The 461,373-nt window shown below is 41.3% G+C and carries 416 protein-coding genes, 4 tRNA genes, 3 pseudogenes and 1 riboswitch (1 of these 424 cut by a window edge); of the genes and pseudogenes, 233 read left to right on the forward strand and 190 right to left on the reverse strand.

Features of this window, described 5'->3' with window-relative positions; translation table 11 throughout:
- Positions 1 to 2,066, reverse strand: partial view of a type I DNA topoisomerase gene (gene topA, locus GR160_RS07090; RefSeq protein ID WP_160749170.1) — the 5' portion only. Its footprint begins 454 nt before the window's first position; 2,066 of the gene's 2,520 nt are visible here — the first part of the coding sequence; the start codon lies at positions 2,064 to 2,066; its stop codon lies off the left edge, out of view.
- Between the two features lie 183 nt (positions 2,067 to 2,249).
- On the opposite strand from topA, the gene GR160_RS07095 reads away from it, so the two are divergent.
- The 9 genes from GR160_RS07095 (at position 2,250) to groL (ending at position 10,460) form a co-directional block, all read left to right on the forward strand.
- Positions 2,250 to 2,945 (forward strand): hypothetical protein, encoded by a 696-nt coding sequence (locus GR160_RS07095; protein ID WP_160749171.1) that lies wholly within the window; start codon positions 2,250 to 2,252, stop codon positions 2,943 to 2,945.
- A gap of 80 nt (positions 2,946 to 3,025) precedes the next feature.
- A complete protein-coding gene (miaB, locus tag GR160_RS07100; RefSeq protein WP_160749172.1) occupies positions 3,026 to 4,474 on the forward strand; it encodes a tRNA (N6-isopentenyl adenosine(37)-C2)-methylthiotransferase MiaB in 1,449 nt (482 codons plus the stop codon).
- Between the two features lie 105 nt (positions 4,475 to 4,579).
- Positions 4,580 to 5,869: a sigma-54-dependent Fis family transcriptional regulator gene (locus tag GR160_RS07105; RefSeq protein WP_160749173.1), complete on the forward strand. Its 1,290-nt coding sequence runs from the start codon at positions 4,580 to 4,582 to the stop codon at positions 5,867 to 5,869.
- A gap of 4 nt (positions 5,870 to 5,873) precedes the next feature.
- Positions 5,874 to 6,383 carry an LptE family protein gene (locus GR160_RS07110; RefSeq protein WP_160749174.1) on the forward strand — a complete coding sequence of 170 codons (510 nt, stop codon included), beginning with the start codon at positions 5,874 to 5,876 and terminating at the stop codon, positions 6,381 to 6,383.
- Between the two features lie 81 nt (positions 6,384 to 6,464).
- Complete coding sequence (locus GR160_RS07115) at positions 6,465 to 6,974, forward strand: LptE family protein (protein WP_160749175.1); 510 nt, start codon at positions 6,465 to 6,467, stop codon at positions 6,972 to 6,974.
- 158 nt (positions 6,975 to 7,132) lie between these two features.
- Entirely contained in the window at positions 7,133 to 8,005 is an 873-nt protein-coding gene (locus GR160_RS07120; protein WP_370519209.1) for a tetratricopeptide repeat protein, read from the forward strand.
- Complete coding sequence (gene secG, locus GR160_RS07125; RefSeq protein WP_160749176.1) at positions 8,002 to 8,367, forward strand: preprotein translocase subunit SecG; 366 nt, start codon at positions 8,002 to 8,004, stop codon at positions 8,365 to 8,367. Before GR160_RS07120 ends, secG begins: the two co-directional genes overlap by 4 nt.
- Positions 8,368 to 8,519: 152 nt before the next feature.
- Positions 8,520 to 8,795, forward strand: a complete 276-nt coding sequence (gene groES, locus GR160_RS07130; RefSeq protein ID WP_160749177.1) for a co-chaperone GroES — start codon at positions 8,520 to 8,522, stop codon at positions 8,793 to 8,795.
- 33 nt (positions 8,796 to 8,828) lie between these two features.
- On the forward strand, positions 8,829 to 10,460 hold the full coding sequence (groL, locus tag GR160_RS07135) for a chaperonin GroEL (protein WP_160749178.1): 1,632 nt from the start codon (positions 8,829 to 8,831) through the stop codon (positions 10,458 to 10,460).
- 121 nt (positions 10,461 to 10,581) lie between these two features.
- On the opposite strand, the gene GR160_RS07140 is transcribed toward groL, so the two are convergent.
- The 5 genes from GR160_RS07140 to xrtF form a co-directional block, all read right to left on the reverse strand.
- Complete coding sequence (locus GR160_RS07140) at positions 10,582 to 10,923, reverse strand: heavy-metal-associated domain-containing protein (RefSeq protein WP_160749179.1); 342 nt, start codon at positions 10,921 to 10,923, stop codon at positions 10,582 to 10,584.
- A 98-nt stretch (positions 10,924 to 11,021) separates the two neighbouring features.
- Positions 11,022 to 13,292: a TonB-dependent receptor gene (locus GR160_RS07145; protein ID WP_160749180.1), complete on the reverse strand. Its 2,271-nt coding sequence runs from the start codon at positions 13,290 to 13,292 to the stop codon at positions 11,022 to 11,024.
- A 68-nt stretch (positions 13,293 to 13,360) separates the two neighbouring features.
- On the reverse strand, positions 13,361 to 13,774 hold the full coding sequence (locus tag GR160_RS07150; protein ID WP_160749181.1) for a hypothetical protein: 414 nt from the start codon (positions 13,772 to 13,774) through the stop codon (positions 13,361 to 13,363).
- Between the two features lie 112 nt (positions 13,775 to 13,886).
- Entirely contained in the window at positions 13,887 to 14,327 is a 441-nt protein-coding gene (locus tag GR160_RS07155) for an exosortase F system-associated protein (protein WP_160749182.1), read from the reverse strand.
- Complete coding sequence (gene xrtF / locus GR160_RS07160) at positions 14,311 to 14,856, reverse strand: exosortase family protein XrtF (protein WP_160749183.1); 546 nt, start codon at positions 14,854 to 14,856, stop codon at positions 14,311 to 14,313. Before xrtF ends, GR160_RS07155 begins: the two co-directional genes overlap by 17 nt.
- A gap of 78 nt (positions 14,857 to 14,934) precedes the next feature.
- On the opposite strand from xrtF, the gene GR160_RS07165 reads away from it, so the two are divergent.
- The 14 genes from GR160_RS07165 (at position 14,935) to GR160_RS07230 (ending at position 28,341) form a co-directional block, all read left to right on the forward strand.
- On the forward strand, positions 14,935 to 15,390 hold the full coding sequence (locus GR160_RS07165; protein ID WP_160749184.1) for a GAF domain-containing protein: 456 nt from the start codon (positions 14,935 to 14,937) through the stop codon (positions 15,388 to 15,390).
- Positions 15,391 to 15,558: 168 nt separating this feature from the next.
- Positions 15,559 to 15,828 (forward strand): 30S ribosomal protein S15, encoded by a 270-nt coding sequence (gene rpsO, locus GR160_RS07170; protein ID WP_160749185.1) that lies wholly within the window; start codon positions 15,559 to 15,561, stop codon positions 15,826 to 15,828.
- Between the two features lie 147 nt (positions 15,829 to 15,975).
- A complete protein-coding gene (locus GR160_RS07175; protein WP_160749186.1) occupies positions 15,976 to 18,282 on the forward strand; it encodes a polyribonucleotide nucleotidyltransferase in 2,307 nt (768 codons plus the stop codon).
- 131 nt (positions 18,283 to 18,413) lie between these two features.
- The gene (locus tag GR160_RS07180) at positions 18,414 to 19,043 is read left to right on the forward strand and encodes a hypothetical protein (protein ID WP_160749187.1); all 630 of its coding nucleotides are present in this window, start codon (positions 18,414 to 18,416) and stop codon (positions 19,041 to 19,043) included.
- An 87-nt stretch (positions 19,044 to 19,130) separates the two neighbouring features.
- On the forward strand, positions 19,131 to 19,745 hold the full coding sequence (locus GR160_RS07185; RefSeq protein ID WP_237421182.1) for a DUF2306 domain-containing protein: 615 nt from the start codon (positions 19,131 to 19,133) through the stop codon (positions 19,743 to 19,745).
- Entirely contained in the window at positions 19,742 to 20,713 is a 972-nt protein-coding gene (locus GR160_RS07190) for a YARHG domain-containing protein (RefSeq protein ID WP_160749188.1), read from the forward strand. The genes GR160_RS07185 and GR160_RS07190 overlap by 4 nt, the downstream gene beginning before the upstream one ends.
- A gap of 472 nt (positions 20,714 to 21,185) precedes the next feature.
- Entirely contained in the window at positions 21,186 to 22,640 is a 1,455-nt protein-coding gene (locus GR160_RS07195; RefSeq protein ID WP_160749189.1) for a TlpA disulfide reductase family protein, read from the forward strand.
- 35 nt (positions 22,641 to 22,675) lie between these two features.
- Positions 22,676 to 23,263, forward strand: coding sequence for a TetR/AcrR family transcriptional regulator (locus GR160_RS07200; RefSeq protein WP_160749190.1), 588 nt, complete (start codon positions 22,676 to 22,678; stop codon positions 23,261 to 23,263).
- A 73-nt stretch (positions 23,264 to 23,336) separates the two neighbouring features.
- Positions 23,337 to 23,792: a hypothetical protein gene (locus GR160_RS07205; RefSeq protein WP_160749191.1), complete on the forward strand. Its 456-nt coding sequence runs from the start codon at positions 23,337 to 23,339 to the stop codon at positions 23,790 to 23,792.
- A gap of 2 nt (positions 23,793 to 23,794) precedes the next feature.
- Positions 23,795 to 24,100: a DUF3817 domain-containing protein gene (locus GR160_RS07210; RefSeq protein WP_160749192.1), complete on the forward strand. Its 306-nt coding sequence runs from the start codon at positions 23,795 to 23,797 to the stop codon at positions 24,098 to 24,100.
- A 92-nt stretch (positions 24,101 to 24,192) separates the two neighbouring features.
- Positions 24,193 to 25,050 carry a hypothetical protein gene (locus tag GR160_RS07215; RefSeq protein ID WP_160749193.1) on the forward strand — a complete coding sequence of 286 codons (858 nt, stop codon included), beginning with the start codon at positions 24,193 to 24,195 and terminating at the stop codon, positions 25,048 to 25,050.
- A gap of 31 nt (positions 25,051 to 25,081) precedes the next feature.
- Positions 25,082 to 25,633 (forward strand): RNA polymerase sigma factor, encoded by a 552-nt coding sequence (locus tag GR160_RS07220; protein WP_160749194.1) that lies wholly within the window; start codon positions 25,082 to 25,084, stop codon positions 25,631 to 25,633.
- Complete coding sequence (locus GR160_RS07225; RefSeq protein WP_160749195.1) at positions 25,623 to 27,329, forward strand: hypothetical protein; 1,707 nt, start codon at positions 25,623 to 25,625, stop codon at positions 27,327 to 27,329. Before GR160_RS07220 ends, GR160_RS07225 begins: the two co-directional genes overlap by 11 nt.
- A gap of 148 nt (positions 27,330 to 27,477) precedes the next feature.
- Positions 27,478 to 28,341 (forward strand): RNA polymerase sigma factor RpoD/SigA, encoded by an 864-nt coding sequence (locus GR160_RS07230; RefSeq protein WP_020212501.1) that lies wholly within the window; start codon positions 27,478 to 27,480, stop codon positions 28,339 to 28,341.
- 362 nt (positions 28,342 to 28,703) lie between these two features.
- Here the strand turns inward: GR160_RS07230 and GR160_RS07235 are convergent, their stop codons facing one another.
- The 3 genes from GR160_RS07235 to GR160_RS07245 are packed head-to-tail and all read right to left on the reverse strand — an operon-like array spanning position 28,704 to position 34,174.
- A complete protein-coding gene (locus GR160_RS07235) occupies positions 28,704 to 30,002 on the reverse strand; it encodes a TolC family protein (RefSeq protein WP_160749196.1) in 1,299 nt (432 codons plus the stop codon).
- 14 nt (positions 30,003 to 30,016) lie between these two features.
- A complete protein-coding gene (locus GR160_RS07240; RefSeq protein WP_160749197.1) occupies positions 30,017 to 33,097 on the reverse strand; it encodes an efflux RND transporter permease subunit in 3,081 nt (1,026 codons plus the stop codon).
- 3 nt (positions 33,098 to 33,100) lie between these two features.
- The gene (locus GR160_RS07245) at positions 33,101 to 34,174 is read right to left on the reverse strand and encodes an efflux RND transporter periplasmic adaptor subunit (protein WP_160749198.1); all 1,074 of its coding nucleotides are present in this window, start codon (positions 34,172 to 34,174) and stop codon (positions 33,101 to 33,103) included.
- A 182-nt stretch (positions 34,175 to 34,356) separates the two neighbouring features.
- Between GR160_RS07245 and rpe the strand changes: the two genes are divergently transcribed.
- From rpe to GR160_RS07260, 3 genes are all read left to right on the forward strand, one after another.
- Positions 34,357 to 35,019: a ribulose-phosphate 3-epimerase gene (rpe, locus tag GR160_RS07250; protein ID WP_160749199.1), complete on the forward strand. Its 663-nt coding sequence runs from the start codon at positions 34,357 to 34,359 to the stop codon at positions 35,017 to 35,019.
- Positions 35,020 to 35,509: 490 nt separating this feature from the next.
- Complete coding sequence (locus tag GR160_RS07255) at positions 35,510 to 36,100, forward strand: outer membrane beta-barrel protein (RefSeq protein ID WP_160749200.1); 591 nt, start codon at positions 35,510 to 35,512, stop codon at positions 36,098 to 36,100.
- A 216-nt stretch (positions 36,101 to 36,316) separates the two neighbouring features.
- Positions 36,317 to 38,560 (forward strand): TonB-dependent receptor, encoded by a 2,244-nt coding sequence (locus GR160_RS07260; protein ID WP_160749201.1) that lies wholly within the window; start codon positions 36,317 to 36,319, stop codon positions 38,558 to 38,560.
- 85 nt (positions 38,561 to 38,645) lie between these two features.
- Here the strand turns inward: GR160_RS07260 and GR160_RS07265 are convergent, their stop codons facing one another.
- Positions 38,646 to 41,045, reverse strand: a complete 2,400-nt coding sequence (locus GR160_RS07265; protein WP_160749202.1) for an outer membrane beta-barrel family protein — start codon at positions 41,043 to 41,045, stop codon at positions 38,646 to 38,648.
- A 252-nt stretch (positions 41,046 to 41,297) separates the two neighbouring features.
- Here GR160_RS07265 and GR160_RS07270 point away from each other — a divergent pair, with 252 nt between their 5' ends.
- The gene (locus GR160_RS07270; RefSeq protein ID WP_160749203.1) at positions 41,298 to 42,650 is read left to right on the forward strand and encodes a sensor histidine kinase KdpD; all 1,353 of its coding nucleotides are present in this window, start codon (positions 41,298 to 41,300) and stop codon (positions 42,648 to 42,650) included.
- Positions 42,647 to 43,342, forward strand: a complete 696-nt coding sequence (locus GR160_RS07275; protein WP_160749204.1) for a response regulator transcription factor — start codon at positions 42,647 to 42,649, stop codon at positions 43,340 to 43,342. Before GR160_RS07270 ends, GR160_RS07275 begins: the two co-directional genes overlap by 4 nt.
- 92 nt (positions 43,343 to 43,434) lie before the next feature.
- Here the strand turns inward: GR160_RS07275 and GR160_RS07280 are convergent, their stop codons facing one another.
- The 3 genes from GR160_RS07280 to GR160_RS07290 form a co-directional block, all read right to left on the reverse strand.
- Positions 43,435 to 43,821 (reverse strand): acyl-CoA thioesterase, encoded by a 387-nt coding sequence (locus tag GR160_RS07280; RefSeq protein ID WP_160749205.1) that lies wholly within the window; start codon positions 43,819 to 43,821, stop codon positions 43,435 to 43,437.
- 3 nt (positions 43,822 to 43,824) lie between these two features.
- Positions 43,825 to 44,832, reverse strand: coding sequence for a beta-ketoacyl-ACP synthase III (locus tag GR160_RS07285; protein ID WP_160749206.1), 1,008 nt, complete (start codon positions 44,830 to 44,832; stop codon positions 43,825 to 43,827).
- A 103-nt stretch (positions 44,833 to 44,935) separates the two neighbouring features.
- Positions 44,936 to 45,901 carry a GlxA family transcriptional regulator gene (locus GR160_RS07290; RefSeq protein ID WP_160749207.1) on the reverse strand — a complete coding sequence of 322 codons (966 nt, stop codon included), beginning with the start codon at positions 45,899 to 45,901 and terminating at the stop codon, positions 44,936 to 44,938.
- Between the two features lie 163 nt (positions 45,902 to 46,064).
- Between GR160_RS07290 and GR160_RS07295 the strand changes: the two genes are divergently transcribed.
- The 26 genes and pseudogenes from GR160_RS07295 to gap all read left to right on the forward strand — a co-directional run bounded on the left by GR160_RS07295 (position 46,065) and on the right by gap (position 71,480).
- Positions 46,065 to 46,484: a DoxX family protein gene (locus GR160_RS07295; protein ID WP_160749208.1), complete on the forward strand. Its 420-nt coding sequence runs from the start codon at positions 46,065 to 46,067 to the stop codon at positions 46,482 to 46,484.
- 15 nt (positions 46,485 to 46,499) lie between these two features.
- Positions 46,500 to 47,027 carry an SRPBCC family protein gene (locus tag GR160_RS07300; protein ID WP_160749209.1) on the forward strand — a complete coding sequence of 176 codons (528 nt, stop codon included), beginning with the start codon at positions 46,500 to 46,502 and terminating at the stop codon, positions 47,025 to 47,027.
- A gap of 8 nt (positions 47,028 to 47,035) precedes the next feature.
- The gene (locus GR160_RS07305; RefSeq protein WP_160749210.1) at positions 47,036 to 47,494 is read left to right on the forward strand and encodes an SRPBCC domain-containing protein; all 459 of its coding nucleotides are present in this window, start codon (positions 47,036 to 47,038) and stop codon (positions 47,492 to 47,494) included.
- Positions 47,495 to 47,601: 107 nt separating this feature from the next.
- Positions 47,602 to 48,033 carry a VOC family protein gene (locus tag GR160_RS07310; protein WP_160749211.1) on the forward strand — a complete coding sequence of 144 codons (432 nt, stop codon included), beginning with the start codon at positions 47,602 to 47,604 and terminating at the stop codon, positions 48,031 to 48,033.
- A gap of 80 nt (positions 48,034 to 48,113) precedes the next feature.
- Positions 48,114 to 48,614, forward strand: a complete 501-nt coding sequence (locus GR160_RS07315) for a DinB family protein (RefSeq protein ID WP_160749212.1) — start codon at positions 48,114 to 48,116, stop codon at positions 48,612 to 48,614.
- Between the two features lie 1,002 nt (positions 48,615 to 49,616).
- The gene (locus GR160_RS07320) at positions 49,617 to 50,444 is read left to right on the forward strand and encodes a prephenate dehydratase (protein ID WP_160749213.1); all 828 of its coding nucleotides are present in this window, start codon (positions 49,617 to 49,619) and stop codon (positions 50,442 to 50,444) included.
- The gene (locus GR160_RS07325; RefSeq protein WP_160749214.1) at positions 50,441 to 51,586 is read left to right on the forward strand and encodes a pyridoxal phosphate-dependent aminotransferase; all 1,146 of its coding nucleotides are present in this window, start codon (positions 50,441 to 50,443) and stop codon (positions 51,584 to 51,586) included. The genes GR160_RS07320 and GR160_RS07325 overlap by 4 nt, the downstream gene beginning before the upstream one ends.
- A gap of 81 nt (positions 51,587 to 51,667) precedes the next feature.
- Positions 51,668 to 52,546: a prephenate dehydrogenase gene (locus GR160_RS07330; protein ID WP_160749215.1), complete on the forward strand. Its 879-nt coding sequence runs from the start codon at positions 51,668 to 51,670 to the stop codon at positions 52,544 to 52,546.
- 94 nt (positions 52,547 to 52,640) lie between these two features.
- Positions 52,641 to 53,723 (forward strand): bifunctional 3-deoxy-7-phosphoheptulonate synthase/chorismate mutase type II, encoded by a 1,083-nt coding sequence (locus tag GR160_RS07335; RefSeq protein WP_160749216.1) that lies wholly within the window; start codon positions 52,641 to 52,643, stop codon positions 53,721 to 53,723.
- A 43-nt stretch (positions 53,724 to 53,766) separates the two neighbouring features.
- Positions 53,767 to 54,405 carry a hypothetical protein gene (locus GR160_RS07340; RefSeq protein WP_237421183.1) on the forward strand — a complete coding sequence of 213 codons (639 nt, stop codon included), beginning with the start codon at positions 53,767 to 53,769 and terminating at the stop codon, positions 54,403 to 54,405.
- Positions 54,396 to 55,196 carry a hypothetical protein gene (locus GR160_RS07345; protein ID WP_160749218.1) on the forward strand — a complete coding sequence of 267 codons (801 nt, stop codon included), beginning with the start codon at positions 54,396 to 54,398 and terminating at the stop codon, positions 55,194 to 55,196. The genes GR160_RS07340 and GR160_RS07345 overlap by 10 nt, the downstream gene beginning before the upstream one ends.
- A 58-nt stretch (positions 55,197 to 55,254) precedes the next feature.
- Complete coding sequence (gene rsgA / locus GR160_RS07350; RefSeq protein ID WP_160749219.1) at positions 55,255 to 56,223, forward strand: ribosome small subunit-dependent GTPase A; 969 nt, start codon at positions 55,255 to 55,257, stop codon at positions 56,221 to 56,223.
- Between the two features lie 72 nt (positions 56,224 to 56,295).
- Positions 56,296 to 56,748 (forward strand): D-aminoacyl-tRNA deacylase, encoded by a 453-nt coding sequence (gene dtd / locus GR160_RS07355; protein ID WP_160749220.1) that lies wholly within the window; start codon positions 56,296 to 56,298, stop codon positions 56,746 to 56,748.
- 52 nt (positions 56,749 to 56,800) lie between these two features.
- Positions 56,801 to 58,696 carry a DUF3857 domain-containing protein gene (locus GR160_RS07360; RefSeq protein ID WP_160749221.1) on the forward strand — a complete coding sequence of 632 codons (1,896 nt, stop codon included), beginning with the start codon at positions 56,801 to 56,803 and terminating at the stop codon, positions 58,694 to 58,696.
- Positions 58,697 to 58,700: 4 nt separating this feature from the next.
- The gene (locus GR160_RS07365) at positions 58,701 to 60,650 is read left to right on the forward strand and encodes a DUF3857 domain-containing protein (RefSeq protein WP_160749222.1); all 1,950 of its coding nucleotides are present in this window, start codon (positions 58,701 to 58,703) and stop codon (positions 60,648 to 60,650) included.
- Between the two features lie 27 nt (positions 60,651 to 60,677).
- Positions 60,678 to 62,642, forward strand: a complete 1,965-nt coding sequence (locus GR160_RS07370) for a DUF3857 domain-containing protein (RefSeq protein ID WP_160749223.1) — start codon at positions 60,678 to 60,680, stop codon at positions 62,640 to 62,642.
- An 18-nt stretch (positions 62,643 to 62,660) separates the two neighbouring features.
- A pseudogene (locus tag GR160_RS07375) lies at positions 62,661 to 62,867 on the forward strand (RHS repeat-associated core domain-containing protein); the annotation flags it as partial.
- Between the two features lie 21 nt (positions 62,868 to 62,888).
- Positions 62,889 to 63,527: a hypothetical protein gene (locus tag GR160_RS07380; protein ID WP_160749225.1), complete on the forward strand. Its 639-nt coding sequence runs from the start codon at positions 62,889 to 62,891 to the stop codon at positions 63,525 to 63,527.
- A gap of 709 nt (positions 63,528 to 64,236) precedes the next feature.
- Positions 64,237 to 64,692, forward strand: coding sequence for a hypothetical protein (locus GR160_RS07390; protein WP_160749227.1), 456 nt, complete (start codon positions 64,237 to 64,239; stop codon positions 64,690 to 64,692).
- A gap of 226 nt (positions 64,693 to 64,918) precedes the next feature.
- Positions 64,919 to 66,118 carry a retropepsin-like aspartic protease gene (locus GR160_RS07395; RefSeq protein ID WP_160749228.1) on the forward strand — a complete coding sequence of 400 codons (1,200 nt, stop codon included), beginning with the start codon at positions 64,919 to 64,921 and terminating at the stop codon, positions 66,116 to 66,118.
- A gap of 139 nt (positions 66,119 to 66,257) precedes the next feature.
- A riboswitch (TPP riboswitch) is annotated at positions 66,258 to 66,350 on the forward strand.
- Positions 66,351 to 66,412: 62 nt separating this feature from the next.
- Positions 66,413 to 67,219, forward strand: coding sequence for a hydroxyethylthiazole kinase (thiM, locus tag GR160_RS07400; RefSeq protein ID WP_160749229.1), 807 nt, complete (start codon positions 66,413 to 66,415; stop codon positions 67,217 to 67,219).
- Positions 67,212 to 67,847, forward strand: a complete 636-nt coding sequence (gene thiE, locus GR160_RS07405; protein WP_160749230.1) for a thiamine phosphate synthase — start codon at positions 67,212 to 67,214, stop codon at positions 67,845 to 67,847. Before thiM ends, thiE begins: the two co-directional genes overlap by 8 nt.
- Entirely contained in the window at positions 67,844 to 68,677 is an 834-nt protein-coding gene (gene thiD / locus GR160_RS07410) for a bifunctional hydroxymethylpyrimidine kinase/phosphomethylpyrimidine kinase (protein WP_160749231.1), read from the forward strand. Before thiE ends, thiD begins: the two co-directional genes overlap by 4 nt.
- A complete protein-coding gene (gene tenA / locus GR160_RS07415) occupies positions 68,664 to 69,314 on the forward strand; it encodes a thiaminase II (RefSeq protein ID WP_160749232.1) in 651 nt (216 codons plus the stop codon). Before thiD ends, tenA begins: the two co-directional genes overlap by 14 nt.
- Before the next feature lie 118 nt (positions 69,315 to 69,432).
- Positions 69,433 to 70,332 carry a toxin-antitoxin system YwqK family antitoxin gene (locus GR160_RS07420; protein WP_160749233.1) on the forward strand — a complete coding sequence of 300 codons (900 nt, stop codon included), beginning with the start codon at positions 69,433 to 69,435 and terminating at the stop codon, positions 70,330 to 70,332.
- Positions 70,333 to 70,478: 146 nt separating this feature from the next.
- Positions 70,479 to 71,480, forward strand: a complete 1,002-nt coding sequence (gene gap, locus GR160_RS07425; protein ID WP_160749234.1) for a type I glyceraldehyde-3-phosphate dehydrogenase — start codon at positions 70,479 to 70,481, stop codon at positions 71,478 to 71,480.
- Between the two features lie 36 nt (positions 71,481 to 71,516).
- Here the strand turns inward: gap and GR160_RS07430 are convergent, their stop codons facing one another.
- Together GR160_RS07430 and GR160_RS07435 are read right to left on the reverse strand one after the other, a co-directional pair.
- Positions 71,517 to 72,341 (reverse strand): rhomboid family intramembrane serine protease, encoded by an 825-nt coding sequence (locus tag GR160_RS07430; protein WP_160749235.1) that lies wholly within the window; start codon positions 72,339 to 72,341, stop codon positions 71,517 to 71,519.
- 72 nt (positions 72,342 to 72,413) lie between these two features.
- Positions 72,414 to 73,325: a hypothetical protein gene (locus tag GR160_RS07435; RefSeq protein ID WP_160749236.1), complete on the reverse strand. Its 912-nt coding sequence runs from the start codon at positions 73,323 to 73,325 to the stop codon at positions 72,414 to 72,416.
- 43 nt (positions 73,326 to 73,368) lie between these two features.
- Between GR160_RS07435 and GR160_RS07440 the strand changes: the two genes are divergently transcribed.
- Positions 73,369 to 74,646 (forward strand): replication-associated recombination protein A, encoded by a 1,278-nt coding sequence (locus GR160_RS07440; RefSeq protein ID WP_160749237.1) that lies wholly within the window; start codon positions 73,369 to 73,371, stop codon positions 74,644 to 74,646.
- Positions 74,647 to 74,767: 121 nt separating this feature from the next.
- On the opposite strand, the gene GR160_RS07445 is transcribed toward GR160_RS07440, so the two are convergent.
- The 6 genes from GR160_RS07445 to GR160_RS07470 form a co-directional block, all read right to left on the reverse strand.
- On the reverse strand, positions 74,768 to 75,520 hold the full coding sequence (locus tag GR160_RS07445; RefSeq protein ID WP_160749238.1) for a hypothetical protein: 753 nt from the start codon (positions 75,518 to 75,520) through the stop codon (positions 74,768 to 74,770).
- Positions 75,521 to 75,522: 2 nt separating this feature from the next.
- On the reverse strand, positions 75,523 to 76,212 hold the full coding sequence (locus tag GR160_RS07450; RefSeq protein ID WP_160749239.1) for a YjjG family noncanonical pyrimidine nucleotidase: 690 nt from the start codon (positions 76,210 to 76,212) through the stop codon (positions 75,523 to 75,525).
- Positions 76,212 to 76,706, reverse strand: a complete 495-nt coding sequence (locus tag GR160_RS07455; protein WP_160749240.1) for a hypothetical protein — start codon at positions 76,704 to 76,706, stop codon at positions 76,212 to 76,214. Before GR160_RS07455 ends, GR160_RS07450 begins: the two co-directional genes overlap by 1 nt.
- On the reverse strand, positions 76,699 to 78,006 hold the full coding sequence (locus GR160_RS07460) for an ABC transporter permease (RefSeq protein ID WP_160749241.1): 1,308 nt from the start codon (positions 78,004 to 78,006) through the stop codon (positions 76,699 to 76,701). The genes GR160_RS07455 and GR160_RS07460 overlap by 8 nt, the downstream gene beginning before the upstream one ends.
- Before the next feature lies 1 nt (position 78,007).
- Complete coding sequence (locus GR160_RS07465) at positions 78,008 to 78,634, reverse strand: ABC transporter ATP-binding protein (RefSeq protein ID WP_160749242.1); 627 nt, start codon at positions 78,632 to 78,634, stop codon at positions 78,008 to 78,010.
- Positions 78,635 to 78,924: 290 nt separating this feature from the next.
- Positions 78,925 to 79,323: a hypothetical protein gene (locus GR160_RS07470; RefSeq protein ID WP_160749243.1), complete on the reverse strand. Its 399-nt coding sequence runs from the start codon at positions 79,321 to 79,323 to the stop codon at positions 78,925 to 78,927.
- Positions 79,324 to 79,514: 191 nt separating this feature from the next.
- Between GR160_RS07470 and GR160_RS07475 the strand changes: the two genes are divergently transcribed.
- The 4 genes from GR160_RS07475 (at position 79,515) to GR160_RS07490 (ending at position 83,694) form a co-directional block, all read left to right on the forward strand.
- Positions 79,515 to 80,465: a helix-turn-helix domain-containing GNAT family N-acetyltransferase gene (locus tag GR160_RS07475; RefSeq protein ID WP_160749244.1), complete on the forward strand. Its 951-nt coding sequence runs from the start codon at positions 79,515 to 79,517 to the stop codon at positions 80,463 to 80,465.
- Positions 80,466 to 80,777: 312 nt separating this feature from the next.
- Complete coding sequence (locus tag GR160_RS07480; protein WP_160749245.1) at positions 80,778 to 81,422, forward strand: NAD(P)-dependent oxidoreductase; 645 nt, start codon at positions 80,778 to 80,780, stop codon at positions 81,420 to 81,422.
- 201 nt (positions 81,423 to 81,623) lie between these two features.
- Positions 81,624 to 82,631 carry an aldo/keto reductase gene (locus GR160_RS07485; RefSeq protein WP_160749246.1) on the forward strand — a complete coding sequence of 336 codons (1,008 nt, stop codon included), beginning with the start codon at positions 81,624 to 81,626 and terminating at the stop codon, positions 82,629 to 82,631.
- A gap of 148 nt (positions 82,632 to 82,779) precedes the next feature.
- Positions 82,780 to 83,694 carry an AraC family transcriptional regulator gene (locus tag GR160_RS07490; RefSeq protein WP_160749247.1) on the forward strand — a complete coding sequence of 305 codons (915 nt, stop codon included), beginning with the start codon at positions 82,780 to 82,782 and terminating at the stop codon, positions 83,692 to 83,694.
- Between the two features lie 54 nt (positions 83,695 to 83,748).
- On the opposite strand, the gene queA is transcribed toward GR160_RS07490, so the two are convergent.
- The 7 genes from queA to GR160_RS07525 form a co-directional block, all read right to left on the reverse strand.
- Complete coding sequence (gene queA / locus GR160_RS07495) at positions 83,749 to 84,798, reverse strand: tRNA preQ1(34) S-adenosylmethionine ribosyltransferase-isomerase QueA (protein WP_160749248.1); 1,050 nt, start codon at positions 84,796 to 84,798, stop codon at positions 83,749 to 83,751.
- A gap of 148 nt (positions 84,799 to 84,946) precedes the next feature.
- Complete coding sequence (locus GR160_RS07500; RefSeq protein WP_160749249.1) at positions 84,947 to 85,522, reverse strand: hypothetical protein; 576 nt, start codon at positions 85,520 to 85,522, stop codon at positions 84,947 to 84,949.
- Between the two features lie 201 nt (positions 85,523 to 85,723).
- The gene (locus tag GR160_RS07505) at positions 85,724 to 86,983 is read right to left on the reverse strand and encodes a 3-phosphoshikimate 1-carboxyvinyltransferase (protein WP_160749250.1); all 1,260 of its coding nucleotides are present in this window, start codon (positions 86,981 to 86,983) and stop codon (positions 85,724 to 85,726) included.
- A 12-nt stretch (positions 86,984 to 86,995) separates the two neighbouring features.
- Positions 86,996 to 87,322, reverse strand: a complete 327-nt coding sequence (locus tag GR160_RS07510; protein ID WP_160749251.1) for a nucleotide pyrophosphohydrolase — start codon at positions 87,320 to 87,322, stop codon at positions 86,996 to 86,998.
- Between the two features lie 50 nt (positions 87,323 to 87,372).
- Positions 87,373 to 87,789, reverse strand: a complete 417-nt coding sequence (locus GR160_RS07515; protein WP_160749252.1) for a hypothetical protein — start codon at positions 87,787 to 87,789, stop codon at positions 87,373 to 87,375.
- Between the two features lie 117 nt (positions 87,790 to 87,906).
- Positions 87,907 to 88,707, reverse strand: coding sequence for a TIGR00266 family protein (locus GR160_RS07520; RefSeq protein WP_160749253.1), 801 nt, complete (start codon positions 88,705 to 88,707; stop codon positions 87,907 to 87,909).
- A gap of 73 nt (positions 88,708 to 88,780) precedes the next feature.
- Positions 88,781 to 89,155, reverse strand: coding sequence for a YchJ family protein (locus GR160_RS07525; RefSeq protein WP_160749254.1), 375 nt, complete (start codon positions 89,153 to 89,155; stop codon positions 88,781 to 88,783).
- Between the two features lie 123 nt (positions 89,156 to 89,278).
- Here GR160_RS07525 and mgrA point away from each other — a divergent pair, with 123 nt between their 5' ends.
- Positions 89,279 to 90,271, forward strand: coding sequence for an L-glyceraldehyde 3-phosphate reductase (gene mgrA, locus GR160_RS07530; protein ID WP_160749255.1), 993 nt, complete (start codon positions 89,279 to 89,281; stop codon positions 90,269 to 90,271).
- Between the two features lie 821 nt (positions 90,272 to 91,092).
- Here the strand turns inward: mgrA and GR160_RS07535 are convergent.
- From GR160_RS07535 to GR160_RS07570, 8 genes are all read right to left on the reverse strand, one after another.
- The gene (locus tag GR160_RS07535; RefSeq protein WP_160749256.1) at positions 91,093 to 91,773 is read right to left on the reverse strand and encodes a response regulator transcription factor; all 681 of its coding nucleotides are present in this window, start codon (positions 91,771 to 91,773) and stop codon (positions 91,093 to 91,095) included.
- Positions 91,770 to 92,534, reverse strand: a complete 765-nt coding sequence (locus GR160_RS07540) for a sensor histidine kinase (RefSeq protein WP_160749257.1) — start codon at positions 92,532 to 92,534, stop codon at positions 91,770 to 91,772. Before GR160_RS07540 ends, GR160_RS07535 begins: the two co-directional genes overlap by 4 nt.
- A gap of 99 nt (positions 92,535 to 92,633) precedes the next feature.
- A complete protein-coding gene (locus tag GR160_RS07545) occupies positions 92,634 to 93,296 on the reverse strand; it encodes a hypothetical protein (RefSeq protein ID WP_237421184.1) in 663 nt (220 codons plus the stop codon).
- A gap of 116 nt (positions 93,297 to 93,412) precedes the next feature.
- On the reverse strand, positions 93,413 to 93,763 hold the full coding sequence (locus GR160_RS07550) for a hypothetical protein (RefSeq protein WP_237421185.1): 351 nt from the start codon (positions 93,761 to 93,763) through the stop codon (positions 93,413 to 93,415).
- A gap of 491 nt (positions 93,764 to 94,254) precedes the next feature.
- Entirely contained in the window at positions 94,255 to 94,926 is a 672-nt protein-coding gene (locus GR160_RS07555) for a hypothetical protein (protein ID WP_237421186.1), read from the reverse strand.
- Positions 94,926 to 95,531, reverse strand: a complete 606-nt coding sequence (locus tag GR160_RS07560; protein WP_160749258.1) for a hypothetical protein — start codon at positions 95,529 to 95,531, stop codon at positions 94,926 to 94,928. Before GR160_RS07560 ends, GR160_RS07555 begins: the two co-directional genes overlap by 1 nt.
- Positions 95,532 to 95,891: 360 nt before the next feature.
- Positions 95,892 to 98,699 (reverse strand): outer membrane beta-barrel protein, encoded by a 2,808-nt coding sequence (locus tag GR160_RS07565; RefSeq protein WP_160749259.1) that lies wholly within the window; start codon positions 98,697 to 98,699, stop codon positions 95,892 to 95,894.
- A 102-nt stretch (positions 98,700 to 98,801) separates the two neighbouring features.
- Positions 98,802 to 101,633 (reverse strand): outer membrane beta-barrel protein, encoded by a 2,832-nt coding sequence (locus tag GR160_RS07570; RefSeq protein ID WP_160749260.1) that lies wholly within the window; start codon positions 101,631 to 101,633, stop codon positions 98,802 to 98,804.
- Positions 101,634 to 101,847: 214 nt separating this feature from the next.
- Here GR160_RS07570 and GR160_RS19300 point away from each other — a divergent pair, with 214 nt between their 5' ends.
- On the forward strand, positions 101,848 to 102,072 hold the full coding sequence (locus tag GR160_RS19300) for a hypothetical protein (protein ID WP_202390741.1): 225 nt from the start codon (positions 101,848 to 101,850) through the stop codon (positions 102,070 to 102,072).
- Positions 102,073 to 102,231: 159 nt separating this feature from the next.
- Positions 102,232 to 105,648, forward strand: a complete 3,417-nt coding sequence (locus GR160_RS07575) for a hypothetical protein (protein WP_160749601.1) — start codon at positions 102,232 to 102,234, stop codon at positions 105,646 to 105,648.
- Positions 105,649 to 105,698: 50 nt separating this feature from the next.
- On the opposite strand, the gene GR160_RS07580 is transcribed toward GR160_RS07575, so the two are convergent.
- The gene (locus GR160_RS07580) at positions 105,699 to 107,099 is read right to left on the reverse strand and encodes a di-heme oxidoredictase family protein (protein WP_160749261.1); all 1,401 of its coding nucleotides are present in this window, start codon (positions 107,097 to 107,099) and stop codon (positions 105,699 to 105,701) included.
- A gap of 73 nt (positions 107,100 to 107,172) precedes the next feature.
- Entirely contained in the window at positions 107,173 to 108,360 is a 1,188-nt protein-coding gene (locus GR160_RS07585) for an imelysin family protein (RefSeq protein WP_160749262.1), read from the reverse strand.
- 170 nt (positions 108,361 to 108,530) lie between these two features.
- On the opposite strand from GR160_RS07585, the gene GR160_RS07590 reads away from it, so the two are divergent.
- From GR160_RS07590 to GR160_RS07600, 3 genes are read left to right on the forward strand one after another with little or no spacing between them, the layout of a single operon-like run.
- Positions 108,531 to 109,643: an imelysin family protein gene (locus GR160_RS07590; RefSeq protein ID WP_160749263.1), complete on the forward strand. Its 1,113-nt coding sequence runs from the start codon at positions 108,531 to 108,533 to the stop codon at positions 109,641 to 109,643.
- A gap of 2 nt (positions 109,644 to 109,645) precedes the next feature.
- Positions 109,646 to 111,013 carry an HTTM domain-containing protein gene (locus GR160_RS07595; RefSeq protein WP_160749264.1) on the forward strand — a complete coding sequence of 456 codons (1,368 nt, stop codon included), beginning with the start codon at positions 109,646 to 109,648 and terminating at the stop codon, positions 111,011 to 111,013.
- Complete coding sequence (locus GR160_RS07600; RefSeq protein ID WP_160749265.1) at positions 110,952 to 113,411, forward strand: TonB-dependent receptor; 2,460 nt, start codon at positions 110,952 to 110,954, stop codon at positions 113,409 to 113,411. The genes GR160_RS07595 and GR160_RS07600 overlap by 62 nt, the downstream gene beginning before the upstream one ends.
- Positions 113,412 to 113,614: 203 nt before the next feature.
- Here the strand turns inward: GR160_RS07600 and GR160_RS07605 are convergent, their stop codons facing one another.
- The gene (locus tag GR160_RS07605) at positions 113,615 to 114,334 is read right to left on the reverse strand and encodes a hypothetical protein (protein ID WP_160749266.1); all 720 of its coding nucleotides are present in this window, start codon (positions 114,332 to 114,334) and stop codon (positions 113,615 to 113,617) included.
- Between the two features lie 84 nt (positions 114,335 to 114,418).
- A complete protein-coding gene (locus GR160_RS07610) occupies positions 114,419 to 115,531 on the reverse strand; it encodes a metallophosphoesterase (protein ID WP_160749267.1) in 1,113 nt (370 codons plus the stop codon).
- Positions 115,532 to 115,870: 339 nt separating this feature from the next.
- Here GR160_RS07610 and GR160_RS07615 point away from each other — a divergent pair, with 339 nt between their 5' ends.
- Positions 115,871 to 116,269 carry a hypothetical protein gene (locus GR160_RS07615; RefSeq protein ID WP_160749268.1) on the forward strand — a complete coding sequence of 133 codons (399 nt, stop codon included), beginning with the start codon at positions 115,871 to 115,873 and terminating at the stop codon, positions 116,267 to 116,269.
- 5 nt (positions 116,270 to 116,274) lie between these two features.
- On the opposite strand, the pseudogene GR160_RS07620 reads toward GR160_RS07615, so the two are convergent.
- From GR160_RS07620 to GR160_RS07635, 3 genes and pseudogenes are all read right to left on the reverse strand, one after another.
- Positions 116,275 to 117,339, reverse strand: a pseudogene (locus GR160_RS07620) (SMEK domain-containing protein).
- A 16-nt stretch (positions 117,340 to 117,355) separates the two neighbouring features.
- Positions 117,356 to 118,129, reverse strand: coding sequence for a hypothetical protein (locus GR160_RS07630; RefSeq protein ID WP_160749271.1), 774 nt, complete (start codon positions 118,127 to 118,129; stop codon positions 117,356 to 117,358).
- Between the two features lie 533 nt (positions 118,130 to 118,662).
- Positions 118,663 to 119,229 (reverse strand): hypothetical protein, encoded by a 567-nt coding sequence (locus GR160_RS07635; RefSeq protein ID WP_160749272.1) that lies wholly within the window; start codon positions 119,227 to 119,229, stop codon positions 118,663 to 118,665.
- A 113-nt stretch (positions 119,230 to 119,342) separates the two neighbouring features.
- Here GR160_RS07635 and GR160_RS07640 point away from each other — a divergent pair, with 113 nt between their 5' ends.
- Entirely contained in the window at positions 119,343 to 120,134 is a 792-nt protein-coding gene (locus GR160_RS07640; protein WP_160749273.1) for a hypothetical protein, read from the forward strand.
- A 30-nt stretch (positions 120,135 to 120,164) separates the two neighbouring features.
- Here the strand turns inward: GR160_RS07640 and GR160_RS07645 are convergent, their stop codons facing one another.
- The 24 genes from GR160_RS07645 to GR160_RS07760 form a co-directional block, all read right to left on the reverse strand.
- Positions 120,165 to 120,734, reverse strand: a complete 570-nt coding sequence (locus tag GR160_RS07645) for a hypothetical protein (protein WP_160749274.1) — start codon at positions 120,732 to 120,734, stop codon at positions 120,165 to 120,167.
- Positions 120,735 to 120,853: 119 nt separating this feature from the next.
- Positions 120,854 to 122,023: a HEPN-associated N-terminal domain-containing protein gene (locus GR160_RS07650; protein ID WP_160749275.1), complete on the reverse strand. Its 1,170-nt coding sequence runs from the start codon at positions 122,021 to 122,023 to the stop codon at positions 120,854 to 120,856.
- Between the two features lie 26 nt (positions 122,024 to 122,049).
- On the reverse strand, positions 122,050 to 123,810 hold the full coding sequence (locus GR160_RS07655; protein WP_160749276.1) for an SIR2 family protein: 1,761 nt from the start codon (positions 123,808 to 123,810) through the stop codon (positions 122,050 to 122,052).
- A gap of 227 nt (positions 123,811 to 124,037) precedes the next feature.
- Complete coding sequence (locus GR160_RS07660; RefSeq protein ID WP_160749277.1) at positions 124,038 to 124,835, reverse strand: PRTRC system ThiF family protein; 798 nt, start codon at positions 124,833 to 124,835, stop codon at positions 124,038 to 124,040.
- Positions 124,832 to 125,545, reverse strand: a complete 714-nt coding sequence (locus GR160_RS07665; RefSeq protein ID WP_160749278.1) for a PRTRC system protein B — start codon at positions 125,543 to 125,545, stop codon at positions 124,832 to 124,834. The genes GR160_RS07660 and GR160_RS07665 overlap by 4 nt, the downstream gene beginning before the upstream one ends.
- On the reverse strand, positions 125,542 to 126,633 hold the full coding sequence (locus GR160_RS07670) for a hypothetical protein (RefSeq protein WP_160749279.1): 1,092 nt from the start codon (positions 126,631 to 126,633) through the stop codon (positions 125,542 to 125,544). The genes GR160_RS07665 and GR160_RS07670 overlap by 4 nt, the downstream gene beginning before the upstream one ends.
- A gap of 44 nt (positions 126,634 to 126,677) precedes the next feature.
- The gene (locus GR160_RS07675) at positions 126,678 to 126,896 is read right to left on the reverse strand and encodes a PRTRC system protein C (protein WP_160749280.1); all 219 of its coding nucleotides are present in this window, start codon (positions 126,894 to 126,896) and stop codon (positions 126,678 to 126,680) included.
- 2 nt (positions 126,897 to 126,898) lie between these two features.
- On the reverse strand, positions 126,899 to 127,429 hold the full coding sequence (locus tag GR160_RS07680) for a PRTRC system protein E (protein ID WP_160749281.1): 531 nt from the start codon (positions 127,427 to 127,429) through the stop codon (positions 126,899 to 126,901).
- Positions 127,430 to 127,442: 13 nt separating this feature from the next.
- Positions 127,443 to 127,682: a hypothetical protein gene (locus GR160_RS07685; protein ID WP_160749282.1), complete on the reverse strand. Its 240-nt coding sequence runs from the start codon at positions 127,680 to 127,682 to the stop codon at positions 127,443 to 127,445.
- Positions 127,683 to 127,693: 11 nt separating this feature from the next.
- Positions 127,694 to 128,071: a hypothetical protein gene (locus GR160_RS07690; protein WP_160749283.1), complete on the reverse strand. Its 378-nt coding sequence runs from the start codon at positions 128,069 to 128,071 to the stop codon at positions 127,694 to 127,696.
- Positions 128,072 to 128,121: 50 nt separating this feature from the next.
- Complete coding sequence (locus GR160_RS07695) at positions 128,122 to 129,165, reverse strand: DUF932 domain-containing protein (protein ID WP_160749284.1); 1,044 nt, start codon at positions 129,163 to 129,165, stop codon at positions 128,122 to 128,124.
- A 42-nt stretch (positions 129,166 to 129,207) separates the two neighbouring features.
- Positions 129,208 to 129,612 carry a single-stranded DNA-binding protein gene (locus GR160_RS07700; RefSeq protein ID WP_160749285.1) on the reverse strand — a complete coding sequence of 135 codons (405 nt, stop codon included), beginning with the start codon at positions 129,610 to 129,612 and terminating at the stop codon, positions 129,208 to 129,210.
- A gap of 574 nt (positions 129,613 to 130,186) precedes the next feature.
- Positions 130,187 to 130,969: a hypothetical protein gene (locus tag GR160_RS07705; protein WP_160749286.1), complete on the reverse strand. Its 783-nt coding sequence runs from the start codon at positions 130,967 to 130,969 to the stop codon at positions 130,187 to 130,189.
- Between the two features lie 534 nt (positions 130,970 to 131,503).
- The gene (locus tag GR160_RS07710; RefSeq protein ID WP_160749287.1) at positions 131,504 to 134,122 is read right to left on the reverse strand and encodes a T9SS sorting signal type C domain-containing protein; all 2,619 of its coding nucleotides are present in this window, start codon (positions 134,120 to 134,122) and stop codon (positions 131,504 to 131,506) included.
- A 518-nt stretch (positions 134,123 to 134,640) separates the two neighbouring features.
- Positions 134,641 to 135,672 (reverse strand): HEAT repeat domain-containing protein, encoded by a 1,032-nt coding sequence (locus GR160_RS07715; protein WP_160749288.1) that lies wholly within the window; start codon positions 135,670 to 135,672, stop codon positions 134,641 to 134,643.
- A 76-nt stretch (positions 135,673 to 135,748) separates the two neighbouring features.
- Positions 135,749 to 135,985 carry a hypothetical protein gene (locus GR160_RS07720; protein WP_160749289.1) on the reverse strand — a complete coding sequence of 79 codons (237 nt, stop codon included), beginning with the start codon at positions 135,983 to 135,985 and terminating at the stop codon, positions 135,749 to 135,751.
- Positions 135,972 to 136,418, reverse strand: coding sequence for a DUF1810 domain-containing protein (locus tag GR160_RS07725; protein WP_160749290.1), 447 nt, complete (start codon positions 136,416 to 136,418; stop codon positions 135,972 to 135,974). The genes GR160_RS07720 and GR160_RS07725 overlap by 14 nt, the downstream gene beginning before the upstream one ends.
- Positions 136,419 to 136,672: 254 nt before the next feature.
- Positions 136,673 to 137,254 (reverse strand): hypothetical protein, encoded by a 582-nt coding sequence (locus GR160_RS07730; RefSeq protein WP_160749291.1) that lies wholly within the window; start codon positions 137,252 to 137,254, stop codon positions 136,673 to 136,675.
- A 62-nt stretch (positions 137,255 to 137,316) separates the two neighbouring features.
- Entirely contained in the window at positions 137,317 to 138,009 is a 693-nt protein-coding gene (locus GR160_RS07735; protein WP_160749292.1) for a hypothetical protein, read from the reverse strand.
- Positions 138,010 to 138,019: 10 nt separating this feature from the next.
- Positions 138,020 to 138,565 (reverse strand): AHH domain-containing protein, encoded by a 546-nt coding sequence (locus GR160_RS07740; RefSeq protein WP_160749293.1) that lies wholly within the window; start codon positions 138,563 to 138,565, stop codon positions 138,020 to 138,022.
- A gap of 117 nt (positions 138,566 to 138,682) precedes the next feature.
- Positions 138,683 to 139,033: a hypothetical protein gene (locus GR160_RS07745; protein WP_160749294.1), complete on the reverse strand. Its 351-nt coding sequence runs from the start codon at positions 139,031 to 139,033 to the stop codon at positions 138,683 to 138,685.
- Positions 139,034 to 139,035: 2 nt separating this feature from the next.
- Positions 139,036 to 142,680: a DUF6443 domain-containing protein gene (locus GR160_RS07750; RefSeq protein WP_160749295.1), complete on the reverse strand. Its 3,645-nt coding sequence runs from the start codon at positions 142,678 to 142,680 to the stop codon at positions 139,036 to 139,038.
- Positions 142,681 to 142,692: 12 nt separating this feature from the next.
- Positions 142,693 to 146,022: a hypothetical protein gene (locus GR160_RS07755; protein WP_160749296.1), complete on the reverse strand. Its 3,330-nt coding sequence runs from the start codon at positions 146,020 to 146,022 to the stop codon at positions 142,693 to 142,695.
- Positions 146,023 to 146,076: 54 nt separating this feature from the next.
- The gene (locus tag GR160_RS07760) at positions 146,077 to 147,693 is read right to left on the reverse strand and encodes a T9SS type A sorting domain-containing protein (RefSeq protein ID WP_160749297.1); all 1,617 of its coding nucleotides are present in this window, start codon (positions 147,691 to 147,693) and stop codon (positions 146,077 to 146,079) included.
- 400 nt (positions 147,694 to 148,093) lie between these two features.
- Here GR160_RS07760 and GR160_RS07765 point away from each other — a divergent pair, with 400 nt between their 5' ends.
- Both GR160_RS07765 and GR160_RS07770 read left to right on the forward strand, forming a co-directional pair.
- Positions 148,094 to 148,519: a hypothetical protein gene (locus tag GR160_RS07765; RefSeq protein ID WP_160749298.1), complete on the forward strand. Its 426-nt coding sequence runs from the start codon at positions 148,094 to 148,096 to the stop codon at positions 148,517 to 148,519.
- Positions 148,520 to 148,645: 126 nt separating this feature from the next.
- The gene (locus GR160_RS07770) at positions 148,646 to 149,350 is read left to right on the forward strand and encodes a type II CAAX prenyl endopeptidase Rce1 family protein (protein WP_160749299.1); all 705 of its coding nucleotides are present in this window, start codon (positions 148,646 to 148,648) and stop codon (positions 149,348 to 149,350) included.
- Between the two features lie 51 nt (positions 149,351 to 149,401).
- Here the strand turns inward: GR160_RS07770 and mobC are convergent, their stop codons facing one another.
- Positions 149,402 to 151,390: a conjugal transfer protein MobC gene (mobC, locus tag GR160_RS07775; RefSeq protein ID WP_160749300.1), complete on the reverse strand. Its 1,989-nt coding sequence runs from the start codon at positions 151,388 to 151,390 to the stop codon at positions 149,402 to 149,404.
- A 113-nt stretch (positions 151,391 to 151,503) separates the two neighbouring features.
- On the opposite strand from mobC, the gene GR160_RS07780 reads away from it, so the two are divergent.
- Positions 151,504 to 151,920, forward strand: a complete 417-nt coding sequence (locus GR160_RS07780; RefSeq protein WP_160749301.1) for a response regulator — start codon at positions 151,504 to 151,506, stop codon at positions 151,918 to 151,920.
- Between the two features lie 22 nt (positions 151,921 to 151,942).
- Here the strand turns inward: GR160_RS07780 and GR160_RS07785 are convergent, their stop codons facing one another.
- Entirely contained in the window at positions 151,943 to 153,223 is a 1,281-nt protein-coding gene (locus tag GR160_RS07785) for a relaxase/mobilization nuclease domain-containing protein (RefSeq protein ID WP_160749302.1), read from the reverse strand.
- A complete protein-coding gene (locus GR160_RS07790; RefSeq protein WP_160749303.1) occupies positions 153,211 to 153,600 on the reverse strand; it encodes a plasmid mobilization relaxosome protein MobC in 390 nt (129 codons plus the stop codon). Before GR160_RS07790 ends, GR160_RS07785 begins: the two co-directional genes overlap by 13 nt.
- A gap of 428 nt (positions 153,601 to 154,028) precedes the next feature.
- Between GR160_RS07790 and GR160_RS07795 the strand changes: the two genes are divergently transcribed.
- The 6 genes from GR160_RS07795 (at position 154,029) to GR160_RS07820 (ending at position 158,528) form a co-directional block, all read left to right on the forward strand.
- Positions 154,029 to 154,595, forward strand: a complete 567-nt coding sequence (locus GR160_RS07795) for a Crp/Fnr family transcriptional regulator (protein ID WP_160749304.1) — start codon at positions 154,029 to 154,031, stop codon at positions 154,593 to 154,595.
- Positions 154,596 to 154,646: 51 nt separating this feature from the next.
- Positions 154,647 to 155,099: a hypothetical protein gene (locus tag GR160_RS07800; RefSeq protein ID WP_160749305.1), complete on the forward strand. Its 453-nt coding sequence runs from the start codon at positions 154,647 to 154,649 to the stop codon at positions 155,097 to 155,099.
- An 811-nt stretch (positions 155,100 to 155,910) separates the two neighbouring features.
- Positions 155,911 to 156,201 carry a hypothetical protein gene (locus GR160_RS07805; RefSeq protein ID WP_160749306.1) on the forward strand — a complete coding sequence of 97 codons (291 nt, stop codon included), beginning with the start codon at positions 155,911 to 155,913 and terminating at the stop codon, positions 156,199 to 156,201.
- A 235-nt stretch (positions 156,202 to 156,436) separates the two neighbouring features.
- Positions 156,437 to 157,270: a LytTR family transcriptional regulator DNA-binding domain-containing protein gene (locus tag GR160_RS07810; RefSeq protein WP_160749307.1), complete on the forward strand. Its 834-nt coding sequence runs from the start codon at positions 156,437 to 156,439 to the stop codon at positions 157,268 to 157,270.
- A gap of 495 nt (positions 157,271 to 157,765) precedes the next feature.
- A complete protein-coding gene (locus GR160_RS07815) occupies positions 157,766 to 158,224 on the forward strand; it encodes a MauE/DoxX family redox-associated membrane protein (RefSeq protein ID WP_160749308.1) in 459 nt (152 codons plus the stop codon).
- 16 nt (positions 158,225 to 158,240) lie between these two features.
- Positions 158,241 to 158,528 carry a hypothetical protein gene (locus GR160_RS07820; protein ID WP_160749309.1) on the forward strand — a complete coding sequence of 96 codons (288 nt, stop codon included), beginning with the start codon at positions 158,241 to 158,243 and terminating at the stop codon, positions 158,526 to 158,528.
- A gap of 135 nt (positions 158,529 to 158,663) precedes the next feature.
- On the opposite strand, the gene GR160_RS07825 is transcribed toward GR160_RS07820, so the two are convergent.
- The 5 genes from GR160_RS07825 to GR160_RS07845 all read right to left on the reverse strand — a co-directional run bounded on the left by GR160_RS07825 (position 158,664) and on the right by GR160_RS07845 (position 166,818).
- On the reverse strand, positions 158,664 to 160,013 hold the full coding sequence (locus tag GR160_RS07825; RefSeq protein ID WP_160749310.1) for a redoxin family protein: 1,350 nt from the start codon (positions 160,011 to 160,013) through the stop codon (positions 158,664 to 158,666).
- 5 nt (positions 160,014 to 160,018) lie between these two features.
- Positions 160,019 to 161,395 carry a RagB/SusD family nutrient uptake outer membrane protein gene (locus GR160_RS07830; protein WP_160749311.1) on the reverse strand — a complete coding sequence of 459 codons (1,377 nt, stop codon included), beginning with the start codon at positions 161,393 to 161,395 and terminating at the stop codon, positions 160,019 to 160,021.
- Between the two features lie 12 nt (positions 161,396 to 161,407).
- Complete coding sequence (locus GR160_RS07835; protein ID WP_160749312.1) at positions 161,408 to 164,902, reverse strand: SusC/RagA family TonB-linked outer membrane protein; 3,495 nt, start codon at positions 164,900 to 164,902, stop codon at positions 161,408 to 161,410.
- 191 nt (positions 164,903 to 165,093) lie between these two features.
- Positions 165,094 to 166,257, reverse strand: a complete 1,164-nt coding sequence (locus GR160_RS07840; protein WP_160749313.1) for a FecR family protein — start codon at positions 166,255 to 166,257, stop codon at positions 165,094 to 165,096.
- A gap of 183 nt (positions 166,258 to 166,440) precedes the next feature.
- Entirely contained in the window at positions 166,441 to 166,818 is a 378-nt protein-coding gene (locus GR160_RS07845) for a hypothetical protein (RefSeq protein ID WP_160749314.1), read from the reverse strand.
- 697 nt (positions 166,819 to 167,515) lie between these two features.
- On the opposite strand from GR160_RS07845, the gene GR160_RS07850 reads away from it, so the two are divergent.
- Positions 167,516 to 168,622 carry a peptidoglycan recognition family protein gene (locus tag GR160_RS07850; RefSeq protein ID WP_160749315.1) on the forward strand — a complete coding sequence of 369 codons (1,107 nt, stop codon included), beginning with the start codon at positions 167,516 to 167,518 and terminating at the stop codon, positions 168,620 to 168,622.
- Positions 168,623 to 168,683: 61 nt separating this feature from the next.
- Here the strand turns inward: GR160_RS07850 and GR160_RS07855 are convergent, their stop codons facing one another.
- Together GR160_RS07855 and GR160_RS07860 are read right to left on the reverse strand one after the other, a co-directional pair.
- Entirely contained in the window at positions 168,684 to 169,289 is a 606-nt protein-coding gene (locus GR160_RS07855) for an RNA polymerase sigma factor (RefSeq protein WP_160749316.1), read from the reverse strand.
- Between the two features lie 78 nt (positions 169,290 to 169,367).
- Positions 169,368 to 169,751 carry a hypothetical protein gene (locus tag GR160_RS07860; RefSeq protein ID WP_160749317.1) on the reverse strand — a complete coding sequence of 128 codons (384 nt, stop codon included), beginning with the start codon at positions 169,749 to 169,751 and terminating at the stop codon, positions 169,368 to 169,370.
- Positions 169,752 to 170,161: 410 nt separating this feature from the next.
- Here GR160_RS07860 and GR160_RS07865 point away from each other — a divergent pair, with 410 nt between their 5' ends.
- The 3 genes from GR160_RS07865 (at position 170,162) to GR160_RS07875 (ending at position 172,786) form a co-directional block, all read left to right on the forward strand.
- Positions 170,162 to 170,731, forward strand: a complete 570-nt coding sequence (locus tag GR160_RS07865; protein ID WP_160749318.1) for a LytTR family DNA-binding domain-containing protein — start codon at positions 170,162 to 170,164, stop codon at positions 170,729 to 170,731.
- 278 nt (positions 170,732 to 171,009) lie between these two features.
- A complete protein-coding gene (locus GR160_RS07870) occupies positions 171,010 to 172,248 on the forward strand; it encodes a hypothetical protein (protein ID WP_160749319.1) in 1,239 nt (412 codons plus the stop codon).
- A gap of 13 nt (positions 172,249 to 172,261) precedes the next feature.
- Entirely contained in the window at positions 172,262 to 172,786 is a 525-nt protein-coding gene (locus tag GR160_RS07875; RefSeq protein WP_160749320.1) for a hypothetical protein, read from the forward strand.
- Between the two features lie 95 nt (positions 172,787 to 172,881).
- Here GR160_RS07875 and GR160_RS07880 read toward each other — a convergent pair whose 3' ends face one another.
- The 3 genes from GR160_RS07880 to GR160_RS07890 are packed head-to-tail and all read right to left on the reverse strand — an operon-like array spanning position 172,882 to position 174,994.
- Entirely contained in the window at positions 172,882 to 173,643 is a 762-nt protein-coding gene (locus GR160_RS07880; RefSeq protein WP_160749321.1) for a hypothetical protein, read from the reverse strand.
- A 47-nt stretch (positions 173,644 to 173,690) separates the two neighbouring features.
- Positions 173,691 to 174,089 (reverse strand): hypothetical protein, encoded by a 399-nt coding sequence (locus GR160_RS07885; protein ID WP_160749322.1) that lies wholly within the window; start codon positions 174,087 to 174,089, stop codon positions 173,691 to 173,693.
- A 2-nt stretch (positions 174,090 to 174,091) separates the two neighbouring features.
- Positions 174,092 to 174,994 carry a hypothetical protein gene (locus GR160_RS07890; RefSeq protein WP_160749323.1) on the reverse strand — a complete coding sequence of 301 codons (903 nt, stop codon included), beginning with the start codon at positions 174,992 to 174,994 and terminating at the stop codon, positions 174,092 to 174,094.
- 340 nt (positions 174,995 to 175,334) lie between these two features.
- Here GR160_RS07890 and GR160_RS07895 point away from each other — a divergent pair, with 340 nt between their 5' ends.
- The 22 genes and pseudogenes from GR160_RS07895 to GR160_RS19380 form a co-directional block, all read left to right on the forward strand.
- Positions 175,335 to 175,811 (forward strand): hypothetical protein, encoded by a 477-nt coding sequence (locus tag GR160_RS07895; protein WP_160749324.1) that lies wholly within the window; start codon positions 175,335 to 175,337, stop codon positions 175,809 to 175,811.
- 132 nt (positions 175,812 to 175,943) lie between these two features.
- Positions 175,944 to 176,270, forward strand: coding sequence for a DUF4134 domain-containing protein (locus tag GR160_RS07900; protein WP_202390751.1), 327 nt, complete (start codon positions 175,944 to 175,946; stop codon positions 176,268 to 176,270).
- Between the two features lie 9 nt (positions 176,271 to 176,279).
- On the forward strand, positions 176,280 to 176,708 hold the full coding sequence (locus GR160_RS07905) for a hypothetical protein (RefSeq protein ID WP_160749326.1): 429 nt from the start codon (positions 176,280 to 176,282) through the stop codon (positions 176,706 to 176,708).
- A 19-nt stretch (positions 176,709 to 176,727) separates the two neighbouring features.
- A complete protein-coding gene (locus GR160_RS07910) occupies positions 176,728 to 177,045 on the forward strand; it encodes a DUF4133 domain-containing protein (RefSeq protein WP_160749327.1) in 318 nt (105 codons plus the stop codon).
- Positions 177,046 to 177,076: 31 nt separating this feature from the next.
- Positions 177,077 to 179,551, forward strand: a complete 2,475-nt coding sequence (locus tag GR160_RS07915; RefSeq protein ID WP_160749328.1) for a TraG family conjugative transposon ATPase — start codon at positions 177,077 to 177,079, stop codon at positions 179,549 to 179,551.
- A gap of 11 nt (positions 179,552 to 179,562) precedes the next feature.
- On the forward strand, positions 179,563 to 179,952 hold the full coding sequence (locus tag GR160_RS07920; RefSeq protein ID WP_160749329.1) for a hypothetical protein: 390 nt from the start codon (positions 179,563 to 179,565) through the stop codon (positions 179,950 to 179,952).
- 11 nt (positions 179,953 to 179,963) lie between these two features.
- Complete coding sequence (locus tag GR160_RS07925; protein WP_160749330.1) at positions 179,964 to 180,638, forward strand: conjugal transfer protein TraI; 675 nt, start codon at positions 179,964 to 179,966, stop codon at positions 180,636 to 180,638.
- A gap of 13 nt (positions 180,639 to 180,651) precedes the next feature.
- Positions 180,652 to 181,089, forward strand: a complete 438-nt coding sequence (locus GR160_RS07930; RefSeq protein ID WP_160749331.1) for a hypothetical protein — start codon at positions 180,652 to 180,654, stop codon at positions 181,087 to 181,089.
- Entirely contained in the window at positions 181,086 to 181,739 is a 654-nt protein-coding gene (locus GR160_RS07935; RefSeq protein WP_202390742.1) for a hypothetical protein, read from the forward strand. Before GR160_RS07930 ends, GR160_RS07935 begins: the two co-directional genes overlap by 4 nt.
- Complete coding sequence (locus GR160_RS07940; protein WP_160749332.1) at positions 181,736 to 182,374, forward strand: TerB family tellurite resistance protein; 639 nt, start codon at positions 181,736 to 181,738, stop codon at positions 182,372 to 182,374. The genes GR160_RS07935 and GR160_RS07940 overlap by 4 nt, the downstream gene beginning before the upstream one ends.
- 11 nt (positions 182,375 to 182,385) lie before the next feature.
- Positions 182,386 to 183,606 (forward strand): conjugative transposon protein TraJ, encoded by a 1,221-nt coding sequence (traJ, locus tag GR160_RS07945; protein WP_160749333.1) that lies wholly within the window; start codon positions 182,386 to 182,388, stop codon positions 183,604 to 183,606.
- Positions 183,607 to 183,631: 25 nt separating this feature from the next.
- Positions 183,632 to 184,240 carry a conjugative transposon protein TraK gene (traK, locus tag GR160_RS07950; RefSeq protein ID WP_237421188.1) on the forward strand — a complete coding sequence of 203 codons (609 nt, stop codon included), beginning with the start codon at positions 183,632 to 183,634 and terminating at the stop codon, positions 184,238 to 184,240.
- Between the two features lie 11 nt (positions 184,241 to 184,251).
- Entirely contained in the window at positions 184,252 to 184,731 is a 480-nt protein-coding gene (locus GR160_RS07955) for a hypothetical protein (protein WP_160749335.1), read from the forward strand.
- Between the two features lie 3 nt (positions 184,732 to 184,734).
- Positions 184,735 to 186,021, forward strand: coding sequence for a conjugative transposon protein TraM (gene traM, locus GR160_RS07960; protein ID WP_160749336.1), 1,287 nt, complete (start codon positions 184,735 to 184,737; stop codon positions 186,019 to 186,021).
- 11 nt (positions 186,022 to 186,032) lie between these two features.
- Positions 186,033 to 186,170: a hypothetical protein gene (locus GR160_RS07965; protein WP_160749337.1), complete on the forward strand. Its 138-nt coding sequence runs from the start codon at positions 186,033 to 186,035 to the stop codon at positions 186,168 to 186,170.
- A gap of 6 nt (positions 186,171 to 186,176) precedes the next feature.
- Entirely contained in the window at positions 186,177 to 186,854 is a 678-nt protein-coding gene (traN, locus tag GR160_RS07970; RefSeq protein ID WP_370519211.1) for a conjugative transposon protein TraN, read from the forward strand.
- 13 nt (positions 186,855 to 186,867) lie between these two features.
- A complete protein-coding gene (locus GR160_RS07975) occupies positions 186,868 to 188,004 on the forward strand; it encodes a hypothetical protein (RefSeq protein WP_237421189.1) in 1,137 nt (378 codons plus the stop codon).
- Between the two features lie 18 nt (positions 188,005 to 188,022).
- Positions 188,023 to 188,412 carry a hypothetical protein gene (locus GR160_RS07980; RefSeq protein ID WP_160749338.1) on the forward strand — a complete coding sequence of 130 codons (390 nt, stop codon included), beginning with the start codon at positions 188,023 to 188,025 and terminating at the stop codon, positions 188,410 to 188,412.
- A 123-nt stretch (positions 188,413 to 188,535) separates the two neighbouring features.
- Positions 188,536 to 189,075, forward strand: coding sequence for a hypothetical protein (locus GR160_RS07985; protein ID WP_160749339.1), 540 nt, complete (start codon positions 188,536 to 188,538; stop codon positions 189,073 to 189,075).
- Positions 189,076 to 189,102: 27 nt separating this feature from the next.
- Positions 189,103 to 189,402: a hypothetical protein gene (locus GR160_RS07990; RefSeq protein ID WP_160749340.1), complete on the forward strand. Its 300-nt coding sequence runs from the start codon at positions 189,103 to 189,105 to the stop codon at positions 189,400 to 189,402.
- 56 nt (positions 189,403 to 189,458) lie between these two features.
- Positions 189,459 to 189,626 (forward strand): hypothetical protein, encoded by a 168-nt coding sequence (locus tag GR160_RS19305; RefSeq protein WP_202390755.1) that lies wholly within the window; start codon positions 189,459 to 189,461, stop codon positions 189,624 to 189,626.
- 48 nt (positions 189,627 to 189,674) lie between these two features.
- Positions 189,675 to 190,457 (forward strand): annotated as a pseudogene (locus GR160_RS19380) (recombinase family protein); the annotation flags it as partial.
- A gap of 730 nt (positions 190,458 to 191,187) precedes the next feature.
- On the opposite strand, the gene GR160_RS08000 reads toward GR160_RS19380, so the two are convergent.
- The 3 genes from GR160_RS08000 to GR160_RS08010 form a co-directional block, all read right to left on the reverse strand.
- Positions 191,188 to 191,269: transfer RNA gene (locus tag GR160_RS08000), tRNA-Leu, on the reverse strand.
- Positions 191,270 to 191,364: 95 nt separating this feature from the next.
- Positions 191,365 to 191,715: a DUF2200 domain-containing protein gene (locus GR160_RS08005; RefSeq protein WP_160749341.1), complete on the reverse strand. Its 351-nt coding sequence runs from the start codon at positions 191,713 to 191,715 to the stop codon at positions 191,365 to 191,367.
- Between the two features lie 7 nt (positions 191,716 to 191,722).
- Complete coding sequence (locus tag GR160_RS08010) at positions 191,723 to 192,088, reverse strand: helix-turn-helix domain-containing protein (RefSeq protein WP_160749342.1); 366 nt, start codon at positions 192,086 to 192,088, stop codon at positions 191,723 to 191,725.
- A gap of 84 nt (positions 192,089 to 192,172) precedes the next feature.
- On the opposite strand from GR160_RS08010, the gene GR160_RS08015 reads away from it, so the two are divergent.
- Positions 192,173 to 193,051: an NAD(P)H-binding protein gene (locus tag GR160_RS08015; protein ID WP_160749343.1), complete on the forward strand. Its 879-nt coding sequence runs from the start codon at positions 192,173 to 192,175 to the stop codon at positions 193,049 to 193,051.
- A 73-nt stretch (positions 193,052 to 193,124) separates the two neighbouring features.
- On the opposite strand, the gene GR160_RS08020 is transcribed toward GR160_RS08015, so the two are convergent.
- On the reverse strand, positions 193,125 to 194,801 hold the full coding sequence (locus GR160_RS08020; RefSeq protein WP_237421190.1) for a T9SS-dependent choice-of-anchor J family protein: 1,677 nt from the start codon (positions 194,799 to 194,801) through the stop codon (positions 193,125 to 193,127).
- 206 nt (positions 194,802 to 195,007) lie between these two features.
- Here GR160_RS08020 and GR160_RS08025 point away from each other — a divergent pair, with 206 nt between their 5' ends.
- Positions 195,008 to 195,358 (forward strand): nuclear transport factor 2 family protein, encoded by a 351-nt coding sequence (locus tag GR160_RS08025; RefSeq protein WP_160749345.1) that lies wholly within the window; start codon positions 195,008 to 195,010, stop codon positions 195,356 to 195,358.
- A gap of 78 nt (positions 195,359 to 195,436) precedes the next feature.
- Here GR160_RS08025 and GR160_RS19525 read toward each other — a convergent pair whose 3' ends face one another.
- From GR160_RS19525 to mraZ, 17 genes are all read right to left on the reverse strand, one after another.
- Positions 195,437 to 197,143 carry a collagen-like protein gene (locus GR160_RS19525; RefSeq protein WP_202390743.1) on the reverse strand — a complete coding sequence of 569 codons (1,707 nt, stop codon included), beginning with the start codon at positions 197,141 to 197,143 and terminating at the stop codon, positions 195,437 to 195,439.
- Positions 197,140 to 197,625, reverse strand: a complete 486-nt coding sequence (locus GR160_RS08035) for a T9SS type A sorting domain-containing protein (protein ID WP_160749346.1) — start codon at positions 197,623 to 197,625, stop codon at positions 197,140 to 197,142. Before GR160_RS08035 ends, GR160_RS19525 begins: the two co-directional genes overlap by 4 nt.
- A 1,054-nt stretch (positions 197,626 to 198,679) precedes the next feature.
- Positions 198,680 to 198,753: transfer RNA gene (locus tag GR160_RS08040), tRNA-Arg, on the reverse strand.
- 83 nt (positions 198,754 to 198,836) lie between these two features.
- Positions 198,837 to 199,286, reverse strand: a complete 450-nt coding sequence (locus tag GR160_RS08045) for a GatB/YqeY domain-containing protein (RefSeq protein ID WP_160749347.1) — start codon at positions 199,284 to 199,286, stop codon at positions 198,837 to 198,839.
- Positions 199,287 to 199,372: 86 nt separating this feature from the next.
- Positions 199,373 to 201,520, reverse strand: a complete 2,148-nt coding sequence (gene ftsZ / locus GR160_RS08050) for a cell division protein FtsZ (protein ID WP_237421191.1) — start codon at positions 201,518 to 201,520, stop codon at positions 199,373 to 199,375.
- 13 nt (positions 201,521 to 201,533) lie between these two features.
- Entirely contained in the window at positions 201,534 to 202,949 is a 1,416-nt protein-coding gene (gene ftsA / locus GR160_RS08055; RefSeq protein ID WP_160749348.1) for a cell division protein FtsA, read from the reverse strand.
- Positions 202,950 to 202,953: 4 nt separating this feature from the next.
- A complete protein-coding gene (locus GR160_RS08060) occupies positions 202,954 to 203,676 on the reverse strand; it encodes a cell division protein FtsQ/DivIB (protein ID WP_160749349.1) in 723 nt (240 codons plus the stop codon).
- Positions 203,663 to 205,012, reverse strand: coding sequence for a UDP-N-acetylmuramate--L-alanine ligase (gene murC, locus GR160_RS08065; protein ID WP_160749350.1), 1,350 nt, complete (start codon positions 205,010 to 205,012; stop codon positions 203,663 to 203,665). Before murC ends, GR160_RS08060 begins: the two co-directional genes overlap by 14 nt.
- A gap of 231 nt (positions 205,013 to 205,243) precedes the next feature.
- Positions 205,244 to 206,341, reverse strand: coding sequence for an undecaprenyldiphospho-muramoylpentapeptide beta-N-acetylglucosaminyltransferase (gene murG, locus GR160_RS08070; RefSeq protein WP_160749606.1), 1,098 nt, complete (start codon positions 206,339 to 206,341; stop codon positions 205,244 to 205,246).
- 127 nt (positions 206,342 to 206,468) lie between these two features.
- Positions 206,469 to 207,788, reverse strand: coding sequence for an FtsW/RodA/SpoVE family cell cycle protein (locus GR160_RS08075; protein WP_160749351.1), 1,320 nt, complete (start codon positions 207,786 to 207,788; stop codon positions 206,469 to 206,471).
- Positions 207,789 to 207,866: 78 nt separating this feature from the next.
- Entirely contained in the window at positions 207,867 to 209,198 is a 1,332-nt protein-coding gene (gene murD / locus GR160_RS08080; protein WP_160749352.1) for a UDP-N-acetylmuramoyl-L-alanine--D-glutamate ligase, read from the reverse strand.
- Position 209,199: 1 nt separating this feature from the next.
- On the reverse strand, positions 209,200 to 210,426 hold the full coding sequence (mraY, locus tag GR160_RS08085) for a phospho-N-acetylmuramoyl-pentapeptide-transferase (RefSeq protein ID WP_160749353.1): 1,227 nt from the start codon (positions 210,424 to 210,426) through the stop codon (positions 209,200 to 209,202).
- A gap of 6 nt (positions 210,427 to 210,432) precedes the next feature.
- Positions 210,433 to 211,893 (reverse strand): UDP-N-acetylmuramoyl-L-alanyl-D-glutamate--2,6-diaminopimelate ligase, encoded by a 1,461-nt coding sequence (locus GR160_RS08090; protein WP_202390752.1) that lies wholly within the window; start codon positions 211,891 to 211,893, stop codon positions 210,433 to 210,435.
- Positions 211,893 to 213,908 carry a penicillin-binding protein gene (locus GR160_RS08095; protein WP_160749355.1) on the reverse strand — a complete coding sequence of 672 codons (2,016 nt, stop codon included), beginning with the start codon at positions 213,906 to 213,908 and terminating at the stop codon, positions 211,893 to 211,895. Before GR160_RS08095 ends, GR160_RS08090 begins: the two co-directional genes overlap by 1 nt.
- The gene (locus GR160_RS08100; RefSeq protein WP_160749356.1) at positions 213,899 to 214,246 is read right to left on the reverse strand and encodes an FtsL-like putative cell division protein; all 348 of its coding nucleotides are present in this window, start codon (positions 214,244 to 214,246) and stop codon (positions 213,899 to 213,901) included. Before GR160_RS08100 ends, GR160_RS08095 begins: the two co-directional genes overlap by 10 nt.
- A 4-nt stretch (positions 214,247 to 214,250) precedes the next feature.
- On the reverse strand, positions 214,251 to 215,159 hold the full coding sequence (rsmH, locus tag GR160_RS08105; RefSeq protein ID WP_202390744.1) for a 16S rRNA (cytosine(1402)-N(4))-methyltransferase RsmH: 909 nt from the start codon (positions 215,157 to 215,159) through the stop codon (positions 214,251 to 214,253).
- Positions 215,134 to 215,607: a division/cell wall cluster transcriptional repressor MraZ gene (mraZ, locus tag GR160_RS08110; protein WP_160749358.1), complete on the reverse strand. Its 474-nt coding sequence runs from the start codon at positions 215,605 to 215,607 to the stop codon at positions 215,134 to 215,136. The genes rsmH and mraZ overlap by 26 nt, the downstream gene beginning before the upstream one ends.
- A 411-nt stretch (positions 215,608 to 216,018) precedes the next feature.
- Here mraZ and GR160_RS08115 point away from each other — a divergent pair, with 411 nt between their 5' ends.
- Positions 216,019 to 216,780 carry an alpha/beta fold hydrolase gene (locus GR160_RS08115; protein ID WP_160749359.1) on the forward strand — a complete coding sequence of 254 codons (762 nt, stop codon included), beginning with the start codon at positions 216,019 to 216,021 and terminating at the stop codon, positions 216,778 to 216,780.
- Between the two features lie 202 nt (positions 216,781 to 216,982).
- On the forward strand, positions 216,983 to 217,603 hold the full coding sequence (yihA, locus tag GR160_RS08120) for a ribosome biogenesis GTP-binding protein YihA/YsxC (RefSeq protein WP_160749360.1): 621 nt from the start codon (positions 216,983 to 216,985) through the stop codon (positions 217,601 to 217,603).
- Between the two features lie 10 nt (positions 217,604 to 217,613).
- Here yihA and GR160_RS08125 read toward each other — a convergent pair whose 3' ends face one another.
- Both GR160_RS08125 and GR160_RS08130 read right to left on the reverse strand, forming a co-directional pair.
- Positions 217,614 to 218,321, reverse strand: a complete 708-nt coding sequence (locus GR160_RS08125; RefSeq protein ID WP_160749361.1) for a LytTR family DNA-binding domain-containing protein — start codon at positions 218,319 to 218,321, stop codon at positions 217,614 to 217,616.
- Complete coding sequence (locus tag GR160_RS08130; RefSeq protein ID WP_160749362.1) at positions 218,318 to 219,406, reverse strand: sensor histidine kinase; 1,089 nt, start codon at positions 219,404 to 219,406, stop codon at positions 218,318 to 218,320. Before GR160_RS08130 ends, GR160_RS08125 begins: the two co-directional genes overlap by 4 nt.
- 183 nt (positions 219,407 to 219,589) lie before the next feature.
- Between GR160_RS08130 and GR160_RS08135 the strand changes: the two genes are divergently transcribed.
- The 4 genes from GR160_RS08135 to GR160_RS08150 all read left to right on the forward strand — a co-directional run bounded on the left by GR160_RS08135 (position 219,590) and on the right by GR160_RS08150 (position 223,024).
- Positions 219,590 to 220,015 (forward strand): hypothetical protein, encoded by a 426-nt coding sequence (locus GR160_RS08135; RefSeq protein ID WP_160749363.1) that lies wholly within the window; start codon positions 219,590 to 219,592, stop codon positions 220,013 to 220,015.
- Between the two features lie 12 nt (positions 220,016 to 220,027).
- Positions 220,028 to 221,011 (forward strand): hypothetical protein, encoded by a 984-nt coding sequence (locus GR160_RS08140; protein WP_160749364.1) that lies wholly within the window; start codon positions 220,028 to 220,030, stop codon positions 221,009 to 221,011.
- Between the two features lie 112 nt (positions 221,012 to 221,123).
- Positions 221,124 to 221,807, forward strand: coding sequence for a glycerophosphodiester phosphodiesterase family protein (locus GR160_RS08145; RefSeq protein ID WP_160749365.1), 684 nt, complete (start codon positions 221,124 to 221,126; stop codon positions 221,805 to 221,807).
- Positions 221,804 to 223,024 carry an NAD(P)/FAD-dependent oxidoreductase gene (locus GR160_RS08150; protein ID WP_160749366.1) on the forward strand — a complete coding sequence of 407 codons (1,221 nt, stop codon included), beginning with the start codon at positions 221,804 to 221,806 and terminating at the stop codon, positions 223,022 to 223,024. Before GR160_RS08145 ends, GR160_RS08150 begins: the two co-directional genes overlap by 4 nt.
- Positions 223,025 to 223,143: 119 nt before the next feature.
- On the opposite strand, the gene GR160_RS08155 is transcribed toward GR160_RS08150, so the two are convergent.
- Together GR160_RS08155 and nadE are read right to left on the reverse strand one after the other, a co-directional pair.
- Positions 223,144 to 223,773, reverse strand: a complete 630-nt coding sequence (locus tag GR160_RS08155) for a response regulator transcription factor (RefSeq protein WP_160749367.1) — start codon at positions 223,771 to 223,773, stop codon at positions 223,144 to 223,146.
- 74 nt (positions 223,774 to 223,847) lie between these two features.
- Positions 223,848 to 224,654: an NAD(+) synthase gene (gene nadE / locus GR160_RS08160; protein ID WP_160749368.1), complete on the reverse strand. Its 807-nt coding sequence runs from the start codon at positions 224,652 to 224,654 to the stop codon at positions 223,848 to 223,850.
- An 87-nt stretch (positions 224,655 to 224,741) separates the two neighbouring features.
- Here nadE and gldB point away from each other — a divergent pair, with 87 nt between their 5' ends.
- The 3 genes from gldB to GR160_RS08175 all read left to right on the forward strand — a co-directional run bounded on the left by gldB (position 224,742) and on the right by GR160_RS08175 (position 226,660).
- A complete protein-coding gene (gldB, locus tag GR160_RS08165; protein WP_160749369.1) occupies positions 224,742 to 225,707 on the forward strand; it encodes a gliding motility lipoprotein GldB in 966 nt (321 codons plus the stop codon).
- The gene (gldC, locus tag GR160_RS08170; protein WP_160749370.1) at positions 225,707 to 226,048 is read left to right on the forward strand and encodes a gliding motility protein GldC; all 342 of its coding nucleotides are present in this window, start codon (positions 225,707 to 225,709) and stop codon (positions 226,046 to 226,048) included. Before gldB ends, gldC begins: the two co-directional genes overlap by 1 nt.
- A 141-nt stretch (positions 226,049 to 226,189) precedes the next feature.
- Entirely contained in the window at positions 226,190 to 226,660 is a 471-nt protein-coding gene (locus GR160_RS08175) for a GNAT family N-acetyltransferase (RefSeq protein ID WP_202390745.1), read from the forward strand.
- 76 nt (positions 226,661 to 226,736) lie between these two features.
- Here the strand turns inward: GR160_RS08175 and GR160_RS08180 are convergent, their stop codons facing one another.
- The 7 genes from GR160_RS08180 to GR160_RS08210 all read right to left on the reverse strand — a co-directional run bounded on the left by GR160_RS08180 (position 226,737) and on the right by GR160_RS08210 (position 237,011).
- Entirely contained in the window at positions 226,737 to 227,882 is a 1,146-nt protein-coding gene (locus tag GR160_RS08180; protein WP_160749371.1) for a T9SS type A sorting domain-containing protein, read from the reverse strand.
- A gap of 87 nt (positions 227,883 to 227,969) precedes the next feature.
- A complete protein-coding gene (locus tag GR160_RS08185; RefSeq protein ID WP_160749372.1) occupies positions 227,970 to 229,412 on the reverse strand; it encodes an alpha-amylase family glycosyl hydrolase in 1,443 nt (480 codons plus the stop codon).
- A 25-nt stretch (positions 229,413 to 229,437) separates the two neighbouring features.
- Positions 229,438 to 231,273, reverse strand: coding sequence for a glycoside hydrolase family 13 protein (locus GR160_RS08190; RefSeq protein ID WP_160749373.1), 1,836 nt, complete (start codon positions 231,271 to 231,273; stop codon positions 229,438 to 229,440).
- 112 nt (positions 231,274 to 231,385) lie between these two features.
- On the reverse strand, positions 231,386 to 233,695 hold the full coding sequence (locus tag GR160_RS08195; RefSeq protein ID WP_160749374.1) for a glycoside hydrolase family 65 protein: 2,310 nt from the start codon (positions 233,693 to 233,695) through the stop codon (positions 231,386 to 231,388).
- A gap of 1 nt (position 233,696) precedes the next feature.
- Positions 233,697 to 234,353, reverse strand: a complete 657-nt coding sequence (pgmB, locus tag GR160_RS08200) for a beta-phosphoglucomutase (protein ID WP_160749375.1) — start codon at positions 234,351 to 234,353, stop codon at positions 233,697 to 233,699.
- An 18-nt stretch (positions 234,354 to 234,371) separates the two neighbouring features.
- Complete coding sequence (locus GR160_RS08205; RefSeq protein WP_160749376.1) at positions 234,372 to 235,748, reverse strand: MFS transporter; 1,377 nt, start codon at positions 235,746 to 235,748, stop codon at positions 234,372 to 234,374.
- 240 nt (positions 235,749 to 235,988) lie between these two features.
- Entirely contained in the window at positions 235,989 to 237,011 is a 1,023-nt protein-coding gene (locus tag GR160_RS08210) for a LacI family DNA-binding transcriptional regulator (protein WP_160749377.1), read from the reverse strand.
- 214 nt (positions 237,012 to 237,225) lie between these two features.
- Between GR160_RS08210 and GR160_RS08215 the strand changes: the two genes are divergently transcribed.
- From GR160_RS08215 to GR160_RS08235, 5 genes are all read left to right on the forward strand, one after another.
- On the forward strand, positions 237,226 to 240,189 hold the full coding sequence (locus GR160_RS08215) for a SusC/RagA family TonB-linked outer membrane protein (RefSeq protein WP_160749378.1): 2,964 nt from the start codon (positions 237,226 to 237,228) through the stop codon (positions 240,187 to 240,189).
- Positions 240,190 to 240,200: 11 nt separating this feature from the next.
- Complete coding sequence (locus GR160_RS08220) at positions 240,201 to 241,802, forward strand: RagB/SusD family nutrient uptake outer membrane protein (RefSeq protein ID WP_160749379.1); 1,602 nt, start codon at positions 240,201 to 240,203, stop codon at positions 241,800 to 241,802.
- Between the two features lie 21 nt (positions 241,803 to 241,823).
- A complete protein-coding gene (locus GR160_RS08225) occupies positions 241,824 to 242,930 on the forward strand; it encodes a SusE domain-containing protein (RefSeq protein ID WP_160749380.1) in 1,107 nt (368 codons plus the stop codon).
- A 60-nt stretch (positions 242,931 to 242,990) separates the two neighbouring features.
- Complete coding sequence (locus tag GR160_RS08230; RefSeq protein WP_160749381.1) at positions 242,991 to 245,810, forward strand: alpha-amylase family glycosyl hydrolase; 2,820 nt, start codon at positions 242,991 to 242,993, stop codon at positions 245,808 to 245,810.
- A gap of 145 nt (positions 245,811 to 245,955) precedes the next feature.
- Entirely contained in the window at positions 245,956 to 246,435 is a 480-nt protein-coding gene (locus tag GR160_RS08235) for a hypothetical protein (protein WP_160749382.1), read from the forward strand.
- Between the two features lie 13 nt (positions 246,436 to 246,448).
- Here GR160_RS08235 and GR160_RS08240 read toward each other — a convergent pair whose 3' ends face one another.
- Both GR160_RS08240 and GR160_RS08245 read right to left on the reverse strand, forming a co-directional pair.
- Positions 246,449 to 247,468, reverse strand: coding sequence for a glycosyltransferase family protein (locus GR160_RS08240; protein WP_160749383.1), 1,020 nt, complete (start codon positions 247,466 to 247,468; stop codon positions 246,449 to 246,451).
- Positions 247,465 to 248,880, reverse strand: coding sequence for a GH1 family beta-glucosidase (locus GR160_RS08245; RefSeq protein WP_160749384.1), 1,416 nt, complete (start codon positions 248,878 to 248,880; stop codon positions 247,465 to 247,467). Before GR160_RS08245 ends, GR160_RS08240 begins: the two co-directional genes overlap by 4 nt.
- A 347-nt stretch (positions 248,881 to 249,227) precedes the next feature.
- Between GR160_RS08245 and GR160_RS08250 the strand changes: the two genes are divergently transcribed.
- The 3 genes from GR160_RS08250 to GR160_RS08260 are packed head-to-tail and all read left to right on the forward strand — an operon-like array spanning position 249,228 to position 251,481.
- Positions 249,228 to 250,148, forward strand: coding sequence for a geranylgeranylglycerol-phosphate geranylgeranyltransferase (locus GR160_RS08250; RefSeq protein ID WP_160749385.1), 921 nt, complete (start codon positions 249,228 to 249,230; stop codon positions 250,146 to 250,148).
- A 26-nt stretch (positions 250,149 to 250,174) separates the two neighbouring features.
- Entirely contained in the window at positions 250,175 to 251,116 is a 942-nt protein-coding gene (locus GR160_RS08255) for a pseudouridine synthase (protein WP_160749386.1), read from the forward strand.
- A complete protein-coding gene (locus GR160_RS08260) occupies positions 251,116 to 251,481 on the forward strand; it encodes a nuclear transport factor 2 family protein (protein ID WP_160749387.1) in 366 nt (121 codons plus the stop codon). The genes GR160_RS08255 and GR160_RS08260 overlap by 1 nt, the downstream gene beginning before the upstream one ends.
- Positions 251,482 to 251,506: 25 nt before the next feature.
- Here the strand turns inward: GR160_RS08260 and GR160_RS08265 are convergent, their stop codons facing one another.
- From GR160_RS08265 to GR160_RS08285, 5 genes are all read right to left on the reverse strand, one after another.
- Positions 251,507 to 253,087: a S41 family peptidase gene (locus GR160_RS08265; protein WP_160749388.1), complete on the reverse strand. Its 1,581-nt coding sequence runs from the start codon at positions 253,085 to 253,087 to the stop codon at positions 251,507 to 251,509.
- Positions 253,088 to 253,519: a dCMP deaminase family protein gene (locus GR160_RS08270; protein WP_160749608.1), complete on the reverse strand. Its 432-nt coding sequence runs from the start codon at positions 253,517 to 253,519 to the stop codon at positions 253,088 to 253,090.
- 60 nt (positions 253,520 to 253,579) lie between these two features.
- Entirely contained in the window at positions 253,580 to 254,167 is a 588-nt protein-coding gene (locus GR160_RS08275) for a HupE/UreJ family protein (protein WP_160749389.1), read from the reverse strand.
- Positions 254,168 to 254,343: 176 nt separating this feature from the next.
- Positions 254,344 to 255,600 carry an aspartate kinase gene (locus GR160_RS08280; protein WP_160749390.1) on the reverse strand — a complete coding sequence of 419 codons (1,257 nt, stop codon included), beginning with the start codon at positions 255,598 to 255,600 and terminating at the stop codon, positions 254,344 to 254,346.
- Positions 255,601 to 255,627: 27 nt separating this feature from the next.
- Positions 255,628 to 256,104 (reverse strand): GNAT family N-acetyltransferase, encoded by a 477-nt coding sequence (locus tag GR160_RS08285; protein WP_160749391.1) that lies wholly within the window; start codon positions 256,102 to 256,104, stop codon positions 255,628 to 255,630.
- Between the two features lie 111 nt (positions 256,105 to 256,215).
- On the opposite strand from GR160_RS08285, the gene fbp reads away from it, so the two are divergent.
- Complete coding sequence (fbp, locus tag GR160_RS08290; RefSeq protein WP_160749392.1) at positions 256,216 to 257,262, forward strand: class 1 fructose-bisphosphatase; 1,047 nt, start codon at positions 256,216 to 256,218, stop codon at positions 257,260 to 257,262.
- 59 nt (positions 257,263 to 257,321) lie between these two features.
- Here fbp and GR160_RS08295 read toward each other — a convergent pair whose 3' ends face one another.
- The 4 genes from GR160_RS08295 to GR160_RS08310 all read right to left on the reverse strand — a co-directional run bounded on the left by GR160_RS08295 (position 257,322) and on the right by GR160_RS08310 (position 262,756).
- Positions 257,322 to 258,359 carry a hypothetical protein gene (locus GR160_RS08295; RefSeq protein ID WP_160749393.1) on the reverse strand — a complete coding sequence of 346 codons (1,038 nt, stop codon included), beginning with the start codon at positions 258,357 to 258,359 and terminating at the stop codon, positions 257,322 to 257,324.
- Positions 258,360 to 258,435: 76 nt separating this feature from the next.
- Entirely contained in the window at positions 258,436 to 258,987 is a 552-nt protein-coding gene (locus GR160_RS08300) for a DUF4468 domain-containing protein (RefSeq protein ID WP_160749394.1), read from the reverse strand.
- A gap of 155 nt (positions 258,988 to 259,142) precedes the next feature.
- Positions 259,143 to 259,574: a TerB family tellurite resistance protein gene (locus tag GR160_RS08305; protein ID WP_160749395.1), complete on the reverse strand. Its 432-nt coding sequence runs from the start codon at positions 259,572 to 259,574 to the stop codon at positions 259,143 to 259,145.
- A gap of 713 nt (positions 259,575 to 260,287) precedes the next feature.
- Positions 260,288 to 262,756: an AsmA-like C-terminal region-containing protein gene (locus GR160_RS08310; protein ID WP_160749396.1), complete on the reverse strand. Its 2,469-nt coding sequence runs from the start codon at positions 262,754 to 262,756 to the stop codon at positions 260,288 to 260,290.
- 542 nt (positions 262,757 to 263,298) lie between these two features.
- Here GR160_RS08310 and GR160_RS08315 point away from each other — a divergent pair.
- A complete protein-coding gene (locus GR160_RS08315) occupies positions 263,299 to 263,625 on the forward strand; it encodes a hypothetical protein (protein WP_160749397.1) in 327 nt (108 codons plus the stop codon).
- 52 nt (positions 263,626 to 263,677) lie between these two features.
- Here GR160_RS08315 and GR160_RS08320 read toward each other — a convergent pair whose 3' ends face one another.
- Positions 263,678 to 264,508, reverse strand: a complete 831-nt coding sequence (locus tag GR160_RS08320) for a carboxypeptidase-like regulatory domain-containing protein (protein ID WP_160749398.1) — start codon at positions 264,506 to 264,508, stop codon at positions 263,678 to 263,680.
- An 80-nt stretch (positions 264,509 to 264,588) separates the two neighbouring features.
- On the opposite strand from GR160_RS08320, the gene GR160_RS08325 reads away from it, so the two are divergent.
- Positions 264,589 to 265,146 (forward strand): 2'-5' RNA ligase family protein, encoded by a 558-nt coding sequence (locus GR160_RS08325; protein WP_160749399.1) that lies wholly within the window; start codon positions 264,589 to 264,591, stop codon positions 265,144 to 265,146.
- A 234-nt stretch (positions 265,147 to 265,380) separates the two neighbouring features.
- Here GR160_RS08325 and GR160_RS08330 read toward each other — a convergent pair whose 3' ends face one another.
- The 6 genes from GR160_RS08330 to GR160_RS08355 form a co-directional block, all read right to left on the reverse strand.
- Entirely contained in the window at positions 265,381 to 266,142 is a 762-nt protein-coding gene (locus GR160_RS08330; protein ID WP_160749400.1) for an SDR family NAD(P)-dependent oxidoreductase, read from the reverse strand.
- Between the two features lie 124 nt (positions 266,143 to 266,266).
- Positions 266,267 to 267,085: a hypothetical protein gene (locus GR160_RS08335; protein ID WP_160749401.1), complete on the reverse strand. Its 819-nt coding sequence runs from the start codon at positions 267,083 to 267,085 to the stop codon at positions 266,267 to 266,269.
- A gap of 198 nt (positions 267,086 to 267,283) precedes the next feature.
- Positions 267,284 to 268,024, reverse strand: coding sequence for a hypothetical protein (locus tag GR160_RS08340; RefSeq protein ID WP_160749402.1), 741 nt, complete (start codon positions 268,022 to 268,024; stop codon positions 267,284 to 267,286).
- Positions 268,025 to 268,026: 2 nt separating this feature from the next.
- Positions 268,027 to 268,725, reverse strand: a complete 699-nt coding sequence (locus GR160_RS08345; protein ID WP_160749403.1) for a hypothetical protein — start codon at positions 268,723 to 268,725, stop codon at positions 268,027 to 268,029.
- The gene (locus GR160_RS08350; RefSeq protein ID WP_160749404.1) at positions 268,718 to 269,458 is read right to left on the reverse strand and encodes a hypothetical protein; all 741 of its coding nucleotides are present in this window, start codon (positions 269,456 to 269,458) and stop codon (positions 268,718 to 268,720) included. Before GR160_RS08350 ends, GR160_RS08345 begins: the two co-directional genes overlap by 8 nt.
- Before the next feature lie 11 nt (positions 269,459 to 269,469).
- Entirely contained in the window at positions 269,470 to 270,192 is a 723-nt protein-coding gene (locus GR160_RS08355) for a hypothetical protein (protein ID WP_160749405.1), read from the reverse strand.
- A 111-nt stretch (positions 270,193 to 270,303) separates the two neighbouring features.
- Here GR160_RS08355 and pepE point away from each other — a divergent pair, with 111 nt between their 5' ends.
- The 6 genes from pepE to GR160_RS08385 all read left to right on the forward strand — a co-directional run bounded on the left by pepE (position 270,304) and on the right by GR160_RS08385 (position 275,991).
- Entirely contained in the window at positions 270,304 to 271,011 is a 708-nt protein-coding gene (gene pepE, locus GR160_RS08360; RefSeq protein ID WP_160749406.1) for a dipeptidase PepE, read from the forward strand.
- A 27-nt stretch (positions 271,012 to 271,038) separates the two neighbouring features.
- A complete protein-coding gene (locus tag GR160_RS08365) occupies positions 271,039 to 271,677 on the forward strand; it encodes a hypothetical protein (protein ID WP_160749407.1) in 639 nt (212 codons plus the stop codon).
- Positions 271,678 to 271,704: 27 nt separating this feature from the next.
- Positions 271,705 to 272,280: a Crp/Fnr family transcriptional regulator gene (locus tag GR160_RS08370; RefSeq protein ID WP_160749408.1), complete on the forward strand. Its 576-nt coding sequence runs from the start codon at positions 271,705 to 271,707 to the stop codon at positions 272,278 to 272,280.
- Positions 272,281 to 272,356: 76 nt separating this feature from the next.
- On the forward strand, positions 272,357 to 273,244 hold the full coding sequence (locus GR160_RS08375) for an SDR family oxidoreductase (protein ID WP_160749409.1): 888 nt from the start codon (positions 272,357 to 272,359) through the stop codon (positions 273,242 to 273,244).
- Positions 273,245 to 273,450: 206 nt separating this feature from the next.
- Complete coding sequence (locus GR160_RS08380) at positions 273,451 to 274,638, forward strand: ankyrin repeat domain-containing protein (protein WP_160749410.1); 1,188 nt, start codon at positions 273,451 to 273,453, stop codon at positions 274,636 to 274,638.
- Between the two features lie 12 nt (positions 274,639 to 274,650).
- On the forward strand, positions 274,651 to 275,991 hold the full coding sequence (locus GR160_RS08385; protein WP_160749411.1) for an ankyrin repeat domain-containing protein: 1,341 nt from the start codon (positions 274,651 to 274,653) through the stop codon (positions 275,989 to 275,991).
- Positions 275,992 to 276,137: 146 nt separating this feature from the next.
- On the opposite strand, the gene GR160_RS08390 is transcribed toward GR160_RS08385, so the two are convergent.
- The 4 genes from GR160_RS08390 to GR160_RS08405 all read right to left on the reverse strand — a co-directional run bounded on the left by GR160_RS08390 (position 276,138) and on the right by GR160_RS08405 (position 279,092).
- On the reverse strand, positions 276,138 to 277,139 hold the full coding sequence (locus GR160_RS08390) for a VOC family protein (RefSeq protein ID WP_160749412.1): 1,002 nt from the start codon (positions 277,137 to 277,139) through the stop codon (positions 276,138 to 276,140).
- A gap of 48 nt (positions 277,140 to 277,187) precedes the next feature.
- Positions 277,188 to 278,045, reverse strand: a complete 858-nt coding sequence (locus GR160_RS08395; RefSeq protein ID WP_160749413.1) for an SDR family NAD(P)-dependent oxidoreductase — start codon at positions 278,043 to 278,045, stop codon at positions 277,188 to 277,190.
- Between the two features lie 162 nt (positions 278,046 to 278,207).
- Positions 278,208 to 278,816 carry a Crp/Fnr family transcriptional regulator gene (locus GR160_RS08400; RefSeq protein ID WP_237421192.1) on the reverse strand — a complete coding sequence of 203 codons (609 nt, stop codon included), beginning with the start codon at positions 278,814 to 278,816 and terminating at the stop codon, positions 278,208 to 278,210.
- A gap of 205 nt (positions 278,817 to 279,021) precedes the next feature.
- A tRNA-Gln gene (locus tag GR160_RS08405) sits at positions 279,022 to 279,092 on the reverse strand.
- A 145-nt stretch (positions 279,093 to 279,237) separates the two neighbouring features.
- Here GR160_RS08405 and GR160_RS08410 point away from each other — a divergent pair.
- The 4 genes from GR160_RS08410 (at position 279,238) to GR160_RS08425 (ending at position 290,657) form a co-directional block, all read left to right on the forward strand.
- Positions 279,238 to 282,516 (forward strand): DUF2723 domain-containing protein, encoded by a 3,279-nt coding sequence (locus GR160_RS08410; protein ID WP_160749414.1) that lies wholly within the window; start codon positions 279,238 to 279,240, stop codon positions 282,514 to 282,516.
- 57 nt (positions 282,517 to 282,573) lie between these two features.
- Positions 282,574 to 283,779, forward strand: coding sequence for a S41 family peptidase (locus tag GR160_RS08415; RefSeq protein WP_160749415.1), 1,206 nt, complete (start codon positions 282,574 to 282,576; stop codon positions 283,777 to 283,779).
- Positions 283,780 to 283,899: 120 nt separating this feature from the next.
- The gene (locus tag GR160_RS08420; protein ID WP_160749416.1) at positions 283,900 to 287,181 is read left to right on the forward strand and encodes a protein O-mannosyl-transferase family; all 3,282 of its coding nucleotides are present in this window, start codon (positions 283,900 to 283,902) and stop codon (positions 287,179 to 287,181) included.
- Between the two features lie 647 nt (positions 287,182 to 287,828).
- A complete protein-coding gene (locus tag GR160_RS08425) occupies positions 287,829 to 290,657 on the forward strand; it encodes an AsmA family protein (RefSeq protein WP_160749417.1) in 2,829 nt (942 codons plus the stop codon).
- Positions 290,658 to 290,715: 58 nt separating this feature from the next.
- Here the strand turns inward: GR160_RS08425 and GR160_RS08430 are convergent, their stop codons facing one another.
- Positions 290,716 to 291,615, reverse strand: coding sequence for a NifU family protein (locus tag GR160_RS08430; protein ID WP_160749418.1), 900 nt, complete (start codon positions 291,613 to 291,615; stop codon positions 290,716 to 290,718).
- A gap of 462 nt (positions 291,616 to 292,077) precedes the next feature.
- Here GR160_RS08430 and GR160_RS08435 point away from each other — a divergent pair, with 462 nt between their 5' ends.
- A complete protein-coding gene (locus GR160_RS08435) occupies positions 292,078 to 293,079 on the forward strand; it encodes a type IX secretion system membrane protein PorP/SprF (RefSeq protein ID WP_160749419.1) in 1,002 nt (333 codons plus the stop codon).
- 68 nt (positions 293,080 to 293,147) lie between these two features.
- Positions 293,148 to 293,660, forward strand: coding sequence for a gamma carbonic anhydrase family protein (locus GR160_RS08440; protein ID WP_160749420.1), 513 nt, complete (start codon positions 293,148 to 293,150; stop codon positions 293,658 to 293,660).
- A 124-nt stretch (positions 293,661 to 293,784) separates the two neighbouring features.
- Here GR160_RS08440 and murI read toward each other — a convergent pair whose 3' ends face one another.
- Both murI and GR160_RS08450 read right to left on the reverse strand, forming a co-directional pair.
- Positions 293,785 to 294,567 (reverse strand): glutamate racemase, encoded by a 783-nt coding sequence (gene murI / locus GR160_RS08445; RefSeq protein WP_160749421.1) that lies wholly within the window; start codon positions 294,565 to 294,567, stop codon positions 293,785 to 293,787.
- A gap of 94 nt (positions 294,568 to 294,661) precedes the next feature.
- Entirely contained in the window at positions 294,662 to 295,390 is a 729-nt protein-coding gene (locus GR160_RS08450) for a metallophosphoesterase family protein (RefSeq protein ID WP_160749422.1), read from the reverse strand.
- A gap of 198 nt (positions 295,391 to 295,588) precedes the next feature.
- On the opposite strand from GR160_RS08450, the gene GR160_RS08455 reads away from it, so the two are divergent.
- From GR160_RS08455 to GR160_RS08465, 3 genes are all read left to right on the forward strand, one after another.
- On the forward strand, positions 295,589 to 295,939 hold the full coding sequence (locus GR160_RS08455) for a helix-turn-helix domain-containing protein (RefSeq protein WP_160749423.1): 351 nt from the start codon (positions 295,589 to 295,591) through the stop codon (positions 295,937 to 295,939).
- Positions 295,940 to 296,005: 66 nt separating this feature from the next.
- Positions 296,006 to 297,226, forward strand: coding sequence for a metallophosphoesterase (locus GR160_RS08460; RefSeq protein ID WP_160749424.1), 1,221 nt, complete (start codon positions 296,006 to 296,008; stop codon positions 297,224 to 297,226).
- A gap of 88 nt (positions 297,227 to 297,314) precedes the next feature.
- On the forward strand, positions 297,315 to 297,611 hold the full coding sequence (locus GR160_RS08465; protein ID WP_160749425.1) for a co-chaperone YbbN: 297 nt from the start codon (positions 297,315 to 297,317) through the stop codon (positions 297,609 to 297,611).
- Here GR160_RS08465 and GR160_RS08470 read toward each other — a convergent pair.
- Together GR160_RS08470 and GR160_RS08475 are read right to left on the reverse strand one after the other, a co-directional pair.
- Positions 297,608 to 298,246, reverse strand: a complete 639-nt coding sequence (locus GR160_RS08470) for a polysaccharide deacetylase family protein (protein ID WP_160749426.1) — start codon at positions 298,244 to 298,246, stop codon at positions 297,608 to 297,610. The genes GR160_RS08465 and GR160_RS08470 overlap by 4 nt on opposite strands.
- Positions 298,247 to 298,294: 48 nt before the next feature.
- Positions 298,295 to 298,756, reverse strand: a complete 462-nt coding sequence (locus GR160_RS08475) for an Lrp/AsnC family transcriptional regulator (RefSeq protein WP_160749427.1) — start codon at positions 298,754 to 298,756, stop codon at positions 298,295 to 298,297.
- A 154-nt stretch (positions 298,757 to 298,910) separates the two neighbouring features.
- On the opposite strand from GR160_RS08475, the gene GR160_RS08480 reads away from it, so the two are divergent.
- A complete protein-coding gene (locus GR160_RS08480) occupies positions 298,911 to 299,798 on the forward strand; it encodes a DMT family transporter (protein ID WP_160749428.1) in 888 nt (295 codons plus the stop codon).
- Between the two features lie 185 nt (positions 299,799 to 299,983).
- On the opposite strand, the gene GR160_RS08485 is transcribed toward GR160_RS08480, so the two are convergent.
- The 4 genes from GR160_RS08485 to GR160_RS08500 all read right to left on the reverse strand — a co-directional run bounded on the left by GR160_RS08485 (position 299,984) and on the right by GR160_RS08500 (position 304,988).
- Entirely contained in the window at positions 299,984 to 301,765 is a 1,782-nt protein-coding gene (locus GR160_RS08485; RefSeq protein ID WP_160749429.1) for a tetratricopeptide repeat protein, read from the reverse strand.
- A 195-nt stretch (positions 301,766 to 301,960) separates the two neighbouring features.
- Positions 301,961 to 303,232: a serine--tRNA ligase gene (gene serS, locus GR160_RS08490; protein ID WP_160749430.1), complete on the reverse strand. Its 1,272-nt coding sequence runs from the start codon at positions 303,230 to 303,232 to the stop codon at positions 301,961 to 301,963.
- Between the two features lie 220 nt (positions 303,233 to 303,452).
- A complete protein-coding gene (locus tag GR160_RS08495; protein WP_160749431.1) occupies positions 303,453 to 303,899 on the reverse strand; it encodes a hypothetical protein in 447 nt (148 codons plus the stop codon).
- A gap of 357 nt (positions 303,900 to 304,256) precedes the next feature.
- Positions 304,257 to 304,988, reverse strand: a complete 732-nt coding sequence (locus GR160_RS08500) for a helix-turn-helix domain-containing protein (RefSeq protein WP_160749432.1) — start codon at positions 304,986 to 304,988, stop codon at positions 304,257 to 304,259.
- A 125-nt stretch (positions 304,989 to 305,113) separates the two neighbouring features.
- Here GR160_RS08500 and GR160_RS08505 point away from each other — a divergent pair, with 125 nt between their 5' ends.
- From GR160_RS08505 to GR160_RS08585, 17 genes are all read left to right on the forward strand, one after another.
- Positions 305,114 to 305,485: a hypothetical protein gene (locus tag GR160_RS08505; RefSeq protein WP_160749433.1), complete on the forward strand. Its 372-nt coding sequence runs from the start codon at positions 305,114 to 305,116 to the stop codon at positions 305,483 to 305,485.
- Between the two features lie 320 nt (positions 305,486 to 305,805).
- Positions 305,806 to 306,051, forward strand: a complete 246-nt coding sequence (locus tag GR160_RS08510; protein WP_160749434.1) for a hypothetical protein — start codon at positions 305,806 to 305,808, stop codon at positions 306,049 to 306,051.
- 521 nt (positions 306,052 to 306,572) lie between these two features.
- A complete protein-coding gene (locus GR160_RS08515) occupies positions 306,573 to 306,821 on the forward strand; it encodes a hypothetical protein (RefSeq protein ID WP_160749435.1) in 249 nt (82 codons plus the stop codon).
- Entirely contained in the window at positions 306,821 to 307,630 is an 810-nt protein-coding gene (locus GR160_RS08520) for a hypothetical protein (RefSeq protein WP_160749436.1), read from the forward strand. Before GR160_RS08515 ends, GR160_RS08520 begins: the two co-directional genes overlap by 1 nt.
- A gap of 31 nt (positions 307,631 to 307,661) precedes the next feature.
- The gene (locus GR160_RS08525; RefSeq protein WP_237421193.1) at positions 307,662 to 308,108 is read left to right on the forward strand and encodes a hypothetical protein; all 447 of its coding nucleotides are present in this window, start codon (positions 307,662 to 307,664) and stop codon (positions 308,106 to 308,108) included.
- 226 nt (positions 308,109 to 308,334) lie between these two features.
- Positions 308,335 to 308,856 carry a hypothetical protein gene (locus GR160_RS08530; protein WP_160749437.1) on the forward strand — a complete coding sequence of 174 codons (522 nt, stop codon included), beginning with the start codon at positions 308,335 to 308,337 and terminating at the stop codon, positions 308,854 to 308,856.
- A gap of 12 nt (positions 308,857 to 308,868) precedes the next feature.
- Positions 308,869 to 309,276, forward strand: coding sequence for a helix-turn-helix transcriptional regulator (locus GR160_RS08535; protein WP_160749438.1), 408 nt, complete (start codon positions 308,869 to 308,871; stop codon positions 309,274 to 309,276).
- Positions 309,266 to 309,706, forward strand: a complete 441-nt coding sequence (locus GR160_RS08540; protein WP_160749439.1) for a hypothetical protein — start codon at positions 309,266 to 309,268, stop codon at positions 309,704 to 309,706. The genes GR160_RS08535 and GR160_RS08540 overlap by 11 nt, the downstream gene beginning before the upstream one ends.
- Before the next feature lie 55 nt (positions 309,707 to 309,761).
- Positions 309,762 to 310,283 carry a hypothetical protein gene (locus tag GR160_RS08545; protein ID WP_160749440.1) on the forward strand — a complete coding sequence of 174 codons (522 nt, stop codon included), beginning with the start codon at positions 309,762 to 309,764 and terminating at the stop codon, positions 310,281 to 310,283.
- A complete protein-coding gene (locus GR160_RS08550) occupies positions 310,267 to 311,592 on the forward strand; it encodes a phage terminase large subunit (protein WP_160749441.1) in 1,326 nt (441 codons plus the stop codon). The genes GR160_RS08545 and GR160_RS08550 overlap by 17 nt, the downstream gene beginning before the upstream one ends.
- Positions 311,593 to 311,789: 197 nt before the next feature.
- A complete protein-coding gene (locus tag GR160_RS08555; RefSeq protein WP_160749442.1) occupies positions 311,790 to 312,332 on the forward strand; it encodes a hypothetical protein in 543 nt (180 codons plus the stop codon).
- A 524-nt stretch (positions 312,333 to 312,856) separates the two neighbouring features.
- The gene (locus GR160_RS08560; RefSeq protein ID WP_160749443.1) at positions 312,857 to 313,306 is read left to right on the forward strand and encodes a hypothetical protein; all 450 of its coding nucleotides are present in this window, start codon (positions 312,857 to 312,859) and stop codon (positions 313,304 to 313,306) included.
- Complete coding sequence (locus tag GR160_RS08565; protein ID WP_160749444.1) at positions 313,299 to 313,760, forward strand: hypothetical protein; 462 nt, start codon at positions 313,299 to 313,301, stop codon at positions 313,758 to 313,760. The genes GR160_RS08560 and GR160_RS08565 overlap by 8 nt, the downstream gene beginning before the upstream one ends.
- A complete protein-coding gene (locus GR160_RS08570) occupies positions 313,757 to 314,902 on the forward strand; it encodes a hypothetical protein (protein WP_160749445.1) in 1,146 nt (381 codons plus the stop codon). Before GR160_RS08565 ends, GR160_RS08570 begins: the two co-directional genes overlap by 4 nt.
- Before the next feature lie 246 nt (positions 314,903 to 315,148).
- Entirely contained in the window at positions 315,149 to 317,434 is a 2,286-nt protein-coding gene (locus GR160_RS08575) for a hypothetical protein (protein ID WP_160749446.1), read from the forward strand.
- 11 nt (positions 317,435 to 317,445) lie between these two features.
- A complete protein-coding gene (locus GR160_RS08580; RefSeq protein WP_160749447.1) occupies positions 317,446 to 317,736 on the forward strand; it encodes a hypothetical protein in 291 nt (96 codons plus the stop codon).
- 4 nt (positions 317,737 to 317,740) lie between these two features.
- Positions 317,741 to 320,812, forward strand: a complete 3,072-nt coding sequence (locus tag GR160_RS08585; RefSeq protein WP_160749448.1) for a hypothetical protein — start codon at positions 317,741 to 317,743, stop codon at positions 320,810 to 320,812.
- A gap of 119 nt (positions 320,813 to 320,931) precedes the next feature.
- Here GR160_RS08585 and GR160_RS08590 read toward each other — a convergent pair whose 3' ends face one another.
- Complete coding sequence (locus GR160_RS08590) at positions 320,932 to 321,735, reverse strand: hypothetical protein (RefSeq protein ID WP_160749449.1); 804 nt, start codon at positions 321,733 to 321,735, stop codon at positions 320,932 to 320,934.
- Positions 321,736 to 321,835: 100 nt separating this feature from the next.
- On the opposite strand from GR160_RS08590, the gene GR160_RS08595 reads away from it, so the two are divergent.
- Together GR160_RS08595 and GR160_RS08600 are read left to right on the forward strand one after the other, a co-directional pair.
- The gene (locus tag GR160_RS08595; protein WP_160749450.1) at positions 321,836 to 322,075 is read left to right on the forward strand and encodes a hypothetical protein; all 240 of its coding nucleotides are present in this window, start codon (positions 321,836 to 321,838) and stop codon (positions 322,073 to 322,075) included.
- A gap of 3 nt (positions 322,076 to 322,078) precedes the next feature.
- Positions 322,079 to 322,324: a hypothetical protein gene (locus GR160_RS08600; protein ID WP_160749451.1), complete on the forward strand. Its 246-nt coding sequence runs from the start codon at positions 322,079 to 322,081 to the stop codon at positions 322,322 to 322,324.
- A gap of 29 nt (positions 322,325 to 322,353) precedes the next feature.
- On the opposite strand, the gene GR160_RS08605 is transcribed toward GR160_RS08600, so the two are convergent.
- Positions 322,354 to 322,776: a hypothetical protein gene (locus tag GR160_RS08605; RefSeq protein WP_160749452.1), complete on the reverse strand. Its 423-nt coding sequence runs from the start codon at positions 322,774 to 322,776 to the stop codon at positions 322,354 to 322,356.
- 276 nt (positions 322,777 to 323,052) lie between these two features.
- Here GR160_RS08605 and GR160_RS08610 point away from each other — a divergent pair, with 276 nt between their 5' ends.
- From GR160_RS08610 to GR160_RS08675, 14 genes are all read left to right on the forward strand, one after another.
- Positions 323,053 to 323,898, forward strand: coding sequence for a hypothetical protein (locus GR160_RS08610; protein ID WP_160749453.1), 846 nt, complete (start codon positions 323,053 to 323,055; stop codon positions 323,896 to 323,898).
- A gap of 49 nt (positions 323,899 to 323,947) precedes the next feature.
- Complete coding sequence (locus GR160_RS08615; RefSeq protein ID WP_160749454.1) at positions 323,948 to 324,349, forward strand: hypothetical protein; 402 nt, start codon at positions 323,948 to 323,950, stop codon at positions 324,347 to 324,349.
- Positions 324,350 to 324,353: 4 nt separating this feature from the next.
- On the forward strand, positions 324,354 to 324,560 hold the full coding sequence (locus tag GR160_RS08620) for a hypothetical protein (RefSeq protein ID WP_160749455.1): 207 nt from the start codon (positions 324,354 to 324,356) through the stop codon (positions 324,558 to 324,560).
- A gap of 328 nt (positions 324,561 to 324,888) precedes the next feature.
- On the forward strand, positions 324,889 to 325,911 hold the full coding sequence (locus tag GR160_RS08625) for a head maturation protease, ClpP-related (RefSeq protein ID WP_160749456.1): 1,023 nt from the start codon (positions 324,889 to 324,891) through the stop codon (positions 325,909 to 325,911).
- Positions 325,911 to 326,972 (forward strand): hypothetical protein, encoded by a 1,062-nt coding sequence (locus GR160_RS08630; RefSeq protein ID WP_160749457.1) that lies wholly within the window; start codon positions 325,911 to 325,913, stop codon positions 326,970 to 326,972. Before GR160_RS08625 ends, GR160_RS08630 begins: the two co-directional genes overlap by 1 nt.
- Positions 326,973 to 327,225: 253 nt before the next feature.
- On the forward strand, positions 327,226 to 327,831 hold the full coding sequence (locus GR160_RS08635) for a hypothetical protein (protein ID WP_202390746.1): 606 nt from the start codon (positions 327,226 to 327,228) through the stop codon (positions 327,829 to 327,831).
- Positions 327,831 to 328,301, forward strand: a complete 471-nt coding sequence (locus GR160_RS08640; RefSeq protein WP_160749458.1) for a hypothetical protein — start codon at positions 327,831 to 327,833, stop codon at positions 328,299 to 328,301. Before GR160_RS08635 ends, GR160_RS08640 begins: the two co-directional genes overlap by 1 nt.
- Positions 328,298 to 329,455, forward strand: coding sequence for a hypothetical protein (locus tag GR160_RS08645; RefSeq protein WP_160749459.1), 1,158 nt, complete (start codon positions 328,298 to 328,300; stop codon positions 329,453 to 329,455). The genes GR160_RS08640 and GR160_RS08645 overlap by 4 nt, the downstream gene beginning before the upstream one ends.
- Positions 329,427 to 329,927, forward strand: a complete 501-nt coding sequence (locus GR160_RS08650) for a hypothetical protein (RefSeq protein WP_160749460.1) — start codon at positions 329,427 to 329,429, stop codon at positions 329,925 to 329,927. Before GR160_RS08645 ends, GR160_RS08650 begins: the two co-directional genes overlap by 29 nt.
- 2 nt (positions 329,928 to 329,929) lie before the next feature.
- Positions 329,930 to 332,200, forward strand: coding sequence for a hypothetical protein (locus GR160_RS08655; RefSeq protein ID WP_160749461.1), 2,271 nt, complete (start codon positions 329,930 to 329,932; stop codon positions 332,198 to 332,200).
- Positions 332,197 to 333,594 carry a BspA family leucine-rich repeat surface protein gene (locus GR160_RS08660; protein ID WP_160749462.1) on the forward strand — a complete coding sequence of 466 codons (1,398 nt, stop codon included), beginning with the start codon at positions 332,197 to 332,199 and terminating at the stop codon, positions 333,592 to 333,594. The genes GR160_RS08655 and GR160_RS08660 overlap by 4 nt, the downstream gene beginning before the upstream one ends.
- Positions 333,595 to 333,622: 28 nt before the next feature.
- Positions 333,623 to 334,087, forward strand: coding sequence for a phage holin family protein (locus tag GR160_RS08665; RefSeq protein ID WP_160749463.1), 465 nt, complete (start codon positions 333,623 to 333,625; stop codon positions 334,085 to 334,087).
- Complete coding sequence (locus tag GR160_RS08670) at positions 334,059 to 334,589, forward strand: M15 family metallopeptidase (protein WP_160749464.1); 531 nt, start codon at positions 334,059 to 334,061, stop codon at positions 334,587 to 334,589. Before GR160_RS08665 ends, GR160_RS08670 begins: the two co-directional genes overlap by 29 nt.
- The gene (locus GR160_RS08675; protein WP_160749465.1) at positions 334,586 to 335,221 is read left to right on the forward strand and encodes a DUF6549 family protein; all 636 of its coding nucleotides are present in this window, start codon (positions 334,586 to 334,588) and stop codon (positions 335,219 to 335,221) included. The genes GR160_RS08670 and GR160_RS08675 overlap by 4 nt, the downstream gene beginning before the upstream one ends.
- Position 335,222: 1 nt before the next feature.
- Here GR160_RS08675 and recO read toward each other — a convergent pair whose 3' ends face one another.
- The 8 genes from recO to GR160_RS08715 all read right to left on the reverse strand — a co-directional run bounded on the left by recO (position 335,223) and on the right by GR160_RS08715 (position 345,703).
- Positions 335,223 to 335,936 (reverse strand): DNA repair protein RecO, encoded by a 714-nt coding sequence (gene recO, locus GR160_RS08680; RefSeq protein ID WP_160749466.1) that lies wholly within the window; start codon positions 335,934 to 335,936, stop codon positions 335,223 to 335,225.
- Between the two features lie 80 nt (positions 335,937 to 336,016).
- Entirely contained in the window at positions 336,017 to 338,308 is a 2,292-nt protein-coding gene (locus GR160_RS08685) for a T9SS type A sorting domain-containing protein (RefSeq protein WP_160749467.1), read from the reverse strand.
- An 81-nt stretch (positions 338,309 to 338,389) separates the two neighbouring features.
- Positions 338,390 to 339,076: a DUF4276 family protein gene (locus tag GR160_RS08690; RefSeq protein ID WP_160749468.1), complete on the reverse strand. Its 687-nt coding sequence runs from the start codon at positions 339,074 to 339,076 to the stop codon at positions 338,390 to 338,392.
- Positions 339,073 to 340,167: an AAA family ATPase gene (locus GR160_RS08695; RefSeq protein ID WP_160749469.1), complete on the reverse strand. Its 1,095-nt coding sequence runs from the start codon at positions 340,165 to 340,167 to the stop codon at positions 339,073 to 339,075. The genes GR160_RS08690 and GR160_RS08695 overlap by 4 nt, the downstream gene beginning before the upstream one ends.
- Positions 340,168 to 340,268: 101 nt before the next feature.
- A complete protein-coding gene (locus GR160_RS08700) occupies positions 340,269 to 341,030 on the reverse strand; it encodes a succinate dehydrogenase/fumarate reductase iron-sulfur subunit (RefSeq protein ID WP_160749470.1) in 762 nt (253 codons plus the stop codon).
- A 15-nt stretch (positions 341,031 to 341,045) separates the two neighbouring features.
- Positions 341,046 to 343,055, reverse strand: coding sequence for a fumarate reductase/succinate dehydrogenase flavoprotein subunit (locus tag GR160_RS08705; RefSeq protein ID WP_160749471.1), 2,010 nt, complete (start codon positions 343,053 to 343,055; stop codon positions 341,046 to 341,048).
- A 15-nt stretch (positions 343,056 to 343,070) separates the two neighbouring features.
- Positions 343,071 to 343,967 (reverse strand): succinate dehydrogenase cytochrome b subunit, encoded by an 897-nt coding sequence (locus GR160_RS08710; protein ID WP_160749472.1) that lies wholly within the window; start codon positions 343,965 to 343,967, stop codon positions 343,071 to 343,073.
- A gap of 374 nt (positions 343,968 to 344,341) precedes the next feature.
- Entirely contained in the window at positions 344,342 to 345,703 is a 1,362-nt protein-coding gene (locus GR160_RS08715; RefSeq protein ID WP_160749473.1) for a hydroxymethylglutaryl-CoA synthase family protein, read from the reverse strand.
- 289 nt (positions 345,704 to 345,992) lie between these two features.
- Here GR160_RS08715 and GR160_RS08720 point away from each other — a divergent pair, with 289 nt between their 5' ends.
- Positions 345,993 to 346,844, forward strand: coding sequence for a ChaN family lipoprotein (locus GR160_RS08720; protein ID WP_160749474.1), 852 nt, complete (start codon positions 345,993 to 345,995; stop codon positions 346,842 to 346,844).
- Positions 346,845 to 346,913: 69 nt separating this feature from the next.
- Here GR160_RS08720 and GR160_RS08725 read toward each other — a convergent pair whose 3' ends face one another.
- Together GR160_RS08725 and GR160_RS08730 are read right to left on the reverse strand one after the other, a co-directional pair.
- Positions 346,914 to 347,384 (reverse strand): DinB family protein, encoded by a 471-nt coding sequence (locus tag GR160_RS08725; RefSeq protein ID WP_160749475.1) that lies wholly within the window; start codon positions 347,382 to 347,384, stop codon positions 346,914 to 346,916.
- An 821-nt stretch (positions 347,385 to 348,205) separates the two neighbouring features.
- Positions 348,206 to 349,747, reverse strand: coding sequence for a glycine--tRNA ligase (locus tag GR160_RS08730; RefSeq protein WP_160749476.1), 1,542 nt, complete (start codon positions 349,745 to 349,747; stop codon positions 348,206 to 348,208).
- Positions 349,748 to 350,070: 323 nt separating this feature from the next.
- Here GR160_RS08730 and GR160_RS08735 point away from each other — a divergent pair, with 323 nt between their 5' ends.
- Positions 350,071 to 350,754 (forward strand): ComF family protein, encoded by a 684-nt coding sequence (locus GR160_RS08735; protein ID WP_160749477.1) that lies wholly within the window; start codon positions 350,071 to 350,073, stop codon positions 350,752 to 350,754.
- 79 nt (positions 350,755 to 350,833) lie between these two features.
- Complete coding sequence (locus tag GR160_RS08740) at positions 350,834 to 352,447, forward strand: Ig-like domain-containing protein (protein ID WP_160749478.1); 1,614 nt, start codon at positions 350,834 to 350,836, stop codon at positions 352,445 to 352,447.
- 289 nt (positions 352,448 to 352,736) lie between these two features.
- On the opposite strand, the gene GR160_RS08745 is transcribed toward GR160_RS08740, so the two are convergent.
- The 6 genes from GR160_RS08745 to GR160_RS08770 form a co-directional block, all read right to left on the reverse strand.
- Positions 352,737 to 353,501 carry an amidohydrolase gene (locus GR160_RS08745; protein WP_160749479.1) on the reverse strand — a complete coding sequence of 255 codons (765 nt, stop codon included), beginning with the start codon at positions 353,499 to 353,501 and terminating at the stop codon, positions 352,737 to 352,739.
- Between the two features lie 103 nt (positions 353,502 to 353,604).
- Positions 353,605 to 356,376: a PD-(D/E)XK nuclease family protein gene (locus GR160_RS08750; protein ID WP_160749480.1), complete on the reverse strand. Its 2,772-nt coding sequence runs from the start codon at positions 356,374 to 356,376 to the stop codon at positions 353,605 to 353,607.
- 68 nt (positions 356,377 to 356,444) lie between these two features.
- The gene (locus GR160_RS08755) at positions 356,445 to 357,836 is read right to left on the reverse strand and encodes an OmpA family protein (protein WP_160749481.1); all 1,392 of its coding nucleotides are present in this window, start codon (positions 357,834 to 357,836) and stop codon (positions 356,445 to 356,447) included.
- Positions 357,837 to 357,946: 110 nt separating this feature from the next.
- A complete protein-coding gene (gene kbl / locus GR160_RS08760; protein WP_160749482.1) occupies positions 357,947 to 359,140 on the reverse strand; it encodes a glycine C-acetyltransferase in 1,194 nt (397 codons plus the stop codon).
- Between the two features lie 151 nt (positions 359,141 to 359,291).
- Positions 359,292 to 359,663: a four helix bundle protein gene (locus tag GR160_RS08765; RefSeq protein ID WP_160749483.1), complete on the reverse strand. Its 372-nt coding sequence runs from the start codon at positions 359,661 to 359,663 to the stop codon at positions 359,292 to 359,294.
- A gap of 81 nt (positions 359,664 to 359,744) precedes the next feature.
- Positions 359,745 to 362,882, reverse strand: coding sequence for an exodeoxyribonuclease V subunit beta (locus GR160_RS08770; RefSeq protein WP_160749484.1), 3,138 nt, complete (start codon positions 362,880 to 362,882; stop codon positions 359,745 to 359,747).
- A 105-nt stretch (positions 362,883 to 362,987) separates the two neighbouring features.
- On the opposite strand from GR160_RS08770, the gene GR160_RS08775 reads away from it, so the two are divergent.
- Positions 362,988 to 363,929, forward strand: a complete 942-nt coding sequence (locus GR160_RS08775; protein WP_160749485.1) for a hypothetical protein — start codon at positions 362,988 to 362,990, stop codon at positions 363,927 to 363,929.
- A gap of 173 nt (positions 363,930 to 364,102) precedes the next feature.
- Complete coding sequence (locus tag GR160_RS08780) at positions 364,103 to 364,711, forward strand: superoxide dismutase (RefSeq protein WP_160749486.1); 609 nt, start codon at positions 364,103 to 364,105, stop codon at positions 364,709 to 364,711.
- A gap of 403 nt (positions 364,712 to 365,114) precedes the next feature.
- Here GR160_RS08780 and proC read toward each other — a convergent pair whose 3' ends face one another.
- Positions 365,115 to 365,891 carry a pyrroline-5-carboxylate reductase gene (gene proC / locus GR160_RS08785; protein WP_160749487.1) on the reverse strand — a complete coding sequence of 259 codons (777 nt, stop codon included), beginning with the start codon at positions 365,889 to 365,891 and terminating at the stop codon, positions 365,115 to 365,117.
- A gap of 90 nt (positions 365,892 to 365,981) precedes the next feature.
- The gene (locus GR160_RS08790; RefSeq protein WP_160749488.1) at positions 365,982 to 366,617 is read right to left on the reverse strand and encodes a DsbA family protein; all 636 of its coding nucleotides are present in this window, start codon (positions 366,615 to 366,617) and stop codon (positions 365,982 to 365,984) included.
- A 138-nt stretch (positions 366,618 to 366,755) separates the two neighbouring features.
- Here GR160_RS08790 and GR160_RS08795 point away from each other — a divergent pair, with 138 nt between their 5' ends.
- Positions 366,756 to 367,217: a hypothetical protein gene (locus tag GR160_RS08795; protein ID WP_160749489.1), complete on the forward strand. Its 462-nt coding sequence runs from the start codon at positions 366,756 to 366,758 to the stop codon at positions 367,215 to 367,217.
- A gap of 20 nt (positions 367,218 to 367,237) precedes the next feature.
- On the opposite strand, the gene GR160_RS08800 is transcribed toward GR160_RS08795, so the two are convergent.
- The 3 genes from GR160_RS08800 to GR160_RS08810 all read right to left on the reverse strand — a co-directional run bounded on the left by GR160_RS08800 (position 367,238) and on the right by GR160_RS08810 (position 370,088).
- Positions 367,238 to 368,815 carry a PAS domain S-box protein gene (locus GR160_RS08800; protein WP_160749490.1) on the reverse strand — a complete coding sequence of 526 codons (1,578 nt, stop codon included), beginning with the start codon at positions 368,813 to 368,815 and terminating at the stop codon, positions 367,238 to 367,240.
- Between the two features lie 25 nt (positions 368,816 to 368,840).
- On the reverse strand, positions 368,841 to 369,260 hold the full coding sequence (locus GR160_RS08805; RefSeq protein ID WP_160749491.1) for a response regulator: 420 nt from the start codon (positions 369,258 to 369,260) through the stop codon (positions 368,841 to 368,843).
- A 117-nt stretch (positions 369,261 to 369,377) separates the two neighbouring features.
- Positions 369,378 to 370,088 carry a hypothetical protein gene (locus tag GR160_RS08810; protein ID WP_160749492.1) on the reverse strand — a complete coding sequence of 237 codons (711 nt, stop codon included), beginning with the start codon at positions 370,086 to 370,088 and terminating at the stop codon, positions 369,378 to 369,380.
- Positions 370,089 to 370,240: 152 nt separating this feature from the next.
- Between GR160_RS08810 and ileS the strand changes: the two genes are divergently transcribed.
- The 3 genes from ileS (at position 370,241) to GR160_RS08825 (ending at position 375,108) form a co-directional block, all read left to right on the forward strand.
- Entirely contained in the window at positions 370,241 to 373,672 is a 3,432-nt protein-coding gene (ileS, locus tag GR160_RS08815; protein WP_160749493.1) for an isoleucine--tRNA ligase, read from the forward strand.
- Between the two features lie 10 nt (positions 373,673 to 373,682).
- Positions 373,683 to 374,066: a TraR/DksA C4-type zinc finger protein gene (locus GR160_RS08820; RefSeq protein WP_160749494.1), complete on the forward strand. Its 384-nt coding sequence runs from the start codon at positions 373,683 to 373,685 to the stop codon at positions 374,064 to 374,066.
- Between the two features lie 421 nt (positions 374,067 to 374,487).
- The gene (locus tag GR160_RS08825; RefSeq protein ID WP_160749495.1) at positions 374,488 to 375,108 is read left to right on the forward strand and encodes a hypothetical protein; all 621 of its coding nucleotides are present in this window, start codon (positions 374,488 to 374,490) and stop codon (positions 375,106 to 375,108) included.
- Between the two features lie 26 nt (positions 375,109 to 375,134).
- On the opposite strand, the gene GR160_RS08830 is transcribed toward GR160_RS08825, so the two are convergent.
- From GR160_RS08830 to uvrC, 4 genes are all read right to left on the reverse strand, one after another.
- Positions 375,135 to 377,351, reverse strand: coding sequence for a patatin-like phospholipase family protein (locus GR160_RS08830; protein ID WP_160749496.1), 2,217 nt, complete (start codon positions 377,349 to 377,351; stop codon positions 375,135 to 375,137).
- A gap of 9 nt (positions 377,352 to 377,360) precedes the next feature.
- A complete protein-coding gene (locus GR160_RS08835) occupies positions 377,361 to 378,464 on the reverse strand; it encodes an HNH endonuclease (protein ID WP_160749497.1) in 1,104 nt (367 codons plus the stop codon).
- The gene (dcm, locus tag GR160_RS08840) at positions 378,464 to 379,951 is read right to left on the reverse strand and encodes a DNA (cytosine-5-)-methyltransferase (RefSeq protein WP_202390747.1); all 1,488 of its coding nucleotides are present in this window, start codon (positions 379,949 to 379,951) and stop codon (positions 378,464 to 378,466) included. The genes GR160_RS08835 and dcm overlap by 1 nt, the downstream gene beginning before the upstream one ends.
- Positions 379,952 to 380,016: 65 nt before the next feature.
- The gene (gene uvrC / locus GR160_RS08845; RefSeq protein WP_160749498.1) at positions 380,017 to 381,816 is read right to left on the reverse strand and encodes an excinuclease ABC subunit UvrC; all 1,800 of its coding nucleotides are present in this window, start codon (positions 381,814 to 381,816) and stop codon (positions 380,017 to 380,019) included.
- A gap of 422 nt (positions 381,817 to 382,238) precedes the next feature.
- Between uvrC and GR160_RS08850 the strand changes: the two genes are divergently transcribed.
- The 9 genes from GR160_RS08850 (at position 382,239) to GR160_RS08890 (ending at position 393,484) form a co-directional block, all read left to right on the forward strand.
- Positions 382,239 to 383,201, forward strand: a complete 963-nt coding sequence (locus GR160_RS08850; RefSeq protein ID WP_160749499.1) for a succinylglutamate desuccinylase/aspartoacylase family protein — start codon at positions 382,239 to 382,241, stop codon at positions 383,199 to 383,201.
- Between the two features lie 32 nt (positions 383,202 to 383,233).
- Positions 383,234 to 383,770 carry a hypothetical protein gene (locus GR160_RS08855; RefSeq protein ID WP_160749500.1) on the forward strand — a complete coding sequence of 179 codons (537 nt, stop codon included), beginning with the start codon at positions 383,234 to 383,236 and terminating at the stop codon, positions 383,768 to 383,770.
- Between the two features lie 357 nt (positions 383,771 to 384,127).
- On the forward strand, positions 384,128 to 385,285 hold the full coding sequence (locus GR160_RS08860; RefSeq protein WP_160749501.1) for a homogentisate 1,2-dioxygenase: 1,158 nt from the start codon (positions 384,128 to 384,130) through the stop codon (positions 385,283 to 385,285).
- 248 nt (positions 385,286 to 385,533) lie between these two features.
- Positions 385,534 to 386,694, forward strand: a complete 1,161-nt coding sequence (gene hppD / locus GR160_RS08865; RefSeq protein ID WP_160749502.1) for a 4-hydroxyphenylpyruvate dioxygenase — start codon at positions 385,534 to 385,536, stop codon at positions 386,692 to 386,694.
- Between the two features lie 306 nt (positions 386,695 to 387,000).
- A complete protein-coding gene (locus GR160_RS08870) occupies positions 387,001 to 387,768 on the forward strand; it encodes a DUF3108 domain-containing protein (RefSeq protein ID WP_160749503.1) in 768 nt (255 codons plus the stop codon).
- A 2-nt stretch (positions 387,769 to 387,770) separates the two neighbouring features.
- Positions 387,771 to 388,706, forward strand: coding sequence for a tryptophan 2,3-dioxygenase family protein (locus GR160_RS08875; protein ID WP_160749504.1), 936 nt, complete (start codon positions 387,771 to 387,773; stop codon positions 388,704 to 388,706).
- 20 nt (positions 388,707 to 388,726) lie between these two features.
- Positions 388,727 to 389,971, forward strand: coding sequence for a peptidoglycan DD-metalloendopeptidase family protein (locus GR160_RS08880; RefSeq protein WP_160749505.1), 1,245 nt, complete (start codon positions 388,727 to 388,729; stop codon positions 389,969 to 389,971).
- A gap of 5 nt (positions 389,972 to 389,976) precedes the next feature.
- The gene (gene pgi / locus GR160_RS08885; protein ID WP_160749506.1) at positions 389,977 to 391,620 is read left to right on the forward strand and encodes a glucose-6-phosphate isomerase; all 1,644 of its coding nucleotides are present in this window, start codon (positions 389,977 to 389,979) and stop codon (positions 391,618 to 391,620) included.
- Between the two features lie 187 nt (positions 391,621 to 391,807).
- The gene (locus tag GR160_RS08890; protein WP_160749507.1) at positions 391,808 to 393,484 is read left to right on the forward strand and encodes an ABC transporter ATP-binding protein; all 1,677 of its coding nucleotides are present in this window, start codon (positions 391,808 to 391,810) and stop codon (positions 393,482 to 393,484) included.
- A gap of 135 nt (positions 393,485 to 393,619) precedes the next feature.
- Here the strand turns inward: GR160_RS08890 and GR160_RS08895 are convergent, their stop codons facing one another.
- The 5 genes from GR160_RS08895 to GR160_RS08915 form a co-directional block, all read right to left on the reverse strand.
- Positions 393,620 to 394,558 (reverse strand): HipA domain-containing protein, encoded by a 939-nt coding sequence (locus GR160_RS08895; RefSeq protein WP_160749508.1) that lies wholly within the window; start codon positions 394,556 to 394,558, stop codon positions 393,620 to 393,622.
- Between the two features lie 2 nt (positions 394,559 to 394,560).
- Positions 394,561 to 394,881 carry a HipA N-terminal domain-containing protein gene (locus GR160_RS08900; protein WP_160749509.1) on the reverse strand — a complete coding sequence of 107 codons (321 nt, stop codon included), beginning with the start codon at positions 394,879 to 394,881 and terminating at the stop codon, positions 394,561 to 394,563.
- Positions 394,878 to 395,084: a helix-turn-helix transcriptional regulator gene (locus GR160_RS08905; RefSeq protein ID WP_160749510.1), complete on the reverse strand. Its 207-nt coding sequence runs from the start codon at positions 395,082 to 395,084 to the stop codon at positions 394,878 to 394,880. Before GR160_RS08905 ends, GR160_RS08900 begins: the two co-directional genes overlap by 4 nt.
- Before the next feature lie 276 nt (positions 395,085 to 395,360).
- Positions 395,361 to 396,908 (reverse strand): aldehyde dehydrogenase family protein, encoded by a 1,548-nt coding sequence (locus tag GR160_RS08910; protein ID WP_160749511.1) that lies wholly within the window; start codon positions 396,906 to 396,908, stop codon positions 395,361 to 395,363.
- Between the two features lie 246 nt (positions 396,909 to 397,154).
- The gene (locus tag GR160_RS08915) at positions 397,155 to 397,943 is read right to left on the reverse strand and encodes a DUF3298 and DUF4163 domain-containing protein (RefSeq protein ID WP_160749512.1); all 789 of its coding nucleotides are present in this window, start codon (positions 397,941 to 397,943) and stop codon (positions 397,155 to 397,157) included.
- Positions 397,944 to 398,047: 104 nt separating this feature from the next.
- Between GR160_RS08915 and GR160_RS08920 the strand changes: the two genes are divergently transcribed.
- Both GR160_RS08920 and thiL read left to right on the forward strand, forming a co-directional pair.
- Entirely contained in the window at positions 398,048 to 399,196 is a 1,149-nt protein-coding gene (locus tag GR160_RS08920) for a cystathionine gamma-synthase (protein WP_160749513.1), read from the forward strand.
- Positions 399,197 to 399,339: 143 nt separating this feature from the next.
- On the forward strand, positions 399,340 to 400,392 hold the full coding sequence (gene thiL / locus GR160_RS08925; RefSeq protein ID WP_160749514.1) for a thiamine-phosphate kinase: 1,053 nt from the start codon (positions 399,340 to 399,342) through the stop codon (positions 400,390 to 400,392).
- A gap of 86 nt (positions 400,393 to 400,478) precedes the next feature.
- On the opposite strand, the gene GR160_RS08930 is transcribed toward thiL, so the two are convergent.
- On the reverse strand, positions 400,479 to 403,160 hold the full coding sequence (locus GR160_RS08930; RefSeq protein ID WP_160749515.1) for a reprolysin-like metallopeptidase: 2,682 nt from the start codon (positions 403,158 to 403,160) through the stop codon (positions 400,479 to 400,481).
- Between the two features lie 195 nt (positions 403,161 to 403,355).
- On the opposite strand from GR160_RS08930, the gene GR160_RS08935 reads away from it, so the two are divergent.
- The 12 genes from GR160_RS08935 (at position 403,356) to GR160_RS08990 (ending at position 415,676) form a co-directional block, all read left to right on the forward strand.
- Positions 403,356 to 404,282, forward strand: a complete 927-nt coding sequence (locus GR160_RS08935; protein WP_160749516.1) for a bifunctional riboflavin kinase/FAD synthetase — start codon at positions 403,356 to 403,358, stop codon at positions 404,280 to 404,282.
- Positions 404,283 to 404,290: 8 nt separating this feature from the next.
- Positions 404,291 to 405,616, forward strand: coding sequence for an HTTM domain-containing protein (locus GR160_RS08940; protein WP_160749517.1), 1,326 nt, complete (start codon positions 404,291 to 404,293; stop codon positions 405,614 to 405,616).
- Between the two features lie 205 nt (positions 405,617 to 405,821).
- Positions 405,822 to 406,295, forward strand: coding sequence for a hypothetical protein (locus tag GR160_RS08945; protein WP_160749518.1), 474 nt, complete (start codon positions 405,822 to 405,824; stop codon positions 406,293 to 406,295).
- A 196-nt stretch (positions 406,296 to 406,491) separates the two neighbouring features.
- A tRNA-Ile gene (locus GR160_RS08950) sits at positions 406,492 to 406,565 on the forward strand.
- Between the two features lie 158 nt (positions 406,566 to 406,723).
- Entirely contained in the window at positions 406,724 to 407,728 is a 1,005-nt protein-coding gene (recA, locus tag GR160_RS08955; protein WP_160749519.1) for a recombinase RecA, read from the forward strand.
- Between the two features lie 104 nt (positions 407,729 to 407,832).
- Entirely contained in the window at positions 407,833 to 408,270 is a 438-nt protein-coding gene (locus GR160_RS08960) for a hypothetical protein (RefSeq protein WP_160749520.1), read from the forward strand.
- Positions 408,271 to 408,288: 18 nt separating this feature from the next.
- Positions 408,289 to 408,831 carry an RNA polymerase sigma factor gene (locus GR160_RS08965; RefSeq protein ID WP_160749521.1) on the forward strand — a complete coding sequence of 181 codons (543 nt, stop codon included), beginning with the start codon at positions 408,289 to 408,291 and terminating at the stop codon, positions 408,829 to 408,831.
- Entirely contained in the window at positions 408,828 to 410,714 is a 1,887-nt protein-coding gene (locus GR160_RS08970; protein WP_160749522.1) for a PorT family protein, read from the forward strand. The genes GR160_RS08965 and GR160_RS08970 overlap by 4 nt, the downstream gene beginning before the upstream one ends.
- A gap of 351 nt (positions 410,715 to 411,065) precedes the next feature.
- Positions 411,066 to 412,412: a rhodanese-related sulfurtransferase gene (locus GR160_RS08975; protein ID WP_160749523.1), complete on the forward strand. Its 1,347-nt coding sequence runs from the start codon at positions 411,066 to 411,068 to the stop codon at positions 412,410 to 412,412.
- A 15-nt stretch (positions 412,413 to 412,427) separates the two neighbouring features.
- Positions 412,428 to 413,264, forward strand: a complete 837-nt coding sequence (locus GR160_RS08980) for a DUF5694 domain-containing protein (RefSeq protein ID WP_160749524.1) — start codon at positions 412,428 to 412,430, stop codon at positions 413,262 to 413,264.
- Between the two features lie 267 nt (positions 413,265 to 413,531).
- Positions 413,532 to 415,001: an amino acid permease gene (locus GR160_RS08985; protein ID WP_160749525.1), complete on the forward strand. Its 1,470-nt coding sequence runs from the start codon at positions 413,532 to 413,534 to the stop codon at positions 414,999 to 415,001.
- 111 nt (positions 415,002 to 415,112) lie between these two features.
- Positions 415,113 to 415,676, forward strand: coding sequence for a 5-formyltetrahydrofolate cyclo-ligase (locus tag GR160_RS08990; RefSeq protein WP_160749526.1), 564 nt, complete (start codon positions 415,113 to 415,115; stop codon positions 415,674 to 415,676).
- An 80-nt stretch (positions 415,677 to 415,756) separates the two neighbouring features.
- Here the strand turns inward: GR160_RS08990 and pyk are convergent, their stop codons facing one another.
- The 5 genes from pyk to GR160_RS09015 form a co-directional block, all read right to left on the reverse strand.
- Positions 415,757 to 417,187: a pyruvate kinase gene (pyk, locus tag GR160_RS08995; RefSeq protein WP_160749527.1), complete on the reverse strand. Its 1,431-nt coding sequence runs from the start codon at positions 417,185 to 417,187 to the stop codon at positions 415,757 to 415,759.
- A gap of 4 nt (positions 417,188 to 417,191) precedes the next feature.
- Positions 417,192 to 417,671, reverse strand: coding sequence for an IPExxxVDY family protein (locus GR160_RS09000; protein ID WP_160749528.1), 480 nt, complete (start codon positions 417,669 to 417,671; stop codon positions 417,192 to 417,194).
- Positions 417,672 to 417,788: 117 nt separating this feature from the next.
- Entirely contained in the window at positions 417,789 to 418,535 is a 747-nt protein-coding gene (rnc, locus tag GR160_RS09005) for a ribonuclease III (protein ID WP_160749529.1), read from the reverse strand.
- A gap of 18 nt (positions 418,536 to 418,553) precedes the next feature.
- Complete coding sequence (gene fabF / locus GR160_RS09010) at positions 418,554 to 419,807, reverse strand: beta-ketoacyl-ACP synthase II (RefSeq protein WP_160749530.1); 1,254 nt, start codon at positions 419,805 to 419,807, stop codon at positions 418,554 to 418,556.
- 203 nt (positions 419,808 to 420,010) lie between these two features.
- Positions 420,011 to 420,247 carry an acyl carrier protein gene (locus GR160_RS09015; protein WP_019037482.1) on the reverse strand — a complete coding sequence of 79 codons (237 nt, stop codon included), beginning with the start codon at positions 420,245 to 420,247 and terminating at the stop codon, positions 420,011 to 420,013.
- A 176-nt stretch (positions 420,248 to 420,423) separates the two neighbouring features.
- Between GR160_RS09015 and GR160_RS09020 the strand changes: the two genes are divergently transcribed.
- Both GR160_RS09020 and rnhA read left to right on the forward strand, forming a co-directional pair.
- On the forward strand, positions 420,424 to 420,993 hold the full coding sequence (locus tag GR160_RS09020; RefSeq protein ID WP_160749531.1) for a phosphoribosylglycinamide formyltransferase: 570 nt from the start codon (positions 420,424 to 420,426) through the stop codon (positions 420,991 to 420,993).
- 135 nt (positions 420,994 to 421,128) lie between these two features.
- Positions 421,129 to 421,605: a ribonuclease HI gene (gene rnhA, locus GR160_RS09025; RefSeq protein WP_160749532.1), complete on the forward strand. Its 477-nt coding sequence runs from the start codon at positions 421,129 to 421,131 to the stop codon at positions 421,603 to 421,605.
- A gap of 21 nt (positions 421,606 to 421,626) precedes the next feature.
- Here rnhA and GR160_RS19495 read toward each other — a convergent pair whose 3' ends face one another.
- Together GR160_RS19495 and GR160_RS09030 are read right to left on the reverse strand one after the other, a co-directional pair.
- On the reverse strand, positions 421,627 to 421,761 hold the full coding sequence (locus GR160_RS19495) for a hypothetical protein (RefSeq protein ID WP_255478511.1): 135 nt from the start codon (positions 421,759 to 421,761) through the stop codon (positions 421,627 to 421,629).
- Positions 421,762 to 421,906: 145 nt separating this feature from the next.
- Complete coding sequence (locus GR160_RS09030) at positions 421,907 to 422,338, reverse strand: UPF0158 family protein (RefSeq protein ID WP_160749533.1); 432 nt, start codon at positions 422,336 to 422,338, stop codon at positions 421,907 to 421,909.
- A 178-nt stretch (positions 422,339 to 422,516) separates the two neighbouring features.
- Between GR160_RS09030 and GR160_RS09035 the strand changes: the two genes are divergently transcribed.
- The 18 genes from GR160_RS09035 to GR160_RS09120 all read left to right on the forward strand — a co-directional run bounded on the left by GR160_RS09035 (position 422,517) and on the right by GR160_RS09120 (position 443,671).
- Positions 422,517 to 423,449, forward strand: a complete 933-nt coding sequence (locus tag GR160_RS09035; RefSeq protein ID WP_160749534.1) for a PfkB family carbohydrate kinase — start codon at positions 422,517 to 422,519, stop codon at positions 423,447 to 423,449.
- A gap of 65 nt (positions 423,450 to 423,514) precedes the next feature.
- Positions 423,515 to 425,413 carry an amidophosphoribosyltransferase gene (locus tag GR160_RS09040; protein WP_160749535.1) on the forward strand — a complete coding sequence of 633 codons (1,899 nt, stop codon included), beginning with the start codon at positions 423,515 to 423,517 and terminating at the stop codon, positions 425,411 to 425,413.
- A 361-nt stretch (positions 425,414 to 425,774) separates the two neighbouring features.
- Entirely contained in the window at positions 425,775 to 426,260 is a 486-nt protein-coding gene (locus GR160_RS09045; RefSeq protein ID WP_160749536.1) for a GbsR/MarR family transcriptional regulator, read from the forward strand.
- Positions 426,261 to 426,294: 34 nt separating this feature from the next.
- Positions 426,295 to 427,458: an efflux RND transporter periplasmic adaptor subunit gene (locus GR160_RS09050; RefSeq protein WP_160749537.1), complete on the forward strand. Its 1,164-nt coding sequence runs from the start codon at positions 426,295 to 426,297 to the stop codon at positions 427,456 to 427,458.
- Positions 427,459 to 427,467: 9 nt separating this feature from the next.
- The gene (locus GR160_RS09055; RefSeq protein ID WP_160749538.1) at positions 427,468 to 430,617 is read left to right on the forward strand and encodes an efflux RND transporter permease subunit; all 3,150 of its coding nucleotides are present in this window, start codon (positions 427,468 to 427,470) and stop codon (positions 430,615 to 430,617) included.
- Between the two features lie 11 nt (positions 430,618 to 430,628).
- Positions 430,629 to 432,047 carry an efflux transporter outer membrane subunit gene (locus GR160_RS09060; protein ID WP_160749539.1) on the forward strand — a complete coding sequence of 473 codons (1,419 nt, stop codon included), beginning with the start codon at positions 430,629 to 430,631 and terminating at the stop codon, positions 432,045 to 432,047.
- Positions 432,048 to 432,226: 179 nt separating this feature from the next.
- A complete protein-coding gene (locus GR160_RS09065) occupies positions 432,227 to 432,682 on the forward strand; it encodes a hypothetical protein (protein ID WP_160749540.1) in 456 nt (151 codons plus the stop codon).
- Between the two features lie 115 nt (positions 432,683 to 432,797).
- Entirely contained in the window at positions 432,798 to 433,526 is a 729-nt protein-coding gene (locus tag GR160_RS09070; protein ID WP_160749541.1) for a hypothetical protein, read from the forward strand.
- An 88-nt stretch (positions 433,527 to 433,614) separates the two neighbouring features.
- Positions 433,615 to 434,667 (forward strand): PA0069 family radical SAM protein, encoded by a 1,053-nt coding sequence (locus tag GR160_RS09075; protein WP_160749542.1) that lies wholly within the window; start codon positions 433,615 to 433,617, stop codon positions 434,665 to 434,667.
- Between the two features lie 107 nt (positions 434,668 to 434,774).
- A complete protein-coding gene (locus GR160_RS09080) occupies positions 434,775 to 435,554 on the forward strand; it encodes a Bax inhibitor-1/YccA family protein (RefSeq protein WP_160749543.1) in 780 nt (259 codons plus the stop codon).
- Positions 435,555 to 435,734: 180 nt separating this feature from the next.
- Positions 435,735 to 436,346 (forward strand): lipoprotein signal peptidase, encoded by a 612-nt coding sequence (locus tag GR160_RS09085; protein WP_160749544.1) that lies wholly within the window; start codon positions 435,735 to 435,737, stop codon positions 436,344 to 436,346.
- A gap of 113 nt (positions 436,347 to 436,459) precedes the next feature.
- On the forward strand, positions 436,460 to 437,494 hold the full coding sequence (locus GR160_RS09090; RefSeq protein WP_160749545.1) for a radical SAM protein: 1,035 nt from the start codon (positions 436,460 to 436,462) through the stop codon (positions 437,492 to 437,494).
- A 175-nt stretch (positions 437,495 to 437,669) separates the two neighbouring features.
- A complete protein-coding gene (locus tag GR160_RS09095) occupies positions 437,670 to 439,019 on the forward strand; it encodes a regulatory iron-sulfur-containing complex subunit RicT (RefSeq protein ID WP_160749546.1) in 1,350 nt (449 codons plus the stop codon).
- Entirely contained in the window at positions 439,006 to 439,491 is a 486-nt protein-coding gene (locus GR160_RS09100; protein WP_160749547.1) for a gliding motility lipoprotein GldH, read from the forward strand. Before GR160_RS09095 ends, GR160_RS09100 begins: the two co-directional genes overlap by 14 nt.
- Positions 439,492 to 439,504: 13 nt before the next feature.
- Positions 439,505 to 441,814 carry a penicillin-binding protein 1A gene (locus tag GR160_RS09105; protein ID WP_160749548.1) on the forward strand — a complete coding sequence of 770 codons (2,310 nt, stop codon included), beginning with the start codon at positions 439,505 to 439,507 and terminating at the stop codon, positions 441,812 to 441,814.
- A 68-nt stretch (positions 441,815 to 441,882) separates the two neighbouring features.
- Entirely contained in the window at positions 441,883 to 442,584 is a 702-nt protein-coding gene (locus GR160_RS09110) for a CoA transferase subunit A (RefSeq protein WP_160749549.1), read from the forward strand.
- A gap of 31 nt (positions 442,585 to 442,615) precedes the next feature.
- Entirely contained in the window at positions 442,616 to 442,894 is a 279-nt protein-coding gene (locus tag GR160_RS09115) for a four helix bundle protein (protein ID WP_370519210.1), read from the forward strand.
- Positions 442,895 to 443,011: 117 nt separating this feature from the next.
- Entirely contained in the window at positions 443,012 to 443,671 is a 660-nt protein-coding gene (locus GR160_RS09120; protein WP_160749550.1) for a 3-oxoacid CoA-transferase subunit B, read from the forward strand.
- Positions 443,672 to 443,777: 106 nt separating this feature from the next.
- On the opposite strand, the gene GR160_RS09125 is transcribed toward GR160_RS09120, so the two are convergent.
- The 3 genes from GR160_RS09125 to GR160_RS09135 all read right to left on the reverse strand — a co-directional run bounded on the left by GR160_RS09125 (position 443,778) and on the right by GR160_RS09135 (position 447,029).
- A complete protein-coding gene (locus GR160_RS09125; protein WP_160749551.1) occupies positions 443,778 to 444,077 on the reverse strand; it encodes a hypothetical protein in 300 nt (99 codons plus the stop codon).
- A 44-nt stretch (positions 444,078 to 444,121) separates the two neighbouring features.
- A complete protein-coding gene (locus GR160_RS09130) occupies positions 444,122 to 444,874 on the reverse strand; it encodes an SDR family NAD(P)-dependent oxidoreductase (protein WP_160749552.1) in 753 nt (250 codons plus the stop codon).
- Between the two features lie 145 nt (positions 444,875 to 445,019).
- Positions 445,020 to 447,029, reverse strand: a complete 2,010-nt coding sequence (locus GR160_RS09135; protein WP_160749553.1) for a M43 family zinc metalloprotease — start codon at positions 447,027 to 447,029, stop codon at positions 445,020 to 445,022.
- A 473-nt stretch (positions 447,030 to 447,502) separates the two neighbouring features.
- Between GR160_RS09135 and GR160_RS09140 the strand changes: the two genes are divergently transcribed.
- From GR160_RS09140 to GR160_RS09175, 8 genes are all read left to right on the forward strand, one after another.
- Positions 447,503 to 448,507, forward strand: coding sequence for a MoxR family ATPase (locus tag GR160_RS09140; protein WP_160749554.1), 1,005 nt, complete (start codon positions 447,503 to 447,505; stop codon positions 448,505 to 448,507).
- Between the two features lie 114 nt (positions 448,508 to 448,621).
- The gene (locus tag GR160_RS09145) at positions 448,622 to 449,488 is read left to right on the forward strand and encodes a DUF58 domain-containing protein (protein WP_160749555.1); all 867 of its coding nucleotides are present in this window, start codon (positions 448,622 to 448,624) and stop codon (positions 449,486 to 449,488) included.
- A 73-nt stretch (positions 449,489 to 449,561) separates the two neighbouring features.
- Positions 449,562 to 451,190 (forward strand): DUF4381 domain-containing protein, encoded by a 1,629-nt coding sequence (locus GR160_RS09150; RefSeq protein WP_160749556.1) that lies wholly within the window; start codon positions 449,562 to 449,564, stop codon positions 451,188 to 451,190.
- 2 nt (positions 451,191 to 451,192) lie between these two features.
- Entirely contained in the window at positions 451,193 to 452,200 is a 1,008-nt protein-coding gene (locus GR160_RS09155) for a VWA domain-containing protein (protein WP_160749557.1), read from the forward strand.
- 2 nt (positions 452,201 to 452,202) lie between these two features.
- Positions 452,203 to 453,243: a VWA domain-containing protein gene (locus GR160_RS09160; RefSeq protein ID WP_160749558.1), complete on the forward strand. Its 1,041-nt coding sequence runs from the start codon at positions 452,203 to 452,205 to the stop codon at positions 453,241 to 453,243.
- Entirely contained in the window at positions 453,243 to 454,058 is an 816-nt protein-coding gene (locus GR160_RS09165) for a tetratricopeptide repeat protein (protein WP_160749559.1), read from the forward strand. Before GR160_RS09160 ends, GR160_RS09165 begins: the two co-directional genes overlap by 1 nt.
- A 135-nt stretch (positions 454,059 to 454,193) precedes the next feature.
- Complete coding sequence (locus GR160_RS09170) at positions 454,194 to 456,017, forward strand: BatD family protein (protein WP_160749560.1); 1,824 nt, start codon at positions 454,194 to 454,196, stop codon at positions 456,015 to 456,017.
- A 141-nt stretch (positions 456,018 to 456,158) separates the two neighbouring features.
- A complete protein-coding gene (locus tag GR160_RS09175; protein ID WP_160749561.1) occupies positions 456,159 to 456,899 on the forward strand; it encodes a tetratricopeptide repeat protein in 741 nt (246 codons plus the stop codon).
- 18 nt (positions 456,900 to 456,917) lie between these two features.
- Here GR160_RS09175 and GR160_RS09180 read toward each other — a convergent pair whose 3' ends face one another.
- The 4 genes from GR160_RS09180 to pgk form a co-directional block, all read right to left on the reverse strand.
- On the reverse strand, positions 456,918 to 457,361 hold the full coding sequence (locus tag GR160_RS09180) for a GNAT family N-acetyltransferase (RefSeq protein ID WP_160749562.1): 444 nt from the start codon (positions 457,359 to 457,361) through the stop codon (positions 456,918 to 456,920).
- Complete coding sequence (locus tag GR160_RS09185) at positions 457,358 to 458,332, reverse strand: DUF4837 family protein (RefSeq protein WP_237421194.1); 975 nt, start codon at positions 458,330 to 458,332, stop codon at positions 457,358 to 457,360. The genes GR160_RS09180 and GR160_RS09185 overlap by 4 nt, the downstream gene beginning before the upstream one ends.
- 23 nt (positions 458,333 to 458,355) lie before the next feature.
- Positions 458,356 to 460,083, reverse strand: a complete 1,728-nt coding sequence (locus tag GR160_RS09190; protein WP_160749564.1) for a lytic transglycosylase domain-containing protein — start codon at positions 460,081 to 460,083, stop codon at positions 458,356 to 458,358.
- 85 nt (positions 460,084 to 460,168) lie between these two features.
- Positions 460,169 to 461,359, reverse strand: a complete 1,191-nt coding sequence (gene pgk, locus GR160_RS09195) for a phosphoglycerate kinase (protein ID WP_160749565.1) — start codon at positions 461,357 to 461,359, stop codon at positions 460,169 to 460,171.
- Between the last annotated feature and the right edge of the window lie 14 nt (positions 461,360 to 461,373).

The following is a 461,373-nucleotide window of genomic DNA, read 5'->3' on the forward strand; positions in this document are numbered from 1 at the left end:
CTTTGCAGTGTAACATCCAGCGGATCTTCGCCTTTAGGCAATGATATAAATGTTTTGCCAAAACGCACATACGGACCAAAACGGCCATTATTAACTTCAATTTCCTCACCATCCTGAGAACCCAGTATTTTTGGCAATGCAAAAAGCCCAAGCACCTCATCAAGTGTTATAGTACTCATATTTTGCTCAGGCAAAAGGCTGGCAAAAGTTTTTTCTTCATCTTCGGCATCTCCAATTTGTGCCATAGGGCCAAATTTACCTAAACGAACACTTACAGGTTTACCCGATTTAGGGTCAGTCCCCAAAATACGCTCACCCGATTCGCGATCGGCATTTTTCTCAACATCCTTAACGGTTGGATGAAAATGACTGTAAAAATCGTTCATCATTTGCGTCCAGTCTTCGCTACCCGAAGCTATGGCATCAAAATCTTCCTCTACCTTGGCAGTAAAGTTATAATCTAAAATAGTATCAAAGTGGTTAACCAAAAAGTCGTTCACAATGGTACCTATATCGGTTGGCACCAGCTTGCCTTTGTCTGAACCCACATTCTCTGTAAGCTGCTGCGCACTGATGTTGCCGTTTTTTAATGTGATTTGCGAATAGTTGCGCGGCTGCCCCTCAAAATTACCTTTCTCTACATAATTCCTACTGATAATGGTACTGATGGTAGGCGCATAAGTAGATGGACGACCAATGCCCAGCTCTTCAAGTTTTTTAACCAGCGCAGCCTCGGTATAGCGGGCAGGCGGGCGCGAAAAACGCTCAGTGGCCGTAATGTAATTATTGATAAGCTTTTCGTTTATCCTTAATGCAGGCAGCATTCCCTCCTGCTCTACATCTTCATCGTCGTGACCTTCAAGATACACTTTAAGGAAACCTTCAAAAGTAAGCACCTCTCCCGATGCTGTAAATTGCTCTTTATGATTATTGGCATCTATCTTAACATTGGTACGTTCCAATTGCGCATCGCTCATTTGCGAAGCCAGTGTGCGCTTCCATATCAGGTCATACAAACGTGCCTGGTCGCGATCTATATTAACACTGTGGCGTGTCATATCGGTAGGACGGATGGCCTCGTGCGCCTCCTGTGCTCCTTTGCTTTTAGTATTATAATTGCGCGGCTTGCTAAACTCTTTGCCATAAGAACGGATAATTTCGTCTTCGGCTGCTGCCATAGCATCCTGAGATAAGTTTACACTATCGGTCCTCATATACGTAATAAGCCCCGCCTCATACAGCCTTTGCGCAAGCATCATGGTAACACCAACCGGAAAATACAACTTACGCGCAGCTTCCTGTTGCAGTGTAGATGTGGTAAACGGTGCTGCCGGCGATTTTTTTGCCGGTTTGGTCTCAAGGTCGGCAACTTTATAAGATGAACCTATGTTTTTATTTAAAAACTCCTGCGCCTGTTCCTTTGTTGCAAAATTTTTAGGCAGTTTTGCTTTAAATGTCTTTCCTGCTTCATTGGTAAACTCGGCGGTAATACTGTAAGATGCTTCGGCTTTAAAGTTCTGAATTTCCCTTTCGCGCTCTACTATTAACCTTACAGATACTGATTGTACCCTTCCTGCCGATAGTCCGCTTTTTACTTTTTTCCAAAGTACAGGTGAAAGTTCATACCCCACAAGCCTGTCTAAAACCCTGCGCGCCTGTTGGGCATTTACAAGATCATAATTTATAGTCCTCGGATTGTCTATAGCCTTTAGTATGGCAGACTTTGTAATTTCATGAAAAACAATACGCTTGGTTTTTGTTTTATCCAGTTTCAGTTCTTCTGCCAGGTGCCATGCTATCGCCTCACCCTCGCGGTCTTCATCGGAAGCCAACCAAACGGTCTCGGCCGATTTAGAAAGATCCCTGAGCTTTTTAACCAAAGCTTTTTTATCGGGAGACACTTCATATTTTGGTTTAAAGCCATTGGTTACATCTACCCCCATTTCTTTAGAAGGAAGGTCGGCAATATGCCCGTAGCTGCTCTCTACCTGATAGTCTTTCCCTAAAAACTTTTCAATGGTTTTTGCCTTTGCAGGCGACTCAACAATCACTAAATTCTTTGCCATACAACATTTCTTTGAGGGCAAAAGTATGCGATTTTTTTAAATAACATATTTCATTTGCAACAAAACACACGCTTTTTAGAAATAATTACATTTTAGGCAACATCGTTTTTAAGCTTAAAAGCAATATTTTTTATACTTTTAGGCAATGGCTTTTTTATAATTTACTCCTTAATATATATAAGCATGAAAACAGTACACATAAAATTACTATTACCCTACAACTGGTGGCACCTGCGCAGCCTAAAAATAACCGACGGCAACAACCAGCTTTTAACCAAAGTAAAGCACGGCGGAGAATATAGCGTTGTGTTAGATGAATGTACTGAAAAACTTTTTATTAAGATAGACCATGTAAGATCTCAAGTAGACATTCCTGCAGATCAGGATACTTTACACCTAATCCTGTTTCTTGATTTCAGGGATGACTGGTTTCACAAATATATCGATGTACTTAAACGAAACTGTATAAAAGGGCGCTTTACAACCGCAGACGATTTTAATTCGTTCGATAGTTCATTTTATAAAAAAACAAACAACTGGCTTTCTGTTAACAAAATCAACAAGCCGCTGCTCAATTTTGGGCTAGCAATATCAGCAGCCCTTATAGTTACCTCTGTAATGCAACAGAATAACCCTTATCAGGACCTGTTGTTTTTTATTGGCACATGCAGTACAATATCCCTGTTATTCACTATCAGTCAAAAAAACAACATGCCTGTGTTTGACTACAAGAGCAGGATAATAGCTACTGCCCTATTGTTTGTTTTAGCTTATTTTTTCATCGCTCCTTCGGCAATAATCTCAATATTATTTTTCACTGTTATTGCGGCTTTTATAATCAAATCGTTATCTACGCTTAACAACCTTAAGGTTAATTAAAAGTAATATGCCATCTTGTCATAGTTTAAAATTTTAATAGTATCTTTGCCAACTTACAAAAAGAATGTTCAGTTGCGCTTATGGAAAAGATAATTGAAGAAAGCAAACAAGGCCAAAGTCTTGTTTTAGAGCAAAAAGAGGGCAATACTAAAAAACTGTTTATAGAGAGCTATGGCTGCCAGATGAATTTTTCTGACAGCGAAATTGTTGCGTCTATACTTGCCAACGAAGGTTTTAATACTACCCAGAATATAGAAGAAGCCGACCTTGTACTGGTAAACACCTGCTCTATTAGAGATAAGGCAGAGCAAACCGTGCGCAAAAGGCTTGAAAAATACAACTCCGTTAAAAAAATAAACCCGGGAATGAAGGTGGGCGTTTTGGGCTGTATGGCCGAACGTTTAAAAAGCCAGTTCCTGGAAGAGGAGAAAATAGTAGACATGGTTATAGGCCCTGATGCCTATAAAGACCTACCCAACCTGCTGAAAGAAGTAGAAGAAGGCCGCGATGCCATTAACGTTATTCTTTCTAAAGAAGAAACCTATGGAGATATTTCTCCTGTGCGACTTAACAGCAATGGTGTAACAGCGTTTGTTTCTATTACCCGTGGGTGCGACAACATGTGTACGTTTTGCGTGGTTCCGTTTACCCGTGGCCGCGAACGCAGCCGCGAGCCGCAAAGTATTATGGAAGAAATTGCCGACCTGTACAGCAAAGGCTTTAAAGAAGTTACTCTTTTGGGTCAGAATGTTGACAGCTACCTATGGTATGGCGGCGGACTTAAAAAAGACTTTGTAAAAGCATCTGAAATGCAAAAAGCTACTGCCGTAGATTTTGCACAACTGCTGGACATGGTGGCCACCACCTATCCTAAAATGCGTTTCCGCTTCAGCACCTCAAACCCGCAGGACATGCACCTGGAGGTTATAGAGGTTATGGCAAAACACCATAATATATGCAAATACATTCACCTGCCGGTGCAAAGCGGCAGTACGCGCATACTAAAAGAAATGAACCGCCAGCACACCCGAGAGGAATATATGCAACTGGTTGACGATATTTACCGTATTATCCCAGAAATATCGTTATCTCAGGATATGATAGCGGGCTTCCCTACCGAAACCGAAGAAGACCATCAGGACACCCTTACGCTTATGGAGCATTGCAAATATGACTTTGGGTTTATGTTTGCCTACTCTGAGCGTCCCGGCACACTGGCAGCACGCAAGCTGGAAGACGATATTCCGGACGAGGTTAAAAACCGCCGCCTTACAGAGATCATCAACCTGCAGCAAACCATGGCATGGGAACGCACCCAGCGTTTTGTAGGCCAGGTGGTAGAGGTGCTTATAGAAAAACCATCTAAACGCAGCGATGCCCACTGGAGCGGACGTAACTCGCAAAACACGGTAGTAGTTTTCCCTAAAGGCGATTATAAACCGGGCGACTTTGTAAACGTACTGATCACAGAATGTACATCGGCTACACTTATAGGCGAAGCCGTGGGGTATAGCCAAATAATGAGTTAGTTTTTTTAGTTTCAGGTTTCAAGTTTCAGGTTGTTGGAACCTCATCGAAACGTGCCCTCTATTTACGTCACTCAACTTTAAACCTGAAACTTTAAACAAAAGAAGATGGAAACCGTACAAGCCATAAAGCAACGATTTGAAATAATAGGGAACGACCCCAAGCTAAACCGTGCTATAGAAAAAGCCATACAGGTGGCTCCTACCGATATATCGGTACTGGTAACAGGCGAAAGCGGTGTGGGTAAAGAGAGTATCCCAAAAATTATACATGCCCTGTCTCACCGCAAGCACGGCAAATATATTGCCGTAAACTGTGGCGCCATACCGGAAGGTACTATAGACAGCGAACTCTTTGGTCACGAAAAAGGAGCCTTTACAGGGGCTACGTCTACCCGTGAGGGTTATTTTGAAGTGGCAGACGGCGGTACTATTTTTCTTGACGAGGTAGGCGAACTGCCGCTTACAACACAAGTGCGTTTGCTTCGCGTTTTAGAGAACGGCGAGTTTATAAAAGTGGGATCCAGCCAGGTGCAAAAAACCAATGTTCGCATTGTGGCTGCAACCAACGTTAATATGTTTGATGCCATAGAAAAAGGTAAATTTCGCGAAGACCTGTATTACAGGCTAAGTACCGTAGAAATTACACTGCCGGCACTTCGCGAACGTAAAGAGGACATACATTTACTGTTTCGCAAATTCTCATCAGATTTTGCACATAAATATAAAATGCCGCCCATAAAACTGGACGACGATGCGGTTAACCTGCTTCAAAAATACCGCTGGGGCGGAAATATCAGGCAGCTGCGCAATGTGGCAGAGCAAATTTCCGTTTTAGAGACCAAGAGAGATATATCGCTAAATACACTTAATGGCTACTTACCACAGGAGGGCAGCAATCTTCCGGCAGTGGTTCGTGAAAAGAAACCCGAAAGCGACTTTAGTACCGAAAGAGAGATACTATATAAGGTATTGTTTGACATGAAGAACGACCTTAACGATCTTAAAAAACTTACTATGGAGCTGATGCAAAACGGTAACACTTCTAAAGTACAGGAAACCAACCAGGGACTTATTCAGCGCATATACGGGCAGCAGGATGTTAGCCATCGCGATTTTGAAGATCTGCCAAGAACAGAGGTTTATGCCCCACAAAAGCAAAACCGTGCAGAGCCTGTGGTAGAGCAACATCATGACGATGATGATTATGACGACGACGGTCACTACCTCTATGCCGATACTGTAGAAGAAGAGGAAACACTGAGGCTGGACGAAAAAGAAATAGAACTGATAAAAAAAGCGCTTGAGCGCAACAAAGGCAAACGCAAAGCCGCTGCCGACGAGCTTGGCATTAGCGAGCGCACATTATATAGAAAAATTAAACAATTTGACCTGTAAGCCCATGAAGCGCACAGCAACCTTTATTTTTGCATTTATAACATTACTCTCGTTTAGCGGCTGCGGCATCTACTCATTTACAGGAGCAAATGTAAACCCTAACATAAAAACGTTTCAGGTCAATTATTTCCAGAATAATGCCGAAGTAGTTGAGCCGGGTATTGAACGTACGTTTACTTTACGCCTGCAGGACCTGATACAGAACCAAACCAACCTGAGCCTTACCAACACCAATGGCGACCTGCTTTATGAAGGAGAGATAACCCAGTTTAGGGTAACACCCATGCAGGCCACTGCCAACCAGCTTGCAGCACAAAACAGGCTTACCATTACGGTTAACGTTAGGTTTACCAATAAAAAGAACGAGGACGACGATTTTGAAAAACCGTTCAGTTTTTATTATGATTACAGCGGCAATGAGTTGCTTACAGGCAGTACACTCAATGCGGCCCTCGAAGAGATATTTGAAAGGATAACACAGGATATATTTAATGCCTCATTGGCTAAATGGTAAATTGTTAATTAGTTGTTAGTTGATGGTTGTTAGACAGAACCCGACAAATAATAACTAAAAACTATCAACCAAAAACTAAAAATGCGCATAGTCTATACAATAACTACTTTTATAATGCTTACGCTACTGTATGGCTGCGGCAGTAGATATTCGGCATCAGGGAGTAATATTGGCGAAGATGTAAAAACGTTTCAGGTCAATTATTTTAAAAATGAAGCCGAAATTGTCGAACCGGGCATAGAGCGTATTTTTACACAACGTTTGCAGGATCTGATTCAAAACCAAACAAGGCTTGACCTTACTGATACAGGAGGCGATTTGGTTTATGAAGGCGAAATAACCGAATATAAAGTAACACCTATGCAACCCACTGCCGGGCAGCTTGCAGCGCAAAACAGGCTAACGGTTACAGTAAACGTAAGGTTTAAAAACAATAAGAACGAAAACGACAATTTTGAGCAAACGTTTAGTTTTTATTACGATTATAATGCTAATTTTATGCTGAGAGGCACTGTTCTTACCAGCGCCCTCGAAGAGATTTTTGAAAAGATAACACAGGATATATTTAATGCCTCGCTGGCTAAATGGTAAATTGTTATTAGTTGATGGTTGTTAGACAGTATCCGACAACTAAAAACTAAAAACCATAAACTAACAACAAAAAGCTGAACACAAAAGACTATACATACCTGCTTAACAGGCCTTACTCTTTAAACGACAGGCAAACCACAGAGCTGGAAGGCTTACTGGTGGAGTTTCCGTACCTGCAAAGTGCTCGTGCCATTTATTTAAAGGGATTGTATAACCGTGACAGTTTTAGGTACAACAGCGAACTTAAAAAAACAGCCGCCTATACAACCGACAGGGCTGTGTTGTTTGATTTTATAACTACCGAAGACTTTAGAAGTATTGACCGCCATGTTCTTGAAGAGCAAAACAAAGCCTTAGCGCAAATTGAGGTAACCGAAAGTGTAGAGATAAAAAACAATATTGCAAGCCTGCCAACCGTAGACAAGCTGGAACAATCTATAAAACTGCTCATAAAGGAAGCTGAAGAAGAAACTCCTGTTACTGCTGAAACGGAAAAATTTGCCGTAACTCAAACAGAGGAGGCTATTGATGTTCCTATTACAGAGCCATCTTTTACAGCTCTTGCTAAAGAACAGTCAGTTGTTGAAATTACAGATCAACCGGAGCTTGCTGTTAAACCCATTGGAAGCCCTCTTGAGTTTAAAGAGAATGAAACGCATTCGTTTGCCGAGTGGTTGCAACTCTCTAAACTTAAACCCATAGAGCGCGAAAATACACAGCCTGAACCCGCAATTAATGAAGAGCTCGACAAAAAATATGAACTTATAGATAAGTTTATAGAGGCCAACCCAAAAATAATTCCGGTTAAAAAAGATGCTCCACCAGTAGCAAATCTTGCCAAAACACAGAGCGACAGCCCGGGAATAATGACCGAAACCCTGGCGCGTGTATATCTGGAACAAAAAAAATATACAAAAGCTATACAGGCTTATGAAATTTTAATTTTGAAATATCCGGAAAAAAGTGTTTTCTTTGCAGACCGTATTTTAGAGGTAAAGAATTTACAACAAAACATAAATAAAGAACAATGATCAATTTCACGATTTTTCTGGTACTTATAACAATCGTTAGCTTTTTGCTGGTAGTTGTAGTAATGGTACAAAACCCTAAAGGAGGCGGCTTATCATCTTCATTAGGCGGACCTCAAATAATGGGTGGTGTACAAAAAACAACCGATTTCCTTGACAAAAGTACTTGGACGCTTGCTACCATATTAGTAGCACTTATTTTACTTTCAAGTCTTAGCTTTTCTTCAGGCTACAGCGACGCTCCTTTAATGGACGAAACTGAACTGCCTGCGGCACCTGCTGCTAAAAGTGGCGAAGCTGCAAAACCTGCTGCTCCGGCTACTGCCCCAGCAACAGAAACACCTGCTCCGGCTCCTGCAAAATAATGCATACTATTTAAAATATTATCTTAAAAATGCCAGCCTGTCAACGCTGGCATTTTTTATATATGTAAATTTGGCAGATTTGCAAAATGGCACAATTTCTGACAAACTGTAAACGTCAATTTTAATTAACAAAAAACAAAATAAATAACAATATGGCTTTAAACATTAAACCGCTTTCAGACCGTGTTCTTATAGAGCCGGTTGCTGCAGAAACCAAAACCGCTTCGGGAATTTTTATTCCGGACACTGCTAAAGAAAAACCGCAAAAAGGCATTGTGGTAGCCGTAGGCAATGGCACTAAAGACCATGAAATGACCGTAAAAGTGGGCGATACTGTATTGTATGGCAAATATGCAGGTACCGAACTTAAATTTGAAGGTAAGGATTACCTTATCATGAAAGAAGAAGAGATCTTTGCAGTAATCTAAAATCTGTTTAATAGTTAAAAATATTCCATTATCATGGCTAAAGAAATAAAATTTGATATTGAAGCACGCGACGGCTTAAAGCGTGGTGTAGATGCACTGGCAAATGCCGTAAAAGTAACCCTTGGCCCTAAAGGCCGTAATGTTATCATCAGCAAATCGTTTGGTGGCCCTACAGTAACTAAAGACGGTGTGTCTGTAGCGAAAGAGATCGAACTACAGGATACTCTTGAGAATATGGGTGCACAAATGGTAAAAGAGGTTGCCTCTAAAACCAACGACCTTGCAGGAGACGGCACTACTACAGCTACAGTTCTTGCGCAGGCTATCGTTAAAGAAGGCCTTAAAAACGTAGCAGCAGGTGCAAACCCTATGGACCTTAAACGCGGTATAGACAAAGCCGTTACTGCTATTGTGGCAGACCTTGCCGGACAAAGCAAAGAGGTAGGCAGCACATCTGATAAAATTAAACAGGTTGCCTCTATATCTGCCAACAACGACGAAAGCATAGGCGAGCTTATTGCTGAGGCTTTTGGCAAAGTAGGTAAAGAAGGCGTTATTACTGTTGAAGAAGCTAAAGGAACGGACACTTATGTGGATGTTGTAGAAGGTATGCAGTTTGACCGCGGTTACCTATCTGCTTACTTTGTAACTAACTCTGAGAAAATGGAGGCTGAACTTGACAGGCCATACATTTTATTATATGACAAAAAAGTGTCTTCTATGAAAGACCTGTTGCCTGTCCTTGAGCCGATAGCACAAACAGGAAAGCCACTTTTAATTATTGCTGAAGATGTTGATGGCGAAGCTCTTGCTACACTTGTTGTAAACAAACTTCGTGGTGCACTTAAAATTGCTGCTGTTAAAGCCCCTGGTTTTGGCGACAGAAGAAAGGCACTTCTTGAAGATATCGCTATCCTTACAGGTGGTACAGTAATTGCTGAAGAGCAAGGTTACACTCTTGAAAATGCTACACTTGACATGCTTGGTACTTGTGAAAAAGTTGTTATCGATAAAGACAATACTACACTTGTAAACGGCGCAGGAAGCCAGGATAACATCAAAGCCCGTGTTAACCAGATAAAAGCACAGATGGAAAGCACAACATCTGACTATGACAGGGAAAAACTACAGGAACGTCTTGCCAAACTTGCAGGCGGTGTTGCCGTGCTTTATGTGGGAGCAGCAAGCGAAGTAGAAATGAAAGAGAAAAAAGACCGCGTTGATGATGCACTACATGCTACCCGCGCAGCGGTAGAAGAAGGTATTGTTGCCGGTGGTGGTGTAGCTTTACTTAGAGCTAAAGCTGCCCTTGCTAACATTAAAGCCGAAAATGCAGATGAGGCTACAGGTGTACAAATTGTTGCCCGCGCTATTGAGGCTCCGCTAAGAACTATTGTTGAAAATGCCGGTCTTGAAGGATCTGTAGTAGTAGCTAAGGTTGCCGAAGGTAAAGGTGATTTTGGTTACAACGCTAAAACAGATGAGTATGTAGACATGCTTAGCGCAGGTATTATAGACCCTAAAAAAGTTACCCGTGTGGCGCTTGAAAATGCTGCATCAGTATCGGGCATGATCCTTACTACAGAGTGCGCTCTTATCGACATTAAAGAAGATAACGCTGGCGGCGGAATGCCAATGGGCGGCGGAATGCCAGGCATGATGTAATTCCTGGTTATACAAAACTATATTATAAAGGAGCGTTATAAAACGCTCCTTTTTTTGTCCATAAAAATACCCTGAGTGGTGTTCTCAGGGCATTTTGTAACTAATACTGCTACAATATTGTTTATTGCCTTTCGTACTGGCAGCAGTGGTGCAGGTTTTTATAAGCTTCATCAGTCGCTTTAACCTTATCTGTATCATGTCCCGATTTTGCTACAGCGGCATGCACATCGCTCACATTGGCTTTGGTTTCATCCATTATAAGATGCAGTGTTTTATCATCTTCCTGCCATGCTGCGCTCTTTACTCCCTTTACAGTATAAGCTGCTTTTTCAATACGCTTTTTACACTGTCCGCAATTGCCGTTAACCTCTATATTGTGGTTAGCATTCTTACTCTTTTTTTCCTGTGCCTGCAGGGTTAATCCTGCAAACATTACGAATAGTACTAAAACAAGTTTTTTCATTTTTTAATTTATTTAGTTTGTCCTCTTAAACACCTGAGTGTATCTGCCCCCTCTCCTTTGGAGAATCCCGATAGCTATCGGGAGGGGTGAGGCCTTTTTTATTTCACTTTAAATCGAATCCCAAAATAATACATTTGCCCAAATATAGGCGCATATACAATAGAACTGTCAAAATACGCGCCAAAAGGGTCGCTTGCCCCTAAAATAGCTTTTTTTTGCTGATAATTACCAATATTCTCGGCACCCACATAAGCTTCAAAAACGCTGCTGAAAGTACGTGTTACCTGCGCATTGACCAATGAGAATGACGGGGAGTACCTTCCCATTTGATATTCTACAGGATTGGCAGCCGTGTTTGGCAGCCGCTGTTTACCCATTAGGTTATAGGTAACATCAAACTTCCATTGCCTTCCTCCGTCTACAATGTGTGTTTCATAGGCTGCATTGGCAAAAAAGCGGTTCTTAGCCTGTAACGGTCTTTCCTGCGCGCCCGTGCCTATATAATCGGTCTTAATATCATAGTATTTGTATGCCGTACGAATATTAAAATGGCGCGTAATCTCATAATTCAGTTCCAGTTGCAGGCTGTTAGCATATGATCTTCCTTCAAGGTTATAAAACAATACCTGTTGTGGCGATGCATAGACATCTGTCACCACCTGATTTTGAAAATCGGTACGATAAAAATCGGCCACAAACTCGGTATTCTTTCCAAAAAGGGTAAAATTTTGCACAAAGCTAAGCCCGTAGTTCCAGGCAATTTCAGGATCAAGGCCATATACCCTACCTCCTGCCCTGTTAGCAACAGCCTCTATCATTCGCGAAGTGGCAAAGTAAGCCTGGTTCTCGGCAAAAATATTGGCGGCACGCTTGCCCCTTCCTGCCGATGCGCGAATGGTGGCTTTTTCCCACGGGTTGTAGCGCAGGTGCATGCGCGGCGTTACAAAAGTACCCAGACGGTTGTGCACATCTACACGCCCTCCCAGCACAAGGCTAAAATCGTTAGCATTGTCGTAAGTATATTCAAAAAATGCCCCGGCAGAGTTGTCTATCCTATCGAAATCCTGACCGTAGAAACCAAGGGTGCGCGGTGACATTACATACTCATTATAATCATCATAGGTAAAGTTTATACCCGCGGCAAATTTATTAAGTGTGTTATTAATAATAGAGTTGAATATAAGGTTAGAATACAGGCTTTTTTGCGCCATATCGTAACGGTTCAATCCAAAGTAAGACTCCTGCCTGTGCCAGTTGAACGATGTTTGCAAACCTATACTTTGGTAAGGCATATCCGGAAAAACATAACCCAATTTTGCTGATACATCGGCCTTATCGGTATTAATTTCAGAACCCCAGTGGTTGGTAGTAAACTTATCCCTATCGGGATCAAAATCAACCTGCCCGCTTTGCTTTTCGTCGCGCATGTACCTTAGGTTTATAAAGCTTACCCAGCCTTTTTCGGCATCCGTAAACTGCCATCGGTTAAGCACGTTTATTTGTTGCCCTAAAGGATTGTCTAAAAAACCGTCGTTGTTCATATCATTCTTAGACAATCTTGTATTGCCATGAACAAATAACGATGAACTCCATTTATCAGACACTTTTTTATTAAAATGAGTATTCAACTCAAAACGGCTTCCGGTATCGCCATAAGCATTCAAAAAGAAGGGAATATCGTTTACAGGCTTTATTAGCTCATAATTTATTTGTCCAGAGATACTTTCGAAGCCATTAACAACAGGGCCGGCACCTTTAGTTATTTGTATACTTTCTACCCACGTACCCGGCACAAATGAAAGACCATATGCCTGAGACGCCCCACGAACCGATGGTATATTCTCTTCTGCAATTAAAAGATACGGGCTTGTAAGTCCCAGCATCTTTATTTGTTTAGTACCCGTTAAGGCATCAGTAAAGTTGACATCTATAGAAGGATTGGTTTCAAAACTTTCGGCAATGTTACAGCAGGCGGCCTTGAGCAGTTCTTTACTACCCATAGTCGTCACATTTGCTGCCTTTAGCTGCGAACGTTCAAGGCTTTTGCGGGTTTTATCTACCACTACCTCTTTAAGCTCGCTTCCTTTTTCGGGTTTCATAGTATGCGAAATATATTGTGATGCATGTACATGAAGGGTATCTGTAGTATAGCCTATATAACTAATTACAAGATACATGTTTTCCTGGCTGTAGGGTATTGTAAAGCTTCCGTCCTGTTCTGTAGATGTACTTATAGCAGTATCTTTCCAAAAAACAGAAGCTCCGGGCAGGGGCTGGTTTTGGTCGTCCAGCACTTTGCCGCTAAGGGCTTGCTGTGCCTGCATAAATGATGCACACAGCAGCAAAACCATTAAAAATAGTTTATGCATAATTTTAGATCTTAAATATTATAATTCCGTTGTCCTTTAGTTAAAAAGGAGGCTATAATAATTTAAGATCAGGCGTAAAAAATGTATTGGCAGTATAGTTTAAAGAGCGGAGGCGCATTAGCATCGCAATAAAAAGAAGGAGTTTGCTTTACTAAAACAGGTTCTTCGCTATAAAATAATGATGAGGGTTTCCAGTCGGCTACAGAGAAAAAGCTACCGAGTTCCATACTGATGGATTTAACCACACCCGGATCGGTCTTTTTTTCGAGCTTGACAAGACTATCTTTGCAGCACTTTTTTTCAGCTTCAACCTTTTTAGCACAGCAGCCAGAAGATTCTTTACTTAAATCTTTAGCAACTTTATAAGTAAGACTAACACCTGAAACATTACCATGACAATAATGCACATTAAAAGCCAGCCCAATATTGGCGAACAATATCAGGAAACTCAAAAGTGTGCTTATGTGCTTTGCAATTTTCATGTTACGCAAAATTAGGCATTTATAATTAACCACAAACAGTAGTTAGCCACCAATTACACTAATTTGCACAAATGTGAGCAACTATGATGCCAAAAAACCACATTTTAAAGCATTACTTAGTCAAATACTTCTGATAATAAAAAGCCGGTAAAAATAAAATAAGGAATAAAGGCTGTATTAAAAACCTCCTGATGTAAAATATTATAAGCAAGCCAGGCTCCTCAATACTTAAGGCCACATACAATGCTGCAATAAGCACAGCAAAAAACACCAGCAGCAGCAATGCCGACAGTTTAAGTATTGCTTTATCTTTAAACACCACCCATAAAACAGCTAATGTTATCAGGCTATTTAGCATATATCTGAAAGCCAGATTAAGATACAACAATGGGGCATCATAATCCGGGAGCTGATACTTTTTGGAAGATTCGAAGAAAATAAGGAGCGGATCGTAAAAAAGCGCCGTTTGAAATATGCGTATGCACACCAATAACACTAACAATACTACCAACGTTAGTGCACCTGCTGTGCTTAGCTTAAACTTTTGCTGCATTACCTCTAAATTTAATTACCCATGCCACCCAAAGTGCAAACACGACCCCATAAATAAACAACGGAAAAATTATATCGTGCAAAAGCTCCCTGTACTGCGGATAATGATACACACCAATGCATATAAGAGCGATCCTGATTATATTAAGCACATGAATAATCAATATTCCGGCAAGAATATAAAGTAACGTTTTTTTAAATGTACCCGAAAAAGCCACAACAAACGCTGCAAAAAGTATCACAACACTAACCGCATTGCATCCCTCTACAACACGGGCCACTGCTTTGCCATGCACAAAAAATCTCAGTGAGGCTTCGCCGCTGTGTGGCCTTAAGCCCGATTCTGCCCCAAAAAAATTAGCAAGGTCGCAACTTTGCTCCGCAACAATGCGCGTAACACCGTCGGGTTCGAAAGCTGCGGCATCAAAACGACTCAAGTATAACCAGTATAACCCCGACAAAACGAGATAGCTAAGGGCAAACTTTGCCAGAAAAACAAAAAAGGGTTTGTTTTTATCAAGAACACCCATCGGTACTATTTTTAACAAAAATATAGAAATAGCCACAGCTATAATAAATACTTTTGCAGTAAATTATAATTTAACATTATGACATTTGAAGAACTAAAGCCAAAAGTAATTGATATACTGCACCATGACAATGTTTTAAGAGATGAAAAACTATTGCAGCTTTGCCATTTACTGGAAGAAAATATAGATTATTATGACTGGGTAGGCTTCTACTTTCGCAATGGCGATAAAGAAGAACTTATTTTAGGCCCTTATGTAGGTGAAGAAACAGACCACACCGTTATTCCTTTTGGACGCGGCATTTGCGGCCAGGTGGCGGTATCGGGCAAAAACTTTGTTGTGCCCGATGTACATGCACAGGATAATTACATTGCCTGCAGTCTTACGGTAAAATCAGAAATAGTAATACCGTTATTCGTTAACGGCGAAAACATAGGCCAAATAGATATAGACAGCAACATTGCTGACGCCTTTACCGACCTTGACGAGCGCTTTTTGGAGTTTGTGAATGAAGAGGTAGCGAAGCTGTTTTAATTTGTTTCAGGTTTAAAGTTTAAAGTTTCAGGTTCTTACTCGGGTGCAACAGCAACAACCTGAAACTTTAAGCCTTAAACTATTGTGCATTTTGAAAAAAGGTTTACCTTTGCACCCAAAATCAGGAAACCCCTGATATTACATAATAATCATTTAAATAATATTAGCATGTACTTAACTAAAGAAGTTAAAGCAGAGATTTTCGCGAAACATGGCCAGACTGCAACCAACACAGGTTCAGCAGAAGGACAAATCGCGCTTTTCACATTCAGGATCAACCACCTTACAGGACACCTTAAAAAAAATCGTCACGATTACAACACTGAGCGTTCTCTTGTTAAGTTGGTAGGTAAAAGAAGGAGCCTTCTTGACTACCTGAAAAAGAAAGATATCAACAGATATCGTGAGATTATCAAAGAACTAAACATCAGAAAATAATCAAGATGAAAAGAGGTGCCTGCGCGCCTCTTTTTGTTTTATAACTTAATTGCCTTAAAACTTTTGGTTTTTCATTGGGTACTAAACAACTACACACAACAACAACACAACAATTACCCATTGTTTAATCAAAAAAAAATGGATTTCATGATTCCAAACGTAATTAAAGAAACCATCGATCTTGGAGACGGCAGGACCATCTCGATCGAAACAGGCAAGCTTGCCAAGCAGGCAGACGGAGCTGTAGTAGTACAAATGGGCAACGCAATGCTGCTTGCCACTGTAGTATCTGCCCGTACTGCCGCGCCAGGCATAGACTTTTTGCCTCTTACGGTAGACTACCGTGAGAAATTTGCGGCTGCAGGCCGTTTCCCGGGCGGCTTTTTTAAGCGCGAAGCCAGGCCAAGCGATGCAGAAGTATTAACTATGCGTCTTGTAGACCGTGTATTGCGCCCACTTTTCCCGGACGATTACCATGCCGAAACGCAGGTAATGATACAGTTAATGAGCCACGACGAAGAAGTTATGCCGGATGCTCTTGCAGGTCTTGCTGCATCAGCAGCACTTGCAGTGTCTGACGCACCTTTTTACACACTTATATCTGAAGTGCGTGTAGGCCGCGTAGACGGTAAACTTATCATCAACCCAAGCAAAGCAGAGCTTGAGCGCAGCGACATCGACATGATGATCGGGGCAAGTGCCGACTCTATTGCCATGGTTGAGGGCGAAATGAAAGAAATATCTGAAGCCGAAATGGTAGAAGCTATTAAGTTTGCCCACGAAGCCATTAAAGTACAAATTGCTGCACAGGAAAAACTAAGGGCAGCAGTAGGCAAAACCTTTAGGGAATATGAGCCTGAACGTAATGATGATGCTATACTTGCAAAAGTTCGCGAGCTGTCTTATGACAAATATTTTGCAATAGCCAGCGAAGGTTCTGCAAAACATGAGCGTTCTGAGAAATTTGCCGCAGTTAAAGAAGAAGTTAAGGCTTTATTTAGCGAAGAGGAGCTGCTTGAAAACGGCGATCTTATCAGCAAATATCTTTACAAAACAAACAAAGAGGCTGTTCGTAATGTTATTCTTGACAACGGCACACGCCTTGACGGACGTAAAACTACAGAAATCCGCCCAATTTGGTGCGAGGTAGATTATTTACCGTCTACACATGGTTCATCGGTATTTACAAGGGGAGAAACTCAGGCACTTGCTACAGTAACCCTTGGAACATCGCGCGAGGCTAATGTAATAGACCTTCCATCTGAACAGGGCGAAGAGCGTTTTTACCTGCACTACAACTTCCCTCCTTTTTCTACCGGAGAAGCTAAACCGCTTCGTGGTACATCAAGGCGTGAAGTAGGTCACGGTAACCTTGCACAGCGCGCCCTTAAAAACATGATACCTCAGGACAACCCATATACTGTACGTGTAGTATCTGAAGTATTAGAATCTAACGGTTCATCATCTATGGCTACCGTATGTGCAGGCACACTTGCACTTATGGATGCAGGTATACAAATGATAAAACCGGTATCGGGTATTGCAATGGGCCTTATATCTGATGATAAAACAGGCCGTTATGCAGTATTGAGCGACATTCTTGGCGACGAAGACCACCTTGGCGACATGGACTTTAAAGTTACAGGTACTGCCGATGGTATTACAGCATGCCAGATGGACATTAAAATTGAAGGCCTTAACTATGAGATCATGGAGAAAGCCCTTGATCAGGCCCGTGACGGACGTTTACACATCCTTAGCAAATTAACAGAAGTAATTGCTGAGCCCCGTGAGACTGTTAAACGTCATGCTCCTAAAATCATTAAAGTTACCATTCCGGGAGCTTTCATTGGTGCACTTATTGGCCCAGGCGGAAAAGTTATTCAGGAACTTCAAAAAGCATCGGGTACTACTATTGTTATTAACGAGGTAGATGAGCAAGGTGAAGTTGAAATTCTTGGTACAAGCCCTGAAGGTATTGACATGGTACTTAAAAAGATCGACTCTATTGTGTTTAAACCACAAGTTGGAGAGACTTATGAGGTAAAGGTTATTAAACTGCTTGACTTTGGTGCAGTTGTAGAATATACAGCAGCTCCGGGCAACGAAGTACTGCTACACGTAAGCGAGCTTGCATGGGAGCGTACAGAAAACGTAACCGACGTTGTAAATATGGGTGACGTGTTCAATGTTAAATACATTGGTATAGACCCTAAAACACGCAAAGAGAAAGTATCGCGCAAAGCGTTGCTTGACAAACCGGAAGGTTATAAAGAACGTGCACCACGTGAAGACCGCGGCCCAAGAGACGGCGGCAGGGACAACCGTGGTGGCGGTAGAGATAACCGTGGTTCAGGAAGGGACGACCGTAATTCACGCGATCGTGGCCCGAGAGAAGAGCGCAGAAATGATGCTCCCCGTTCATCTGAGAATAATGATTCGACAGAATCATAAACTATAAAGGTGTTAATTCAAATAAAACCCCTGCTGCTTAAAAAAGTAGCAGGGGTTTTTGATTTAGTAATCTTATTTTTTTGTAGAATCATAACGCGAAACTCCTACTTTTACTATAAACTAAATAACTAATGAACAAACTCTTAGTCCCTCTGCTCATTATAACCATTTGTTTTTGCGCAACAGGACAGGAAATAAAGTCCACTGGTTACAGAAAAGCACCAGCCTTATCAATAAAAGGAGATTTCGACGGCGATGGAATAACAGATATCCTAAGACAGTTTGTAAGTGATAGTCTTGGAAACGAACTCCGGCACATTGTTGATGGAGAAACGTGGGAGGACACAGTAATACTTTATAGCAAATATAAATATTACAACGCCTTTATTTTCAATAAAAAACCTGCCCACATACCTGCTTATGTAGCTGTAGGATTATATTGCCTTATAAATTTAGGCAATATTAATGATATCAAAGGCGATGAGATAGCCTTTGTACCGGATCTCAGTGATTTTAGCCGTCATAACTATTGCTTTATTTTTACTTTATGTGATGGAATATGGACTGAGTGTTTTGAATTTAGCATTCACGAAGGTGCTTTTGATTATACAGGAAACACCCAGCCAATATTTAAAAACATACCTGAAGCTTTAGAATTTAAAGACGGTCAATGGAAATATTATGATTATTTGGAAATGCCTTACGAAACACCTGAAGATGTAGGGAAAATGCTGCCTTTAAAAGTACCGGACTGTAAATAATGACAAGCGAAGCACTTTTTATGTATTTTTGGCTGCATGAACATTAAGCCCCTAAAAATGCAGCTAAACCCAAACAGCATATTAAACATGCTGTTAGTTAGCGTGTTTGCCTATTTTTACTGGCTTATGCTACAGCTTACGCTAAACTATGTGCCCTACAGCAGCAATGCCGGTTTTTTAATTATAAAACAAACCGAGGTTACCACCCTGCCGGAGTATCGTTACATTTTTTATGCACATGTGTACACCAGTATTTTTGTATTGCTCTTTGGTTTTATACAGTTTTTTAAGTTTAAATCGGCAGCGGGCATACGCCTGCACCGCGTTGCCGGATACCAGTATATTTTTCTACTCCTGGCCTTTGCCGCGCCAAGCGGGCTGTATATGGGCCTGCATGCCAATGGGGGCATACCGTCTAAAATATCGTTTATTATTCAAAGCCTGCTGTGGTGGGCAACCACTTTTATAGCCCTGCAAAAAATAAAGCAGCGCAATTTTACAGCACACCGCAACTGGATGCTGCGCAGCTTTGCGCTGTGCCTTTCAGCAATAAGCCTGCGGTTTTGGAAAGTGGTTATAGTATATTTGTTTCACCTGCCGCCCATGGATACCTACAAAATTATTGCCTGGCTGGGCTGGGTGCCCAACCTTATTATTGCCGAAATTATTATACAAAAAACAACCAATAAAACACCATTATGAAAAAAGCACTATTATTAACAAGCCTTACAATACTACTTATTTCCTGCAAAGAAGAAAAAGAAGTAATACAAAATAAAACTTTGGCTTATGCCGAGGTAGGCAAAGAATCGCATAAAGAGCTCTACGGAATTTGGTCGGGAAACATGGAACCGGTATGGCCTGAGGGAGACGAGAGTGAATATTATTTAACAGACGGCAGCGACCAGATGACCGACGGAACCAAAATGGTAACCGTTAAAATAAACAGGATAACAAACGATTCTGTTTTTGGGGTAAGCATTTCCGGCGGAAACCAAAGGCCGCTTGTGGGAGTGTTTCGTTCTAATGCCTTAGCCACTACTATGGTGCTTAATGAGCCGGGCGATGATAAATATGACGGCCGTTTTGAACTGGAACTTATAAACGACAGCCTTAGCGGCAAATGGATAACCTATAAAAAGAACCGTGGCCTAACGCCCATTAAAACCCTTAAACTTACCCAAAAGAAATTTAAGTATGACCCAAATGCTATGCTAAGGGCAGACACAGAGCTTATAGACTGGGAAAACCACAAAGAGGGCGAAATAGCTTATGAAGAATACGAAGACCCGGAGCTTACAGAAAACAACGAAGTAAACCCTGATTCCATAACAACCGATGAAGAACCTAAAACCTACATTGGCACTATATACAGGGTGGCATCAGACCAGGTTTTTGTTTTAAACGCTTCTAAAAATCTGTTAACCGAAGAGCAGCTAAAAAACCTGACAAAGCTTGATATGGAGATTATACGCAACACCATATTTGCCCGCCATGGCTATTCGTTTAAAAGAACTTCTTTACGTTACTTTTTTGAATCGGCTTATTGGTATGTGCCTATTTCTAATAATGTAGATAAAGACCTTACCAAAGTTGAAAAGCAAAACATTGCCCTGCTTACCCGTATGGAAAAATATGCAACCGATAATTACGAGCATTTTGGCCGATAGGCCTAAAAACTATAATATATTAAGCCTCTTATACCATTAATGAATATAGATTAATCTTTTTCGAACAATGGTTAAAACGGCTTATTCCTTCCCACAAAGTCCACGAGGTTTTCACGAAGTGCACAAGGCATTAACGCTTCGCTTTTAAGTCCACAAAGCTATATCTACCAACAGCACTAGTCTTAAAGCCTTGTGAACTTCGTAAGACAACTTGTTGCCCGTTGTGTACAATATTATTCGTACTACCTTGTGCATTTCATGAAAACCTTGTGATTCTTGTGGTAAAATTGTAATCAAATCATATTATTACTGACTGACTAAATTATACTTATAACTGGAATTACTTTAAAGTTTCAGGCTCTTTTTATATTCGACAATAAAGCACTGATATTTTACAGTTTGCAATTAAAAAAACAGTATTTTAGTAAAACTAAAACGTTTTTTTTTAATCCTGCAATCCCGTAAACCTGCCATGAACTTAAAAACCATCATTTATAGTTTTACTATCTTCTTAATTGCATTGGTAAATGTTTATGCTAAGGAAACTATTATAAATGGTAAAGTTGAAGGAAAGCTACCTACCGAAATAAGATACACAGCACCTGTAAACGGTAGTATGGGGTTTGATATGCATTATTCTGTTAAGCCCGACGTTCAGGGCAATTTTGTAATAAAATGTGATCTTACCGATATAACTGTCATTGACCTGTATTATGATCTTAAACCAGCCGGATCCGTAATTGCAACGCCCGGAGAAAGCTACAGCATTATTATAAATCGCGACAATAAAGAAAATCCTTTTGCCGTGCAGGGCAAAAGCAGCGAATACCAAAAACTGTATAACAAAATGTATGGCAACTACAAAATGGTTTTGGTACACGATTACAGCCAACAGTTTTGGAAAAAGACCGCAGCAGAAATAAAGCAGGAACTCAAAAAAAATGCAGATTCAGACAATGCTAAACTGGATGAACTATTAAAATCCAGCGCAATACCAAAAGACGTTTATAACTATTTAAAACAGGAGAGACGATACTTTCTTGCCTGTGCGGCAGGCTATGGGTCTTTTGTAAAAAGTGGCATGACACTGCGTGAACCTAATCCTGACATAGCAAACGTAATGAAGCAATGGTGCGACTTTTATACCGGTCTTCCTGCTGACGGCATTGGCATTAACAAAACGCCTTGGGGATACTTATTTTTAGATGGCTATGTAAATTATAAATGGCTTGAAGCCGGCAACTTTGACTATAAAAGGGCTCAGGAGATTGATGTAACAGAGATTGTGAAAAAGAACATCCCACCACAGTATATGGAGTTTTACATGGCCAGCGACCTGAACAACAATATTGTTGAAGGCTTTAAAGATGAGAGCATGGTAACTGCTTTTAATTTATTTAAGCAAACTTACCCAAACAGCACTTATATAAAACTGTTGGAGCCAGGTATGGACCCCATTATAAAGCTCCACTCTACCAGCACAAATCTTACCGAAAGTACAGCGTTTGTAGATAATTATTCTGCAATTAACTCGTTAGACGGGCTCATTAAAAAATTCAACGGCAAAAAACTGTATTTTGATGTATGGGCAACCTGGTGCGGCCCATGCAGGCAGGAGTTTGCACACAAAGATGCCCTCTATAAGCTATTAAAAGAAAATGGTGTTACCATAGTTTACATTTCTATAGACAACAACAATAAAGAAGAAGAGTGGAAAAAAATGATAAACTATTATGGCCTCGAAGGTCAACACATAAGAGCCGGTGAACAACTCAATGCCGACCTTAGAAAAATTTTTGACAACAACGGGTCTATATCCATTCCGTGGTACATGCTTGTAGGCGCAGACGGTAAGTTACCCAAAAAACACGCTTCACCACCATCTAAAATCGATCGACTGAAAGAAGAAATTGGCATGCTGAAATAGTATATAAGCTTTATCTTTGCTGTAAACATTCGTCAATGTCATCTAAAGCTGCTGCTACCAGACTTAATATACTCCAAAAAGCCTTTACGCTTGTGTACCAAAAAGGGTATCGCACTACCAGTGTAGACGAAATTATTGCCACAACACAAGTAACCAAAGGAGCTTTTTTTTATCATTTTAAAAATAAAGACGAGATGGGGCTTGCCATGATAAATGAGGTTATGTATCCAGGAATGATAGATGCCCTGACTGAACCCCTTTCTAAAGCACAGGATCCTGTTACAGAAATTTACAGCATGATGCACGGACTGCTACTTGAAAACACGTTTTTTGTAGTAAAGTATGGCTGCCCCGCGATAAACCTGGTTGAGGAAATGGCTGGGCAGGACAGCGATTTTGCAAAAGCTCTTTTAAACCTAAGCAATAAATGGAAAGATGCTATTGTTACCTGTCTTGAAAACGGAAAAATATCTGGAAAAATTAAACCCGAGACCAATAGCCATAACACTGCCGTTTATATTATGAGTGGTTATGGAGGAATTCGTAACCTTGGAAAAATCTACGGAAAAGATTGCTACATTCCTTTTTTACAGGAATTTAAAAATTACCTCAAGACATTGTGATATTTTTTATCCAAAAACATACCGATTAGTATGTTTTTAATTTACCTTTGCACATCATCAATTAAAGCACATCATGTATCAGACACTATTAGTCATCCACTCTGCCCTGCGTTGGCTGGTGGTGGCAAGTTTATCCTTGAGCATATATACTGGCTGGAAAGGCTACAATAAACAACTGCCGTTTACAAAAAGTAATAACTTGCTTCGGCATTGGGCAGCAACCATTGCTCATACTCAATTACTTATCGGAATGATACTATATACTCAAAGCCCTATGGTAAAATACTACAATAATGGCATTGGTGACATGACAGGTGAACCGACTTTCTTTGGCTTTACACACATTGCTTTAATGCTTGTTTCTGTAGTGTTAATTACAATTGGATCGGCAAAAGCTAAACGCGAACCTGTTGATTCCGGTAAGTTTAAAACAATGGCTGTTTATTTTAGCATTGCCGCAGTAGTACTATTTATAGCCATACCATGGCCGTTTTCTCCCCTATCTCACCGACCTTTAATTCGATACTAATTATGATACACTTATTAAAAAACAATATTGGCCGCCTTAGGATAATAGGATTTTTAGAAGGCCTATCACTTATTGCACTTGTATTTATTGCAATGCCATTGAAATATCTAAACAACGATGCCCTAATGGTAAAAACACTGGGACCAATACATGGCGCATTGTTTCTTCTTTTTATATTCAACACACTAAGCGTAGCCGTTGCTGAAGGCTGGAAGTTTAAACAAACTACCTGGAAAGTTTTAGTAGCCTGTATGATACCTTTTGGCACTTTTTATATAGATAGGAAGATATTGAGTACTGCAAATTGAAAATGATTTGCAATTTTTAAAAATATTTTTGTAATCTGCGCAACCTTTTTGTTTTTATGCAGACTATAGGGTATAACTTTAAATTGCTCATCATGAAAACGAACATTTACTTAGTACTAATTGCTGTTGCCACACTGGTATCATGCACGAGTGAAAACATTACAGAGAATGTTAATCCGTCACAGCAAAACCAGCTTACGTTACAAAGGGTAGAAACGTATTATCCGTCTAAAGATTTCTACGAAAATAGTACAGCGACAATACCGACAGGCAAAACGGTACAGTATTTTGAGGATGGCTTTATTGTTGCCGACAGTACATTTAACTCACACAGTTTAATATCTACTACTGTACGTTCATTAACAGCCACTTCTGCTTCACAAATTGTCTACAACACTAGCAATGAAGCAATAGAAACTTATCATTTTACTTACGACAACAGCGGCCGTATTACAGAGTTATCTGCAGTATCATCTGTATCGAACTACAGAAAAACCATAACCTATGCTGCTAATGGTAATGCTTCAGTTACATATCACAACGAAGATAACGGTACCAGCGAAAATATAGGAACTTATATTGCAAACCAGGATGGGCTTTTTACGCAACTTAACGCTACTAACGAAAATCAATCCTTGGTATTTGAGGGCGATAAACCTGTTACTTACCTGCAATCAATACTTGATAGCAATACCATAATAAACATGGAATATTACAATGTTGCTGTTCCTGAAAACCGCTTAAAGACCACAACACAGATAAATAATATTACAGTTGTAGGTAAACTGATAGACTCTGTAGCACAAAACTCTAATTTCTATTTAAAAAGCGTTTTAGGAATCTACAACAACGAGTCTGAATTTAACAGTCTTAACTACATAACCCACAATATGTATTATGATTTAATAAATAACGGCACTACGGAAACTTATTATTATTACAACGAATAGTTTTTAGCATCTTACATATAAAGACTTTCTTTTGGATCAGGAAAAAATCATAAAAGGCTGTATAAAGTACAACTCCCACGCACAACGGGAGTTGTACCTCTTGTATAAAGACAGGCTTTTTATGCTGAGTCTAAAATATTGCAGGAACGAGGCAGAAGCCGAAGATAATCTGCACAATGCTTTTATCGAGATATTTACAAACATTGGCAATTATAAAGGGAAAGGCTCTTTTGAGGGATGGCTAAAGCGCATTACTATAAACAAAGCCGTAAACAGTTATAAAAAAACGCTCCAACTTGTACCTGTAAAAGAAGATATACCGGATGATGTTACAGTTACTGATGAAGAGATGAACCTTCCGGCAGATTACATACTGGCACTTGTGCAACAATTGCCGGATCAGTATCGGCTTGTATTTAGTCTCTACGAATTTGACGACTATTCCCATAAAGAAATTGCGGCAATGCTATCAATATCCGAAAGCACCTCAAAATCTAACCTGCACCGTGCCAAGGCTATATTGAAAGAAAAAATTACAAACAGGCATTCCCACCCTAATTATATTATAAGCAATGGAAAATAAAAAAGACATAGGGAAAGCATTTCGCGAAAAGCTGGACAACCTGCAAAAGCAGCCGGACATTTCACTATGGGATGCTATTCACACTAACCTGCCTGAAAAAAAACGCAGATTTTTGCCCTTGTTTTGGACAGAGGCCTCTTCTATCTTGAAAATAGCTCTAATAACTCTTTCATTACTTTTTGCAATAATTACAGGATACCTTCTTAAAGATTACAATACCAACAATATAACGGAACCGGGAGAGAATAATACTGGCAACACTCAGAGCAATATACATCCTGACAAAAACAATAAAAGTGTTACTATAAAAGATATTTCGAATAAAGCCAATACTTCAAAGCATGTATCAGATAACGAAAACAATGAGCCGAACACTCAAATTTGGGAGGATAAAGAGACCTACACAACTGTAGAAGTTACCGATCCTACTAAACAAAAAGAAACCAATATATTATCCGAAACCAATGGTAAGGACGATAATGCAAATAGTACAACACAGGCCACTAACAGAACTTCCGGAGATAAAATAATAGTTTCAAGAGACAAAAGAGGGAATACCCCTAAGAAAACCAGGAGCAATAACATTTTAGCCTCCTATAATTTAAGTGAAACTGGACAGAAAGAATCACAAAACAACAATTATCTCACCAAAAACACAGACATTTCAGGAAATAAAAAAACGAAAAAAAGACTGCCTGTAAAAGACTCAAAATACGAACCCGACGACGACACAAAAGAAAGATTTGAAAGTTTAAATAGCATTGAAGATAATGCATCTGATAACAATATTGCTAATAATTTAATACCCGAAATGGATACTGAATTTATAGATACTATATCGCAACTTAAAGACAGCCTTAGTGTTGCTGAAGCAAAAGATTCTATAGCCATTTGCAAAGATGTTGTTGAAGAAAATACAACAAAGAGTGACAGTAGCACTATAGCCAATTTTAAACAATTTTATGTTTTTGCACATGTTTCTCCAACACAGTACATGCTTAATGATGCCTTGTTGCCTGACGCAAAACTATCTGCAAATAAAACAACCACAAAAGTTAGCTTTAACTACGGAGTATTTATTGGTTATAACTTTAATCGAAAATGGAGCCTGCGTACTGGTATAGCAATGGCGGGGCTGCAACACACTACTAAAAATGCTTTGCTAAAAAGTACATACAGCGTTGTTCCCGGTAATCCTGGTACGGTTACAACTGATAACGGATATGTGCATCTAATGCCTCCCTCAAATTACACCGGTATTAACTATACCCGAAATGGATCTAATGCTGCCATAGTAAAACATTTAGGTACACAGGCAAATGAGGCAATGGTCGACATAATACAAAAAATAGAATTTATAGAAATACCTGTTGAAATGACATATAACGTTTGTAATACTAAGCTTAGCGTAGGTATATTAGGCGGAATCAGCACGGTGCTAACAACCAAAAATATTGTATATGCACAAAACAACCGGGGCACAATGTGGCTTGGGGAAACTAAAAATGTAAAAAATGTAGGTTTTAGTGGTACAGTTGGCTTTCATTTCTCATACAAAGTAATACCTGAGCTAAACCTAAATGCAGAACCCGTTTTTAAATACTACCTAAATACTTTTAGCAACAGCACACCATATTCTTTTGGGCTACAGGCTGGGCTACAATATGATTTTAATTTATTTTCAGATAAAAAATAAAAACTTAAACGCCTTATTACCAAACAACAAAGCATTAATTCGTGATAATGTTTTTGTTAAATTTTAAATTTGAGGCCTTGCTTTGTAACTTTTTTGCAACTCGCTACGTATAACTACTGAATACTTAAAATAACTCAGGAATTTTTACATGAGACAATTAAAAATTACCAAGCAGGTAACCAACAGGGAAACTGCTTCATTAGACAAATACCTTCAGGAGATTGGTAAAGTGGATTTGATCACAGCAGATGAGGAGGTAGAGTTAGCACAACGCATTAAGGCCGGAGACCAAAGAGCTCTTGAAAAACTTACAAAAGCCAACCTGCGTTTTGTGGTATCGGTAGCAAAACAGTATCAAAATCAGGGATTAACGCTTCCTGACCTTATTAACGAAGGTAACTTAGGACTTATAAAAGCCGCTCAGCGTTTCGACGAAACCCGTGGTTTTAAATTTATATCCTATGCCGTATGGTGGATTCGTCAGTCTATACTACAGGCTCTTGCAGAGCAATCACGTATAGTGCGTTTACCGCTTAACAAAATTGGTTCTATTAACAAAATTAATAAAATGTATGCCCTGCTTGAGCAAAGCAACGAACGCGCTCCAAGTGCCGAAGAAATTGCAAAAGAGCTGGACATGACCGTTAACGATGTTAAAGAGAGCATGAAAAACTCCGGCCGCCACCTATCTATGGATGCGCCGCTTGTAGAGGGTGAAGATTCTAACCTTTATGACGTATTACGTTCTGGTGAGTCTCCAAACCCGGACAGGGAACTTATACATGAGTCACTTCGCACAGAGATTGAAAGAGCTCTTGAAACCCTTACGCCACGTGAGGCTGATGTTGTAAGGCTTTACTTTGGCCTTGGCGACCAACACCCAATGACCCTTGAGGAGATAGGAGAAACTTTTGACCTTACACGCGAGCGTGTACGCCAAATTAAAGAAAAGGCTATCAGGAGGTTAAAACATACTTCGAGAAGCAAAATCCTTAAAACCTACTTAGGATAATTAAAATATAGTGAAAAAGAGCCGCCAAAATTTCATATTTTAAATAATATTTGTATTTTGGCGGTTTAATATGCGCTATACTTTTACAAAAATATAAAAGCACAAACAGTTTCAATAACTGTTCGTTTTTTGATTGATGATTGAACTCCGGCTGATTACCGGAGTTTTTTGTTTTTTATACAGGCATACTTCTCTTAAATAACTAACTCTCTGTTATAACGATAGTAGCTTACAAAAATTGCAGGCAATTGTTAAAAATTTAATAAGAATTTTTGACCCAACAAAAAAGACAGCCACGAATTACACGAATTTGCACTCATAAAGATTGGTACAAATTCGTGTAATTCGTGGCTGCAGAAATATTAAAACGATAGGTTACCAGCGAGTGTTTTTAATGACACTTCACTTACTTTAGCATTATATTGTGCCGTGCTGTTGCGCGAAAGGGCGTTTACATAGTTAAGCTGTGCCGTGCGTACCTCAAGCGTAGTAATGGTACCTATACGATATTTCTCCATAGTAATATCGAGGTTTTGCTTGGCAATGGCAACATTTTTTGCCTCAAGCTCTACCAGCTCTAAATTGGTAAGATAGGTTTGATAGGCAGACATGAGCTGCGAATTGATCGTTTGTGTTTGCTGTTTAATAAGCACATCGGTATTCTCGATCTGTATTTTGGCTACTTTTTCATTACGGTTCTGTAAAAAACCGTTGAAAATATTTATCGAAGCTGATATACCATAGTTAAGACCACGCGAGGAATTCTCTCTTGCAAACCCAAGGCTCGATTCGCTTTCGGTAAATACATAGCCGGTGGTAACCCCTACCTGCGGATATCGCGCTGCTTTTACCTGTTTTAAATTAAGCTCTGCCACACGTTTATTGATCATTGCCATTTGTATTTGCGGGTTTTGTTGCCCGGCAAGGTTCATCAGGTCTACAAGTTTAAGCTTATTATCGGCAGTAACACTGTCTGCTACCACAAATTTACTGGCAAGGTCGCGTGCCATCAACTCATTCAAATACGTCTTTGTATTCTCATAAAGCTCTTTTTGGCGTAAAAAGTTAGTCTGATCGGTATTAAGGTCAACCTGTGCATTAAGCACTTCCAACTTGGCTGCCTTACCAATAGTAAAACGGTTTTTTGCTGTTTCAACCCTTTGGTTAGAAATTACAATAGCCGTATCAAGAGCTTTTAGCATTTGCTGTTGTTGTACCACATTAAAGTAGGTAAGCATCACATCATTAACACGGTCAAGAATGGTAAATTTAAGTTCTGTCTGCCCCAGTTTTTCAAGCTCTTCAAGCTGGTCATAACGGGCAAACATCCTGAAACCATCAAAAATGGTCCACCCAAGGCTAACCCCATAGTTCATGCTGTTGTTACGGGCATTGTCAAGGTTTTGGACTGTACCATCTGTTCTTATCTGGCGCGAGTTCTGGATATTATTATTTTGATTAAACGTACCAGAAAGCGTTGGCAGTAATCCTGCGTTGGCAAGGCTTACGTTTTGCTCGTCTATTTTAAGATCGTTGGCCGCAAGCTTAATATCATAATTATTTTTTAACGTGGCTGCAACAGCATCTTCTACCGAAAGAAAATCCTGTGCAAAACAGTTTGCCGTAAAAAGTGCAAGAAATATATAGAGGTAAAACTTCATAACAGGTAAAAATATTACAGGTCTTTGATGGCATCAAACTCAGGGCGGTGCTTTTTAGCGCGCGACCACATGTAGTAAATAGCAGGTATAACAAAAAGCGTTAGCACCAGTGAGAAAACCGTTCCTCCCACAATCACAACCCCCATGCCTATACGGCTGGTAGAGGCTGCCCCTAAAGACATGGCAATAGGCAATGCACCTAACGCAATGGCAAGACTGGTCATTAATATAGGGCGAAGACGGGACTCAGCAGCTTCCATAATAGCATCATATTTGGGCTTGCCCTCTTCCCGAAGCTGGTTGGCAAACTCTACTATCAAAATACCGTTCTTGGTTACGAGACCAATAAGCATAATAGTGCCTATCTGACTAAAGATGTTCCATGTCTGCCCAAAAAGCCATAGTGACAGCAATGCCCCGGCAACCGCCATTGGCACCGTTAATATAATAATAAACGGATCTATAAAGCTTTCAAACTGTCCTGCAAGAATTAAATAGATAAGCAACAATGCAAGTCCAAACGCAAACATAGTGTTAGAGCTACTCTCCACAAAGTCACGCGATTCTCCGCTCAGGTCGGTAGTAAAAGTATCATCGAGTACTTTGGCTTTGGCACGCTCCATAGCTTCGATACCGTCGCTTATACTCATTCCCGGCGCAAGACCAGCCGACACAGTGGCCGACATAAACCTGTTGTTGTGGTACAACTGCGGCGGGCTGCTTTGCTCTTCTACCGTTACAAGGTTGTCTAACTGTATGAGCTGCCCTGTGTTACTTTTAACGTAAATAGAGGTAAGATCCAGCGGTTTTTCGCGGTCGGGTTTATCAAATTGCCCTATTACCTGATACTGTTTGCCGTTCATCATAAAATAACCAAAACGCTGGCCACTTAATGATAGTTGCAGTGTTTGCGCCACATCTAACATCGACACGCCAAGACTTTGCGCTTTTTCGCGGTCTATAGTTACGTTGATCTCAGGCTTATTGAATTTCAGGTTCACATCAGTCATCGAAAAGGTAGGATCTTTACTTACCTCATCCATAAACTCCGGCACTTTTTCGCGCAGCTTCTCAAAGTTGGGTGCCTGAATAATATATTGTATAGGGAAACCACCACGACGGTTAACGGCAATAGTAGGCTGCTCTGACACTGACACCCTTGCTTCCGGATAGCGCTTGGTCCATTTACTAAGATCATCAGCAATTTCCTTTTGTTTGCGGGTGCGCTCTTCCGGTTCCTTAAGTGCAAGCCTGATACGCCCGCTATTTACAGACGCGGAGCCAAAACCAGGTGAAGTAATAACAAGATTCACTTTCTTTTCAGGGATGGAGTCGTTTATAAGCTGCTCCATTTCCTGCATAAAACGGTCCATATAATCGTAAGATGCACCTTCGGGTGCTGTAATGTTAAGTCCAACAAAACTGCGGTCATCATAAGGAGCCGTTTCTTTTTTAAGAATGCTGAAGAATAGTCCTATCAGTCCAAGACAAACTATAAGTATAGGAATACTAACCCATTTGCGTCTCATGAACGAGGTTAGCATTTCGGCATAACCACTGTTCATCTTTAAGAAATAGGGCTCTGTAAAATCGTAGAATTTTGATTTTTTATGTACGCCGCCTTTTATAAGATAGGCGTTAAGCATTGGGGTAAGAGTAAGCGACACAAATGCCGAAATAAGCACTGCCGAGGCTATTACGACCCCAAATTCCCTAAACAGCCTGCCCACAAAACCTTCTAAGAATATTACCGGAAGGAATACTGCAGCAAGTGTAACTGAGATGGAGATAACCGCAAAAAAGATTTCGTTACTTCCCTTTAATGCAGCCTCAATAGGACTCATTCCCTCTTCTACTTTTTTAAAGATATTTTCGGTTACCACAATACCGTCGTCTACCACAAGGCCTGTTGCCAGTACAATAGCCAAAAGCGTAAGTACATTGATAGAAAAACCTGCAATGTACATTATAAAAAACGTAGCAATAAGCGATACCGGTATATCCAGCAATGGCCTTAATGCAATAGCCCAGTCTCTAAAGAAAAGATAAATAATAAGCGTTACCAATATAACCGATATACCCAAAGTTTCTACAACTTCCAGCACCGATTTTTTAATGAATACAGTATTGTCTATGGCAATATTTAGCTTAAGGTCTTCGGGCAGTTCGTTTTTAAGCTGTTCGTATTGTTTATAAAAAGCATCGGCAATTTCAATATAATTGGTTCCGGGCTGCGGAATGATGGCAAGCCCCACCAGCTGCTGCCCATTGTTGGTCATCTTGGTTTCAAGATTTTCCGGGCCTAATTCGGCACGACCTACATCACTAAGGCGCACAATTTTATCGGCATCAGCCTTAACAATAATGTTATTAAATTCTTCGGGTGTGGCAAGGTTGCCCAATGTCTTTACTGTAAGTTCAGTATTGGCTCCTGTAAGTTTACCGGTAGGCAACTCTACATTTTGTGTGCTCAGGGCATTGCGCACATCGGCAACAGTAACACCATAGGCCGCCAGTTTTACGGGGTCTACCCACAGACGCATGGCATATTTTTTTTGCCCCCATATTTGTACGCTACTCACACCGGGAATAGTTTGCAGTCTTTCAGCAATAACATTCTCGGCATAATCGCTAAGTTCCAAAGGGTCGCGTTGACCGCTTTGCACGGTCATGGTAATAATAGGCTCAGAATCGGCATCGGCCTTACTCACCACAGGAGGTGCATCTATATCCTGCGGAAGGCTGCGGAGTGCCTGCGATACTTTATCGCGCACATCGTTAGCAGCTTCTTCAAGGTCTTTTTCGAGTTCAAACTCAATAGTAATGTTACTCGATCCCTGGTTGCTGGACGATGTTATGTTCCTTATACCATCTATAGAGTTAATCGCTTTTTCTAACGGCTCTGTAATTTGCGATTCAATAATATCTGAATTAGCACCCGCATAACTGGTCCGCACCGATATTTGTGCAGGGTCAATAGACGGAAACTCTCGCACGCCCAAAAAAGTATAGCCAATAAACCCGAACAGGATTATGGCTACATTCATTACAATAGTAAGAACAGGACGTTTTATGCTTAAGGTAGATAAACTCATAAATTATTTATTAGGAGTTACCGATACCTTAACCGGGGCATCATTTTTTAGCGTAAGTACACCTGTGGTAAGCACCGTGTCTCCCGGTTTTAAACCACTAAGCACCACAATGTCTTTACTTGTTCGGGTTCCGGTCTCTACCATAACCTCCTGCGCTTTTCCGTCTTTGGCAATAAACAGCTTTTTGCCGTCCTGTACAGGTACAATAGCCTCTGTTGGCACGGTGTAGGCATTTTGAGTTTTATCGAGCGTTAGGGTAATGTTGGCAAAAGTGCCCGGTATAAGTTTGCCATTAGGATTAGGTGCAAGGGCACGCATGCGCAATGTTCTAGTTGCAGCTTCGACAGCAGGCTCTAAGGCATATATGGTAGCTTCATGCTTTTGGCTGTCTCCTGCTACTGTAAACTGTATTTTAGAGTTTACCTTCATTTGTGAAGCATATTTTTCGGGAATCGAAAAAGTTATCTTTACCTCGCTGCTGTTTACCAATGTTGTTATAAGTGTTTGCGGGGTTACATAAGTGCCCGGAGATATGTTGCGCAAACCTATAGTACCTGTAAACGGCGCGCGAATTGAGGTTTTTGCAATTTGGGCATTTAGCAGTGCGGTTTGTGCCTGTGCAGTTTTAAAATCGGCGCTGGCAATATCATATTCTTCCTGGCTTATGGCTTCTTTTTCTAAAAGCAGTTTTGCCCTGCGCTCATTCTCAGATGCCAGATTTTGCCTTGTTTTGGTCTGGCCTGCCTGGGCACGCAATTCTATATCGTTTATCTTTACAAGCACCTGGCCTTTTTGAACTGTAGAGCCTTCCTTAAAATAAATATTCTGCGCAATGCCCGATACCTCGGTCGTAATCTGCACCTGCTCATTAGCCTCTATGGTTCCTGTTAACGAAAGGGTATTATTAAACTCTCCCGGTTTTACCACAACGCCGCTAACAGCCATAGGCGGTTTATTGCCGCCACCTCCTTTGCCGGAGTTCTCTGCATTTTGCTTTTTGTTTTCTGCTATCCTGTAATAAACAAGTCCGCCAAGGCCAAGCAGCAACACAGCATAAACAACATATTTAATTTTCATAAGGTGATTTTATTGTATATAGTTTAGCAAATCTAAAATAAACAGTTCGTTTTTTTAGGCTTTTAATATTTAAAAATGATGAATTTAATACACCACTACAATGTTTGAGACACTTTTTAAACCAAAAGGTTTAATGCCCCGCAGTAAAAATTTTATCTTTGCACCAATAACATAACTACCTGATGAAAAATACTTTTATTGCACCCTCTGTACTATCGGCAGATTTTGCCAATTTGCAGCGCGACATCGAAATGATAAACAGCAGCGAAGCCGACTGGTTTCATGTTGATATTATGGATGGTGTTTTTGTACCCAACATTTCTTTTGGCATGCCTGTGCTGGAAGCCATAAGCCGTCATGCTAAAAAGACCATCGATGTACATTTAATGATAGTGAACCCAGATCAGTATATCAAAACCTTTGCAAAGCTTGGCGCCAATAACCTTATTGTGCATTATGAAGCCTGCACCCACCTGCACCGCACACTACAGGCTATAAAAGCCGAAGGCATGAAGGCCGGAGTTGCCCTAAACCCGCACACCAATGTTAACCTTTTGGAAGATATTATTAATGATATTGATCTTGTTTGCATTATGAGCGTTAATCCGGGCTTTGGCGGACAAAGTTTTATTGAGAACACCTACACTAAAATTAAAAATCTTAAGGAGAGCATTACCCGAAAGGGAGCATCAACGCTTATTGAGATAGATGGTGGAGTGACCAACAAAAATGCCAAACAGCTTATAGAGGCCGGCGCCGATGTTTTGGTTGCCGGAAGCTATGTTTTTGGCGCACCCGATCCTGTTGCAACAATAGCAAACCTTAAAGAAATAGTAAAGGGATAACACTCTAAATAAGTAAATTAAAAGCAAATTCATACATACTAAAATATATTATTGCAGTATTTTCTTACTTAAAATTAGTTTTTAATAAGTTTTACTACTAATGAATTTTACAATATGAAGATATGTTAGCCCATCATCTTTAAAAATTACGCATAAAGAGTTAACAAATACACTCAAATTCATAAAATTAACAACATAATTAAATTAAATTAAAAAATAGATTGACTTAGCGTATTTTTTTACATAAATTTATTTCAAATTTAACATTGTGTTGCCAATTAGCCATAAGCCGCAAGTATTGGCTAATTGAAAGTTGTGGATGTCAACATAATTAGTGTATTTTTTTTCTTTTTGAAAGCATAAGCCCCGTTTCCCAGCGGGGCTTATTTATAATACCCCGTCAGAATTTGTTTAATAAAACTTTAGGCAATACTTAACAAAGCTTAAACAAGTCAAAGAGTAATTTTGAGACAAATCAAATCAACTCAAAATGAAAAAATTAATTTGTTCACTGGCTTTATTAGCTTTCGGCCTTGTTCAGGCACAGGAAACACCAACAACAGGCGGCGGTTTTAACCAGGGTGATATATTTATTACAGGTTCAATAGGAATAGGTTCTGAATCTACCGGAGACAATAAAACCAACTCATTTAATATCTCCCCCAAAGCAGGCTATTTTTTAACTCCTAATATAGCACTTGGTGTTGCATTAGGCTACACATCAGGCAAAGAAGAAGCACCAGGCACTCCCGATGTTAAAACAAGTGAACTATCGGTAGGAGCCTTTGGAAGGTATTATGTAACTCCTGCTAACAGTTTCTCTGTATTTGGAGAACTTGGTGTAGATTATATTCACTCTAAAATCGAAGCCGTTACCGAAGACAACAGTAACGCCATGCGTATTGGTCTTGCACCCGGTGTAAGTTATTTTATATCGCAAAACTTTGCATTGGAAGCTAAATTTGGGATTCTTAGCTACAGAACCGATAATCCAGACGCTGATGGTGTAGAAAATACTGACCAGTTTAACTTCGGCCTTAACCTTAGCGACATTAGCATCGGTGCCATCTACAGGTTTTAAACATCAATACACCTAAACAAGAGAGCCTGAATTCATTTAGAATTCAGGCTCTCTTGTTTTATCTAATAGGGTCTCCAAAAAAGTATTCATTATGACTCGAGTCAACTTTACATCTTCAAATTTTACATCAGCTAATTTTATTTGTAAATTTTATTAAAAATAATTTTTAGTCTAAACTAAATATTTACTTTTGTAAAGCTAATTATAAAATTACCCATGAAGATATTTTACATTATATGCCTGCTAACCAGCTTTACAGTATTTGCACAAACAGGAACAATTAAAGGAACTGTAACCGATGGGAAACAAACCATACCCGCTGCCACAGTAATTTTAAATCCAACAGGGAGAGCTATTGCTGCCGACACCGACGGAAATTATGAGATTAAAGAGGTATCTTTTGGTACTTACGAAATAATTTTTAGTGCCGTTGGCTTAAAAACTATCCGAAAGAAAGTGACTATAAACAGCACCGCGCCTGTAGTGCTGAACGTCACTTTACAGGAAGACAGCCAGGCACTGGAAGAAGTGGTAATCACCGGAACCATGAAAGAGGTTAGCCGAACCGACAGCCCCATACCTGTAGAGATCATAACTCCGAAACTTTTTAAAAAGAACCCCACACCCAGCCTGTTTGAAGCCGTGGGCATGATAAACGGCGTGCAGCCGCAGCTTAACTGTAACGTATGCAACACAGGCGATATTCACATCAACGGAATGGAGGGGCCATACACTATGATATTGATAGATGGAATGCCTATAGTAAGCTCACTGTCTACAGTATATGGCCTAAGTGGCATACCTAATAGTTTGGTAGAACGTATCGAGGTGGTTAAAGGCCCGGCGTCATCATTATATGGGTCAGAGGCTATGGGAGGCATTATTAATGTAATTACAAAAACACCTTATAAAGCACCGCAAATTAGTGCTGACTATTTTGTTACCAGCTGGGGCGAGCACAGCCTTGATGGTGCTGTTAAATTTAAAGCAGGCAAAGCAACCTCGTTATTAGGGCTTAACTACTTTAACTATAATGTAAAGGCAGATAAAAACCATGATAATTTTACAGATGTAACACAGCAGGACCGTATTTCTGTTTTTAACAAATGGAATTTTGACCGCAAAGAAAATCGCCTTTTCAGTCTTGGCGCCAGATATGTTTATGAAGACCGCTGGGGCGGCGAAATGCAATGGAATAAACAATGGCGCGGCAGCGACAGCATTTATGGCGAAAGTATTTATACCCGTCGTGCAGAACTTATAGGGCTTTATCAGCTACCAACCACCGAGCGCATTTTTACACAATTTTCTTATAACTGGCACGACCAGAACTCTTTTTACGGAGACACGCCTTATATGGCTACACAACAGGTGGGCTTTTTGCAGGCATATTGGGATAAAACTTTTGCCGGAGGGCACAACTTTTTGTTGGGTGCTGCAATGCGCTACACTCATTATGACGACAACACACCCGGTACTGCCGATGCTAACGGAAACAATAAACCACAGAAAACCCCTTTACCCGGACTTTTTGTTCAGGACGAATGGAAACTGAATGATAAACACACCGTTCTTGGCGGTTACAGGTTTGACTATGATGAACATCATGGAGGCATACACTCGCCAAGGGTGGCCTATAAATTTTCTCCTAACAATAACAACACTCTTCGCGCCAGCTTTGGCACTGGCTTTAGGGTGGTAAACCTTTTTACAGAAGACCATGCCGCACTTACCGGTGCCCGCGAAGTAGTAATTACCGAAGCCTTAAACCCCGAGCGTTCTTACAACAGCAACCTTAACTATGTACTGAAAGTGCCCACAGATGCTGTACATATTACATTTGACGCCACAGGCTTCTACTCTTATTTTACCAACAAAATTGTAGGCGATTTTGACAGCGACCCAACAAAAATAATTTACGACAACCTAAACGGGCATGCCATATCTCAGGGGGTATCTCTTAACACCGATCTTGTTTTTACAATCCCGCTTAAGGTTATGGCAGGCATTTCATACATGGATGTTTTCCAAAAAGAAGACAACGGTATAGGAGGTAAAACCAAAGTACAGCAACTCCACGCACCAAAATGGTCGGGTAATTTTATTGCCACATATACCTTCCCTAATAATTTTAGTCTGGATGTTACAGGCAACTGGTATGGACCAATGCGACTGCCAATATTGCCTAATGATTATAGGCCGGAATATTCGCCATGGTTTTGTATTGCCAACCTGCAGCTTACCAAAAAACTGGACTATGGCCTGGAGTTTTATGGCGGCGTAAAAAATGTTTTTGATTTTGTACCTAAATATGCGCTTATGCGTCCGTTTGACCCTTTTAATAAAACAGCCGATGACCCGGTGAGCAACCCCAACGGCTATACATTTGACACAGCTTACAACTATGCATCTTTACAAGGCAGACGTGTGTTCCTGGGGGTAAGGTATAATTTGTTTTAAGAAAGTTTAGTCACGAATTGCACGCAAACGAACTGGCAGGTCAATTACATTAGTGCTAATTTGTGCAATTCGTGACTATAAAAATTTACAACCTCGACTTTTCTTCGCTGTCTTCTTTTTGGGCTTTACCCTGTAGCTTTTGGTTTCCAAAGCGATACCTGAACTGTATCCTGAACGTTTGACTGTCGTTCCAAAGGTCGGCTGTACTGTACTGATTGCTGTAATTAGTTGTTATAGTTTGCCTCTGTCCTTTATAAATATCAGAGAACAGCAACGCTACCTCTGCCTTTCCATCGGCAAAAATCTTTTTAATATTGCATGACAGGCTCGACATACCGCTAATCTCATAGGCTCCGCTAACTACCGGTGACTGATAAAAAAAGCTTGCCTCAGCCAGCCAATCTTTCTTTTTACTCAGGTTAAAACGATTGTTCATATTGCCGTTGCCATACCATTTATTGTTGGTAAACAGTTGCCTGTCCGGCCCCATAAAAGTGTTTTCGCGATAACCGCCCTCTACCTGACCCGACAGCTGCCACCATTCAAAAATATCAAAGCTGGTATTGAAGCTAACACCTGCATCGGCATTATTATCTATATTGGTAAACTGTGTAATGGTGGTATTGGTGGCATAATCCTGATAGGTTATTTCCATAGCAGGGTCTTTGCGGTAGTTGTAATAAAGATCAATATTATACTTATTGTTCAGTGTATAGAGAATGCTAAAATTATGGCTAATGGCGGGTTGCAGGCGTGGATCGCCCGTGCTGTAGCTGTAAGGTGTTGCATACAACCTGAATGGGTTTAACGATGAATACTGCGGCCTTATAATTCGTTTGCCGTAAGACACCCCTATTTGGTTATTGTCGTTTGCCTTATACATAGCATAGAGAGTAGGGAAAATTTTAAAATAATCCTGAGTGTTAATCTGCGCTGTAGTAACAGAGTTACCCTTCAGTTTAGTATATTCCCCACGCAATCCGGCTTTAAGGTTCCATTTGCCAAACTCTTTTTCTGCCCCGGCATATCCGGCAAAAACATCTTCATCATATAAAAATAAATTATCGGTAGCCGTGGGTTGTGGTAGTTGGGTGTCTTCATTTCTTAGCAAAAAATCATTATCTGCATTTACATTACCATAGCGCAGTCCTGCCTCTATAGCAAAACCTTTAGCCTCTCCGGTGTAATCTGCCTGAGACGAAAAAAGGCTTATACGGCGGCTATCATCACTGTTAATAGTGTTGTATCGGTAAGGGTCGGCAGCCGGCAACGCAAAAACACTGTGCACCCTTTGATCCTGGTCAAAATGATGGCGGGTATAATCTGAACTGAAACTAACCTTATTTTTATTATTGAATTTATGCTCAAAAGTGGCTGTAACAGTATTGTTCTTTTGTGGATATTTACGGTGGTTATGGGTATCGAATCCCGACTCTAAGTCTCCCGCTGCATCATAAATAGACGTCGAGGTATTTACATTAGCTGTGCTTTTAAGGCTAAAAAAACCATTTACACCTGCACTGACCGTATTAAGGCTGTCTATCTGATAATCAGCAGCTACATTATAGCTGTTTTGCGATGTAGACCTGTAGTGTGTTACTTCTCTGTTTTTCCACACCGATTCGGGCTGTCCATTATCATCAAGGTAGCGCACCTCACCATTACTGGTTCCGTAATAATGCCCTGAGCCATACATATAGCCTCCATAAATAGAGAACTTTTCGTTTTTATAGTAATGATTGCTGGATAATACACCTTTTGGGTATCGGGTTTGCTCAAATGCACCCGAAAGCGACGATTTATAGCCCAACTTGCCGTTCTTTTTCATTTTTATGTTAAGCACAGCACTGCCCTGCGCCTCATATTTTGCCGGAGGTGTTGTAATAACCTCAATCGATTTTATGTCATCTCCGTTGGTATTTTCTAAAAGGTTGCGCAGCTCGGTTCCTGTAAGATACACTTTTTTATCGTTAATAGTAACCAGTATGCCTTCGCTACCCCTTATAGAAAGCCCGTTAACTCCGATAGTTACACCCGGTGTCTTTCGTAATATTTCCCAGGCATTATCACTTGAAAGTATAGAATTCTCCACATCAAATTCCAGCCTGTCGGCTTTGCGTTTTACTATAGGTCTTTTACTGTTTATAACCACATCGCTTAACTGTTTTGCCGCCTCACCAAGCATAATAACGGGTAGTTTAGTATATCCGTTAACAGTAACCTGAGAGGCATGTTCAGCAAAACCAAGAGTGCTTACTTTAAGTTTATAATCTCCGTTAGCAATATCTTTAATCTCAAAACCGCCATCTTCTTCAGTATGAGATTTTTGCACAACAGAATCCTGCGCAGTAAGCAGCAGTACATCGGCAAAAGCCAGGGGCTGCCCTGTTTTGTCGGTCACCTTGCCTGTAAGGGCAGGGCCTTGTGCAAACCCTGCCATGCATAACAATAATAAAATAGTAGTGATGATTGATGATGAACCCATTATATTTTGATAAGGTTGATTGATTGTGCTGCAAATCTCTGCAATTGCTTTAAATATATGGGTTAATGCTGGGTTAACGGAGGGTTAATGAGATTTCTATCCTCCTGAAACATCCTTACCTCTCCTTTTGTTCCTTATACCTTAAACCTCAACGTTTTTACCCTCAAGGTTAACGCACGGTTAACGCAAAAAAATTACTTCTGTAAAACACACAAAAACAGTAGCTTTGTATATTATAGATGTTTGTGACCAATGAAACACAAAATACCCCTACTCATTACCGGATGTGTTCTAACTGTGGCTGCACTGGCATGCATACAGGCTTACTTTATTAAAAACACCTATAAACTGTATGCACGTGAGGCCGACCACACGATAAGACAGGAACTTTTGGCTCTTGAAACCACGGGTAAGCTGGACAGCCTTAATGCTGTATGGATGAAAAAAACCACTTATTTTGTTGCTCAGTACAATGAAGGTACAGTTACAAAATCGCAATATGTAGACCTTATAGAAAAGATAAGAGATTCACTTTCTACTGTAACAAATGAGTTTATAAAGAAAAATGGCTTTTTCGAAGAATATGATGTAAGCTATAACAACTATGTCACGCAGGCAGTAGTATTCAGGGGCGGCGGGCTTAAAGCCGATACAATATTTAAAGGTAAAATGCTGCTGTATGGTAATAAGACTGATGAAGCCCATGAGATTCCTGCTTCGCAATCTAAATGGGATGGCAGCACCGTAGACGCCGGATGTTTAGGCAATAAGCGAGAATTTGAAGTTATATCATCGCGCACCTACAGCATAGCCAACTGGCAAAAACAGGTACTTGGCAAGATGCTGGGGCTGCTGGTATTTTCTATAATACTCATACTATTGGTAATTATACTGTTTTACTGGTCTATTAAAAATCTTATTACCCAAAAAAAGATAGCCGACATAAAGACCGATTTTGTAAATAATATTACGCACGAGTTTCAAACGCCAATTGCCGCCATGGATATTGCCGTAAAAACCCTTCAGCACAAAGAGGCAAAACTTACACCGGAGCAGCTTAGCAACACACTTGCCATTATTAGCAGGCAAAACCAGCGCATGCAAAAAATGGTAAGCCAGGTAACTAAAGCCTCATTAAGCCACCACAACATTAATACTGAACATGCCGAAGCATTAGCCTGCAACGACGTTAACGAAATGGTTCACGATTTTATGCTGTCGCACCCGCAGGTTACATTTACCTGCACTGCCAGCGAGGGCACATCGGTTTACATAGACCGCCTGCATTTGTGCACTGTATTGCATAACCTGCTGGACAACGCCATAAAATATGGAGGAACAGATATTGCCATAGCTTTTAAAAACACTGGTAAACACGTTACCCTTACCGTTACAGACAATGGCATTGGAATTCCGCAAAAAGAAAAAGTTGCCGTGTTCGACAAATTTTACCGTGTCGAAAAAGGTAATGTACACACTACAAAAGGATTGGGTTTAGGCCTGCATTATGTGCGCGAAATTGCCGAAGCTTATAAAGGCAGCATATCGGTTAGTGGTAACGAAGGCCACGGCAGCACCTTTACTCTATTGATACCTACGCCATGAAACACATTTTATTAGCCGAAGACGATTTTGATTATGCCAGTATTTTAAAACAGTATCTTGAGCTTTCCGGCTTTAAGGTTACCTGGGCTAAAGACGGTGCCGAAGCACTTACTGTTTTTAGTTCGATCAATCCAGATATTTGTGTTTTTGATGTAATGATGCCCAACATGGATGGCTTTACCCTTGCCGAAAATGTTATAAATAACTACTCAGATACCCCGGTGGTTTTCCTGACTGCAAAAGGTTTAAAGGAAGATAAAATAAAGGGGCTTAAACTAGGTGCCGACGATTATGTTGTGAAACCTTTTGAGGCCGATGAACTTATTTTGCGTATAAACAATATACTGCGCCGCTCGCAACGGGCATTTACAACCACCGCCACACAACCAACACATGATGACCTTGCTATTGGCGGATACACATTTAACAGCACCAACTATACACTCAACCACACCAATATACAGCACCGCTTAACCGAAAGGGAATCTAACCTTATTGCCTACCTCAATGCCAACCGTAACCGCATGATAAAACGCGAAGATATTTTACAGGAAATTTGGGGTAGCGACGATTTCTTTTCAGGCCGCAGCATGGATGTTTTTATAAGCCGCTTACGCAAATATTTTAGCGAAGACCCATCCATATCTATTGTTGGGTATCGTGGGCTGGGACTTGAGTTTAATGTGGGATAAAATATAGGCAACCAATCTTAAAATCATTATATCGGTAATAAAAAAAGCCGTTAGTTTTAAACTAACAGCTTCTAAACTTTTTAAACTTAAAACTACTTAAGTATAGCCGTAGGTTCTTTATTTTCATCTATGGCAACGAAGGTAAAACTGCCTGTTATGGCTTTTTCACGCTTTGTGCTGTACATATCTTCTACAAATATTTCAACCTGTACTTTCATACTGGTGTTGCCAATGTGTTCAACCTTGCCAATAAGTTCGGCAAAGGTTCCGGCTGGTATAGGCTTTTTAAAATCGATACGGTCGCTGCTTACGGTAACCACACGCTGGCGGCTAAAACGGGTTGCGGTTATAAAGGCAACCTCATCCATCAGGTGCATTGCCGCACCACCAAAAAGAGTATCGTAATGATTTGTTGTGTTAGGGAAAACGGCTTTAAAAATATGGGTTTCGGCAGCGGCAATCTTTTCTTCTAATGTCATTATTTAATTTTGTCGTGTTCTTAAATTGCCCCATACCGCTAAGCTGGCACCCCATGTAAAACCGGCACCAAAGGCTGTAAACAATATTTTGTCGCCCGGTTTAAAATCGGCCTGATAGTCCCACAGGCACAGTGGCAGGGTTGCAGCGGTTGTATTGCCGTAACGCTCTATATTTACTTTAACCTTATCTTTATCTACGCCAAGATTTTGACCAACGGCATCTATAATGCGTAGGTTTGCCTGGTGCGGCACTACCCAATCTATATCATCGGCAGTAAGGCTGTTGCGCTCTAAAACATCTTTACAGGCAGTTGTCATGCCGTTTATAGCATTTTTAAATACCGTGCGTCCGTCCTGTTGTACAAAATGTTGTTTTTGGTTAACGGTATCTTCGTTAGAACCTAATGCTGACCCTCCGGCAGGAACTGACAGAAACTGTACTCCCTTACCATCTGTACGGAAAATATTATCCTGTATTCCCACACCTTCGTGGTTAGGCTCTAAAAGTACTACACCACTGCCATCACCAAAAAGTATGCAGGTGTTACGATCTTCATAGTTCACTATACTGCTCATTTTATCGGTACCGGCAACAAGCACTTTTTTATAGCGGCCTGTTTCTACCAGTGCAGCACCTGTAGAGAGTGCATATAAAAATCCGCTGCATGCCGCATTGAGATCAAAAGCAAAAGCGTTTTGCAGGCCTGCTTTTTCGCACACAGTTACTGCTGTAGGTGCCAATAGCCTGTCGGGTGTAGAGGTTGCTAAAACAAGGCAATCAACCTCAAGAGGATCTATACCTGATTTTTCTATTAAATCTTTAATGGCTAAAACCGTCATGTCTGATGTTGCCATGAGCGGGTCGCTTGCAATTCTTCTTTCTTTAATTCCGGTACGTGCCACGATCCATTCGTTCGTGGTGTCTACCATTTTTTCAAGAGCAGCATTATCTAAAACAGTATCGGGCACATATCCGCCTATAGCTGTAATTACTGCATGTGTTGTATTCATTTTGTTCGTGACGTTGGAACGGCAAATATACCAACAATCTTACTTATAGAAAAATAAACATGCAGCAACTATTCTAAATATTGGCAAATTGCAAAGAGATGCCTTATACCATCTGTCCGCTAAATTTTTCGCGATACATTTTTGGCGTCATGCCTACCGTTTTTTTAAATAGTGCCCTAAAAGTTTTGAGGTCGTTATATCCGCTTTCAAGCATTACTTCAAGTATACTGCACCGCGATTGTTCCAGCATTTGTTTGGCAGCTTCAATACGGGTTTTTTGTAAATACTCTATTGGTGTTATGCCTGTTACCAGTTTAAACCTGCGCACCAAGTTGCGGCGGCTGGCAGGAACATCGGTAATAAGTTCTTCTATGGTGTTAACGCTACTAAAGTGCTTTTGTATTTTTTCCTGGGTTTGTTTTACCAACACATCGCCATGGTCGTGAATGGGGGTAAATGTACCAAAATAGGTTTGTCGGTTACGGTCAAGATCTATGCTAAAAAGCTTAGCAGCACGCACTGCCACTTTTTTACTGCAATAAATTTCGAGCAGCAGCATGAGCAAATGAAAAGTGTTGGTTGCCCCTCCGCTGGTGTACACCTTATCTTTCTCTGTAACCACTGCATGAGGTTGCAGCTCTACATTAGGAAAAAGTTTCGCAAAGTTATTTTCGGCATCAATATGTGTGGTTGCGGGCTTACCGTCTAACAGTCCGCTGGCAGCCAGCAAAAAAGCCCCTGTACAAAAACTGGCTATGGCAGCACCTTTGGCATGTTGCTTTTTTAGCCACGGTACCCACGGCATGTTATCTTTAACAGCATCGGCAATGCCATCGTGTTTAAAAGAAGGTATCAGTATCAATTCATAATCAACTGTATCGTTAGCTGCCTTTGGAGTATGCCCATTAAAATCAGGTGCATCATGCCCGGATTGGTACAACAGGTCTATAGCAAAAGGTTTTGGGTCGCCGTCTTCTTCATAAAAACGGTTTGCGGTTTCAAAAACATCCAAAAGTGCAGCCGCGCTAAGCAGGCGATGGTCTTTTAAAAGTAATATACCTACGTACATATACAATATTGAGATTGTTGGTTAAACAAATATAAAAATGTTTTGTCTTAAATGCCCCCTCATATTGACTTTTTAGCGGTCTACCGTCTCAAACATAACATATTAAATTTGTCATAGCAGTATAAAATTATTAAATTCATAAAAATTTAAACCAAACACCTTTATGAAAAAATTATTAAGTCCTTTATCGTTAGACACTGATGTTGCCGCCCTGCTGCTGCGCATTATTTTTGGTGGCATGTTTGTATATTATGGCTACGGCAAAATACAAAACTACGACACTATACTGCCCATGTTTGGAGACATTATAGGCATTGGCCCAAAACTGTCTTTTAACCTTGTAATTTTTGCCGAGTTCTTTTGTGGGTTGTTCATACTGCTGGGGCTTTTTACGCGCCTATCGGTAATACCAACATTTATTACCATGATAGTAGCCTACTTTATTGCCCACGCCAATGACCCTTTTGATGCCAAAACACCTGCATTTTTGTTCATGGTGCTGTCATTGCCCTTATTTGTATTAGGCAGCGGTAAATATTCTGTAGATGCGCTGATATTTAAAAAGAAAAACACCGATAATTAACAAAAAACAAACCTCATGAAAGTTTTAAAGATCATTTTAATTATTATCCTTGCACTCATAGCCCTGCCGCTTATAGCCGCGCTGTTTGTCAGCAAAGACTATTATATAGAACGCAGCATTGTAATAAACAAACCAAGACCGGAGGTATTTGATTATGTTGCCAGACTTAAAAACCAGAAAGACTATAGTGTTTGGGTACAGGCCGACCCCAACATGAAACAGGAATTTATTGGCACCGACGGCACTGTTGGCTTTGTAAACACATGGAATGGCAATGAAGAGGTGGGCGAAGGCTCTCAAAAAATAACAGCCATTGTACCTAACGAACGTGTAGATGTAACCATGCATTTTATTCGCCCGTTTGAAGATTTTATGGATGGCAGCACCATTACTAAAGATACTGTTGGTGGCACAAAGGTTACAAATATAGTTAAGGGCGTGAGTGCCTACCCTATGAATATTATGAACCCATTTTTAGACGACATGATAGCCCCTGACATTGAAAAGAACCTCAGCAACCTTAAAAATGTTCTTGAGAAATAACAGGCATTATGAAAAACGTCATTCTTCCAAAACATCCGGATCATACAATAGAAAACAAACGACAAGTTAACGCAAACAGGAACACTGTATATAAAGCTGTTACATTAGCCGGGCATCTTAGCAAATGGTGGGGACCAAACGGTTTTACAAACACCTTCAATAAATATGAATTAAAAGAGGGAGGCCTTTGGGATTTTGTGATGCATGGGCCCGATGGAAACGACTATCATAACCAATCGGTTTTTATAAAAATTGAAGAACCGAAAGTTGTGGTTTTCAATCATATTGTTCCTCCGGAATTTCAGGCAGTGATTACTTTAAAAAAAATCACACCAGAAAAAACACAGATAACATTCCAGCAGGTATTTGAAACCGCCGAAGCCTGTGCAAAACTGAAAGATTTTTGCCTTGAAAAAAATGAGGAAAACCTGGATAGACTGGAAGCAGAACTCGAAAAGATGAAATAATTACGAATTTCAAATTACGAATTGCTTCATCGGTCTATTATCTCAAGTCTATCATCTATTATCTCTCATTTCAATTCTCACATCTACAACCTCAAATCTAATAAGTCATGAAATTAGTCAACCCGTATTTGAACTTTAACGGCAAAACCGAAGAAGCCTTTAACCTTTATAAAGCTGTTTTTGGCGGAGAGTTTGCCATGATAATGCGTTTTAAAGACACACCCGGCTGCGAGAATATGCCCGAAGTAGAACAAAACCACATTATGCACATTGCCCTGCCTATAGGCAACAATGTTATTATGGGTACCGATGTGCCTGAGAGTATGCCGCAGGTAACCTTTGGCACAAGCATATCGTTATCTGTAAATGTAGAAAGCCGCGAGGAAGCCGACCGAGTATATAAAGGCCTTAGCGAGGGCGGAAAAGAAATTATGCCCATGCAGGATATGTTTTGGGGCGACTACTACGGCCAACTTACCGATAAGTTTGGCATACAATGGATGGTAAGCTACAACGAAGAATTCTCTAAACCCGAATAACCATGTTTTTGTTTGCCACCCTAAAGTTTGTTCCGCACAAAAAAAGGGCGGCAAACAAAAAAACCAAAACTAAAAACACCATGCCACAACAAATAGTAAATCAACTGGAAACCGCCCTTGGCGAAACCATTACATTGCTTTCGGGCTTTGATGAAAAAGACCTTAACACCGTTCCGTTTGAAGGAAGTTGGACGGCAGCACAGGTGGGCAGGCACCTGTTTAAATCGCAGGATGGTATAGACACCCTGCTCGCCGCAGCCACCCCGGCTGCAGACCGCGCACCTGATGCCCGAGCTGAAGAGTTTAAAAAAATATTCCTGGACTTTAGCACCAAGATGAAGTCACCCGATTTTATCCTGCCCGAAAATAAAGAATTTGATAAAGAAAGGCTGATACAGTCGCTAACGGATACTAAGGAGAAAATGGTGGAAGCCGTACAGGAAAACGACCTTACCGGCATTGCACTACTGCCGGATGCGCACCCACTGAAAGGCAGCACAAAACTGGAAATTGTTTATTTTGTTACCTACCACACTATGAGGCATAACCACCAGATAAAGAAAATCAGGGAAGTGGTTTAGAAAGTCGCATACCAAACCCCTGTACAAAGGAATAGGGGAGCCAACGGATGGCTAGAGTTGGGCAACAATTTATGTTTAATACCTATTATGAATATAATTTAGTCCGTCAGTAATTTACATAAATAAATTACAATTCTACCACAAAGGCCACGAAGTTTTCACAAAGCTCACAAAGCAGTTTGAATAATTTTGTACACGACGGACAACAAGTTGTCTTACGAAGTCCACAAGGCATTGTGACTGGTGCTGTTGGCAGATATAGCTTTGTGAACTTAAAAAGCGAAGCGTAATACCTTGTGCACTTCGTGAAAACTTCGTGCCCTTTGTGGTAAGAAACAATCATTTTTAACCTTTGTTTGAAAAAGAGCAATCTATATTAATAAATGGTATAATATGCTATATAAAACATTTGAGTATAGCTGCTTCCTCCCTTTTGGCTACTGTGTAACCACATATTTTTTTGTAGGCTATACCGCAAAGATTCGCAAAGGGAGCGCAAAGATACACAAAGAAGAAAGGAAGTTTGCACCATTTGTGCGAGAACTCAAAGCGATGACTTATAGTAATGTAAGAGCCAATAATCATCAATAAGAATTACATAACGCTTTGTGGTCTCATGCCAAAGGCATAAACTAAATTATTTATATAAGTATTTTTTGCCTTTGCGAATCTTTGCGCTCCCTTTGCGAATCTTCGCGGTAGAATCCACGAAATTTTATACGGCAGCTCCGAAAAAGACGTGAGCGGCTACCCTCAGGAGGACACCATGCATAATGAAAATATTTATTATGCCTTAAAATTGTTAAAAATAAATTTGGAAGCAAAGAAAAAATTACTACATTAGCCACATAACATTTACGCAATGAACACGGCAATATTTTTTAACACCTATTTTTATTTCTTCTGGAATGAGGACAGGGGTTGTATTGTTGTATAAGAACTAAAAAAGAAATAAAACAATAGATATAATCCCGATGCAAATCGGGATTTTTTTTTGACCTTATGGAAACAAAAATTGCAATACAGGGCATTAAAGGATCTTTTCATCATCAGGTGGCAGGAATGTGGTTTGGGGCAGACGCACCGTTAGACGAATGCATGTCGTTCCCCGCTCTGGTGCAGAGCCTTACTGAAAACCGCTCGGCACTGGCAGTGATGGCTTTAGAAAATTCTATTGCCGGGTCTATCATCCCCAACTATGCTTTAATAGACCACAACAACCTGCACATTATTGGCGAGCATTACCTTAATATCCACATGAACCTAATGGCACTTGGCGGTCAGGCTATTGAAGATATCACAGAGGTACACTCCCACCCTATGGCGCTGTTGCAATGCAGCGAGTTCTTCAGGCAATACCCACACATTAAACTGGTAGAAAGTGTAGACACCGCCGAGACTGCACAGCGCATACACAACAACAGCCTTAAGGGCATAGCCGCCGTGGGCAGCCCCATTGCCGCCGAAATGTTTGGCCTTACCATACTGGCAGCAGGTATACACAACATAAAAAACAACCAAACGCGCTTTGTTATCCTCAAAACACAAAACAAGGCACTGCCTAAAGAGGAAATCAATAAGGCATCGGTCAAATTTGAGCTTGAAGATACTCCCGGAAGTTTAGCAACAGTGCTTAACGTTATGAACAACTGCAAGCTGAACCTAACCAAGATACAAAGCATGCCTATTGCCGAAACGCCATTTAAATACTCTTTTTTTGTAGATGTGGTGTTTGAAAAGTATAAGCATTATGAAAAGGCAAAATCGATATTAGAACTAATGACCACCCATTTTAAAGTATTGGGCGAATATAAAAAAGGAAACGCATGATAGCAGCTGCGCAACGGCTTGAAGAAGTTAAGGAATATTACTTTTCGGCAAAATTAAGGGAAGTCAGGCAAATGGTGGCCGACGGCAAAAAGGTAATCAATATGGGTATTGGCAGTCCCGACCTGCCTCCGTCTCAGACGGTATTAGAAGCTATCAGCAGCTCTTTTACCGATGCCAAAGCACACGAATACCAAAGCTATCAGGGCCTGCCGGAACTGCGCGAAGCCATTGCCGGTTTCTACAGCAACCACTTCGGCGTAAGCCTTAACCCTGCAAACGAGATACTGCCGTTAATGGGCAGCAAAGAGGGCATAATGCACATTAGCATGGCCTTTTTAAACGAGGGCGACAAGGTGCTTATCCCTAATCCGGGCTACCCTACCTATACATCGGCAACAAAGCTGGTGGGCGGTGTGCCTGTGTTCTATAATTTATCGGACACCAATAACTGGGAACCTGATTTTGAAGCATTGGAAGCATCTGATTTATCGGGTGTAAAAATAATGTGGGTCAACTACCCGCACATGCCCACGGGTGCCAAGGGCAACAAAGCCATGTTTGAAAAACTTATTGCCTTTGCTAAAAAACACGACATACTACTGGTTAACGACAACCCTTACAGCTTTGTGCTGAATACAGAACAGTTGTCGGTTTTTCAGGTAGAGGGTGCAAAAGATGTGGCACTGGAACTGAACTCACTGAGCAAGACCTTTAACATGGCCGGGTGGCGCGTGGGCATGGTGAGCGGGAGTGCCGCCCATATAGATGCAGTGCTGAAAGTAAAAAGCAACATGGACAGCGGCATGTTTTACGGCATACAAAAAGGGGCCATTGCTGCATTAAACAGCAGTGATGAGTGGTTTACAAACCTCAACGAAATTTATGCACGCCGCAGGAACCTGATTTTTAAACTGGCCGACTTGCTTGGCTGCACCTATGATGCCAACACTGCCGGGCTGTTTGTTTGGGCAAAATTACCGGGTGGTATAGCAAATGCCGAGGCTTATGTAGACAGCATTTTGTATGATAAACATATTTTCCTAACGCCGGGAACAGTGTTTGGCAGTGCCGGGGAAGGTTATGTAAGATTTTCGCTGTGCGCACCCGAAGAAGTGATTGAAGAAGCAATTAAACGATTTTAGTTTCAGGTTTAAAGTTTCATGTTACAGTTCCTACACCTCAGAACCTGAAACTTTAAACCTGAAACCTAAAACTAAAAAAATATGAATGTAACAATAATAGGATTAGGTTTAATAGGCGGTTCCCTTGCGCTGGATATAAAACAGGCATATCCTGACGCTAAAATATCAGGCATTGATGCCAACGAGAAACACGTTGAGGAAGCTTTACTGCTGGGCATTATAAGCCACGGAGTATGCACAGGCAACGGTCAGGCCGAACTTACCGACATAGCCGCCCTTAAGGAAGCCGACTGGATAGTGCTCGCCATACCTGTAAACCTTATTACCAATGTGCTGCCACAGGTGCTCAATGTAATAAAAGACGACGCCATAGTTTTTGATGCAGGCTCTACCAAAGCAGCCATTTGCAAAGCGGTAGAAAATCATTCGCGGAGGCGCAACTTTATTGCCACTCACCCTATTGCCGGTACCGAATTTAGTGGACCATCGGCAGCCATAACAGGCTTGTTTAACGGCAAGACCAATATTATTTGCGAAGTAGAGAAAACCGCCTTTAAGCTACAGGAAAAAGCACTGGAACTGTTTAAAGCCGTAGGCATGCGCATCAGGTACATGGACCCGGTTTCACACGATACGCATATAGCCTATGTATCGCACCTTTCGCACATCAGTTCGTTCATGCTGGGTAAAACGGTTATTGAAAAAGAGAAAGACGAACGCGATATCTTCGACATGGCAGGCAGTGGTTTTGCCAGTACGGTGCGCCTTGCCAAGAGCTCGCCCACCACATGGGCATCGATATTTAAAGAAAACAAAACAAACGTTAGCAGTGCATTGCAGCAGTATATTGCTAATTTGCAAAAGTTTCAGCAACTGCTGGAGCAGGACGATTTTGAAGGGATATTTCAGGAAATGGAAGACACCAACAGGATAAAGGATATATTGAACGGGATAAAGTAGATGACAGATATTGGATTTGAGATTTGAGACATTAGACAAGAGATAAAAGACTACAGAACAAAGACATTAATAAAATATAAAAAGACATTAGAATATGGAAAATAGTACCGCCCTCCGCACATGGTTAGACGATTTCAAACTGGAACATCCACTGGTTATTGCCGGGCCATGCAGTGCCGAGACCGAAGAGCAGGTTTTAAAAATAGCACACGAGCTTAAAGACAGCGATGTGAGCATATACCGCGCAGGCATCTGGAAACCCCGCACACGCCCGGGCGGGTTTGAGGGCGTAGGAGCCATTGGCCTTAAATGGCTGCAAAAAGCCAAAGCCGAAACCGGACTACTCATGGCTACAGAGGTAGCTAATGCCACACACGTAAAGCTGGCGTTAGAGCATGATATTGACGTACTGTGGATTGGCGCACGCACCACGGTAAACCCTTTTGCCGTACAGGAAATTGCCGATGCACTAGCCGGTACCGATAAAATTGTACTGGTTAAAAACCCTGTAAACCCGGATTTGGCTTTATGGCTGGGTGGCGTAGAGCGCCTTTACAACGCAGGCATTAAAAAACTGGGGGTAATTCACCGTGGGTTTAGCACGTACGAAAAAACAAAATACAGAAATATACCGGAATGGCAGCTGGCTATTGAGCTGCAAAATAAATTCCCTGACCTGCCCCTGATTATAGACCCAAGCCACATTACCGGCCGCCGCGACCTGATACAGGAAGTAAGCCAGCAGGCACTCGACCTTAATTATGACGGGCTTATTATTGAAACACATACCGACCCTGACAATGCCTGGAGCGATGCTGCACAGCAGGTTACCCCTACCCGCCTTAAGCAGATTTTTGAAGACCTTAAGGTGCGTAAAGAAGTGGGTACCGATGCCGATTATGACAAAAGAATGGCAGGCCTGCGTATGAACATTGACGAGTATGACAACAAGATAATCGAAATTTTAGGCAAGCGTATGGCAGTAGCCGGACAGATCGGCGCACTTAAAAAAGAGTTTAACGTTGCCGTACTGCAAAACAAACGCTGGAACGAAATTCTGGATAAAATGACCGCCCAGGGTGCCGACAAAGGCCTTGGTAAAGATTTTATTGTAGATATTTTTAAGGCCATACACCAGGAGAGTATAAGCCAGCAGGAGAAAATTATAAATAACTAAAGAATTGCCTCATAAGTTTGGCCGCTGTTTAATATCTTTAACTATGATTATTAAACAGCGGTTTTCTTTTTTAATGGCATTTTTTTTTATGCTTTACGGAGCATGTACTTTGCATGCCCAATTACTACCCGACAGTATACACATAAACACTAAAATTTATGCAGTAGCTAATAATGGTAGTGACATATTTCAGAGCGAATATGGCACAACTTTATTAAAAGGTAAAAGTTCATACACGATAAAGGGCACAGGAAAAACCATTAGTAAAAAAAAGATAGAAAGTCTAATCGGTGCCAGTAGTGAAAGGATGTCTTTTGAAGAACATTTCAAGAATACAGGCATTGATACCCTGACGATTAAAAACAGGACACGACAACTCCTGAACGATGACTTTGAGTGGACACCCCTTCAAGCTGACTATATTTTACCTTTATTGCATGATATTAACTACTACAGAAGACTATACGAAGAGGGCTTTTACGCAAACGGAGACTTTAATATTGGCACAAGTCATTACCGTTTCAAAAAGAAATTTCATATTACAATCTACACAAAAAATCAAATTGCAGGTTTCGGCACTACGACATCCGTATCCGGCTGTGCCTTACCTTACACTACAAACGATGGCACAGAAAACTACAACCCAAAACTAAAAAAGCACTGGCGGCTATATTGCAAATAGAATGTTATGAAAAAAAAGGGCGTGAATTAACCCATGAACTCGCCAATAAAATAATTATTGACAATGCACAGCGTCTTCGTGAACTTCAGGCAGAAAAGCACAGCAGTTATATTGAGGACCTCAAAAAAACTTTTATTGTCGAAAATGCACAGGTAGATAAATTTACAAATATGTACCTTTTTTTACTTCGCACTGCTGATATGCCTCAAAACATGCATATAAACTTTTATGCTACAGAACAAAAAAACAGGCTCACCACGGCAGATTCACTTGTAGTAAAATATAAGCAGATAGTTTACAGAATAAACCAAATAAGTTTTATCAATAATTATTTGCAACAAGATCCTGAAACCCACCTTTATATTGAGTTTAAAAATCATAAACCTATTGATTCTGAAATTATAAATGAGGTTAATACGAATCCTGCACTATGGGCTAAACATGATAAATATCAAAAAGAACAGGAAGAACATGCTGAAAAATATCCGGAAAGCAAACAACATCTTTTTGATGCTATTCGGTATTCTGTTCAGCAGAATTGCGGATGCAACGTTCGCTATGACGAAAACAAAATAAAGGATGCTATATCTTTTAAAATTGTAACCCCACAGGCAGAACACGAAGGTAACGGCACATCAAGCTGGCTCCTGCTTCCCGACGGTCGCATATTGTTATATTTTATGCAAGGGGACAAGGCTATGTATTTTGACTACAGCACCTGGGGGAATAAATTTACGGGAGTTCAAAGACCCTGCAAGGTGTTCGATGATCAGGGAAAAGTCTTAAATTAGTTACTACCGCCTCTAAAAATTAGCATCGCGATATTAAGCATATTACTATCTTTGCGGCATGACAGGATTGGTTTATAAATCTACCGGAAGCTGGTACACCGTTAAAACCGAAGATGGGGCTGTATATGAATGCCGCATTAAAGGTAAGTTGCGCATTAAAGGCATAAAGAGCACCAACCCCGTTGCCGTGGGCGATGTGGTAGATTTTGAACTTGAAGAAACTGCCGATACTGTTACGGGCATTATAAGCAACGTGCAGGAACGCGATAATTATATTGTGCGCAAATCGGTTAACCTTTCTAAACAGGTACACATTATTGCCAGCAATATCGATAAGCTTTTTTTGCTGGTTACTATTAACAATCCTCCTACCACCACCAGTTTTATAGACCGCTTTTTGGTTACCGCTGAGGCTTATGGCATAACTGCAATTATTGTTTTTAATAAGGTTGATACGTATGACACTGCCATGGAAGACGAGCAACTTTACCTGCAATATGTGTACAGCAAAATAGGCTATAAATGCCTTAAAGTATCGGCACAAACAGGTAAAGGCATCGACGCTTTGCGCGAAGAAATGAAAGACTGCGTGAGTATGTTCTCGGGTCATTCGGGTGTAGGTAAGTCGACTTTGGTTAACACACTTCAGCCGGAGCTTAATTTAAAGACCAAAGAAATTTCGGCACAACACAGCCAGGGGCAGCACACCACAACCTTTGCAGAGATGTTCGACCTTGATTTTGGAGCTAAGATAATAGACACTCCAGGTATTCGCGGTTTTGGAATTGTAGACATGGATAAAGATGAAATTGGTGATTACTTCCCTGAGTTCTTTGCTCTTAAGGACCAATGCAAATACAACAACTGCCTGCATAAAGACGAGCCGCAATGTGCTGTTAAATATGCTCTTGAAAAAGACGAAATAGCCTGGAGCCGCTACCGAAATTACCTGCAAATGCTTGAAGGCGAAGACGAGCATTACCGCACTGATATTTATGGTGAGGGGAAAAACAATGAGTTAGAGTAGGTTTATTACACAAAGGCACGCAAAGAAGGCACAAAGATTCATAAAGAATTAAATGAACCCCACAACAAAATAATGAAAGCCGTACTGCAAAAGGTTAGCGAAGCATCTGTAACCATAGAAGGACAAAAAGTAGCCGATATTAAAGGCGGACTGCTGATACTTATTGGTATTGAGGAAGCCGATACTCAGGAAGATATTAACTGGCTGGTTGCAAAAATTGTAAAACTCAGGATATTTGGCGATGCAGATGGTGTTATGAATCTTTCGGTTCAGGAAACCGGTGGCGACATTATTGTGGTGAGTCAGTTTACACTGCATGCACTCACTAAAAAAGGCAATCGCCCATCTTATATTAGGGCTGCAAGACCCGAAATTGCCATACCAATATATGAAGCTTTTGTAAAGCAGACAGAAGCAGAATTGGGAAAAAAAATCCAAACCGGGCAGTTTGGGGCCGATATGAAAGTAGCCTTATTAAATGATGGACCTGTAACTATTGTAATCGATACAAAAAACAAGGAATAATGCTTTGAATTTTTAAGAAAAAAGTTATTTTTGATGCACCAACAATTTTAACATGTTCTTAAGAATCACCACCCTGCTATTGACACTTATGGCACTGCCCATGTGTGCTCAGCAAAACTACAGTTTTGCCTCTATACCCGAAAACCTTATTGAAAACGCCAATGCCGTGATACGCCTTGACCAAACGAATATTACTATAACCTCGAGAAAATCGATGACGGTAAAAACCACAAGCGCAGTCACGGTTCTCAATAAGCTTGGACTTACCTATATGGACGACAGAGAGTATTTCGATAAATCGACCAATATAAAATCTATTGAGGCAATTGTTTATGACCAAAACGGCATTCAGATAAAAAAAATAAAACGAAAAGACTTTAAAGAAGTTGCAGTATCTGAAGGCTCTATAACCGACAATAAAATGCTGTATCTGGATTACACACCTGTGCAATATCCTTTTACACTGGTTTTTACAAGCGAGACCGAAACGTCTAACACTGCATTTATTCCGCAATGGTATCCTGCAAAAGGAACTTTTGTAAGCACACAAAAATCTGTGCGGACAGTTACTTATCCACCTGATCTCGGATTTAAATTCAAAGACTATAATTTTGGAGAAATTGTACTGAACAAACAACAAACAGGCAATTCGCTTAGTCTTAGCGCAGAAAATATACCTGCGTTACGCAACGAAGATTATTCGCCATCATTTAATAAAATAATGCCACATGTACTTTTTGGATTAGAAAAATTTCATCTGGAAGGGGTAGATGGTGAGGCAACTACATGGGAAACATTCGGTGCATGGGAATATGATGCCCTCTTATCAGGGACTGATGAACTATCTATAGACACCCAAAATAAAATAAAAGGCCTTGTTGGCAATGAAACAGATTTACTTAAAAAGGCAAAAATAGTATACAAATATGTACAAGAAAAAACACGCTATGTCAGTATTCAACTCGGGATTGGTGGTTTTAAACCAATGAATGCCAAAGACGTAGACCGATTGGGATATGGCGACTGTAAAGCATTAAGCAATTATACACGTGCTTTGTTAAAAGTAGTAGATGTGCCATCGTATTATGCAGAAGTATATTCAGGAAAAAAACAAAGAGATTTTACAAGTGATTTTGTAAGTGTACAGGGAGACCATGTTATTTTAGCAATACCCTATAACTCCGGATATATATGGCTAGAGTGTACAAATCAAAGTGCACCATTTGGTTTTCAGGGTAATTTTACAGACAACAGGCTTGTACTTTTAGTTAAACCAGGCAAAGGAGAACTTGTGCGCACACATGTTTACCAAACTAAAGGAAACAGCCAGATTAGTAAAGGTACTTACACTATTACTGATAACGGTGCCATGAGCGGCGATGTAAAAATAGTATCTAAGGGTTTACAATACGACGATAAATATCATTTTGAAAAAGAGTCGCCCGATGAGCTTGATAAGATATACAAATCGCGCTTTAGCAATATAAACAACCTGAAACTTAAAAAAACAGGGGTACAAAATAATAGCGATTCACAGGAATTTACCGAAGATATTGCTTTAGAAGCGCAAAGCTATTGTAATAACAGCGGCAACAGGCTAATATTTGCCATTAATGCCTACAATCAAAGCAGTTTGATTCCGCAAAGGTACCGCAACCGTAAAATGCCATTTGAAATTTCTACGGGCTTTTATGATCAGGATGAAATAACTATAAATCTGCCACAGGGCTTTAAAATGGAAGCCAAACCTGAAAACACTACCATTACCGACAAATTTGGCGAATATAAAACCGAGTATGTTATTGTGAGCCCTACGCAAATGCTTTACAAACGAACACTGCAAATAAACGAAGGGTCTTATGCCAGCAGTGAGTATGAAAATTACAGGCTTTTCAGGGAAAAAATTGCCCGTAACGACAATGCTAAAGTTGTGCTTGTAAAAAACTAAGAGTATGCTTAAAAACATTCTGTGGGCTGTAGTGCTTTTTGCATCAATGGCAGGGCTTGCCCAAACAGCCACTGTAGAGCCTTTAAAGATCACAAAAGAAGACCTTACGGAAAAAACACATCCGCAGGACACTACCACCGCAGCAGCCTATCTGTACAGGTATGGCAAAACGTGGTATGAAATAAACAACAACTACTGGGTAATGGTTACTGAGGTATACAGCCGCATAAAGATCTATAAAAAAGAAGGCTATAGCTTTGCCAATCCTGAGATCGTGTTTTATTCGGGCGCCAGGACAGCAAACGGTTTTTTTAGTGAAGCCAGCACCTATAATCTTGTATCGGGAGCCATACAAAAGACTCCGTTGAAAGCCGACAACCAGTTTGAAAAAGAACTCAAGGAAGATTATATAAAAAAGTCTATTAGTCTTCCGGCTGTGCAGGAAGGCAGTATTATAGAATATAAGTACACTATAAAAACGCCTTATTTTGGAGAATTGAGGGATTTTAAATTTCAGTTCGACATTCCTGCCAACGATGTAAGGTATGACGTGCAGCTTCCAATATACTTTTACTACAATGTTTATACTACCGGGAAAGAAGTTATTGCCGACAAGAACAACGGCAAGGAAGTATATAATAACCGCACAGACGTTAAAGAAAAACATTACAGCTATACAGCTAAAAAAGTAAAAGCCCTTAAAGACGAAGCTTATGTAGATAATATAGACAACTATACAGCAGTTGTAAAGCATGAGCTTTCGGCTACCACAATGCCCAATCAGGGTGTTAAAAAATATGCTACCGACTGGAAAACAGTTGCCCAAACCATTTATGACAACAGCAAGTTTGGAAGGGAACTCAAGTTTAATTCATATTTCGAGGAAGATATAGACCCCATTCTGGCAAAAGCTGCAAACGACTCTGAGAAAGCGAACCTTATTTTTGAGTATGTAAAAAGCCGTATGAACTGGAATAAGGAAAATGGGTATTTATGCGACAACGGTGTAAAAAAAGCATATGCGGAAAGAGTGGGCAATGTTGCCGAAATTAACCTCATGCTCACGGCTATGTTGCGCCATGCAGGTCTTGATGCCAACCCTGTGTTGGTAAGCACCCGCGATAATGGGATTGCCGTTTATCCAAACCGTTTTGCTTATAATTATGTAATTGCCGCGGTAAAGCTTAATGACAAGACTGTTTTATTGGACGCCACCAGTAAATATTCTCAGGCTAATATTTTGCCCATCCGCACACTGAATTGGGAAGGAAGGCTAATTAAAAAAAATGGTGACACTGAAGAGGTAAACCTCCTGCCAGAACTGATATCCAGAGAGATTATAGCTGTTGTATGCACCGTTAATAAAGACGGCAGTATAAACGGAAAGGTCAGGGACCAATATGCAGATTACAGTGCCTATACCTTTAGGGAACGGTATGCAGGAACCAATAAAGACAGCTATATCGAAGAAATGGAAGGCGATTATAAAGGACTGACCATTGACGAATATAAAGTTACTAACGAGAAAGATATTACTAAACCACTGATAGAAGATTACTCTTTTTCATATAACATGGCGGCAGATATTATTGGCAATAAAATGTATCTGAACCCCATGGTATTTTTTACAAGGACAGGAAACCCATTCAAACAGGAAACAAGAGAATATCCTATAGATTTTGTGTATCCTCAACAGGACAAATACATCATATCGTTTGCAATACCCGAAGGCTACAAAATAGAATCGGTGCCCAAAGCAACTTCAATCGCTATGGAACAAAATGCCGGATCTTTTAAATATACCACGAATGTGTCGGGCAATAACATTCAGCTTTCTGTAATTTATGAGATCAACGATGCAAAATTCGCACCTGAGTTTTATAACACCCTAAAAGATTTTTTCCAGAAAATGGCCGATAAGCACCGCGAGAAAATAGTACTTATAAAAGCTTAATAAATAACCTTAAAAACACCACCCCCTATGAAACTTATAAAATTTGCAGCCCTGTTACTTTTTACAGGATTTTATGCCCAGGCACAAAAATATGAACTTGGCGAAGTAACTATTGCTGAGCTTGAAGAAAAATCACACCCTCTCGAACCTTCGGCAGGAGCTGCTATATTATACAGCAAGGCTTATACACGAATGGTATATTCTCAAAATTCGGGTTTTGACCCCATTACCGAAGTAGAGATGAAGATAAAAATTTACTCTAAAGAGGGTTATGAGTGGGCTAATAAAGCCATAGCTTTCTATAGTTCCGATTCGGAAAGGGAAAGTGTTAGTATATCTAAGGCCGTAACCTACAACCTTGTGGATGGTGCCATTAAAAAAACAAAACTTAAAAGCGATGGTGAGTTTACCGAAACCGTAAACAAATACTGGAAACAGAAAAAGATAATGATGCCCGATGTAAAAGAAGGCTCTATTATAGAGTATGCATACACTATACGTTCGCCTTTTGTGAGTACGCTGCCTGAGTGGAGGTTTCAAGAAAGCATCCCTGTAAATCACTCTGAGTTTACTACACGCATTCCTGATTATTACACCTATAATGTAAACTTCAGGGGGTTTCATGCTCCAAAAATAGTAAAGACCACCGGAAACGGTGTTTTTAATTCATTGCAAAGTAGTAAAGAAACCTACAAAGAAAACATTATTGCTTACTCGCTCGACAAGCTCCCGTCTATGAAAGACGAGCATTATGTAAATAACATAGACAACTATACTGCCGGTATTGAGCATGAGCTTGCCATGACCATGTTTCCTAACACCATGACAAAATCATACTCTATCAGTTGGGAAGATGTTACCAAGACTATTTATGAGTTTGACAGCTTTGGTGATGAGCTTAAAAAAACAGGTTATTTTGAGAATGATGTTAAAGCGCTACTTGCCGGGGCAGTAAATCCTGCAGAGAAAACGACCATACTGTTCAATTATGTAAAAAACCGTATGAACTGGAACAAGTTTACGGGCTATAGCTGCGATGCAGGGGTTAAAAAAGCCTATACAGACAAAGTGGGCAACGTTGCCGAAATTAACCTTATGCTTACTGCCATGCTGCGCTATGCCGGACTTAATGCCAACCCGGTACTTGTTAGTACACGTAACAACAAAATAGCACTTTTCCCCGCACGTACGGCCTTTAACTATGTTATTGCCGCAGTAGAAATAGACGGTAAGAATATATTGCTCGATGCTTCCACAAAATGGTCTCAGCCCAACATACTGCCCGTTCGCGCTATAAACTGGCACGGACGACTTATCAGGAAAGACGGTACATCGGCAGATATTGAGCTTACACCACAAAGTATATCTAAAGAGGTTATAAACATGATCGCTACTTTAGATAAAGACGGCAAGGTAAGCGGCAAGGCACGCGACCAGTATTTTGATTATAACGCCTACATGTTTAGGGAAAACTATACCGGATACAGCCAGGAAAGCTATCTGGAGAAACTGGAAAAACATTTTAAAGGCATCGAAATTAACGATTACAAAATATCTAACGACAAAGAGGCCGACAAGCCCCTTATGGAAGAATACAACTTTACGCACAGCAGTGTTGCCGATGTTATTGGCGACAAAATGTATGTAAACCCAATGCTGTTCATGTCGCAAACCGAAAACCCTTTTAAACAGGAAACAAGGGAGTATCCGGTAGATTTTATATTTCCGCACCAGGATAAATATACCATTGGTATTAACGTTCCGGAAGGTTATACTATAGAATCGATACCTCAGCCATTAAATATTGCTATGGAAGACAACCTTGGAAGTTTTAAATACAACCTTGTATCTAACGGAAAGACTATTCAGGTAGCGGTAACGGTAGATTTTAATGCCGCAAGCGTTGGCGCAGACCATTATGCCACCCTAAAAAGCTTTTACCAAAAAGTAATAGAAAAGCAAAACGAGAAGATTGTACTTAAAAGGATGTAGTGTTGTAAGTACAACGGCAAGGAGCTGCAGGACGAGCTGGGGCTTAATATGTATGACTATGGCTGGTGTGATTATGACCCTGCAATCGGACGTTTTAATAAACTGGATAGGTTTAGTGAAAAATATCACAGCATGACACCGTATGGTTACGGAGGAAATAATCCTGTTTTAATAAGAGACATTCAGGGTGATAGCTTATGGATTTCGTTGGGTACAGAAGGGTGAGCTTTCTACGAAAATGGTAAATTGTTTTCAAAAGATAGTGATGGAAAGTTTTCTGAGTATAAAGGTAAAATGGCCAGATTAGATAAGAATGGGAATGTAAAACACTATCGAGGGGATGTCGGTGGAATTGTTAATGCTCTAAGCGATTTACAAAACGGTTCACAGTTTGCTAATGACATAATAACTAGATTACAGAGTTCAGAAAACAATTTTAACTTTATAGTCGAAAATAAAGAAGTCAATAGGGTTCAAGTTGATTTGGGGCTTGGCAATGGCAGAACGGGCATTTTAAATAATAATGCTTATGCTTTTCAAGTTATAGAACAAGGAAAGAATGTCGTCAGCTATTCCCCATTTAATAATATAGGAAGTGGAGGTGATATTATTTGGAATCCTAAAACTGGAATAATAGGTTTAGGGCATGAATTAGGGCATGCGTACGATGCTAATTTTGGCATGTTAGATTCCAGAAGAATTTCAATTAATGGGGGTACCGAAGAGATAAGAGAAGTAAGAGGAGTCTACTATGAAAACAGGATAAGACAAGATTTGGACAAGCGATTACGACCAAATTACAGTGGCCCAAGTCTATTAGATGGAAATAAAAATCCAATATATTATCAAGGAATTTTACCAACAATTATGCTTTTAGGAAAATGAAAAAAAATGTGATGTTAATAATGCTCGGGCTTTTGTTTCTTAGATGTTCTTCTACAATCAATGAAAGAAAAATATTTAAAGAACGGCTCAATTTCACTAATTGTCTGTTAGAAGAGAAATCATATAATTACATCGACGTTAAATTGTCAAAAGGCTACTCAATCAAGAAGATAAATACAGAAGGGTTTTGTGAATATAGATTTATCTATAGAGATAGTTCCGTATTTTATCTGTCAAGTAACATCTACAGAGGGTCAAGATTGAATTATGACAATCTTATGTCGATTGGAGTTAATGGCTATAATCAACGAAAAACTATTTCATCCGACACAATTAAAAATGAAGGAATTAATAATAAACTTTATTGGTCAGAATATATACTTGGTGATTTTGTGGTAGGTTATGCCGGTGTAAAGGGGGAAAGGAAGAGTGAATTTAAGGGAATGGTTAATAATGTGAAATTATTAAAATAGGATAGCGTTGACATAATTGCCTAACTCGATGTGGTAATGTTTCAGATTAGGCGTTTTCATATAATATAGCTTTATAGTCTGAATAAAATAGAAATAACATATGAAGCATCAGTAATAAAAAGTGCTAGTATCAGAAAAAATCGATAAGCTATTCAAGTTTCATTTTTTTCAAGGGAGGAGCTGTGACCATTATTCCAACTGTAGTACTATTATTCCTAAACTTAAATAAAGACGTTATGAAAGTAGAGTTTAAAGTAATTACTGAATCCGATTTTAATAAAATGGATTCAGAATTGATTTTCAATACAGAACGTCCAAGATGCCATGGAATAATTTTTAATAAGGAAATCTCCTTTAAATTTGCATGGCAAAGTGACTTAATTATTCCGGAAATAAATGAGATCTCAGAAAATGTTTATTGTCTTGGCATAGATTTGAATTTTGCCATAATTGATTTTAAAAGTAATCTCATTATTTCAAACTTACTATTAGACCATTTCTTTTATGGCTCGAAAGTATATGAAGATTTCCTGTATGTTATTACAGAGCTTTCAATTATTAAAATTGAATTGGTAACATTCAGGTTAATCGAGACGTTTCACCTACCTGATATTTTTAAAGGAATAGTATTTGGTAAGAACATTGTAGAAGTGAAATGTTGGAACGATGAAATTGTTTACTTCAATATATAGCAAATAATAAGAAAATAGTTTTCCCTTTTTGTAATATTTCACACTATATATATCATAAAGCAATGCAATTAAACCGCTTAAACAACAGAATAAATTTCATATTAATAAGCTATTTTTCGTGTTCTTAACAGCACGACAAAGCCTTTCTTTTAAAGAAACCTTTAACCCTGTTATTTTTTTGGCGTATCTTTTGATGACTCTATAACATCACATTAACCAATGCTTTATGAAACATGTATTACCTAAAATTTGCCTTATTGTTTTTCTGTTAGGTTCGTTTGCTATAAATGCCCAAAATATTTTTAGTGCTAATTTGGGTGGGGCTGTTCAGCAAAAATATTTTACCACAATCCCTTACAAAGAGGTTAAAAGCAAAGTAATAGTAGAATGCTTTATAAATAACAAGCCCTATAAATTTATTGTAGACACCGGGGCTGCCACAACCATTACGCCTGCTTTATATAAAGAACTTAACCCCGAAATTATAAACCGTGTGCCTGTTAGCGACCAAAGCGGAAAAATAGACAGCCTGCAAATTGTATCGCTGCAAAACTTTAAACTTGGCGATGTTACTTTTAACGGTATTCCCGCCATGGTAATTAAAGGAGAACAAATGGTATTTGACTGTTTTAAGGTAGATGGGCTTATAGGCAGCAACATGCTTCGCAACAGTGCTGTGCAGTTTAACTCACAAACACACATGTTAACCATTACCGACCTGCCCAAACAACTCGACCTTAAAAACAAGTTTTCTCAAAAAATGGTTACCGACCCAGTACAGAGCAACCCGTTTATAACCATAAAAATTATTAACGGCAAAACAACAGGTACCGACCAATTGCTTTTTGACAGCGGCATGGACAGTTTTTACGACTTGTCTTACAAAGGTTTTAAAGAGGTGTTTGCTACTATTAGCCTTTTAAAATTTGAGGCACAGGCCATTGGAAGCTATTCCCTTGGCATGCACGGATTATCTGAAGAAGAAGAGAGTTACAGGCTGCTTGCCCCTCAGATAGAAATAAACGACTATGCCTTTAATAATGTAACCACCGTTACCACGCACGGAAACTCATCGCGCATTGGGGCAAATCTTTTTAAATATGGCATTGTAACGGTAGATTACATAAATAAGAAATTCTATTTTGAGCCTTTTAAGAAAGAAGCTACAGATCTTGCCGAAAAAAGCTGGCCGTTTATACCCACTGCCAAAGACGGTAAAGTGGTTGTTGGCCTTGTGTGGGACAAAGCCTGGGCAGGCAAAATAAACCAGGACGATATTATTGTTTCTTTTGATGGTAAAACCTACGAAAATACCGATGTGTGCGAGGTAATGACCAGCAACCACAAATCTCAAAACAATAAGGCTACCCTTGTTCTTAAAGACGCAAAAACAGGTTCAGTTAAACAATATGAAATTGCGCGGTAAATTTTAGTTTATTACAGTAAGGTTCTCAAAGAATACACAAAGGAGCAAAAAGATTTTCATAGTCTCATTTATTGTTCGAACGGACTATCTTTCTTTATTAGCTTGCTGGTATTCTAAAAAAACTATCCTTATCTTTACACTTTGGCTTTAGGGGTATTCTGAAAAGAATTGAGAGAGTCCCTTTGAACCTGACGCGGTTGATACCGCCGTAGGGAAAAGCAGTAAGGATGCATCATTCCTATTCTCCTTTTTACAGGAGGCTCTATAGCCATATTTACCTAAACCTAAAAAAATATGAAAGAGTCTCTTTGGCAATCTGTAGTTGCTGTAAAAAACAATTCTCCCTTAGTTCATAATATCACCAACTATGTGGTAATGAACAATACCGCCAATGCGCTTTTGGCAGCAGGTGCATCGCCCATAATGGCTCATGCACATTCCGAAGTTGAAGACATGGTGGCACTATGCAGTGCAACAGTAATAAACATTGGCACATTAGACGACTACTGGGTGCAAAGCATGCTGCTGGCCGCAAAAAAAGCACACGCCCTTGGTAAACCCTGGGTGCTCGACCCTGTGGGTGCCGGAGCAACCGCCTACCGCAACGAAACTGTTGCAGCTCTTTTACAATACAAACCAACCGTTATTAGAGGTAATGCATCTGAAATTATGGCACTTGCCCGGGTAAGCCAAACCAAGACCAAAGGTGTAGACAGCGTGCACCAAAGCACCGAAGCCGTTGCAGCAGCACAATGGCTAAGCACTACTTTTGGCAGCGTGGTGTGCGTAAGTGGCGAGACCGATGTTGTAGTATTATGCAATAAACAAATACATATAAAAAACGGGCACGCGCTTATGCAAAAAGTAACAGGACTGGGCTGTAGCGCTACGGCTCTTGTGGCTGCCTTTGTAGGCAACGATCCTGAAAATGCATTGCATGCCACTGCTGCTGCCATGGCACTGCTCGGCATTGCAGGGCAACTGGCACATCAGCAAAGCGCCGGACCGGGAACACTGCAACTGCAACTTTTAGACAAACTTTACAACATTACACAAGACGAATTTTACAACATCGTTAACGCACAGGTTTATAATGATTAATGATTTTCCGTACCGTTTATATCTGGTGGCAGGAGAAGCAGACTGCATGGGTAGAGACATTTTATGGGTAGCCGAAGAAGCAGTTAAAGGTGGTGTACAATTAGTGCAACTGCGCGAAAAGCATAAAACTACAGCAGCTTTTGCCCAAACAGCCTTTAGGCTTAAAGAAATGCTTGACAAATACAATGTTCCTTTAATTATAAACGACAATGTAGATGTGGCTGTAAACTGTGGTGCTGCCGGGGTTCATGTAGGAAATTCGGACATGCCGCCATCGGGAGTCATACAACAGTGGCCTCAGTGCGGCATGCTGGGCTATTCTATAGAATATTTAGAGCAACTCAACAGCATCGAAATGCATTATGCAACCCATTTAGGCATTAGCCCTATTTTTAACACCCCAACAAAAAATGATACTGTTACAGAATGGGGACTTGAAGGGCTCAAAAAAATAAGGATCCTTACCAACAAACCGCTGGTGGCCATTGGCAGCATGAACGCAGCAAATGCACACAATGTTATAAAAGCCGGGGCAGACTGTATTGCAGTAGTATCGGCAATATGTGCAGCACAGCATCCGGCAAAAGCCGCAGAAAAAATTCGCAATAACATAGAAAACGCATTATGAAAAAGTACACCTATCCGGCCATGCTTACCATAGCAGGGTCTGACTCCGGTGGCGGGGCAGGCATACAGGCCGATATTAAAACCTTTGCTGCACTGGGCTGTTATGGCATGAGTGCTGTTACGGCACTTACAGCACAAAACACACTTGGCGTAAGCGGCATACACAGCATTCCGCCTGATTTTGTAAAAGCGCAGCTAGATGCGGTGTTGACAGATATTAAACCACACGCCATAAAAATAGGCATGGTGCACAGCCCTGAACTTGTTGGTGTTATTGCATCGGCTTTAAAACAATATCCTGATATTCCTGTCATACTCGACCCCGTTATGGTAGCCACAAGCGGTGACCGGCTTATTGCACAGGAAACCGTTGCAGAGCTGGTATCTCAACTGTTTCCGCTTACCACGCTTATAACTCCTAACCTTGATGAGGCTTCTTTGCTTTGGGGAATGCCAATTACTACAGTAGACCAAATGCACACGGCAGGGCAGGAAATTATGCAACAAGGGTGCAATGCGCTTTTACTTAAGGGAGGACACCTGCAACAACAGGAGCTTACTACATTATTATTTACAGAAAATGGTAAGGTTACCGCTTTTACCTCAAACAAAATAGAGACCAAAAACATGCACGGCTCGGGCTGCACACTGTCATCGGCCATAGCAGCATACATTGCGCGCGGAGAAGATTTGCATAATGCCGTAGCCCTTGCACAAAAATATGTACACAATGCCATTTATAATGGTAAAGACGTAGTTACCGGCAAAGGCCATGGCCCATTAAATCATTTTTATAACCCAGAAAAAACCATACAACATGAAATGGAGTGAAACCACATGGCAGCAAGCCACACCCATATACAATAACATAACCGCCATGCCTTTTATACAGGAGCTGGCTGCCGGAACGCTGCACTTAGATAAGTTTAAATTCTACATGCAGCAGGACGCACATTATCTGGAATATTTTGCCCGTACGCTTGCAGTTATTGGTGCTAAAATAAATAATGTAGAGGCCATGCTCGATTTTATACGCTTTGCCGAGGGTGCCGTTGTAGTAGAACGCGCCTTGCACGATGGCTACTTTAAAGAGTATAACATAACGCAACGTGCAGCAATATCGCCCACCTGCCATCATTATGTGCATTTTATGCAAAGTATGGCCTATGGCGCAAATGTAGCTGTTGCAATGGCCGCAGTACTACCCTGTTTTTGGATTTATAGGGAAGTAGGGAATTATATCGTTCAAATTCAGAATACAAACAATAACCCCTATACAAATTGGATCGCCACCTATGCCGGAGAAGATTTTAATACTATAGTAAACCGTGCGATCGACCTGTGCGATGCAGCAGCTTTAGAGGCGACAAAAGAACAGCAAAAGGCAATGACTGCGGCTTTTTTAACCGCGTCGAGACTGGAATTTGCTTTTTGGGATAGTGCCTATAAAGTGGAAGAATGGTGGTAGAAATGTAGTTCGTCCGTCGTTTTGTGAAATATAACCGAATGTTAATCTATTCTTTGCCCATTTGGCAGGAAATATAGTACATTGCGATACACTTTTACAAATCAAAGTTTATTGTCTCATGAAAAAAATAGGAGCTTTAATTTTATTTTTATTCGTTGTTAATGCGCATGCCCAAAAAAAACCTGTCTATGTTACCGACAGTATAATGCAACTGTACAAACAGGATGGTACTGCTGCCAAAAATTTTAAATCGGAAGGCAGAACCGATGTTAAAAAGCTTAAACAGGGATTGTGGATTGATTATAAGATTGAAAAAGATTTTGTATGTTATAATGAAGACGGAGTGATAAAACAGCTTTTCGGATCATATCTTATATATGGCGAAGGAAGCTACTTTAATGGCAAACGCACCGGGCTTTGGAAGTTTTGTGTAATAGAAGACAAAACATTCAAAAAAATACTTTTGCAGGAAGCCACCTATAAAAACGGAGGAAAAGAAGGGCCTCTTGCCTATCTTTTGCCTAATGGCGAAAAGGGAGTTACCGGAACTTATCACCTTGATAAAATAGACGGCACTTTTAAAAATTATTATGCCAGCGGTGCTGTTTTTAGCGAGCACGATTATAGCGTGGGGGTTTTAAATGGGCCTTATAAATTTTACTATCAGGATGGCAAGGTTAAAAGCGAAGGCAATTACACCAACAACATTAAAGATGGAGTACAGCAACTGTTCTATCATACAGGCCAGGTTCAGGAAATATCTAATCTTGTTATGGGTGTAGAAGACGGACTTTATCAATACTTTTATACAAACGGACAGCTTAGTGTAGAAAAAGAATATAAGGCCGGGCTGTTAATGAATATTAAAGCAAGCAACTCTCCTGCCGGTGCCGCACGCGACAAAGGCACTATTAGAAACGGAAAAGGCACCGTTATAAACTACAACAACGAAGGTGCTGTTTATGCAGTACAAACCTTTAAAGGCGGAAAGCTAATCAGTGAAGACAAAAAAAATTAAACCATATTTACGGTATATCTTAAAAAGGGCTATTGCCCTTTTTTTTTGTACTACACTATTTGTTGCTGTGACAGGTTTATTTTAAGGCAACATTAAACCACAAAGATTTTAGTACCTTTGCAGTCTACTATTTTTGTAATTACAAAATGAAAAAAACAAGAATTGCCATTAATGGTTTTGGGCGCATAGGCCGCAACCTTTTCAGGCTTTTGCTTAACCACCCGCACATTGAGGTGGCTGCCATAAACGATATTGCCGATGCACGTACTATGGCGCATTTGATAAAATATGACAGCATACACGGCGTTTTGCCTTATGATGTTAGCCATACAGAAAACAGCCTTATTATAAACGGTATCTCCTACCCTTTTTTACGCCATGACAAAATAGCCGACATCAACTGGAATAACCATGACATTGATATAGCTATAGAATCTACCGGGCGCATAAAAATGCTGGAGGATGCCCAACAGCACATTACATCGGGGGCAAAAAGGGTAATACTCTCTGCACCGCCAGAAGACGACCGCATTAAAACAGTGGTTTTAGGCGTAAACGAACATATATTGGATGGCTCCGAAACGGTAGTAAGTAATGCCAGTTGTACCACAAACAACGCCGCACCTATGATGAAGATCATTAATGAGCTGTGCGGTATTGAGCAGGCTTATATTACCACGGTACACTCTTATACTACAGACCAAAGCCTGCACGACCAGCCACACAAAGATTTGCGAAGGGCACGTGGGGCATCACAATCTATCGTACCCACGACAACTGGGGCGGCAAAAGCATTAACCAAAATTTTCCCTGAATTTGTAGGTAAAATTGGCGGTGGGGGCATCCGTGTGCCTGTACCGGACGGTTCGCTTACTGATATTACCTGCTACGTAAAACGCGAAGTAACCATAGAAGAGATTAACACTGCTTTTAAAGCGCATGCAGAAGGAGATCTAAAAGGTGTTTTGGCTTATACTGAAGACCCTATAGTATCGGTAGATATTTTGGGCAACCGCAATTCGTGCCTTTTTGATGCACAGCTAACATCGGTAATAGACCGTATGGTAAAAGTTGTAGGGTGGTATGATAACGAGATTGGCTACTCTTCAAGGCTTATAGACCTTGTACTGTTTTTGGAAAAGAAATAAGCACCTATAAAAAACCGTTTACAGTCGCAGTTTACCTTACGAATCTGATTCCGATTCAGGTTTTGACTGCGACTCATTTTTAGGCTCTTCTTTATAAATATATACTATCCGCCTTACGGGTGCAGCCTGCATTATAGCATCAATATTAGAAAGAAAATCTGTTTCTTCTTCCGGTTCAGGTTCCGGTGGTGGTGGGTTTACAAAGTTACCGTTCTCGTCAAAACGCTTCATAAAAGCGTCCTGCTGTGGGTCGAAATCCGGTCGTTGCCAGTCATAAACAATATCTTTTTCATAATCGGGAGTTTCATATAGCCTCGAAAAAAGAAGCCCGCTTATAAACCCTCCCAAATGGCCTTCCCAAGACACCCCTTGTTCCACACCGGGGAAGACATACCATATCATTCCGCCATACATTACTACAACCGTTAGCGATAATGCTACCAAACGGAAATAGCGCGTTTGTATGCCCTTAAAAAAAATAAAGCTAACCAGTACATATATCAATCCACTTGCACCAATATGATTGGTATAGTCTCCGCCAATAAGCCAGGTTATAAAACCGCTCAGTAAAATACCGTAGCCTATTACTTTTAATGCCTGTGCCCTGTAAAAGTAAAGCATGGCAGCAATGAGTACAAAAAGCGGTATGGAATTGTTATAAATATGCTCCAGGCTGCCGTGCAGAAACGGACTAAAAAGTATGCCTCTTAAACCTATAAGCGTTCTTGGCTGTATGCCCCAATCTGAAAGATATATATGAAAACGCACCTCTACCCAGTACACTATCCAAAGTAGCAATACAGCGGCCAGGGGCCAAAGCAGTACAGAGGGCGAAAATTTAAATTGGTCATTGTGTTTCATGTAAAGCAATGACTCAAAAACATCTCCAAAATTGTAAGCCTGTTATTTTGTCAGTTTTTAATCGGTAATTTGCTACTCTTCCAAAACAAGCTCCATCATATAATGATTGCCTTCTACCCTGGCCCATTTCTCGGAATAAGATCGTCCATTCAACACATAGTTATCCACAAAAGAAAAAGTTTTTTTATCGCCTCCGGCAATCTCTAAAGCAGGAACCGCAGCTATGCGTCCTACTTTAGACCATACAAAATCGTTATCATGAACACCTCTATCCAGCTGCGGCAGAATAAACATAATGCATATACCCTCTTTCGGTACTTTTATTTTATAAGCAGATATATCGGCTTCAGCCCATTTGTTTCCGTTCTTATTTTCAACAGCAATGTCTTGAGGCAAAAGCGACTTTCCAGGCAATTTGGTTACAGTATCATAGGTATAAATATTTGCCATAAAAGGTAAATATTCCATGCCTTTAACGCCAAACACACTAATAACCCTAAACTTAAGCCTCTTTATATAACTATCATTTTGATAGGCAACAAATGTGGCAGCCTTATTACCCCAGCTAAAGTTTGTTTTAATACCTGCAAGTGTATCCTTTTTTTGCCTGTCGCTAATGTAAACCTCATCCAGTACATCTACGTGCTTTTTAAGAGAATAAACCTTTTTTATAAGAATAGAATCCCGCGTTATAGTACGCTTATAGTAAGCCACATGGTCTACAATAAGATTGCTATAACTCCGCCCCATATCAAACTTTACATTGCCGTTAAAATCGGTTGCGGCAACAAAAGCAGAATCCAGGTACACATAGGCATCTGTAATTGGCTTTTTAGTTTTACTGTCTACAAAACGCAGGGCCTTTTGCTGAGCACATAAGGGCAACGACAGGAGCAGCAACAGTACTGTAAATTTTAGCGGCATATAAAAAAGTGGTTGGTTATTAGCTATCAACGGGCTGTAATGCCCAATAGTATTTAGCATTTAAAAATACTCTATTTAATGGTAAATCTGTAATTTTACAGCTATGGAAGCACCTTTGGCAGAACGCATACGCCCACAGCATTTATCAGAATACATAAGCCAGCAGCACCTTGTGGGGCCTAATGGCTCACTCACACACCAAATAGCACGCGGCATTATACCGTCGCTTATTTTGTGGGGGCCTCCGGGCACGGGCAAAACCACGCTTGCGCAAATAATGGCGCAGGAAAGCAACCGCCCCTTTTATGTATTGAGTGCCATAAATGCAGGAGTTAAAGACGTACGCGAAGTTATAGATAAAGCCAAACAAAATAGCGGCATGTTTACAGCCAAAAACCCTATTTTGTTTATAGACGAGATACATCGCTTTAGCAAATCGCAGCAGGATTCGTTGCTTGCCGCGGTAGAAAAAGGCATTGTTACCCTTATTGGTGCAACTACAGAGAATCCAAGCTTTGAGGTTATTCCTGCCCTTTTGTCGCGTTGCCAGGTATATGTGCTTAATGCTTTTACTAAAGAAGATCTTGAAGCACTGTTGCACCGTGCCATGCAAACCGACAGCATTTTAAAAACCAAGAACATAAGCCTTAAAGAAACTGAGGCTTTGCTGCGCCTTTCGGGTGGCGACGGACGCAAGCTGCTTAATATTTTTGAACTAATTATAAATGCATCTGAGGGAGATGATGTAGAAATAACGAACGACCGCGTAATGCAGCTTGCACAAAAAAATACGGTGCTTTATGACAAAACGGGCGAACAGCATTATGATATTATTTCGGCTTTTATAAAATCGATGCGGGGGAGCGATCCTAACGGGGCGGTATACTGGCTGGCTCGCATGATAGAAGGCGGCGAAGACCTTAAATTTATAGCCCGCCGCATGCTTATTTTAGCCAGCGAAGATATTGGCAATGCTAACCCTACAGCACTGATAATGGCAAATAACACCTTTCAGGCGGTGAGCACTATTGGATATCCTGAATCAAGAATTATACTGAGCCAGTGCGCTATTTATTTGGCAACATCGCCCAAAAGCAATGCCAGCTATATGGCTATTGGCAAAGCGCAGCAGGTGGTTAAACAAACCGGCGACCTGCCTGTGCCGTTACACCTGCGCAATGCACCAACCAAACTTATGAAAGAACTAGGCTATGGCGACGAATATAAATATGCCCACGACTATGCCAACAATTTTGCCGAACAGGAATTTTTGCCGGATGAAATTTCAAACACACCATTTTATGAACCCGGCAACAACAGCCGCGAAAACGGCACCCGTGAGTTTTTAAGGAACCGATGGAGAGGAAAGTATGGGTATTAAAATTTAGGGGCTTCACCTCTAATAAATTTAGAATTTACACATTAGAAAAAAAAGGCTTGAAAATCCAGATGATTTTCAAGCCTTTTTTCTAAATCTCTAAGCTTCCCAAAGCCTCAGCAACTTAAAACTTAATATTCAATTTTTCGCTTATAAGCTTGTCGTTAACGTAGTATTCAAAAAACCAATCGTTGCCTTTTTTAAATATAACTCCGTTCTTGTTTTCGCCTTGTGCAGTGTAGTAATCCGGCTGAGAGGTTTTATACATTTTAGCCACTACTTTTGGAGTGGTGTCTACAAGCTGAAAACCGTTGGCTATAGGCTGTGCAAAAAGCTGGCCTTCTGTAACTACAGCTTGTGGGGTTGCAGCAGGCGTTGCAGATTGTGCAGGTGCAGGCACTGTTGCCGAAGCTACCGGCTGTGCAGTTTGAGCCGTTGCAGCCGGGGCAACATATTTATAGTTAAGCGACTCTAAGGACGCCGATGCTCTTCTTAGTGCCTCATAATAAGCTTTTTGATATTCTTTTTCTTTACTCCTACCCTCCTCTGACGTATAAAGCACTTTGCCGCTACAGTCTTTTAGCACTATCTGTAATTTTGTATTAAGCATACCCGATTCGTTAACGAGGTCGCCATACAGTGCCTTGCATTTGTTAAGAGCAAGTTCATCGGGCATTTTATCGTTGGCAAAAAAGGTAACAAAACCATATTTTTCAAAAACCATTTTGGTTAAAGAATTCAGGTTGTATTTGTTAGGTTCCTTTAAAAAATCGAATTTTTCGGGCACAATTACATATTTATAATTGTTTATGTTATCTGTCTGGGCAAAACCAAGAGCAGAAATAAATAATGCTGACAGCAGTAGTATCTTTTTCATAATTAGAGTAAATTCTTTAGTTCGAGCAGGTGGTTTACCTGTAGTATAGACGGGTGCGCTTCGAGGCGGTGTTCGTTAAAATAAATAGCATCAATGCCGCAATCAAGGGCTCCCTGCACATCGGCCTCAATGCAGTCGCCAATCATTATGCTGTCGCATTTCTGTACATTGGCAGCACTAAGGGCATATTCGTAAATGGCAGGATGTGGCTTTTTAAACCCGGCATTTTCTGAATTGGTTACGGTTTCGAAATAATGGTCTATGTTGGCACTCTTCATTTTAAGCGCCTGCACTTCATGAAAGCCATTGGTAATAATATGCAGACTGTATTTTGTCTTAAGATATTCCAGCACTTCTATCGCACCCTCAAACAAATGGTTATTGGTAGGCAAAAGGGCAATATAATCATGCGAGAGCTGTTGAATAACCTTATCGCTAACCTCATATTTAAGCGCCACGAAAACATCTTTAAACCTGCCATACCTTAATTCCTGTTGTGTGATGAGCCCATCGCGGTACAGTTTCCAGTAATTAACATTTGCAGGAATGTAGTGATGTAAAAAATCGTCGATTAAAATATTGATACCATTTTTGGGCAGCAAAACCTCAAAGGCAAGCGCAGAATTTTTCTCGAAATCCCACAGGGTGTGGTCGAGGTCAAAGAAAATGGCTTTTTTGGCAGACAGACTCATTACTTACTTACAATTACAGCGTTTTCTATATGATAGATCCAATCGTCTACATCGCTGTCGTTATACCTAAATGTTCCCTGGAGGGTAACATACTGGTCGGTTTTTAGTTTAGTGCCGGGATTTTTAAACTTTATACCCATTATAGTTTCCGGCCCTGCCTGCCCGCAAAAAAAGCATGATGCAAAAACATTCTTGCTAAGTGCATAGCTCTTATTGTCTATAGGCACAATAAAACCGCTCATGTAAATGGTTTTAGTGTTTTTAGCTTTAAGAGTTGGATTTATAATAGGGAACATTACACCTTCCGGATAATCTTTACTGGGCTTTTTAAGATATTTTATCTGGCCTAAAAGCTTCCAGTTAAGCGTATCTGAAAATACTGTGTTTACAGTTTTGTTAGTTACAGGCATTGCTGATCTGGCCGATGGGTTGCCCATAGACACCAGTATAAAACCTGATATAATTAATGACGCTATAAAAAACGTTTTACGCATTTGCAAGTGTTTTAGATATGTTTAAACGGTAGGCCTTAACGGCAGGAATTACAGCCGCAAAAATCCCTACAAAGATAGTAAGCCCAAGCAAATATCCTTCTTTTTGCCATACAAACTCAAACGGGTTGAACGACATTTTAAATTCTGATTCCGACTGCCCTGGAATGAGGCTTAACGCAATGCGTCCAACAACCGTACCGAAAATAAAACCGGTAACACAAAGCAACAGGCTCTCTATAAGTACCAGCCACAGTAGTTGCGTACGGCTTGCCCCATTAACGCGCAAAAGGGCAAATTCGTATTTACGTTCTTTTAAAGTATTGTAGAGCGCAATAAATATACTAATGCCAGATATAAGCATAATGCCATAAGCCAGATATTGAAGTGCCTGCAGCCCTATGCCAAACAAAGAGAACAGTCTGTTAACCTCTATGGCCGGAGATGCTGCCTGCATTTTGGTGTTTTGGGCAATAAGCCTCGGCCACATAACAATACCCATCTTGCTGCGGAATTTTATGAGCACTGCCGTAATTTCCTTACCCTCTTCGCTAACGACTTCGTCGTGGTGTTCGTCACGATGCTCATGCGCTTCATCGTGCTCATCTGCTTCGCTGTGTCCATACGCCTCATGGTGACCATGATCTTCCACATCCTCATGAATTTCGCTTTCGGAGTGGTGGTGGCCTTCTTCATCGTGCATGGCCCAAACGCTGGGCACGTTGCACAAAATAAGGTTGTCTATAACTTTGCCTGTTGGCGCAGCAATACCTGTAACAATGTAAGCATGATTTTCGTGTACTTCGCCCTCGGCGGCATCGCCATGAGAGCCAAAAAATTTGTCTCCTAATTTCAAACCCATCTTTTGGGCTACAGCACTGCCTATAACCACCTCAAAATTATGGCTGAAAATTTTTCCTTCTTTAAGCCCGTTGCCGTAAACTTTTAAATAATCAGGCGTAGTACCCACTATGCGGATACCTTTATAATTATCGCCAAACGCCAGCGGCACTGCGGTTTGCACAAAGCGGTGTTTCATCCAGGTCTTGGCTTCTGTATAATCTATATTTCCGGTTGGCGCATCGGCCTGATATACGGCAGAAAGTATGAGCTGCAAGGGGCTGCCCTGTGCACCCAGCACAAGGTCTATATTATCTATATTGCTGTTAAACTGCTTTTCAAACTGATCCTGCAATAATATAAGCAGTGTAATAATGGCTACACTTGCCGTTAACAGTATTATACTGAGTAAAGTATTTAAGGGCTTAAACCAAATGTTTTTCCATGCTATTCTTGCTATCATACTACAGGGATATTTGGTTAGGGAAACGGTCTTTTAAACGCTGGTCGTGCGTAACAACAATAAGCGCAGTACCGTATTGCGCAGCAAGTTGCGCGAGCATATCGGCTACTATAAGGGCATTATCATCGTCAAGGCTCGAGGTAGGCTCATCGGCCAAAAGTAAATCAGGTTCGTTGATCAGGGCTCGTGCAATATTTACACGTTGCTGCTGTCCAATACTAAGTTGTGAGGGCAGTTTGTGAAGTTGGTCTTTTAAGCCTAATTGTTCTATTAATTGTGTTGCTTTTTGTGTTGCCTGCTTGCCTGTAGAGAGCCATGAGGCCAGTACTACATTTTCCAACACCGACAAAGATGCTACAAAATAGGCCTGTTGCAAAACCAGCCCAATATGCCTGCCTCTAAATTGATCTAACTTTTTTTCAGATAGTGCAACAATGTTAGTATCTTCTATAAATACCTCACCACTTTGCGGTCGCAGTAAACCGCCTAAAATGTGCAGCAGGGTGGTTTTGCCTTTTCCGCTGCCGCCTGTAACAAGAAGGCTTTGCCCTTTAGAAACAGTAACATCCGGAAAATTAAAAGCCGTAGTGTTGCCGTAAGCAAAATGTATATTTTTGGTAACGATCATTCAGTAAATAATAATACCGCAAGTTAAAGAAAGAGGAGACACGAATTGCACTAATTATCACAAATTAACTGGTTATTTAAAATCAGATATTCAATTTGAATAAAAGTAAGTATATTGATTTATGAAAATTCTGTCTGAACAACAGATTGCCGCGCTCCGTTGCACTCCGCTCGCAATGACAGTACGTGAAAATAAAACGTGTTAAGGTTTCTTTATTCCTTTCTTCAAGCACCGTCATTGCGAGGAACGAAGCAATCTAAAAACATTCCGAAAATTCGTGGTTAAACTACTTATGCCGATGCTGCGGCATGGTCTTTTTTCATGTCGAAAATAATAATGCTCTGCAGTATGCCTTCCTGCCTGTTCTCATTTTCGTAAGCCTGCTCAAGATACAGCCTATCTTTTTCCATAGCTTTTATACAACACTCATATATAGCATCACGGCTTTTAAGGGCTCGCATACTAAGATTCAGCTTTATTTCCACTATCGAACGGTATAGGTGGCTGTTCAAATAGTGCCGTGCATAGTTGTGACTGTAATTTTCTGTAAGATTAAAGTCTACGAGTTCAAACTCCTTATGTCTCATTTTTTCCAAAACCATGTGCGGCACCTCTCTGTCACGAACACCGGGATCGTTGGGCAGATCGAAAATACCGTCATACTTAAACGTCATTGTGTAAGAGTCCATAGCAATTTTTTTATATAAAGTTACTGTCTTTAGTACAATTCATCATACAGATTAACATATTGATAATCTTAAATATTAGATAAATGATTACAGTAGTTAAACTTGTCATTCGTTAAAAATCACACCCCGGTTCATTCAAATAAAGTCTAAATCGTTATATTTGCGTAACCAATTACGTAATTAATTTTAAAATGGACTTTTTTGATAAAATAGGCAAAGTAGCCATAGGAAGCAGGCTTCGTATGCTTGCCGAAACAGTAACTGAAGATTCTGCAAAAATTTACAGTTTATATGACATCGATTTTCAGCCTAAATGGTTTCCTGTTTATTATTGCCTTGCCAACAGTGATAATAACACTATAACATCTATTGCTAAAGAGATTGGACACTCGCACCCATCTGTAAGCAAGATAATAAGCGAAATGGTAAAAGCAGGTTACGTGACCGATAAAAATGACAGTATCGATGGCAGGCGCAATGTGATATGCCTTTCTGAAAAAGGCAATGAGGTAACTTTGAAAATACAGGATCAGTACACCGATATTAACAGTGCTGTTGAAGATATGCTGAACCAAAGCACCCACAACCTGTGGAAAGCAATTGCAGAATGGGAATTTTTACTGGAACAGAAAACATTATTGAGAAGGGTTACCGAACAAAAGAAGTTTAGAGAAAGTAAAAATGTTACCATTGTTGATTTTGCACCCAAATACCTTGATGCCTTTATAGACCTTAATACCGAGTGGATATCTAAATACTTTAAGGTGGAAGACTCTGACAGGAAAGCGTTACACAATGCAGAAGAATACATTTTAAATAACGATGGGCATATTCTTGTGGCGCTGTACAAAGCAGAGCCTGTAGGTGTTTGCGCACTGATTAAACATCCTGACCCCGAATTTGATTTTGAACTTGCAAAAATGGCAGTTTCGCCAAAAGCGCAGGGCAAAAACATAGGTGGCCTGCTGGGCAATGCAATTATAGACAAAGCCCGAAGTGTGGGTGCCAAAAAACTGTATTTAGAAAGCAATACTGTTTTAAAGCCTGCCATAAATCTATACCACAAATTGGGTTTTGTAAAAATACCCAATCGCCCAACTCCATACGAGCGCTGCGACATACAAATGGAATTAGTGCTTTAATTTACAATGAACTGATTTAAACTTTTTTGATTGAAGCGAAAAATAGGGATTTTTGTTCCATATTTTAGCTTTTTGCATTGCATAGCAGCGCTACGGAGTAATAAAACAGGTAAAATATGGGGCAAAAAAGACCATTTTGCAGCCAATTGAAAAAAGTTTAAATCAGTTCAATGCTATTTTTTTGTACTTTTACTTCATTACAATGTTTTTATAAAATATCAGCAATAGCAAAGTCTTAGGCCTTTGCATTTTCCGGAAAGCAAATGGCTACCGGAATATCTTTCTATTGTTTACATTTTATAAATACACATCATGAAACCACATACAAAAATTGCCGTTATTGGCGGCACCGGAAAAGCCGGAACATATTTAGTAAATCAACTTATTGAAAAGGGATACTCTTTTAAAACGCTTGTTAGAAACCCGGAACGTTTTACCACCAGTTCTCAACTTGCAGAAGTGATCACAGGAAACGTTAGGGATTATAACAATGTACTTTCGCTTTTAGAAGGATGCGATGCCGTAATAAGCACATTAGGCATGGGTACACCGCCAAGCGAACCTACCATTTTTAGCATTGCTACAGGCAATATACTGCGCGCTATGGAACAGCTTAACATTAAACGCTACATTGTAATCACAGGATTGAATGTAAACTCTCCTCTTGACAACAAAGGCGCAAACAGCCTTGCTGCCACACAATGGATGTATGACAACTATCCTGCTTCTACAATAGATAAACAACAGGAATATGAATTGTTAGCGCAAAGCAATGCTAACTGGACCATGGTTCGTTTGCCAATGATCGAGCTAACCAATGATGAACCCCAAATTTCAATAAGCCTTACTGATTGTCCGGGGACTGCCATTAGCGCCACCAGCCTTGCTGAATTTTTAATACAACAAATAAAAGATACTGTTTACATAAAGCAGGCTCCTTTTATAGCAAATAAATAGTGATTGACGGGGTGTAACAGCCCCGTCTTCATTTTGGATACAACCATCCTTATTTTGGATAAATTTCGGTTAGACATTGTACCGAAATTTGCAATAGACATTACGAATTTTAAATTACGAATTACGAAATTGGGATAGTGCATATTTATTTAATACAGTGCTATCTTATATCTAAAGATCCAACATCTAAAAATCTAAAAAATGAGCATTAAAAAAGTAAATTTAGGAAATCAGGGACTTACAGTGCCCGCCATTGGTTTAGGCTGCATGGGAATGACTACCCTTGCCGGAGCAGATATTTATGGCAAAGCCGATGAGGCAGAGTCTATAGCCACCATTCACCGCTCGCTGGAACTGGGCGGAAACTTTTTAGACACTGCCGACCTTTATGGTCCACACCTCAACGAGAGGCTTATTGCCAAAGCCATTGCAGGAAACCGAAACAGCTATGTTATTGCTACAAAATTTGCATGGGAAATAGACGATAACGAGCAGCTTACATGGAAAATAAATGGTAAAAAAGACTACGTAAAAAAATCGGTAGAGCGATCGCTTAAAAACCTGGGCACTGATTATATAGACCTGTACTACATGCACAGGCTTGACCCGGAAACCCCTATTGAAGAAACCGTGGGCGCCATGGCCGATCTTGTTAAAGAAGGCAAAGTTGGCTACATTGGCCTTAGTGAAGTATCTGCCGAGACCATTAAAAGAGCGCATGCCGTGCACCCCGTGAGTGCACTGCAATCGGAATATTCTTTATTTGAACGAAGCGTTGAAGAGGAAGGAATTTTAGACACCCTTAAAGAGCTGGGCATTGGTTTTGTACCCTATTCTCCACTTGGCCGTGGTTTTATATCGGGAGAAATCAAAACTCCGGACGATTTTGCAGAAAATGATTTTAGGAGAAGCATTCCTAAATTTCAGGGAGAGCAATTCTATAAAAATATCGATCTGCTAAACGAGATCCATAAAATAGCCTCTGAGAAAAACATAACGCCATCTCAGCTTGCCATTGCCTGGGCAGTAAACAAAGGCTTTGTGCCTATACCCGGCACTAAACGTGTAAAATATGCCGAGCAGAATATTGCAGCCGCCAGCGTAGCATTATCTGCTGCCGACCTTAACCGACTGGAAAGCATAATACCACTTGGCACACCTACGGGCAACCGCTATGACGACTGGGGTATGACGCTGGTTAATCTTTAATTGCGAATTTCAAATTACGAATTACGGAAAGGTATAATAAAGCCACAAATACACGAATTAACAAATTGACAAATCGCCATTTTGTGTAAATTAGTGTAATTGCTTCACCAGTTCGCTTACGCTCGGGTTGTGGCTAAAAATGAATCTTATGAAAAAAGCAACCCGTGCCCCATTGATACTTAATACCATATCTCAAATGCACCGTGTAATGGAAATTCCGGAGCCGGAACATCCATTGGTAAGCATTGTAGATTTTAAAGATATTCGTGCGCACAACGAAATCCTGGCAGACGGGCTTTTACTTAATGTGTACATGATAGCCATTAAAAAAGACTACAAAGGCAAAATTATTTATGGGCAAAGCCAGTATGATTTTGACGAAGGTATGATGTCGTTCATTGCGCCGGGGCAAATATGTTACCAAAGCGAGCCAGGCTATGAACCATTGGCGGGAAGCATGCTTATTTTTCATCCGGACTTTATAAGGGGCTATGCGCTCGATAAAAACATAAAAGGGTTTGAGTTTTTTTCCTACTCAGCCAACGAGGCCTTATATCTTTCTAAAAAGGAAGAAACCATGATAGAAGGCATTTTTGAAAGCATTGCACAGGAATACCACAACAACATGGATCGTTTTAGCCATGATGTTATTATATCACACATTGAACTTTTGCTAACCTATTGCAACCGCTTTTACAACAGGCAGTTTATTACCCGCAAAATAAACAACAACAACCTGCTTACTAAGCTGGAGGAACTACTCGAAAATCATTTTAAGAATTCCGAAAATAAAGGGCTGCCCACCGTAAAGCACCTTGCCGACAGCCTGAATGTTTCGTCAAGTTATCTTAGCGATATGCTGCGTGCCCACACAGGCCAAAATGCCCAGCAACACATACATAACAAACTGATAGAAAAAGCCAAAGAGGTACTTACCACTACTCAGCTTTCGGTTAGCGAAATTGCCTACCAACTGGGGTTCGAATATCCGCAGGGGTTCAGTAAACTATTTAAAACCAAGACAAATATAAGCCCGTTGGAATTCAGGAAAATGTTTAACTAAATACACAAAAAAGCGGCCCGAAAGCCGCTTTAGTTTTGTTTGCACAAAATGCAATTATAATATTAGCATCGCATCGCCATAGGTATAAAAACGGTAACCTTCGGCAACAGCCTCTTCATAGGCTTTTTTCATAAGATCGTGCCCCATAAAGGCAGAGATCATCATAAGCAGTGTGCTTTTTGGCGTGTGGAAGTTAGTGATCATGCAATCGGCCACGCTAAAATCATACGGAGGGAAAATGAACTTGTTTGTCCAGCCCACATATGGGTTAAGCGTTTTTTGCGACGACACAGAGCTTTCCATAGCCCTCATGGTAGTAGTACCCACAGCACAAACTTTATGCTTAGAAGTTTTTGCTTTGTTTACAATATCGCAGGCATCCTGAGTAATGATAAGCTCTTCAGAATCCATTTTGTGTTTACTAAGATCTTCCACCTCTACAGGATTAAAAGTACCAAGGCCAACGTGCAGTGTAATTTCTGCAAAGTCAATACCTTTTATTTCAAGCCTTTTAAGCAGGTGTTTAGAAAAGTGAAGACCCGCAGTTGGAGCAGCAACAGCACCTTCTTCTTTAGCATAAATGGTTTGGTAACGCTCGGCATCTTCCGGCACTACCTCACGGTTTATGTATTTAGGTATTGGGGTTTCGCCAAGCTCAGTAAGCTTGTTCCTGAACTCTTCATAAGAGCCATCATAAAGGAAGCGAAGCGTACGCCCGCGCGATGTAGTGTTGTCTATAACCTCAGCCACAAGGCTGTCGTCATCGCCAAAATAAAGTTTATTACCAATACGTATTTTACGTGCAGGATCTACCAGTACATCCCAAAGGCGTTGCTCGCTGTTAAGTTCTCTTAAAAGGAACACCTCTATGCGCGCACCTGTTTTTTCTTTATTGCCATAAAGGCGTGCAGGAAACACTTTGGTGTTGTTAAGCACCATAACATCGCCCTCATCAAAATACTCTATAATATCTTTAAACAGCCTGTGCTCTATGGTTTTAGTCTTGCGGTTTACCACCATTAGCCTTGATTCGTCCCTGTTTTCTGTAGGAAACTCTGCCAATAGCTCTTTAGGCAGGTTGAAATTGAAGTTGGATAATTTCATTTCTGTGTTTTAAATTGAGTGCAAATATACTATCCTGAAACAGGCGTTGTCAAGTGTTTTGGGATTTATTTGTAATTGAGACTGAAAAACAAAACATTATCTACACAACTAACAAACATATTAATCCTTTTAAAAACTTTAATCATTCTTAATCTTTTATATAAATTAACCTGTTTCCTGCATTTAAGACTGATATTTTATGAATTTTAGTAATTTCGTAGACTTGAGATGTCCTTTTTATCAATGGTGGCTTTACATCATATAGATTTGGAATTAGCGAAGTTAAAGTATCAGCCCTTTTATACTCAAAGTTGACTTCTAAAATTAAAAAATTGAAGCTTTCAGGAGCAGTTATTAATGTATTGTCAGACCTTGAAAGATATCTACCAATCTTTCTTTTCATTCTCTTGGTAGGATAAACTTTTAAAGTATCTGTCTTTAAAGTCCTAAATTCTAATCTATCCCAATAAATACTATCGCTTATAGTATATAATGTATCATAACTTTTCTTAAAATCAACCTCAGAGTCAATAAATGCTGGCAACCTATGAAATCTTTGGTCATAAAACCCTCCATTAAACCCAACATATTTGGGATCAGAAATTTCGTAACACAATATTTTACTTTTACTGTAATTTTGTGCAATGCATAATGTAGAACAAAACAATATTACTATTTTGAAACAGATGGAAAAGTTAGCGGTAACGGTTTGCATGTTTTTCATTTAGTATAATTTTATCAGTTATAAAAACAGAACAGATATTTTTTAGCGAACAACAATTTAACATAAAACCGTCTTGCACTACTCCACCAAGTCTCCGACTTCGTGGCTTCGTTAGCAAATGACTTATATTCATTCAGTTACAAAAACAAAAAGGCTTTAAAACATCTCTATAAAGTCTCTAACTTAGCGGAGCATATATAACTAAACCTCCCTCATCTCAAACCCCAATACTTTCATATCTTCCCAAAACGTAGGGTATGATTTAGATACCACACCCGCATCCTGAATTATAAACGGCGTTTTTATAGCCAACGGTGCAAACGCCATGGCCATGCGGTGGTCGTTATAGGTTGCTACGGCCTCCCCCTTCCCCTCCAAAGCAGGGGTGAGAGCTTCACTCGGGTCAAATAAATTATGCGGCTCTAATGTTAAACTATCATTAGTAACCGTTATAGTTGCTCCAAATTTTTCAAGCTCGGTTTTTAATGCTTCAAGACGGTCGGTTTCTTTTATTTTTAAAGTGTGTAGCCCTGTTAAATAACAGCCTATACCAAGGCCAAAACAGGTTACGGCAATGGTTTGGGCAATATCGGGGGTGTTGTTTAGTTCAAAGTTTAAAGTTTCAGGTTTCAGGTTGAGTTTTGTTAGTGTTATGGCGTTGTCCTGAAAAGAAGTCTCAACCCCAAAATCCTTATAAATTTCTGCCAATGCGCTGTCGCCCTGCAAACTGTTTTGCTTGTAAGCCGACAATGTTATTGCGGTACCCACCTTAGAAAGCGCCACAATAGAATAAAAGTAAGACGCAGAGCTCCAATCACTTTCCACCGTTATGGTTGCTGGTTGCTGGTTGTTGGTTGCCGATTTTACCGTGATTTTGTTATCTGCAAAACTGTTTTCTATACCTACTTCATCCAGCAGTCCTAATGTCATTTTTATGTAGGGTATAGAAGTAAGCTCGCCCTCAAGGGTAAGCTCTAAGCCGTTTTCGAGTCTGCCTGCTATAAGCAATAAAGCGGTTATGTACTGACTGCTTACGCCTGCATTTATACTCACGCCGCTTTGCGTTAGCTTGCGCCCCATGATCTTTAGCGGTGGGTAACCCTCATTCTCTGTATATTCTATTTGGACGCCAAGGCTACGCAGGGCATCTACAAGCACGCCAATGGGGCGTTCTTTCATGCGTTGCGAACCTGTAAGCACAACCTCCCGCCCTTCCTGCAAGGCAAAGTAGGCTGTTAAAAAACGCATCGCAGTACCGGCATGGTGAATGTCTATAACGCTGTCTGTGCTTGCCAGTGCCTGCTGCATGGCGTGGCTATCGTCTGACTCAGATATGTTACCGATAATAATACCCGGATATAAAGCCTGCAACAGTAGCAGCCTGTTGGTTTCTGATTTGCTTCCTGTAATTTTTATTGCCGCAGAGGCTACGGGTTTATGCAGTTGTAATTTAATATCCATTAACAGGGAGGTTTATTTAAGCTTTTCGTTGTTATGATGACGGTCGTGATCGCGCTTGGTTTTAAGGTCCATTTTTTTATCAAAGGCTGCCTGCAGGTCTACACCTGTTTGATTGGCAAGGCATAGCACTACAAACACTACATCGGCAAGTTCTTCGCCAAGATCTTTATTTTTATCGCTTTCTTTTTCGCTTTGTTCGCCATAGCGGCGGGCAATAATGCGGGCTACTTCGCCTACCTCTTCGGTAAGCTGCGCCATATTTGTAAGTTCATTAAAATAGCGCACCCCGTGCTCTTTTATCCAGTTGTCTACGTCTTGTTGTGCGTTTTTTATGTTCATATAGCAATGTGTTTTTTATATGTGCGCATAAAGATAAGGTTTTATGTAATTTAATAAAACCACATAATGCCCGATATGATTAATAAGGCACTTGTCCTTATGAGCATATTTCTATAATATTTGTTTAATTGAGTATCAGTTGTTACAAGTAAAATTAGAGAAGGAATAAACATTGCAGTTGAGGCTACATTTCCAACTAATAACATATTGGCTCCTCCCGGCCAGTGCATCAATACAAACAATATACCTATGACTGTAACTGAAAGTAAGATACCTGCTACAATTGATAATGGTAAATTTTGTTGCTTTATGGTTTTATCACAGAAAAAATAAAATGAAAAAGGCAAGTACAACAGTGCTAAAACGGTTAATGCCGTTACAAGTAACATCGAACCTCCCGGTAGATGTAAAAATCTCAAGATAACGCCTGTTAAAGCGATGGAAAACAATACTGTTTCGGTTTTCATTAGGTTATTATTTTATCGGTGTTGAAGATACAATTTTAACAATTTCAAATCAAAAAACAAAAAAGCACCAGATTACCCGATGCTTTTGACTTTGTGACCTTACGACTTTCGACTTACTTAAAACCTGTTGTCTCCGTCCAGCAAATTGCCAAGGCCGCCTAATATGCTGCCTTCGCCGCGCTGCTGTCCGCCGCCCTGAGGTGCCGAAGCATATATCCTGCCGGCAAGCCTGCTAAATGGCAATGATTGAATGTAAACCGTTCCCGGGCCACGCAATGTGGCATAGAACAAGCCTTCGCCGCCAAAAATGGTATTTTTTATTCCGCCCACAAATTCTATATCATAATCTACTGTTTGCGAAAAGCCTACAATACAGCCTGTATCTACTTTTAATACCTGCCCCGGGCCAAGTTCTTTTTTTGCAAGCGTTCCACCTGCGTGAATAAACGCCAGTCCGTCGCCCTCAAGCTTTTGCATAATAAAGCCCTCGCCACCAAAAAGTCCGCGACCCAATTTTCTCGAAAACTCTATCCCCACAGTTACTCCTTTTGCAGCACACAGGAAAGCATCTTTCTGGCAAATAAATTTGCCATTAAACTGGCGCAGGTCTAACGGAACAATCTTGCCCGGGTAGGGCGATGCAAAACTTACCCTGCGCACACCTTTATCCTGATTTAAAAATACCGTCATAAAAAGGCTTTCTCCGGTTAGCAGACGTTTTCCTGCTGAAAAAAGCTTACCCATTATACCTTCGTTCTGGTTGGAGCCATCGCCAAAAATGGTTTGCATCTGCACGCCGCTGTCCATCATCATAAAGCTTCCTGCTTCGGCCACAACGGCCTCCTGCGGATCGAGCTCTATTTCTACATATTGCATTTCTTCACCATAAATTTGGTAATCAATTTCGTGTGCTGTCATATTTTTAGATTTTTTGATTGTTGCTTTATTAGATGAAGGTAAAAAGTTTTTGTTACATCAAACTAATTAAATTTTAATATTCTCCATCCTTATAATACCAGCTACCATCCTCAAACACAAACGTAGATTTTTCATGATGTACCTGCGAGCGCAGTCTTACGTCAAGATAATAGGCTTTAAACTCTACTGTAGTTTCGGTAGAACTCAGCACTTCAAGTTTTAACCACTGGTTGCTTTTAGCCCATTGCAATATGGCTGCCCTGCTATGATATTTGCGTTCTTTTGGAGCAGTGGTTTGCCATAAATAACCGTCGTTATGCGTGGCATAGGCACTGTAACGCGAACGCATAAGTGCCTCGGCTGTTGGGGCTTTTTCTTTTTGGGTTATGTAGGGTTCGCAGCAAAGGCTAAAGTCTTTACCGGAGCCACAGTAGCATGCAACTGCCATATATTTTGTGTTTTGTTTCTACCACAAATATATCGATTATTGATGTTTTGATATAAGTTAGCCAAACTGTTCTAAACGCTTTTTTAAGTATATTTATCGCTTAAAAAAACAAACACCCAAACAATGAGTTATCAACCCAACCCTACCCGTTACCAAAATATCGAATACCGCCGATGCGGCAACAGCGGCCTTAAGCTATCGGCTTTATCGTTAGGCCTGTGGCACAACTTTGGCTTTGTAAACGACTTTGAAAACAGCCGTAACATTATTCACACTGCCTTTGATAACGGCATTACCCATTTTGACCTTGCCAACAATTATGGCCCACCTCCGGGATCGGCAGAAGAGGTATTTGGAAAAATACTTGAAACCGATCTTAAAGGCTATCGCGATGAGCTCATAATTTCGACCAAAGCAGGCTATACTATGTGGGATGGACCTTATGGTGACTGGGGTTCTAAAAAATATTTAGTATCGAGCCTTGACCAAAGCCTCAAGCGCATGAAGCTGGATTATGTAGATATATTTTATCATCACCGTCCCGATCCAGAAACTCCTTTAGAAGAAACCATGGCTGCATTAGACCTTATTGTGCGCCAGGGCAAAGCATTGTATGCAGGCATATCTAACTATAAAGCCGAAGAAGCACAAAAAGCCATTGATATATTAAGGCAACTTGGCACACCTTGTGTAATTCACCAGCCAAAATACAGCATGTTTGTGCGCGACCCTGAAAATGGCCTGCTCGATGTGCTGGGCAATAATGGCGTGGGATGCATTCCTTTTAGTCCGTTGGCACAGGGATTGCTTACAGATAAATACCTTAACGGAATTCCTGCCGACTCGCGTGTGGCTACCAGTGGTGTGTTTTTAAATGAAAGCCACATTACTCCCGAAAAAGTTGAAGTCATTAAAAATCTGAACGCCATTGCACAGCAGCGCGGTCAAAAACTGGCACACATGGCTTTAGCATGGCTGTTAAAAGACAGCAGGGTAACATCGGTACTTATTGGAGCAAGCAGGTCCGAACAGGTTTTAGACTCGCTGCAAAGCCTTAAAAACATTTATTTTACTACGGAAGAAATTGATGCTATAGAGGGTGTTTTGAAGTCATAACCTATAAAAGAAAAACGCAAAAATATTTTTTTGAAAAAGTGTAACAAAAAAATGTTTTGTACGTCTTATAAATACAGGCCGTTCATCAATCAAAAAGACAACATACATTATTTTGCATAGGCCTGATGCAAAATAATAAACACATAGCGGTAAAGCCAACAGTTATGTGATATGATTTTCACCAAAATTAAGTAGAGTTAGTTTGGTAAAAAGCCCTGCCCATCAGCAGGGCTTTGTTGTTTTAAAGTAATACACAAAAAGAGAGGAGTGGCACGCCTACCACTCCCCTTCGAGCTAAAAAAATAAAAAAATACTATTTAGTAATGGATGCCTTTTTATAAAAAGCAGGCAGGATTTGACCAGATCGTAATTCGTGTAAGACAACATTTTTTTGAGAGAGAGCGAAAAATATTTTCGAATTAACTTACCTCCTGCCTAGCTTTTTTAAGGATACAAATGCCTCAATAAAATTTAACCAACTACAATTAAAATTCTTATCAGCACAGTCTTTATGCTTTTGTGCCCTGTAGCATTTGTTTTTATCCTGAGTCAAAAGTCCTAATAAAAAGTTAAAGACGACAGGTAGAATTTACCTGAATTATAAAAACAGGTAATTTTACGCATATCCTTTCATGACAGAAATTGATGTTTATTTACGCACTCGAATATCCTTTAATTCACTGAAATTATTGAATTTAGACTTGGTTTTACAGGGAATTTTCTATGTAACACCATAAGCTTCGCTAAGAAATATACAAAGCCTCACAAAGTTTATGTTGCGGGCATAGGCAATCAAATTCTTATATAAATCAAAATCCTATCTATATCAACGGGAGTTCTTCTACCTTAATGTGGCGGTTTTGTATGGCATAAATAACCAGCCCGGCAATATTTTTTGCCCCGGTCTTGGCAAACAGGTTATTTTTATGGCCTTCGGCAGTGCGTTGTGTTATAAACAGTTCTTCGCCTATTTCTTTGGCGGTTTTTTGCTGGCAGATGAGGCGCAGCACCTCTATTTCGCGTTCAGAGAGCAATTCTTCTTCCTGCAATACAGGCTTGGGCGATTTTGCAGGAATTTGTTCTCTAAGTACATCGAGCTGGTCTTCTTTAAAATAATAGCCCTGTTTGTAAACCGTGCGTATAACATCGGTCAATTGCACTGGCGATATACCCTTTGGTAAAAAAGCCGAAACCCCCGTTTTGAGCATAAAGCCCATAAATGTTTTTTGATAGTGCGATGACACTACAATTACTTTTATAGACGGGTAAAGGTTTTTTATATGCTGGGTTATTTCTATGCCATCCATACCATCCATGCGCAGGTCGAGCAACAGCACATTTGGCAATACATCTGCCCCGGCAAGGTGCGAAAAAAGCTGGCTTCCGCCATTAGCGGTAAATAAAACCTTTATGCCCGGGCAGTTGCCAAGGTAGCCTTCAAGCAGGCTTACAATAAGGGCATCATCGTCTGTAATTGCAATAAGAATATCGCTTTCTGTCATGGTGTGGTGGTTACAGGGGCCGCAATAATAACGCGGGTGCCTTTGCCTATAGTGCTTTTAACGCTGTGTGAAGCATTTAAAAACTGGGCACGCATCTCTAAACTTTGCAGCCCGAGGCCTGCTTTGAGCAGGTTTACATCGAAACCGCGGCCATTATCTTTCACCTGCAAAGTAAGTAATTTTTCGGTATGGCGCAAGTGTACCACAACGGTTGTAGCCTGTGCGTGCTTAACAATATTGGTAATAAGTTCCTGCACTATGCGCAGCAACTGTATTTTTACCTGTGGCGACAGTTCCTGTGCCGTGCGAACATCGGCAATATATTGCAAATTAAGCTTTTGTTTCCAAGGTTCTGTAAGGTTGGCAATAAGCTCCTGAGTAGTAGAAAATTCTATGAGAGGCGGTGTAAGATCATGCGATATGCGGCGTGCATCGGCAATGCTTTCGCCCAGCATCTCTTCAACATCTGTAGCCGATGCGCCCAACTGCGCCTTCATTCGCACTACGCTAAGCTTGCCAATAAGACTGTCGTGCAAATCGTTGGCAATGCGTTTGCGTTCGTCTTCCTGCACACGCAGGCTGGTTTCCATCAGCTTTTTTTGGTGGTCCAGGGCAGTGCGGGCTTCGCGAAGGTTGGCCTCGGTCATGCGTTTGTAACCGGTATATAAAATCCAGACTACAAAAAACAATATCACAAAAACCAATACCACGATAATCGCTATCCACAGTGCAATTACCTGCGGATCCTGCCATTTTTCCATAAACCTTAAACTAAAAAAGTGTCTTACAAAGACAAAAGTAGGTAATAAAGCCCAATAAGCCTAATGCCTGTTAAAGAAGCAATATACAACACGCAATATTTAACTGTAAGCTAAAGCCGTCTTGCCATTTTTAAAGATAAGGCTGAACAGATAGAGATAAAAAAAGGAAATTGCCAGGCCGTTTGCCGTCCAGATGTAAAAGACCACGCCGCTCGAATCGTTTACCAAAAAGTTGAAAGGCAGGAATATAATGGTATTAAGCGTAAAAAAAATAAGCAATACCGTATTGAGTTTAAAATTGCCCCATCGTGTTTCGTTAAAACTGCGCATTTTTTGATAAAAGAAGGCAAGTGCCATTATAATGATAACAAAATTATCGACCACCTTGGCATAAGGCTGAAACTGCTTTATATACATAGGATTGGCAAAATACTGCACTATTTCGGCAACAATATATACAGCAGCAACTGCACCCAGCCCTATAATAATTTTATTAGGCTTGTTTAGCATAAACCTGCTATAAAAATACACAAAGAACACAAGTTCTATAAGGCTGTAAACCAAAAGCACTATAAAGTTATTGCCCGAAATAAGAATGTTCCTGCTGGCAGTATCTAACAGCATCATGAGAAAGAGGTACACAAAAATATTTTTATGGAGGGCATCTAAGCTTTTGTAGCGGTATAGCCCCAAACACACAATAGCTATTAATACAACGCCTATTAAATTAGCCGATGCATTGCAAATTTCCTGAATTGTCATTAGTAGTTGTAGTGGTAATTAAAAGCGCAGGCAGTATAAAGCCTGCGATGCAAAAGTAGATAATAAATAGAAAACAAGTTTAATGAACAGCACACTCACAAACTTTAAAGGATTAGCTAACCCAACTGCATTTTACCCTGCTTTATGCCATTTTTCCAAATCAACGAGACTAAGTATCCATAGAACAGCAATATAAATACCATATTAGCTGTCCAAAAATAGAACTTTATTCCACTCGACTCATTAATCATAAAATTGAATGGTAAAAAGACCATAATATTGAATGTAAAATAAATAAGTATCACAGTATTAAGTCTAAAGTAGCCCCAACGCAACTCGTTAAAACTATTTATTTTCTGATAGTAAAAGGAAAGCGCCATTAAGATGACAATAAAGTTGTCTGCCACTTTAGCATAAGGCTGAAACTGTTTAACATCTAATGTATTAAACACAAAATATAACAACATCTCTGTTATTATATAGACACTGCCAACTATCCCGAGCCCCAACAAAACTTTATTAGGTTTTGCTAAAAGATGTTTATTGTAAAAATAGGCAAAAAACACCAATTCAATTAAACTGAAAACGGGGAGAATGACAAGGTTGTTTCCTGAGCGGCCTAATATTCTGCTCGATATGTCTACACCCAACATTAAAATCAGGTATAATAAAATGCTTTTGTGTAATGCATTAATACGGTTATAAAAATATAAACCCGTAATTAAGCCAACAGATAAAATTGCCGGAGCCATATTACCCATTGCTTTAGAAAAATGGTAGAGCGTCATTTAAAAAATGATAAACTGTAGTTGTTAAATTGCTGTAAAAATAAGCAATAAACCTATAAAATACGGGGCTTTACAATTATTCACCTTTATATAACCACAAAAAAAACAGATAGCAGACATCCCTAAATACTAACTACCTGTTTATCTATAAATTAAAAATTTACTTTGGGCTATCTGACAATTTTTCTATTTGCCCTGCCATTTATATAAATTAATGAGATAAGATAAATATAAAAAAACACCAATAGTAAAAGGTTACCTGTCCAGAAATAAAATCTTATTCCACTAGATTCATTTATTAAAAAATTGAATGGAAGAAAAACAAGAGAATTAAATGTAAAAACAATTAATATTGCGGTATTCAACCTAAAATTTCCCCATCTTGTCTCATTAAAATTATTTATCTTTTGGTAAAAGAAATAAAGAGCCATTATTATAATCACAAAATTGTCAATGACTTTTGCATATGGCTGATACTGTTTCGTATCTAAAGTATTAAAAACAAAATACTGTAACGTTTCTCCTACAATAAACAAAATTGCTAATATCCCAGCAACCATTATTAATTTATTCGGTTTTATGAATAGAAACTTATTATAAAAATATAAAAAGAATATCATTTCGATGAGACTAAATAGAGGTAATACTATAAGGTTGTTATTATAAATTTCTCCCAATAGTCTTCCGCTCAACTCTACCAGCAACATTAATATTAAATATAGTAAAATGTTTCTGTGAAAAACATCTAAGTTCTTCCAAAATAAAATTCCTCCCACTGCACCTAACGTTAATAAAGCAGGAGAGGAATTTGATAGAGCGTATGATATTTCTGTGAAACCCATTAAGAATTTATGCCATTAATCAAATAAAAGCTCGCTGAAGCGGCTGATGGATTTAAATAAGGAGGTACTGGCCTTGTAAAATCATCATATACGACTGTGCTCTCAAGGTTCTCCACAATAAGATCTATGGTTTTGCTTACTTCTGCTGTTGGAGTGCTTATTAATCCAAAATATAATTTTGTATCGGCACATTCAAAATCCTGCCTTGCTATATCAAATGCCTGAAACATGCCATAAGTACTGTTTACCTGCTCCGGTATCCATGTTTTATAGTTGTCTTTAAAGCGCTTTATACGGGCGTTTGCTTCTTTGGCTGTTATCCTGTTTGTTCCTGTACCTGAATTAGTCTTTATAGGATATACATAAGAGTTAGCACCTATGTCTGATGTGCTGTTATCATATATAGACGGTATAAGCACTAAATAGAACGTGCCGTCTTTTAATGCCGGATATGCGTGTACCGACCCACTGGTCAATCCGGTGAATGAATGATCGCATTCGAAAAAATAGCCTTGCGCAAAGGCCAATTCTAACTGAGGCACGTTGGTAAGTATTGCCGTCCAGGCAGCAACACCGTCTTTTACTTGTTGTGTAGTCCAGGTCATAACTTTGATTTGGTGGTTTACTTTAATTGATAATGTTTTCCCAAATTTAGCGATTTCTCCTAATAAATACAGGGACATTATATAAAATAAACATCATGTACAAATTTATAACCCCAACGCAAAATAGTGTAAAATTGTTATTAATTTAACGTGTAATTTTAATGGGTTTACCTTATTTATTTTGCCTGGCAATTTGTTGATTCGGTTATTTGGATGAAAATATCATGATAACTTTTAAATTCAGTTTTAACCACTCCGGCTTTCAGCTACCCCTCCATCAGAAGGGAATCTTTATTCAATCAAAAAATCAGAGCACCACATTACCTGACAAATTCACAAATAACCGAACCAACAATTCAACTACATTCGCCTGCCTCTAAAGTTCCCTCCGCCTCCGGGTGGCCTGTCTCCACCGGGAACCCTTTTGCCTCCAAACTGTTTAAGGCTGTAGGTTAGCGAGAACATAGCATAGCGTTTTAGCACCGTGTTCTCCTGATCTTCAATACTGGTAGCGGTAATAGAACGCGTAATGCCAAGGTTTTGATTTAGTACGTCATAGACTTTTATTTTAAACATAAAATGATTGTCTAAAAAACTGTATCCCAAGCTGGTATTCCATAAATAAAAATCTTTCCTGAAACCAGTGTCTATAGAGTTGTAGGTATAGCCAAAATCGTTACCAAAAACTACATTTTTAGGCCAATAGCTTGTAGTAGCCAGGTTAATGCGATGCACATAGTTAGAGGCCTGCGTTATACGATAGTTGGTATAATCGCTCTGGTTATAAGTATAGCTGTAAGACGGATTTATGGTAAGAAGCTCGCCATAGTCATAACTAAAGTTTAGGCGTGGACTAAGAGTTAACGAGCGGGCTTCATACTGTTGCGCATTAGTAAAACCTTTTGTAAGGTTGTAAGACGAGTTAAGCCCTAAATTGTACCTAAAGGTGTGTGCACCGCGCTTAATGCTCTTATTGTAATTACCTCCCACGCTAAGATTGTATGCCCCCGAAACGTTTTGGTAACTGGTAATCCTTGTACCATCGGTTACATCTATTTCTGTGAAAGACGCCACCTGGCTGTCGTAAAATCGGGCATTTCCATACAGGTTGTAGCCTGAACGTGTGGCAAAATCAAAGTTGCGGAAATTAATGTTTATGTTGTGCGATTTATTCGGGTCTAGGTCCGGATTACCCACAATGGTGTTGAGTGGGTTACTTACGTCTTCTACCGGGAGTATCTGTGTGGCAGTTGGCAACGAAGTATCGTAGTTATAATTAAACCTTAATCGCTTAGACTGACTAAAGGTTATGCCTGCCTGCACGTTTGCAAATGGCAATATGTAGTTTTTATTCAGGCTGTAATAATCACCCAGATATACAGAGTGGTTGTCAAAACTAATAATGCGTTGCCCCAGCTCTGTACTAAGGTCATACTTATTCTTGTCTAACTCAAAACCGGCAGTAGGTATAAAGCTTCCGGTGGTAGAAGACAGGTAGTTGGTAAGCAAATCGTTAAACGCCGAATATTGTCCGCTCGCCGCATCATAGTCAAAACCTTCACGGTTACGGGTATTCTGGCTGCTGCTGTAAGCACCTTTTACTTTTATGCGAAGCGAGTCGGTTATTGGCTCTAAATATTCAAGACTACCGCTGTAGTTGTCGTTTGTAGTAGTAGTTTGCTTTAGCTGGTCTACATTTGTGGAACTTCCATCGCCAAAATCAATGCTTTGGCGGTTTAAATTCTGCGTATCGTCTACACTATTATTGTTGTTAAATCCTGCACTTATTGCCCTCCCTTTTTTATCGAAAGCCCTGCGAATTTGCAGACGGTTGGTAAAGCTTCGGTTATCGGTGTCGTTAAAGGTGTTGTTATCGCTGCGGTTAATAAGATTGCCATCCTGGTCTACCGTTTCGCGCGATGTTACATTGCGTTCCTTGCTGTTTCCTGTAACAAACCTGGGATCCATAAAAATAGTGGTTTGTTTATTTAGTTTCCATTCAAACTCGCTGCCGGCATTGTGCACATAGCGGCTGTTATCGGTGCTCGATGTACTGGTTTCCGTTTGGCTTTTTTGAGTTGTGTCTCCCGATGTTGCTGGTAAAAAGGTAGTCTCCCGCGTGCGATTGTTGTTCTCTGTATCAGCACTGTTATAAAAATAATTAAGCGTGCTGCTAAAGTTTTTAAACCACTCGTCGTTATAGCTTCCCCCGGCCATGTTGCTTTGCGTAATGCCCTGCCCTATGCCATTACCTGCCTGCCTCACAGCTCCAAAAACACCGCTGCTCACATTGCGGCCGCCACCCATACTGTCAAAGATCTCATCCATAGAAAACCCTGTAGAGTTTATATTGTTGGATGAGGCCAACAGGCTAATGCGCTTTTTACCTTCAAAATAATTAAGCATGCCACTGGTTTCATAGCGGTCATCTGTACCATAGCCACCCATTATTTTACCAAAAAGGCCTTTGTTCTTTTTTTCGTCTATAGTAAAGTTAATACTGGAGTTGTTGCCGCTGGCCCTGCGGTTTAGCAACTCTTCTTCCTTGGTTTTGGTATCGCTAACCTGCACTTTATTTATAAGACTTGCCGGAAGGTTCTTAAGCGCAATTTTACCATCGCGGTCAAAAAAGGGTTTCCTGTTTACCAGGATCTGGTCTACCTGTTTTCCGTTTATGGTTATAACTCCATCACTGTCTACATCTACCCCGGGCAATTGTTTTAGCAGGGCTTCAACGTTGGCATCCGGCCGCACTTTAAACGAACCCGCATTAAACTCAAGCGTGTCCTTTTTTACACGTACAGGCGGTGCTTCGCTCACAATAATAACTTCGTTTAGGGTAGTTGCTTTGTCTGATAGTTTTTGCACGCCAAAATCCATGTTGGCTACAAGGGTTGTAAGTTTTTGTTTAAAATCGGCAAAACCCATGTAAGACACTTTCAGGAAAACGGGGTCTTTTGTAACACGGGTCCTTATTTCCCAACTGCCGTCTTTGTTAGTAACACTATAGGCTACCATGGCACTGTCTTTAACGGTGCTTAGGTAAACCGTGGCCGACTCCAATGGAAAATTATCCGGGTCGGTTACCTTGCCCTTAAGGGTAATGTTCTGGCTAAAGCCAAGAGCCGATGTAAACGCAACGAGTAAAAGCGTAAAGATCTTTTGCATAAAACTATATCGATTGAGGTGATTTGTATGGACTTTGACCATAAAAAAACCCGAAGGTTTAATCTTCGGGTTAAAATATTTTTTATCAGAACTTTGGAGGCATTAAAACCACCAGAACCTGTTGCCTTCATCGGCTTTCTTTTCGCCAAACTTATTAAGCTTAAAGGTTAGCGAGAACATTACATAGCGTTTTAGAACAACATTCTCCTCGTCTGTAATTCTTGTAGCCGATATGGTTCTTGATGTTGCAAGGTTTTGGTTAAGCAAATCGTACACTTTTACTTTAAATAACAGCCTGTCGTTATAAAAGTTGTAACCAATGCTGCTGTTCCATAAAAAGAAATCTTTTTTAAGCCCGCTGCCCAGTTGCGAGTTGTAAGTATATCCAAAATCGTTACCAAAAACAATATGTTTAGGCCAGTAGCTTGTGGTTTGCAGGTTTAGGCGATGCACAAAATTATCTGCCCTGTCTATAACATAATTTGTAAACTTTGTATCGCTGTATGTAAAGTTATAAGACGGGTTTATGGTTAACAATTCGCCATATTCATACGTTAGGTTTAGGCGTGGACTTACCCTGAGCGATTTAGAGTTATAAAGCTGCTCGTTCTGGAAACCTTTATCGCCATTATAATTACCGTTTACACCAATACTTGCTTTAAATGTATGAGCTTCTCTTTTAATAGATTTGCTCCAGTTAACACCAAACCATGTAGTAAAGGTGCCCGACACGTTAGTATATGTTGTTGTGCTAACAGCACTGTTATCTATCTCTGTAAAATTTCTCACAGAAGAATCGTAGTAGTTACCACCGGCATAAATATTATAGCCCGACCTTGTGGCATAATCGTAGTTCCTGAAATTGAAGTGTAAATTATAATACTTTTCCGGATCAAGTTCAGCATTTCCTATAACCGTATTTAAAGGGTCTGTAACATCGGCTATCTCTAAAATTTGCCTTGCAAGAGGAAACTCCACCTCATAATTACCTCCTATCCACAACGATTTAGATTTTGTAAAGCTATAATTCATTCCTGCCTGTAAAAACGGCAAAATGTAATTCTTGTTTACAGCATAATTTTGCCCTAAATAAGTTCCGTTGTTGTCAAACTTTGTAATACGTGGACCTCCTTCAACGTAAGCCCATATTTTACCTTTATTTACCCTAAAACCTGCTGTAGGACGAATGGCATTTCGTTTAGATTCAAGACTGTTTGAAAGCAGGTCGTTGTAAGCAGAATACCTTCCTGTTGCCACATCAAAATTATAACCGTTCCTGTCTTCTGTATTTTTATACATCGTATAGGTTAATCCAAGCCTAACTTCTAAAGAATCTGGTATTGGCTGCGTAAACTCTACGGCAAACACATGGCTGTCTGTTTTTTGCCTGTTGTACCTTATCTGGTCCCGGTTATCAGCCTCGATTGTTACATTTCCCTCTGCATCATAATTATATTTGTTGGTGTTGGATTTATTGAGTTCAGATCCCTCATCCTCTTTTATCTCATTATCCATCCAAACATCAATAGAACGTTTGCTTTTACCTAACACTTTACTAAACACAAAACTGTTGTTAAACGCAGTGTTGTCGTTTTCATTTAGAAACAAACCCTCCCTGTCGTTAAGCAGCGTATCGTCTGATAATCTTCTCGAAGCCTGAGAAGTTGTATTTTTTACCATACTGTTTGCCTTGCTAAACTTTGGTGCAACATATATGGTTGTTGTCGAGTCTATTTTAACATTAAACTCTGTATTAAAATTATGGGCATACTTATCGTTTTTTGTAACGGTTTGCGAGTTTAGCACATAGCTGTCGTCTACAAATATGCCCGAACCCACAGCGGTTTCGCGCAGGGGCAAATAATTTACCTCACGGGTACGGTTGTTGTTATCTGTATTTGCCGATGTAAAAAAATAGTTGGCACTGCCGTCAAAACCTTTAACCCATTCGTCGGCATAATTAAGTCCAATAATATTAGAGAGCGTAATACCCTTTCCGCCGCCAAACTGCATGCCGTTTATATTAAAGCCTCCATCATCGCTGGTCCATACATTCATATTACGGCCGCCTCCCATGTTGTCGAATATTTCGTTCATAGAAAAGCCCGTCGAATTGATGTTGTTAGACGACGCCAACAGGCTTATCTTTCTTGCACCTTTAAAATAATTTACAAGCGCGCTGCTCTCATAACGTTCGCTACTGCCATAGCCAGCCATGGCCCGTCCAAAAAAGCCTTTATTTTTATCTTCGTCTATAGTAAGGTTTATGCTTGCATTGTTACCACTGGCCTTATCGCCGCTCAGCTCCTCTTTTTTGGTTTTAGTATCGCTAACCTGCACTTTGTTTATAATTTCGGCAGGCAGGTTTTGTATGGCAATTTTGCCGTCTTTATCAAAAAAGGGTTTGCCGTTTACCAATATCTGGTTTACCTCTTTGCCGTTTACGGTTATTTTTCCTTCCTCGTCTATCTCTACACCCGGCAATTGTTTCAGCAATGCTTCAACACTGGCATCCGGGCGCACTTTAAACGACGATGCATTAAACTCCAGCGTGTCTGCTTTTACACGTATGGGCGGTGTTTCGCCTTCAATAACAACTTCATTAAGGTTGGTCGACCTATCGGCCATTTTTATGGTTCCAAAGTCTTTGCTTTCGGCAAGGGTTTCAAATTTTTGTTTGTGATCTGCAAATCCCACGAACGATATTTTAAGGAAAACAGGCTGCGTTATAGCACGTGTTTTAAGCTCCCAATTACCGTTCTTATTGGTAATGGTATAATCGATCATAGTAGAATCTTTTGCCGTAGTAAGATATACTGTAGCCGCTTCAAGCGGAAAATTGTCGGGGTCGGAAACCTTGCCTTTAAGGGTAATACTTTGACTATAGCCAATACAGGTACAGGCTAATAATAGCAATGTAAGCAGTTTTTGCATTGATTTTTGATTGATTGATGATTGTGCAATTATAACAAATAAATGCTTACAGTAGAGACATTCTGAAAGTAATTTTATTACACTTCTATAAAATTATTTTGGAAAAATTTAAGACTATTAACAAAAATACCTGATTGTCAACTATTTATTTACCACATCCTTAACCCTGTTACTGTAAGGACAAAAGTAATTTTACTTAAAAATACGCATTGCCATGAAAAAAATTGTAGTACCACTGGTTTGGGTAACCTGGGCCTGTTTACTGGGCTTTGTAATATGGTCTGTACTTGGCATGGCTTACCCACTATTGTTTGGCGTGTTCATTATTGGGCACGTGCTCATACTGTTTATGGTTTATAAAGTGCTTGCAAGCCCTTATACTTCCACTAAAAAATTTAAGCATTGGTATGAAGACCACACCCGTACCACTGTAAAATAATCAAACCGTATAAAGGGAGTTAGGCATATAAACTAATTCCCTTTTATAGTTTTATAACTTAGTTGTTAGCTGCCTAAACCCTCTGACTACAACAGCCAAGGTTTTAAATATTAGCCTTAAATACACTACTTTTGCCCTTTTTGAGTTATAATTTTTGTGATGCTTAAAAACGGGCTTTTATGGGTGCTTTTTTGTTGCTTTTCTGTCATTTACGGACAGGAAACCCCTGCGCCCTACAAAACAATAAAAGCACTTGCGCAAAACGACACCATAAGGGTAGACAGCGTTAGCATAAACCCCGCCTATTTTAAGCTCGAAGACCTCAATGGCACACCAATAGATACCAGCTTTTATAAAGTAAACTTCAGTACGGGTATTGTTACTTTAAAGAATGGTTTTTCGTCATCCGATTCGTTAACCGTAAGCTATCTTGCCTATCCTGAGTTTTTGACAAAACAATACAGCATGTATAACAGCAGCCGTGTGCTAAGCAACGATGCTAATACCGGTCAGCGATTTACCGTTACACGCGATGCCCAAAACACATTAAAACCTTTTAGCGGCCTAACCACATCGGGCAGTATTACGCGCGGAGTAACGGTGGGCAACAACCAAAATACGGTGGTAAACTCTAACCTCGACCTGCAAATTACAGGAAAGCTAAGCGAAAAGGTGAGCCTTAGAGCCTCTATACAGGACAGCAACATACCCCTGCAGGAAGGCGGATACTCGCAAAAGCTCGATGAGTTTGACCAGATATTCATTGAAATGTACAGCCAGAAATGGAACATCCGCGCAGGCGACCTTTTTCTTGAAAACCGTCAGTCGCGTTTTCTAAACTTTAATAAAAAAGTGCAGGGTGTATCGGGTGCCATTACTCTTGGAGACGACAAAGCCAAGACATCAATATTCGCTGCCGCTGCATTGGTGCGCGGGCAGTATGCACGAAGCACTTTTACCGGAACAGAAGGCAATCAGGGGCCTTATAAACTGAGGGGCAATAATGGTGAGTTATATGTTTTAGTAGTATCGGGTTCAGAGCGCGTGTATGTAAACGGTGTTTTGTTAGAGCGTGGCGAAAGCAATGATTATATTATAGACTACAACGCTGGCGAAATTATATTTACCTCCCTCTTTCCTATTACCAGCGAAATGCGTATTAATGTAGAGTATCAATACTCTCAGCAAAACTATACGCGTTTTGTTACCTACGGAGGCATATCGCACGAGCGCGAAGACTGGAGCATTGCAGGATATGTATATTCTGAAAACGACATGAAAAACCAGCCTCTGCAACAAAACCTTACCCAGGAGCAGGTGGCAATACTGCAACAGGCCGGAGACGACAGTACACTTATGAATGCGCCATCGGCCTACATAGACACTTATAGCGAAAACAAAATACTGTACCGCAAAGTTATAGAGAACGGCATGGAGATATTTGTGCAAAGCAATAACCCCGACGACGAACTGTATAATGTGCGCTTTAGCCTTGTGGGCAGCAACTTGGGCAATTACCAGCTTGTAAATGCTGCTGCCTTGGGACGAGTTTACCAATACATTGCGCCTGTAAACGGTGTGCCGCAGGGCAGCTATGAACCGGTTATAAACCTTACAGCCCCTGTAAAACTGCAAATTGCCACGGTACTCGGCAAATACAACCCAAGCGAAAAAACGCTTATAGACTTTGAGGCGGGCATTAGCAACAATGACCTTAACCTCTACTCGCCTATAGATGATGGGAACAACAATGGCCTGGCCGGAAAAATAAACGCCAAACAACGCCTTTATACAGGCAGTTTTGAAATAGATGCCTTTGCCAATTATCAGTTTGTACAAAAAGATTTTCGCACCATAGAGCGAATGTTTAATATAGAGTTTAACCGCGACTGGAACCTTACCGATATTGTTACCACAAACGCCAACCAAAGTTACCTTACTGCGGGCACAACCTTTAGGCTGCCTCAAAAAGGGCAGGTAAACTATCAGGTAGAAAAGCTTGATTTCTCTGATGCGTTTAGTGGCACACGGCACGTTGTAGACGGGCAAATGAAGCTGGGTAATCTTTATTTGCAAAACCGCGGAAGCGTGCTGGCAAGCAACGGCAGCTATTCTAAATCAGATTTTGTGAGAAACGAAGCCCTCACAAAATATCATTTTGGAAAAAATTGGGTGGGGGGCTCGTTAAGGCTGGAAGACAATAAAGAAACACTGAAAAGTACTGGTCTTTTATCCGGTCTTAGCCAGCGTTTTACAGAATATGGTGCTTTTACAGGCCGTGGCGACAGTACCAAAGTATATGTAGAACTGGGTTACCTGCAACGTACCAATGACAGTTTGCTCAACGGACTCTTGCAAAAAGTAAATACTTCGCGGTCGTACTATCTTAAATCGAGACTGCTCAAAACCGAAAAAAGCGACCTCTCTTTATTTGTAAACTACCGCAGGCTTACGTTTACCGATGCAGCCCGCAAAGCAGAACCATCGCTCAACTCGCGCCTTTTATATAACGACCAATACTGGGATCAATTGGTGCAGCTTAGCACTGCCTACGAAACCTCATCGGGCACCATAGCACAGCAGGAATTTACATACTTACAGGTAGAACCCGGGCAGGGTGTGTATCGCTGGAACGATTATAACAACAACGGCATACAGGAGTTGCAGGAGTTTGAGGTTGCCCCTTTTCCGGATCAGGCAATATATGTGCGGGTATATTTGCCCAACCAGGTATATGTAGGCACACACCAAAATAAATTCTCCGTTTCGGCAACACTTAATCCTAATAAATGGCAAAACTCTGGCGGATTTAAAAAACTACTGTCTTATTTTTATGACCAGATATCGTTTTTAAAGGATCGCAAAATATTACGCGATTCTGACAATTTTGACCTTAACCCTTTTTCCAACAGCGAACACAACCTTGTGGGACTAAATTCGTCTTTCAGGAACAGCCTTTTTTATAACCGCGGCAAACAGGATCATTCTGTAACCTATACGTATGTAAACAACCGCAACCGCACACTGCTTTCCATAGGTTCTCAAAGCAATCGCATACAATCTCATCAAATGCAGTATGCACACCTCATACAAAAAACATGGCTGCTAAGTTTTGCCGGGCAAATAGACAATAGTGCCAATACTTCCGAAAATTATGTCGAAAAAGATTATACCATAAATGGCTACCAACTTGGGCCAAAAGTTTCTTATATTTTTTCGCGCAATGCAAGCTGGGACCTGTTTTATGAATATCAGGACAAAAAGAACACCATAGCCCTTATGGAAACGCTGCAACAACAACGGTTTGGCACATCGTTTAGCTATGCATCTGAAAAGCAGTTTACAGCCAGCGGAGAGTTTTCTTTATATAAAAACGATTTTGCCGGAAACCAAAATACCGCTGCCGCCTACCAAATGCTTGAAGGATTACAGCCGGGGCAAAACCTGACATGGAGGCTGTTATTGCAAAAAAACCTCACGCAGTTTTTAGATGTCAATGTAAACTATCAGGGGCGTAAGAGCGAAAGCAGCAGTACTATACACACCGGTAGCATACAGCTTAGAGCCTATTTTTAAGTACTCCCCTAAAAACAGATCCCTGCCAAAAGCAGGGATCAAGATAAATTTTACAACGAATTTATAAACGCCAGCAGGTCTTCGCGTTCCTGGGCAGTGAGCTTTTTAAACTTTAGCTTTGCCTGCTCTGCTTCGCCACCATGCCACAGTATGGCTTCAGTAACATTGCGCGCGCGCCCATCGTGTAATAAACTGGTATGCCCATTAACGGTTTGTATGAGCCCAATGCCCCATAGTGGTGGCGTGCGCCACTCGCTGCCTGTGGCCAGAAAATCAGGAGTGTTATCTGCCAGTTCGCTGCCCATATCGTGCAGAAGCAAATCAGTGTAAGGGCGAATGGTTTGGTTGCGCATACCTGCAATAGCATGTTCGTTGCCCGTTTGCATTTTAGGTATGTGGCATGCCACACAGTTCATTTGGGTAAAAAGTTGTTTTCCCCTTAGTACGTTTTGCTCATTATATTTTCGCCTTATGGGCACTGATAGTGTTTGGCTGTAAAGCACTACGCTGTTAAAGTTAGCATCTACAATTTCGGGGCTGCCACCATTGGGTATTGCATTGCAGTCTACACCGGGAGGACAGTTTTCGTTAGGAAAAAGAGACGATGTAATGCCCATATCTCCGGAAAATGCTGCTGCCACCTGCTGCTTTACACTCGGTTGATTGGCCTTCCAGCCCAAGCGTCCCATTTTGTGGCTGTTGCTTTCTATATCAAACACATAGTTTGCACGGCCGGATATGCCATCGCCATTGCTGTCGTGTTCATCGGCAAAAGCTAAAAGTGTAGCCTGGGGCACAGCCTCGAGCAGGCCAAGCCCTACCATTTGGCTGGCAATGCGTGGCGATATTTGGAGCCCGGCAGCCAGTGATCCATAACCTAAATTATCGATGCGGTAAATGGGTTTTTGTAATTGTACAACCGTGCCATCGTCAAAAGTTTCGGTAATGGTTTGGTAAGTAATACCTATGCGCCCTTTAATTATAGGGCCGTTTATGGCGTTGTCCTGTAGCTGATGTCCGTATATTGGGTCGCCTATAGAGGCACCTGTATCATCAGTTCCGGGTAGGCTGAGGCGCAGCAGGAGCCCTTTGCCCAGCTCACCGTCAAATGCAGGCGGACGGCCACGACCGTCTTTAAAGTGGCAGTTGGAACATGATACAGCATTATAGAAGGGTCCAAGCCCATCGCGCGCGGTGGTGCTGGAGGGTGCCGACACCCAACTTTGCCTGAAGAGCGAATTGCCCACCCCGAAATCGATCCTGTCGTTTTCAGAAAGTGTGGCCGATGCAAAGCCAAAAGCTTCCTGTGTGGCATTAATTACCGTAGATGAACCTCCGGAATACTGCTCTCCCTCCTCTGCCGTAAGCGGCACATAATCTTCTTCATCTTTACTGCAGCCTGTAACCATAAAGCACAACATCACAAGGCAGGCCAATGCATTTTTTATCATAATGCTTAAAAACGTAAAAAGAGTGCCGCAAAAAACGGCACTCTGTAAAATTTAAAAACTACTCAAAAAAAAACTAATCAATACCGTTTACAGTAACACCTATGGCACCGGCTCCGGCAAGAAGCTGTTGCGATAATGCCCTGATATCTGAAGAGGCAGCGGCAACTTTTGCACCATCGGCAGAAGCTTCTCCACCAGATATAGCCTTATCAAACGGAACAGGTATAGCTGCTACTTTTGTTTTTGCATTATTTATAGCTGTAGTTATAGCAGCTGCTATTTGCGGGTTTGCTGCGGCCACAAGGTCTTCTATAGAAGCACCATCAATGTTGCCATATTTGCCCTGATAAACGTTTATTACACCCTGAAGGTTTAATATAATATCGCGGTGTGTATTGTCGCTAAAGCAAGAATGCTCGTCTTCTTGGCTTTGGTTGCGCAATGCAACACTCATACGCTCTGTTGGAAGTTCAGAATCTGAAAGGGTAATGATACCTAACAAAATGTTTGCAAGAGCTTCGTTCTCGTTAAGTGCAAGGAAAGTACTTCTGTATTCACCACCCGGTTTCCATGTTTGTACCATAAGATCAAGGTGATCAGTAAGTAAATCGGCACAAATGTTCAGGTACTGCCTTCTTCTACCCTCGTTGCTGGCGGTAGTTCCGTTATCAACAAAGTCTTCAAAAGTGCGCTGACCCGGTTTGTTATCTGCCGGATCGGTTAAATCCTGACCCCAAAGTAAAAACTCTATAGCATGGTAGCCAACGCTAACACTTTCTTCAGTCTCAGCACCATTAAGTTCCACTAAAACCTGTTTAGTAATATTTGGATATTCAGTCAGGTCGTTTATAATACCGCCATTAACCACCAAATTGGTCGTCGGGTCTACCACATAGTCAATATAAGCCTCGTCAAGTGGCCACGAGTTTAGCAAGCCTTCCGGGCCGTCTTCGGCATCAATAGGGCCGTTTGCAAACCTGAAAGCTTCAGATGGTCCGTAGCTTTCCCTTGCTTCTTTCCACTTGGTTTTAGCAATATCAAATTTTGCAGCCGTAGGTGCAGCAGTAAAATCGTTAATCGCTGCTTCAAGTTCTACAGCATCATCATAAGCATCTTTATAGTTTTGGTAAACAATATCGGCATAGGTTGATATTGCCTGTGCCTTTGCCGATGGTGCATTATTAGTATCGTCGTCGCTGCATGCTGCCACGGTAAGACCTATAGCAGCCAGTACAGAAAGAGTAAGCGTAATTTTCTTCATTGTAAACTGTTGGTTGAATTCTTATTTAGATTTATTAAAAACAAGACAAATGTATAAACTTTTACTTCACACACAACCTTAATTATTAAAAAATTTAATCTAAAACGAAAATTATTTAGAATTAATTTAGATAAGACGATTTTGTTTATACATTTGTCAAAATATTCCGCATGAAAAAAATATTACTTGCTATAATTTCTGTTGCCTTTGCGGCAGGATGCTCATCTGGCGATAACAATGACAGCACCGGTACCCAAAGATATGACAAGACCGCCCTGCTAATCCATTGGGCAGACAATATCATTATACCAGCCTTTACAAACTATCAGGCAAAGACTACCAGCTTAAAGACTCAAACAGAAGTATTTACCAACCAACCAACCATTACAGCCCTGGCTGCATTAAGACAGGCGTGGCTTGAGGCATACAAAGCATACCAATATGTAGGTATACATGATGTGGGCAAGGCATCAGAGCTTTATCTTATAGAATCGACCAACATTTTCCCTACAGATGCAACAGGAATAAACAACAATATAGCGTCCGGAAACTACAATCTTAACCAACCTATACAATATAGCAGGCAGGGTTTTCCTGCATTAGATTTTCTAATAAATGGGCTTGCCGGAAGCGATGCCGACATTGTTGCTTTTTATACCACAAATGCTAACTCTAATAGCTATAAACAATATTTAACAGCGGTTGCCACAAGGCTTAAAACCGTTGCCGACGCCATTGTTGCCGACTGGAACGGCACCTATCGTGAAACCTACATTAGCAGCAACGGGTCATCTATAAGCGCATCGGTTAATGTTACCACAAATAACTTTGTAAAAAACCTTGAAAAAGATGTGCGTTTTCCTAAGCTGGGGGTTCCTGCCGGGTTGTTTAGCAACGGTACTACCCACCCTGCAAGCGTGGAGGCATATTACAAAAACGACGTTAGCAAAGAGTTGCTTATCGATGCACTAAAAGCATCTCAGGATTTTTTTAACGGCAAAAACTTTGGTAATGCGCAAACAGGACCAAGCCTTAAAGGCTATCTTGATGCTGTAAATGCAGGTGGCAGTACACCGCTAAGCACTACTATAAACAACCAGTATGCTACTACTTTAACCGCAATTAACGGTTTAAACAACAGCCTTTCTACACAAATAACTACAAATAATGCACAGGCTGTATCGGCTTATAATGAACTACAAAAAATTGTAGTGTACACAAAATCGAGCATGCTTAGCGCGCTGAGCATTACCATTGACTATGTAGACGGCGACGGCGATTAATAATGCACCAAAAAATACAGGCATATTTTAGCTCCTATACAGATGCTGCAACGCTGGCGTTTTTCAGGCTGGCGTTTGGTATTATGATGTTTTTGAGTGTAGTGCGTTTTGCCTCTTATGGCTGGATAGATAAGTTTTATATCAAACCTGTTTTTCATTTTACCTATTATGGTTTTGGGTGGGTAAAACCTTATGGAATATATACCTACATCGCTTTTATTCTTTGCGGATTATCGGCCTTAATGGTAGCTGTGGGGTATAAATACAGGTTGGCAATCGTTACCTTTTTTGTAACATTTACCTACATAGAACTGCTCGACAAGACCACTTACCTTAACCACTACTACTTTATATCGGTAATAAGCTTTATCCTTATTTTTTTACCTGCCAATGCCTGCTTTTCTGTAGATGCCTATAAAAACCCGAGCCGGTATTTTGACAAAATTCCGCGCTGGACTACCGATATTTTAAAACTGCTGCTTGCCGTTGTATATTTTTATGCCGGGCTGGCAAAACTAAACTCTGACTGGCTTATTCATGCGATGCCCTTAAAAATATGGCTGCCCGCCAACAGCGATCTGCCGCTTATAGGCCCGCTACTGGTAAAACCCATAACCGCCTACATATTTAGCTATGCCGGCGCTATTTACGACCTCGTGATTGTTTTCCTGCTGCTCAACCGCCGCACACGCTTACTGGGCTTTGCAATGGTTGTTATTTTCCATGTGCTTACACGAATACTGTTCCCTATAGGCATTTTCCCTTATGTAATGATAGTAAGCTCACTATTGTTTTTTGACAGCGGTTTCCACAAAAAAGTATTGCAGTTTATAACCCATATTTTAAAATTGCCTTTTAATCCGCAAACAGAAGTAAAAATAAAGACAGAACCTAACACGCCTGCCAACAACCTTAAACTGGCTTTTTTGGCAACGTTTGTTGCCTTTCAGCTGCTTTTCCCTTTCAGGTACTTGTTCTACCCACAGGAACTCTTCTGGACTGAAGAAGGCTTTAGGTTTTCGTGGCGTGTAATGTTGATGGAAAAAGCAGGCTATACCGAATTTACTGTTACCGACCCAGCTACGGGCAAAGGACTTACTGTTAACAACTCTGATTTTTTAACGCCTTTTCAGGAAAAGCAAATGTCTTTTCAACCCGATTTTATAGTACAGTATGCTCATTTTTTACACCAGCATTACAAAACACTGGGCATGCACCACCCTGTTGTAAAAGTAAGCAGCTATGTAACCCTTAACGGACGTCTTAGCGTTCCTTATATAGACCCCAACGTAAACCTTGCCAAACAAGATGATTCATTCTCCCACAAAACCTGGATACTTCCGTTTAACGATACTATTAAAGGTTTTTAGCTGCCTGCTGTTTTTATTATCGGCAAATGTTGCAGCGCAAACCATCCTAAGCGGAACTGTTACAAACCCGCAGGGAGAAAAACTGTCCGGTGTAAAGGTAACCAACCGCACTACAGGTTCAGCTTTCACCACTGGTAATGACGGAACATTTACAGTAAACGCTGTACAGGGAGAAAACCAATTGGTATTTCATAAAGACGGCTACACCCTGCACGAACAGGCTATTAAACCCGCTGAAAACAGTACTGTTATATTACAACAGGTTACAGAGCTGAATGAAGTTATTATCCAGAAAGAAAAAGAAAAGCTCTTTGCTTTAGGCCATCTTAAAGACATAGAAGAAACCGCAATTTATGCAGGCAAAAAAACCGAAGTTATTGCTGTAGATAAGCTTACAGCAAACAAGGCGGCAAACAACGCACGCCAGATATTTGCTCAGGTGGTAGGGCTTACTATAAACGAAAATTCTGATGGAGGGTTGCAGCTAAGCATTGGCGGACGCGGCCTAAATCCAAACCGTACGTCTAACTTTAATACACGCCAAAACGGCTACGATATTAGTGCCGATGTTTTGGGCTACCCTGAAAGCTACTACACCACCCCTGCCGAAGCCCTTGAAGAGATACAGATTATTCGTGGCGCGGCATCGTTACAATACGGCACTCAGTTTGGCGGGCTGATAAACTTTAAACTACATACACCCTCAACTAAACCAATAGAGGTTATTACACGTACAACCGCAGGTTCTTATGGTTTGTTTACCAATTTTACATCGCTTAGCGGTACTAATAAAAAGTTTAGTTACTATACCTATTTCAACTATAAACAGGGTGATGGATTCAGACCCAATTCGGCTTTTAGCAGCAGGAACTTTTTTATAAACCTCAACTATCAATTTACCGATAAAACGTCGCTGCATTTTGATTACACATTATTCGATTACTTGGCAAAACAACCCGGTGGCCTTACCGATGCTATGTTTAACAGCGATATTTTTCAGAGCAACCGCCCACGCAACTGGTTCGATGTAAACTGGAATTTATTTGCGCTGAGGCTGAAACACAAGTTTACCGAAAGTGCCGATTTTTCGTTACAGCTTTTTGGCCTTGATGCCAGCCGAAACACTGTGGGTTACCTTTCTAACCGTGCCAATAACCCCGACACAGGCGAAGGAGGACGCGACCTTATTGTGGGCAAGTTTGTTAACTGGGGTGCCGAGGCGCGTTATCTTCAAAAATACACGCTTAAAAATCAAACGAGTGCTTTGCTGCTTGGTGCAAAATACTACCAGGCACGCAATAAAGCCATGCAAGGGGCAGGCAGCGCTGGCCTGGGAGCCGATTTTAACCCTGCTAACGATGCCTTTCCTTTATATCCAAGCCAGTCTGACTACACCTACCCTAACCTGAATGTTTCTTTTTTTGGGGAAAATATGTTTAAGCTGTCGCAGAGGTTTACTGTTACACCCGGTTTTAGGTTCGAGAGTATCCGGACACAGGCTGAAGGCTACTGGCGCAGGATAAACCGCGATAATGCAGGTAACGTTATATTGGATCAATTAGAGAATGAAGATGTGGTAAAAAGCCGCAACTTTATACTACTTGGCCTTGGACTTAGCTACAAACTCAATAATGGTATAGCAGTGTATGGCAATATATCGCAAAACTACAGGTCGGTTACCTTTAACGATATTCGTACTGCAAGCCCGGGGCTTATTATAGACCCAAACATTACCGACGAAAAGGGCTATACCTTTGATGCCGGACTTCGCGGCAGGATCGATGAACGTTTTTCCTATGATACCAGCATTTATGCCCTGATGTATCGTGATAAAATTGGTGAGACACAAAGTGAATCGGAGCTGGCACGCTACCGTACCAATATTGGTACCGCCATTACATATGGATGGGAAGTGATGGCCGACTGGAATATTGCAAAAACATGGTTTAAGCAAAACGAATCGCTTAAATGGAATATTTTTGTAAACAATGCCATTACAAAATCAGAGTATTTAAAGAGCGGACAACCTAATGTAAAAGGTAATGAAGTAGAGTTTGTACCGCTATATAATCTTAAAACTGGTACAACGGCAGGTTACAAAAACTTTTTGGTAAGTGTGCAGTTTACCTACTTATCATCTCAGTTTACAGACAGCAACAACACTACTGTAAACCCTAACGATATAGGACAGGCTACGGGTGTATTTGGTAAAATACCGTCTTATAATGTGGCAGATGTTTCGGCCTCTTATAAGTGGCGCATGTTTAAGCTTGAAGCCGGTATAAATAACTTTACCAATAACTATTATTTTACGCGCAGGGCAACAGGTTATCCGGGGCCGGGCATAATCCCGTCTGACCCAAGAACGTTTTACACAACATTGCAGTTTAGCTTTTAAATAAGGCAGTTTTTGTATTAAAAATACCCATAAATGGGTATTGACAGGCACGGCTATTTGCCATAATTTGCACCCCTGTAATACCACCTACAAAGGTATTTTTAAAACGTCAAAAACCACCAACAATTAGTTCTTATCCTCTGTAGCACCACATGCAGGGGATTTTTATTTTAAGACCGTTACATATTCTTTGTCAACAAAGACTACCTGTTGTAATAAGGGCTATCCCAAATAGAAGAATTAAAGTTCTTACCTTTCCAAAAGCAGTAATATAATGCAATACCACAAAACGATTTAAAGGTAAACAGGAATGCAATAAGCATAAAAACATCGGTTTGTGTACCCTCAAAAAACAATTCCGTAATTGCAAACGTACAAATCAGGCTTACTAATGCAATAAACAGCAGCAATGAGCCAAAATCACGCAGTGGCCTTACCGTCAGTTTTCGAAACCTACCAAGGTCGTTACCCCACTTATGTATCAAATAAAAATAGTTGTTTCCTATGGGCGCAAAAAGTAAAGGGTCGTCATAGCTTTCCAAATGAAACTGCTTAGACGGTGCCATTATCATAAAACCTGAAAGTGTGGTTTCATGGGATTTTTCGAGAGCCTTTATTTTAGACACTGCCTCAGCCGGAATACTGCTTTTATACAAATGACTCGCTAAAAAACGCAGGCGATAGTCTATACAAATATTTTTAATCTGCTCAATGTGGAAAATCCTCTCGGTTTCCAGCAGGTCAAAATTAAATTGGTTTTCGGCAGTCGGGTTCGCATTTCCAATACGGTTAACAATATCATTACGTTCCAGCTCATCGGCGAGTAAAATAGCTCTAACTTCATCTATGAGCGCGCTTTCACTAATGGTTTTGCGCCTGTTGTCGAGCAGTTCCTGTTGTAATGTTTTTTGTTTCCAAAGCATATCCAAAATAGTTTTGAATTCCGGCAACTAAAGTTAAAAAAATTAAACGCAACACCTTATAGGCAAAACTGTTAAATAGTAACACTACACCAAATACTCAAAACTGTCCATAAGCTCAGCCTCCGGATTATTTTCTGTAGCGGCACCCAACGCATAATATTCTCCCGAAAGGGCAATACCTTCAGGCTTGCGCTCTAATGTCAGTTTTAAAAAACCGTGCTTCATTATACAATGGTTCTCTAAATGCACATTATCCAGTAGACTATTATCGGTACTGTAGTTTTTGTCTCCAACAGCCACAAGATCGTGCAACTCATCAAAACCGCCTGCTCCGCACACCACAAACGGGAGTATTTTACCATCGTTATATGTTTTATGGAAGCGCTGATAGTTATGCACGTGCCCACTAAAAATAATATCAGGACGCACACCGCTTTCGTTAAATGCATTTTCTAAAAAGTCGATCATATAAAGGCTTGAACCGTGGTTAACATCGGCAGTATATGGTGCATGGTGCACACAAACAATTATGGCTTTATCAGAGCGTTGGGCAGCGGCCAACTTTAGCTCTTCTATAAACCATTTGCGCTGGTCGCTATCTATGTATCCGTACTTTGGCACATTGCTGTGCAAACCAATTATATTGGCGAGTGGTGTTTGCAGCGTCCAGTACACATTGGGCTGCACCATACTTTTACGCTGCTTATTGGTTATAAAAGGAATATCTCTGCTTTCAGTGTCGCAAAATACCGCTGCAAAAGCATCGAGGCTTTTGTACGGAATGGGATTGTCATAATTAATATCGCTATCGTGGTTGCCTGCTATGGCAAAAATTGGCCCGGGATACTCCCTGTATGGTTTAAAAAACTGCCTTTCATACTGTTCAGCCTCGCCAAAATGATACACAACATCACCCAAATGATATAAAAAAACAGGCGATTCGCCTTTGCTGTCCAGCGTTTGAAGATACATTTGACGCGCCACTTTTTGCTGACCTTCAGGATAGCGGATGCCTCCTGTATCGCCTACCATATGAAAACTGAATTTTTCATACGGAACGTTAGTAATGCTCTCAGCATCTAAATGATACGGATAGCTTCTGGATGGTGCAGGCAAAGGTAATTTTTTAAAAGTGTCGTCGGGCTGGTACAGTTTTATAACGGGGCGGTCGTACTTTTTGCGGGGATCAAAAGTCATAATAAAAGTATATTGAAAGGTAGTAATGCAATTATACCCGCAATATAAAACCTGTATTGCAAACCGTAATGCTTTTTTTACATTTTATAACTTATTGGTAACATTTAAGGGAAAATAAAAAAAGCCCCTTCTTTCGAAGAGGCTTTTGTGCACCTGACAGTACAGAATTCGAACCTTTTCTTGAAAGGTTTATCAATGCTATGCGATATTTCTACAATTTAGTTACTGAATCAAGGATGCGTTGATTAGGTATACAAAAAACTCAAAATGTTATAGAAATGTTAATCTTACTTCTCTATAGGTTTAGATTTTTGAAATTCGATTGAAAAACTATCTATCATGAAATCCACGTCTGTTAGTCTATTTTTAGCATTATTCGTAACCCTAATTACCTCATGCAGCAATTGTGAAGATGATGGAATCAATGTCGATAACGTAGCTATTCAATACCGGATTAATATTGATGAGCCAATTATTGCTGAAGTGCAATATAAAAATGCGGCTGGCGAGCTGATATCCGAGAAAATTGCAGGTCAAACCATTCATTGGTTTCGGACAGAATTTATCGATGAAAAGTTTTTGGCATATAAAAAGGTAAAATTCTACAATGTCAGCAGTGGACCTGTAAATTATACATTGAGATTATTTGTTGATGGTAATATGATTCAGAAAAAAGAAGGAAGTATTTCTCCGGAATCTGAAGTTACTGATGAATTACAGTACTCTGTCCTGGATTGATACATTTATGGCAGTTTCTTATATTTTGATACTTCAAACCTGAAGGGCAGATGTCGCTTGCTATAATCACCCATTGTTCCATAACTGACCTCAATTATAGGTCTATCGTTGTGTCTGAAGTGACAAAACAAACTTGAGTAGCCATAATATCCATCTGTTTCTGGGTCATACTCCACCATATCATCATAAGATATACGGGCAAAGCCGTGAAAATGATTGTAGCGATAATCCGGATTACTTATCCTTGGATCATCTTCCTCCAAATAGTCCCAATTATACTCTTTGTCAAAAATTATTTTGCAACCGTTATTGATAAATTCTAAGCCGTAGTCGTAAAAATCCCATAGTTCCATGCGGTACCACATCGGCTTATCCCTATCCACATCAGGGTACAATCTGTCGTCCGCCGAACGTACCATAAGTCGTCCATATATAAATTTCAGGTCAGGCTCATAGTATAAGCGGTCATACAAACCAGCCAAGTCTTTTTTAACCAGTTCTTTCTGAATTTTCTTTTTGATCGCCAAGCTTCTCTTTAAGGTCGTTGCAGCATTTTGGCGTTGTTGTTTCTCTACTTTTATCTTTGTATCTATCAGACGGGCCAATTGTTTTAACTTGGCCGATGGCATAAAGCTGATCTGCTTAAATAAATCTTTAAAGTCAAGGATATGTTGCGCCGCATTGAAACCAACCTGATTGGAAGTTACTACTGGGTAACGTTGCTGCTTTTTACCTAAAACAAGTATGAATAATTGGTCATAGTGCTCATATAATCCATGCTTTATGAAACTGGCTACGGTATCTTTGATTTTCTTTGAAGTGCCGGAGGACGTAACCTGAAATGCAATGCGGTTGTGTCTGTCTGCCAAGTCGATGGATGGCTAGTTATTTTGGTCAGCATTTACATTTTTTAACTCGTAGCCAAATACCAAATTTAGCAACTCACAAATTACCTGCTCCGAGATAATGTTTATATCTTGGAGGTTGACAGCATTCAGGTTTTTTATATTCACTTCCCAAACGGCCAATTCTTGGGCTATTGTTTTTAAATCTTGTTCTCTTTGGTTCACTTTGCGGAGGGTAAAATTATTGAAGCCCTAAAAAGGGTTTTACTACCTCAAATATAGGGGCGGCTAGCAGATTTGTAAAAGTGCCCAGCCCTACATCTTTCATAAGCGAGCCGATATTCATTAATTGTGGTTTAATATCCCTGTTACGTTCAAGTTGCGTAACTGCGTAATCCATTTCCATTGCAAAATCATTCCTAATTTGCTCATTGACTTTTTGAATATCTTTAGATAGCAGATCGAAGGCAGCTTTAACATCATCGTTTTTATAATGATTATGTTGAGTCTGAGTAGAATTATGCGAACTTTGCTGGAACTGGATTGGTGCGTTAACGGCTCCCATGTTAATGGTATTATAGTTTACTTCATGTTTAAGGTCAGTACTCACTTTTATAGGATTTTTTTCATTTAACCAGTCTTCAAAAAGACTAGCACGATCTTCATAGTTTTTTCTATTCTTTAATTTGGGAAGTATTACATATTTCATATGCTTGAGGAACTCAGTTCCACCATTCGGCTGCAAATTGACAAAGCTCCGATAATGATGTTCAGCAACGTCACCTAAGTTATAAATAGGCTTCCAGTTATTCAGTTTCTCAACAAACAGATTGTCGTAATCTTCCGGAACGGTTGCGGTATAATGATATTGACTTTCGGTATTTCTTGTTCCCCAATAATCACTGCCTCTGCGACCTCCTGTAATTGCGAATATTCGTTGCGCCCCCAAATTTCTTAATTGTAGGCTCTCATTTGGCAAATTCTCATTTTCACTTATATCGTAAAATTTGTTCATAGATCGAATATTGAGTTTTTTTTGGCTTTATAGTTATTGTACTAAATTTTGAAAGCAAATATGGATTTTGCAAGCTGACTAAATCCTGCTTAACAAAAGTTCTTGATAGAAGATACAGTATTGTCAGCGAACAGAATGTCATATACTCAGATTTAGATTTACTAAGGTACTAAATCGACATTTATCACAAACAGTTTTAAGTATATTGATAACAACCTCAACCCTAGGACAAGACATCAATCTTTGCGTTTCAACACTGATTATCACAGCTATTCAAGACGAGAAATAATTAAAGCGATATACCTTTGGAATATTGCAGGAACAGATGGAAACACTTTTGTAAATCATTTTGTAAAATTCAGGCTGTAAATGAAATTAATAAAACCCCGCCCCATCTGTTGCTTTATTTAGAGTCATAATTAATAATATATAAATTAACATGAGATCTATGTAGAAGTGCTCCTGGAATGAGCTTCAGCAATAGTTTACTTACATCAAGAAGGAACAAAAAATAATCATAGATATTTTAGCGGCTATCGATAGTCCATATAGGAACCATTAGGACCTGGGTCGGGATCGATAACTAATAAGAGTAAACTCTCGGACTTATTTGATAATTGCCTCCAAAACTCTTGGGCATCGAATCGGAGCGATCTCTGACCAAATACGGAACCCCGAATTCGATTACTTTCTATCCAATTTTTGGGAAGCCAAGCAGAGAAATTATCAATTATTTCGTATTTCTTCTCATTTACTCTTTGCGTCTTGACAACCTCCAATGTATCATCGTAACACTTTTCTACTAAACCGTCTTCTCCGAGATATTTATAAATTGTTGCAATAAGGGCAGATAAATAAATAAACTGCTTCGCCACTTCAAAACGATTCTTCGAGGTCAATTTACGCTTTAACCCTTCTTGCGCTACATTAAAATTAGTAATAGCTGACCAATAAACACTTTTTTTATCAATAGCCTTTTCTACCCCGGACAGTGTGCTGGCAGCGGCATTAAATTGCAGGTCTATTAGCAAACTAACTAAATCTTGCTCAACAAATTTCTTTATAGAAGCAGCATTATTTGCAGCGGACAATAAATCCATATTATTTCGGTTTAGGGTCACTAAGTTAATATATTGGCATATATCCTAATCACTTTTTAAGTATATTTATTTACTAATAAAGCGCATTTATATTATAAACAGAGTAAAGCTAAATGGAAAATTTTGAAAGAAAAGAATTGACTAATTCTGTTGCTAAAACACTATTTAGTGTAGTACCCTATGTGGGAGGATTATTAAATGAAGTTATATTTGATTACAGAGGCCGTGTTAAACAAGAAAGAATCAATAACTTTATACTCCTGTTGGCCGAATATTTTGGAAATAACCCTATTATTGACAACACTGTTTTCACATCAGAAGATTTTGGAGACCTATTTGAATCCGTGCTAAAAAGGGTAGCTCTAACTAAATCAAAGGAAAAACACATACGCTTCCGTGATATCCTTACAAATTTTATAAATTATCCTTATCCTAATGCGGATGATACAGATATCTTTTTGGATTTAGTAAATTATTTAAACGATACTGCTATTGTTATTCTCAAACATCATCAAATCTTTGATGATGAGTTTGAACTAAAGCACGAACAATTCGATTTGTTAAATCAGGAAGTGATAAGGATACAGGGGGGATTTACTTCAAATTTGCATTCTGCCCATGACCCAAATACGAGCCAAGATAAAACAACCAACGATTTATCAGATAAGCTATTGGCATTAAAAAACTTTGAGGAAGAGTTTAAGAAATTAAATTTGGTCAAATCGGCAAAGTTTTACGGTATCAGTGAGGATGCATTTCTCTATTATAAACAGATATTATTTGCACAAGGCTTGCTGTCAGACAAGGGAATAGGAGCCCTCAATTCGCCTCCTTTTACCAACATGAGTATTACAGAATTCGGAAGTAAGTTTATCGGCTTCATCATTAATAAAAAAGAAGAATAGTCAATTACTAAAATTCGTTATATCGAATTATTAATACGAATCCCAATCAATATTTACATTATCCGAATCTAATTTTTCATTCTTGTAAACTGGTAGAGAAAAATCGGTGTTCTTATTTAACATGGTCAACCAAAACAATGATGGATTAAAACGTCTCGCCTTAATTTCTAATTCACCTTTTGAAAGTACCATAGAAACTAAAGAGAATAAGCTAGGGATATTAAAACTCCCCAGCATGTCCGCCTCTTTATATTTTCTGCGTAAATTTTCAATGTTCTGTGAGTCTTCGCAACATTTTTCCACTAGTAGCTCCTCCCCTAGATATCTAAATATTACAGCTTTTAAGGCAGATACATAGCAATAATATCTACAGGCCTCGTCACATTTCGCACTATTGATTTTCTTTTTATAAATGGCTTCTGCATCTTCAAGATGGTTTATACATGACCAATAAGAATTTCTTTTATCGTTTGCAATCTCTGCATTAGCTAAGGCTTCAGCAGCTGCATCCAGTTGGATGCTCGCAAGGTGACTTAGCAAGTCACTTTCGACAAACCTTCTAATTGTAATAATGGATTGAACTGCTGTAATTAGTTCCATAATAAATATATAAAGGGAAAAGAATAAAAACAAATCGTGCTTATTTAACTGCACCAATTAATTCAACCTTATGATGAAACAAACCTTTATTGGAAATAATAATTATTAACTCTATAATATTATTTTAAATATATAACTTTTTCTTGGACGAGATTAGATGTGTCAAAGTCCAATCTTTTAAGGCATTCATAATGATCCATAAACAACACTAAGGCGTTTAGACTTCTATTTTTAGAAGACGGGTATATGATTCCATCAATTTTTTTGCCATCACGCCTTTTAAAATTGTAACGCAGGAACTCAGTAATAATTTGTGTAGGAACATATTCGATATGTGCGTAACTGTCGCGAGAAATAGGTGCTGAAAATTCCCTAAGGAAGCGGCGCAAAAATTCCACCCTATCATAGAGCTCCCAGTTTTCTTGGTCGAAAGGACTTATGACAGGTATCTTACTGAGATCGATGAGTAGGAGGTCTTCTTTAGGAGTGAAGATTGCCTGTGATAAAAAAGGCTTTGTTCTATCTGACCTATCAAATGTCTCAAGCTTTGCTGTTTCTGCGTTTAATGCACCGTAAAACATCGCGATACCTGCTGGACTCATTCGATTTGGATTAACCGCATGTTCCGCTTTTGGCGCGCAAATATCGCTGGCTTCGGCTACTTCACTCATTTTCAAATGCTGACGACAGCGATATAGAGCCGTTCCTGTTGGGATTTGTGTTAGCATACGTTGCCGGCGAATATCTCCAATAATCTGTTTAAGGAAATCCCTCGCAGTAATCGTTTGATGCCCGACACGGAATTCTTCTTTACCAATAAAAAGAAAGCGTGACTGATGCTTAACGATATGTTTAAAATGCAGCCAACCTTCATACTTGAAATCTGATAGTGCTGACTGTTGGTCAGCCCAAGGGGTGGCATGGTCAAAACTGTTGTATAGGTCGTCCCACAATATCTTGTCAGGTATATTAAGCCCAAGATTTTCCAACATCTCCCAAGGCCCTTCAACTTCTCCCAAGTAACCACCTTCCGACGAATCGTAGGACATAAAATTAGCTGGATCGGTATAAAAATGAAGAAGCGCATCTGTAATAAAGTACAATAAGGTGTCCAGTTGAATAACAACTCTGGTATTTCCGCAATAATCACATTGCCCTTTTTGGCCGGTACGTTTTATAAATCTCCTTATTGCATAGTCAGCAATATGCTTTCCACATAGTTGTTTATCCGGTATAGTGCTTAATCCGCGATCCCAAGCCTCCATAGCTGCGTCCATCACCATACTCATCTTTCGTTATTTTTAGGGTCAATATTTCAGCAATTTCCATAGCTTGGGGAATTAACAATTTCCCTTAACTTGATTTGAAGTCCTTCAAAGCCATTAACGACATGAACATTTTTTGCTGCCACAATTTTTAATTTTTCTTCATATTTATCAATAGTAGAACAATCGATAATATAGTGTACATACTGATCATGTAATTTCAACGTAATTTGATGATTATTGCTGAAATACTCAGCATCCGTAGAAAATATACAATTTAAAATTAAGGGAAGATCGTTGATTAAAACGCTAAGCACCTTTGTCGTATATTCTATGTTAGGTTGTAAGTAATTTGAATGATAGTAATATCCGTGTGGTGTAAATGTGATATAGACGATAGTCTTTTTCTGTTCGGATACACGATATGGTTTGAATAGTTCATTTAAGGGGCCGATGATATGGTTCATTCCCGATATCCCCTCTTTACGACATACGACTGCGCCTGCTTTGTCTCCCGCTAATTCTGTCGCTAGATCTAATAGCTCCTTATCAGTGTAAGGGAAGGTAGTTGAATATTGTGCTTTTAGAAATTCATTGAAAACCCCGGCGACCGCCTCATCCTTTGGATATGCAGGATGCCCCGGAATGATGCGATGATCAGGCACAAATTCTAACCCAACGATTTGATCGTCTGATGGCTTTAAAGAAAGGATGCGAAAGTCGCCAATCCTTGTTAAACGTCCTTGTTTAAAATGCGTCCATAAAGTTTCAAATATAGCATGGCTGCAAGTTATTCTGAATTGATTACCTTTTTTACGTCCAACAGTCTGGATAAAATTTGAGTTATATTGTTTCCGTAATTTTTCACAAATAACAGATGCCGGGAGGTGACTGCAATTTTCAAGTTCGACTTGAAAGGCAATTCCTGCCTCACCTAGACATTTATCATTAAAACATCCTGCAATTTGTGCAAACACATCAAATATTTCGTTGTGATCATCTTTCGAAAGGTAGAAAATTGGTTTTAAGCCTGAGTCTAGATAGTAACTATTTGCGATGTTTGAGCTAACATCACTACTTTTTAACGGCTGGATTATAAAATGCTGTTGAGTAGGTTCCAAAGTATGCCTGAACAATACATTAATGTACGGATCAGAAAAACTAAAACCAACAAAAACGATAGTATGATTTTTCCATAAATATTGGAACAGTTCCTTCCAAGTAGAATCATCAGAATAAATATTTGCAAAACCTTTATGACCTAAAATGACTGAATCTGGTATTGAAACCATCCCATGACAGTGCAGTATGGGTTTATGATGGATGAATATTTCGTTATTTAGCCATTTCTTCAAATATTCCTCAGACTGATAAGACTTTACCGCAGAAATTGCGTTAACATACCCCGCTGCTTCCCGTGAAGCTGAAAGACCGAGATCGAAGTTAGTAGTTATATATCCGTCAAATGGAAGATCAATTAATTTTTTGTATATATCACTAATACCCTCATTATTAGAAAACTGTTGTTCTAGAAATTCGGATATAAATAGCTGATCTGCTCGCTTTATAATTAAATCAAAGATTGCTAATAAATCTTCGCCTATAACTTTTTGAATTGACTGAATTTCTTCTTCAGTAAATATACCTCTACCGATAGCACTGAACAATAAATTTTCAATTAACTTTTTCCAGGAAGGAGCATATTGCATATTGGCTCCTGCGCCTACAAAGCATATAACTTTCCGGTTGCCATCATAAAGCCTTGAACATAAATTATCGATATTAACTTTGTTTGATTGCCAGTCTAACATTTCTGAAAAGGTTTAGGTTATTGTATTATTGCTAAGTAAAAATAGCAAAAAAAGCAATTAAACTCCACAAGTACAATATTTTACCTTTCAATTTATTTCTAAAAATTAGCATCGTAAAAACTCCGACTTCATTGAAAACCGAAAGTCATTAGTCTTAGCAGCATACTGACAGCATAAAACGCCGCGCAATCCCCTGACGAAGGAAGCCGATTGCGCGGCGGCGGGCATTAGCCCACCTTTATTGAAGTACTGCTAAAGTTTTTCAGGTTCATAAAAAATCCCCTTGTATCGGTCATGCCTTCCCTGAACAGGTTCCACAGCAATGATGCCGCCATGTTGGCAATTGTGGAATTGATGAACAAATCCTGCTTTTCGAGTGCCTCGGCAAGGGAGCAGCTTGGTTCGTTGCTATCGTCCTGCACTTCCAAAGCCGTTTTAAATTCTTTGGTCACAAACGGTAAATCTGCGACAGGTTCGTACCGTTCGGAATTAGGTTGTTTGATAAAACTGATAGTAGCCAGTACAGCCTGCCCCGTATTTTTGGAGTTGCCCAAATCAAGCCAATACAATGGCTTGTCCCTTTGCGCCCTGCCGTCAGTGGCAAGGGTTTCAAGGGCTTTGGCTATATCAAACCGTGCAGCGGCGGTATCCACGCAGGTAATATAAATATTTGCCCTCCCCCGTTCAGGCAACGCGTCAATACCATTGCCTGTAAAAGGTTTGGTAACCGCTTTCCAGTTCGTGCCGAAAAAACGGTTGGTTCGGTTAATCAGCGCAACAGCTTTGTTCAGGCCGACTTCGCAATCGGCAAAAAGCTGCCTGCCTTGGTTGGCCGTCGTGACCACATCATCATCGTACAGGCTGACCTGCAAGCCTGTATGGCCTAAAGCCAGTAAGCTGTGGTTCATCCGCGCCAGTGCGGTCAGCGTTTGGCTGCCCGTCCCCCCTGCCCCAATAAGATTTACCGTTATAGGGTTGGTGGGGTTAATCAGGCAATTATCTGCAAAGTGCATTTTGGTTTTCATTTGAGCAGGTTTTTAAGGGTGTAACGTGTTTGGACAAGGGATTTGACAGGGAACTGCTTTTTGGTGCGTGCAAGGCGTTGCCATAGCTGAATGATGTTGCCTTTCACGGGGCTATCGCCAAGGGTATGGCTGAAATAACTCTCAAAAAAGCAACGTTGCCACTGCTGCATAAATTCTTCCAACAGGCAGTCGGCAGGTATGCTGATTTTAACCGTCCCCATGCACACTTTACCATCGTTATACAAGTTAAAGAACGGTGCGCGGTAGAGCGGCGTTTCTGCGGTAACTTCGTTATCATCGGCAAGGGCATATATCCAAAGGGTATCCTTTGTAGCCCTCCATACAAGCGGCGGTATGGAAGCTATGCCGTTTGGAATTTTAAGACTGTCGGTAAAGTACAGCATTGCCCTTTGCCTCGGGGTTTGCCATACCATATAACCGCCCTGCGTGGGGTTGATGTACAGGACATTTTTAGGCAGCAAACCTTCGGACTTTAAGAAATTGCGCTGCAATTCCTCCGATGTATCAAGGGCTTTGGCAAGCGCAGTAGCTTCCTTTACGCTCAATGGGTGGGCATTGATGGGGCATCCGTTATCGTCCATATCATAGCTTTCAACATAACGGTGCTGTTCTGCACCGTCTTTTTCGTAGACTACAAAGGCTTTAACGGGATGGTACAGCGTTCCAAAAGACTGGGTTATATCGTTCATGGCAGGTTATTTAAGAGGTAACATATATTCTCAAGCAGAGCAAACGCCCTGCGCTCAAAATCAAGGGTAGCACCGTCAGACAAATAATTACGGTCAAAATGTTTGGTTAAGGTGGGCATCTCGGTCACGCCGCAATTGCCAAACTCCTCGTTTATCATCTGTTCCATTTGGTTATACAATGCCCCTTCGGTTTCGGCCACAAAAGAGATGTACTGCTGCGCACGAACAACCTCATCATCGTACCCTTCGGGGTCGTTTACCTCCGTATGCATAAACAGGTTGGCATCGGGGTAATCCTGCAAAAGCTTGCAGGCTTTTTTGGCAGCTTTCAGCACCTCATGCTCCATTTCAGTTATGGGCTTATAAATATCGATGCGCTGCTGCAACTGTTCAAGATGGTAGGGACTGTGCAGCTTGCGCTGCATCACATCGCCGTAATATTTTGCGGTACTTAGTTCCGCTAATATTCCCTGCGCATATTCATCGCCCTCGCTCTCACGGATTTCCGTATGCCAATCCTCTATGTATTCCAACTGGTTACAGATGTATTCATAGTCGTTTCGGTAATACGGCACCCCTGCATGACGGTACAGGTAGCTGCAAACCGACAGCAACAACTCTGCGGTTTGCTTTTTCTTTTTGTCTTTTAACAGGCGGTACAGTGGCACAACGGGTATATAGTAAAGGGTGTCGCCTGTATAGAGCCTTTCTGTTGTAGCAAGGCAGGTATCGCCTTTGTCGTCCTGCTCAACGGACAACGTAATTCCCCTTCCCATTGCCGTTAATTGCTGCTGTGCCCTGGTGTGTGCGAGCAGGACATTGTATGGGTACGGTTTTCCCGTAAAATCAACGGCTTTCAGGTTATATTCCTGTACCACCCTGTCAAGGGAGGCAAAGAAATCCCATTCAATGTTGGGTTCTTTTGGCGCAACTTCCTGCCCGTACAGGGGCAGGAAGCTATGCCTTAGAAAACCATCGGCAGGAGCGCAAGCGGTGCGCCCTGCGCCCTGTTTGCCCTTGCGGCCTCCGCATCGGGCAGCGTGTTGAGGCTTTGTGCGAAGGTGCCTAATTGTTGGTGCAGTTTCCATTGCCTTTTGGTTTTGAGGTTCTCGATTTTACCTGTTTTCATAGCTTATCCTTTTACGCCGATTTGGGCGGCAAATTCATACTGTATGGTATCATCCTTAATGACAGGCCCCTGTATGGTGGCGGTCGTGAGTATCGGGTAGGTTTGTGCATAAAAATCCAGCACGGCCTCGGGGCTGAACGTATCGGACGGGTCGGCAAGGTGGATATCCTGCCCGTTGTCCTTGAATATAAATACCCGTTCTAATTTGGCTGTAACTAACATGGCTATACGGTTTTGGGTTCGTTAAACAAATCGGGGGCGAACTGTGCAGAGAGTGCCGCTTTACGGGCGCGCAGGGTTTCCGCATCTTCGGGGTAGTCCTGTGGCGATGGCACTTTCATCCAAGCCTCTTTAAATTTGCCTTCGGCCTCCAGTTCGTCCACCTTTTTCATGGCTTCCTCATATTTCTTTTGCTTATCGGTCTTGTCCTTGTCGGCTTTGGCGGTCTTATCTTTTTGCATTTGGGATGCGGCTTTGGCCTCTTCACGCTGTTTCAGATAGTCTTCCATGTTGGTAAACAGGGCGGCGGTTTCCTGTACGGGCTGCGATACCGCTTCAAAAAAGCCCCCGTCCAGTTCGGCAGGTGTGCCTTTGAGGATAATGGGCGGCAAACGTTTGCGCACATCATCGCCCACGCTGTCGTTATAGAACAGTACCGATATTACCCATTTGCCTGTAGGGTTATTGGTGATATTGATTGTCCATCCGCCCCCCACATGGAGGGCAGCGATGGCCTGAAAAAAGTTCGTTTCCATAATGATAAATTTGTTAGTGTCCTGTAAGCAGTAAAAGGATAGCAGCTACCATCATTACCCCCGCAATCAGCATCAGTATTTTTTCTATTGCGGTGGTAAAAAGGGCTTTGCCGTAGCTTGTAAAATGCTGCATACCTCCCCAACCCCTACGGTTAAACCTGCGCCTGTTGACCCAAAAGCGTATCAGCAGGGCTAAGCCCAAAAGGGTCAGGCTTTGAGGGTGTGTTTTGATGAATGCTGTTATCGTTTCCATAGTGACTACGATTAGATGTCGAATAATAAATCTGTTGCCAAAAAGAATTTACGGTTAGCAAGCTGCCGTGTCTTGGCAAAGGCTATGAGGCAATGCACGGTGTAAATCGCCTGATAATGGTCGAACAGTTGGTCGGAAAAAAGCCTGCCTTTCTTGTGTAGCCCTTTGCCGTACAGTTGGATGATGCGCTCTGCCTGCCCTGCAAGCTGTAGCCAAAAGTCAAAGCCGAATAATCCTTCCTCCCAGCCTGCACGGTGCTGCGCCTCGTTTTGCAGGATGGTTTCGCTCATGCCCTGCATGGTTTCCAGTAAGGCAGGTATCTCGTCGGGAAACCACGTGTGCAGTACCCTTGCTTTTTCTACATTGTTCATTTGCTTTAAAGTTTTCATGGCGTATAGTATTAGGGGACTGACCTCTGGCCAGTCCCTATTAGCTTGTATCAGTTGAATAGAAAAATATCGTTGCCGCCCTTGGCAAAGCTGCTGCACAGCTCAAAGGCCTTTTGTGATTTGCCCTGCGCCGTACCGCCCATAACGATGGATTGCAGTTTTGCTTCGCTGTCCTTGTAATTGCGCACATTTTGGTAGTAACCCGTTACCGCATTATACGCCCCGTAGAGTGTGCCGCGTGTGGTGTCCATTTGCTGTGTATCGCTGAGCATGGCGTAGGAAAAGGCATTTTCAACGGTGTTTTTAAACAGGGTCGATAATTCATCTTCCGCCCCCCTTTTCAAAAGGTCAAAGGTTTCTTTGTTCGGGCAAAGGGCAAGCTGTATCAGTTTTTTTACCTCCTTATCCGATACCTTCACGTTTGCCCACCCGTTAAAAATGCCCTCCAGTTGTTCGCTCATGGTATTGGCAAGCCCCATGACCTTGTGGGCATCCTCCAAACGCTGCTTTGCCCCTGCGGTATGCCTGATGCGTACCACGTTGCTCATGTTGCCAAGGGCAGCATTCACGGTATTCTGACAAACCACCCTTATCGGGGTAAAGGCTGCGGTGATACTGCCCGAGCCATCGTGCGAAGTGGTCAGGAAGATATATTTTTCGGTGATGTCCTCGCCTTTTCCCACACGGATATAGCCCGGCAGTTTGGCAGTAATGAAAATGCGTTCCCCATTGCCTAATGCCCCTGCAGTCTCGTACAGGATGCCGTCCCCACCGCCTACGATGGCGTCAAAAAAGGAAAAGGCTTCTTTGTTCTGTACAGTATGGTAGTCTTTACCGACCTTACCGCCTAATATTTCCTCGTTATCGGTGCGGAAGGTATAGAAGCTATCCTTTGACAGTACCGATTTGCCGCTTGGGAGTACGTGTGTATTAGGCAGTTTGGCTACCTCGTAGTCCAGCCCTGCATGTTTGATGGCTTCCGCGCTTGTGGGGTACTCAGTTACGATTTGCCCTAAGTCGTGCCATGCTTTTTGCTGTACGCTAAAAAAGGAATATTTGCCTGTATGCTCGTTGAAATTCAGATTATGTGCCATGATGTTTTGATTTAAGAATTAAAAAATTGAATGCTTTGCCGCTTAAAATGGCAGGTCGTCGTTATCGGCTGCGCTGCGCTCGGGTGCTACGGCCTTGCTGTTTTTAGGTTTGGTACTGGCCTCTGCGCCCTCCTCTTTTTTACCGCCCCCGTGGAATTTGATTTCTGAGGTGCGGAAATTCAGTGCCGCCCGAAGCTGCCCGTCGGTATCTACCCACGCCCGTGGGCTTATCCTTCCCGAGAGTTCCACCAGTTTACCCTTGGTAAGGTATTGTGCTATCTTGGTGGTACGCCAATAGGCGCAGTCCACATACGTTACTATATCGGTTCGTTCCCCTTCCTTGTTGCGGTAGCTCTCGTTGAGTGCCACCGAGAAATTCACGACCTGCTGTTCTTCCGACACATTGCGCACCTGCGCATCCCTTGTCAGCCTTCCGATAATGTTCATAATGATTCGATTTTGAATGTTAAATCCTTTTTTCCTGCTGCCCCAATCCCACAAAATTTATTCGGCAATGAGAGGAGGCGCTGTTTCGTTTTGCCTTTTAGCTGCTGATGGATGTTGTTATTGATCCCTGACATTTTTTTTATTCGTGTAAAGAGCCGGAGTATGCTGGTTTCGTTTCAAGGGCAGGATAAGGCGGCCACTCAGGGGAGCAAGGTTTTGAGCAAAAAATACGACCGACCAGCGGGAGCGTGGAGATTTTTTGCCAAACCCGAAGGGCATGACCTTGAAACCCTAAAAGGGGGCTGCCATACCTTCGCCCTTAAGAAACGGGACCAGCGTACGGCTCGCAGCAATAGATAACGTGGAAGGGATGAAAAGAGGAAAGCACGTAGGCAAAGGAGACAGCGGGACTACAGGTGCCCGAAAACAATCATTGGTGTTTTAGATGCTGTTATTCGCTAAAGCGCTAAAGCAAGCCTAAGGTGGCTACAGGGCAAAAAAAATCCGGCACTGGGCCGGATTGTATGAGTTTATGGATATTTAAGATAACATTAATGCATCTATGACATTTACATTATTTAAACTGTTCCGCCTGTTCGTCCGCTTCAACGGCAAGTTCCCTCACATAACCAAACATGAAAGCATCCACCAGTGAAAGCGCGTACTCGCGATCAATAGGCAGCTTATCGGGCGTCAGTATTTCTTCATCAATGAATTTCTCAGCATCCCACAAGGATCGGATCAACTCGGGGTTTTCCAGTTCGATACGCTCCACGACGCGCTCGAAGGACTCATTCGCTGCGGTAATAAATTTTTCACGAGCCTCCTCATCAAGGGGCAATGAGCTTATTTTCACAGCCGCTGTGCTTGTCGCAGAATCCTCCCGGTCCCATTCAATTTGGTCATCATCGTCTTTTGACAACCTGTAGTCTTCATAGTAAACGTCCTCTTGCCACTGTAAAAATCCTTCTTTAAAGATTTTCAGTTTAAATTCATCTTCAAGCTTTACGTTATTTGAGGTTTCAATATCCAATACATATTGATCCCAATCCCGCACTTCAAGCCTGTCCATGTTAGTGTACAGTAGAACTGAAAGCTCAATTTTTGCTGGCGACGCTGTTGACAATTCCGTCCATTTGTCCAGTCCGCATAATTTCGCAATGATGTGCTGGGCGTTCATCAGCGTGAATTTTTCTTCGTTAATGCTAAAATCATCGACAAGCAGGTCGAACTTAAAAAATTTCGGGTCGTACCCGTACACGTTACGACGCAGTTTGGGGTCGTAAGAAATCGTTTGTGTTTTAAAATCTTTGTGCAGATTTTTTGCTTGGAGTTTTAGATACTCAATAGGTTCCATAATACATTCCTGATTTAGACCTACTTTATTATCCGGGGTATTGCGTTCGTAATCTTGTTTGGATAATAAGCAGGAAGGTTTGCATTATTAAACAATTAACTGGCTGATCAAATCTTTGCACGAACGGGCACGCTTGCCATGACGTATGTACAAACTTAGGAAAAATCAGTTACAATACTTGATCAGCTTAAATTATTTCGATTATATACATTGATATTTCATAAGCTCAGGTATTTAAGGACGGTTTTACAACCCTATGGTAAACAAAAAAGTGCATCAGGGATTGAAGCGGGTATCCTTTTGCCGTAGGTAAAGATAAGAGCGGAAAGCCCGGCCTAAGGGAGATGCCATTGAAAAAACCCCTCGGTATCACTCGCCAACTGTAATCATCCTGCCCATTAGCCTTGCAGCATAACCAAATCGCATTGACTCAAGTTAGCCTTTCTATTACTCTGTAAACTAAGACAGCGGATAAACTTAAAAATCCCTGCCGCATTACGCGGACAGGGATTCAAGCAAATGGGAGGGATTATTTTAGAACACTATTTTTTTGCTTATTTTGCCGTTAACAGTGTCAATTTCCACGATAAGCACCTGTTGTTGGACCTGTAGTCCACTAACAGCTGTTTCTGTAGCATTTATGCTGTTTTTAGTATAAAGTGCTCTGCCATGTATGTCAAAAACCTTTACACCGCTCATCAAAGCCGTACCTGAGCTTATATTTATAGCTCCACCTTCTTTGTAAACTATGATAGTATCAGGATTTACAGACCCTGTATTTATATTTAAAGCCTGCTGCCCTGTATAAATAATTTCGAACCTGTTATTAAAGGTACCTGCCTCAGTCGTAAAATTGTAATCCTCATTTAAAAGCGTCAAGCTATTCAGAACATTATCTTTTAAATATATTGCCTGTCCGGTATTAAAAACTCCTTCCGTATGGTCTAAACTTATCGTATACCTGCCTGCCTGTGCAGCATTGAAACCTAATGGCACGACATCACTACTTGAAAATGAGGGCCTCGCCTGGATAGCAAGCTCGGCTTCTTCTGCCAATGTATACAATGCGATCGTATTGCCCTGATTCATCCTCTTGCCATCGTAGCCATAATCTATGCCGTTAGTGGCACCGTCCATATAGGCTATGGCCGTCTGGCTAAATGCCTGATTCCCTTTAAGATTTAGCCACAGCCGTGAAACGGATGGCTGAGCAGTCCTGAAAAATCCCTGACCGCCGGTAGTTGAAGCAGGCCTTCGCATACTGTTTGTAAAGATAATATTGGGTGTAGAAGGTGCCTGCATTGTTTGTACAATGAAGCCCTGGCCCTGAGATATTGTCCATGCTGAAGTTTCTCCCGTATAAAAATCAACTTGCTCATCTCCCCCGCCTACTGCATCATTAGCAACGCATCCAGCCTTAGTTAATGTGGCATACGATGTAGCTGTAGAATCGTTCCTTTTTCTCCATAAATACAACGCTGTATCTTCTTCCAGCACGAGCGAATTTTGGTCGAAAAATTCCTCCACGCTTATCGGCGAGGGGTAAGGATTGCCTATTGCGGTGTAGCGGTTACCATTCAACGAAGCTTCCCTTTGGTAGGTGCCGTTGTTGGGAATCCCTTTAAACCTGCCTTCAAAAACGATCGATTGCTCCCCTGTATTATATCCCGGTGTGCTATGACTGTTTGGCATACGCACAAGATATGTTTTAGCGGCTTCAAAATTTGTATAAGGATCTACCTGAAAATACTGTTCGGCATAGGCCTGCATGTTGGTGTCATAGTCGTACCTGTATTCATAAAATCGACCTGCCACTGTTTGAGGCGAAAATGATTGCAGCTGTTGTCCACTTACCGGCGATGACCACATGGTATAATCCAGCCTGTAAAGGGGGTTGCTGTTTTTTATAACGGTGATACTGCCCGTATTTGCATCGCTGTTATCCTGCATTAAAGATGCGTTGTGTTGTACTGTAAGTACACCGGTAGCACCAACCACGATACTGCTTGCCGTTCTAAGAGTACTTCCCGTTTCAATTGTAAGGCTTGCACCATCTTCTACGGTCAACGTTTTTGCCTGTGCTACGCCTGATACCACTGCTGGCTGGTTACCTGGCTCTGAAGGTATCAGTACATCCTCATTTAATGTAGGTATCCTGCTGCATGCCCAGTTGTTCACATTATTCCAATCTGTACTGACAGTACCTGTCCATGTATATGTTTGCGTTACCGTTACTGCAACAGTATCAGAATAGGCCACACCACAGGTAAGATTACCTACACGGGCTCTGTAATACATACTTGTTGCTAATGACGGGGTAGTATAATTAGGGGTATCTCCGCCAATTCCGGCAGTAACATCTGCCCAGTTGTTTATTCCGTCTGAAGATTGCTGCCATTGAACGGCACCGAATGAACCGCTTATACTTACAGCTGCTGACCCGTTCGGACATACAATTTGATTCCGGCTTACTTCTCCTGCGCTTGTATTTCCTACGCTAACCGCAATAGGACCGGATGTAATCGCGGCGCATTCAAACCCATCAGGATATACCACGGCATAATAATATTTAGTGCCCAGCTCGTCTACCGAAGGAAAGTAGACACTTTGATTCTCCCCTTCAATCAACGTTCCTCCGGTATTAGAGTTATTTGTACCATTATAATACCACTGATATTGCGGGTTGTTTCCTATAGCCTCCACGCTTATGACAGTAGGGCTTGCCTGACAGGTCACAGACCCGTTCTCTGAAGTTATAGCGGTGTTCAAATACGCAGTATCCGATAAAACCGAACCAGATCCATCGATGATAAAGCAGGTATAGGCGGCTGCATCGGATTCGCTGACATTGGTTATCGTAAGAGTTGGCGTGGCCGTTCCGCTTACATTTCCGTCATCAAAAATAGCTTCACCATTTTTACGCCAGATGTAAATAGGTTGCTGTTGTCCCGTTAGATTTAAAACGACCGTAAACTGCGCCGTGACACCATGGCACACGTTTACTGACTGCGGTTGCGAAATAATAGTGGATGATGGCGCAAGAGTTGCTACATTTCGCCAAAAATCATTAATTTCCGCAGCTGCCATGCTAATCGAAATTGGCATAAAAAGCAGCGCTAAAAGATAAATTCGTAAGGTAATTTTTATTTTCATATTTAGAGTTTTTGCACTTGCAAAGAACCCCTTTCATTTAATAAGGTTATGTTGTACAGGAGTTAAACACTGTTAATAATAACCTTTATAAATACCTATAATTTAACATAATTCACGCTCATACTAAAAATTTAATAAATAAATAAAAAGTCACATCCTGCTTATTGTTAGTGACTTGGAATTATAGCCGATTGCTTTACGGAAAGTTTTATCTTATAAAAAAATGAATATGCTATATCTGTGTCCCTGAATTAGGGACGCTGTATTTCTATACTTATAAAAGGTTATTCCTTTACCGATAAGAATAACTAAAAGCCTTGAACTTTAGGAGAAGCAACAGCCTTATTTTTCAGGGCGGAAAGTGGCGGTTCCTTTTGCAGAGGTTTACTACTTTTTCGGAGAACCGGTAGTTTTTTAAAACCAAAGAAAGCAGAGATTGAGCCGCAGGCATATATTTCATCTTAGGCAACAATCCTCCCCTATCAGGTATCAGTCAAACAGTTTCCGATCATCCCCATTTAAAAGTCATCATCGGCAAAACGTATCCTGCGGCGCAAGCGTGTGAAGAGGTAATCGTTTAAAAGATTAAAATATACATTTTGAGCCTGGGTCTGGTGGCTCTCCGAAATCCCCGTGCCGTGTAAGGCTACATCCAGAAGTATACGGGATTCGAGGCTTTGCTCCAAGGCGGCCATCGCACTGAAGATTTCATCGCCGCCCGAGCACAGGCGTAGTTCGCGGTATGTTTTGAAAGGTTCAATGTTGACCTGCATTTCCTCACGGAATACCTCCGCAAGCTGGTCCGCGTCTTCATCACTTTCCCCATAGCCTGACATCAATGCCACCATGGACATGAACCCCACAAAGTTTTCTTTGGTACCCTGCCACCGGATCTTCCAAAATTCAGGGTTGCTTAACTGTTCCTTGACAGAAGCGGGCAAATTAAGGCGCAGGGCTATTTTTTCTAAGGATTGATGGATCGCCTTGTTAGTTTCTGCGGCATGGTCTTCCAGCCTTGCCATAAGTACCGGTAGCGATCCCAAACCACCGATATTTGCAAGAATCCCGGCAATGGTTTGTATATCCCAGGTACTGTCTGTTCGCCGCAACACTTCCAGCAATGTCAATTCCCCTTCCCCATCCGGTGCCGCCCTAAGCGCCTTCAGGGCTGCTTGCCGTACCAGGAGGTCGCCTTTGCGGATGCACTCCCTTATTGGCTCCAGGTCAGTACCTTGAGGCAATCGCAGGACACTGATGAGGCTGAGGAGCGACTGTGAAATGATAGGGTCTTTATCTTGAAGACCTTCCAGCAGGCAGGTAGCCGTCGCAAGATCAGGGGCGTCCGGAATGATCCGCTGTAATACCAGCCGGGCGATAGCTCGTTTAAAAGGTTCGTTTTCCTTTGCAATAAATCGACAAAGGTCGGGAAGGTATTTAATGTAAACATCACGGTCTAAAGCACGAAAATTCTCATCGAAGGTAAAAGGAGGCTCGCCTGGTTGAATAGCTCCCTGTAACAACTGGGTGACGTAGTGGTGAATATCTGCCATAATAATCATTTTGGATGGACACCTATCACAAAGCTATTAAAAATCGAACTGTCAAAAGAATCGATAAGCCTTTACTTTATATCAACGGCATCTTTTTCAGGTATTTTTCCAAATGTTCGCCCTGCCGGAATGCCTGTTTGCCTACGATCTTATTGGTAAAAGCGTCATAGACCACTTCTACATAAAAGCTATTGATGCTGTAGAGCTGGTAATCCAAATTGTTGTAGATAACACTGTCAATGTAAACCCCATGCCCCCATACCGCCCTAAACTGCTGTTGTTCATCCAGCATTAAAAACTCATATAGCATCATGAGGCGGGATATTGTCCTGTAATAATTCCAAGGTCAGCGGGTCGAAGTAGCCCCCAAAATACTTTAACAACACTTCAGCAAATACGGGATGCGTATTTTCAACCTGGGCAAACAGGGTCATGGAAGACCTGAGCTTTATATCATCCGGCGAGCCCAAAATTTCCAAGGCGGTCCTGTCTTTGTGGTGCAGCAGTGCAGAGCACGCTTCAACAAGGTTTTGACCGAGCACAGGGTGTTTGAGATAATCGGTTGCTTCCTGCAAATCTTTTATGGCATAAAACCGGGCAGTATCACTACGGCCCAACCCGGCAAGTTGCGGAAAAATAAACCACATCCAGTGTGAGGTTTTCTTTCCTTGTTTAATTTCATCCAGTGCCCTTAAGTACATCTGGTTTTGTGCGTATAAGAATCTTGTAAGTCCCGTGGAACCCATAGAAAACAATATTAAGATTTTATCAGGGTATAAATTTAAGTCATTTTCATTTGCCCCACCCCTGAAATTTCATAATGCCCACACCAATTTTTCAACAGGTTTACAAAAATGAAGGCTGCCTTTCACAGCAGCCTTCTAACAAACGAAACCCCAGAGTAGCTACGAGCTATAATACCCCGTCAATGTGACTAGGGCATCAATACACTCCAAGCTAAATGTTTAACTAACTACAAATTTTTCCAAACAGACTGGAGCTATACCTTACAGAGCAGCTCACTATCATGGGCTGTTACAAATAGTGGGATATTGCCCCAGCTAAGCCCCTTTTTTAATGCCGCTTCCTTTGCAGCTTTAAAAAGTTCTTGAAGCCTCAGTATAATAATCAGTTCACATATATCGGCCACCGCCTCATTTTCTTCATCTTCCCAATCCTCATTTTTCATGTAATTCTCATAAGCGGCCTGCAACTCCTCAAATCCGGAAATCGAAAAATAGTGGTCATACATTACATCATAGTCGCCTAACCAATCTTTGTCTTCAAGATCCTCATATTTTTCAAAGGCAAACAAGCTGATGAACCATAAATCATAATTGATCGTAAAGCCATTCATCTCGGCATACATTGCTTTAATCGTTGTTTTGCTCGCTAAAGTCGTATAAAAATATTCGATGTATGCGTTTAATTCATCCACCAGATGTAACAGGTTTATACCAATTACTTTATGAAAGTCAGTTTTTACATGCTGGCTCAGTTCTTCCTCCGCAATGCTTATCGCCTGGTCTAACTGTCCATGCGATACCAACTCACGCAATTTATTTTCAAGTTCAATATTCATAAAAAGTCTATCTTGATTAGCTTAATACCAAGCGTTTTACGCTTTACAACTGAGTCATGATGTTAATAAAAATCCAATTCTATAGAGTTATTATATTTTACCTCCAATCCCGTAATTTTACAGTCAAGAAGAAAATCAATTAGTTTTTCCGAATAAAAAGGTCGGGGCGTGGCTTGAATATTAATTATATCTTTTCCAAAATGTATTTTGGAAATAGCTATTTTTTCAAATCCACCTAAGACATTTTTTTGCCTAAATTCTAAATACTCGTCTCTGTTATCAATCTTGTGGTAAATGATGTTATTAGTGGCCTTGTGCCCAGTTATCACCACCGACTTTTTATAGTTAATTTCGTCTAAGCGTATCGTTTCAATAAACATCATAAAGTATTTTTGCTGTACATCATTAATATTTACTTCAAAAGTTGTACAATTTCCAATGTCAAAAGCCTCAAGGATTTTGATATACTTTTCACTATGTAATGATTTTATAAAAGATATATTTTCCCGATAACCCATAATATCTGTTATTTTTGCTTTCTTTAATAACTTAGCTTGTATAACAGGTATCTTTAAACTTTTTATTTTGTCTTGCGTTTTCCAAAAATCAGTGTTTTGGGTGCTAAAAAAGTTTAAGAAATCATTAAATGCATCATCTTGTTGCATTGCTTTTTTATCTATTTCAACTTGATGAATGCCATTACTGACTCCAATTATTTGCGGTTCTGACGATACATCGATTTGATAATACTTCATTTTATATTATTTATTCATTAACAAGAGGTCTAAAGTAATCATTTAGTTTCTGTCCCGATTGCAAAGCTTCGTCTATCTTTCCTCGTAAGTGCCCTTGCAAGTTTTCAATAGAACCAGGAGTGATTCCAATATCAGATTTCATTTGTTCCAATAGGTTTGTAACATACTTATTATACTGTGGATGATTTCCATGAAACGGCACCGGCAAATCTATCAAATTGGCTTTGCCATCCCTTTTCATAACACCCGCCAAATCGCCTGCAAATTCTTTATAAACAGCTTTAGGAATAATATGATGAGATTGTTTGATACCTGTAAATATCACCCCACCACCAGGGATCATTGCTCCTAAACCTAATCCGGCAGCAACATAATCGCCTCTCACTACCGAAATACCTGCATTAATAGCATCCAATGGCTCACCTGAAACAGGAACCGCTCCTAAGTAGTCAAGGGTATTTTGCAGGTCATCCCACTGTTGCTCCGCTACACCATCGCGTAACCATTGGTAGTTGCAGTTGATTAAACAAGTTATTAAAAAACAAAGCCGCCCCAAAAGAGCGGCTTAAATCGGTAACTAGGTATATTCACAAACTCAAATTGCAACTCGAGAGAAAGACATTTGCAATAAAAATTTGGCTCCCAACAAATATAATTAATAAGGCCATTAAGTTTATTGAAAGTGAATGTGCCAATCTCCACCTGATTCTCTTTTCACAGTTTCTTCTGATTCGAAGCCTATAAAAACTCTTTCTACAGCTTCAATTGGATAATTGTTGTCAAGCAATACCTGCCTAAGTTCACTTCTCAATTCTTTATTAGATTCTAGCGACTGCTTTTCGTTATCAGTATCAACACAAATCCAATAGACCAAGTTTTTAGGATCTAAATCATAAGCACCGTAATATAGTACATCAAAGTCTTTGCTAAAATATTTGGCAACTACCCTTTTAATGTCCTTTTTAATTTTTTCAACTTTTTGTTGTAAAGAATTTTTGTAAAATAAACGATCTAATAATCCCATAATTAATCGATTAAATGTGTTATAATATTTACTGAATTAGATTCTAATACAGGCTTTTCTACAGTATTCCAAATACTTTGAGCTCTTGGTCCGGCTGTAGTTGTGATAAAGTCTACTGTTCCAGATGCGCCTTTAGCAAAGTTCAACGATAATTTATTCCATATAGGTGTTGATACCGATCTAGGTAAATATGGACTGATGGCATTCATTAAACCTCCTTTAAAGGTCATTTCCAAAGTCTTTCCGCCATTAGCCTTAGCAAATGCCATAGCTGCATCTTTAGCCGCATCACCTCCCGACCAAAATACTCTGGTAGTTGCTTTACCACCAATTTTCAATCCTGTAAATGCCCATCCTCCTATGGGGATCATTGCCCCCATGCTCAAGCCAGCAGCAGCATAATCTCCCCTTATTGCGGAGATACCTGCGTTTACAGCATCAATTGGCTCACCTATAACAGGAACTGTTCCTAAATAATCAAGGGTAGTCTGTACCTCATCCCACTGTTGTTCTGCCACGCCATCACGCCACCATTGGTAGTTGCCGCTGTTCCAATACACATGGTCTTTTATCCTAATGCTAAGATATTCCTGCAAGCCACGGCCATAATTATCTTTACTAATTTGGAGCTCGGGCAGCGTTTCCCCACTTTCTCGGGAGTATTGGTCATACCATTGCTGCTTATCGCTGGTCCATATCCCCGAATTATTTACCCATTTAGTGATTGGCGCCCTGGATAGATCGAAGAGATCCATCAATATTCCTTTTATATCGGGAGACAACCCCGTTGGGTCATTAAAATAGACAGGGTTATTAAACCCAAAATGGTAAGGCGTTAAAGAATACGACCTATGTGCCAGTGCATCTGTAGTAACAAACCTTCCGAGTGCAGGGTCGTATTGCCTGAAACTCATTTCGCTCATGTTCAACCCAAGCGATTGCTCAAATTCCTGCCCATTATATTTATAGGCATGAACAAGCTTGCCGCCAGTGCTCACAGGAGGATAGAGTACAATTTCATCTTCGATCTCCTTGTACTCCAGGTAATCCATATTGTAGTTAAGATGCCTTAACCCAAATGGATAGTAGTGGCTCTCCTCCTTAATCTTAAGCCCTCCGGGATCGGTCTTGAAAGGAGGCGAGTAGGCATAGTTCATCCGTACATTGCCCAAATGGTCCCTGTACTGATACACATAATTATAGGTACCACCAGTTCCTACGGGTGTATAATCCACATATCCTTCGGCAGTAGGAAAGAACTGCAAAGCACCGTTCTTGTACTGGAAGCCACTCAGGTAGTCTATAACAACAGTGTTGCTGTTTTCAACTACTGTCTTCTTTAGCTTAACACCTGCTGCATTGTAAAGGTAGGTAATACTGTTGCCGCCACCAAAAGAAATTACTACAGGAAGGTTAAGGTGATTATACGTTATGCCCATGACCCTTTTATTGAGGTCGCTAAGCATGTTTCCGTTATCATCATACGCATATTCCGCCGCATCAGGTGTGGCGGTAAGATCAGAAAATCCCTGTGGGCTGTAAGAACTGTCATCAACCCTGAAAAGCCTGTTACTGTTCTCATAGTATTTTAACTTTAAATTGTCGATGTTTACAACTGTATTGGGATCATCCAGCCCGCCTGTACGAATAATCCTTTCAATATTGCCATTGATATCATACATCAATGATTCATTATAGCTGCCTGCCTCAGGGACAGCCTGCCCTGGTTTTTGATAATAGGCATCCTTCAGGCGGTTGCCACTATCATAAGCATAACTGTACTTGCGAAGCACATTATCCTGAGCACTTATCCATTGCGTTTCCGATATATTGCCGTTATACAGCGGTTTAATCCTATCGTTCAGGTCATCACCAATCGTGTTGTAATTTATCCTGTAGGCAAACAGATCCTCAGGATACAAAGTCTCTGTTTGAAGGCTGTCTACATTATTAATATCCGTAAGCCAACCCCGGATGTTGTATTTATAGTCTACCTTTTGGTAAGTGCCTAAAGAGTTACCTAACATAAGCGCGCCACCCACATTTTTCGAGACTAACTGACCTAATTCATTGTATGTATTGGTCGAAAGCTTTTGCCCTTCCAAGCTGTTTATCTGATGGGCATGCCCTAACAGCCTGCCTTGATCGCTGTATTCAAAGCCTTCCCAGATATTTGTTACAGTGCCCGAACTTAGCTTTCTAAACTGTATTTTGGAATATAACGGCGTACCAATAAAATCAAACTTACCGTCTTCCTGTGTGTACCCGCCCAAATAGTTCGTTGCCTTGGTGCGCAGCGCCCTGCCCCTGTAGTCGTAATACCTGTAGGTGGTTTCACCTACTGTAGAAGATGCACCCTCCAAAGCACGTACCCAACTACCCGTCAAAAGGCCTTTGGTGCTTAACGAAATCTTTACGCCCTCTACCTGTGTGCTGGCTGTTGGTCTGTCAGACTGGGCCATCCATAGATAATTATCATAATAATTTACCGATAGCAGTTTAAATGATGTGGGCAACCCGGATGGTGTATTATATCCTAATGCGATATTATCTATAGTACTACTGCCCCTTTTTGCATATATAGGCACACCATTATTGTCATTTTGTAGGGTAGCCCAGGCAGAAGCGTCTACGGTTTGCTGATACCAACCGGTAAAAGCTACCCTGCCAAAAACATCATAATAGGTGCGCAGCCAGCCTTGGTCGGCCGCTGTAGCGGTAGCACCACCAAAAGGCGTTAAGGTTGGGCCAGTAGCTATTACCCTGTCCTGGCTGTCATAAACAATATACTCCGTTCGCTTGCCCGGTAGCTTCTTTTCTACAAGACGGTTGCGCTTGTCATACTTGTACCTGTAGCACAAATTTTCAAGATAGGTGATCGTTCCTTGCGCTTTAGGCGGCAGCACATAGGTGAGGTTGCCAAACTGGTCATACACATAATAAGTGTCCGCAGTTACCCCGTCAATATATGCACGCTGTAAAATGAGCTGCCCATCCTTGTTTCTAAATTCCTCCGTTGTATTGTTCCTGCCGCTGGTCCAATTCTCATCTTTAGTAACTGTTTTATACAATTTCCCTACGGCGTAATTGCCACCGTTTACAAATGTCGGCTCATAAACAGACCCGACCAAGTTAGCATTGGCTTTAAGCCTTCTTACTTCATTAGCTACATTAACCTGCTGGCTGTATTTAATGGTCTTGTCATTATCATCGCCCTGATTTCCTTTCCATGCCGCACCCGGTGCACTTTGCTTAAGCACCCTGCCAAGGGGCGAAGGCTCTAAAAAGCTTTGGGAGTATGCAATTGAATCATTGAATTTGGTTACATAGTAATTGACAGTATTTGTACGGGCAGCACTATCAAATTCTAATGTAGCCCTGTCGGTAGGATATGGCAGGTATTTCTTTACCTGTCTGCCATAAGAGTCATACTCAATATGGGTGATGATATCCATGCCACTGGCACTCATCTTTCCGGCCAACTGCTGTATAGGCCTGCCAAGTCCGTCATAGTACGTTACGCTTTCATGCGGCGCCAGCGTATTTGTCGTATCCCGGTAGATTATAGTCTTCACATAATTCTGGTCCTGAGACTGCGCTATTGCCAAAACAGGCAACAGCAGTAGTAGGTATATAATTTTTTTCATAATGTTCTGCTGTTATTCTTCTCTGTAATGGTATTCGGTCTCTGATAGTGTCCTGAAATTGTCGTCTGGGTCTTTCTCTTTTACAAACTGCAACCTTCCAAAGGAATCATAAGTATAATAAAGGGAGTAGTTCTTTGGGTCGGTAACATTGGTAACACCAACCAATTGCTTATAGCCATAGGTAGTTACCATTGCATCAGGCAGTAGTGTGCGTATGTTAAGCGGTGCAATGAACATTTGTTTTACCGCTTCTTCAGTAGTGCCTAAGGCAGCCAGCACACTGTCAAACTCTGCGTTTTCAATCATCGCAATAGGATATTTTCCATTATATCCCCACAGATAGCTGACATGGACACCCGATTCTTTTTTTACTTCCAGTACATTGCCGTTTGTGTGGTCTATCTTTACATATTGTATGCGGTTCTCGCTATCTGCTGTACCTTTTGCCGATTTAATAAACTCAGGTGCCAGGAGCGTATCGTTCCATTTTCTATAGACGGTTTCCTGTTCGGAGAGTTTGATACCGTCCCTGAACGACTGGGTGACCAAAGGAGCCATGATGTTTTTAGCCACGAGATCGCCAGCATGGGGTTTGGTTGACATCTCCGGGTTGGTAGGGTAAAAATACTTAGTGGTCGCGGTGCCGTCGCTTGTAGTACTCTTTTGTTCAGCTACATTGTAATGATTTTCATAGTCGTAAGTATAGTCCGTAGTGGTTACAAACTCACCTCCGTTGTCTAAATAATCAGTGCTGGTACTTCTTAAAAGATCCATCGCACCACCTACCTGGTGATAAACCTTGTACATCAATGTGTGGGCATTAGGGGCTGGCGCCGCGCAAAAACGGATTATTGGAAGGCGGAACAACGTCCTGTTTTTTACATATTCGGTGTTAGCACAATATATAGGCATCCCTCCCGATCCCGGTGCAGGGCAATCCTCTAATCCATCTTCCAATAAATTTTTATAATAAATAGACCTGAACAGAGAAACATCGGTATACTCGTTCTCCGTTTTTTTAATCATGCTGAACGAACCGTTAGGATTGCTTTTATAAGCCGTTACAGTCAACGGTTTGCCTCTGAGCCATTCATTATCTGTGGGAGGATGATAAGGGAATTTATAATATAGACCCGAATCAGGTGTCATGGTAAAGGTGTGAACGGTTTTACCTAAAGTATTGCTGCCCTCCCCAATATATTCGGTAACAGTGCCATAGCCGAGACTCTGTTCCTGATAAGTAACAAACGGAGCTCCCGGCACATTGCCGTAAGGCTCGAATGTGATCCACTCCTGACCCGCAATTGTAGTGGTAACTTCTGCTATGGAACGGAAATTTGCCAGACCAAACAACTCGCCACTAGACCTGCCCGTACTCGGGTCATTATAGTCATAGGTCATTGTTTTACCTAAATGGTCTTCAGAATCCCAATATTCTATCTTTTTGATCCTCTTACCTCCTGCATAGATAGGATCGTTACTGTCAACAACAGATTCCAGCCATTTTATATCTACGATAAATGTATCAGGTTCGTTGGTAGGGTCGTTTGGGTCATATAGTATATCAGGATTGCTAGGATGAGATATGAGATTAGCATCATTTGTCGGGTCATGATACCGTGTAGGTGCCACTTCGAGTGTGTAGGTTCCCGGTTCCAATATTATATTCCTTCTTTGTGTGGTGCTGGCGGTTTGATTTAAAGGATAAAAATGACCATTCCCTCTGATGCCTATATTAAACTTACATTGAGGGGTATTACTTGGATAACTGCATCCCCTTGTATCGCCAATAGAAACCATATAGCTGGGAGTTCCCACCATGGCTTCCGAAATAACGAATTCCTGCGTGTACAAGCCATGCCCAAGTCCGGCACCTGATGTATAAATATTTGGATTATTATAATCTATATTGGAGATGCGCGCATATTCGGTTCCATAAGGGTTGGTATTGACAAAGAATATATCTTTCGGCAGATGGTTGAATACTTTATTGTGCTCATAATGAAACGCAGTATGCCCGCCGTCAGGATAGATAATTTTTTCGAGCATGCCTGCCCTTGACATGATCGTGTCGATACTCCTTCCGCCAACTATATTGGTTTCTCCGGGATCTTTAAGGCAAAATCCATTATCCTTGCCATTATAATATCCCCAAATATCCTGAGAATTGGAATGCCTGTTGGGTAGTGGAGTTGTATTGTATACAAATTGGTGCGGAGGCAAAGCATTTCCTGACGCATCCTTTACCTGCACCGTTTTAAGGTACATACGCTTCTTAGCCCATGTATCAATGCCTCTTAGAAATGGATGGATCTGCGCATCGTCGTTTGCAACCACATATTCATGGGTAAACTCCACCTGCTTGATGACCACCTCATTTATGTCGCGAAGGATGATTTTCTTCAGACAGCCGCCTCCGTTTATATCTTCCCTTGGTTCATATTCAAATAAAACACTGCCTTTATCAAAATCTATCCTTTTGTGCCTGTCCTGGTTGCTCTCTACACGCTTTACATAGCTCCTGTAACCGGAAGGGGAAGCGCCCGGCACAAATTTGTCGTATGACCTGCGCCAAAATCTTAGTATTTCGCGTTCGTAGGTAAAGTTAATTTCGGGTCCCTTCTGGGTTTTAATTTTCCCAAGGTGCCATGCACTGGAAACTACAGGGATTTCAGCACCTCCATTCATTACGACGTTAGTGCCAATTTCAATTAATTCCCTCCCTTCGTATGAGTATTCAATATCACCTTCATCCAGTGAAGCATTAAAGATGTAAGAATTTCCTTTATCATCGCCTACTGAGCCTAAGCCCACTTTAATGTTGCTGAATTGCTGCACTACCGGCTGTCCATCCGTATAGTCCCGTATAAATTTACCGCTTATACCATTCGCATTAAAATAGTACTGATCGGGTATTTCATCTACCGGGCCACCAAATTCCTGGGCATTTAAGGCTTCCTCAGTCCTTTTTTGCTGATCCCAAAATATGTTATCATAGTCAATAACATCATTGGGATATTCATCGGGTTCATCCCTGACCTGCCTTGATATCATACCGCCGCAGTTTAGTGTCCACCCCAATCCTACGCGCGAGGCTATTTCTGCTACTTTTATACCCCTCGCATGGTAGCTGATACTGATAGGTACAGTTACACCGCCTGATTCTATCTCGAATAAGGGTATTGATATATTAGGCACCCCTGTGTATAGCGACACAGGAACTTCTGTAAATTTAAAAACTTGTGATGCTTCCGGCGAGGGAGGTGCTATATTGGGCATATCCTGCGCAGAGCAGGCAATATGCATTATAAATGCTATGAGTAAATATTTAATTGAATTCATGGGTATTGGTTTATTGGTTGGCCTGTATATTTTCATTTTTCATGCTGTTGTATTCTATTTTGCGCCTTTCATCACTTTAACCGAGTCGGTACCCTTGTCGGTCTTTACCTCCACGATGTAAACACCCTCAGGGTAAGACCCCATTTCAAGGGGAATGGTACGTGTGGTTACCGGAAAGCTTTGCAGCTGCCTGCCCGAGAGGTCAAATAAAGAAGCCGTACCGCTGTTAAATTCAAAGCCCACAATAATGTTGGTAAACTGCCCTGCAGGGTTGGGTATGGCCTCAAGCTGTGTCTTGCGCCTTTCTGGCTTTTCCTTCTCCTTGTCCAGTAACTTTACCACCCAAAAGTCGTTCGAGCCCTTGCCGCTGTTCTTATCCCTCGAAATATCCCCTTTAGAGGTACCTGCCAATAGGTAACCGCCATCGCGGGTCTCAATAAGCTTTTTTAGCTTGTCCTCACCATTGCTGCCAATGGTCCTGCGCCACAATTCTTCACCATCATGGGCTATTTTTATGGCTACATAGTCATTAATGTCTTTCTTATCCTTTTTAGTGGTTCCCATAACCTCGGTCTGGGCATAGCCGCCTATCAAAAATGTACCATCGCTGTTCTCTACCAATGAGGTTAAAAGGTCTACCTTGCCTGTATTGTAGGTTTCCTGCCAAAGTACTTCCCCTTTCTCGTCAAGCCTCAGTATCCAGTAGTCCGTGCCTTTCTTATTCGCCTTGTTTTTGTTGCCTGTAGTAGACGATGCCGAATTCCCCCCAACAATGTAGCCGCCTCCTTTTAATTCGCTGACAACATACAGGTGGTCGTCTTCCTCGCCGCCAAATACCCTTTGCCATTCGGTAGCACCGTCTTTGTCCAGTTTAAGTATCCAGTAGTCACCTGCTCCATAGCCCTGCTCTGATTTATCCTGTGAGGCAGGCGAATTGGAGTACCCACCAACAATATACCCTCCGTCTGAGGTGGGCTCTATGCTTTCCAATACGTCGGAATATTTGCCGCCAAGGGTACGCTGCCATTTTACAGTGCCTTTATCGTCAAGCTTTACGATCCAGAAGTCTAGGCCGCCACGGGAGTTTTCTTTTTTACCGTAAGGGTCGTTTCCGTTCTTGAGTAATATATGGCTGATAGGGGAAGATGATGTGCCGCCAATGATGTAGCCGCCATCTGCCGTAGGGGCAATGCTTTTTACGATATCCTGGCCACCGCCGCCAAGGGTCTTTTGCCATTCTTCGCCTCCTTTGGCATTGAGCTTTACGATCCAGAAGTCTTCGCGCCCACGGCATGAATCTTTCTTTTGAAGGTCTGCGGGTGATTCTGATGTGCCTGCAAGGATAAAGCCGCCATCGCGGGTGTTGCGGATGCTGTACAAAAGGTCGGGGCCCGAACCGCCAAGGCTCTTCTGCCATTCAAAATCGCCTTTCTCATCCATCTTCCATATCCAGTAATCAAGGTCGCCTGCATTGTCGTCGGTCTTATTGCCGTTCTTACCTGAGAGCGAACTGCCTGCCAGGATAAATCCATAATCTGCCGTGGGTTGTGCATCAAGGAGGTATTCGGCCTGCTTGCCACCATAAGAACGCTCCCATAGGATGTCCTGCGAATAGGCAACCGTCAGGCATAAGAATGCCACTGCGCATGCACATAAGTTTTTGTGATTCATAAAATGAGTATTTTTTAGGTGCCGCTCAGCTGATTAGAGGTGGTACCTGATTGATGCTGGAAAGGTATTGAGCAGCGTTGAGATAAAAATCCCCATCGATGGGGATTTTAAGAGAAGTTATGAACAACTGAAAAACAATGCTTTACAAATACCATTATTGAAAAATATTCAGACATCATCCTCTATTGCTACTGTTATCTCAAAAAAAGCATCTCAAATTAGAGCTGTCTTTAAAAATAGAAAGAGCCGCAAACTTTCAAAATTGTACTTATTAACAGGCTTTCACTATTTTATGAAGTCAAATACTACTAATCCATTTTGAAAAAAACATCAAATCAACCAATCATATATGTGTGTTTTTAAATGAGATTTAGTTTTTCTTTCAGGTTTTATCCAAACCATGAAAGGAGAGATTTTCGAGATAATAATACTGCAACTTGACTACCATTTAATTGAGAAAGTTCGTGAACTCAGGGTCAGGCATAGCCCATATATTTCCATGCTCAGGCTATCGCAGGAATTGGAGCTGGGAGATAGTTATATCAGCAGTGTTGAAAATCCCAAATTGAGGGTCAGGTACAATCTACGGGCTCTGCATAAAATTGCCACTTTTTTTAGACTAAAGTCTTATACAGAACTTTTTCCCAAAAGAGTATTACCCCACGAGATGGTTCGTATAAGGCTATGCAAGATACCCGTAAAGAAAGGTAAAGCAATACCAGAGGAGAAGCCATACCAGATTATTTCTATAACTCCGCTTACCGAGGAGGAACTTAAACTGTGGCAGGCCAATAAACTTCCCTACCTAACCTATATTGACCAATAATAGGTCTTGTTGCTATTAGGAGATAGACAGATATTTGATAGTGACACGTTTTAAGAAGTCTTAAACAGGTGCATACTCAAGAAATTAATAGATTTGATACCCAAGGTCACCTTTAGAAATAATTAAATGAACCGGAGCAATCACTTTATTTCGTTCCTCAAAGGAAAGCCCGCGATTCCTGAGCTTTCCGGCTTTATTCCTAGACTAAAACTTTTTGCATGGATACTCCCCCTCATGCTATTAGTGATAATACTTTCAGCATTACTCCAAATGTTGCTTGTTCGTTTAGGAATTACAGATGCCGTAAAGTCAACAGGCATGATTCCGGACTACATGAGAACGATGCCTTCGTATAGAATCATTTTAGAGATTGTAATCCTCGCTCCTCTTTTGGAAGAAACTGCATTTCGTGGAGTGTTGCAACGTAGGGTCATATGGTTTAAGACCGGAATATTTTCACTTACTTATCTGATGGTTTGCCGCATTTTAGAGTTAAATTTCTATGAAGTCACTTTAGCTACTTCCCTGATATTTTGTGTCGCTTCTTTTACTTTCTTATTGAGGGAGAAAAGTATTCTACCGATAATCGCAATGTTTGACAGGCCACCTTTGCGCGCAATGACTATTTGGTGTTCGGCTATAGCTTTTGGCTTTTGGCATTATTACAATTTTGACTTCAGCGATGCAAGTTTTTTTACCATCCTGATTAGCCTGCTACCCTTTATAATAAATGGCCTGCTTCTCTCCTATGTGGCAGTAAAAGGTGGCCTTCCTTTGAGTATTCTTCTCCACATGGCCAATAATGCCTGGCCTCTCTTATTTTGGTTATAGCTTCAAAATTTCGTTAGCCGATAAAGAGCAACCCATAATATTGCTGTAAGCTTATTTTTTGATGATCAAATGCGCCTTCGCAGGGTCTTCCAGTAGGTGCTCAATCTCAAACCGGATAATATCCTGTATATCCTGCTTTACCTGTAGGTAATTGCGCTGCACCATGTTATTATCCAACTTGCGTATAACCTCTATTTCCCGGTAATTATCCTGTTCCTTTTTTAGTGCCGCATGGTCATTCAATACCTCACAGTGGAACGCTTTCAGGTCGATCCTGCAATCGGGATCGTCGGCAACCATGCCGACAAATTCGCCGGAACTCAGTGCCGATATTTTGGAGGGCGGGATAGCCGAGTCAAGCTGTTTGGAACGGCTGATAGAGGTATCACCACTGTTGATCGATAAGCTCTCCCTATCCTGCATAATCTTGCCAAAGCGCTCGGATAATTGCTTGGCGGTATCACCGGTCACCTGGCCTGCCACGATGTTTCCGGTAATGTTCATAATGACATCAGCCTGCTCACGGCCGTAGTCTTTCCGAAGCTGGCTAAAATCCTGTATGCCCAGACAGGTGGATACCTTATTGCTCCTTGCCGTCGCGATCAGGCTATCCATATTGTTGAGATAAATGGTCGGGAATTCATCAAATATCAGGCTGCTTTTAAGCTTGCCCTTTTTATTGACCTGCTTCACAAGGCGGGTTACATACAGTGACAATACAGCTCCATAAATTTGTATCTTTTGTGGATTATTGCCCATGCAAACGATTTTAGGATCATCGGGATTATTGATATCCAAAGTAAAGTCGTTACCAGACAGCACATAATAAAGCTGTGGTGAAGACAGCCTTGCCATTGCTACTTTTGCTGAAGCAATTTGCCCCTCCAGCTGCTCCATAACGTCATTTTGGTATGCGTTCACGAAAGGATTAATGAGCACTTCTATTTCCTTTTCCGTACGTAAGAGTGTAAAAAGGTTGTCGTAGTCTACCTGCATAAGCTCAATGACATGCGGAAGCGTACAAAATTCACCATCTTTATATTTTTTCAGGTACCATATTATAGCCGTCAAAAAATTGATAGGTGACTCCACAAAGAAGTCCCCTTGCTTTTTGATCCATTCCCGGTTCAGTCCCATCAGTATAGTGCGCGCCGATTCTGCGGCATCGGTTATGTCAGTCATGGAAGAAGGTTCTAAAGGGTTACAGCGGTGCGTTCGTGAAAGATCATCAAAATTAATGACATAGAATGCCGGCGGCTTGTCATACTTGTCTTTGTTGTTAAGCCAGGTATTATAAGCTATTTTGGAGAGGTCATCAAACTTAAAATCATAGACGAACATTGTAAAACCTTTACGGATATGCTGGGTGATAATATGGCGGATCACAAAGTAGGACTTTCCGGCACCCGGTGTACCTAGCACCATAATCGCCCGAAAGGGGTTGATGATATTAATCCAGCTTTTGCGAACCTTATCACGAAGGTAATATTGCGCGGGCAGGTTAATAGAATATTCATTTTCAAGGAGCCGTTCTTCTTGGGGAAACGTCTCATTTTCCTTGTTGAAAATATCCTTATTATTTAGCCGCTGCCGAATAATTCTGGAAAGTAATGTTCCTCCTGTCAGTATCAGCAAGTACCCTACGCCTGCTATCATTATATAGAGGATAGCAAGATAATCCATCCGAAGACGCAACTGCAGCGCAAGGTAACTGGCAAAGTAGAGAAGCAATCCGGTTATGATATAGGCAAACGCCGTTTTATATCCCAGCTTTTCATCTTTACGGCCTTTAGCCCCGAGTAATGATATGGCCAAGAATCCAAGTGCAATAAATTTGGATTTGTGAAAGCCTGACAGCAATCCGGTTCTGTAAACATTTCCCAGAAGCCTATCCGTGAACTCGCTTACCAATCCCCAATGACGGAAGGCCGCATAACAAAAATAATAGCAGTGAATGATCAATATTATTATACTGATAAGCCGCGTCATATCTAAAATTTTACGCAGTGCCTGTTCGTTTTCCCCTGTTTGTGTAGCCATAACTCTTAAAATTATTTTTCCCGTTCAACACTTGAGAAAGCTTTAACACTTCACAAAGCGTATATCGGCTATCTTTAATAAACTAAACCTTCTTTGAACAGCTATCAAAGCCTATGCTTAAAAATGTTTACCTCTGTGATGATGACCCTGATGATAGGGAGTTATTTCAAAACGCTTTGCAGCAAATAAGCCCTGACCTTTTATTAACCGCAAGTGGCGATGGAGAGGAACTGCTGCTCCAACTCTACGATTCCTTTTCCAGCCTACCTGATATTATTTTTCTGGATATTAATATGCCCGGAAAAGACGGACTTGAAACGCTGCGCGAAATCAAATCCCACTTGCATTTATACAATATCCCCGTAGTCATCTACAGCACAAGCTCCCAGTCCGATACTGTCCATGCCACCTATAGCCTGGGTGCGAAAAGCTATCTGGTAAAGCCCGACAGCTTCAATGTGCTGAAGAAGGCTTTGACAATGCTGATTGACAATCAGTCCACATCCACACCGAAGTTTTTGATAACTTAATCAACTTTGGTCTGCGGCCGGATCATTTGTTCGGCCTCTTACCTTTTCTCTTTTTACCTGAGTTTCCTTTAAGGGGATAAGGGACATAATCAGGTAACTGTTCGGCTTGTGTAAGCACCTCCAAAATGCTAGCCTTTTCAGACTGTTGTTCCATCCTCTCGGTTTCTGCCGCCGAAGCCTCGCGAGGCGGTTGTAACCTCCCTTTCAAAGGGGATGCATGGCCCGGCAAATGCTGCCCCTGCACCAAAGCAGGCTTACAGCGTTCCAATATAGCTTTGGCACTGTATGATTTACCCAGTTCACTGCCATTAAAAATGCATTTGGTCGTATGATCCACATAGGTGATCCCATAGACGGCACCACTATCGCTTTGCCGCAGCACAATGTGGATGCCTTGCCTATTGAGTGCAGCCATAAAGTCCGGCAGACTTATCTTTTCTCCCAAAAAAACCATGTCAACAGCATTGGTTACGCGGCTTCTGTAAGGAGTTCGTTTTACCTTGTTTGCGGCGTATTGGGACTCCAAAAATTTCAGGGTTGGTTTGTTGTAAAAGGAACTGGACTTGATGGGAATACCTATGGGCCTGCCTTCATCATTTAATATATGGTAGAGCAGCCCACCCGATCTGAAAATCCTTGATCCTTCCTTGCCCTGGTCTGCTAACATGTTGTACTGCCGCAGGACGGCGTTGAGTTCTGCAAGGCTGGCATATTTATAATGGTTTAGCACATTATCCAACACCACCTGGATCGCTTTTTTTGAAGCTGTGCGACCATAGTTTACCTTTGCCAAACGTGCGGGCTCTTGCGTATTTTTAATGTTGTTTTTTTGTCCCTGTGCAGGCACCAGCCCGAACACTTTTTCGATCTCCTTTCGCGCCGGTTCCGATTTATTGATACCCAGATGGTGCAGGCTGATTCGCTTGGCCTCGGCCGTTATATTAGTAGTGACCAAATGCAGGTGTGGGTGCCCTGCATCGTTATGCCGGTATACTAGAAATGGCTGGTCTCCAAAGCCTATTTTTTCCATATAAGTTTCAGCTACCTGCATCATTTTTTCATTTGGTAAATCACCTTCGGAAGGATCAAAATTGAGCGAGATGTGTACACTGTTCACCTTGACATCTTCGCGCAGCTGCAACTGTTTTACAAGCCGGTTCAGGCGTATATTGAGTGAAGTTTTTTCCGGGTCAAAGGGATAGTTACCCGCGCCAATTATTTCCGCTTTGCCTTCCTTAACCTTGTTCTCATTGTAGTTGAAAATCCGGTGAATGGAACGCCCGGCCTTAATCACCGCAACCATGATTCAGAGACCTTTTGCACATGCTGCTTAATGCCTTCGATCTTGTTATAAAGCGTGTGCTTTTCCACCTCAAAAGTCATCAGCCATGTCCTGAATTCCGGAAGTCCTTCCAGGGTATGAAGGCGTTTAACGGCCTGGTTGAAATTGTTGCCAATGGCGTTAAGTTCCTGCCTGAGTCGTGCCATTTCGATCAGCTGGTCATCCTGCGCGGCATTGCGGTAAATAGTTACCAGCGGCTTTTCCAGCAGGCAGTGCCTAATAAAATCACTGAGCTTATTACATGTAGATGCCTTATACCGACGCTCGATTTGCGTGTACTCCTGCGGTGTCACCCTGAAGATCACGCGCCTTGTCCTTTTTGAATTTTCCTTTTCCATCACATCATCCTTTAATCCATATTCAAATCCCTTTGCTAAAGATCATCACGAAATTCCCTTTCGCTTTATTTCACATTGCATACGCTTTGCACATCGTATCAAACCCCGCCCCCGAGTTCCGAGGATTAGGGCGGCAAGATGTCCGGTGTATGACACCGGTTCATCTTGCCGTTTGCTGTAACGGGCAAACTGATCCTAAGCCTTTTAGTGGTTTCAAATGTAGGGCAGTCAAGCAGAAAAAACCTAACCTATACGAATTTCGAACAGCATGTTAACCACCGAATACTGGTCAATTGGAAGCCTAAATACGGATGTCTGTCACTGAAACTAAAATTCAGTTCTGTGATACACACTAATAATCGTAACCAAAACATGCGTATATTTCCGTGGCGGTGGCGAGATTTTTTCAACTATTGTCATGATAACTTATGAAACAGATCCGTGAATATTTCGAATCCACCTCCCTTCTTTCAGACAGAGACTGGGAGTGCTTTGCATCGATGCTTACCAGATCAGAATATCCCAAAAAGCACCTCTTACTAAGCAAGGGAGAAACGGAAGGCTATCTCTCCTTTATTGAAAAAGGTATTGTCCGTATGTTTATTCCTAAAGAGTACGATGACCTTACATTTGGTTTTAGTTTTGAAAATAGTTTTACCAGTGCCTATGACTCTTTTCTAACCCGCCAGCCTTCGGTATACAGCATTGAAACACTGGCATCGACCACCTTATGGAGAATCTCTTTCAAAGACCTTCAAAAGATATACGAACAGACCGCAGTTGGGAACTTAATTGGCCGTAAGGCAAGCGAAGAACTCTTCCTTAAAAAGAGCCGCAGGGAACTTTCATTATTGAGTGAATCAGCAGAAACACGCTACCTGAAACTGTTCACCGAGCAGCCTGAATTAGTCAGGCAGATCCCATTAAAATATATTGCTTCTTATATAGGAATAACCCCTCAGGCATTAAGCAGGATAAGGAGGCGAATTTCTTAACCTGGGTTCATTGTATCTTAAGTAACATATACCAAACTTTGTCCAAAAAAAATGAAACCACTACTCGTTTTGCTTTGCTTATTTGGACTGTCCCTGGTCGCTACCGCGATGTTGTGGGGTACGTTAAATTTTGCATTTTCGGGCAAGGCCGCACTTGCCGGAATGCTCCTGTTTACCGCTTCTGCGCATTTTGTTTTTACCCGTGGAATGACAATGATGGTTCCAGCATTTATACCATATAAAAAGCAGATAGTGCATCTGACAGGTGTCCTGGAGATTGCCGGGGCAGCAGCACTTTTTATATCCCGCATTAGCATCGTTACCGGCTGGTTGCTGATCGCTTTTTTTATTGTATTGCTACCTGCCAATATATACGCTGCCATTCATCACATAGACTATCAAAAGGGTTCCTATAACGGTAAAGGATTATCTTATCTATGGTTTCGGATTCCGCTGCAACTCTTTTTCATCTTCTGGACCTACTGTTGGGTAATATTGGGCTAACTTTTTGCTCGTGTAACCAGGCATCGAAATAATGTATAAATTCAAAGTTCACTGTAGAGGCACGACAAATCTCGATTGTGTAGGTTTATCAGCAAATAATCCACCCATCCCATTAGGCCTGTCTACTGATGATGGTCAATATCAATTGAAAAACAGTGATAGATCTTCTGGCAGCTGAAAGCTGGCATCGATACAGGACAGATCCTCTTTGAAGGGGGCACATACTCGGGACAGCAACCATACTAATCAATTTAGTCCGCAGAGTTATTTCTTTAGAATTTAACTTTTTATTACAAAAGTATTAACACGCGTGCCAAGTAAAGATCACTAAATTTGATTGAACCTTCATTTGTTACTATTATTGGATTTCCGCATGGCGAAAGGGTCTGCAAGCGTTGTCAGATCCTTAACCATGCAGGATAACTTAAATTTTTCCGTTTTTAGTTGTTAGTCATCTTACGATTCGTTTGTATAGGGCCTCTTTATGAGGCTCTTTTCTTAAGCAATAAATAGTTAGTGGTTTAACAACAGATTAACAAAATAAAAATTATCAATTGTTATTTTTACGACACATAAAGAATCATATTGAAATCAACCAAACCTTTATTTTTACTAAAGTTGAAATTTACTTTTCATTATTTAGTTGGGGCCATCAATAAATCCGATAAACTTTTTTACCATCGCTAGGAGCCTGCCATGTGCAGGCTCTTAATTTTCTACTAATATTACTGTTGGAATTTCGAACAGGATACCTATCTGCCGATCAGCTATTTTTGTTTAAAAAATAAGGTTCAATTAAACACTTGAAATTATGTTGACAAAAGATGATGCTGCACGGGTATTTGATACAATGTTAAGTATTCCTGGTATGAATGAGATGGTAAAGATTGACCTGAAGATTTCGAGGAAAAACGTATTGCTGTTAAATCAGGTAATAGGGCACGGCCTGAGCGCCGAAGGAGGCGAAAAAGAAGCAGGGCTGCTCTCAGCTATTGCTAAGGAAAACCTACAGGAACTGAAAGACATTGCGCAGGAATGCCTGCAAAAAGCGGGACTTATAGAGTTCAATGAAAAGATAAATAGCCTCGGAAACTCTAAATAACTGATCAAGTTTTAGCAAAAGGCAGCTGTTCACCAGTTGCCTTTTTTTTGAGGCTTTACCTGCTATCTACTGAAACTGTACCAAGGTGGCCATTGCCTCCAATGCATTACGGCGTTATTTTAGGTTTAATCATCGAAAATGAGGAAACCCGTAAAAATATTTACACCGGCTATTGTACATTGTCCGCAACCCCAAAAACATCGGTTTTTATAACGTAATAAAACCAATGTCACCCATGAAAACAGTTCATTATCGCAACCGCAAACTCCGCTTGATCGCGGCTTTCACAGCTTCTTTTTATATCCTCTTTCATGGCCGTCCCTTTGACATTTACCGGGCATTTACATCCGTTAGCTTTTACATTGCCTTTGCCGTTAGTTTCGGTATAGGGCTTTTGCTGGTCTACGCCATACACCGCGCCACGCTTTGGCTCGACACCAGATGCAGCTGGAGAGAAAGACCTATTGAACGAAGCCTCATGCAATTTACCCTTGGCATACTCGCACCCGCAATCATCGACCTGCTTTTGATCTCTATATATTTCCAGGCATTGGGACAGGATGTACTTAATAATGGGTTCCTGCTCATCGACTATCCGGTAATCGTATTCTTTATTATTCTACTGAATGTTTACTACCTCATACACTACCTTTTGCTGTCCGAGAGTCATTTCCCGACAAGTCAGAAAACTGAATTAACTCCAATAGAAAAAAAGCAGGATAGTGGTCAAAGCAACAGCAGGCAGGGACAATTTGTGCTGTATTACCAGCGCGAAGGGAAACAGGTACGGGCAGTAATTAATCTGGGGTCGCACTATCTACTTAATACCACTATAAATTATATTATCCACGAAAGTGATGACCGAACATTGTGCCAGATCAACAGGCGTATGATCATTAATTATGAGATAATTGACACCTATCAGCAAGGAAAAAACAAGACTTCTCTGACGATTAAAATCAAACCTGATTATTTAAACCAGATGGAAAATTTGCTTCACGACAGTCTCCAGGTAACAAAAGATAAAAAGGAGGCATTTCTTCGCGGATTTTATGATCACTATCAATAAAATTAAACCGTTATCCCGCATCTGTACTCGTTGACCCGCATCCGCCAAATTTTATTTATCAGGTTTATTTACCTTTCAACGATAAATTTCGTTGACTGGTATCTTTTATCCGTTGACTCGCATCCCAAGGAATAAAAGCTATTGACTTTTAAACCATTACAGAATACATTTATATCAAACTCATCAACTGCATGCATTAAGTTGAACCCCGAACATAATTGCTTACCTGATCAATAAGCAAAAATGTAATGGGATTTCAAATGAGTTCGTTGGCTAGTCAATTGTAGTTTTCAAACACGGTTATAAGGTGCATTTAAAATGTAGCCTTTCGATGCGCAACAATTAAAGAAATAACTTCAATAATTGGATATTTTCTAATCTTAGGCTTATACCATTTTGAGGCGAATTGGCGTCAAAGCAGGTTGATTTTCCTGTTGGAAATCTCTTGAAGCAAGCCTATTCCACATTCAATGTGAACCAATTCAATCTACTGTTATGATGGAAAATATTATCCGTAAGAAGCAGCCGCAACAGCTTTCTTACAAAGCCAATGAAAGGTTGGTGTTTATAATTACTTTGATAGGCATTTTCTTGTTTTTATATACCGCTTATTCAAAAATAGCAAATTACCAATCGTTCAAAAATGGTCTCTCCAAACTTCCCATACTGGAGGATTACACTGGCTTTTTAGCCTGGCTTATCCCCGGAAGTGAGATTATCATCGCGGTGCTGATGTTGATACCTAAGACCACTAAAACAGGTCTGTGTGCTTTTACGGCTTTACTGATTGTATTTACCAGTTACTTAATAGCCTTGCTATTATCCGGCACGAAGCTTCCGTGTTCCTGCGGTGGGGTTATTCAAAGCCTGAATTGGTCACAACACCTTTGGTTCAACCTTGGCTTTATTGCCCTTGGTTTAACTGCCATCTATTTAAGTCGAATTAAAAAATAATATAATTCATTATCGTATGAAAAATTTACACAAACTTGCTTTTGGACTGCTGGTAGCAGTTCTTGCTATCGATTTTAGCGCTTTTACTAATGCTCCACACAAACTTGTTGGGAATTGGTATACTATCAATAGTTCTTCTGGTGACGTACTGCCGAGTGATGATGAAGCGCAACTTTTCACGAGTTATGACCCTGATTCTTCACAAGAGAACCAACCTAACTGTGGAGGTTCTATTAATGTTTGCGCAGCGGAATTCGCGAATGGTACCGGCCAGCCGCCAACTGCGTTTTCATTAAGAAACTAAATTAGCAAAGGGTAAAGCTTGACTCATGAAACATATTTCAAGCTTTACCCCTTTATTTTAATGCTGTAAATAGTATATATGCTTATTTGATATTATTTTAAGCATCAAAACTTTCTTGTCCGATTATTAAAATAATTAAGGTAAATTCTTTGCATTTGGATTTTTAGTAATCACGATCACCTCTGTAGGTTCTTCTTTCTCAATGAGCTTTAAACCATAAACGCCCAAAGATTTATTTACAGTACTCACACTTGACATGTCTCCGTTAATCTCAATATTTATCTTACCCGTGTAACCAGTCCGGTTCACCACCGGTACTTTAACTTTCAGATAAGGCTGGAGTTGAGAAAGAAAATATGCTATTGGTTGGTTTGCTATTCTGAGAAATCTGTCACCTGAAATTTTAATTGATTCTCCCGAACCCTGTTTGAAATTATAAAGATTCTTACTTTCATTGTAAACCAGGGCTAAAACTTTTCGGTTGATTTTCTCGGGATGAACCTCAATTCCATAGCGACTAAAATATCTGTTAAGATCCTGTTGCATCATTTCAAATAGCCCGTCAGTTGTAAAAAAAGTGTCACGCACAGCAAGTTCATAGCTATAAGCATTCGTCTTAATATTGTTTTTCCAGTTATTTATTAGAGCTTCAGATTTAAAAATCCCGATTTTAGCAGAATCAGTAAAGTCTGTGAAACCCCTGCAAACCACTCTATTCATGTCGAGCCAGGAAAGGTCGAATTTTCCGTAAGCGCATTGGAATAACCTCACAATGGAACTATTGATACATGCGATAAAGTCATTATTTATACCCCTTGCATAACTTGGGTTTAAATCCTCTCTATATTTTGTCACCATTGAATGATACAAAAATTCATCGCCCAGTACAACTTGCTTGCTGGCATATGGGGGCTTATGCGTGTCGTATTTGATGGTGCGGGGTTTGTTGTCAATCTTAAGTGTATTCCCATCGATCAGATCATGTATACTATCATATGTAACACCGACTTTTTCAGTTATCGCCATCACAATACCCTTTTTATCTATTAATATGCAATGAGGAATGCTTTGATGAGGAAAATACTTTTCAATTACTGAATCTTTCAAAACAGTCAAAAAAGCGGGGGGATTATTTGAAAATTGTCTATTTAATACCCCATTAACCGTTTTGTCACCTTCACGAGTAACACAAATAACCATAAGATCATTTCTAAATCGCCTTTGTAACGAGTCCAGGAACGGCAATGAGGCAACACATGGAGGACACCATGTAGCCCAAAAATCTAACAGGATAGCCTTGCCTCTAAAGTCAGACAGTTTTAATTGCTCCGATGGTTTACCATATATATGTTTTAATTGCAATTCGGGTAACTTACTACCTATTTCTGTTGGGTTTATTTTTTGTGCACAGACTGTATTATAGAATATACAACATAGTAAAACCTGCCCTAAAATAATTCTAAGTGTCATTTTCGATAAATTCATGTTAGTTATCTTGGGTTTTGCTGCATTCCCGATAGTGTAATTATATCATCAGGCAAAGCCAATGCAAATCTTAAATCGTTAGCAGGTAAAATGTAGGTCTGTCCATTTAAAATTCTTTTCAGACTAATTCCATATCCTTCTTTATTCAGCCGCTTTATGTCCATCCATCGAGTTCCCCTCATAACCAATTCCTTTTGACGTTCCAACAGTATTTTTGATAATGCATCAGACGGGTCTGATGCAGTTAGGGGGATAAAAGCGCCTGTCTTATACCTTTTAATTAAAATGGTATTGAGATCGCCCATGGCTGCGCTGATATTTGTCGCTCTGGCATGGCATTCAGCTCTTATCAGATATACTTCATCAGTGGCAATACCACTAAATAATTGCGCAGTGCCGTAATAACTTCCTCTAAAAGCCATACTACCATCTGCATTTACTTTAAAGTACAGCGTTTTTCTGAGATCATTCGATGCGTAAAGCCGATATAATACCGTGTCAATTTTAGCATTAGTTATATTAGTTAACTGTCCTCCGGCACCACCATTGTATGTATTGTAGATTACCTCTTTGTTAAACTGAGTTATAGGGTATGCCGATGCAGTATTGAAAGTATTGAAATCAACTAAGGTATTATATATCTTTAAACATGAATCCGCATACAAACCAGCCTTATTATATTGGCGCATTGCCAAATAGGCTTTTGCCATAAGGGCATAAGCGGCTGGTTTGCAAGATCGCTGAGAATGAACTGAGGTATTGGGTAGCAAACGAACAGCTGCATTTGCATCTGTCACAATCTGGTTATAAGTCTCTGCAACTGTTGATCTGACAGAAGGTATATTGAAATCCGAGGTTAGACGCAAAGGTATTCCCAAATCTGATTCCGAAGTTCGGTCATCGTAAGCCAGAGACCAGATACTTGCAGCTTTTAGAAACGCATATGCTCTTAAAAACTGGGCTTGCCCTTTGACATTATCCCAAGCTGACGCATTACTTTCTGTTTTGACAATTTTATCCAGATTATCTAAAACCACATTTGCGATGTATACGGTGTTATACAATTGCGTCCAATCATTTGTGACATTTGTATAAGGGTTGAACACATTGGTAGGTTGCCATGTATACAAATTCCTGAACTGCTCATATGAAAAAGATTGAAAGCTAGCATATGACACGTAATAGTCATCAGAACTTGCCGCATCGGCATTAGGGTTCATTCCATTTACAGTAAGGTCATTATCCAACAAACTCTGTAAATCCTGAACTGTACTTATTACTACAAGAGATTGATCAGATTTAGCATCCAAATATTTCTTGCAGCTGGTAAGTATTGTAAAAGACGCTAAGAAAAATATGATAGAGTTTCTTTTATTTTTCATTTCAAACTAAATTTATAGGTTAGCTCTAATTCCAATGGCAATATTCTTTGCCGGGGGCATCAAAGTGGTTGTAGATGTATAATCAGGGTCTATTCCCAAATCATTGGCACGCCAGATAATTCCTAAATTATTAGCATTTAAATAGACTTGTAATCCGTTAAATGGCAGCCAATGGTAGTGCTTTTTTGATAAATCGTAAGCAACGGTTATATATTGCAAACGAATACAATCTGCTTTTTCGATGAGCGTCTCAGCCCCTGCATAGAAGTTATCCCTAGCAGAGTTTATTGGATAGTTAAAAGCAGGAACATTAGTTGTATTCTCATCTCCTGGTTTTTGCCATCTATTTGAGTAATCGGCATGTCCCACCGAACTCGCCAGTGTGGCATAACCGACAGACTGTCTTTTGAAATAATTTCCAAAATTATAGGTTACACGGGCGGTGAAAGAAAGTCCCTTATAACTTAAGGTATTTCCTAACGTGCCATAAAATACTGGAAATCTTGGGCCATTATAAACCAAATCAGCTATTTGGGTACCGCTGCCTGTCAATGAAGCGTAATTTTCACTTATTTGTCCATTAAGGATACCTTGTGGATTACCGTTTGAGCTAAGCCCTGCCCATCTATAAGAATAGACACCCCAAACAGGTCTGTCCAAAACCGGGTTTTTAGTTCCAACTGTATATATACTTCCCGCTGTTGTAAGAACAGTGTACTTGGTTACTTTATCGCTGTAATAATTTACATTAAAGTTTGTTAGCCACTTAATACTTCCGTCAATATTTAGGCTGTTGATCTCTACATCAACACCGTTTCCTTGCATTGATGCAACATTTTTTGTCAGAGTAGCAATTCCCAAACCTACTGTGTAATCTACTGGCACAGTCGCATATAAATCTGTGCTTTTTTTCCGGTAGTAATCAATGCTTCCATAAATCCGGTCACCTTTGAATCGGAAATCCATTCCGAGATTAAATGTCCCAACCTTTTCCCATCGGAGACTTGGATTGGAAAAATTTCTCACTTGGGCGTATGGAGTACTTGTATAGATTGATGTACCCAAATAGGAAATTGTTGTTACAGCAGATCTGCTGGGATCAACATTTCCGCTATATCCATAGGTCGCTCTTAATTTGAGATTGGAAATAGCTTTTACGCTGTAAAAGTTTTCTTCTGATATATCCCAGCTTACGCCGGTGGACCAAAGAGGCGTCCATTTGTCGTTTGTGTTAACACCAAAAAGATTAGATGCATCTCTTCGCATACTTCCTGACAGAGTATATTTTTTATCATATGTATAAGCACCATTGGCATAAAAAGAAACAAACCTATTTCGCGTCTGTGACAAGGAATTATTATAAGGAATAGCAACTAAACTCTTTGTGACATAATTTGGATAGGTGGTACTATAAGTAACCGGAGAAGTGGTCAATAATGAATTGTTATATCCGTAATTGCGTGTTCTGTTGGCATCAGTAATTACTTCCCGCAATTCTTCGCCAGCTATCATAGAAACTGAATGCTTCCCCCAATCCCTTGAATAGTTCAACTGGCCACGAAGATTGCTTGCCGTCAAAGTGCTATTCTGTAAGTCAAGGATACCTCCTTTAGGTATTGGATTCGTAACAGAACTTCCATTAACCTGTGTGTAAGAATTAATCAGGTTCCGAGCGAAATAACTCTCAACATTGTAAGTGGTACTGGCATTTACCAATTGCTTTTCAAATTGATATTTAACATCAATACTGAGGCCTTTCAGAATTTGGTAATTTGCTCCAAAATTTAATAAAATATCCTGTGTGCCAGTAAGTGTGTAATTATGCTGGTAATCGGTTAGCGGATAATAATTCCAGTCTAATAATTGTCCCGTTTTAGCGGCATTATCTTTAAATGCCTGGCTATATGTTTGAGCTACTGATAAAGGGTTACCGGCAGTATCCGCGAGCATTTGGTAAGGCTGCTGCAGGTATCCGAAAGCTGTTTTGCCACTTCTGTTATTACTTTTGGTATAGGTCAATCCTGTGGTGAGCTGCAAGCCTTTAACCGGATTAAAAGAGGCATTTGAGCGCAAATTAAGCCTCTCGTATTTTGCTGCAAGGTTACTTATATCTTTGTTGTAACCAACTGAAAACAGATAAGTTGATTTCCCGTTGCCACCGCTTAGATCAATATGATATTGCTGGTTTACCGCCTTTTGATAGATAAACTTTTCAAAATCATCCCGTGTGTCGTTATTTGTTAAAGAATTGATCTGCTGTTCTGCCTGCGCTGGAGTAATTGAGCCATTCGCTGCTTTCACCAGTAATTGGACTACGGGAGAAACTACAGGGTATTGTGCACTGTTAATTTGATTATTATAATATCCCCTGCTGTATAAATCTTTTTCAAAAGCTATATAATCAGCACTTGACATTAAAGTAAGGTAATCCAGATCGGGTTTATTGCTGATTGTAACGCTAGAATTAAAACTTAGCTTTAAAGGTTGGTTCACCTTTCCCTTTTTTGTAGTAATCACGATTACTCCGTTGCCTGCTTTTGTACCCCAGATAGATGCAGCTGCTGCATCTTTTAATACTGTTACTGATTCCACATCATTTGGGTTAAGATTATTGATATTTCCCTCATAAGGAAAATTATCAACAACGATCAAAGGACTGGTAGGACCGTTAATGGTGCTGATACCTCTTACCATCAATTGATTGGTAGCAGTAGAATTATTCCGGTAAACAGAAACACCATTAGCTATATATTCCAGACGACTGAGTATGTCTGTACCAACCTGTTGATTGTAAAGTTGATTGTTGACTGTCGTAAAACTTCCGGTTGCCCGTTCTTTAGGCAGAGTCTGATACCCCGTAGAAACTACTACCTGATCCAAGGCATTGTTAATACGCCTGAGCACAACCTCTTGAAAAGGCATACTATCGCTTACTTTCATGATGTACGGACTATAGCCTATAAAGCTTACCGTTACCTCGTCACCCGGTTGGGCAGAAAAAGAAAACTCTCCATTGCTATCAGCAGTATATGCCTTATTGCTCCCTTTTATATGGATAGCAGCTCCCGGTAATACAGCTCCCGTGGTATCGGTAACTTTGCCCTTTACTTCAACAGGCAGAGATAGGGCTGTTTTCACTTTTTTTGATAAACTCTTGTCTTTGGCCTTAACGATGATCGTATTGTCGACAATTTCATACCGGAGCGCGAGGCCCTCCAAGCATTGGTCCAATGCTTGTGAAAGCGTTACCTCCTTTACCGCAATATTGACTTTCGGCATCTGCCGAAGCACTTCGTTATTATAAAAGAAACTGTAGCCGCTTTGCTGCTCAATTATCTTGAAGACCTTTGACAGGGGGGCATTTTTTTCATTCAGGGTAATGGTTTGTGCATACACGGATGCGGATACTTTAAAACAGGCCAGGGCAATAAGAAGTACAACAAGCTTCATAACGACCAATGCTTTAATAAACCGCTCCCTATAGGAGGAGAGCGTAGAAATATTCATACTTTTGTTGGGTTAGGGTTAATCAATAAATCTTCGAAGGATCGTACCGGTTTACCGGGTTGTTGGCCCAGCATCAGGCCGGTGAGTGTTGGAAGCACTCCCGGCCCTTGTTTTGGGCATTTATTTAACTATTCTATTAACTAAACTTCTTTCTACATAGGCATTTTTGTTTTAAGGGTTTTCGAATTGGGTTAAGGTTTTACGATTAGTTTACTACCTTCTATGGTGGCATTGATATCGCTTGCACGAAGTATCTTGATAAGGCCTGAAAGATTGGATTTACGGGAAATACCCCCAGTAAATAAGGCATCTGGGATTTTCCCTTCATATACAATTTGCACATTATACCAACGGCTTAACGACCTCATAATAGTCGGAATGTCAGCATCCCTGAAATAAGTACGACCGTTCTTCCAAGCCACTGCAGCCTCTACATCCGCTTCCCTTATTATGATCCCCTCACCTACCAGCGCCTGTTGCCCGGGTTTGATGATCTTCTCAAGTTTTGACCTGATTACTTTGACAGAACCCTCCAGTAACGTAGTACGTACTTCCTTTTCATCCTTATAAGCCATGATATTGAAATGCGTGCCTAATACTTCGACGGTTTGCCTGCTATTCAACACCTGGAAAGGTTGCGATTTATTATGGGCTACCTCGAAATAAGCTTCTCCGGTCAATTCCACTACTCTCTCTTTTAATCCTGTAAAGGCAATGGGATATTTTAAAGAAGAGGCTGCATTCAGCCATACTTTGGTACCATCGGGTAGCTGCACCTGGTACTCTCCCCCACTTGGGGTTTCAATAGTGTTATAATTATTGGCAAGTGGTTTACCTGCTACGGTATAAATGACCTGTCCATTGGCTGTTTTAACAATCTTAACACCGGGCTGCGTTGCTATATTCCCATTTTTTACAGCACTTAAATTGATCTTACTGCCATCGGCAAGGGTAAGGGTGGCAATGCTGCCGCCTGGCCGGGCATCGGGCTCATTTTGTGAAACATGTATTTCATTAGCATCTTTTTTCTTTGTTATAAGCATAATGCCTATAAAAGAAAGCCCCAGTAATATCATGGCAGCAACAGATATTGCAGGAAGAAGCCTTTTTATCCTGCTCACCGGCTTTGTTCTGCTAAATATCTTCTTTTGCAGGCTGGTGTCGATCTTATAAATTAATGCTTCGTCACCCTTGGCATGAGCATCTTTCTCTAATTCTTTTTCAATGAGTTCCGACAGGATAACCTTATCCTCATCCAAATTAAAATGATCCAGAAGCTCCTTTAACTCTCCCTCAGTTAATCGGTTGTTCAAATACTTACCGAACAGGGTACGGATGTGATCGTATCTTTCCAAAGCTTTTTATTAGTAATACGCTTGCGAAAGAAAAAGCACACAGCCTACATTGAAATAATGTAAACAAATTATGAAATAATACTCCTTGGCCGATAGATGCGGTTAAAGAACCCAGTTTGCATAGACATAAAAAAAAGAGGTTGCCCATCGGACAACCTCTTAACGATTAACTAAACTATTAAACTAAGGAAGATATTCGATCTTGAAAGTCAGGCTACCCGAACTTACCAGTGCTCCGCTGGCATTGGTTTTTACGGCAAGGGTACTTTCACTAACCTGCCATTTAACATAGCCCAAGATCGGTGTCGGTGAAACTAACAGGATGGAAAGACGGCCCCTGAATGCCATAGAGCATTGTATGCCGTAATATTTTATAACATGGGGATTCATATTCGCGAGATAGTCCGCCTGCGGTGTGGTCAGGCTAAAATTGGAAGTCATCCAAAGCTTAAAATCGGATTCCACAGCATCGGCCTGTGCAAAAAGCAGGCTGTCTGATAAGGCATACAGTTCGGTTGTTTTAGCTGTTACACCCGCCGGGGTAAATGGTTGAGATGGCATAATTTATAATTTGTTCGAATTTTTAATAGATTAAATAAGGGCATACAAAATTGTCTACCACGGTAAGCCCGTTTAAGATATGTGAAGACAAATCTCAAATACAGTAGTAGCAAAAAGATTTGGATAGCAAGTGGATGAGATCCTCTGCATATCATATTTATAAGACAGGGGAAATGATTTTCATAGATTTTGTGTTTAGAGTTAATAAATAATTCTTTGAAGGATCGTACTGCCCTTGGCAGTGCCATTGAATTAATGCATGTTGGAAGCATGGCATTTTATGGCATAAGGTAGTTGCTTTATTTTATCATAGGCATCAATTAAAGTCAATCAAAGAAATCAGTATTGATTTTATTGCTGAACTTATAACTCGTAATACGCGCTAAAGAAAGAAACTACACATTCCATATTTAAAATTCTTTCAATTATATATGCGCAAGGTTCTATCTAATCCTGCTTAACCTGTTAAAAGAATTACTTTATTTTTATTGGAAGATGTTTTTTGCATCTGAATTATATTTATATTTAATACCATAATTTAAACTATAAGCAGTTGGTATATAACTATTAAACAAACATTCAAGATACAATCAGATGTGCGATTCGATACCCGGAAAATTGAATTCATCTTTGGCCATCTTTTTATTTACCACGTTTACACATCAAATGAACTATTGTTAATTTAATTTTTCAGGTTATGGCCGAGGGAAATGCTAACGACGAACTCATTGAACAGCTTAAAGTGCTTATCAAAAAATTGGAGAATCCCAAAAAAGATATGAGCGCCTGGGTGGGATTAGCCATTTCATTTTTATCAACGGTCGTAATCGCAGGATTGAGCCTCTATTTCTCAAATCTGGAATCAGAAAGGAGCAACGAATATAATCTAAAGCAGATAGAGGTTCAGAAAGCTAACCTGAGGGTAGAAGAACTCAAAGCACTGAATTCCCTTATTCCTGCTCTTTCAAGTAAAGATACTGCTGTAAAAAGGATTGCTTTTCAAATGCTGGAAGCCTCGCAGTCGGCATCTCCGTCGGAAACAGCAATAAAGAAAACAGATAGCCTTTTTAAAAAGCCCGATACCACTACTCCCGTAATAGCAGAATTTTATAGATTACTTAAAATTGCAGAGTCGCGTAGCCAACCTATTGAAGCCAGAACAGCGGCTCTTGAGAAAATAGGTAAAGTCACATTTTCTTCTAAGCTACCAATTACAGAAAGAAATAAAGTCATTAAAGTAGCGACTACAATTGCTTCGTCCCCATCTGAACCTGAGAGCATCAAAAAAACAGCAACGGCTATACTTGAAAATATAAAAAACATCTCCCTATCCCAACTTGAAAGTACTTTAAAAAGTGAGAGTGTATCTAGGGTGATCGATGGAATTATTATCCACCATACAGGTACTCCTTTTTCTACAGAAAAATACAATGGCCTATCTAGCGTAATGAATATCGCGAAATTTCAGGTAACTCAGTTTAGCTGGAATAAAGTTTCCTGGCACTACCTGATCGCTCCGGACGGCTCAATATGGCTCGGAGTACCGCTTAACGAAGGTGCGATCCACACTCCCGGTCAAAACAAGACTACAGTTTCCGTCTTGCTATTTATGGATGGAGATGTCGAACTTCCTACCGAAGCCCAACTGCTGACTCTTAAGAAGACCGTTGGTTTGTTATCTGACAAACTGAAACTTGGAACGCAATCTGTACACACTCATCACTATTTTAATACAAACAAAACCTGTCCGGGGAAAATGGTTACTGAACAATATATTCAGGAACAGCTATCAACTTCCGATTAAAGGGTTCGCTTTTAGTGTAACACTTAAGCACATTTTCGAAAAAGAAATATCAGTTGATTGATTACATGGTATCAATTATTGTTGATAACAATAAACCTAAAGTAATTTGAGAACGCGACCTTTGTGAAAAATATTCCTTTAGAAATAAATTAGCCCGATACATGTGATTATTGATCGTACCGGTAGTGATATTAAGTAATCGGCTTACTTCCTCATAGCTTTTGTCTTCCAATTTGCAAAGCACGAATACTTTCTGTTGCTGGGGTGGTAAAAGGCTTATCGCTTTGCTAAGCTCAGCCTGATTCTCCTTACGAAATATCGCTTTTTCAATATGCTCATAGGAACTTTGTGTAGCTATAATTAAATGTTCATAAAGGCGTTTATCCCTACCAGCCTTTCTGAATACATCATACGCCATATTATGGGCTATTTTATATAAGTAAGCATTCAGCGACTGTGTGGTATCTATCCGATCACGTTGCTCCCATACTTTGAGAAAAAGATCCTGCAAAAGTTCCTCCACAAGCTGGGGCGACTTTAAAAGGCGTAATGAAGCCGAAATGAGCCTTGTTTTGTAAAGGTGATAAATTTTCTCAAAGGCAATATGATCCCCACCTTGCAGTCTTTCCAGCAAGTCCCTTTCTTCATTTGGGTTGATCATTTTCATAAAGGAACCGTAAAATAACAATTATTTAATACAGTATCAAATAATTGTAAACAGTTCCATGAGTCCGAAACTGCTTCCTTAAGCAGGATCGTATATAATTTCTATGGTCAATTCTTCTGCAAATTCTACTTTACCATTTTGGTGGAATATTTGCCATTTGCATCTTTTGCTCTTTAGCCGCTTACTGCTCTTCGGGCCACCGGGATTCAAAATTGATAGAACAATGGGTGAACGGGCGCGGACTGTATCGGAAACTTCTCCTGAAATATAAGATAAAAAATCACCTGTAAAGAGATCCAAAAACTCGTCCTGATCAGGGGTCAAAAGAAAATTATCCCTCACCCAATCCTTAAACTGGGTTTGTATGAGGTCAGCCTGGGCATCGAGTAAGGGGTTAGTCAAGGCATATAATTCAGTTTGCTTGTCTATTACACCGGATGGGTTGAAGGGTACTTGTGCCATAATCATAAAGTATAAAAGTTGAACATGGACTAAGGTCTACCCCCCTTAAAGCAATACATATTCCAAATATGTTTAAGAATCGATATATTTGAAAATAGTGATCACTCAGGTTACCGGGTATCATGGATATAAGCTATAACGACAGATATTTCAGGTTTGCTCTTGGTTTCATTGCAGCGCATATCATTGTCATGTACAATGAGCCGGATAATTTCCTGCAGGCACTCTTTACCCTCTCCTACCTTAAAGGACTGACAGGCAGTTTTGCTATTGCCATGCTGCTCATTGAATGGGTACATCTCACCGCAATGCGGCTGGACAGGCGCTGGGACTGGCACCAAGATACACTCACGCGCCTTTTCTGGCAAACGGTACTGGGATTTCTGATCCCTGCTGTTTTAGCCTTCCTCATGGCTGCACTCTTTTTCTATGCCTATGGTTATAATATCTTCAAGACCACCTACATGAGTCAGGACTATACCCTTATCCTGTTCATGATCCTTGCCATCAACATCTATTATTTCGGCCTGAACTCGTTCCTGCGCCTGCGCGGGACATCCATCATAAAAAATGAAGATGTAGATAGTACAACATCGTCCAAAGAAGTAATTTTGGTAGATACGGTCAACCGCTCTATACCAGTGAAGGTAGAAGATATAGCATATTATTATATCCTCAAAGGTGATGTCTACATGAGAACAAAGGCAATGTCCAATATGGAAGAAAGTTATCCCATACAGGATAACTTACGGGCTCTCGAACAGAAGTTAGACAGACGCATGTTTTTTAGGATCAACCGACAGATGATCGTGAGTTTTCAGTCCTGCCTTTATTATAAACCGGGAAAAAATAAAACTCTTGAGGTTGCCCTTACCCCTGCTCCCTATCAAAATGTGGAAAGTGTTCCTGTAGAGCATGCCCGGCTTTGTATCGTCAGCGAAGACCGCGCAGTATCGTTCCGCAAATGGATGGACAGGTAAGTGACTATATATACTACATTTGGTACACCCGTTGTATTTTTTTCTGGTCAGGCCAATCCTGTTGTCGAACGGCTTCTTGTCTCATTCCTAAGTTTCCGCCATTCCCCCAAATTAGTGCCCCGCATCCCCTTCAGATTTTGGCAGTCCCCCAAAAATCACGCTGAATGCCTTTCAACATATCGGTATTTGTTAACCGATAATCGATTTTTCCCTGATTTTAGATGATGATTTTACAAACAGGCTTAATATGCACGCCTATAATGCAAAATCATAAAGCTATGGATGCTACCCAACATTTTTCGGAAGCCCTCGCCAATGAATATCCTTTAGTATGGCTTGATACACTGATTACCTACACGCTGAATCCGAGCCGTGCCGAACACACGGGACTGACCAATGAGCGAGCACTCTATCTCTATGAGCAGATCGACCTGGAGGAAGCAAAATTGCAGCTCCTTATAAAGTCAAGGGTTTTCGCACTCAACAAAAAGAACGAAATTGAATTACTAATCCGGCGCTTTCATTCCTCACTGGTCATCCTTTTGGACCATAGCCTCGAAAACAAAAAAAGATCAGGCTTCAAAAATCCACTCATCAGCAAAATTCACAAAGCATTGTCAGCCTGCCTGGAACGGCTGTTAGCTTTTATCGAAACCCGCTTTTCAATTTATCTCGGGTTGGAAGAAAGGGTTCCCGCAACTTATCTTATGATGGCGAAGAAAGAGTTTCAAAAGAGGCTGGACAAGATAAAAGTTTTAGCCCAGAAGCAAACAAGTTCAATACCGGTCTTCGAAATACTGCTCCAAAACCTAAATGCTTTTATCGCTGCACATCCTTTACAGGAGGAAGCAACTTTTCGCAGCGTACTTTACCGCAAAGAATGGCTGAAGCAATTAGAAGGGCTCAATTGGGATGCTGCCTCCGATGTCTTCCAGGTAAAGTTGCATGAACTGCTGGTCTATATGAACTTCAACAGCAAAGCCTACATCAAATATCTTACAGGGATCATCGAAGAAGAAATTACTGCTAAAGAAACGCCCGTGGAAAAAATGGACCTTCTCCTTTTCCGTTACAAAGCCTTTAACCAATTGCAATCCAAGCCGGGAATGGTACTTAACCCTAAATACCACGACTTAAAATTGGTTGTTGGAAATTGGTTCGTTCAGGAAATACGCTATATGGAAAAAAAGTTACAATGGTCTGCCTTACCTTTACCAGAGAGTGCGAAAGCACTCAAGCCAGTAAAAACACAGCATAAAGTTATTGATAAAGTCCTTTTGGAGTTATCCTCGGATCAGATTGGCTTAATTTTCCGCGCAGCAGATGATTTAAGGATATTGGTAGCCAAATCACTTAGCCAGGTCTTTCGGAGCATTACCCCCCACCTCTCCACACCGTATAACGATACTCTTTCCTACAAAGGCATGCGAACACAATCGTATGTTGCCGAAGACAGGGATAAGCAGATTGCTATAGATGCACTGGAAAGAATCATTAAAAAAATAAAAGAATACTAAAAGCCCCTAGATTATGAAACAGCTCTTACTTTTTTTCTCCCTTATTTTATTCATAAGTTGTGGACGAAACGACCTGTCCCATGAGGAAGCTGCCAGGCTCCTGAAATCAAAAACTGGATTTCCACGTAATATCGATTATGAAATATACAGGGGCGAACCCCGCTATGCCAGAAGGCTAATTCAGGCAGGTTTGGAAAGAGAAGGATTCGTGAAAATCCAAAAAGATTATGAGAAGAATAACGACAGCAGACCCATCATACATTTTACAGACAAGGCAAAGCCGTACCTTTTATTTGTAGCACCGGACAACCTGGAATACTTTACCTTTGATATACAAAAGGTAAAACTTGCTGAAGAACAATTTCAAAAGGTCAATAAGGTGACTGTATTTGCCGATGTGGCTACAGTCGAATATACCACCATTTATAAAAACCTTACTCCATTTGCAATATTGATCGGCCTCAAGGAAAATAAAAAGATCACCAACAAAGCTATTTTTATGCTGACCGGTGATGGATGGGTACTGCAGGAGAAATAACGCTTTTTATCTTATCGTTTAAATTAACTGCCAGCCAAACGGCAAACGGGTATGGCTGACTTTACTCAAACTGATTGGTAGTTTAATATGGAAATTTAATTAAAACTTTGTTTCATCTCTCGAATGCCCCTACTCAGGTAATGTTCACCGTCAGGCCAAAGCGTCTGCCCTTTGACAAGCCATGCAAAACCGAAAGCTTCTACGGCAACCGTCTCAAATACATAAACCATTGGAAACGGCTTTAGGTCAAAACCGGCAATGAAATAAACTCCCAAAATAGCAAGGGAACCAATAATAATCCAGCCACAAGTGATAAATACAATATTCCTCTTGGCCTTTTGGGTGCGCCTCCCGTCAGGTTTTAATTTTTGTTCACCTTCTTTAGTCTTGGTAAAATAAAAAATCGAAATGAAGGAAAGGCTTAAAAGGAATATCGCTGCAAAGGCGAAATGCCAGCCTGTTCCGTTCAACGAAGGAAGTATACCTCCCTCGCCGGTATGTACGCTAAGGCCGCAATCACCACAGTCTTTTTTAGTTGGCACAAAAGCTACTCCCATTCCGCACACCCCAGCCAAGAACGTTAAGGCCCGCTCTGTCAGCGTGTAACCTTTATAGGTGATTAGAAATGTTCCGATCACGCAGAGCATAACGACCAGGATGTCACCACGGTCAGTATAAAAATAGTCACTTATTGATGGTTCAAAACCATTATACTCTGATGTTCTTGCCGGTAATACTGCCAATACCACAGGCAATAGCATACCCCCGAAACCGATCAGGTTCCTCAAAGTAAGATAAGAGAAAACCAGCTCATTATTGGCCTCTTTGGAAAGGTCCATTTGTTGTGTAGCATCCATATTTATCTTGCAGGCATTCACTGCCACATTAAGCATTTCTATTTATATCACTCTTCGGTTTCTTTTCCTAACTCTTCAATTATAGCCTTTACTTTTCCGGGAATTGAGAGGTAATCCCCCGATACAACAGAGCCCGCTAAAAGGATCAATTGGGCAGTAATATCGATAACCTTCTGCACGGTTTGGATCGTTTTGATCGCTTTATTTAACTTACCGGTGGCATCCTGTAATTGCTCTAATGCCTTTTTACCTTCTTCCGCAATTTGGATAGCGGTCATTGCATATAAAGTTTTGCTTGCAATTATAAGGTCGCGCGCGGTATCGCTTAACGCTTCGATCTCCTGGTACGGATGCGTTGCCATTTCATCCTGAACCCTCTTATTAATAGTCGTGGCAGCGGACACCATCGAATCTGCCAGTGCTTTAAGTTGATATTGATCGGCCATGATTAGTTTGATTTGTCGGTTAACAATTTGATGTTAGTATAGATTAGGTAAACCTCTGCGCTATGCTGGTTAATAATGTCTTTGACGGCTTGTGCTGTCAGTTTGCTATTGGCAAGAACTGTAGCTGTTTTATTATGCTCATCCTTAATTTTCACCAAGGCTTCCACAAGCTGCGTGATCTGTGTTTTGTGCTTATCCAGCTTTATTTTTTCATCATTGTAAGCTTTGGTCAAATCAGCTTTCTTTGATATCTCCACATTCGGGTTGGCTAAAATCAGGCTGTATTTTGAGTCTATCAATGCCTGGTCTGCCGCAATCAGCGGCAATAGCGCGTTATTAAAAATATCGATCAGGGTCTGGATACTTTTAGAAACATCCCCATCGTAACCAATAATGACCTCCCTTATTTTCTTTTCGCGGTAAGCCCCCATCAACTTGGAGGTAAAGACAGTTGCAATTTTTGCGGCGGCATCTACCTTATCGTCACTGGTTACTCCCAGTTTGGCTTTAAGAGCGGCATCCGCCTTAATATTATCACGGACAGCATCGAAATTATAATTGACCAGGTTTGGATCGGATAACTTGGTTAATGCTTCAAAATAAGCGGAAATACTTTTTATATAAAAGGTAATTGCCTTGTCAGCATCGGTTGCCATTTTGGGTTCGTTGGCCACTATTATTGCCTGAGGCAGCTGTAGCGTATTCCCGACGATGTTCCCAGTCAGCTTATAGGCATTTTGCCCCAATGTGTAGGTATAATAACTGGAGGTAAAGTTATAGCCAATATCATCATAGGAAATAATAGTCTTTACCGCCGTTTTAGAAAAATTATTGACATGCTTTAAATCAGCACACCCTACTGCAAAAATTGCAGCAATGAGGGAAACAATGAGGTGTTTTTTCATGACAAGTGAGGTTAAGTTTGAACCTGTCCACAACACGTTTCAGGAACGACGAAATGGAAAGATATTATATGTTAAATATATTAAAAAATAAATTATAACTAATTATTTATCAATAGTTTATTTCTAAAAAAAAATCTAATAGTAACCAGAAAGCTATTCACAAGAACTTATATACCGATTCAATAGAGCCACTACTAAACAACAGGTTTCAGGGTTGCAACTTGGGTTACAACTTCAAAGTTGAAACTGACCGGCATTCTTCTGCACCCTTACTTTGCTTTCAGAAACGATAACAGCCCGCTCACTGCGGAACATTGTGTAACGATTTAAATGAGAGCATATGTTTACAGGTATTTCATGGCAAAGCTATCTGATGTTAGTGGTTGCCTCTTCAGCTATTTATTATTTCTATGTCGCGGTTCGTTACTATAGCAGTGACCTGACAGCCTGGATTTCCAAAAAATCAAGCCGAAAGACAGCATATACCACGGTGACGAGAAGTCCTGTGCCCACCGAGCCGCTCCCATCCAAAATCATATCTGACAACTACGAAACATCAGAATCTGCTGAAAGCGATTACGATGAATTGGAATACCTGATCGGGAGCATACAGAAAACCATCAGCGATGCGGCGGCCCGCAGTATGAAACCCAATGAATTGAAAGGCGCTCTGGGACTGGTATTACAAGAACACCCTTCCCTTAAAAACGACGGTATGCGCCCGGCCATCAACGAGCTGGTGGCCTCCGAATGTGCCAAACAAAATATCCCCATAAGCGAGTCCGAAGCAGACAGGCTTTGGGAAAATCAGATATAGCGGAGCGGGCCTCCCTGTCCACGCCGGTGCGTTAGGGCAAGTGTGACAGATAGATGGAGCGATGTGACGGCGATGCCCCTCCGTTTTTTACTTCCTCTTTTTAAAAACTTTTTAAACGTGTGAGTTATGAAAATGTGCAGTTGGATTAAAAAGCCAGCCCTGCAAAGGGCTCTTATTGCCGGAATTTTATTGTTTCTGGCCACCGTAAATGCCTTCGCGCAGGACGGTATTGAGGGTATTAACGAAGCGAACACCAAAGTACGCAGTTACTTCTCCGCAGGCACTAACCTCATGTATGCAGTCGGTGCTATCCTTGGGCTTATAGGCGCTGTCAAGGTGTACCAAAAATGGAATGCGGGCGATCAGGACACAGGCAAAGTAGCCGCCGCATGGTTCGGCAGCTGTATCTTTTTGGTAGTGGTTGCCACGGTGATCCAGTCTTTCTTCGGCATCTCTTAAAAATCAGTCATGGTAGAAAAACTAAAAGAAAAATTGTGGGCATTTATTGTCCACAATAATCCTGACGTGATGCTGAACCTGCAGAAGGATTACTCGGTAACCCACTATCTGGACGAGAAAGTAAACGGCATCCTGCCGATGGTGGATAAACTTCTTGCAGAAGATAAGCCGAATTACATTATCGAGGAACTTGCCCTAAACGAGCTTACCGCGGATCTCAAACCTTCTAAATTCCTGTACATCCGCTCGGTTTTGGAAGAAGAATTTCCCGATGACTTTAAAAGGCTATCGGAACTGGGCGTGCTGACTTCTGAGGTAGTGAACCTCATTGCAGCCTGCATGGACGACTTCGAGGCGTTCGATTTTTCCGAGGAGACATACGATGACCGCCACTTGCGGTATGCGGTAATTACGAGGGTACACGATCACCTGCTATAGGGTTAATAATCTAAATATCATGGCAAACAGTGTCTATCAGATCAACAAAGGCATAAACGCCTCAATAGAGTTTAAGGGTTTGAAGGCCCAATACATCTGGTATTTGGGCGGCGGAGTGGTTGGACTTCTTATTGTTTTTGCCGTCATGTACCTCATTGGCCTGCCTTCCTGGCTTTGTATCGGGGTCATTCTTTTGAGCGGAACCGGACTGGTGGTAAAAATCTACGGGATGAGCAACAAATATGGTGAGCACGGCCTGATGAAGGTGCTTGCAAAAAAGCAAGTCCCTAAGGTGTTACGCTCCCGCAGCCGCAGGATTTTTCTGGTGGTTAAATAACTGAATGACGAACAGGATAAATGATAATGAGATGGAAAAAGTGCTGGATGATATTTTACCGATAATGGATGTACAACATGACTGCATCCTGAGCAAGATGGGTGATGTGACCATTGCCTTTAAGGCAGAGCTGCCTGAGATCTTTACACTTTCCGACCAGGAATATGAAGCTTTCCACCAGGCATGGATCAAGGCCATCAAAATTCTTCCTAAACAGACAGTGTTGCACAAGCAGGACTGGTTCCTCCAAACTGGTTACAAACCGGACTTTACCAAAGATGACAATAGTTTTTTAAGTCGTGCCAGTGAGCGTTTCTTTAACGAACGCCCTTTTTTGGACCATAGCTGCTATATCTTTTTAACCAAGAAACCGCAGAACCGCCAAACCGCGACCTCCATGTTTTCGAGCCTTTTAAAAAGGTCTATCGTGCCGGAAGAAACCCTGAAATCACAACTCCTCCAGGACTTTTTAGATAGCGCCGGACAGTTCAGGCGTATTATGGAAGACAGCGGATTTGTCAAGCTAAAAAGACTTACCGAAGCTGAACTACTGAGCCAAAGCAGGTCGCATGGCATTATTGAAAAATACTGTTATCTCTCGGAAAGCGACGACAGCTTTATTGTCAGTGACCTTGCCTTTAATGAGGGCTTACAGGTTGGCGACCGCCACTGTCAGCTTTATACATTATCGGATGCGCAGGACCTGCCTGCATTATGTGGCAGCCGTATCAACTATGATAAGTATTCGACCGACCGGACCAATTTCAGTATCGGTTTTGCCTCGACATTGGGTCAGCTTTTGCCCTGCAACCACATATACAACCAATACATCTTTATAGAGGATGCACAGAAAATTATACAGAAGCTGGAAGCCAAAAGGCTGCGTCTGCAATCCCTGTCTGCCTACAGCCGGGAAAACATGATCGCGCGTGATGCCACCAATGACTTTTTGAATGAAGCCATCGGCCAGCAACGCCTCCCGGTAAAGGCACACTTTAATGTACTGGCCTGGACAGATGACAAGCAGGAACTCAAAGACCTGAAAAATATGGTATCGTCGGCACTTGCCCAAATGGATGCGGTAGCCAAGCAGGAAACAGTCGGCGCAGCGCAAATATTTTGGGCGGGCATACCGGGCAATGCCGCAGACTTCCCGATGAACGACACCTTCGACACGTTTGCCGAGCAGGCCACATGTTTTTTGAATTTGGAGACCGGGTACCACACCTCACTTAGCCCCGTAGGTATACGCCTCGGTGACCGCCTCACCGGCAAACCCGTACACGTGGACATCAGCGATGAGCCGATGACTATGGGAATTTGTACCAACCGCAACAAGTTCATATTAGGGCCAAGCGGATCAGGCAAATCCTTTTTTACCAACCATATGGTCCGCAGCTATTACGAGCAGGGCACGCACGTAGTGCTGGTGGATGTAGGCCATAGCTACAAAGGCTTATGCGATATGGTAGCTGGCTATTACTTCACCTATAGCGAAGAGAACCCAATACGTTTCAACCCTTTCTTTATCGGTGAAGGGGACAGCCTGGATACTGAAAAGAAAGAGAGCATTAAAACGTTGCTCTTGGCATTATGGAAAAAGGATGATGAGGCCTTTAAGCGCAGTGAATACGTAGCCTTATCCAATGCAATTACCGGTTACTATGAACATTTGAAAAGTGACACCGGTGTCTTTGCCTGCTTCGATACCTTCTACGAGTTTTTGCAGGATGCCTATAAGAAGGTATTGGAAGATGACCGGGTGAAAGAGAAGGATTTTGACGTGGATAATTTCCTGTATGTGCTGCGCCCGTATTACAGGGGTGGTGAATTTGATTACCTGCTCAACGCCACCCAAAACCTGAACCTTCTGCAGGAACGATTTATCGTTTTTGAACTGGACAATATAAAGGACCACCCGATTCTTTTCCCTGTGGTAACCATCATCATCATGGAAGTTTTCATAAACAAGATGCGCAAAATGAAGGGTATCCGCAAGATGATTTTGATTGAAGAAGCCTGGAAAGCACTGATGAAAGAAGGTTTTGCAGAATACATTAAATATCTTTTTAAAACCGTAAGGAAATTCTTTGGGGAAGCCATCGTGGTAACCCAGGAGGTGGAAGACATTATTTCCTCACCCGTGGTAAAACAGGCCATCATCAACAATAGCGACTGCAAGATATTGCTCGACCAGTCCAAATACCAAAACAAGTTCGACCAAATTCAGGAGCTGTTAGGGCTTACGGAAAAGGAAAAAGCATTGGTGCTTTCTGTCAACAAAGCCAATGACCCAGCCCGTAAATACAAGGAAGTTTTTATCTCACTCGGCGGTATGCTCTCCAAGGTGTACCGTACAGAGGTGTCGCTCGAAGAATATCTGGCCTACTCAACCGAGCAGACCGAAAAGGTAAAACTGATGGAGTATGCTGCAAAATTCGGCGGGGATATCCGCAAGGGGATTGCAGCGATGGCAGAAGATATCAGAAGCAAAAGTAACATTTAAAACATACTGTAATGGAAAATCAAAGCTTAATACAAACGCTGAAAGCCATTTGGGCTACTATATGCATCTTTTGCAGCCAACATACCCAAAGCACGGCAGCCATGAAAAAGGCTTATTTAAAGCAATGGCCGGGAGATACCGCCTCCGACGGCCACACGCTTGTAGCGATATCGGTCATCCCCTATGGGAGCATATTCAAAGTTCATCAACTTTACTATTTACAGGGCGAATTGCAGCGGCAAAAAACCTGGCTTGCCACTTACGGATGGCACTCAAACGGCCACCTCATAGAAATTGGCGGCGACCGCCATTGCATCTTTAACCCTGCCGGAAAAGAACTATACTTCGAATACTTCGATGCAAATGTCGATAAGGTAACCGAAACATATAAGGAACTCTAAAAAACTAACCCATGAAAAAATTCATCAGAGTCTTAGGGTTGGCGCTCGTGCTATGGATAGCACCACCTCCCCCACCGGCCAATGCACAGATCCTGGAGGTCATTAAAGTCGCAGTGAAAAAAGTTATCAGGGCGATGGACCTACAGGTACAACGACTGCAGAATAAGACTATATGGCTGCAAAACGCGCAAAAGACACTCGAAAATACCCTCAGCAAACTTAAGCTCGATGAGATCGCCGACTGGACCGAGAAACAAAAAGAGCAGTATGCCCAATATTACGAGGAACTGGCTAAGGTTAAAGCCATTATCAGCTACTACCAGCGCATACGCGATATTACCCAAAAGCAGGCGCAACTCGTGCGTGATTACCAGTACGCCTGGAACCTCTTGCAACAGGATGAGCATTTTACCCAAGAAGAGATACAGTACATGGGCAAGGTCTATTCAGGTATACTGGAAGAAAGCATCAAGAACATCGACCAGATCACCCTTATCGTGGAATCGTTTACGACCACCATGAGCGATGCCAAACGACTGGAACTGATCAACCAGGCAGCAGACCGGGTGGATGAGAACTACAGCGACCTGACCCGCTTTAACCGCCAAAATGCGCTGCTCAGCCTACAACGCGCCAAAGGTGCGCATGAGGCTGAAGTGGTAAAAAGAATATATGGTCTACCTTAAAAAAACAAATAGTATGTCAGCATTTACCGCCAATGACCTTTCTAAGCTATTTGAAGTTAAGGGGTACACCGGGCTTACACAATTCTATTCCCCCTCCTTTGAGTTTTCTGACACTATCGAAGCAGGTTTGAAGCGGGTACAGCAGGAATTTTCCGGACAGCAGTGCCCTAATACTTTCAGTCTGTCTTCTTACCCAGTATGGAATGGGCAGGGCGCCCCCTATGTATCGAGTTATATTTCCTGCGCATACCAAGATGAACAATTCAGCATAAGGCTTTTGGACCTGAGCTATAACAATGGTACCTACAATGGTGAACTCTCAAGACAGCTACTAAAGGAACCAGAAACTGAAAAAATTCCTGACAAACAGTATTTAAGCGATACGCTCAGGGATCTGACGGCACCGGTTAAGGAATTAAGCAAAAGAAATAGTAAACGTTTTAAGCTATGAAAGCATTTTTGATCACATTTATCGCCTTGGCAACATTTAATGTAGCCAACGGCCAAACCTGGAGCGAATGGTTCAACCAGAACAGCACCCAAAAGAAATACCTCCTCCAACAGATCGCCGCGCTAAAAGTGTATATCGGGTATGCTCAGAGGGGCTACAAGATCGCTAAAGAGGGCCTGACTACAATTGGCAATATCACAGGAGGTGAATTCGACCTGCATGATACATTCTTTACTTCTTTAAGAGTGGTCAACCCTGAAATTAAGAAGTATGCCCGAGTGGCCGACATCATTGCGCTGCAAACCAAGATTATGCACGATTACACAAGCGCCTACAGTTGGCTTTCAGAAAGTGACATCTTTCACGGCAGTGAATTGGAATATATTCAAAGGGCATATACCAAGATGCTCGATAACTGCGAAGCCATCATTGATGAGCTCATCGCAGTAACTACAGATGGGCAGCTTGAGATGAAGGATGACGAGCGTATGGCCCGAATCAATGCGCTTTATACGCAGATGCAGGATAACTGGGAGTTTTGCCGTGGTTTTGGCAATGAGGTCAAAACCCTTGCTATGGCAAGGCTTCACCATAAAAACGATGCAATAACCATCCGCAGCCTAAGCGGTATTAAAACGACAGAGCCATGAAAAAGGCAGTAACAATCCTATTGCTGGGGCTATTCGGAATAGCCTCCGTAAACAAGGCTTCGGCCCAATCGCAGGAAGTGCAGCAATTGCTGCTCAATATTGAAAAGCTCACCCAGTTCAAGCAGATATTATCCGATATGAAAAAAGGCTACCATATATTAGAAGGTGGCTACAATACCATTAAGGACATATCTCAGGGGAACTTCAGCCTTCACAAAGCCTTTCTTGACGGGCTGATGGCTGTGAGCCCTGCCGTGCGCAATTACTACAAGGCCGGTGAGATCATTGACTACCAAATAAGGCTGGTAAGTGAATACCGCAGTGCCTATAACCGCTTCCGCGCCGATGATAATTTTAACCCGCAGGAAATTGGCTATTTGGCAAAAGTATATGACAACCTTTTAAAGGAAAGCCTGCGCAGTCTCGATGAGCTACTGCTAGTCATCACCGCAGGACAGGCGCGCATGAGCGACGATGAGCGCTTACAGACCATTGACCGAATCCACTCAGAAATGGTGGACAGGCTCATGTTCCTGCGCAGCTTCAATAACGACACTTCGGTACTGGCCTTACAACGGGCAAAGGAGCGCAACGATGCCAGGATTTCGAAAAGTATCAATGGTATAAACGACTAACCCCCTCTATCATGAAACGAACTACGAAAACCGCTTTACTCGTGGTAACAGGATTGCTTTTGCCCTTTTTTAGCAATGCACAGGGCATCGGTTCCGAATTGCAAAGCATGCATGGAGTGCTTGAAGAGTTGTATGATGAGATGATACCTCTTTGCAGCCAATTGATCTCCGTGGGACAGGGCATTGCCGGGTTTGCAGCGCTGTGGTATATCTCCTCACGTGTCTGGCGGCACCTGGCCAATGCCGAACCCATTGATTTTTATCCGCTGTTCCGGCCGTTTGCCTTAGGAATGTGCGTCTTGATGTTCCCATCGGTATTGGGAATTATCAATGGCGTAATGAAACCTACGGTTACTGCGACCGCTGCCATGGTAGAAGGCTCCGACAAGGCTATCGAACGGCTTTTAGCTGAAAAAGAACGCGCCATAAAAGAGACCGACACATGGAAGATGTATGTAGGGAGTGATGGCAATGGCGATCGTGACCGCTGGTATAAATATACCCATGATGGTGCTGACCCTGATAATGAGGGTATGGTCGCCGGTATTGGGAATGACATCAAATTTGCCATGTCCAAGGCCATGTACAATTTCCGAAACTCCGTAAAGGAATGGATGAGTGAAGTGCTGGAGGTACTCTTTCAGGCAGCTGCGCTTTGTATTGACACCCTGCGTACTTTCCAATTAGTGGTACTGGCAATACTTGGGCCGCTGGTATTTGGGATTTCCGTGTTCGACGGATTGCAACATACACTCACTGCCTGGCTCTCCCGCTACATCAATATATTCCTCTGGCTGCCCGTGGCCAACATTTTCGGAGCCATTATCGGAAAAATTCAGGAAAAAATGCTGGAACTCGACCTTCAACAGATAGGGCAAGCCGGTGACACCTTCTTTAGTAAACAGGATGTAGCCTACCTGATATTTATGATCATCGGCATTGTCGGATATTTTACGGTACCCTCTGTGGCTAACTATATCGTCCATGCTGGTGGGGGTAGCGCATTAGGCCAGAAAGTGACCAGCATATTCTCCAGTACCACCTCCGGCACGGTTCAAATGGTTGGTGGAAGAAGTATGGATACCGCTAAAAGCATTGGCAACATGGGCTCAGACTTTAATAAGGGGCTATCCGGACAGGAAAGCGGCAGCGGGTTAAGTGGAGCAGTTGGGCGCAGTGCAGGATATGGCGGTGCGTATATGGCAGATAAGTTAACAGGCAATAAAGAATAAAGAAAGGAACAGCATGTTTACAAAAATGAAAAACATCGATACGGCAGTCCGCCATTTAAAAGCATTCACCATTTGCGTAGTCATCGGTTGTATCGCCATCTGCTGCTTTGCCATCTGGAAAAGTTTTGACATGGTATCGGAAGTCCAGTCAAGGGTGTATATCCTATCGGGTGGCAAAGCACTCGAAGCATTTTCGGCTGGCCGCAAGGATAATGTGCCGGTTGAGGCGCGCGACCATGTAAAAACGTTCCACGAGTTTTTCTTTACGCTTGATCCCGACGATAAAGCCATTGCAGCCAACACTACAAAAGCGCTGTATCTGGCCGATGGTAGCGCCAAGCGTACATATGACGATCTGAAGGAGAACGGCTATTATGCAGGACTGATCTCCGGCAATGTCAGTCAGACTGTAAACGTAGACAGTGTGATGGTGGATGTCAGCGAATACCCCTACCGATTCCGCTGCTATGCTACCCAAAGCATCACACGGCCTACCAGTCTTACTACACGAAGCCTGATAACCGAAGGTGCCTTGCGAAACGTCTCCCGCAGCGACAATAACCCGCACGGGTTTCTGATCGAGCGGTGGAATACCATTGAGAACAGGGACCTGAAAACAGCCGCAAGGCACTAAATCGTAAGGTAATGGGACTCTTCACAAAAGCTAAAAACAAACCAGCATCACCGCTAAAGCAAATGGCCACTGCCAGGATAAGTTCGGTGTATAATAGAATCAAAAATATGTGGGCACGCTGGGTGGAAACGCGCACAGCAGCCTTTACAAAGAAGAACTGGCTTACAGCAATTGCCTGCCTCATAATCCTCATGGGGGGCTACAGCGGCTACCTTATTATGAGCGCCTTTACAAGCGAGCCCACCGCCTTCCTGAAGGTCGGATCGATACGCAGGCCTGCCCATACAGGGAACACAGGAGATACAAAAATACAAGAATTTATTTCCGAGGGTGAATATAAAAATATTGAAAGGTTTCATCGGTATATGGACAGCATCGCCCGTGACCCGATGGGCAGAAAAGAGTATGACAGCATAACTAAGGCAAGGCCGGGACTGATGGACAGTATCAGTCAGTTCGAAAGGTATTATCAGCAATTTAAAGAAAAGTAAATCATGAAAAAAGAAGAGATCACACCGAAAATGCAGCGCCAGCGCAAGTTCATGCTCATGCTCCCGATACTTGTATTGCCATTTTTAACCCTTGCATTCTGGGCATTGGGCGGCGGCAAAATGGAGGCGGCAGAAGCGGCGTCCCTTGAAACCAAAGGGTTCAACCTTAACCTGCCCGGTGCTAACTTACCGGAGGGTAAACCGATGAACAAGATGAGCTATTACGAGCAGGCTCAGAAGGATTCTACCAGACTTGGTGAGCAAAAGCGTAACGACCAGGCCAATTTGAGCAAACCCGGACAGGAAGCCTTTGGCAATCCATTCAAGGATAATGCGACGACTCGCGGGCTGAACACTTCAATAGGCGGTGGGTATGGCAATGACCCCAAGACGGAAAACATTTACCGAAAACTGGAACTGCTCAATAAGGAACTGAATAAACCTGCGACCATCCCTGCCGCAGGCAGTACTTCCGTTACAACACCTCGCGGCGGGACAGCCACAGGCAGGACCGATGCAGAAAAGCTTGAAAAAATGATGCAGGCCATGAATGAGCCCGGCAAACCTGACCCCGAACTGGCTCAACTCAATAGCATGCTGGAGAAAATCATGGACATCCAAAACCCCGGCCGTGTTAAGGAACAATTGGACCGGGCTAAGGAGCAAAAACAGGAGCTGGCCTACAAGGTAGAGGCGGTAAGCGACGCGGCGGTCACACTGCTCGATAATAACCTCTACTATCAAAATATGGGCAACGGCTTTTATGGGCTTGATGATACTACAAATGATACAACCACCCAAAATGCAATACCAGCCGTCATCCATGAAACGCAGACCTTGGTAAATGGAGCGATTGTAAAGCTGCGCCTACAGGAAGCTATTTCGGTAAACGGCATCAAAATCCCTAAAGACAGTTTCATCTTTGGGGTAGCCTCGATTAGCGGTGAGCGCCTGAACGTTGAAATTACCAGCATTCGCTATGGTAATTCCATATTTCCGGTGACTTTGCAGGTGTTTGATATGGACGGCCTTGACGGCATCCATATACCGGGTGCCATCGCCCGTGACGTGGCCACTAATTCCGCTGACCGTAGTGTGCAGGGCATTGGCCTTTCCTCCCTTGACCCGACATGGCAGGGACAGGCGGCCAGTGCCGGTATTGAGACCGCTAAAACACTCTTTAGCAAAAAAGTAAAGCTTGTGAAAGTTACCGTCAAGGCTGGCTATCAGGTACTGCTGCGTGATAGCAAACAGCAACAGGCAACAGTTCAACCCGACAACCAACATTAAATAACAACGATATGAAAACGATCAAAGCATTTTTAGTACTGGCCACAGCCTTTTTACTAAATGGTATCACGGCCTATGCACAACCTGAAATAAAATCGGTGCCGGTTTACATAACTGCCATCAAAACAACCAACATTATTTTTCCTTAGGCCATCATCAGCGTTGACCGCGGCAGCCGGTTTATCCTTGCGCAAAAAGCCAAGGGTGTGGAAAATATTTTGCAGGTAAAAGCCGCGAGGGACAGTTTCCCGGAAACTAACCTTTCGGTCATTACCGCAGATGGCAGGCTGAGTTCCTTCGTGGTCAACTACAGCAGCCAGCCGCAAAATTTGAATATTTCAATTACTGAAAGTACCCCGAAAAACAGCATCACCTTTTCAGAGGCGAATTACAATAAGGCCGAAGTCACGCGATATGCGAAAGCGGCATTGAATAGTGACGTTAGCAGTAGTCTTTCCCGCGATAAAAATGCAGGTATTAGTTTATCTGTCCTCGGTTTCTTTACCCATAACGATGTCATTTATTGCAGGCTGGAGATAGAGAACCGTACCAACATCGGATACGACATTAACCAATTGCGATTCTTTATCCGCGACCAGCAAAAAGCCAAACGTACCGCTACCCAGGAAATTGAGGTAACGCCCATACTCTCTGAAAAGGAAATATCTGCCATAAAAGCAAATAGCATGCAATCCGTCGTCTTTGCTCTTCCAAAGTTTACCATTCCCGACAAGAAGTATTTAGCGATCCAGCTCATGGAGAAGAATGGCGGCAGGCAACTGGAGGTGCACATAAGGAATAAGAAGCTCGTCAGGGCAAGGCTCTTACCATAACATTAGGGAAGCGATGAAGATAGCAATCAATGATTACGGCTTAGTCATGCAGGGCTTGGCCGAGCTGCATGTCGAAGGGTATGCTTATATCGCCTTTGACCCTGTTTTACCCGTGTCGGACCTAAAGGAATTAAATGCATTTGATGACGGCTACGACGTGATAGAGTACTGCCACGAAATGAGCACCGATTTGGATCTTTACGACTATGAAGCCATTTGGCCGCTATATCGGGCAATGGAAAAAGGACTTGAAGACAGCAGCCTGATTACCATTCAGGATAACTTCATAGACCTATCTGCCCTGCTCAAAACTTACTATCACATAGAATCTGAAACTGTAAAACTTAAAAATAACATGGACATGAACCAGAAAAATTTGGACTACCTGCAAGACCAGGTAAAGTACACAGGGTTTGGCGAGGGATTGTCAGGTGACCTGAAAAGGAATATTGAAAAAGGCGGCGAAGAGTTTAAACTAAAGCACAACACCAAGTTTGGCGACGACACTGTTGATGCTACCCTCAATTTCAGTAAGTCAAAGCAGAGCGACATGTATTTCTTTAACTCTTATAATGTAAGCCTCCAAAAAGAGGGCAGCCCTGAGAAATTCGAGCAAACCTTCTATATCAACAAAGGCCAAAATATCACCCTCAAAGAAGCCTACAACCTTATGGAAGGCCGGGCGGTAAACAAAGACCTCACCAACAAAGAAGGGGAAAAATACAACGTTTGGTTACAGATGGACATGAGGCAAAGTGACGACAAGGGCAACTTTGCACTCAAAAAATACAGCGAGAATTACGGCTATGATTTGAATGCGGCCTTGTCCAAACACCCAATAAAAGAGTTGCAACGCAATGATTTTAAGGATGACCTGATAGACAGCCTCAAAAAAGGCAATATCCAATCGGTGACCTTTCAGGTTGATGGTGCCGAGCAAAAGCATTTTGTGGAGGCCAATCCTAAATTTAAAACGGTCAATGTATATGATGAGAACATGCAGAAGTTGGGTGCCCGTGAATCTAAATCTGAGAAACAGGCTGAGGGCGCAAGCCAATCGGCTAAAAAAGCGGAAAAAGCTGAAGTGGCTGATGCAGAAGCACCGGGCAATTCCAAAAAGGCTAAAAAAGACGTGGGACAGAAAGTGTAATGCACAAATCCTATAATCATGAATATGCAGGAACCCCTGAACAGGGTAGCCATAGCCCTACAAGACTGGCGGACAAGAGAACAGCGCCTGGAGCAACTGTTTTCGGTAGATCCAGCCCAAAGCAGGGCACTACTTTTTGAAAAGCTCCGCAATTACGAGCGTATTGCTGCCAGGTTCAGGAACACGGATAAAACGGAAGAACGTATGGCCCTGCAGGTATTACAGCAGGAAAAAAGGCAGGTAGAGCAAAAACTTTATCCCAATTTTTTCCTGCGCCTTTTGCGCAGGTTATTTATCAACCCTAAATATTTATACAGATTAAAGAGCTGTTCGTGGCTTACACTCACAAGAAGGCAGCTGAACAAAACAATGCCTCGCTGCAATTACAGTTGCAGCGTATCGGATTGAGCACTGTGGCACAACAGTTAGCAAAAAATATAGACGAGGGGCACCAGCACTTCAGCATTCCGGTTTCCGGTTACCTCAATGAAAGTCAACGGCTCGACCGGGAAGTATCATTCGCTAAAGACGATGCAGGCCATTACCGATTTGGAAGGTTATAGAGCCACTTTGCATGTTGAAGGCAAACCCGAAGAAAAACGCCAGCATTATTTCGGTATGAAATACGGGCATGAAATAAATCCTACGCAGGCTTATAATCTTTTACTGGGACGGGCTATTGAAAAGGACGGGAAGTGGTTACAATTCGACCTCAACGATAAAGATGCCCAAGGGAACTTCCGCGTAAAAGAATTTCATTCGGGTTACGGCTATGACCTTGATAAGTCGCTGCAATCCCTACCACTCAGAGATCATAAAAATGGGGCTGAGATTGCAGCTATAAAACAACAGCTACTACAGGGCCAGCGCGTTGAAGTTAGTTTCTTAAAAGACGGCAATGAACGCAGATATTTTATTGAGGCAAACCCACAGCATAAATCGGTCAATATCTACGATGAGCATTCGCGGAAAATATCCCTCAACACTGCACTCAGTGCGAAAATTATCGAAGCTGTTAAAATAGCCGACTACGAGCAAGTTAAAGAACTGGAAAAGCAGCCTAAGAAATAGGGCATGCGAATAATTTAAGCGCTAGTTATGGACAGGTTAAAGCCTTTATCGGATTTTCTATCTCTGGTGGCTCAGGATGGCCGTATCGGCCCAACCCACATCGCTGTATATGTTGCACTGTGGAAGATCCGGCTAGACAGGGGCTTTGAAAATCCTATACGAATATTCAGCCGCGATGTTATGTATGTGGCAAAAATTTCATGGCGCAATACTTTTTATTCCTGTGTACATGACCTGCACGAATATGGCTACATCAGCTATGCCCCTTCATTTAAACGAACCCAGGGAAGCTTAATATTCTTCTCCGGCGATAAGGAACCAATGTAACCCACTCAACAAATTTAAAGCCCAATTGGGCTTTTTTTAATTAGAACAGGAGGTGAATGATGGACGGTGAAAATGATACAATCCTGCCTGAGAAAGCGATGAAACTCCTTCGGGACGACGGAATTGACGTAAATCTTGAACAAGCTACAATTATCCTGCATTTTCTATCGCATATGGCTGAAATAGTGGCTGATCAATACTTAGATCGGGCAGATATTTTGTAAATTTACGTATCAAGCGAACGGATTACACAACCGTAAATATTTGGATTTATGAAAATAGCGGATTTATACGTACGTGTAAGTACAGATGAACAGGCAGATAAAGGATATTCCCAGCGCGACCAGGAAGAGCGCCTGAGAAAATATTGTGAGATCAACGATATACAGGTGCGCAAAGTAATTTATGAGGATCACAGCGCTAAAACTTTTGACAGGCCGGCATGGGCTAAATTATTAATTGACCTTAGAAAATACCGAGGCCAATCGGACCTCGTGATTTTTACTAAATGGGATCGCTTTAGCCGTAATGCAGGTGATGCCTACCATATGATCAGTACCCTTAGGAGATTGGGAATCGATCCACAGGCAGTGGAGCAGCCTTTAGATTTATCTATCCCCGAAAACAAGATGATGCTCGCGTTTTACCTTGCAGCGCCCGAAGTCGAAAATGACCGTCGGGCACTCAATGTATTTCACGGGATGAGAAGGGCAAAAAAAGAAGGACGCGTCATGGGTTATGCTCCTATAGGCTATGTAAACAAGATCAGTGAGGCAGGGAAAAAACATATTGCAATAACCGACAAAGAAGGTTCTATAATGAAATGGGCTTTTACCGAACTGGCACAGGAAGTATATAATACCGAACAGATTTGGAAAATGGCTCAATCAAAGGGTCTCAAATGCAGCAAAAATACATTTTGGATGGCCATACGAAACCCGGTATACTGTGGTAAAGTATTTGTTCCTAAATATAAAGATGAAGAAAGCTCTCTTGTCCAGGGACAGCATGAAGCCCTTATTAGCGAAGAAATGTTTTATCAGGTTCAGGACATCCTTGATGGGCGTAAAAAGGTTCAAAGAACAAAAATATTAGTAGACCCAGAATTACCACTCAGGGGATTTCTGCTGTGCCCAAGGTGTCACAAACTATTGACAGGCAGTGCATCAAAAGGCCGCAGTACCTATTACTATTATTATCACTGCACTTCTCAATGTGGGTTCAGGCATAAAGCACCTGAAATGAATGAAGAAATTGTCAGAGAGATCAAAAAACACGTCAGCCCTATCGGAGAGCTGAAGCTTTACCGGGAATTAATTGTGAAATTCTATAAAGACAAAACCAAAGGTTACAATTCTGAAATACAACAGACCCGCCAGCAACTTGATGAGCTGAATGTAAGGCTATCAAAAGCCCGCGACTTGTTATTAGCCGGAGATATTGATGCTAATGATTACCGTACTATAAAATCAGAAATTGAAAGCAAAATTAACCGATTGGAAGCAAAGCTCACTTCCTCCCTTAAGCCTAATGCTAACATCGAAGAGGTACTGGATAACGCTCTTATCAATGTTGCCCAGCTTGATACGCTTTACTCCCAAGGCACTGTAAATCAAAAGAGAAAGATAATTGGTTCGATATTCCCCGAAAAATTGACATTCGACGGTGTCGGTTATCGAACCACAAAAGTCAACGAAGCATTAGTACTTTTGTCGCTGTTTTCCAATAAGTTACGGGGCAAAAAAAATGGGACAAATCAGTCATTTGACGATTTGTCCCGTGATGTGCGGGTGAAAGGACTCGAACCTTCACACCGTGAGGCACCAGATCCTAAGTCTGGCGTGTCTACCAATTTCACCACACCCGCAGGTATATAAAAACAGTAGTTTTTATCATTACAAGGCTGCAAAGATACAATTAGTTTTTATATTTCAAAGGAAATTTTAAAACTTATGCAATTAATTACTTCCTTAATATTTTTTCCATCGCTTTTCCTTTGGCAAGCTCGTCTATAAGTTTGTCTAAGTAGCGTACTTTTTGCATCAGTCTATCTTCGATATCCTCTACCCTGTAGCCGCATATCACTCCTGTAATTTTGTCTGCATTAGGATTCATTAGAGGAGCCTGTGCAAAAAAAGTTTCAAAATCTACCCTGTTATCTATTTGCTCCTGTAACGCTTTTTCATCATAGCCTGTAAGCCAGAAAATAATGGTATCTACTTCCTGTTTCGTGCGTTGCTTCTTCTCGGCCTTTTGTACATACAGCGGATATACCCCAGCAAATACCATCTTATAAACTCTCGAATTATCCATACCGTTTTTATTTTTTATAGGTTCCGCTACCGTCTTTAAATGCCCAGTTAGCCATTGCGTCTATAACAGGCATGAGGCCTTTTCCTGAAGTACTGAGCCTATAGGTAACAAATGGCGGAACGACAGGCTTAGCCTCTCTAATAACAAGACCGTCTGCTTCAAGTTGTTTAAGGTGCTGTATAAGCATCTTTTCTGTAACTGCCGGAATAGCACGTTTTAGTTCGCTATACCGTTTATCTCCCTGAGATAGATGATAAATAATTATAGGCTTCCAGTAACCACCTATTTTTTCCATTACATAAGTTACAGGGCACTGCTCGAGGGCATACTGCTTGTTTTCCTGAATGGTAGAAGTTTCTTTAATAGCTGTCATAATCAAACCTACTTTAGGGTAAGTACTTGCACAAAAGTAAGTACAAATATACCTTTGTTCCTATAAATAAAAAACATTTTTATCATGAAAATCATCATCACAGGCTCTTTAGGCAACATAGGTAAACCTCTTACTCAAAAATTAATCGCTAAGAGCCATGAAGTAACCGTTGTTAGCAGCCAGGAAGATAGAAAAGCAGCTATTAATGCATTAGGCGCAAAGGCCGCTGTAGGTTCGGTTAGCGACACTGAATTTCTTACTAACATTTTTGCAGATGCCGATGCACTTTTTGCCATGACACCTCCAAACCTAGGCGGCAGCAATGTAATTGCCAACACGGTTGGCGCAGGTAAAGCTTTTGCCAATGCTATAAAACAATCGGGCATTAAGCGCGTGGTTTTGCTGAGCAGCATTGGTGCCGACCTGCCATCGGGCAATGGACCAATTAAAGGGCTTTACGAAATAGAACAACTGTATAATGACATACAGGACGTTAGCTTTACGTATTTGCGTGCCGGATATTTTTACAACAACTTTTATAATGATATACCGCTTATTAAAAATGCAGGAATTACAGGCGCAAACATTCCGGCAAACGCAACTATTCCGTTAGTACATACTGTTGATATTGCAACGGCAGCCGCCGAAGAATTGACGCAAACCACAGCAAAGAACAACATCCGTTATATAGTAAGTGATGTAAAAACTCCTACACAGGTAGCTGCCGCTTTAGGAACAGCTATAGGTAAACCCGAACTCCCGTGGGTTGAATTCAGCAATGAAGAGTATTTAGGAGGAATGACGCAGGCCGGAGTACCGGAAGAAATTGCAGCCCTGTACACCGAAATGGGAGCTGGTTTAGCTAACGGTTCTATTGCAAATGATTTTATTAAAAGCGGGGCACCTGTTGTGGGTCAAACCAAGCTGGAAGAATTTGCAAAAGAATTTGCTGCGACATTTTAATGAATGTGAATATAAAAAAAAGCTCCTTTAAACTTTTATTTAAAGGAGCTTTTTTAAATTCTGTAACACAGTGCTATTTTTTGATAAACTTAGTTGTAGTATTATCTATTTTCAGGATGTAAACACCGCCCGGAAGCGCGCTTACATTAACCGTACTATTGTTTAGTTGTTGATTTAGTATCTGTCTGCCCGTAAGATCATAGATTTGGACTACAGCATCAGAAGCTAAATTTTTACCGTTTACAGTAAGCACATCTGTTACAGGATTAGGGTAAATATTGTAAGACGACTTAACACTGTTGTCTTCTCTTCCCATAATTGTAAACTGAAATCTTGCACTTACCGGAAGGTGATTTGATGTAGTGTTGTAGTAACGACTGATTACCGATGGCATTGTGGTTTCCTGTGCCGCACTGTTAGCTATATAATTATCAGTAAGTTCGTCAGAAATAATAATATTTTCAATTATAGGTCTTTCGCCAAAACGCCTGTCAGCATCAATAATGTTTCGTGTAATACCTGTATAGTTCGCTGTATCGCTGTCAAAATTATCATAAGGAGACACCGTACAATTACAGGCTTCACTCGATGTCCCTATTAAATAGTCATTAAAATCGCCAATAAGTATTAAGTTCCTTGTATTATAGTTAGTTCCATCCAGTATGGTCTTTAAAGCCTCAGACCCACCCAACCTGCGTGTGTAACTTTCGGCGTTATTGTCTTCTGCCTTGGCATGTATGTTTACAAGCGAAACCGGAATGGTAGAGCCACCTACCAAAAGATTTACATTATATAGTGCAGGATATCGACCGCTAGACCAGTTATAGTAATATGAATTGCCCTGCGAGGCACTGCCGCTGCTTAACTGCGAAGCACTTACAAACTGTACTTTTGCCCTTTTATAAATAAGCGCCTGCCTTTGGTTACAGTCGCCTGTGTTAGACGGCACAATAGTTCCGCCCCACTCTTCGCTGCCTAAAAGCGTTACCAAAGTTTCTACAGTAGGCGTATCCAGCGTATTGGAAACTTCCTGAATACAGTAAATATCAGAATTCATGGAGCGCAATGCAGCAACCACATTATTTACCTGCAATGTTTCATCGGTAGGTCCAAACTGCGTACATCCAAGCCACTCAGTATTCCAGTTAGTAATTTTAAAAGTACCGCTCTGCCCAGGGTTAGTGTTGTGCGGTTCGCCCACAACCCTAACATTTTTAATTTCCCAGGTGGCACTTGCCGATGCGCTGCTCATGTATCGGAATGCAATTCGAGAGTTTTCAGACCTTGCCCCTTCCGGCACTACAAGATTACCCGAATTTATATACTGCCAGGCAGTTGTAATATTTTGGTTAAGCCCGTCGAGCTCTATCCACTGTGTAGTTAGCGGATCGCCTGTATAATCGGCAGTGGCAAAAGCCTTGTACCAGCCTTCCTCTACTCCAACATTCATTACGGCAGCACTGCCACGGGTGTGGCTAAAGGTAAGCACCACATCGTCCATTTCAGCAAGGTTCATTATAGGGCTTATAAGCCAATCTTCGTTCTCAAAACTTTGTCCGCCTGCATATCCGCTGCAAACCGCACCATATATTTCCCTGAAGTACCAGTTTTGTGTGCCTGTTACACTCACAGGTGTAAAAGTACCAAAACTGTCTTCTGTCAATAACGTTTCGTCAAGTATTGTGGTTTGTGCCTGTAGCATGTTTAGGTTAAGACCCAAAAAGGCAAGCAATATAAATAACCTGTTCAATTTTTGCATTTTGCGTTCTGTTGGTAAAATTTGTTTAAAATTATTGAGCGGTTTTGTTACAAAACTGCAAGGGGCAAATATAACAGTTTAACTTTAACAAAAAATAGTGCAATATTTTTTTATCGTTAACATTACCAGCACACAAGCTTCAACATGAATACACTTACTAACAAACAAAATATATTGATACCTTTACAAAAAAACTCATGCAGGAACAGCACGAAGAGACAATCCATAAAGCATATAACGCTTTTAACTCACGAAATATAGAGGAAGCCTTATTAGTAATGCACGCACAGGTGCACTGGCCCAAGGCGTGGGAAGGCGGACACATTGTTGGACACGATGAAATTAAAAGCTATTGGACAAGGCAGTGGAGCGAAATAAACCCCACTGTAAAACCCATAGGCTTTCGCGAAAGACCGGATGACGGTTTAGAAGTTAGCGTTCATCAAAGTGTAAAGGATTTGGAGGGCAAACCTGTTTTTGATGGTATTGTAAAGCACATTTATACTTTTGAAAACGGACTGATAAAAAGAATGGATATTGAGATTTAGTATAATCTCAAAAAAACCAAATTAAAAGCCGTCTGAAATTACTTCCAGACGGCTTTACTATTAATTTTCAACGGATGTTTAAATTGTAAACCAATAGGTTCCGTTATATATCAGTATAATTCCTCTTGAGGTAGTACCGCCAAACTCATTAAAGGTAGAAGTTCCGTAATTAAAGCCACCATCCCTAAAGAATTTGCCATTAGGATTTATGGTAGCGGCAATATTTTCAGAAAAAAAGTACAAAGTTTGCCCTACAGCCGGGCTTGACGGCAGCAACACTTGATAATTACCCATGATATATACAAACTGGTTAGCAGTAGTGAGTGTAGTACCACTGCTTGAAATGTTGATTACAGACATTGGCCCTGCTGTTGGCGAAGCCCATTGCCCGTCTCCCCTTAAGTAAGTAGAAGAAGAAGCCGTGCCGCCTGCACTAATTTTTGCAGGTGTTACCGCTCCGTTTGCAATAGTAGTAACTGCCAAAGCATTTATGGTTACATCTCCTGTAACTGTTTGCGGAATTTGAGGTATGCCGTTAGCCGCAGTGACATAAACCTGACCACCGGTAATTCCGTTTACAAATCCGGCACCAGACGTACCCTGTGGTCCTGCAGGGCCAACTGGTCCCACAGCACCCGTTGCACCATCGTTACCCGCAGGGCCTTGCGGACCGGTTAAACCCACAGGACCAGCAGGACCTGTAGCACCAATAGCTCCGGCTGCACCTGTAGGACCCGTCGGGCCCGTTGCGCCAACGGCACCTGTTAAGCCTATCGGACCTTGAGGACCTGTAGCTCCGTCGTTACCTGCGGGGCCTTGGGGACCAATAGGACCTGTAGGACCCACTGCACCAACGGCACCTGTTAAGCCTATTGGACCTTGCGCACCTGTAGCTCCGTCGTTACCTGCTGGACCTTGTGGACCGATAGGGCCTGTAGCACCCACTGCACCAACGGCACCTGTTAAACCTACTGGACCCTGTGGACCGATAGGGCCTGTAGGGCCCACTGCACCAACAGCACCTGTTAAACCTATTGGACCTTGCGCACCTGTAGCTCCGTCATTACCCGCCGGACCCTGTGGACCAATAGGACCTGTAGGACCCACTGCGCCAACTGCACCTGTTAAGCCTATCGGACCTTGCGGACCTGTAGCTCCGTCATTACCCGATGGACCCTGTGGACCAATAGGGCCTGTAGCACCAACAGCACCGGTTAAACCTATTGGACCTTGTGCACCTGTAGCTCCGTCGTTACCTGCGGGACCCTGTGGACCGATAGGGCCTGTAGCACCAACAGCACCGGTTAAACCTATTGGACCTTGCGGACCTGTAGCTCCATCGTTACCCGCTGGACCTTGTGGACCGGCAGGACCTGCGGGGCCAGCCGCACTATTTGCAGCATAAAGTGCATAAGGAACACTCATAAGTTCATTAGTTCCAGATATGGTATAGTTAGAACCTCCAGCCGGATCTATTTCTGTTTCAATAAAAAATGGACCCGAAGACCAGTTGATAGCACCAAAAGTTCCGGTAATTGCAGTACCGCCACCTATTTCAAGACTCAAAAGCCCGTTAGCATTAGTACTAACATTGTGTGTTTCAGAAAACACAACAGTTCCTGTAGCCGAGCCCTGTAAAACACTTATCTGCACCCCTACGGCAGAATTTGTAATAAGATCGCCACCTGTATTGCGAACAACCGACTGGTAGCTCATTTTTCCAGGAGCTTGTGCCAGTAGCGTAGCCGAGCTTAGTAATACCAATAGAGTAATTATTCTTTTCATGATCTGTCTTTAACTATTTTAAATGTTTTTAATTCATATCCGGCAGAATATACTTTCAGGATATAGACTGCTTCAGGAAACAGCTCCATCGAAATAATGGTTTCGGTGTCCTTTACATTATTTTGATAAAGTAATCTTCCGTTAAGGTCAAACAATTCATACCTTAGTCCGGTTAGTCCTGCATGGTCAATGCGAAGTGCAATATTTGAAATAGCAGGATTAGGATAAACTATTGCATTAAGGGTAATCGATTTATAATCGTCCTTTCCCAATACAAAAAACTCATAGGGCTGCTGTACACCCTGCGTGGCTACACCACCACTGCCCGAAATAGTAGTATAAACTACCTGCCCGGCAGAAACCGAGGCACTGCCTCCACTGCCTGAAGCTTCGCCCCCCGAGGCGGTTACTGCCTGTTGTGCAGCAATATCGGGTGCAGCAAAGACAGCCGCCAGAAAAAGCAAACATCTGATTGTTTTCATAGATTTAATAATTATGTTGGATTGCGATTTTAGCATATTTTTATACATGTTTTTAAATTATTTTAATTTTAAACCCTGTATTTTTATGCTAAATCTAAATTAGAGAACAACCTTGTTTACACCCTGCGTATAATTACCTAATTTCATTAACAAGTAATTATACCTGATTTACAAGTAATTAATATTTAAAAAACAACTATTAACACAATCAGAAAGCGTAATAGCGAGTAAAGATTGGAGACCGTATTTTAACTAAATTCGTTTTGTAACTACTAAATAGGAGAGAAGAAAAGTTAACAAAATTTCCAACTCAAATTAAAACAGCATTTTGAACATTACAATCGATTTAAAAAGCTGTTGTTTTAAAGGAAAAATAACTAATGAGAGTCAGACCTCACACATTACCAATAAAGTGTTAAAAAATATATTTTCAATCTAAAAAAGTAAAAAATAAACCATTATAATTATTTTTTAAATGAAAAAACCATTGGTTTAGGAGACATTCGTAGACCTAAACAATACGTTCTGAAGAATTGTAATAAAATCGTCTACTAATTGTTTGGGCTACAGGTTATGCATATAAAAGAAAAAATCGCGCTGGTGGGCGCGATTTATAAGTCCTTAATAAAAATCTACTCTTCTATTAACTCGTAAGACTGTGGGCCAATTATTTCGACCAGTGAATAATTTTTTCATCAAACGTTGCAAAGTAAAATCCAACTCCATCATAAGGTTGGTCAGAAATTTTAATTGAAAAATGAACAATGTGTAATGTTCATCGGGGTTCGAACTTAATCCGGAAACCCCAATGTTTACAGGTGTTTTCAAAGTTGCTGTTTAAAAGCGCCACGAAAGCGCCACAGAATTAACCGTGGCACTACATATCGTAAAAAACTCAAAAACAAGCACTTGTGACTGCGGAGGGTTTCGAACTAATGTCTGGGAACCCCAATGTTACAGGTGTTTTCGAAGTTGCTGTTTGAATGCGCCACGAAAGCACCACACAAAATACAAAAAGCTTACTCAAGGTTGCTTTACCCCAAATAAGCCTTTGTGACCACGGAGGGGTTCGAACCCCCAACCCTCAGAGCCGAAATCTGATATTCTATCCAGTTGAACTACGCGGCCAATATTTTTAGTTTCAGGTTTAACGTTTCATGTTTGACATACTGAACAGTCAAAAAAACTTTAAACCTGAGACTTTATTTTTTTTAAGATAACGCTTTTTTAACTGCGTTGCTTATAGTTTTGCCATCGGCACTGCCGGCAAGTTCTTTACTGGCTATACCCATAACTTTGCCCATATCGGCCATGCCGCTAAAGCCATTATCAGCTATTATCTTTTTAACCACTGCCTCAACTTCTTCTTCGGTTAACTGGGCAGGCAAAAATTTCTCTATAACAGCAGCCTGTGCAATTTCAGGATCTGCAAGATCCTGGCGGCCTTGTTGTATATAGATCGCTGCACTGTCTTTGCGCTGTTTTACCAGCTTTTGCAACAGTTTTATTTCTTCTTCCTGAGACAGCTCTTCTTTAGCACCACTCTCGGTCTGAGCTAATAATAAAGCTGATTTTACCGCTCTAAGCGACTCTAATGTTACAGTATCTTTGGCTTTCATGGCGGTTTTTATACCCTCCATAATATCGTTTTGTAAGCTCATAATTTTATTAATTGTGAACGCGAAGATAAAAAAATAACCCGAAAACACCATAGCATTTCCGGGTTAAGGTTTCACATTTGGGTTAGTTAATCTACGTTATCGTGTAGGAAAGAATTGTTAGAACGCAACTGTAAGTCGTCGTTACTGTCAGTCCCTAAAGATAATCTCGATTTGCTATTGTCAATACGCGAGTCGTGCAGGTCTATACCCATTCTTTTATAGGCAGGCTGTTTTTCATACTCGTCTATCCTTGCATTGTTGTTGTGGAATTTATGGTTAAACTCCTTCATTTTCCTCCTTCGCTCTTCTGCCCTTTGGCGAAGCGTTTCCTCAATGGTCATTTCCATAGGAGAAAGATCGGCCGAAAGGTCATGGTGGTTTAGCTGAGGAGCCTCACTTTGCCTTAATGTAAACTTCAGCTCTTCGGCAATTGGTTCTTCTTTTGCAACAGGCTTAGAGTTTAGTAGTTCATTCTCTTTTTCAAGATATTCCTCAAGCGAGTAACGAATAACACCACTCTGGTTAAGCTCTGTTACAGGCACTACCTGTACCGGCTCCTGAACTTTTATATTGCGGGTATCATCGTTAAGGTTAAACAGCATTTTTTCTTCGCTCTTAGCATTATCTACAGATAGGTCAAACGAAAAAGTGTACTGGTCTTCCGGAGCTTTATCTACAATAACAAACTCAGCATCCACCACCTCAATTTCCCTTACGTCTTTGATAACCGGAGCCTGATATACAGGCTGTACGGGCTGTTGCGCAATAGGCTGCTGCGTCACAGGTTGTGGTGCTGCCTGATACTGTGCTGAGGGTTGCTGATATACCTGCTGTTGTGGCACTACGGGCTGTGCTGTTATAGGTTGCTGCACTGCTGCAGGAGTAACCTCAAACGTTGGTGCCGGGGCTACCGGAGCCACAGGCTGTGGCACTGCCACAGGAGCAGGTTCTGCTACCTGTGCTGCGGGAGTTGGACTAACAATTTCAAAGAATACATCAAGGTTGTTTACCGCTTCCGAAGACGGCATCACATCCGCTTCAGCTATCGGCTTTTTTTCCTCTACCTCCTCCTCAAGCGCATACACGATTTTATCTTCAACATCAGGAGTTTCGGCTTTACGTGGCTCCACTGCTGCCGAGAAATCAAAGGCTGCCACTGTTTTTTGTGTAAGGTCGCGCACCATAGTCTGGTGGTCTTCCAGAGCATGTACTATTTTTTTAGGCTCGTTGTTTACTATTTCGTTTTGCTGCTCTACATTAAAACCTGTAGCAATAATAGTAACCGCAATACCATCGCCAAGAGACTCATCTTCGCCCACACCCATAATAATGTTTGCGTTGTGGCCTGCCTCGTTTTGTATGTGGTCGTTGATCTCGCCTATCTCATCGATAGTAATCTCTGTAGTACCCGATACAATTAGCAACAGTACGTTTTTAGCACCTGTAATTTTATTGTCGTTTAGCAACGGAGAGTCAAGAGCATCTACAATTGCACTTTTGGCACGCGAATCGCCTGCTGCAAGCGCAGATCCCATGATGGCCGTACCGCTGTTAGAAAGTACTGTCTTGGCATCTTTAAGGTCAATATTTTGAGTGTAGTGGTGTGTAATAACCTCTGCAATACCTTTAGAGGCTGTTGCCAACACTTCATCTGCCTTAGAGAATCCAGCCTTAAAGCCAAGGTTGCCATATACTTCCCTAAGCTTATTATTGTTGATAACAATAAGCGAGTCTACCTGTTTCCTTAAGCGTTCTACACCATTAAGAGCCTGCTCCTGGCGCACTTTGCCCTCAAACTGAAAAGGAATGGTAACTATACCTACCGTTAATATATCGCGCTCTTTAGCAAGCTGTGCAATAACCGGGGCAGCACCTGTACCGGTACCACCGCCCATACCTGCCGTAATAAAGATCATTTTAGTGTTGGTATCGAGCATTTTCTCAATATCGCTAATGCTCTCAAGGGCGGCCTGTTGGCCTACCTCCGGGTTTGCACCCGCTCCAAGACCTTCTGTTAGGCCTACACCAAGCTGAATTTTATTTGGCACAGGACTGTTTTGCAGTGCCTGAGAATCGGTATTGCAAATAATAAAGTCAACACCTTTTATCCCCTGTTTAAACATGTGGTTAATAGCGTTGCTTCCGCCTCCGCCAACTCCTATCACTTTGATCACGTTTGATTGGTTTTTAGGCAAATCGAACGAGATACTTCCAAATTCTGAATTGCTCATCATATCTATCGGGTTTTTATTCTGCGTTATCTAAAAAATCTTTAATCTTGTCTATGTACTTATCAAAAAAGGATCTCTTCACCCTCTTTTCAGTGCTCTCTTCAATTATAGGCTCCGGCTTTCTGGCTGCTACGGTTTCAAGCTCGCGTTCCGGTTCCGGTTCTGCTATTACAGGAGCGGCTACTGCTATCGGCTGTGGCTGCACCTGCTGTCTTGGCACATATTGCGGCACAGGCTTTTGAAGCTCTACCAACGGCGTGGCACTTTGCGTGTGATTGCGAAGACTGTTCATTACAAGACCAACGGCAGTGGCATACAGCGGACTCGAAATTTCTTCGTTACTGTTGCCCGCAAGGTGCTCGTTAGGATAGCCTATGCGCGTATCCATTCCGGTTATGTATTCTACCAGTTGCTTTATGTGCTGAAGCTGAGAACCACCGCCTGTAAGCACAATGCCTGCAATTAGTTTTTTGCGTGGATCTTCATGGCCGTAAGCTTTTATTTCGGCAAATACCTGTTCGATGATCTCTACCACGCGGGCATGGATTATTTTAGAAAGGTTTTTAAGCGAAATTTCTTTTGGCTCGCGACCGCGTAAACCGGGTATCGAAACAATTTCGTTATCCTTATTCTCGCCCGGCCATGCCGAACCGAATTTTACTTTAAGCAGCTCTGCCTGTTTCTCTATAATAGAGCATCCTTCTTTAATATCATCAGTAATAACATTACCTCCAAACGGTATTACAGCCGTATGACGGATAATGCCATCTTTAAAAATAGCAAGATCGGTAGTACCGCCACCTATATCGATAAGCGCAACACCAGCCTCTTTTTCTTCCTGGCTCAATACGGCATCTGCCGAAGCCAAAGGCTCCAGTGTAAGCCCGGATAGGTCAAGACCTGAACTTTTGATACAACGGCCAACGTTGCGGATAGACGAAGCCTGCCCCACAACAATATGGAAACTGCTTTCCAGCCTGCCGCCATACATGCCTATAGGCTCTTTTATTTCGCCCTGGCCATCTATTTTAAATTCCTGCGGAAGCACGTGTATAATTTCTTCACCCGGCAACATAGCAAGTTTGTGCACCTGTCCAATAAGCAGATCAATATCAGCATCGCCAATTACTTCTTCAGGATTGTTCCTGCTAATGTAATCGCTGTGCTGCATACTGCGAATGTGCTGGCCGGCAATGCCCACCACCACGTCGTTAATGCGGTAGCCCGAGTTTTGCTCTGCTTCCTGCACGGCCTGCTGTATAGACTGTATGGTTTGGGTAATGTTGTTTACCACTCCCCTTGCCACACCAAGGCTTTTGGATTTTCCAAGGCCAAGGATCTCCAGCTTACCATACTCATTTTTTTTGCCTATCATGACAACTATCTTGGTTGTCCCGATATCTAAACCTACTGCAATGCTGTCTTTTTCCATAACTCTACTTTTTGGTGCACACCACCTGTTGCGTAAACTTCAGGTTAACTGTCTTGTAATTTGTAATCAATGTGTCTTTTTCCGCATCCTGGAGGAATGCCTTATAATTTTTAAATTTCCGCTCAATGTTTATGGGTTTGCCAAACACAATATCGTAGTCGTGCCCTCTGCTTTTAAATATCATGTTGCCAACTGGCGAAACCGTTAAACCAATAATATTTTTCTTTAAAAAGGTGTCGTCATAAACATAATTCAGCAATTCGTGCAGTCTCTTTGCATCTGCTTTGGCAATCTCCCCAGTTACCAAAAGCACCCTTGCTGTTTCGTTGTCCGATAGTGGCATTTGCCTGCCCTTATAATCCAGATAATACGACTTTGAGCCGTCAAAAATTCTCGCAACCGGCTTTCTTTGTCTTACAAAAGCTTTAAGCTTACCATCTACTGTAGTGTAAACTTCTGCCTTGTCGACCATTGGATTAGACTCGAGGCTTTTTTCCACCTTATTCAAATCTACTTGAACTTTTTGGATGCCTGTAACAGCTCCATAATTTTGTATTAACAAGTTATTAACCTCTTCTTTTGTAATATAATTCTCATTATCAGCAAACTCAACGCCCGTTTGCGTCATTAATCTGTGCTCATTTCTATTAGATGTAAAGGCATACAAAAACACCACTACACACAGTATAGCAACCAGTCTTATGTTATCCCAGTTAATTTTTTTCATCTAATATTTTTTTAATATCCGGCACCATTTCTCCAATATCCCCTGCACCTATGGTTACAATAACCTGTGCATCCGTCAGCCTTAAAAGCGGCTGCAAATCGGTCTTACTAACCAGCCTTGCGTTAGGATTTTCTATCTTTTCTAAAAGCCATTGGCTTGTAATACCTTCAATAGGCAACTCTCTCGCCGGATAAATATCTAACAGCACCACGTCTTCAAACTTAGACAGGCTTTTTGCAAAACCATCGGCAAAATCACGCGTGCGGCTAAACAGGTGCGGCTGAAATATTGCCAGCACTTTTTTATCGGCATACAACTCGCTCACGGCCTGATATACGGCATCGATCTCGGTTGGATGATGCGCATAGTCGTCTATGTAAACCAGGTCTTCTTTTTTTATCTGATACGAAAACCTTCTGCGCACACCTTTAAACGTTTCGAGTGCCTTTGCAATATCGCTTAGCTCAAGTCCGTACACATTTGCCATAGCAAGGGCAAGCAGCGCATTGGTTATATTATGATGGCCCGGCAAACCGAACCTTACATCTTTATATGTTTCTTTTGGGCTAACCACATCAAACACATACCAGCCGTTATCTATACGGATGTTTTGTGCCGAATACTCCCCTTCGCCCACGCCAACGGTTACACCTTCAAGCGGCAGCCCATTGGTAACGAACAGATGGTTTTTATCCTGAACCTTATCTGCAAATTCCCTGAACGATGCCTCGATAGAAGCCGTATCGCCATAAATATCCAAATGGTCGGCATCCATGCTTGTCACACAGGCAATATCCGGATGCAGATGCAAAAACGAACGGTCAAACTCATCGGCTTCTGCAACGGTAACCGTTTTGCCGCTGCCTATAAGGTTACTGTTGTAGCCCTCTACCACACCGCCTAAAAAAGCAGTAACATCTACACCATTGGCAAACAATATATGCCCCAGTATGCTCGATGTAGTGGTCTTGCCGTGCGTACCTGCAACAGCAAAGCAAAATGTATCTTTTGTAATAATACCCAAAACCTCGGCACGCTTTTTAACCTCAAAACCGTTATTTACGAAGTAGTTCCATTGCAGGTGGTTTTTAGGGACCGCAGGGGTTACTACCACAAGCGTATTTTCTTTATTCAAATATTCTAAACCTATCAGGTTTGTATTGTCTTCAAAATGGATGCTGATACCCTCTGCCTTTAACTCGTCTGTAAGATGGGTAGGCGTGCGGTCGTAACCGGCAACGTTCTTGCCTATAAATTTGAAATAGCGCGCTAAGGCACTCATGCCAATACCGCCGATTCCTATAAAATAAACGCTATGTATTTGGTTTATATCCATCTCTCTTTAAAGGTGCTGAGGGAATTAAGTGCTTAGAGACTGAGACAGTGCTCCTACCCTAAAACCGCATCAACAATATTCTTTTATTTTTTGATTCCCTCAGTGTCTTACTCCCTTGGGGTTTTATTAAGTTTCTTAGACACTTAGAGACTGAGGTTCCTAGAACTCTTAAGTCTCACCCATATGTGGTTCATGTCTATTATCTTACGTCTATTATCTATTATCTGCTTTCTAAGTTTTTAAGAGCCTTACAATCTCTTCAACTATATCTTTCGTAGCATTTACTTTTGCCAGTTTTTTTATATTCTCCCCAAGCGTTCTTTGCTTTTCTTTGTTCGACAGCAAATCTGCAAAAACAGGCTGAAACTGAGTATCAAGTTGGGTTTCTTTTAACAATATTGCCCCTACTTTTTCTACTATGGCCTGTGCGTTCTTGGTTTGGTGGTCTTCAGCCACGTTGGGCGATGGAATAAACAACACTGGTTTGCCAACTATGCATAGTTCTGATACTGACGATGCCCCCGAGCGGGATATTACAACATCGGCTGCGGCATAAACCAAATCCATCCTGTCTATGAACGATAGCACCTGAACCCCGTCTTTATCGCCATAGTGCTGGTACTCTTCAAAATAAAATTTACCGCACTGCCATATTACCTGAACGTTTTGTGCCTGTAGCCATGCCAGCTCTTTTGCAATAAGCTGGTTGATGCGTCTTGACCCTAAACTTCCCCCCAACACCAAAAGCGTTTGTTTGTTTGGGTCGAGCTTAAAGCGTTGCATTGCTTCTTCCCTTTTATCTTCTGTACCTATCAGGTCCTGTCGCACCGGGTTGCCTGTAAACACAATTTTAGACACCGGAAAAAAGCGCTCTAAATTATCGTAGGCTACACATATTTTACTGGCTCTTTTTGCAAGCCACTTGTTGGTTATGCCCGGAAAAGAATTTTGTTCCTGTATTACCGTTGGCACACCTTTTCCGCTGGCAGCCCGTAGCAATGGCCCGCTGGCAAAGCCCCCGGTACCTATGACCACATCTGGCTTAAACTCTTTTATTATTTTACGCGACTTAACTAAACTGCTTATAAGCTTAAACGGAAACATAGCGTTGTCTACCGTTAGCCTGCGTTGTATGCCCGCAATCCATAACCCTATTATTTTGTATCCTGCCTGCGGAACCTTTTGCATCTCCATTTTATTGCTGGCACCCACAAACAGTATCTCGCTGTCAGGAAAACGTTCCTTTAACTCATTGGCAATGGCAATTGCAGGATAGATATGCCCTCCTGTACCACCACCGCTTAATATGAATTTTTTAGGTTGTCCCATCTTTATTATTATCCTCACCCCCACCCCCTCTCCAAAGGAGAGGGGAGCACTCATGCCAAAGGGGTTCGTGTCTATTATCTATTATCTTACGCCTATTATCTAATGTCTAATACCTCAATACTAACATCTATTTCCCAAACACCGCCCTCATGGGATTAGGTTCTGTCGAATCATCTTCTATAGAAAAAGCAGCCGGTTGTTCCAATCCCTGTGCTTCGGCTTCTTCGCGTTGCTTTTCGCGCAATATGTGTTCGTCTATCAGTTGTTGCAGGGCAGCCTCGCGGTCTTCTTTCTCTTTAAGCTCCTGCGCTATTTCCTCCTCTTTTTTAGTTACGCTGATGATGATCCCTATGGAGATACACGTCATCCAGATAGAACTACCACCACTACTGATTAGCGGAAGTGTTTGCCCTGTTACCGGAAGCAGCTCTACCGCCACACCCATATTTATGAGTGCCTGAAAGATGATAGGGAAACCAAGCCCTACAATAAGCAGTTTGCCAAAAAGCGATTTTGCCTTGTGTGCCGTTACTAAAAAACGTGCAAATAAAAGCAGGTATAACGACAACACTGTTAGTCCGCCAACAAGCCCGTATTCTTCAACAATAATGGCGAAGATAAAATCGGAAGAGGATTGCGGCAGGAAGTTCTTTTGCACACTCTTGCCCGGCCCTACGCCATACACCATTCCAGATGCTATAGCTATCTTTGCTTTTTCTATCTGATAATCGTCTTCGTTGGGCGCATCTGATGTAAAACGCTCTATACGGTTCATCCAGGTGTCTACCCTGTTGGGCATAGCATCTGGAAAAGCTTTTGCAAACGCCACGAACAGCACCAGCATAGTTATACCCGTGCCTATTATCATGCCCAGGTATTTTAGCGGATACTTGCCCACAAACACCAGCATGCACACCATACTGAAAATTAGTGCTGCGGTACTAAAGTTAGAGGGTAATATTAGCGCCAGTATTATAAATACCGGAATCCAAAGCTCTATAACCGATTGCTTAAAGGTTACTTCTTTACCATCTGCTTTTGCAAGATAGCGTGCCACATAGATCATGAGTACTATCATTGCCAGTGCCGAGGTTTGGAAGGTTACCCCAATAAACGGCACTTTTATCCATCGGCTGGCATTGGCACCGTCTATAACCGTTCCCTGAAAAAACGTGTACACCAGCAATACTGCCACAATAGGCATAGCCAGTTGCGATAGTCCGCGGTAGTAATGGTAAGGCACTTTGTGCACCATGTATATTAGCGCAAAACCAATAAATATATGAACGAGATGCTTAACTAGATAGCCTATGGTAGACCCCTTGCCTATTACATACACAAGGTTGGTACTTGCGCTAAAAACCGGCATGAACGAAATAAGGGCCAGCAGCATTACAAACGACCAGATCCCTTTGTCTCCTTTTAGGTTATTGATTAATTCTTTCATTTTCTTTACTCTGTTTTATTCTTTCATCCATTTGTCACACGGTCAAAAGACTTTATGACTTTCAACTTTAAGACTGTATTAAAGGTTTTGCACAGCAGCCTTAAATTGCTTGCCCCTGTCTTCATAGCTTTCAAAAAGGTCAAAACTTGCACAGGCCGGAGACAATAATACCGTGTCGCCTTTCTCAGCCATTTTTTGTGCTATTTTAACCGCTTCGGTCATGCTGGTAGTTTCTACCATTACATCTACCACATTTTTAAAGGCATCAATAATCTTGGCATTCTCTACACCAAGGCAAACTATCGATTTTACCTTTTCGCGAACCAACGACATCAATTCATTATAATCGTTGCCCTTGTCTACACCGCCTACTATCCAAACTGTTGGTGTGGTCATGCTGTCAAGCGCAAAATAGGTAGAGTTAGTGTTGGTAGCCTTACTGTCGTTAATATATTCTACGCCCTGTATTTTAAGCACTTTTTCAAGCCTGTGCTCCACGCCCTGAAAGTTAGACAGGCTTTCTACGATCGTCTTCTTCCTAATATTTTTAAGCTGTGCTACGGTTATTGCTGCCATTGCATTCTTAACATTGTGTTTCCCTTCTAAAGACAGTTCGTTTATTGGCATGGTAAAATCTCCTTTTTTTAATGTGCTTATAATTGTGTTATCCTTTACATATACCCCTTTTTTGTTGTTGCCCGAAAGTGAGAAGGGGATTTTTTTAGCCCTCACTTTGTTGTTCTTTAGCCATTCGGCTATCTTTTCATCATCTGCATCATATATCAGATAATCATCTTCCGTCTGGTTCATGGTTATCCTGAACTTTGCTGCTACATACAAATCATAATTGTATTCGTAGCGGTCTAAGTGATCCGGACTGATATTTGTTATTACTGCTATATGTGGCCTGTAATTTTTTATATCATCCAGCTGAAAACTGCTTAGCTCCAGCACATAGTCCTCACTTTTATTCTCGGCCACCTGCCAGGCAAAGCTTTTACCAATGTTTCCTCCTATTGCTACATTAAGACCGCCCTGTTTTAGCAGATAATGTGTTAGCATTGTAGTGGTGGTCTTGCCGTTGCTTCCTGTTATGCCTATGGTCTCTGCCTCAGTAAAAGGAGCGGCAAACTCAATTTCAGATACTACCTGAATGCCTTTTTCCTTTATTTTTTTTACTATGGGCGATTTATCCGGTATGCCCGGGCTTTTCATTACCACATCGGCATTCAGTATTAGCTCCTCAGTGTGCTTTTCTTCCTCCCAGTCCAGTTTATTAAGTGCAAGAACTTCTTTATAATTATTCTTTATCTTTCCAAAATCCGACACGAAAACATCGTATCCTTTTTTCTTCCCGAGAATGGCAGTACCTATACCGCTTTCTCCACCACCTAATATTACTAACCTCATACTATCGCAGTTTTAGTGACACTAATGAGAATATAGAAAGCAGTATAGCAACGATCCAGAAACGTGTAACGATCTTACTTTCATGATAGCCCTTTTTCTGGTAGTGGTGGTGCAGTGGCGCCATTAAAAAGATGCGCTTGCCCTCGCCCAGTTTTTTCTTCGTATATTTAAAGTAGCTTACCTGCATTACTACCGAAAGGTTCTCTGCCAAAAAGATACCGCACAATACGGGTATCAAAAGCTCTTTACGAACCGCTATTGCAAGTACTGCTATGATGCCGCCTATAGTAAGGCTGCCCGTATCGCCCATAAACACCGATGCCGGATAGGTATTGTACCACAAAAAGCCCACAAGCGCACCCACAAAGGATGCTATATAGACCGTCATCTCACCAGAGTTGGGTATGTACATTATATTAAGATAGTTACTAAATATAATGTTACCCGACACAAAAGCGAATATGGCAAGGGTGAGCACGGCTATTGCCGATGTTCCTGCCGCCAGTCCGTCTATACCATCGGTAAGGTTAGCCCCGTTAGATACTGCAGTGATGATGAAGATTACCACCGGGATAAATATCAGCCAAGCATAATCTTTATAATCATCGCCCATAAAAGACAATACCTCGGCATAATCAAACTCATTATTTTTAAAGAACGGAATGGTTGTAGCTGTAGATTTTTCCTCCACCGGAGCAGCACTTATTACGTTTTGGTCTGTTTGGAAAATGTTGGTTGTAGAAGTATCTGTACGCACCGTTACCGCCGGATGAAAATAGAGTACATAGCCCACTATTAAACCAAGGCCAACCTGCCCAACAACCTTAAACTTACCTTTCAGGCCTTCTTTATCTTTCTTAAATATCTTGATGTAATCGTCTATAAAACCTATACTGCCCATCCACAACGTGGTAACAATAAGCAGCATGATATATATATTATCAAGCTTTGCCAGCAACAATACAGGTATAAGGGTAGAGAATATAATTATAAGCCCACCCATGGTTGGCGTACCTGCCTTTTGGCTTTGCCCCTCAAGGCCAAGTTCGCGAACGGTCTCCCCAATTTGCTGCCTGCGTAAAAAGTTAATGATCCTTTTACCAAAAACCGTAGATATAAGCAACGAGAGTATAACGGCCAAACCGGAACGGAACGTTATGTACTGGAATACACCCGCTCCCGGAAAATCCAGTTGTTTGTTTAGATACTCAAATAGATAATAGAGCATATACTGTTATTTGTTTAGTTGCTTTAAAATTTCTTTTACGGTCTCCATATCATCAAAATCATACTTCACACCTTTAATCTCCTGATAGGTTTCGTGGCCTTTGCCAGCTATCAGTATAATGTCGTTAGGGCGGGCAAGCTGGCAGGCAATTTTTATGGCCTGCTTGCGGTCTACCACAGCCACTGTTTTTTTATAGTTAATAGGCTCTACGCCTTTTTCCATATCTTCAATAATATCTTCGGGCACTTCGCTTCGCGGATTGTCAGAAGTAAAAATGGCCCTGTCGCTCATGCTCGATGCAATGTGGGCCATAATAGGCCGTTTGGTCTTATCCCTGTCGCCGCCACAACCCACAACAGTTATTAGCTGTTCGTTTCGTGTACGGATATTCTCTATAGTGCTCAGCACATTTTCAAGCGCATCTGGCGTATGGGCATAGTCTACAATGGCAGTTATTTTGCTGTCTGACACTATAAACTGAAACCTGCCGGAAACACTTTCCAGCTCGCTAAGCAGGCGCAATGCCTCACGGTCGTCTAAGCCAAGGTTTACTGCCACGGCATATATTGCCAGCAGGTTGTAGGCGTTAAAAGTGCCTATAAGTTTAACCCAAACCTCTTCACCATTTATTTTTAACAACAGCCCACTAAGCTGGTTTTCCAGTATCTGTGCACGATAGTCGGCATAGGTCTTAAGGGCATAGGTCAGTTTTTTAGCTGCGGTATTTTGCAGCATTACCAGCCCATTCTTATCATCTACATTAACCAGCGCAAATGCCGATTTTGGCAAATGGTCAAAGAAGGATTTCTTAACATCCCTATACTCTGCAAACGTTGCATGATAATCCAAATGGTCGTGAGAGAGGTTAGTAAACACACCGCCCACGAACGTTAATCCTTCCGTACGGTTTTGGTGTATGCCATGCGAGCTAACCTCCATAAAACAATACTCTACGCCAACGTCTACCATTTCCCTCAAATACCTGTTTATGGTAAGCGAATCGGGCGTGGTGTGTGTGGCAGGATATTCTTTATCGTTAACCAGTATTTTAACTGTACTTAGCAGCCCTGCACTAAAACCTGCATTTTTAAAAAGCTGGTTTAGCAGCGTGGCTATCGTGGTCTTTCCATTTGTGCCTGTAACACCAACAAGCTTAAGGCTGGCCGACGGATTGCCGTAATAATTAGCTGCCATAAAAGCCAGTGCCGAACTGGCACTGTTTACCACCACATAAGTAACGGTATCTAGAACTGTATCGGGCAATACTTCGCATACCACAGCCACAGCCCCAAGGCTAATAGCTTTTTGTATATAATCGTGTCCGTTGCTTTGTGTGCCTTTTATGGCAACAAAAACATCGCCCTCTTTTATTAAGCGCGAATCGAACTCAATTTTAGACACAGATATATCGGTAGGGCCTTTTACAAGCTCTATCGCCGCCTTATATAATATGTCGCGCAATAGCATCACGATAATTCGAGTATTATGGTTTGATCTTTATTAAAAGCCTGACCCGGTTTTAACGACTGTTTTTTAACCTTGCCCACGCCAATTACCTGTACTTTTAACCCTATGTTGCCCAACAATGCAACGGCATCCATACCGCTCATGCTTATTACGTTAGGCACCATGTCTTTTTTTATTTTGTTTTGCTTGTCATAATAAGAAGCAAATAGTTTTTCCTGTTCCTTTATCGTAGCATCAAGTTTTTTAACGTTGTTGGTAGAAGGCAGATCGGTAAATATCTTTTGTGCTATCCTTCTAAACACCGGACCCGAAACATCGGCACCATAATATCCCTTGGCTACGTGTGGCTTATTGATAATAACAATGCACGAATACTGCGGCTCATCTGCCGGGAAGTACCCCACAAAGGTTGACGAGTAATACATATCTCCATTAGTCTTACCTCCTTTACCATAGTTAACCTGAGCCGTACCCGTTTTACCCGCCATAGAAAAATTAGGCGAATAGAGTTTACTACCCGTACCTTTTTTAACCACGTTCTCCATAATGGCACGTACCTGGTCAATGGTTTCCTGCGAGCATATTTGCGGGTTCATTACCTCTTTATCAAACTTTTTAATGGTTTTGTCCCACTCTTTAATTTCCTTTACAAAAAGTGGTCTTACCATCTCGCCATTATTGGCAACCGCATTATAAAAAGTAAGCGTTTGTAACGGAGTTAAGCTTACATTATAGCCAAAGCCCATCCAGGGCAATGTTGTGCGCGACCACATTTTATCATTTGGTTGCGGTATATATGGTTTACCTTCCCCTTTTATAGAAACACCAAGCCTTTTATTGAGCCCATATTTATTAAGGTTATTTACAAACCCCCATGGATTGTCTTTGTAGCTCTCATACACCGCCTGAACCAGTACTGTATTAGAAGAGAGCTCAAAACCTCTCGCCAACGATATTTTACCATAACCACCTTTGTGCGAATCTCTTACGTGTCGGCCATTAATAACTATGTCACCACCCTTAGTATCATATACTTTACTGGTATCTACCTTTTTATCTTCAAGCATAGAGATAAGTCCGGCAAGCTTAAAGCTCGATCCTGGCTCTGCCGACTCGCCCACGGCATAGTTTATTGTTTCGTAATACGACCCATCGGTAGCACGACCTAAATTTGAGATAGCCTTTACATAGCCTGTCTTGGTTTCCATAACCACCACACAACCATGATCGGCCTCATAATACTCCAATTGTTTTAACAATGCATGGTGAGCAATATCCTGTATATAAACATCTATGGTAGATATAACATCATAACCGTCTACAGGTTCTACTTCGTTAACATCGCTAATAGGTTTCCACTGGTTGCGGGCAATTTTTTGCATCATGTGACGTCCATCTTTACCGTTTAGGTAAGAAGCAAAAGCCCCCTCGATACCCACATACAGCTTTTCGCCATCATCATCAATACGCTCATAACCCACAGTACGCTCGGCAATTTTACCTATAGGATGCTCACGCACCGTTTTTTGTTCGGTTATTATACCACCTTTATAAGCCCCAAGTTTAAACAACGGAAAGCGTTTTATGCGAAGTAGCTCTGTATAACTAAGCCCTTTTGCTATAAAATGATACCTGTCTTTATTGGTACGTGCTCTTCGTAACTCATTAAAATAATGATTAGACGATTTGCATAGCATTGCCGAAAGCGAGTCGGCCAGCGGCTCCAGATATTCATCAAAATCCTCCTGCTTGGGCGCAAGAGCATCAAACCTGATAATATAATTAGGTATAGACGTTGCCAAAAGGCTGCCATCTGCGCTGTATACATTGCCCCTGTTTGCCGGAATGGTAAAGTTTTTAACGGTACGCTCTCGCGCAAGCTGACGGTAATAGTCGCCCTCAACCCACTGTATATTAGTGAGCTTTACAGAAACAAGTATAGCCATCACAAAAATTGCGAAGGCTACCAGGTATATCCTGTAAGAGACTTTTTTATCGTCTGTTTTTACTTCCATATTCGTTGCCACAAATCCTTTTCTTCTTTCTCAGTAACCTTTATCTTTTTGGGCGGTGCTGCCGAAGGATAAATTTCTCTCTCTTCCATTTTGCGCGCCACGGTGCTTTCCATTTTAAGCTCCATCAGTTCGCAGCGGCGGTCTATAGATTCCGACCTCAGCTCTTTAATTTCGCTTTCCAGTGCGGTTATATAGTAAAGCTTTTGCTCATAGCTGTGCGAATTTGCAATCATCAGCATAGCCATAAGTACTAAGAACACAATAAAGCCCCAGTTCTTCATAGACCCATCGTCTACAAGATATTTTGCTTTAAGTAAACTGTACACCCCGCCTTTCATAACCCTATTTCTTTTCGGCCACCCTAAGCTTTGCGCTGCGTGCCCTGTTATTAATTTGTATCTCCTCTTCTGTAGGAACGATCAGTTTTTCGATGCTCTTAAAAGGCACTTCAAAATTCCCGAAAAAATCACGCTCCGGCTCGCCTTCAAACATACCGTTGCGCATAAAGCGTTTTACAAGCCTGTCTTCAAGCGAATGATAGGATATTACGCTAAGCCTACCGCCCGGTTTAAGTATTTCAAGAGACTGCACCAAAAACTCTTTCAGCACATCCATTTCCTGATTTACCTCTATACGTATTGCCTGATATATCTGCGCCAATATTTTATTGCTTTTATGCCCCGGCAAAAAACGGCTCAATACAGCTTTAAGCTGGTTGCCATCGGTTATTGCGGCATCGCGGCGCGCATTAACAATAACATTTGCCATAGCACCTGCATTTTTAAGCTCGCCATAATCAAACAAAACCCTTTTAAGTTCTGCCTCATCATATTCGTTAACTACCTTAAAGGCATCAAGGTCGTTCTTTTTGCTCATGCGCATATCGAGTGCGGCATTAAAGCGCGTGCTAAAGCCTCGCTCTGCCACATCAAACTGATGCGACGAAACACCCAGATCGCCCAAAATACCATCTACCTCTTTAACCCCATGAAAACGCAGGTATCTTTTTATAAACCTAAAATTTTCGGGTATCAACACAAAACGCTCATCATCTATTATGTTAGCCTGCGCATCTTCATCCTGGTCAAAACCAAACAATTTACCGTTTGGTCCCAGCCTCTTCATTATTTCGCGCGAATGACCCCCACCACCAAAGGTTACATCAACATACACCCCGTCGGGCTTAATATTAAGTCCGTCTACCGTTTCTTTAAGCAGCACAGGGTTATGATATTCCATCTTCGTCATCATTTAAATTTCCCATCACTTCTTCAGCAAGACTCGCAAAATCATCTGCAGACTCGTCTATAGAAGCCTCATACTTCTCTTTATCCCAAATCTCCACGATATTCACCGCCGAAGAAAGCACTATATCATTTTTAATCCCGGCAAAAACCACCAGGTCTTTGGGTATCAGCAACCTTCCGGCACTATCCATCTCTACTACTTTAACCCCAGCCGTAAACCTCCTTATAAAATCATTATTCTTCTTTACAAATCGGTTAAGCTTGTTTATTTTCGCCATCATTTTGTTCCACTCCCCCATAGGGTAAAGCTCAAGGCAAGGCTGAAAAACCGAGCGTTTTAACACAAAACCCTCCTCCAGGCCTTCATGCAATTGCTTCTTTAAAGGAGCAGGCAGCATGAGCCTTCCCTTTAAATCTGCCTTACATTCGTATGTGCCTATAATGGTATTCAAGCAGTTAGGTTTTTAGTCTTAACAAAGCAAATATAGAATTTTTTTACCACTTGTTACCACCCACTCCCACTTTGTTGATAAGTTTTACACTTTTTTTACCACCTGCTAACATATTGCTGCATTTTGAGCCTGCCACATGCTTTTGCATATTTTGACACTCAGTTTTTTAAACCTGAAGATTGTTTAAAATTTTAAGAAAACTTAACAATCATATTACGAAACCCTAAAAGTTTATTGATTTAGGAATATTACAGCCAAATATCTTTATTTAACTAATTTTTAAAGTTTGAATAATTGTAATGCAACAGATTAGAAAGTGCTATATAAAATTTAAGCCAATTTATGACAGCTTAAAGTCTACTTAACTTATATATTTATATATTTGTGCTGATTTGAATGTTTACAACCAAGATGCAAAGCACACACAAAGACGGAAAATACAGCTACTATGAGGCTGGCGAAGGCACCCCAATTATTATTCTTCATGGCCTAATGGGCGGATTAAGCAACTTTGACGGTGTGGCAAAATATTTTCCGGAGCATGGGTATAAAGTGGTAATACCCGAACTGCCTTTATATACCCAAAGCATTTTAAAAACCAACGTTAAGGCTTTTGCCCGGTGGGTTAAAGATTTTATTACCCACATGGGTTTTGAAAGGGTTATACTTTTAGGTAATTCGCTTGGAGGACATATTGCACTGTACCATACAAAAATGTATCCTGAAAAAATGCTTGGGCTGGTTATTACAGGGAGCTCGGGCCTTTATGAAAGTGCTATGGGCGACAGCTACCCGCGCCGTGGCGATAAAGAATACATTAGAAAAAAAGCACAGGAGGTTTTTTATGATCCTGCCATTGCTACAGATGAAATTATAGACGAAGTATATGAGGTGGCCAACGACCGCATTAAGCTTATAAAAACATTAACCATTGCCAAAAGTGCCATTAGGCATAATATGGCAAAAGACCTGCCTAAAATGCATGTTCCAACAGGCATTATTTGGGGAAGGAACGACACTGTTACTCCACCCGATGTTGCCGAAGAGTTTGACAAACTTTTGCCGAACAGCACCCTATACTGGATAGACAAATGCGGGCATGCTGCCATGATGGAGCACCCGGACGAGTTTAACCGCCTGATGCACGAGTGGCTAAAGAAAGCGGGGCTGTAAAAGAATTTTAGATTCAGGAATTCAGACTGGGCTTCACCCGAATCTTTTATCATAACCAAATAAAATACTAACCTGACGGCAATACGTCAGGTTTTTTTATTTGAAGACACCCTGTATGACACTTTATTACCTTCTTTTATGCCTAATTTAAAAATCGCTACCTTTGCGACTTTAACGGCAAATGCCTCCAAAACACAATCTCATGAAAATTAATACTGCCGAATTTATTGTAAGCAACTCTGATGTTAAGCTTTGCCCTAAAGAACTTATACCGGAGTATGCCTTTATTGGCAGGAGTAATGTGGGCAAGTCGTCTTTAATAAACATGTTAACGGGGCGCAACAGCCTTGCTAAAACATCGGGCAGGCCGGGTAAAACGCAGTTAATAAACCACTTTAAAATTAACAGCAACTGGTTTTTGGTCGATTTACCGGGCTATGGATATGCGCGTGTTTCTAAATCTACTAAAGACACTTTCCAGAAATTTATTACCGATTATTTTGAACGTCGCGAACAGCTGGTGTGCGCCTTTGTGCTTATAGACATTAGGCACGAGGCCCAAAAAATTGATCTTGAGTTTATGAACTATCTGGGTGAGGCGCAGGTACCGTTTTGTATAATTTTTACAAAGGCCGATAAAATTAGCCGTGGCAAAATAGATGCCCATGTTGCCGCCTACCGCAAGCAAATGCTGGCAGGAGACTGGGAAGAAATGCCACAGCATTTTGTAACCTCATCTACAGAAGCCACAGGCCGCGACAGTGTTCTTGACTACATTGAAACCGTAAACCAGGGGATTTTTGACAATCAGGGATTTTTATAGTTAGGCAAGGCTACTCATTAAGGTAGCGTTGCACGAATTCATTTTTATAGACCTCTCCTAAGGATATTTCGTGCTCAGCAATATACAGGTTATGGCTGTCAAAAGAGTCTACCACCGCAAGGTTTACAATATACGATTTGCTTACACGCATAAAATTCAAAACAGGCAGTTTTTGCTGTATGGTTTTAAGGTTCATGGCTGTAATGAGTTTTTGAATTTTGGTATATAGCACCACATAATCTTTTAAACCCTCAATAAACAATATATCTTCAAAATTGATTTTGTAATACCGCCTGTCTGCCTTTATCACAAGAAACTCGTTGCCTGCTTTTTCCACCACGCTTTTCTCTGTTTCGTCAGATAGTAGTTTTTTGTATAAAACGGCTTTATTAATAGCTTTTTCGAGCCTGTCTTTTTCAATAGGCTTAAGCAGATAATCCACCGCATCGAGTTCATAGCTTTTAAGGGCATACTGCGAGTAGGCAGTGGTAAAAATTATTAGTGTTTGGGCAGGGATCTGTTCAGCAAACTCCAAGCCTGTCACCTTTGGCATCTGTATGTCCAAGAATACCAAATCAGTCTTATTGTCTTTTAAAAAAGCCAGTGCTGCAGGGGCGTTCGAGAACATTCCCACAATTTTAATATCCGAAACTTCCTCTATAAGTTCCTGCATGCCCTGTCTTGCCAAAGGTTCGTCGTCTACAATTATACAGTTCATAGCGGAATGTTTAGGTTAACGGTATATTGTTTGGCCGTTTCTTCAATTGTAATTTGATAATCATCTTTATATAACAGCTCCAGCCGCCGTTTAATGTTTGCAAGCCCCAGTCCGCCTGCTTTGGTGTTTACAATAACCTCATCGGGGCTTTTAGTATTACTACAGGTAAAATTAAGGCGGTCATCATGCATCGTTAAAACAATTTGTATTACAACCTCATTACCCATAATATCTACACTGTGCTTAATGGCATTTTCTACAAAGGTTGTAAATATATTAGGCGGAATATAAATATTGATGGGGTTGGTTACACCGGTCTCGGTTTTTATACTGAAATTAAAATTATCCCTTCGTATCTTCTCAAGATTAAGAAAGTTAGAAAGAAACTCAGTTTCGGCTAAGAGCGAGGTTTTTTCTTCGTTATTATCATACAATTGGTAGCGCAAAAACTCAGAGAGTTTTACTACTACGGCAATGGCTTTTGCAGGACTGTTTTTTATAAGCACATTTACATTGTTTAGCATGTTGAACAAAAAGTGCGGATTTATCTGGTTTTTAAGCGCATCGAGTTCCATACGCACAGTAATATCGTTCAGCTCGCTAATTCTTTGCTGGTCTTTTATCCACTTTTGCATAAGCCTTGCTGCAGTTGTGGCTAAAATAATCGGAGTCACAAAAATGGTGGCAGCGATTATTTTCTTGACATCGGTTATTTCGGGTTTTATTCCTATGCGATAGGGCTCAAAAAAAGTATCTGTAATATAATTCATAAAAGAAAAACCTGTCATTATAAGCAACAGCACCAATACAAAATACAACAGATAGCGTCCTCCAAAAAAAAGAGGCATAAGCACATAAATATTAAAATATATTATGATTGCAAAAACCACATGCGGCATAATATTATGGTAAAACTCAATGTTGCCGCTAAATTTATTTAACTCTCTTAAATTAAACAGCACTCTTGCACTAAGAGAGAGGGCAACAAAGCTGGCAATCATGCATACATGACGTAACAGCCTGTAGCGGTCATCTATTATAAGGCTTATTATCCTGTTATTTACATCTGTACTTTTTTTCAGCATTTTTCAAATTTACTTGTACAAAAATAGCATTGCTTTCTGTCGCCAACAGCTATTTTGTACAAAACCTGCCTTTTATTATACCAAATTGCCTTAAAAGGGATTTTGTATAAAATAAAGGGTGGTTTGTATAAATAAAAAAATAGCAGCGATTGTTAGCTGTTTATTTGCAGCAAAAGTTAAGCCATGAGTTTTAATAAACTACAGCTTTTAGCAGACGAAATATGCAACATGCCCATTTGCGAAGCAGAAAAAGAAGAGCTGCTGATGCAGGCTGCCGGGCTTATAAGGTTTGCCGAATGCTATGATAAAGAAATTATTATTAAAGAGCACAGAGGGGTTCTTAGCATTATAGGCCATAAAAGTAATAACAGTGGTGTTGTCCTGTTCGATGCAAGGCACGCCGGAGCTCTTATGCCTATACCCGCCGTTAATATCCAGGCCATAAAGCAGGCTAAAGAAGTAAAAGAATTTTGGTTTGTATATATAGCCGACTATAAAGAACATGTACAACAAAAAGTGCGCGACTTTATTGACGCAAACAATTTGCGCACTGTTTATGACAGGCTTTTTGTTTTCGATTTTTTTAAGGCAACCATACATACCCTTTAAAACCGCTCCACAATGTTTAAGTTATCTTCGACTTTAAAATTATTGCTTCCGGCAGTTATCATTATGTCTCATAAAGCCAATGCCCAGGCTAAGGACACCACTGCTACAAAAAAAATAATAAACTATGCTACAGATAAATTTCCTATTACGCGTTTTTTAAACGTAGAGTTCAATCAGGTAGCTCCTTTTACAATTAAACCAAAATTATACGGAAGCAGCCTTCCTGAACGCGATGTAGAAGCCTTCAACCAGGCAAGGGTTAGTGCCAATATTAACTTTATAAAATCTAAACAATGGATTGTAGGCACAACTTTGCTGTACCGCTACATGCATTCTGAAACAGAATATACAAACCCGCTGACAAATATTGGGGTTAAAGACAATTTTGATTACCATTATTACTCGGCATCGCTAAATATTACACACTTTTCAAGGCTTGCTAAAAAACCTGTTATATATAGTGCCAGTATAATACCCGATGGTGGCAATGAGGGCATAGAAAGAGTAAGAGGATTTTTATCGGCTACAATAGTCTTGAAAGCAGATGCCAAAACCAAAATGACCGTGGGTCTTCTTGGCTTTATTGACCGAAGCGCACAAACCCCGGTAATACCATCGTTTTCTTACGAACGCAAGCTGAACAACGGATGGATAGTAGATGTTATATTGCCCAAACAGCTTTTTATGAAAAAGAACATGTTTACAAACGGCAGGCTTTCTTTAGGTACAGAGCTTGATGCAACGATGTTTTACTTATATGATTTTAACGGAGATACCTCAAATGTGTATCAGTTTAACCAACTCGAAATCAATTCCGGACTGACCTATGAGCATTGCATAGGCCCGTTTATCGCCACACTTAAAACAGGTTTTAAATCGATACCTACATCGAGGGTTCTTTTAAAGAACGACAAAAACACCGATTATGTTTTCGAGGCCAAAAGCAATGGTGCTTTTTACCTCAATTTAGGAGTATCGTTCAATCCTAAATTATGATAATTCGTACTATCCCCGGTACTTTGAAGGCCTAATTTGAAACAACTGTACAGACTATACTTCTAAGTCATGGCTAAATCTATTTGTAATATCTTTACAAAAAATTAGAGCTATGCCAATCCTTACCATAGGTCATCGCGGGGCTAAGGGCCATGAACCCGAAAATACGCTGGCATCTTTTGCCCAGGCATTAGCATTTGGCGTGCATGGTATTGAGCTGGATGTGCATGTATGCGCCTCCGGAGAGCTTGTGGTTATACACGATTTTACCGTAGACCGTGTTACCAATGGTTCGGGCGAAGTGCATAAAATGACCCTGTCTCAACTTAAAGCCCTGACCATTGAGCCCGATCAAAGCATACCGACACTTGAAGAGGTATACACCCTGATAAACAAACGCTGTTTTGTAAATATAGAAATGAAAGGCAGGCACACCGCACAACCGGTATCTGACTTTATTATTGATCTTGTGGCGAATAATGGTTACCAATATTCTGATTTTTTAGTATCAAGTTTTCAGCATGAAGAGCTGGAGGCATTGAGCAACCTAAACCCCAAAGTGGCATTAGGTGTACTTACACAGGCCAGCGTTACCGAGGCCATGGAGTGGGCAGCACAGCTTAAGGCTAAGGCTATACACCCTCATTTTTCTTTACTAACCGAAAGCAACGTGCAAAAAGCGCACGATGCCGGGCTTAAAGTATATACCTGGACGGTTAATGACCCGGAAGATATAGCGCGTATGAAATTGTATAATGTAGATGGCATCATCTCTGATTATCCCGAAAGGCTATGAGCAAGACCTATGATATTATAATAGCCGGAGGCGGTGCAGCAGGCTTTTTTACTGCTATTAATATTGCAGAGGCTAACACAAAACTAAAAATAGCCATTTTAGAACGCGGCAAAGAAACGCTTAGCAAAGTGCGCATATCGGGTGGTGGCAGATGTAACGTTACGCATGCCTGTTTTATACCTAACGACCTTGTAAAATTCTATCCGCGGGGCGAAAAAGAACTGCGCGGCCCTTTTAACCGTTTTGCCGCAGGCGATACCATAGAGTGGTTTGAAAAACGTGGGGTAGAATTAAAGATCGAAGAAGACGGACGCATGTTTCCAACAACCGATAGTTCGCAAACCATAATAGACTGTTTTAACGCTCAGGTAAAAAAGCTGGGCATACAGGTGCTTACAGGCCAAAGCATACAATCGTTATACAAGGCAGAACATCATTGGAAAATAGAAACACAGAACGAAACTTTTATAGCTGCCAAACTTGTTATGGCTACAGGCAGCAACCCAAAAATGTGGGACATGCTGTCAGACCTTGGGCATACCATTGTTCCGCCCGTGCCATCGTTGTTTACCTTTAACATAAAAGACCCGCGCATAAAAGACCTCATGGGAGTATCGGCCATGGCAACCGTAAAAGTAAAAGGCAGTAAACTCGAAGCTTCGGGCCCGTTGCTCATTACCCATTGGGGCATGAGTGGGCCGGGCATATTGCGCCTTTCGGCATGGGGAGCAAGAGAACTATCTGATAAAAATTACCAATTTGTGCTTCAGGTAAATTGGCTTAACGATGTTGATGCCGAAGACTGCGACACCGTTTTAAAAGAACTGAAGCAGGAACATGCAAAAAAAACAGTCAGCAAAAAATCACCGTTCGATTTTCCTAACCGTTTATGGGAAAGCTTTGTTACCGCAGCGGGCATAGCGGCTGAAACCAAATGGGCAGACCTTAACCGCAACCAATTGCAGGCACTGGTAAACCAGTTGGTAAATGCAGAGTTTAATGTTAATGGCAAAAGCACCTTTAAAGAAGAGTTTGTTACCGCAGGTGGTGTAGATCTTAAGGAAGTGAATTTTAAAACCATGGAAAGTAAACGCATAGAAAACCTATATTTTGCAGGAGAGGTTATAAACATTGACGCCATTACAGGTGGGTTTAACTTTCAAAATGCCTGGACAGGTGGGTTTATCGCAGCGCAAAGCATTACAGGTATCGAATAAAAACAAAAAACACCCCGTGGTTTAGGGTGTTTGGTGCTTTTAATGGCAATGCTTTTAAACTGCCGCTTTCTTCTCTGATTTTTGTGTAGAGGTTTTTTCCTTTAAAGTGGTGTTGAAGGTTAAACAATATCCAAAGTTTTTGCTTTGTTTACAAGGTCTACAAGGTTTGTAACATGCAGCTTTGTAAGCAGGCGCAATTTGTAGGTACTTATTGTTTTTTCGTTAAGTTCCAGCAACCTGGCAATTTCCTTATTCTTTTTGCCTTCGCTAAGGTAGCGCAGCACCTCTATTTCGCGCGATGAAAGCTTGCGATACAGCCTTTCCGACTTTTTACCTTTGTTAAGCAGCGCAAGGTTCTTTTTTACGGCATCACTAAATACCACTTCGCCATCAACAACTTTTTTAATAGCACTTTCCAGCTCCTCCATTTTTGCGCTTTTGTGCACATAGGCAGATACACCTGCTTTTAGTGCATTGGGGGCATAAATTTGTTCGGCAAGGTTGGTAAATATAATTACTTTGGTTTCAGGAAATTCCTTAATAAGGGATTTTACAGAACTAATACTTGTAAGCCCCTCGAGTTCCAGGTCTATAACGGCAGCATCCACAGTTTTTTTACCCAACACGTCAAGAAGGCTTTCCAGATTATTTACCACCCCCGCAAAATTAATTTGTGGATTATCGCTAAAATACGACTTCATCCCATAATGCACCACAGGATGATTATCCGCAAGGCATAATTTAATCATAATTGCGTTTTTTAGGGTTTATACATCAGTAAAGTTAGCCATTAGTTTCTTAAAGTATTGTGAATGAAAGAATTTTATTTCAAATTTAAGGGAATTTCACAAACCGGTATGGGCTGCATCTTATGCTGGTTAATAGTATTAAGTCTTTTATATATTGCGAACACTTCTTTTTGGCGGCCTTCAAAATCATCTGCATTTTTGCCTTTATCATTTTCTTCCATAGCCCATTCCAGTTCTTCATAGCTGGCACCAAGCTGGTCTTCGTCGCTGCGGTCGTCGCCAAAAAGACCATCGGTAGGTGCTGCGGTAATTATGGCATCATGAACGGCAAGATAGCCCGCAAGCAGGCGCACTTCGGTCTTGGTCAAATCGGCAATTGGGCTAAGGTCTACCCCACCATCGCCATATTTGGTGTAAAAACCCACACCAAAATCTTCTACTTTATTACCTGTTCCGGCCACAAGGGCATGGTTTATACCAGCATAATAATACAGTGTGGTCATGCGCAGGCGTGCACGGGTATTGGCAAGTGTAAGATCTGTAGTATGCTGGTCGCTGCTTTGAGGCATTAGATTTTTAAAATCGTCAAACACCTGCGTTAGGTTGGCTTCTGCCGATGACACATTGCTAAAACGCTCTTTGAGCAGTTTAATATGTTCTGTTGCGCGGCTAACATGGCTTGCCGCCTGGTGTATAGGCATTTGCACACAAAGCGTGGGCAACCCGGTTTGGGCGCATAGTGTAGAGGTCAGGGCAGAATCTATTCCGCCCGAAATGCCCACAACAAAACCTTTTACTTTTGCGTTAGTGGCATAGGCACGCAGCCAGTTTACTATGTGGTCGTTAATGGCTTCGGCCTGAAAATTAGTGTGTGTAGGCATAGTACTATATTTATTAAAAGTATGTTAAGTATATTTGCCATAAAATTAAAGAATCGGCATTAAAAAAATTAGCAATAAAACCTTAAAATGAAGAAATATATACTGTTTATTGCCCTTGGGTTGCTTGCCCTGTCCTGCAAAAAAGAAAATGCGGTAGAAGAAAAAGTGGCATCTGTAAAAGTAGGCAATATTGATATTGAGCGTTTTGACGATGCTTTTTATAACAGCAAACCCGAAGACCTGCCCAAACTTAAACAACGCTTTCCGTACCTTTTCCCTGCGGGTAATGAAGACACGGTATGGACAAACAAAATAAAAAACCCTTTGTTGCAGCAACTGCATCAGGAGGTAGATAAAAAATTCCCCGACACTAAAAAACTGGGGCAGGATGTGTACGACCTTATGCAGCACATTCGCTACTATTATCCGCAAACACCTACACCAAAGGTTATTACGCTGATATCTGAAATGGATTATGAAAACCGCGCCATTTATGCCGACACCCTGGTACTATTGTCGTTAGATCTTTATTTGGGCAAAAACCACCGTTTTTATGTAGACTTCCCGACCTATCAAAGGCAGGAGTTTGAGCCCACGCAAATTATGCCCGACCTTGTTTCGGCGTTTTCTTACGGCAGGATAGCTCCTCCGCGCGACCGCACATTACTGTCGTTAATGATATATTATGGCAAGGAACTTTATTTAAAAGATATGCTGTTGCCCGACACGCCCGACCACAATAAAATTGGCTATACCAAAGAGCAACTCGATTGGGCAAATTTGAACGAAGACGAAATGTGGCGTTATTTTGTAGAGAATAAACTTTTTTACAGCACCGATATTAAACTTCCCGGAAGATTTATTAACCCTGCACCTTTCAGTAAATTCTATCTTGGTTTCGATAACGAGTCGCCGGGCCGCACAGGCCAATGGCTGGGCTGGCAAATAGTAAGGGCATACATGCAAAACAATAAAGGCGTAACTTTGCAGCAGCTAATGGGCACCGATGCCAAAACTATTTTTGAAAACTCTAAATACAAACCCAAGAAATAATGTCTGATACAATTTTAAAATCGGAAATAAATATAATTGTTGAACTGGATGACAACCGCGTTCCTGAAAAACTGAAATGGACAGCCCGCGACGGTGGCGTGGTTAACCAGGAAACCAAAGCCCTGATGCTATCTGTATGGGACAGCAAACCACAGGAAAGCATGCGCATTGACCTTTGGACAAAAGACATGCCTGTAGATGAAATGAAGGTGTTTTTTCATCAAACATTAGTATCTATGTCAGAAACTTTTGAACGTGCTACCGGCGACAAAAAAATGAGCGAGACCATGAAAGATTTTTGTGATTATTTTGCCGAAAAACTCGAACTGAAGAAAAAGTAAACTATTGCTTTTTTCCATTTCGAATGAAGCGCAGCGAAATTGAGAAATCTCTTTAAACCGGGATCCCTCCTTCCTCAAAATGGAATAGCATTTTTCTAAATCATACAAAGCGGCCTGTGCCGCTTTTTTTATCAATAAACCATGCAAATAAACCTACGCGCCTATCAGCCCGAAGACATAGAACAAATTGTTGCCCTGTTCAGGAATACCATACACACAATTAACATAAAAGATTACTCGCAGGAGCAGGTAAACGCCTGGGCACCGGAAACCATTGATGCCCAAAGATGGGGCGCAAAACTCTTAGAACATTATACCGTTGTGGCACAGTATAACAACATAATTATTGGCTTTGGAGACCTGCACAGCAATGGCTATTTCGACCACCTTTTTACGCACAAAGATTATCAGGGCATAGGTGTGGCGTCTAAAATTGTTGAAGCCATAGAGGCACATGCCAAACAGGAAGGGATAGAAGTCCTCAAGGTGCATGTATCTATAACGGCTCGAACCTTTTTTATAAGTAAAGGCTATAGCGTTGTAAAGCCCCAGCAGGTAGAATACAACGGGCAGGTGTTTACAAACTACGTTATGCAGAAAAATATTCAGTAGTACCTGTATTTACAAAAAAAACAAAGAGCGCAAGCCTAAACGGCCTGCGCTCTTCTTTCAAAAATAAAACCCAAAATTAATTTTTGATAAGCCTTATAGTTTGCGATGCATTGCCCATTGTTACTTTAGCAAAATAAATTCCGGCTGCAAATGACGTAGCATCTACAACAGACGTATTACTGGCGCTAAATATTTCTTTACCCGTAACATCTGCAATACGAATACTGTTTATACTGTTGTTGCCAGCATTGAAATTCCATACATTTTGTGTTGGATTTGGGTGTACTGTAATAACAGAAGCCGAGAAATCATTACGCAATGCTGTTATATCCATAAACATATATTCTCCACTAATTCTGTCAAACATTACATTATAAGTTCCTGCTACAATTACAAAGTTAGGTGCATCGGCTTCTGTATTGCCAGTACCTACAGGAAAATCAGTACCGCCCCAGTTGGTCCATGTCCACACGTGGTTAAGCCTGAATTTAGCCTCTCCCCCTGCAAATGTAAAATTAGAGAGCGTGTAGTTAAAACCATTGGTAGTACTAAGGTCTACATCGGTGTCCCAATTAACAACCCCGGCACCAATAAGACTAATGGTAACATAGTTAAAGCTGTAAGCACCTGTATTTTTATTAAACGTAATATTATAACTGTTGCCCAACACAGGGATACTTTGCCCCAAAACTGCAACCCCGGTAGGGAAAGACGGACTTCCCCAGCCTACTGTAGCATCGTTAATCCTGAACGAAACATCACCTGTATCCAAGATGGCATTCTCGGCTGTATAGGTTATACCATCTGCCGTACTCAATACAAGAGAACTGCTGCCCACTATGCTAACCTGATCGTAGATAACGCCGCTTGGCAAAAAGGTATAAGCACCTGTATTTTTGTTAAACGTAACATCCCACGTTCCGTTAGCTGCCGGGATGTTAGGTCCGTTTTGTGAAGCCGTTCCGCTAGGAAAACCCGAACCGCCCCAGTTCATACTCCAGGCATCATCCTGTCGGAATTTTACACCGGGGTCTACAGGAGGAACACTAATAACTACGTTGTTCAGGGTATAAATAATCCCATCGGTAGTAACCATATCCACATCAGATCCCCATCCGTTAGGCATAGAGCCGCCAAGCATACCAATATTGGCATGCTGACCCATCATCATTGCCGTGCCCGCTATGAACACTGTGCAAAACGCAAGTAATTTTTTGATCATAATTTTTAAAATTTAATTCAAGAAAACGTTTTAGTAAATTGGTTAAAAAAATGGCTGTGCCATTACAACACAGCCAATATTGTTACATTACTTCGTCAGTATCCAGTACTGCCATGGTTTGGCATCAAGTTTTTGACCTTCGGTAAGCGTTATTTTTTCCCCGGTCATATAGTCGGTAAACGTTCCTGCAACCCGAACAGTAAACGCCTGTGCCGACTTAGAAAGGTTTGCTATATAATACACCTTCTGATCATCTTTAGCCCTTTCAAACGCAAGTACTTTATCATCTGCCGATGTCTTAAGCCTTGTATAAGAAGCAGGTTTTTTGCCCCCATTAAGTGCTATATTGGTATTTTTAAGCCTGCCCAGTTTTTCATACACGGCAAACATTTTCCCTTCAGTCCTATCAATTGGGTCCTGCTCGAAAAATTTAAGGCGGCGTTTGTTGTCATACTCCTGCCCGGTGTAAATTAGCGGCATGCCCGGCATGGTATAGGTTAGTGCAGCAAAAGTTTCAGCAGCATCTCCCATGCGCTCATACTCGCTGCCGTTCCAGGCATTTTCGTCGTGGCTGCTGGTAAGGTTCATCATAATATCATCGTTCTCATATTTTTCAGAAAGATGTGTCATAAGCTTATCCCAGTCGGCAACCGTTTTAGTGCCTTTTACAATATCGTTCATTACATGGTGCGCTTCAAAGCCATAACCCATATCAAACTGACCCTTAAGCAACTCCGGCTTTTCCGACTCCATAAGCATGAACAGCGGTTTAACCTCCTTAAGTTTCGGGATGGCAAAGTTCCAGAAATCAGTAGGCACATTATCGGCCACATCACAACGGAAACCGTCTATGTTTACATCCTTAACCCAGTACAGCATGGCATCCTTCATAGGCTCATATACCTTTTTGTTAGTATATTCCAACTTGGCAACGTCTGTCCAGCCCCATGGCTTGCCTGTGTTAGGGTCTATCGGGTCGGTTACTTCGCCTTTGGCATTGTGCTGATAATATTCAGGGTGTTCGGTAATCCATTTATGGTCCCAGCCTGTGTGGTTTGCCACCCAGTCTAATATTACATACATGCCGTTATCGTGGGCAGTTTTTACCAGGTTTTCAAAATCCTGCAACGTCCCCATATCGGGGTTAACAGCCGTATAATCGGTAATGGCATACCAGCTGCCCAGGTATTTTTTCTTTTCGTTAGGGTCGGTAATATCTTCAATAGATTTATCGCCCGTTGCCTTGCGGCGCTTCATCGAAATAGGGTAAATAGGCATTACCCAAAGTATTTTTACACCCAGTTGCTTTAGCTTCGGGATGTCTTTTGTAAAGGCATTAAACGTACCCTCTTTGCTGTAGTTGCGAATGTTAGCCTCATAAATAACGCTGTTCTCTGCCGTCGCATCACTCACAGGCGGCAGTGCCGCAGCATTAGTTTCTGTCTGGGCAACAACCTCTTCGGTTTTTTTATCTTCTTTACAGCTCCATAACAGGGTAAGCGCAAGAAGTGTTATTATTGTTTTTTTCATGTATAGAAAGGTTTGGTTATCATGATTATTTCAATTCCAGCACCAGCACCGATTTTGCCTCCATAGTAACATCGCCACTTAGGTTTACAGCTTTGCCCGTAATAACATCTGTACCCGATTTATGAGTTTTAATACTCTCGGCAAAGCGGTTGGTTTTAAAGGTTTTGCTTTCGGCACTGTTGTTAACAGCCACCATAACGGTTTCCTTGTCGTTATGCCTAAAATATACATACACGTTATCCTGCGGAATGTATTGCGTGGTTTTGCCTGTATGCAGCACCTCTTTGCCTTTGCGCCAGTTGAACAGCTTAGCCGTAAAGTCAAAATACTTTTGCTGTTCTGCCGTGCGGCCTGCTTTAGTAAACGCATTGTTTTTATCGCCTGCCCAGCCACCCGGAAAATCATGACGGATGTCGCCATCGCCTTTGCCTTTGTCGCCTGCCATGCCTATTTCGCTGCCGTAATACAATTGCGGTATGCCCCTTTCGGTAGCCAGTATAGCCATAGCCATTTGGTATTTTTTAAAGTCGTTTTTATAGATCTCATTAAAACGGCCTGTATCGTGGTTCTCGGCAAACGTTAGTATGCTGTTGATGTTAGGATACAAAAAGTCGTTAGCAAGGTTGTTGTACATTTTAAACATACCCCTGTCCCAGCCGGCATCGTCTTCGTTAAAAGCCTGCGCAAGGGCATCCATACCTGTAAAATCCATAACGGTAGGCAGGTGCGAGTTAAAGCTTTGTATAGCGCCCACCTTGCTATCTTTTTGCCAGTAGGCCATTTGTGCCTGGTCGTTCATCCATACTTCGCCTGCAATATTAAAATAAGGGTACTCGTCGGTAATGGCTTTGGTCCATTTAGAGATTCCTTCCTTATCATTGTACGAATAGGTATCTACACGGAAACCGTCAAGGTCGGCATACTCTATCCACCAAATGGCGTTTTGGGTAAGGTATTTCAAGACTAATGGGTTAGATTGGTTAAGGTCGGGCATACTTGGCACAAACCAGCCGTCTACACACTGCCTTTTATCTATTTTAGAAGCGTTGGTATCAAACTGTGTAGCCATGCGGTAGTTGCTTTGCGAATAGCCCGGAAACTGGTGCACCCAGTTGTACATAGGCAGGTCTTTATACATCCAGTGCTCTGCGCCCCAGTGGTTGGTAACGTAGTCGAGGATAAGTTTCATACCGCGCTTTTTCAATTCTGCCGAAAGGCGCAGGTAGTCTTCGTTAGTGCCATAGCGCGGGTCTATTTTATACACATCGCTCTGGCCGTAACCGTGGTAAGAGCCGCGCGCATCGTTATCTTCGCACAACGGTGTAGACCATAATGCCGTGGCACCAAGTTCTTTTATGTAGTCAAGGTTTTTAATAATACCCTCTATATCGCCACCGTGGCGTCCGTTAAGGTTGTTCCTGTCGGCTTTCTCGTTGGTGTTTTTTGTACTGTCGTTGTTTGGGTTGCCGTTGGCAAAACGGTCGGGCATGATAAGGTACACCATATCTGACGAATCATAACTTTGCCTTGTGGCCGAATTTACCCTACGCTCTTTAAGCGTGTACTTTTGGGTAAATGCAACCTTATTTTTGCTTTTGAACGAAAACGTCAGTTCAGATGCCGGAACGTTTTTAGTATCGATGGTTACAAAAACATAGTTTGGGTTTTCGGTTTTAACCACATCGGTTATCACCACATTGTTAGATACCGATGGTGCATACTGTGCTATGTTCTTTCCATAGAACAGTATCTGCAACTCCGGGTTGTTCATGCCTGCATACCAAAAGGGCGGTTCTACCCTATCGGCCTGTGCAAAGGCAACACCCGATGTAAAAAGTAATAATAAAAGTAATTTTTTCATTGTTGTTGTTTACTCCTGCAAGGTTTTGAAAACCTTGTAGGTATTAATAATTATAGTTAGACCTCACCCCCAACCCCTCTCCAAAGGAGAGGAGTTGGGGGTGAGGTTTATATTACACCGTTACCAGCGTATTAGGCTGTACGGCAACTTCTTTACCATTTACAAATACAGTAAGTTCTTTATCGCCCTCAAGGGTAAAGCCTGTGCCTGTGGCCTGTACCGATATTTTTAATACCTGCCCCCTAAAGTTTACCTTAAACGAGTAACCTTTCCATTGCTCCGGTATCCTTGGCTCAAAGTGCAGGGTATCGTTTTTAACGCGAAGGCCGCCAAAGCCCTCTACAATACTCATCCAGGTACCGGCCATACTGGTAATGTGCAGGCCTTCCTCTACTTCTTTGTTATAATCATCAAGGTCAAGGCGTGACGTGCGCAGGTAGAACGTGTAGGCCTGCTCCATCCTGCCCAGCACTGCTGCCTGTATAGAGTGCACGCATGGCGATAAAGACGATTCATGCACCGTAAGCGGCTCATAAAAATCAAAGTGTTTTTCAAGGTCTTCTTTGCTAAAATGGTCTTCAAAGAAATAGAAGCCCTGAAGCACGTCGGCCTGCTTGATATAAGGCGAACGCAGTATCCTGTCCCAGCTCCATTTCTGGTTTATTGGGCGTTGGCTGCGGTCTAACTGGCTAACAGGCACAAGCTCTTTATCAAGGAAACCATCCTGCTGAAGGTACACTCCATGCTCTTCTGAATATGGGAAATACATATCATCCGACACTTTTTTCCACTCCCTTATTTCTTCGGCTGTAAGGTTTACCAATGCCATAATACGGTCGTGGTCGGCACTGTACTCCTCCTTAACTTTAACTATTTGTTCTACGGTATAGTCAATACACCATTTGGCAATATAGTTAGTGTAAAAATTATTGTTTATGTTGTTCTCGTACTCGTTAGGGCCTGTTACTCCTAAAATTACGAATTTATTTTTGTTGGTAGAAAACGTGGCCCTTTGGTGCCAGAAACGCGCAATGCCAATAAGCACCTCCAAACCTTTTTCAGGAATGTAGCTGTAGTCTCCGGTAAAGCGGTAGTAGTTGTAAATGGCAAAAGCAATAGCCCCGTTACGGTGAATTTCCTCAAAGGTAATTTCCCATTCGTTATGGCACTCTTCGCCGTTCATGGTAACCATGGGATACAAAGCTGCACCATTTTTAAAGCCAAGTTTTTCGGCATTCTCTATAGCCTTACCTAACTGGTTGTGCCTGTAGGTAAGCAGGTTTCTTGCCACCTGCTGGTCTTTGGTAGCCATATAGAACGGTATGCAGTAGGCCTCGGTATCCCAATAGGTGCTGCCGCCGTATTTCTCTCCGGTAAAGCCTTTAGGACCAATGTTCAGCCTTGGGTCTTTACCTAAATAGGTTTGGTTTAGCTGGAAGATGTTGAAACGGATGCCCTGTTGTGCCTTAACATCGCCATCTATGGTAATATCGGCCATTTCCCAGATAGATGCCCAAGCCTGTTTTTGCTCTTCAAGCAGCGTGTCATATCCTTTGGCTTTCGCCGATGCTATAACCGCCTTGGCGGCATCTATTAGCGCATCTTTGTCATGGTTAAGCGATACGGTATAACCGCCAAATTTAACAATGCCACTTGTGTCACCCTGATTAACTTCAACCCTGTAGCTTAGCTGCACACTGGTTTTTCCTTTTTCAGTGGCCACAGGCTGCACTTCCTGGTCGTCGCCATTTAAAATAATGCTGTTACGCATAAAGGTTGCCACACTAAAGTGGGTTTTAAATGTGCGAGCCGTTACAAAGCCCTCGTTGCCTTCATGACGCAGTGCAAGGGGTTCCCAAAAGGTTTCTTCCCAATTGGCATCCATGTTTTTAACGCCTGCATCTACATAAGGTTTATAAACTATAGTAGCGGCACCGTTTACTGGAGTAACCTCATATTTTATTACACCCAGTTCGTCGTTATTGATACTCAAAAAACGGCGCACGTTTACCTTAACTTCCATACCGCTTGGCATTACGGCTTCAAAAGAGCGGTTGTACCAACCCTCTTTCATATTCAGCTCACGCCTAAAGTTTACCACCTCGCTGCAAGTGGCAAGGTCCAGGGTCTCGCCGTTAATTTCTATGTCAATGCCTATCCAGTTTGGGGCGTTAAGCACCTTTGCAAAATATTCGGGGTAACCGTTTTTCCACCAGCCCACTTTTGTTTTATCGGGGTAATAAATGCCTGCTATATAACTACCCTGAAAGGTATGCCCTGTGTATGTTTCTTCAAAATTGGCACGCTGCCCCATGGCACCGTTACCTATACTAAATAAGCTTTCGGATGATTTTACCCTTTCCGCATCAAAGCCCTCTTCTATTATACTCCAATTGTCCGGTATTATGTAATCCTGGTTCATCTTATTTATTAACTAATGTTTCTAAAAAATGTGTGTCTATTTCTGTAAAGTCGTTAAAGTTGTATTGGGCTTCGTGCAATATGGCTTTATCGCCAATGCCAATACTTATCATTCCGGCAATGTTTGCTGCCTGTATACCCGCCACCGAGTCTTCAAAAACTATGGCGCCTTCGACATGTTTGCCAAGCTGCTGTGCTGCCTTAACAAAAACCTCGGGATCGGGTTTTGCATTGGTAACATCGTTACCGTCTACAATAACCTCAAAGTAGTTCAGTATGCCTACTTTTTCAAGTATTGGCCTTGCATTCTTACTTGCCGATCCTAATGCTATACCCTGCCCGTTCTCTTTAAGCCAGTTGAGTACAGGCATTACACCTACCAGGATCTCATCGGCCTGCATATTAGTAATGTAGTTAAGATAATCTGTGTTCTTTTCCAGCAGCCATGCCTCTTTGTCGGCATCGGTTGCCTGTACGTTGCCAAGACCAAGGATAATTTCGAGCGAACGGATGCGGCTCACGCCTTTTAGCAGCTCGTTGTGTTCGTGTGTAAAATTGATGCCCAAACGGTTAGCTATTTTTTGCCATGCCAAATAGTGATACTTGGCCGTGTCTACAATAACCCCGTCGAGGTCGAAAATAAATGCTTTTTGATTCATTATGTGATTGATTGATGTTTATGAGTTTACTACAGTGTCATCCGTATCTTTAACACGGGTAACAAAGAGTGCCGCGATAATAAAAGATATACCGCTCACTACAATAGCATAAATGGGGTTGCCATGATACAGGTATTTTACCATTGGCCCGCCTATAATGGCATTTACAATTTGCGGTATTACCACAAAAAAGTTGAAAATGCCCATATACACACCCATTTTTCGTGCAGGTATTGCCCCGGCAAGTATAGCATAAGGCATTGCAAGTATAGCAGCCCAGCCCACGCCCACGGCCATCATAGAGGCAATAAGCCAGTTAGGGTTTGGCACAAAGTAGACCGAGATTAACCCTGCACCTCCTATTAGCAGCGAATAGAAGTGCGTTTTTTTACGGCCTATTTTTTTTGCTATTGCCGGAAGAAAGAATGCAATTACTGCCGATACCGCATTGTACACCCCAAAGATGATACCCACCCAGTCGCCTGCCTGTTGATACAGGGCATTCTCTGCTGCGGTAAAATCTTTAAGCTCTTTTAATGGGGTACCATACAAATGGTGTGCAATGGCGGGTGTGGTAAACACCCACATGCCAAAAAGGCCAAACCAGCTAAAAAACTGCACCCAGCTAAGCTGGCGCATGGTTTTAGGCATTTTTGCAAAATCGTCGAAAATGCTTAAAATGCTGTGGTTCTCTTCTTTTGCAACAGGTGTGCCTGTTTCGGCCTGCGCGGCTTCAAATACCTCCATTTGCTGCGGAGTGTATTCTTTAGTAGTGCTAATGGTTAGCAATACAGCACCTACAAGGCATACCGCACCTATAATGAATGACAAAATGAGGTGATACGGAACCTGCCCCGGTGCAGCCTCGCTACTAACGCCAAACCAGTTGCTCAGCGCATAGGGCAGCCATGAACCAATAACGGCACCAAAGCCAATAAGAGCTGTCTGCACGCTAAAGCCAAGGGTTCTCTGGTCACTTGGAAGGATGTCTGCCACCAGTGCACGGAAAGGCTCCATGGCTACATTAAAAGAGGCATCCATTATCATAAGGAAGCCCGCACCCACCCAAAGGGCAGGCATTAATGCAGTAAGCGCCCCGGCCTGCGGCATACAGATAAGACCCAGTGCAGCTAAAAGCGAGCCTACAAAAAAGTAGGGCTTGCGGCGGCCAAAGCGTGTCCAGGTACGGTCGCTGTAATGGCCTATTATGGGCTGCACTATAAGCCCCATTAAGGGCGGGATTATCCAAAACCAGGAAAGGCTGTGCACATCGGCACCAAAAATTTGAAGGATACGGCTGGCATTTGCATTTTGCAGTGCAAATCCCATTTGGATTCCAAGATACCCGAAACTCATGTTCCAGATTTCCCAGAAACCTAATTTACGCTTTTCCATTATCGTAATTTAAATTATTAATACGATAAGCGCGTATGGCTTATCAAAACTATAAATTGAGTTGAAGTGGATCTATAAGCTTTGATAATCAGTACAAATATAATTGTTTTTTGATCGGAAAAACGCAGGAGTCAAAAAAAATTTCGGCGCAAAGGCCGAAATCCATTTTTTTAACTATTTAAAAACAAGTAGGTTATAAAAAACTACAACGTTGACGTATTGTTGATAAGTCACAACTACTTATGACGTACTCTCCCTTTCTACAAGGTGGGTTTCAATCAGTTCGGTGCGGTATTGCTCGTTTTCTTCCTCCTCTTCCAGCTCCAGGCGGTCTATCAGCATCTTGGCGGCACGGCCTCCCATATAGATACCGTTCTGGCTTACAGTGGTAATGCTTGGGCTGCTGTATTGCGATATAATGCCGTCAGTAAACCCAATTACCGATAGCTCTTCCGGAATTTTTATGCCCATTTTGGCAGCAAGTTTAATGCTTGTAACGGCAAACAGCTCATTCACAGCAAAAATGGCATCGGGTTTCTTGTCCTGCAGCAGTGCCTGTATCTTAGAGGCACAGCCTTCTATGTCTTCGATCTTAACAATAAGATCTTCGTTTATGGGCAGGTCATTATCTTTCAGGGCGTTAATGTAGCCATCGGTGCGCAGGCGGCCCACGCTCACATAGTCTACCGTTGTAACCAGACCAATGTTCTTAAAGCCTTTTTTTATAAGAAACTCCACCGCATCATAGGCTGCAAGTTGGTCGTCTATAATAACCTTATCACACAGTACATCGTTGGTAATACGGTCGAACATTACCACGGGCATGCCCTGATTGATAACCTCCTGTATGTGGTGAAAGTCTTTTTTTTGCTGGGTTTCTTTAGAGAGCGACATGATAAAACCATCGGTACTGCCGTTGGCAAGAATATCCATGTTTATTACTTCTTTGTCAAAGCTTTCGTCGCTAAGGCACACAATTACGTTATAGCCGTTTTCATTCGCCACCTGCTCTATGCCGCTAATAACCGTGGCAAAAAAGTGATGCACAATTTCGGGTATTATAATGCCTATTGTCTTGGTTTTTTTGTTCTTTAAACTTAGGGCAATATTGTTGGGTTTGTAGTTATAAAATTTTGCAAATGCCTGAACTTTTTGTTTTGTGTCTTCGCCTATCTCAGGGCTGTTTCTCAATGCTTTAGAAACTGTGCTTATAGACACGTCTAATTCCTTTGCGATTTGCTTTAAAGTGACCTTTCTCTTCATAACTCCAAATAGATTATTAAATTACAAATAAAGCGAATTGAAATTTTGATTTATGATAATTTTAACGCTTAAAAATGAAAAGTTTTCAACACGCCAACGTTTGCGTAAGCCTATTTCACGAAAACGTTTTTTTGGTAACACTAATTTAATATAATTTTATTCTCTGAAGTGAATTTATAAGCATAAAACCCAAATTTTAACCTAAACATTTTGTATGAAAACTATGTATCTAAAATTACTGTTTTTATTGCTGATGATGCCCCTTGGCGTGCTCGCCCAAAGCACGATTACGGGTGTTGTTCGCGATAATACCACCGGAGAGCCCATTCCCGGTGTAAATGTAATTGTGCAGGGCACCCCAAACAGCACTGCAACCGATCTTGATGGTAAATTTACCATTGGGAACCTAAAGAACGGCGACAAGCTGGTTTTTAGTTCTATAGGTTTTGCAAACCAAACCATTGCCTATACCGGACAAACAACTATTGATGTTGTTATGCAGGACGATGCAACCCAGCTACAGGAGGTGGTTGTAGTTGGCTACGGCAGCGTTAAGAAAAAAGACGCAACAGGTTCTGTAGACCTTATTACCACAAAAACTTTTAATCAAGGTTTTAATGCTACGGCAGAAAACCAGATAAACGGTCGTGTATCGGGTGTTACTATTGCAACAAACGGTGCTCCGGGTTCCGGGTCAGATATCCGTATAAGAGGTGGTGCATCGTTAGGTGCAAACAACAGCCCGCTTATTGTAATAGACGGTTTACCAATAGATAACAATACAAGTGGTGGAGCCACCAGTATTTTAGCTTCTATTAACCCTAACGATATCGAATCGTTCTCTATATTAAAAGATGCTTCGGCAGCTGCGATCTACGGTTCAAGGGCTGCTAACGGTGTAATTATCATTACAACCAAAAAAGGAGGCAAAGGCGGACTTCAGGTTTCATTTAACTCTCGCGTTACTTATAACACACTGGCTAAAAAAGTCGATGTGCTTTCGGCAAACGAGTACAGAAACCTTGTAAACACTCCGGGAGTTGCAACACCTGCGCAAATAGCGCTTTTAGGCGATGCAAACACCGACTGGCAGGATGAAATTTTTAACAATTCATTATCTGTAGACAACAACCTTACTTTAAAAGGTAACCTGCTAAACGTAATACCTACACGTTTATCTATTGGATATACTGATATTCCCGGTATATTAAAAACAGGCGAATTTAAAAGAACTACCACATCGGTAGCACTAAACCCATCATTTTTTGAAGATCACTTAAAAATCAGCCTAAATGCTAACCTTTCATGGCAGGATAACCGTTTTGCAGATGAAGGAGCCATAGGCAACGCTATTCGCTTTGACCCTACGCAGCCCGTGCGTGATGCAAACTCATATTATGGCGGTTATTTTGAATGGCTTGAGGCCGATGGTGACAGGGTAGGAACAGGAGCGCAAACAAACCCTGTTTCTATGTTGGAGCAACGCAGGAACGTTACAGATAACCGCAGGTTGTATGGTAATGTGCAATTTGATTATAAATTCCACTTTTTTGAAGACTTAAGAGCTGTATTAAACTTAGGTTATGACAAACAGGATGGCAACGGAACCAACACGCTTAGCAACCTGAGCCCGAATGGTTACTCTACCGGAACTTATAGTGGCGGCAATTTTGTAAACTATGGTTCGCGCACGTACTTTAATGATAAAAGAGAGAATAAACTTTTAGATGCCTACCTTGTTTACACCAAAGAGCTTGGCAAATTAAATCTTGACTTTACAGGTGGTTATACTTATCAAAACTTTACTGCAGTGCAATACAACAGCGGTAATATGTATGACCCTAACGCCATATCTGATGTAAATACAGAGCCTGTTGTTAATCTTCAGTCTTATTTTGGCAGGCTAAATTTAGGTTTTGATGATAAGTACTTACTAACCCTTAACTACCGTAGGGACGGTACATCGCGTTTTTCTAAAGAAAACCGTTGGGGAGACTTTTACGGAGGTGCTCTTGCGTGGAGAATTTCTAACGAAAATTTCCTTAAAGACGTATCGGCTATTTCAGAACTTAAACTACGTTTTGGTATTGGTGTAACCGGACAGCAGGATATAGGCGACCGTATGGCATATATACCCCGCTATACAACCTCAACAAGCCTGCAGGGACAATACCAGTTTGGCGATCAGTTTGTAAGTTTTGGACGCCCACAGGGTTACAACACCGGACTTAAATGGGAAGAGACTACCGATATGACCGTTGGTTTTGATTACGGATTTTTTAATAACAGACTTACAGGATCTTTTAACTACTTTGATAAAGAATCTAAAGACCTTCTTGCTACAGTTCCTTATCCTGATGGTTCTAACCTTACCAACCAGGGCTTTAGAAACTTCGGAAGCTTTACATCAAAAGGTGTTGAGTTTAATGTAAGCTATGACATTTTCCGTACTGAAAACTTTAACTGGAATGCTAATTTCAATGTATTCTATAACGAACGTAAAATTACTTCGCTGGCCAATGGTGTAGACATCCCTACAGGAGATATACAAGGTGGTGGCGGTAATACTATACAAATGCAGTCGGTAGGCTTTATACCAAACTCATTCTATGTATATGAGCAGGTATATGATGCTAACGGCAAACCGTTAGAGGGTGTATATGTAGACCGCAACAACAACGGTATAATAGATCCGGACGACCGTTACCACTACAAAAAACCAAATGCCGACTATACATTTGGTTTCCAGAATAACATGAACTACAAAAACTGGGATTTCTCTATGGCATGGAGGGCAAGTGTAGGCAACTACATGTACAACAACGTGGCCTCTAATACCGGAGTTTTACAGGCAGGTATTCGCTATAGCGATGTTATCAGCAACATTCACCGCGATTACTACAACTCAGGCTTTTTACAGGAAGGTAACAACCGTTTCTTCTCTGACTACTACATACAAAACGCTTCATGGCTTAAGTTAGACAACATTGTTTTAGGCTATACGATTCAGGACCCTATGGGTTACAACAACTCAAGGCTAAGGCTTAACGTGGGTGTACAGAACGTACTTACAATTACCAAATATGACGGTGTAGACCCTGAAATATTTAGTGGTATAGACAACACGATATACCCTCGTGCAAGGATGTTTATGTTTGGGCTTAACTTAGACTTTTAATAAAATTGACAATGAAAAATATAAAATTTATAACCGCTAAAGCTTTATTGCTGTTGTTTGTAGCAGTAATAACAGCTTCGTGTACAGATGACATGGACGTTACTCCAAAAGATGACGACGACTTTACATCTGAAGTATACTATCAAAACCCGCAGGCCTACAGGATGTTTTTAGCAAAACTATATGGCGGCCTTGCCCGTGCCGGTAATGGCGATGGCGATGGCGGTGAGGATATAGGTGGTATTCGTAATGACTTTAGCCCTTACCTGCGCTCTTTATTTACCATGCAGGAAGTTAGTACCGATGAAGCCAGTATTGCATGGCAGGATGGTAACCTTCCTTCTATGAACACGCAAACCTGGGCTACAGATAATGAGTTTATCTATGTAATGTATTCGCGTACTTTTTACCAGATAAGCCTTGCCAACGAGTTTTTAAGGCAATCTACAGATGCGCTTGTAAACAGCCGTCCGGTTGATGCAGCCATTAAAGCCGACATGGCATCATACAGGGCTGAAGCGCGCTTTTTAAGAGCACTTTCTTACTGGCATGCGCTAGACCTTTTTGGTCGCATACCTATTGTTACAGAGAACGATCCGGTGGGTTTCTTTTTCCCGGAACAAAAATCTAAACAGGAAGTTTTTGATTATATAGTGGCAGAACTTAACGCTATTGATGCCGACCTGAAAGCATCTCAGGCTAACGAATATGGCCGTGCCGACAGGATCGCTGCAAAAATGCTGCTTGCAAAAGTATATCTTAATGCAGAAGTATATACCGGAACTGCGAAATGGGCAGAAGCATCTGCTGCACTTGCCGATGTTTTAGGTTCTTCATACCGCATTGCACAGATACCTTTCCGCAACCTTTTCATGGCCGATAACGACAGGAACGGTGCTCAAAATGAAATTATTTTCCCGGTTAGGTTTGACGGACGCTATACAACAGGTGGCGGTACTTATTATATTATCCATGCTTCTATACTAACCACCATGAATGCCAGCGACTATGGTGTTAATAATGGCTGGAAGGGCCTAAGGGCACGCAGGGAGTTTGTAAACAAATTTAGCGATGTTACCGGTGCTACAGATAACAGGGCTATTTTCCACACAGAAGGACAAACACTTGATATGCCTGATTTTAGTAATGAAGCGTTTGGTTATGGTGTAACCAAGTTTACAAACCTTACTTCTACAGGAGGCGTTGGTACAGACCCATCGTTAAATTTTGTTGATACTGATTTCCCTATGTTCAGGCTTGCCGATGCTTACTTAATGTATGCAGAGCTTGCAGTAAGAGGACAGGGATCTTTAAGCCAGGCCGTTACTTATGTTAACGAGTTGAGAACAAGGGCTAATGCCCCTCTTATTACTCAGGCAAACCTTAACAGCCCTAACTTTATATTAGACGAAAGAGCCCGCGAGTTGTACTGGGAATGCCACAGGCGTACAGACCTGATAAGGTTTGGCAGGTTTACAGGTGGTTCATACTTATGGCAGTGGAAAGGAAATACCGTTAATGGTTCACCTACATCTACTGACCGAAATGTGTTCCCTATCCCGGCAAGGGCTATAACTGCAAATCCATCTTTACAACAAAACACCGGATATTAATTCACACTAATCTTATTCAAAATGAAAAATATAACCAAATCAATATTAATATTGCTTAGCATTTTTGCTATTTCGTGCGAGACTGACGATGTAGAAGACAGACCTGTGGCTATACCAACCGATGCTCCTGTACTTACTGCCCCGGATGATAACAGCCCTTATGTACTTAATATTACAGAAGCCGAAAGACAGGTTGAGCGTTTTGTATGGACCTCAGCTAATTTTGACCAAAACGTAGTAGTAAACTATGCTGTAGAGTTAGATAAAGCAGGTAATGATTTTGCCGCCCCGCAGGTAATTGGTACTGCTACAGGAAATCAGGTAGCAGTTACTACCGAAGTTTTAAACGGTGCAGCAATGGCCGCCGGAGGTGTGGCTTTTGAGGCAGGACAATTTCAAATAAGAGTAAAAGCAAGTCTTAACAGCACAGGCGAACCACTTTACAGTAATGCAATTACCGTTACGATTACACCTTATGTTACCTATCCTTTTAAAGACCTTTATCTTGTGGGTGATGCTACAGGAAGCGGATGGGATAATACCGCAACCAGCAACCTGTATGCCATGTACAGGGATCCTGAAAACCAAGACATCTATTCTTACACAGGACAATTTGCTGTAGGCGGATTTAAACTTTTACGCGAGAAAGGCCAGTGGGGTAATTCTTACGGATTAAATGGAACAGCTCTTGCATACAGGCCTACAGAGGCTGATCCTGATACTGCAAACTTTGCAGTAACTACAGCAGGTTATTATACGCTTACAGTTAACGTAGCCGATCTTACTTACACGTTGGTTCCTTATGACGCATCTGCGGCACTTATTTATCCTACCATAGGTATTATAGGCACTGCAACAGCAGGAGCATGGGAAAATGACACAGACATGACACAATCAACCTTCGACCCACACATATGGTATGTGCGCAATGCGGCACTTACAGCAGGTGGCGAAATGAAATTCAGGGCTAACAATGCGTGGGATATTAGCTGGGGAGGCCCTACATCTTATTCTGGTGTAGCAGGTATGCCGGGTACTAACATTCCAATCGGTATATCTGTAAATGGTGCTTACGATGTTTGGTTTAACGACATCACAGGCCAATATATTTACATACCTGTAAACTAATATTTAAAAATAACTAACCGGCTACACTTTAAGGGTATAGCCGGTTTTTATGTATTTATCATGAAAAAATTTACATTATTACTATTTTTAATGCTTACCACATTGGGATACGGGCAGTTAAGCACTACCCCGTCTCCGGCAATAGCTTCCGGTCAGGTAACATTAAATTTTAATAAGGCAGGCACACCAATGGCCTCTTATACCGGAACCATATATGCTCACATTGGCGTTACGGTAGACGGGCAACGCTGGCAAAACGTTAGGGGCAGTTGGGGTGTTAACAGCAGCCAGCCTACGCTAACATTAGTATCGGGCACCACATACAGCCTTACACTGGGTCCTGACCTTTATACTTATTTTGGCGTGCCTACAACCAGCACCATATCTGAAATTTGTGTGGTATTAAGGGCCGCGACAAACAGTCCGCAAACCACCGATGCTTTTTTGCCCGTAGGTGCTTTTCAGCTAAACCTTACGGCACCCGCAGCAAACAGCACTACCATAATAAATTCGGGCAGCAACTTTACGGTTTCGGCTAACAATACAAACGGCAATGCTGTTTACAGCCTTTCGGCAAACGGAACAGTTATAAATACTGCTACCACGGCAAACTACAGCTATACACACAACGCTGTTACAACCAATCAAAGCTATACGCTTACCGTAACACAGGGAGCTGAAACCATTACCCGAAGCTTTAACGCAGTGGTAAATCCAAATACCGTAAATGAGGCTATGCCACAGGACGTAAGAGACGGTATTAACTATCATGATAACACCTCTCAGGCCACATTAGTGCTTAACGCGCCAAACAAAGACTTTGTTTATGTGGCAGGAAGTTTTAATAACTGGCAGCCATCAACGGCTTATGCCATGAAAAAAGATCCCGCTACAGGTAAATTCTGGCTACAGCTTACGGGACTTACTGCCGGGCAAATTGAAACTTTTCAGTATTGGGTGGTAGACCAAACCCCGGTTGCAACCAGCCAGGCCATGGTTAAAACTGCCGACCCGTTTTCTACACTGGTGCTTTCGCCATTTGATGATCCTTACTTAACGGCTGCAGAATATCCTAACCTGCCTCCATATCCTGCCGGGCAAAACTTTGAGGTATCGGTGCTGCAAACAGGCCAAACGCCATACAACTGGCAGGTAACCGATTTTGTGCGTCCGGCTAAAGAAGACCTTATTATTTATGAAACATTAATAAGGGATTTTGACTCGAACAAAACCTGGGATGGCCTTGCAGCAAGAATAGACTATTTTAAAGGGCTAAATGTAAACGCCATACAGCTAATGCCTGTTATGGAGTTTGAAGGTAACATATCGTGGGGCTACAACACTGCCTACCACATGGCTCTTGATAAGGCTTATGGCACTGCTGACAGTATGAAAGCCTTTATAGACCTGTGCCACCAAAACGGCATAGCGGTTATTTTAGATCTTGCACTTAATCATGTTTACGGACGCTCTCCTTTAAACCGCATGTGGTGTAACGACCCAGATGGCGATGGTTTTGGTGCAACCACTACAGAGAATCCTTACTGTAATGTTGCAGCAACACACACCTATAGTGTGGGTACCGACCTTAATCATCAAAACGAACTAACCCAATACTACAGCGAGCGTGTAATTGAGCACTGGATGACCGAGTTTAAAATTGACGGCTATCGTTGGGACCTTACTAAAGGGTTTACCCAGGTTTGCGGAAACGTAGATAACACCTGTACCGAGGCTTATCAGGCCGACAGGGTAGCGATACTTAAACAATATGCAGACTATCAGTGGAATATTGACCCTGATTTTTATGTAATATTTGAGCACCTTGGCGGTGGCTCCGGACCAAACAGCTCTGCGGCTGAAGAGACTGAGTGGGCCAACTATCGTGTGGGGGAGGGCAAAGGTATTATGCTTTGGGCCAATAACAACTACCAATACAATCAGCTAAGTATGGGCTACGTTGCCAACAGCAATTTTAGCAGCATGGATTTTGAGAACAGGGGCTTTACCGCTCCGCGTGCCGTGGGCTATGCCGAAAGCCATGACGAGGAAAGGCTAATGTATAAAAATCTTACCTCGGGCGCGGCTGTACTTAACTACAGTGCACGAAACCTTGCCACAGCATTAGAAAGAACCAAAGCTATTGGAGCCGTTTTCTTAACTGTGCCCGGACCAAAGATGATATGGCAATATGCCGAACTTGGCTTTGATTATGGCATTAACCGTTGTGCAGATAATACTTATGCCAATGCCTGCCGTACAGACCCTAAACCGGTAGCTTCGGAAATTGGTTATACCACCGACGCTTCAAGAATGGCAGTTTATGATGTATGGTCGCAAATAAACAGTTTAAGGCTTAACAACCCTGTGTTTAAAACCACTACGTTTACTATTACAGCGGGTACTTTAACCCCAAGAATTGATATTTGGGATAATAATATACCTGAAACCGAACTAAAAGCGGTTATAGTATTGGCTAATTTTGGTTTAACACCGCAAACAGTAAATACTAATTTTTCTATAGCAGGCGATTGGTATAATCTTATGGATGGCACAACCATCAGCAGTACAACAGCAACCCTGACCCTGCAACCGGGCGAATACAGAATATTTGGCAACAGGCCTGCTGCACTTAAAAACGATGGTGTTAGTGCTACTAAGGCAGTGCTTTATCCTAACCCTGCAAACACGCAGTTTAGCATTAGCACAGCAGCTTCAAAAGTAGAGGTATATGCCATTACCGGGCAGTTAGTAAAAACCTTTGGTGCAAACGCTTCAGGTGCAGCTTATGATATAAGCACACTGGTTAGCGGCATCTATCTGGTAAAAATCACCGATAGCAACAATCGCCAAAGCACTATTAAACTTGTTAAAGAATAAAAATTTTGAGTTAGTTTATAAGTTAAGTTTTTTCATGAAAAAGGTTTCCCCGGTTTATTGGGGAAACCTTTTGTTATTTATATCATAAACCTTTATGAAAGGCTTTGCTTATGGGTTATCTTTAGGGTTATTTACTCGTTTAAAAATGAAAAAAACAGCACTATTACTGCTTTTCGCCCTATTTATATTTAGCTGTAAAAGCGGTAGCAAAACAACTGGCAAATCAGACAAAGCCGATGTTGAAACACACTATCGTGACGACTTTAGGTCGGCAGATGCTAAAGAAAAAAGCACGCTGCTTAAAGACCTGAAAGCCACACAGGCCAACTATAGTGTATTGATATTTACCCAAAACTTTAAAGGTGAAAAAATAGTGGTAAGCAATGCTGCCAAAAAGCTATACAGCAATTATGTAATATCTAACCTTAAAACAGGTATTGCCGACAAAACACGCATAGATAATACTGCCGACACTAAAATTTTTGACAATCTTACAAAAACCGAAATTGTGCTGCCTGCCAAAGAAACCGCCAAACATAAATTTATTTATGTAATGAAAAATACAGGGGGCAACAGTACTTTTATGGTTACCTACAGCAATACGCTACGTCCGCTTCAACCTTAAATTAAATCAAAAATTAAACGGTTTGCACAGGAGTAAAATAAGCATCGGAGGCATGCTTAAAAATAATCTTATTCACTATTTCCTGTGTGCGGTTAGGATAATCTACCGCAATAGGCTCGCCGTTAAGTATCCAGTGGGCAATAACATCTTCATATTTTGGCTTTAGTCCTTTTATAACAGGAACACCCATTTGCTTTAAAAGGGCAGCGTTTAGATGTTGCTCATATTGGTTCTTCATTGGTATAACCAGCAGTTTTTTACCAAGAAACATGGCTTCGGCAGGTGTTTCAAAACCGGCACCGCACAACACCCCGGAAGATGATGCCATACTTGCCGTAAACAGTTCGTTGTTTATTGGCCTGATGGTTATGTTTTTATGCACCACCTTTTTATGGTTGTGCTTACTGAACACATCCCACTGCACCGACGGGAAAACCGACAGGCGTTTTATAAGCGTCTTATCATCATAGGCAGGAAGATAAACCGTATAGTGGCCTTTATCTGAAACCTGCATATCGCGCACCTGCTTGCGGATGACAGGCGTATAAACACCATCGCCATGAGACTTAAAATGAAATCCGTATTTGGCAGTAGCCGGGGCATAATGCTCTAAAATAAGCCTGCCCATCCTGTCCTGATGCTCAGGTTGAGGAAAAGCAGCATTAAGCACTGCACTTTGATGACTTAACGATATACAGGGCTTATTTTTAAAATAACATGCCCATGCCGATACGGGTTCAAAATCATTAACCACAAGGTCATACTCCTCTACCGGAAGGTTCTGAATATTCTTTATAAGTTTTGTAGGGTTGCTGCGCCTAACGGTTTTCCAAAGGTCTACCCCACCGCTTTTGCCAAAAATAAAACTCAGCCCCTTAAACTGGTATTTTACTTTATAGGGCAGCTTGAGATCTCCTTGTATACCGCTTACCAGTATGTCTACCGCACCATGTTTTTCAAGGCACGGAATTACATCTATGGCACGGCTCAGGTGACCGTTACCCGTTCCCTGTATGGCATAAAGTATTTTCATGGTTTGTAGTGTGTTTCAAATTTTTTGTTGTGTTTAGTAGCAGTTGTTTGTGTGTTGCCCTTTAAAAAATCGCGCAGCCAGTATCCTGACTGTTTAATGGTGCGCTTTTGGGTTTCGAAATCTATATGTATCAGCCCAAAGCGCGCATGATAACCTTCTGCCCATTCAAAATTGTCGGTAAGGCTCCATACAAAATAGCCCTGAACATTTACTCCCTCCTGTTTTGCCTTCAGCAGTTCTTTCAGGTGCTCGTTTATGTAATGGGTTCTCAGGGCGTCGTTAACGGTTTCATCTACAACCTCATCGGCAAAAGCAGCACCGTTCTCAGTAATAATTATTTTATTGATTCCCTTATACTGGCTGAATTTGTGCAGCAAATGATACATGGTTTCAGGATACACCTCCCACCCCATTTCGGTAACCGTATTTATACCTCTCTTTTTAGCAGGGACGAGCCTTGCTCCAAGATAGGGTGTAAAGAACGATGCCTTTACCACTTCCCGTGTATAGCATTGAAGGCCTGTAAAATCAAAATCGAAAGCCATGGCCTCAATATCTCCGGGCTGCATGTATTTGTTGAGCCTTTTGAGCACCGGCAAATCGCTCTGCGGATAGCCCATCCCTAAAATAGGTTCTATAAAAGCACGGTTCAGCAGGGTGTCTACCCTTTTTGCCGCTGCTACATCTCGTGGATTTTGACTTGCAGACTCTATATATGTACAGGAAAATGTAGTACCTATGTGTGCATGGGGTAACTCGCTCCTCAAAATCCTGCCTCCTGCTGCGGTGGCAAGTGTAACATGGTGCACAGCCTTTATAAAATTGGTTATGCCCTTTTTGCCCGGAGCATGTATGCCAAAAAAATAGCCTGCTCCGGTAAACACCGATGGCTCGTTCATTACCATCCAGTGTTTTACACGGTTGCCAAAACTGCGTGCGCAAACTGCGGCATAATCGGCAAACCAGTTTACACATTCGCGGTTGGTCCATCCGCCTTTAAGCTCCAAGTCGTGCGGAAGATCCCAATGGTATAAAGTTACCCATGGCTCTATGCCGCATTGCAGCATAAAATCGATTATTTTATTGTAGTGGTCTATTCCGGCTTGGTTTACCGGGTGCTGCCCTGTGGGCATTATGCGCGACCAGCTTATAGAAAACCTGAAATTGGGAATATGAAGCTGACGAATGAGTTCGATATCGTCTTTAAAACAGTTGTAAAAATCGCAGGCATCCATGGCATGGTGTCCGCCTTTTATGGTTCCTCTTTTGGCCGTAAAAACATCCCATATTGAGAGACCTTTACCGTCGGCATCATGGCTGCCCTCTATCTGAAAGGCCGCAGTAGACACACCCCATTGAAAATCATCTCCAAAAAGGGCTCTGTCAAGATCAGTAACAGGAGGTACTTGCATCCGGCTAATAACAGTGCTTTATTAGTGAATAAAAGTAGACTTCATTGCCCTTAGCAACAGCCACTCCTTAAACCATAAAAGGGGTTTTAAAAAGAAATTTTTCATGATACTGCTTTTCACTCAAAATAAGACAATTAGCATTATTTTAGAGTGAGGTGATGGTTATGAAATTGTTAAATGAGATTTGAGTATTTCCTGGTAGATAAGAAATGTAATAAGTATGATTTTTAAGCCTTCTATCGAGGCTTTTTTTGCACATTATACAATTTTAAAAGCTTTTACAATTATCTTTACAAGCCCGCACAATAAAATGCGCCACACAAAAGTTAAAAAAGTAAAAGCACACTATGGCATCAAGGAAAACAAAACTGGTTCTCTTAAAGATATTCAGCCTGTTTTCTGTAGTTCGCGGTTACAACATTCCGGTAATAGCACTTGCGCAATACCTATCGGCCATATTTATTTTAGATAAAGAACGCCGCGCACTCGACGTGATCCTTGACGGAAACCTGTTCCTTATCGTGCTGGCATCATCACTTACCATTGCTTCGGGCTACATTATCAATAACTTTTACGATGCCAAAAAAGACCTAATAAACCGCCCAAAAAAATCAATGCTCGACAGGCTGGTGAGTCAGGGTACCAAACTACAGGTATATTTTGGACTTAATTTCCTGGTAGTAATCCTGGCCTTTATGGTTTCGTGGCGGGCAGCGTTCTTTTTTTCGGCTTATATTTTCCTTATTTGGTTTTACAGCCACAAGCTTAAAAAATATCCTATAATTGGCAATCTCACTGCGGCCCTGCTTGCAGTATTGCCGTTTTTTGGCATACTTATGTACTTCAAGAATTTTTATGAAGTAATATTTGCGCATGCTACATTCCTTTACCTGCTCATTCTTATCCGCGAGCTTATAAAAGACCTCGAAAACCTGCAGGGCGACCTTGTGAACAACTACCGCACCATACCGGTAATTCTTGGCGAAAAAACAGCCAAAGTAATCATTGCTGGCCTAACACTGCTTACGGTTATACCCGTGTACCTGCTTATAGATGTTTATGACGTTGGGTATATGGATATTTACTTTTATACGGGCATGATCGTTATTATTTACTTTCTGTACAAACTGCAACGCTCCCAATCGCGTGCCGATTATCTATTGCTGCACAACACCCTTAAAGCCCTTATAGTTGCAGGCGTTTTTTGTATTGTGCTTATAGACCCTTCTGTTTTAGTACACGGCAGGCAGTTGTTAGCGGCTATTTAATTATCTTTGCAAAAAATTAGTGCATAATGAGCAACGGTAACAGCAATAATGGCGGCGCCCGCGGGCGTGGCGGAAATGACAGAAGGAAGAGCAGCAACGGCCCGTCTAAACCTCTCAATAAACTTAGAAAACCTACAGCCAAGAAGGCTGCACCTGCATCTGCCGATGGGGCTGCGCCTAAAAAAGAAGTTTTTAAAGGTAAACCGTTTACAGAAAGAGAACGCAAACCGGCTGTTGCCAAACAACCTGCAAACCCTAACGAGCTGAGACTAAACAAATACATATCTAACTCTGGTGCATGTTCGCGCAGGGATGCCGACCTGTACATACAATCGGGCAACGTAAAAGTTAACGGTGCTGTGGTTACAGAGATGGGCTACAAAGTGCAGCTTACCGACAGGGTTGAATTTGACGGCAGGCTTATTACTCCGGAAAAGAAAGAATACCTGTTGCTTAACAAACCTAAGAACTTTAGTACCAGTGGCGATGCCGAAGGCGATATGCGCAACGTTGCTGAGCTGGTTCGTAATGCAACTACAACAAAACTACAGCCTATTGGCCGTATGGATAAGAACACTACCGGACTTCTTATTTTTACAAACGATACAGATATGATAAGGAAGTTTGGACTGCCAAACCAAAAATCATTCAAAATATACCAGGTTAGCCTTGACAGGAACCTAAAGTTTGAAGACCTTGAAAAAATTGCAGGCGGTGTAACCCTTGACGGACACAGGTTGTTTATAGACGAGATAAGCTATATTGACGGAGAGCCTAAAACCGAGATAGGGCTTAAACTGCGCACACAGAACATAAAAGTAGTTCGTGCCATTTTTGAATCGTTTAAATATGACGTGCTTAAGGTAGACCGCGTGGCTTATGCCGGGCTTACTAAAAAGAACCTTCCGCGCGGCAACTACAGGTTCCTGACAGAGCAGGAGATCATCAACCTTAAAAATTCGCAATAATGCACCAGCCTAAAGATTTAGAAAATATAGCCCTACAGTGGCTTGAGGCTTTTAATGCCCGCAACCTCGATGCGCTTTTGAATCTTTATGCTGACGATGCAGAGCACTTTAGCCCTAAACTTAAAGTGCACAAACCTGAAACCAACGGGCTTGTAAAAGGCAAAGCCGCCCTGCGCGACTGGTGGGAAGGGGCTTATTTAAGACTTCCAACGCTTAATTACAAAGCTACTAACCTTACAGCAAACAGCAACCGCGTATTTATGGAATACATTCGTACGGTTGAGGGCGAAGAAGATATGGCTGTTGCCGAACTGTTTGAGGTTAAAGACGGCAAAATAGTGTTCTCACGCGTCTATCACGGATAAAAAAACAAGGGCTGTTTTAGAAAAACTATTGCTTTTCTAAAACAGCCTTTACCATATTATCTTCTTTAAGGATCATTTCATAATAATCTTCCTCACTTAAAAGCTGGCGGGCAAACTCGGCTGCAAGGTAGCGTTTTACCTTATCTTTATGCGCTTCCAGTTTAAACACCAAACCATTCTTTAAAAGGTAGGCATTAAAGGCTTTAAAATATTTATCGGTACTGGTAACCTCATCAGTAATTTTATCGGCAGTAAGACCTTCAAGTTCTTTTCGGTCTTTGTCGAGCTGCTCAAAAACAAAATAGCCTGTAATACCGCTTTGCATAACCATGCTAATGGCCTCATCTCCATGTTTACCTTCAAGCGGAACAAACACATCGGGCACAATGCCGCCGCCGCCATATACTGTGCGGCCTTTTAGCGTCTTAAATTTAAGTGTATCGGCCACTTTAATACTGTCGGCAGCATAGAGTTCGCCACTCTCATAACGCTTCTGGAAATCGTTAAAATATTCCTCGTCGCCATTGGCATAGCTGCGCTGTATAGATCGGCCGGACGGAGTGTAATAGCGCGCCACTGTTAAACGTACTGCACTGCCATCGCCAAGTGGCATTTCGCGCTGCACAAGACCTTTACCAAAAGAGCGTCGGCCAACAATAGTTCCACGGTCATTGTCCTGTATGGCACCGGCAAGAATTTCGCTGGCACTGGCACTGTTTTCGTTAATCAGCACATACAACTGCCCGTCTTCAAAAATACCTTTAGCCGTAGCATCAGTAACATCTACACGTTCTTTTTTATTTTTGGTCTTAACAATAAGCTGTTTGTCTTTTAAAAACTCATCGGCAATCTCAACCGCCTTTTCAAGATATCCGCCGCCATTATCCCTCAAATCTACAATAAGCGATGTTGCTCCCTGTTTTTTAAGGCTTTCGAGCGCGCTGTGAAATTCGGTATAGGTAGTTTCGGCAAAGCGGTTTACTTTAATATAGCCCATTTTAGGAGCAACCATAACAAAGGCATCAACGCTTTTTATAGGCACTACATCGCGGGTTACGTTTACTTTAAACTTCTTTTTATCGCTTTTGCGATAAATGGTTAGGGTTAATTTAGATCCCTCCTCTCCCTTAAGTTTAGAAAAAAGCGTGTCGTTAGCCAGCTTTCGCCCAAAAAGTTTATAATTGCCTGCATACAAAATGCGGTCGCCTGCTTTTAGCCCGGCTTTGTCGCTTGGGCCTCCGGGAATGGGTTTTATTATAGCAACCGAATCTTTATACATATAAAAGTTTACACCAATGCCCACAAAATCGCCTTTCATGCTTTGGGCAACCTCTTCCATTTCGTTCTTTGCAATATAGACCGAGTGCGGATCGAGCTTTTCGAGTATGCTGTTAACCGTAAGATCTACAATACTGTCGGTATTAACATTGTCTACATACTCGCTGTCTATAAAATCGAGAAGCTTGTTGAGCTTGCTTTTGTTACTGCTGCCTGTAATGAGTCCTGCCTGCTGTGCCGGATAGTTTAAAAAACTGCCCAACAGCACCCCAACAGCAAGTGCGGTAGCCAACAGTATGGGTATGTAAATTTTATATGTTGTTTTCATTTATATATGGTCTGCGTTGGGTACACATTCTACTGCCACCCCTGCCCTCTCTAAAAAGCTAATGCCGGAGTTGTCTTTATAAGCCTCCTGATATACCACACGGGTAATACCGGCCTGGTGTATTAGCTTGCTGCAGTCTTTGCAGGGCGACATAGTAATGTATAGCGTTGCGCCTTCGCACGATTGTGTTGAACGGGCTACTTTTAAAATAGCATTGGCCTCGGCATGGAGCACATACCATTTGGTAATGTTGTCGTCATCCTCGCAGCAATTTTCAAACCCCGACGGTGTCCCGTTATAACCGTCGGATATTATCATCCTGTCTTTAACAATAATTGCGCCAACTTTTCGGCGTTTGCAGTAAGACAATTGCCCCCATTCGCGCGCAATGCGCAGGTAGGCTTTATCATATTTATTCAGTTTCTCTGTCATTTCAATATAAAGGAACACCTGCATTAAAGGTAGTGCAGATGCTGTTATGTTAGATTAAAATTACCAAAATTTGTTTTCGATTATCATAGGCACTACCACCCCAGCCACAAACGCTGATGTTACCAGTACCCAGTCGCGTTTTTGGAGCCCGGCGAAGCGTTGCAGCGCAAAACCTGCCAGTAGCGAAATTATTACCACAATAAGCTGCGCAGCCTCTATGCCCAGTGCAAACTCTAACAACGGCAGCAGTTTGGCATCGTGTTTTGCGATTATTATTTTAAAATAGTTGCTAAAGCCCAGCCCGTGTACAATGCCAAAAACCAGCGTAGTTAATGCCACAAAGTTTAGCGCACTGTTATTAGCCGACTTTTTAGCCGATATAAAAATGTTATATAAAGCCGTGGCGAGTATGGTTATGGGTATTAAAAACTCTACAGCGGCACTGTTAACCGTTAATACTCCGTAAACGGAGAGTATTAGCGATGTAGTATGCCCAATGGTAAAAAGGGTTACCAGCAGGAGAATGTTTTTCCAGTCTTTAAAGGCATAAGGCACGGTTAGCACCAGGAGGAACAGCACGTGGTCGTAAGCATTGATATCTAAAACGTGGTGCAGGCCTATATTGAAGTAAAGCCAAAAATCGTTCATTGTTGAGCATTAGTTAATGGCTGTAAACTTACGGTATTTTTTTTATTGGAGTTAATTTGTGGATTTGGTTATTTGAGAATCTGCGGTAATTATGATTACGCAGAATCCGCCCGCAGGCTTAGCTTCGTGTTCTATTAACACAAATTACCAAATCCACAAATTATCAAATTCACTCCTTAGATATCTTTAGTAACAATCTGTAACGTTTCGCGGCTTAGCTGGCGCACCAGTACTTCTTTGTTTTTAGCCACGGCATCGGCACTGTTTTCATTAAAATGCCTAATGGTGTATAAAGATACATTGTCGTTATAGGTTACCTGGAATTTTTTAGAAAGCACGCTTTTCAGTTCCTGGAAGTTGCCAAACTTATCGTCTACACAAACAGAGAAGCTAATGGCAGTGTTTTGTATTAGGTGTACCTTGATCTTGTATTTGTGCAACAGCATAAATATTTCGCTGATGTTCTCTTCCATTATAAACGAAAAGTCGAGTGATGACAGCGATATAAGCAACTGGTTCTTTTTAACAATAAAACAAGGGGTTTGCGGCTCCAGGTCGGCGCCTTTACTAACGCTTGTACCCGGCAACAGCGGATTTACAAACGATTTTACGTACAACGGAATCTCCTTTTTTTGTAACGGCTGTAGCGTTTTAGGGTGAATTACTGTTGCACCATAAAATGCCAGCTCTATAGCCTCTCTGTAAGATATTTGGTTTAGAAGTATTGCGTTTTCAAAATAACGCGGATCGGCATTAAGCACTCCCGGAACGTCTTTCCAAATAGTAACATTTTCGGCATTAAGGCAGTAGGCAAAAATAGCCGCTGTATAGTCAGACCCTTCACGGCCCAGCGTGGTAGTAAAATTGTTCTCATCGCTGCCAAGAAAACCCTGCGTAATGTTAAGCGTTTTCTTTTTAACGTTCTTAGAAATATTCTTTTGTGTTGCCTCCCAGTCTACCACGGCATCGCGATAGGTGTTGTCGGTCTTTACAAACTCGCGCACATCGAGCCACGAGTTTTTAAGCCCAAGATGATTAAAGTAATGGCTAACAATTGTAGTCGATATAATTTCGCCAAGGCTAACCACCTGGTCATATACAAAGTTATAGTTTGGCGACTTGTTGTTTTTAAGAAAACTTTCAAGATCGGTAAATATCTTGCCTACGGCTGTAAAAACAGCATTGCTTTCATCATCAAAAAGTTCAAGCAATATTTGGTTATGATACTTTTTAACTTCCTGTATGGATGCCTGTAACTCGGCCGATTTATCAAAATAGTTCTTTATAACCACTTCAAAGGCGTTAGTGGTTTTGCCCATGGCACTTATTACCAGCAGCACGTTTTCGTGTCCTACCTGTTGCAGTAAATTATATACGTTTTTTATACCCTCGGCATCTTTAACAGACGCTCCTCCAAATTTAAATACTTTCATTAATACGTTTCTTGTTTCGGTATGTTCTTAGTTCAGTTGGGCAGTAAAAGTGGCTATGCCCTCTTCGTTCATTTGTGCCACACGCCAGTCGGCAAAAACCTTTGCGCCCGATTTTTCGTAAAAGTCAATTGCCGGGGTGTTCCAGTCCAGCACGGCCCATTCTACACGGCGCACACCCTGTGCTTTGGCAAATTTAAAGACTTCTTTATATAATGCACTGCCAATGCCGCTTCCGCGCATGCTCTCAGTAACTATCAAATCTTCAAGATGTATGGTGCGCCCTTTCCAGGTGCTGTACCTGTAATAGAACAATGCCATTCCTTTAATAATACCTTCAACCTCTGCAACAAAAATTTCAAACATTGGGTGTTCGCCAAAGCCATCGTTTTCAAGGTCTTGTACAGTTACTTCCACTGCCTCAGGTTCTTTTTCAAAAACGGCCAACTCTTTAATGAGTTCCAGCACTGCCGGCATATCTTCTTTTACTCCTTTACGAATATTCATAAATCAAATTTGCACAAAAATACGGTCAAAACCGCAGGCAGATAATAAATTATTTTCATATCACAAAAATGCAGATATTTGTACACAACCATAACTATAACGAGATTAGCAATGGAAGAAAGAAACAAAACCTTAGGAGAATTTATTATTGAAAAGCAGGAAGAGTTTATGTACTCTTCGGGAGAGCTTTCGAGGCTCATTAACTCGATCCGCCTGGCGGCAAAAGTGGTAAACTACAAAGTAAACCAAGCCGGACTGGTAGACATTACAGGAGCGGTAGGCTCGCAGAACATTCAGGGCGAAGACCAGCAAAAACTGGATGTATTTGCCAACGAAACCTTTATTGAAACCCTTGTAAACCGCGAAATTGTGTGCGGTATTGCCAGCGAGGAAAACGACGATTTTATTGTTATTAAAGGCAAAGATGAGTGCCATAACAATAAATATGTCGTGCTTATGGATCCATTGGACGGTTCAAGCAACATTGATGTTAATGTGCCGGTAGGGACCATTTTTTCTATTTACAGGCGCGTTACACCTGTGGGAAGCCCCGTTACACTCGACGATTTTTTACAGCCCGGCGATGCACAGGTGGCAGCAGGCTACATTATTTATGGCACCAGTACTATGCTGGTGTACACTACAGGGCATGGGGTAAACGGTTTTACACTTAACCCGGCCATTGGCACATTTTACCTAAGCCACCCTAACATGCAGTTTCCTAAAGACGGAAATATCTATTCTGTAAACGAAGGTAATTATGTTCATTTTCCGCAGGGAGTGAAAGATTATATTAAATACTGCCAGCGCGAAGAAGAGAACAGGCCTTATACCTCGCGCTATATTGGCAGCCTTGCAGCCGATATTCACCGCAACATGATAAAGGGCGGCATCTATTTGTATCCTACCAGCTCTAAAGCCCCAAAGGGCAAATTAAGGCTGTTGTATGAATGCAACCCTATTGCCTTTATTGCAGAACAGGCAGGAGGCAAGGCAAGCGACGGTTTTGGCCGCATTATGGAAATTAAACCTACCGAACTGCACCAACGCGTTCCGTTTTTTTGCGGAAGTTATAACATGGTTGCCAAAGCAGAGGAGTTTATGGCGAAAGCCTCGCCACAACACACAGCAAAACCGGAAGGAGCAGCTACATTGTAAGGTTTAAAGTTTAAAAAAGTAATAGAGATGGCCATAAATCCTGAAAATGGATTTGTGGCCTAATTATTTTCAGGCTTAACTTTAAAATAGTGCATATAAATCTTACCGTCTTTTACCTCAAGTTGGCCAAATAATTTCTTGTTTTTCATGGCAAAAGCAATGGTTTTGTTAAGATACAGATTGCGGTAGTTGTTATCATATCTTGTTGAATATATACTATCGGCAATTGTGGCAACAGGAATTATTTTGCCATTTTCTATTTTAGCAATGTATTCTTTATTGTTGTCATTTACAATAAATCTAATGCTGCCGTTATGAATAAAAGTAGGGCCAAAACAAAAGTCATCCGTACGCTCATATGTTATATCCCCTCTATATAGATTCCTTATGCCTTTGTCGTAACCTCTAACCGAACGCTCATAAAAAACACGTATGCCATTTTTACCTAAAAACCTTTTATAATTGCCTTTCCCTATGTTTTCAAGTTTTTTAGGATCATCTATCACATTTACTTCGTTTGGGCTTATCAAATAATAAGAACCTTTAAATTTAAGTATTTCAGGCGTTAAAAATCCGGCGGCTTCATATTCCACTCCTGTTTTTTTATCTTTAAACCATGTTGCACTTCCCCATTCGCCATAATCAAGAGATGTAACATAATATTCATCATCTTCAAAAACAACATCGTCAACTGTTTTTACAGATACAGATTTCTCGTTTTTTTCATCTAAAAAAAATGCTTCAGGATCGTAATATGATTTTATAATTACACTGTCATTATGAATGAATATATCATCACGTCCAAACTCTGCTCCGTCGATGGAACATTTTATTTTTCTGATATTACCATCAGGATCAATAATGCCAACGTGTGAAAATCGGTAATAGCCAAGGCTGTCTTTAGCGAAAGAAGAATAATAGTATTTATCGTTATAATGCAATAAGGGCCGTATTGCTTCGTGGTCGGTTATAACAATGGTATCGGTAATAATGGTGTAACCATTTGTTTTTACACTGTTGCCCCATATAAAGATAGCTTTATCATTATTGCATGAGATGAAAATCAGGGCAAAAATTAAAAACAGATATTTTTTCATTCTTTAAAATTAGAAAATATAACAAAACAGGCAGCTTTTTGGGCTGCCTGTTTTTGTTTTTAATTACGGGTGCATACTACCAACTATCGCCGGGGCCTTTACCATCACTTTTAAAAGCTATGGCCAAAGCCTGCGCATTGGCAGTAAAATAGTTCTCAATAAGGTTTTTCACTTTTTTATCGGCAACTTTGCCAGCCGCTGTATAAACAGACGTTAGCGGATAACTCTCCCTGCTGGCACCGCCCTGTTGGGCATAAATGCTGATATTGCCGTAGGTAATTCGTGCTTTGCCGTCTTTAAACTCCAAGCTTGTTGTATATGTTGCAGTATAAGAAACATCCTGCCCGTTCTTTGTCAGGGTAGTAATACTGGCATCGGTGGTGTCATATATTAACGATTTTCCGGCATTATCCCCGGTAAGGGAAATTTTGGTATCGGCAGACTTTGTTTCGATATATTTTTTTGCCGAGGCATAAAGCGTATCGGCAGGAATTCCCGGAGATTCTACAATAATATAATCTACCTTGCCGTCTTTTTTAGAAACTAAACCACCTGTTTTAGAAACAACAAAACCCTGCGAAAACCCTGATGTAAAGGCGCATAGAAATAGTAGTACAATTGCTTTCATAGTTACTTTAGATTTGTTTTAGTCTAATTTACAGCAAAAACGAAAGCCAGATTTAAGACAACGGCTTATTTACATTTTTTTTAACAGCACCGGTTTTATTGCACTTTACGAAACAATATCGGTCATAAAAAAAGCCCTCGGCTGAGGGCTTTTTACTATTTATTCATGTGCTGCATTTCATATACAAAAGTGTCGCTGTCTACATTTAGCACCAACAGCGAAAGGGCTTTGTCTACAATATAAGCCACGTTGCCCGGTGTAAAGCCAAGGGCTAGGGCAAAGCGTGTAAGTATCTCTTTTTGTCTTGGCCCAAGCACGTGGTCGGCATACACCATACGGCTAAGGTCATACAGCCTTTCAAGCCTTTGCACATAAAGGTGCGGCGGGTTGATAGGAAATTTATAAGGGTTTGCCAAAACCTCTTTATATTCATCTTCCGAAATTTCAAGGCGTTTGGCCAGCTTGTCTATAAAGTGCCTTTCTTCTTCGCTAAGGTGGTTATTTTCCATAGCAACCCTTACAATAGAAGCAAAGTGTCCTTTGTTCCTTTCTTTAAACCCGCTGTCAAACAAATCTGAAATAGACATAGTATATAGTATTTTTCGTGAAAATTTCGGCAAATATACTTTTATATTTTTTTATGTAAATAATTTTGGTAAAAGATTTTACCCTGTGCACATTGCCGCTACCTGTGCCCTATCCATAAGTATGCCAATTTTGATGTTTCAATAATTGAGTTGTTTGACTATTTGCAGATTTGTTAATTGGTAAATTAATAAGCCAACAAATAAGATGGCTTCGTACCTCGCCATGACCGTGCTCGAAAAAAAAAGTCAATCGCAATCGTGGCATTCCCCTCCTTTGGAGGGGTGGCTGAAAGCTGGGGTGGTTAAAACTCATTGAAAGTATATTGAAAAAAACAGCTTTACCAACACATACAAATGATTTTTCAGAAAAAAAATCCTGAACAATTCGTTTCACTCTTTTAGATGTTTCAATTCCGCTACGCTTCATTCGACATGGAACAACCAGATCATCAAATAAACAAAAAACAGAAAAACCTGCACTGGGGGCAATGCGGGTTTTTCATATTGCAGTAGTTACGGAAAATATCTTTTGGGGACCAGATATTTTAAAGAAGTAGTGCAAATCGATAAAGCTCTGGGGGCAATGCTTTTTCATATTTACACTACAAAGATAGACCTGAATAAAAAGATTTGTAAGATTTTTAGACCATGAAATAGTTTTAGTCGGCAAACAGCTATAATGTATCGACGAACGTGTTTTTACTCCGCTTTTTTTATCCTTTATCTTTACCTCCCATTTTAATTTTTACCTTGCCGTCTTCGCCATCCTCGGCCGTAAGATGCACTACTATGCCGCGCTTGCGGCGTTTGGCAAGCTCTTCTTTGTCGTCTATATCTTTATCCTTTTTAGGATTTCGCAGCGGCACATCTACATAGATTTTTGTTCCGCGCCCAAAAGAATATATTCCTTCTACATCCATATTAAGTACGCTGCTGCTAATTTGCATGGGATGTATGGTAACCTTTTCGCCTTTAAGGTCAAATTTGCCTTTAAGGTCATAAAACTCAATATTCTTTACATCGCGCAACGGGAAAGCAAACTTGCCTACCTTAGTAACCGGTTCAAAATTATAAAGTCCGCCCTTTTTCAGGTCAAAATTTACGTTGCCATGTATAGATCTCGGCACGGGTTTGCCTGCATTGTTTATGGCTCCAGTTACATTTGCCTTTGCCGAGAAAAGCCCTTTAAGATTTTTTGAACTCAGGCTCTCGAGCCCAAAATTATTAAAGGCATGCATAAACTTACTGATGTTTACATTGCTAACCACAGCGTTAACATTATAGTTATTGTGGCTGCCCTGGTTCAGGCTTCCGTTTATAAGCAATGTACCTCCGGCATGGGCAAGCCCTGCGTTTTTTACAAGCACATTGCCTTTGTCTGTAAGCAGCACATCGGCACGGGCATTGGTGGCATAAAAACTATTGTAAAAAAGCTTGTCTACGCGCAGTTTCATGTTTACGCTGCTTTTTTCGAACAGCAGGTTCAGCTCATCTGTATAATTGCCTTTCCGTGTTTTTTTAATGGCTGCCTGTGTCTTTTTACGAGTACCCAAAAAGCCCATAAACTCGCCCAAATGCAACTGCGGACTGTATATTTGCCAATCCAGCACCAATTTTTGCGGCGCGGTGTAATACAGGTTTAAAAAGTTTTTAATGCTGCCCTCCATATTCACCACGCTCCTGCCGCTTTTAAGCACAATTTTGCTGATGAACAGGTCGTCTTTATTAAAGTTGAGCGATACATTTACATCATTAAAATCGAGCTTTCGGGGCACATAGCGCACGTTGGCATCTTTAACATCAATGCGCCCGTTTACAATGGGCTTTGTAAGTTTAAAGTCAACAATATCGGCCTTAAAGTCAAGTTTTACAGCAGCCGTGCCCTTACTGAATTGTAAAAGATCATCATCAATAAGAGTACGCAGCTTTTTCATGTCGAATGCCGACGTAAAATCGCCTACCGCCACCGGGTGTTCTAAATTGAGTACCGATGCCTTTTGCATGGCAATGGGCAAACCGCTATATTGCCCTTTAAAATTAAACAGCTTTATGGCCGAATTGGCATCATTAAAGCCTTTGGCTGAAACATTGTTGTTGGTAAACACCCCAAAGAAATTACACTTTTCTACATCGCCCCCGGGCGTAACCAATACATTGTTTTTTACAGTGGCATTGACCCTTATAAGCGGATCCTCCCGGTCGTTAAAACTTCCCACAAGGTCGCACTTAACGGCAATAGGTTCGGTAAGGTCAAACATCAGGAGCTTTTTAGTAATGTTGGGCGACAACAGGTTAGCAGCATCTTTCCACAAGATGCTTTTGTTCTCTATATTTATCGAAAATTTACCCGATGCACCCGTGTTTATATTAGCGGCAATATCAAACTTTTCGCCACCAATATCGAGCCTCTTTTTATGGAAAATGATAGTTTGAGAATCGTCATTATACACCATATCAAACTCTCCATCAAGTTCCCTATCTTTAATAAAACTGCCACGCACAGTATTAAAAGCCATACTGTGGGCAAAACCTTTTAAGGAGGCGTTGGCCTCCCATCCTGTAAAAGTATAATTAACCGAGGCTTTAAGGCTGTTAATGCCAAATTTATAGAGCTTGTTTGTTTTTTGATTATCGGCAGTAAAAATTACATCATTAAGTGCAATTTTTTTTAGCTGCGGAAAGCCAGCTTCTTTGTTCTTTTCTTTTTCGTCTTTAGCCCTTTTCCTGAAAACCGATGTGTTACTATACCCATTCTTGTCGGTATAAAGGTCTATTGCCGCATTACTGATGCTTATTTTTTTTATTACCACAGCACCCCGCAATAGCGACGGCACGTTTATGGCAACATCTGCACGGCCTGCTCTGAGCATGGTACGCCCGTGGGTTTTAAAAAGGCTGTCGCGCAGCGCAACATTTTCGAGCCGCAAGGCCACATTAGGAAAGGCCGAAAAAAAAGTGGGTTCTATATTGCCTATTTGCAGTGTGCCGGCAATGCCTTGGTTGAGCTGTGTGGTTAGCTGCGCCAAAACTTCTTTTTTATGCGTATTGATGTATAACGCCACACCTGTAAAAAGCAATACTGTGATCAGCACTAAAGCGCCAATGCCACGCACAACTATTCTTGCCCAACGGGGCAGGGTTAATTTCCAGAATCTTTTTAAGGCAGAATAATTTTGGTTCATGGGCAGGTGCAAGTAGAACCTCTAATTTAACGAACGGCTTACAGAAATTGCTTTAATCTTTGTTAAATTAAAATACAAATCAGCGCATTAATAAATAAGAAATGCGGGCGTTGTTACGCCCGCATTGCCCCCAGAAATAAACACACTAAAAATCGACTATTAGTGTATACTAAAAAAACACATTCCACAAATTAGGCTGGCACCACATCATAGGTCTGCGAGGACAAAAATAGGCGTAAATCTCTTTTTTTACCATCAAAACACTATAGACAAAGTATAGACAAATCTGCTATTTTACACTAAACACGGGCTTTTTAAAGAATTGTGATGAAAATAAGTGTAAAATCCTGTTTTAAGCAATTGCATTAAAAACCCTTTATTTAAAAGCGGTTTTAATCTAATTAAATTATAATTACATCGTAGTCAAAATAAAAATAATGTCGTTAATCTGCCTTAAAATGCATTACATCGAAAAGTAGCATTATCCTGACATAATTAGTTAAAAACCCGTTAATTTAGACCCCATCCTAACTCCACCTACTATGAAAAGCAGTACTAACCCAGTTGTATTTAACTATTATGTTTTAAAGCGAATATTTAAAATATTGCTGCGCAGGCAAAGATCAATATCTATGTTATACATAGACTATGCCTGGCTGCCAAATGAAGATATAAATGAGGTAGAAATAAAGTACAGGTTCAGGAATGCTTTGTGGTTTAAAACAAACGACAAAACAACCATGAACAACCGCATTACTTTGCCTAAACCAAAGGAAAGTAATGAGGTAAAATTAATAGTACAGGGGTTGTTTAGGAAAAATGAGTACAGGTTTAAGCTAATGCACGACCATATACTTTTACTTAAATAATTGTTTTAAATGCTGGTTAATATTAGGGGTAATTTAACCAGCATTATTTTTTCTACCAGTATTGGCCTGTTACTGTAAACCCAATACCAAAATTGTTTGCCTTTTCCCAGCTTCCCTGGCTGGTTGCCCTTAGCATCATTGGGGTTGTACCTTCAGAAAAATCTGCAGAGAATTTAACGGCTTTTGTAGAGCTTTCTATCCATTCAAGGCTAACAAAAAAGCTTTCTTCCACAACAATATTATAGGGTGTTAAATCTACTTCAAGCAGTGTGTTGTTTGCTGGTGGTGTAACAATTATGTTTTGGTTAATGATAGGCTTATCCGGTTCGCCGTCTTTTACACTATAAAAGTTAAGGCGCATTTTTAATTTAGGGTTTTTAATGGAGGTAACCGATGCCGTAAAGGTTTTTAGTTTCATTGGCGGATATCTCACGATCATTACCATACCTATTTCGTTACCCAGTTTGTTGCTTGTAAAACCTACACTTCCGCTTTGCGACCTCGTAGGGTTACCCATAATGTCTTCTTTAGGCTCTGTATTTTCGTTTGTAATTACAAGCTCTTCCAACTCTGTAGCCTCCTCCTGCATCAATACCACAGGGTCTTCTTTAAGTTGTTTTTGCATTAGTCCTAAAGGTATATCTTTAGTAGCATAGCCAATGGCAGATATCCTTACTGTATCGGTTTCATTAATTTTTGGCACTGCCAAATGAAAAACACCGTTATCATCGCTCACAGTACCAATATTCTTATTCAGTAAGCCTAAGTTTACAAAAGGCAGCGTTTCGCCCGATGCAGCATCTTTAAGAGTTCCTTTTAAAACGGTTTGGGCACTAAGGCCAAAAGTGATAATAAAAAGACAGGCAGATAAAAAGCTTTTCATAGGATATAAGTTTAAGACACGACTAAGATAAACAACAAATTTACAATACTGTTTATTATTTTTACAAAAAGAATGCCACAATGCAGCACAGCCTTTATTTTATAGCGATTATACCTCCGGATGATGTTTGCACTGAAGTTGATGCTTTTCGTAACGATTTTAAAAACAACTACAACAGCAGGGCTGCTTTAAAAAATGTGCCGCACATTACGCTCAAAGCTCCTTTTGAGGCAGCACCAAAACAACACAGCACAATTTTAGACTGGTTTGGCAACCTGAATATTAAGACTGAACCTTTTAGCATTGACCTTCAAAATTTTGGTGCGTTCGACAACCCCAAAAATCCTGTAATCTATGTAAAGCCTTTATTGACCGATAATTTGACGCAGTTGCAAAAGGAAATTATTACAGCTTTTGAACTTTCCTTTCCGGACACCACACTCCATTATCATGAACGTCATTTTGCACCTCACCTAACCATTGCTTTTAGAGATCTTTCCTATGAGCAGTTTAAAAAAGCCTGGACAATTTACAGTAATAAACACTATACAGCACAGTTTGCGGTTAACCATTTATGTCTGTTTAAACACAACGGCACGGCATGGCAGGTAATTGCCATCTATAATTTAGGCTCCTAATTATTAATAGTCTTTAAGCTAAAAATGTCACGCAAAGGCGCGAAAGCGCAAAGCTGTATAGTGACATTTCATCTCCGGGCGACTGATAAGTCGCTAAGTTTTGCGCCTTTCAGTCACTTCATTCAAATGAAGATTGGGGTACAGCTTTGCGCCTTCGCGCCTTTGCGAGAAAAACAATAAACGATCCGGAATAGTTTGCACCACTCCGGATCGTTTATTGTTTTTTTATCCTTTTTAAATGAACATTCCTCCTGATACTTCTATGCGCTGAGCGGTTATCCATTTGGCATCATCGGTACATAAAAAAGCTACCACACCACCAATATCGTCTGGCAAACCAACACGTCCAAGAGCCGTTTGCGATGCTATACCTGCATTAAGCTGGGCATTATCGCGCACAACGCCACCGCCAAAATCGGTCTCAATAGCACCGGGAGCCACAATATTTACATTGATACCCCTTGCGCCCAATTCTTTAGCCTGATAGCGTGTAAGAACCTCCATGCCACCCTTCATGGAAGCATAGGCAGCATAGCCCGGAGTAGCAAAACGCGCCAGTCCCGATGATATGTTTATAATTCCTCCGCCATTGGCAAGCACAGGCAATGCCTTTTGTGTAATAAAAAACGGTGCTTTAAAATGTATGTTTACCAGTGCATCAAAATCCTTTATAGTAGTATCGGCAAAGGCCGCATGGATGCCTACCCCCGCATTGTTTACCAGATAGTCTATTTTATCTGTACCAAAGGTTTGGCTCAGCGTTGCCGAAAGCTGTTCAAAAAAAGCATCAAAACCATCCGTGTTGTCAACGCTTAATTGTAATGCCGCGGCTTTTTGGCCAAGGCTTTCAATTTCAGCTACTACTGCATCGGCATCTTCTTTTTTACTGTTGTAGGTAAGTATTACGTCAAGGCCTTTTTTAGCAATGGCAATTGCCATATTTTTTCCGAGCCCACGGCTGCCACCGGTAATAAGGGCTATTTTAGATTGTGCCATATTGTATTATTTTTATAATTTGATATAGCAAAGTTAAGACTCCGGTAAGGCTAAAAAATGGTGTACTCTTCAGTTTTTTAGATTGCCGTCAAAACAGATTTACAGAACAGACAATTAGCTCAAACTACTTCTTCTGAGCCAAATATTCGCTGCCTTTGGCTACAAGATAGTCCGTAAGCTCAAAATCTCTTTTAGGATCCAGCAGGGCATTGGTTTCAGCACCTTTATCACAATACACCAAAAACAAGCCAATTTCGTCTTTAGGTATCTTAAGTGTTTGTGTAAAAAAGTGGTAGGTAAACCGCTCTTTTACAACCTCTGTAAAAGATTTAGAAGTGGTAAGCGAATAAATTTCGCCTCTGTCCTGCTTTTTATCGCTGCGTTTCTTTTTAAAGAAGGTTTCATAAATACGCACAAAGTTTACACCTGTAAGCTGGCTACCCGTAATTTGTGTGGGCAGGGCACCATTTTGGTTCATATCATACTTATTGCGCTGTACGTTATATACTTTCTCTTCGCCCACATTGGTCATAGTAGATGCTATGGCCTTAGTTTTTGTTTTGCGGCTGTCGGCAATAAGGTCGCCAGACAATACATTGGGTGTAATAACCACCTCATCAAGCACGGTTACATTAACATTAAGCCTTATGAGCAATCTGTCTTCCAAAAAATGGGGTTCGCTAACCACCAGGTAGGCCGACCGGAACGATATACCAGAAAAATAAAGCGTATCTGTAGGGCGCGCATAAAGCGTAAACAAACCGTCAGTATCGGTAACAGCACTAATGTTAGACGTTATGTTTTTAACGGTAAGATTGTCTACTGCTATAGAATCGGCAATTACCTTAGCGTGCAGTAGCTTTCTGGGTTCGGTTTTTTTCTGGCTGTAGGCTGCCAGCGGAAGCAAAAAAATAAAAACGAGTATGTGCAAGGCGGTTTTCATAGCTGGTTAGTGCTTTAAGTGCAGCACCCTTATAAAGGTACTAAAATTGTAACGCAAATTGTGTTAATTTTAGTTTGCCCGTGCATATCTTTTCTGTGCTTAATGAGCAACAAGCCTGTTTTAAATTTCACGCAAAGGTGCAGAGATTAAATAACTTTATAATGGAGACAATGGAGACCAAAATTTAAAGAAAACTTCCTATTGTCCTGCAATAAGTTTATTGTATCTCTCGGCAAGCACCATTAATTTAAGCTTAGCCAATTCATTGTTTTTTGCTTTAAGGGCTTTGGAAAATTCAACATCTTCTACGGCATAGAACAAAAAACCGTTTACATATTCGGCAGGAACTTTAAGGTCAGATATTATTTGCTCTTCGGTATAAATATTATCTATGCGTTGCATGTCAAATTCCTTGCGTTCTGTAGCCAGTGCTTTTTTAAGCATTTTGGTACGTCCGGTAATGGCATTTATAATAGCATCTGCAGATACAGATACCCCTGCCATAGTGCCCACACCTATTGTAGGCGAAAAATCACTGGCAGTTTTAAGCCTCCTTTCGGCCGGGGTATATTGTTTTTGCCCTTTAGGCACAATACCTAATTTTTCTGAGGTAACCTCATTAATAACAACCTCTTTAAGTTCGTAACCGTTTAAGGTAACTTCCATTGTATAGGGAGCTTCTTTAAACGAAAAATCATTAACCGCAAATTCCCGTGCTGCTATATTGGGGCTGTACACCGCAAGCCTGTCGCCCACACGGGCATCAAGGCAAAAAAGCCCGGCATTGTCCGTCTTTACTTCCGCGCCTGTGGCCTTGTTAATTACAAACACGCCTGCCACCACACTCTCGCCCGAAACGATCTTGCCCTGCAACGGCTGCCTTACCTGGCCAACTAAAGGCAGGCTTATAAACAGAAGTATATACAAGAGGTGTTTCATTTTTATTCTTTAATTGCCACAAGATAGTTCTTAGCTAAGTCTATAAGTAACAGTTTTATAAGCGATGTATTGTTATCTTTAACCGCAGCAGTAAGTTTTTCGTCTTCGGCAGCATAAAAAATAAAGTCTCTCACTTTTTCCGCAGGAATTTCAAACTGCTCTGTAATCTCGGGGTCGGTGTACAATCCGTTCAGGTTCTCAATAACCGTTTCTTTCTTTTCGGTTTCCGTAGCTTTTTTAAGCATTTTAGAACGTCCCGATATTTTATTGAAAAGGGCATCTATACCATCGTTGGCCGTAAACTCCCTGCGCTCGGCAACAGTAAAACGCTTTTGGTCTTTAGGCACTATTCCCAACGATTCTGATGTAACTGTAGTTCCCTGTACCACCACTTCATTAAGCTCGGTCGATTTTGGGTTTACTTCCAGCACATAAGGCACCTCTTTAAATGATTGTGCGTTAATTACAAATTCGCGTGCATCTATATTGGCATTATACACCGCAAGCCTGTCGCCCTCTTTAACATCAATGCTAAAATTGCCGGTGTTGTTGGTTTTAACCTCTGTGCCGGTAGCTTTATTTATAACAAACACGTTTTGTATGGGTGCGCCGCCTGCAATTACAAGTCCCTGTAGCGGTTTGCGCTCCTGGCAAAAGGCCGCAGTGCAAAACAGCAGTAGTATGGCAAGCAGTTTATTCATGGTTAATACGGTCTAAATAGTTTTGAGCAAGCCCTGTAATCTTAAACTTGGCAAGACTTTCGCTCTTATTGGCAAGCAAAGACTGTACCTCTTTATCTTCTGTTACAAAATAAAGAAAACCCTCAACGTGCTCGTCCGGAATTTTAAGATTATCGGTAATTTCTGTAACCGTACAAATATTGTGCAATTTTTCGAGTAATTGTTCACGCTTCTCTAATTCTACCAGCTTTTTCATAGCTTTTGTACGGCCGTTTATAGCATTTATAACCGGGTCCAATGGCATAGAACCGGCTAATAAGCCCAAAAGCATAATAGGTTTAAAATCGCCTGTGGTATATAAATGCCTTTCGGCCTGAGTAAATTGCTTTTGATTTGCAGGTACTATGCCCAGCTTTTGGCTTGTAACAGAAGCATCTACTATAACCTCTTCAAGCTCTTCGGCACTCATTTCAACTTCGATCACATACGGATTTTCTGTAAATGAAGCCTCGCTAACGGCAAATTCGCGCACAGTAGTCCTGGCGCTATAAGCAACAATAACATCTCCGGGAGAAACGTTAAGAGTGAAATTTCCGCTACTGTCGGTTTTAACTTCGGCTCCTGTAGCCTTGTTAATAACAAAAACAGCCGTGAGTCCCATTTTATTAGCCTCTACTTTGCCATATAATGGTTTTCGTTCCTGACAAAAAGCAGTAGTACAAACCAATAACAGCAAAGCAGTTAGTTTTAGCATATAAAAATAGGTTACTCTTTTAAAAGCGCAATATATTTTTCGGCAAGGCCTGCCAGTAAAAACCTCGCCATGTTTTCGTTTTTGTCTTTTATTGCGTTGGCAAAATATTTATTCTCTACAATATAAAATATAAAGCCCTGCACGTAGTCCAGCGGAATTTTAAACTTGTTTACCAGCTCATCTTCTGTATAAATGTAGTTTATTTTTTCCATCAGGTTCTCTTTTTTTTCAGTATCGGCAGCGTTCATCAGGATGCCTGTGCGACCTGAAAAAGCATTGATAAGCGGGTCTAAGCCCAACGGGTTCATCCTGCTCCCAGAAGCTGTTGCCAGCCTGCGCTCCTGCGGGCTGAAACGTTCCTGATTTGCAGGCACAAGCCCAAGCGATTCTGAATTTATGTGGCTGTAGTCTATAATAACCAGCTCGTTAAGCTCATGATTGAGCACATCGAGCTGAACAAAGAAAAGGTTGTTTAAAAAATCGGCTTCTTTAACCACTACATCTTTTGCCTCAAATTGCAGCGCGCTAAAAATAAGGGTGTCGTTTACTGCCGCATTTATGGTAAAATATCCGCCACGCGTGGTGGTAACCGATTTTTCTGACGACTTATTAATAACATAAATGCCCTCTAAGGTATCAAAATCAGAGGTTACTTTGCCGTTCAGGGGCTTGCGCTCCTGGGCAAATAACGAAACACTAACCAATGCTATAAAGAGTATTATACTATTTTTCAAAACAAACCTTTTTTTGAAATTGATACTTTGCAAGAGCGATGAAGCCTCCGATTTATTACCGCCGCATAAAAATCTTTGTAACTTTACCTTTTCTTACACTTATTTAAACGAATGAAAAAACTAATTATTGCAAGCACCTCTACCCTGCATGGCGGCGACTACCTTGATTATTTAACCCCTGCATTGCAGGAGCATTTTAAAGGTTGCACATCGCTGGTATTTATTCCCTATGCCCGCCCGGGCGGCATTAGCCACGAGGCATACACAGAGCGTGTTGTTGCATACTTTGCAAAATTAGGCATTAGTGTAAAAGGTTTGCACGAGTTTGAACACCCCACGCAGGCGTTAACCGACGCACAAGCCGTGTTTACCGGGGGTGGCAATACTTTTTTGCTCGTAACCCAGCTTTATAAAAATGGTGTCATGGCTGCGTTAGAGCAAGCCATTAAAACCGGAACACCCTATTTGGGCACCAGCGCAGGCAGCAATATTTGCGGCCTGACCATGCAAACCACCAACGATATGCCTATAGTATATCCGCCAAGCTTTAAAACCCTTGGGGCAATAAATTTTAACCTCAACCCGCACTACCTCGACCCGCAACCCGACTCGCAGCACATGGGCGAAACCAGAGAGACCCGTATTAAAGAATTTCACGCCTTTAACACCCCTCCGGTGCTTGGCCTGCGCGAAGGAAGCTGGCTTGAAGTAAACGGCAACACCGTTATTTTAAAAGGCAGTTTACAGGCGCGGTTGTTCCGCCAGGGCAAAGAGCCTGTAGAGCTTGAAGCAGGGAGCGATTTGAGCGATTTAAGGTAGAAATCTTTTAAATTGTTATATTTGTAAATGCAAAACCAGTTAAAGCATGAAGTCTACAATGTCCTTTCAGGAGCGGTCGAAGTTAGGTTTGGAGCAACTATCCAAGCAATTGCCCGTTACCTTAACAATGGCACGGCGCCAGGCCGAAGAACTGAAGAGTCAAAGCACTTCAAAGAACAAGAAGAACAGAGATTAAAGGATTATATTACAGCTAATGGTCTCTGGATAGACAGTATCGATTTTTCGCAGTACATTAGTGAAGGCGCAGAACAAAAAGTTTATCTTGAAGGTTTTAATCGGGTTTTCAAATTAAACGATTCGATTTATTACAATTGCTGGCAGGATTATTTTTATAATTTACTGCTGCACAACTTCTTCTTTACCGATACTGCTTATAATTTATTAGGCTTTACAACAGATAATGATACTCTTTATGCAGTGGTACAGCAAACTTATGTATACAGTACCGAAAAAACAGATCTTGAACAGGTAAAGTCTTTTATGCTTCAAAATGGTTTTGAGAATAATCGCAATAATGATTACATAAATCACGAGTTGGGAATTATACTTGAAGATTTACACGACGAAAATGTACTGACACAAAATAAGATGCTGTATTTTATTGACACGGTATTTTATTTGACCGATAATTTTTGGATGGCTTAACCATTTTCTATTTCATACCTTTATGCAATGCAAAGCACATTTACAGCATATTTTAAAGAGCACGGCATTCCGGATACCGATATAAACGCCCTCGCGGCCATTGCCAAAACGCGCACATTGCGACGCAATGAGTTACTGCTGCAGGCAGGAGAGGTTTGCCGCCATAAAATATTTATCGTAAACGGCCTGCTGCGCACTTTTACTACCGGAACAAACGGTAACGAACACATATTGCACTTTTCGCCCGAGCATACATGGACGCTCGATGTTGAGAGTTTTGATAAGGAAACCCCATCGGCCATAAACATTGCAGCAACAGAACCTACAGAGGTAATGCTTTGGCGCAAAAACGACTTTAACAGCCTGCTGGCTGAAATGCCCGAACTTAAAAATTTGGCTCAACAGCTCATTTCACGCAATATATACAACAGCCGCCAACGCATACTTACAGCCATTAGTGCCACCCCTGAAGAAAAATATGACGATTTTATGCGCAATTATCCGGGGCTTCTATCGCGCCTGCCCCTGCACATGATAGCGTCTTACATGGGAATATCACTAAAAACACTTACCCGCATCCGTCACGCCCAATTGCACCGATAAAAGTAAATCATGGTCAAATGACTCTGTTTTAAAAACGCTCCTGCCGTTACTTTGCTGTAATTTAAAACCATAAACTATGAGAGTATTTGTTACAGGAGCTTCGGGTTTTGTAGGCTCTGCCGTTGTAAACGATCTTTTGGCAGCCGGGCACAGTGTGCTTGGACTGGTAAGGTCTGAAGGTGCCGTTCAAAAATTAAAAGATGCAGGAGCCGATGTTCAACCGGGCGATGTAAATAACATTGAACTTATAAAACAATGCGCTACTGCCTGCGATGCCGTTATACACACTGCTTTTAACCACGATTTTTCGCAATACAAAGCCAATTGCGAGGCCGACCGCCTTATTATACATGCTTTTGGAGAGGCATTGGCAGGCACAGGTAAACCTTTGGTAATAACATCGGGCATTGGGCTGCTACGCTACGATCGCGCTGTTAACGAAGACGATGCATTACAGTCAGGTTCTGAAGTTGTGCCCCGCGCTGCCAGCGAAGAAGCTGCCGCAACCGCCACTGCAATGGGTACTAACGCCTATGTAGTGCGCCTTCCGCCCACCGTTCATGACCGCGGAGACCATGGTTTTGTACCCATGATTGCCGCAATGGCTAAAGAGCGTGGTGCATCTGCCTATATTGGCAACGGACAAAACCACTGGCCGGCAGTGCACAGGCTCGACGCTGCCAAAATTTACCGCCTTATTATAGAAAAACAACCCATCCAAAAGGTATTTCATGCCGTGGCAGAAGAGGGCATTGCTTTTAAAGAGATAGCCCAAAGCATTGGCGCAGGTTTAGGCCTGCCTGTAAAAGCTGTTAGCGGAGAAGAAGCCGAAAAGCATTTTAGCTGGTTTTTACATTTTGCCGCTATGGACTGCCTGGCTACAAGTACAAAAACACAAAACACGTTAGGGTGGCAACCTGTCGAAATTGGGCTTTTAAAAGATATAAAGGCTAATTATTTTTAAATAGTAGCTTCAAGCATTTTAACTTAAACCGTCAGACTATAAATAAGTCCTGACGGTTTTTTTCATCATCAGACTGTTAGCCTTAGACACTAAATTAAAGTTAAAGAAATGTTTATTAACAGGGGCATTGCTTTTGTGTTTTTTAAATTTGGTTGGCACGCAAAACTGCCATAAAAAATATACACAACCACGTAAAAAACATTTGTATGTCAAACCAGGCCGAACTGATAGAAGCACTGCAAAGGCAAAAAATAGACGATGCCCGCCAGCTTTTAAAATCTGAAGAGAACATTCCTGATAATCTGGACAGTTTTAAAAATGTAGCACTATTTGACATTTTACTGCGAACCAAAGCTTTTGATATTATAGACCTTTTTATTGACAAGGGTCTCATAGAAACCGATATTTATGAATATGACACTCTTGAAAGGACTTTTTTTGATGCCGCTTTCAGGATACTGGAAGAAGACGAAGAGTCGGTTGCCTTTATAAACAACCTGATGCCCAGGCTTAGCAGCATTAACGATGCAGTGAGCAACAAAACCCTGTTGGGGCTTGCCATAGACCAAAAGGCCAAACCGTTAATTTTAAAAGCTGTAATAGATGGCGGTGCCGATATAAACACTGTTAACAATGCCGAGAACACCTACCTGCATCAGGTAGCCAATAATTATAATCCTGATGCCGCACTCGTATCGCAATATGCACAAATACTTATAGACAACGGTGTCGATGTTAATGCCCGAAACATTGTGGGAGAAACCCCGCTTATGGCTGCAATATCGCGCAACCAGATAAAACTTGCCGAAGTATTGCTGCAAAACGGAGCCAGCACTAACGAGCAGAACAAACAGGGCGAAACCCCCTATTATCTGGCAGTTGTAAATTTGCTCAGCCTGCCGTTTTATGAACTTTTAAAAGGCTATGAAGCTCCTGATTTTGACAAAAAGACCAAAGATGGCGTGGCTTTCTTTTTTGAATTCTTAAAGCGCACCAACAGTCCGTCAACCACAGCAAACGACCTCTTGAAAGCAATGATTGCCGATGGTGCCGATCTTTTCCAGACCTCAACACATTATAGTGTAGAAAAAACGGCTTTTGACATATTGGCCGAAAAACCTTTTGAGGTTTTCGAAACTGTTTTTAAGTCCACCGATTTAGATGTTGCACACACAGACGACCAAGGCAACACATTGCTGCACAAGGTGTGCGCCTATAATGTAAACTACGACCAGAATGCCGCGCGCGATACCTACAAAAAAACCAAACTGCTCATAGAGGCTGGAGCCGATGCCAACGCCGTAAACGCACAGGAGCAAACGCCAATGATGCTTGCATCTGCCGACAACCTCAAATCTAAAACAGTTGAACTTTTACTGCAACACAGCCGATAATCCCTGCAAACTATGTCGATATCATTTATTATAGCCTGCGAGTCGGGTAAAAGGAAAATTGCCGAAATATTGCTAAAGAACAACGAAGTAGACGTTGCCTATACAGACGAGCAGGGCCGCACCGCCCTGCACTATGCCGCCCACAATGGTTATCTTGATATAGTAAAAGGCCTTATAGAAAAAGGTGCCGATATAGACTATGAAGACCATGCCGGAGAAACCCCGTTGTATTTTGCCTGCCTGCAAAAACAAAAGCAGGTGGCACTCTACCTGATAGAACAGGGTGCCAACACCGCAATAAACGACCACAAAGGCAACAGCCTGGTGCACCTTACGGCAAACCTTGGCCAGGCAGACGTGCTTGCAAAACTGCTTGACAACGGCCTCGACGCCAATGCAGAAAACAAAGAGTCGCAAACGCCATTAATGCTTGCTGCCTATTGTGGCTTTAGGGATGTTATTAGCAAACTGGCCGATGCCGAAGCAAACCTTAATGCTACAGATAAACACGGCAACACAGCACTGCTTTTTGCAGTACAGTCTAAAAACCTGCAGGCTGTGCAGGCACTGACCGAAAAAGGTGCCGATGTAAACCACATGAACCAGCGCGGCGAAAGCCCGCTGCTTTTAGCGTGCTATCAAAACAACAACATGATAATAAAGCACCTGCTGCAAAACGGTGCCAATGCCAAGGCAGCATCTAACACAGGGCTTTCGCCAATTTGGTTTGCTGTAAATAACAACCAAAAAGAAATTGTAAACCTGTTTTTAGAGAACGGCATAGCCGTAAATTATGCCAAACCGCTTGCAGGCAACGATAACAACATGGACTCTTATCTTGACTGGGTGCTTACGGCCAACGATCTTGCTGCCGATGGTAATTTTAACCTAAACTCCGGTGCGCACGGTGCCGAAAGCCTGCTGCATGCAGCGGTCAAGAACGGGCATTTGAGCATGGTAAAGTTATTGACCGAAAAAGGTGCAGCCATAAACGCACAGGATCAAAGCGGCAACACGGCACTGCATTATGCCGCAGCAGGGGGCAAAAAAGATATTGTGAAATACCTGCTGGATAACGGCGCCGATACAGCAGCTGTAAACGTTAAAGAACAAAAGGCCATAGATTACAGCAACGTAAAAGGTTTTAACGAAATTACCCAAATGCTGGTTAGCAAAAGCCCGGCCGATACTGCCACACTGCAACCCCAGGCACAGCCATCTGCTAATGCAACGAACAACGGTGGTGTTGCCGATAAAAAGAAAGCCCTGCTGGATATTAAAGAGCTTTTGGATGCAGGTATATTAACCCAGGATGAGTTTGACACCGAAAAGCAGAAGATATTGCAGGGGTAGTGTTTAAACAACGCAAAAGTGACAGTTTCAAAAGTTTGACGAAGTAGAATAGAGAAATCTCTTCAAGTGGTTTGAAGAGATTTCTGTATGGCGGAAGCGGAACATCTTATGGTCATTAACATTTTTAAAATGGCCTTTTTACCTGCTTACTTTGTTTCGTCTACAAAAACATATAATTTTTGTACTTTATTATTTTCTATTACAAATAAGTCCATGCCGGTAACGGTTGAGGGTTTTGTTTTAGAACCAAATTGCCAGTACAGACGTACAATGTTATGATGCGCCTCTACAGATTTTGCTGTAAACCTGAAGTCGGGGTTTTGATGCTGAAGCTTAGCTACAAACCCTGCAATTTCATCGTTGCCCGTTGCAATAAAGTGGCGGTCAACCATTTCTATGTTTGCGGCATAGGTGCTACCCATCAATGCTGCCCGTTTTACAGCATCTTTCTCGTTCCATATTTCAAGATGATGTTCAATCAGCAGTTTGGATGTAGCAGTATCAGTAACATTCGGTTTCGATTTAGCAACCTCATCTTTAGGCGACCATAATATTGTTTTAGGATTGCCCTTTTGATATCCTTTACCATTGGGATATGAAACCAGTTCCATTTTAGAGCCCCATGGCGTTTCAAAATACACCCACGACTCTCCTGCCGTATCTCCTGAAGGTGTAGTAAAAGGTTCTCCTAAAACCTTTACACCTTTACTTTTAAGATATTTTACAGACGCGTTGATATCTGCAGTATAAAAAGCAATGTGGGATGCGCCAATATCATCTGTATTAGGGTTCGTAAGGCTTCCTTTGTTATTGGCATATTCAAATATTTCTATGCTTGCCCCTGTGCCTGCGTTTATCATTTTAATTGTAAGCGCCCCCGTGTTGGCATTGATCCTGTTTTGTTCTTTCCAGGCTGCATCAAGCGGAATTGGGCCTAACTGGGTTACAGGTACAAATCCAAGAACCTCTGTAAAAAATGGCATTGCAGTTTTAAAATCGGGCACATTTATTCCTACGTGGTCTACACCAATAATACCGGAAGTGTTTTGGGCTGAAATATTTTCGGAATTGGAAAAGAACAATACTAAATTCATCAGGGCAATAGCCGATGCCTGTATTTTTTGATTTGATTTTATATTCGTTTTCATGATTATCTTGTTTAAGCAGTGTATAATTATATGTAAGTGTAGCTTTAATTAGTTGCTGTAAGCGGCAAGCCATTTTTTCTTGATCTGGGCGCGTGCTTCTATAAACTCCTTATCGGTACCCTGTGCAATAGCATCTAACGGAAGACGAAGCGGACGCTCTCCTTTTTTCATATTTACAAGTTCAAGAATGCCATTGGCTATGGTTTGCGGATCCATATCAAACTGTGCCATTTTTCCAAACAGCGCAGCACCAAGTGCATTAAACCTGTTTTGGGCATCGTCTCCATAGCTTTCAATTATATCCTGCTTATCGGCATTTATACCTGCTTTAGAGCCATTGTTCATCTCTGTAGGATATACTCCCGGCTGGATGCTTACGTTCTCAATGCCATAAGCGCTAAGTTCGTCCTGCATACCTTCTGTAATACTCTCCACTACCAGTTTAGATGATATGTAAGGAATCATAAAAGGCAGTGTATGCCCACTGGCACCTGTGGTAATATTAATTATCAGTCCATTTTTTTCTTTTCGCATAAAAGGAAGTACTGCATTATAGGTGCGCAATACGCCATATACATTTACGTCGAACATATTGCCAAACTGTTGCAGAGAATAGCCTTCCAGCAGCCCGAAACCACTTACTGCGGCATTATTTACAAGCACATCTATTTTGCCGTATTTTTCAATTACGCTATTAATCGCTACTGCTACAGACGCATCGTTGGTAATATCTACATCAACTACCTCTATGTTTGCTATATTTGAAAGCTCCTGAGCTACAGCAGCATTTTTACCGGTTGTATTTCGCATACCTGCAATTACTGAATGGCCCGCATTAGCTAATGTTAAAGCAGTAAGTTTACCAAATCCGGTACTGGTACCTGTAATGAAAATTGTTTTTGACATGATTTCTATTTTTTTATTGTTTATAATGTTTCTTTTGAACATTACAAAGTTGCGGCAATGGCAAAAGCTGCACATTGATTAGAAATAAGTAAAAACTTGATGTAGATCAATAATCTCGAAAGGGCATAAAAAAAGGAGCCTAGTGCTCCTGCCCGTAACAAACTATTTATTAGCCGTTTGCCTTCTAATCCTGCTAAGGGTTTCGGGGGTCATACCAAGATAGGAAGCTATCATGGCTTGAGGTATGCGCATGGCAAAGCCCGGATATTTGTTTACAAAATTCAGGTATTTTTCTTCGGCTGTAAGGCTTAACGATGCCTGTATGCGGTTTTGGGCAGCAATAAAGCTTCGTTGCAAAATAGTATGTATCATGTTATTAAAAGCCGGTATCTCCCTGCACAGCATTTCAAAATTTTCATGAGTAAAAAGTACCAGTTCGCAATCTTCTATGGCATCAATATTAAATCGGGAAGGTTGCTGTGAAAGCAGGCTCTCCCTGTCGCCTGTCCACCAATTTTCCATACTAAAACTAATAACATGTTCGCTGCCCTTATCATCTACAGAGTACGTGCGCAGGCACCCCTTTGTAATAAATGCGTCATACTTCCATACATCGCCTTCCTGTAGCAGGTACTGCTTTTTTCGTAGTTTTTTGGTAATTGCAAAAGACCTTATTCGCTCGCACTCAAATGGTGTCAGCGTTGCGTTGTTGTCAAGGTATTTTTGAAAAACATCATACATAGATGCAGTAAAGTTATAAAGAATTGACATTATAACCACATTTAAACTACCATGCCGCCTAAGTTAACGCTGGGTTAATAACCCTGCCTGTATAGTTACACCCCAAAAACTTACATTATTTTTGGATGCCGGAGTGGGTTTTTAAAAGCCTCTTTGCCGTAATTATTTAAGATGCAAACAATTAACACCAATAGCCTAAAAACAAAAAAACCTCCCGTATTTGGGAGGTTTCCTGTTGGTCTACTAGGACTCGAACCTAGAATGACTGAACCAAAATCAGTAGTGTTACCATTACACCATAGACCATACTTGCTCATTGCGGGTGCAAATGTAGCACATATTTTTATTAAAGCAAACTTTACACTAAAAAATATTAAAAAAATTATTTCGCCGTTATTGTAAACATTTAATCTGTTTTCTTTGCAGCGGCTTAAAACCTTTATAACCAATTATGAATAACACCACCTTTAAAAAATACAACAACCTGGCCGGATGGCTTCTTTTTTGCATTGCCTTTATCGTTTATACCCTAACGGTAGAACCATCGCTCAGTTTTTGGGATTGTGGCGAATATATTTCTACTTCGGCAAAGCTTCAGGTAGGGCATCCGCCGGGGGCACCGCTGTTTCAAATGGCAGGTGCCGTGTTTGCGCTTTTTGCTACAAGTGCAGCAAAGGTGGCCTTAATGGTCAATATGCTTTCGGTGTGTTCGAGTGCGCTAACCATACTGTTCATGTTTTGGTCGGTTACCATTGTGCTTAAAAACGTAGTTACTGCAAAGGCAGAACTTAGCACCCAAAACGGGTTTATGGTTTTAGGGGCGTCGGCAGTGGCATCGCTGGCATTTTTGTTTAGCGACAGCTTTTGGTTTAACGCCACAGAAGCCGAAGTATATGCCATGGCGTCGTTATTTATAGCCCTGCTGCTTTGGGCAGGACTGCGCTGGGGAGAAGACATGCACACACCACGCGGCAATCGCTGGCTGTTACTCATATCTCTGTTAACGGGGCTTTCGTTTGGGGTGCACTTTATGGCACTGTTAACCATCCCTTCTATAGTGCTTATTTACTTTTTTAAGAATTATAAAACCGTTACGGTTAAAAACTTTATAATTGCCAATATTGTAATGGTACTGGTACTGTTTTTTGTATTTGGCTTCCTGCTGCCTTACACGCTGGCCATATTTGGCAAAACAGAGATCTTTATGGTAAACAGCCTTGGGCTGCCGTTTAACTCGGGCACCGTGTTTGTTTTTGTAGCCATAGCCGCACTGTTTTACTTTGGGCTTAGATATACGCAAAAAAAGAATCTCCCTTTATACAACACTGCCCTGCTGTGCATATTGTTTTTATTTATAGGCTTTAGCACATGGCTAATGCTGCCCATTCGCGCCAATGCCAACGTGGTTATAAACGAAAACCGCCCAAGCGATGCTGCCGAGGTACTGGCTTACTACAACCGCGAGCAGTATGGCGAGCAAAAAACATTTTATGGCCCCATGTACACCCAAACCTATGCCGGGCTGGATGCACAAAACCCTTTTAAAGATGCCAAACCCAATTATGAGCGCAACCTTGCCACAGGCAAATATGAAATTGTAAACAAATACAAAAACGCAAGGCAAAACCCTGATGAGAACCACAACGGATTTTTGCCAAGAATGGGCAACGAAAAAAAGGCCGCCAATTATATGAACTTTGTGGGTGTGCCAAAATTCAGGATAAACCCCGAGTATGATTTTAGCAACGATCTTGCCGGCTATGGCATAGACTTAAACTCCCTTACCGAAGAGCAGGCAGGCCTTGCACTGGCAAAAGCCCGTGGGCAGTTAGAGCAAATTGTGGCCAACTTTAAAACGTCTTATGCAAGGGGCGAAATTGGCACTACCGAATATCATCGTTTTTTAGATGAGTATAAAGACTACCTGATAGTAGAAAAACCAACCTTTGGACAAAACATGAGCTTTATGTTCGAATATCAGTTTGGCTACATGTACTGGCGTTACCTTATGTGGAACTTTACAGGCCGCCAAAGCGACGAACAGGGCAAGTATGACAACATGAACGGCAACTGGCTTAGCGGCATTACGTTTTTGGATGAAATGAGGCTGGGGTCTCAGCAGCACCTTAGTAGCGATATGAAAAACAACAAAGGGCGAAACGTATATTATTTCCTGCCATTTTTACTTGCTGTTGCAGGTATGGTATATCATGCAAAAAAAGACCTTAAAAGTTTTTATGTACTGCTGGTACTGTTCCTGTTTACCGGGATTGCACTTAAAATTTTCCTTAACGAAAGTCCGTTCGAGGTGCGCGAGCGCGATTATGCCCTTGTAGGCTCATTCTATGTTTTTGCCATGTGGATAGCCTTTGGCGTATATGGCATATATGACTGGATTAAAAAATACATTCAGCCTAAAATAGCCGTTCCTGCTGTTTTGGTTGCCTGTTTACTGGCTGCCCCTGTACTTATGGCTAAAGAAAACTGGAACGACCACGACCGCTCTCAGCGTTTTACAGCCATAGCATTGGCAAAAGCCTATCTTGACTCGTGCGAACCCAATGCCATACTGTTTACTATTGGCGACAATGACACATTTCCGCTATGGTATGCACAGGAAATTGAGGGCTACCGAACCGATGTTCGCATTGTATGTTCTACCCTTATGCCTACCGACTGGTATATAGACCAGTTAAAGCTACGCTCTTATGAGTCGGCACCGCTGCCCATATCATTCTCCCACAAGCAATATGTAGACGGCACACGCGATTATATTTTGTACAGCCCCGGCACCGACGAACGTATAGACATAAACGAGTTTATGAGCTTTGTAAAAAGCGACGACCCACGCACACAGGCAGAACTGCGTAGTGGGCAGGTGGTAAATGTGTATCCTACAAATAAGATAAAAATGAAGGTAGACCGAAACACCATAATTAAAAACAAGGTGGTTTCGCCTCAACGATATGATTCTATTGTGCCTTACATAGAGGTAGACCTGCCAAAAAGTGCCATATACAAAGGCAACCTTATAATGCTCGACATTATAAACAATAATAACTGGGAGCGTCCTGTATATTTTTCGGGCGGAACTTTTGATAAAGAAGAGTATGCCTGGATGACAGACTACCTGCAGGTTAGCGGCCTTGCCTTAAAGCTGGTTCCTGTAAAAACTGCCATTCCGGATGACGGTTCGCAGCTTGACATGGGGTATATTGACACCGAAAGCCTTTATAAAACCGTAATGAGCTGGGACTGGGGCAACAGCGGCGGCGATATTTATCATGATCCTGAAACAAGAAGATACAGCATATCCTACCGCACCACGCTGGCACGCCTTATGAATGCGCTTATACTGGAAGGCAAAAACCAAAAAGCACGTAAAATTATAGACCTTGCACTTGCTAAAATGCCTATAGACGAATTTGGTTTTTATACCATATCTGAGCCATTTGCAGGTGGTTTGTATCAGGTGGGAGATAAAAAGGCTGCCCGCGAATTGCTTACAAAGCTCTCGAAAAAATATATCGAAACGCTAACCTATTACAAATCGCAGTCGGCACAAAGCCAAAACATTAACCATTCAGATATTATTGCCAATATAGAACGTTACCGCAGCCTGCTAATAGTAATGCAGGAAAACAACGACTTTGAGTTTTACAACAATGCTAAAGTACAATTTAATAAATGCAACGGATGGTTTGCCCGCTTTGGCAGGGAGAACGAGTAATGTTTTAGATATAATCATTTGTTTTAGGAATGATATTTATATTTGTAAGAAAAACCCATGATTTACAAAAAGATCTGCAATATTGTTTTATTGATCATACTGTTCTACGCCAAACCATTGGCTGCACAAAGTATATATGAGCAGGACTTTTTAGAATTCTGGAACGATTTTAATGACAATTATGCCTATTTTGAACAGCAGGGAATAGACTGGAATAAGGTTAAAGAAATATACCAGCCCCGGGCAAAAACTTTAAAAAGCACCCAAGATTTAATCATGTTACTGGAAGCTATGACCTATGAGCTGCACAATGGGCATGTATCGCTTCAAAATAATTTAAGTACATCTAACAATATTATTCCCAGTGGACAGGATATTTTCGCCGAAAAAAAAGAAGGCCGTTTTATCATTACAGATATACGTAAAAACAGCAAAGCCGAAGCAAGCGGATTAAAACCCGGCATGCAGGTAATTAAATTTAATGGCATGTCCATTGAAGGGCAGTTACAATCATTTTACCCTAAATATACCGGGAGCTACAATGAGGCTATGGATTTATATGCCCTTAACATGCTTTTAGCCGGAACTCATGACAGGCAAAGAGAAATAAGTATATTGGAAAACGGGGCAGAAAAAGTGTATCGCCCTGACGAATATTCTATTAACAACATAATGCACTCCAATATCGAATTCCGGATACTTGAAGGAAACATAGGGTACATTAAAATAAACAATTCGTTAGGCAATAATGAACTAATTAAAGAATTTGACGATGTGCTCGACAAACTTCTAAACACCAAAAGCCTGATATTAGATCTTACAGAAACACCCAGCGGCGGCAATACAACAGTTGCAAGAGGCATTATGGGCAGGTTTATTACCAAAGAGCTTCCTTACCAAAAACATGTGCTTGACGAAAAGCAATATAATACCACACGCTCGTGGATAGAATATGTAACTCCCCGAAAAACAGTGTACAAAAATAAAGTTGTTATAATGGCAGGCCATTGGACAGGCAGTATGGGAGAAGGTATTGTTATTGGTTTCGATGCTATGAAAAGGGCTAAAATCACGGGAACAAAAATGGCCGGACTTATTGGTGCGGTATATAGTTTCAGAACAAAAAACACAAACATTGGCTACCAGATACCTACAGAAAGAATGTATCATGTAAACGGCACTCCCCGTGAAGATTTTATACCCCGATATCTTACCTCCAACACAGAAGAAACCTACAATAAGGCTTTAAAATTAGCCCGATAAAACATAGCGACATTTGACGATCAAATCAATTAATCTTCAAATTAGACCGCACAAATTTTTCCTTTGGCAAAAAAACAGTTTCTTTGCATATCAATTAAATTAGGGAATAACTCATATTACATGATAACATTCAATTACAAAAAATGGAATACCATTCTCGGATGGGCCGTTTTTGCCATTGCGCTCCTTGTTTACTCGCTTACTGTAGAACCTACCCTTAGCTTTTGGGACTGTGGCGAGTACATTGCCACCGCTGCAAAACTGGAAGTTGGCCACCCGCCGGGAGCACCGCTTTTCCAGATGATGGGAGCGTTCTTTGCTATATTTGCCCCAAGTGCCGATAAGGTTGCGCTGATGGTAAACATGCTGTCGGTTTTCTCGAGTGCATTTACAATATTGTTCATGTTTTGGAGCAGCACCATTGTTTTAAAAAATGTTGTCGCAAAATTCTCTGAAGTTAACACCAACAACGCCATTGCCATTTTAGGAACATCGGCAGTAGGTGCATTGGCCTATACTTTTTCAGACAGTTTCTGGTTCAATGCCGTAGAGGCCGAGGTATATGCCATGGCATCGTTGTTTATAGCCCTGTTATTATGGCTTGGCCTGCGTTGGGAGCAGGAAATGCACACCCCGCGCGGCAACAAATGGCTGCTCATAATATCGCTTATAATTGGTTTATCTTTCGGGGTGCACTTTATGGCACTCCTTGCATTGCCGTCTATAGGCTTTATTTACTTCTTTAAAAATTACAAAACCGTAACGGTTAAAAACTTTATAATTGCCAACATTGTAATTGTAGCCATACTACTGTTTATCTTTAAGTTACTACTACCTTACACAATGGCTCTTTTTAGAATTACCGAAATTTTTATGGTAAACAGCCTTGGGCTTCCGTTTAACTCGGGCACCATATTCGTGTTTGTTGCCATAGTAGCATTCTTTTATTTTGGGCTTAACTATACGCGCAAAAAAGAGCTTCCGCTCTACAACACTATATTGCTGGTAACACTGTTTATACTTATAGGTTTCTCTACATGGCTAATGCTGCCCATTCGTGCTAATGCCAACGTGGTTATAAACGAAAACCGCCCAAGCGATGCTGCCGAGGTGCTGGCCTATTACAACCGTGAGCAGTATGGCGAACAAAAGCTGTTTTATGGCCCTATGTACAGTGATACTTATAGTGGACTTGACGCCGAAAACCCTTATGAAGATGAGAAACCAAACTACCAAAGGGATTTTAAGACAGGCAAATATATTATTGTAAACAATTACAAGAACGCCAAACAAAATACCGACGACAACCACAAAGGCTTTATGCCACGCATGTGGAGTGCAGACCATGCCGCCAACTACATGAGGTTTACTAAGCCGCTGGACTTTAAAATAGACCCGAACTACGATTTTACCGAAGACCTTGCACGCATGGGACTGCCAATAGACCGCATGAGCGACGAAGACTTAGGCAGAGCATCGGCAGAGGCGCGCGACAATGTGCAAAGCACTATAAACGACTTTAAAAGAGCGTTTAAAGGCGGACAGATGGATTATGACGACTATCATAAATTCCTGAGCTCATACAGCCGATACCTGATTATAGACAAGCCATCGTTTTTTGACAACATGCAGTTTATGGTAGAGTATCAGTTTGGATACATGTATGGCAGATACCTTATGTGGAATTTTGCCGGACGCCAAAACGATATTCAGGGTCGATATGACAACCAGGACGGCAACTGGCTAAGCGGAATCAACGCTATAGACCAAATAAGGCTTGGCAACCAAAGCAGCCTGTCTGACGACCAACGCAACAACAAAGGCAGAAACCTGTATTACTTCCTGCCGTTTATACTGGGGGTTGTAGGATTTCTTTTCCATGCTAAAAAAGATCCTAAAAGTTTTTATGTGCTGTTATCCCTGTTTTTATTTACAGGTTTAGCACTTAAAATATACCTTAACGAAAGGCCTTTTGAGCCACGCGAGCGCGATTATGCCCTTGTGGGTTCGTTCTATGTGTTTGCCATCTGGATAGGCTTTGGTGCCTATGCCATTTATGATGGGGCTAAAAAATACCTTCAGGCAAAAATTGCAGCTCCTGTAGTTATTGCAGTAACATTGCTTGCCGCCCCTGTGCTTATGGCTTCTCAAAACTGGGACGACCACAGCCGTGCGGGTAAATATACGGCACTGGCCATGGCTAAGGCATATCTTTCGTCGTGCGATAAAAATGCCATACTGTTCACTATTGGCGACAACGACACCTTCCCACTGTGGTATGCTCAGGAAATTGAGGGCTACCGTACTGATGTGCGCATTGTAAACACCAGCCTGCTTATGACTGACTGGTACATAGACCAAATGAAAGCCAAAGCTTATGACAGCGACCCTATGCCTATTAGCTTTACGCACGAGCAATATCAGCCGGGCACACGCGATTATATGCTGTTTATACAGAATACAGAAGCACGCTGGAACATTGCCGATTATCTTAAATTTATAAAATCAGACGATCAGCGTTTTAAACGAGAGCTTAACAACGGTCACTTTATAAACTTCTACCCAACCAATAAAATAAGGGTAAATATTAATAAAGACGAAATTATTAAGAACAAGGTGGTTGCCCCGGCGCAATACGATTCTATTGTTCCTTATATAGACATAGATATTAAAGGCGATGCATTGTATAAAAACCGTCTTATAATGCTGGATATGTTTTATAACAACAACTGGAAACGACCTATTTATTTTACCGGTGGCAGCTTTGGCGACGACGACTATCTGTGGATGAAAGACTACCTACAGCTTGACGGTTTGGTTTACAAACTGGTTCCGTTTAAAACCCCGATACCTGAAGAAGGCAGCCCATTGGATATGGGGCATATTGATACTGAAAAAATGTATAATATTGTGATGAGCTGGGACTGGGGTAACAGCGAAAGCCCTAACATTTATCATGATCCGGAAACACGCAAAAACAGCATTACCTACCGCACTAACCTTGCACGCCTTGTAGAGGCTCTTATAAACGAGGGCAAAAACGATAAGGCTAAAAAAGTGGTAGACCTTGCCATGGCAAAAATGCCGATAGACTATTTTGGCTACTATACATTGCTTGAGCCGTTTGCATCGGCCTATTATGAGTTGGGCGAAAAAGACAAAGCAAGGCAACTGCTGGCGCAGCTAATTAAAAAATACCAGCAGGAGCTTACTTATTTTAAAAGCCTTTCTGTAAGCGGACAGAACAATACCAAAATAGATATTGTTACCAATATAGAACGCTACCGCAGCCTGCTGCTTATTATGAAAGACCATAATGACACAGACGCCTACAACAAGGCCCGAACCGAATTTAATGCCTACAACCAAAAGTTTAAGCATTACGGCAGGGACAACGAGTAGCCCGGAAAAGCGTTAGTTAATAAAAAATATTCCTTAATCCGGGGTTCGGGTTAAGGAATATTTTTTTTGATACATTCAACTTGTGTAATCGATTATTATGGTAAAAACCACAGTTAAAAATAAAAAATGCAACGCTTTTGTCAGAAAATTCAGTTTTCATTAGCGATGAAAATGTCATTCAGAACATTATTGTGCTAAATTTTAATTCAAATAATAACTAAAAAATATCAATAAATTCAGGTTGGCTTAACGTAAAAAAAGGTTGGGATTTTAGGCAAATTATAGATTTTTACAATGCTTTATTTTGAGTCAAAACAATAAAAATCAATACGTTATTTAAACTTAAAAGCCTGACTTATTTTTGCAATAAGTCAGGCCGTAAATAAAATAAACCCCCGTTTACTTTGAATTTCATCTCTTTAAAAAGAGTGGTATGAAATCTAACGCAATTTAAGAGATATTATTGTGTTTGCATAATATTTTTAGATATAAAAATACGTACATCATAATTGTAAGTTTTTTCACAAAACCATTTAAATAAAATCTAATTAAATTAACAAAGGCTTATGTATTAAGGCTACGTTAAATAGCATAAAACATTAACAGTTAAAACCTACTTTTAAATATGCATTTAAATTTAGCATATTATGAAAGCGCCTGTAAAAAAAATAGCCCTTAAAGTACTTAAATGGACAGGTATTTTTATAGCCACCATACTTTTTTTAATGTTTATTATACCCATACTGTTTCCGGGGACTATTGCAGAGCAGGTAAAAAAGGTGGCAAACAATAACCTCGATGCCAGGCTGGATTTTACGCGCTCAAAACTTTCATTTTTTACACACTTCCCCTCATTAACCGTATCGCTAGACAGTTTAAAGCTAACAGGGTCTGCCCCCTACTCCAACCAAACACTTTTAGAGTCGAGGCAGGTTGCCTTTGGCATTAACCTTAAACGCCTTATTTTTAATAACGAGGTAAAAATAGACAAGCTCTATGTTAGCGATGCTTTTATAAACGTAATGGTAAACCAAAAGGGGCAGGCCAATTACAATATATATGTACCCAAAAACGAGCAGCCTAAAGACACCACCGGAGAAGGCGCTGCCATAAGGCTTGACCGCATAGACTTTGAAAACTGCCACATAAAATACAACGACCGTTCGGCAAAAATACTCGTAGATGCCCATGGGTTTAACTATGTGGGCAAGGGCGACCTTAGCGAAGATGTTTTTGATTTGCTTACCGATGCTAATATCGACTCTATAGATTTCTATTACGACCGCATTCCGTATCTTAAAAAGAAACACCTTCATGCCGATCTTATTACGCGCATAAACACCAATGCCCTTTCGTTCATACTGCAAAAAAACGAGTTGCGCATAAACGAACTTCCTTTAGAGTTTACAGGTTTTTTTACCATTTTGCGCGATGGCTATAATATAGACATTAATGCATCATCTCAAAACACTACGCTTGAAGACATGCTGTCGGTAGCACCCCCACAGTACCTGAGCTGGATGGAAGAAACTAAAATTAAGGGCCGTGCCGATTTACTTTTTCGCTTTCGCGGACGCTATAATGCGGCAAAAAACCAGCAGCCTAACCTTGACTTTAAGCTAAAAGTGCGCAAAGGAGCCATAGAATACAGCGGTGCACCTGTGCCTGTTAGCGACCTTGCCGTAGACCTTGAGGCAGCGCTGCCGCAGCTTGATGTGCAAAAACTGCAAATAGACCTTAAAACACTCGCCTTTAAAGTGGGCGACAATGATTATTTCGATGCCCGCCTAAACACAAAGGGACTTAGCGAAATGGCTGTTAAAGCCCGTATTAAAGGATCGCTCAACCTGCAAACGCTCGATGCCGCCCTTGGACTGCAAAATATAGATCTTCGCGGAAGCCTTAAAACCGATATTGAAGCAAACGGCCTTTATAGCACCGAGAAAAAACTGTTCCCCAAAACCAAGGGAGGTATAAACCTGCAACGCGGTTGGCTTAAAACCAGCTACTACCCTAACCCTATTACCGATATTACTTTTGTGGCCAATGCCATTAACAACCGTGGCACGTTTGATGATCTTAAGGTTTCGGTAACTCCGGCATCTTTTAATTTTGAAGGTAACCCGGTATATGTAAAACTTGCCGTGTCTGACTTTGCCGACATGTATTATGATGCCATTATAAGGGGCGAACTTAATGTGGGTCGCATTTATAAAGTGTTTGCTCAGGATGGGCTCGATGTTACGGGCTATGCCAAGGCAAACCTATGGCTAAAAGGCAGGCAAAGCTATGCTACTACAGGGCAGTACAGCAAACTGGACAACAAAGGAACTATAGAGCTGCGTAATATTAAGACCACATCCGAATTATTTCCTAAGTCGTTCTTTATAAAAGAGGGCTTTTTTAGGTTCGAGAACGAAAAAATGTGGTTCCAGAAATTTGGAGCTACCTATGGCCGCAGTGATTTTTCTATAAACGGCTACCTGCTCAACACCATTAACTACTTTTTAGAATCTAACGGAACGCTGGCAGGCGAGTTTAACCTTAAATCGAAGCTTATAGATGTCAATGAGTTTATGGCTTTAAAACAGGGCGATAATACCGACCGAAAAACCGACGTGGAGTATGCAAAAGAAGACAACCCCAAAGCAAGCGGTGTGGTTGTGCTGCCCACAAACCTTAATGTATCGCTCATAGCTAATGCCGACAAGGTAGAATATACAAGGCTAACCCTAAACAACCTTATTGGAAAAGTAGGCATTGGCAAGGGCCAGCTTTATTTAGAGAACACCACTTTTAATATTATTGGATGCAATGTGGGCATAGATGCCCGTTATGATGACGAAAGCCCACTCACAGCAAATTTTGACGCACACCTAACCGCAAAAGACTTTAGTGTGCAGCGAGCCTACAAAGAGATACCTATGTTCAGGGAAATGGTTACGGCTGCCGAAAAAGCTGAGGGTATAATATCGTTAGACTATAAAATTAAAGGTGATTTTAATGAAAATATGGGTCCTATATATGAATCGCTCGAAGGTGGCGGAATCATAAACCTGCGCGATGTTAAAGTAAGCGGACTCAAAATGTTTAACACCATTAGCAGTAAAACATGGCAGGATGCGCTAAACAACCCTAACCTTAAAGGCATAGACATTAAAACCACTATAGATAATAACCTTATACATATAGAACCGTTTACATTTAAGGTATCGTTGTTCAGGCCTACCATAAAAGGAACCACCAGTTTTGACGGGCTGCTCGACATAAGGGTGCGCCTTGGCCTGCCGCCAGCAGGGCTTATTGGCATACCTGTAGTGGTTACAGGAACACACAGCGATCCTAAAATAAAGGTATTCAGTAAAACAGGGCAGCGCATTACCGATGCCATTTATAACGAGAAAACCAACAGTGTTGTAAAAGAAGAAAAGCGAAACCCTACCAAAGAAGAACTCGAGAAGATGAAAAAGGATTAGGGCATAAACAAAAAATCCGGCAATTTAAATTGCCGGATTTCTATATTTTAAAAAGATCTTAAGCGTTTATAGCCTCAACCTTAATTTCGTTATCGTTAAGCATATCTTTAAGCATGTTCTCTATACCGCTTTTAAGAGTAAAGGTGCTGCTCGGGCATCCGCTGCATGCTCCCTGCAAAAGCACTTTAACGCGCTTGTCTGCCTCATCATAGCTTTCAAAGGCAATATTGCCGCCGTCAGCCTGTACGGCAGGTTTTACATACTCTTCCAGTATATTTATAATTTGCTGGGAAGTAACATCCAAAGCATCAAAATAAGCCTCCTGCTGTTTTTCGGCCTGTGGCATTTTTTGTATCAGCGATTCGTCTATAACCTCATTGCCATTTTCAAGATATACCTTTATAAAGCTGCGCACTTCGGGCGTAACCTCATCCCATTCGGTCATGGCATATTTGGTAATAGAAATATAGTTCTCATCCATAAACACCTCTTTTACGAACGGAAATTTAAACAGCTCCCTTGCCAGTTTCGATGCAGCGGTTTCGTCTATGTTCTTAAACTCGGCACTGGTCTTAGTAAGCCTTTTGTTTGCTACAAACTTAAGCACTGCGGGGTTTGGTGTGGTTTCTACATAAACGGTTGCCGGCAGTTTCTTTTTAACTTCGGCACTTTCCTTTACAATTTCGCCTCCAGTGTTTACAAAGTCGGCAATTTGGGTAGCCACTTCATCCTGCACATCCGCCCACTCTACAATAGAATATTTTTCTATCGCCACAAAGTTGCCCGATATATATACGGTTTTAACAAACGGCAGGTAAAACAGTTTTTTTGCCAGGGGCGAGTTTGCTGTTTCGTCTATGTTCTTGTATTCGTAATTATTATTATTGGCTATAAAATCGCTGAACTCAAATTTTACAATGGCAGCATTTTGCGTAGCCCTTATAGTTATAGTCTCCATAATATAGGGTAAAAAAATTTATACAAAATTAACCTAAAAAAAGTTATGTAAGTGCTTTTAACATTATACGTTTGCACAGCAAATAATAATTAACGTTTTTTGCGGTTTTAAAAGCAGTTAGTGTTTAGTATTTGGTTATTAGGTCTATAGCACAATAGTGCTGAGGGTTTGCAGAATAAAATAATGATGCCGAAAACATGGGTTTGATGCACATTTATCTATGAAATGCTTAAAGAACGGCATAAAATGTAAGCTCCACAGGCACAGGCAGCATTTTTTATAATAATATTTAGAATATGTAACCAACCTAACACAAAAATTTATATATTTGACCGCTATGGAAAATTACTGTAAAGTGGGCATGTTACGAAGGAAGAAAAACCTGTAAAAGATGAGCTTAAACAATAATTACCAACGGTCTAAAACTAAATAGCGCATTTTTCATTAAACGATAAGGTCAACATGAATTTTAAAAAGGTTTATCTAATTTTCGGATTTTTATTAGCTCAGATGTCTTTTGCACAGGAAGGCGTTGCGGTTTATTCGGATTACCTGTCAGATAACTACTATCTGATACACCCATCTATGGCAGGTGCTGCAAATTGTGCTAAAATAAGGGCTACCGCACGTTGGCAGTGGTCTGGTCAGGACGATGCCCCTGCATTACAAACAGCAAGTTTTAACACAGCACTGGGCACCAGTTCCGGTATAGGTGCAATTGTGTTTAATGATAAAAACGGTTACCACTCTCAAACAGGAGCAAAACTAACCTATGCCCACCACCTTCGTTTTTCGCGCAGCGATGACGATTTGAACATGCTTTCATTCGGTCTTAGTGCAGGCCTGATACAAAGCCGCCTTGACGAAACCGAGTTTACAGAGTTTGACCCTATTGTACAGGGAGGTATGGAGCAAAAAGATTCTTACTTTAACGTAGATCTTGGTGCATCTTACCACTATCTTGATTTTTACGCACACTTTACTGCTAAAAACGTTATTAAAAGTAAAAGAAACCTTTATACTGATGTAGAGAGTACAAACCTTACATCATTGATATTTAGTGCGGGTTATGTGTTTGGCGTTGCAGACGGATGGGACCTTGAGCCATCTGTAATGTTCCAGGCTATTAGCGAAACTAAAGAAAAAACTATCGACTTTAACATTAAAGCTTACCGCGAACTTGACTTTGGACGTGTTTGGGGAGGTTTATCATACAGAAGAGGCTTAGAAGGTGCACAGTACACTACAAGCTATACTGGCCCAAGAAACATTAAAGAGCAGCACCTACAGTACTTTACACCAATTATTGGTGTAAACTACAAAAGCTTTATGTTTGCTTACACCTACTCTTATCTTGCAGGAGATGTACAGTTTGACAACGCTGGTTTCCACCAAATAACAATTGGTATCAACCTGTTCTGTAAAGACAAGCCATACGAGTGTCATTGCCCGGCTGTTAACTAATTATAAAGCATTATATTTATTAATTCTGTCCCGATATATCCTATCGGGACATTTTATTTTATACAACTATGGTTATTAAAGAAGTAAGGGGGAAATACCCGCAAATACCCGAAGATTGTTTTGTTGCTGAAAATGCCACCATAGTGGGCGATGTTAGCTTGGGTGCGCAATGCAGCATTTGGTATAATGCCGTGCTGCGCGGCGATGTACACTACATTAAAATTGGCAATAAGGTAAACATACAGGATGGGGCAGTAATACACTGCACTTATCAAAAACACCCAACAACCATTGGCAATAATGTTTCTGTAGGGCACAATGCCATAGTGCACGGCTGCACCATTCACGACAACGTGCTTGTGGGCATGGGCGCCATTATAATGGACAACTGTGTGGTAGAAAGCAACTGTATTATTGCTGCCGGAGCCGTAGTAACCCAAAACACCGTGGTAGAAAGCGGAACCATATATGCCGGAGTTCCTGCCAAAAAGGTAAAAGACATCAATGCCTCTGATTTTGCAGGAGAGATAGAGCGCATATCTAACAACTATGTCATGTATTCATCCTGGGTAAAAGAATAAACCTGTAAAGATTGGATTATTTGTGGATTTGCTGATTTGACAACTCATGCTGTTGCAGCATCTGTATATATTACATGCAAATTACCAAATCCACGAATTGCCAAATTACCACATAAACAGCAACTTAAAAATCAATATGCTCTGCTGTAAACTTAGTACCAATAATGCTTTGCAGCACGTGTGCATCGGCATTAGTATAAAAGGTATTATACACTTCGTGCAAATCTGTATTTAACAGATCCATAGACTGCAACACTTTTTTAGTTTGCTTGGCAACAGGTTTGCCGCTGTCTATAATAGTAACACTTTCGGGCAATATTTTGCGCATTTGCGGAGCCAGATATGGGTAGTGGCTGCAACCCAGCACCAGATAGTCTATATTGGCCTCTATCATTGGATTGAGATATTCTTCAAGGAGTATTTGCATCTCTGTCGATTCGAGCTTGCCGCCCTCTATAAGCTCAACCAGCCCATGCCCTACCTGCTCTATTACATTTACACCGGTAAAGCCCGAAACGGTTTGATTAAAAAGCTCGCTGCTAAGCGTGCCTTTAGTGGCAAGTATCCCCACAGCATTGGTTTTGGTGTGTATAGCAGCGGGCTTTATTGCCGGCTCTATACCTATAAACGGAACATTGAAATTTGCCCTGAGCTCTTTTATGGCATTAGTGGTGGCGGTATTGCAGGCAACCACAATAATTTTGCAGCCGCGTTCTAATAAAAATTTGGTATTTTTAAAGCTAAGATCTATAATTTCCTGCTTTGGGCGCAGGCCATAAGGAGCATTTTTACTGTCGGCAAGATAAATGGTGTCTTCGTTAGGCAAAAGGCGGTGTACCTCTTTCCATATAGAAGTTCCTCCAATACCGGAGTCAAACAATCCTATAGGGTTTTTGCTTGTGTCCATTTAGCAAATATAAAAAAATTTACAGACGAATACTGCCGGACAATAAGACCTGTTGGTTTGCAGATTTGTCCGGACTTAAAACTGAGACTGCAAACTAATTCCTTCCCCTTTCCTCAGGATAAAGCTCATACACAGCATCGCTTTGCCAATATTCTTTAGTATCTGCATCCATAATGGTTAACGGCCCTTTAAAGGCAGCCCCAGTGTCTACATTCCAAATATTAGCCTTTTGCACAGGCACGGTCCGGTCTATGCGGGTAACGGGAGTATGCCCAATAAAAATTTCTTTGTAATGGGTAAAACGCTTAGGATACAAAGGGCTCTGCACATCTATTGCCGGGTCGAGGGCAAGGGCGGTTTCCCACAGGGTACGGTCCCAATACAGCAGTTTAGGAAAATACTCGTGTGTAACTCCGTTAAGGTTTGTAAATCCTGCATGTACAAACAGGCGGTTATGCTCATCTAAATGATAAGGCTGCAGGCTCTCAAAAAACAATATGTGCATCTGCTTTTTATCAGCCGCAAGTTGGGTGTACATATCCATAGTAATGCGGCCGCCGTGGTTAAACCATTGCTCGCTGTATTCGCCTGTTTTGAGCCAGTTTAGCAAAAGCTCGTCGTGATTGCCAAGCATAAAAATGCAGTTGTGGGTAGCTTTGAGGTTTATTAAATGATCTATTACTTCGGGCGACTGCCCCCATCCGTCTACATAATCGCCAAGAAAAACAAGAAGATCGTTCGGGGTTGCCTTTGCACGTTCAAGTATTTGTATCAATGCTTTGTAGCTGCCGTGAATATCGCCTATAACAAGTGTCCTGCTCATTAGTGTAATAAAATTTATGACAAAATGCTAAGGTAGCCGTTTTATTTTGCATGCAAAAATAGTTTTACAAACCATTGGCAATATTTTTAGCCCGGCAATAATAAACACGCTCTGTTTTATTCAACCAATCTATTTATCTGCTACCTTTGCTATACAACAGTAAGAACTATACTAATGTATAGTAGTAATTAGATTTTTATGGGAGATATTTCTCACCTCACTTTAAACGAATGCATGGGCATGATACGGCCCGTGCGCGATGCACTCGATGTGCTTAGCGGAAAATGGAAACTGCCCATTATGGTTTCGCTTATGTTTGGAAACAAACGCTTTAGCGAAATTGCCCGCGATATACCCAAAATAACCGACAGGATGCTCTCTAAAGAACTGCGCGACCTTGAAATAAACGGGCTTGTAAAACGCACTGTATATGACACTGTTCCTGTGGTAGTAGAATATTCGCTTACCGAATATGGCCATACCCTCGACAAGGTTATGAAAGAGCTTTATGAGTGGGGCGTTAAGCACCGCGAACGTTATAATGAATAATATTCAAAAAAAACTGCGTTGTGGCATATTTTATGATGCATGCCCAATGCTTAACTTATACCGCAAATGCGACGTTTTCTTTTAATTCTTCCGGTCATTGCACTAATTGCAGAGATCTATACTTTTCAGGCAGTAAAAGCCGCAACAAAAACCAAATGGGTGCACTGGGTGTATCTGGCAGTTTCAATACTGGTAATTGCCTATATAATTTATGCCTTTACACAGTTTGACAGGCGCACAGGGCAAAATCGCCAAAGCCTTTTTGCTATAGGGCTCATGCTTATTACCGTTATCCCTAAGCTTATTATTGCCTTTGTAATGCTTGGCGAAGACCTCATCAGGGTTTTTACAGGGCTAACACATACAATTTTAGGCAATGCCAAGCAGTCGTTCCTGCCGGAACGAAGGCGGTTTGTTAGCGTTGCCGCACTGGGGCTTGCAGCAATACCGTTTCTTTCGTTGCTGTATGGAATGACCAAGGGCAAATACAATTTTAAGGTTTGGAAAAAAACGGTTTACTTTCCTGACCTGCCCGATAATTTTGATGGCATGACCATTACACAAATTAGCGATATACACAGTGGCAGCTTTGACAATAAGGAAAAGATAAACCATGCCATAGACCTTATTAACGAGCAAAAGAGCGACATCATTTTATTTACCGGAGATATTGTAAACACGCATGCCACCGAAATGCACCCGTGGATAGATACTTTTAACCGCATAGAAAACCCACCAATGGGCAAATATTCGGTACTGGGCAACCACGATTATGGCGAATATATAGAATGGCCGTCAATAAAAGCCAAAGACGACAATTTTGCCGCCATTAAAGATCTGCACCGCCAAATTGGCTTTACCCTTATGCTTAACGAAAACATAACATTCGAAAAAGGCGGACAGCATATAGCCCTTGTGGGCGTAGAGAACTGGGGGCACAACTTTAAAAAAGCCGGCGATCTTGCCAAGGCATCTAAAGGTTTAAAACCTGAAGATTTTAAGATACTGATGAGCCATGACCCATCGCACTGGGAATATGAGGTTAAAAACCACCCTGATAATTACCACCTTACACTTAGCGGACACACACACGGCATGCAGTTTGGTATAGAAATTCCGGGAGTTTTTAAATGGAGTCCGGTACAATATGTTTACAAACAATGGGCCGGATTGTATGAAAATTTAGGCCGGTACATTTATGTAAACCGCGGCTTTGGTTTTCATGCCTATCCCGGAAGGGTGGGCATTTGGCCTGAAATAACCGTAATTACGCTAAAAAAAGGCTAAAAAATAACAGCATATTGTAAAAGTGCTATATTTGTAGTAGTTTATTCATAATAAAAGGTTTTAATACATTTAGTTAAACTGCCATTTTATGTCAAAATTCGGAGAACTAATCAGCTCGAATGTTCCGGTACTTATCGATTTTTATACCGAGTGGAATGAGCCGTCGGTATCTATGCATCCTGTAATAAGAGATGTGGCTGCCGCACTGGGCGACAAAGCCAAGGTTATAAAAATTGATGTGGACAAAAATCAGGAACTGGCCGAAGCCCTAAGGATTAAAGGCCTGCCAACGCTTATGATTTATAAAGACGGGCAAATGGTATGGAGGCAAAGCGGAGAGCTTGACGCCAACACCATTATAGGCCTTGTGCACGAACAAATTTAGGACAGCACACCAAACTCATATCCTTTTTCTTTTAAATGCTTAATAGCTTCCGGTAGTGCGTGCCGAAGGTTAGCCGATGCTTTTATGCTGTCGTGAAATATTATAATGCTGCCGGGCGCAACATTATTTATTACATTTTGCAGGCATTGCTGCGGTGTAATGGTTTGGTCAAAATCGGCACTAAGAACATCCCACATTATTATTTTATAGCCCATTTGGCGCACTGCTTTTGCCTGTGCCGTTTTTATTTTTCCGTAAGGTGGCCTGAACAGTTTAGAATTTACAACTTGCCGACCTTCAATAACAGCCTCACACTTTTTAAAATTTTCAATATAGGTTTTAAAGGTGTTTTGCCAGCCGTTTAAGTGGTTAAATGTATGATTGCCTATGATGTGCCCATCGGCAACTACCTGCATAAAGGTATCAGGATGTTTTTCTATATTATGACCTATACAAAAAAAGGTGGCTTTAATGTTATGCTGCCTTAGCACATTGAGCACCCAAGGCGTGGCTTCGGGCACAGGGCCATCGTCAAAAGTAAGGTACACGGTTTTGTTTTGTGCTGGGCCATCCCAAACAAAACTGCTAAAAAGGCTTTTTATAAACCGATGTGTTTTTACCCAATACAGTTTCATAGCTCAAAAATACTTATAATTTTTAAGGAGACAGAATGCGTCTTCGCATTAAAAATGCAATGCTGTAGATTCTTTAATGTAGCTCATTACAAATGAGCTTTGCACTTTACTGATGTTTGGAACTACCGATAACTTTTTAGAAACAAACTCGTTAAACGAGTCCGGGTCTTTTACTACAACTTTGAGTATATAATCAAAAATGCCTCCCGTAACATAAGCTTCGACCACTTCTTCAAGCTGGGCAATATGCCTTGAAAATTCCTGCACGTATTCTATTTGCTGGCTATTTAGCGATACCGACACTATTACTGTAAAGTTTAACCCTACTTTTTGGCGGTCTACAAGTGCCACATAGTTTTTAATATATCCTTCGCTCTCCAGTTTTTTTATACGCTCGTAGACCGATGTTCTGGACATATTGAGAGCATCCATCAGGGTATTGATCTCAAACTTAGAGTTGGCTTGCAATATCCTTAAAAGTTGTAATTCCTGCGGGGTAAGATTTGCCATGCTTTATTTTTTCCGTAAAGTTATTAAAAGCCAAGCTTGTTTTCGTACAAATTCTTTAAAACAATACCCTTATAAGGTTTAAATACATATATTTTAAACGAAAACCGAACCTTGTTTTGATTTAAATACATTTGTTGTTCTAAAATACAGAACAATGAACAAATATATAGCTATGGTGTTGCTTGGTGCGGTTAGCTATGGCATGCTGTCTTCTTTTGCAAAAATTGCTTATGGGCAAGGTTATAATGCAGCGCAAATTACCTTTTTGCAGGCATCTGTAGGCGCAGTCATACTATGGGTAGGAACATTGCTAAGCAAAAAACAATCTGACGGAGCAAAACAGCCATTTGAGAAACTTCTGCTGGCTGGCATTGGTGTAGGGGCATCATCATATACTTATTACCTTTCGGTACAATACATTCCTGCATCGCTTGCCATTGTTTTGCTGATGCAAATGGTATGGATAAGCATTTTTGCCGAATGGGTTTTGTTTAAACGCAGGCCACTTGCCATAGAAGTCTATGTTACCCTTATTATTCTTACAGGCACTGTGTTTGCGGCAGATTTACTGCACATGGGCGAAGCCAGGATTTCTGTAAAAGGTGTTGTTTATGCGGTATTGTCGTCAGTAATGTATTCGGTTTACATAATAGCCGCGAGCAGGCTTGGTAACGATGTGCCTATGTTTAAAAAAAGTGCCCTGATGATGACAGGATCGGCAATGGCAATATTTTTAATAAATATAAAAACGCTTACACAGTCTGCCTACGATCTCAACTTACTGGGATGGGGTTTGTTCCTCGCCATTTTCGGGACTGTAATACCTCCGGTAATGTTTACTAAAGGAATGCCTAAAATTGGCGCAGGCCTCAGCTCGATACTTTTAACTATGGAAATGCCTGTTGCCATAATGTTTGCGCATTTTTTGCTGAACGAACAAATCTCTGCACTGCAACTCTTTGGGGTGTTTTTAATACTTGGCGCAATTGTATGGCTCAACATAAAAAAGATGAAGCAGGCAAAAAAAGTTATAGCTCAATAATTGGTTTTTCTGCCAAATAATCAAATCTACTAAAAAAGCAATCGAGATATTCCCCTCCATAGGACGGGTGGCTGAAAGCCGGGGTGGTTAAGGTTTATTGATAAAAGAATACGCATTAGCAGAGAGCATCGTTCCGCTATTTAGATTTCATTAGTCCGCTGGACTCTAGACTCCGGGTCATCCAATCAACTCGCTGTTCCATCGCCCCTAAGCTGCCTGAACTGCTTGCGCGATTCTATAAAATAAATACTGTCCTGATGTTCAAACAGCATTTTTTCATACAGCGGCTTGGCTTTCTCGGGCTGTTGTAGTTTTTTGTTGTAGATCTCGGCAGAGAAGAACAACGCTTCGTCTACATAAATGCCGTCTTTATAGTTGTCTATAATTTGCTGGTAGTTTTGCAGGGCAAGGTCATACTGCGCCATGCTTTCATATATTTTGCCCATGCGAAGCAGGCTAACGTCCTGTATGGCCTTGGTTTTATCTGTAGCCAAAAGCTCTTTAAAACCGGCAAGAGCCTCCGTTTTTTTGTTTTGGTAAAGCTTAAAATCGGCTGCGGCAAACCTTTTAAGAGCAGTTTGCGTACTGTCTTCGGCGGTATTATCTAAAATAAGCAGATAGATCTCAAGGGCATCGTTGGCAATAAGCTGTGATGCGTTCGATTTTAAAACCTTAAACTGCTTTTGTGCCCATTCAAAATCGCCTTTATAATAGCTGGCTTTAGCCATTTTAAGGCTTGCCTCGTGCCCAACAGCATCGTTTTTAAGATCTTCTTCTACCTGTGCATAATAAATTATGGCCTGGTTGAATTTGCTTTCGCTAAGCAACACATCGCTCAGCTTCATTTTAACCTCAGCTACCTGATATTTGTTGAGCTGGAGCTCTAAAGCCTTATTAAGCGTGGCAGTTGCAGCCTTTGCATCGTTAAGATGGAAAGCCTCAAAATCGGCCTTTAAAATTTGTAGGTCGAGCGAATAAGGCGTTGCGCCATACTGTGCCAGCAGTGCATTTATACGGGCTGTTATGCCTGCAAGGTCGGTTTGCTTGGCAACGGCAATATCCATGTCCAGCAGGTAATAATTGGCATCCATCAGGATATCAGGCTCGTTGGTATTTGCCAACACATACGTAAAAATCTCGCGGGCAGTTGCCTCTTCCCCATCGTCGGCAGCCATTTTTGCAAGGTTCACAATGTTTAAAAACAGTTCAGGCTGACGCTTAAATATGGCCTTTTCCTGTATAAAAGCCTTGGCATAATCTTTTTGCTGTACAAAAAACCAGCTCAAAAACTGGTTCCAGAAAATATCCTGCGTTTTTTGAGTATTGAGCAGCAATGCCTTGCGCAACGTGCTGTTAAAGGCTTCGCCACCCTCTTCGCCCATAAAGCGCGAAAGCTGGTTTTGCACCATTACAAGGTTTTGCGGATTGTTGTAGGCATAGCTAAGCAGTTTGTCTATCATTAGGTCGGTGTTGCCCAGCTGTCCCTGCAAGAGCGCCATCTGATAGTCAAAATTCATGCTTTTGTTTACAGCGGTAGCGGCCTCATAGGTTTTTAGAGCCTGCTGCACCAATACTTTAGCCTCGAAAGTATTGGCCACCATGTACACAATATTAGGGTTTTCGGTAACGGCATCTATGGCCTGTTTGTAATATCGGTCTGCCTTGCCCTGGTCTTTTCGCAGTTGGTAGTTATAGCCTATCTCTACTAAAAGAAGCGCCTGCCTGGTGCGGTCGTATTTTTCCTGAAGCAATTTTCCGGCCTTTTCATACTGGCTGAGCTGCTGGTAACAGGCTGCTACTTTTTGGGTATAGAAAATATTGCCGGGCTGGGCTTTTTCGAGATCCTGGTATATAGAAAGCGCCTTTTCAAATTCGCCTTTTTCGAAATAGTTATGGGCAAGCTGGTCGTTTTGCGCAAATGCGACAAACGAGAAAAACAGGAATATGCAGGTAAATAGTTTTTTCATACCAATAACAATGCTATTTGATGGAACGCGGATAACGCGGATTGGGCGGATATTCGCTGATTATATCCTTTTATTGCATTTTAATTAAAACGCAAATGACACCGATTTAGCATATTGATAACGAATTATAGATACATAAAATCCGCGTTAATCTGCTAAATCCGCGTCATCCGCGTTCCATTAGTATCAAATATACTAATTTATTATATCAAAGCCTGTATACGGCCTCAAAACTTCGGGTATTACAATACCTTCCGGCGTTTGGTAATTCTCTAAAAGGCCTGCCAGTACGCGTGGCAAAGCCAATGAGCTTCCGTTTAGCGTGTGTGCCAGGTGGTTCTTGCCGTCTTTATCGCGAAAACGCAGCTTAAGGCGGTTAGACTGGAAAGTTTCAAAGTTTGATACCGAGCTTATTTCTAACCAACGATCCTGCGCGGTTGAGAACACTTCAAAATCGTACGTCAGTGCCGATGTAAAGCCCATATCGCCACCACAAAGGCGCAATATGCGGTATGGAAGCTTAAGCTCCTGCAAAAGGGTTTTTACATGTTCTACCATGCTGTCTAAGGCTTCATAGGACTTGTCCGGGTGTTCTACACGCACTATCTCTACTTTATCAAACTGGTGCAGGCGGTTAAGGCCTCGCACGTGTGCCCCATAAGATCCTGCCTCTCTACGGAAACATGGCGTATAGGCTGTACACAGTTTAGGAAGATCTTTTTCTTCAATAATTACATCGCGAAAAAGGTTGGTAACCGGAACTTCAGATGTTGGAATAAGATACAGATCATCGGCAGCATCATGATACATCTGGCCTTCTTTATCAGGCAGCTGACCTGTTCCATAAGCCGATGCTTCGTTTACAAAATGCGGCACCTGATATTCGTTATAGCCCGCTGCGGTATTTTTATCTAAAAAGTAAGCAATAAGGGCACGTTGTAAACGGGCTCCTTTACCTTTATAAACCGGGAAACCTGCGCCTGTAATTTTTACACCAAGCTCAAAATCTATAAGATCATACTTTTTAGCAAGGTCCCAGTGTGGCAATGCGCCTTCGTGCAGTGCAGGGATTTCGCCTTCGGCAAAAACCTCAAGGTTGTCTTCGGGAGTTTTACCTTCCGGCACGATATCGGCAGGAGTATTAGGCAGCTTGTACAACGCCTGTAACAACTCTTCGCTAACGGTTGTAAGGGTTTCCCCTAACTCTTTGCTTTTATCTTTAAACTGAACTGTTTTTTGTTTAATAAGTTCGGCTTTGGCTTTCTCGCCTGCCTTCATTAACTCACCAATGTCTTTAGACAGCTTGTTGGATTCAGAAAGTATGGAGTCGAGCTCTGCCTGAGTGTGTCTTCTTTTCTCGTCGAGTGCTATTACTTCGTCTACCAGCGGTGCGGCATCTATGTTGCGTTTTGCAAGTGCTGCAATCACTTTCTCTCTGTTTTCCCTAATAAATGCTGTTTGTAACATGGTTGTTAAATTTTATAAAGTGAGCAAATTTAATGATTTGTTTTAATTTACAGATTTTAACGTTAATTAAAAGCAGGACAAACACATTATAAAAATGCATATTATTTGATGTTCTGCGACACTGACACGCCATCCTTAAAACATTTACTTATAAACGCAAAAAAGAGAGACTTTTAAAAGTCTCTCTTTTTACTACTTAGATTATGGCAACTACCGGGAATTATGCGGCTTCTTCACGAATAAACTCTCCGGTTTTTTTATAATATGCGGCAACATCTTTACCGTCTTTGGTCAATACCAATTTGTAGTTACTACCGTCTTCGGCAACAAGTGCCTGTACAAGAGAGTAGTCTTTATATTTAGCTACAGCCTCTTTTAGCACAGCAGGTGCAATTTGCGACTGAGATATTTTATTATAATCTTCAGACACTGCTGCTGTAGCAGTTGCCGGTTGTGCCGGAGTTGTTGTTGCAGGTTGCGCTGTAGCCTGTTGTGCAGGTGTAGCGGCAGGTTGCTGCATTGTGGCATCGGGCTGTGCAGTTGCCGGAGTTGTTGTGGTTGTTTGCTGCGGTGTTGCAGGGTTTGTTGTTTGTGTTGTATTATCTGTTTGTGCGGTGGCTACTGCTGTAAAAGCCAGCATAAAAGCGCCAATAAATAAATTTTTCATGGTATATATGTTTATTTAAGTTAATCTGTTTAAGGATAGTGAAATAACCATACCACGAAAGAAAAAAAAACAACAAACCTATGATTTTCAGAACATTAAATAATTTTAAAGTTTTTCAAAAACCTGAAAAATTCTACAATTGTGTAGAGAAGGTCTACAAAAATTACGTGATTTTTAACAGTAGGATAGATAACAGACGGCAGATAATAGATGATAAACATTAGAAGAAAACAAATTGCTCCGTGCTTAGCAGTAACAGTATGTGAAAAAGTTTATACATAAAAACTGAACCAGGCGTGATTTCTGCCTGGTTCAAAAACCAACCTGTGCAAAAAATGCACAGGTTCAAAAATTGGTTTAATAAAAACTCTTCCTGCTCACGGTTTTGTTTACATCTATAACATAAAAGAGTGCCTGAACGTCGTTTAGGTGCAGGCGGAAGTCAGTAAACTCGGGGCTGTCGTTAAGGCTGTGGCAGGTAATGTAACCTTCTTCGGTGTTGTGCTCTATAATTTCTTTAAGCAGGGGCATTTTGCTTTGGGTGGTATAAATAACCCAGTACGGGAAATCGCGGTAACGCAGCTTGCCGTTCCACAGGTGGCGTTGAAGCTCGCGGGTACTTACAATACTGTTACGGGTAATGGCACTGCTGCTGCCATCGTCCATACTGTCTCCGTTTACCCTAAAGGCCACATAGCGTCCATGTACCATTTTATCTACAAGAATGCCATGCTGACCCAAATCGCCCAAAAAATCAGCATCCTGGTAGCTGCTCAAAAAACCAGCCTGAACATTAAACTCAGCCAAAGGCATAAGCATATAAAACTGTCCGTTAGGCAGCGGCACGAAGCTATTGCCGTTCTTATTCTCTAAATTGTCTATAATTTTAACCTCTTCGTGGGTAACAGATTTATTATGTATATCACGCTGCTCTAACACCTTGTGCAATATTTCACTTTTGCTCCTCGGTATAGGCCTGCCCTTTTCATAATTAATAATTGTTTCACGACTTGCCCCAATAAGGTCGCCCAACTCCTTTTGTGTGAGCCCCAACTCTTCTCGCCTTTGTTTTATTTCTAAAGCCTCCATAATCAAACATTTACATAATTATCAGCAATAATTTTCACGCAAAGTGAAAAAATTAACCTGAAATGATTTTGAAATGTGGAATATTCCACTTAATTTTGCATCATACTTCACAAAGGTACAATAAAATGCGTAATAAACAACTTTTAACCAAAGAAATAGCTATGCTCAATGCAATAAAAAGTGCATACAATCATTACTTAGCTTCTGGAAGATCAGTTTTTGAAGTGGAAAATGCCACTCAGGTGCATTATAATTTGTATGTAATAAACCGCACGCTGAGGGAACTTTACAGGCCTCACCCCCAGCCCCTCTCCAAAGGAGAGGGGAGCAGCTACACTCAGGTGGGCATTGAACATCGGACTTCGGATATCCGACAACCAAAAACCATCAACCAAAAACCAACAACTAAAAACCAATTGACCAACCACTTTAAGCAACTGGAAATGAAAGCTATTATGTTGTTTAATGCAGACAGGAGGTTTACGATTACGGAGTAACGGGCCTCACCCCCTCCCGATAGCTATCGGGACTCTCCAAAGGAGAGGGGAGCAGCTTCACTCGGGCGTACATTGGACTTCGGACATCCGACAACCAAAAGGCCTCAACCACAGCCCCTCTCCACCCGAGGCTGAAAGCCGAACTGGCGAAGCAAAGGAGAGGGGAGCAGCTTCATTCGGGAGGACATTGGACTTCGGACATCCGACAACCATCAACTATCAACCAAAATCTTTCAATCTTTCAATCTTTCAATCTTTCAATCTTTCAATCTTTCAATCTTTCAATCTTTCAATTTATAAATCATTAAATCTAAACGAAAATGACAATCACAGGAACAATCGAGCACATTGAGTACCGCAACACAGCCGGACATGAAAAAAAAGTAGTAACCCTTGCGCCCGATGGCAGGCAGAGGGCATTTGTAGAGTTTCGCGGTCGCCGCATGGAAGACCTTGACCGCTACAAAGAAAATGACGAGATACAGGTTACCGTTACCCTGGAAGGTAAAGTGAGCAAGAACAGCGGCATACAGTATAACAATTTAGTGGTGCAATCGGTTAATTAGTATTTGGTTGGCGGTTGTTGGGAGCTTCAATCGTCACTAAAAATCCTCACCCCCCGCCCCTCTCCAAGGCTATCGTGTGGACACAAATATTAAGTTGATTAATTCTGCCAAAAGTCCTCTCCCCCAACCCCTCTCCGAAGGAGAGGGGAGCCAACGGACGGGTACAGTACGGCAAAAAACACCGTCATATTATTGCTGAATCGTTATCAACACGTATGAGTGAAGCTCCTCCATCCCCTTCGGGGAGGGTTGGGGTGGGGACAAAAAAGATGTGTCCACACGATAGTCCCTGAAGGGAAGAGAGTAGCTTCACTCGGGCGGATGAACAGCTTCTGACATCCAACATCGGACTTCCGACAACCGAAAGACCTCACCCCCAGCCCCTCTCCAAAGGAGAGGGGAGCAGCTACACTCATACCGGAAAAGGGCTTCGGCAGCAGACATCGGACTTCCGACAACTATCAACTAAAAACCAACAACTTTAAAACTTTCAACATTTAACTTTAAAAACTAAAAAGAAAATGAACTACAAAATAAAAGGCATTATAACTGCTGTGGGCGATGTAAAAACCACCAAACTTGGCACTGCAGTACAGCAGCTGCATTTTGAGCAGGAAACGGGCAGAATGTTCTACCCCTCGGCATTAGGGACCAAGATTGAGTTGCTGAGCGACCTGCTTCCGGGCGATGTGGCCGAGCTTGAATTTCATATTTCGGGGTCTAAAGGCACATACAACAATGTGATTATAGACCACATTGCAAGGGTGTAATGAAAGACCCTGCTTTTTTGTTCTACCCCGGCGATTACCTTCGCGATACACAGTGCCTGGGCGAGGCGGTACAGGTGGCTTATGACCGCATTATGTGCGAACATATGCGCAACACCTGTATTGCAGAGGCGCAGCTAAAATTCTTCACAAAAAATTTATCTGATGACGAAATCGCCCAGTTAAAATCGGTTTTAACCAAAACTCCCGATGGTTACCAGATTGCATGGGTGGCCGAAAGTTTTAATAAACGTAAGGCTTACAGCGAATCGCGCCGTAAAAACCGAAGTTCTAAACCTAAAAAAGATACGCTGAACACCGGCAATACATCTACATCATATGAACTACATATGGAAAATGAAATTGAAGATGTAAATGAAAATGTAATTGAATTTGAAAGAGGAAAAGAGGGTACGGGAGAAAAACCGGATGCAGTGCGGTTTGCTGAACCGCAAAGTGTAGCTGGCTCCCCTCTACTTGGGAGAGGGGCCGGGGGTGAGGTTTTAGTCATGCCTTTCGACACTCCCGAATTTGCCACCCAGTGGCGGGCGTGGAAAGAGTACCGTGCTACAGAGCATCACTTTACCTACCGCAGCATTCAGGGCGAGCAGGCGGCACTGGCAGAGCTGGGCAACCTCTCTAAATTTACACAGGCTACCGCCATAGCCATACTGCACCAAAGCATGGGCAAGGGCTGGAAAGGTTTTTTTGAACTGAAGAACGATGGAGCAAAACCAACTGCCACAAAGGGCAAAGTGCGCTATAGCGACGATTTCAAACGAAAAATTGCTCAGCGTTTACAGTCCGGATAACTGCATGCGCCACGCCCGCAAACTTACAAACATGAGCGTAGCTATGAACGCCCCTGCCCCTACCCTTGCCGCCATTAGCCGCGAGAAAGGTAAGGAGTTTTCGGTGGGGTTAACCATGGGGTGGCTGGTGTATTTAAACGACATTTTGAACCTTAATAAACCCATGACCGAAGACCAGATAGAGCTGTGCGCCATAGAGGTTATTGACACCTATGGCTCGCTAAAAATGAGCGACCTGACCTTTCTTTTCCGTAAAATAATCAGCGGACAGTTCGGCGAGTTTTACGAGAGCCTGACTATTCAGAAGGTGCTTACGTTCTTCCGCCAATACTTTGACGAACGCTGCAACCTTGCCGAACTGGAAAGCGAACGCGCCCATGCCAATTTTGCAAGTGTGGATACGTTTAACTACAGCAGGAATTTGAAGAGGCTGTGGAAGCCCCCAATCCCCCAAAGGGGGAGTAAAGGGTATCGTTAATCTTGGTTATTTGTGAGTTTGGTTATCTGCCTTTAAGACTTGGTGCGTTCTTTGACATAGTGGAAAAATCAGTTAAAATATAATTATTAACAAGTTATTATGCAGATGCATTAATTATTATATTTGGTTAGACGTTTACATAAATCATAAAACAGACATAAAACAGACATAAAACAGACATAAAATACACTTTTAAGTGTATTTTTGTTTGTAAACTAATAATATTGTGAATATATTTGCTTTAGAAATTTGGGACGATGAAGGTGCTGCATGTACATTTTACACTGTTAGGCATGATGATAGCGACATTAATGAAACCGATAGATTTTTTGAAAAATATCATGCTGTAGACGCTTACAGAGAGTCTGCCGAGGAACTTTTGGCATTTATTATACATGCAATTGGAGGAGACCATGGAGCTATTGACGCTTTATTTAACCGAGACGAAAATGAAGTAAAAGGACTCCCGGTTCAGGGTAAAGCTACAATTAAAGAAATCACATATCATTACCCTGATTTTCCTTTGCGGATATATGCGCTAAAAATTTCTACAGGTATTGTTGTGCTTTTTAACGGAGGTGTAAAAGATGGCCCTACAAATCAAACAAGTTCACTGTACATGGAGTGGCGGGCTGCTTGCGAATTTGCAAAACGGATAGAAAATGCACTTCGCGATGGCTCAATTATTGCAGATAATAAAAACAGAATACTTAAAAGTTATGATGGTAGCACTGATATCATCCTCTAAATATAAAACATTATGAGAAGTAAAGTAGCCCAAAGAATTTTGGCAGAAACACCCGAAGAAACAAAAGTGTTTGCAAGGATGTATGCCGACATAGTTGTGCGCATACATGAGTTATTAAAAGAAAACCATTTAAACCAGAAAGAACTGGCTGATAAATTAGAAAAAAGGCCATCTGAAATAAATAAATGGCTTACTGGCGAACATAACTTTACACTGCGCTCACTGGCTAAACTACAGGTAGAACTAGGTGAGCCCATTATAAATGTTCCGCATAGAAAATCCATTACCGCTGCAGATGGAACAGCAGGATATGTAACAGTATATAAAAACACTGCCGCTATAACTAACGATGCCGAATTTAAAACGGTATGGAAAAAATCCAAGCCTAATACAAAAACTCCATTAGCCAATGTCAGCTAATTTATTACAACCCGAAAAAATACATATCATTACATTCAAAATTACGAAAGGGCAAATAAACAGCCCTTTTGAGTTTGACACAGTAAATGTAGAAGGGCATAATTATAAGTTAGATTTAGACCTTTCTTTTAATCTTGGTGAACAATTGATAAGAGCCGACTTTACTGTAACCGTAGAAACTAAAAGCACAGAACAAGTAGCCGAAGAAGCCGCTGGTATTTTTAGCTTTACATTTGTTTATAAGATTGAAAATATAGAAGAGTTAACATCTTTGGAGAATGGAGAAACTATAATAATGCATCCTGCTTTGGCAAATGCTATTGCATCTATAACTTACTCTACATCAAGAGGCATACTGCTTACCCGCTTTCAGGGCACGGCATTAAGTAATTTTATACTGCCGGTTATTAATCCTAATGATTTACTATAAAGCCTCATAACCGGGGCTTTTTCTTCACCCAAAATATTTCCCTAACCACCACCTCATGAACGAAGCCCTACCCGCTTCGGCCATACATAAAACCGCACGAAAAACCTATAGCGATGCTTACCCTGCCCAGGCCACAAAACTGTGCCTGCTGGGTGCTACCGATGCCGATGTGGCGTCTTACTTCAGCATAAGCATTACCACGCTGAACAAGTGGAAAAAAAATCACCCGGAGTTTGCCGAGGCTTTGCAGCGCGGCAAAAAAGCAGCCGATATAGAAGTGGCAGTATCGCTCTACAGTGCTACTATAGACCGCATTGTAACGGTAAAACAGGCCATAAAGTGCAAGGAAATTTATTATGACGAAAACGGAAAACGCGTTGAAAAAGAACGCATAGAAATTGTAGAAGTCGAGAAACATATTCCGGCCGACTTCAGGAGCCAGCAGTTCTGGCTGCGTAACCGAAACCCTGCCCAGTGGAACGAAAAGTATGACGATACAGACGATGCCGCACCGGGCAGCATTACCCTGAATTTGGGCTCCGGCCAAAACCCTGTGGGTGATGAAACTGCTGGTTAAACAGGAGCACGCCGTGTTTTACCTTAAAGACACCCTTACCGAAGAGGTGCTGTATGGCGGTGCGGCAGGCGGCGGCAAAAGCGCACTGGGCTGCCTCTGGCTTATAGAAATGTGCCAGAAATATCCCGGCACGCGCTGGCTTATGGGCAGGAGCAAACTCAAAACGCTTAAAGAAACCACCCTGAACACTTTTTTTGAACAGGCCACGCTGCTGGGCCTTGGCAACCAGTTTGCATACAGGGCTGTAGAGCATGTAATACAGTTTAAAAACGGCAGCCAGATACTGCTTAAAGACCTATTCTCTTACCCGAGCGACCCTAATTTTGACAGCCTCGGTTCGCTCGAAATCAGCGGTGCTTTTATAGACGAATGCAACCAGGTGGCCTATCACGCCTGGCAAATTGTAAAGAGCCGCATTCGTTACAAGCTTACCCAATACGGGCTTATCCCTAAAATGCTCGGCTCGTGCAACCCTGCCAAAAACTGGGCATACAAAGAGTTTTACAAACCGCAGCGCGATGGCAAACTGCCACTGTACAGGCGGTTTATTCAGAGCCTGCCTACCGATAACCCACACCTGCACCCCAGCTACCTGCAATCGCTCCTGCGGCTCGACAAAAATAGTCGCGAACGCCTGTATTATGGCAACTGGGAGTATGACGACGACCCCGCCACATTGATGGATAACGACAGCATTGCCGACTATTTCAACCCCGCCCACCTTAAACCCGAAGGCATTAAGTACATGACCATAGACGTTGCCCGCAAGGGTCGCGATAAAACGGTTTTCCGCATCTGGCATGGCTGGGTGTGCATAGCCCGCGAGAGTATTGCCCGTGGCGGACTGGACGAGGTTGTAGGCCGTGCCAAAGTACTGCAAACGCGCCACGGCATTGCCCTGAGCAACATTGTGGCCGACGAAGACGGTGTGGGTGGCGGCGTGGTCGATTTTTTAAAATGCAAGGGGTTTGTAAACAACTCGGCACCGCTCGAAATGCAGGAGGGCAATGTGTATATAAAGCCTAATTATGAGAACCTGAAGAGCCAATGCTCCATAAAAATGGCCGAAATGATAAGCAACCGGTTTGCCGGCGAACTGTGCGATAATGATGCCATTATGCAAACTACAGTCGAAGAAATGGAACAGGTAAAACTTAAAGATATTGATAAAGACGGCAGGCAGGGCATTATTGCCAAAGACCGAATTAAAGAACTGATAGGCCGCAGCCCCGACGAGTGGGACAGTATCATGATGCGTTACTGGTTTGCACTGCGAAAGAGTTATAATGCCCGCGTTAGGGTGGGGTAGTTATTTCACATAGACAGGGAGGAGACACGGATTTAGGTCTCACCCCCTCCCGATAGCTATCGGGACTCTCCAAAGGAGAGGGGAGCAGCTTCACTCCTGCTTTTAATCTTATGCTATTTTCTTAATGCACTAAAGAAATCTGTGGTCATTCGCGTTCCATCAAATAACCGAATTACCACATAACCAAATCATCACTAATGAAAAACATCACTCTAAAACAATACACTGCCCTTAAGGATACCTTTATTTACGACAGCATGCTTATGCACCTTAACCCTAAAAACAGCTTTGCCAATCGGCAAATGAACGTAAGTCAAATGCCTTATGCCAATGTAAAATACTGCATACGCCAGCTGCAAAAGGTTAACAGCTGGCAGGGCATACAGCAGCTGTTTGTTATTTGCTATGGCATAACCGAAAAAGACTTTTGGAAAGCGCGGGTGGTAGAATATTTTGCCGCCCGCAGGTTTATGATTGCCGAGTTTGAACGCATTATTGCCACCGAAAACAAACTGCTTGCCACGCAAAACACTAACAGTCACCTGTGGGAAATGGCCGGTGCCGACAGACTGAAAAATTACAGTGACACCCTACCCCTGCTTCAGTTGGGCAGGCTCTTTGGGCAATACCCTTTTGACCTTGGCCGCAAGCCCTACAGCGAAATTTTTAACCTGCTGGTGCAGACTAAAACGCAAAATGAGGTGGAGGCGGAGTATGCAAAGCTGGGCAGGAATGGTTGATGAGTGTTGGGTAGAGACGTTGCATTGCAACGTCTGACACTAATTGCGTTATTGTTTCTTCGCGCACCTTTGCGAAGGCAAGATGTAATCTTATTCATGCTGTAACGCAAAGTTTCGCAAAGAAGGCTCAAAGACACACAAAGATTTTAAAGCATTAAATTTCGATTTACTTTCTTCACGCACCTTCAATGCAAGGCACGAAGCGATCTTTTACAGGTTATTCATTTCGAATACATTACAACAAGATTTTTTTGAGATTTTTCGACTGCGCTGCGCTGCGCTCAAATTGGAACTGCATACCTTCTCGCGCTTAAAGGTTACCTAATCCGACATAAGGATTAGCTAAAGACAAGATCGCTTCTTGCCCCGCGATAATAGCTCTTAAAATAGATTGCCGCGCTCCGTGCCTCCGCTCGCAAAGACAGTGCGTGAAGAAATCCGCGTTAATCCGCTCAAATCCGTGGCATCCGCGTTCAATTAAGCCTCCATCAATTACCAAATTACCAAATCCCCAATACCAAAAAATGACAGACATAGTACACATCCTCCGCAACCTTGCGCAGGACAAAAACCTGCATTACTACTACGGTAAAAAAGCCGCGCTCAACCTACTGGACGGCACGCTTGAGACCGATAAAATTTTCCTGCTGCACGAGTTTACCAACCGCAAGAGCGAGTACAACAGCAGCGGCACTAAAATTACGGCTGCCAATTATGAAGGGAAATTCTTTTTGGTAAAACATGCCGATTACGATCTGCCTTATTTTGCCGAGCGCAACACTCCCGAAACCTCTAAATATACCACAAATATTGCCCCGCTACTCTCGGTTTTTGAAGAACTGGGCAATGCCCTTGCCTGCACTGGCGCAGAGGTAGCACAGTGGGACAACATAGACGTTACCGATGCGCTCGATGCAAATATGGACGGCCTGCTGTGCAGCTACAAAATTCGCATACCGGCAACTTATGAATAGCCTTACGCACAGGCTGCTTCTGGCCGACGAGTTTGAACTGCTCAAACAGGAAATCATAGCCGCCTATGAGACCAGCGATATGGAAAGCAGCGGTGACTGGGCCAACAGCGTTAAAGCCGAACCCACCCTAAACGGACATCGCCTTACAGCAGCCGATTATATAAACGGTCGCGATCCGGGCAAGCCGCCACCCAGCGAGGCTATTGAAGAATGGATCGTTAAAAAAGGAATTGCCGTACGGCTCGAAAAGAACATAACCCTGAGTAGCCTTGCTTTCTTAATTGCCCGAAAAATTGCGAAACTGGGATGGAGACCTAAACAAGGCACTGAAGACATTATAGAGCAGGTGGTTACCCCACAACGCATTCAGCAAATACTGGATAAAGTGGGCGAAAGCTACCTTATCGATTTTACCGATCAGATTATTAACCATATAAAACAAGCTGCACTATGAGCATAATTTTTAGCACACCACTATCCGAAGATAAACTGCACATGGCCTATAACAATAGCGTTGTTCGGTTTTACAGCGACAGTACGTTGCAGGTATCGCATGCCACGGTGGGTGCAACAGGGTTTAGCACTACGCTCTATCCTGCACCCAACGGGTCTTTTTACTTTAATTTTAAGCCCTATATATCGGCATTGATAAATACCAAAAATTTTGAAGACACGTTGCAAACTGCATTGGACAGAACCAATCCTAACAGCTTTGTATATGACTGTACTGACGGAGCCCTGCTGGAGAGCCTTGTCTCTTTTGCCATATATTTTACCGATCTGAGTACTGACGTTATTACGTTGCTATCTCCAATATGGCTGGCAGGTGTACAGCAATACGGCAACAATGTCCATTTAGACCGATTTGAAAACCACATCCTTTTTCCGTTTAAAAAAGATACCGCTAATAGCTATTATTTAAAATACTGGCAGGGCTACCCGTTCGACCTTTCGGTATATTCTCCCGATACTGTATTCAGGCTTACCAATACCACCAACCTGCTGGGTGCACAATTCGACGTTCCGGCAAAGGCCTTCAGGTTGGTGCTTAGCGATGGCGACGATGATATTACGCTCGAAGATGTTTTGCCCTTAGTACAGGGGTTTAACACGATCAGAATAAAACAGCAGGAGACTGATCAGGATACCGATAAGTTTTTACTACTTGAAAAAGTGCCTTATAAACAGGGCGTTTACCTAAAGTGGCTCAACAGCCTGGGTGGCTACAGCTATTGGCTTTTTGAAGACACTTACAGCATAGACCGCAGTACGAAACAGCTTGGTGAGCTCGACCGCGATTTTTACAATCTCGATGACAGTTTTAGCCGAACCATACAAATTGGCAAAGAGAGCCAGGACACGCTCAAAATTGTTGCCGAACTGCTTAACGAAGACGAACGCCGCATTGTAGAAGAGCTTTTTGATTCGCCAAAAATTTACCTGTTTACGGGCAAACCTTTTTCGCAAAGCGATTACAGGAGCTGGATAGAGGTATCGCTTAAAACCACACAGGCACGCCTCAAAAACCCACGCCAGCCGCTCACTAACTTTACACTCGATATTGAGCTGCCGGGAAGGTTTACACAAACACTTTAATTAGTCGTAAAGTTTATGACTAACAGTCCTCACCCCCCAGCCCCCTCTCCAAAGGAGAGGGGGAGCAGCTACACTCGTGCTTAACAGGTCCGGGCATTTAAAATCTACCTTTCCGGCATGAGTGTAGCTTCAATCAACTAACAACCGAAAACCATCAACCCTCTTCGGCATGAGTTCCCCTCTCCTTTGGAGAGGGGTTAGGGGTGAGGCCAAACCTGAAACTTAATATTCCAACAATCAAAAAAAATGTCTCTACTCCTCTACATAAACGGGCAACTGACCGACCTTGATGCCGGTACGGTTATAGCCCAGACCAAGCAGGTAAACGACCTCAACAGCATAGACAACCGGCAGGCTAATTATACCAACAAATTTAAACTGCCCAAAACCGCAAACAACATGCGCATTATGCAGTTTTTAACCCTGCCCGGAAATGCGTCGAACGTACCCTACCAAAAAAACGAATGCTCTTTGTACAGCCATACCGGCGAATGCTTTGTGTATAAAGGCTGGGCGGTGGTTACCGATGGTGGCGACAGTTATGACGTAGCGGTTTATGACGGTATTATAGACCTGTACAAAGCCATTGAGAATAAAACCCTTGCCGATGTTGGACTACAGCAACTTGACCATATTAAAAACGTATCGGCAGTTATAAACTCATGGCAAAACACTTCTTTGCCTTACAGGTATATTCTTGCCGACTATAACGGCGACACAGGACTTACCAACGGCACCCCTGGCAATACCCAACCACAGGTAAACATAGACTATTTGGTGCCCAGCGTAAATGTGGCATGGCTGTGGAACAAAATTTTCGAAGAGTTTAATAACGGCATTCAGCCCGGCGGGTCGGTGTTCTTAACACAGGCCTTTAAACAACTCTGGATGACTTTCCCTAAAGGTCAGGTGCGCACAGAGACCAGTGATGTAAGCCTCTTTAAATGCGCCGACTATCATTTTATACAAAGCACGTCCTATCCGGCAGAGCGCAAAACATATTATGCCAAGTTTATATCTACCAGTGTGTATAATTCAGAACTGCTTTCTAACACGGGCGGCATACACTTAAAAGTTTTAAACACTGCAACCTATAAACTAAAAATAAAGGCAAAGCTTTACGGACACAGAGACCGTGCCTCGCACATACACAAAGACAGCTACCTTAAAATTGGTAAAAACTGCGAAAATATTATCGCAACACGCACGGGCAACAATATAATTAACATTTTTGACCAGGAGCCCTACCTTATTTATGGTGAGGAGTTCGAAGCTACATCCAATCCTTTTCAGCTTAATGCCTACGACAGTATATGTATGGTTATAGGCGGACAGGGCACTGATAGTTATGAACTTAATGAAAACTGGCCCGGTGATGAGTTTGAAGCAGAACTGATAAGAACAGACCCCCTTAGCATAGATTTTAGCACGGCTCTTACCGATTTTAGTATTAAAGACTTTATGAACGAAGTGGTGCACCGCTTTGGACTTACTTTGTTTAAAGACAAGTTTAGCAGCGATTACACATTTTTAACCCTTCAGGAACAATTACAAGCTGCTGATGTTGCAGACTGGAGCAGCAAATTTGTAAAAAAAGTAACCGAGAATTATACCAATGGTTCTTACGCTAAAAAAAACTGGTTTAAATATGCCTATAACGACAAAGAAAGCACCCATAACGACGGTTATATTGGAATAGAAAACGTAAACCTCTCTGACACTCGCGATGTTATTAAATCTAAAATATACAGTCCCGAGCGCATACCCACCAGGTATCTGGGCTATGACAGCAACGTCTATAAACTTTGGGAAAAAGAAACCGTAGAAAACCCTGAACCTGATGAACCCACCGTTACTTATAAAGCCCTGGACAAACGCTATTATTTTATAAATGCCGCACAAAATACTAACAGGCCAATTATTGTGCGCAGCAATGACCTGAACATTCAAAGCACCACATCTGCATTTTACAGCGAAAGCTATTATGGACTAAAGTTTCAGGAAATTATAAACCAATACTATGCGCCACTGCAAAGCGTACTCAACAGGGCAGTAACCATAACGGCACAACTATGGCTTACAGATGTTGATATAGCCAACTTCGATTTTAAAAAACTGTATTACATAGAACAGCTTTCCTCTTACTTTTTGGTCAACAAAATAAACAATTACATACCCGGAAAAATTACGCAATGTGAATTGGTAAGGGTTCAAAACAGCAGTATTCCTCCTGCCGAACCTACTATTGAGATTAGCAGCATGACCACGTCTGACCCTTATTTTTACAGCTACGGTAATACTTTTATCATTGATTATACTGCATGGGGCTTTATACCTCCCATTGGTATTAATAACTCTCTCGTGGCAGAACTCTCGGCTGACGGAAGTACCGCGTGGAAGCAGGCATCACAGCCCATTACAGCAGGTTCGCAAAGCTTTACATCCCCACAGTCGTTTATACCGCTCCCCTATATTAGGTTAAGGCATATTTCATCGGGTACGGTCTCTAATGTTTTTCAGTTTAATTTCTAAATGTCCTAAGCATGATACATCAACTTAAAACCATAACTCCGTTTATAGATTTTGGCTTTGGAATAACGCAGCTGAACACAACGGCAAATACACCTTTTACTGTGTGGCTGCAAACACTTTACAACCAAAACGCCTATACATTTACACTTATGGCTACGAATGGACAGGTAACGCAAATTTCTAACTATGAATATATTGTGGTTTACCCCGAACCCGGCACCTATCAAATTAATATAACCGTAGATTCAGCCAATAAAAGAATAAGCCTTGACAGCAATATTTTAACCGTAATTGTTACATAATAATATGGCAAACGAAAAAATTGTACTTGCACAGCTTGATATAGACATTAAAGGCTTAATTGCCGCCGCAGGCGAAGCTACCGCTGCCTTAAAAAAAATAAACGATGAACTGCAAAACCTAAAAGAATCAGGGCAGGAATCATCGCAATATTTTGCCGGAATGCAGCAACAGGCACAGCTTTTTACAAAACTGCTGGAACAACAAAAAACAGCTTTACAGGAACAAATAAAGCAACAGGAAAAACTTGCCGAGGCACAAAAAAATGTAGCCGGGGCCTTAGACAGTACTGCCCGGGCACAACAAAACCTTACTAACAGTATGGCAGCCGGACAGGATTTGACCGCTGAATATGCCGACAACGCAGCCGATGCTACAGATGCTATTAACGGTCTTAACGCTGCTCTGAATCAAAACAGGGCACTAATGGCTGATAATGCAGAAACTGAAAGACAGGTAAAAACCTTTAATGATTATAAAGAGCAGGTAACAGAATCTTTTAATTCTATAAACATTTTTAATGGAGGATTAGGCGGGCTCATCAGTCGCGCGCAGGAGGCAGGGGGCACAGGAACATTACTAAAAAATGCCTTTAGCGGTATTACCGGAGGTATAAAAGGCATGGGACAAGCCATAGCCGCAAACCCACTGGGCATACTGCTTATGGTGCTTGCACCAATTATAGAACAGTTAAAAAACTTTGCGCCATTAACCAATGCCGTAGAAAAAGCAATGGCAGCCCTTAGTCCGGTCATAGATATTGTAACTGCACCTATACAAGTACTCGCACAGGGTATTACATGGGTTGTAGAAGGATTTACTAAACTTATGGGGGCTATGAGCAGTGCGGCAGGAGAAGCCTCTAAGCTAAAACAGGCCGAACAGGAACTGGCAACTCAAATGACACTACAACAATCAGTTAACGAAAAAGTTAAACAACAAACAGATGAGCTTATAAAAAAATCGCAGGACCATACTCTCAGTGAACGCGAACGCGCCAATGCACTACGGCAGGCTTTTGCAATTGAAAATAAAAATTATTCCGACCGCAAAAAACTGGCTAATGATGATTATGCCAACAAACTGAAAAACCTCCAACTCTCCAAAGATCTATCTGATTCAGACATTCAGATACTTGAAGAAGGTACTGCGGCTTCAGTACATAAACTAATGCAGCAAAAAAACATTAGCAAAGAAGAACTTGATACACTTCAAAAAGCAAAAACCACAAAAATGGGAATTGCTGCCGAAGAAACAAACATAAAAAAGCAACAGGCAAATAGCTTTAAAACTATTACAGACGAACTTATACAAAAAAGCAAAAATCAAAAATTAAGTGAGGAAGAAAGAATTAATGCACTAAAGCAAGCCACTGCTAATGAGATTGCATACTATAAAGACAGGAGAGCACAGGCTACCGCAAGTTACAATCAGGCAATGGCCGACGCTTTTAAAAATAAAGGCATCAGGAAAGAAGACATTGACGGCCTTTTGGCTCATGGCAATGCCTATAAAGAAAAAGCACGGGTACTTAAACTTATGTCTCAGGAGGAAATTAACACCCTAATAAATGCTCATGCCGAAAAACAACGTCTAAGCAGGGAAGAAATTCAGATGCTGGAAAACCAAAAGGCAGCCGAAAAGCAACTAAAAGACCAGATTGCCGCCGAAGAAAAAGCTGAGGCAGCAGAACGTCAAAGAGCACAACAGGAACGCCAGAAAAAAGCGGCACAGGATACGGCTCAAAAGCTTAAACTGGAACTGGACCTGCTAATGGAGAACGAAAGCCGCAAAACCAAAACTCTGGAGCAGGAACTGGAACTTGCAAAAAAGGTGGCTGCCCAAAAAAAAGCCATTGCCGATGCAGAGTTTGCCGCAACAGACAAAACCGGAAACGACATACTTGCTAAAAAACTTGCTTATGCTAAAATAGACAATGAGCTGGCACAGGAAGGAATAGAGAATGCGGCAAAAGTAGCACAGGCAAAAGTTGATGCGGCAGGCAAAGAAGTGCAGGAATTTATAAACGCCAACCAGAGTAAATTAGACGATGATAAGTTTTTCTCTCAGGAGTCGTATAATGCAGAGGTGGCAAGGCTGGATTCTATTGCTCAAAAGCAGGAGGAATATCAAACTTTAAGAAAAAATCTTGGAGTGATAACCGAGCAGGAATATCAGGATGCCATAAATGCCATACATGATGCTAATAGCGCCACCAAAGACGGGCTAAGGGCAGAAAGAGAAGAGGCAGAGAAAACAAAGTTAGCCATAGACCTTGAAAACAAACGCGCAGCCGACACTGCCAATATGGATTATGACCTGGGCTTTCAGCTGGATAAACTGGATGCCGAGAAAAAACAGGAACTTGACGCTGCCGAAAAAACCGGAGCTGACAAAAAGCTTATTGAAGATAAGTATGCAAAGCTTGAAAAAGATACCCGCATGGCGGTAATGAACAACAAGCTCGACCTAGCAAACAGCACTTTTACAAGCCTGCAGGGCATACTGGGCAAAGAGAGTGCAGCGGGCAAGGCTATGGCTGTGGCACAGGCTACTATAGATACTTACAAAAGTGCCGTGTCTGCCTACAGCTCTATGAGCGGCATACCCATTGTGGGGCCGGCACTGGGTGCGGTTGCGGCGGCTGCAGCGGTGGCAGCAGGTATTGCTAACGTTAAAAAAATTACCAGCACCAAAGCACCTAAAGCAGAGAAAGGCGCACTGTTTAGCATTGGCGGCAACCGCCATAGCAACGGCGGCACTATGTTTACCGGGGCAGACGGCACCCGCTTTGAGGCCGAAAAAGGCGAGCTTATTGGCGTAATGAACCGTAATGCTGCTGCACACTTTATGGCTTTTAACAACGCATTTCCGGCAGGGGGCAGCAGTGCCCCAAACTATTTTGCCAATGGCGGCATAGTATCGAGAGAGATTGCTTCGCCCAGCTTAAACGTAGATGAACTTGCTACAAAAATAGCACAGGCCAACACCACCATACCTGCACCGGTAGTTGCCGTTCAGGATATTATTGCACAGGGTAACAGCTATGTGCAGGTGCGCGATGCTGCTAATTTTTAGTGGTTAATGAGTGTTAGTTATTGGTTATTGGTTATTGGTTGTTGGAAGCTTCACTCAAACCTACAGGCTGGCAACTAACAACTGGCAACCATCAACCAAAAACCATCAACCATCAACCGTTATTGAAACAGGCAATTAACTACACCCTGAATTTTTTGCCCTGTGGCAATGGGCATTTCCAGGTCGTCTACTATAACACTCGTAATTTTTTTAGCTTTAAGCTTATCTACCAATTCGCCTTTAGGAGAAAAAAGCACATGATAACGGTACGATTTGTCTTTAACAAACTCAGCAGCAATATCATTGGTCTTTACAGTAAGTGTTTCTCCCTTTTCCAATACAAGCGTTGCCTCACTTACAGGATTAACTCTTCTTGCCCCAAACAAAATAAGGTAAACGGCGTATGTGGTACCATCGCTGTCAATATCTTTAGATACCGAAGAGCCATCGCCCGTGGCAACTTCTTCGGTTGTGCCAAATTGGCCTTTATGTACTGTTTTATCACGGCAATAAAATCCATCAGGCACAGCCAGTCCGCCAATTACTTCGAACGGATATCCGTAATCAAATTTTTCGTTGTATATATAATAGAGCTTCAGGCTGTTTGCCCCTTCCAGCGTTAGCCTTGTTTTTACCTCGCCAAAACGTGTTATTTTATCTATTGCTGTTACCTTAAACGTTTGTCCTCTTAAAGCCGTAGCTTCAGTATATAACGAGGCACTTTTAGCAGGCATGTATCGCTCTGTCTGCTCTGAAGTAATGTTGGTGTAAAAATCCGGGTATCCTAAATTTTCGGCAGTCTTTGTGCTGATAACTTTTACTGTTTTGCCCTTTAGTAGCTCCGGCATAGTACCCGGATAGTTTATTTGGGCATTGCCTGATAAAGAGCATAATAACACTATAAAAAACATAAATTTTTGCATGGCATCTACTTGATTTTAAATTATACAGCCTTTGTAGCTGCCCTGCAATACTACATTTAATACTTTTTTCAATTTTACGGAAAACCTTTTTTTGAAGATCATGGTAAAAGAAATTTTATCGGGCTGGAAAAACTACCTCGAACGCAGTGAAGTTACAGAGGCTGTTGCCCAAAAAAGAGCTGCAATTTGTGCCGCCTGCCCCTATGCCAAACACGGCAAATTACTGGCTTTTATTAAAGACAGCCTTACCGAAATTGAGGGTGCTTACTGCAACATTTGCAAGTGCCCGCTTAGTGCCAAAGTGCGCAGCACAGATATTTGCCCTAAAAACAAGTGGTAATTAATGACCCGATATGAAACCATAACCGCCCTTGGCGACAACTTTATAAAACTAATGGGCAAGAGCCTTGTACCCGTGCATCTGCTGGACTGGAAGGTGTATTATGAGGCCTACCTTAAAGAGCTGGAGTGCCAAAAAAAGTATTTTAAAAAAGTGCGAAAAACAGCCGTGGTTGCCACCGTGGCAGACAATTACAACATTAGCGAGCGCAGTATGTTTAATGTTATTGCGTTTATGGAGGGATGCTAGTTGTTAGTTAATGGTTGTTAGTTGATGGATCACTCCATCTCCACCCTTTCATTGCCAATAATAATAACGGGTTTGCCGTTTTCGTATCCGGTTGTAAAGTTGGGAGTGTTTATGTTGGTTTTAATCACTCTAAATTCAGGGTTGGTAAAGCTTACAAAAACCAATGCCCACAAAGATGTGTTTTCGTCCCACTGCTGTAAATATACTCCCGTGGTCGATGTAGTTAGCCATTCGGCAAACAACTTACGCTCCAGTTCAAATACTTCCGGATAGCTTTTAAGATAAATATAATTACTCTCTTCTCCCGGAATCGTACTAGCAAAACGGCTGTGCAGTATAAACCCGCTGCCCTGAAAAAAAGTGCCCCAGGCATTGAGCGCAGGCAAATCGGCAATTACAGTTGGCTTTGTGGTTTGTGGTTTCTTTTTGCCGAAGAATTTAGAGAAAAACATAAGTAGGTCGAAAGTTTAAAAGTCCTAAAGTCGAAAGCAGCTAAAGTAGTGAAAACCGATTAAATGAAAGTTCAGGAAAATTGTAAAGTTGAATGAATGGATGAAGTCCTCCCTCTCTCCAAAGGGTAACTATATAAATTAATCCTGCTTATATTTTAAATAGCACTAGTGAACTTCTAATACACTTATAAAAACTAAATAGTATTTCATAACAACTTAACGACTACACAGTATTGTTATAAATATTTTGTAATATTGTTAAAATAATATCTTTTTATGACAGCAATTGTAGGTGTTTTAAATTCACAAGGTATAGCCATTGCAGCGGATAGTGCAGTAACGGTTTCAGGGAATAATGTAAAGAAAGTTTATAATCGAAGTAATAAAATTTTCACGCTTTCAAAATTTCATCCGGTAGGGATTGCCATTTATAACAGTGCTGATTTTATGGGTATTCCTTTGGAAACTTTAATAAAAATGTACAGAAAAAATCTTACTGATGAAGCTTTCGATACAGTAGAAGAATATAAAAATGATTTTATAGCTTTTTTAAAATCTCAATTGAAAAATGTTAGTAAAGAATACAAAGTTGATTCATTTTATAGATTTTGTTCATGGGCGCATATGACAATAATTAACAATATTATCCAAGCTTTAGATGAGCATGAAACAGATATCTATAGTTTAGAACAAGATGTAAGAACGCCTATATTTCATGATATATCAAATGACATATTAAATAAATATTCCATAAAATTAGATACTTTTGATAAAGTGAGCTATATGGATGTAAGTTTTGAGGACTACTGTAGCCAATACAACGAGGAACTAAAAACAATTAAGAATTATATTGAAGAAGAAGTTAATAAAGAGTACGATGGATTTACTTTAAATGACGAACATTATGAGCAAATAAAAAATATATTATATAAGCTTATTAATATTGAATTCATTTTTGAAAATTACTGTGGATTAGTTTTTATAGGATTTGGTGAAACCGAAATTTATCCATCAAGTCATCATGTATTAGTTGGAACATCAATCATCGATAATACTCGTATAAGAATGATGGATGTAATAAAAATTAATCCTGGGGTGCTTAATTCCTTATGCTCAGGCTGATGTTACGACTACTGTATTAACTGGTGTAGACCCCAATTATAAAGATGAGGTGAAAAAATCAGTTAAAAGTGCTTTTAATACAGCCTCATCACAAATCTCAACAATTCTTGAACATAATGAATTGTCAAGGCAAATTGATGATGCAATGACAAAAATATCAGATGAGCTTATACAAAATCTTGAAATTTACCAGTGGACAAAAATCACAGGTCCGCTGTTAGAGATATTAGCTCATATGGGAAAAGAAGATATGTCAGAACTTGCCGAGTCGTTAGTTAATATTACATCTTTAAAGCGTAAATTTACGTCGTCAAATTCTTCTGATGAAAGTGTTGGTGGTCCAGTCGATGTCGCTGTTATTTCTAAAGGCGATGGTTTTATTTGGATAAAACGTAAGCATTACTTTGATTTATTACACAACCAACCATTTAAAGATAAGTATTTTAAATAATGATATGAATAAATTAAAGAAACAACAACTTAGCGAAATATATCTACCGAAGGTTATTAAGGAGTCTACTGTTATAATAACAAATACTAGATTAAAAGCGGAAAATGTATTACGACAAACATATCCATCAATTTCTGTATCTGACGAAATTGAGAATGTTGTTAAACGGGAATTTAATAAAATCAGGATAAGTATTAATCCTGAAGGTTAATATAAACTGTAAACTGGTTTATAGTTACCCTTCAAACGAGAGGGGGAACAGCTATACTCATACTTATTAAGCGCTCTGATAATATTTTATACTACAAACAGGAAACAATCCAATAACCTAAATAAAAATCAGGCATGAGTGTAGCTTCTGACAACCAATAACTATCAACCACTGCACCCACCGCTTCAGTAAACAAATAAAAACCCGCCGTACCTTTGCACTGTAATTACAACAATACTTTAAATGTTGCCCGGGCATTTAAAATTTAGAATTCAGCATTTAAGATAAATATTTCAATCATTCAATATTTCAATTTTTAAATAAATGAATGACAGGAAACATTTATATCTCCGGCCAGATAGGCACGTTTGACGGCACCGCAGGCATAGAGCTTATAGATGTGGTAAGCCAGGTAAAAAAACAGCCCAAAGCCACTGCCTTTAATGTGCACATAAACAGCGAGGGTGGGTTGGTAGACGTAGGGTTTGATATTTACCAGTACCTCAAATCGCTCAAAAAGCCCCTTACCACCATAGGCAGTGGAATTGTGGCCAGCATTGCCACCGTAATTTTTATGGCAGGCGATAAACGCCAGGTTCGCGAAAACACCCCTTTTATGATTCATCTGCCGTGGGGTGGCTCTATGGGCACTGCCGATGAGCTGGAGCAGTTTGCAGAACAGCTTAGGAGCATTGAGAAAAAAATGGTGGCCTTTTACAAAAAAACGCTCAACGTACAGGAACAGGCCATAATGCCACTCTTAAAAAACGAAACGTGGCTAACGGGTAGGCAGCTTGCCAGCCTGGGCTTTACTACCTCGCGGCAGGTTAAGGCCGCAGCAAAAGCTTTCATTAACACAAACTCCATGAGAGGAACATTTACAGAGAAAGACAGGCACTGGATGGAAGGCCTGTTTACTAAAGTGCTGGGCAAGTTTAAAAACACCCACATTTTTAACAAAGTGGTACAGGATGCCACAGGTGCCGAAATTGATTTTACTGAACTGGGCGACGACGACCTTATTGAGGTGGGCGCCACTGCAACACTAGACGGTGCACCTGCCGAAGGCGAGTACCTTATGCCCGACGGTTACACCTATGTGTTTGAAGCCGGAGAGCTTACCGAGATTATTGAACCCGAGGAAGAAGAGGCTGAAACAACAGCTTTGCGTGCCGAAAACAAAGCCCTGAAACGCCAGTTAAACACCATTAAGAGTGAAGTACTTGCGCTTAAAAAACAGGTGGGCAGCAGGTTTAATGTAGATGGTAAAAAAGTAGCGCAGCGCAGGGGCAGTGAAGCCGACAAACTTGCAGGCATGAAAGAATATTTGAAAAACAACCGCAGGAAATAATGGCAAAACTGATAACAAGCGACTTAACCCTGGGCGCACGCGAGGCCGAAACCGTAAGCTCTGTAATTTTTGAAAGGGTATTTAACGAAAGTGACCTTGCAGAATATCATGATATTGAAACGGGTATTGATGTAAAAACCCAAATTGCCTTTGCCGGAAGGCTGGGACTGTTGGGCAAGGTTCAGGATACCGACAGTTGTGCGCCCGAAGAATCAGACGGGTTTGTGCTGAGCGAAAAATTCTGGACACCTGTGTTAGAGGAATTCAGGCTAAGGCACTGTCAAAAAGATCTCGATGGGCTAATAAAAATATTCAGGAAAGCCCAACGCGTTAACCCCGACTTTTTTGATGCCGTAGGCTCAGAAGACTTTGGGATTATTATTGCCGCAGTAGAAACTGCCCTTAAAGAGAACATTCACCGCAAGGTATGGTTTAATGATAAACAGGCCGCAATACAGCCCACAGGCGTGTTTACTACCGGCACCGACCTTGATTACTTTAACTCGTTCGACGGCCTTTTTAAACAGATCTTTGTAGATGTTACTGCCAATAAAATTAGTCGTGTGCCTGTTAGCGTTAATGCCGCTGCAACTTACACTGCGCAACAACTGCCCGAAGATGCCGCCCTCGGTATTTTAGAAAAGCTGGTTACCACTGCCGATGAAAGGCTTGTAGCTGCCGACGATGCTTTTATATTGGTTACACGCTCTATTGCCGACAACTATCGTGCCTCATTGCGCAACAAGAACCTTGGTTCCGGCTTTGTAGAGGTTGTAGAGCAGGGACGCCCTAAACTGTATTTTGACGGCATAGAGATTAAAGTGCGCTACGACTGGGACCGATATATTAAAACCTATCAAAACAACGGCACTAAATACAACCTGCCGCACAGGGCTGTGTTTACTACAAAAAGCAACATTCCGGTAGGTACGCTAAGCGACCAGGACCTTGCCAAGCTTGATGTGTTTTATGACAAAACCCAAAAAGCAAACTTTATAGATGCTGCCTATACTATAGATGCCAAACTGCTGGAAGACTATATGGTGGTAGCGGCGTATTAGGCTTAGCTGTTTCAGGTTGGGCCTCACCCCCTACCCCCCTTTCCAAAGGAGAGGGGGGAACTCCTGCCGATGCACTCATGCTTTTTAAACTATGTGGGGCGTAGAGACGTAGCACTGCTACGTCTAACAACAGGCACAGGCAGAGACGCAATGCATTGCGTCTCTACTAAAAAAATGTATCAATTAAGACGTTGCAATGCAACATCTCTACAAAGATTTGTGGGAAGAATTGAAATAAAAAAATCAAAACAACATGCCGGTAACAAACGATTGTACAGGACTTTTAACCAACGATATATTATTTGACTGCGCTAACGCTCCCGTGGGTGGCATAGAGCAAAACGTTGTGCTTATTAATAAAGAAGATATAGATATTACAGCCACAACGGTTAGCACAGCAAACAAGCTGCAAATTACAAACCTGCAACTAAAACCCGGCAAAAAGGGTTTTAAGCTGACAGGTGTAAAACAAAGCAATGGCAAGGCATGGGAGCTTGTTAAAAAAGAGAATGCTCCCGATAAATTTAAGCACACTTTTAGCGGTGTGATATTTACGCCAAGCCTGGAAAATAAAGAACAGGCCGACAACCTTAGTCAGGGAGGTAAATATGTGGTTGCGATAGAACAGGTTTGGAAAGGACAGGGCAATGCCGATGCTTTTGAGGTGCTGGGCTACAACAGCGGCCTGGAACTTACTACCATGACCAACAGCTCTAAAGAAAACGACAACATGATCATGTTCGAGCTGGCATCGGCCGATGGGTTTGAAGAAACCTCTATGCCAAAAACACTGCTGCATACTGATTATGCTACTACTAAAACAGTATTTGATGCTGCATTTATAGAATCGGCTTCCTAATGATCGATTTTTTAACTATGGATATTGCAACCCTTACCCGCAGTGTTACGGGTAAGGGGGTGCGATACCTGGAGCTGTTCCTTAAAGAATATACACGGGTATTTAATACAAAAGTAAACGCCTCGTGCCCTAAATGTTTACAGGGATATTTAACCAAATATAAAAACCATTTTTTAGCTATGGCAAATACATCGCAATACAGGCTACATGCCAAATATGAGAATATTCCGTTGCAGTTTGGCTCACCCATACTGATTAACAACGCCAACATTACCGATGAGTATGCAGAAATACTGCTGCAACGCCCCGGAGCTGAGTGCCTGTTTGCAAAAATGCCCTCTAAAGAACCCGTTGCTGCCAGAACAATGCGCATGAGTGCAGAGGTGCCTGCAAACGATCCTTCGGTTTCTGCAGAACCACAAAATACTATTGAGGGGGCTGACGATTTTGATTTAAGCAGCCTGACATGAGAACCCTACTTATAGATGTCTGGAAAAGGTTCACACCCTGGAGCAAAAGCACCGATGTGTATGCCAACGATACAGATAATGCCTACCCCGAACGCATGGACAGGCTTATAAACAACAGCGTTACTGCCAAAAGCGCAGCAGCTATTATGGTGCAGTATTTAATTGGCAGGGGCTATGGCACAGAGATTGACAGCCTTATTATTAACAAAAGTAAAAACCTGAAGCTTATAGATTTTGCCGATGACGTGGCAGACGATCTTGTAAAGCAGCGCGGTGTATTTATACACATTAACTGGAATGCCCTGTATCAGATTGCCGATTTTAGCGTGATGCCCTATGAATGGTGCCGCATTGGCAAAAAAGACAGTACTGATTATTCCGGAAAAATAGCCGTTAGCACAGACTGGCCTAACCCTAAAAAAAGCCAGACAGAGCTTATAGACGTTTACAACCCTCGAAAGGCGGTAATAGATGCACAGGTGCAAAAAGCAGGCGGATGGGAACATTATAAAGGCCAGATACTGTTTGTAAATATGGATACCAAACTTATCTATCCGCTTAGCCGTATAGACCCTGTTGCAGAAGATTGTGACAGCGAGGCGCAGGCATCTGTCTATAAAAACAAACTGCTTCGCAAGGGATTCTTTGGCAATACGCTTGTTGTAACACGTCCTCTTGTAGGCGATGGTCTTGAACCGGGCAGCCGTGCCCTGCAACAGGCCGAAACTGAGAGGGAGGTTTTTCAGCAGGCCATTAAAGACAGCCTTGGTGCACAAAACACAGGCGGTGTACTTTGTCTTGAAATGGATTTTGCAGGCGAAAAGCTGGACGATGCCATTTTGATAAAACAGATAGAAAGCAAAATTGACGACAAGCTGTTTAACTATACCGAGGCCAGTGTGCGCGAAAACATTTTGGTAGCCTTTAACAACCTTCCTGCCGGGCTTGTCAAGACCAACGAGTCGGCACTGTTTGGCAATTCCGGCGAGGCCATTCGGGAGATGAAACGCACCTATTGGGAAAACACCTGTAAGGAGCGCAATTTACTCACATCGGTCATCAACCAGCTCCTGCAACACTCGCAGGATCTTTCGAGCCTTGTTGTTCAACCCCTAAAGCTTACAGATGATGCAGCCCCTGATAACCCGCAGTGATATTGCCCGGTATAAGCAGATTTCTAAGACCCCATTTGACGATAAGCTGCACGAACAGATACTCGATGCACAATTGCTCGACCTGCAACCCCTTATTGGCGAAAGCTTTTTTAATAAAATTATTGCCAACCCCGATGCATACAGCAATTTACTTGGCGGAGGCGTTTATATGCACGACGGCATTGAATATACCCACTATGGGCTTAGCATGGTGCTTACTTACTTTGCCTATGCACGGTATATGATGTTTTCTTCGGTTACAGATACACCTTTCTCTGTAGTGGAAAAACTTAACGACAACAGCCGCCCTGCAGATACATCGGCAAAAAAAACGCTGTATAACTTAAACCGCGAGGCCGCCATGCAGGTTTGGCAAAACGTGCACAACTACCTAGTGCGCACCAACCACCCAGACTATAAGAGAGCCTGCAATGGCACACCCGGCAGATTTCGATTTAAAAAAATTGGCTGAGCATGAATATTATAAGCACTGTAAACGACAAGCGTTTTAGCATTAACAACATTCGTTATTTAAAAAATTACATTACTTCCATAAATGGCAACAAAATAGAGATCTTTAACTGCTATGAGCGCCACGATGTGCTTGTACCGTTAACCCATTACAGCAATTTTATGGTAGATGGTGTAATCTACCCCAATGTTGCAGGGTTGCAGTCGGCATTGTTGCCTGTGTTGTATTCAAGAAGTAACCTTGGCGGAGACAGCCCGGACATTGACCCCGATAATATAGATGTTGTAAGGCACATTCGTGCTGCATCTACAAATAAAACCGATGTTGTGGCTGTTATAAACAATTTGGAAATGTTTGGTATAGACGACAAACAGAGCCTTTGGTTTTGGGTTCTTATTCCGGGCGATGAAAATATTGACGGCAGGATAGGTCACCCGGTATTGTGTAAATACAAAATGATAAACTATGGCAAAGGCACTTACGGGCTTGGAGCATTTCAGTTAGAAGCTGATGATATTGAGCTCATCAGTACCTCTAAAGTCACGGTAGATGATATTGAATCAGACCCGGATACCGATGTTATAAATTATGGAAGCCTAACTACACAAAGCATCTCTAACTGGCTAAGAGCGCAAAATCCGGCAATAAACATACAAGCACCAGCTCAGGGCTATACTTTGTTTAAAGGTAGCGTTAACGGTGTTGAAACTACTTATTTATGGCTTGGAGGTACCGGAATGAGCAATGAATTGACTGTAGGACAAGTTTATTTCATGACTATGGATAAGCTTGTTGTAGCGGGCAATCAGGACAATATAGATATTAAAAAAGACTTTAGCTTAGCCAGCCGTGTGTATGACCAGGCAACTGTACTTAACTTAATAAATAGCCTGCCTGCCTATGTTGTAAACGAAAACCAGTCGGTTTGGTTCGTAGGGAGGCATTCCGGAAGAATTCCCGGTTTTCCCGGCATTCCAGGAAGCGGTTTTATAACCAACCCTTTTATTGTAAAGTATAAAATGCTCAACAAAGGCAAGGGAATTTATGGCACAGGCCACACACAGTTAACCACAAATGATATTGAATTAGTGTACAGCAATGAAGCTTCGCTAAACGACCTTGAGTCGGTTACTACCACAGAAATAATTCCGTTTACATTGGCAGAGGAACAAACTATTAGTGAGTGGCTTAACACACAACTTTCTCCATTTACAATCAGGCCACAGGAAGACGGTTATACCATTTTTAAAAGTCAAATTGCAGACGACGAATTGTCTTATTTATGGATTGGCTATGATGGTGAATACGGATATGGAGAAAGCCAGTCTTCCATGGATGATTTTCAGTTACTAAATGAAACCGTGTTGCCTGTAAATCAGGATAACGTAGATATTAAAAAATCGTTCACTATACCCGAAACTTATACTACAGCAAGCATATTAGATATTATAAATGACCTGGAAAGTTATGAAATACAGGAAACGCAATCGGTATGGTTTGTGGGCATGCAACGAAGAAGGCCAGGCGGTTTGTGGGGTATATCGTTGAATTTTAATCCTGTAATCTTAAAATACAAACTGCTTAACAAAGGCAAAGGTATGTATGGGCGTGGCGGAATACAGTTGCTAAGCAGGGATATAGAGTTGGTTTACAGCAATGAAGCAACCGTTAACGATATGGAACTCGACGTAGAGACCCAAGTTGTCAATGCTGACCCAAATACAGATCAAAGCATTAGTGAATGGCTAAACGAACAAATACCTGCAATTGTGTTGCGCCCGCAGGAAGAAGGTTATACCATTTTTAAAGACGGCTCGGGCGAAGAAGAGCGCTCCTGGCTTTGGATAGGTTATGACGGCACTTATGGCGATGGTGAAATACAGAGTTCTGATGCCGATTTTCAGATACTGAATAAAGTCCCGACAGTTCCGGCAACACTGCACAGACCCGTAAAAATTATTAATACAGCATCGACAGGTTTTGATAGCGGAACTTATACTTTGCTTGCCGAAGACCGCGATATGTGGCTTGTATTTGAGATTCAAACTGATTTTTTTGTAAAAATCCCCACAAATGTATTTACGGCAAATACACTTTTAGAGGGTGAAAACGCAGATACAGGTCAGGCAACCTTTATTACCGATGGCAATGATTTAATATTGCATCACGGAGCATCTGAACTACCAAAAACAGCCGAAATGAACAGTGTTTTTGGTTTAAAGTTCAGAACAGTAAATGATGTATCCTTATTTGGAAAACTCGAAATGATATGAGCCCTGTAATAGCGTCGGGCAGGAAACGTCCACAACATCCTGCTTTTATATCTACGTGGAAAACAAACAACACAAGCACTGGTAGCAGTAATGCAAACCAAATAACCTTGCCCTTGTATCAGGACGGAATTTATGATTTTAAGGTAGACTGGGGTGATGGCACGAGTTCTCATATCACCTCAAATACCCTTGAAGAGGCAACTCATGATTATGCTATATCAGGCACCTATACTCTCACCATAAAAGGGACTCTTGTAGGGTTTCGTTTTAATAATGTAGGCGATTGTTTAAAATTGTTAGAAGTACATCAATGGGGTTGCTTAAGAATCGGTAATTACGGTTTTAATTTTATGGGCTGTAGTAACCTGATATTAAATCAGGTTGCAGACGTAATAAATATTAAAGGCGTTGATAACCTTCAATATATGTTTTGTTACTGTACCTCTTTAAATGTGATCAACAGGATCAATGAGTGGGACATGAGTAACGTTACAACAATAAGGGGACTATTTTTTCAGGTATCGCAATTTAATCAGCCATTGAATAACTGGGATACATCCAATATTACTGATATGAGTAATTTGTTCTATCAGGCTACGAGTTTTAATCAACCATTGAATAACTGGAACATCGGCAAGGTAACAACACTGGAATCAACCTTTTATACCGCATCAGCTTTCAACCAGCCATTAAATAACTGGGACACTTCTAATGTTACAAGCATGCTTCAAACTTTTGGCAGGGCAACATCGTTTAATCAGCCACTGAATAACTGGAACACAAGTAAGGTAACAGATATGAGAAATATGTTCAGGTTAGCCTCAGGACTAAATGGTCGCTTTAATCAGGATATATCTTCATGGGATACCGGAAAAGTTACTACAATGTTCTACATGTTTGCCTACAACACTATTTTTAATCAACCTTTGGACACATGGGATGTTTCAAGTGTATTTGAACTATCATCCATGTTTAGACAGTGTAAATCTTTTAACCAACAATTAAATACCTGGATCACTTCCAAGACAACAGATATGGACTTAATGTTTTTGGAAGCTCAAAACTTCAATCAACCGCTTAGCAATTGGAATACTGAGAATGTAACAACTATGGAATTTATGTTTCAAAGCGCTCCAGCTTTTAATCAGGATATCAGTAACTGGAACATACAAAAAGTTTCCGGCTTCACTAATTTTATGGCTTTAAAAACTTTTGCAAATTATTCTACTGCAAATTATGATGCCCTTCTCAACTCATGGAGCACTCAGAATGTAATTACAGGCAGAACAATCCATTTTGGTACCATCAAATATACTTCTGCAACTCAAAATGCCCGTAACATACTCATCAATTCTAAAGGCTGGACAATTTATGATGGAGGTATGGTCGTTTAGCTTTGCTCAATATTTGTAAATATGTAGCATGATGAAAATAATTCAATCTCTGTTTCTCTCAGTAATAGCCTTTTATATCCCTTTACAGGGAATTCTCGTTGCGGTAGGTGCTGCTATTGCATTGGATACCTGCACCGGAATTTACAAATCCTTTAAAACCAATAAACCTATTTACAGTCGGCGCTTTGCCGATATTATTCTTAAAATGTTAATATACGAACTGGTAATCTTAATGATATATACTATAGATTATTTTCTGTTATCAGAGTTTTTTAAACTTTGGTTCTCTGTCGGGTATTTCTTTACTAAAGCCTGTGCCATGGTACTCATCTTTACAGAGATGATTTCTATAAAAGAAAACATCGAAGAAGCTCATAACATAAATATTCTTAAGCAACTTCAAAATGTTTTAAAACGCACTCACGATTTAAAAAAAGATATACTTGACCTAACCGACATCAACCATGGATCTAATAACTCTCAACCGTATTAAATTGCTGCACCCGGCCGTAAGAACCGATACCCTTGATATATATCAGTATATAAACAGCAAATTATTAAGCAAAAATGTACGTCTCCGCTTTGCTCATACATTAAGGTCGTTTACCGAACAAGATAATCTCTATGCCATAGGTCGTACAAAACCCGGCAAAAAAGTAACCAATGCCAAAGCCGGACAATCGATACATAATTACGGATTGGCATTCGACATCGTATTACTGACAGACAAAAATAGCGATGGTAATTTTGAAACCGCATCCTGGGATATTAGAGCCGATAACGACAAAGACGGACAGCCTGACTGGATGGAAGTGGTCAACTACTTTAAAAGCAAAGGATGGATGTGGGGTGGCGACTGGAAATCTTTTCCTGATTATCCTCATTTTGAAAGAACTTTTGGATACAACTGGAAAATTCTTCAGGAAAAATATAATTCAGGAGATGTGTTTACAGAAGTAATTGACGGAATAACTTACAAATGGGTAAACTTATGATAAAACACATATCTCATTTAGTAATATTTATACTGATAATCGTCTTGCTTTTATCTGTAAACAAATGCAATGGCATCCAAAAAGAACTTAAGGCCAATGCCATTACTTTAACCGATACCGTTACTTATTTAACTAACGCTTTGGGTACTAAAACTGCAACTGTTTCAGCATTGCAATTAGAGAAATCTGAGCTAAAAAAGCTCATCATGTCTAAAGATGCCGAAGTCAAAGCCCTTGCCCAATCATTTTCTAAAATTAAAGCAATAACCAAATATTCCGAAGTCATAAAATACGACACCATCACAGTTTTCTTTAAAGACAGTCTACCTTGCTCATTCAACCGAACAGGCAATATCAAAACTAAATGGTATGCATTTAGCTATAAAGCCTCTCAAAAAAGTTTTATAATAGACAGTCTTACAATGCCCAACCAAGCCATCATTATAACAGGTTTTAAACGAAAGTGGTTCTTAGGAAATGAAGTTTTAACCACTCAGGTAACCCATTCCAATCCGTATATAACGGTAACCGGAATTACATCAGTCGAAGTAGCCCTACCCCAACCATGGTATAAAAAATGGTATGTTTGGCTGGCTGGAGGAATCACAGGCGGGTTACTAATCTCAAAATAGATCAGTTAAAAACCTCACGCAACACTTCGAGCGATCTTGGTTTAATAAACCCATCGAGGTGAAGGGCATAATAATCCATAAGAATTTTTAGCAGTGCCTGCCTTTCGGTAATATGAAAGGCTTTGGTACTGTTATCCAGTTTTAAAGGCATAAGCCTTAAGAGTAAAGCCGTTTCGTGACTGTTAAGGCAGGTTATCGATGGATATTCGATAAAAACACCTTCAGTCATTTCAAAAAAATCATAATTGCTTTGAGCATTGTTAGGATAAAAACCCAAAAACTTGGTAAGTTCCAACAACAGTATTAAGTGAAAATTAGCAACTTCATCATGATTGTCAAGCCATAACAAAGCTGTTTCTAAAAAATAATATAAGCTCTCATTTTGCTCTTCCTCTCTAATACTATGATGCAGCATTTCGGCAATAAACATGGCTATAGAAGCTTTAACCATATTAGTTGTAACACTTTGATAGTTATGCGCCAACCTTACTTCTTTAAAATATTCAAGGGTATTTTTATTTTTATGCGAAGCCTCTATTTCGAGTATATTTAGCGGCCTGAAATAAACCATTTTCTGGTTACTTTTTTTTGAGGTAAATGCATCACGCACATAGTATGACTTTAAACCGCTACTTTGGGTAAAACATTTTACTACCAGGCTTTTTTCCTGATAACGCAATGCACTAAGCACTATAGCTTTGGTCTTAACTAACAAACTTTTTAAATTACGAATTTCAAATTACGAATTATGAAGATAAACCACGAATATCGTAATTCGTAATTTGAAATTCATAATTATCTTACTATCATCACTTTCTTTACCTTGGTCAATGTAGCATCTTCAGATGAAATAAAAATCATATACACTCCTGAACGCACTTTGTATTTTCCAAAGGCACGCGTATCCCACAATATAGTACCACCCTCAGATGTAGCTTCATAGACAAGATTGCCCTCAATATCTGTAATTTTTACATTTGCCCTGTTTACAAGTCCGCTAATTTTTACGTCTCCCTCAAAACCCGGGCGCACAGGGTTAGGATAAACATATACATTGTTAAGGTCGTCTTCGGCAGCAGTACTCGTTCCTTTATAAGAAACCATCCCCCTATCGGTAGCAAAAAAAACTTCACCGGTAGTATCGTCAATCTCAATGTCGTTTATATTATTGCTGGGCAATGGCGAGTTATCTTTCGTAAAATGAAAAAGAGTACTCTGCCCGTCGGGCGATACTAAAAATGCCCCGGCTCCTGCCGTAGCTATCCATTTATTGTTGGAACCATCGGTTTTTATATCGGTTATACTCTGCTCATACATTAGTTCCTGCGCAACACCATCTTCCAAAAAAACAATATTGGTGGCTTCCAGGGTGTTTTCCGTAACAAAACGGTCTACACTCTGTATTATCCTTAAACCACTCACTGTACCTATCCAAAGACGGTTACTGTTGTCTATTTCTACACACTTGACATAGATATTAGGCAATCCGCTGTCCATGTTTATAACGATACCTTTATTGCCCAGGCTTTCGTTAAAGGCCACTAACCCACTGCCAAAAGTAGGTATCCATTTTGTACCGTTTTTATCAATAACCAACTTACCAAACTCATCCTTTTCATTAGCCATTATATTTGCTAAACTGAATTCTTGCATAGTGCCGCTGGCAGGTAACATTTTTAAAGGCTCTGTAACCCTTCCGTTAGTCATCCAAAGGTTACCATTAGCATCAAATGTGCCTCCGTTTATGCGGATACTCCGATAACTACCATCTATCACAGGCTCAAATTTAGTTCCGTTTGGTGCGGCATCTGTATACATAATAACCGGAACATCATCTTCCAGCTTTAGCAAGCCGTTATGAAACGAATTTAGATACACCTCCCTTTCGCGATTGGGATGAATGGTTATATCCGATATAGACCGTAAAGGCCCAAATGCAGATAATGTGCTGTAAGGTATATTAACCCACCCCCTGCTTGTAAACTTGCTAACACCATACTCTTCGAGGCCGGGTACATACATGTAGCTGTAAGTACCAAAAACAGCCCAAAGATTATTGCGCGATTTTTGTATCGAAAAAACATTGTTGCGCAAAGGCCCGTCAGGAGTTATATTTTCAAAAGGTGCCGAAAAATCTAAAGGCACAGTAAATACGCCCCGCTCCTTGGTGCCTATATAAAGCATGGGGCCTACAACTGTGGCACGGGTGTAAGTAATTGTATCTGTTTCGTTGGGTATAGCGTTTATTTGCAATACCTGCTGCAACTGGGCATTGTAAACAATAATTTTAGAAGCACTGGTAGCGATTAAATACTGCCCAGACACCCTAAGATCTGTACCCGGGGCTAAAAGTGCCCCAAAAGCAACCCTGTTGTCGTTTACAAACCTTGCAATATCGCCTGCGTTATCTACAGCAATAAGCATATTGCCAAAAGTAACAATACCATTCCACCAGTATCCCGGGTAAACGGTATCCCACTGATTGTAATCGTTAAGATTAGGATTATTAAGCCTGCCTTTTTTTATACCATAACCCAAAAAAGTGGCAGCATAAATATTGCCTTCATAAATGGTAGCCTGTCTTACAGGAATTTCAGACCCATTTGGACCCAAATAAAACGTATCGCCAAATTCAAGTGTTTCAAGATTAAATACAACTATACCAAAATCAGTACATATATAGACCAGCCCATTGTTTTCATAAAAACTGTTTATCTTTTTTTTAGTAGCCACAACAGTGGTTTCTTCTACAATTCCGCGCCTGCTAACAATACTGTTATTAGCGTTAATTATCAAAAGAAGCCCGTTGCTGTTCCCTACCAAGGTCCGGTTATATTCTGAACTGTGATATATGGCCGTAATGCCTTCTCCTTTTAGCCCGTCTACCGATGTTATGGTTTTAAGCTCCCCGCTAACAATATTCTGTATAAAGGCGGCACTTTCACTGGTGCAAAAAAAACGGCTTTCAGACTGCGACATATCCACCACATTGGTGTACGAAAAATAACTGCCCCACTGCTGTCGGTTGCTCTGGGCATTAATACCTATACAGAAAAAGAAAATAAGTAAACGGAGAAAATGTTTCATCAGCAATTATTTGCGCAAATATAGTTAAAACGCGCTTATTGCTGTTTTTGTATATGGCAGATAAAATTTAAATGATTCAGACTAACTATTGGTTACCACATTCAAAAGAGTGGCAACCCATTTTCTAAATCTCGGGCATTTTTCGAGCATCATATTAATTGTGGTTAGCTCCGCAATCTCAATACCGTCAACAATTTTTTCATACCTTTTTCCATCTGCTTTATAGATATCCTGTAGCCTTTTAGAAGGTGCGCCATACTCTGTGCCATTAATATCTTCTATGTTGGCGTACTGATTATAAACCTCCAAAACCCTATTCAGAATTGCATCGCTCTCAAAAGCAAAACCCTCCTCAGGATTAGCAAACAGTAATGTTTCCATTTCGTGTTTTTGGATATATGGAATGAAAAACCGATACTCCTTTACCGATTGAACAACCTGATTAAGGCAGTTTTCTAAGTAAGCAACTTTATCATCGGTAGCATTTAGCCGATGACAGCCGCCGTAGCCTGGCAATTTTGTTTCGCTGTTTAACCTGAAATAATCAATAAGTGTTGTTACCACAGGTTCAGATTTATAATTCAGCACAGGGGTAATAGTATTTATAAAGTGCTGAATATTATTAAAGCCGTGCCCGCCGCCACTCATTGTAATAGGGTATCCCTGAATGTGACATTGTAACCCCTGAGAATACAAATACGGAATCAGGACTTTATTAACAAACTCTAATTCTGTTTCTCCTTCTACAATAAAATATAAATCTCTCATGGCCTGCCTCCTATTACACTTTTAGCCCAAAGGTCGCCCAGAGTATAGTCTTTTATCCAATCCTTCAAATCTTCACCATCCAATCGTTGGAATACTGACTGACCTCCTTTCCTATCGACTGTAATAATATCTACTGCATCAAAATTATCAACAAGGTTTATTGATTGCGTAGAAATAATTATCTGGCTTGTAGCTGAAGCTTTTTTTATTAACCCTGCTAACTTATTAATAGCAAATGGATGCAAGCCTAATTCAGGTTCGTCTATAATTATCGTTTTAGGTAAATTAGGCTGGAGCAACAAAGTGGCTAAAGCTACAAAACGCAATGTACCGTCTGACAGATGCATAGCACTAAAATAACTATCGGGATGATTTACCTCCGTCCATTCTAACCTTACTATATTAGGATTAAGCCTGTCGGGCTTTAAATCAAACCGTTCAAAAAATGGCGCAATAGATTTTACAATACGTTCTATCTTCGCAAAACTCTTTGGTTCAAGTTGTTGCAAATAATACAAAAAAGCAGGCAGGTTGCTACCGTTTTCTTTCAGGTAAACATTGTCGTTTAGTTGACATGATGAGCGTAAGGGCGCATTAACACTTGTATCGTGAAAATGATAGATTTTGAAAGATTTTAGATATTTATTTACATATCCACTTTGACCATTATTAATAAGCTGTATGATACTCTCCCAAGAATTTCCGTTAATCGTGTAGTCTGACCAACCATGACCATACCATTCTGGATTACTACCTTTACTTTTATTGTAACTTGTATGCTCCTCTAAGACAAAAAGTTTATCATCGTTAGATGGCTGTAGCGTAAAACTATATGCATTAGTTTCTTCGAACTCAATATAAGCGTTTAAAAAAGATGTGGTTTTTCTTCCAAAATGCAATAAATTATCAGCTCCCTCAGTCAATGAGTAATTCTCTAAACGCTGTTCATATATAATATTAAGCAATTTAAAAAAGGATATAAAATTAGATTTTCCCACACCATTGGCACCAATAAGCACGTTGATTGGAGACAACTCTAACTCGAGTTCTCTGATAGATTTATACCCTGCTATTTTTAATTTATTAATCACAAATATTATATATATACCAAACTTACAAAAAAAGCACCAATAAAAAAGCGCGCCCTTGTGTGGAGGGCACGCTTTTTAAAGTATAGTTAGTTTTTGTTTTATTACTTGACGCTCGCAAAAAGGAACTCCCTGTTCATGCGGGCAATATTTTCAAGCGAAATACCTTTAGGGCATTCAACCTCACAGGCACCAGTGTTGGTACAGTTACCAAAACCCTCCTCGTCCATTTGGCGAACCATGTTCAATACACGCTGTGTAGCCTCTACTTTACCTTGTGGCAATAAAGCATATTGAGATACTTTAGCACCCACAAACAGCATGGCACTACCATTTTTACAACTTGCCACACAAGCACCGCAGCCAATACAAGCAGCAGCTTCAAAAGCCCTGTCTCCGTCGTGTTTAGGCACCGGGGTAGCATTAGCATCTATAGTGTTGCCCGAAGTATTTACCGATACGAAACCACCGGCCTGCTGTATCCTGTCGAAAGACGAACGGTCTACAATAAGGTCTTTTATAACCGGGAATGCTTTACTTCTCCACGGCTCAACATAAATAGTATCGCCATCTTTAAAAGAACGCATGTGCAGCTGACATGTGGTTACTTTACTTGCAGGACCGTGTGCCTGGCCGTTAATGTAAAGCGAACACATACCGCAAATACCCTCGCGACAGTCATGGTCAAATGCTACAGGCTCTTTTCTTTCGCCTACAAGCTGTTCATTTAACTGGTCAAGCATTTCCAGGAACGAACTGTCTGTGCTAACGTTATCCAGTTTATAAGTTTCTATAGATCCTTTAGTTTTAGCGTTTTTCTGACGCCATATCTTAAGGGTTATATTTATATTTTTATTAGAAGCCATATCCTTTAGTATATATTATTTGTAATTCCTGGCTGCGATTTTAATGTACTCGTAGTTAAGAACCTCCTTATGAAGAACCTCATTGTTAATGTCGTCGCCCTGATATTCCCATGCGCCAACAAAATTAAAGTTTTCGTCATCACGAAGTGTTTCACCTTCAGCATCCTGATACTCTTCCCTAAAGTGACCGCCACAAGATTCTTTACGTTGTAAAGCATCGCGCGCCATTAGCTGACCAAGGTCGATAAAGTCGGCAACACGAAGTGCTTTTTCCAACTCAGTGTTAAGCTCGTCTGAACTGCCCGGAACGAATACATCTCTGTAGAACTCTTCTTTAAGAGCAGCAATTTCGGCAATAGCCTCCGTAAGTCCCTGCTCATTACGTCCCATACCTACTTTGTTCCACATAATGTGACCCAGTTTTTTATGGAAGTGGTCTACAGATTTTGTACCGTTATTGTTAAGGAACGTATCGATCTGACCTTTAACGTTAGCTTCTGCCTCGTCAAACTCACGGGTATTCGTTGGTATCTTACCAGTACGTATCTCATTAGCAAGATAGTCAGACACTGTGTAAGGCAATACAAAATAACCATCGGCAAGACCCTGCATCAAAGCAGATGCCCCAAGGCGGTTAGCACCGTGGTCTGAGAAGTTAGCCTCTCCTGCCACGAAACAGCCCGGAATAGAACTTTGAAGGTTATAATCTACCCAAACACCACCCATAGTGTAGTGTACCGCCGGATAAATCTTCATTGGTACTTCATATGGGTTCTCGTCTGTAATTTGCTGATACATCTGGAAAAGGTTACCATATTTCTCCTCTATCCATGCTTTACCAAGTTTAATAACCTCTTCATCGCTTGGGTTGTGGTTACCCTGAGCATAGGCGGTTTGTTTACCTTTGCTAATGATCTCTGAAGAGAAATCAAGATAAACACCCTCGTTAGTATCGTTAGCCTCTATACCAAAACCGGCATCGCAACGCTCTTTTGCAGCGCGGCTCGCAACGTCCCTTGGTACAAGGTTACCAAAGGCAGGATATCTTCTTTCAAGGAAATAATCCCTGTCTTCTTCTTTAATATCTGTAGCTTTAAGCTTTCCTGCACGGATAGCCTGAGCGTCTTCTATCTTTTTAGGAACCCAGATACGACCCGAGTTACGCAGTGACTCAGACATCAGCGTTAGCTTACTCTGGTTGGTGCCGTGAACCGGGATACACGTAGGGTGGATTTGCACATAGCAAGGGTTAGCAAAGTAAGCACCTTTTTTGTGTATTTTCCATGCAGCAGTAACGTTACTGCCCATAGCGTTTGTAGAAAGGAAATATACGTTTCCGTAACCACCCGATGCTATAATAACTGCGTGAGCCGAGTGTCTTTCAAGCTCACCTGTAATAAGGTTGCGCGCTATAATACCGCGGGCTTTGCCGTCTACTTTTACAATATCAAGCATTTCGTGGCGGTTGTACATTTGCACGCGACCAAGACCAATTTGCCTTGAAAGCGAAGAATATGCACCTAACAAAAGCTGTTGTCCTGTTTGACCTGCGGCATAAAATGTACGCTGTACCTGTGTACCACCAAAAGAGCGGTTATCAAGCATTCCGCCATAATCGCGGGCAAAAGGCACACCCTGAGCCACACACTGGTCTATAATATTACCCGATACTTCTGCAAGGCGGTGCACGTTAGCTTCGCGGGCACGGTAGTCGCCACCTTTTATAGTATCATAAAAAAGCCTGTATATACTGTCGCCATCGTTTTGATAATTCTTAGCGGCATTAATACCACCCTGTGCAGCAATAGAGTGCGCACGGCGTGGAGAATCCTGAAAACAAAATGCTTTAACATTGTAGCCCATCTCGCCAAGAGATGCAGCAGCCGAAGCCCCTGCAAGGCCTGTACCCACCACAATTACATCGATCTTTGGCCTGTTGTTTGGAGCAACAAGTTTAAGGTGGTCTTTATAATCGGTCCATTTTTTTGAGATATGACCCGCAGGTATTTTAGAATCTAACTTCATATTGATTGACGTTGATTATTTGTGTAAAAAGTGAATGTAAAGTGGTATGATAGCAAACAATGCCGGAACTATAAAAGAGAAGCCCTTGCCAAATCCTTTTATTAATCCGTTATATTTAGGATTGTTGGCACCAAGGCTTTGGAACGCACTACCAAAACCATGATACAGGTGAAAGCCCAGCGTTATCATTGCTATAACATATAATATTGTAGCAATAAGACCAAATTGCGGGTCTTTAAAAAAGTCTACAGTTATTTTATGAAGGTCTTTATATCCTTCGGCAAAAAATATTTTTTCACCTTTATTGTCTTCTGCACCTTTAACATCGGTACTGCCCGGCTGAGGGCCGTTTATTACTGCATAGAACTTATTACCTTCTCTAACAAGGCTTTCTCCGTTTACCTGAGCTACAGGCAAAAACCTTGCAGAACCTGTTCCGGTAGTAATATAAAACTGCTGATCCATCCCTTCCTGCGGACCTTTTATGGTTATGGTTTGCAAAGGCATATCTTTTTTAAAGTGCATTACTGCCCAAAAGTTTACCATGTGCGTAACAATAAACACAAGAATAATGGTACCTAAAACCGCCATGTTACGCGATGCCCAAACAGTGTTTTTTTCCGGTTTGTTCATAGCATATTTTACCGGCCTTGCTTTCCTGTTCTGTATAGTAAGCAATATACCGTCTACAGCATGAAAAATAATAGAAAAATAAGTTAGGTAAGAAAGTGCCTTTACTGCAGGATTTGTTGTCATGAACAACGCATAAAGGTTAAAAGCCAGCGCATCGGCAAAAATAAGTTGTAAGTTACCAATTAAATGCCCTACAAGAAACAGGCAAAGGAATAAACCTGTTAAAGCCATCCAGTATTTCTTAGCAATGGAAGACTTCAAAAATGCAGATTTTGCCATAATGTTTGATTAAAGTATATAAGGTTTTAAAAAAATCAAACAAATTTAAGGGTAAATGAATTTAACCACAACCCCCACAGGCTAATTTATAATGAATTTAAAGTGGGTATTTTTTAAGGTATTATCAGTAAAAAATTGCAAATTGTATTTTTTTAACCTAAAATTATCTAAAAAAATTCAACAGAATCAAAATTTGGCAATACACAAATTTAGCACCCTATATTTTACTAAAACGGTGTAGCTGTATTTTGAGGATAAATTTCAGTGTTTTATTTAGCACAAAAGGATCCATCCGTTCTAAGTTATACGATATGCAATACTATTATGCACATAATTGAATTACAGAATTAACAAATCCATAAATAAACATCTTACTACTCCACCCATTTATAATAGCGTGCTCCTACCAGGTTAGGCAGTTCGTGTTCTATTGCATCTAAAACCCATTCGTTTACAGGAGCAAGCACACTGTATTGCTGTTCTTTTTTGTGTAATTTTTGGTACGTATCAAAATCTATGGCGGTGCTTTGCTCAAGCGTTTCAAAAAGACGAGCATTTTGTGCAGCGGCTTTCCAGCCCGGTTGCAGCACACCTTCAAACACCTTCGACTTAGATCCGCTGCCATAGGCAAGGAATCCGATTTTTTTCCCGTCAAGATCTGCGTCATTAGCAGCAAATTTAGCCAAAACCGAAAGCAGTCCCATAAAAATAGACCCCGTGTACAGATTGCCTATTAAAGACGAAGCAGGTTCTGCAAGCTGCAATTTCTGACTTACAAATGCTCTGTAATCATCACTCTTACTGATTTCGCGCAGGCGGGTTTGGTAGTCTGCCGGGTCTTCATTGCCTGTTAGCAAAGGAGTTTCGGCATCAAGGGCAAACAGTTCGGCAAACATGCGCCTGCCCTGAAAAGCATACGGCAGGTGCATTACAATAGCCTCCCAGGTATTGTATAAAGAACCTGTTGTATTGGTAAGTTTTTTAAAGCTGTTGTATGCCTCTCGTGTACGGTCGGTATAGCAGGTATTGCTGTACTGTCCATCAAAAACGGGCTGGTCTTTATGTATTTCTATAACCGCCTCAAGGTTGCCAAACCATGGTTCGTTAGCATCTATGTTGGTAATATCGCTTTTTTTAATGGTACGATAGGGTTTAAAAAAGTCGAAAACTCCTTTGGTGCTCACCGCCCAGTTATTTTCTATAGCCAAAATACGCGGGTTAGCCGTTACAAGCAATGCCACCGCACCGGCTCCCTGAGTGTATTCGCCTGTAGATTCTAAATCATATTTGGCAATATCTGTTGCAATAACAATAGCTTTTTTGGTTGGGTTCAACCTCACAAAATCAATACAGTTGTGCAGGGCATCTACCGCACCAATACAGGCAAAAGTAAAATCTACCGTATCGCAGCCTAAAAAAGAATCATGCCCAAACTTTTGCTCCATGAGTGCCACCAAATAAGACCCAATAGGTTTAGAGCTATCTATACCACTCTCTGTACCAACATAAATACGGGCAATATCTGCCGGGTCAAGGTTGTTATCTGTAATCAGGCGTGTAAGCGCATTTGCACCAAATACAACAGTATCCTGATGCACATCAGGCAGAGTCATTTTTAACAGGCCAAGTCCTTTTTCAAGTTTATCAGGATCAATATCCCTTGCATGTGCAAGGGTTTTTATAGGAAGGTAAATTTTAGCAATATCGTATGCAACAGCATCTATTCCGGTAGTCATTATGGGTAGTGGTTTTTCAAAGAAACGCAAATTTAAAAATAATAGTCTTATTAAATTAGCAAAGCCTCGAATTACACGATTTTTCATCTACGCTATTTATCGCAATGTGTTTAACTTAAGCAGATTGTTTTTTTACACTAATTACACTAATCACTCCTGATTTTTACACTATCAATTATGACAGGTCATAAACACGTTAAATTTTAAGTAAATTAATTGCTGAAAATTCGTGAAATTAGTGCCGCCTTCCTTACTTTAGCAGTGTTATTTATAATCATTATCAATAAATATGAAGCTATATTTTCTTTCGGCACTGCTTTTTATAACCGCAGCCCTGCATGCACAGGATAAAACCCCTTATCAACTATACAGTAAAGACGGCAAAAAAACCACCTATAAAAAACTGATAAAAGCCGCTACGGGTGCCGATGTGCTCCTTTTTGGCGAACAGCACGACAACGCATTGGTGCACTGGCTTCAGCTTGAGGTTACAAAAGACCTTGCCGATGCAAAACCACTTGTGCTTGGCGCCGAAATGATAGAGGCCGACAACCAAAAACAACTCGACCAGTATTTGGCAGGACAACTCGACCAAAAAGCTTTTGACACTCTTGCCCGCCTGTGGAACAATCATAAAACCGACTATAAGCCCCTTGTAGATCTTGCAAAACAAAAAAAGCTTGCGTTTATTGCCACTAACATTCCGCGCAGGTATGCCAGCCTGGTTTATAAACAAGGATTTGAGGCACTTGACAAACTAACCGATGAAGAAAAAGCATGGATAGCCCCTTTGCCTATTGCTTATGATGCCAACCTGCCGGGATACAAAAACATGCTGGCAATGGGCGGTGGGCACGGCGGAGACAAACTGCCAAAGGCACAGGCTATAAAAGATGCCACCATGGCACATTTTATTGCCCAAAACCTTAAGCCCGGAACACTTTTTATTCACTACAACGGAACATATCACAGCGATAATTATGAGGGAATAAACTGGTATTTAAAAAAGAATAAGCCAGGCGTTAGTATTGTTACCATTGCTGCTGTTACCCAAAAGGAACTTGACAGCCTTGAAAAAGAATATCTAAATCTTGCCGACTTTATTATTGTGGTAGACGAGGATATGACAAAAACCTATTAATTTATTTCGCCGCCAGCTTCCATAAATCAAAAAAAAAAAATGGTTTGTTACAATTAGTGGCTTACCTTTCTATAGCTGCTCTGTTATTTTGCGAAGCATTACTATTTGCCCAAGGTGGTAATAACTGTGTTCTATAATGCCTTCTAAATTGCGGTGGTAAGTGCTGTATTTTTCATCCACAAAAACATCGCGCAGCCTATCGGGCGGTAGCTGCTCTACTACCTTCACGAAGGCTTCGGCATTGGTTAGAAGTTCAGACACCAACACATGCCATTCGGTTTCCGATTGTATGGGCGGAACATCAAAACTATATTTATCGCTAATATCGAGCGCACCGCCGTTAAGCACCCTGAGTACACCACCCAAATAATAATTTATATGATAGGTAAGTGCTGCAATGGTGTTTAGTCCGTGCACTTTTAAGGTGGCCTGCTGCCATCCTGTTGCCTCCAACTGTTCTTTATAATTGGTGTTGGCAATCCACTTCCCGTCGAGAAAAACTTCGCGCAGGCGGTTGGCTATAAACTGGTTTGATTGCATTGCGGTGTTTTTTATAAAGATAAGGAATTTTAAAGTAGAGACGCATTGCCATGCGTCTCCAAAAACACACAGATTATGTTAGACGCAATGCATTGCATCTCTACCAATACGGAACGTAAAAAATTCTCGAGGAGAAAAGACGAAGCGATCAAAACCTCTAATTATTTGCCACATAACAAAATTAAACCTACAAGGTCAGAAAAAAACCTTGCAGATTAGCAGCGAGTTCCTGCAAGGTTTTAACAACTTGTAGGTATTGATAAACTGTAGAGATGTCTCAATTCCGCTGCGCTGCATTCGACATGGAAAACCCTACAGCCGGATGCGCTGTTCCATTTTGAGCGTAGTGCAACGAAGTCGAAAAATCTTAAATCAGGTTAACAGATGGCTTCGTGCCTCGCCATGACGTGCTTGACGAAAACACCGCATAACCACACAGTACCCGTAACCGTCTTTGCGAGGAGGAACGACGAAGCAATCTAATTTTTCATAGCAAAATTAAACCTACAAGGTCAGAAAAAGACCTTACAGGTTAACAGCGAGTTCCTGCAAGGTTTTAATAACCTTGTAGGTATTGACAAACTGTAGAGATGTCTCAATTCCGCTGCGCTGCATTCGACATGGAAAACCCTTATAGCCGGATGCGCTGTTCCATTTTGAGCGTAGCGCAGCGAAGTCGAAAAATCTTAAATCAGGTTAACAGATGGCTTCGTGCCTCGCCATGACGGTGCGTGAAGAAAGGAATAAATTATGAAACCCACCAAGTAATAAAAAACGCCCCTTAAAAAAGAGGCGTTTCATATATCATCTAAAAAATAAAATTACATTTTCATCAGCCAGTTTCTAACCGAAACCTCTTCGTTTATAATGCCGCGCAGTTCAGAGATGGCAACCCTGTCCTGTTTCATGGTGTCGCGGTGGCGAATGGTTACTGTTTGGTCTTCCAGCGTTTGGTGGTCAACCGTAATACAAAACGGTGTGCCCAGTGCATCCTGGCGGCGGTAGCGGCGGCCAACGGCATCTTTCTCATCATAAGCCACATTAAAGTCCCACTTAAGGTCGTCTATAATTTGGCGGGCAACTTCCGGCAGGCCGTCTTTTTTAACCAATGGCAGTACCGCAGCCTTTGTTGGCGCTAATACAGCAGGAAGACTAAGCACGGTGCGTACAGAACCATCCTCAAGCGTCTCTTCTTTCAACGAAGTAGAGAACACCGCAAGGAACATCCTGTCTAAACCTACCGATGTTTCTACCACATAAGGCACATAGTTTTCGTTTAGTTCAGGGTCAAAATACTGTAGTTTTTTACCACTATGCTCTTCGTGCGCCTTAAGGTCGAAATCAGTACGGCTATGAATACCCTCAAGCTCTTTAAAGCCAAACGGGAAGTTAAACTCAATATCGGCAGCAGCGTTGGCATAGTGCGCAAGCTTTTCGTGGTCGTGGAAACGGTAATTTTGTTTGCCCAATCCAAGCGAAAGGTGCCATTTTAAACGGGTTTCTTTCCAGTATTCATACCACTGCATTTCTTTGCCAGGCTGTACAAAAAACTGCATTTCCATTTGTTCAAATTCCCTCATTCGGAAGATGAACTGGCGTGCAACGATTTCGTTACGGAACGCCTTACCGGTTTGTGCAATACCAAACGGAACCTTCATCCTGCCGGTTTTCTGCACGTTAAGGAAGTTTACAAAAATACCCTGTGCCGTTTCCGGGCGCAGATACAGGTCCATAGCATTGGCAGCCTCAGCGCCCAGCTTGGTGCCAAACATAAGGTTAAACTGGCGCACATCGGTCCAGTTTTTAGAGCCTGTATCGGGGTCGGCAATTTCAAGCTCTTCAATAAGGGCTTTTACATCGGCCAGATTCTCTGTTTCAAGGCTGCGCGCCATGCGTTGCAGTATGGCATCTTTGCGCTCTAAATATTCTTTGGTGCGTGCATTGGTAGCCTTAAACTCTTCTTCGTTAAAGGCATCGCCATATTTGGCACGTGCTTTTTCTATTTCTTTTTGTGCTTTCTGGTTCAGCTTTTCGGCATAATCCTCAATAAGCACGTCGGCCCTAAAGCGCTTTTTACTGTCTTTGTTATCAATAAGCGGGTCGTTAAAAGCATCTACGTGGCCACTGGCTTTCCAGGTGGTAGGGTGCATAAAAATTGCGGCATCTATACCCACAATGTTTTCGTGCATTTGCACCATGCTTTTCCACCAGTATTCGCGGATGTTCTTTTTTAGTTCGGCACCGTTCTGACCATAGTCATACACTGCACTTAAACCATCATAAATTTCGCTCGACTGAAATATGTATCCGTACTCCTTTGCGTGCGAGATAACGTTCTTAAATTGATCTTCTTGTTTTGCCATGCTGCAAAAATATAAAAAGGGATTATTGTGGTGTATAATTTGTTAAGAAAATTTACCTTCTTTACGCTACGCTTTTTGGGTTATACCACAGAGATACACAAAGGCAACTTTACCATCAACAAAAGGAAATTAAGATATAGCCTTTGGCTTGCCCCCAAAAGACATGATCGTCCTGATCAGCCGCAACTTAAGATTCGAAGTCATTATTACGTTTAGTCTTCCCGCAACTAAATGGCAAACTTCATTTCTCCAGATATCTCTATGGCATAGCGGGCAAATCAGAAACCAAATATTTTCTATATTAGCGCAACTAAAAACCCTTCATGTTTAAAAGCCTTGTAAATCTGTTCTTTCCTGCTACCTGTGCAGGTTGCGATGCACTGCTGCTTGAAGGCGAACCCGTAGTGTGCACCACATGCAGGCACGAACTGCCTTTTACCCGGCATCATTTAGACAGCCAAAACGAAACGACTAAACGGTTTTATGGACGGCTGCCTTTAGAGCATTCGTCGGCACTGCTGTATTTTCATAAAGAGGGCATCGTTCAGGAGCTTGTTCATAATTTAAAATACAGGGGGCAGCAACAGGTGGGCGGTTTAATGGGCAGCCTGTATGCACCACAACTTAAAAGCGTACCTGCCCTGCAAAGCGTGACAGACATCATCCCCGTGCCCCTGCATCCTAAAAAACTACGCGAACGTGGCTACAACCAGGTTACCGAATTTGGAAAGACCATAGCCGCCATACTGGGTGTTGCTTATACTGATGATGTTTTACTGCGAAACACCTACAATAAAACCCAAACCCTTAAAAACCGCGAACTTCGTGCAGGCATTATTAACAGTGCCTTTGCGGTTAATTATAATGATGTGCACCACAACAAACACTTTTTACTGGTAGACGACGTTATTACAACCGGAGCAACTCTCGAAGCCTGCGGAAAGTTACTGTTGCAAATTCCGGGGGCTAAACTCAGCATTGTTACCATTGCCTATGCCCATTCTTAAGTTTAAAAGGGTTCTTAGGTAAAAAACATTTCGGTAGCATTAAATATAATCGTTATTTTGTAGGGTGAAAATAAACTGTATGCCAAAGTCTAAACTACTTATTTTTATTATAGGCCTTTGTGTGGCCATTACAAGCTGTGCAAAAAGAGGCAGCATTACCGGAGGTTTAAAAGACACCATCCCTCCCACGATAGTAAAGAGTACGCCCAAAAATATGAGTACCAACTTTACAGGCAGCGAGATCCGTATTGATTTTGATGAGTATGTAAAAATAAAAGATGTAAACAAACAGCTTATCATCTCCCCACCACTAAAAAACCAGCCGTTTATTATGCCGGCAGGATCGGCCAGCAAGTTTATAAAAATAAGCATTAAAGATACCTTACAGCCTAATACTACCTACAGTTTTAACTTTGGGCAAAGCATTACCGATAACAATGAGGGCAACCCCTACTCTCAGTTCAGGTTTATATTTTCTACAGGAAGCTATATTGATTCGCTCTCGCAATCCGGCAGCATTAAAGACGCCTACAACCGCGAGAACGATAATTTTGTGACCGTAATGCTCTATGAGGCTAACGAAACCTTTAACGACAGTACCATATACAAACAAAAGCCACGCTATGTTACCAACACTTTAGACAGCGCTGTGGTGTTCTCGCTGCAAAACCTTAAAGCCGGAAAATATCACCTGTTTGCACTTAAAGATGTGGGGAGCAACTACCTCTTTAACCCTAAGACCGATAAGCTTGCGTTCTTAAATAAGACCATTACTGTTCCGTCAGACACTTTACATCAGCTAAAACTGTTTAAAGAAAAAGGGCGTTACAAAGCCGTAAAACCCACACAGGCATCGTCTAACAGGCTGTTTTTAGGATATGAAGGCAAAGACCCTAAAGGCATAAAGGTAGATGTTAAAAACGGCACCGGAACTACCAGCCTTGCCACCACAGTTACAACCATGCGCGGAAAAGATTCACTGCAAGTATGGCTGCCGCGCGAGGTAAAAGATTCGCTACAGGTAAAGGTGACCAAGAATGATGTGGTGAACGATTTTGTAGTGAAGATAAAAGAAATGAAGGCTGCCGACTCGCTTACTGTTGATGCTGTTCAAAGGGGCGGACTGCACTTTAGGGAGAAGTTTACACTCAATCCTTCTACACCACTGGTTAACATAGATGCGTCTAAAATTACGCTTGTAGATAAAGACTCTATTGCTGTGCCTTTTACACACAAGTATGACGATTTTAATAACGAACTGGTTTTTGACTTTAAGAAAGACGAAAACCAAAAATATAATTTTGTGATGATGCCGGGTGCAATGACCGATTTTTATGGTAAAGCTAACGACACCCTGAATTATAAACTAACCACCCGAAGCTATGCCGATTATGGCAATCTACAGGTAAACCTCGAAAATGTAAAGCGTTTTCCTGCAATTGTTGAAATTACCGATGCTAAAGGAAAAGTCTATGCAAGCCATTACACCGAAAGCGAGACCAAAATCTATTTTGACGCCGTAATGCCAAGCAAATATGTATTGCGTATTATTTATGACGACAATAAGAACCGCGAATGGGATACGGGAGACTATCTGAATAAAATTCAACCTGAAGAGGTAATTTATTTCCCTAAAGAAATAGATGTACGCGCCAACTGGGATGTAGAACAGCCTTTCCCGGCCGGGGGATAACATGGCTTTGGTTAGGCATTCAGAATCATGGCAATGTGGTCAAAATAGCACTTTTTTACGGAGACGCAATGCGTAGCGTCTCTACTGAAGAAACTGCACTGAATATACCGAACCGTCATGCGAGGTAAAGGGCTATTTATTAAATTACTATAGAGATTTTCCGACTTCGTTGCACTACGCTCAAAATGGAATAACGCACTCAAATAGGGTTCTTCCATTCCGGGTTCGTCACAGAGGAATTGAGGAATCTATCTAAACTTTATATCCTGCAACATGAATCAGTACATGTTTAGATCAACTTAAAATCATCCCTATCATTTAAAAAGGCAAACTTTTTACGGGTTTCCAGCAATGCATCTTTATCAAGAACAACGGTTACTACGTCATCCGTTTCAAAAGGTTCAGTAATATAAGCACCTAACGCATCTATAACCTGGCTGTGACCGCTATAGGCATGGCCATTACCATCTACTCCCACACGGTTTACTCCAATGGCATAGCTAAGGTTCTCAATGGCACGTGCACGCAGTAGGCTGTCCCACGCAAGGGTGCGAATTTGGGGCCAGTTGGCAACATACAGCAGCAGGTCATATTCTTCCACATTACGCGCAAAAACAGGAAAACGCAGGTCATAACACACCAACGGGCATATCTTCCAGCCTTTATACTCTACTATAAGTTTTTCGGTTCCGGCAGTATAAAATTTATCTTCACCTGCAAACGAAAACAGGTGGCGCTTGTTGTAGGTTTTTACTTCGCCATCGGGCAGTACAAAAAACAGGCGGTTGTAATATTTTCCATCCTTTTCTATTACCAAACTACCGGTTACCGCACAGTTGTTTGCCGCAGCAGTTTTTTTCATCCAGGCAACCGATGCCCCGTTTTCGTTCTCGGCAACTGCCGAAGGATTCATCGTAAATCCTGTAGCAAACATTTCGGGTAGAACGATGAGGTCGGTACCCTGTTTGATCGCTGCTATTTTTTGTGTAAAATTATCAAGGTTTGCCTGCGGGTTTTCCCACACAAGCGATGTTTGTATAATAGAGATATTCATACTTTTTATTTAAAGTTATAAAAATACTGATTTGTGTTTTATTGTTACACAGAGACAAGCAGAGATTTTCCGTAGAGATTCACAAAGAAAATCATACAACAATCTATCTTATCTCTTCAGTAAACGCTATTTCGGCATTCAGTATTTCGTTGATGAGCACTACAAGCTGTGTCCTGAAATTTTGGAGCATAGCAGCATCTACAACATCCTGCACTGCAGCCGATCGGTCAAAACCATCTTTAAAACTAAAGCCCATAAAACCGCTCTTCATGTTTTTAAACGATATTATACCTGCCTCCATTTCGAGTCCGTTAGCATGCTGCTCATACATAAAGGCATAGCACAACAGCTGGATTATTTTATCGTTCTTATAATCAGCCGTAAGTCCGTCCCAGTTTTTAAGCGTAACGTTATTTTTTTCTACCTTTCCGGTTTTATAATCGGTAATGCGAATGCGCCCATTGCGTTCTTCCACCCGGTCTATATTACCCGATATTACTACTGTGTAAGGCAGTGCACCGTCTGTAAGCTCCCTTCGGAACTGATGCTCCAAGAACAATACCTTAACGGCATCCCCTTCTGTAATTCCCTTTTTTTCGAGCTTTAAAAAATTATGCACGTTGCGCTTGGCAACTTCAAAGGCCAACAGGTTGCGCCCTTTTTTAATTTCACCTTCTTTATAAACACTTACAAACTGGTTCATAACCTCGGCATCGGCAAGTGTCGCCATACTGTCTATATCCTGAGTGGTTAAAAATTTGCCTAATACAGGTTTGTACAGCTCCTCTAATGCACCGTGTATAATGGTACCCAGTGTGTTTAGGGCGATGCTCTCTTCAACCTCATCGGCCTCGCTAATGCGCAATATGCGCTGATAATAGAACTGCATTGGGTTGCGCAGATATCCGGTTAATGCCGATGGCGAAAACCCTTTTACCGTAGCAATTTCGTGCAGCCTTGCCATAACCTTTTCGGTCTTGGCAACCTCCATAGGCTCATAGGCTTTTTCGGGCAGGTGGGCATTATATATAACACTGCTGAGGTTGTGTGCTGGCTGTTTCTCTATTTCGAGCTGGGTTAAAAAACGGCTGCGCTCTCCTGCATCAAGCCCTTCGCTCTCGGTGTTATACAGCAAATACACATTTTTTGCCCGCATGAGCAGGTGGTAAAAGTGGTAACTGTAAATGGCATCCTTTTCTTTGTAGGTAGGCAGTCCGAACTCGCGTTTAACATCAAACGGTATAAATGAATTTTGTGTTTTGCCCGATGGAAACTTGCCCTCGTTCATAGAGGTAATAATAACATTTTCAAAATCAAGCACACGGCTTTCGAGCACTCCCATTACCTGCAATCCGCTCAGGGGTTCGCCTTCAAACGAAACTTCGGCAAGGTCTATTACCTGTTTGTAAATGGCATGCAACACCGGCAGGCTGTCCATATGCGGGTGCGCTTCCTGATAGTTGGTAAGCTTGTTCAGCACTTTAAAGATGGAATATAAAAATGCCTTTGCTATTTTGTCCTCTTCGTTATCGTTGCTTAAGTAGGACTTCAGTTCCAGCATTATACTGCTAAGCCTTTGCAATATATGGCCTGCTGTGGTATCCCACCTGTCAAAAAGCAGTTTAAAGAACGGCGTGGCATTGCCCTGAATTTCAAACAGTTTAGCCAGCGAAAAGAACGTTATGTTATTACGGTTTATGGTATCTACCAGCTTCGAAGCCTTTGCATAGGGTTCTACCAACGGATGTGTGAGTATATCTAACACCTCGCGATAGTACAGTGTATAACTTTTTTCATTTCGGTTAATGGCGTTGGTATGCATTTTAAAGAGCTTTTGCACCAATATTTGCGCCGGGTTGTTGCGGCTACCATAGCCCATGGTTATGTTAAGGCTACCCACATTTGCCGGAAGGCTGTACAGCATGGGTATGAGCAGGTTTTCTTCGCCCAGCACCAGTGCGGTTTTGTCAAGACTGTGGCCGTTGTTTTGAAGCTGCTCTATAATTTCTCCTGCAATTTTTGCCTGACCCACCGTTTTGGGCGTACCAATTATTTGTATGTTCTTAGGTTCGCTAAAGTTGTTGCTGATCCATTCAAAATCCTGAAAGGCATACTGCTTCCATTCTTTTTTAAAACGCCTTATAAAGAGCCCTGCATCGTGATAAGGGTCAGAGAGAAAGGTGTAGTCTATATCCCAGTACACTTTTGCCTGCCCTAATGAAAGCAGGTGCTGTATAATTTTTTCTTCGGCAGCATTTAAAGCATTAAAGCCTGCAAAAACAAGCGTGCCTTTATGAACGTTGCTAAAATGGTTGATGTTGTTTACAGCCTCCCTGTATATAAGCCCCTGATAACCCACACCTTTTTGCAGCAGGTGGGCATAAAAAGTATTATAATAAGACGGCAACAGTTTCCAAAACTCCAGATAGCTTTCTATCATTGGGGTGCGCTTATCTGTATCTACAGCCCAGTGTTCTATCTCCTGAATGTTCTCCAAATAGGTTAAAACATGAGCCGAATTGAGCAGATAGCGATCTATTTCGTTAAAGTCCTGCAGGAGGGTTTTGCCCCAGTTGGCAAAGGTGTCAAACGGCTGTTGTTTTTCTTTAGGGGTAAGGCCAAGATAGGTACTGTAAAACTCAAACAGCAAATCTATGGCATCTATAGACCGAATACCCGCCACATCCTGTATAAAATCTTCTATACTGGTAATGGTAGGGGCAAACACAGTGCCCTGTATTTGCTTTTTTAAAGCCTCAAGCAAAAATATTCGTGCCCTCTTATTGGGCAATACAATGGTAATATTTGCAAGGTTATTACCATAATCGGTTATTATCTGCGTGCTTAGCCTGTCGAGAAATGTTTGGTGTGCCATGCTATAAAAATAAAAAACGCCCCCGGAAATCGGAGGCGTTTTCTGTATTTATTTTAAAGCTTTAAAACTTAGTTTGTTTTAACAAGTTTTACTTCAACCCTACGGTTTTGAGCTTTACCTTTTGCAGTTTTGTTAGATGCAATTGGTTTAGTTTCACCAAAACCTGTAGATGTTAGCCTGTCAGCAGCAATACCGTTCTCTACTAAGAAGTTTTTAACGGCAGCAGCCCTGTTCTCAGATAAAGTTTGGTTTAGTTTGTTGCTACCATCGCTGTCAGTGTGACCTTCGATGCTGAAGCTAGCGTTTGGATATTCTTTGAATATAGCTAACATAGCAGCAAGTACCGGCATAGTTTCTTCTTTGAATGAAGCTTTACCACTGTTGAACAGGATAGTTCTTGCATACTCGTTAAGACGTTTTACAACTTCTTCAGTTACTTCAGGACAACCACGGTTAGCAGCAGTACCTTTTACTGATGGACATAGGTCATCTTTGTCAAGTACACCGTCGCCATCTGTATCTGGCCATGGGCATCCGCCGTTTTCTTTAGGACCAGCAACTGTAGGACATTTATCATCCTGATCTGCAACACCGTCGCCATCTCCGTCAGGACAACCTTTAAGTTCTTTAAGACCTGCTACTGTAGGACAAGCGTCAGCTGCATCAGTTACACCGTCACCGTCTGTATCAGGACATCCCTGGAACTCAGCAAGACCTGCAACTTCAGGACAAGCGTCATCTTTATCAGGAATACCGTCACCGTCTGTATCAGGACATCCCTGGAATTGTTTTAGACCAGCGATTTCTGGACAAGCATCGTCTTTATCATAGATACCGTCACCGTCTGTATCTTTACCGCCAAACCTAAAGGTTAGACCTGCAAAATGCTGCATGTGCCTTGGCACGTTAGCTTCAGCCTGATCTTCGAATGTATGTTTGTAAGTAGTTTGTACTGTAAGACCAACATTTTCTGAGAACCAGAAGTTGATACCAAGACCACCGTTAAGTGTACCGTTACCCTGCTCGTCTAACCAAGTGTAACCACCACCAAGGTGTACATAAGGGTTAAACCAGCTTTTAGTTAAAAAGCCATACTTAACAATAGCGTCTACGCCATAGTAAGTAACATCGCCAGGGTTAGTTACTACGTACTCCTGAGTACCAGGAACGCGGCTAACCAATTTGTCTATTTTGTTTACAGATCCTGTAACACCTACTGAAAGGTTGTTGCCAATAGCCCTTGATACGTTTAAGTAAGATACTGATGGAAGAATGTTCCAGTTGTCTTTTGCATTGAAGAAGTTACCAAACTGATCTTCAAATTTAGACGCAGCACCAAAACGGGTATCTACCGCATTAACACCAAAGGATATAGCCCAAGGGTTGTCTTCGTTCTGCGCGTGGGCGTTCAGACCCACTGCCATAAGGGCAGCAACGAATAGTTTGTTTAGATGTTTCATACTTTTTTGTTTAAATTACATATAGGTTATATGAAGCAAAATTACAGTGTTAAAAAATAACAGCAAAACGTTTTAGTACAAAATGTCTTACGAATCCCCCCAAAATATAGTTAAATTACACTTAATATTTTGCCAACCTCTATAAATGAGGCTATTGCCGCATCAAGATGATCCTTTGTATGAGCCGCCGAAAGTTGTACTCTTATTCTTGCTTTTTCCTTTGGAACTACAGGGAAGAAAAATCCTATAACATAAATTCCGCGCTTTAAAAGTTCGTTTGCCATGTTTTGAGACAGCTTTGCATCATAAAGCATTACCGGTACAATAGCAGAATCGCCATCTATAATATCAAAGCCTGCTTTTTTCATTCCCTCTTTAAAGTAATTGGTGTTCCACTCCAGTTTATCGCGCAGGGTAGTATCTTTCTCTAAAAGCTCAAATACTTTTAACGATGCCCCTACTATTGATGGCGCAAGTGAGTTGGAAAACAAATAAGGCCTTGAACGCTGCCTTAGTATTTCGATGATCTCTTTTTTTCCTGTAGTATAGCCACCCATGGCACCTCCAAGTGCTTTGCCAAACGTTCCGGTTATAATATCTACGCGGCCCATAACGCCTTTAGCCTCAAGTGTGCCCTTGCCTGTTGCTCCAATAAAACCTGCGGCATGGCATTCGTCTACCATTACAAGAGCGTCATATTTATCGGCAAGGTCGCATATTTTGTCTAACGGAGCCACAAGGCCATCCATACTAAACACACCATCTGTAACAATTATCTTAAACCTATGGCCTGCCTCGTTGGCTTTTATAAGCTGCTGCTCAAGGTCGTCCATGTTGCTGTTCTCATAGCGGTAGCGGGCTGCTTTACACAAGCGCACACCATCTATAATAGAAGCATGATTAAGGCTATCGCTGATAATTGCATCTTCTTCGCCAAGCAATGGCTCGAACACACCACCGTTTGCATCGAAAGCTGCGGCATATAATATAGTGTCTTCGGTACCATAAAATTTAGCAACGGCTGCCTCAAGCTGTTTGTGTATATCCTGCGTTCCGCATATAAAACGAACTGATGACATACCGAAACCGTGCGTATCAAGCGCGTCTTTTGCAGCCTGTATCACTTCGGGGTGTGATGATAGCCCAAGATAGTTATTGGCACAAAAGTTCAGTACCTTTTCGCCGGTCGTCAGGGTTATCTCGGCATCCTGCGGCGATGCTATAATGCGCTCTGTTTTGTATAAGCCGTTTTCTTTGATAGTTTCAAGTTCAGCGGCAAGGTGTTGTTTAATCTTTCCGTACATAGTTAAAAAGTTTTCAGTCGCAGTCGCAGTTTTCAGTTTGAAACCCTAAGTATTCAGTCACATTTGCTTCAGAATTTGCAAGTGGTTGAACTTAAGTCCCCATCAATTAAAACTTAAACGCTTTGCGAAATTTATATTTAGTTGTTGTTCTTTATTTTATTGAGCATCCAAATCTTGCAGGATTGTTTATCATAAAATTTATAATTTTTCCCACTTCATTGTTTCGGTTGTAAAGGTCTGAATATTTTTCCTGAGAAATGTAACCGCATTTAAGAGAAAATTCTAACCACACATTAGTTTCAGAATTTTCTGCATCGCTATCAGTAAGCTTACTTATAAAATGATTCATATATCTGCGTTTTCTGTAAGCCTCGGCAATATTTGCGCAAACACTCGTTGAGGATCTTCGAATCTGATCGGTTAAAGAATATCTTTCATCAGATGGAAACGATTTCGACAATTGAAAAATTTCCATTGATAAATCAAAAGCTTTTTGATAGGCTATTAATTCCCTAAAATCCATGTAACATATATTTACTGTTTACTAATGTTTAAATCTATCCATCACAGCTCTGAAAACTGTGACTGTAAACTGCGACTGCTATTAAACATTCACCACCTCAATCTTTTCTCCTATATATACAATAGCTTTCTTTACAACATCAAGTCCCATTTGTTTTAATGAAAACTCGTAGCCCTGCAACTGCTTTTCGTATTTATTAAGATGCTGCCCCGTTTTATAATCCAGTAAATAGGCTTGATTGCCATTAATAGCCACACGATCGGGTTTAATGTTTGGCATGTTGGGAGCAATAATGCTTTGCTCGTTAAATATAATATTGTCGTCAGCAAAAAACAGTTCAAGGTCAGGATGCAGCACAACAGCTTTAAGCGTTTGCTCTACCTGTTCTCTTTGCGAATGCACAATAAGGCCATTTTCTATGGCTTTAGTCAGTGCTAAATCTACATCATTGGCTGTTTTTATGTAGGACAGTATTTCGTGGGTAACGTTACCAAACTCTATGGCCTGCGCCTGAGAGTTACCCCACATTAAGGCTTCGCGCTGCGCAATTTTAACCGCCCGCGGATTAAAATGCTCTTTTACTACCTTAATTACATGCTGCTCTTTGGTGTGTTCTTCAGCAGCCGAGAGGCGTTGCGGGCTGCCAAATTCATACTCTGCCACCGCGTTGTTAAACATCCCTTTATTAATAAGGTATTTTATAAAGTAAGACGACATATTATTAGTCAGCTCTCCTTTAGCAGTAAAATTACGGTTAGAGATAATATACAGTTGTTCTTCGGCACGTGTAAGCGCCACATAGAGTATGTTTATATTATCCAACAATTCTTCCTGGCTTTTTATAAAATACAGTTCGGCTGCTTTTTCGCCATATTCGGCAACGGCTTTGCTGGTATCAATAAGGGCTTTTTCTATTTTCAGGGTGTCGTCGTCCAGTTCCAGCCACATTTTGTCGCGCTGCGAGCGTGCATAATCTTCTTCAGCAAAAGGAAAGATCACTACCGGAAACTCCAGCCCCTTGCTTTTATGTATGGTCATAATGCGAACGGCATCGTTCCCTTCGGGCGAGGGGATGCTGAATTTAGAGCCATTGTTATCCCAGTATTCTAAAAAGTCGGCAATGCTGCTCAGTGTTCTAATATCCCTTTCCAGCACAAGGTCAAGAAAATACTGCACATAACTTTGGTTGCTCTTTTGCTTAATAAACGCATCTACAATAGTTTCCACCGCTTCATACAGCGACTTTTTACGGCAGTTTTTAAACGAAATGTGTATGTTGTGTGCTGCCAAAAAGGTTTCGAGGGCATCTTCTGTAGGCTGTTCCATGCCTTCGGCAATAAAATCGTGCCTGCCAAAGTTGGTCTGGCTTGCGGCAAAATATAAAAAATGTGCCTTGGCCTCTTTGTTCTCGTTGCTTTTAAGATAGCGTAACAGGTTGATGATGAGTTTAACCTCGGTAGCATTCTCTATAAGCAATGTTTCCGACGACAGTATGGGCACGCCATTCTCTGTAAGATAATTGGCCAGCAACACCCCCGGCTGCCTTTTGCGGGTAAGCAACACAATATCTTTATATAAAAAGCCGTGGCTGCGCGCTTTGTTAATGGTAGTTAGTGTGGCAGCAAGATACAGATCGTTTTTATCTATCTCTTCAGCTTCTTCATCCTGTTCAAGTTCCGGCAGGAACGATATGTTTACATAACCGCCCGCTTTTTCATTTATTAACTGCGCACTGGCGGCATACATATCTTTATAATCGGTATTGCCAAACTCGTTTGCAATACCGGAAAAAAACTCATTATTAAACCCAATAACCTCGCTATAGCTGCGATAGTTGGTATCGAGTTGCAGCGTGTTTTTATCAGGGTTAGAGAACGGATTAAATTCCGGTTTACCCAGTTCTATAAACTGCTCAGCCCTGCCCCCGCGCCAGCGGTAGATAGACTGCTTGGGGTCGCCTACCAGCAGCAACGAACCGGGGCCAAGCAACGGGTCTTCGCCCGCAAGGGCATTGTCTATAAGCGGAATGAGGTTATGCCACTGCATTTGCGAGGTGTCCTGAAACTCGTCTATAAAAAAGTGGCGGTAGCGCTCGCCCAACCTTTCATAAATAAAGGGCGCGGGCTGGTTTTGTATCTCTTTGTGTATAATGGCATTAAACTCTGATATCGACAATACATTCTGCTCCTCCTGTATGCGTTTAAGTTCCTGCCCTATGGAGTTTAAGAGCGAGAGTGGCGTAATATTTTTAAGGAAAGCCGTATAAAAGTTTTTACGCTCATAGTTTTTGTACACCTTTTTAAGCAGGCCGAGTAAATCGGGCAGCAGGCCTTCTATAACGTCCCTGTCTTTGGCGGTTTTGTTAATGGCAACCTCTGCCGCCTCATAATATTTTTTATGGGTAGGTTTAAGGTCGTTGTTACGTATATAATCAATATGGTTGGTAAACGTGCCACGCGAAAACGACTTTGGGTCTACACCATTGGCTTGTAAAATATCGTTCATTTGGTGACCTAACGCAATGCTTTCAGCTTCGAGTGCCTCTACGTTTTGACGCAGCTTTTCGCGGATCAATAAAAAATCGTCGATGGTGGTGTTTTCAAACTGTGCCAGCTCATTGCGGTTATTTTCGTCTACCAGCAGGCGTCCGGTATTAAATAGCTCATGGGTAACGTCCCAGCTTTTGTCGTTGTCGGTTTTATCTAAAGAGAAATCAACAAGCAACTGTGTAAGCACCTCATCGTCTCCCGCCTTGGCAATCACGGCATCTACGGCCTCCTGCAAAAGGCTGTCGGTTTCGAGCGACACATCAAAATTGACCGAGAGTTTAAGGTCGTGCGCAAAGGCACGGATAACCTTGTGCGTAAAACGGTCTATGGTACTGATATCGAACGCGGCATAGTTGTGAATGATGTTTTTTATTATGGCACGCGATTTATCTTTTATTGTAGCTATGGACAGGCCTGTTTCTGCCGCAAGGATTTTCATAAGCACAAGGCCACGCTCTGAGGTTTCGTCTTTTGCAAAGTCAGACAGGTTGAGCACAATGCGGTTTTTCATTTCCTCTACGGCCTTGTTGGTAAAGGTAATGGCCAGTATGCGGCGGTAGGCATCATCGGTAGGCGATTGCAGCAATATACGCAAATATTCTTTTACAAGCGTAAAGGTTTTGCCCGAACCTGCCGAGGCATTGTAGATAGAAAAGGCTGTTTTTTGCATATAACAAATATAGGGGAAAGCGGGGTGATTTTAACTTAAGTCACGAGGGATAAAACTTATGTGTGAATAATAAATTTCAGTAAATTTGGTTATTATCTGATTGTTATGAGTACAACTTTAAGACTTTTACTATCCCTGCTATGCATCATCTGTGTTGATGTCCATGCTACATCATACCCTATTTCGCCACGGCCTCTCAGAAAATTAGTTATTGAAAGTGACGCTATTATTGTTGGAAATGTAATTAAGGTTTATAAAAAGGAAACACCTAAAAAGAGAAAGAAGAACATCAGTTATACTAATTACAGTTATGCTCGTATCGTAATTTCAGAGGTTTTACAGGGTAATGTTTATAACGATACAATAGAAATTCCTTTTACCCCTAATATGGTTTGTCCTGCACCGGCAAGGTATTATGAAAAAACAACGGTGCTAGTTTTTTTAGATGTCACACAAAAAGGATATACTACGCATGCCCTATCGTATGGCGCAAAAACTTTAGACTCCGTCGGAATTAAAATTTACAAAAGCAGGATACTTGAAATGCAGGACATCTTAAAAATATCCAACTCAACCTCACAAAAAAATGAAACAGTAGAATGGTTGGTAAAATGTTCTGAAAATCCTGTAACCTGTTGGGAAGGTGTTTTTGAGTTAAGCCCGGGGAGCGATTTTATGTCATCTTATTCACATGATACCGACCCTACTTTTGGTTCATACCTCAATGCAGCGCAAAAAGCAAAACTAAAGGAGGCATTCCTGTCTTCTTTAGATTTCAACTATCATGATTTCGGTTTATCAGACCTGGTATATAAGGAAAATCAAAAAGAAATAGACACTGTACTCCTTGAGAAACTTAAAACATTAAGCCCTAATAAATATTGGTGTGCATGGGATTTTATGGCAAGGCTCAAACATTTGAACAATTCGCCTGAAATGGAAAACCTGTTAAAAATACAGAAAGAGTTAGAATTTAAACACAATAACGAAATTGAACGAAAAAAGGTTATTGATGAGTTTGTGAGCCTTGTAGAGAAAAATCATTGATATTTTCTAAAAAGGCAACGTTATGCGCTTAAAATTTTTGTGTATAAATAAATGCCTCACAATCAATTTCTCTAATTACCCCCTCAAATAATAACAAATTCTTATTTTTTATAAACCGTAAAATCTGTAAATTTGAATTAAAATTAATATTAATCTTTTAAACGGACTATACTATGGCTTTTGAATTACCAAAACTACCTTACGCATACGACGCCCTTGAACCGCATATTGATGCTAAAACTATGGAAATTCACCATACTAAGCACCACAATGTCTACACTACAAACCTTAACGCTGCCATTGCCGGCACCGACCTTGAGGGCAAAACTATAGACAACATTCTTTTAAACCTTGACCTTAGCAATGCTGCTGTACGTAACAACGGCGGTGGTTTTTACAACCACAACCTTTTCTGGACAGTACTTTCTCCAAAAGGTGGCGGCGAGCCTACAGGCGAACTTGAAGAAGCTATAGACAAAGCGTTTGGCTCTTTTGAAGAGTTTAAAGCAAAATTTGCAAAAGCAGCTGCAACACAGTTTGGCTCTGGATGGGCATGGTTAACTGTGCTTAAAGGCGGCAAACTTGAAGTAGTGGCAACTCCTAACCAGGACAACCCGCTAATGCCTGAAATTGGTGGCGAAGGCACACCTATTCTTGGCCTTGACGTGTGGGAACACGCTTATTACCTAAACTACCAAAACCGCAGGCCTGATTATATTGAGGCTTTCTTTAAAGTAGTGAACTGGGAAGAGGTTGCAAGACGTTATGCTTCTGAAAAATAAGAATCTTTTTTTTAGATTTAGATAGGAAACGGGTATCGAAAGGTATCCGTTTTTTTATTACCGTAATTATGTTTTTACTAACTACGCCTTTAATTTGCAAATACCTCATTTTATCAAATACAAAATAAAAAAGGGAAAACTGTACAGTTTTCCCTTTTTCGGCCCCCAAAAATACCGTAAAATAAAAATTTTACTAATGCTATTTTGCTACAAACATATACTTATACAAACATGCCGCCAAAAATTTTAGACGAAATGCATGAATAATCGACAAAATGCACTGTGTTTTGATGTTTTAAGTTTTTTCTTATTAATTATTGAATAAGATTTAAAGTTTAAATAACAAAAACTTCAAAATCAGTTATATTTTTATAAAATTATAAAAGCAGCCTGTAGAGAATTGTTAATTCCTAATTTTGTGTAATGAGGTTTTTATGCCCTTTATTAACGATGAGCTAAAGCCCTCATGCTCCATTTCGTTAAGTCCGGCAATAGTACATCCTTGTGGCGTAGTCACTTTATCTATAAGCTGCTCAGGGTGTGCATTTTCCTGCAAAAGCATTTGCGTGGCACCCATGGCGGTTTGGGCTGCAATAGCCAATGCAGTTTTGGCATCAAAGCCAATTTCTATGCCCGCCTGCATACTTGCCCTAATGTAACGCAGGGCAAAAGCGGTTCCGCATGCGCCCAAAACTGTGGCAGCATCCATTAGCTTTTCATCTATAATAACGGCCGTACCCACTTTGTCGAACAGCTCTACAACGGTTTTAGTGTTCTTAATATCTTCTGCTGCCGCAGATATACATGTTGCCGATGCACCATATTGCGCAGCAATATTGGGCATAATACGCACTACCGTATTAGTTCCTGCCACTTTGTTGTTTAAGTGTTCTACGGTAACTCCGCTGGCACCGCTGGCTATTATTTTACCATTAACGTGGGGCAAAATTTCATCGAGCACGGCATCTACCTGCCAGGGTTTAATGGCAAGTATAACAATATCAGCATTACCTATTCCATCAATATTATTATCAGACGTGGTAATGCCATATTGTTTTAAATGCTCTATTAGCTTTATGTTGCGTCTAGTAACGGTAATGCTGTTGCCTGCGCTAAATTGTGCCAACCCTATGGCAATGGCACTGCCAAGGTTGCCCCCGCCTATTATATGTATGTTCATTTTGCGATGCTGTTATTGGTTTGGGCTAATATACTAATTGCCTGTCTAACAATTAGCATTTACTTTTAAAACCTCAGCAAAGCAAACTATCTACCCTTCGGCAGCAACTTTTTCTAAGGTTTCTAAAAACAGGGCGGGTTCCTGCGCTCCCGATACGGCATACTTTCGGTTAAACACAAAAAACGGAACTCCGCGAACACCAAGCTGCTGAGCTTCCTGTATGTCGGCAATAACCTCATCAGTAAAAGCACCCTGTCCCATTGCCTGAGCAAACTCATTGGCATCCAGCCCAAGCTGGGCGGCAAAGCCCATAAGCGTTTGGGCATCGTCTATATTCTTACCTTCTGTAAAATAGGCTCTAAACAATAGCTCTTCAGCCTCATTTTGTTTACCGTGCTGTTTTGTAAAATGTAAAAAACGGTGTGCGTTAAAACTGTTTGCCGGAATGGTCTTGTCAAAATTATATTCTAAACCAACCTGGGCGGCAATGTGTGCAACGGTATCGTTCATTCCGGTGGCTTCGTCAAGGCTTATGCCCTTATGTTCTGCTAAAAACTGATGTATGTTTTTAGACGGATCGGTCTTCATTTCGGGCGAAAGCAAAAAGCTTTTCCATTCGATCTCTACAGTATCTTTATTTTCAAATTGTGCCAGCGCAACTTCAAACTTGCGCTTGCCTATATAGCAAAACGGACACATAATGTCGCTCCAAATCTCGATTTTCATGGTATTCTGATTTTATGCTGTAAAGATACTACAGTAATAGTTCTTATAGTTGCAGATGTCGAAGCAATATTGGCCATCGTTAAGGTAGGGTAAACCCCGCGCGATATGTTACACATTTATAACACAAACCTACTAATTATGAGAACCTTATTTTTTTCTTTGCTGGCAGTGCTGGCCTTTGGTTGCAGCAGCGATAATACTGAAACTGTTTTTACACCCCAAACCATCGACCCGGTTATTATAGGCAAAGGCTTTGTAAACCTGAGCCATGATTTTGACGATGAAAACCGCGTTATACATACCGGTGCGCAATGGCAGGAACTGATAGACCAGATGGAGGCCGCACGGGGTGGAATTACCGATAACTTTACTGAAACCACTATTGATTTTAGCCAATATGATGTAGTGGCTTCATTTACAGTAAGCAGCAGTGCCACCACTATTGACATGACTAATGTTACAGAAAATGAAGATAATGTAACGGTAATACTTCAAAATTTACAACTTGGTTTAACGCAGGATGTAGTTCACCCATTCCATATAATTAAGGTTGAAAAAACAGGCAAGCCCTTTATTTTTGACGACCAGACCGGGAGGTAAATAAGCACTAAACGGGCATACTACCCCACCGGAAGCAAAATAGTAAACTGGGTTCCTTTGCCAATTTCGCTTGCTACGGAAATATGCCCGTTGTGGTTTTGCACTATTTTTTTGCACAGTGCCAGGCCAATACCCGTACCGCTGTTATCGGTAAGGCGTTTAAACATTTTAAATATCTGCTCGCCATACTGTTGGTTAAATCCTATGCCGTTATCTTTAAAAATAATTTTTACATAACTGCGCCCCGGGTTTAGCTTAGGGTAGTATTCCAACTCTGTTTGGGGTACTTTGAATGTCTCAATTTCTATGAGTGGATCTTCTGAACTGAATTTAATAGCATTGCTAAGCAGGTTGCCAAACAATTGGTGCAACTGTATAGGTATGCCTGTAATAACGGGCAACGCGGTGTGTTGTATGGTTACACCTTTTTGTTCTGTAAGCAAATCAAAATCTTCTTTTACGGTTGCAAAAATAGTGTTGAGGTCTACGGTTTCGAACAGTTCATCGGCACGGGAAAGCTGCGAATATTTAAGCACATCTTTTATAAGGTTAGACATGCGCCTCGAAGCAGTTTTAATTTTTTCGAGGCTGCGCATTGCCCCCTCTTTTTGGTTCTCTTCAAGATCATTCTCAAGCATTTCGCTAAATATCTGAATTTTGCGTAGCGGCTCCTGCAAATCGTGCGATGCTATATAGGCATATTCTTCGAGCTGTTTGTTTCGAAACTCTATATCTTTAGCATAATTTGCCATTTGGTCGTCGGCCAGTTTGCGCTCAGTAAGATCGCGTGTAACTTTACTAAAACCAATAATATTATTGTCGGCATCGTGCAGCGCCGTTATAACAATAGATCCCCAAAAAGCCGTACCGTCTTTACGCCTGCGCCAGCCCTCGTGCATAGCACGCCCGGTGTCGTGCGCCTGCTTAATAAGCTTTTCCGGCAGCAGGCCAACCCTGTCATGATCAAGATAAAACTCCCTGAAATTTCGACCCAGTATTTCTTTCTCGGTATAACCCTTAATTTTTTCGGCACCGCGGTTCCAGTTTATAATAAAGCCTTCGGTATCTAAAAGGACAATGGCATAGTCCTGCACCTCTTCGATCATTTTATGGTAACGTTCCTCACTTTTTTTAAGGCTTTGGGTACGCTCATCTACCTTACGCTCCAACAGTTCAGACAGCGACCTGTATGCCCTGTCGTCTGCTTTATCGGCCTCACTCTGTGTCCTAAAAATACTGTCGGTAAGCACCACTATTGCTCCGCTTACAGTACCATCGCCGTTATGGGTAAGTTTTATGTTTACTGCAAATTGTTTTAAAGATCCATAGGCATCTTCAATAATGATCTCACTTTGGTTTATGTCTTTTTCTTCTGTCAACGCACGGGCTACCGGAGTATTTTCATAGTCAAGCGGCAATCCTTCAGAATTAAAAACAGTAAGCCCTACATACCATTTGTCATAGCCTACTTGCAGGGGTTTACCCCACAACTTTTGAGCCTCTTCATTATACCAGATTATTATGCCGTCTTTATTGCAGGTATATACTGCTGCCGGCAGTGCCTGTAAAATAGAAAAGCCATCGCTAAATGTTTGCATACTGATTATAAGGATTATGTGGACACTAACTGCTATGGTCTATAAAATAAGGCAGTTCTTCGCCCGATAGCAGGCGCTTTAATGCCCTTGTAAGTATGCCCAGCCCCGGTGGCTTTACTAAAAAGTGCGATGCACCAAGGCTACGGGTATCGTCTATATCTTTACTATAGGACGAGGTAGTATATATTATAACCGGAATGTTGGCAAGCTTAGTATTATTCTTTATGTGTTGCAAACACTCTTTGCCGGGCATGAGGGGCATGTTGAGGTCTAAAAAAATAATATCGGGTGTAAACGGGGCATCTGCATTTAAAAGCGCAAGGGCATCTGGGCCACTGCTTGCTGTAATGCACGAATACGAATTGGTGGCTTTTTCAAGCGCCAGCGAAAATATTTCGCGGTCGTCTTCGTCATCATCAATTAAAAAGCAGACTTTGGTTTTCATTCAAACTTAATTAAATGTTAAAAGTAGGCATTTAAGTCCGAATAAATATAATTAAACAAATGTTAAAGAGGTGTTAAAGAGAAAACATTGCGATGTAGTATCAACAGTAACTAAAAATTACTGCAATTTAAACAGTTTCTCAAAATTTATAAGAGGCGTCTCATAATAAGCCTTCTCGAAATCAGTTAATGGGTAATCTTCATGATTTTGAATTGTAAATCTCACATTCCCTTTGTATAAATTGAAATGAATCTCTAATTCAGCTTTGCCAAATTTATCCTTATCTCCCAGTTCTTTGTATAAGTTTTGAGCAACCGTTTTTAAAGATGATTTAGGATCAAGATACAGAATAGTGTTACTGTAAATAGTATTTATCCTGATTGTATGCGCTTTATTGGGCTCAAGATTCTTTAATTTATCCAGTTCAGATGTTTTAAATACATAATAGACAAGACTGTTTTGAGGCATCCATCCCTGATTTATAGATTCATATTTATAGAATCCATCTTTGTATTTTTTTATAAGGATTGTGTATGATGAATCGGCAATTTTAACATTCCTGTGCTCTATGTAAATAAAATTTTCCCTGTTTTCCCCAAGGCCATGATGTTGAAAATCAATCAGTGTCTTGTATTCTTCCTCCATATTTGCAGGAATCTTGTTCTTTCTCGAAGTCCATTTTCCCGCATCATTCTGCAGCCAGCCAGTAGCTTCTGTAATTCTGCCGTTAGCAACAGCATCTATTACAGGTAGGGATGCATTTACCCTGTCCTGAGCAAATGTCAAAATAGTAATTAAACTAAAAACGATAGTGTAAAATTGTTTCATTTTCTGGTTTTTGTATATCTGGCAAATATATTATTTTACACCAAAAATGTTAGACATACTATATTTTTTTTGACCTCTTATTTGGCATGACCTATGACCCTTTCTTAAAAAAAATCGTTACTTTCGCAAATTGATTTTTACAAGCATATAAAATGAGCACTAAATTTACTGAATACAAGGGGCTTGACCTGCCGACAGTGGCCAGCGAGGTACTTGATTTCTGGAAAAAAGAGAATATATTTGACAAAAGCGTAACTACCCGTCAGGGCAAACCGCAATATGTGTTTTATGAGGGGCCACCAAGCGCCAACGGCCTTCCGGGCATTCACCACGTTATGGCGCGTGCCATTAAAGATATTTTTTGCCGCTTTCAAACCCAAAAGGGCTATCAGGTAAAGCGTAAGGCAGGGTGGGACACCCACGGCCTTCCGGTAGAACTTGGCACCGAGAAAGAACTTGGCATTACTAAAGAAGACATAGGAAAAACCATAACCGTAGAAGAGTATAACGAGGCCTGCAAACGCACCGTAATGCGCTACACCGATGTTTGGAACGACCTTACCGAAAAAATGGGCTACTGGGTAGATATGGAAGACCCGTATGTTACCTACAAGCCTAAATATATGGAAACTGTATGGTGGCTTTTAAAGCAAATATATGATAAAGGCTTACTTTATAAAGGCTACACTATACAGCCTTATTCGCCAAAGGCGGGCACAGGACTAAGCAGCCACGAGGTTAACCAGCCGGGTGCTTACCGCGACGTTACCGATACTACTATTGTGACACAGTTTAAGGCCATAGAAAGCTCACTGCCTGATTTCTTAAAAGGTTTTGGCGCTATAGACATATTGGCATGGACCACCACACCGTGGACGCTGCCAAGCAACACCGCGCTAACCGTAGGACCAAATATTGATTATGTATTGGTAAAAACCTTTAACCAGTACACCTTTGAACCAATAAATGTGGTACTTGCTAAAAACTTAGTAGGCAAACAGTTTGCTGGGAAATATTTTGAAAGCACTGAAGCTGCTGATTTTGAAAATTATACCCAAGCCGATAAAAAAATACCATATCAGGTTTTAGCCGAAGCCAAAGGTGCAGCCCTTGTAGGCATTCGCTATGAGCAGTTGCTGCCGTTTGTATTGCCGTACCAAAATCCGCAGGATGCCTTTAGGGTAATTAGTGGTGACTTTGTTACTACCGAAGACGGGACAGGTATAGTGCACACCGCACCAACTTTTGGTGCAGACGATGCCAAGGTAGCGAAAGAAGCCAAGCCCGAAGTGCCGCCAATGCTGGTACTGGATGCTAACGGCAACCCTGTGCCGCTGGTAGACCTTCAGGGTAAATTTACAAGCCATTTGGAAAGTCTTGACAATCCGTCCGGCAAACCGTTAGAACTTGCAGGCAAATATGTTAAGAACGAGTATTATGATGCCGGTACTGCCCCTGAGCGCAGTGCTGACGTTGAAATATCCATCTATTTAAAAGAGAACAATAAAGCCTTTAAGGTAGAAAAATACGTACACAGCTATCCGCACTCATGGAGAACGGATGAGCCGTTATTGTACTACCCTCTTGACAGCTGGTTTATAAAAATGACCGATGTTAAAGAGCGCATGTTTGAGCTTAACGATACCATTAACTGGAAGCCTAAAGCTACAGGAGAAGGCCGTTTTGGCAACTGGCTTAAAAATGCAAACGACTGGAATCTTAGCCGCTCACGCTACTGGGGTATTCCGCTTCCAATATGGAGAACTGAGGACAAAACCGAAGAGGCTATTGTAGGCAGTGCCGAAGAACTGTATAACGGCATTGAAAAAGCTATTGCCGCAGGGTTTATGACAGAAAATCCGTTTAAAGGGTTTGAGCCGGGCAACATGAGCGAGGAGAATTACAACCTTATCGACCTGCACAAAAACGTGGTAGATGCCATAACACTGGTATCTCTGTCAGGCAAGCCGATGAAACGTGAGGCCGACCTGATAGATGTTTGGTTTGACAGTGGCGCCATGCCTTATGCACAGTGGCACTATCCGTTCGAAAATAAAGAGCTTATAGACAACAGCGAGGCGTTCCCTGCCGATTTTATTGCCGAAGGTGTAGACCAAACCCGCGGTTGGTTCTATACACTGCATGCCATTGCCACCCTTGTGTTTGATAAGGTAGCTTATAAAAACGTTGTGAGCAACGGCCTTGTGTTAGACAAGAACGGGCAAAAAATGAGTAAGCGCTTAGGCAATGCGGTAGACCCTTTTAGTACTCTTGCCGAATATGGCCCCGATGCCACACGCTGGTACATGATTAGCAACGCTAACCCATGGGATAACCTTAAATTTGATATTGAGGGCGTAGCTGAGGTTAGGCGTAAGTTTTTCGGAACGCTCTACAACACCTACTCTTTCTTTGCGCTGTATGCGAATATTGACAACTTTACGTATGCCGAGCCGGAAGTTCCGTTAAACGAAAGACCTGAGATAGACCGATGGATATTAAGCGAACTGAACACCCTTATAAAAGACGTAGACACGTTCTATGCCGAATATGAGCCTACAAGGGCAGCACGTGCTATATCTGACTTTGTGCAGGAAAACCTGAGCAACTGGTATGTGCGCCTGTGCCGCCGCCGCTTTTGGAAAGGCGAATATGCACAGGATAAAATTGCTGCCTACCAAACGTTGTACACCTGTTTGGTTACTGTTGCCAAGCTAAGCGCACCTATTGCACCGTTCTATATCGACAGGCTTTATAAAGATTTAACACAATCTTCACAGATTGATGCGTATGAGAGCGTACATTTGGCTCCGTTTCCGCAATATGCTGATAACTTTGTTGATAAATCGTTAGAGAGCCGCATGCAAAAGGCGCAAACAATATCATCATTAGTGTTATCTTTACGCAAGAAGGAGATGATAAAAGTGCGCCAGCCACTGCAAAGGGTAATGGTTCCTGTTCTTGATGAAAAACAAAAAGCTGAAATAGAGGCCGTAGCCGAACTGATAAAAGCCGAAGTTAACGTTAAGGAAATAGAACTTACCGATGATGCAGGGGGTGTACTGGTAAAAAGCATTAAGCCTAACTTTAAAGCATTAGGGCCACGCTTTGGTAAAGACATGGGACTTGTAAGCAAAGAAATACAAGGCTTTACACAGGAGCAAATAGCAGCTATAGATGCAAAAGGAGCGCTTGATATTATAGTTTCGGGTAAAAGTATTACTTTAACCACCGATGATGTAGAGATAACCTCTCAGGACATACCGGGATGGCTGGTGGCCAATGCAGGCAGTATTACCGTAGCATTAGACATTACTATTACCGATGATCTTAAAAAAGAGGGAATTGCACGCGAGTTGGTAAACAGGATACAAAACATCCGTAAAGACAGCGGTTTTGAAGTGACCGACAGAATAAAGGTTTACTTACAGAACAATAATGTGCTCGAAGAGGCCGTTAAGGCAAATGAGGGCTATATTAAGAGCGAAACGCTTACCGACGAGCTTATTTTTAGCAACGAGGTAATTAATGGTACAGAAATTGAGTTTGACGATATAAAAACCTTATTATTAATTTCAAAATAGATAGTAGATAATGGTAGATGAGCAGCAAATAAGATACTCTGATGCGGATCTTGCAGAGTTTAAGGAATTAATTACGAAAAAAATTGAGAAAGCTAAAGCTGACCTCGACCTGATAAGAAGTGCCTATATGAACGACCTTAATAACGGTACAGACGATACATCGCCTACCTTTAAAGCGTTTGAAGAAGGCAGCGAAACCATGAGCAAAGAAGCAAACTCGCAGCTTGCCATACGTCAGGAAAAATTTATCCGCGACCTAAAAAATGCGCTTATCCGTATAGAGAATAAAACATACGGCATTTGCAAAGTAACCGGAAAGCTTATCAATAAAGAAAGGCTAAAACTGGTTCCGCATGCCACTATGAGCATCGAAGCAAAAAACATGCAGCGATAACAGCAATACTTTTAACCGCCCTTATACAGGGCGGTTTTTTATTTTTTTACGGCTCCCTGTAGAGACGCAATACATTGTGTTTGTATTTCAACAAACCATCCCTATCTTCATGTACTGGCATTGAGAGACGCAATGCATTGTGTCTCTACAGGAGAAACCTTACAGGCTTTTTTTCCTGATCATAGGAATTAAGGAACAGTATTACTTAGTCGTTCCTCCTTATAAAGACGTTGTGGGTGAAACATACTTTATATGGTTTGATCATACTTATCCCATGCAGGTATAAGTCTCAAACTTGTACACAAAACAACTCATTAAAACCTCGGTAGTTTTTCATCCCAAAACACTTAATCCATTGTCGTTTTGTATATTTTTACAAAATGCCGACATATTCTATATAAAAAACCAACAAAACCAATACATGAAGAAAACATTACTTATTCTGTTATTATTATCTCCTTTATTCGCTATGGCAAAATTTTATGAAGGTCAGGTTACCTTAGCCGATGGCTCTGTCAAAGCAGGATTTATAAATATTATTGGGAGCGATACTAAAATTAAATTTAAAAGCGGTGAGGATGCCGATACAGAAAAAATAAAAATAGAAGATATTAAAGAACTCTATATTATTAACGGAAGTAAAATAGAATTCGTAAGCCTTTACCTGGCAGATTTGCATCCAACCAAAGGCTATATCGCCAGTAAAAAGAAATATTTGGTTCGGATTCATCGTAAAGGCAAAATAAATTTGGTATCATATTATATGGATGTAGCTCCTATTGGACCAACACCCAGATATACTGCACGTCATTTTTATTTTCAAAAACAGGGGGCAGATACAGCCCGGTTTATTTATACATCACAAAAAAACCTTGAAAATGAAGACTACCATGTACGTGCTCAAAAAACAATAGAAAAAGTTGCGGCCAAACAGTTTGAAGAGGAATGCCCTGATATGATTGCAAACTTAAACAGCGATGCTTTTAAAGAAAAAGGCCTGCCTTATCTAATTGAACTTTACGAACAATACTGCGGTAAATAAAGTTTTACAGCAGGAATACTTAAGACTTAAAACCAAAAACCAACACTAAACCAGGTGTAGTGTTTATGCACCTCCGGAGACCAGCTGTGTTTAACCTCGATAGGGCCAATAAAGGTTTCCAGCCCATAGCCCACAGCATAACCAGAATATTTAGGCCACGATAGCAGTTTTACGTCTTCATAAAGATTGCTGCCCAGGTTGGCATAATTAGCCGTTAGGTTAAAGTGGTGTTTTTTTGCAAATTCATAATCCAAATTAACCACCCCTTTTAGAAAACTGTTACCCGATATACTTAAAAAATCGTAGCCAAAAAAGTGCCTTACGGTATGAAACGGCTGAAAGCCATAACCGCCCAATATAAAATCGAAACTGGATACTTCATTCTCTCCGAGGGCAAAACCGGTCTCGGCCTCTAACTTAAGCGTAAAATTGCGTGCCAGCCTTTTGGCCGTTGCAACTTCGCCACGGATGATACTGAAATTATTATACATTCCGGTAAAATCCGAGGAATAAAAATATGCCTTTGCCTCACCGTAAAAATAATATCCTTCGGTAGGAAAATGCTTGTCGTCATAGGTATCGAGCTTAAGATAGGCATAGGATGACAAATAATCGCTATCGTCAAACCTTGAGTCAATAGTGCTTTGCACCGTCGCCGATTTAATTTGTATGTGCTTATGTTCTACACCTCCGCCTATTAAGAACTGCCTCCACAACAGGCTCTGTATATATATCTGATTGGTAAAATCGCTAAAATCTACATTAATGGCCTCGATGTTTAGCTGGTCGTTAGGCGGCCCCACGGCATAATCGGCCGTAACATTTCGGTTAAAACCATAATAATGCGAATGCAGTCCGTAGCTAATATAAAAACCGTTATCTATATAATAATCAAAATTATACCTAAAGTTATCGCCTAAAATAATATCGAGCGATGCTACGTCGTTTCGCTTAAGCAGGTTTTTTTGCGTCAGGTTTACCAGCACGGCACTTTTAAACAAACCGTCATAATGAAGCCCAAATTTGAGTAAACGGTTAATAGGGTTTTCTTTAAGATCAAGCTTCAGTACCTCGCCCCTGCCGTCGCTATCGTCAAAAGAATAAGAAAGCGATGTAAAGTTATGCGTGGCATTAAGGTTAGAGATCCCGTTGGTAATATCGGTATGACTAATAGTATTTCCCGGCTTAAAATTCAGTTTACCAATAACATAAGAACGGGTGTAGTTTTTAAGTCCGTTTATTTCGATCCTGTCAATGCAAATAGAGTCGCGCACTGCCAAATGCGGCCTTTTAAGCGGAGTACCTGTTCCTAAAGTTTTCAGGGTATCTAAAATTTTAAGTGCCGCCTCTTCACCCTTTTTTATAATAGCTTCACCATCTTCAAAAGACACCACAGTAAACCCCGAAATATCAGGCTTTATATAAACATCAGTAGCTTTGCTTTTAGCTTCCATCTTGCGGATCATCTGGTAGTTGTTTATTTGTACCAGTATGCCCGTTGCTCCCTTAATCTGGTCGCGCGTTTTTAACGGATCCTGAACATCGACCCCGATAATAATATCGGCACCCATTTTTTTAACCTCTTCAATAGGATAGTTGTTGGTAACGCCACCGTCTATAAGCAAACGGCCGTCTATCTCAACAGGGTTGTATAACGACGGAAAAGCACCACTGGCCAATATGGCATCGGGCAGGGTTCCGCCATGCAGCACTACCTCTTCGCCTGTTTCCACATCGGTAGCAATACAGACAAAAGGTATAGGGAGCTTATTAAAATCCCGCACATGGCGCACGTGTTCCGTAAGCCTGTTTACAGTAGTATAATTATATAGACCTTTAGACAGCGCATTAGGGAAACCTATTTTAAAGTTTTTGAACGGCAGGGTAATGGCATACATTTCTTCGTTTCGCTTTTCGAAGAAGTTTCGCGAATCGCGGGGAGTAAAATCCTTTAAAAGTGCATCGGGATCGAGTCCACGAAAAATAGAATCGAGCTCGGTAGCCGAATAGCCCGCTGCATAAAGCCCGCCAACAATAGCCCCCATGCTGGTACCGCCAATGTAAGACACCTCAACACCGGCTTCTTCCAGCACCTTAAGCACACCAATATGGGCAAGCCCTTTGGCACCGCCACCGCTAAGCACCACACCAATTTTTGGCTTTTTGGCAGGCATGTGCTGCTCCTGCCCCATAACGGAGCTAAAAAAAGACAGGCACAAAAAGAGCAGCAGCGTATGTTTCATAAGGTAAGATTAAATTAAATCACTAATATTATCTTGAAAGACATATTGCCTGTGATACTCTAAATAAGCCTCTCGGTTTTCGGGGTAAATTCGCAAGTTATTTTTGGCTGTAGGATTAATATTTAATTTTTCCCAAGTGTATGCAGACAATAGGGTTCCACACACCAAATCTCCATTATCTTTAAAAGTTATATATCCCTGATCAAATAATTTATCATAAGTAGGAGTTAAAGCAAGGCCATTCAAGTAATCTAACGCCTGATCTTCTCTACCTTCTTTAATACAGATTCTATAAGGTTTGATATGACTTGCTATAAGTAATTTTTCATCAGATATCCTTGTAAAAGGGCATTGTGGCATGTGATCGATTACCCTTTTTCGGTAAAGTTCAGCTCCTTGTCTGCCACCAGCTTTTAATAATTGTTTTTTTTCAATAATTATTTTTTCAGCTATATCTGTTGTGGAATCTACTAGTTGAGGATGTACAATTGTTCTATATTGATAATCTAAGAAAACCCGAAAATAAAATAATGGTTGTTTTGATTGTCCATCATTTATAATGGGTATGAGTTTTAAAATTGAAACATAGCTAATTTTTGGCAAAACAATCCTTCTCCAAATATCCCAAATTTCATCGTCAGAGCGGATATAACCTCTACTTAACTTATTATCGGTAAGGTCTGAAACGTCATAAATCGAAAAAAAAATTTTATCTGTTGGAAGCAAACTTACTCGCTCAATATATTGATCGTAGAATAGCGATATATCGTTATGATATATTTGCTCTTGTTCTTGATATTCAACTCGAGCATCGTAAAGGTATTTTATTAAATTAGTTTTACTAAAGAAACAATTGTTTGACTGAAAAATAGGGTAAGTCCTTTTTCCATCAATTTTAGTATTACCCCAATTATTGTATTCAAAAAAATCGCTCAGTCTTTTTCCACTGTTTCCCGAATAACTTCCTACGTATTTTCTTGCTTCACCAGATCCTCCATAGGCAGAAAGTTTGTTCTTATGAAAGATAAAACTATCTTCTGCTCTTAAATTTTGAATTGAGTCAATTATAAAATACTCTTTCCTTTCAATTTGTATTTTTTGAAAGTTCTCCATTATTGCTTACTTGTGTATTTAGTAATATCCATCTGCTTTAATAATGCAATCAAAACATCTACAACGATGCTGTTTCCTGCCTGCCTGTACATTTGCGTATCACTTACAACCTGCTTAAAATCATCACGAAATCCCATAAGGCGTAAACATTCCTTTGGAGTAAGCTTTCTTATTTTACCGGTATGTGTAACATAATTATCAACTCCAGCGCGGTGCATCTTATGCATTGATTGTAATAAGGGGCGTGCAATTTCAAGATCTGTTTTAACAGATGTTTTAAATGTTTTTGTACCGCTGCTCAATACATAGTCACGGACTTTATCTGACAGGTAATATTTTTCTTCTACCTCGTTTACATCAAAAATAAATTCATCAAATTCGCTTTTATCCTGCTCTTCAAAAACAAAGTCTCCATGCCAATTAAATTGCTGATTGGCTTTTTGGCACAATGCTATATCTCCGTTTATTTGAGTATAACGTTTATTCCTGTTCTTTGAACTGGTAACAAACTTTACACCTTTTTCTCTCAGATAATATTTACTGTCAGTATAATCTTCTAAGAAATCTTGCATTTTATGCTCCAAATCAATAGTTTCAGGGAAAGTGAAGCGAGTATTTTTATCTTTAAATCCCACAACAAAAATACGTTCCCTATGCTGTGGTATTCCATAGTTTTTAGCATTCAAAACCTGATAAAAATATTTGTATCCTAATTCATCGAAAGTTGCTTTAATAATTTCAAAAGTGTTCCCATTATCATGGTTGATAAGCCCTTTTACATTTTCGAATATAAACACATTAGGCTGACTTTCTTTAACAACTCTTGCAAATTCATAAAAAAGTGTCCCTCTTGTATCGTCAAACCCCCTGCGTTTCCCAACCATCGAAAATGATTGGCAAGGGCTTCCTCCCACCAATAAATCTAATTTTCCTTTATATTTATTACCATCTATCTCATGAACATCATTATACCAATTGCTCTCCGCTATTTCATAGTTTGCAAAATAACTTTGCTTGGCAAAATTGTCTATATCGCTGGCAAATTGTATTTCAGAATTGAGGTTAAGCCTCTTTAGTGCATATTCAATAGCTCCAATACCCGAAAACATAGTACCTATTCTTACAGTAGCCTCAGGGTTTGAAAATCTTTTTTCCCTCCAGTCTTCATCAAATTTTATTTGCTTTTGTTTAGAGACATAATTAGTCAATTGCTCATTTACAATATTCAGCACATCTTTATATTCTGGATACTCTCTCAACTCTTCAATTATTTTGGATGACAAATGATAATTCAAAAGAATTTTTTTGTCTGTTTGTAGGATTTGGCATAAATTATCTAAAAGCTCAACGTTCATGGGGCGCTCATCTTTCTCAATCTTACCAAGTGTTGAAGGATCAATATTTATAAAAGAAGCTACTTTTCTAAGAGGAAAACCTAATTCGTTTCTTTTCAGTCTTATATACTCTCCAAATGTAATTTCCATCATATTTTCTTGTTTTTGGACTTATTTGTCCAAAAATATGGAATTGTAATTTAATGTGCAATTAATGTTTAGCTACTGTTTTTAGCCTGGTAAAATTCCGTTATTTTTTTGGCTTTGGCAGGGCCAACCACTTTGGCAATTTCATCTTCAGACGATGCAGCCATACGCTTAACCGATTTAAAATGGGTTATGAGCGTAACCATGGTTTTTTCGCCAATGCCCGGTATGGTCTCTACCGATGTTTTTAGCGCGCCCTTGCTGCGTTTGTCGCGGTGGTGGGTAATACCAAAACGGTGTGCCTCATTGCGCAGGTGTTGTATAATTTTTAACGTTTCGCTTTTCTTGTCAAGATATAAAGGTACCGAGTCGCCCGGATAAAAAAGTTCTTCCAGTCTTTTGGCGATGCCAATAATAGTTACTTTGCCCCGCAGGCCAAGATCGTCTAAACTTTTCAATGCCGATGAAAGCTGGCCTTTACCACCATCTATAATTATAAGCTGTGGCAGCGGCTGGTTTTCTTCAAGCAGGCGTTTGTATCTGCGGTACACCACCTCTTCCATACTGGCAAAGTCGTTAGGACCTTCAACGGTTTTTATATTAAAATGGCGGTAGTCTTTTTTGCTGGGTTTGCCATCTTTAAAAACCACACAGGCACTCACGGGGTTCGTGCCCTGGATGTTACTGTTATCAAAACACTCAATATGTCGGGGCTCTTCGGGCAGGCGCAGGTCTTTTTTCATCTGTGCCATAATGCGGTTAGTATGCCTGTCCGGGTCAACTATCTTTTCCTGCTTAAGCTGGTCCATCCTGTAAAAACGGGCATTGCGCTCGCTTAGGTCTAAAATTTGCTTTTTATCTCCAAGTTTGGGTACCGTTACAGTTATCCTGTCGCCCAGATCTATAGGATAGGGCACCAATACTTCTTTACTCATAAGGTTAAAGCGATCGCGAAGCTCTACCACTGCAAGTTCTAAAAGCTCTTCGTCAGGTTCATCGAGCTTCTTTTTAATTTCCATAGTATGCGAACGTATAATAGCCCCGTGGCTTACCTGAATAAAATTCACATAAGCCATGGTCTCGTCGCTGATTATGGTAAACACGTCTATATTAGAAATGCGCGGATTGAACACCGTAGAGCGCGCCTGATAACTTTCAAGAACTTCTATTTTTTCTTTAATGCCCTGTGCCTCTTCAAAGCGCATATCGGTTGCAAGCTCCATCATTAGCTTCTTAAAATCTTTAAGGCTTTCTTTAAAATTACCTTTCAATATCTGGCGAATAGCCTCTACATGATGTTGATAAACAGCAAGTTCTTCGTGGCCTTCACACGGGCCTTTGCAGTTGCCCAAATGATATTCGAGGCACACTTTATATTTGCCCGACTGTATGTTGTGCGCACTGAGGTCGTAGTTGCAGGTGCGCAGCGGATACAGTTCTTTTATAAGGTCCAGCAGTGTGTGCACGGTTTTAAAACTGGTATAGGGACCAAAATATTCGCTGCCGTCCTTAACCACATTGCGGGTAGAGAACACACGCGGAAAAGCCTCTTTTTTAATGCATATCCACGGGTAAGTTTTATCGTCTTTGAGCAGCACGTTGTAGCGCGGCTGTAGTTTTTTTATCAGGTTGTTTTCCAGTAGCAGGGCTTCGCTTTCGGTAGGCACTACTATGTGCTTAACGGTAACAATTTTGCGCACCATTACGCGGGTGCGGCCTACCTCGTGCACCTTATTAAAATAAGACATCACCCTCTTTTTAAGGTTCTTTGCCTTGCCCACATAGAGCAGTTTCTCGTCCTTGTCAAAGTATTGGTAAACGCCCGGGCTGTCGGGCAGAGTTTGTATTTGTAGTTCCAGCGGAGTTTGCATGTAACAAAGTTAAAAAACATTATCCATAAGTTCAGTTATGGTTACAAATAGTATAGCTAATTCAACATGCCTTTTATGTCTCATGTTCGTCGATCGCTTATGTGCTATGACACAAAGATGCGCAGAGGGAACGCAGAGATTCTCAAAGAAAAACATCTAAACTATGCATTTAGAGATTATGCCCAGGCATGAGTTCACGGAGCTAACGCGCTGCCATATATATAACAGTACTCCTTTGTGTTCCTGCAACAAAGTTGCAAACTCTCTTTGTGTATCTCTGCGCTCCCTCTGCGCATCTCTGTGGTATAGCCTGTAAAAATGAGGCCACACTTACAAAGTTAAAAAACAAATCGATACCTATAAACGGCAAAAAATGGGTATTGTTACATCAAATTACTATTTTTATGGCTTAACAACTGCCTATGAGCCATAAAGATATTACTATACTTGGAGAAAGCATACTGCCCGGCGAGGGTAAAACTATTAATATGGAAATTGCCCGCCTGCACACCATGACCAAGCTTAAAATACCTATAATTGTAGAGCGCGCAAAGCTGGACGGCCCCGTGGTGCTGTTTAGCGCAGGCCTGCACGGCGACGAAATAAACGGGGTAGAAATCGTTAGGCAACTTATTGTGCGCAAGGCCAACAAACCCAAGCGCGGTACCATTATATGCATTCCGGTAATTAATATTTTTGGGTTCGTAAACAAAACAAGGGAGTTCCCTGACGGGCGCGACCTTAACAGGGTTTTTCCGGGTAGTAAAAAAGGATCGCTCGCCAGCCGTTTTGCCTGGTATATTTTAAAAGAAATAATTCCGCATGTAGATTATTGCATCGACTTTCATGCCGGGGGAGCCAGCCGTTTTAATGCACCGCAAATTCGCATCGTACCTAATAATTCTGAACTTAAAGAGCTGTCAGATATTTTTAATGCGCCTTTTACACTCTATTCTAAAAACATCCCGGGCTCTTTCAGGAATGCATGTGGAAAATTAGGTGTAAAAATGCTGCTGTTTGAAGGTGGTAAATCGTTAGATATTAATGCCGATGTTACTAATGAAGGTGTACATGGTGCCAAGCGTTTTTTGCAGCATTTTGATATGCTGAACCCACAAAAAAGAGTGAAAGAAGCAACATCTGCGCCTATTTATATACAAACTTCTACATGGGTGCGGGCACGCTACAGCGGACTGCTGCAAAACCCTGTACCGGCAGGCAGCTATGTAAACAAAGGCGATGTTATTGCGCTTATAACCGACCCGTTTGGGAAACTCGAAAAAAAAGTAAAAGCCCCAAACAGTGGCTATATTATAAACAGCAACGACAGCCCTATTGTCTATCAGGGTGATGCGATTTTTCATATAAGCCAGAAGGTGGGATGATAAATAATTAATTTAAATAAACGAATATATTCATGACTTTTGAAATTCCTTTTGACACTTCTGTGTATCAAAGAAAAAATAAATTATTTTTTGATTCGGCCTTAGCCAAAACAAAAAAGTCAATTAAACGTTTTCTGATTACTTCCGCTATTTTTATAGGTTTAGGCACTTTAATGGTTATAGGAAAAAGTTCTTCAGGAAGTTTTTATATAATCCTGGGCAGTGTATTACTCATCATCCCATATATTCAATACACTTTTCTTAAAAAAAGCAAAAAGAAAAACCAAGAATATATCGAGAAAAACATAAAATATAGCATTGAAAATAAAGAAATTACCACTATTAAATTTCAAGAAGATTATTTTAGCTATAAAGATTCAAAAATGGATTTCAATTTAAAATGGATAAATTTTTCTAGCTACAAAAACATTGATGAAATTCTATTTATGTATACAAATTTGGGAATACATTTTACGATTGCTATCAATGAAATAGGTAGAGAGAACTTCGTTAAAGTGCTTAATTTTTTAGAAAAAAAGAATATCAAGATTACACCAGACCTTACTTAAATAGTTAAAGTCGTTACAAGAAACTAAGCGATCCTTGTGCGAGATTCTTGCTCGTACCCAAAAGACAAATAACATTAAGGAGGCCTCATTCAAGCATAGCTTCTTAAAATCAAAACCTACACTAAACCCATTCTTTTGTTATCAATATAACAATCCCTAAACTCCTACACCGATTTCTGTTGTTGAATATTTATTTTTATCTGAAAAAAGAAATGTAAAATTAAATTTTTCCGATATTTGTTATATGAATATGCAATGGCAGGGTTTATTGCCCCATTTAAAGTATTTGATAAAGCGCAGTCCCGAATGAGCGGCCTGTGCCTATAGCATCATTGTATCATTTTAAACTACACACCAATGCCTATATATCATAAACTGGGGGATTTTCCTCAAAAACGACACGTACAGTTCGAAAAGCCAAACGGTGGCTTGTACTACGAGCAGCTTTTTGGCACAGAGGGGTTTCATGGTCACTCATCACTGCTGTATCACGTGCACAGGCCTACACAGGTAAAAGAGATTTTAAGATCTTACTCTGTAGAGCCTGAAATTGCCATCGACAAGAACATTAAATCGCTACTTTTTAAAGGTTTTGAGCTAAAACCCGAAGCCGATTTTTTAGACAGCCGCAAAGCCATGCTTGTAAACCGCGACTGTATTATTGGACTTGCTGCTCCACAGGAGTCACTTCGCAGCTATTTTTATAAGAATGCCGACAGCGACGAAATGCTGTTCATCCATAAAGGTACCGGAACACTGCGCACACTAATGGGCAACATTCCGTTTGAATATGGCGATTACCTTATTATTCCGCGTGGCATGATCTACCAAATAGATTTCGACACAACAGATAACCGCCTGTTCTATGTAGAAAGCCACTCACCTATTTACACTCCAAAGCGTTACAAAAACCAAAGCGGACAGCACCTGGAGCATTCTCCGTTTTGCGAACGCGACTTTAAACTGCCCACCGAACTGGAAACGCACGACGAAAAAGGCGACTTTCTTGTCAAAATAAAAAAAGAAGGCATGTTGCATGAAGTGATGTATGCCACGCATCCGTTTGACGTTGTGGGCTGGGACGGCTACAATTTCCCGTATGCCTTCAGTATTCATAATTTCGAACCTATAACGGGGCGTGTACACCAGCCGCCTCCGGTGCACCAAACTTTTGAGACCGATACTTTTGTAGTGTGTTCGTTTTGCCCAAGGCTTTATGACTACCACCCTAAGAGTATTCCGGCTCCTTACAACCACAGCAACATAGACAGCGATGAGGTTTTGTATTATGTAGACGGCGATTTTATGAGCCGCAACAACATAGAGCAAGGCCATATAACCCTGCACCCTAAAGGCATACCTCACGGCCCCGCACCGGGAGCCATGGAGCGCAGCATTGGCAAAACCATAACCGAAGAGCTTGCCGTAATGGTAGACACGTTCCGTCCGCTAATGGTAACCAAAGAGGCTATGGGTTTGGATGATGGAAAATATTATAAAAGCTGGGTAGAGTAAAGGCCTCACTTGAATAAAAAGGCCTCACCCCCAGCCCCTCTCCAAAGGAGAGGGGTGTAGCTTCACTCAAATGTGCTTACTCATTCGGCATGAGTGTACTTGCTCCTCTCCTTTGGAGAGGGGCTGGGGTGAGGCCAAAAGAAACTTTAGAGTTTGAGTGAAGGTCCTCCCTCCCCTTCGGGGAGGGTTGGGGTGGGGATAAAAAAATAAAAACAACCCGGCACACACCGGGATTTAAAACATAAACTATGAGCAACGAAATTAAAAGTGTAGAATATGGCCTTGAAAAAATATTTGAAGGCGCACAGGACTTTCTTCCCCTTATGGGAACAGACTATGTAGAATTTATTGTAGGCAATGCCAAACAGGCTGCCCATTATTATAAAACCGCATTCGGGTTTCAGAGCGTGGCCTATGCAGGGCTCGAAACCGGGCTTAGAGACCGCGCCAGCTATGTGGTTAAGCAAGACAAGATCCGTTTTGTGTTTACCACACCACTAACCGCTGACAGCGAGCTTAATAACCACATTGTAAAACATGGCGATGGCGTAAAGGTAGTTGCCCTATGGGTTGAAGATGCACGCAAATCGTTTGAAGAAACCACTAAGCGCGGCGCTAAAGTGTACATGGAACCAACCGTTGAAACTGATGAGTTTGGCGAAGTGGTGCGTGCAGGTATTTACACCTATGGCGAAACCGTACACATGTTTGTAGAGCGCAAAAACTATAACGGCACATTTTTACCCGGCTACAGGGAGTGGAAAAGCGACTACAACCCTGCCCCAACCGGACTAAAATATGTAGACCACATGGTGGGCAACGTGGGCTGGAACGAAATGAACACCTGGGTTAAATGGTATGAAGAGGTTATGGGCTTTGTAAACTTCCTGTCTTTTGACGATAAGCAAATTACCACTGAATACTCGGCACTGATGAGTAAGGTAATGAGCAACGGCAATGGACGTATAAAATTCCCTATCAACGAGCCTGCCGAGGGTAAAAAGAAATCGCAGATAGAAGAATATCTTGATTTTTATGGCGGCCCGGGCGTGCAGCACATTGCCATTGCTACCGATGATATTATTAAAACCGTTAGCGACCTTAAAAGCCGTGGTGTAGAATTTCTTTCGCAACCTCCTCAAGCTTACTATGATGCCGTACCGGCACGCCTGGGCGGACACAAAGATGCCTTTAAGGAAGACATTAAAGAAATACAAAAACTGGGCATTATGGTAGATGCCGATGAAGAAGGCTACCTGCTGCAAATTTTCACCAAACCAGTAGAAGACCGCCCAACACTTTTTTATGAAATTATACAGCGAATGGGTGCCCGTGGTTTTGGTGCCGGAAACTTTAAAGCGCTGTTTGAGAGCATAGAACGCGAACAGGAACTGAGAGGAACATTATAGAAACGCAATATTTTTGAAAATAATTCAACAATGAGCCATATTGAAGCTATTTATTTTGAAAATGTTAGTTAAACTTAATTTTTGATAAAAATAATTCAAAAATAGATGTACCTTTGCACTCGCAAAAAGATAAGATGATAGTTGGTTAAATCTTTTTGTAGGTAAATTTTCATAATTTATAGTTTTTGGTTGGTTAATAGCATAAAAACCCGGTCTTTATTTTGGACTGGGTTTTTTTGTTTAGTAAATTTGGAACAGAAATTGCATTCTTGCGTTTATACAAAAACCCAACATATAAAATTTACTATGAAAAGATTACTTGCAATTATCATGTTTTTTGCTGTAGGAGATGTTTTTTCGCAGGATGCATTTAAAACCGGAGAGTTCTTTAAATTTCGAATACACTATGGCATTGTAAACGCCGGATATGCCACCCTTGAAATTAAGGAAGCCGTGCGCAGCAATAAAAAGGTGCACCACGTGGTGGGCAAAGGCTTTACTACCGGCATGACTAAATTTTTCTTTAAGGTAGAAGACAATTACGAAAGCTATTTTGACAAAGGTACGGGCAAACCCTACCAGTATGTGCGTAAAATAGACGAAGGCGGGTATACCAAAAACCAGGAAGGCTTTTTTAATCAGGACAACAATACCGTACTGGTAAAAGACTATAAACATAAAACCCAAAAAACCATTTCGGTTACAGAGAATGTTCAGGACATCGTTTCGGTGTTTTACTACCTGCGCAACCATTCTGCTGTAGACAAGATGAAAGTAGGCGAATCGATAGGAGTAGATATGTTTTTTGATGACGAAGTCACAAAATTTAAACTCAAATTTATTGGCAGGGAAGATATAAGCACTAAATTTGGCACCGTAAGCACAATGATGTTCAGGCCACTTGTACAGGCCGGACGTGTGTTTAAGGAAGAAGAGAGTTTAACCGTTTGGATATCAGACGACGAGAATAAAGTTCCGCTTCGCATAAAGGCCAGCCTTGCTGTAGGTTCGCTTAAAGCCGATCTGGACGAATACAAGGGTCTTGCACATACCCTGAAAATAAAATCTAAATAACAATGATGGAGATTACATCGCCAATAGCTGAAAAGCTTGAGGAACTGGAAAAAAAATTCAGTGCAATAAACCAAAAAACAGAAACTCATTTGGAGGGTTTACTGTGGTCTAAACCTATTACCTACTGGGATTATATAAATACTGATGCCCTGCTGAACCTCCAAATACAGCGCACAACACTGCCCGACGAAATGGTGTTTATAATGTATCACCAAATCAATGAGCTGCTGTTTAAAATGATACTGTGGGAAACCTCCCAGCTTTGCCACACCGATATGCCTACTACCGAATTTTTTACGGAAAGGCTAATGCGCATAAGCCGCTATTTTGATATGCTTACTACATCATTCGACATTATGGGCGATGGCATGGAGGTAGAGCAGTACATGAAATTCCGCAATACACTTACACCTGCAAGTGGTTTCCAGAGTGCACAATACCGCCTTATAGAGTTTAGCAGCACCGATTTGATAAACCTTATAGACTACCGTTATCGTGCCACTATAGACCGCAATACTCCTTATGAGCATGCCTTTGAACACCTGTACTGGCAGGCTGCCGGGAAAGACTACCATACGGGCGAAAAATCATATTTGCTGCAGGAGTTTGAGCGCAGGTATAAGGCAGAATTTATTCGCCACATGGAAGAATACAACACTATAAACATTTGGCGTAAATTTAAACAGCTTCCGGCCGAAAGCCAGGCAAACCCTGAGTTGGTAAAAGCTATGCGCCATTACGATTATACAGTTAACGTTACATGGGTAATGGGTCATCTTAACACTGCCAAAAAGTATATAGAGAGCACATCAGGCCCACAGGAGGCAACGGGTGGCAGCGACTGGAAAAAATACATGCACCCAAAATACCAGCGAAGGATATTTTTCCCTGAATTGTGGAGTGAGGACGAGCTTCGCAACTGGGGAGAAAATGTATAACGGACAAAACAAGGACACTTTTGAGATATTTTTTAGCTATACTGACATTTTTAACCCTAATAGCCTGTAATAATAAAGAACAAGAAAAACAAAAGCCACAAAAAGCAACCGTAAAAAAAGAACCTATTGTTAAAGAGTTTGGCTTTACGCTAAACGATTTTAAGGTTGTGCGCGACACTATACAGCGTGGCGATACGTTTGGGCATATTCTTGGCGAAGAGGGTTTTGATGCAGGGCAGATACATACCATTACACAACAAATTAAAGACACTTTTGATCTTAGGGACATCAGGGTAGGAAAGCCTTATACCCTTCTCAAAGACAAAAAAACACCAAACGGGCTAAAAGCTTTTATATATCAGCCGGACAATCTTAGCTATTATGTTATAGACCTTAGAGACAGTATTCCGCATGTAAAAAAAACCGTAAAACCCATAACTGTAAAAAGGCGCATTATTACTGCAGAGATAGAGGGTTCGCTTGCCGAAACGCTTAACAAAGCCGGGGCTGGCCCTGCGCTTGCACACGAGCTGAGTGAAATATATGCCTGGAGTATTGACTTCTTTAAAATACAAAAAGGCGATAAATTTGCTGTAGCAGTAAACGAACGCTTTATAGACGATACTATTTATGCCGGAATTGCCAATATAGAGTCGTCTTACTTTGAATATAAAGGCAAAAAAATATATGCTTTCCCTTTCAAACAAAACGAGAACGACAAGAAAGCCTCGTTTTATGACGAAGAGGGTAAGGTACTGAAAAACATGTTCCTTAAGGCACCGCTCAAATTTAGCCATATTACCTCAAGGTTTTCGCCTAAGCGTTTCCACCCTGTACAAATGCGCTGGAAAGCCCATAACGGTACTGATTATGCCGCTCCGCACGGAACCCCAATCATGACCACGGCAAGCGGTGTAGTAGAGCGCACCGGATATACATCGGGGAACGGAAATTTTGTTAAAGTAAAACACAACCGCACCTACTCTACCCAATACCTGCACATGAGCAAGATTTTGGTAAGACAGGGTCAGCGTGTATCGCAGGGCGATGTTATTGGCCGTGTAGGAAGTACAGGTCTTGCAACCGGCCCACATGTGTGCTATCGTTTCTGGAAAAACGGTGTGCAGGTGGATGCCCTCAGGCAAAAACTGCCAAATTCTGAACCTATGGACGCTAAGCATAAGCCAAGGTTTATTGCCTACATGACCCCTTTAAAAAAAGAGCTCGACAGTATATCTAACATAAAATTTAACCCCAAAAACTAAGACCAATGGCATTACAAAACACAAACCCCACAGCTACTGCCGCATGGCAGGCACTGAGTGACCATTTTGCCGAAATGCAGCATGCCTCTATGCAGGAAATGTTTGCTGCCGACTCTCAAAGAGCACAGAAATTCCATATTAAATGGAACGATTTTCTTGTAGACTATTCTAAGAACATTATCAACGCACAAACTTTAGAGCTGTTACAAAACCTTGCTAAGGATGTAGACCTTAAAGGGGCTATAGACAGCTATTTTGGTGGCGATACCATAAACCGTACTGAAGGCCGCGCTGTGCTACACACGGCTTTACGCGCTCCTGAAAGCGCTAACGTGCTTGTAGACGGCGTTAATGTATTGCCGGAAGTTTATGCTGTTAAAAACAAAATAAAAGCCTTTACGGAAGAAATTATAGGCGGTGCTAAAACCGGCTATACAGGCAAACCGTTTACTACTGTAGTCAATATAGGTATTGGCGGAAGCGACCTTGGCCCTAACATGGTGGTTGAAGCCCTGAAACATTATAAAAACCACCTTGAGGTTAAATTTATAAGCAATGTAGACGGAGACCATGTTGTAGAAAGCCTTAAAGGTCTTGACCCTGAAACTACGCTGTTTGTAATTGCATCAAAAACTTTCACAACACAGGAAACCCTTACCAATGCAGAAACTGCCCGTGAGTGGTTCTTAAAGACCGCTACACAGGCCGATGTTGCCAAACACTTTGTGGCCGTTTCTACAAATATTAAAAAAGTAACCGAGTTTGGTATAGATGAGGCTAACATTTTCCCAATGTGGGATTGGGTTGGCGGACGTTTTTCTTTATGGAGTGCCGTTGGTTTATCTATAGCACTTGCTGTAGGATTCGACAACTTTGATGCGCTGTTAGAGGGTGCCAACGAAATGGATGTTCATTTTAAAGACACTCCGTTTGAGCAAAACCTTCCGGTAGTGCTTGCATTGCTTAGCGTGTGGTACAACAACTTTTTTGGCGCCGAGAGCGAAGCCCTTATACCTTACACCCAATACCTGTCTAAGCTTGCACCTTATTTGCAACAGGGCATTATGGAGAGCAACGGTAAAAGCATAGGCCGCGATGGTAAACCTGTAAACTATCAAACGGGTACTATTATTTGGGGAGAGCCAGGCACTAACTCGCAACACGCATTCTTCCAGCTAATACACCAGGGAACAAAACTTATCCCAACCGATTTTATTGGTTTTGTACAACCGCTGTATGGCAATCAGGACCACCACAATAAACTGATGTCTAACTTTTTTGCACAAACCGAAGCCCTTCTTAACGGCAAGACCGAAGCTGTGGTTCGCGCTGAGTTCGAAAAAGCAGGCATAGCACAGGATAAGGCCGATTACCTTACTCCGTTTAAAGTATTTACAGGCAACAAACCTACAAATACATTGCTTATTAAAAAGCTTACGCCAAAAACCCTTGGCTCACTTGTAGCTTTATATGAGCACAAGATATTTGTACAGGGTGTTATATGGAACATTTTTAGCTACGATCAGTGGGGTGTAGAACTTGGCAAGCAACTGGCCAACTCTATACTTGACGAAATTGTGAGCGGAGAGGTTAAACAACACGACAGCAGCACTACTTTCCTTGTAAAAGAGTTTCTTAGTCAAAAATAGTTTTGAGTTAGCAGTTATTGGTTGATAGCTGACAATCAAGTTACAAATACAAACCCCAAAGTTTAAACGCTTTGGGGTTTTGCTTTTAATTACTCTGTGTCGTATTTCTTTTGTACCACAGCCTAATACTGATGTTTTTGTATATTTACACCAAACCAACAACTAGCAACTAACAACCAACAACAAAATGAACCTGCTCCATATAAACCATGTAACACTTTCGGCACGAAAAGAAGGCCAGTGGGTACCTATTGTAAAAGACAGCTCATTTGTGCTGCACCAAAACGAGATATTGGGCATAGTAGGAGAATCAGGTTCAGGTAAATCGGTTACGTCACTGGCGGTGATGGGACTGCTGCCCAAAGGCATTTTAGAGATTACCAATGGTACGATAGAATTTGAAGGTAAAAATATATCGGCTCTAAGCCAAAAAGAACTGCGCAGCCTGCGTGGTAATGATATCGCCATGATATTCCAGGAGCCAATGAGCTCGCTCAACCCGTCGCTTAAATGCGGATTTCAGGTTGCTGAGATTTTAAAAGAACACACACAACTATCTGATAAAGATATTAAAGCAACCGTGCTGGCGTTGTTTGACAAAGTAAAGCTGCCCAATCCCGAAAAGATATTTGAACGCTATCCGCACGAAATATCGGGTGGGCAAAAGCAGCGCGTAATGATAGCCATGGCTATTGCCTGCAAACCTAAAATACTTATTGCCGATGAGCCTACCACCGCGTTAGACGTTACCGTGCAAAAAGAAATTATCCTGCTGCTTAAAGAACTGCAACAGGAAACAGGCATGAGCATTATTTTTATAAGTCACGACCTTTCACTTGTAGCCGATATTGCCAACCGTGTACTGGTTATGTATCGTGGTGAAATTGTAGAGCAGGGCAATGCACAGGACATTTTTACAAACCCAACACATACATATACTAAAGCATTGATAAACTCACGCCCATCGCTCGATGTGCGTTTGGAACGCCTGCCCACTATACAGGATTATCTTGCCGGAACCGTAAATTCTACCGAAATAACCCCACAACAGCGCGAACAAAAACATAAAGAACTGTACAGTCAGCCTGCTTTGTTAGAAGTAATTAATGTAGAAAAAGAGTATGTATCGTCTGCCGGACTGTTTGGTAAAAATGTAAGCTTTAAGGCTGTCAACGATGTAAGCTTTAAACTATATGAGGGCGAAACTCTTGGCCTTGTGGGCGAATCGGGTTGTGGCAAGTCAACTCTTGGCAATGCTATATTGCAACTGGACAAAGCCACTGCCGGTAAAATTTTATACCGTGGCAAAGATCTTACAAAACTATCGGTAAAAGAGATACGCGAACTGCGCAAAGAAATACAGATCATTTTTCAGGATCCCTATTCATCGCTCAATCCGCGCATAACGGTGGGCAAAGCTATTATGGAACCCATGCAGGTGCATAAACTGTATGCCAACGATAAAGAAAGGCGCGCCAAAACCATAGAGATACTAAACCGCGTTGGTTTGGGCGAAGAGCATTTTAACCGCTATCCGCACGAATTTAGCGGTGGGCAAAGGCAGCGCATTGGCATTGCCCGAACCATTGCGTTACAGCCTAAACTTATTGTTTGCGACGAGTCGGTTTCTGCATTAGATATTTCGGTACAGGCACAGGTGCTTAATTTGCTCAATGAGCTTAAAGAGAACTTTGGGTTTACTTATATATTTATTTCGCACGACCTTGCCGTGGTTAAATACATGAGCGACCAGGTGCTCGTAATGAATAAAGGTAAAATTGAAGAAATAAACGAGGCCGATGCCCTCTATGCCCATCCGCAAAAAGAATATACCAAGAAGCTTATCGCTGCGATACCGCATTAAGGGTATTGGGTGTTGGGTAGCAGGTGTTAGGCGTTAGGTATTGCGAATTGAAAAAACAAACCCCGATAGTATTTTTAGGAAGTTTTAGCATGGTTAAAAACTCTTGAATCACAATAAGAGATAAAGTATATATTTTTATGAGAATAGTTGTTTATACCTTCCATTGAGCAATTCGATATACTTTTCCTGCATGTCTTTTGATAAAAAGCTCTGCTCTATAAAAGCTATAAACACTGGCTGCAGCTTACTAAATCTTTTATAAATATGCTCCAGCGGCTTTTCCTGTATGTGTAACGCCCCTGCAAGTACATTAAAGTCATTTCGCTTCAGTTTGCTTTTTTTACCATTTATATTAAGGGCTGATTCTTCTTTATCATCAGGAATAACCAATGCCGTGTTTAGTAAATCATAAGCTGGTGAAAACTCATATTCACCCAAAGCATTTTCTATTAGGCTATAGTTCTTCAGGTGCATATCAGCGTTACCGGTTAGATAACAAAACAACACTGTTTCAAATAAACGCTGCGCTTCAAAACCCTTATTAGTTGTGAAGTTATTGGCAAGCCTGCCAACCTTTTCAATAGAACCCCGATATTTATGCTCGGTAAGGTTTTCACTCAACTGGCAAAAATCTTCAACGGCAATTTTTACTCCGTTCTCTCTGTCAAACCGTTTAGTGAGATAGGCCAGCTCACCCGAACTCAACCGGATCAAGGAATGTTTAGCCGTTCTGATTTTTGCCAGTTCTGCAAGGTGCATTGTCAAATCCTCGTTTTCCGGCAATTCCTTGTATTCAGACGATGGCGGTTTTAAGATATAATCGCCCTGCAAGCCAACGATAGTTAATCGCGATGATTCATTATTGCTTTTTTCTAAATTCAATGATAGTTTAGGCTGAACACCTGTTACAGCAACACTCTTTATAACAATTTGCTTTGCCAGCTCTTCTAACTGTTTTAAGTCAAAATCAATGATAGGCTGTTTTTTTGTACCAAACATCTTTTTGACACATGACGGATGAAAATCGGTTTCAATTCCATTTAATAACTGATAGCAGTATAAACACTTTTCCATTATTAATTCTCTTTATGTAAAACAGAAACACAGCCAATACAATCTCTGCATAATGTGAGTAACAAACCAAACCTATCCCTTGCATTGATTTTCCAATTGCTTATTGCAATGTTTAATAGCCAGCCTTCGGGAATTAACCCATCAAAAAAGGGAAATAGAATTTTGCTCTCGTAGATTTTCACTTGTAGAGGTAATGTAAGACTTACAGGCTTTGAATTAATGTCTTTTAAGTAATCTTCATTATACTGAAATGTATAGCCATCATCATTTTCAGTGATAATACCTGCCAATGCATCTTTGTAAAAAACTTCTGCCTGTCTCATCCCTCATTTTTTTTTACAACTCCAATCTCGGAGCCGAATAAAGCCAAAACCTGATTTACCTTGTCTAAACGAACCGACTCTTTCCCTTGCTCCAATTCCCGAACAAAGCGAAGCCCTACCCCGGCACGTTCTGCCAACTCCGGTTGGGTTAGCTTAAGTTGTCTACGCTTCTCCTTTATGAAATCTGATAATAAAACACTCATATTATACCCTTTAGGGTACTAAAGTAATAAATTTTATTACATTATACCTCATCGGGTATAAAAAACAAAACATACAATAATTTTATACCCGACGAGGTGTAAAGTTGCTTTTTATAACTTTCTGAATTGCTTTAAATAAGTATGGTAACCATATCTCATAAAAAAACCTCAGCGTTTGCTGAGGTTTTGATAGTGCCTAAATACGAGGTAAAAATCAAAAGTTATGATTACTCCGTATTTTGCATTTATAACATTATGGCTTTTAGCCTTATTTCATTACAGGTCAAAACGGATTCCCTGTGCCAATGGCAACTGTGAACCGTAGTTAATGGTGTTGGTTTGCCTGCGCATGTAAGCCCTCCAGGCATCGCTGCCACTTTCGCGACCGCCACCGGTTTCTTTTTCGCCACCAAAAGCCCCACCTATCTCAGCACCCGATGTACCTATGTTTACATTGGCAATACCACAGTCAGATCCGGCTTGAGAAAGGAATAACTCCATCTCTCTCATACTGTTTGTAAATATCGAAGACGATAAGCCTTGCGGAACACCGTTTTGCAGTTCTATTGCCTGCTCAATAGTACTGTATTTCATCAGATACAAAATAGGAGCAAACGTTTCGTGCTGCACTATCTCATAATGGTTCTCTGCTTCTACAATACAAGGGGTAACATAGCAACCGCTTTCGTAGCCTTCGCCCTCAAGCACCTCGCCTCCGGTAACCACTTTGCCGCCTTCGGCCTGCGCTTTTTCTATAGCATTTAAAAAGCTCTGTACAGCCGTTTTGTCAATAAGCGGGCCAACATGGTTGTTGCTGTCTAAAGGGTTTCCTATTTTTAACTGGGCGTAGGCACTTTTAAGTACCGATACTGTTTTATCGTACACACTTTCGTGAATTATAAGTCGGCGTGTTGTAGTGCAACGCTGTCCGGCAGTACCCACAGCACCAAATACGGCACCTACAAGCACCATAGAAATATCGGCATTTTCAGATACTATAATGGCATTATTACCACCAAGCTCTAATATGGTTTTACCAAAACGCTCTGCAACGGTTTTAGATACATGGCGACCTACGTTAGTAGAACCCGTAAACGATACTAATGGAATGCGTTTATCGTTATTTAGCAGTTCGTTGCAGGCTTCGCCTGTAACAAGGCTGCTAATGCCCTCTGGCAGGTTATTATTCTCCAGTACGGTTTTCAGTATGTTTTGGCAGGCTACAGCGCACAGCGGAGCCTTGCTGCTTGGTTTCCAAACACAAACATCGCCGCAAATAAGTGCCAGCATAGAGTTCCAGCTCCATACCGCTACCGGAAAATTAAAGGCAGATATGATACCCACAATTCCAAGCGGATGCCATTGCTCATACATGCGGTGCAGGGGTCTTTCGCTATGCATGGTAAGGCCATACAACTGGCGTGAAAGCCCTACGGCAAAATCGCATATATCGATCATTTCCTGAACCTCGCCAAGACCTTCCTGCAGGCTTTTGCCCATTTCATAAGACACCAGCTGACCCAGCGGCTCTTTATACTTGCGAAGCTCCTCGCCCATCTGACGAACAATTTCGCCACGCTTAGGCGCAGGCACAAGCCTCCATGTTTTAAAAGCTTCTTCAGCCTTAGCCATTACGGTTTGATAGTCTTCAGGAGTAGAAGTTTTTACCTTTGCAATTAGCTGTCCGTCTACCGGAGAGAATGATGATATAACTTCGCCATCGGCAAAGCTAACAGTTCCTGTAGATGTTCCGTTGTTAATTTCGGTTATGCCCAGTTGGGTTAAGGCTTTTTGTATTCCGAAGGTATCGGTTAGTGTTGCCATTTGTAACTTTTTTGTTGTTTGTTGTTATAAAACACAAATGTAAAAAAAATTAGGAGGCTTTACACAAAGGTTCACAAAGAAGACACAAAGCCTGTCAAAGGTTTTTTAACTGATTTTAAAATAATTAACGATACTAATAAATTAGTTTCCGTCATATTGACAGATCTTAGTGAATCTCTGCGCCTTCTTCGCGAAACTTTGTGAAATAGTTTTTTTTGAAAACCATAACTACGACTCAAGGCTGGCTTATTTCAATTTTAAAAAGGTATCAGCTTCGCTGTAAGGTATCAGGATTTCTTTTTGCTGCTCAGCATAGGCGGCAATCTCGTAGGCATTATAATACAAAAGCAATCCATTCTCTTTAAAGAAAATGTTTTGTGGTAGCACAAATTTGTCACCTTCAAACATTAGTCCGGTGGCATTGATGCTCTGCCCTTCGGGTATTTTGTATTTGGCCCTGAATTTCTTTTCTGCCAGGGCAGTAAAACCTTTTTCGTCTTTAAAAATATCTTTATAGACCAGGCTTCTTCCGGTTTGCGCATTAAACAACAACGAGCGGTCGCCCTCATAGCCATGGGCACCTCCGGTAAACATGTAATTATTCAGTTTAATGTTTATAAGGCTGTCGGTTTTATAATCAACGGTAGCTTTAATTTTAGCCTCCCAACTCAGTGCCTCATCAGGAAACTCTTTAGCCAGCTCCTCATACGATTTTATGAACGAATCCATAAGTTCGTCATAGCTTTTGGCGTTGGTTGGCTTTTCGCCAAAATATACAATACTTCTAACCGTCCTGAATATTTTGTTGTTAATAGTGTCGCTTGCCGCAGGACTACCACCTGTAGCTTCGGGTATGCTTATCGATACATACGTTCGGGGTTCTTTGCCGGGCAATGCTGTTTTTTTACTGTATTCTTTAGGTTCAAAAGAAAGTGCTGCAACTTCAGAAGTTTCTGCTTCGGGAGTTCCTTCTTTTTCATTTTTACATGCACTTAATAAAAACAGCGCAAGGAGTAAGCCTGTAAAATATTTCATATCGGCAAAGTGTTATTGTTATGCAAAAGGCAGGCGTACTTGTTACGCAGCTGATCTATTTGTGTAAATTTGCCTAAAATTTTACGACATCATACCATCTTTATATGAAATTTAACACTAAAACCATACACGGCGGTCAGCAAACCGATCCCAGCACCGGCGCAGTAATGCCCCCGGTTTACCAAACCAGCACTTTTGCACAAAGCAGCCCCGGCGTGCACCAGGGATATGAATACAGCCGCGCGGCAAACCCTACACGTACAGCCTTAGAAAATGCCCTTGCCAGTATAGAGAACGGTGTGCGCGGACTTGCTTTCTCGTCTGGCCTTGCAGCTACCGACACTGTTTTAAAACTACTGAAACCCGGCGATGAGGTTATTGCCATGGACGACCTTTATGGAGGAACTTACCGCATGTTTACCCGAATTTATCAGGATTACGGTATTGTTTTTCATTTTGTAGATATGAACGACACAGCAAAATTTGAGTCGCTCATAAATGAAAAAACAAAGCTGGTTTGGGTAGAAACCCCAACCAACCCCTTAATGAAACTTGCCGATATTGAGGCCATTGCCAAAATTACACAAGCTAAAAACATACTTTTTGCCGTAGACAACACTTTTGCCACGCCTTACCTGCAACAACCTTTAGACCTTGGTGCTAATATTGTTATGCACAGCGCCACAAAATACCTTAACGGACATAGCGATGTTATTGCCGGGGCATTGATAGTAAAAGACGAAGCACTGGGCGAAAAATTGCACTTTGCACAGTTTGCCACGGGCGGCACGTTAGGTCCACAGGATTCGTTTTTAGTATTAAGAGGTATTAAAACCCTGCACCTGCGCATGCAACGCCATTGCGAAAATGGTGCTAAAGTGGCAGCATATTTAAACAACCATCCTAAAGTTAAAGCGGTGTACTACCCTGGTTTAGAGAGCCACCCGCAACATGAAATTGCCCAAAAGCAAATGAAAGGCGGTTTTGGCGGAATGGTATCGTTTACCTTTACGTCCGGCTATAAAAAAGATGCCATTACGTTTCTTGAAAACCTTGAAGTGTTTACACTGGCAGAATCGCTTGGCGGAGTAGAATCATTAGCCAACCATCCTGCACTAATGACACACGCCTCGATACCTGCTGAGAAGCGTGCCGAAATTGGCATTACCGATGACATGGTGCGCCTTAGCGTAGGGGTTGAAGATGCCGACGACCTTATTGCCGACATAGAGCATGCACTATCTTTAGTATAACGCCTCTCCAAACGTATTTTTACACCCCTGTTCCGGATCCATTTCGGCAGGGGTGTATTTTTTGTACCTTTGTGCATTCTAAGATGCTTAGTCACTAAGAATCTAAGAACTTTTATTTGTAAGCAACTAAGAATCACAAAAAAATGATCGAAGATAAAAACCAGCAACGCACCAGCCTGGGCAATTTGGGCGAATTTGGCCTTATAGAGCACCTAACCCACGATATAGAGTTATCACAGCCCGGCACTCTAAAGGGCATAGGCGATGATGCAGCCGTGCTCGACTTTAAAGATAAAAAAGTAGTGGTAAGTACCGATCTTTTGGTTGAAGGTGTGCATTTTGACCTGTCTTATATGCCTCTAAAACACCTTGGCTACAAAGCGGTGGTGGTAAATGTGAGCGATATTTATGCCATGAATGCCAAGCCTACCCAAATTACAGTTTCTATTGCCGTTAGTAACCGTTTTCCGGTTGAGGCCCTGGATGAATTGTATGACGGCATTAAGCTCGCAGCAAAATCGTATGGGGTCGATATTGTAGGTGGAGATACTACATCATCTCAAAAAGGGATGATATTGAGCATTACTGCCATAGGCGAGGCTGATGCCGATAAAATTGCCTATCGTAACGGTGCTAAAAACAGCGATCTGTTGGTAATAACCGGCGATGTGGGTGCCGCCTATATGGGGCTTAAAGTACTTGAAAGAGAAAAGCAGGTATTTGAAGTTAACCCACAAAACCAGCCGGACCTTGATGCCTACAGCTATCTTATAGAACGTCAACTGAAACCCGAAGCACGCCAGGATATCAATGGCATACTTGCCGCCCTTGAAATTAAACCTACTTCGATGATCGATGTATCAGACGGATTATCGAGCGAGATAATACATCTGTGCAAACAAAGTGGTGTGGGCTGCAATTTATATGAAGAAAAAATTCCGGTAGACCCGCAGCTTATAAACGTATGCGAAGAATTTAATATTGATATTACAACTGTTGCCATTAACGGTGGCGAAGATTATGAATTGCTTTTTACCATTGCCATGGAAGATTATGACAAGATAAAGGGCAACCCTAACTTTACAGTTATAGGCCATATGACACAGGAAAGCGAAGGCATACACCTTATTACCCGAGCCAATACCAAAATACCTCTAAAAGCAAGAGGATGGAATGCCCTACAGGAAGAATCTTAGTTATACTTTACTTATAAACAAGCTTTTACATAAACAAACAGAGCGCCCAAAAAGGCGCTCTGTTTTTATTTATAATAAAGGTATCGTTAGTTAACGACCACTTTACGAACTTCTTTACGGCTTCCGTTTTGTACAGTAACCATATAAATGCCGCTTTGTGCATTTTGAAGGTTTATACTGTTGTTAAACATGCCTGTAGCAGTGTAGTTGCTGCTAAATACCTCACGGCCTCTCATATCGTGTACTTTAATTACAGTAGCATCCTGAGATTGCGGAGTAAACTGTACATTAAAGCTACCGTTATTTGGATTAGGATATAATGCAAAATCTTTAAGATTAAACTGTGTTGCACTAAGCGGTGTAAATACCTGTCCGCATATAGTTAGCGACCAATTGTTTAATGTACCTGTATTTTGCGCAGCATTATCAGAAACAGCAAGTGTCCATGTACCGTTAGCCTCCTGACCATTAAATGCAGAAAGCGGTGTAGATGGCTTGTAAGTAAAACCAAACTCTGTAGTTGCACAAATTGCGTTAGAGCCTGCATCACTAAAGTTTATAATAAGGTCGTCATTAGTAGTACAACGCTGCTGCCATAATATTACCTCAGTTCCAACAGGATTAATTGCCTTAACAATAAGATCTCCAACACCTGTATGTGTTATATTTACGTTTACAGTTACTGATGTAACGTTGTCTACACCATCTGTAACTTCAATAGTGCTTGTAGTAAATGCCGGATCATTATCCGGTATAGTTACAGAAGCTGTATTTGCGTTAGTATTACACTCTTCAGAAACCGAAACACCAATTGCAAAAACAGAAGCATTAACTGCATAATATATATTGTCTACAGGCTCTACTTTTATACGGCAGTTACCGTTCAGGATATTTGGAACTGTAATAGTTTCAGACCCATCGTTATCTGTCGCAGAAGCAAGAACTGTATCAAAAGTAAGACCACTATTTGTAGAAAGCAGTATATTTACCTGAGATGTATTGACACCGCTTCCGGTTGTACCGGCCACATCCCATGTAATGGTTTGCTGTTCACCCGGAATCCATGTAATGCCAGCCTCAGCCTGAGAGGTTACAACAAAAGGACCTACATTTCTAACGAGAACACTGGTCCCTCTTTTTGATGTTTGTCCACCAAGGGCACTATTATCCCTTACAGTGTAGGCAAAAGTCAGCGTACGTGCTACCGATGGTATAACCTCCCAAGTTGGAGTAAGATTTCCCGCTAACACATCTGAAAGCTGAGGGAAGTAACGGTCTCTTTCTGTGGTTGGAGGCAACGACCTAAAGTTAGGCCCGTTTGTAGATGTAGCTGTCGGCCTGTTTACATTAGTACCATTTGCATTAGTTTGTTCCCAGCTATAAGTAAGGGCATCTCCCTCTGCATCTGTAGCTTCACTCCCTTTTAAAATAAAAGCAGTCCCATAAGGTATACTACGTACACCAACCGTCGGAACATCCGGTGCTGTATTATTAATCGTTGTCTCTACTGCACAGCTTGTAGAACGCAATACTGCATATATTTGGTCAAGCGTTACTGTATGAAAGTAGTCATCAGAGTTAGTTTGTATATCTCCTGTAACACAAAGTCCGGCATAGGCCATTATGGTAGTACCACCACCCGGCTCTACAGCATAAGCAGGTTCCTGATTTCCCTGGCAGCTGCCGCTTATACCGTTAAACGTGTGTGACCCACCAAACTGGTGACCTACTTCGTGAGCAACAAAGTCAATATCATAAGGATCGCCTACCGGTGCGCTGCTGCCTGTAATACCACGGGCTTTATTATTTGAGTTACAAATAACACCAAGACCGGCCAAACCACCACCACCTGTACTAACCGTGTGGCCAATATCAAAGTTAGCAGTACCAATAGCAGCCGTTATAACTGTTTGTGACTGTGTAATAAGTGTATTGGCATTAGTATTATCAAAACTATCTGAAGTTATGAAAATAATGTCCTCATTATTTGGAACCAGCTCAAGAGTTACGGCAAGTTCTTTCTCATAAACACTGTTTACACGGGTAACGGTAACCACCATTGCGGCAAGAACAGCTGCCTTTTTTTGAGCTTCTGTTCCGTTAGTAAGGCCAGCCCTTACATAGTGGTAACGTGCATACTCTATTGTACATGCCATTGCAAGACGGTATGTTCTAAGGCTGCTGTCATTAGAAAGAACTGATTGCTCAGACTCTATAGCCCTTTGAGCACTGGTCTCTACTTCTGATTCTACATGACATGTAAACTGTCTGTCTTCTACTAGATCAGATTTTTTATATACAATGTAGTTTTTAAGATCTGTAGTATATGGATCTATAAAATAAGTTCCTTTAGCCGAAAGCACCATGCCATGAAAACCCCAGCTTGTAACGCTAATGCGGATAGTAGCTGTAGGATCTTCCACTCCCTGACCGGTATATGATTGCATATCCTGATGCTTAGCAGCAAGCTCCGGACTCATTACACTCGCCTCGTATAAACGGAAATGCTGTAATTTTCCGTCAGTACCCGGAAAAGCCACAATAACGTTGCTTGGCACACCTGCTTTTCTTGACGGAGCAGTATGTAATGTGTTATTTAGCTGCGCAAGATCTACGCTAAAAAGATGATAGGCAGAGGGCATTGCCATCCTCTCGGTTTTTTCCAGACCAGCAAGGTTGCCATTATTTACCGGCTTCCAGTACTGAGCCCGGGCATTCCCTAAATTTAATAGCAAAAGGGATGCTAACAGTAGTAATTTACTTTTCATAATTGTTTTAGGTAAAAAACGCAAAGTTAGTTGCTTAATAGACATTTACTAATGTTTTATAGTTAATTTTTCACTGAAAAAGCATATTTGTCGGTGATTTCGCCAAATGTGTCGGCAAAGCATTAAATTTTATGTATCGTACAATGTGTTTAACGGGGATAAAATTTAACTTTGCCTAACTTTTAATGCTTGGGTTTGAAAATTTTTAACGCAATACAGGAGTTTTCGTCTCCTGCTAAAACTGTTGTTACCCTGGGTACTTTTGATGGTGTACACCTGGGGCACAGACGCCTGCTGGATAAACTTATAAAAAACGGTAAAGAACTTGGCTGTCCTACAGCAGTGCTTACCTTTTTTCCGCATCCGCGAATGGTGCTGCAGCCCGACGCCGATGTTAAAATGCTAAACACCATTACCGAAAAGGCTGCCTTACTGGAAGAAAGCGGCATAGACAACCTTATAATACATCCGTTCAGCCGTGAGTTTTCGCGCCTTACTGCAGAAGATTTTGTAAAAGACATATTGGTAAAACGGCTTAACATTGCAAAAATAATTATAGGTCATGACCATCGTTTTGGGCGCAACCGTACCGCCACAACAGAAGACCTTGTAAGAATGGGTAAAGAGTTTGGTTTTGAAGTAGAGCAAATTACCGCACTCGATGTAGACGACATTACTGTTAGCTCCACAAAAATAAGACATGCCCTTACAGACGGCCAACTCGATATTGCTAACAACTATCTGGGCTATCCTTATTTTATTACCGGAACCGTAACCACAGGCAAGCAGCTTGGGCGCACTATAGGCTACCCTACTGCAAATATTGCGACAGAAGATTATAAGCTTATACCTAACAAGGGCGTATATGCTGTTTCGGCACTGATTAACAATACAACCGTTTATGGCATGATGAATATTGGCACACGCCCGACTGTAGACGGAACCCATCAAACCATAGAAGTCAATTTCTTTGATCTTGATGCCAACCTGTATGACACTGAATTAAAAATAAGCCTGCACCACCGCCTTCGCAACGAACAAAAGTTTGACGGCATCGAGGCTTTAAAGATTCAGCTTGCCAAAGACAAACAAAATGCCATAGCTTATTTTAACCAACAATAAAGCCCCGCATGATAAACCGCCTGCTAAAAGAAACAGACAACGCACCCTTAATAATATTCAGGATATTTTTAGGCTTTTTGCTTGCCTGCGAAACTTTTGGGGCAATTATGACAGGCTGGGTTAAGAGCAACTTTATTATCCCAAAGTTCACTTTTTCGCATATTGGCATGGAGTGGCTGCAACCGCTGCCCGGCAACGGAATGTATTTTTATTTTGCCCTGATGGGCTTGCTGGGATTAATGGTCATGGCAGGATACAAATACCGCTTTAGCATGGGGTTGTTTACCCTACTATGGGCAGGAGTATATTTTATGCAAAAAACATCCTACAACAACCATTACTACCTTTTGGTACTTGTTTGCCTTATGATGACATTTTTGCCTGCCAACCGATATGCATCTATAGATGCAAAACTAGACCCCACCATAAAAAAACTAACCATGTCCACCTGGTGCTCCTGGGTAATGATAGCAATGGTTAGCATTGTATATTTTTACGCTACTATAGCAAAATTTTATCCGGACTGGCTGGATGGTACTTTTACAAGAAACCTAATGTCAGGAACTATTGGGAGGCCATGGGTTAGAGCAATCGTTACACAAAAGTGGTTTTACATGTTTTTGGCCTACGCAGGCATTGCTTTTGATATGCTTGTGGTGCCCTGCCTGCTCTTTAAACGAACCCGTACCATTGCCTTTATAGCATCGCTTATCTTTCATTTATTTAATTCCATAACACTACAAATAGGTATTTTCCCGTTTTTTGCACTAAGCTTTGCTGTATTTTTTTACCCCCCGGAAAAAATCCGCAAACTGTTTTTCCGTAAAAAACCTGCAATCGAAAATTATGGCATGACCACCGAAGGAATAAACATTTTAAAATATTTTTTTATTCCCTATCTCATTATACAGTTTTTGCTCCCCCTGAGGCATCATCTTGTAAAAGGCGATGTTTTATGGACCGAAGAAGGCCATAGGCTAAGCTGGCGCATGATGCTTAGAAGCCGTAAAGGCAGCACACATTTTAAGGTTATAGATAAGGCCACGGGTCAGGATATGTTTTATGACATATCTAAAGACCTTACCCCAAAACAGGAAGCCAGCATGGGCACACGCCCCGATATGATATGGCAAATGGCGCAACGCATAAAACAAAAATATGCTGCAAAAAATATAGATGTAGCAGTGTATGCCCTAACCAACATTGCCATAAACAGCGGTCCTTTCTTAAAACTCATAGATGACAAGACCGACCTTGGCACTGCCAAATGGAATTATTTTTGGCATTGCGACTGGATATTGCTTTATGATAGTAATAATATTCTGATTAAATAAATATTTTAACAAATTCTTAGTTTTAGTTTATTTATTTTATTAAACTTTTACTAAATCACATTAGCTTCTGCTGTTTTATAGCTAAATTCGGTATAAATAATAACACCTGCACCTTTACACACAAATGGGCTGAAATGTTATCACTCCTTTTGCAAACCATTGTAAAACAAAGAGTAACTGAATAAGAACACAAAATAAAACAATTATGAAAGCTTCAAGGATCATTATTAACGGCATAATAATTTTTATAGGCATTGGTTTGTTTTTCCTGCTTATGGAGGTTATGGGACTATCAGACAATATTTATCTAAGATTAGTAAACTTTGTATTTGTGATTTATGGTATTAACCGAACCATAAAAGCAAATTTTAACGATGATATAGACGGTTATTTCACCAACATAACATCGGCCATACTCACAGGACTTACAGGGCTTATTTTAGGGGTATTTTCGTTTATGATGTATGTAGAATATAAGGGCGGAGAAGAATATCTGCAAAAATATGCGTCTGATTATATTTTCGGTGGCGGCAACCCGTCTCCCTACCAGTTTGGAATAGGATTATTTATAGAAGGTTTAGCATCGTCAGTTATAGTATCGTTTACACTGATGCAGTTTTGGAAAGATAAGGTAGAGAAAATAAACGCTGTAGATGACAGGGCACACAACCCTCACTAACCTTAATGATAAAACAACACAATAAAGCTCCGCAAAACGGAGCTTTTATTATTAACAACCAAACTCTTTTTACGAAACACACACTCTTAAACCCAAACAAAGACTACAACAAAACTGACGTTCAGCCATTTAAAATAAATATTAAATTTTATTTGGATTGAAAGAACAAATGCCGTAATATTGCACCCACAAAACCGGTCCTATAGCTCAGTTGGTTAGAGCACCTGACTCATAATCAGGTGGTCCCTGGTTCGAGCCCAGGTGGGACCACTGGTTTTATAAAAGCTTTCACAACACGTGAAAGCTTTTTTGTTTTTAGGATTTTGCCTACACAAATAATACTACTTTAAATATTTTTCCACACTCTCAAATCGTCCCTTGCTACACCAAAAAAAACACCTATTTTTACAAAAACTAATGTAAAAGAAATGAGCGGAGATAAAGAAGCTAAACTAAAGGCGTTACAGCTTACACTGGATAAATTAGATAAAGCTTACGGCAAAGGAACCGTAATGAAACTGGGCGACCAGGCTGTTGAAGAAGTTGAGGCAATACCATCAGGATCACTTGGTGTAGACCTTGCACTTGGCGTAAACGGCTACCCTCGCGGCAGGATAATAGAAATATATGGCCCGGAATCATCGGGTAAAACAACACTTACACTACACGCCATTGCCGAGGCTCAAAAAGCCGGAGGCATTGCAGCATTTATAGATGCAGAGCATGCTTTTGACCGTAATTATGCCGAAAAACTGCATGTAGATGTAGAAAACCTTATTATTTCTCAACCGGACAATGGCGAACAGGCTCTTGAAATTGCCGAAAATCTTATTCGTAGCGGGGCTATAGATATCGTGGTTATCGACTCGGTTGCGGCACTTACTCCTAAGAGCGAAATTGAAGGCGAAATGGGTGACTCTAAAATGGGGCTTCACGCACGATTAATGAGTCAGGCATTGCGTAAACTTACAGCCACTATCAGTAAAACAAACTGTACAGTTTTCTTTATCAATCAGCTTCGCGAGAAAATCGGTGTAATGTTTGGTAACCCTGAAACTACTACAGGTGGTAATGCCCTTAAATTCTATGCATCGGTACGTATAGATATTCGCCGTTCGGCACAAATAAAAGACGGGGAGAATGTTATTGGTAACCGTACCAAAGTAAAAATAGTTAAGAACAAGGTGGCACCACCATTTAAAACTGCCGAATTCGACATTATGTATGGCGAAGGCGTTTCTAAAAACGGCGAGATATTAGACCTTGCCGTAGAGTTCGAAATTATAAAAAAATCGGGCTCATGGTTTAGCTATGGCGATACCAAGTTGGGCCAGGGTCGCGATGCCGTTAAAACCCTTATAAAAGACAATCCTGAAATGGCCGATGAGCTCGAAGCAAAAATAAAAGATGCCATTGCCCAAAGCGTGGCATAACCAAAAAAGAACTAACCCGAAATAATTTCGGGTTTTTTTATATTTATACGCAACCTTTACACTTTTTTGCATCTATAGTGCATAGAGTTATCTATATTTGATTTATGAAACGATTGATAAGCAGGATTTTAATAATGTTTTCGGCACTGATTTTAGTAGCCGGATGCTCGCTGAATGATGACGGGAACAATGATTTTGTTATACAATTTATACCTATTGAAGAGGTAACGACACCCCAATATGTAACACCCGGGCAAACCTACCCCATAACTATGTATTACCGTAAGCCAAACGATTGCTATTATGTATCTGAGGAACCGTATTACGAAATTTGGGGAAGTACACGCACAGTGGCCATTCAGGCTATTTTGTTAGAGCGTGCCACGTGCAACACGATAGATTATACGGCACCTGAGAGCAAAACCATAAATTTTGTATGCCCACTTACGGCCGAGAGGAACATTCTCTTTAAATTTTTTAAAGGCAACGATGCACAGGGCAATCAGCAGTATATAGAAGTAACTGTACCCGTACAACAATAATAAAATAAATGGAAACCATTGGGGTTAGAGCAGCTCATAAAAGAATGTCAGCAAAACAGCATAAAGGCGCAGGAGCAGCTATACCGGCTCTTAGCCCCAAAGCTGTTTGCCGTTTGCCTTAAGTATTCGCGCAACCGCGCCGATGCCGAAGACAATATGCAGGACGGCTTTTTGCTCATCTTCAATAAAATTGGGCAGTACCGCTTTCAGGGTTCTTTTGAGGGTTGGGCAAAGAGAGTAATGGTTAATAATGTACTGCAAAAGTACAGAACGCAGGGCATTTTTGAAATTGTGAGCGAAAATCTGCCCGAAGAGGCGGATGTAGAAATTGATGCAGATGAAGTGTCTATGGATTTCCTGATGCAGATAATACAGGAATTGCCCGACAGGTACAGGATGGTTTTTAACCTGTATGTGATAGACGGCTATTCGCACAAAGAAATTGCAGAGATGCTTAGTATTACAGACGGCACCTCGAAATCTAACCTTGCAAGGGCAAGGATGATACTTAAAGAAAAAATAGACTCCCGCCAGGGGAACACTATACCAACGGCAAAATGAGTGAGAAAAAGAACATAGACAGGCTTTTTCAGGAAAAGTTTAAAGACTTTGAAGCCACCCCGCCCGAATTTGTTTGGGATAATATAAAGGAGGCACTGGAAGAGAAAAAGAAAAGAAGGGTTATTCCGCTATGGCTAAGGCTTGGGGGTGTGGCTGCCGTATTGGTATTGGGCCTGTTAACAGGTATTTTTTACCTTAACGGATGGGATGGTGCACAACAGCAGGATCCGGCTATTACTACCGCGCCAAATAGCAATAATGAGCAATCGCCTCTACAAACCCTGCCAACCGATGTTAATACAAATACCCTTATTGATTCTGGCAAAAACCGTAAAAATCCGTCATCAGGAATAGATAAGAATGCTGTAGTTGTAAGCTCTAAAAATAATGACCAATTAAACCAAGTTCATAGTTCGCAAAAATCATCGGCTTCGGATAAAATTCAGAATAATACAGCACCAAAAACTATTAGCCCTAAAAACAATGCAATAGTAAACAACTCTAAAAACACGTATAATAACAACAGTGGTAAAACAGGAGCAAAACAAAACACACTGCTACCACCTGATAATAACACCATAGTAAACCGCAACAATCAAAAAGGTAAAGGCATTGCGCAACCCAATAATGCTGTGGCTAACAACAGTGCTATGCAAAACAATAACAGCAAGGATAATACTGTAAAAAGTGGCATTACTAATACCAATCGTATTGGGCAACCTAACACCGCTACCGCTGTAGCCGAAAACAACAATGTTTCTTCCAGAAATGATTCGGCAAACAAAAATAACTCGACTAATAGTGCTCCAGGCAACAATTCAACCACCAACAATAGTGCTTTCAATAAGAACAATAGCATAGCTAACAATAACAGTGCTACAAATAAAAATAATGCTGCACAGGGCAATACAAAAAATGGCATTGCTATAAACAGCAATACACAAAACAACAATTCTGTAGCAGAAAATCAGAAGGCTGAAAACAATGTCATCGATACCGATGCCACCATCATAGACAAAACAACTTCAATAGAAGATAAAGCAGTTGCTGAAACAACCGTAGACACCACGGCAACAGAACCCGAAAATGAACTTGAAAAATTATTAAGGGAAAAACAGGAAGACAAAGACAATAAAAAAGACAAGCAGCTTGCCGATAACAGCAACAAAAGCAGATGGAATGTAAAACCACAGGTAGCTCCTGTGTTTTACAACTCCATGTCGTCTAACGGGTCACCTATAGACGATCAGTTCGCAGGCAATACCAAAAGCTATGACAACAACCTCAGTATGGGCGTAGGGGTAAATTATGCCCTGACCGACAGAATAAACATACGTTCAGGCGTAAACACCGTAAACCTGAATTATGCCACAAAAGGCATTGAATTTTATGCTTCGCTAACGGGTCAAACCAATAATGTAGCGGCAAGAACATCCAGCGCCAACATTGTGGTACAGGATCAGGGCAGACCTAATGTACTGGAGGCTTTCTTTGCAGACAGGCTGCCTAACGAAACCTTTAGGGGCTCTATGATACAGCGAACGGGCTATGTAGAGGTTCCGGTAGAAATGTCGTATGCACTGCTCAATAAAAAATTCGGTATCGATATTATAGGCGGTGTAAGCACACTGTTCTTAAACCAAAATAACGTAAGCGTAATTTCTACACAGGGCTATAGTACCAATGTAGGTAAAGCGCAAAATCTTAACGATATACATTTTAGCACAAACCTTGGTGTTGGCTTTAAATACCGCTTCTTTAAATCGTTCGAAGCTAATTTTGAACCCATGTTCAAATACCAGGTAAATACCTTTAGCCGCGATGCAGGCAATTTTAAACCCTACTTTATAGGGCTTTACTCAGGCATTAGTTTTAGTTTTTAGGCTCTTTGTTGGTTAGGGCTTAAGTTAAGGTAAAAGCGCTCCAAAAAGGAGTGCTTTTATTTTTTGTATAATTATACCACATGACAATTTTTGGAATTTAAAGAATATCTGAAAGATAGGTTTACGAATCACGTAAAGATTTTTACTGGCGTGAATAACATTTAAATCAACTCAAACCGGAATTGAGGGTTCTCTCAGAATGTTCATTACAAATGAATTTACTCTTGGTTAACTTCAATAAACATTCTCACAGATTTGCCTCATTACCAAAAATTTCTACCTTTGCAGCGGTTCCGCCAATAGGAGCCAAACGACATATTTTATTTTTTTCTCACTTAAAACTGTGATAGCATGCAACTGTATAACACTTTAAGCGCAGAAGAAAGAACCGCCCTGATAGAAAATAGCGGTAAACAGCGCCTTACGCTGTCTTTCTATGCCTACGCGCACATTTTAGACCCTCAACAATTTCGCGATTCGCTTTTTATGGCCTGGAACCCACTTGAGGTTTTAGGACGAATTTATGTAGCTACCGAAGGTATCAATGCTCAACTTTCGCTGCCTGCCGATAACTTTTACACCTTTAAAGATCATCTGGACACCATTCCGTTCCTTAAAGACATCCGCCTGAATGTGGCTGTAGAGCAGGACGACCTTTCGTTCCTGAAACTTACCATTAAAGTGCGTAATAAAGTGGTGGCTGACGGACTGGACGATGCTTCTTTTGATGTTACCAACAAAGGCATACACCTTGGAGCCAAAGATTTTAACCAAATGCTGGAAGACCCTAACACCATTGTGGTAGACTTCCGTAACCATTATGAAAGCGAAATCGGGCATTTTCGTGGTGCGATAACACCCGATGTTGAAACGTTCAGGGAATCATTACCTATCATAGAAAACCAGCTTGCCGATTATAAAGAAGATAAAAACCTGCTGATGTATTGCACAGGCGGCATTCGTTGCGAAAAGGCTTCGGCATTCTTTAAGCACAAAGGCTTTAAAAATGTGTACCAGCTTGAGGGCGGTATTATAGAATATACCCGCCAGGTAAAAGCCGAAAATTTAGAGAGTAAATTTATAGGTAAAAACTTTGTATTTGATGCCCGCCTTGGCGAGCGCATTACCGATGATATTGTGGCGCAGTGCCACCAGTGTGGTAAACCATGCGACAACCACACCAACTGTGCTAACGAGGCCTGCCACCTGCTGTTTATTCAGTGCGATGATTGTAAAGAAGCCATGCACAACACCTGCTCTAACGAATGCCTTGAAATTATACAATTGCCCGAAGAAGAGCAAAAAGCGCTTAGGCGTGGTGTAAACAAAGGCAACATGATATTCCGTAAAGGAAAATCAGACAAGCTGCAGTTTAAAAAGAGCGGCGAACTGGGCGATATTGCCCTTGCTACGGCTCCAAAGGCAAAACGCAGCCGCATTCGCAAAACGCTTATTGGCAAAGGCGAGCACTATTTCCCTAAAGCACAGGTAGGCCAGTTTACTATAGAGCAGGGCGAACTTAAAGTGGGCGACCGCATTATAATCAGCGGGCCTACAACAGGAGAGCAACAGCTAACAGTTGATGTGTTGCGTGTAAACGGGCAGGAAGGCAACATTGCCAAAACCGGAGATAAAGTAACGTTTAACCTGCCATTCAGAATTAGGCTTTCAGACAAGCTTTATAAGATTATAGAATAAGGCCAACCATTATAAATGAAATTATTTTTTGCAATACTATTAAGTCTCGGTTCATGCTTATGCTTTAGCCAGGAAAAGATTAATGTTATATTAATTGGTACTTACCATTTTAACAACCCCGGTTTTGACAGAGGGAAAGTAATAGAAAGAGACATTTTAAACAAGAAAAATCAGGCTGCCCTGGAAGAAATTACAACTGCAATTGTAAAAAACCACCACCCTGATAAAGTTTTTGTAGAGTTTCCGTTTAATGAAAAAGAAGAACTCAATAAAAAGTATTTGTTGTATAAAGATGATAAGCCGTTTTATAAAGCCGACACTTTAAAAAGTGATTTTTTGAAGCGCATGTATGCAGAGAATGAAATATTTCAGTTTGGTTTTAGGTTAGCTAAAAAGGCCAATAACAGTGCCATATATTCTACAGATCATAATTTAGAACAACGTTATGATTTGCTTGGCGGCAAACTCGAAAACAGCAAACAAGTTAACGCTGAAACATTTCAGGGCAAAATGGCCGCCCTTAATAATTATATGAATAGCTGCATTGCAGAAACAGAACTTAAAGATGTTTTTAAGTGTTTAAATTCTGACGAACAGATGAGGCTTAATAAAGGTCTGTATGTTGCTACAATAAACAGGCTAAATGATGAGAATGAGTTTTTTGGTTCGGACTTTGTTGCAAGCTGGTACAAAAGAAATCTTATAATGTATGCCAACATACAAAATCAGGTTACTACAAAAGACAAAACCATAGTAGTAATTGTTGGAGCCGGACATGCAGCAATAATTCAGGATTTCATAAAGAACGATTACCGTTTTAATCTTTTGGATTTTAAGAAGGTAGTAAATTAATAGTTACACCTATCAACACAAACCTGCACCAATAAAGTGCAGGTTTTTTATTTTGAGGCTTTCGAACTGATCATTAAGTTTACAAACAGTTACTCAACTTACGTTTATAATCATTATGTGGCAATGAAAAAAACAGCGACAAAATTACTTACTGTTTATTTTTCAGCGAATTATAACAAATTAGTGCTACATAAATTAGTTAAAATTATTATAATATTGACAAAACCGCTATATTTGGGGCTTCTTAACAATAAATAAATAACATTTATGTCTATCTGGAGAAGAAAACCCTTACAAACACTGCTTGCAGAAGCAACCGAATCTGAGAAGAGTTTAAAAAGAACCCTTACAGCATGGTCGTTAGTTGCTTTAGGCATTGGTGCTATTATAGGTGCGGGCTTGTTTGTAAGAACCGCTACTGCTGCTGCAAACAACGCAGGTCCGTCGGTAACCATCGGGTTTATAGTTGCAGCCATTGGCTGTGCACTTGCGGGTTTATGTTATGCAGAACTTTCTTCCTCCATTCCAATTTCGGGTAGTGCTTATACCTATACCTATGCCACTATGGGCGAATTTTTAGCATGGATAATAGGCTGGGATCTTATCCTTGAATATGCAGTAGGTGCTGCAACAGTGGGCATTGCCTGGAGCGAATATCTCAACAACCTGCTGGTCTCGGTGCTGCATACAGACCCTATACCTTATGCTCTGTCTCACTCACCTTTTCAGGTATCTGCCACAGGAGAACACGGACTTATCAACCTCCCTGCCCTGTTTATAGTAGCAATTATAAGCCTGCTATTAATAAAAGGCACTCAGGAATCGGCATTTGTAAACGGCCTGATTGTTATTGTAAAAGTTGCCATCGTTATCCTTATAATTGTAATCGGCTGGCAGTTTATTAATCCTGTAAACCACGAACATTATATTCCTGCACCGGCCACTTATGTAGATGATGCAGGTGTAGACCATAGTTTTGGAGGTATAGCGGGTATTCTTGGTGCCGCAGGTACTGTTTTCTTTGCCTTTATTGGTTTTGATGCCGTGAGTACCGCAGCACAGGAAACTAAAAATCCTAAAAAAGATATGCCAATAGGTATATTGGGATCGCTTGCAATTTGTACTGTATTATATATTTTATTTGCCCACGTGCTAACAGGTGTAGCTACTGTAGAAGATTTTAGAACAACAGGTAAAGAAGCTTCTGTAGCGTTTGCCATAAACAAATATATGGCCGGGTATGGCTGGTTAGGCAATTTTGTAACTATAGCCATTCTTGCAGGTTTTTCATCTGTAATACTTGTAATGCTTTTAGGCCAGAGCCGTGTGTTCTATGCTATGGGTAAAGACGGCTTACTGCCATCATTCTTTAGCCACCTGCACCCTAAATTTCAGACGCCCTATAAAGCCAATCTTGTAATACTTGTAATAGTTGGCCTTTTTGCAGCGTTTATACCGGGCGATATTGTGGGCGACATGACCAGTATAGGCACCCTGTTTGCGTTTATATTAGTATGTATATCTGTAATAGTGCTTCGCAAAACAGAACCTAATATGGTTAGGGAATTTAAAACCCCTTTAGTGCCATTAGTGCCTCTATTAGGTGTAGCCGTTTGTCTTGCCATGATATATGGCCTTGGATGGCTAAACTGGCTACGACTTATAGGCTGGATGGCTATAGGCGTTATTATATATTTTGCCTACGGAAGCAGGAACAGTGTTCTTGGCAAAAAATAAGTTAACAACAATCACAAATATTTTTCTAAATCCCGATAGCTTTATGGCTTTCGGGATTTTTTATGGCCTGAAAAGCCACCTTATTTTATATTTGTATAAATACTACGGATAATGACAAAACAAGAACTGAGGCAAAAATATAAAGCAATGCGTAATGCGCTACCCATAGACCGTATTGAGGCAGGAAGCCTTGCTATTGCCAACCTTTTGCTGCAACTGGATATATGGGGCAAAACCTATTTCCATCTCTTTTTATCGATAGAAACACAAAAAGAGGTACATACAGATGTTATACTTAACATACTTGCAGGAAAAGATAAAGAGGTTATTGTATCCCGATCTGATTTTGACTGTTGCACAATGGTGCATTACCTGCTTACAGACAACACAAGACTTGTTATTAGCCCGTATGGCATTCCTGAACCCGTAGAAGGCATAGAAGTGCCCTCTAATAAAATGGATGTGGTATTTATACCCCTATTGGCTTTTGACACAAAAGGACACCGTGTAGGCTACGGAAAGGGCTTTTATGACCGTTTCCTTGAAGAGTGTAAACCTAATGTAATAAAAATAGGGTTATCGTTATTTGAAGCAGAAGAGAATGACATACCATACAACGACACAGATATCGCCCTAGATTACTGTATAACACCTAAAAACATATATAGGTTTTGATTGTGATAGGTAAAGCCAAAGCATAAAAAAAGCTGCCCATAACAGGCAGCTTTTACTATTAAAACGGATAAATAAAAAACTTATACGATCTCAGTTACCCTAAGAGTGTTAACCATACCGCGCTCTGTTACAGGCATTGCGGCAAGGTTAATAAGGATATCGCCTTTATCTGCAAAGCCTTTTTGCTGGGCAATTGCATTTACATCCTCTACAGTTTCATCTGTACTAAGCGATTTATCATAATAAAAAGCATTTACACCCCACAGAAGGCTCATTTGTGTAACGATCCTTTTGTTATCTGTAAACACCAATATATCTGCAGCAGGCCTCCAGGCTGATATCTGGAAAGCAGTATAGCCACTGTTTGTTAGCGTAACAATAGCTTTAGCCTTAATAACGTTTGCCATTTGTGCAGCGTGGTAACAAATAGATTTTGTTATAAAACGCTTAGTGCGCACCTGCGGCGTGTTTTGAGGCACTGTGATTAGCGGAGAATCTTCAACCGCCTGTATGATAGATGACATTTTTTCGATAACCTGTACCGGATACATACCTACAGATGTTTCACCAGAAAGCATTACCGCATCAGCACCATCCATTACAGAGTTAGCCACGTCGTTAACCTCTGCCCTTGTTGGTGTAAGACTTGTAATCATGGTTTCCATCATTTGTGTAGCCACAATTACAGGTATACGTGCAGTTTTAGCGCGGTTTATCAGTTTTTTCTGAATAAGCGGCACTTCCTGAGCAGGAACCTCAACACCAAGATCGCCACGCGCTACCATAAGGCCATCGCAAAAAGCAACAATTTTATCTATATTCTCTACAGCCTCAGGTTTTTCTATTTTAGCTACGATAGGAATTTTATAGTCGCAGTGCTGTGCAATAAGATCCTGAAGATCCTGAAGATCTCTTGGAGTACGCACAAACGATAATGCTAACCAGTCTACCCTTTCGCCAATGGCAAAAATGGCATCCCTGATATCTTTTTCAGTAAGAGCAGGTAACGATACTTTGGTATTAGGAAGGTTAACGCCTTTTTTAGATTTAAGCGGACCACCCTGTACTACCACAGTTTTAACCTCATCTACTTTATTGGTTTCTATAACTTCAAAAATAAGTTTACCGTCATCAAGAAGTATCCTTTCGCCCGGATTTACATCATTAGGGAATTGCTTGTAGTTCATGTACACCCTTTCGGCAGTACCTAAACTGTCTTCGGCAGTTTGGAAAGTAATAATGTCGCCTGGATTTACAACAATATCATCTTTCATTACACCTACACGAAGCTTAGGACCCTGCAGGTCGGCAAGTATAGAGGCGTTGTAGCCAAATTCTTCGTTAAGTCCCCTTATTATATCTATACGTTCTTTAACATCAGTATAATCGGCATGCGAAAAGTTTATCCTAAACACATTTACACCGGCTTCAATCATGTCTTTAATGACTTCCTTGGTGCTGCACGCAGGGCCTAACGTGGCTACAATTTTGGTTTTCTTTTTTGTCGGCATTCTCTTAAAAAATTAAGTTGTTTTTCGATTTTAGTTTATTGTGGTCTATTTTATAGGCTGTGGCAATATATTTTACTGCAAGCAATGCCCTGATCACATTTTCTTCGGTTTCTTCGTTATCCACTTTCAATATATAATCTACCCGCTTTAACTCGGGCAGAAAAAACACACTGGTGGTAACCCTGTATTCTCCTCCTGAGAATAGCGATGATTGGGCGTTTTCTGGTGCGCTTACAATACTGTTTTTATTTTGAATAAGGTTCCAGGCCACATCATTCTCTTCGTCTTCAAACAGGTACCTCGAAAAATAAGCCTTGCTCTCCTTTTGTATAAAACTTATATCGTTTGGGCATTTTTCAAGCCGTATCTCAAGTTCACGGTTTATAAAATATGCCAGGCGGTAATCTTCTAAAGACGAATGAATGGCGATCAATGAATAATCGACACTATCAAAGTCGTCTATCATTAATTTATGTACAGCCATAACACTTACATCCAAATAAGCTGTAAATATAACACTTATAACTTACATAGAATAGTCTTAAAATTAAGTTAACGCAAATTTTTTATCGAAAACGTTTGAGAAAATAACAATACGATTTTATTTTTTGTTAATTTTTTCCTGAAATGCAAAAAAAGCTCTCTGAGCCGCTTTTTCCTCAGCTTTCTTTTTAGATGTAGCACGGGCACGGGCTACTATTTCTCCATTGATTTTTAGTTTTACGCCAAAGTGTTTTTGCCCCTCTACGCCGTTGTCTTCATAAATTTCAAAAAGAAAACTTTTCTTTTCTTTTTGACACCATTCAATTACAAGGCTTTTGTAGCTTATAACCTTACCTTCAAGCTTTGGTATATCTACATAAGGAATAATAACTTTTTGCTGTATAAACTGCTCGCAATAGCTAAATCCACGGTCTAAATATATAGCGCCAATAAGCGCCTCAAAAAGGTTACCATGTATGTTCTCTCCAAAATGCTGCGCAGATACTTTGCTCTCTACCCATTTTATAAGGTTAAGATCGCGGCCAAGCTCATTAAGGTGCTCCCGGCTAACAATTTTAGAACGCATTTTTGTAAGGTAGCCTTCATCTCCAGTGGGCACCTCATTAAAAAGGTGCGCCGCAATTACGGAGCCCAACATGGCATCGCCCAGAAATTCCAGCCTTTCGTAGTTTACCGGATTTCCTTTTTCATCGGTCTTGTTAGATGACCTGTGCGTAAAAGCCCTGCGGTAATGATTTTCGTTTAAAGGCTCAAAACCCAGCACCGACTGCATTTCGGTAAAAAAAATCCCGCCTTCCTTTGGGGTATGGCGGGATTTAGAGAATATATTTTTAAAGAAACCCATATACAGTTGCTGTCAATTTTATTCTTCAAGCTTTTTAATAAGTACGCAGGCATTATGACCACCAAAACCAAACGTATTGCTCATTACCACTTTCATATCCCTTTTTTGGGCAGTGTTAAAGGTAAAGTTCAGTTTAGGGTCTATGTTTTCATCATCGGTAAAATGATTAATGGTTGGCGGCACTATACCATGCTTTAAAGAAAGTATGCACGATATGGTTTCTATCGCCCCGGCTGCACCAAGAAGGTGACCCGTCATAGACTTGGTAGAGTTTAGATTTAGTGTATAGGCATGTTCTCCAAATACTTCGAGTATTGCTTTACTCTCGGCAATATCGCCAAGTGGCGTGCTGGTTCCGTGCATGTTAACACCATCTACATCTTCTGGCTTAAGACCTGCATCTCTAAGACAGTTTATCATTACATTGCGGGCACCCAAACCTTCAGGGTGTGGGGCAGTAATGTGGTGTGCATCGGCACTCATGCCGCCACCGCCAATTTCGCAATATATTTTTGCACCACGCGCCACTGCGTGTTCATATTCTTCAAGTATAATAGTACCTGCACCCTCTCCTAGCACAAAACCATCGCGGTCTTTATCCATAGGGCGGCTTGCGGTTTCAGGACTGTCGTTTCGGGTAGAAAGCGCATGCAGGGCATTAAAACCACCCATACCTGCAATGGTTACAGCCGCCTCGCTGCCACCTGTAATAATTACATCGGCATGACCAAGACGAATGTAGTTAAACGCATCTATCATAGCATTTGTAGATGATGCACAGGCCGATACTGTTGTAAAGTTTGGCCCACGGAAACCGTAACGAATAGATATATGACCACCGGCAATATCGGCGATCATTTTAGGTATAAAGAACGGGTTAAACTTAGGCGTATTTTTGCTGTTCGTCCAGTTTATTACCTCTTCCTGAAAAGTTTCAAGACCTCCAATTCCGGAGCCCCATATAACGCCAACCCTGTCTTTGTCAAGAGTTTCAAAGTCAAAGGCGGCATCTTTTACGGCTTCGTCTGTAGCTACAACGGCATATTGCGCATAGCGGTCCATTTTGCGTGCTTCTTTGCGGTCTATAAAATCTTCAACGTTGAAATTTTTAACCTCGCACGCAAATTTGGTCTTAAAGTTTGTGGTGTCAAAATATGTAATCGGGGCAGCGCCGCTCACACCGTTTATAAGACCTTCCCAGTACTCCTGTACTGTGTTGCCTATGGGGGTTAGCGCTCCAAGTCCGGTAACCACAACTCTCCTTAATTTCATAAAGCTAATTTTATAGTTTTAAATAATAACAACAATACCCATGCAATTCTTTAAACAAAAGTAAGAAAACATGGGCAGCTGTATAGTATAAAGCCACAGGCTTTGCCCCCGGCATAGTATGTTTTTTTTGTACATGGCTGTAATACAGCCAATAAATAATAACATCCATGTAATTTTAAGGCTACATGGATGCTACATATTTATTATTTTTTTGCTTCTTCTATGTAAGAAATAGCCTGACCAACAGTAGAGATGTTTTCGGCCTGATCGTCTGGAATCTGAATATCAAATTCTTTCTCAAACTCCATTATAAGCTCAACAGTGTCTAGTGAATCAGCTCCTAAATCGTTAGTGAAGCTTGCCTCTGTTACAACTTCGTTTTCGTCAACACCTAATTTGTCTACGATAATCGCTTTTACTCTTGATGCAATGTCTGACATAATCTTTAATTTTAGAATTTAAATTGAACGGCAAAAATAAAAAACTTTATCTTAAAACCACTGTTTACCTAAAAAATGTGAGTACTAAAGTAAAAAATTAATTTTACATTAAAGTGAAAACAGCGTTATTTTGCAGGATATTATTCTTTTTTTTGCACTCTCAAAACTGTTTTTACATGAAAAATATAGTGCTTTTTGCATCGGGTGGAGGCTCAAATGCCGAACAAATAATGAGGTATTTCTTACAAAGTAATGCTGCAAAAGTGGTTTTAGTGCTAACTAACAACACAAATGCAGGCGTTTTGCAAAAGGCAGCACACTATAATATACCTAAATTGGCTTTTACAAAAGACGAACTTAACAATGGTTTTGTACTGCGCCATTTGCAAGCATTTAATCCTTCCTTAATTGTACTGGCGGGCTTCCTGCTAAAATTTCCGGCAGATATTATAGCCGCCTATCCCGGCAGGGTAATAAACATTCATCCGGCACTGCTGCCTGCCTATGGCGGAAAAGGCATGTATGGCATACATGTGCACCGTGCCGTGCTGGAAAATAAAGAAAGAGAAAGCGGCATTACCATACATTATGTAAACGACAATTATGATGAAGGCAACATCATTTTTCAGCAGGCGGTGGCAATTGAAGAGTGCCTTACAGCGGAAGAAGTTGCCCTAAAAGTACTGGCACTGGAGCATGAGCATTTTCCTGTTGTAATAGAACAGTTAGTTAATGGAACAATGTAGCAATTAGTTAATCCGGTTATTTGTGTATTTGGTTATTTGAAATTCGATTTTAAAATAAATATTTAGTTTTAAGGTAATTCAAGCACCAAATAACCAAATCCACAAATAGCCAAATAATAAAATCAACAATTAAAAATGCACACCGTACACATATATACTGATGGCGCAGCCAAGGGCAATCCCGGCCCCGGAGGCTATGGCGTGGTCATGGAGCTTGTAGGCCAAGCTTATCGAAAAGAGTTTTATGAAGGTTTTAGGCTTACTACTAACAACCGCATGGAACTCCTGGCTGTTATTGTAGGCTTAGAAAAGCTGCGAAACCCCGGCATGAGCGTGCTTGTAGTAAGCGACTCTAAATATGTGGTAGACTCGGTTACTAAAAACTGGGTGCTGGGATGGGAGAAAAAGGGTTTTGCCGGAAAGAAGAATCCCGACCTGTGGAAACGTTTTTTAAAAGTGTACCGCCTGCACAAGGTAGATTTTAAATGGATAAAAGGCCACAACAACCACCCGCAAAACGAGCGGTGCGATGAGTTGGCCGTAATGGCATCATTACAGCCTGTGCTTAATGTTGACGCCTATTATGAAGAGGTTGGCAGGTTTGACAAGTAGTTTTGTACAGCGGCAGTCTTTTTACAGTGCATGAATAATATACATAACCGCCATGCCAATTGCTACGGCAGGTACTACACTGGAAGCCAATATAATAAACGCCATTTTTGTAGAAATATCAGCTTTTTTTTCAGTCTTTTTAAATTGTGGCAGCATAATTTGATGTTTTAAAGTTCCTAATAAAGTTAATTAATCATTAATTGTAGTTGTGTTAATATAACGATATAGTTAGTCTAAAATTATGCCAATTTTAAATATTAACATTTGAGTTTCAAAATGTTATAAATGTATATCAATTTGACTAACGCTCATCCTGCACACGCTCTAAAATACTTCTAACCTCTTCTATAACCCACTCTGTAAGTTTTTGGTTGTTAAAGGCAAACCAATCGTTGCGAATTTCCGATTGCTCAATGTATTTTTTAAAATTCCTAAAAGGCTTTTCATCATCAAGTATATCCAGCAGTTCAGACTTACGCTTTCCGTCGGGCAGATCCAGTACAAAATCTTCCATAAAAATAAACTGGTCGCGAGATCCCGGCCTTTCAATCTCCCTATAGCTATAGCTGTTCTCGATCTTTTTATAAAGTTCCTCCCAGGGCTTTACATAATCTATACGGTCTTCATCGGGCACAAAAATAATTTCTCCGGTCTTAATGTGCAGGTAGCATTGCATGCCAATTTGAAGTTGTTCGACTATTTGCTGTATTTGCTGAGGTGTTAATTGAGACATATTATACCATATTTATAAAGAGTAAATATAGCAAAATAGCTTGTTTATCACTACTTATCAGGCTTGCCATATATTATATAAACATGCCTATCCTGCCATAACTTAAATTGATGGCACACATATTGCCGTTATAATAGTAAAGCACTATCTTTGCGGCTTCTAAAATTGACGCATTTTTATGAATAAATTACTCATTGTGGGTACTGTAGCTTTTGATGCTATAGAAACGCCTTTTGGCAAGACCGATAAAATATTGGGTGGCGCTGCTACTTATATTGGCCTTTCGGCTTCATTTTTTAATGTTAAGTCGGCTATAGTGTCGGTAGTAGGCGAAGACTTCCCTCAGGAATATCTTGACCTTCTAAGCAATAAAGGCATCGATATTTCGGCTATAGAAGTAGTTAAGGGTGGCAAAACCTTCTTTTGGAGCGGCCGCTACCATAACGACCTTAACAGCCGCGACACACTGGACACCCAATTAAACGTACTGGCCGATTTTGAGCCTAAAGTGCCTGAGAATTTTAAAGATGCCGATGTGGTAATGCTGGGCAACCTGCACCCAATTGTGCAAACAGGGGTTTTAAACCAACTTACAGAAAAACCAAAACTTGTAGTGCTGGACACTATGAACTTTTGGATGGACTGCGCATTGCCCGAACTTTTAGACGTTATTAAACGTGTAGACGTTATTACAGTAAACGACGAAGAAGCGCGCCAGCTAACCGGAGAATACAGCCTTGTAAAAGCGGCTGCAAAAATACACACCATGGGCCCTGCCTATGTGGTAATTAAAAAGGGAGAGCACGGTGCACTGCTTTTCCATGATAAAAAAGTGTTCTTTGCCCCTGCCCTTCCGTTAGAGGAGGTGTTCGATCCAACAGGTGCAGGCGATACTTTTGCAGGTGGCTTTACAGGCTACATTGCACAAAGCGAGAACCTGTCGTTCAAGAACATGAAAAACGCCATTATATATGGCTCCAACCTGGCATCGTTTTGCGTAGAGCAGTTTGGCACAGAACGCATGGAGCAACTGCAAAAAAGCGAAGTGCAGGAACGCTTGCAACAGTTTAAAATGCTAACCCAGTTCGACATAGTGCTGGAAGAAGAATAAGTAAAAATACTAAGGCCTCTTTGTGGGGCTTTTTTTAATATAACTACACACAACAAACAACTATTATGAGCGATGCAATAAAACACGAATGCGGTATTGCTTTGTTAAGGCTATTAAAGCCTTTGGAATATTATAAAGAAAAGTATGGTACAGCCTTTTATGGCATTCAAAAAATGTACCTGCTTATGGAAAAACAGCACAACCGCGGCCAGGACGGCGCAGGGTTTGCCAGCATAAAGCTGGATGTTAAACCCGGCCAGCGCTACATTAGCCGCGTGCGTTCTAACCAGCCACAACCCATACAGGACGTTTTTGCGCAAATAAACCAGCGCATTAACGAAGAGCTTACTAACAATCCTGAATATGCAGACAACGTTGAGTTGCAAAAAGACCAGATACCTTATTTAGGCGAGGTTTTTTTAGGCCACGTGCGCTATGGTACTTTCGGAAAGAACAGCATAGAGAGCGTTCACCCGTTTCTGCGCCAAAACAACTGGATGCACCGCAACCTTATTGTGGCAGGTAACTTTAACATGACTAATGTTAAAGAGCTTTTTGACAGCCTTGTAGAATTAGGGCAGCACCCTAAAGAACTTGCCGACACTGTTACGGTAATGGAAAAAATTGGCCATTTCCTTGACGACGAGGTTAGCGACCTGTATCAGGTATGTAAATATGAAGGATACAATAAACAGGAAGCATCGGCAGTAATATCCGAGAGGCTTAATGTTGCGCGCATACTTAAGCGTGCCTCTAAACAATGGGATGGTGGCTATGCCATGGCCGGCATGTTTGGCCACGGCGACTCATTTGTTTTTAGAGATCCGGCCGGTATTCGCCCTGCATACTACTATCAGGACGATGAAATTGCCGTAGTAGCATCAGAGCGTCCTGTAATACAAACTGTATTTAATGTAGATTTTGATGATGTAAAGGAGCTTGAGCCAGGCAATGCCATAATCATCAAAAAAAGCGGAGGCATATCGATACACGAAATTATACCTCCGGTAACTAAAAAAGCCTGTTCGTTTGAACGTATTTATTTTTCGCGCGGAAGCGATGCAGAGATATACCAGGAGCGCAAAGACCTTGGTAAATTAGTATTGCCACAGGTACTTGAAGCCATAGACAGCGATACTGACAATGCTGTTTTCTCGTACATTCCTAACACTGCCGAAACATCATTTTATGGTATGGTAGAGGCTGCACAGGACTTCTTGAACCAGCGTAAGAACAAACACATTTTAGAACACCGAAACACCCTTACCGAAACTACACTGGAAGAGTTGTTAAAGGTTAAGATACGTACTGAGAAGATTGCCATTAAAGACGCCAAGCTGCGTACTTTTATTACTGAAGACAGCAGCCGCGACGACCTTGTGGCACATGTATATGATGTTACTTATGGGGTTATTAAACCACAGGACAACCTTGTTATTATAGACGACTCTATTGTGCGAGGCACCACGCTAAAAATGAGCATCATTAAAATGATGGACAGGTTAAACCCTAAGCGCATTGTAGTGGTATCGTCGGCACCGCAAATAAGGTATCCTGACTGTTATGGAATAGATATGGCCAAGCTGGAAGGTTTGGTGGCCTTTCAGGCAGCACTGGCTTTATTGAAAGAACGCGGATTGGAGCACATAATACACGATGTATATAATAAGTGTAAAGCACAGGAAAACCTGCCCGACAGCGAGGTGATAAACCACGTTGTGGAATTCTATGCACCGTTTACCGATCAGGAAATATCAGACAAAATTGCACAGATGCTAACCACTAAAGATATTAAGGCTGAAGTTAAGATTATCTTCCAGACAGTAGAGAACCTGCACATTGCCTGCCCTAAAAACTTAGGAGACTGGTATTTTACAGGAGACTATCCTACTCCTGGCGGAAACCGTGTGGTAAACAAAGCCTTTATTAATTTTTATGAAGGTAATGATGCCCGTGCATATTAAGTAAAAACCCTTAAACGATTATTTGCGTTATTGAACGAAAAAAATTGCAGGGCACGCATAATACCTATATTTTTACCCAAAATAGCATTAGTAAAATTTAATTTTACGGTATTTTTGGGGGCCAAAAAAGGGGAAACTGTACAGTTTCCCCTTTTTTATTTCCAGATATATTTCATTGTTAAACAATAATTTGCAATAAAAACAGTATCTTTATTCGGGTTAAGGTTTTTATCACAACTACATCTCCGCCAAATTAAACCACTTTAATTTCTTAACAAAACTTTAACTGTAATTTGGTTCGGACACAACCGAACTAACCGAACTAACTTTGTATATTTGCCCAAATTTTCATCTTGAAGCAATGGAAGATTTAGCAAAAGAACGCGAAGAACTGATAGAGATGTTTGGCGTACACTTTGAGAGTGTGCACCACCTCCCTCCTTTGGGTTCGCGCATACTTGCCACGCTTATACTGGATTCGGGCTCACGCAAGTATTCGTTTGACGACCTTGTAGAGATAATGGGAGCAAGTAAAAGTTCGGTATCTACCAACCTTAGCCTCTTGGTCAAGTTAGGTAAACTAACCTACTACACCCTGCCGGGAGACCGTAAAAAATACTATCGCCCATCTCAGTTTAGCGAACGTTTTGACAACTACATGCGCATGATAGCTTTTGAAAAAGAAATTATGGAACGCATGGTAACCTACCGCCAGCAAACCGCTACCTGTGCCGACGATAAAGAACTTGAGAAAACGCTGGCCTATAAAGAGCACATACTGCAAATGGAAGCACTGCTTATCAATACTATCCAGAAGTTTAAAGACCTCGAAAGTAAATCTAAATAATCATCATCTTTTTAAATACAATAGAACAAACAGAATGAGAAACAAGTCGTTTTTAGGCGCAATGGCCGCCATTATAATGCTTAGCGCATGCGGTAAAAAAGAGGAAGCCCCGCAACAGGCTGCGGCTGCCCCGGTACCCTTCCCTGTACAAACGGTTACTAAACAGGATGCCACCGTATTTGAAGAATATACCGCTAACCTTGAAGGCCGCCAAAATGTAGAGATACGCCCAAAGGTTACAGGATTTATTACCAAAATATTTGTAGATGAAGGACAAACAGTGAGAAAAGGCCAAATACTTTTTAAACTGGAAACCCAAACCCAAAATCAGGATGCTGCTGCTGCAAAAGCTGCTGTTAATGCTGCTCAGGTAGAAGTTAACAGACTTGCACCGCTTGTAGAACGTAAAATTATAAGCAATGTGCAGCTTGAAACTGCCAAAGCAAACCTTGCACAGGTACAGGCAAACTACCAGGCCATAGCTACAAACATTGGCTTTGGTACCATTACCTCTCCGGTAGATGGTGTTATTGGCAGCCTTCCGTTAAAAGAGGGGGCACTGGTAAGTCCAACATCTGAGGTTGCATTGACCACAGTGAGCGACACAAGGGTAATGCGCGCTTACTTTGCTCTTAACGAGAAGCAAATGCTAAACTTTAGTAAGACCTTTAAAGGTGCTACGCTAGAGCAAAAACTAAAAAACACACCTGCTGTTACTTTACTATTGGTTGATGGTAGCGAGTATGACCAGAAAGGTCGCATAGAAGCCGTTACAGGTCTTGTAAATGCAACAACGGGTACAAGCCAGTTCAGGGCAGAATTCAAAAATCCGCAGGCAATTTTAAGGAGTGGCAGCAATGGCATAATCCGTTTGCCAATTAACTATAACAATGCCATAGTGGTACCGCAAAATGCAGTGTTTGAACTACAGGGCAAGCAAATGCTTTATGTGGTTGATAAAGATGGTACTGTAAAATCTAAAGTAATAACCACAAGAACTACATCGGGTACCGACTTTATTGTTGAGGAAGGGCTGGAAGAAGGCGAAGTTATTGTGGTTGAAGGGGCTTCTAAACTTAAAGACGGTATGAAGATCATTCCGCAGGAAGCTAAAAAAGAGCAGCCTGCCGATGCACCTATTCAGGACACTGTTGCCAGCTCTGTGAGCAAAACTAAAACCGTTACTACCAAAAAATAAAACTGAGAAATGCTTAAAACGTTTATAGAAAGGCCGGTACTCTCTACCGTAATTTCGATATTGATAACCATTCTGGGTATCCTGGGGCTGCTGTCGCTGCCTGTAGAGCAGTATCCGGAAATTGCACCTCCTACCGTGCAGGTAACAGCAACCTTTACAGGTGCCAATGCCGAGACCGTACTTAACAGTGTTGTAATTCCGCTTGAGGAAGAGATCAACGGTGTAGAGGGCATGACCTACATGACCAGTAGTGCCGCCAACGACGGTACGGCCAACATTACCGTTTACTTTGAATTGGGCGAAGATCCGGACATTGCTGCGGTAAACGTACAAAACAGGGTATCGCGCGCTACGCCAAAACTTCCTGCTGCCGTTGTGGCCACGGGTGTAACTACAGTTAAAAGGCAGGCAAGTTCGCTAATGTTCCTGTCTATGTACTCTAACAACCCGCAATATGACGGTACATTTGTACAAAACTATGCCAAGATAAACCTTGTGCCTAAACTACAGCGTATTAAAGGTGTGGGCCAGGTAAACGTGTTTGGTAGTAAAGACTACTCTATGCGTATTTGGATAGACCCTGAAAAAATGGCTACCTATCAGCTTACCCCTGCCGATATACAGGCTGCACTTAACGAACAGAACGTTGAGGCCGCGCCGGGTAAATTTGGTGAAAACGCCAAAGGTATTTATGAATATGTAATTAAATACAAAGGACGTTTATCTAAAATACAGGATTATGAAAAGATAGTGGTTAAGGCCACAGGCAATGGAAACTTTGTAAAACTGGGCGATGTTGCAACAGTAGAGCTTGGCGCCTTTAGTTACGGCTCTAACAATATGGGTATGGGCAAAGAAGGTGTTGCCATGGGTATATTCCAAACATCAGGATCAAATGCCCAGGATATTATTGAAGAGGCTAACAAAATCATGGAAGATGCCAAAAAGAACTTTCCTGAAGGCATCGATTATGTGGTGCCATTTAGTACCAAAACGTTCCTTGATGCATCCATCCATAAAGTAATTTCTACTTTAATCGAAGCCTTTATACTGGTATTTGTGGTGGTTTTCCTGTTCCTTCAGGATTTCCGCTCTACGCTAATCCCGGCCATTGCAGTTCCGGTGGCCATTGTAGGTACGTTCTTCTTCCTTTCAATGTTTGGATTCTCAATCAACATGCTTACGCTTTTTGCGATGATCCTTGCCATTGGTATTGTGGTCGATGACGCCATTGTGGTTGTAGAGGCGGTGCACGCCAAACTCGACGAAGGCGAAAAAGACCCCAAAAAGGCAACCCTAAGCGCCATGAGCGAAATTACTGGTGCCATCGTTTCGATTACCCTGGTAATGTCGGCGGTATTTATCCCGGTATCGTTCCTAAAAGGGCCATCGGGTGTATTCTACCAACAGTTTGCCGTAACGCTTGCCATATCAATTGTAATATCGGCAGTAAATGCATTAACGCTGAGCCCGGCATTGTGTGCGCTGTTCCTTAAGCCGCATGACGACCACGACCACAAAAAGAAAAACCTTAAAGACCGTTTCTTTACAGCGTTTAATACAGGCTTCGATGCCATGAACAGTAAATATGTGGGCTCGCTGCGCAGGCTTGCCCCACGCAAATGGATAACCGTGGTTATACTGCTTGTATTTAGCGGCATTACTTACTGGTTGTTTGTTACTACGCCATCGGGCTTTATTCCAAGTGAAGACCGTGGGGTAATCATGGCCGATATTACCATGCCTCCGGGAACAACGCTGGAAAAAACACAGCTTACTGTAAACAAGCTTGACTCAGTACTGCAGTCTATGCCTTTAGTTGAGGCAAGGATGAGTGTTGTGGGCTTTAGTTTGCTTAACAGCGTAAACGGTGGTTCGTATGCTTTCTGTGTAATTAAATTAAAAGACTGGAAAGACCGTACCGAAGAAAACCAAACAGTGCAGGCTGTTACAGGCGAGCTTTTTGCCCGCACGGCCGGATTTAAAGATGCACGACTGCTGTTCTTCTCGCCACCAAGCGTACCCGGTTTGGGTAGTGCCGATGGTTTCGAGTTCAAAATTCAGGATACCGGAGAAGACGACTGGGCAACGGTGAGTAAAGTGAGTAACGAGTTTCTCGCCGAGCTTAACAAACGCCCAGAGATACAGTATGCGCAAACCAACTTTAACCCTTCGTTCCCGCAATATCAAATGGATGTGAACATCGAGAGGGCTAAAGATGCAGGTGTATCGCTTACAAATATTTTCAACACCATGCAGGGTTATTATGGCGGATTATATACCACCGACTTTAACCGTTTTGGTAAGCAGTTCCGTGTAATGATACAGGCACAGCCGGACCAAAGGGCAGACGAAAACTCTATAAACAAAATATATGTGCGTAACAATGCAGGCCAAATGGTTGCCATAAGCCAGTTTATAGACTTTAAACGAATTTATGGCCCTGAGGCTGTAGCACGTTTCAACCTCTATAAGGCTGTAAACGTAAACGGTGCTGCCAAGCCGGGATACAGCTCCGGAGATGCCATTAAGGCTATACAGGAAGTTGCCGCACAGCACCTGCCAAAATCATACAGCTATGAGTTTAGTGGTATGACCCGCGAAGAAATTATTGCAGGAAGCCAGGCTGCAGGCGTGTTCCTTTTAAGTTTGATATTTGTGTACTTCCTGCTTAGTGCGCAGTACGAAAGCTACATTATTCCGCTTGCGGTAATCCTTTCGCTGCCTGTGGGTATTGCCGGAGCCATTGGCTTTGTAAAACTCGCCGGGCTGGAAAACAATATTTACTTCCAGGTAGCACTCATCATGCTTATTGGTCTCCTTGCCAAGAATGCCATCCTTATTGTAGAGTTTGCCGTTCAGCGACGCAAGCATGGGCTAAGCATTGTAGATGCGGCTGTTGAGGGCGCACAGGCACGTTTAAGGCCAATCTTAATGACCTCTTTTGCCTTTATCCTTGGATTGATGCCGTTGGCACTATCTGCAGGGGTTGGTGCTGTGGGTAACCGCAGTATAGGTATGGCAGCCGTGGGTGGTATGCTTATAGGTACTGTATTTGGGGTATTTGTTATCCCAATATTGTACATCATATTCCAGGCATTGCAGGAAAAAATATCGGGCAAGCCTAAACAGGACCAAACAGAGAACGCTGTTGCTTAAACAAGTATAACATGAACGCAAAGAAATATAGAATAATTATACTGGCCGGAGCAGGCTTGCTGTTGCAATCGTGCTTTGTTGCCAAAGAATATAAAAGGCCCGATGTGAAGGCAGAAAACCTGTATCGCACAGAGGTACAGGTTCAGGACAGCACATCGCTGGCAGATATATCGTGGGATAAAATTTTTACAGATAACCTTTTACAGGGACACATTAAAAAAGGGCTTACCAATAATTTTGACATTCGCGTGGCGGTGCAAAATATTGTGGCTGCCGAGGCTTACCTGAAACAGGGTAAAGCAGGCTACCAGCCTACCTTTAACCTTGGTGCCGACTGGACACACCAGGAACTGTCTAACAACTCGCAGCTTGGCGCACTGTTTAGCCAGCAAACCGGTGGTGGAAGAGTGCGTGTAGACCAATACCAAATTACAGGCTCTTTGGCTTGGGAAGCCGATATTTGGGGCAAGATTCGCAGCAACAAACGTGCGCTTAATGCTACTTACCTGCAAACGGTTGCCGCCAAACAGGCTGTGCAAACGCAGTTGATATCGGATATTGCATCTACATATTACCAACTGCTTTCGTTAGACATGCAGCTTAAAATTGCAGACTCTACCCTTGTAAACCGAAATGAGAGTATAGAGGTAATACACGCACTTAAAGATGCAGGCAATGTAAATGAAGTTGCCGTTAAGCAAACCGAAGCTCAAAAATATGCCACCGAAATTATTATAGAAGACCTTAAGAACAGCATTGTGCTTATGGAAAACTATATGAACATACTTTTAGGCCAGGCTCCGGGTCCAATACAAAGATCGGCATTTGAAGACCAGCAATTAAATCCGGAAATTAAACTTGGTTTTAGTGCTTCACTGCTTCGCAACAGGCCCGATGTTATTGCCGCCGAATATGCTCTGGTAAACACCTTTGAGCTTACCAATGTAGCCCGTGCTAATTTTTATCCGGCGTTAAAAGTTACCGGCACAGGTGGTTTACAAACCATAGATATAGACAACCTTTTCAGTGCCAACTCGCTTTTTGCTAATGTAATCAGCGGATTAACGCAGCCGCTATTCAACCAAAGGCAAAACCGCACCCGCATGGAAGTTGCAAAGGCCAACCAGGAGGCAGCTTATGTGCAGTTTCAGCAGGCTGTGGTTAGCGCAAGCCGCGAGGTTAGCGATGCCCTTGCCAATTATAACAACGAAACTAAAAAAATTGGCATACGCGAACAGCAGGCTGATGCCCTTACTAAAGCTGCCGATTACAGCGACGAACTTTTAGAGTATGGCCTTGTTAACTATCTTGAAGTACTAACCGCAAAAGACAATGCGCTTAACACTCAGCTTAGTCTTGTAGACAACCGCTACCAACAATATTTAGCCATAGTAACCCTATACCGCGCACTTGGCGGGGGATGGAGGTAAAACCCATAATTAGAGTACTTTTCTCTTTAATTATTTTTTAGATTAATTGTTTGTTTTATGTAAACCACCCGTTGCAGGCAACTGCAGTGGGTGGTTTTGTTTTAAGTGTACTTTAACACACGTTCTATAACACATTACGTGGAATATTATAAAATCTAATCTGCGATTGTAAAGTAACTTTGCATATTACAGAATATGCATTTGGTTTGAATAAAAACGGCAACATAGTAGTACTTGACAACAGCAAAGACAATGCTGCGCTTATTGGTACAGCAATAAATGAGGCCGGGCATAAAAACAAAGTAGTATTGTTTGATGATGCCGAAGCAGCAGGCCATTACCTGCGTGAAAACCAAAAAGAAGTGTTTATGGTGCTGCAAAACAATGCTACACCTGCCATACAATTGCCAGACAGCCGGAATATGGTGTACATGAACGAAAAGTTTAAGAGCAATGCCATACCTTACATGTTCCTTGTACTAACCGAGCATGAAAAACCCACAGGCAGGCATACATTTATACACTGCTATTATAAAACAGATGAAATTACAGGATTGAGCGAAACCCTTACCAGTGTGGTAGATTTTTGGAAAGACCATGTTTTTCCGCCAAGGGTTAACTACTATCAGCAATAACAATTTTACATTTTTGGGAGAAAAGAAGGCCTCATACCGTAATGGTGGAGGCTTTTTTTGTTTGTGTTTTCAAATACTTTTGCCTATTTTCATTTTTTAAATTTCTACCCAAAGCATGAGATCATTTAGTACACTAATAGCTATTTTGAGTTGTATATTCCTGGTTAACTGTCAAAAAGACAAAAAAACCGAAGAAGATGCAGACGAACCGACAGATAGTAAAGTTCTTGTTTCTGAACTTGATACTTTTTATCTGGGCGGAAAAATTGTAAGGGTGGAAAAAATAAAAAAATCTGATTTTGATGAAGCAGATGCCCCTGTTGCAATAGATACTTCTGAAATAAATAATCTGGAAAGAGACAGCGAAATTGTGAAAAGAATAGGTGATACACTATTGTTTAAAACTGCTGCGAAAGAGGTTACATTGATCAATAACAATTCTGATACCGATGAATATGCCCGATATACTTATTATGGTTATAGAGAGGATATGGATCAGTTTGTTGTGTTTGGCGGCTTTTACGAATGGCATAACTATATTTTGGTAGATGCCCAAACCGGAGATCAAACCATATTGTGGGGACAACCCGAGGTGTCACCGAACGGAAAACTTATCGTATCAGGAAACAGCGATCTTACTGCCCAGTTTACAGATAACGGTCTGCAATTATATCAAAGCACTCATGCTCCTAAAGTATTAGGCGAAAAAATTCTTCAATCATGGGGACCTGAAAAAATTAAGTGGTATGATAACAATACCCTTTATATTAAAGCAAATGTTGTAGACGATAATTCGCCTGATTTAGAAACCACTACCCATTTTAAAGTTATTCTTGATTTATGACCAAAACTATGTTGATAATATTTTCTAAACTCAGTTAGATTATTTTCTTATAGTTTGTAATTTGCATCTCTATAAAAAGAGGCGAATTATGAATGCAGAGAAGATAAAAGGACAAGGTGCGGTTGTAAACATTCACAATCATTTTGAAAAGAACCGCTACGAAAAATCCATATATGATGATGATTTTGAAGAGCCGGTAGCTAAGACAGAGATATTGGAAGTTTTTCCGAAAACTATAGTAAACCCGGTTAAAAGTCCTGATCTGCATATGGCCTATAGCATGAACCCCTATCAAGGCTGCGAGCATGGCTGTGCCTATTGTTTTGCACGCCCAACACATGAATATTGGGGGTTTAGTGCAGGCGTAGACTTTGAGCGCAAAATAATGGTTAAAAAAAACGCACCGCAGTTGCTGGAACAGTTCTTTAAAAAAAGGGGTTACAAGCCGGAATCTATTTTACTGTCGGGCAATACAGACTGCTACCAGCCTATTGAGCGCAAAATGCAGATAACCCGTCAACTATTACAGGTATTTTTAGATTACCGCCACCCTGTAGATATACTTACTAAAAATGCCCTTGTGTTGCGCGATATTGACCTATTGAAACAATTGGCAGAAAAAAATCTGGTATCGGTATCGTTGAGCATCCCTACTATTAATGAAGAACTAAGGCGAAAACTGGAGCCAAGAACCTCATCAGTAAACAATAAGCTAAAGGCTATAGAAACACTGTCGGCAAATGGCATTCCCGTTCACATAATGGTTGCCCCCATTATACCCGGCCTAAACAGCGATGAAATACTACCCATTGTAAAAGAAATAGCTGCACGTGGTGCTAAAAGCTTTGGCTACACCCTCGTAAGGCTTAACGACACTGTGGAGCCTGTTTTTATAGACTGGCTCAACGAACATTACCCCGACCGCAAAGACAAAGTGCTAAACCATATTGCAAGTATGCATGGTGGCAAACTTGGAGAGAAAAACGTTGCGAAACGCAAACGCGGCGAGGGCAATATTGCCAACATGATACACACGACTTTTAAAGTTGGCAGGCAAAAATATTTTTCTAATCATGGCATAGAGCCACTGGCCACCAATTTGTTTGATGGCACTAAGGGCGAGCAGCTTAGATTATTTTAACAAAACACTATTAAGAAAAGACTTCTTTTTTCGTGCTTCAAAAAATTATAAAGGCATGTTTTTTGCGGTACGATTAAAAACCTTACTTTTGAATAAAACAAATCACCATGGAGTTAAAATCTAAAAACCCTTTCTTAAACAACAAGTCGTACACCACCGCTACAAAAACAAATGTTTTTGATGCCGACGGCCGCCCCATTAACATTATAGACTATAACAATACCATGAGCGTTCAGGGAGCTATAAACAAAAGTTTTATACTTTTTGCTTTATTGCTTTGTGGAGCAGGCGTAACCTGGTCTATGGCTTTTGCAGGACAAAACCCCATAGTTTTAACCATTGCCGGAGCCATTATAGGGCTTATACTGGTTCTTGCAGCATCGTTTTCGCCTAAAAATTCGCGATTCCTTGCGCCGGGCTATGCTTTTTTTGAAGGTTTATTTATAGGCGGACTTTCTGCCATTTTCGAGGTACGCTATCCGGGTCTTGTAATGAAAGCTGTTGCAGGCACAATGGTAACCTTTGGTGTATGCCTTGCACTATACAGGTTTGGTGTGGTTAAGGTTACAGAGAGGTTTAAGTCTGTAGTGATAGCCTCTACCCTTGCCATTGCTACCTATTATTTTATCTCTATGCTTTTTTACTGGATAGGCGGCATATCTTTTTTCCATACCGGAAATTCACTACCTAGCATAGGCTTTAGCGTATTTGTAGTAGTACTGGCGGCATTGAACCTTTTCCTTGATTTTGACCAAATAGAAGAAGGTGCACAACGCAGGCTTCCAAAATATATGGAATGGTTTGGCGCTATGGGCCTTATCATTACGCTGGTATGGCTTTATGTAGAATTTTTAAGGCTACTTAGTAAACTGCAAAGCAGAGACTAAACAATGCAGTGAGGCAACTCACATTTATATAGTACCATAAAAAGGGTTGCAACTGCTTGTGTTAGTACACAAAATGGCTGCAACCCTTTTTAATTGACAGGTAGTTAAAACATTCCATAAACACTTAAAGGATACTGTTAGTTTAATAAATTAATTTATTTTTGCCCTAAAATTTAAAAAATGTCGTTAAAGAAAGCCTACTTAATTGTAATACTTGTATTGCTTGTAGACCAAATATCTAAGATATATATTAAAACCCACTTTAGGCTAGGAGAAGCCAAAGAGGTTTTTAGCTGGTTTTACATACAATTTATAGAAAACGATGGTATGGCCTGGGGTACTGAGATTCCCGGATGGCTTGGCGGCAAACTAACTCTTACCCTTTTCAGGATACTGGCAGTGGGTGGTATAGGCTGGTGGTTGTGGGACAGCGTTAAGAAAAAACAATCGCCTTACCTTATTGTATCTATTGCACTGATACTTGCAGGAGCTTTTGGTAATATTATAGACTCTGTTCTGTATGGTTTGATATTTGACCATAGCCTTCCCGGCAAAGTTGCCACTTTTGACACCGCAAACCACTACGGCACTTTTTTGCACGGCAAAGTAGTAGACATGCTTTACTTCCCTATCATTAAAGACGGACATTTCCCTACATGGCTGCCTATTATTGGCGGTAAAGAATTCTCGTTCTTCAATGCAATTTTTAATGTAGCCGATGCAGCAATATCAGTAGCGGTGGGCATTCTTATCGTTTTCAACAAAAAAGCATTCCCTAAGCACGAGGCATAAATCCATCGGCAATAACAGCGCGGTTTGTGCGTAAATCAAAGGGCAATCGTTACCCAAGTTATCTTTATTGATGGTAGCAAAATATATCGCAAAAAATATATAAATTGCACCACATGGATATATACAAAATATTAAAGATTAACCAGTACATTAAAAGCCTCCGCATAAAGTTTTTGGGGCTTTGGGCATTGTCTGTGCTTAATAAAAGGTATGTATCTATACAAATGGATCCTGTACTGGCGTGCAACCTTCGTTGTAAAATGTGCTACTTTAGCGACCCTGATTTTGTTCGTAAGAACATGAAAGGCATGTTTAAAGAAGACGACCTTGAGCCTTTAGCAAAAGCCATTTTTAAAAATGCCCTTAAACTTCAAATTGGCTGCGGCGCAGAGCCTACCCTGTTTAAACACAACACCAAACTTATAGAACTGGCCAAAGAGCACAAAGTGCCCTACATAAGCATGATTACAAACGGCAATCTTTTAGACGAAAAAGATATATCCTCTTTTGCCAATGCCGGACTGAACGAAATTATACTATCACTTCACGGAGTGCACAAAGCTACCTATGAAGATTTGATGGACAAAGCTTCGTTTGAAAAATTCCATTCCATAATGGAGGCTTTAACTGAGCAAAAAAAGCTTACGCCACATTTAAGGATACGTATAAACTATACGTTTAACAAAGACAACTTTTATGAGCTGCAAGATTTTTTTAAAGTTTACGGCAACTATGCCATAGACATTATTCAGCTTAGGCCTATAGACAAAATTGGCGATACCGTTTACGACCAGTTTAGCCTTAAAACTATTGAGAACGACTATGTGTGCGTAAGCAGTGCTATGAAAGAGGAGGCAGAAAAGCGTAAAATTACCATGCTGTATCCGCAATCGGTAATGCGCAACGAAGAGCAGTCATTTAAAATAAAAACCTCTAACGACAGTTCGTTCCTTATACCCTATACTTATTTTTACGTATCACCAAAATTTTCGTGGAAAGAAGATTTTGACTGGCGCACCGAAGATTTTGAATCATGGCGAAAGCGCAGCAACTGGAATAACACGCTGCTTAAAAATGCTTTAAAATCACGTAAAAGCTTAGACGACACCAACCGCAACATGCTAAACTACTCTGTAGATATAAATTAGCAAAAGCATATTAAACCTACTATTTAAACCCTGAGTGTTTTTTACGGCAAACGGCATGTATAGTTTAGCGTTTACCGCATTCCCATAAAAAAATACTATCTTTACCCCCAAATACGTTTTAATAAACACGAATCGTAGTGGCACAGCCACGATCTATCATATACAACAAAACACTATGGCATGTACAAGCTGTTCTACGGGATCTAAAAGTGGTACCCCGAGAGGATGTAAAAATAATGGCACCTGCGGCACCGATAGCTGCAACAAACTAACTGTTTTCGACTGGCTTTCCAACATGTCGCTTCCGGGCGGACAGGAACCTTTTGACTGTGTAGAGGTGCGTTTTAAAAACGGCAGGAAAGAATTTTACCGCAATGCAGAGAAACTAACCCTTAGCATTGGAGACATTGTAGCTACAGAAGCGGCACCGGGGCACGACATTGGTATTGTTACCCTTACTGGCGAACTGGTAAAGATTCAAATGAAGAAAAAAGGCGCTAAACCCAACGGTGAAGTACCTAAAATATACCGCAAGGCATCGCAAAAAGATATAGACATTTGGAGCGAATGCCGTGCTAAAGAAGAGCCAATGAAAGTTGTGGCACGTGAAATTGCCATTAAGCTTAACCTTGAAATGAAAATATCAGATATTGAATTTCAGGGCGATGCTTCTAAGGCCACGTTCTACTATACGGCTAATGACAGGGTAGATTTCCGCCAGCTTATTAAAGATTTTGCGCGCGAGTTCAGCATCAGGATCGAAATGAAGCAGGTTGGTTTCCGCCAGGAGGCAGCCCGCCTTGGAGGTATAGGGTCTTGCGGCCGAGAACTATGTTGCAGCACCTGGCTAACCGACTTTAGAAGTGTAAACACGTCTGCCGCACGCTACCAGCAACTGTCGCTAAACCCGCAAAAACTTGCAGGGCAGTGCGGCAAACTTAAATGCTGTCTTAACTATGAATTGGACACTTATTTGGATGCTCTTAAAGGCATGCCAGATATGGATACCAAATTGTATACAGAAAAAGGCGACGCTGTTTGCCAAAAAGTAGATATTTTTAAAGGCCTTATGTGGTTTGCCTACCTTAACGACATGGCACACTGGCATGTTATTGCTGCCGATCAGGTTAAAGAAATGGTAGCTATAAACAAGCAAAAAGAAAAAATATCGGCGTTAGAGGATTATGCCGTAGAAGTAGCTGCTACCGAGCCTGAAAAGAACTTTCAAAATGCGGTAGGGCAGGACAGCCTTACTCGTTTTGATGCACCAAAAAACAAAAAAAGAAAGCCGAACAACAACAAAAAGAAAAAACCGGCAGAGGCTACTGCATCTAACATAATTGTACCTGCCAATAATGGTTCGGCATCTGCAGGCAGCAACAACGCTCCGGCAAACGGTGGCAACAACAACAGACCAAACAACGGTAACAACCCTAACAACAATAAAGGCGGCAACAGAAATAACCGAAACAGGGGCAGGAACCAGGGACCTAACAACAAGAAAGATTCAAATGATAAAAAGTAGCTTTTTAGCCCTTGGGCTGCTGTTTTTATTTTGCTCCTGCGATAAGGCAAGGGTTTTTGATGAGTATAAAGAACTGAATGGCAGTTGGGATAAAGACAGCATTGTGTCTTTTACATTTGCCCAAAAAGATACAGTATCTAAATACGATCTTTTTGTTACCATGCGCAATAACAATAGTTTTCCTTACAGCAATATATATCTTATTGTTCAAATGGAGGAGCCTGCAAGCAAGATTGTAAAGGTAGACACACTGGAATACCAAATGGCTAACCCGGACGGCACGCTTATGGGCAAAGGCTTTAGCGATATTAAAGAAAGTAAGCTTTGGTATAAAGAAAAAGTACGTTTCCCTAAAGTGGGCAACTATACTGTAAAAATACAGCAGGCCGTTAGGCAGGCAGGTCAGGTACCCGGAGTACAGGAACTGGAAGGCGTTACCGAAGTGGGTTTCAGGATAGAATCAACAGAATAGATCAAAAAATATTATGGCAGTAAAAAAGAATAGCAACCCCGCAGAAAATTATTCGCGCTACATAAAAACGTTTTGGAAGGTATTTGGAATAGGTTTTTTATGCATCGTACTATTTTTTCTGTTGGCCTCATGGGGCGTTTTTGGCGCAATGCCTACGTTTGACCAATTAGAGAACCCAAACTCTAATGTGGCAACCGAGATCATTTCTTCTGACGGGCAAACCATAGGTAAATTTTACCTTGACAACCGCACACCCGTAAAATATGCCGACCTGCCCAAACATCTTGTAGATGCTTTGGTGGCTACCGAAGATGAACGTTTTTACGATCACTCAGGCATAGATGGCCGTGGTACTCTAAGGGCTGTTTTAAGCCTGGGCAGCAGCGGTGGTGCAAGTACCATAACACAACAGCTGGCAAAAAACCTTTTTCATGGCGAGGGCTCTAAAAACCTTTTAATGCGTATAGTACAAAAAGGTAAAGAATGGATCATTGCCACACGCCTTGAACGCCAGTACACCAAAGAAGAGATCATTGCCATGTACCTAAACACCGTAGACTTTGTAAACAATGCGGTTGGAATACGTTCGGCATCAAAAATATACTTTAATAAAGAGCCTAAAGACCTAACTATTGCCGAAGCAGCAGTGTTTGTTGGCATGCTTAAAAACCCGTATTACCTTAACCCAAAAACGTTCCCTAAAGCGTCTATGAACAGGCGCAACACGGTGTTGTACCAAATGGTTAAGAACGGTTTTTTAACCGAAGAAAAAAAAGAAACCCTGGCTGCAAAGCCTATAGAGCTTCGTTATTCGCCCGAAAGCCACAAAGAGGGTATGGCTACCTATTTTAGAGAATATCTTAGGGAGTTCATGAAAAAATGGGTTAAGGAGAACCTTAAGGAAGACGGCAGCGAGTATGACATTTATACCGACGGGCTTAAGATATATACCACTATAGACTCGCGCATGCAAATGTATGCCGAAGAAGCTGTAGATGCGCACCTTGCCAACCTTCAGGAAGAATTCTTCATCCAGCAAAAAAAGAATACCAATGCGCCTTTTATCAATATATCTGATGCAGAAACTAAGAGGATATTAGACAGGGCTATGCGCAACTCTGAACGCTGGAGGATAATGAAAGCCAAAGAGTTTACCGAAGACCAAATAATAGCATCATTCAGCAAAAAAGCAAAAATGACGGTGTTTACATGGCGTGGTGAGCGCGATACGCTCATGACCCCGTTAGACTCTATCCGTTATTACAAGCATTTCCTGCAATCGGGCCTTATGAGTATGGAACCTCAAACCGGACACGTAAAGGCTTGGGTGGGCGGTATAAACTACAAGCACTTTCAGTATGACCACGTAGCGCAGGGTGCAAGGCAGGTAGGTTCTACCTTTAAGCCGTTTGTGTATGCAACTGCTATAGAACAGCTGCACTACTCGCCATGTGATTCTATATTAGACTCTGCTTTCAGCATGCCTAAAGGAAAATATGGCATAGATGCCGACTGGCATCCGCAAAACTCTAACGGGCAGTTTAGAGGCATGGTTACACTTAAACAGGCACTTGCCTACTCTATTAACACAGTATCGGCTAAGCTTATAGACCGTGTAGGTCCAAAAGCCGTGGTAGATATGACCAAGAAACTGGGAGTGTCGTCTAAAATTCCGGAACAGCCAGCCATTGCTCTTGGAGCAGTAGAAATTACGGTGAGCGATATGGTAGCAGCCTACAGTACTTTTGCCAATCAGGGCATGTATGTAAAGCCAACTGTTATTACTAAAATAGAAGATAAAAATGGTGTAGTGCTGTATCAAACCACGCCGGAAACACATGAGGTAGTTAATAAAGACATTGCCTATGCGGTGGTAAAACTGCTTGAGGGTGTTACCGAAACAGGATCGGGTGCGCGCCTTAAATGGGGCGGTGCAGGCGGAACAGGCTACAACCGCATGACAGGTTATCCATATAAAATTATAAACCCAATAGCCGGTAAAACAGGTACAACCCAAAACCAATCTGACGGATGGTTTGTGGGTATGGTTCCCAACCTTGCCACAGGAATATGGGTAGGTAACGAAGACCGATCGGCACACTTTAAGAGCCTTATTTATGGTCAGGGTGCTACAATGGCCCTGCCTATATGGGGTATATATATGCGCAAGATATATGACGATGACAACATGGTGTTTAAGGTTTCTGAGAAACCTTTTGAGCGTCCGGCAAACCTTTCTATAAAAGTAGACTGCTGGAAACCACCTGTAAAAGATACTACAGCTGTTGACAGTTTAGATATTGGCGACGAGTTTGGATTATAATTCATAAAAAAGAGCTTCGATTGAAGCTCTTTTTTTATATATTTATATCTCAATTTAAAATAAATTGTATGATTAATAAAAAAGTTAAAAGCGTAGAAGAAGCGCTTAAAGATATTACCGATGATGTAACTATTATGCTGGGAGGTTTTGGCCTGTGCGGCATCCCTGAAAACAGCATTGCACAGCTGGTAAAAAAAGGAGTAACCAACCTTACGTGTATTTCTAACAATGCCGGGGTAGACAACTTCGGGTTGGGTTTACTGCTGCAAAAAAAACAGATCAGGAAAATGATATCGTCTTACGTAGGCGAAAATGCTGAGTTTGAACGCCAGATGCTTAGCGGCGAACTGGAGGTTGAGCTTACACCACAAGGCACACTTGCCGAAAAATGCCGTGCAGCACAGGCGGGTATTCCTGCTTTTTATACGCCTGCAGGTTATGGCACCGAAGTAGCCGAAGGCAAAGAAGCCCGTGAGTTTAATGGCAAAATGCACATTATGGAAGAAGCCTATAAAGCCGACTTTGCCATTGTTAAGGCCTGGAAAGGTGACGAAGCCGGCAACCTTATTTTTAAAGGAACCGCAAAAAACTTTAATGCCTGTATGGCCGGAGCTGCTAAAATTACTATTGCCGAAGTAGAAGAACTTGTGCCTGCCGGAGAACTTGACCCTAACCAGATACACATTCCCGGGATATTTGTAAAGCGTATTTTTCAGGGAGAAAAATATGAAAAACGTATAGAACAGAGAACGGTGAGGACAATACTATAATGTGAAAATTTTTTAATGTAACAATTTTAATGTGCAGAAGGAAAATATTATAGTTATAAAGACAATTGATTTTGCTTTAGAGATCATTACATTTTGTGAGCTTCTTGAATATAATCGCAAGTTTGTTATTGCTAAGCAACTTCTAAAATCAGGAACCAGCATTGGCGCAAATGTTCATGAAGCACAGAATGCTGAAAGCAGAGCAGATTTTATTCATAAAATGAAAATTGCAGCCAAGGAAGTCGAAGAAACCAAATACTGGCTTTTGTTGTGTGAAATGTCGGACTCTTTCCTTTCAATCAAAATCTGAAAACAAAAATAAATGAAATCGGTCTTATAATTTATAAGATTTTAAGTTCAAGCAGAAGTGTAAAGTAACATTTGGCAATTGTTACATTGATACATTTTTAAATTTAAAAATTAACAAATGGCATTAGATAAAATAGCAATAGCGAAAAGAATAGCAAAGGAAGTTAAAGACGGCTACTTTGTAAATTTAGGTATAGGCATACCCACTCTTGTAGCCAACTATGTGCGCAACGATATAAACGTAGATTTTCAGAGTGAGAACGGCGTTTTGGGCATGGGGCCTTTTCCGTTTGAGGGAGAGGAAGATGCTGACATTATAAACGCAGGTAAGCAAACCATTACTACGCTGCCGGGAGCATCGTTTTTTGACTCTGCAACGAGTTTTGGAATGATACGCGGGCAGCACGTAGACCTGACTATTTTGGGAGCCATGGAAGTGGCAGAAAATGGTGACATTGCCAACTGGAAAATCCCCGGAAAGATGGTTAAAGGCATGGGTGGCGCTATGGATCTTGTGGCAAGCGCCGAGAATATAATAGTTGCCATGATGCACGTAAACAAAGCAGGCGAAAGCAAATTGCTAAAACGCTGTACACTGCCACTGACAGGCGTGGGCTGCGTTAAAAAAATTGTAACCGAGCTGGCAGTTTTAGAAATAGTACCCGAAGGTTTTAAACTGCTGGAACGTGCCCCGGGAGTAACCGTTGACGATATTATTAAAGCAACCGAAGGCAACCTTATTATTGAAGGTGAAATACCTGAGATGGTTATTGAGTAATCGGATCTATATATAACAATTGCGGTAATTACAAAATGTAATTACCGCAATTGTTTATACCCTGCCTTTTAATCTTAATGCGTCAGTATTACCTAAAAAACGCACGCTATTCGGGATTCCTTTGGTTTAGTATAGCAATACTAATTATTGAGGCACCCATAATAATCCCTAAAGCAATCATAGCACCATTGATATTGGCATTTTCGGTAATAAATGTTTCTCGTGTTCCCTCAACATATGCCTTTCGAGTAATATCAATATTATACTTTTCACTACTGTTATAACTCTTTGTATCAAGCACAGAATAGCTTAAAACAGTTATCATGAGTACACCTATTAAAATCAACAATCCAATTGTTAGATAGTTTTTAGAAATAAGTACTTTGTTATTAATCGCGTCTTCCACCAGATTATATCTTTGTTATAGGTTAATTGTATAAGATTACTCTATTATATTGTTTTATTTACAATCGTTGCACTCGCCTGAGCGGTAGGAAGCACTAAAAGATCGGCAATATTAACATGATACGGTCGTGTAATTACAAATGTAATGATATCGGCTATATCTTCGGCTTTAAGCGGCTCAAAGCCTTTATATACGCTTTCAGCACGCTCGCGGTCGCCTTTAAAACGCACCTCGCTAAACTCAGTATCAACCATACCGGGATTTATGGCCCCAACTCTAATTCCGTACTGGTTTAAATCCATGCGCATTCCCTGGTTTATAGCATCCACAGCATGTTTAGTAGCACAGTATACGTTACCATTGCTATACACCTCTTTACCTGCAATAGAACCAATGTTTATAATATGTCCGCTGCGGCGTTCTATCATTCCCGGTATTACTTCTTTACTAACATAAAGCAAACCTTTGATGTTAATGTCTATCATAGCATCCCAGTCTTCATAATCGCCATTTTCTATAGGATCAAGACCGTGTGCATTTCCGGCATTATTTATCAGTACATCTATATTGGCAAAGTCAGGCGGCAATGAGGCTATACTCTTGGCTACATCCTTACGCTTGCGCACATCAAAATTAAGAGTATGCACGGCAGTAAGCGCACTAAATTCGTCCTGTAATTCGGCAAGACGGTCTTCGCGTCTTCCGCATATAATAAGCCTGAATTTATTTTTAGCTAAAAAACGTGCCGTTGCCCTTCCTATACCGCTTGTTGCACCTGTTATAAGTACTGTTTTCATTTTTACTATTTCAGATTTATGATCTTAGATTTCAGATTCTACGCCATAAAAATAAATCAAAACCATTATAAACAAACACTTTTTACTAAAAATAAAATTTTATGCACGCATATATTTAAAATATGTTTTTTTGAGTTGTAAAAAACTAATTCTTAATTAATTTCAGCACAGATGTTTTGCCCGATGCCGTGGCATGAACCATATAGGCCCCGGCACTTAACTGTGATACATCTATTACAGATTGAGCGCTGTTAAGCTGTTTATAACAAACCTTTTGCCCCATTATGTTATATAATGTAACTGTTTCTATTTCAACATCAGAATTAAGCACAAAAGAATTTGTTGCCGGATTGGGAGACAGGATAATTTGATTTTTAGCCAAGAGCTCTTCGGCACTTAGGGTACTTGATATGTAAACCCCATAGTCTTCTATATCGCCAAAATAGTATGGAGTAGTACAGCTTCTGTTGGCATCTGTTATTTGGTTTATGGCGCCTGCCACCCTCATGGCAAGCATGGTGTTTTGCACCGCATCGGCAGGTATAATAATATCCTGGGTGTGTACTACTGCCTCTGAATGCACCGAGGTGCCACTCATTACCAGCTCTGCATTTTCAAAAATACCGTTATTGTTATAATCTATGTAAGCTTCATAGCTACCGTTAAAAGTGCCGTGGTTCGCATTCATGGTAACAGATAGGTTGTAGGTACCTCCGGCATACAATAAAGTATTGTCTGTACAGCTAAAGTTGGTGTAAGGCCCTGTTCTGTTTGTAGACCTGTTAATGGTATTGAGAGTCACATTTTCTATCATACCATAAATTATATAGTCAGACCGTGGTGTGCAGGCTGCAACCACAGGTTCGGCAACCACAAAAGCATCGCGCTTTGTTACTGATGTAACACCGAAACGGCTGGTAACCGTAAGCCTAACGCTATAGATTCCGGGTGTACTGATCGTGCACACCGGATTTTGAGAGGTAAAATCATAAACATCAGTACCGTTGGTAATTCTCCATGCAAAAGATACGTCAGGACAACTGCTGTCGGCTAAAAATGTATTGGGTATGCAACTGGTCTTGTCTATCAGGCTAACAAGTTCTCCGGCAGCACAAACCACCGCACCCGATGCAATTTCAAAATCAGCAACCGGAGCCAATGGCGAAACAAGGCTGAGGTTTCCGTTTATGGGCAAAAAGCTGCTTCTAAAAAAGGCTATTGCCATGCGCATCCTGTCTTTTTGATTTTGAGTAAAGCTATTAGCACATTCGCCGCTGTTAAAGCCCATGTAGTTCTTTACAAAACTGTCATCTGTACTGCTGTTGTCGCAGGTGTTTGGGGGCGTTACGCCAAAGCAATCGCCCAAAGTGCGTTTGTGTGGTGGTGTATCTGCACAGCAATCGCCAAGGCCGGAGCCACAACCATCGGGCAACGGACAGGTCTCTCCATCACTGTCGCCTTCATAAGTATGGTATAAATACAACGCATGTGCCATTTGGTGCACATTTGTTTTTGCCAAAGGATCTATAAACTCAGATGCCTTTATAACGGCCCCGTCGCTTGTGCTGCCGGGATAAGATGCATAGCCGCTTATTGAGGCATCGCCACCGTCAAATTCAGATACGATCCAAATATTATAATAATTATTCTGATCCCATTTAGAGATATCTTTCAATCTGTAAGCTGCCAAACCGGCGTTGTTATAAAAAACTCCGCTTTCCATATAGCTTAAGTACCCGGTCATGTCTATACGGTTAATACCATTGGTACATTTATCATCGGGTGTTCGCACGGCAAGTACAAATTCAATCCCCGTATCTACTCCGCTGCCATCGCCCGGTGTCCCCGGCACTTTACGGAAACGTTCGTTCAGGTTTTTAATAGCCGCCCTAACAGCATCATCACTCAGGTTAGTACCTGTTCCTAAAGCCTCTCCCTTGTGCATAATGTGTACCACTACCGGAATCCGGTATATTTCGCTGCCGCTTTGCATGCGCTGTTGCAGACTGTAAGTATCAAAATCGTGCACCCTTTGAGCATAGTCCCTATCTGTAGCAAGTCTTGTGCGATGCAAATCATCAGTACCACAATGCAGGTGTTGCGCAAAAGCCGCGACACTAAACAGAAACACAAATATGGATACTAATTTTTTCATAGGGATTCCGCTGATTCAAACAACTACAAAGCCTTACTACAGACAATTTTAGCATATTGTTTTGAATGCGTCAATTTATCGCTTTTTTCAATGCGTTTTATAAACTAATTTAACATTTTTTAATAATAAAATAACAAATGATTTTATCCCGAGTATTTAGAGATTTTAACAATTAAGACGGCTGCAAACTGCATAAATCGCAGAAAATAGTATTGATTTAAGGTTGCCGGCATATTAAAAAATTAACACTTTAATACTTTATTTTAAATAGTTTCGTTCTAAAGCAGCCATTTCTGTAAACGTAAACATTAAAAAACAGTTTAAATTTGACAACAGAAGATAGTGTAAGGCAACAAATTAGAAAACAAATCACTTTATTAACAACACATTAACAGAAAAGTCAATTTTTTCGGCAATGAATTTGCATTGTAAAAAAAGCTTATTAAATTCACACTCCAAAAATTTTATATACTATGGAAGATAACACCGCCGCTTTAGATATAAGGGCTATAAATGAAAAAATAGAAAGAGAGAGTGCCTTTGTCGATCTTCTTGTAATGGAGATAAACAAAGTTATTGTTGGTCAGAAATACATGATAGAGCGTTTGCTTATTGGGCTTTTGGGTCAGGGGCACATCTTGCTTGAAGGCGTACCCGGACTGGCAAAAACACTCGCTATCAACACCTTATCTCAGGCGGTGCACGGCAGCTTTAGCCGTATACAGTTTACTCCGGACCTTCTTCCGGCAGACGTTGTGGGTACCATGATATACAACGTTAAGCAAAACGAGTTTACTATTAAAAAGGGACCAATATTTGCCAACTTCGTTCTGGCCGATGAGATAAACAGGGCTCCTGCAAAAGTACAGTCAGCTCTGCTTGAAGCGATGCAGGAAAAACAGGTAACTATTGGCGAAGAAACATTTAAACTGGAAAAACCGTTTCTTGTAATGGCAACCATGAACCCGGTTGAACAGGAAGGTACTTACCCGCTACCGGAAGCTCAGGTAGACCGTTTTATGCTTAAAGCTGTTATCGACTATCCTAAAATGGAAGACGAACGCCTTGTAATTCGTGCCAACCTGAAAGGTGCTTTCGAAAAGGTAAACCAAATTGTATCTATAGACCAGATATTAAGGGCACAGCAAGCAGTTCGTGAAGTATATATGGATGAGAAGATCGAGAAATATATTCTTGATATCATCTTCGCAACACGTTATCCTGAAAAATATAAACTGGAAAAACTTAAACCGCTAATCAGTTTTGGTTCATCGCCAAGGGGTAGCATCAACCTTGCCACTGCTGCAAAATGTTATGCATTTATTAAGCGCAGGGGTTATGTAATTCCTGAAGATGTTCGCGCTGTTGTGCACGACGTATTGCGCCACCGTATTGGCATTACTTACGAAGCAGAAGCAGAGAACATAACATCTATAGACATTATTAACAAGATCGTTAACGAGATAGAAGTTCCTTAATATTTGTTTCAAGTTTAAAGTTTCAGGTTTCACGTTCTGTACGTAAACCTGAGCACGGCCAGACAACGAACGAACTGGCAATAACTTTAAACCTTAAACTTTAAACAAAAATTTATGGATACAAAAGAGATATTAAAAAAGGTTCGTAAAATAGAGATAAAAACCAAAAGGCTGAGCAATCATATCTTTTCGGGAGAATATCATTCGTCGTTTAAGGGTCGGGGTATGACCTTTAGCGAGGTGCGCCAGTATCAGTTTGGAGACGATGTTCGTGCCATAGACTGGAACGTTACGGCGCGCTACAACGAACCTTACATAAAAGTGTTTGAAGAAGAGCGAGAGCTTACCATGATGCTTATGGTAGACATTAGCGGCAGCGAAAGCTTTGGTACACAAAACTCTTTTAAGAAAGATATTGTGACCGAAATTGCAGCTACCATGGCATTTTCTGCTACTCAAAATAACGATAAGATAGGGCTTGTGCTTTTTTCAGACCAGGTAGAGCTTTACATTCCGCCTAAAAAAGGGAAATCACATGTACTGCGCATTATCCGCGAGCTGGTAGAATTTGAGCCGCAAAGCAAAAAGACCGACATTAGCGTGCCGCTAAAGTTTATATCTGGTGTAATTAAAAAAAGGGCTATAGTATTCCTCATCTCTGATTTTATGGGAGGTGACTTTGAACATACACTAAAAATTGCCGCCAAAAAACACGATATTACAGGGGTGCGTGTTTATGATCCACGCGAAGAAACCATGCCTAATATTGGCCTTGTAAATATGGCCGATGCCGAAACGGGAGAAACTATGTTGGTTAATACAGGCTCTAAAAGCGTGAGGATTCAGTATGAAAAATACTATCAGGAGCGTGTAAAATATTTTAGGGAAACCTTTAGTCGGTGCGGTGCGGGGTCGCTTAGCACCCGTGTAGACGAATCGTATGTAACAAAACTGTTGGGCTATTTTAAGGCCAGGGCTTAATAAATTTTGAATTTCGTCAACAGTGTTGACGAAATTCAAACAGAAATAAATAGTTGTAAATTATAACTAAATAATGATCACCAAAAAACTATATGCCATACTGTTTTTTTTAGTCGCTGTTACTGCCTTTGGGCAGCAAAAGCCGTTAAAAACCAGTATAGACAGCACCAAAATAAAAATAGGCAGCCAGGCAAAGCTTACGCTTACCGCCACGGTAGACACTGCCCATAAGGTTAGCTTTCCGGAAGGTAAGAACTTTGGCCAACTGGAGGTTATCAACTCTTTTCCGGTAGATACCATTCGCAAAGGGGCTATATATGAGCTGGTAAAAAAATACGGGCTTACACAGTTCGATTCGGGTCGTTATGTAATTCCGCGTTTGCCTGTTGTTATCAATAACAAGACCCTGCAAACAGATTCGCTTGTTCTGCAAGTCAACAACATCAAGGTAGACACCCTCAAGCAAAAGCTTTTTGACATCAAACCCATTGTTGAGGCAAAAAGCGACAATAGTTTTTGGTGGTATTTACTTGCAATTGTATTGGTACTGGCAGCTATTGGCACTGGGGTTTGGTGGTATTTTAAAAAATACAGAAAACCTGTTGTTAAAGCAGAGCCTGTTGTACTCAAATCGCCTATAGAAATTGCTACAGAACAACTACAGGATCTTGAAAGAAAAGAACTTTTGCAGCGTGGAGAGGTCAAGGAATATTATAGCGAAATGGCCGATATTGCCCGAAACTACATAGAAGAGGCCATACATATTCCGGCAAAAGAGAGTACTACAAGCGAGCTTATTGAAGCCATGCGTAGTGCTGTTATGCGTCGCAAAATGACACTTAGACAGGATACTTTTGAAGAGCTTGAAAGTGTATTGCGAACTGCCGACATGGTAAAATTCGCGAAAAGCAAACCACTCGACTTTGAAATTGCCCAGGACCGCAACCGCATAGAGAAAACCATAGTGGTTATAGACCGCAGTATTCCGGAAGAAACCCCGGAAGACGATACACACACACAGCTTTGGCTGGAAGCCCAGCGCAAAAAGAAAGAACAAAAACGCAGGCGTACCATTATATGGTCTTCTGTGGCCGCAGGCATTGTATTGCTAATTGTTCTTGGGGCTACTTTTGGACTGAACTATTTGAGGGATAATTATTTAGGGCATAACACTAAAGAGCTGTTAGACGGCGAATGGGTGCGCAGCGAATATGGCGATCCAGGTGTTACGCTCGAAACTCCACGTGTGCTTAAGCGAATGAATGTTGAGGCAAGCGTGCCGAAAGAAACCATGGCGCTTATTAAAGAAATGAGCACATTTGCCTATGGATCTTTAACCGAGAACTTTTACATTGAAGTATCGACCCTTAGCTATAAAAAGGAAACCAATGTAGACCTTAATGAGGTACTTGAAGGCGCCAGTAAGCTATGGGAATCGCGTGGGGCATCTAACATATTGCTTAAAACAGAAGACTTTGCCACCGAAAAAGGTATTAGCGGCATGCGCTCTTATGGCAACATGACCCTGCCCGACCCTATTACCAAAGCTCCTGTTCGCGCTTACTATGAGCTGTATGTGTTTAAACAGCAGGGCGGCCTGCAACAGGTAATGGTACAGTTTAGAGAAGGCGATGAGTATGGCACACAGATATTGGAACGCATTAAAAATTCGATAGAACTTAGAACCCTGAACCAGCAATAATTATGAAAGAAGTAACTTTTTTGCATCCGGGTTTCTTTTGGCTTTTTACCGTCATTCCGGTAACAATAGCATGGTATATCTGGCAACGCAAAAACCAGTCGGCCAAACTAACTATCAGTACCCTTAACGGCTTTAAGGCAGCACCATCTGTTTTGGCAAAGCTAAAGCCGGTACTTTTTGCCTTTCGCCTTTTGGCACTTAGCTTCATGATAGTAGCTTTGGCCAGGCCAAGAACGGTAGATGTTAGCAGCAAGATAAACTCAACCTTTGGTATAGATATAGTAATGGCAATGGACGTATCCGGCTCTATGCTTGCACGCGACCTTAAGCCCAACCGCCTTGAGGCTCTTAAAAATGTGGCTGCCGACTTTGTAGACAACCGCCCTAACGACCGCATAGGCCTTGTGGTGTATGCAGGAGAGGCTTACACTAAAACTCCGGTAACGAGCGATAAAGAATTGGTAAAACAGGCCATAGCATCGGTTAGATATGACGATGGAGTGCTGCAGGACGGTACCGGCATTGGTGTTGGTCTTGCAACAGCCGTAAACCGTTTAAAAGACAGCAAAGCTAAAAGCAAGGTTATTATTTTACTTACCGATGGGGTTAATAACTCTGGCTTTATAGACCCGCGCATGGGCGCCGACATGGCTAAAGAATATGGTATTAAAGTATATACTATAGGAATTGGAACGAACGGGAGGGCAGAATTCCCTATTGGCAAAGACCCCGTTACAGGCAAATGGGTTTACCAAATGATGGATGTAAAAATAGATCAGGATCTTATGAAAGAGATTGCTAAAAAAACTGATGGCACCTATTTTCGTGCTACCAGTAACAGCAAGCTAAAAGAAATTTACGAGCAGATAAACAAGCTGGAAACTACGGAGATAGAAGAGCAAAGGTTTTACAATTATGACGAAAAATACCGCCCTTGGGTATGGGCAGCCTTTGGGTTGCTGCTTGCCGAAGCGGTATTGCGCAAAACACTTTACAGAAGCTTTATATAGTTATGGATTACGAGTTAGACGAATCAAAATATTTATACCTGCTGTTCATCATTCCGGTGATCGTGCTTATTTTCCTTTACAACCTGTATTGGAAACGCAAAAAACAGCGCGAATTTGGAAACCCCGAGCTGGTAAAAAAACTTAGCCCGGAGCGTTCTACATTTAAATCGACTTTAAAGCTAATTGCCCTGTTATTAGCTTTAACCAGTGTTATTATCGCATTGGTTGGTCCAAAAATTGGCACTAAGACCGAAACCGTTAAACGCGAAGGTGTAGATATTGTTTTTGCAATAGACGTTAGTAAAAGTATGCTTGCCGAAGACGTACAGCCCAGCAGGCTTACAAAAAGCAAGCAGATAGTATCGCAAATTATAAACAGCCTTGGCAGCGACAGGATAGGTATTATTGGCTATGCCGGAAGTGCTTACCCGGTTTTGCCTATTACAACAGATTACAGTGTTGCTAAGATGTTCCTGCAAAGCATGAATACTGATATGGTATCGTCTCAGGGAACCGCCATTACCGATGCTCTACAGCTTGCCGAAACGTTTTATGATAACCCTAAAACGAGCAAGTTGCTTATATTGGTATCAGATGGTGAGGACCATGGCGAGGGTAGCCAGGAAGCCGCAAACGAGGCAAGGAAGAAAGGAATAAAAATTATTACCATAGGGGTGGGTACCGAGAAAGGTGGGCCTATACCATTACGCGACGGCAACGGCCGCATTACAGGCTATAAAAAAGATATGCAGGGCGAAACGGTTACTACAAAACTGTATCCTGATGCACTTAAAACTATAGCAACAGCAACTAAAGGCGGCTACGTATATGGCGGCAGCACCAAAGAAATTACAGATTATGTAAAGAACGCACTGCAAAATATAGAGAAAACCGAGTTTGAATCGAAAGAGGTAGCGTTGTATGAAACCCAGTTTCAATGGTTTTTAGGAGCGGCATTTATACTGTTGTTCCTTGATATTTTCCTTTTGGAACGCAAAACACGCTGGATTAAAAAGCTGAACCTGTTTAACGAAAAAGAATAATGAAAAAAGTACTTACATATAGCCTTATGCTGTGTGCCGCACTGGCTTTTTCGCAGGAAAAGAAACCCGAAAAAGACCAAAACCTGCCGTTGGGCAACAAGCAGTTTGCCAACAAAGAGTATGCCGATGCCGAAGCTAATTATCGCATAAGTAACAGTAAAGATGCTACTAAAGCCGTAGCTACTTATAATCTTGGCAATGCCATTTATAAAGAAAAAAAACCGGGCGAAGCACTGTATGCTTACAGCAAAGCTATAGAAGTAGCTAAAGACAAACCGCAAAAACATCTTGCCTACCACAACATGGGCAATGTTTATATGTCGCAAAAAAACTATCAGGCAGCGGTTGAAGCCTATAAAAATGCGCTTCGAAACGACCCTACAGATGAGCAAACGCGCTACAATTATGCCCTTGCAAAAGAGATGCTAAAGAACAATCCGCCGCCACCGCCTAAAAAAGACGACAATAAGGACAAGGATAAAGACAAGAACAAAGACAAAAAGGACGACAAGAACCAAAAGCCTGAAGACAAAGACAAGGATAAGAAAGATAAAGGCGACGATAAGGATAAGGACAAAAATAAGGGCGACCAAAAAGATAAAGACAAGGACAAAGGCGACCAGAAAGATAAAGATCAGGGAGAGGGCAAAGACAAAAAAGACCAGGGACAACCCCAGCCTCAAAACGCCAGCCCAAGCAAACAACGCATGGAAAACATGCTCGATGCAATGAACAACGAAGAGAAAAAGGTTCAGGATAAACTTAATGCCAAAAAGGTAAAAGGACAGCCAAAAAGACAGGAAAAAGACTGGTAAGTTATTAAGCCACTAATTGCACGAATTTTCACAAATTAATTTACGATAAGGTGCAGATTGTTTCGTGTAATTAGTGAAATTGCTTCGCCAGTTCGCTATTGCTCGGGTCGTGGCTAAACCGGATTACTAAAAATAATGAGAAAATATATTTTAATAGTTTTTTTAATGCTATCACTACAGGGGCTGTTTGCACAACAGGCTCCTGTGGAGTTTAAGGCTACGCCCAGCCGCAACAAAATTGGCGTTAATGAGCGCGTTCGTGTAGAGTTTAGCATGAACCAGGACGGCGATAATTTCAATCCGCCGTCGTTTGAGGGATTCACCGCTTCGGGGCCCGGGCAAATGATAAGCAACTCGTGGGTAAACGGGGTGCGTAGCTTTAATAAAATCTATACTTATGTACTGACGCCAAAAGCTAAAGGAACGTTTACCATTGGTCAGGGAACCATAGAAATAGGCGGAAAGACGTACAAAACCAGTCCGTTTAAAATTGTGGTGGGCGAGGCTGTGGCCAATCCTAACCCGCAACAACAGCCATCTTATTATCCGTACAATCCTTACCAAAGGCAACAACAGCAACAACAGGATCAGCAGTTGGCTCAAAAACCGGGCGAGGGTATACACCTTGTTGCAGAAATTGCCAATACAAATCCTTATGTAAATCAACCGGTTAATGTGGTTTACAAATTATATGTGAGCACCAAAAGCAGTGTCACTAACTTTTTTGAAAAGGAGAGTCCGCAGTATAATGATTTTTGGAGTCAGATCGAAGCAATAGACGGCCAAAACATGAAAGTGGAACAGGGCACTTATAAAGGAGAACCCTATCGTTATGTTGTGCTTCGCAAAACGGTGCTGTATCCGCAAAAAAGCGGCAGGCTGGTACTCGAGCCTTTGGTAGTGGAACTCAACACCGAGGTCTTTACAGGCAGGCGCGATATGTTTGGAAGACCCGAAATGGAGGAAGCCAAAACAACCGCAACCACAGGTAAAAAATACATTAATGTAAAGCCACTGCCCGAAGCAGGAAAACCTGACTCGTTTACAGGAGCCGTGGGCGATTTCGATTTTAAAGTTACACCTAGCAAAACCACCCTTAAAGATGGTGAATCGATGCAGTTAACCGTAACTGTATCGGGTAAAGGCAACCTCAAGCTGTTTACATTGCCTAAGCCTGAAGTACCATCGGCTTTTGAAATGTATGATCCGGAACATAAAGAGAATGTGAAGACACCGCTTACGGGAATGACCGGAAGCATTACAGATGTTTATACCATCGTGCCTAATAAAAAAGGTAAGTATCCTATAAAACCATTATCTTTTTCGTGGTTCGATCTTAGTACCGGTAAATATAAGACGGTTACATCTAAAGAAATCATGGTCGATGTGCTTAGTGTGCCGGGTGGAAACAGAGAGCCGGATGCTGTAGCTTCGTCTAAGCAAAGGCCTGATGGCAATGCACAGTTTAACCCTATATATCCGGAAACAACCCTTAGGCCTATTGGAAGGGATGATTTCTTTGGATCAGGACTGTTCTATGTGTTGTTGTTCGCTCCGTTTGTGCTCATGCCTGTTGTAGTACTTCTTAAAAGGAAAAAAGATGCTTATGACAGCGACGTTGCAGGTGTAAAAATGCGCCAGAACAATAAGCTTGCACGTAAATATCTTGGCGATGCCAAAAAACAGCTGGGCAACAAAGAACCGTTCTATTTGGCACTGGAAAAAGCATTGCACAATTTCCTTAAAGCAAGGCTAAGCATAGAAACATCTGAACTTAGCAGGGAAAACATTCAGGAATTGTTGCTGGAACGAAACGCAAAACCTGAAACCGTTAATGAGTTCAGTGTTATAATGGACAGCTGTGAATTTGCCCGATATGCGCCGTCATCGGGCGTGGCAATGCAACAGGATTATGATAATGCGGTTAGTGTTATAACAGCGTTGTCCAAGCAAATTTAAACCTTATTGCTAAAAAGCTTTGTGAATGAAATGTTTAGATTTGATTCCTGCAAGGTTTTAAAAACCTTGTAGGTAATAAAGTAAAAAGAATTAAACCTACAAGGTTTTTAAAACCTTGCAGGTTACTTATATTTGGAAGGAATGAAGAACATAGCATATATAATATTATTTTTATCGCAGGCGGTATTTGCGCAGTCTTTTATAAAAGGCAACGAGCTGTACCGTAAAGGCGATTTTGCGGGTGCGGCAAAGCAGTATGAGGGGCTTTTAAAAGGAGGAGAAGAATCGGAAGAGGTGTATTTTAACCTGGGAAATGCTTATTATAAACAGGAAAAAGTTGCACCTGCAATTTACAATTATGAAAAAGCCCTCCAACTAAACCCACGTCATACAGAAACCGAAGAAAACCTTGCCTTAGCTCATAAACTGGTAATAGACGACATTAAGCCAACGCCACGAACAGGGGTTTCTAAAGCATTATACAGCCTTACCGGAAAATATCATTATGACAGTTGGGCATGGGTTGCAGTAAGTTTTTCCGGGTTTTGCCTGGTGTTGTTCCTAGGCTATTACCTGGCTGAAAGCACTGCTATTAAACGAATCTTCTTTACAGGTATGTTCGTGGCTATACTGGGCATTGTTTTTAGCATACTTGCCGCTGTATTTGTGCGTTCTAAAAAATCTAACGAACACCCGGCCATTGTTTTTGCCGAGGTTGTTGCTCTAAAAGCCGATCCTAACGAAAAGGCAAAAGATGTATTTATTCTGCACGAAGGCACAAAGGTAAATGTAAATGATACCAAAGGTGGCTGGAAAAAAGTTGTACTTGAAGACGATAGTGTGGGTTGGATAGACAAAGACGCTATTAAAGAACTGGAATAATAGTACAGCATTAGGTTATTAACCTTTATGCATCCTTATGTGCGGAATATCATCTTCAAGATATCCTTCACCATCCTGTATAAAACCATGGCTTTCATAAAACTTTTTGAGGTATAGTTGAGCCGATATGGTAATGGCATCCTGACCATAGTTCTCTTTGATGCCGGCAATAGCAGCCTTTAGAAGATCGTGTCCCCATTTGCGGTCACGATAATATGCATCTATCACCACACGGCCAATAGAAGCATTATCAAAATAATATCCCGGGGCAAAAAGACGTGCATAGGCTACAATGGTGCCTTCAAAAACACCAAGAAGGTGCAGAGCTTTTTCATCCTTACCGTCAACATCGGGGTAAGGGCAATTTTGCTCTACTATAAACACATCGCTTCGCAATTGCAACACTCTGTATAGTTCTGGCACAGAAAGCCCGTTAAAAGGCTTTATTTGGAATTCTATCATATAAATTTAACCGACTTGATTATAGATTCAAGCTCTACAATAAGATCGCGCTTTGGAGATGATGGGCTGTAAATAAAACCCTCAATTATTAAGTAGTATTTGTTCTTATCGTCGCGAATGGCATAATTTACAAATGGGCCATTCATAAAATCATTCTTCATTTCCCAGTTGCCACGCATTTCAAAAGCATGCTTTTCTTTAAAACTGGTCATGAATACATAAGGCGAATAGGCTTCCTCGGTAACCATATAGGTGTCCGGGTCTTTGCCATGAATATATTTAATACCTATAGAATCGCGCATTTTAATGATATTATTTATAATATCCTTGTTGTGCTCTACTGTTGCAAAAGGAACGCGGTAAAGCAGCATATTGGTGTTGCCTCCCGGAATCTCCTTTTTTAGCCATATAAAATTATCGTCCTTTAAAACCGCATTATAGGCCAAAGGCATTTTTATAGATATACCATATTTTTGCCTGAACTTAGAATCGTCCATAAGCCCCGCCTTTTCATTGCGGTATTGGTTTACTGCAATTTCAGTTTGCCTTATGGTCCTGATTATTTCATCTGCATGCATTTGTATTATCTGCAACAGTTCAGCAGTATTTTTACCACTAATTGTAAAAGTATTTTGAGGTGCGCAGGTTCTATCCTGTTTAAAATCGAAGTCTTTTTCTTCGCCTTTTTCTACAAAAATAATATTGCGCCCACGTTTGAGGCTTCCTCCAAAAGACTGGCTATGATATTGGTTTATCGTAAAAATAGGCTCTTCCATTGTGAGGCCGTCTACCGGGGCGGCAAGTTTTTTTCGCAGGCTGTCGCCCACCTCGCCATTCCAAAGCACATCACTAATGATTATGGAAATCTCGTTTATTTCCCCTTCAGATGATGCTACATCGTCTTTATTGCTACAGCAAAGGGTGCAACAAACAATTGCCACCAAAGCCATTATTTGCTGCACCCTTTTCATTATAGGATAAGTATAAAACATTATTAGTTTACGTCGCCCACTTTCAGTTTCATTCCGGGCTGTATGCTCTCGCCTTTAATTTCGTTCCATTTTTTTAGGTTCTCTACCGTAACACCAGGGTGTTTCCTGGCAATGCTAAATAGTGAGTCGCCTTTTTGAACAATATAAAGCCTTGCTTCCTCATAGGTTGTAGTGCGCTGGCGTTTTACTGCCGATGCAATTGCAGGCTTACTGTCAGCAGCATTGTCATCGCAATCTCCTGCCTCAGCAAAAGCTAAAGCATCCTGCTTAGACTGAGCCCCTGTTTTAGATTCAGGTTGTTTAGCATCGTTAGCAGCAATTGCCTCTTCGGGTTCATCATCAATAACAGGTACTTTAACCGTAGTAGTTTTAACGATCTTTATTTTTTGCCCTGCCATGATATTGTTGCCCTTAATTTTATTCCACTTTCTAAGATCAGCAATACTAACACCATATTTACCTGCAATCTCACCCAAGTTATCACCACGCTTTACAAGGTGTGTTTGTGTTTTAGTGGCAACACTTGTATTCTTTTTATATGAAGGCTTAGTGTAGTTAGAAGCTATAGCCTCTCTCCTATTTGGTGTTACGCTAAAGTTTGGCCTTTCGCGTTTGCTGTCTTCATAATCAATGTAAGCATAAATACCCTTTTCGTTGCTTGTAAACAATGCTATTTTGTTTTTAGGCAGCCTAAGATAATGTGCCTTGTCTTTTGTGTACGGAATAACATCAAGCTTGTAAATAGGGTTAAGGAACTGAAGCTGTTTAACCGGAACATCTAAAACACTTGCCAGCTGCCTGAACGACATTTGGCGCTTAACCATAATAGTATCAGTCTCAAAATAAGTCAACGGAGCTTTTTTACCCTGTATGCCGTGCTCCTTTGCATATTCATAAATATACATCGTAGCCAGGAACGTTGGGTTATAGGCTTGTGTTTCCTTAGGCAGGTTTTTACGGATATTCCAGTAGTTCCTGTAAGTTCCTGAACGGCGTATTGCTTTAGTAACATTACCCGGACCCGCGTTGTATGATGCTAAAACCAAATCCCAGTCGCCAAAAATATTATAAAGGCTTGTAAGATACTGGCATGCAGCCTCGGTAGCTTTAAGAGGGTCGCTCCTTTCGTCTACATAGCTGTTAACCTCAAGGTTGTATTGCTTGCCTGTTGGGTACATAAACTGCCATAGACCTGTAGCACCTACCCTTGATTTGGCTCTTGGGTTTAGTGCCGACTCAATTACGGCAAGGTATTTAATTTCTAAAGGAACGTTATACTTGGCAAGATGCTCTTCGAACATTGGGAAATAATATTCTGAAATTGCCATTAACCTTTCGTAAGACCTTGGCCTGTTTTTAAGGTATGATTTTATGATGTTCTCCAAACCTTTGCTGTACTCAATATTGAAAGGCGACTTTGCATCAAGCGCGGCAAGCCTTTCTTTAAGCAATTCAGTACTAAGGCTAAAGTCAACATCTTCATCAGGATTGATCCTTTTAAGGTCGTCCTGCATATTTTCAAACAGGTCTGTATTGGCCATTTCCTCCATCCAAAGACTGTCTATACAGGCCATCTCTTCATGGTGTACAAACGTAGACTTTATAGAATCAAGGAACGATAATTTAACTTCCGGCTTTACGATAGCAGCATCGGCCTGCAGGCTGTCCTGTGCAAACCCGGCAACAGAGACCAATGCGGCAATAAATGACAATGTTCTTTTTTTATTCATAATTTACTCCTTAAATTATAACGTATTGCAAAGCAACAATGTTACGTATAACTTTAAAAATTGTAATGTATTGTAAACTTTAACACTACGCCTCCTGTATTGCAGCAATACCGGGCAGTGTTTTTCCTTCAAGCATTTCCAGCATAGCACCACCTCCGGTAGATACATAGCTCATTTTTGGCTCAAGGCCAAATTGTTTTACCGCAGCCACACTGTCGCCACCACCCACAAGAGAGAAAGCGCCTTTATCTGTAGCTTCGGCTATATATTCGCCAAGGGCAATAGTGCCTTTAGCAAACGTTTCCATTTCAAAAACTCCAAGAGGGCCATTCCAAAGAATGGTTTTAGAGTTTAATATAACATCCTTAAATATCTCTAACGATTTTGGACCTGCGTCAAGACCTTCCCATCCGTCAGGAATAGCCTTAACATCAACCACCTGAGTGTTTGCGTCGTTTTTAAAACCATCGGCAGCCACAACATCTACAGGAATGTAAACCTTAACATTGTTGGCTTCCGCTTTTTTAAGTATGTCAAGAGCAAGGTCAAGTTTATCATCCTCGCAAATAGAGTTACCCACTTTGCCGCCTTGGGCTTTAGCAAACGTAAACGTCATACCGCCACCAAGGATAAGGTTATCTACTTTATCAAGAATATTTTCGATAACTGTAATTTTAGACGATACTTTACTACCACCCAAAACAGCCGTTACCGGTTTCTCGCTATTTTTAAGAACTTTATCTAAGCTATCGATCTCCTTAGCAAGAAGCTCGCCAAAAACTTTATCTTCAGGGAAAAATTTTGCAATAATTGTAGTAGAGGCATGTGCACGGTGTGCCGTACCAAAGGCATCGTTAACATAAACATCGCCCAGTTTAGCCAGTTTTTCGGCAAAAGCCTCATCTCCTGCTTCTTCTTCTTTATAAAAACGAAGGTTTTCTAAAAGCAATACTTCGCCTGCTTTAAGGTCGGCAGCCGCTTTCTCAACTTCTTCGCCAATACTGTCTTCAACAAACTTAACGGCAACGCCAAGCAATTCGCTCACTTTTGCAACAATGTGCTTAAGTGAATATTTTTCCTCTTTACCTTTTGGACGTCCAAGGTGGCTCATTAGGATAACGCTTCCGCCGTCTTTCAGAATTTTATCGATAGTTGGTTTAGCAGCCTCGATCCTGTTGGCATCAGTTACGTTAAAGTTTTCGTCCAGTGGAACATTGAAATCTACACGAATAACTGCTTTTTTATCTTTAAAATTAATTTCCGAAAAAGTTTTCATAAGTTGTTTTGGCG

The sequence above is a fragment of the Flavobacterium sp. Sd200 genome, assembly GCF_009826935.1.
Classification (GTDB): domain Bacteria; phylum Bacteroidota; class Bacteroidia; order Flavobacteriales; family Flavobacteriaceae; genus Flavobacterium.

What these genes read in the sequence shown, in the direction of transcription:
- GR160_RS07095 (WP_160749171.1), top strand. Translation starts at nt 2,250, where the DNA reads ATGAAAACAGTACACATAAAATTACTATTACCCTACAACTGGTGGCAC.
- miaB (WP_160749172.1), top strand. Translation starts at nt 3,026, where the DNA reads ATGGAAAAGATAATTGAAGAAAGCAAACAAGGCCAAAGTCTTGTTTTA.
- GR160_RS07105 (WP_160749173.1), top strand. Translation starts at nt 4,580, where the DNA reads ATGGAAACCGTACAAGCCATAAAGCAACGATTTGAAATAATAGGGAAC.
- GR160_RS07110 (WP_160749174.1), top strand. Translation starts at nt 5,874, where the DNA reads ATGAAGCGCACAGCAACCTTTATTTTTGCATTTATAACATTACTCTCG.
- GR160_RS07115 (WP_160749175.1), top strand. Translation starts at nt 6,465, where the DNA reads ATGCGCATAGTCTATACAATAACTACTTTTATAATGCTTACGCTACTG.
- secG (WP_160749176.1), top strand. Translation starts at nt 8,002, where the DNA reads ATGATCAATTTCACGATTTTTCTGGTACTTATAACAATCGTTAGCTTT.
- groES (WP_160749177.1), top strand. Translation starts at nt 8,520, where the DNA reads ATGGCTTTAAACATTAAACCGCTTTCAGACCGTGTTCTTATAGAGCCG.
- groL (WP_160749178.1), top strand. Translation starts at nt 8,829, where the DNA reads ATGGCTAAAGAAATAAAATTTGATATTGAAGCACGCGACGGCTTAAAG.
- GR160_RS07140 (WP_160749179.1), bottom strand. Translation starts at nt 10,923, where the DNA reads ATGAAAAAACTTGTTTTAGTACTATTCGTAATGTTTGCAGGATTAACC.
- GR160_RS07145 (WP_160749180.1), bottom strand. Translation starts at nt 13,292, where the DNA reads ATGCATAAACTATTTTTAATGGTTTTGCTGCTGTGTGCATCATTTATG.
- GR160_RS07150 (WP_160749181.1), bottom strand. Translation starts at nt 13,774, where the DNA reads ATGAAAATTGCAAAGCACATAAGCACACTTTTGAGTTTCCTGATATTG.
- GR160_RS07155 (WP_160749182.1), bottom strand. Translation starts at nt 14,327, where the DNA reads ATGCAGCAAAAGTTTAAGCTAAGCACAGCAGGTGCACTAACGTTGGTA.
- xrtF (WP_160749183.1), bottom strand. Translation starts at nt 14,856, where the DNA reads ATGGGTGTTCTTGATAAAAACAAACCCTTTTTTGTTTTTCTGGCAAAG.
- GR160_RS07165 (WP_160749184.1), top strand. Translation starts at nt 14,935, where the DNA reads ATGACATTTGAAGAACTAAAGCCAAAAGTAATTGATATACTGCACCAT.
- rpsO (WP_160749185.1), top strand. Translation starts at nt 15,559, where the DNA reads ATGTACTTAACTAAAGAAGTTAAAGCAGAGATTTTCGCGAAACATGGC.
- GR160_RS07175 (WP_160749186.1), top strand. Translation starts at nt 15,976, where the DNA reads ATGATTCCAAACGTAATTAAAGAAACCATCGATCTTGGAGACGGCAGG.
- GR160_RS07180 (WP_160749187.1), top strand. Translation starts at nt 18,414, where the DNA reads ATGAACAAACTCTTAGTCCCTCTGCTCATTATAACCATTTGTTTTTGC.
- GR160_RS07185 (WP_237421182.1), top strand. Translation starts at nt 19,131, where the DNA reads ATGCTGTTAGTTAGCGTGTTTGCCTATTTTTACTGGCTTATGCTACAG.
- GR160_RS07190 (WP_160749188.1), top strand. Translation starts at nt 19,742, where the DNA reads ATGAAAAAAGCACTATTATTAACAAGCCTTACAATACTACTTATTTCC.
- GR160_RS07195 (WP_160749189.1), top strand. Translation starts at nt 21,186, where the DNA reads ATGAACTTAAAAACCATCATTTATAGTTTTACTATCTTCTTAATTGCA.
- GR160_RS07200 (WP_160749190.1), top strand. Translation starts at nt 22,676, where the DNA reads ATGTCATCTAAAGCTGCTGCTACCAGACTTAATATACTCCAAAAAGCC.
- GR160_RS07205 (WP_160749191.1), top strand. Translation starts at nt 23,337, where the DNA reads ATGTATCAGACACTATTAGTCATCCACTCTGCCCTGCGTTGGCTGGTG.
- GR160_RS07210 (WP_160749192.1), top strand. Translation starts at nt 23,795, where the DNA reads ATGATACACTTATTAAAAAACAATATTGGCCGCCTTAGGATAATAGGA.
- GR160_RS07215 (WP_160749193.1), top strand. Translation starts at nt 24,193, where the DNA reads ATGAAAACGAACATTTACTTAGTACTAATTGCTGTTGCCACACTGGTA.
- GR160_RS07225 (WP_160749195.1), top strand. Translation starts at nt 25,623, where the DNA reads ATGGAAAATAAAAAAGACATAGGGAAAGCATTTCGCGAAAAGCTGGAC.
- GR160_RS07230 (WP_020212501.1), top strand. Translation starts at nt 27,478, where the DNA reads ATGAGACAATTAAAAATTACCAAGCAGGTAACCAACAGGGAAACTGCT.
- GR160_RS07235 (WP_160749196.1), bottom strand. Translation starts at nt 30,002, where the DNA reads ATGAAGTTTTACCTCTATATATTTCTTGCACTTTTTACGGCAAACTGT.
- GR160_RS07240 (WP_160749197.1), bottom strand. Translation starts at nt 33,097, where the DNA reads ATGAGTTTATCTACCTTAAGCATAAAACGTCCTGTTCTTACTATTGTA.
- GR160_RS07245 (WP_160749198.1), bottom strand. Translation starts at nt 34,174, where the DNA reads ATGAAAATTAAATATGTTGTTTATGCTGTGTTGCTGCTTGGCCTTGGC.
- rpe (WP_160749199.1), top strand. Translation starts at nt 34,357, where the DNA reads ATGAAAAATACTTTTATTGCACCCTCTGTACTATCGGCAGATTTTGCC.
- GR160_RS07255 (WP_160749200.1), top strand. Translation starts at nt 35,510, where the DNA reads ATGAAAAAATTAATTTGTTCACTGGCTTTATTAGCTTTCGGCCTTGTT.
- GR160_RS07260 (WP_160749201.1), top strand. Translation starts at nt 36,317, where the DNA reads ATGAAGATATTTTACATTATATGCCTGCTAACCAGCTTTACAGTATTT.
- GR160_RS07265 (WP_160749202.1), bottom strand. Translation starts at nt 41,045, where the DNA reads ATGGGTTCATCATCAATCATCACTACTATTTTATTATTGTTATGCATG.
- GR160_RS07270 (WP_160749203.1), top strand. Translation starts at nt 41,298, where the DNA reads ATGAAACACAAAATACCCCTACTCATTACCGGATGTGTTCTAACTGTG.
- GR160_RS07275 (WP_160749204.1), top strand. Translation starts at nt 42,647, where the DNA reads ATGAAACACATTTTATTAGCCGAAGACGATTTTGATTATGCCAGTATT.
- GR160_RS07280 (WP_160749205.1), bottom strand. Translation starts at nt 43,821, where the DNA reads ATGACATTAGAAGAAAAGATTGCCGCTGCCGAAACCCATATTTTTAAA.
- GR160_RS07285 (WP_160749206.1), bottom strand. Translation starts at nt 44,832, where the DNA reads ATGAATACAACACATGCAGTAATTACAGCTATAGGCGGATATGTGCCC.
- GR160_RS07290 (WP_160749207.1), bottom strand. Translation starts at nt 45,901, where the DNA reads ATGTACGTAGGTATATTACTTTTAAAAGACCATCGCCTGCTTAGCGCG.
- GR160_RS07295 (WP_160749208.1), top strand. Translation starts at nt 46,065, where the DNA reads ATGAAAAAATTATTAAGTCCTTTATCGTTAGACACTGATGTTGCCGCC.
- GR160_RS07300 (WP_160749209.1), top strand. Translation starts at nt 46,500, where the DNA reads ATGAAAGTTTTAAAGATCATTTTAATTATTATCCTTGCACTCATAGCC.
- GR160_RS07305 (WP_160749210.1), top strand. Translation starts at nt 47,036, where the DNA reads ATGAAAAACGTCATTCTTCCAAAACATCCGGATCATACAATAGAAAAC.
- GR160_RS07310 (WP_160749211.1), top strand. Translation starts at nt 47,602, where the DNA reads ATGAAATTAGTCAACCCGTATTTGAACTTTAACGGCAAAACCGAAGAA.
- GR160_RS07315 (WP_160749212.1), top strand. Translation starts at nt 48,114, where the DNA reads ATGCCACAACAAATAGTAAATCAACTGGAAACCGCCCTTGGCGAAACC.
- GR160_RS07320 (WP_160749213.1), top strand. Translation starts at nt 49,617, where the DNA reads ATGGAAACAAAAATTGCAATACAGGGCATTAAAGGATCTTTTCATCAT.
- GR160_RS07325 (WP_160749214.1), top strand. Translation starts at nt 50,441, where the DNA reads ATGATAGCAGCTGCGCAACGGCTTGAAGAAGTTAAGGAATATTACTTT.
- GR160_RS07330 (WP_160749215.1), top strand. Translation starts at nt 51,668, where the DNA reads ATGAATGTAACAATAATAGGATTAGGTTTAATAGGCGGTTCCCTTGCG.
- GR160_RS07335 (WP_160749216.1), top strand. Translation starts at nt 52,641, where the DNA reads ATGGAAAATAGTACCGCCCTCCGCACATGGTTAGACGATTTCAAACTG.
- GR160_RS07340 (WP_237421183.1), top strand. Translation starts at nt 53,767, where the DNA reads ATGATTATTAAACAGCGGTTTTCTTTTTTAATGGCATTTTTTTTTATG.
- rsgA (WP_160749219.1), top strand. Translation starts at nt 55,255, where the DNA reads ATGACAGGATTGGTTTATAAATCTACCGGAAGCTGGTACACCGTTAAA.
- dtd (WP_160749220.1), top strand. Translation starts at nt 56,296, where the DNA reads ATGAAAGCCGTACTGCAAAAGGTTAGCGAAGCATCTGTAACCATAGAA.
- GR160_RS07360 (WP_160749221.1), top strand. Translation starts at nt 56,801, where the DNA reads ATGTTCTTAAGAATCACCACCCTGCTATTGACACTTATGGCACTGCCC.
- GR160_RS07365 (WP_160749222.1), top strand. Translation starts at nt 58,701, where the DNA reads ATGCTTAAAAACATTCTGTGGGCTGTAGTGCTTTTTGCATCAATGGCA.
- GR160_RS07370 (WP_160749223.1), top strand. Translation starts at nt 60,678, where the DNA reads ATGAAACTTATAAAATTTGCAGCCCTGTTACTTTTTACAGGATTTTAT.
- GR160_RS07390 (WP_160749227.1), top strand. Translation starts at nt 64,237, where the DNA reads ATGAAAGTAGAGTTTAAAGTAATTACTGAATCCGATTTTAATAAAATG.
- GR160_RS07395 (WP_160749228.1), top strand. Translation starts at nt 64,919, where the DNA reads ATGAAACATGTATTACCTAAAATTTGCCTTATTGTTTTTCTGTTAGGT.
- thiM (WP_160749229.1), top strand. Translation starts at nt 66,413, where the DNA reads ATGAAAGAGTCTCTTTGGCAATCTGTAGTTGCTGTAAAAAACAATTCT.
- thiE (WP_160749230.1), top strand. Translation starts at nt 67,212, where the DNA reads ATGATTAATGATTTTCCGTACCGTTTATATCTGGTGGCAGGAGAAGCA.
- thiD (WP_160749231.1), top strand. Translation starts at nt 67,844, where the DNA reads ATGAAAAAGTACACCTATCCGGCCATGCTTACCATAGCAGGGTCTGAC.
- tenA (WP_160749232.1), top strand. Translation starts at nt 68,664, where the DNA reads ATGAAATGGAGTGAAACCACATGGCAGCAAGCCACACCCATATACAAT.
- GR160_RS07420 (WP_160749233.1), top strand. Translation starts at nt 69,433, where the DNA reads ATGAAAAAAATAGGAGCTTTAATTTTATTTTTATTCGTTGTTAATGCG.
- gap (WP_160749234.1), top strand. Translation starts at nt 70,479, where the DNA reads ATGAAAAAAACAAGAATTGCCATTAATGGTTTTGGGCGCATAGGCCGC.
- GR160_RS07430 (WP_160749235.1), bottom strand. Translation starts at nt 72,341, where the DNA reads ATGAAACACAATGACCAATTTAAATTTTCGCCCTCTGTACTGCTTTGG.
- GR160_RS07435 (WP_160749236.1), bottom strand. Translation starts at nt 73,325, where the DNA reads ATGCTAAATACTATTGGGCATTACAGCCCGTTGATAGCTAATAACCAA.
- GR160_RS07440 (WP_160749237.1), top strand. Translation starts at nt 73,369, where the DNA reads ATGGAAGCACCTTTGGCAGAACGCATACGCCCACAGCATTTATCAGAA.
- GR160_RS07445 (WP_160749238.1), bottom strand. Translation starts at nt 75,520, where the DNA reads ATGAAAAAGATACTACTGCTGTCAGCATTATTTATTTCTGCTCTTGGT.
- GR160_RS07450 (WP_160749239.1), bottom strand. Translation starts at nt 76,212, where the DNA reads ATGAGTCTGTCTGCCAAAAAAGCCATTTTCTTTGACCTCGACCACACC.
- GR160_RS07455 (WP_160749240.1), bottom strand. Translation starts at nt 76,706, where the DNA reads ATGCGTAAAACGTTTTTTATAGCGTCATTAATTATATCAGGTTTTATA.
- GR160_RS07460 (WP_160749241.1), bottom strand. Translation starts at nt 78,006, where the DNA reads ATGATAGCAAGAATAGCATGGAAAAACATTTGGTTTAAGCCCTTAAAT.
- GR160_RS07465 (WP_160749242.1), bottom strand. Translation starts at nt 78,634, where the DNA reads ATGATCGTTACCAAAAATATACATTTTGCTTACGGCAACACTACGGCT.
- GR160_RS07470 (WP_160749243.1), bottom strand. Translation starts at nt 79,323, where the DNA reads ATGGACTCTTACACAATGACGTTTAAGTATGACGGTATTTTCGATCTG.
- GR160_RS07475 (WP_160749244.1), top strand. Translation starts at nt 79,515, where the DNA reads ATGGACTTTTTTGATAAAATAGGCAAAGTAGCCATAGGAAGCAGGCTT.
- GR160_RS07480 (WP_160749245.1), top strand. Translation starts at nt 80,778, where the DNA reads ATGAAACCACATACAAAAATTGCCGTTATTGGCGGCACCGGAAAAGCC.
- GR160_RS07485 (WP_160749246.1), top strand. Translation starts at nt 81,624, where the DNA reads ATGAGCATTAAAAAAGTAAATTTAGGAAATCAGGGACTTACAGTGCCC.
- GR160_RS07490 (WP_160749247.1), top strand. Translation starts at nt 82,780, where the DNA reads ATGAAAAAAGCAACCCGTGCCCCATTGATACTTAATACCATATCTCAA.
- queA (WP_160749248.1), bottom strand. Translation starts at nt 84,798, where the DNA reads ATGAAATTATCCAACTTCAATTTCAACCTGCCTAAAGAGCTATTGGCA.
- GR160_RS07500 (WP_160749249.1), bottom strand. Translation starts at nt 85,522, where the DNA reads ATGAAAAACATGCAAACCGTTACCGCTAACTTTTCCATCTGTTTCAAA.
- GR160_RS07505 (WP_160749250.1), bottom strand. Translation starts at nt 86,983, where the DNA reads ATGGATATTAAATTACAACTGCATAAACCCGTAGCCTCTGCGGCAATA.
- GR160_RS07510 (WP_160749251.1), bottom strand. Translation starts at nt 87,322, where the DNA reads ATGAACATAAAAAACGCACAACAAGACGTAGACAACTGGATAAAAGAG.
- GR160_RS07515 (WP_160749252.1), bottom strand. Translation starts at nt 87,789, where the DNA reads ATGAAAACCGAAACAGTATTGTTTTCCATCGCTTTAACAGGCGTTATC.
- GR160_RS07520 (WP_160749253.1), bottom strand. Translation starts at nt 88,707, where the DNA reads ATGACAGCACACGAAATTGATTACCAAATTTATGGTGAAGAAATGCAA.
- GR160_RS07525 (WP_160749254.1), bottom strand. Translation starts at nt 89,155, where the DNA reads ATGGCAGTTGCATGCTACTGTGGCTCCGGTAAAGACTTTAGCCTTTGC.
- mgrA (WP_160749255.1), top strand. Translation starts at nt 89,279, where the DNA reads ATGAGTTATCAACCCAACCCTACCCGTTACCAAAATATCGAATACCGC.
- GR160_RS07535 (WP_160749256.1), bottom strand. Translation starts at nt 91,773, where the DNA reads ATGACAGAAAGCGATATTCTTATTGCAATTACAGACGATGATGCCCTT.
- GR160_RS07540 (WP_160749257.1), bottom strand. Translation starts at nt 92,534, where the DNA reads ATGGAAAAATGGCAGGATCCGCAGGTAATTGCACTGTGGATAGCGATT.
- GR160_RS07545 (WP_237421184.1), bottom strand. Translation starts at nt 93,296, where the DNA reads ATGACAATTCAGGAAATTTGCAATGCATCGGCTAATTTAATAGGCGTT.
- GR160_RS07550 (WP_237421185.1), bottom strand. Translation starts at nt 93,763, where the DNA reads ATGTTGTTATATTTTGTGTTTAATACATTAGATGTTAAACAGTTTCAG.
- GR160_RS07555 (WP_237421186.1), bottom strand. Translation starts at nt 94,926, where the DNA reads ATGGGTTTCACAGAAATATCATACGCTCTATCAAATTCCTCTCCTGCT.
- GR160_RS07560 (WP_160749258.1), bottom strand. Translation starts at nt 95,531, where the DNA reads ATGACCTGGACTACACAACAAGTAAAAGACGGTGTTGCTGCCTGGACG.
- GR160_RS07565 (WP_160749259.1), bottom strand. Translation starts at nt 98,699, where the DNA reads ATGCAAAAGATCTTTACGCTTTTACTCGTTGCGTTTACATCGGCTCTT.
- GR160_RS07570 (WP_160749260.1), bottom strand. Translation starts at nt 101,633, where the DNA reads ATGCAAAAACTGCTTACATTGCTATTATTAGCCTGTACCTGTATTGGC.
- GR160_RS19300 (WP_202390741.1), top strand. Translation starts at nt 101,848, where the DNA reads ATGAAAAAAATTGTAGTACCACTGGTTTGGGTAACCTGGGCCTGTTTA.
- GR160_RS07575 (WP_160749601.1), top strand. Translation starts at nt 102,232, where the DNA reads ATGCTTAAAAACGGGCTTTTATGGGTGCTTTTTTGTTGCTTTTCTGTC.
- GR160_RS07580 (WP_160749261.1), bottom strand. Translation starts at nt 107,099, where the DNA reads ATGATAAAAAATGCATTGGCCTGCCTTGTGATGTTGTGCTTTATGGTT.
- GR160_RS07585 (WP_160749262.1), bottom strand. Translation starts at nt 108,360, where the DNA reads ATGAAGAAAATTACGCTTACTCTTTCTGTACTGGCTGCTATAGGTCTT.
- GR160_RS07590 (WP_160749263.1), top strand. Translation starts at nt 108,531, where the DNA reads ATGAAAAAAATATTACTTGCTATAATTTCTGTTGCCTTTGCGGCAGGA.
- GR160_RS07595 (WP_160749264.1), top strand. Translation starts at nt 109,646, where the DNA reads ATGCACCAAAAAATACAGGCATATTTTAGCTCCTATACAGATGCTGCA.
- GR160_RS07600 (WP_160749265.1), top strand. Translation starts at nt 110,952, where the DNA reads ATGATTCATTCTCCCACAAAACCTGGATACTTCCGTTTAACGATACTA.
- GR160_RS07605 (WP_160749266.1), bottom strand. Translation starts at nt 114,334, where the DNA reads ATGCTTTGGAAACAAAAAACATTACAACAGGAACTGCTCGACAACAGG.
- GR160_RS07610 (WP_160749267.1), bottom strand. Translation starts at nt 115,531, where the DNA reads ATGACTTTTGATCCCCGCAAAAAGTACGACCGCCCCGTTATAAAACTG.
- GR160_RS07615 (WP_160749268.1), top strand. Translation starts at nt 115,871, where the DNA reads ATGAAATCCACGTCTGTTAGTCTATTTTTAGCATTATTCGTAACCCTA.
- GR160_RS07630 (WP_160749271.1), bottom strand. Translation starts at nt 118,129, where the DNA reads ATGAACAAATTTTACGATATAAGTGAAAATGAGAATTTGCCAAATGAG.
- GR160_RS07635 (WP_160749272.1), bottom strand. Translation starts at nt 119,229, where the DNA reads ATGGATTTATTGTCCGCTGCAAATAATGCTGCTTCTATAAAGAAATTT.
- GR160_RS07640 (WP_160749273.1), top strand. Translation starts at nt 119,343, where the DNA reads ATGGAAAATTTTGAAAGAAAAGAATTGACTAATTCTGTTGCTAAAACA.
- GR160_RS07645 (WP_160749274.1), bottom strand. Translation starts at nt 120,734, where the DNA reads ATGGAACTAATTACAGCAGTTCAATCCATTATTACAATTAGAAGGTTT.
- GR160_RS07650 (WP_160749275.1), bottom strand. Translation starts at nt 122,023, where the DNA reads ATGAGTATGGTGATGGACGCAGCTATGGAGGCTTGGGATCGCGGATTA.
- GR160_RS07655 (WP_160749276.1), bottom strand. Translation starts at nt 123,810, where the DNA reads ATGTTAGACTGGCAATCAAACAAAGTTAATATCGATAATTTATGTTCA.
- GR160_RS07660 (WP_160749277.1), bottom strand. Translation starts at nt 124,835, where the DNA reads ATGAAAACCAAAATGCACTTTGCAGATAATTGCCTGATTAACCCCACC.
- GR160_RS07665 (WP_160749278.1), bottom strand. Translation starts at nt 125,545, where the DNA reads ATGAACGATATAACCCAGTCTTTTGGAACGCTGTACCATCCCGTTAAA.
- GR160_RS07670 (WP_160749279.1), bottom strand. Translation starts at nt 126,633, where the DNA reads ATGGAAACTGCACCAACAATTAGGCACCTTCGCACAAAGCCTCAACAC.
- GR160_RS07675 (WP_160749280.1), bottom strand. Translation starts at nt 126,896, where the DNA reads ATGTTAGTTACAGCCAAATTAGAACGGGTATTTATATTCAAGGACAAC.
- GR160_RS07680 (WP_160749281.1), bottom strand. Translation starts at nt 127,429, where the DNA reads ATGGAAACGAACTTTTTTCAGGCCATCGCTGCCCTCCATGTGGGGGGC.
- GR160_RS07685 (WP_160749282.1), bottom strand. Translation starts at nt 127,682, where the DNA reads ATGGAAACGATAACAGCATTCATCAAAACACACCCTCAAAGCCTGACC.
- GR160_RS07690 (WP_160749283.1), bottom strand. Translation starts at nt 128,071, where the DNA reads ATGAAAACTTTAAAGCAAATGAACAATGTAGAAAAAGCAAGGGTACTG.
- GR160_RS07695 (WP_160749284.1), bottom strand. Translation starts at nt 129,165, where the DNA reads ATGGCACATAATCTGAATTTCAACGAGCATACAGGCAAATATTCCTTT.
- GR160_RS07700 (WP_160749285.1), bottom strand. Translation starts at nt 129,612, where the DNA reads ATGAACATTATCGGAAGGCTGACAAGGGATGCGCAGGTGCGCAATGTG.
- GR160_RS07705 (WP_160749286.1), bottom strand. Translation starts at nt 130,969, where the DNA reads ATGGAACCTATTGAGTATCTAAAACTCCAAGCAAAAAATCTGCACAAA.
- GR160_RS07710 (WP_160749287.1), bottom strand. Translation starts at nt 134,122, where the DNA reads ATGAAAATAAAAATTACCTTACGAATTTATCTTTTAGCGCTGCTTTTT.
- GR160_RS07715 (WP_160749288.1), bottom strand. Translation starts at nt 135,672, where the DNA reads ATGGCAGATATTCACCACTACGTCACCCAGTTGTTACAGGGAGCTATT.
- GR160_RS07720 (WP_160749289.1), bottom strand. Translation starts at nt 135,985, where the DNA reads ATGATGCTATATGAGTTTTTAATGCTGGATGAACAACAGCAGTTTAGG.
- GR160_RS07725 (WP_160749290.1), bottom strand. Translation starts at nt 136,418, where the DNA reads ATGGGTTCCACGGGACTTACAAGATTCTTATACGCACAAAACCAGATG.
- GR160_RS07730 (WP_160749291.1), bottom strand. Translation starts at nt 137,254, where the DNA reads ATGAATATTGAACTTGAAAATAAATTGCGTGAGTTGGTATCGCATGGA.
- GR160_RS07735 (WP_160749292.1), bottom strand. Translation starts at nt 138,009, where the DNA reads ATGAAGTATTATCAAATCGATGTATCGTCAGAACCGCAAATAATTGGA.
- GR160_RS07745 (WP_160749294.1), bottom strand. Translation starts at nt 139,033, where the DNA reads ATGGGATTATTAGATCGTTTATTTTACAAAAATTCTTTACAACAAAAA.
- GR160_RS07750 (WP_160749295.1), bottom strand. Translation starts at nt 142,680, where the DNA reads ATGAAAAAAATTATATACCTACTACTGCTGTTGCCTGTTTTGGCAATA.
- GR160_RS07755 (WP_160749296.1), bottom strand. Translation starts at nt 146,022, where the DNA reads ATGAATTCAATTAAATATTTACTCATAGCATTTATAATGCATATTGCC.
- GR160_RS07760 (WP_160749297.1), bottom strand. Translation starts at nt 147,693, where the DNA reads ATGAATCACAAAAACTTATGTGCATGCGCAGTGGCATTCTTATGCCTG.
- GR160_RS07765 (WP_160749298.1), top strand. Translation starts at nt 148,094, where the DNA reads ATGAAAGGAGAGATTTTCGAGATAATAATACTGCAACTTGACTACCAT.
- GR160_RS07770 (WP_160749299.1), top strand. Translation starts at nt 148,646, where the DNA reads ATGAACCGGAGCAATCACTTTATTTCGTTCCTCAAAGGAAAGCCCGCG.
- mobC (WP_160749300.1), bottom strand. Translation starts at nt 151,390, where the DNA reads ATGGCTACACAAACAGGGGAAAACGAACAGGCACTGCGTAAAATTTTA.
- GR160_RS07780 (WP_160749301.1), top strand. Translation starts at nt 151,504, where the DNA reads ATGCTTAAAAATGTTTACCTCTGTGATGATGACCCTGATGATAGGGAG.
- GR160_RS07785 (WP_160749302.1), bottom strand. Translation starts at nt 153,223, where the DNA reads ATGGTTGCGGTGATTAAGGCCGGGCGTTCCATTCACCGGATTTTCAAC.
- GR160_RS07790 (WP_160749303.1), bottom strand. Translation starts at nt 153,600, where the DNA reads ATGGAAAAGGAAAATTCAAAAAGGACAAGGCGCGTGATCTTCAGGGTG.
- GR160_RS07795 (WP_160749304.1), top strand. Translation starts at nt 154,029, where the DNA reads ATGAAACAGATCCGTGAATATTTCGAATCCACCTCCCTTCTTTCAGAC.
- GR160_RS07800 (WP_160749305.1), top strand. Translation starts at nt 154,647, where the DNA reads ATGAAACCACTACTCGTTTTGCTTTGCTTATTTGGACTGTCCCTGGTC.
- GR160_RS07805 (WP_160749306.1), top strand. Translation starts at nt 155,911, where the DNA reads ATGTTGACAAAAGATGATGCTGCACGGGTATTTGATACAATGTTAAGT.
- GR160_RS07810 (WP_160749307.1), top strand. Translation starts at nt 156,437, where the DNA reads ATGAAAACAGTTCATTATCGCAACCGCAAACTCCGCTTGATCGCGGCT.
- GR160_RS07815 (WP_160749308.1), top strand. Translation starts at nt 157,766, where the DNA reads ATGATGGAAAATATTATCCGTAAGAAGCAGCCGCAACAGCTTTCTTAC.
- GR160_RS07820 (WP_160749309.1), top strand. Translation starts at nt 158,241, where the DNA reads ATGAAAAATTTACACAAACTTGCTTTTGGACTGCTGGTAGCAGTTCTT.
- GR160_RS07825 (WP_160749310.1), bottom strand. Translation starts at nt 160,013, where the DNA reads ATGAATTTATCGAAAATGACACTTAGAATTATTTTAGGGCAGGTTTTA.
- GR160_RS07830 (WP_160749311.1), bottom strand. Translation starts at nt 161,395, where the DNA reads ATGAAAAATAAAAGAAACTCTATCATATTTTTCTTAGCGTCTTTTACA.
- GR160_RS07835 (WP_160749312.1), bottom strand. Translation starts at nt 164,902, where the DNA reads ATGAATATTTCTACGCTCTCCTCCTATAGGGAGCGGTTTATTAAAGCA.
- GR160_RS07845 (WP_160749314.1), bottom strand. Translation starts at nt 166,818, where the DNA reads ATGCCATCTCAACCATTTACCCCGGCGGGTGTAACAGCTAAAACAACC.
- GR160_RS07850 (WP_160749315.1), top strand. Translation starts at nt 167,516, where the DNA reads ATGGCCGAGGGAAATGCTAACGACGAACTCATTGAACAGCTTAAAGTG.
- GR160_RS07855 (WP_160749316.1), bottom strand. Translation starts at nt 169,289, where the DNA reads ATGAAAATGATCAACCCAAATGAAGAAAGGGACTTGCTGGAAAGACTG.
- GR160_RS07860 (WP_160749317.1), bottom strand. Translation starts at nt 169,751, where the DNA reads ATGGCACAAGTACCCTTCAACCCATCCGGTGTAATAGACAAGCAAACT.
- GR160_RS07865 (WP_160749318.1), top strand. Translation starts at nt 170,162, where the DNA reads ATGGCTGCACTCTTTTTCTATGCCTATGGTTATAATATCTTCAAGACC.
- GR160_RS07870 (WP_160749319.1), top strand. Translation starts at nt 171,010, where the DNA reads ATGGATGCTACCCAACATTTTTCGGAAGCCCTCGCCAATGAATATCCT.
- GR160_RS07875 (WP_160749320.1), top strand. Translation starts at nt 172,262, where the DNA reads ATGAAACAGCTCTTACTTTTTTTCTCCCTTATTTTATTCATAAGTTGT.
- GR160_RS07880 (WP_160749321.1), bottom strand. Translation starts at nt 173,643, where the DNA reads ATGGATGCTACACAACAAATGGACCTTTCCAAAGAGGCCAATAATGAG.
- GR160_RS07885 (WP_160749322.1), bottom strand. Translation starts at nt 174,089, where the DNA reads ATGGCCGATCAATATCAACTTAAAGCACTGGCAGATTCGATGGTGTCC.
- GR160_RS07890 (WP_160749323.1), bottom strand. Translation starts at nt 174,994, where the DNA reads ATGAAAAAACACCTCATTGTTTCCCTCATTGCTGCAATTTTTGCAGTA.
- GR160_RS07895 (WP_160749324.1), top strand. Translation starts at nt 175,335, where the DNA reads ATGTTTACAGGTATTTCATGGCAAAGCTATCTGATGTTAGTGGTTGCC.
- GR160_RS07900 (WP_202390751.1), top strand. Translation starts at nt 175,944, where the DNA reads ATGTGCAGTTGGATTAAAAAGCCAGCCCTGCAAAGGGCTCTTATTGCC.
- GR160_RS07905 (WP_160749326.1), top strand. Translation starts at nt 176,280, where the DNA reads ATGGTAGAAAAACTAAAAGAAAAATTGTGGGCATTTATTGTCCACAAT.
- GR160_RS07910 (WP_160749327.1), top strand. Translation starts at nt 176,728, where the DNA reads ATGGCAAACAGTGTCTATCAGATCAACAAAGGCATAAACGCCTCAATA.
- GR160_RS07915 (WP_160749328.1), top strand. Translation starts at nt 177,077, where the DNA reads ATGGAAAAAGTGCTGGATGATATTTTACCGATAATGGATGTACAACAT.
- GR160_RS07920 (WP_160749329.1), top strand. Translation starts at nt 179,563, where the DNA reads ATGGAAAATCAAAGCTTAATACAAACGCTGAAAGCCATTTGGGCTACT.
- GR160_RS07925 (WP_160749330.1), top strand. Translation starts at nt 179,964, where the DNA reads ATGAAAAAATTCATCAGAGTCTTAGGGTTGGCGCTCGTGCTATGGATA.
- GR160_RS07930 (WP_160749331.1), top strand. Translation starts at nt 180,652, where the DNA reads ATGTCAGCATTTACCGCCAATGACCTTTCTAAGCTATTTGAAGTTAAG.
- GR160_RS07935 (WP_202390742.1), top strand. Translation starts at nt 181,086, where the DNA reads ATGAAAGCATTTTTGATCACATTTATCGCCTTGGCAACATTTAATGTA.
- GR160_RS07940 (WP_160749332.1), top strand. Translation starts at nt 181,736, where the DNA reads ATGAAAAAGGCAGTAACAATCCTATTGCTGGGGCTATTCGGAATAGCC.
- traJ (WP_160749333.1), top strand. Translation starts at nt 182,386, where the DNA reads ATGAAACGAACTACGAAAACCGCTTTACTCGTGGTAACAGGATTGCTT.
- traK (WP_237421188.1), top strand. Translation starts at nt 183,632, where the DNA reads ATGAAAAACATCGATACGGCAGTCCGCCATTTAAAAGCATTCACCATT.
- GR160_RS07955 (WP_160749335.1), top strand. Translation starts at nt 184,252, where the DNA reads ATGGGACTCTTCACAAAAGCTAAAAACAAACCAGCATCACCGCTAAAG.
- traM (WP_160749336.1), top strand. Translation starts at nt 184,735, where the DNA reads ATGAAAAAAGAAGAGATCACACCGAAAATGCAGCGCCAGCGCAAGTTC.
- GR160_RS07965 (WP_160749337.1), top strand. Translation starts at nt 186,033, where the DNA reads ATGAAAACGATCAAAGCATTTTTAGTACTGGCCACAGCCTTTTTACTA.
- GR160_RS07975 (WP_237421189.1), top strand. Translation starts at nt 186,868, where the DNA reads ATGAAGATAGCAATCAATGATTACGGCTTAGTCATGCAGGGCTTGGCC.
- GR160_RS07980 (WP_160749338.1), top strand. Translation starts at nt 188,023, where the DNA reads ATGAATATGCAGGAACCCCTGAACAGGGTAGCCATAGCCCTACAAGAC.
- GR160_RS07985 (WP_160749339.1), top strand. Translation starts at nt 188,536, where the DNA reads ATGCAGGCCATTACCGATTTGGAAGGTTATAGAGCCACTTTGCATGTT.
- GR160_RS07990 (WP_160749340.1), top strand. Translation starts at nt 189,103, where the DNA reads ATGGACAGGTTAAAGCCTTTATCGGATTTTCTATCTCTGGTGGCTCAG.
- GR160_RS19305 (WP_202390755.1), top strand. Translation starts at nt 189,459, where the DNA reads ATGATGGACGGTGAAAATGATACAATCCTGCCTGAGAAAGCGATGAAA.
- GR160_RS08005 (WP_160749341.1), bottom strand. Translation starts at nt 191,715, where the DNA reads ATGGATAATTCGAGAGTTTATAAGATGGTATTTGCTGGGGTATATCCG.
- GR160_RS08010 (WP_160749342.1), bottom strand. Translation starts at nt 192,088, where the DNA reads ATGACAGCTATTAAAGAAACTTCTACCATTCAGGAAAACAAGCAGTAT.
- GR160_RS08015 (WP_160749343.1), top strand. Translation starts at nt 192,173, where the DNA reads ATGAAAATCATCATCACAGGCTCTTTAGGCAACATAGGTAAACCTCTT.
- GR160_RS08025 (WP_160749345.1), top strand. Translation starts at nt 195,008, where the DNA reads ATGCAGGAACAGCACGAAGAGACAATCCATAAAGCATATAACGCTTTT.
- GR160_RS19525 (WP_202390743.1), bottom strand. Translation starts at nt 197,143, where the DNA reads ATGAAAAGAATAATTACTCTATTGGTATTACTAAGCTCGGCTACGCTA.
- GR160_RS08035 (WP_160749346.1), bottom strand. Translation starts at nt 197,625, where the DNA reads ATGAAAACAATCAGATGTTTGCTTTTTCTGGCGGCTGTCTTTGCTGCA.
- GR160_RS08045 (WP_160749347.1), bottom strand. Translation starts at nt 199,286, where the DNA reads ATGAGCTTACAAAACGATATTATGGAGGGTATAAAAACCGCCATGAAA.
- ftsZ (WP_237421191.1), bottom strand. Translation starts at nt 201,520, where the DNA reads ATGATGAGCAATTCAGAATTTGGAAGTATCTCGTTCGATTTGCCTAAA.
- ftsA (WP_160749348.1), bottom strand. Translation starts at nt 202,949, where the DNA reads ATGGAAAAAGACAGCATTGCAGTAGGTTTAGATATCGGGACAACCAAG.
- GR160_RS08060 (WP_160749349.1), bottom strand. Translation starts at nt 203,676, where the DNA reads ATGAAAAAAATTAACTGGGATAACATAAGACTGGTTGCTATACTGTGT.
- murC (WP_160749350.1), bottom strand. Translation starts at nt 205,012, where the DNA reads ATGGATATAAACCAAATACATAGCGTTTATTTTATAGGAATCGGCGGT.
- murG (WP_160749606.1), bottom strand. Translation starts at nt 206,341, where the DNA reads ATGGGACAACCTAAAAAATTCATATTAAGCGGTGGTGGTACAGGAGGG.
- GR160_RS08075 (WP_160749351.1), bottom strand. Translation starts at nt 207,788, where the DNA reads ATGAAAGAATTAATCAATAACCTAAAAGGAGACAAAGGGATCTGGTCG.
- murD (WP_160749352.1), bottom strand. Translation starts at nt 209,198, where the DNA reads ATGAGGTTAGTAATATTAGGTGGTGGAGAAAGCGGTATAGGTACTGCC.
- mraY (WP_160749353.1), bottom strand. Translation starts at nt 210,426, where the DNA reads ATGCTCTATTATCTATTTGAGTATCTAAACAAACAACTGGATTTTCCG.
- GR160_RS08090 (WP_202390752.1), bottom strand. Translation starts at nt 211,893, where the DNA reads ATGCTATTGCGCGACATATTATATAAGGCGGCGATAGAGCTTGTAAAA.
- GR160_RS08095 (WP_160749355.1), bottom strand. Translation starts at nt 213,908, where the DNA reads ATGGAAGTAAAAACAGACGATAAAAAAGTCTCTTACAGGATATACCTG.
- GR160_RS08100 (WP_160749356.1), bottom strand. Translation starts at nt 214,246, where the DNA reads ATGAAAGGCGGGGTGTACAGTTTACTTAAAGCAAAATATCTTGTAGAC.
- rsmH (WP_202390744.1), bottom strand. Translation starts at nt 215,159, where the DNA reads ATGATGACGAAGATGGAATATCATAACCCTGTGCTGCTTAAAGAAACG.
- GR160_RS08115 (WP_160749359.1), top strand. Translation starts at nt 216,019, where the DNA reads ATGCAAAGCACACACAAAGACGGAAAATACAGCTACTATGAGGCTGGC.
- yihA (WP_160749360.1), top strand. Translation starts at nt 216,983, where the DNA reads ATGAAAATTAATACTGCCGAATTTATTGTAAGCAACTCTGATGTTAAG.
- GR160_RS08125 (WP_160749361.1), bottom strand. Translation starts at nt 218,321, where the DNA reads ATGAACTGTATAATTGTAGACGACGAACCTTTGGCAAGACAGGGCATG.
- GR160_RS08130 (WP_160749362.1), bottom strand. Translation starts at nt 219,406, where the DNA reads ATGCTGAAAAAAAGTACAGATGTAAATAACAGGATAATAAGCCTTATA.
- GR160_RS08135 (WP_160749363.1), top strand. Translation starts at nt 219,590, where the DNA reads ATGAGTTTTAATAAACTACAGCTTTTAGCAGACGAAATATGCAACATG.
- GR160_RS08140 (WP_160749364.1), top strand. Translation starts at nt 220,028, where the DNA reads ATGTTTAAGTTATCTTCGACTTTAAAATTATTGCTTCCGGCAGTTATC.
- GR160_RS08145 (WP_160749365.1), top strand. Translation starts at nt 221,124, where the DNA reads ATGCCAATCCTTACCATAGGTCATCGCGGGGCTAAGGGCCATGAACCC.
- GR160_RS08150 (WP_160749366.1), top strand. Translation starts at nt 221,804, where the DNA reads ATGAGCAAGACCTATGATATTATAATAGCCGGAGGCGGTGCAGCAGGC.
- GR160_RS08155 (WP_160749367.1), bottom strand. Translation starts at nt 223,773, where the DNA reads ATGATTAAATTATGCCTTGCGGATAATCATCCTGTGGTGCATTATGGG.
- nadE (WP_160749368.1), bottom strand. Translation starts at nt 224,654, where the DNA reads ATGCCTACACACACTAATTTTCAGGCCGAAGCCATTAACGACCACATA.
- gldB (WP_160749369.1), top strand. Translation starts at nt 224,742, where the DNA reads ATGAAGAAATATATACTGTTTATTGCCCTTGGGTTGCTTGCCCTGTCC.
- gldC (WP_160749370.1), top strand. Translation starts at nt 225,707, where the DNA reads ATGTCTGATACAATTTTAAAATCGGAAATAAATATAATTGTTGAACTG.
- GR160_RS08175 (WP_202390745.1), top strand. Translation starts at nt 226,190, where the DNA reads ATGCAAATAAACCTACGCGCCTATCAGCCCGAAGACATAGAACAAATT.
- GR160_RS08180 (WP_160749371.1), bottom strand. Translation starts at nt 227,882, where the DNA reads ATGATCAAAAAATTACTTGCGTTTTGCACAGTGTTCATAGCGGGCACG.
- GR160_RS08185 (WP_160749372.1), bottom strand. Translation starts at nt 229,412, where the DNA reads ATGAAAAAAACAATAATAACACTTCTTGCGCTTACCCTGTTATGGAGC.
- GR160_RS08190 (WP_160749373.1), bottom strand. Translation starts at nt 231,273, where the DNA reads ATGAAAAAATTACTTTTATTATTACTTTTTACATCGGGTGTTGCCTTT.
- GR160_RS08195 (WP_160749374.1), bottom strand. Translation starts at nt 233,695, where the DNA reads ATGAACCAGGATTACATAATACCGGACAATTGGAGTATAATAGAAGAG.
- pgmB (WP_160749375.1), bottom strand. Translation starts at nt 234,353, where the DNA reads ATGAATCAAAAAGCATTTATTTTCGACCTCGACGGGGTTATTGTAGAC.
- GR160_RS08205 (WP_160749376.1), bottom strand. Translation starts at nt 235,748, where the DNA reads ATGGAAAAGCGTAAATTAGGTTTCTGGGAAATCTGGAACATGAGTTTC.
- GR160_RS08210 (WP_160749377.1), bottom strand. Translation starts at nt 237,011, where the DNA reads ATGAAGAGAAAGGTCACTTTAAAGCAAATCGCAAAGGAATTAGACGTG.
- GR160_RS08215 (WP_160749378.1), top strand. Translation starts at nt 237,226, where the DNA reads ATGAAAACTATGTATCTAAAATTACTGTTTTTATTGCTGATGATGCCC.
- GR160_RS08220 (WP_160749379.1), top strand. Translation starts at nt 240,201, where the DNA reads ATGAAAAATATAAAATTTATAACCGCTAAAGCTTTATTGCTGTTGTTT.
- GR160_RS08225 (WP_160749380.1), top strand. Translation starts at nt 241,824, where the DNA reads ATGAAAAATATAACCAAATCAATATTAATATTGCTTAGCATTTTTGCT.
- GR160_RS08230 (WP_160749381.1), top strand. Translation starts at nt 242,991, where the DNA reads ATGAAAAAATTTACATTATTACTATTTTTAATGCTTACCACATTGGGA.
- GR160_RS08235 (WP_160749382.1), top strand. Translation starts at nt 245,956, where the DNA reads ATGAAAAAAACAGCACTATTACTGCTTTTCGCCCTATTTATATTTAGC.
- GR160_RS08240 (WP_160749383.1), bottom strand. Translation starts at nt 247,468, where the DNA reads ATGAAAATACTTTATGCCATACAGGGAACGGGTAACGGTCACCTGAGC.
- GR160_RS08245 (WP_160749384.1), bottom strand. Translation starts at nt 248,880, where the DNA reads ATGCAAGTACCTCCTGTTACTGATCTTGACAGAGCCCTTTTTGGAGAT.
- GR160_RS08250 (WP_160749385.1), top strand. Translation starts at nt 249,228, where the DNA reads ATGGCATCAAGGAAAACAAAACTGGTTCTCTTAAAGATATTCAGCCTG.
- GR160_RS08255 (WP_160749386.1), top strand. Translation starts at nt 250,175, where the DNA reads ATGAGCAACGGTAACAGCAATAATGGCGGCGCCCGCGGGCGTGGCGGA.
- GR160_RS08260 (WP_160749387.1), top strand. Translation starts at nt 251,116, where the DNA reads ATGCACCAGCCTAAAGATTTAGAAAATATAGCCCTACAGTGGCTTGAG.
- GR160_RS08265 (WP_160749388.1), bottom strand. Translation starts at nt 253,087, where the DNA reads ATGAAAACAACATATAAAATTTACATACCCATACTGTTGGCTACCGCA.
- GR160_RS08270 (WP_160749608.1), bottom strand. Translation starts at nt 253,519, where the DNA reads ATGACAGAGAAACTGAATAAATATGATAAAGCCTACCTGCGCATTGCG.
- GR160_RS08275 (WP_160749389.1), bottom strand. Translation starts at nt 254,167, where the DNA reads ATGAACGATTTTTGGCTTTACTTCAATATAGGCCTGCACCACGTTTTA.
- GR160_RS08280 (WP_160749390.1), bottom strand. Translation starts at nt 255,600, where the DNA reads ATGAAAGTATTTAAATTTGGAGGAGCGTCTGTTAAAGATGCCGAGGGT.
- GR160_RS08285 (WP_160749391.1), bottom strand. Translation starts at nt 256,104, where the DNA reads ATGAATATTCGTAAAGGAGTAAAAGAAGATATGCCGGCAGTGCTGGAA.
- fbp (WP_160749392.1), top strand. Translation starts at nt 256,216, where the DNA reads ATGGAAGAAAGAAACAAAACCTTAGGAGAATTTATTATTGAAAAGCAG.
- GR160_RS08295 (WP_160749393.1), bottom strand. Translation starts at nt 258,359, where the DNA reads ATGAAAAAATATCTGTTTTTAATTTTTGCCCTGATTTTCATCTCATGC.
- GR160_RS08300 (WP_160749394.1), bottom strand. Translation starts at nt 258,987, where the DNA reads ATGAAAGCAATTGTACTACTATTTCTATGCGCCTTTACATCAGGGTTT.
- GR160_RS08305 (WP_160749395.1), bottom strand. Translation starts at nt 259,574, where the DNA reads ATGTCTATTTCAGATTTGTTTGACAGCGGGTTTAAAGAAAGGAACAAA.
- GR160_RS08310 (WP_160749396.1), bottom strand. Translation starts at nt 262,756, where the DNA reads ATGAACCAAAATTATTCTGCCTTAAAAAGATTCTGGAAATTAACCCTG.
- GR160_RS08315 (WP_160749397.1), top strand. Translation starts at nt 263,299, where the DNA reads ATGAAAAGCAGTACTAACCCAGTTGTATTTAACTATTATGTTTTAAAG.
- GR160_RS08320 (WP_160749398.1), bottom strand. Translation starts at nt 264,508, where the DNA reads ATGAAAAGCTTTTTATCTGCCTGTCTTTTTATTATCACTTTTGGCCTT.
- GR160_RS08325 (WP_160749399.1), top strand. Translation starts at nt 264,589, where the DNA reads ATGCAGCACAGCCTTTATTTTATAGCGATTATACCTCCGGATGATGTT.
- GR160_RS08330 (WP_160749400.1), bottom strand. Translation starts at nt 266,142, where the DNA reads ATGGCACAATCTAAAATAGCCCTTATTACCGGTGGCAGCCGTGGGCTC.
- GR160_RS08335 (WP_160749401.1), bottom strand. Translation starts at nt 267,085, where the DNA reads ATGAAAACCGCCTTGCACATACTCGTTTTTATTTTTTTGCTTCCGCTG.
- GR160_RS08340 (WP_160749402.1), bottom strand. Translation starts at nt 268,024, where the DNA reads ATGAAACACCTCTTGTATATACTTCTGTTTATAAGCCTGCCTTTAGTT.
- GR160_RS08345 (WP_160749403.1), bottom strand. Translation starts at nt 268,725, where the DNA reads ATGAATAAACTGCTTGCCATACTACTGCTGTTTTGCACTGCGGCCTTT.
- GR160_RS08350 (WP_160749404.1), bottom strand. Translation starts at nt 269,458, where the DNA reads ATGCTAAAACTAACTGCTTTGCTGTTATTGGTTTGTACTACTGCTTTT.
- pepE (WP_160749406.1), top strand. Translation starts at nt 270,304, where the DNA reads ATGAAAAAACTAATTATTGCAAGCACCTCTACCCTGCATGGCGGCGAC.
- GR160_RS08365 (WP_160749407.1), top strand. Translation starts at nt 271,039, where the DNA reads ATGCAAAACCAGTTAAAGCATGAAGTCTACAATGTCCTTTCAGGAGCG.
- GR160_RS08370 (WP_160749408.1), top strand. Translation starts at nt 271,705, where the DNA reads ATGCAAAGCACATTTACAGCATATTTTAAAGAGCACGGCATTCCGGAT.
- GR160_RS08375 (WP_160749409.1), top strand. Translation starts at nt 272,357, where the DNA reads ATGAGAGTATTTGTTACAGGAGCTTCGGGTTTTGTAGGCTCTGCCGTT.
- GR160_RS08380 (WP_160749410.1), top strand. Translation starts at nt 273,451, where the DNA reads ATGTCAAACCAGGCCGAACTGATAGAAGCACTGCAAAGGCAAAAAATA.
- GR160_RS08385 (WP_160749411.1), top strand. Translation starts at nt 274,651, where the DNA reads ATGTCGATATCATTTATTATAGCCTGCGAGTCGGGTAAAAGGAAAATT.
- GR160_RS08390 (WP_160749412.1), bottom strand. Translation starts at nt 277,139, where the DNA reads ATGAAAACGAATATAAAATCAAATCAAAAAATACAGGCATCGGCTATT.
- GR160_RS08395 (WP_160749413.1), bottom strand. Translation starts at nt 278,045, where the DNA reads ATGTCAAAAACAATTTTCATTACAGGTACCAGTACCGGATTTGGTAAA.
- GR160_RS08400 (WP_237421192.1), bottom strand. Translation starts at nt 278,816, where the DNA reads ATGTCAATTCTTTATAACTTTACTGCATCTATGTATGATGTTTTTCAA.
- GR160_RS08410 (WP_160749414.1), top strand. Translation starts at nt 279,238, where the DNA reads ATGAATAACACCACCTTTAAAAAATACAACAACCTGGCCGGATGGCTT.
- GR160_RS08415 (WP_160749415.1), top strand. Translation starts at nt 282,574, where the DNA reads ATGATTTACAAAAAGATCTGCAATATTGTTTTATTGATCATACTGTTC.
- GR160_RS08420 (WP_160749416.1), top strand. Translation starts at nt 283,900, where the DNA reads ATGATAACATTCAATTACAAAAAATGGAATACCATTCTCGGATGGGCC.
- GR160_RS08425 (WP_160749417.1), top strand. Translation starts at nt 287,829, where the DNA reads ATGAAAGCGCCTGTAAAAAAAATAGCCCTTAAAGTACTTAAATGGACA.
- GR160_RS08430 (WP_160749418.1), bottom strand. Translation starts at nt 291,615, where the DNA reads ATGGAGACTATAACTATAAGGGCTACGCAAAATGCTGCCATTGTAAAA.
- GR160_RS08435 (WP_160749419.1), top strand. Translation starts at nt 292,078, where the DNA reads ATGAATTTTAAAAAGGTTTATCTAATTTTCGGATTTTTATTAGCTCAG.
- GR160_RS08440 (WP_160749420.1), top strand. Translation starts at nt 293,148, where the DNA reads ATGGTTATTAAAGAAGTAAGGGGGAAATACCCGCAAATACCCGAAGAT.
- murI (WP_160749421.1), bottom strand. Translation starts at nt 294,567, where the DNA reads ATGGACACAAGCAAAAACCCTATAGGATTGTTTGACTCCGGTATTGGA.
- GR160_RS08450 (WP_160749422.1), bottom strand. Translation starts at nt 295,390, where the DNA reads ATGAGCAGGACACTTGTTATAGGCGATATTCACGGCAGCTACAAAGCA.
- GR160_RS08455 (WP_160749423.1), top strand. Translation starts at nt 295,589, where the DNA reads ATGGGAGATATTTCTCACCTCACTTTAAACGAATGCATGGGCATGATA.
- GR160_RS08460 (WP_160749424.1), top strand. Translation starts at nt 296,006, where the DNA reads ATGCGACGTTTTCTTTTAATTCTTCCGGTCATTGCACTAATTGCAGAG.
- GR160_RS08465 (WP_160749425.1), top strand. Translation starts at nt 297,315, where the DNA reads ATGTCAAAATTCGGAGAACTAATCAGCTCGAATGTTCCGGTACTTATC.
- GR160_RS08470 (WP_160749426.1), bottom strand. Translation starts at nt 298,246, where the DNA reads ATGAAACTGTATTGGGTAAAAACACATCGGTTTATAAAAAGCCTTTTT.
- GR160_RS08475 (WP_160749427.1), bottom strand. Translation starts at nt 298,756, where the DNA reads ATGGCAAATCTTACCCCGCAGGAATTACAACTTTTAAGGATATTGCAA.
- GR160_RS08480 (WP_160749428.1), top strand. Translation starts at nt 298,911, where the DNA reads ATGAACAAATATATAGCTATGGTGTTGCTTGGTGCGGTTAGCTATGGC.
- GR160_RS08485 (WP_160749429.1), bottom strand. Translation starts at nt 301,765, where the DNA reads ATGAAAAAACTATTTACCTGCATATTCCTGTTTTTCTCGTTTGTCGCA.
- serS (WP_160749430.1), bottom strand. Translation starts at nt 303,232, where the DNA reads ATGTTACAAACAGCATTTATTAGGGAAAACAGAGAGAAAGTGATTGCA.
- GR160_RS08495 (WP_160749431.1), bottom strand. Translation starts at nt 303,899, where the DNA reads ATGAAAAATTTATTTATTGGCGCTTTTATGCTGGCTTTTACAGCAGTA.
- GR160_RS08500 (WP_160749432.1), bottom strand. Translation starts at nt 304,988, where the DNA reads ATGGAGGCTTTAGAAATAAAACAAAGGCGAGAAGAGTTGGGGCTCACA.
- GR160_RS08505 (WP_160749433.1), top strand. Translation starts at nt 305,114, where the DNA reads ATGCGTAATAAACAACTTTTAACCAAAGAAATAGCTATGCTCAATGCA.
- GR160_RS08510 (WP_160749434.1), top strand. Translation starts at nt 305,806, where the DNA reads ATGACAATCACAGGAACAATCGAGCACATTGAGTACCGCAACACAGCC.
- GR160_RS08515 (WP_160749435.1), top strand. Translation starts at nt 306,573, where the DNA reads ATGAACTACAAAATAAAAGGCATTATAACTGCTGTGGGCGATGTAAAA.
- GR160_RS08520 (WP_160749436.1), top strand. Translation starts at nt 306,821, where the DNA reads ATGAAAGACCCTGCTTTTTTGTTCTACCCCGGCGATTACCTTCGCGAT.
- GR160_RS08525 (WP_237421193.1), top strand. Translation starts at nt 307,662, where the DNA reads ATGAGCGTAGCTATGAACGCCCCTGCCCCTACCCTTGCCGCCATTAGC.
- GR160_RS08535 (WP_160749438.1), top strand. Translation starts at nt 308,869, where the DNA reads ATGAGAAGTAAAGTAGCCCAAAGAATTTTGGCAGAAACACCCGAAGAA.
- GR160_RS08540 (WP_160749439.1), top strand. Translation starts at nt 309,266, where the DNA reads ATGTCAGCTAATTTATTACAACCCGAAAAAATACATATCATTACATTC.
- GR160_RS08545 (WP_160749440.1), top strand. Translation starts at nt 309,762, where the DNA reads ATGAACGAAGCCCTACCCGCTTCGGCCATACATAAAACCGCACGAAAA.
- GR160_RS08550 (WP_160749441.1), top strand. Translation starts at nt 310,267, where the DNA reads ATGAAACTGCTGGTTAAACAGGAGCACGCCGTGTTTTACCTTAAAGAC.
- GR160_RS08555 (WP_160749442.1), top strand. Translation starts at nt 311,790, where the DNA reads ATGAAAAACATCACTCTAAAACAATACACTGCCCTTAAGGATACCTTT.
- GR160_RS08560 (WP_160749443.1), top strand. Translation starts at nt 312,857, where the DNA reads ATGACAGACATAGTACACATCCTCCGCAACCTTGCGCAGGACAAAAAC.
- GR160_RS08565 (WP_160749444.1), top strand. Translation starts at nt 313,299, where the DNA reads ATGAATAGCCTTACGCACAGGCTGCTTCTGGCCGACGAGTTTGAACTG.
- GR160_RS08570 (WP_160749445.1), top strand. Translation starts at nt 313,757, where the DNA reads ATGAGCATAATTTTTAGCACACCACTATCCGAAGATAAACTGCACATG.
- GR160_RS08575 (WP_160749446.1), top strand. Translation starts at nt 315,149, where the DNA reads ATGTCTCTACTCCTCTACATAAACGGGCAACTGACCGACCTTGATGCC.
- GR160_RS08580 (WP_160749447.1), top strand. Translation starts at nt 317,446, where the DNA reads ATGATACATCAACTTAAAACCATAACTCCGTTTATAGATTTTGGCTTT.
- GR160_RS08585 (WP_160749448.1), top strand. Translation starts at nt 317,741, where the DNA reads ATGGCAAACGAAAAAATTGTACTTGCACAGCTTGATATAGACATTAAA.
- GR160_RS08590 (WP_160749449.1), bottom strand. Translation starts at nt 321,735, where the DNA reads ATGCAAAAATTTATGTTTTTTATAGTGTTATTATGCTCTTTATCAGGC.
- GR160_RS08595 (WP_160749450.1), top strand. Translation starts at nt 321,836, where the DNA reads ATGGTAAAAGAAATTTTATCGGGCTGGAAAAACTACCTCGAACGCAGT.
- GR160_RS08600 (WP_160749451.1), top strand. Translation starts at nt 322,079, where the DNA reads ATGACCCGATATGAAACCATAACCGCCCTTGGCGACAACTTTATAAAA.
- GR160_RS08605 (WP_160749452.1), bottom strand. Translation starts at nt 322,776, where the DNA reads ATGTTTTTCTCTAAATTCTTCGGCAAAAAGAAACCACAAACCACAAAG.
- GR160_RS08610 (WP_160749453.1), top strand. Translation starts at nt 323,053, where the DNA reads ATGACAGCAATTGTAGGTGTTTTAAATTCACAAGGTATAGCCATTGCA.
- GR160_RS08620 (WP_160749455.1), top strand. Translation starts at nt 324,354, where the DNA reads ATGAATAAATTAAAGAAACAACAACTTAGCGAAATATATCTACCGAAG.
- GR160_RS08625 (WP_160749456.1), top strand. Translation starts at nt 324,889, where the DNA reads ATGACAGGAAACATTTATATCTCCGGCCAGATAGGCACGTTTGACGGC.
- GR160_RS08630 (WP_160749457.1), top strand. Translation starts at nt 325,911, where the DNA reads ATGGCAAAACTGATAACAAGCGACTTAACCCTGGGCGCACGCGAGGCC.
- GR160_RS08635 (WP_202390746.1), top strand. Translation starts at nt 327,226, where the DNA reads ATGCCGGTAACAAACGATTGTACAGGACTTTTAACCAACGATATATTA.
- GR160_RS08640 (WP_160749458.1), top strand. Translation starts at nt 327,831, where the DNA reads ATGATCGATTTTTTAACTATGGATATTGCAACCCTTACCCGCAGTGTT.
- GR160_RS08645 (WP_160749459.1), top strand. Translation starts at nt 328,298, where the DNA reads ATGAGAACCCTACTTATAGATGTCTGGAAAAGGTTCACACCCTGGAGC.
- GR160_RS08650 (WP_160749460.1), top strand. Translation starts at nt 329,427, where the DNA reads ATGATGCAGCCCCTGATAACCCGCAGTGATATTGCCCGGTATAAGCAG.
- GR160_RS08655 (WP_160749461.1), top strand. Translation starts at nt 329,930, where the DNA reads ATGAATATTATAAGCACTGTAAACGACAAGCGTTTTAGCATTAACAAC.
- GR160_RS08660 (WP_160749462.1), top strand. Translation starts at nt 332,197, where the DNA reads ATGAGCCCTGTAATAGCGTCGGGCAGGAAACGTCCACAACATCCTGCT.
- GR160_RS08665 (WP_160749463.1), top strand. Translation starts at nt 333,623, where the DNA reads ATGATGAAAATAATTCAATCTCTGTTTCTCTCAGTAATAGCCTTTTAT.
- GR160_RS08670 (WP_160749464.1), top strand. Translation starts at nt 334,059, where the DNA reads ATGGATCTAATAACTCTCAACCGTATTAAATTGCTGCACCCGGCCGTA.
- GR160_RS08675 (WP_160749465.1), top strand. Translation starts at nt 334,586, where the DNA reads ATGATAAAACACATATCTCATTTAGTAATATTTATACTGATAATCGTC.
- GR160_RS08685 (WP_160749467.1), bottom strand. Translation starts at nt 338,308, where the DNA reads ATGAAACATTTTCTCCGTTTACTTATTTTCTTTTTCTGTATAGGTATT.
- GR160_RS08690 (WP_160749468.1), bottom strand. Translation starts at nt 339,076, where the DNA reads ATGAGAGATTTATATTTTATTGTAGAAGGAGAAACAGAATTAGAGTTT.
- GR160_RS08700 (WP_160749470.1), bottom strand. Translation starts at nt 341,030, where the DNA reads ATGGCTTCTAATAAAAATATAAATATAACCCTTAAGATATGGCGTCAG.
- GR160_RS08705 (WP_160749471.1), bottom strand. Translation starts at nt 343,055, where the DNA reads ATGAAGTTAGATTCTAAAATACCTGCGGGTCATATCTCAAAAAAATGG.
- GR160_RS08710 (WP_160749472.1), bottom strand. Translation starts at nt 343,967, where the DNA reads ATGGCAAAATCTGCATTTTTGAAGTCTTCCATTGCTAAGAAATACTGG.
- GR160_RS08715 (WP_160749473.1), bottom strand. Translation starts at nt 345,703, where the DNA reads ATGACTACCGGAATAGATGCTGTTGCATACGATATTGCTAAAATTTAC.
- GR160_RS08720 (WP_160749474.1), top strand. Translation starts at nt 345,993, where the DNA reads ATGAAGCTATATTTTCTTTCGGCACTGCTTTTTATAACCGCAGCCCTG.
- GR160_RS08725 (WP_160749475.1), bottom strand. Translation starts at nt 347,384, where the DNA reads ATGCAATCAAACCAGTTTATAGCCAACCGCCTGCGCGAAGTTTTTCTC.
- GR160_RS08730 (WP_160749476.1), bottom strand. Translation starts at nt 349,747, where the DNA reads ATGGCAAAACAAGAAGATCAATTTAAGAACGTTATCTCGCACGCAAAG.
- GR160_RS08735 (WP_160749477.1), top strand. Translation starts at nt 350,071, where the DNA reads ATGTTTAAAAGCCTTGTAAATCTGTTCTTTCCTGCTACCTGTGCAGGT.
- GR160_RS08740 (WP_160749478.1), top strand. Translation starts at nt 350,834, where the DNA reads ATGCCAAAGTCTAAACTACTTATTTTTATTATAGGCCTTTGTGTGGCC.
- GR160_RS08745 (WP_160749479.1), bottom strand. Translation starts at nt 353,501, where the DNA reads ATGAATATCTCTATTATACAAACATCGCTTGTGTGGGAAAACCCGCAG.
- GR160_RS08750 (WP_160749480.1), bottom strand. Translation starts at nt 356,376, where the DNA reads ATGGCACACCAAACATTTCTCGACAGGCTAAGCACGCAGATAATAACC.
- GR160_RS08755 (WP_160749481.1), bottom strand. Translation starts at nt 357,836, where the DNA reads ATGAAACATCTAAACAAACTATTCGTTGCTGCCCTTATGGCAGTGGGT.
- kbl (WP_160749482.1), bottom strand. Translation starts at nt 359,140, where the DNA reads ATGTACGGAAAGATTAAACAACACCTTGCCGCTGAACTTGAAACTATC.
- GR160_RS08765 (WP_160749483.1), bottom strand. Translation starts at nt 359,663, where the DNA reads ATGGATTTTAGGGAATTAATAGCCTATCAAAAAGCTTTTGATTTATCA.
- GR160_RS08770 (WP_160749484.1), bottom strand. Translation starts at nt 362,882, where the DNA reads ATGCAAAAAACAGCCTTTTCTATCTACAATGCCTCGGCAGGTTCGGGC.
- GR160_RS08775 (WP_160749485.1), top strand. Translation starts at nt 362,988, where the DNA reads ATGAGTACAACTTTAAGACTTTTACTATCCCTGCTATGCATCATCTGT.
- GR160_RS08780 (WP_160749486.1), top strand. Translation starts at nt 364,103, where the DNA reads ATGGCTTTTGAATTACCAAAACTACCTTACGCATACGACGCCCTTGAA.
- proC (WP_160749487.1), bottom strand. Translation starts at nt 365,891, where the DNA reads ATGAACATACATATAATAGGCGGGGGCAACCTTGGCAGTGCCATTGCC.
- GR160_RS08790 (WP_160749488.1), bottom strand. Translation starts at nt 366,617, where the DNA reads ATGAAAATCGAGATTTGGAGCGACATTATGTGTCCGTTTTGCTATATA.
- GR160_RS08795 (WP_160749489.1), top strand. Translation starts at nt 366,756, where the DNA reads ATGAGAACCTTATTTTTTTCTTTGCTGGCAGTGCTGGCCTTTGGTTGC.
- GR160_RS08800 (WP_160749490.1), bottom strand. Translation starts at nt 368,815, where the DNA reads ATGCAAACATTTAGCGATGGCTTTTCTATTTTACAGGCACTGCCGGCA.
- GR160_RS08805 (WP_160749491.1), bottom strand. Translation starts at nt 369,260, where the DNA reads ATGAAAACCAAAGTCTGCTTTTTAATTGATGATGACGAAGACGACCGC.
- GR160_RS08810 (WP_160749492.1), bottom strand. Translation starts at nt 370,088, where the DNA reads ATGAAACAATTTTACACTATCGTTTTTAGTTTAATTACTATTTTGACA.
- ileS (WP_160749493.1), top strand. Translation starts at nt 370,241, where the DNA reads ATGAGCACTAAATTTACTGAATACAAGGGGCTTGACCTGCCGACAGTG.
- GR160_RS08820 (WP_160749494.1), top strand. Translation starts at nt 373,683, where the DNA reads ATGGTAGATGAGCAGCAAATAAGATACTCTGATGCGGATCTTGCAGAG.
- GR160_RS08825 (WP_160749495.1), top strand. Translation starts at nt 374,488, where the DNA reads ATGAAGAAAACATTACTTATTCTGTTATTATTATCTCCTTTATTCGCT.
- GR160_RS08830 (WP_160749496.1), bottom strand. Translation starts at nt 377,351, where the DNA reads ATGAAACATACGCTGCTGCTCTTTTTGTGCCTGTCTTTTTTTAGCTCC.
- GR160_RS08835 (WP_160749497.1), bottom strand. Translation starts at nt 378,464, where the DNA reads ATGGAGAACTTTCAAAAAATACAAATTGAAAGGAAAGAGTATTTTATA.
- dcm (WP_202390747.1), bottom strand. Translation starts at nt 379,951, where the DNA reads ATGATGGAAATTACATTTGGAGAGTATATAAGACTGAAAAGAAACGAA.
- uvrC (WP_160749498.1), bottom strand. Translation starts at nt 381,816, where the DNA reads ATGCAAACTCCGCTGGAACTACAAATACAAACTCTGCCCGACAGCCCG.
- GR160_RS08850 (WP_160749499.1), top strand. Translation starts at nt 382,239, where the DNA reads ATGAGCCATAAAGATATTACTATACTTGGAGAAAGCATACTGCCCGGC.
- GR160_RS08855 (WP_160749500.1), top strand. Translation starts at nt 383,234, where the DNA reads ATGACTTTTGAAATTCCTTTTGACACTTCTGTGTATCAAAGAAAAAAT.
- GR160_RS08860 (WP_160749501.1), top strand. Translation starts at nt 384,128, where the DNA reads ATGCCTATATATCATAAACTGGGGGATTTTCCTCAAAAACGACACGTA.
- hppD (WP_160749502.1), top strand. Translation starts at nt 385,534, where the DNA reads ATGAGCAACGAAATTAAAAGTGTAGAATATGGCCTTGAAAAAATATTT.
- GR160_RS08870 (WP_160749503.1), top strand. Translation starts at nt 387,001, where the DNA reads ATGAAAAGATTACTTGCAATTATCATGTTTTTTGCTGTAGGAGATGTT.
- GR160_RS08875 (WP_160749504.1), top strand. Translation starts at nt 387,771, where the DNA reads ATGATGGAGATTACATCGCCAATAGCTGAAAAGCTTGAGGAACTGGAA.
- pgi (WP_160749506.1), top strand. Translation starts at nt 389,977, where the DNA reads ATGGCATTACAAAACACAAACCCCACAGCTACTGCCGCATGGCAGGCA.
- GR160_RS08890 (WP_160749507.1), top strand. Translation starts at nt 391,808, where the DNA reads ATGAACCTGCTCCATATAAACCATGTAACACTTTCGGCACGAAAAGAA.
- GR160_RS08895 (WP_160749508.1), bottom strand. Translation starts at nt 394,558, where the DNA reads ATGGAAAAGTGTTTATACTGCTATCAGTTATTAAATGGAATTGAAACC.
- GR160_RS08900 (WP_160749509.1), bottom strand. Translation starts at nt 394,881, where the DNA reads ATGAGACAGGCAGAAGTTTTTTACAAAGATGCATTGGCAGGTATTATC.
- GR160_RS08905 (WP_160749510.1), bottom strand. Translation starts at nt 395,084, where the DNA reads ATGAGTGTTTTATTATCAGATTTCATAAAGGAGAAGCGTAGACAACTT.
- GR160_RS08910 (WP_160749511.1), bottom strand. Translation starts at nt 396,908, where the DNA reads ATGGCAACACTAACCGATACCTTCGGAATACAAAAAGCCTTAACCCAA.
- GR160_RS08915 (WP_160749512.1), bottom strand. Translation starts at nt 397,943, where the DNA reads ATGAAATATTTTACAGGCTTACTCCTTGCGCTGTTTTTATTAAGTGCA.
- GR160_RS08920 (WP_160749513.1), top strand. Translation starts at nt 398,048, where the DNA reads ATGAAATTTAACACTAAAACCATACACGGCGGTCAGCAAACCGATCCC.
- thiL (WP_160749514.1), top strand. Translation starts at nt 399,340, where the DNA reads ATGATCGAAGATAAAAACCAGCAACGCACCAGCCTGGGCAATTTGGGC.
- GR160_RS08930 (WP_160749515.1), bottom strand. Translation starts at nt 403,160, where the DNA reads ATGAAAAGTAAATTACTACTGTTAGCATCCCTTTTGCTATTAAATTTA.
- GR160_RS08940 (WP_160749517.1), top strand. Translation starts at nt 404,291, where the DNA reads ATGATAAACCGCCTGCTAAAAGAAACAGACAACGCACCCTTAATAATA.
- GR160_RS08945 (WP_160749518.1), top strand. Translation starts at nt 405,822, where the DNA reads ATGAAAGCTTCAAGGATCATTATTAACGGCATAATAATTTTTATAGGC.
- recA (WP_160749519.1), top strand. Translation starts at nt 406,724, where the DNA reads ATGAGCGGAGATAAAGAAGCTAAACTAAAGGCGTTACAGCTTACACTG.
- GR160_RS08960 (WP_160749520.1), top strand. Translation starts at nt 407,833, where the DNA reads ATGAAACGATTGATAAGCAGGATTTTAATAATGTTTTCGGCACTGATT.
- GR160_RS08970 (WP_160749522.1), top strand. Translation starts at nt 408,828, where the DNA reads ATGAGTGAGAAAAAGAACATAGACAGGCTTTTTCAGGAAAAGTTTAAA.
- GR160_RS08975 (WP_160749523.1), top strand. Translation starts at nt 411,066, where the DNA reads ATGCAACTGTATAACACTTTAAGCGCAGAAGAAAGAACCGCCCTGATA.
- GR160_RS08980 (WP_160749524.1), top strand. Translation starts at nt 412,428, where the DNA reads ATGAAATTATTTTTTGCAATACTATTAAGTCTCGGTTCATGCTTATGC.
- GR160_RS08985 (WP_160749525.1), top strand. Translation starts at nt 413,532, where the DNA reads ATGTCTATCTGGAGAAGAAAACCCTTACAAACACTGCTTGCAGAAGCA.
- GR160_RS08990 (WP_160749526.1), top strand. Translation starts at nt 415,113, where the DNA reads ATGACAAAACAAGAACTGAGGCAAAAATATAAAGCAATGCGTAATGCG.
- pyk (WP_160749527.1), bottom strand. Translation starts at nt 417,187, where the DNA reads ATGCCGACAAAAAAGAAAACCAAAATTGTAGCCACGTTAGGCCCTGCG.
- GR160_RS09000 (WP_160749528.1), bottom strand. Translation starts at nt 417,671, where the DNA reads ATGGCTGTACATAAATTAATGATAGACGACTTTGATAGTGTCGATTAT.
- rnc (WP_160749529.1), bottom strand. Translation starts at nt 418,535, where the DNA reads ATGGGTTTCTTTAAAAATATATTCTCTAAATCCCGCCATACCCCAAAG.
- fabF (WP_160749530.1), bottom strand. Translation starts at nt 419,807, where the DNA reads ATGAAATTAAGGAGAGTTGTGGTTACCGGACTTGGAGCGCTAACCCCC.
- GR160_RS09015 (WP_019037482.1), bottom strand. Translation starts at nt 420,247, where the DNA reads ATGTCAGACATTGCATCAAGAGTAAAAGCGATTATCGTAGACAAATTA.
- GR160_RS09020 (WP_160749531.1), top strand. Translation starts at nt 420,424, where the DNA reads ATGAAAAATATAGTGCTTTTTGCATCGGGTGGAGGCTCAAATGCCGAA.
- rnhA (WP_160749532.1), top strand. Translation starts at nt 421,129, where the DNA reads ATGCACACCGTACACATATATACTGATGGCGCAGCCAAGGGCAATCCC.
- GR160_RS19495 (WP_255478511.1), bottom strand. Translation starts at nt 421,761, where the DNA reads ATGCTGCCACAATTTAAAAAGACTGAAAAAAAAGCTGATATTTCTACA.
- GR160_RS09030 (WP_160749533.1), bottom strand. Translation starts at nt 422,338, where the DNA reads ATGTCTCAATTAACACCTCAGCAAATACAGCAAATAGTCGAACAACTT.
- GR160_RS09035 (WP_160749534.1), top strand. Translation starts at nt 422,517, where the DNA reads ATGAATAAATTACTCATTGTGGGTACTGTAGCTTTTGATGCTATAGAA.
- GR160_RS09040 (WP_160749535.1), top strand. Translation starts at nt 423,515, where the DNA reads ATGAGCGATGCAATAAAACACGAATGCGGTATTGCTTTGTTAAGGCTA.
- GR160_RS09045 (WP_160749536.1), top strand. Translation starts at nt 425,775, where the DNA reads ATGGAAGATTTAGCAAAAGAACGCGAAGAACTGATAGAGATGTTTGGC.
- GR160_RS09050 (WP_160749537.1), top strand. Translation starts at nt 426,295, where the DNA reads ATGAGAAACAAGTCGTTTTTAGGCGCAATGGCCGCCATTATAATGCTT.
- GR160_RS09055 (WP_160749538.1), top strand. Translation starts at nt 427,468, where the DNA reads ATGCTTAAAACGTTTATAGAAAGGCCGGTACTCTCTACCGTAATTTCG.
- GR160_RS09060 (WP_160749539.1), top strand. Translation starts at nt 430,629, where the DNA reads ATGAACGCAAAGAAATATAGAATAATTATACTGGCCGGAGCAGGCTTG.
- GR160_RS09070 (WP_160749541.1), top strand. Translation starts at nt 432,798, where the DNA reads ATGAGATCATTTAGTACACTAATAGCTATTTTGAGTTGTATATTCCTG.
- GR160_RS09075 (WP_160749542.1), top strand. Translation starts at nt 433,615, where the DNA reads ATGAATGCAGAGAAGATAAAAGGACAAGGTGCGGTTGTAAACATTCAC.
- GR160_RS09080 (WP_160749543.1), top strand. Translation starts at nt 434,775, where the DNA reads ATGGAGTTAAAATCTAAAAACCCTTTCTTAAACAACAAGTCGTACACC.
- GR160_RS09085 (WP_160749544.1), top strand. Translation starts at nt 435,735, where the DNA reads ATGTCGTTAAAGAAAGCCTACTTAATTGTAATACTTGTATTGCTTGTA.
- GR160_RS09090 (WP_160749545.1), top strand. Translation starts at nt 436,460, where the DNA reads ATGGATATATACAAAATATTAAAGATTAACCAGTACATTAAAAGCCTC.
- GR160_RS09095 (WP_160749546.1), top strand. Translation starts at nt 437,670, where the DNA reads ATGGCATGTACAAGCTGTTCTACGGGATCTAAAAGTGGTACCCCGAGA.
- GR160_RS09100 (WP_160749547.1), top strand. Translation starts at nt 439,006, where the DNA reads ATGATAAAAAGTAGCTTTTTAGCCCTTGGGCTGCTGTTTTTATTTTGC.
- GR160_RS09105 (WP_160749548.1), top strand. Translation starts at nt 439,505, where the DNA reads ATGGCAGTAAAAAAGAATAGCAACCCCGCAGAAAATTATTCGCGCTAC.
- GR160_RS09110 (WP_160749549.1), top strand. Translation starts at nt 441,883, where the DNA reads ATGATTAATAAAAAAGTTAAAAGCGTAGAAGAAGCGCTTAAAGATATT.
- GR160_RS09120 (WP_160749550.1), top strand. Translation starts at nt 443,012, where the DNA reads ATGGCATTAGATAAAATAGCAATAGCGAAAAGAATAGCAAAGGAAGTT.
- GR160_RS09130 (WP_160749552.1), bottom strand. Translation starts at nt 444,874, where the DNA reads ATGAAAACAGTACTTATAACAGGTGCAACAAGCGGTATAGGAAGGGCA.
- GR160_RS09135 (WP_160749553.1), bottom strand. Translation starts at nt 447,029, where the DNA reads ATGAAAAAATTAGTATCCATATTTGTGTTTCTGTTTAGTGTCGCGGCT.
- GR160_RS09140 (WP_160749554.1), top strand. Translation starts at nt 447,503, where the DNA reads ATGGAAGATAACACCGCCGCTTTAGATATAAGGGCTATAAATGAAAAA.
- GR160_RS09145 (WP_160749555.1), top strand. Translation starts at nt 448,622, where the DNA reads ATGGATACAAAAGAGATATTAAAAAAGGTTCGTAAAATAGAGATAAAA.
- GR160_RS09150 (WP_160749556.1), top strand. Translation starts at nt 449,562, where the DNA reads ATGATCACCAAAAAACTATATGCCATACTGTTTTTTTTAGTCGCTGTT.
- GR160_RS09155 (WP_160749557.1), top strand. Translation starts at nt 451,193, where the DNA reads ATGAAAGAAGTAACTTTTTTGCATCCGGGTTTCTTTTGGCTTTTTACC.
- GR160_RS09160 (WP_160749558.1), top strand. Translation starts at nt 452,203, where the DNA reads ATGGATTACGAGTTAGACGAATCAAAATATTTATACCTGCTGTTCATC.
- GR160_RS09165 (WP_160749559.1), top strand. Translation starts at nt 453,243, where the DNA reads ATGAAAAAAGTACTTACATATAGCCTTATGCTGTGTGCCGCACTGGCT.
- GR160_RS09170 (WP_160749560.1), top strand. Translation starts at nt 454,194, where the DNA reads ATGAGAAAATATATTTTAATAGTTTTTTTAATGCTATCACTACAGGGG.
- GR160_RS09175 (WP_160749561.1), top strand. Translation starts at nt 456,159, where the DNA reads ATGAAGAACATAGCATATATAATATTATTTTTATCGCAGGCGGTATTT.
- GR160_RS09180 (WP_160749562.1), bottom strand. Translation starts at nt 457,361, where the DNA reads ATGATAGAATTCCAAATAAAGCCTTTTAACGGGCTTTCTGTGCCAGAA.
- GR160_RS09185 (WP_237421194.1), bottom strand. Translation starts at nt 458,332, where the DNA reads ATGAAAAGGGTGCAGCAAATAATGGCTTTGGTGGCAATTGTTTGTTGC.
- GR160_RS09190 (WP_160749564.1), bottom strand. Translation starts at nt 460,083, where the DNA reads ATGAATAAAAAAAGAACATTGTCATTTATTGCCGCATTGGTCTCTGTT.
- pgk (WP_160749565.1), bottom strand. Translation starts at nt 461,359, where the DNA reads ATGAAAACTTTTTCGGAAATTAATTTTAAAGATAAAAAAGCAGTTATT.